Origin of the sequence: Pedobacter planticolens (assembly GCF_014172375.1) — a bacterium.
GTDB classification, from domain to species: domain Bacteria; phylum Bacteroidota; class Bacteroidia; order Sphingobacteriales; family Sphingobacteriaceae; genus Pedobacter; species Pedobacter planticolens.
On the sequence record NZ_WNXD01000001.1, the window covers coordinates 403,700 to 865,072 of the forward strand.

The following is a 461,373-nucleotide window of genomic DNA, read 5'->3' on the forward strand; positions in this document are numbered from 1 at the left end:
GTCAAGAATATTTTTCGATATACCAATGCCGTTATCTTTAATGCAAACTAACATCATTCCGCTCGTTTGGTAGGCAGCAGTAATGTGTATTTCGCAATCTTCGTAACAAAATTTAATGGCATTATTAATAATATTTCGCATTACAATTTGCACCATTAAAACATCAGCATAAACCATTTCTCCTGGAAAAACATCATGAATAATCTTTATTTTTTTTAAGGTAGCGCCAGGTAAATGGTAATTAATTTCATTAATAATTAGGTTGCGAAGGTTAAAGAATTCTTTTTTAATTCCGAATCCTTTTAGTTGACTTCTAGACCAATGCAGGATGTTTTCTAAAAGATCTGTCGTATAAATAATATCATTGCTAAGTGTGGGAGAGATGCTTTTAAACTCTTCAATGGTAATCTGGTTATTAGCAATCATTTTTAATACTTCCGAAAGATTAACTAATGGGCCTCTTAAATCATGTGCAATAATGGAAAATATCCTATCCTTTAATTGATTTAATTTTTCAAGTTCTTGAGCTTGCTCTTTGGTACGAATAGTTTCATTTCTAATACTTGTTAAATCTTGTAATTTGATAATTGTGAAATCATTATTGAGTTTATTGTCGTTTAAAAAGAGTATTTCGGCTTCCAAATACAATTTCTCATCATTAATATTGATGTTTAGCTCTACTTTACCCTGTTCATGATCTTTAATTCGTTTAAAAAATTCTGGCTGATTTTGGAATATTTCCTCTCCAGGAAGGCCGATTAATTTCTTTTCATTGGTAGCATTAATATATCTCTTTACCGATTCATTATAATCAATAACTCTGTTTTGTTGATCTAATAATAAAAAACCATCTCGCATTAATTCCAATACTTTTTCTCGGGCAATAGGAATAATATCAAAAAGTTTAAAGCGATAAATACCTATTAAAATTAAAAATGATGTAAGGATAAATGCAAACGGAGTAATATCTAAATGTCCAAGAGGTTTTACGCCTAATACATGGGCAATATTTGCTAGCCAAGGTAAAAGTGCAGCTATAATAATACTGTAGTTTTGTTTTTTATAAATAGAATCTGATATTCTGAACTTTATGAAAATCAAGTAACAACCGCAGGCCAATAACAAATAGAAATAGATGGTAAAAATTCTATAAAACAATCCAAAGTCGATATTTGCCATTGGAAATGGGCCATCTGTTGCTAATGCAATATTCTCATAATATAAATGATGATAATCATTAGTCCATACCAATAAAATAGCAAGGATAGGCATGATAAGGAGGAGAATTAAATTTAATGGTTTTTTATACCAACATTCCTTACCACAAAAATGAAGGCAAAATATAAACCAGTTTAGGGGTAAACTGGCAATGCCGATATATTCTACATTAATAAAAAACTTAATTTGCCAAAGAGAACTACTTGCCAATTCTAAACCATAAGCAATAGACCATATGGCATTAGAAATCATCATGTAACTAAACCACTTTACCGCATTTCCACCCCTTCTAAAAATATAATTGGCCAGTATAATAAGTACAGCGCCGCATATTAATAAAAAAATGGCATAACCATTGTAGGTAAAGTTCATTGAAAGCGATCAAAAAATATCCAATAAAGATACGAGATATATTGAATTTCAATATGGTCGATATAAAATGATATAAACCGCTAGAATTAGACACTAATAAAAAATATTACTAGATTTATATAAATATTATTTCATTATGAAAAAGTTCAGTTTGTCACTATTGCTTCTTTGCTGTAGTTTTTTTGCATTTAGCCAAGTGCTACCATCTTTCCAATTTGGTTTAAAAGGAGGAATGAATCTATCAAAATTTAATACAGCTAATACATTTAGCAGTGATAACCAAGCAGGTTATTATGCAGGTGTTTGGGCTCGTATTGGTGCAGCAGGTTTACATTTGCAGCCAGAACTTTACCTTTCTGGTAAAAACACTACATTGGTAAATAGTGCTGGTCAAGAAAACAAAGTAAAATTCACCAGTTTAGATGTGCCTGTTTTAGTAGGTACAAAAATTGGTGCAGCAGGTATTGGGTTGCGTTTAAATACTGGGCCTGTGGTTTCGTTCATTTTAAATGAAGATCAAAGTTTCTCACAAGCGGCATCGGCAGCTTTTAATGGTAAATTTAAAGACCAAGCTTTTGCATGGCAATTTGGTACAGGTCTGGATATTAAGAAATTGAGTGTAGATTTAAGATACGAGTTAGGTTTATCTAAAATTAATTCAGATGGCTATAATTCATCAACAAAATTGAATCTATTTACCCTTGGTTTAGGTTACAAATTGTTTTAATTAAATCATCTTTTCTATTAAATAAAAAATGGATAGGCTTTTTAAGTTTATCCATTTTTTTTGGCGTTAAAATTGATAATTGTTTTTTAATCAAAACCTAACCTTTAACATCATGAATATTAAAGAACTGCTATTAAACGGCCAGAGCTTTTTGGCGCTATTAAAAGAGTTTGCAATTGAGGCAAAAGATATTATTATTCAGGACGAAGATGTAATTCTTGGCGACCATAATTTAGCACAACGTGAAATAGTTAAAGAGACAATTTGCATTGAAGGAAAAAATAAAGACGGAATTTTTAATTTTTTTGGAACGCTACACTATAACATTCTAAATAAACTAGCCGTTTTCGAAATGCAAGGTTTTGAGCAAGTAGGAATGCGTACTAATTAATTCTTTTCTTTAATAACTTCTTTCAACTCGTAAAGGAAAGCTCCTTTTATTGGATTGATAGGCTTGCTACCTGCATCGCTAAGTACTTTTACAAAGCAGGCTCCAAAATAGAAGATAAAGGAAGAATAAAATACAAAAAGCATAATTAAAACAATAGATCCTGACGCACCATAAATGTTTCCTATGTTGCTGAGTGGAAGCATAATGCGTAAAATATACTTGCCTAGAGTAAATAAAATTCCAGTCAACAAACCGCCTTTCATTGCTATATTCCAACTTGGTCTGCCATTGGTTAAAAACCGAAATAAAACGGTAAACCAAACCGTAACAATAACTATAAAAAGCAATTGATTTAAGATGGAGAGAAATATTTTTCCGACAGTTGGCGCTGCAGTATTAATATAAGTTCCAATTATGGCTTGGATGCTATCGGTTAACAAACCCACAAAAAATAAAATTCCAGCTAGTAAAATAATAACCATAGATCGAGCTCTTAACTTCAGGTTAAATAAAATACCCAATTTTTCATTTAAGCCAATACTCCAAATCTGATCCATGGAATTTTTAATCACACTAAATAAAGTGGTGGCTACAAAAATGAAAAAGACAAAACTGAGAATTGTTGCCCACCAATTGTAATCGACTCCACGAATATTTCTTAAGGTTTGGCGAATTTGAGCAGTACTGCTATCATCTAAAATATTTGCTAAACGCTCAAATAATCTAGTCACTAACATCCTTCTATCAATAAAAAAACCAAATAATCTAATTAAGATGAGTAGGATTGGTGGTAATGCAAAATTGGCAAAAAAGGCAGTGGCTCCAGCTAAACGCAAAGGGTCATTTTTTCTAAATAACTTAAATGCTATTCCTAAATGTTTGAAAAATAACTGAGATCTCTTTATTGTGATTGCGTACATCTTTAGCATTTACCCTGATGTCAAAATTAATAAAATTATGCTAAATAATTTCGCTTAAGCATTAAAAGCAAGTTTTATCAGTTATAAATGTGCTTAAATTTGTGAGTTTCTGTTAAACAATGAAGAAAAAAATTAAATTTACTGCTCCTTAATTTTATAAATCCCTAATTCATGAAAAATCTCTTTTCAACCTTATTCTTGTTGTGCATAGTATCATTTTATGTAAATGCGCAAGAAATAAAATATACATCAGGCAATAATAGTTGGAATGCAGATTCATTAGGGAATCAACGAGCGGTAGTCAGTTTTAATGGTGTAGGGAAAATAGCTAAAGTAGTGATTAATTGGCGCAGAAGTGATCCAAATCCAGAGCAAAAAGCGATCATTGTTCAGGATGCAAAAACAGGTAAGAAAATTAAAAACGTTTTGCCTATTTCAGTAGATAAAGAAGAAGGAATTATTTGTTTCGAACCAGAAAGTGGAGCAGGTACTTATTATGTTTATTATCAGCCTTATAAAAATGAAGGAAGATCAAATTATCCTAAAGGTGTTTATCCAAAACAAGAAAAATCGACGGGTGAGATTTCTATAAAAGATGCGAATGCAACGGTTTCAAACACTAAAGTACTGCAAATCGAATCAATTAATACTTTTAACAGGGTTTATCCAATGGAAGTTATCGCAACTGCGGAAGAAATGAAAGCGTTGAGAGTGAAAAATGCTGAGCCAGCTTATCTCGTTTTTCCAGAAAGTAGAAATTATCCTATTATCATGAAAAATGATATACCACAAAGGTGGATAATTAAAGGTGCACAAAAAACATTTACAGATAAAGCTTTTAGAGGAGAAAATTTTTCTTTTCAATTGGGCATTCTTGCTTTAAAAGATTTACAAAATGTGAGATTGAAGTTTAGCGATTTAAAGGATAAAACAGGACATAAAATTTCATCAGCTTTGCTTTCTTGTTTAAATACAGATGGAATTGCCTACGATGGAGTTCCATTTAAAAAAGAAGTTGATGTGCCAGCTAGTCAGGTACAAGCGTTATGGTGTTTGCTTACCATTCCGACAAATGCTTATAGCACAACGTATAGCGGAACAGTAATAGTTTCTTCAGCTAATGCTCCTTCACAAACTGTGAAAATAAACTTAATGGTAGTTCCTAGAACTGTGAAAACAAATGGAGGAATTGATGAGCCATGGAAACAAACGCGTTTGACGTGGTTAAATTCTACGTTAGCTCAAAAAAATACCGTTATCGCACCTTATACTGCATTACAAGTTCAAGGAAATACAATTAGTCTTTTGGGTAGAAAAGTAGAGTTGGATGAAAACGGTTTTCCAAAGCAAATTCAGACTTTCTTTAGTCCAGAAATGACGGATTATACCACAACTCCAAATAATTTGTTGGCAGAAAATATTCATTTTCATTTTGTGCGCAAAGCGGATGGAAAAAATACGGTACTAAAAGATGGTGGAATAGAATTTACCAAAAAAGAAGCTGGAACTGTGCAATGGAAAAGCAAAAATGCAAATGATAGCTTACAAATGGATGTTGCTGGCAGCTTAGAATTTGATGGTTTTCTCGCATATACTGTAAAAGTGACTGCGTTAAAAGATGTTGATTTGAAGGATGTAACGATGCATATTCCTTTTAATAAAACAGCGGCAACTTACATGATGGGACTTGGGCAAAAAGGAGGTTTGCGCCCCGAAAAATTTGACTGGAAATGGGATGTAGCGAATAAAAATCAAGATGGTGCTTGGTTAGGAAATGTTAATGCAGGTTTGCAATACGCCTTACGAGATGAAAAATATGTTAGACCCTTAAATACTAACTTTTATCTGCAAAAACCATTGTTGTTGCCAACTTCTTGGGGCAATGAAAACAAAGGCGGCGTAACGATTGGCATAAAAGGAAGTTCCATGTTAGCAAATAATTATACAGGCGAACGCCAACTAAAAAAAGGTGATGTGTTGTATTATAATTTCACTTTGTTAATTACTCCATTTCATACCATAAATACCGATTTCCAATGGGAAAACCGCTTTTATCATAAATATAATACCATAGATAGCATTAAAGCAACCGGTGCAACAGTAATAAATATTCATCATGCTACACCAATCAATCCTTGGATTAATTATCCATTTATTGAGCATGCAAAAATGAAAAGCTATATAGATGAGGCGCATAGCAAAGGACTAAAAGTGAAGATTTACAATACAGTTCGCGAATTATCTAACCGAGCTTATGAAACATTTCCAATGCGAAGTTTAGGACATGAAATTTATTCTCCTGGTAAAGGCGGAGGATTTTCTTGGTTGCAAGAACATGTTAAAGATGATTACATAGCTGCTTGGTTTGTACCAGAAATTAAAGATGCTGCAATTGTAAACAGTGGCATGAGTCGTTGGCATAATTACTATGTAGAAGGCATGAATTGGTTAACCAAAAATGTAGGTATTGATGGTATTTATTTGGATGATGTTGCATTCGATAGAATAACTATGAAACGTATTAAACGTGTTTTAACTCAAGATGGACATCCAGGAATTATTGATTTGCACTCGGCAAATCAGTACAATAAAAGCGATGGATTTAACAATAGCGCTAATTTATATATGGAGCATTTCCCGTATTTAAATCGCCTTTGGTTTGGTGAATATTTCGATTATGAAAAAAATAAACCTGATTTCTTTTTAACTGAAGTGAGTGGAATTCCGTTTGGTTTAATGGGTGAAATGTTGCAAGATGGCGGAAATCCATGGCGTGGAATGGTTTATGGGATGACTAATCGTTTACCTTGGTCCGGCAATAATGATCCTCGTCCAATTTGGAAAGTTTGGGATGATTTCGGAATGAAAGGCACAAAAATGATTGGCTATTGGTCAGAAAATTGCCCAGTTAAAACAAGCAATGCTGAAGTTTTGGCAACAGTTTATAAAAAACAAGGTGCTGCTTTAGTTTCTATTGCGAGTTGGGCAGATAATGATGTAAAAATCACTTTAACTATTGACTGGAAGAAATTAGGTATTGATCCTGCAAAAGCTGTAATTACTGTTCCAGAAGTGAAAGATTTTCAAGCCTCAAGTTCTTTAACTGCACAAAGTGAAATTTCAATTCCAAAAGGAAAGGGATTGTTGATAGTGATTAAGGAGAAGTAAAACTTTTCATGTAAATAATGGTTATATCTTAAAACCATTTAAATATGAATAATTTCTTCAGAACAATACTAGCCGGTTACGGTGCTAAAAAACTTGGTGGCGGTTGTTTATCAACCATCGTGATATTTGTAATAATTTATTACGCTTTAGGGCATTGTTAAAAAAGCTGCTTAATTTTTTAAGCAGCTTTTTATTATTCTATTTTCTATCGTCTTTCCAGATCAATTTCTCTTTAGTGCGCTTTTCAAAAAAGTCTTTGCACTTTCCATAGCCTTTACCTGTAAAACCGCCATCTGGACTACAAATTAAATTACAATCTTTATCATAAAGCAAACTTGGAAGGTCGCAACATTTTTGTGGAATAAAATAAACAGTTTGTCCATTATATTCATATTGCCAAACACTTGCTGGCGGATTTGTCACATCTTCAGTTTTTAATTTATCAATCTTTTCCAATACGCAAATCGGAACATCCTTAAAATCTTCTTTTTTGCAAGTTTGAGTTTGTAAAAGCACAAACCCAATTAGCAGTAGTTTAATTTTTGAAGCTATCATGTATTAAAAACAATAGAAAGGCAAAAATGGTTTATAAATAATTCTATCGGCTGGTGTCTCACCCGCCGAAATTGCTATAAATGTTTCGGTAGGTGAGACACCAACCGATAGTTTAATAAAGATGCTTTTAAAGATTTCCCCTTAATTCTTGTTCACGTTCTAATGATTCGAATAAAGCTTTAAAGTTTCCAGCTCCAAAAGATTGTGCTCCTTTACGCTGAATAATTTCAAAAAATAATGTAGGACGATCTTCAACAGGTTTGGTGAAAATTTGCAATAAATAACCTTCTTCGTCGCAATCAACCAAAATACCTAAGCTTTTTAACAAGGTAATTTCTTCATCTATTTCTCCAACTCGTGTTGGCATCATTTCGTAATAAGCTTCTGGCGGTGCGCTTAAGAATTCTACACCACGAGATTTCAAATCGGTAACTGTTTTAACAATGTCTTTAGTGGCAACTGCAATATGCTGCACACCTTCCCCTTCGTAAAACTCTAAATATTCTTCAATTTGAGATTTCTTTTTGCCTTCTGCAGGTTCATTGATAGGGAACTTAGAGAAACCATTTCCGTTACTCATCACCTTACTCATCAATGCAGAATATTCAGTGTTGATTTGCTTATCATCAAATGAAAGAATATTTACAAAGCCCATCACATCTTCATACCATTTTACAGTTTCATTCATGCGGTTCCAACCTACATTTCCTACACAATGGTCAATGTATAAAAGGCCAGCATCTGCTGGGTTATATTCACTTTGTAATGCTCTATAACCAGGCATAAAAATACCTTTGTAGTTTTTGCGCTCAATAAACATGTGAATGGTTTCGCCATAAGTATAAATCCCACTCATTTTAATTTCGCCATGCTCATCAGTTAAAGTTTGGGGTTGTAAATATGGTTTTGCACCACGTTTGGTAGTTTGTTCAAATGCATCATAAGCATCATCAACCCAAAGTGCCAATACTTTAACACCATCACCGTGTGTTTTTACATGTTCGGCTATTGGACTATCAGATTTTAAAGCCGTAGTTAAAATCAACCTAATTTTGCCTTGCTGTAAAACGTAAGAAGCTCTATCTCTAACGCCAGTTTCTGGTCCGGCGTAAGCCAAAGATTGGAAACCGAATGCTGTTTTGTAATAGTGAGCTGCTTGCTTGGCATTGCCCACGTAAAATTCTATATAATCCGTTCCATTTATAGGAAGGAAATCTTGTGCTTTTGCTATTTTTTCTGCAAATGTTTGTGTGCTCATTGTTGTTTGTTGTAATGTTTAAAAGTTATAAGGTTGAAATGTTAATCTTGCCTTATCCTGCAAATCTTTAAATCCTGATCCTATTCTACATTAATTTGCCAGCTGGTATGGTAACTTTCATCTTCAATGTCAACCGCATCTTGGGTTAACATTAAAGGTCTAAAAGGATCTATCATTACAGCTAGTTCTTCTGTTTTTTCTTTACCAATTGATTTTTCTACAGTTCCAGGATGCGGGCCGTGAGGAATCCCCCCTGGGTGTAAAGTAATTTGACCTTTTACTACACTTTTGCGACTCATAAAATCACCATCAACGTAATATAAAACCTCATCACTATCTACATTACTATGATTATAAGGCGCAGGAATCGATAATGGATGATAATCGTATTTACGAGGGACGAAAGAGCAAATCACAAAGTTATGCCCTTCAAAAGTTTGGTGCACAGGAGGAGGTTGGTGTAAACGACCAGTAATCGGTTCAAAATCATGAATGGAAAATGCCCACGGATAATGAAAACCATCCCAACCTACAAAATCAAAAGGATGTGTTCCGTAAGTGTAAGGATACATAATTCCTTGCTTTTTAATCAAGACTTTAAAATCTCCAAACTCATCAATTGTTTCTAAATCTTGTGGACGTTTAATATCTCTTTCACAATAAGGAGAATGCTCTTCTAATTGTCCAAATGAATTACGGTAACGTTTTGGTGTACGAATTGGACTAAAGCTTTCTACGATGAACAATCGATTTTTCTCATCATTAAACTCTAACTGATAAATAGTGCCACGAGGAACAACCAAGTAATCACCATAAGCAAATTTGATTTTACCAAAACCAGTTTTCAATGTTCCAGAGCCTTCGTGAATAAAAATTACTTCATCTGCCTGACTATTTTTGTAAAAATAATCGGTCATTGATTTTTTCGGCGCAGCCAAAGAAATATGTAAATCGCTATTCACCAAAACAGGTTTGCGACTTTTTAAATAATCATCTTCTGGTTTAATGTTGAAGCCAATTAAACTCGTATGTCGCAAATGTTTTTCGCGAGCAATTTTTGGTTCCACAGAATAAGGTTCACCTAATTCTTTTACAATTGTTGGTGGGTGACAGTGATAAACTAAAGAATATAAACTCGAAAAACCTTCAGTTGAAACTAATTCCTCAGCGTATAAATTGCCATCTGGTTTACGAAAAACAGTATGTCGCTTCGGCGGAATAGTTCCTAATGTATGGTAAATTGGCATAGCGTTAGGTAATTTGGTTAGAAATGTAAATATATAACGATTAAAACGTAAGAAACGTTTTAAAATTGACGCTCAGAAAAACGACTTAAAAAGAATATTGCGCAAAAATGATTTTTGAAAGCATAGCATATCTAAAAGCTGCAAGAACTTCGTTTGCATTATGGTTTTGATATGTTGATTTGCTAATCATTTCGGTGAGTAAAATTATGATTTTTAAAGCTAAATTCAAATTAATTCATACTTTTAAATATGGCAAATGACAATCAAAATCTGGAGAAACTGACTGCCGCAAAGGCTGCCATTGCGTTTGTGAAAAATAACGATGTAGTAGGTTTAGGTACAGGTTCTACTGCAACATTAGCTATTAAAGAATTAGCAAAGCTGATAAAAGACGGACTTAAAATTACTGGAGTTCCTAGTTCTGAAGCTACAAAAAAATTAGCCATTTCATTAGGTATTCCATTGTTGGAGTTAGGTAAAGTCCGTTCAATTGATGTTAGTATTGATGGAGCAGATGAATTTACCAAAGAATTAAATCTCATAAAAGGTGGTGGCGGTGCATTGTTCAGAGAAAAAATTATGGCTTCCTTGAGTAAAAAAACAATTATTGTTACAGATGGGAGTAAATTGGTGGAAAAGCTGGGCGCTTTTAAAGTGCCAATAGAAGTTAACCCAAATGCAGAAAAATATGTGATGATTAAGCTTAAAAAGCTAAAAGGCAAACCCGTAAAGCGCATTGAAAATGGTAAAATATTTATAACCGATAACCAGAACTATATTTTTGATACCGACTTTGGATTAATTGATGATCCTGAAAAATTAGCTTATGAACTAAATCAAATAGACGGAGTTTTGGGACATGGTATTTTTGTAAACTTGACTGATATTATATTTATGGCAAAGGGAGATTACATCACCAGTTATCATAAAAATATAGGATAGAAAATATCGAATAAAAATTTTGAAACCTAGCACTAATCCTTAGCTTTACCACTATATTCTTAACCAGATATCATATGAACCCGACTTGATTAAAATATTTATTTTAATCACCAAAGGCTCCATCTAACCTTTAAAAACAAAATATAAAAAAGATGAAATTAGTATCCTACAAAACCGAAGATAGTGAGCATTTAGGTGTTTTTGTAAATGGGCATATTTACAATCTAAATTCTTGTCATAAGTTAATTCCTGACAATATGAATGCTTTTTTACAAGGCGGAGAGCCTTTAATGGAGAGAGCAAAACAGATTAATCAGGATATTATTAGTGGAGATTTAAAACCTAAAGAAGAAGTTTTCTATCAAATATTGGCACCAGTTCCGCATCCAACTTCTTGCAGAGATGGCTACGCTTTTCGTCAACATGTGGCAGCAGCAAGGCGCAATCGTAAAGTAGATATGATTGCAGAATTTGACCAATACCCAATCTTTTATTTCACTAATCACAATGCAATTCAAGGTCCTGGAGAAATAGAATGTATGCCAGATCATTTTCAGAAATTAGATTTTGAATTAGAGGTAGCCGTTGTAATTGGTAAAAAAGGGCGTAATGTAAAAGCAGCAGAAGCCGACGAATACATCGCTGGCTATATGATTATGAATGATATGAGCGCTCGAACTTTGCAAATGGAGGAAATGCTCTTAAACTTAGGCCCGGCTAAAGGCAAAGATTTTTCTACAGTAATTGGTCCATGGTTAGTAACACCTGATGAATTGGAACAATATAAAGTTGCCGCAAAACCAAATCGTGTAGGCAATGCGTACGATTTAAAAATGACGTGCAGAGTAAATGGGGTAGAAGTTTCTGCAGGAAATATGGCGGATATGGATTGGACTTTTGCAGAAATTATTGAGCGTTGTGCATACGGCGTAGATATTTTACCAGGTGATGTAATTGGTTCTGGAACTGTTGGGACAGGTTGTTTCTTAGAATTAAATGGAACAGGTTTGCTAAATGATCCTAACTACAAAACACAATGGTTACAAGCTGGTGATGATGTTGAAATGGAAATTACTGGTTTGGGAAGTTTAGCTAACATCATTACTAAAACTGATACGGATTTCTCTTTGTTAGGATTGAAGAAATCCTAATGTTGAAATGTTTTAAAGTTGAAAGGTTGGAAAGTTTTGGATTCAGATTGAGATAGCATAAAATATGGCAAAGATTGAAAAATTTGAAGACATGGAAATTTGGCAAATTGGAAAACAGATTGCAGTTGAAGCCTATCGAATTTCTGACCTAGAACCAATGAAATCTGACTTTGGATTGAAAGATCAATTTAGAAGGGCGGCAATGTCAATGTCAGATAATGTTGCGGAAGGATTTGAGTACAATAATAACCCAGATTTTGTTCGTTTTCTTGTATACGCTAAAGGCTCATCTGGAGAATTTAGAAACAAGATTATTATTTTAAAAGAAACTAAAAAAATAAACGAAGAAGATTATTTGTTCTTCTACGGTAAAGCTATTGAGTTCTCTTCAAAGGCAAAACGTTTTATAGAATACCTTAAAGAATTTGAAAAGAATAAGAAAGCTGCAAAAAAGAGGGCTTTATAATTAGACATCCAAAACATTCCAACAATTAGCAGGATTTAAGGATGATAAGATTTACAAGATATGCATCCAGAACATTCCAACTTTCAAACCTTTCAATATTCCAACTTTTATAAATGCTAACACTAAAAACATCAGACCTTTCTCCAATGCAATTGCAAAACTATTTGCAATATGCAATCGCTCCTCGACCAATTTGTTTTGCATCAACAATAGATTCTGAAGGGAATATTAATTTAAGTCCGTTTAGTTTTTTTAATATGTTTAGTACAAATCCACCTATGTGTATTTTTTCGCCTGCACGTAGAGTTCGAGATAATACCACTAAACATAGTTTGCAAAACGTATTGGAAGTTAAAGAATGTGTCATCAACATTGTTGACTATGCCATGGTGCAACAAACTAGTTTGGCTAGTACAGAATATGCTAAAGGAGTTAATGAGTTTGAAAAAGCAGGTTTTACTATGCTTGAATCTCATTTGGTAAAACCACCAAGAGTTGCCGAAGCACCTGTGCAGTTGGAATGCGTGGTTAAAGAAGTTATCCCATTGGGAGACCAACATGGCGCTGGAAATTTGGTTTTAGCAGAAATAAAACTCATCCATATTAAAGAAGAAATTTTAGATAGCGAAGGAAAAATAGATCAAGCTAAAATAGATTTGGTAGCTCGTTTAGGTGGCGATTGGTATTGCAGGGTTACTCCAGAAAGTTTGTTTAAAGTAGCAAAACCTTTAACCACTTTAGGAATAGGGGTTGATGCTTTGCCAGTTTCGGTTAGAAATTCATCAGTTTTAACAGGTAATGATTTAGGAATGCTAGGTAACATTGAACATTTACCAACCAACGAAGAAATTGATGCAATGCGATGGAATAGTAATGTAAAAGATATTTTAGATGCCACAATAGGCGATGAAACGAATAGAGAACGAGAATTGCATGAGTTAGCACATCAGCTCTTGACTATTGGAAATGTTGTTGATGCGTTGAAAGTGGTATTGTTATAATCCAGTTCGTCTTAAGGTTTTGTAAATAGATTATTCGCTACGCTCTGAATGACAAAGCCTTATTTCTTCAAATTACGATAAGAAATCTCACACATTTCTCTTAAAACATCGACATTAATATCTTTTAAATTTTTAATGTAAATACATCCCTTACCAGTTTTATGTTTGCCTAAGCGAGAAAGAACATCTGCTCTTTCATCTGCGCTGCAACCCATTATATATAAACTAATGTTTGTTTTCCTAGGAGCAAAACCTACCATAAACCATTCGCCAGTTCTACCTGTCGAATAACTATAAGTATAATCTCCAACACCAACAATGGCTGTTCCCCACATTTTAGCTTTGGCTTTAGTTACATCTTCCATCAATTGGCAAATAGCCTGACAATCCTTGCGAGTAGTTTCATCAGTAATTTGTAGTAGATAATCTGGTACAGATTGTTCGGTAACTTTGGTTTTAAGTTCAGCCATTTTCAGTTAAATTGAGAATATGAAAATAGAGAAAGTTTTACCATTTGGCAAATTTAGAATATCAATGAAAACTGTGAACTGCAAATTGTAAACAGAACTATTCTACAATGCTAACAGCCTTCATGAAACGACTCTTGTAATAGTCGTTAAATTCTGTTACCGTTACACCATGTGCTTTACCTGAAGTGGAATGGATGAATTTAATTTCTCCGTTTTCGATAGAATAGATAATGCCAACGTGACCAATCTTCCTCACTCTAGGGTTGGTTCCTGTGAAAATTAAAACATCACCAACTTTAGCATCTGCTAATTTTACTGGAGTGCCAGCACCTGCAAATTCTCTTGATGAACGTGGCACTTTAAATCCGAAGTTGCTAAATACATAACTTACAAAACCAGAACAATCAAAACCTCTATCTGGATTGCTTGACGCATATACATAAGGCTTGCCAAGCATAGATTTTGCGAAATCAATTAAACTTGTAGCGGCAGAACTTGTTACTTCAGGGATTTTATTGAAGATGCTAGTCATCTTTTCCTGATACTTAGCAGGAAGTGAAGTGTTGTCTTGCGCCTTGCTCGCGAAAGCAATGAACATGGTGAAACAAAAGATGAATAAGCCTTTCTTCATATGGGGTTGCCAAAGATAACAAAAAAATATAAATGAGGTAAAGTGTTGAAAACTTGATGATTGTAGAGTTATGAAATGTTTTTGAAAAAAAGCATATTAGAATAGAAAGCAAACTGTTCAGAATGTGTTGTTATGAATTCTTGCTATTTTGTTTTAGGTGTTTGATTGTACTGCTCAACAGTGAAATATATATTATCTAAAATTTCATTTGAAAAAGTATTATTAAGTGATTTTGTAATTATTTTTTCTGAAAGTCTGATGATTTGTTCATAATAAAATTGTTGTTTTATGATCTCGTTTCTATCAACCAAATGATATTTTCGGCAAAATGGAAATCTTAAGTTCCCCAATGAAATAAAACCATCATGACGAACCTCATGTTTTACTGTAATAAATGTATAAGGAGTTGTTTTGTTGAATCTGAATGGTACATATTTTGGTATTATAGTATCAATTTTCATGAATATTTTTTTACCTGTAATTTTATCAGTGTCAAATAAACGAAATGCTTGAAAAGGAGCGAAGAGTACTACAGGAGTTGTACTGTTTTCGCATGCATTTTCAAACATGTAATTAAATTTTGGCCACCATTTCTTTGCTAAATCCAAGGGTTTATCTTCTAATGTTGTGTGAAGTGAAATAATTTTTTTAAAAGATTTTGAAAAGTTTGTATTATCAAATCTAATTTCTGTTTGAGCACCCCAACTATGTCCTACAGCTACCATAGAAGAAGTATCAATATTGGGCATTTTCTTCGTTAATTTCAATACGAACTCCATATCTGATATATTATCAAACTTGTCGTTAGTTGAAACCGTTAATTCATTAGGTTTACCCTCATTTGGTAAATTATAATTGGATGATATAACAATATATCCTTGACTTGCCATATATTCACAAAAAACGTTGTTGTCATACGGTGTACTTTGAGCGCCATGATGATAAAATACACATGGAAATTTATTCTTAATTTCTGTTAGATTCCGCTTTGCATTTACCTTTGTTTCTAAAATAGAATAATATAATCTTTTATGAGTTTCATCAAATCCTACTTTCTCGCCACCAGGTTTAATATTAATGCAAATTCCATCTTTAATTAAGATATGATGAAATACATTGATTAGTGAATCATACATATATCCATAACTGTCCTTTCTTGTAAATTCCAAATAATCTTTAAAATGTAAAAATGGAATTTTTTTGTTGTCAATAGCAGGATACCATATACTAATAAAGAATGGTTTTTGGCCTTTATAATCATGATAAGAAAATTGTTCGTCTGTCTTGAATATAACTGTGTCTTTGTAACCAACTGTATATTTTCCTTTCGTTAGTTTACCCCATTGAGGAAATGACTTTGCATTGGTAATATTAATGGTGTTGTTAGCGTTTTTTGTAAAACCATGATAATGAATGAAAAAAATTAACATGCAAGTAATTAAAGTTGGTATTAAATTTTTTCTTTGATTTGTCATTTGCTTATATTATAAATTTATCTTTTGTTCTTTTTCTGATCTTATATGCTATTTCAATTTCTATCATAGCTAAAGATATTGAGATAACTTGAGGATTGTGTAAACTTGAAGGTAACGGAAAAGCCTATTTATTTATAGATAAATAGGCTTTTAATAAAAATTGATTTTATTAAATAGATGGGAACATCGTTTGAGCCTTTGCTCCTATAATAGGCATTGGTGTTTTTAATCCTTTAAAAGCGCCAATTAAACCAATAATCCATACTGCAAAAAGTGCAATATAAACTACATACATTAAGTAAGCTAGAGCAATAATCCCAGTAGTTACGATTAAGATACCTAGTACAAAACCAAACCCCCATCCCAATATAATAGATACTATTGCAAATAATAAAGTTTGCCTTAAATGATAAGAGCTTAGTTCAGTTTTTTTGTCTTTGTGCATAGCGAAGTATGCAATTAACCATCCGATAATTGAAAAATAGCTAATGATTGCAGCGGTTTTGCCGTTGTCTGTTGTGGTAATGTTGTTTTCCATAAGTTTGAATTTGTTTACTCTTACTATTCAAACCTATTGCCAAACAAAAAAATGGCTATGGAGTAGTTACTGCGACAGGTAATACTTTCCCGTTAAAAAATTTATGCCCAGTACGGGCAAAATCAGCCACGTATTTTCCCATCTCAAAAGCCATTACTGGACTTTCATAACCTGGAAAAGCAGCTTCTAACATTTCGGTTTGTGCCGAACCTAAAGCCAAACAATTTACTTTAATTCCTGTTTCTGCTAACTCGAAAGCTAAACATTCACTTAATGCATGCAAAGCGGCTTTACTAGCAGAGTAGGCAGCTAAACCTGGAAATTTAACACTTCCTTGAAAACCTCCCATGCTACCAATATTTACAATATGACCTCCGCTTTGCATAAATGGTAATGTATGGCGGATCATTTTAAAATGGCTCATCACATTGTGCTCTAGCATTTCTGCTAAATCAGCCTCGGTAGTTTCCGTAAACGGTTTATTGATTAATGAACCTGCATTATTTATTAAAATATCAACAGTACCTAAACGCTCTTTAATAAAAGGAACTAAGGCTGCATAATCATCGTTTACTAAATCAAAAGCTACTGGAAATAAGGTGCATTCTGGATTAATGCTTTTTGCAATTTCATGTAATTTTCGCAGTTTATCTGCCGAACGAGCAATACACACCACTTTATTTTTACTATCTAAAGTAAATTCTAATGCGGTTTCGAAACCAATTCCGCTACTTGCGCCAGTTATTATTACGTTCATTTGGTAATATTTAGTAATTAGTATTTAGTAATTAGATAGAAAGTGTAAATAGTTAATGTTGTTTTTGTACTTTATACTAATTACTAAATACTTCTTAATCTTCCTCAGTTATTAATTGTGTTACCGGATTAGCGATAATATGTAAACCATCGTTAATTAGTTTGGTATACTCTGGTTCTGTTGCGGCTTTCATTTCTAAATAAATACGCAATTCTTTTTCCAGCGCAGCATCTAATTGTTTGTGGTAAACAATTTCTAATATTTCTAAAGTACAAAGCCAATCGGTGCGGTGTGATGTTTTTAATGTGTTAAAGATGCTTGCTAATTCTTCGTATCCACTTTGTTTTTCTCTTACCGTACGCACTTTCTGATATAGTGTATGCAATTGTTGTGTTGCTTCGTCGTATATCACTTTGTGCGTTTGTTCTTTACTTACCAAAATAATTTCTTCAAAAGCATCTTTATCGGCTGCCCCATTAAATACGGATACTACTTTTTTACCGATGGCCATATCGTACGTTCCCCATTCTGGTTTAAATAAAATATTGCCGTTTTCTTCTTTAACCGTACAGTTTTCGAAAACAATTAAGATGACTTTACTTGCTGCAACCAGTATTTCTTTAACTACACCGATTACGTTAATACCACTTTCAAAAATAAGATCAACCTGTTTTCCTTCTATAATTCCAGCTATTTCTAACTCTATTAAGTTGTGTTCTTCTAATGGTTTTGCTACATCTTTTAATTTGCCAACTGGCGATGAAAACCCATCCTTATGGTAATCTTTTCCATGCCCATCTAATTGTTTGCCTGCAAAAGCTAATGCAGATGGACCAGTAGTTTTAATAAAAGTCAATTCATCAGCTTTGCTTATACCTACATCGGTAAATGTACCTGTAAGTTGCAAACCAGAACTATAAACTGCTGTTGCAGGGTTTTTACATTCTATTGCTTTTAAAATACTTTCGGCACCGCCACGTCTAAAGGCCATCGTATCTGCAAAGGCTTCCAAAACATCAATTAAATTCTGAAAATTCTCCGTTACAAAAAGTTGCGGTTGTTGTTGCGTAATATCGTATTGGTAGTTTATGGTATTTAAATCGTACCAAATCTTTTTAATATCAGGGTTCATGCAAGTTGCACTTTCGCCAATCGATGAAAGTAATGCAGCGCCATAGATCTTCGGATTTTCTAACGTTCCGATTAAACCATATTCTACCGTCCACCAATGTAAACGACCAAGTAAAGCCATTTCAGATGGTTCGCCCATGTTGTCGGCAATGTTTCTTAAACTTTTTTCTGCTGCACTAATTTCTTGCTCATCCACTCCGTGAGCTTCTTTTAAAATAGAAAGCTTACGTATTGCTTCGTACAACTCGAAATCTTTGCTCGAAAACATTGCTTTAGCACCAATAGAACCGAAATAGCTTAGGTAATTGTTGTAATCGGTATCGGCAATAATTGGCGCATGACCTGCACTTTCGTGTATAATATCTGGTGCTGGAGTGTATTCGATATGGTTAATCTGGCGGATATCTGCTGCAATAACCAAGACTCTATAAGCTTGGTATTCCATAAATGCTGCTGGCGGAATAAATCCATCAACTGTTACGGCTCCCCATCCAATTTTGCCCAAATTATCATTCATCGATTGCAAATCTGGAATGTATTCGATGCTTAAACCTGCTCTTTGCAAACCTTTTATGTAAGGATAAAATGCCACATGTTTTAAATAGCTATAGTTTTGACGCATTACATAACGCCAAACCGCTTGGTCTACTGGCGTATACTTTTCGTAATGTTGCTCTACTATAAACTGCCTTAAATGTTTAGGAAGTTGCGCTACTTGCTGATTATTAAAATCGCTCATTGTGGGTGTGGGTATTGATTGTGGCTAAATTAACTTGTTTGTACTAGTAATGCAAGAAAAAGAATAGGGTTTTACGGTAAAATGATGAGGGTTTGTTTTGTTTTGAAAAGAATCTGTAGTGTTTTTTAGTAATGTTTATTAGGCGGTCGTCATTGCGAGGCACGAAGCAATCTTTCTTGCTTATTTTATTTTTTAGCTCGCCGCCGCTATGGCTCTTTCGTTTTTCATGAGTGTTTATTTTAAGGGTATTCAAGAATGCTTCGAGAAAAGAAACAAAAAATCAAGGCTTAGTATCATCTCTCGGATTAAGCAATCAAAACTTTTAGGGCAACAGAATAAGGTCCCGATGAAGAATCGGAACTGCATTCTGTTTTGGGTTGTGGTTTTTGAAAGTATTTACACAAGTTTTAATGCTTTCTCCTTCGGGATGCTACAAGGCCGTATTGCGTTCTTGGGAATGGGTTGTAGTTTTGGGAAGGTTGCAGGCTGATTATCATTGCAAGGGAAGAAGAAGTCTATGCTTATCGGTTGGTGTCTTCCCTATCCGAAATCCATTAAAAAAGATAAAATTAATAGTTAAAGAATTTAATTATTTTGATCTCTAACTTTTAAAATTGTTCTAAGAGCACTGTATAGAACTCCAGTATTCCAATCAGCTAAATAGCTATAAGTTCTATTTATTTTGCTTTTATCTTCAATCGAATAAATTGCAAAATATGTTTGATAATCTCTTGTTGCAACGTTATCCCAAGTAATTTCCTTCTTTTCTTCTTTTATTAATCCTGCTATGCTTATTTCTAAACCCTCTTTTTTGAAATTGATATTTCCTATGCTAAATTCTTCTGTTTTAGAAAATTGCTGTAAAAGATTATTTGTAATGTCGCTAAAATAAAATTCCCATAACGCATTTATGATTTTAACATATTTCTCAAAATTCTCTTTTTTGTTTCTTCCATAGAAACTTTTAAAGCTGATTTTTAAAATTTCATCTTTATTATTTCTAATAAATATTTGATACTCTCTCCCAACTGTAAATTCAAAACCTCTAATCCATTTAATTCCAAATCTGTATTCTTTTATCGAACTTTTATCGAACTTTTTTCAAACTTGGTCAAGCCGTCAACAGCCGTATTGTTATCTTCAAAACTTATAAATAATGGATTTATAATCAATTGCCTAGGTCTTTTATCGAATGGACTTCGTTTAATTGTTAATATTATTTGTTCAGGATTTTCGAGCATTATTACAGACTTGTTAAGATTATGGCCGAATTAACTTTCTAAGCAATTTTAAAACTCTTTATTCCTTTTTCACTTTAAAAGAGAAATACTTTTGTGAGAAGTAGCTAAATACAGCTAATATGAGGGTGATTAGGGTTTTTGCAATGGTTGGGTAAAATTGAAAACCTTCTACCAAGATTTTCATGAGGGCGTAGTTGAGTAGGAGATTTGTTGCAACTACGGTGGCATATCTAAAGAGTTGGATGCGTCCTTTTAGGTTTGATTGTGTAAATACAAGGTATTTGTTGAGGGTAAAACCGATAATAAATGTAGAAACGGACTCGATGGCTAGGGCTGCGATGTGTGCGGTTACTAAATAGGGGCCAACGGTTACGTCTTGCTGGTGTAATACGTAATTATAGATTAAAAAGTAGCCGATAATACCTGTTGCTGCGGTTATGCCGCCAGATGCCATGTATCTAAATGTGTGTAGGGTAAACCATTTTTTGAATGGTGGGTAAAAGAAATCGATGACCATTAATGCTCTTTTTCTCATGTTATTTGGCGGTTAATTGGTCTTTAATCATTCTATTATTGTATTGCTGTATAAATGCTTTTAGGTATTTTTCCATCGAGTTTTGAACTTCTGGCGCTTTATTTACGAGATTGTTTTTGGTTAATCTGTCTGTTTTTAAATTAAATAACGCGTTAGATTTTAATCCGTCGTTAATTAAAAGGTAATCGCCTTGGTAAAAGCTAAAGCTGCCATCGTTGTTATTAACTACAAAGTTGTTGTTTTTAGTACTAAATGCATCAAAACCAAAGGCAAAATAAGGTTTATCATAGTTAAGATAGTTTAAAACGGTAGGCATAATATCTGCCTGTTGTATGAGTTTATCGGTTTTTCCTTTTAAATCTCCTCCTGGGTAATAAAATAAAATGGGGATGGAGAAATAACCTGGTGTAGTTTGATATTCGGGTAGGTAAGATACGGTTGCATGATCTGCGCACAACACAAATAGTGTGTTTTTATACCAAGGCATTTTTGATGCGGTGGCAAAGAACTTTTTAATCGCCATATCGGTATAACCGATTGGTTCTTGTACGGGTAATGGCCCTTTTGGGAACTTACCAATATATTTTTCGGGTACTTTAAAAGGGTGATGTGAGGAAACAGAGAAGAATGCAGAGAAAAATGGTTGCTTAAATGTGTTGATGGTTTTTGCCATGTATTGCATAAAAGGTTCGTCCCAAATGCCCCAAATACCATCGAAATCTGCATCGTTATTGTATTCGGTTTTACCATAATATTTTTTAATTCCGGCAAGGTTGGTATATGCCGAAAAGCCCATTGAACCGTTTGGTGCACCATGAAAGAAGGCGGTTTGGTAGCCTTCATCGCCTAATAATTTTGCAATACTGGTTGTTTTATTGCCAGAATAGGATGAAAGTACAAAGGGTTCGCGAATAGACGGAATGCCAGAGATAATAGATGGTAGTGCGTCGATAGATTTTCGCCCGTTGGCGTAAGTGTGTGATGAGGTAAAACTATTGACTACTAAACTATCGATAAAGGGGGTGTAGCCTTTGTAGGTTCCGTTTAATAGATCTTTATTTAAGGCGCCAATATGTTCTTTGCCTAGACTTTCGATAATTAAAAATACGACGTTAAGCTTTTTAAATGGACCTTTGTTTTCTGGTTGATGAATTGGGGTGTAAAGGCTATCAAGTGTTTGTTGGTTATAATAGTTGATGGGTTTTAGGGTGGTTGCCTTTAGCGTTTTCATGATGGTGAAAGGTGTATTTAACACCAAACTCATGTCGCTAGGAGATTTTACAAAATCGCCAGCGTTGCTCATGGTAATTGGTCGGGTACTATGACGCCAGCCTCCACGCATACCTATTACACTTAAACCTGCTATTAATACTAAAGCCAATGTGTGGGTTAGGTAAATGTACCACGTAAATTTAGGTGCTTTTTGTATGCGAATAACTTGATATAACTTAATGAATACGTATATGAAAATGATGAAGAGAATGAGTAGGTACCAGTAATCTTCTGAAAAATCTACGACTAGTTTTAGTTTGTTTTGTTCGTTACTAAATTGTGAAAATACACTAGCTGTGGTGTGTTTTAGGGTGTATTTATAATAGGCGAAGTCTATAAAGTTGGCTAAGAAACCAATACTGTTGGTGATGATAAATAACCATTTGCAAAACTGTTGGTATCCGTTTCTGTATCTAAATGGAAATGGAATTGCTTGTAATACGATATATAGGGAGTTGATGTAGAGTAGGGCGACGATGTCGAATTTTATACCGCCAGCAAAAATGTAGAGCAAATCGGCAAAGGGAATATGGTTAAAAAGCGAACGATTAGTGAGGTAAAAGCCAAGCCTACACAAGGTATATAATAGTAATAATACTAGAAAACGATAGATTAATGCTACATAAATGGATTGTTCTCTTTTGAGTATTGGTTTCATTTTTTCCTAAAAGCTGGCAATTTACGGATTTGGTATTAATTAATTCACCACCTAAGAAATGGTTTTTTACCATTAAGGAATTAAGATTTAGTTTTCCTTAACTTCTTAATGGTAAAATGATTCACACATAAGGCATTTAAGGAAATATAAGTGTTTTGGTGATTGATTTATTATTAATGCACAGGGAACAGAAACGAATAGACTTCTTTTTCTTAACTTCTTAATGGTAAAATAATTTATGAAATGTAAGTTGCCAGTTACGAAATATGTATATAATTCTATTTGTTGTAACTTCGTTTTGTGATGAAAAATTTTTATTTAGCTATTATTTTAAGTTTTTGCTTTTTTGGGGTTAAAGGGCAATCTGATACTTCGGTCTATCGTAGTGCTGCTATTGAGGTACAGAAAAAGTATGCACCAGATAAACGTTCTGTTTATTTTAATATGCATATACGAGGTGATTCGGTTCGATTAGAAAGTACATCGGAAACTGCTTTGCTTGAATTTGAAAAAGTAAAGCCTACGATGCAAAATATAAAGTTTGCATCGGTTTTATTACCTGCTAAATCATTAAACGGCTTAGTTTATGGTGTTACAAATATTTCTGTAGGTAATAATAGAAGCAATCCGGTGCATGGAGCAGAGCTGATGACACAAATGTTGTTGGGAACGCCAGTTGAGATATTTAAAAAGCAAGGTGGATTTTATTTAGTTAAAACACCTGATGGTTATTTTGCATGGACGGATGGTGGAGCACTTACCGCAATGAATGAACAAACCTTTAAGGATTGGCAAAAAGCCGATAAAATTATTTTTATTGCAGATTATGGTCATGCGTTTAGCAAGGCTGATGTGAACTCTATTCGAGTTTCTGATTTAGTTAGCGGAAACATTTTACAGGTTTTAGGTGAGGAGAATAGTTTTTACAAAGTGAGTTTTCCTGATAAGCGAATTGCTTTTATACCAAAAGCACAAGCTGGTGTTTATAAGCAATGGTTAAAAAAACCAAATCCAAATGCTACTGCTGTTTTGGCTACTGCACAAACGTTATTGGGTGTGCCTTATTTATGGGGCGGCACTTCTATTAAAGGGGTAGATTGTAGTGGCTTTACTAAAACTGCTTACTTTTTAAATGGAATTATTATTCCTCGTGATGCTTCGCAACAGGCTTTAGTAGGTGATGTTGTTGATGTTTTAGAGCATGATACAATTAGTGTAGCGAAGTGTTTGGCGAATTTACAACCAGGCGATTTGTTGTTTTTTTCTGCCGCAAAGCGGAGAGGGATAAATGGCGGAAAGGTTACACATACTGCAATTTATATGGGTAATGGAGAGTTTATTCAGAGTGCAGGAATGGTTAAGATTAATAGTTTAGTACCAACAGCAACTAATTATGATGGTGGGCAAGCGAGTACATTGGTTGGTGCTCGTCGGATTTTAACTGCCATTGGAAAGCCCGAAATTACTAGAGTAGACCACCACGAATGGTACGGAAAGAATTAAAAATATGCTAACAATTTATCATAATAGTAGCTGCAGTAAAAGTCGTACGGCTTTAAAAACTTTAATGCAGGGCGATGAAGAATTTCAAATTATTAACTATTTGGAAGAGGTGCCAAGTGTGACTGAGTTGAAAACCTTACTGCATAAATTAGGCTGTAAACCTCACGATTTAATTCGGACAACTGAAAAGGTCTATCAGGAAAAATTTAAAGGGAAAGATTTAACAGACGAAGAATGGATTATCGCTATGCATGAAAACCCTATTTTAATACAACGGCCTATTGTTGTAAATGGAGATAAGGCAGTTATTGCGAGGACTGATGATGCTTTGGATGATATTTTATAAAAAAAAGCCGCTAGTTTTCGCTAGCGGCTTTTTTTATAATATTAAGAAACTTTTAAATTTTATTCAAATAAATCATAAGCGGTTGTCATCCTGAGCTTGTCGAAGGATATGCACAAAAGTCTTCACTTCGGCTACGCTCAGTGCAAGCTAGCTCAGACTGACATGCAAAAAACCTAACATAAATTTAAATAGGTTTCAGTTTCTATTCTTATTAAGCTAGCAAATTTCTCCAGCTTACTTTACCTTCAATAATGGTGTGCAATTCTTTTATTTCAATTCGTTGTTGCTCCATGGTATCACGGTGACGAATGGTTACGGTATTATCTTCTAAAGTTTGATGATCTACAGTTACGCAGAAAGGTGTGCCAATTGCATCCATACGACGATAACGCTTACCGATAGCATCTTTCTCTTCATACACACAGTTGAAATCGAATTTCAAATGATCCATAATTTCACGAGCTTTTTCTGGTAAACCATCTTTTTTGGTTAATGGGAAAATAGCCACTTTAATTGGTGCCAAAGCAGGGTGTAAACGTAGCAAAGTTCTGCTGTCTTGTTTATCAGCTGTGCTTAAATCCTCTTCTTCAAAAGCATTAATCATGGTTAACAAAAACATACGATCTAAACCAATAGAAGTTTCGATAACGTAAGGAACGTAATTTCCATAAGGTTTACCTTCTTCGTTTAAATCATTATCAAAATATTGCATTTTCTTGCCAGAAAACTCTTGATGTTGTGTTAAATCGAAATCAGTTCTACTGTGAATGCCTTCCACTTCTTTAAATCCGAATGGGAATTCAAATTCGATATCTGTAGCTGCATTTGCATAGTGCGCTAGTTTAACGTGATCGTGGAAACGGTATTTTTCTGCAGGAGTTCCCAATGCTTTATGCCATTTTAAACGAGCTTCTTTCCAATACGCAAACCATTTTTTGTCTTCGCCTGGACGAACAAAGAATTGCATTTCCATTTGTTCAAACTCACGCATACGCATAATAAACTGACGGGCAATTACTTCGTTTCTAAATGCTTTACCAATTTGTGCAATCCCGAAAGGAATTTTCATTCTTCCAGATTTTTGTACGTTTAAGAAGTTTACAAAAATACCTTGTGCTGTTTCAGGGCGAAGATAAACTTCATCACTTCCTTCTGCCATTGCACCAAACTGAGTGCTAAACATCAAGTTAAACTGACGAACGTCAGTCCAATTTTTAGTTCCACTAACTGGGCAAGCAATTTCGTGCTCTTCAATTAGAACTTTTAAACGAGGTAAATCTTCTGCCGTTAAAGCAGCATCCATATCAGCTTGCAATTTTGCAGCTTTTTCGGTTTTACCATCTTTTTCGTAACGAGCAATTTTATCTTCTAATAACTGATCAGCACGATAACGTTTTTTCGAGTCTTTATTGTCAATCATTGGATCGTTAAAACCATCCACGTGACCACTTGCTTTCCATACTTTAGGGTGCATAAAAATTGCAGAATCAATTCCTACAATGTTTTCATGCATTTGTACCATAGCTTTCCACCAATAGGTTTTGATGTTGTTTTTTAGTTCGGCACCTAATTGTCCGTAGTCGTAAACGGCACTTAAACCGTCGTATATTTCGCTGCTTTGAAATACAAAACCGTATTCTTTAGCATGTGATATTACATTTTTAAATTGTTCGTCGTTACTTTTAGCCATAGTGAGGCAAATATAATAAAAAGCCTTAAAGGTATGTGTGATGAAAATGAGGTTTTTGCAAATAGAAAAAGCCATTTAGTTTGCCATGTTTAAACATGTTGCATATATGATTCATTACTGGAAGATGAAAGCTTAACTATTACGATATATTTTAGTCGGGTTTCAGTCGGACTTGCTTCGAATTGAATTGTCACAAGTCCGAACCAACTCCGACCCAACCCCGAACTAAGTCCGTTTTAACAGTTAAACTTTCACGATCATTTTAATCGTAAAACGAAGCTGTTCAAATAACTTTAGAACTAAAAAACAGGGTAATTGAAAGGGCGGTTTTGTAATTAATAGCCGAATAACAATTTGATAATGTAACATTTCAAGCTCAAAACATTTTTACCTTGCAACTTTAATTTAATTTTGGAGCATGAAAAAAATCAATTTACTGGTTGTCGCTGTTTTTGTGGTATGTTTATCTTGCATATCACCAGCAAAACATAACTATATCTCTTTTCGCTCTGCGGAAGAGTTTACTGATTTCTTAAACCGTAAAACAACAGGTTTCCCATTGATTAGTGCACATCGTGGTGGTCCGATGCCGGGTTTTCCAGAAAATGCGATTGAAACTTTCGAAAATGCAACTACGTATCAGCCTGTAATTATAGAGTTTGATGTGGCGTTAAGTAAAGATTCTGCGCTAGTAATTATGCATGATGATAAATTAGATAGAACTAGCACGGGAACTGGTGCGATAGGAAATTATACCTATGCAGAATTGCAGAAATTTAACCTAAAAGATGATGATGGAAAAGTAACCGCTTTTAAAATCCCAACGTTGGATGAGGTTTTAACTTGGGGTAAAAATAAGGTGATTTTTACTGTTGATATTAAGCGTGGTGTACCTTATTCGAAAATTGTAGCTGCGGTGCGCAGAACAAAATCAGAAACCAATGCAATTATTATTACTTACAATGCTAACCAAGCTGCAGAAGTACATAAACTGGCACCAGATTTAATGATATCGGCTTCTGCCAGAAGCATTGCAGATATAGAACGTTTAAATGAAATGGGTGTGCCAAATAATAAGATTGTTGCTTTTGTAGGCGTATCAGCACCAGATAAAGCCGTGTACGATTACTTACATAGCAAAGGCATTACTTGTATTTTGGGCACTATGGGCAACTTAGATAAAAGTGCAATTGCTAATCCTAATCAAAAAGTATATGAACAATTGTTAACTAATGGTGCTGATATTTTATCGACAGATGAATTGGTGTTGGCAGGCACACAATTTGATAACTATAGAAACGACAAAAAGCTTAAGTTTGCAAACTTAACAGTGAAGCAAAATGAGCATTAAAGTAAAAGATCTATCTAAGCACTTCAGTTCACAAAAAGCAGTTGACAGCATTAGCTTTGAAGCGAAACCGGGGAGGATTTTAGGTTTTTTAGGTCCGAATGGCGCTGGTAAATCTACTACTATGAAAATGCTGACAGGTTATTTGGCAGCTACATCTGGCAGTATTGAAATTTGCAATAAAGATATTTTGACAGATGGATTAGCCATAAAAAAGCAAATAGGTTATCTGCCAGAAAATACACCTTTATATACGGACATGTACATCCGAGAATTTTTAAGTTTTGTAGGAGAAACCTATCAAATAGAAAATTTAACACACAGGGTAGAAGATGTGATTAAGCAAGTTGGATTAACGCCAGAACAGCATAAAAAAATCAGCATGCTTTCTAAAGGGTATAAGCAACGTGTTGGTTTGGCGCAAGCAATTATTCATAACCCACAGGTTTTAATTTTAGATGAACCAACTTCTGGTTTAGACCCAAATCAATTGGCAGATATTAGGACATTAATTAAAAATTTGGGTCAAGACAAAACGGTTATTCTTTCTACGCACATTATGCAAGAAGTTGAGGCTATTTGTGATGAGGTAATTATCATCAATAAGGGGAAAATTGTCGCAAATGCTACCATAGACGAGCTTAAAGCGCAAAATAAAACCAATTCTTTAGAAGAAGTCTTCAGGAAATTAACCAATTGAAAATCATTTTATTAACTAATCATTCTTATAAGTTGTCAAAAATCTGACACTAATTTGTAACTGCTGGCTTAGTTATTGTGTCTTAATGGACAATTAATACAAACATAAAACACAAAAAAACACAATGAAAAAATTAGTATTATCATTAGCCCTTGTTGCAGGTTTAGGCTTTGCAGCATCAGCACAAACAGAAGGTGCTGTTAGAAAATTAAGTATTGGTGCAGAATTTGGTATTCCAACTGAAAAAAATTCAAAAAATGAATTATTAGCTGGTGGATCTTTACAATTCGAACAACCAGTTGCTAAATCATTAAACTTAACTATTTCTGCAGGTTATATTTCAGATATGCTTACTGGCGATGTAAAGGATGCTGCTAAAGCTGCAGGTTATCCAACAAGTTTCGGTTATGTTCCTTTAAAAGCAGGCGCTAAATATTACTTCGGGGGTAATTTTTATGCTGCTGGTGAAGTTGGAGCTTCAATTAGTACTGAAACTGGTGGATCTACTTTATTAGCATTCGCTCCAGCTTTAGGTGCTTCGTTTTCAGTATCAGATAAATCTAGCTTAGACTTTGGTTTACGCTACGAAACTTGGTCTAACAATGGTTCTACATCATTTGTAGGTTTACGTGCTGCTTATGCATTTGGCTTATAAGAAATAGTTAGATATTAACTTTAAAAAGCCTCAGTAGATATTTTTTACTGAGGCTTTTTTATTGCTACTAATTTTATAGTTTTACAATTAGATAAACAAACAAGAAAACATTAGTACTATCCTTAATTTTAATTGCAGATTTTAGCAAGTTGGGTTAGCGTCAGAACAGCCTAAAAAAATCAGTGTGCTTTCTAAAGGAAATAAGCAACATGTGAGTTTGGCGCAGGTAATTATTCATCATCTTGAGGTTTTAATATTAGATGAACCAACTTGTGGTTTAGATCCAAATCAATTGATAGATATTAGAACATTAATTAAAAAATTGGGTCAAGATAAAACGGTTATCCCTTCTACACATATTATGCAAGAAGTTGAGACCATTTGTGATGAGGTAATTATCATCAATAAGGGGAAAATTGTGGCAAATGCTACCATAGAAGAACTTAAAGCACAAAATAAAACAAATTCTTTAGAAGAAGTCTTCAGGAAATTAACCAACTGAAAACCATATCATTAAAAGATTACTCTTATAAGTTGTCAAAAATCTGATACTAATTTGTAACTACTGGCTTAGTTATTGCGTCTTAATTGACAATTAATACAAACATAAATTACATAAAAAAACGTATGAAGAAATTATTACTATCATTAGCCCTTGTTGCAGGTTTAGGCTTTGCAGCATCAGCACAAACAGAAAAAGGTACTTGGATGGTTGGTGCTCAAGCTGCAAATATCAATTACAATACTACATCAGAGGTATTTAGTTTATCATTATCTCCACAAGCTGGTTATTTTGTGAAAGATAATCTTGCAATTGGTGCTAAATTAGGGCTAAATGTTGCTAGTGCATCAGGTACTACAGCTACATCTTGGGGTATTGGCCCATTTGTACGTGGTTATTTTGGTGGTACTGAAAAATCTAAATTTTTTGCTGAAGGTAATGCAGGTTTAGGCGGCGTTTCATATAGTGGCGCTAGCAGTACTGCATATAATTTAGGTGCAACTCTTGGTTATGCTTATTTTATTACTAAAAATATCGGTTTAGAAACAGGTTTAGGTTATGGTTATAGCAATTCTACCGATGGTGGAATGGGCTCATCAGACTTAGGTTTAAATCTTGGTTTCCAAATCTATATTGGTAAAAAGAAATAATCAATTTTATAATTTTTTAAAAGTCCTGACAATTTTGTTAGGACTTTTTTGTTTTAGGAGATATTGTATAACTTCGGCTTCATTAATCACATTGCATGTACGCAGTTTTTAAACGAGAATTATTCAGTTTTTTAAATTCACTAATGGCCTATATCACCATTGGTATTTTTTTGTTGGCATGTGCCTTACTTTTATGGTATTTTCCAGATACATCACTATTAGATTATGGTTATGCCGAACTAAATGGGTTTTTTAGTTTAGTCCCTTTTTTATTCATGTTTTTAATTCCTGCTATTACCATGCGCTCTTTTGCCGAAGAACGGAGGGAGGGAACCTACGTACTTTTAGCTACTCGACCTTTAAGCGATTTACAAATTATCTTGGCAAAATATTTAGCCTGTATTGTTTTATTACTTTTTGCTTTAATACCTACATTAGTTTATTATTATAGTATTTATCAATTAGGTTTACCCAAAGGGAATGTAGATTCTGGAGCTGTAATTGGCTCTTATCTGGGGTTGTTTTTATTGGGGAATGCTTTTACAGCCATAGGGATTTTTACTTCATCTATTACAAAAAATCAAGTTATTGCATTTGCCATTGCTGTTTTCTTATGTTTTTTCGCTTTTAATGGATTTGATTCACTTAGCAAATTGTTCGAGCTAAATTATTTAGAAACAGTACTCATCAATTTAGGAATTAACGAACATTATCAATCCATTAGTAGAGGAGTTTTGGATACACGGGATTTAATCTATTTCATCAGCTTTGTGCTTGTGTTTTTAGGCTTAACCAAGTTTGTGATTGGAGGTAGGAAATGGTAGGGGCAGGGAATAATGAACAAGGAATAAGGAACAAAGACCAACGAACTAAGAAAAATAAGTACGTAAAAATACTTTTGTTTATTGCATTTATAATTCTGATGAACGTACTCGCTCAATACTTTTATACACGTTTCGATTTTACCAAGGAGAAACGCTATACCTTAACGCAAAAAACGAAAGAAAATTTACAAAAAACGACCAAAGACATCACTATTACGGTTTTTTTAGATGGCGAAATACCTGCTGCTTTTAAAAGATTACGCAATGCGACGAAAGATTTATTGAACGATTACAAAGCTTATTCAAATGCCAATGTAAAAATTGTTTTTGAAGATCCTTTGGCTAATGTACCTGCAAATGAACAAGACACTACCATAAATAAGTACATTCAAATTGGCATAAAACCTTTAGCGGTTAACATTAAAAATGATGCAGGAATTACGCAGAAAATAATCTTTCCGATGGCGCTTATAGAGAGCGATGGAGAGCAAATGCCTGTTAATTTATTGCAAAAAACAGGTGGGGCAGCTACAGATTACGAAGAAAATATCACCAGTTCTATTCAAAATCTCGAATACACGTTTACATCAGCCATTAAAAGATTAATCACAAAAAGTAATCCGCGTATTGGTTTTACGGAAGGACATGGCGAACCATCAAATTTGTATTTGTATGATGCAATTACCTCTTTATCTCAGCAATATTATGTGGGTAGAGTAGATTTAAAACTTATTACCAAAGAAGGGTTAGATAATTTAAAAGTATTAATTGTTGCTAAGCCACAGCAGGCATTAACAGAAGTCGAAAAGTATAAAATTAACTATTTTGTAATGCAAGGCGGACGAGTGGTTTGGGCAATTGACCAAGTAAATGCAGAACTAGATAGTTTGCAAAAGCAACCGCAGATTATGGCGGTTAATAGGCAATTGAATTTAGATGATATGCTTTTTGAATACGGTGCCAGAATTAACTATAATCTGATTACAGATATTAATTGTGCGCAAATTCCGTATGCAACTGGTGCTGCCGGACAACAAGCTCAAATAGATACAGCGCCATGGCTATATTTTCCAATTTTAATGCCTGATACAACGAGTAATGTGGTTAAAAATATTGATGGTATTCGGACTGAATTTGCAAGTACAGTAGATACCATTGGGGTTTTAAATGTGAACAAGAAAATCATTCTTCAAACATCACCTTACAATAAAATTTACGATGCACCTAAACTGCTTTCATTGCAATTATTAGCACAACAACCAACGCAAGAAGAATACACCAGTACGCCAAAAGCAGCTGGAGTTTTACTAGAAGGTAGTTTTAAATCCGTATTTCTAAATCGGCCAGTGCCAGAAGGAATTACAGAAAAATATGATGTGCCTGCAAGTAGTAAGCCCACAAAAATGATTGTAATTGGCGATGGAGATATTTTTAGTAACCAGGTAAGTAAATCAGAAAACACACCTTTCCCGCTAGGATTTGATAGATATTCGCAACAGAATTACGGAAATAAAGCATTGCTGTTAAATATTGCAGATTATTTTACCGACGACGATAATTTAATCGCCCTGCGTAATAAAGAAATTAAGGTGAGATTGTTGGATAAAGCTCGTTTACGTACCGAAAAAACAAAGTGGCAATTAATTAATGCAGTTGCGCCCTTGTTATTGTTAATATGTTTCGCAATTTTTCAACATTATTACCGTAAACATAAGTATGCAAAGTAATTTTTATATTTTTGAGAACAGATAAAATCAACTATGAGATTTATAGTATCAACATCAACATTATTAAAACATTTACAAACAGTTAACGGCGCATCTAGCAGCAGTACTGTTTTGCCAATATTAGAAAATTTCTTATTCGAAATTAAGGATGGAAATCTAACTATTTCTGCTACAGATTTACAAACGAGCATGACCACATCGTTAGCTGTAGAATCTAAAGAAGAAGGTAAAGTTGCCGTTCCATCTAGAATATTATTAGATACCTTAAAAACATTACCAGATCAACCAATTTCTTTCAATATTGATGATGCTACATTCTCTATCGAGATTAGCGCAGGCGATGGAAAATATAAATTGAGTGGCGAAAACGGAGATGATTTCCCTAAAATTCCAGTAGTGGAAAATGCTTCATCGGTAAATTTACCTGCTTCAGTTTTAACAGAAGCAATTACCAAAACCATTTTTGCAGTAAGTAACGATGAGTTGCGCCCAGCAATGACAGGTGTGTATTGTCAACTTTCTCCTCAACACATTACTTTTGTAGCAACAGATGCACATAAATTAGTACGTTACCGCAGAATGGATAGCAAAGCTGATAAGGCATCATCGTTTATTTTGCCTAAAAAGGCATTGACTTTATTAAAAGCTGCTTTACCAAGTACAGATGTGAATGTTTCGGTAGATTATAACGCAACAAGTGCTTTTTTCAAATTTGAAAATATCAATCTAGTTTGTCGTTTAATTGATGAACGTTATCCAGATTATGAAGCAGTAATTCCTGCTAATAATCCGAATAAACTGGTAATTGACAGAGCATTATTTTTAAATACTTTACGTAGGGTAGTAATTTTTGCTAATAAAACTACACATCAAGTGCGATTAAAAATTAACGGAAGCGAATTAAATATTTCTTCAGAAGATTTAGATTTTGCAAATGAAGCTCACGAACGTTTAAGCTGTCAATATGAAGGCGAAGATTTAGAAATTGGTTTTAATGCCCGTTTCTTAATCGAAATGCTAAGTAATTTAAGCGGCGAAGAAGTTACTTTAGAATTATCTACACCAAATAGAGCTGGTTTATTAATACCACAAACTAACGATGAAAACGAAGATGTTTTAATGTTGGTGATGCCGGTAATGCTAAATAATAGTTATTAAGAGAGTTGCCTGTTTGAGAACGTAAACCTGCAACCTTTAACACGTAACACGTAACCCATAACAACAATGGCTTGGTTTTTGACCAAGCCATTGTTGTTTAGTACCTGTTAGACTAAAAATTTATGAAAATAACGCTACCATTCGTTAAAAGACTTCATCTCTATTTAAGTTTAACGTGTCTTGCTACATTTTGCTGTCTTGTTTCTTGTAAAAAGGACATGGTAATTACCAATGAAGTTGTAAAGGGAGAAGCAAAAATTAAACTAGTTAATGCTTCACATACTTCTTCATCTGTTGATTTTTATTTAGATGATGTTAAAGTTAATGCTCAGTCTTTAGCTTTTGGTGAGGGCAGCGATTACATTAAAATTTCTTCAGGTACTAAAAATGCATCTTTCTCAAATGCAAGTGAAGATGTGTCTGCGCAAGTTGTTTTTGTCCCTACGTTATCTTATACGTCATTTTATGTAGAGGACAAATCTAACCAAGGAGAAGTTTTAACTTTTGAAGACAATTTAGGTGCTACAGCAGCTGGAAAAGCAAGTGTACGTTTTGTAAACTTAAGCCCATATTTTACCAATACCATAAATGTGAACTTAACAGGAAACGTTTTATTAATTAATTCATTGCCGTTTAAAGAAGCTTCAACCTATTTTTCTATAGATCCAGGTATTGATTTGAGAGTTTCTGTTTTGGGTGCTGGCGGAGTTAAAGTTTTTTCAGGAGCGGAGTTTGAAGCTGGCAAAATATATACCATTTGGTTTAGTGGAACGTCAAATGCAAATCTTACCATAAATAAAATTACCTACAATTAACATCAAATTATTGAAAGTAAGCGTGGTTATCAAAATCATATGCCTATTTTTGAAAAAAATATAAAAATTGGAATTACTACAACAACTCATAGACTTTATTCTTCATATTGATAAGCACCTTGCTGACATTGTAAATGAATATCATACCTTAACTTACCTCATTTTATTCTTAATCATTTTTGCAGAAACTGGATTTGTAATCACTCCATTTTTACCTGGCGATTCATTGCTTTTTGCAACAGGGGCATTAATTGCAGGAGATAAAACCGATTTAAATATTTGGTTGATGTTTTTCATTCTTACTGCTGCAGCAATTCTAGGGAATACCTTAAATTATAAGTTAGGAAGTGTATTGGGGGCAGGTGTTTTTAAAGAAAAAAATAAAATTCTCAAACTAAAATACTACCATCAATCGCACGAGTTTTTTGAAAAACATGGTGGAAAAGCAATTATTTTCAGTCGTTTTTTACCAATTTTCAGAACGATAGCTCCTTTTGTGGCTGGAATTGCTAAAATGCCTTTCGGTAGATACACTACGTTTAACATTATTGGTGGCGTTTCATGGATTTTTAGTTTACTATTTGCAGGTTATTTATTAGGTCAAATTCAATGGTTTAAAGATAACTTTGATATTGTGATTGTATTAATTGCTGTGGTTACTTTTGTGCCAGCGGTTTATGCAGCAATTATGAGTAGATTTAAATCGAAGGAAGTTGAGGTAGTTGCACCGAAGGAAGATTAATTTTCTCTACCAATAATTTTACCTTCTTTATATTTCTTGTCTTCTAGTTCTATGGCTTTTCTTTCTTCAGTACTTATTTCTATTTTAATTAGATTTTTAAGTTCGGGCTGACCTGCATCTACCCATGCAGAAAACCAAAAAGAACCAATCATCAATATAGCAGAGCGCATTTGTTTTTCTACCATGCCATTCATTTTATCTTGATAAGCTTTTGAATAGGCTGATGAATATTGTTTGGTTACTGCATTGCTTCGCTCTGAGAAACTATATTTTTGATCAGATGGAAATGTTTTATTGAGTTCTGCTTCAAGAAGCAAAACGCTATCTAATAAACTATGTGAATGTTTCACAATTCCCCATGCAGCTTTTAAGGGGTCATCAATGTAATAAGCTTTGCCTACTACAAAATTGTATCCACCAGCAAATAATTCTGGCACTCTACTTTCCCAAAAAGCATGAATACCATGCTGATTGGTTAATTGCCCATTGTGGTTACTTGTAGTGTGTAAAGGAACATGAGCATCGCCAATATAATGACCTAATTCCGCAGAATATTTTAAGATTTTTAGTGAATCATGAGTTTTAAAAGCTTTAATTAAACTGTAATACATTCGTTGAATTTGCCATGGAACAATTCCATTTTCATTCAGCTTCTTTTGGCCATATTTGGCTAAGGCATCTTTAAATTTCTCAGGAATACTATCTATATTTTCCTCGTAGTTTTCTACATCTAAATAATGTCGAGGAGCTTCTAGTGTATCAATATATCTACGTTTATCTGGATCTACAGCATGTTCGGTAATATATTTATAACCAGATTTGTAAAAACTAATCATTTCTACAGGCAATGTAAATACTGCTAGTTGATTAATTCTTCGGTGGGCAAAAAAGCCCCAAGAAGTGCAAAATAGAAAAGGGATGATTAACAATAGTAAAATCGTTAATCTTTTCATAAAATGAAGATAGAGAAAAGAATTGATTACGAAATGCTAATGGATATATTTCTTAGTATCGATAATTATCTTTTTATTGTCGTTATATATTAAAGTAATGGTGTCATTATAATAATATATTTTATTAAACTGATATTCTGGAACTGATGAATTAAAATCTTGTTTATTAATGTCAGTTTTAATTTGTCTATCACTGTCAATAAAATTCACAATTATTTCGTTATGCGTTTTTGAAAAATATAAAACAAAATCATAAAATAGTTTTTTGTCATGGTCATAAATAAGTTCTCCAAATTCTTTTTTTACTTTGCCTGTCGATTTATCAATTAATACAAAGTTACATGGTCCATTTGCTGGGCAGCTGCTTCTGAATAGTAAATATTTTCGATATTCTTTCTTTAAGACATATTTAAGCCTCCATTGAATCTGAAAAAAGTTATCAAAGTTCTCTTTTTCTGAATAAATAATCTTTTTTTCTCCTAATTTATTTTCAAGAGTTAACCATATTGAATCACAATTAAACTGATAATATAATTTACTTTTATTTTCTAATATAGTGGTATCACATGTTGTTGTATTTTCATTTTTGATACTGTCTACCTCACAACTGCAGTTTGTTTTTAAATTTGAAATGAATTCATTTTTTGATTTAGAAATCATTGAGCTTTTTGTTGTTTTATTTGTGTTTTTACAAGAAATTAATAAGCAAAAAACAAGTATAGGAAGGTATTTAGGTGGATACATACAAAAAATTTAAGCTAATACTTTTTCAAAACACACGCTATTTTCTACACCTTCATATTGACCGTAATTCGGTATAATTTGATATCCACTCTTTAGATAAAGTGCAATGGCTTCGGGTTGCTTGTTACCTGTTTCGAGCACACATCTTTTATTGTGAAGTTCTTTTGCCCAAATTTCTAATTCATTTAAAATTGTTGACGCTATTCCTAGTCCACGTTTGGTAGGAGATACAAACATTCGTTTCACTTCCATTGTATCTTGTGTATAGGCTTTAATCGCTCCACAACCTACGGCTGTTTCATTTTTATAAGCTACAATTACATGTTTAATAGCATCAATTTTATTAAACTGAGCATAAAATGAGTGATCTTCTCCATCTCTAATTTTTAAGTCAGCATCAAGTTCGGCTACCAATTTTTGGAAGTCTTTGTTTTCGGAGTTTGTTCTTATGCAGTTAATCATTTGTATTTAATTCTAAATTTAATTCCTTAACATTTTAAAAGCGAAAAATCCTAATCATTAAATATAGTGATGAATTTGATATAAGAATAATGTATTTGTTGATTAATTAAGTGCGCTAAGAAATTAAGAAATATCGGCTCATTTGAATTTTTAATGTTTGAGAACATTGTTAAGTTGATAAGCTTTTCTATGAGATGCTCCTACAAAATCATTACCATATTTTACAGATAGTAATTGATACATTTTGATAGTATAACAATCAATTGCATAATAACTGACACAGTTGTTGCCGCGAATAGTTTTAATCTTATAGTCGCTTTCCAATATGTCAGAAGGATAGACTATAGTGTCATAACGAGTATCTGGAAGCCCCCAAGTAACTATTTGATAAGTTCCTTTTTTAAAGTCTGTTATAGCTTGTTCTTTACCTATTGTACAATTTGTACATTTTAAGTATAATACTTGTATAGGGGTTAATGGAATGAAAAGAAACCAATAGATTAATATAGAAGCAGTTAATATAATTGTTGATCCAATACTTAGTATCGAGTTAGAATTTATTAGTTTCATGTTTTAATGATGCTTTAATAACTTAGTTTCCATATTTTTGCAATTTAAATTGAATAAATGGAAGTTTCTTGCCCTATTTCTGCTGAAAGAGTTAATGAAAGTGTAATTAGAATAGTTGCGTTCATAGTTGCAATTATAGCAGTTGTATGTATTGCTTTTGGTAATTACTATGCAATGATTTTTTTAATGGTAGATTTTGCAATTCGAGCTTTTACTAGCGGAAAATGGAGTGTGTTAAAAGCTATTGCGCTACAAGTTTTTAAGGTATTCTCTTTACCTACAAAAATGACTGACTTAGCTCCAAAGAAATTTGCTGCAACGTTGGGTTTTGTGTTTTGCTTGCTTATTAGCGCAGTTTATATATTGCAGTTTGATATTGCTGCATTAATTTTAACGAGTGTGTTATTGGTTTTCGCCATACTGGAAAGTGTATTTGCAATTTGTGTAGGTTGTTATGTTTATAGCTTCTGGCAAATGATATTTAACGATAAATAGAATTTTAGCTACAGATTTACCAGATAAACACAGCTATTCAACTTTTATCTGTGTTCATCCTCTTTATCTGTGGTTAATTATTGTTCATCAACTCTTTTGCCTTTCATAGCTTGACCAACTGCCATATCCATTAATCGCTCTGCAAAAGGGCGAGTAAACTCATTCAGTTCATCAGCTTTCTTTAAAATACGATCTTTTTCACCGCTATCTAAAGCGTCTTTAAGTTCGGCAATAAGCACAATAGTTAGTGTAAGTTCTTGTTCGTTTAAGATATTGCCGTTCTTTTTAATAAATCGCTCTGCGGTATACACCAATTGCTCGCCTTCGCTTTTAGCTTCAATAAGCATGCGTTGTTCAACATCGCTTTTAGCATTTTCAATGCTGTCGATTAACATTTTTTCTACCGTATCATCACTTAAACCGTAACTCGGAATAATATCGATTTCTTGTTTCACGCCAGAGCGTAATTCTATAGCCTGAACGGTTAAAATTCCATCAGCATTCAATAAGAAGTTAATATCAACCTTTGGTAAACCTGCAGGCATAGCTGGAATTCCTTTTAAATCGAACTCTGCCAGTTTACGGTTTTCTTTCACTAAATCTCGTTCACCTTGATAAACTGAGATTTTCATATTCACTTGTCCATCAATTGACGTGGTGTATTGGCGACCAGCTTTTGTGGGTACTTTGCTGTTGCGAGCAATAATTACATCCATCAATCCACCCATAGTTTCGATACCTAAGGAAAGTGGAGTAACATCTAATAATAAAATATCAGAGCGATTGCCTGCTAAAATATCAGCTTGGATGGCTGCACCTAAAGCAACAACCTCATCTGGATTAATTTGATCGTGTGGTTGGCGATTAAAGAAATCGCTTACCGCTTGTTTTACATAAGGTGTGCGGGTTGAACCACCAACTAAAACTACTTCGTCAATTTCGGCGATGGTTAAACTTGCATCAGCTAATGCTTGTTTACAACAGGTCAAAGTTTCAGCAACTTTATCTGCAATTAGTTTTTCGAAAGTTTGTTTGTCTAATGTGCACCAAATTTCTCCTAGTTGTTCATTGTATAAATTTTGGGTTGATAATGTTTTTTTAGCAGCCTCAGCCTGTAAACGCAAGGTTTGCATTAGGATATTATCTTGAGCAACGGTAGCAAAATCTAAGTTGTTTTTCTCTATCCAATAGTTTAAAATGGCTCTGTCAAAATCATCTCCACCTAAAAAAGTATTACCGTTAGTTGCTAAAACTTCAAATATTCCATTTTGTATTTGGAGGATAGAAACATCGAAAGTTCCACCACCTAAATCGTATACTGCAATTGTTTTTTGTTGCGTAGGATCTAAACCTAAACCGTATGCTAAACTTGCTGCGGTTGGTTCGTTTACAATGCGCAACACATCTAATCCAGCTAGTTTACCAGCATCGCGAGTGGCTTGTCGCTGACTATCGTTAAAATAGGCTGGAACAGTAATTACAGCTCTATTTACTGGAGTTTTTAAGGCGTGCTCTGCTCTTGCTTTTAGCTCTTTTAATATCTCTGCAGAAAGCTCTATTGGGGTATAAAACCTGTTTCCAGCTTTAATTTTCACTAAAGCATCTGTATCATCATCAATAATTTTATAGCTAAAAATATCCTTGTGGTTGGCTACATCTTTGTACGAGCGACCTAATAATCGTTTTACAGAAAAGATAGTATTAGCAGGGTCTGAAGTTAAAAAAGCTTTGGCTTCGTTACCAACTTCAGCATCGCCATGTTCATTGAAATGCACAATAGAAGGCACTAAAAGCCCTTTGCCAGTATCATTAATTACCTGAGGGTTTTTCTCTGGATTGATAAAAGCAACCAAACTATTCGTGGTTCCTAAATCTATACCAACTATAATTTCTTCTTTTTGAAATGAACCTGTTGCTAGGTTGATGGATATTTTTGCCATAACAGCGCAAATTTACATAGTTTATTGTTTACAATTGTTTGAATGTTGTAAGAAAGGTTTATTATTTTACCACGTAAGGCATCTTAGTTAAGCTAAGATTAATTTGCCTAGGGTGTTCTCAGGTTTCTTAGGTGGTGCAAATCTTCTGACTTCCCGACTAATTTTGTAATTTTGAAACATGCTAGGACTTAAATTATTGACTGACCCACGTTGGGCGAATATTGCAGAATCTAATTTAGAGGAAATTTTAACTGACCATGCCTGGTGCGAGCAAAAAGCAGCTACTAACTCTATAAATTTGATTGCTGATAATTGTGAACACATAGATTTGGTTTCAGAATTAACGATTATCGCATTAGAAGAAATGCAGCATTTTCAGCAAGTGGTAGATATCATTAAAAAAAGAGGATATACACTAGGTCGTGGTAGAAAAGATGATTATGTTGGTCAGTTAATGAAATTTTGCAAGAGAGATGGTTCTAGAAACAACAGTTTTATAGAAAGATTATTGTTTGCCGCAATGATTGAAGCGAGAAGTTGTGAACGTTTTAGAGTATTATCCTTAAACATTCAAGATAAAGAATTAGCTCAGTTTTATCATGATTTAATGGTTTCGGAAGCTGGACATTATACCACATTTTTAAACTTTGCACGTAAATACACCGTAGATGTTGATGTAGAGAAACGATGGAAAGAATGGTTGGCTTTTGAAGGAGAATTAATTATGAGTTTTGGAAATAAAGAAGCGATACACGGCTAATCAGTTCTCGGTTTGTAGCTTTCAGTTGAATAACGATATCCAAAACTGACAGCTGTTAATTGACAACAGCTAACTGACCTTTATGTATATTCCATAGCCAAATCACAATATTCTGATAGCTTTTAATTCCTCTTTTTTGATTGTTAAGTTTTAAAAATTTATCGAAAGCTACACCCATATAATTCGACATTTGTCCGTTGTATTTAGCCCAAAATTCATTTTCTGCTTTAAAATTTGCTAAAACTTCTGGAGCTATCTTATCTCGCATTCTAAGATAATCTTCAGGTGATTTTATCCTAATTTCGAATAAAATATAACGCAACATATTATAATTTACAGAATATTGGAAGTTGATATCACTACTATTTATACCCACTAAATAAGCCACTAAATTTGCTTCATCTTCTCGGGCAACACCCATTTGGTGCGAAATTTCGTGACAAACCACAAAAGGCAATACCCAAGCTGGTAGTTTCATATTTACATTCGCTTCGCCGCTTAATGGATTGTAATAACCTTCAATTCCTATTTTACTAACCATCCAATCGTTTAAAACTGGTTTTACAGACGGCGCATTATACTTGAAAAATGGATTTTTCTTTTCCATACTATGATATTCTACAACTGCTTTTTCACGAAGCTGATTAATATCATAACTGAGTTTAGGAGATAATTGAGGTTGAAGTGTGTTTAATTTATCGATAAAGTAATTGCCTAAAAGCACTAATTCTTTTACACTGTATTTCTCATCACTAATATTTAATTGTTGAGTAATGCTTGGTCGAGAATAGTTTAAACCCCAAAGTAGTTTGAAACTGATGTATAAAATTAAAACTAGGTTAAACAGTTTTAATGGAATAATTAATCGATGGGTTTTAATAAGTGATTTTCTTCTTTTAAAGAATAAAAAGAGTTGTATTAGAGCGAAAATAATCAATAGTCCGTATAGAATATCACCTAGTGCAAAAGGAAAAATAGAAGAAATCCATCTTAAAATGGAAGAAATAATAGGGTATACCCCTTTTGAATAAACGGTAAGGACTAATTGAGGAAATAATCCAAAAAGAAATATAAATAGGGCAATGCCGAAGATTATGGCAGATTTTATTAAAAGTTTACGTGGGATATTAGTTTGCATAAACTAGCGAGTAAAACTCAATCTTTTACCAATTTCACTGGTTACAAACTTGCCATTTTGATACGCCAAATTGCCAGACACAAATGTATGTGTAATGCTCGCTTGAAAAGTTTCTCCATCAAATGGCGACCAACCACATTTATAAAAAATGTTTAATGGTGTAACTTTAAATGGATCGTTTAAGTTTACTAAAACTAAATCTGCCCAATAACCCTCACGAATAAAGCCACGTTTTTCGATATCAAAGCAAATAGCCAAATTATGAGCAGTTTTTTCAACGATTTTTTCTAAGGAGATTTTACCTTGCAAATGCATTTCAAGTAGGGCAGGCAGGGCATGTTGCACTAATGGTCCTCCAGATGGCGCTTGCGAATAAGGTTGTTGTTTTTCTGCTAAAGTATGTGGTGCATGATCCGTTGCAATTACATCAATGTTGTCATTTAAAACACCTTGCAAAATTCCAGCTTGATCGGCTGCAGTTTTTACAGCAGGGTTCCATTTGATGAAATTTCCTTTTATAGCATAATCTTGATCATTAAACCAAAGATGATGTACACAGGCTTCTGCAGTAATTTTTTTATCCTTTAATGGGATTGAATTATCAAATAGAGCAATTTCTTTTGCCGTAGAAATATGTAAAATATGTAATCGAGTTTGATAACGTTTCGCTAATTCTACTGCTAACGACGAAGATTTATAACACGCTTCCGCACTGCGAATTAAAGGATGCATTTCTATGGTTAAATCTTCACCATATTTCGCTTTAAAAATGGCTAAGTTTTCACGAATTGTTGCTTCATCTTCACAATGTGTGGCAACTAATATGGGTGCTTTACTGAAAATGTTTTCTAGAGTCTGCTCATTATCTACCAACATATTTCCAGTTGATGAACCCATGAAAACTTTAATTCCACACACATTTTTAGCATCTGTTTTTAAAACTTCTTCTATGTTATCATTGCTGGCACCCATGTAAAATGAGTAATTAGCTAATGATGTTTGTGCGGCGATATCATATTTGTCGGCTAATAATTCTTGCGTTAACGTATTTGGAACGGTGTTTGGCATTTCCATAAAAGAAGTAATACCACCTGCAACGGCTGCCATACTTTCCGTAAAAATATCTGCTTTATGCGTTAAACCTGGCTCACGAAAATGAACTTGGTCGTCTATCATTCCTGGTAAAAGGTAAAGTCCATCAGCGTTAATTTCTTGTGCTTCTGGAGCTGATAACGATTGACCAATTTTCTCGATTAATCCATTTTTTATTAAAACATCAGCTATAAATTGCTGTCCTTCGTTAACTAAAGTTGCGCCTTTTATCAGATACGTATTCATGCTGGTAAAGTTAGGTGATTTAGTCCAAAGTCAAAAGTCCGAAGTCGTGGGTCTATTATAGACTTCGAACTCAAGACTGATGACTCAAGACTTATTCGTATCTTTGTGCGCTATGGCAAAATCGTTCGAAGAATTTAATTTAAATAGGCAAATATTAAACGCAGTTGCCGATGCGGGTTACACTGTTGCCACTCCGATACAGGAAAAAGCAATTGCGCCAGTTTTATCTGGTCAGGATATTTGTGGCATTGCCGAAACGGGAACTGGGAAAACTGCAGCCTACGTTTTGCCAATGTTAATGAAATTAAAGTATGCGCAGGGCGATGCCGCAAGAGCTTTAATTTTAGCGCCAACTCGCGAACTGGCCATGCAAATTGCGGAAGAAGTGAAGCGTTTTTCTACATATACAGATTTAAGATCAGTGGTGATTTTTGGTGGAATTGGTCCAAAAGCACAAAAAGAACAATTAAAAGCAGGTGTAGATATTATCATTGCCACACCAGGTCGCTTTTTAGATATTTACCTTTCGGGAGATATTAATACCAAATATTTACAGTTTTTAGTGTTAGATGAAGCTGATAAAATGATGGATATGGGATTTATTGGTTCCATTCACAGAATTTTAGAAGTGGTACCTCGTAAGCGTCAGAACTTGCTTTTTTCAGCTACTATGAGTGATTTGGTACAGAAAATTGCAGGAGATTTCTTGAAACATCCAACCATAATTGAAGCATCTGAACAGGCAACACCTGCAAGTACGGTTACACAGGTTTTATATGAGGTTCCAAACTTTAAAACAAAAATCAACTTATTACAGCATTTGCTGAAAGATGTTGAAGTTTTTAATAGATTAATTATTTTTTGTAAAACGAAAGCAGTGGCTGATAATATTTTCAGCTATGTGGTTCGTAAATTTGGCGAAGAATCAGTTAGGGTTATTCATGCAAATAAAGGACAAAATACACGTATCAATTCTATAAATAGCTTTAAGGAAGGAAATATTAGGGTTTTAGTAGCTACAGATGTGGCATCGAGAGGAATTGATGTAACGGATGTAAGTCATGTGATAAACTTTGATGTGCCGATTATTATTGAAGATTATGTGCATAGAATTGGACGTACAGGAAGAGCTTTTGCTACAGGCGATGCAATTACTTTTTGCACAGAAGCGGAGAAATATTACATCCGTAAAATTGAAAAGCTAACACGTCAGTTTATTCCAGTTGAGCCAATTCCTGAAGGAGTTTTTGTAGAAGAAACACCTTATGACGAAAAACAACAAATCGCAAAAGAAATAGATTTACAAAAACGTAAGGAAGATCCAGATTTTAAAGGGGCTTTCCACGAAAAGAAAAACGCTAAACAGATCGAAGATCGCGAAAGAGAAAAAGCTAGAAATAAAGCGCACAAAACAAAAGTATTTAAGAATAAAAAACGTTTTGATAAGAAGAAATCATAATGAAACTACGATTAACGCCTTTAAATATCGTAACTGCGCTAAGTTTTGCGTTGTTAGTTATTAGTATTTTTCAAGCAAAAACTGCTGGTCAACATTTTGACATGACAGCTTTTTATAAATTCCTTTTGGGTTGTTTAGTGGTAGTAAGTTTTGTGAGTGATTTGATTTTTAGATTTACTCTAAAAGATTTAAAACGAATTTGGATCATAGAATTAGTGTTCATCGTACTAACCGCCATCCTTATTTTAATATTACAAAAGTAAAACGTTGTGCGTTTAAATATGCTTTGTAAAATCAGCATATTTGCAACCGTAAAAAAAATTAACATGAAGAAAGCAGAGATAAAAATAACAGTAGAATTAGATGATAATAATTTGCCAGATCAAATTTTATATCAAAGTACAGATGGAGCGAATAAAGACCAAGTACCTGTAAAATCTATGATGTTATCTTTTTGGGATCATAATTATAAAAACTCAATGCGCATTGATTTATGGACAAAAGATATGCCTGTTGATGAAATGAAACGCTTTTTTTATGAAACTTTGCAAACTATGGGTGATAGTTTTTTAAAAGCAACTGGCGAAGAAAATATTGTAGAAGATTTACGTGATTATTGTGCGCACTTTGCGGATAAAATGGGTATTGATACTAGGAAATAATTCAGTTTTCAGTTGCCGGTTTTCAGTTTTAGATGCTAACTTAGAACGTACTACTCATAACTAATAACTCAAAAGATGTTAATTGTAAAAAAATTCAATGCTTATTTAGGCTTAATTTTAGCAGTAATTGCTGCAGGGATTTCTCCAATCATAAAAGTGCCATTAAAAGGAAACTGGAATCTATATCAAACTGATCAGCGTTTGTTTCTAATTACTTTTGCCATTCTTGCCTTAACCTCATTATGTTTGTTTGTAAGACAATTAAAAGCATTTAGATTACTAACTATTGTGCTGTTTATTTGGAGTTTATTAATGGCTACTGCGGTTTATTTTAAATCGAACAATTATTTTGGTTCTAAGTTTTTTGATAAGGTTTTAGCAAAAACTATTCATTACCAATGGGGATGGATTGTTTTATTAGTTGCGGTTTTATTATTGCTAACCAGTGTAAAAAGAGAAAGGTTAACCACCAACAGTTAACGTTTTGTGCGCTTTTTTGCGTTTATAATGTGTTTGTTTTAATGCTTTATCGCCAGTAATAATGCTGATGTTGCCATCTACTTCAAAAATGGCAAGTTTCACATCTTTGTAATGTTCAACTCCATGTTCTCGCATGGCTTCTTTTAACTCATCATCGCTAATTCCCAAATGGCTAAGTTTATTAAAATCTAGTTTACCATCGTGGATTAAAATTTCAGGATGTTGAGAAATAAACTCGCGTACACCTTTACTTTTGAACATCAATTTCTTTAGTCCATAATTTAAAATAAAAAGCACAGCAGCTGCAGCTAATCCACCAAGCAAACTGGTATTATTTCCCACCATCGCATTTTGTACCGCATTGCTGATTAATAAAATGAGTACCACATCAATAGTATTTAATTGAGAAAACTCTTTTTTGCCAGTTAATCGGATAGCTATTAGCATAAAAGTATACACAGCTAAACTTCGTAATGCGATATCTAAATATGGATTCATCTAATAAATTTACGATTTTAGATTGACGATTGATGATTGGGAGAATTGAAAAATAAATGTGCTAAACTTTCGGACTTCCCGACTATGAGCTTCCTGACTTTCTTAAAACTTCAACTCTGTTTGACCTATTTGTGCAACTTCCCGTTCATGTTGTAAGAGCCATTTCTTGCGCCACAAACCGCTAGCATAACCCACTAATTTGCCATCACTGCCAATTACTCTGTGACAAGGAACAACAATCGCTATATTATTTTTACCATTTGCAGAGGCGATTGCTCGAATCGCTAAAGGATGATGTGCAGAAAACTTAGCATATGAAATAGTTTCTGCATAAGGTATTTTAGATAGATTATGCCAAACCTCTTGCTGAAACTCAGTTCCTTTTTGACTAATTGGGAATGTGAATTCTTGTAATTTCCCACCAAAATAAGCTCGTAATTGTTCTGCTGCAGTTTTACTGATTTCGTTTTCTTCCAACCCCTCGGTTTCTCTTTCGCCAAACGTAATCACATTTACGGCAACATCGTCAGCTAGAATAGTTATATCTCCAACCGGACTTTTTACAACACTACAATATTTTTGATCCACAACACAATATTACAACAATACAACAATTTAACACTGCAACAATTTAGCAATAAAACTATCTTTGTCGCTATGCAAATCGCAAATCAGGTCAAACAACTCATCCATAAGGAAATGTTATTAGAATGGCGTTCTAAATATGCGCTCAATGGCATTTTGTTGTATGTAGTTTCAACTGTATTTGTTTGTTTTCTATCCTTTGTAAGTGTTCCAGAAAAATTAACATGGAATGCATTATTTTGGATTATTATGCTTTTTGCCTCTATAAATGCGGTAGCTAAAAGTTTTTTACAAGAAAGCAAAGGCAGGCATTTATACATTTATACTTTGGTAAGTCCGGTAGCATTAATTATAGCTAAAACTTTGTACAATAGTTTATTAATGATTGGCTTGACACTAATCGCTTTGCTATTTTATACCTTGGTTTTCTCTTTTCCAGCAGGTGCTGATATGGGAATGTATTTGGTAGCAACAGTTTTAGGAAGTTTAAGTTTTGCAACCATATTTACCATGGTTTCGGCAATCGCTTCGAAAGCAGGAAACGGCGGGATGTTGATGGCAATTTTAAGTTTTCCAATTATTATTCCAGTGTTAATTGTGTTAATCAAATTAGCTAAAAATGCCATTGATGGCTTAGATAGAAGTGTAAGTTTAGATGATATAGGCTTATTGGCAGTGATAAATGTATTGGTAATGGCTGTGTCTTTATTGTTATTTCCTTACCTTTGGCGGGATTAAAAACCAAATCAAAATAAAAAATGCAAAAATCTTGGTGGAAAATTTTAGGTGCTGTATTAGTGATTTATTCAACAATCGCTGGGTTATTATTAGGCGTTCCGCATTTAGATATTTTAAATGAAACCATCAGAAATTTGTATTTCCACGTACCCATGTGGTTTGCAATGATTGTACTATTTTCAATCTCTGTTTTTTATAGCATTAAATCCTTAATGTATACCAATGATGTTTACGACTTGAAAGCAGTTGAAGCTATAAATGCAGGTATTATTTTCGGGGTTTTAGGATTAATAACTGGCGCAGTTTGGGCAAAATATACATGGGGACAATTCTGGAGTTTCGATCCTAAACAAAACTTTGCTGCCATATCAATTTTATTATATTTTGCATATTTAGTATTGCGCAATGCGATAGACGAGGAGCAGAAAAGAGCTAAAATATCGGCCATTTATAATATTTTTGCTTTCCCAATGATGGTAGTTTTATTATTCGTGTTGCCACGTTTGCAATCTTCTTTGCATCCAGGAAATGGCGGTAATCCGGGTTTTAATAGTTATGATTTAGATAGCCGTATGCGTATGGTTTTCTATCCTGCTTGTTTAGGATGGATACTTATTGGCTACTGGATTTATACCATTCGTTTTAGAATTCGTTCTATAGAACATCAAACAAATTAATGCCATGAAGAAAATTATTTTTACTTTATTAATGTTAGTAACTACCCTAAATTTGTTCGCTCAGAACAATACTGTAGAAATGGCGGATGCCTTACGTAGCGATGGAAAAATATACGTTGTTGTTGCTGTAATCGTAATAATTTTGCTTGGTTTATTGATCTACCTCTTCTCTCTAGACAAAAGATTAAAAATGTTAGAAAAAAAATCTTCTAGCAAAAACTAATTTTAAACGTCCTAATCCTAACCTTTTACCTTTTTTGCTATGGTGTTTATGATACACTAAGCAAATTTGCACTTGCATTAGTGGGTTATTTTAATGCAATTTTGCACCGTACAAGAAGAAAATTCAAAATTTATAAAACACAAAAAATGGCTAATACAGCAAACGAAACAAGTTTTTTTACAGATGTTTGTAAGAACTTTGATAGTGCCGCACAATTTACCTCGCATCCAGAAGGTTTATTGGCTCAGATAAAAGCATGTAACAGTGTGTACCGTTTTCAATTTCCAATTCGTAGAGGAAATGGCTTTGAAGTAATTGATGCATGGCGTGTAGAACACTCGCATCACATGAGCCCAACTAAGGGCGGTATTCGTTATAGCGACATGGTTAATGAAGACGAAGTGATGGCCCTTGCAGCTTTAATGACTTACAAATGTGCTATTGTTAACGTTCCTTTTGGTGGCGCCAAAGGCGGAATTTGTATCAATCCAAAAAACTATTCTGTTGCAGAACTAGAAACAATTACTCGTCGTTATACAACAGAGTTGATTAAAAAGAATTTTATTGGTCCCGGCATTGATGTTCCTGCTCCTGATTATGGATCTGGCGAACGCGAAATGAGCTGGATTGCAGATACTTATATGACGATGAACCCTGGTTCTTTAGATGCATTGGGTTGTGTTACTGGTAAACCAATTGCTTTACACGGTATTCGTGGTAGAAAAGAAGCAACTGGTCGTGGTGTTGCATATGCAGTACGTGAGTGTGTTGCTCATGTAGATGATATGGCTAAAATTGGCTTAAAAGCTGGTTTAGGTGATAAAAAAGTAATTGTACAAGGTTTAGGTAATGTGGGTTATCACTCTGCTAAATTTTTGGCTGAGTTTGGTGCAACAATTGTTGGCGTTGCCGAATATGAAGGTGCAATTTACAATGCAAATGGTTTAAATATAGATGAGGTTTTTGCACACCGTAAAAACACAGGTTCTATTTTAGGTTTCCCTGGTGCAACAGACTTTAAAAATTCGATGGAAGGCTTAGAGCAACCATGTGATATTTTGGTTCCAGCAGCGTTAGAAAACCAGATCACAGCAACAAACATTCGTAACATCAAAGCAAAAATTATTGCTGAAGGTGCAAACGGACCATGTACTCCAGAAGCAGAAGAAATCTTCACTGAAATGGGTGGTATCATTATTCCTGATATGTATTGTAATGCAGGTGGGGTAACGGTTTCTTATTTCGAATGGTTAAAAAACCTTTCACACGTAGCTTTTGGTCGTATGGAAAGTCGTTATGCAGAAAACTCTAATGCGAATCTAATTAACACATTAGAGAACTTAACAGGTAAAAAAATCCCTGATGAGAACCGTTTAATGATTGTTAAAGGTGCATCTGAAATGGAATTGGTGAATTCTGGATTAGAAGATACTATGATACATTCTTACCGAGAAATTAGAGAAACTTTAGTGAACAAACCAGAGGTGAAAACGCTAAGAACAGCAGCGTTTGTAAACTCTATTGATAAAATCGCTATTTCTTACATGAACTTAGGTATTTGGCCATAATCCAATATATTCCACAAAAAAGCCTCGATTTTATCGGGGCTTTTTTGTGATGTTATTAAGTGATAATATGGAAAACAATAGTTAATTGAAGCAGAATAGCAATGATAAGGCAAGCCACCCAGCCGAAATACCATTGAAGCCCAATGCGAGTTTTGGCTACAGCTTGAAAATAAAGTACAAGCATGATTACCACACAGATGATTAAGGTTAAAACAAACTGCCACCAACTAGAAAGTGGTAAATACATGAGTAGATAATAGGAGAGGAGTGAAATTGAACCACTCAAACAAACCAAACTTATCCGTCTAATAAATTCGAATTTCTTTTTCTTTAATAAAAATAATGCTGCTATTATCTGAATGCCCCATTTTGCCCCAGCAATGCTTCCAGATAAAATCATTTGATTTGTATCGGTATACAACAAATCGTTTTGACTGATAAACAGAATGCTTATAAATAGAGATAATAGAAAATAAAGGATAGCAAGACTAATATCTTTTTGATCGTTTTGCATTGTGGAGCATTTATTTATCAAAATTAACTGGTGCACAGACCAATCCATATACCCACAGTTGGGTATTTTATAAAGGAAAATAACATTGATTTATTATTTAATCATGACAATTAGAAAAAACTATTTTCAGTTACTAAGCGTATATTGTATAAAACAATAAGCATGAAAAATCTAATCACACTTTTATTCGTAACCGTATTTTTCTCTTGTACTAATGCAGAAGAAAAAGTAAAGGCAGAAGTTCCAAAAGTTTCAAAAACTCAAAGAGTAGCAGTTTTTGCTGGCGGATGTTTTTGGGGACTGCAAGAAGGTTTTTCGGAATTAAAAGGGGTAATTAAAACAACAAGTGGTTATGCTGGCGGCACGACTAAAAATCCATCATACGAAGATGTAAATACAGAAACAACAGGTCATGCCGAAGCAGTTCAAATTATTTATGATCCATCAATAATTAGTTTCGCCCAATTATTAGATGTTTTCTTCGTAGTTCATGATGGCACTCAATTAAATAGACAAGGTCCAGATGTGGGCACAAGTTATCGCTCTATTGCTTTTTACAGCAATGCTGAAGAGAAAAAACAAATTGAAGCTGCAATTATAAAAAGTAACCGTTCACAATTGCATCCAGGTCAAATTGTAACCGAAGTTACTCCAATGGCAACTTTTTATCCAGCAGAAAAATACCATCAAAATTTCGTGAAACTAAATCCAAATCAGGGTTACGTAGTAAATGTATGTGGTCCTAAAATTCAGAAACTACGAAAAGCCTTTCCTAATTTGTTGAAAGATGAGTTTAAATAATTGGGTTCATTAGTTCAATAAATCATTGGTTCATTTGTTTATGCGATAAATACCAATGAGCAAATGACTAATGAACAGTTTTAAAATTAGAACTATCAATTAATTGTCACGTTGTGCATTACCAATAGCCTACTACGGTAGTTTTTTTATCTTTGTGGTCTGGATTTTTAATTTAAACCCCACATGAGAAAAAGTGCTATTATCGGTTTAATTACAATTGCCATTTGTATTGGCTTTCTCGTAAGTCTAAATGCAGATACCGATACCTACTCTAATTTTACTGAGGCAGCTTCTTCCAATAAAGAAGAACACGTAATGGGGCATTGGGAAAAAAGTAAAGGTACAGAGTACGATGCACTTAAAGATCCGAATCACTTTGGCTTTTACATGAAAGATGAAAAAGGTAAAGTGAAAAAAGTTGTGCTAAATGGTACAAAACCACAAGATTTCGAACGTTCTGAAAAATTGGTTCTAATTGGTAAAATGGAAAATGATACCTTTTATGCAACCAAAATATTAATGAAATGCCCTTCTAAATACAATGATAATTTGGTTGAAATAAACCAAGATGGTCAAGTAAAACAATACAAGAAATCTTAATGGATATACAATTTATAGGAGAAAACCTCCTTCCAGGTAAAATTGGACAGTTTTTTATTGTTCTAGCATTTGCTGCATCTCTACTCTCAACTATCGCTTATTTCTTTGCGGTAAAAAACAAAAATTTAGAAGATAAATCTTGGGTTAAACTAGGTCGAATTGGTTTTTTAATCAATTTTGCAAGTGTAATTGGTATTGGAGTAACCTTGTTTTTTCTTATTTTAAATCACTATTTCGAATATTATTACGTTTATCATCACTCTTCAAAAACACTTCCAGTATATTATATCGTTTCTGCTTTTTGGGAAGGACAAGAAGGAAGTTTTTGGCTTTGGGCTTTTTGGCAATCAGTTTTAGGGACAATCCTAATTTGGAAAGCAAAAACTTGGGAAAACGGTGTAATGACTGTGATTTCATTTTCTCAGGTGTTTTTAACATCAATGTTATTGGGTGTTCAAATTTTTGGGCAACGTATTGGTAGCTCGCCTTTCATCCTGCTAAGAGAAGCGGATGATTTAAAGTCATTTGCACCTGTAATTTTTGCAGACCCAGAAAATTTTAGAAATTATTTAAAGTTTATCACCGATGGTAAAGGCTTAAATCCATTATTACAAAACTATTGGATGGTAATTCACCCACCAACCTTGTTTTTAGGTTTTGCAAGTATGGTGGTTCCTTTCGCCTATGGCATAGCTGCTTTATGGACAAGACGGTACAAAGAATTTGTAAAACCTGTGTTGCCTTGGGTTTTATTTGCAGTAATGATCTTAGGTACTGGTATTATCATGGGTTCATTTTGGGCTTATGAAGCACTAAACTTTGGTGGTTTTTGGGCTTGGGACCCAGTAGAAAATGCATCAATAATTCCTTGGTTAACTTTAATTGGAGGTTTACATGTATTAATTGCGTACAAAAATACAGGTCATGCTTACTTCACGGCAATGGCTTTAGTATTAATTAGTTTCCTTTTAGTTTTATATGCATCCTTCCTAACTAGAAGCGGCATTTTAGGAGATACTTCAGTACATGCGTTTACAGATTTAGGCATGTTCGGTCATTTAATTCTTTACAATGTAATCTTTTTAATTATTGCAATTTATTTTATTGCCACAAGGTGGAGTGAATTGCCAATTACCCATAAGGATGAAGAAACATATTCTCGTGAATTTTGGATGTTTATTGGCGCTTTAGTGCTTACAGTATCGTGTATTCATATTATTTTCGCAACTTCCGTACCTGTATTTAACAAAGCATTTGGTACAAACTATGCACCAATTAAAGATGCAATTAGGTTTTACAATCAATGGCAAGCACCATTTGCAATATTAATTACCTTGATTTCAGGTTTCTCTCAATTTTTGAAATACAAAAGAACCGATCCACGCAAATTTTATAGCAGCTTAATCTCATCAATTGTTTTTGCACTGGTTTTAACTGGCGGATTTGCATGGTTAACAGGTGTTTATACTAATTTGATGTACATCTTCTTAACATTCAGCTGTATTTTTGCAGTTCTATCTAACGCCAGATTATTATCTGCAGCATTTGTTGGAAAGGGAAGTAAATTGGTAGGTTCTGCAGTGGCTCACATCGGCTTTGCCATATTATTATTAGGCGCTTTAGTGGCAGCAGCAACAAGTAATCCAATTTCTATAAACGAAACTAACTTTATTCCTGTTAAGGATTTCGAAAAAGCAGCTAAACCTGGAGAAAATATCATGCTGTATAAAAATGAGCCTAAGAAAATGGGCAAATATACAGTTACCTATATCAGCGATACCACCATTGCGCCAAACACGTATTACAAGCTTAACTTTAAAGTAATTGATGCACAAAGCGGCAAAATAAAAGAAGATTTTGAAGTAAATCCAAGTATCCAAGAAAACGGAAAAATGGGCTTAATTGCATCTCCTGATACAAAACATTATGTAACATCTGATATTTACACACATATTACTAGTGCTGCTGTAAAAGAAGATGAACATGGCGATCACGAAGGTCATTCTGAAGAAGAAAATTATAAAGCACCTAGAATTGTAAACTTAAGCGTTGGCGATACCATTCATGTGAGCAGCGGTGTGTTAACTGTACAACCTATCAACAATAAACCTGTAGTTAGAGATTTAAAAATTGATGCTGGTGATTTAGCGATTGGTTTACCTTTAGAAATTAATGTAAGTGGTAAAATTTACGAAACAGAACCTTTATTTTTAGTAAAAGGAAATAACACTTTCGATTTCGCTAGAAAAATTGATGAATTAGGATTGAGAATTAGATTTACCAAAATAATACCTGAACAAGGAAAGTTTGAAGTGCAGATATATGAAAAACCACAACAAGCAAAAGATTGGTTAGTATTCAAATCTATCGAATTCCCGTACATCAATTTATATTGGGTAGGTACAATTGTAATGGTAATCGGTTTCTTAATCTCTATTTTTAGAAGAAAGAAAGAACTGAAAGCAAATTAAAATGAAAGTTGTAATTATAGGCGCTGGAAACGTTGCTACACATTTAGCTAAAGCTTTGTATGCGACAAATGTGCAAATAGTACAGGTCTGGTCTTATCATTACAGCAATGCAAAATTATTAGCAGATCAAGTAAATGCTACTGCGATTGAAGATTTAACAGCGCTTGATAAAACTGCTGATATCTGCATAATTTCAGTTAAAGATGATGCAATTGCCGAAATAGCTGAACAATTAATCGATTTTAAAGGACTGATTGTACATACTTCTGGAAGCGTAAGTATGGATGTTTTTGCGAATAGTAGTTCAAATTATGGCGTTTTATATCCATTGCAAACCTTCTCGAAAGATAAAGAATTAAGCTTTGCAACAATTCCACTTTGTGTAGAAGCGAGTAATGAAACAGCTTTACAGTTAGTAAAACAACTGGCAAGTCAATTGAGCACTCACGTTGTGGAAATAAATAGTGAAAAACGTAAAATTTTGCATTTGGCAGCAGTTTTTGCATGTAATTTTACAAATCATTTTTACGCATTGGCGGAAGAAGTTTTAGCAGCAAACCAATTGGATTTTGATATTTTAAGACCACTAATTACCGAAACTGCTGCAAAAGTTCAACACACTTTGCCCTTAACAGTACAAACTGGTCCGGCAATTAGAAATGACGAACAAACATTAAAAAAACACGAAGAATTGTTGTTACAACAACCACAATTATTAGAAATATATAAAATAGTAAGTGAGAGCATTAAAAAAACCAGATAATTACACAATTGCGGTTTTAGCTCCTTACTTTTGCAACTAATTATGAGTATTTTTAAATTAAAGATAAATTTTGAAGAACAAGGCAAAACGCCAATAGAACTACCTATTGCAGCCGGCGAAGATGTTTTAGATATCTGCTTGGATAATGGGATAGAACTACAACATAACTGCGGTGGCGTTTGCGGATGTAGTACTTGCCATATTTATGTGAATAAAGGCATGGATAATATTCAAGAAATATCAGATAAAGAAGAAGATTTTATTGATAGAGCGGTAAGACCGAGAATTACTTCGCGTTTAGCTTGCCAATGTATAGTTTTAGATGGAGACATTGAAGTAACTATACCGGATCAATCAGAATTTTTAGGACACTAGACAGTTTTCAGTTAACAGTTTTCAGTTGCTTGTCATCCTGAGCTTGTCGAAGGACAATAAACAATTTAGCAATTCAACAATCAAACAATAACTAATGAACAACGATAAATTTGCATTACCAATTTACTGGAGAGACCACGAAGATATAGCTCAAGAATTGTATGAGAAATTTGGTGATGAATTTAATGAGGCTAAAATATACCGTATTAGATTTACCGAATTGTTAGATTGGGTACTTTCATTACCTAATTTTAAAGGCACTCGTGAAGAAAGTAACGAAGGACATTTAGAGCAAATTCAATCTGCTTGGGTTTACGAATGGAGAGATAATCAAGATTAGTTAACCTATAAAACAATGTTTCTAGAAAACCTAAAAAATATTACCACTTTTATTTTCGATGTAGACGGAGTTTTAACCGACGGAACTGTTGTTGCATCAGAATCTGGAGATCTTCTACGTACATTTAATATTAAGGATGGTTATGCCTTACAGTTAGCTTTAAAAAAAGGCTATAATATTTGCATTATATCTGGAAGTGGTGGTCCTGCAACAACAAAGCGTTTCGAAAACTTAGGATTACCAGATGTTTTTTTAAAAGTAGGAGACAAGGTTGCTGTTTTTGAAACATATCTAAAAGAAAAAAATATCTCGCCAGTACAAGTTTTATACATGGGCGATGATATGCCCGACTATTATGTAATGCAATTAGTAGGCGTGGCCACATGCCCGCTTGATGCTATAGATGAAATTAAACAAATTTCGCATTACATTTCTCCTAAAAAAGGAGGTGAAGCTGCCGTTAGAGATGTAATTGAAAAGGTATTAAAAGTTCAACAAAATTGGTTTGATCTTAATCCTTCTGCTGTCGATTCTAGCAAATAAAAACCTTATCACGTTGTTTTTTAAGTGTTTAAAATTGTTACAATTATTTACCGTAATCAATTAAACTTTCCTATACTTTTATGTTCTAACAAATACAAAAACATAAAAGAACCAGGGATTTCTATGCCTAGCTTAGAAATTTCAAAACACTTAAAAAACAAAAACAACATGAAAAAATTAGCATTATCATTAGTACTTGTAGCAGGATTAGCATTCGGTGCAAGTGCACAACAAGGTGGTCAACAACGTCGTATGATGTCTCCAGAAGACAGAGTAAAGCAATTAGATGAGAAAGTTAAATTAACTGACGATCAAAAAACTAAAGCTACTGAAGTTTATACTGCTGCAGCTGCTGAGCAAAAAAAGATGATGGAAGAGATGCAAGCTGCTGGTGGTACTCCAGATAGAGCTGCAATGCAAGAAAAAAGAACAAAAATGACTGCTGATCTTGATGCAAAAGTAAATGCTATTTTAACTGATGATCAGAAAAAAGCGTACAAAACTTGGCAAGAAGAAATGAAAGCCGCAAGAGAAAAAGCAATGAAAGAAAGACAAGGTGGCGGTGGTAAATAATTAAACCATCACATTTTATAAATAACAAAAGCGACTTATGGTCGCTTTTGTTATTTATAGGCTTTTGTCATTCAGAGCGAAGCGAAGAATCTATTGCGAATTCTAATAATAGATTCCTCCGAAGTCGGAATGACAAAGAAGATTATTATTTTAGCACAAATTTATACAACATGTACAAACAGCAGCAACCCATTATTTTAGCTTCAAAATCACCTCGTCGTCAAGAATTAATGAAATTGATCGGATTAGAATTTACTATCGAATTGAAAGAAGTGGATGAAAGTTATCCTGATGGGTTAAGCCCTGCAGAAATTGCTGTTTATATTTCCGAGCAAAAAGCAAAAGCATTTGGTAACGCCGAAAATAAGATTGTAATCACTGCTGATACTATCGTGGCCTTAGATGGTGAAATTTTAGGGAAACCAAACGATAAACCTCATGCACAAGAAATGTTGCGCAAATTATCTGGGCGCACACACGAAGTGTATACAGGTGTAACTTTAATTAAGGATGATAAATTGGTATCATTTTATGACTTAACAGAAGTACACTGCAAAGAAGTGAGTGATGAAGAAATTGATTTCTATATTGATAACTACAAACCTTACGATAAAGCAGGAGCTTACGGCGTACAAGATTGGTGGGGTTTAGTTGTAGTGAAACGTATCGAAGGTTCTTACACCAACGTAATGGGTTTACCGACAGAGAAATTATATCAAGCATTGAGCGATTTAAAATAGCTTGTTTTTTAAGCTCAATGCTACCCCCCGCTGGCGGGGGTTGGGGATGGACTAAACCTTCAAACTCTGCAAAACACCCATTTTCAAATCATAAGTAGAGAGTTTTATCTTCTTAATATCAAACTCATCTAATATATAATTAGTTAAAATACTCGCCATTACAATCATGTCTACACGAAGTGGAATTAAACCTTTCATGTTTGCACGTTCATCATGAGTAGCCTTAATTAAAGTGCTCGCTAATTCGGTATACGCAGGTAAAGAAATATTTGCCGTACTTATTTTAGCAATATCAATCTTTGGCGAAAGCATTCCAGCAAAGGTTTCAAATGCACCTGCAGAACCAATTAAAGTTTTCGGTTTATAAGCCGAACAAATTACTTTAAGCGCTTTTAATTCCTCATCTAAATGATCCGTTATTGATTTCTGATCAGACGTATTAATAGGGTCTGATTTGAAAAATCGTTGCATCAGCCTTGCTGCACCAATGTTATAACTCTTTTTCCAAACAAGCGTTTCTTCGTCACACAGAATAAATTCAGTACTGCCGCCACCAATATCCATAATTAAAGATTTACCTTTAATCGCCCCGCTCCATTTTACACCTTCGTAAATATATTGCGCTTCCTCATCGCCATCAATAATATCAATTTCAATATTAGCGTGTTTTTTTGCAGCCTCAACAAAATCTAATCCATTTTTCGCACTACGAACACCAGAAGTTGCTGTTGCTTTAATAATATCAACCTCATGTTTATCCAGTTCTGCTCTAAATTCTTGCAAACATGTTATACCACGTTTAAATGCTGCAGGAATTATTAAATTATTTGCAGTAATGTCTTCGCCTAATTTTACAGGCTGATTGGTTTTATAAATTACATGAAGTTCATTCGCATGCTGCTCTGCAATTATTAAATGAAAAGTATTAGTCCCTAAATCTATTACAGCTGTTTTCATGTATTAATTTAACGGATATTTCTGGATAGTATTACCACCTAAGAAACCTTAGTTCACCTTAGCAAATTAGCCTTAGCTTTTCTTAGATGTCTTAGGTGGTGAAAAAATTAATTCTTATACGTAAACCACTTAAACATCTCTTTAAACGTAGTTTTCTTACCATACATTAAAATACCAACCCTATAAATTCTGCTTGCAACCCAAACTGTACCAATAAAACCAACCACTAAAATCACCATAGATAAAGCAAGCTCCCAATTAGGTACACCATAAGGTAAACGCACCACCATTGCAATAGGAGAGGTAAATGGAATCATCGACAGCCAAAAAGCAATATTCCCATAAGGGTCATTTGTAACCACACTTAACGATAAAGCGTAACCCAATAACAATGGCATCATTACTGGCATCATAAACTGTTGGGTTTCCGTTTCACTATCAACCGCAGAACCAATGGCAGCATATAAAGCACTGTAAAACAAATATCCACCAATAAAGAAAAAGATAAACACCGAAACAATTTTACCAAAATCCAAACCAGCTAAGCTTTTTTGTATATCTAATAAAGGACCCTGCGCTGGCGAAACTACCTGCGTACCAGTAGTAACCTGACTTCCACTTTGTGTAGAAGCAGCTATCTTTTTAACATCAACTTTATCTGCCAAAATAGTTACTGCAACAGTACTAATGGTAAGCGTTAACACAATCCATAAAATAAACTGAGTTAAACCTACTAAAGCAATACCAATAATTTTGCCCATCATTAATTGAAAAGGTTTTACAGAAGAAATCATTACTTCAATAATTCTGCTTGTTTTCTCTTCAATTACGCCACGCATTACCTGTATCCCATACAACATAATAAACATAAACATCAATATGCCTGCAATAAACGCAATAACTGTACTTGCTCCAGCACTGCTCGATTCTTCTTTTCCAGTATCAGCAATCTTTTTAGTTTCAATATCAACCGATGTTTTCAACTGATCTAAATCAGCTTGTGCAATACCAGATTCTTTCAGTTTTTGGTTGCGAATCAACTCCTCAATATCGCCCGATATTCTGTTGTTTAAAGATAAACCAGCCTGTTTTGCGCCAAACAATTCAACACCCTTTGGCGCTTTTAAATCAAACTCAGGCAAATACAAAACATAATCATAGTCCGAAGTTTTCAGCGATTTCTTCATCTCCTCCAACCCCTTACTCACGTAATCGTATTCAATGTTTTTGTCCGATGCCAATTTATCAGTTAAAGTTTTGTTAGTGCTTACTACTGCAATTTTATCGTGTGTGTCTTTAATACCTTTATAGGTGAAATAACCAATTAAACCATAAATACCAGCAATTAAAAGCGGAGTTAAAAAAGTCATGATAATGAACGATTTTTTCTTCACTCTCGATAAATATTCTCTACGTATAATGAGTAAAATCTTATTCATAATCTTGTCTTTTAACTTTGTCAATAAAAATATCGTTCATGGTTGGTATCACCTCATCTAAGCGTGTAATGGCAACGTAAGGGAGCAGGGCCGATAAAACTTCGTTGGCGGTTCTGTCTTTTTGTAGCTGAATTTTAATTAAAGTTTTGCCTTTTACGTTTTCGGTTTGCAATACTTCAAAAATACCTTTGGCAGTTTCTACATTATAATCACCTTCATATTCAATCCAGTAAGTATTGTTGCGGTAAGTAGCCTTAATTTCATCTACACTACCATCTAAAATCTTTTTAGATCTATCAATTAAAGCAATGTGGTCGCAAAGTTCTTCTACACTTTCCATTCTATGCGTAGAGAATATAAAAGTAGCCCCTTGTTTGTTCAATTCTAAAATTTCGTTCTTAATAATATCAGCGTTAACAGGGTCGAAACCAGAGAAAGGTTCATCTAAAATAATTAACTCGGGTTGATGCAAAATGGTAGCCACAAACTGTACCTTTTGCTGCATTCCCTTACTTAAATCCTCTACTTTTTTGCTCCACCAGCCAGCCATCTCTAGCTTCTCGAACCAAAATTTAATACGTTTAGTAGCTTCGGCAGTGCTTAAACCTTTCAATTTGGATAGGTATAAAACCTGTTCGCCAATCTCCATTTTCTTGTACAAACCACGTTCTTCGGGTAAGTAACCAATCTGCGAAATATGGTTGGCATTTAACCGCTCACCATTAAATAGCACTTCGCCACTATCTGGTGCAGTAATTTGAGTAATAATTCTAATTAAAGAAGTTTTGCCAGCACCATTCGGACCCAAAAGCCCAAATATTTTACCTCTTTCTACTTCCAAGCTAACTTGGTCTAAGGCACGGTGCGCTGCATATTGTTTTACAATATTTTTTACGCTTAGCATTTTACGATGTTTGTTTTAGTTAGTAAATATAAGATGCTGGGAGGTTAAAAATGTTACGGTTGTTTTTAAAAGAGTTTGGCCTCACCCCCAACCCCTCTCCGAAGGAGAGGGGCGTTTATGACGGAAATTAATAGCGGATAACTGGCGGGTGCTAGGTTTCTTTTAGCGGGTGCTAGGTTTCTTTTAGCAGGTGCTAGGTTTCTTTTAGCAGGTGCTAGGTTTCTTTTAGCAGGTGCTAGGTTTCTTTCGGCAGGTGCTAGGTTTCTTTTGGCAGGTGCTAGGTTTCTTTTGGCAGGTGCTAGGTTTCTTTTAGCAGGTGCTAGGTTTCTTTTGGCAGGTGCTAGGTTTCTTTCGGCAGGTGCTAGGTTTCTTTTAGCAGGTGCTAGGTTTCTACTGGCTGGTGCTAGGTTTCTTTTAGCAGTTGTTAGTTTATTACACTGGCTTAAGTTCTTTAAACCTGATTGTAGTGGAAATACTTTTTGTGTTGCGAATATCTGTTGTTGAATGCAGTGCTAAAGATTTCTCGGCTACGATTAAAACGATGGAAGACGTTGATACAAAAAGATTGTAACGGAAAGCGGGGCTATTGGGAGCGATGAAATGCTAGTTTTGTTTTTCTAGAAAATAGCTTTTCTATTAAGTGAGGGTTACAAGTTCGATTTAGTTTAGGGGTGAGGCCAAAAAAAAATCCCGACTATTTGGTCGGGACTTTTTTTATTCGAAATATTCTTTCATTTTATCGAAGAAACTCTTGTCGTTTTTACCGGGTTGCGGTTTAAAGTTTGGAGATTCTCTTAAGCTTTCTAAAATGGCTCTTTCTTCATTGCTCAACGCTTTAGGCGTCCAAATATTTACATGAATAATTTCATCACCTCTGTGGTAAGAATTTATTTCTGGAATACCTTTTCCTTTTAAGCGTAATAGTTTTCCGCTTTGTGTGCCAGGCTCAATTTTAATTTTTGCCTTTCCATCAATAGTTGGCACTTCTGCGCTATAACCCAAAGCAGCATCAACAATACTTACATGTAAATCATATACAATATTATTGCCTTCGCGTTTCAAGGTATCATGAGGTAACTCTTCAATTAAGATAATTAAATCGCCAGGTACGCCACCATTTGGGGCTGCATTACCTTTGCCAGCCATGCTTAATTGCATGCCTTCGCTTACACCTGCAGGAATATTTATAGTAATTGTTTCTTCGCCGCGGGTAGTTCCTTCACCATGGCAAACATTACATTTTGCTGTAATTTGTTGTCCGCTACCGTGACAAGTAGGGCAGGTTGCTGTGGTTTGCATTTGGCCCAAAATAGTATTGGTTACTCTGCGAACTGCGCCGCTACCACCGCAAGTTTTACAGGTACTTACTGATGATTTATCTTTAGCACCTGTGCCATCGCAAGTTTTACAGGTGATTTGTTTGTTAACTTTTATTTTTTTCTCGGCACCGTGAGCAATTTCTTCGAGCGTTAATTTTACTTTGATGCGTAAATTACTGCCTTTAGCTACTCTACGACCACCGCCACCACGAGATTGTTGACCGCCAAAGAAACTATCGAACGGACTGCCGCCACCGCCACCAAAGATATCGCCAAATTGGCTAAAGATATCTTCCATGTTCATGCCGCCACCGCCATAACCACCACCGCCGCCTGCGCTACCAACGCCTGCATGGCCATATTGGTCGTAACGTTGTTTTTTTTCTGGGCTACTTAAAACCTCGTATGCTTCTGCTCCTTCTTTAAATTTATCTTCGGCAGCTTTGTCATCAGGGTTTTTATCTGGGTGATATTTAATAGCCAACTTGCGGTAAGCTTTTTTAATTTCCTCCGCCGATGCGTTTTTGGCTACGCCAAGTATGTCGTAAAAATCTCTTTTGCTCATTTTTATAAATGTTGAAATGTTTGAAAGTTGGAATATTTTAATGTTCAGAGTCCACTATCAACCATTCGAAACTTTGTTTGTGTAAAGGATAGATTGTTGGTTTAAAAATTTTGAACTTTTCAACCTTGCAACATTCCAACCTTCATTTTTTTTTATGCTCCTACTACCACTTTTGCAAAGCGAATTACTTTGTCGTTTAGGGTATATCCTTTTTCTAATTCATCAACTACTTTACCTTTCAAATCATCAGATGGTGCAGGTATTTTGGTAATTGCTTCGTGTATATCGGTATCGAAAGCGGTATTAATGCTTTCCATTTCTTTTAATCCTTTTTGACTTAAAATGCTTTTCAATTTAGTTTGCACTAGCATGATACCATCACGAATGGCGCCTACTTCTGTAGTGTTTTCAGTCGCTTTAAGTGCACGTTCAAAATCATCTAAAACAGGTAATAAAGAAACGACTACATCTTTACCAGCTGTTTGCAATAACTCTACGCGTTCTTTTTGTGTACGACGTTTATAGTTATCAAATTCTGCAAATAAACGTAAGTATTTGTCGTTCAAAGCAGCGTTTTCTTGCTGTAATTTCTCTTCTACAGAAAGTTCTACTACAGGTTCTGCGGTTGCATTTTCTGTATCGTTAGTTTCTTCGCTTTGTGCGTTTTCTATTTCTTGCTCTACCTGATTATTGTTGATAACCGGTTCTTCTTCCTTTTTCTTCTTATTAAACATGTTTTATACTCGTGTTTTTTGTGTTGAAACTCAAAAGTTTTGCCAATAACGAAAATCAGCCATGCTGTCAGTTTTAATTAGAGATTACTGAACAGAATGGCTGATTGACTGACAATGGGATTTACGATCTTAGATTTACGATTTTAGATTGGCAGGATGTATAAACCCTATTCGTTTCTAAATATTGCTCATGATTTTAGATTTACAATTTTAGATGGCACATCATGACATCGTAATTCGTCAATTTAAAATCGTAAATCGATTAGGCAATTTGGGCATCTTCATGCACAACACCACCTTCACATTTAATAATACGTGAAGGGAAAGTGCGGATGATATGATAATCGTGAGTTGCCATTAAAACAGCGGTTCCGCTTTGACTAATTTGTTTTAATAACAATACAATTTCTTCGGATGTATCTGGATCTAAGTTACCGGTTGGTTCATCGGCCAAAATAATTTCTGGGTTATTTAACAACGCTCTAGCAATTACAACACGTTGTTGCTCGCCGCCAGAAATTTCGTGAGGCATTTTTTTAATTTTAGAACGTAAACCTACTTTCTCCAACACATCTTTAATGCGTTCGTTAATTAGGTTTTTATCGTCCCAACCTGTTGCTTTTAGTACAAACTCTAAATTTTGTTCAACAGTTCTATCGCTTAATAACTGAAAATCTTGAAACACAATTCCTAGTTTTCTGCGTAAATAAGGTACTTCTTTATCGGCTAGGTTTTTTAAATCGAAGCCCGCAACTGCACCAGCACCATTGCCGATGTGTAAATCGCCGTAAATTATTTTCAATAAACTACTTTTTCCAGAACCAGTTTGACCAATTAAAAAAACAAATTCGCCTTTGGCTATGTCTAAATTTACGTTTGATAAAACCAAGTGTTTTTGTTGAAAAACATCTACATTTTGTAAGTTGATAACTATGTTTTCTGCCATGCTTAAATATCTAATTTAGTAACCTGTCCAAAAGGTAAATTATTAATTATGTTCATAATGTAAGGTAGTTTATCTCCAAAGCCTAATTTCTCTAATGATTTATCAGGGCGATCTACTCTAAAATAAGCTAAGAGTGTAAACTTCTCATCTCTTAGTTGTACGTAATCGGGTATTTTGGCAATGCCTTTTACTTTTATGATATACATTTGCCCAAAAATAACATTTCTAGCTGATAATTGAATTGAAATAATCGATTTTATCTAGTTAATAAAACCCAGCCAGAATATATTTTAAAATCTTCATTTAAATAAAGTGTGTAATAATAAACTCCTGTTGGCAAGTTTTTACCATGAGATTTTCCATCCCACGGTTGTGGATTTGTACTTTCAAAAACTAACTGTCCATTTCTGTTCACTACTTTTAATTTCGGATTACTAAATGCGGCTATCGCTGGAATATTCCAAGTATCATTAATTCCATCTCCGTTAGGTGTAAACGTATTCGGTATTTCTATTTTTGGATAAACCTTTACGAATACTTCATCTGTACTTACATTGCAATTAGAACTTACTGTTAGTGTATACGTGATATCATTGGGAGGGGTTGCAATTGGATTGAGTTTTGTTGGATCATCTAAATAATCAGTAGGCGACCATGCATAAGTAATATTATCGCCTGTGGCATTTCCTTTCAATGTAACGGATTGACCAAGAAATACTTTTTTATCTTCTCCAGCATTTGCTGATGCATTTTTTAAAACAGTAATTAGTATTTCTTTAGTGGTAGAGCAAGTGCCGTTTGAAACTTTTACAGTGTACGTTGTGGTTTGTTTTGGGGTTGCAAATGGGGTTGCAATATTTGGATTTGATAAGCCTTCAGTGGGTAACCAAGTGTATGTTGAACCTCCACTAGCAATTAATTCGACACTTTCATTTTCACAAATTGTGGCTGTTGCAATATTTGTATTCGCAATAACCTGTGGTAAAACTTGCACTTGAGTTTGACTTGTATTTGAACAACCTGAAGCATTAAAAACAGTGACGGTATATGTACCACTTGAGTTTGTGCTTACATTTGGTATAATTGGATTTTGAAATGGAGAAGTAAATCCATTTGGTCCAGTCCAACTAAATGAAACACCCTGATTTACATTTAACTGAATATCTGAACCAACACAAGCTGCACCACTATTACTCGCAATAGGGTTGGGCTTATCATTTACATTGATAGTTATTGGCGTTGAGATAACTCTGCAACTTGTAGAATTGATGTTTCCACTTTCTGAAACCAGAACCTGATATTTGTAATTCCCTGTTGTAGCATTTACAAATGCAACAGTTAAATCTGCTGTTTGTGAACCTGGTTTATTGCTATTGACCCATGTTGTTCCATTATATTCTTGCCATTGAAATTGTGGTGAATTGTAAACTCCAGCAGACACTTTAGCAGACAGGATTAATGTCTTTGTATCTGCTACACAAATATTTGCTACATTGTTTGTAAAGTTGTTAGCATTTGTAACTGTGGATGTGATTACTGGTCCACAAGCTCTGAAAGTGATGTCGTCAATGCCTAAGTCATTTCCGTTACCACCTGGATTTTCGTTAGTCATTATCAACTTAATTACACCCAAATTAGATGGTGTTTTAAATGTTCCACCTCTTTTTATCCAATCTATAGCTGAACCTTCTGGAATATCTCCTGTTGAAAAATCTGCACCTGGAATGGCTAAACCATTATTTGTTATGGTAAATCTTATGTTTGGTTTAACACCACTGTTTCTTAAAATATTGATGATAAAGGCTGCAAATTCATAAGTGGTATTAGGGCAAAGCTGGCTTGTAATTTCTGATTGATAAAATATGCCCTTATTTAAATCTGCATTTACTACCATAAAATAACCATCCGGATCGTTTGGAGTATGATTTACTATATTTTGATGCCATCCGGAATTTAGACCTGCGGTTGTTTTAACAATTGTGTATTGTCCATCATTTGGATTGCCAGCTATGTAAAAATAGCCCGTTTCAGAAACTGATGCACCAAATTGTGGTAATCCTCTTCCAAAATCTGTTCCTGCTCCAGCAATAGCGTCGCCTAAAGCTCCATTACATAACACTTGAGCATTAACTTCTGAAAACGAAAAAAATAAAATAAGCGCAATAAAATACTTGCGAAATGTTTGTGTCAATTGCTATTTGATAAATTTTAAACAAAGTAGCAATTTTTTATGAGGCAAGGTTATTAGAATAACGATGTAGTGTTAATGTTGTGGTATTCTTTCTTGCTCTTATAACTTATTCAGAAATTCAATTGTATTTACATTATCGGCATAGTCCCAAAGTTTAGGGTTTTGACTTTGACCAAATCCAATTTTTTCTTTGTTTATCTCTAATGGAAGATTAGAAACTACACATTGAATTTGTTCATCTTGTGTATTTAATTTTGCTTCAACATCTTTAACAGAGCTATATTCTTCGTAAAATAGAACTGCCAGGGGCGATACAAAAGTTTCATCCTCTTTCACCAAAATAAAACCATTATCAAAATGTTTTACGCCATTAACCAAGTAAATGGATTTGTTGTAATCGTAATTATTATTGTACTTGAAATGATTAATAATTGGTTGGTATTTCTCTATCGGCTCAAAGAAATTCTTTAAATCGTAATTTTCTGGAACGTAAATTTTAGATACATTTCTACATCCTAGTCCGAAATAATCAAAAATATCGTGACCTAGACTTTCTAATTCTGTTGTTGTTTCATTGCCACTTAAAACGGCTACGCTATTTCTATTTTTACGAATAATGTTAGGCACTTTACCAAAATAATAGTCGAAATAACGAGAAGTGTTGTTGCTGCCAGTGGCGATAATAGCATCAAAATCTTTTAATCGCTCTGCATATTCTATATGATTTGCCAGTTCTGGTTCAAAAGAAATTAATTGTTTTAGTAATGCAGGCAATAATTTATCATCAGATGATGACATTTTAATTAATGCGATATTTCCAGTTGCTAATATACAAAGTACATCGTGGAAACCCACTAAAGGAATGTTGCCGGCTAAAATTAATCCTACTTTTTTAGGGTGCTCACTTGGGTGAATATTCTTAAACCATTGCTCTAAATCGTCATTATTAAGCATATTACTTAAGGATGTAAGTGCTTTTTCTACTTCCTCTGGAGTAAACCAAGCATTGCTATGACAGGCATATTCTACTATTGCATTGAATTCTGGACTAGGCTTAGCCATAAACTCGCTGAGCTTTTTTAACGCAATAATTAATTTTCCTTTGGTAAGTGATGACATATTTAGAACTATTATAAATGAATATGTGTTATATTTGCAGTGCAAAGGTAAACTTAGCAATAGATTTATACGAAGACATGGCGATTAAAATAACAGACGAATGCATTAATTGTGGAGCATGTGAGCCTGAATGCCCAAATAATGCAATATACGATGCAGGTACAGCCTGGAGATTTTCTGATGGTACTAATTTAGATGGTATCATTGATTTTGGTGGACAACAGATAGATGCTGGCGCTTCGCAAGAGGCCGTTTCTGATGAGGTTTACTATATTGTTTCTGACAAATGTACAGAGTGCAAAGGTTTTCATGATGAGCCACAATGTGCTGCGGTTTGCCCAGTAGATTGCTGTATTGATGATGAAGATGTTCGTGAAACGGAAGAAGAATTATTAACTAAAAAAGCTTGGTTACACCAAGAGAATTAGTCTTGAGTTATTAGTCAATAGTCTTGAGACTTGACTGATTCAAAAAATAAAAAACAAAAAAGAGATGCAATTATGTGTCTCTTTTTTTGTTTAAATGGGATTTGACTTTGGACTAGTGAATCAAGACTTATTAATCCTTATTAGGTACAATTAAAACGGGGCAGGCGGATTTTCTTGCCACATGCTCTGCTACGCTTCCCATTAAAAAATGGTATAATCCAGTTCGGCCGTGTGTGCCAATTACAATTAATTCGGCTCCCCATTCTTCTGCTTGTTGGATAATGCCATGAGTTGCTGTATCTAAACTTGTTAAATACGTAGTTGGAATTCCATTTCCGTGTTTATGTGATATTTCTTTTAGTAAGGTTTGACTGTTTTCTTCGCTATTATCGTACATCTCCATAAAAACTGGAGCAAGCGTAAAATCTGGATTTACAGTTGCTGGAGCAGGTTCGATAATATTTAAAAGCGCTACTTCTGCACCAAATTTCTCTGCCATTTCGTAGCCTGTTTTTGCCGCCTTTTCAGAACATGTACTGTTATCTACAGCAATTAAAATTTTTTTAAAGTTCATGGCTCAGGCATTTAAGTTTAACTACATAAAAATAACAAATTTTGAATGCAAATGTTTGGTTATGACTGTTATTACTTATTTTTATGGCATATATATAAAATATGGAAGTCTACCACGTTTGTCGAGTTGCCGTTGCACCAATAAGAAAAGAACCGTCTGATAGAAGTGAAATTGTATCGCAATTATTATTTGGGGATAGGGTTGAGGTTTTAGAAAAAACTGAAAAATGGTGTCTGATTAAAACTCTTCATGATAATTACGAAGGTTGGATGGATTATAAGCAGCTTGAAAAGATTTCTCATTTGCAGTTTGCTAAAGAAAAAAGCCATGCGTATGTTACGCCAGCTCAACTTAATAATACTTTAATTGCGAAAGATGGAAGTGCTTATTATTTAAGCGCAGGGAGTACGTTACCTTTTTATCAAGATGGTTTTTGTTATTTAGGAGATGAAAAATTTGAGGTAAAATTTACTCCGGTACTTCCTGATAAGACAAATTTTAAAGCAAAAGTTGAAAAAACAGCTCAATTTTTTGAGAACTCACCTTATTTATGGGGTGGTAGAACTTTATTTGGTATAGACTGCTCTGGTTTTGTACAAGCTGTTTATAAATTAAATGGGTTACAACTTAAAAGAGATGCATCTCAACAGGCAGAACAAGGTAAATTAGTCGATTTCCTAGCTTCTGCTCAATTAGGCGATTTAGCTTTTTTTGATAACGAGGATGGGAAAATTACTCACGTAGGTTTAATGTTGAGTAATGATAAAATTATTCACGCTGCGGGAAAGGTAAGAATAGATCCAATTGATGATCAAGGAATTTACAATGCAGAATTAGGTAGATATACCCATAAATTAAGGATTATAAAAAGGTTCGTTTAGAGAGTTGTCAAACTCTATCCTATCAATTCCTTCATCAATTTATCGAAATTAGTTTTAAGCTCGGCTAGTTCTTCTTCAACTTTTGTTAAACGTTCTTCTAAATCACTAGTAGATTTTGGACTTTCATCTGCAATATATTCTTCTTCGAAAGTTTCTATATCACCAGCAAACAAATGCATATAACGTTGCTCTTTTTGTCCAGGTTTACGAGGTAATTGTTTAATATAGGTAGGTTCTTCGGAAGCTAATTTTTCTAAAACTTGCTGAACTTCTTCTAAAGTTTCAAATTCATATAATCTTCCAGAATTGGTGTTGATTTCACCAGGAGTTTGTGGTCCGCGTAAAAATAACAAGCACATCACCGCAACTTCTGAGGGTAACACAGGGAATACGATGGCGAAATTATGTTTGTACTTTATGTTTCTAATCGAACCGCCAGTTGCAGTAGAAATTAATCCAGCAATTTTTAAAGAATTGAGCGCAGTAGTTATTGTAGAATCATCATATTGAACAACAGGTTTACGTGATGTTTTTTGATTGCAAGCAGCAGCTAAACCGTTCAATGTCATTGGATAATAATCTGGCGTAGTTTTGCATTTCTCCATCAAAGCGCCTAAAACTCTTATTTGGGCTGTATCTAAAACTGGTAATTTCGTTGGTGTGTCCATAAGGCTAAAGATAAAATATCCATGGTTAAAATTTATATTTTATGGAAAATCTATGAAAAAAGTATCTTTTGTGTATAACTTAGACAAAACACTATGCAAAACTTTAAAATTACTGTTTCAAAACCTTGTTCAGAAAACTGGGAAAGTATGAAGCCGCTTGAAAAAGGTAGGTTTTGTGATAGTTGTGAAAAGGAAGTAATTGATTTTACAAAATTTACTAATCAAGAACTTGCAAGTTGGTTTAAACAAGATAAAGGAATGAGTTGTGGCAGGTTAAATCCAGCACAATTAAATCATTTAATTGTGCCAAAATCAAACTTCTCATTAAAAATTTTCAAGCCGAGTTTAATCGCAGCTTCAATGATTGCATTTTTAAGTTTCCCTAAGTTAAGTGTTGCACATACAAAACTATATTATCCAACTTTTTTATTTGAGGATAAAACAAAATCACCAGTTACTATAACTATTCAAAAAACTGATTCTAATATTGTAATAAAAGGCAGGGTGATTGATAATGAAGATAAACAGCCTGTAGTTGGTTTGTTTATTGCTATTAAGGGTGGTAAAGTAATTGGGACTACTGATGTTAAAGGTAATTTTGAAATTAAATTAGATAGAGCAAAATTTTCAAAAAAAACAATATTGGAATTTCGTTATCTAGGCTATGAAACCAAAGAATTCAAACTGAATTTGAATAAACATAATCCTATATTTATCGAGATGAAGGTCTCAGCTTTGATACTTGGAGGTATAGCTATTATTAGAGAGAAAAGCTTGTTTGAAAAGATTCAAGAGTTCTTTAATGTCTAACCTTCTATCTGCCAAACCATTACTTTTCTATCATCTCCTGTAGAAATCAAGTATTTCCCATCGTTACTCCAACTAATTTTATTGATAGAATGGGTATGTCCAATTCCCGCTTTTTCCAAACTTAAAATTTTATAGAGTTTGAAGTTTTCAGCATCCCATATTTTAATACTTTTATCCTGACTACTGGTTGCAAAATAGGGCAAAGTTGGATGGAAAGCAATGTTGTAAATGGTAAATAGATGCGCTGGGATAGTTTGTGTCAACACATAACTTGGTAAACTCCATATATTTAATTGCGCATCTCGGCTGCCCGAAATTAAATATTTTCCTGCTGGGTGATATGCTAAAGAGGTTACAGGTAATTTATGACCTTCTAAAGTCTGTTTTAAACTATAATCTGCTAAATTGTAAATGCGGACTAAGTGATCTTTGCAACCAAAGGCGATTTCAGTTTCGTCGGGAGAAATAGCAATACATCTAACGGTATCATAAGCTACTTGAAAACGATAAATTTCAGTAAAATCTTTTAACGACCAAACTGCGACAGTGCCATCTTCTCCTGTGGTTAATAATTCATTTTTACTTTTGATAGTTTTTATATCAAAAATAGGTTTTGCATGTGCATTTACACGAGCTATAACTTTCTGTTCTATAAAATCATACACACTAAATGCACCACTTCTTTCGCCAATAAATAGTTGATTATTGTAATTGTGTAATGCATAAACAGAACTCTGAACAGGCACTTTAACCATTACAAACGCCATTTTTTTAAGCGACCATTCAACAACTCCTTTATCGTTCCCTGCACTAAAAAAGATACCTGCCTTATCAGAATTTGCTAAAGCATAAACAGGGTTTTGATGACCAGAAAAGGTTTGTAGGTGTTTAAGCATAGGTTCGCCTATTTGTGTCTTTTCTCTAAATTCCTTGCAATATCTTGAACAGACAATCCTTTTTCTTTTAGTAAAAATAACAAATGAAAAACAAGATCAGATGCTTCGCCTATCAAATCTTCTTCAGTTTCTGCAAGAGCAGCAATAACAGTTTCTACACCTTCTTCACCAACCTTTTGCGCAATTTTATTTAATCCTTTTTTACGCATTTTATTAATGTATGAACCTTCAACTGGGTTTTCATATCTATCATTAATAATGTTTTCTAGCTCGAAAATAAAGTTTTGGTTATAGTCTGTTTTAAAGCAACTTCTACTTCCTGTATGACAAGTTGGTCCAACGGGATTTGCTTTGATTAATATTGTATCATTATCGCAATCAATATGAATAGATTTCACAAAAAGGAAATTTCCACTTTCTTCACCTTTAGTCCATAAACGGTTTTTAGAACGAGAATAGAAAGTTACTTTGCCTTCGTTTTGTGTTTTTTCAAATGCTTCGGCATTCATGTAACCTAACATCAAAACCTCTAATGTTTGCTCATCTTGTATTACAACAGGAACTAAACCGTCTCCTTTATCAAAATCTATTTTCATATCCTTACTGGGATGTTATTTCTTTTTAATTCTTGTTTTAAATCTGGTATTAATATCTCACCGTAGTGAAATACCGAAGCCGCTAATGCAGCATCAACTCCAGCTTTTTGGAAAACCTCTGTAAAATGTTCAGTTTTTCCCGCTCCGCCAGACGCGATGATAGGAATATTAATCATCTTATTTATTTTACCTAATAAATCGCAATCAAAACCTTGTTTGGTGCCATCGTGATCCATAGAAGTTAATAAAATTTCTCCAGCCCCTAAGTTTTCTGCTTGTTTAATCCAGCTTTCTGTTTCGAGTTCAGTAATTAATCGCCCGCCATTTAAATGGACAATGTTTTTGCCGTTAATATGTTTGGTGTCGACTGCTAAAACCACAAATTGTACTCCAAATGTTTTAGCTAAATCTTCAATTAACTGCGGGTTTTTTACTGCTGCCGAGTTAATGCTAATTTTATCTGCGCCAGCATTTAATAAAGCTTCAGCATCAGCAATTTCTGTAATACCACCACCAATTGTAAATGGAATGTTTAGTTGTCTTGCAACTGATTTTACCATTTCAATCATCGTTTTACGGCGTTCATGAGTAGCAGTTATATCTAAAAACACCAACTCATCTGCACCTTGTTTTGCATATTGTGCGGCGAGTTCTACAGGATCACCAGCATCACGCAAATCAACAAAGTTGATGCCTTTCACAGTACGGCCATCTTTTACATCAAGACAAGGGATTATTCTTTTTGAAAGCATTAGTTTTATTGATGTTAAATTATTTTCTAAGTGAAAAGCAGGCAGTCTTTCTTAATTCCTTTATTTTTTTATTGTCAAAAACAATCCAACTCCTCCTAAAAGCATACCAATTATTATGGACGGTATCCAGAAAACCATAGCATATTCTCCTAGTTTGATATCAAAAGAGCTATATTCTTCTCCTGTATTAGTAAATGAGGAAGCTGCAAATACGAACATTGAAATACCCAAAATGAATAGAAGTAATCCTAATATCAAGAATATTTTGCCTGTAACTTTCATTAAGATAAGATTTACTTTGGTAATGCTTTTAATTTATCAAGTTCCACAGTCTTCCTCACTTAAATTGATGAAAGCGCCTTCAAATTCCACTCTTTAATTTCTTCAATAGAAATTCGGTTTTCGTAAATCGCTTTACCTACCACAACACTTCTAATATCATATTGAGCGAGCTCTTTAATATCATCCATAGAACTCACGCCGCCAGAAGCAATTAATTTAATCATTGGAGAATGATTAAGTAGTTTTTGATATAAATCTACTGCTGCGCCCCCTAATTTTCCATCTTTGCTAATATCTGTACATAAAAAGCGGAAAAAGCCTAAGGCAAGGCACTTGTCAACATAATCCATCAATTTTATTGGCGAACTCTCCATCCAGCCCGAGTATTTGATTACTTCATCCAAAACATCAATTGCAATTACAATTCTATTAGCATAATCATCTTTTTTAGCAAAAGCTTTGCTTAAATCTGGTAAAAAATCTGGATTACTAATGGCTTGTGTGCCTACAATAACGCGATGAATTCCAGAATCTAACAGATTATTTACTTGTTCAATAGTCCGTATTCCACCACCATATTGAACTCGCATATCGGTTTTTTTAATGATATCAAATAATGTTTTTTGATTGCTAAAATCGCCTTTTGCGCCATTTAAATCAATAATATGAATAAAATCTGTACCGTTTGAGCGGTAACGTTCTATCATTTCCTTAATGGAAACATCGTATTCGGTTTTCTGGTTATAATCGCCTTCGCGTAAGCGGACAACTTTTCCATCTAAAATATCAATTGCAGGGATAATGTACATTTTATGAACTTAGGTTTGAGAAGTTTTTCAATAAGCGTTCGCCCGCTTCACCAGATTTTTCTGGGTGAAACTGAACGCCATAAAAATTATCTTTTTGTATTGCTGCCGAAAACTTGTTTCCATAATTAACAGACGCGATATCAAAAATAGGGTTATATTCAATAAAATAAGAATGCACAAAGTAAAACTGTGTACCCAGAGAAACATCCTTAAATAGTAAATTGTTTTTAAATTCTACTGTATTCCATCCCATATGGGGGATTTTAATACCCAACTCTTTATCAAAAAGTTTAGTGTTTAACGGAATGATATTTAATAAATTAGCGTCACCTTCTTCAGAATGTTGAGTAATTAACTGCATACCTACACAAATACCAAGGACAGGTTTTTTTAACGCTTTAATTGCATTTACTAAACCAGTTTGTTCTAGCTTTTTCATTGCTGCACCAGCATGTCCAACTCCAGGAATAATAATATGACTGTAGTTACCTAAATCAGCTTCTGTATTTACCATGCCATAGGCAATGTTTTGCCTTTCTAAAGCTGCAGTTAAAGAGAAAATATTGCCAGCTCCGTAATTAACTATTCCAATCATTTTTCAGTTATAATAATCCTTTAGTGCTCGGTAAAACTAATTTTTCAGCATCGCGTTTAACCGCCATTTTAATTGCTTTTGCAAAAGCTTTAAAGATAGCTTCAATTTTATGATGTTCGTTTTCGCCTTCCGCTTTAATGTTTAAATTGCATTTTGCTGCATCGCTGAAAGATTTAAAAAAGTGGAAAAACATCTCTGTTGGTACATCTCCAACTTTTTCACGTTTAAATTCTGCGTCCCAAACTATCCAGTTTCTGCCGCCAAAATCTATGGCAACTTGTGCTAAGCAATCATCCATTGGTAAACAAAAACCATAACGCTCAATACCTAATTTATTGCCTAAAGCTTGTGCAAAAGCTTCACCAAGTGCAATTCCAGTATCTTCAACGGTGTGATGTTCGTCAATATGTAAATCGCCATTGGCGATAATATCCAAATTCATACTGCCGTGTCTGGCAATTTGGTCTAACATATGATCGAAGAAGTTTAAACCAGTTTTGATGTTTGCTTTTCCAGTTCCATCTAAATCTAAACCAATGGTGATATCAGTTTCATTCGTTTTGCGAAGGTGATTAACTTTTCTAGCTCCAGCTCTTAAAAATGTATAGATATCTTCCCATTTTTGAGTTTCTAAAGCGATGACATTAGCTAGCTCTTCGACTTTTGCCATGCCCTCATTAACACCTAATGCATCATTTTGACGTAAGAAAATTGCTTTTGCACCTAAGTTTTTCGCTAAAATAACATCGTTTAAACGGTCGCCAATTACAAATGAATTTTTCAAATCATAATCTTCGCCAAAATACTTGGTCAATAAACCAGTTTGAGGCTTACGAGTGGGCGCATTATCCTTTGCAAATGTTCTATCAATTACAACTTCACTAAAGATAACCCCTTCGTTTGCGAAAGTATCTAGCATAAAATTGTGTACTGGCCAAAAGTTTTCTTCAGGATTAGAAGGCGTTCCCAAACCATCCTGATTGGTAACCATAACTAGTTCAAAATCTAACTCTGTGGCAATTTTAGAAAGATAATATAATGCTCGAGGATAAAATTTCAGCTTTGCAAAACTGTCTACTTGTTCATCTTCAGGTTCAATATTTAAAGTGCCATCGCGGTCTATAAACAATACTTTCTTCATTATAATTTTTCTAAAATATTTAATAATTGATTGTTTTCGTCAATCGTACCTATCGTTATTCTTAAACAACCTTCGCACAGCGATACCTTTGAACGATCGCGAACAATTATCCCTTTATCCACCAATAAATTGTAGGTATTCAACGCATCCGTCACTTCTACCAATATAAAATTAGCATCAGATGGATAGACTTTTTTCACAAGTGTAAGTTTGGCTAGTTCTGTACTTAATCTTTCTCGCTCTGCAACTGTAATTTTAATCCACTCATTTACCTGTTGGATGTTTTCTAAAGCAGCCAAAGCTAAATCTTGTGTAGCTTGGTTGATATTGTACGGCGGTTTTACCTTGTTTAAAATATCAATAACTGGTCGTGATGAAAATGCCATTCCTAAACGCAAAGCTGCTAATCCCCAAGCTTTAGAAAACGTTTGGAGGATAACCAAATTTGCATATTCAGTTAATTCTTGAATAAATGTTTTCTGCTTTGCGAAATTGATATAAGCTTCATCAATTACTACTAAACCTTTAAAATTAGCTAGAATGGTTTCTATATCTGTTCTGTTAATTGAGTTTCCAGTGGGATTATTTGGCGAGCAAATGAAAATTATTTTTGTATTTGCGTCAATCGATTCTGCAATTTTCTCTAAATCCAATTGGAAATTAGGTAGTAGATCAACTTTTCTAATTTCAACATCGTTGATATTTGCCGAAACCTCATACATCCCATAAGTAGGAGGAAGGATAATCACATTGTCCTTTCCAGGATTGCAAAAAGCTCTAAATAATAAATCAATTGCTTCGTCGCTACCATTTCCTAAAAATGTATTTTCAATAGGAACACCTTTAATTTTGCTAATTGCGTCTTTTAAATCCAGTTGCAAAGGATCAGGATAACGGTTGTAATTTGCAGGTAATGGTGAACCAAAACTGTTTTCATTTGCATCTAAAAACACACTTGCTTGCCCTTTAAACTCATCTCTAGCGGTAGAATATGGTTTTAAAGTTTTTATATTTTCTCTTTGTAAGTCTTTAATGTCCATTTTTTATAATTTTAGATAAAAGAACAAGGAGAAAAGATTAAAGACAATAGGTTTAAATCATTTTTCCAAAAACTGTTCTTTATTCTTTGCATTTTCATCCTTGTTCTTTGCTCTTTATTCCTTGTTCTAATCGTATACTTATCGCATTTTTATGCGCTTGTAAACCTTCGGCTGTTGCCAAAATCTCAACTGTATTGCCAATATTTTTTAAACCTTCGGCTGATAAATGCTGAAAAGTGATTTTCTTTAAAAAAGTATCAACTGAAACTCCTGAAAAAGCTCTAGCAAATCCACTTGTTGGTAAAGTGTGATTAGTTCCGGAAGCATAATCTCCAGCACTTTCTGGAGTTAAATTTCCTAAAAACACAGAACCTACATTAATAATTAATGGAATAAGTGGCTCAAATTTCTCAGTAGCCAAAATTAAATGTTCTGGAGCGTATGCATTACTGAAATCCATTGCCTCAATTAAATTCTCAGTATAAACTATATAAGAATTTTCAATCGCTTTGGTTGCGATGTCTTTTCTAGGAAGTTCCGTTAACTGCTTTTCAATTTCCAAAATAGTTTCAGTAATAATTTCTTTCGATGTTGCTACTAATATCGCTTGACTGTCTGTTCCATGTTCTGCTTGGGCTAGTAAATCGGCTGCAACAAATGCCGGATTTGCTGTTTCATCAGCTACTACTAAAACCTCCGATGGACCGGCTGGCATGTCAATCGCAACTGTATTTTGAACTTGCTTTTTTGCCTCGGTTACATAGCGATTTCCAGGCCCGAAAATCTTGTCAACTTTCGGAATTGTTTTAGTTCCAAAAGCCATGGCTCCGACAGCTTGGGCACCTCCAACTAAGTATACTTTTTCGATGTTTAACAAGGTCGAAACGTAAGCAATATAGGTGTTGATTTTGCCGTCACTTTGTGGCGGAGAACAGACTACAATTTCTTTGCATCCAGCAATTTTTGCGGGTATGCCAAGCATCAAAAAAGTGCTCGGTAAAACTGCTGTTCCACCTGGAATATATAGTCCAACTTTTTCAATTGCTCTTGCTTCTCTCCAACAATTTACGCCGGGCATTGTTTCAATTTTTGCTTCAGTTTTTAACTGAGCCTCATGAAATTTGTAGATGTTTTGGTAAGCAACATCAATGGCGTTTTTTACTTCTTTTGGGATTTGTTTTGCCAACTCAATTAGCTCTTCCTTACCAATAAATAAAGATGATAATTTAACTTTATCAAATTGTTCTGCGTAGGAGAGGAGTGCAGAATCGCCATCAGATTTTACAGTAGAAATAATGTTTTGAACCCTAGAATTGATTAAATTATCGTCTTCCACCTTGCGTGAACACAATTCCTCTCTTACTTGTTGAGTTAAATCTTTATAGTCGTAGATTTTCAATGCTTTATATTTTGTATTTAACTAATAGTTAATATATATTTAGCTGTTTTTAGTGTTTTTTTTGATAAATTATGTAATAATTTTCTCAATTGGCATCACTACAATTCCTTCAGCGCCAGCTAATTTTAAACTGTTTATTTTTTCCCAAAAATCTTGCTCAGCAATTACAGAATGTACGGCTACCCAACCTTCTTCAAATAGAGGAACTATGGTAGGACTTTTTACGCCTGGCACTAAATCTACTACAGCTTGTAAATTTTCTTTAGCTACATTTAATACTACATATTTTGTAGCTTTTGCTCTTAGTACAGATTGAATGCGTTGCAGTAATTCTAGTACTTCTGGATTCAATTCCATTCCTTTGCTAGCAATTAAAACAGCTTCAGAATCCATCACATTTTTGAATGGTTTTAAGCCGTTACTTTTTAAAGTTCCGCCTGTAGAAACGATGTCGAAAATTGCATCACTTAAGCCTAAACCTGGGCCGATTTCTACCGAACCAGAAATGTTTCTAATCTGCGCATCGACGTTATTTTCTGAAAGATATTTTTGAAGAATTACTGGGTAAGAAGTAGCAATTGCTTTGCCATTTAATTGCGAAAGTTCGGTGATAGTGCTAGTGCTTTGAACAGCGATTTTTAGGGTGCATTTTCCGAAACCTAGCTTCTGCAAATAAGACACATCAGCGCCTGCTTCGATAATTACATTTTCGCCAACAATGCCTAAATCGGCAATGCCATCTTGAACATATTCTGGGATATCATCATCTCTTAAAAAAAGAATTTCTAGAGGGAAGTTAGCAACTGTTGCTATTAATGAACTTTTGTAGTTTTCGAAAGAAAGACCACAATTTTTAAGAATTTCTACTGATTTTTCGTTTAATCTACCCGATTTTTGGATAGCGATTTTGAGTGTTTTCACTTTGTATAAAATTAGGAATAAGAATATTGAATCTGTTTAAAAACCGTTTTGCGTACAAAACATATATCTATCTATCGCCACAATGGCGATGATGTAAATGTACGTGATGGTTTAAAACTTGGATCATAATATTGCTTTCTTTCCGTAATTTTGAAGAGAAGATGATGCAAATATAGCTTTGAAAATGTAAAATCAAAAAAATATGGCATTTTATTTGAAGTATATTATATAACTCTACCTTAAAAAACTATCATCTAAATACTGAAAAATTGAAGAAAACGTTACTCTTTTTAGCCTTATGTTTGTTTTTGAGCTCTTGTGGGTGGTTTAATAAGCAACCTGAAATAGCAACTGTACTAGCTAAACATTTCGATAATAAACTCTATAAAAAATTTGACACTGTAGCTTACGATCTCATTTTTAGTAAAAAAATGGACGAAGTGAGGCATAATTTGTCCAACCCGAAAGTAACAAAGGCTTTTTACGCCGCTCATAAAAATAATCCGATATTAATTACTCGGTTTTATACCAATGGCGGAATAGATACTTTAGAAAGTTATTTGAAAGGAAGCAAAGCTGATGGCTTTAATCCAGAAATATTTCATCTTAATGAATTAACAGGATTGCTTAAAACCTTGGATTCTAACAAATTTAAAAATATAGAAGAAGTTTATCCAGTAATAGCAGAATTAGAAATAAAAACTGCAGATGCCTTGTTGAAATATAGCAGTTTTATAAAATATGGAAGTGTAAATCCGCTGCGATTATTTAATCGTTACAGCATTGCGGTTAAACGACCGGATAGTTTAAAATTGGATTCTGTGTTGAATACTGAAGATCTAGTTTCTGTCTTAAAAAATGCGCAACCAACATCAAAAAGTTACGTGGATTTGAAGCGTGAATTGGCTGTTTATCGAGATAATTTGAAGTCGGAAAATGATCCAGCAATTCGGATTATAAAATTAAATATGGAGCGTTTACGCTGGCAATTACCTATACAAACTGATGAAGTTGTGATGGTGAATATCCCAGATTTTTCTTTAACATGGTTTAATAAATCGGATACATTAACACACATGAATGTATGTGTAGGAGGTAAAAGAGAAGAAGGATATGCCGAAAAAATGAAGGCGTATTTAAAGTCTGGTAATTTAGATGACAAACCAAAAAACCATGAAACTCCACAGTTGGTAAGTGTTTTTAATGCTATACAAGTTAATCCAATTTGGAATATTCCAGTAAGTATTGCGCAAAGTGAAATTTATTGGCAAGCTAGAAAAGATCCTTATTACCTATCAAATAATAACATAAAAGTTTACATGAGGGGTAAGCAAGTTTATGATCCTGATACTATTCAATGGGACCAATATCCTAGAGAAAAACTGCCATTTGAATTTAAACAAGGCTCTGGAGAAGGAAATGCTCTAGGTAAATTCAAGTTCATTTTTGATAATAGTTCGAGCATTTATTTGCATGATACCAATAATAAAAGAGGATTTAAATTAGCAAATAGGGCAATTAGTCATGGTTGTGTGCGGATAGAAAAACCATTAGAATTTGCGCAATTAATGGTGCGAAACAAAAGTCAATACGATGATTTGCGAATGGATGTAAACTTGCCACCTGTTGATACCACCAGAATGCCGCAATTCAAGAAAAAACAAGCTAAAAGAATAGATACATTAAATGTGTTTCAGCTAAAGCCAACTTGGTTTGCAACTAGAAAAAAAGTTTCTGTTGTGATTAGTTATTATACCGCATGGGCGGAAAATGGCAAAGTGCAATTTAGACCAGATGTTTATAATTATGATGGCATATTATGGGATGCAATTAAAAAATACATGTAATTTAATACTTTTGTGAGGCTAAAAACATTTAATCCATAGCATGATTCGCTGTATCTAATGCGAAATTTGCTGCTAAAGTTTCATCCAAATATTTTGATTGATAAGTTTCAGCGCTTTTATTGATGAATAAAACAGTTTTATCTTCAATAGTCGCAATTACTTTATTGGCTACTTCTGGTGCTACGGCTGGGCAACCTTGACTTCGGCCTAATCGACCTAAAGCATTGATGGTTTCTCTGCTTACATAAGAAGCTCCATGTACTACAATGGAACGGTTACGAGCATTGTTATTGAAGCCTTCATCAACCCCGTCTAATTTAAGTGATTTACCATGAATTCCTTTGTAAATCTCCCCAGTTACATAAAAACCAAGACTACTGCTAAAAGAATTGTTGTTGTTAGAAAAATATTTAGCCTCGTTTCCGCCACTACGCTCACCATGAGCAACCCAAGTATTTAAAAGAATTTCTTTTTTGTCTAAATCAATAATATAGAATCTTTTACTAGTGCTCGATTGATCAAAATCAGCAATAGTTAAAATAGATTTGTCTGAAAGTTGTCCGGATTTTTTCAAATTATAAAAACCAGTTAATGCTTTTTCAAACACAGGAAAATTTAAGCCCGCTTCTTTTAAATGTGTAGCATTATATAAGTCATTAACATGCTTAATGTAAATGCTATCTAACCCAGCAATACTTCTATGTTTGATAATTCTGCTTTTAATGATGGGTTCTTTTTTCTTTGCTGCTTTCCATCCTGTAATGGTTAAACAAACGGCAATAGATAAAAATCCGGCAGCTCTTAAAATGTACTTTCTCATATTTTTTCGGTATCTCGTTCACAATAATCTTAGTATGAGTTTTCTATATAGGCAGTTTTAATTTAGATTTAATTATATGCAAATATACGCAATTCTTTATTTGCATTCTTTTTTGAATGTCATTATTGCCTTTTTATGATTTATTTAATTTATTGATTAATAGTAATTTACGTTAATTTTAGTGATTTTGGTTGACTATTTCTATACTTAACTAAGTTGATGAGAAGGACGCTTCCTAAAATTACAATCAACCCAAAAATCTGTAATAGTGTGATTTTTTCATCAGTAAAACATAAACTTAATAATACTGCAACCACAGGATTTACGTAGGCGTAAGTGCTAACCTGAGTAGCCGGACGTACTTTTAATAACCATACATAAGCGCTAAAGGCAGCGATGGAACCGAATATAATTAAATAAATTACGGATAACCAAGCATCAAGTGAAACATTTTTCCATTCAAAACTGCCATATTCAGCACTAAATACACTTCCAGGAATAAATGCGATACCTGCAGCTATCATTTGCCATGCAGTATTTACCGAGACAGAACTATTTGATGGCGATTTATATTTTGAATACAATGAACCTCCTGCCCAAGCAATTGGTCCAACTATTAATAATATCATACCTATAATCTGTGTAGTGCTTTGACTGGTTTGTAAAATATGCAAAACTTGTTCTCCAAAAAGTAGAATTACACCAATAAAACCTACAATTAAACCAATTATTGTAGAGGTGCTACTTAAATTCTCCTTCCATTTTGGCTTATCCAATAATACAAACCAAATTGCAGCAGAAGCAACCATAATAGCAACCAGTCCACTCGGTATAAATTGTTCAACCCAAATTACAATTCCGTTACCTATGCCGAGCATTAAAACCCCGCTTATTATGGCTGGTTTTATAAGACTTTTATCGAGAATTTTTTGTCCAGTTATTTTACACCAAGCTAACAATAACAGGCCAGCTATTATAAAACGAAAAGTGCCCAGAATAAAGGGTGGAAATCCGCCTAAAGCTTTTTGAATAAAAAAATAAGTAGAACCCCACACGATGTAAACGATAGCAAAAGCAAGGTAAACTTTGAATAATAAGACTGGTTTTTTAGTAGCTTCCATAATAAAGGGATAAAAGAGATTATAATTCGGGAATATTTAAGGATTGATCTTCTTTAACTGTTTCTAAAACGATGGTGGTTTTAATGGATAATATGTTTGGGATTTTACTAAATGAACTCCGCATTAATTCCATTAATGAAGCTGAATCTGCGGTTCTTACTTTTACCAGAAAACAATCATCACCTGCAATAACATGAACTTCTTGTACTTCTTTAATTTTAGCAAGTTCGTCAGCAGTTGTGGTACAACCTAGGCTCTGAGAGGATTTCATAGAGATAAATGCCAAAAGTTTTAGATCAACAGCATTTGGGTTGATCTTAGCACTATATTGAGTAATCACATTTTTTTGCTCTAGCTTTTTAACACGCTCTAATACTGCTGATGGCGCCATATTTAGTTCTTTAGCGATGTGAATATTTGATATCCTAGAATTTTCTTGCATCAACCTTAAAATGGTTAAATCAATTTTATCTAAAGTCATATTTCTGATTTTTGTTCTGTAAATTTATATATAAAAAGAATTATATTCATATTATTTATGATAAAAATGATTAAAATACATTTTAATTACAATTTGATAGTTTTAAGTGAAAAGGAAATTTTTCTACCAAATAGTTTCTTTTAATAGACAATTTTTTATTTAACTCTACTAAGTTTATAGTTAATTAGCTATCTTGTATAAAAAAGAAATAATGAGAACTGTCAAATTAGTATTGCTTGTTTTAACAATGTTTGCTTTTTCTTGTACGCAAACACCTAATAAAGTTGAAGAGAAGAAAGAAGCTGAAAAAATAGAAGCTCCGAAGAAGGAAAGTTCAATGGTAGGTTTGCCAATTGTTTCTGAAGCAGACATTACAGTAACTTTTGGTAAATTTTGGGACTATTATAGTAATAAGATAGAGTTATATGAAGACTTCGTTGCTTTTGACACTAAAGGAAATGTTATCAATAAATTACAATTCTTAAACCAACTCAAGTCAGGTTTATACTTCCCATTGGCGATTTATTCAAAAGATGAACAGTTAAACTATAAACTTGCTAAAATACCAGCAAAAGCAGATCCCAACATTTCTGCTTACATGAAACAATTTTCACACAATGAATTGATTTTTTTCAAAATGCAAGGGAAACCATTCCCGCACTTCAATTTTACAGATATCAATGGAAAAATATATACTTCTGAAAATACAAAAGGAAAAATTGTATTGTTCAAATGCTGGTATATTGGTTGTGTTGCCTGCGTAAACGAAATACCAGCATTAAATGAATTGGTTAAAAAATATCAAGATAGAAAAGATATACTCTTTATTAGTTTAGCAATGGATAACAAATCAGAACTGCAACAATTCTTTAAGAGAGTGAAATTTGATTATGCAACAGTTCCAAATCAAGAAGATTATATGAGCAAACAATTGGATGTGCGGGCATACCCAACTCATTTTTTAATTAATAGAAAAGGAATAATGGTTAGATCTTTACCAGACGATATTCAAGTTGGTGAAGCATTGGCAAAGGAGATTGCAAAGTAAGTTTTCGTTTACCAATTCGCTATTTTCCATAATTTTTCTATCTTTGATTTTTAATGAATTTCCTGTATCCGGGCTTTCTTTTTGCACTTTTTGCGGTCGCTATTCCGATCATCATCCATTTATTCAATTTTCGGAAATTTAAAAAAGTATATTTCAGTAATGTTGCCTTTTTAAAAGAAATAAAAGAGCAAAATTCTTCAAGAGAAAAACTAAAGAACCTACTTATATTGTGTTGTCGAATATTAGCCATCGTGTTTTTAGTATTTGCTTTTGCTCGTCCATTTTTCCCTTCTGCAACTAAAATTGATCAGAATAAAGGAAATAGCGTAAGTATTTACATCGATAACTCTTACAGCATGGATGCTGTAAATAAAGAGGGAAGTTTGCTAGATGAAGCCAAACGCGAGGCGAAAGAAGTGGTAAAATCTTTTCAAATAAATGACAGATTTCAGGTATTAACGAATGATTTTGAAGGAAAACATCAACGTTTATTAAATGTAGATGAAGCATTGCAGGCCATTGATGAAGTTAAAGTTTCATCCGCCAGTAGAAAATTACAACAAGTACTAAACCGACAACAAAGTGTTTTTACAGGCATAAGTAATCGCTTTGCGTATGTAATTTCCGATTTCCAAAAAGGATTTGCAGGGAACGAAACCATAAAAACCGCTGTAAATACCAATATATCTTTAGTAAAACTGAATGCTAACAATTTACCAAATGTAGCAATAGATAGCGTTTGGTTGTTGTCGCCTGTACGTCAAGCTAATACCACAGAAAAATTAGTGGTTCAGCTACGTAATTATGGCGATGAAGAAGCTAAAAATATTCCAATAAAACTGACGATAAATAAGCAACAAAAAGCAATTAGCAGTTTAACTATTGCAGCAGGTAAAACGCAAAGCGATACACTTTCATTTAGTGGTTTGGGTTTAGGCTGGCAAAAAGGAACAATTAGCTTAAAAGATTTCCCCCTAACTTTTGATGATGAACTTAATTTTAGCTTTAAAGTTAACGCCGAACAAAAGGTATTAAGTATAAACGGACAACAAGGTGGAAAATACATTAAAGCATTGTTTGGCGCTGATTCGTATTTCAAATTGACAGAAATGCCAGAGGCGAATATCAATTATTCGGCATTACAAAATTATAGTTTAGTTGTGCTTAATGGTTTGAGTAACCCTTCGAGTGGACTGGCGCAAGAACTAAAATCGTATGTTTCAAATGGCGGTTCTGTAATTGTTTTCCCAGATTTAGATGCAGATAAGCAAGTTTATTCCACTTTTTTAACAGCTTTAAATCTTCCAGCTTTGCTGAATTTAAATACTACGCCAACCAAAGTAAGCAGCATAGAATTAAAGCATCCATTATTTAAAGATGTATTTGAAACCTTGCCTCAAAATCTAGATTTACCACAAGTTAATAGATATTTCAGCTTTGCGGAAAGTAACACAAGCAACAAAGAAAATTTATTACAATTACCTGCTGGAAAACTGTTTTTTGCTCGTTATTCAGTTGGCAACGGCCAGATTTATTTATCAGCTACCGATTTAGAGAACGAGGATAGTAACTTTGCAAAACATTCAGTTTTTGTGCCTTTAATGTATAAAATAGCTTTTGCAAGTGCTAAAGAACAGCCCATTTATTATACAGCGATGAAAGATAATGTGTTGGAAAGTCAAAAAATAGATTTAGGTGCCAACCAATCTTTAAAATTAGTAGCAGATAAGTTTGAGATTATTCCAGAATTGCGTCAAACTAATGGCAAAACTTTACTTTATGTTGCAGATCAAGTTAAAAAAGCAGGTTTTTATGATGTTAAAAAAGGAGATTCTACTTTAGCGATTGTTGCTTTTAACGATAACAGAACAGAATCTGATATGCATTATACAGAACAAGCAGATTTGCAAAAGTTGTTTGGTAAACAACAAATAGCATTTTTAGATCCAAAATCTGATAGCATTGCTTCGGCAGTTGCCGCAAAAAATAATGGAACAGAGTTATGGAAACTTTGTCTAATTTTGACATTAGTTTTTTTAGCGATTGAAATATTATTGGTCCGATTTTATCATATCCAAAAACCGAGCTTGGGAGCTCATTGATACAAATAAATTAATATAAGCTAATTAATAACACATAAATTCATGAACCTCTTAGTTAAGGGAATTACACTAGTCGATCCGAACAGCGAGTTTAATCAGAAAACTTGCGATGTACGCGTTGAACAAGGGAAAATCACCGCAATTTCAAAAAGTTTAACATTAGCCAAAGGCGAAACACTATTTGAGGGAAAAGGAGCAATACTTTCTCCTGGATTTTTCGATTTAAACTGCATGATTGGCGACCCAGGTTTAGAAACCAAAGAAGATATTGAAACAGGAACTGCAGCTGCAAAAGCTGGAGGATTTACTGGAATAGCAGTTTTACCAACTACAAAACCTGTGGTACAATCTAAAGGCGAAGTAGAATATATCTTAAACAGAGCTAAAAACAATTTGGTAGATGTGCATCCGATTGGTGCAATTAGTCGCGATTTAGAAGGTAAGGAATTAGCCGAGCTTTTTGATATGAAAAATGCCGGAGCAGTTGCTTTTTCAGATGGGAGTAAAGCCATAAGCGATGACGGTTTCGTGAATAGAGCATTACAATACTCTTTAGGATTTGGCGGTTTGTTGATGCTGTATCCAGAAAATAAATCTATCGCGGGCAAAGCGCAAATAAACGAGAGCAAAAATAATGTGTTGCTGGGCATGAAAGGGGTTCCGGCATTGGCCGAAGAAATGCAGATTTCTAGAGATATATTTTTGGCGACTTATCACGATGCACCAATTCATATCAGTAATATTTCTACAGCTGGTTCGGTTGCAATTATAAAAAAAGCCAAAAAAGATGGTGTAAAAATTACTTGCGATGTAGCTGCACATCAATTGGTATTTACAGAAGATTTACTAAACGATTTCGATAGTAATTACAAAGTAAAACCGCCATTGCGTGGCAAAAATGATATTAAAGCACTAATTTTAGGCTTAAAAGATGGAACAATTGATGCAATTTCTTCACAACATCGTCCGCATGAAATAGAGTTTAAAGATGTAGAATTTGAAATTGCAGCTTATGGAATCATCGCCCTGCAAACAGTTTTACCTTTATTACTCCAAGCAGGTTTAGATGCGACAACAATTGCAGAAAAACTAGCCATCAATCCAAGAAGAATATTGAATTTGCCCATTCCGATAGTTAAAGTAGGAGCAGATGCAAACTTTACAATCTATCATCCAACCCAAAAATGGGAATATAATTCAGCTACTAATGCCTCAAAATCAAGCAATTCTCCTTTGTTGGGTAAAATCTTAACAGGAAAAGTGCAATTAGTTTACAATAACAAACAATTTCAAGTATATGAACAGTAGTGTAGAGCAAGCGCTGATTGCATCTTTAGATCAATTTGCAGCAGCTAATAATATAGATTCGATTGCCATAGAACAACGTTTAGTTGAGGTTTTTGGTAAGGATATGAATTTCTTAGAAAAAGTAGCTGAATTTGATGAAGTTTTTGACGAACATGCAAAATTTGATGAACTAAGAGAAGTTTATTTCGATTTATTAATGATTAATTTCTTCACCAGCGATGTAAATAAATTAGAAGAAGATTACTTGGAATCGAAAGAATGGGAAAATATTGAGGAAGAAACGATAGAACGTGGGACTGAATTGTTGAACTTGTTATTATATATTAATGAATGCCATGACGAAGAAATTAAACCAGGTTTAGAAGACTTTTTGAAAGAATTTTTATTGGTGGAAGAAGACGAATTTCAAGACGAATTTCATATTTATGAAGATTTAATTAGTAACCAACAATTGGCCGAAAGTAGCGTAGAAGATATTTGTAGCAATGCTGATTTACTAGAATTAAGTGAAGAAATGGAAGAACTTTTTGTGCCTTTCATGACTTTCTTCTTGCAGCCAAATACTAGTGAAGTCACACAACAAGAAATACTAAAGTTTAGTAACAATAAGAGTTTTGATGTTGCAGTATATACTTTAATTACTAATTTTAATAAAAATAGATAAACCTAAAACTAAACTAAATAAAATGGAAACAACAGAAACTGGAGTAAACCTAAAAACGGAGGCCTTAAAAAACGGTGCCATTTGGGGCGCAATTAGTATTGTAATTTTTTTGGTAACCTGGTATATGATGCCAAGTTTAATGAGTTCGTATGCTTATTCAGGTATACTTATGTTAGTAGGTATTGCTTTGGCAGTATTCTTTTGTATTGATATGAGAAAAAAAGCAGGTGGGTTTTGGTCATTTGGCGAAGCATTATGGAATATTTTTGTAATGTTTTTACTATCAATGGCTATTATGTATGTTTTTAATATCATTTTCGGGAAATACATTGATACAACCTATCCAACTACAATGAAAGAGTTGGTTATGGCTAAAACTGAAGGCACGCTTAAATCTATAGGTATGGCTGAAGCAGATATGTCGCAAGCATTAGAAAAAACTTCAGAAAATTTAGATAAACAGTTTACGCCAACATTTAGCCAAGCTGTAGTTGGTTTTGGCATTGCTGCGGTAATTTATTTTATTGGTGCATTAATTTTTGCAGCCATTTTTAAAAGAAATCGCCCGGTATTTTTGGGTGGTACCGAAGAATAAGCAGTAAGTATATAAAATTTATCAACGTGCAACTTTCTCAATATAATTGATGAAATTTGCACGTTATTTTTTAAGCGTATTATGTTTTCAGACAATTGTCTAATAGATAATATCAAATACTCGACACACAATAAATGGATATATCAGTTGTAGTACCTTTATATAACGAAGAAGAATCTTTACCAGAGTTAATTGCTTGGATAGATAAAGTAATGGGCGAAAATAATTTTTCGTATGAAGCTGTTTTTGTAGATGATGGCAGTACAGATACATCATGGGCTGTTATTGAAGAATTAAAAAAAACCTACAGTACAATAAAAGCAATCAAATTCAGAAGAAATTATGGTAAATCTGCCGCGTTAAACGTAGCTTTTGAAGCAACACAAGGTGATGTAATTATTACAATGGATGCCGATTTACAAGATAGTCCAGATGAAATTCCAGAATTGTACCGTCGAATAAAGGAAGAAAATTACGATATCATTTCGGGTTGGAAAAAGAAACGTTACGATCCAATCACCAAAACCATTCCTACAAAATTATTCAATGCAGCTACTCGTAAAATGAGCGGTATTCAACTAAACGATTTTAATTGCGGTTTAAAAGCATATCGTAGTGATGTAGTTAAAACTATAGAGGTGTATGGCGAAATGCACCGTTATATTCCTGTAATTGCAAAATGGGCAGGTTTTAATAAAATAGGAGAACAAGTTGTAGAACACAGAGCCAGAAAATACGGAACGACTAAATTTGGTTTCAGTAGGTTTGTTAATGGCTTTTTAGATTTGCTTTCTATTTTTTTTGTAGGCAAATTTGGTAAACGCCCGATGCACTTTTTTGGTTCGTTAGGCGTATTAAGTTTTCTTTTAGGTACAATTATGGCCTTATGGATGATTGGCGTTAAACTATATCACATTGCGGCTCATATTCCTTATAAAAGAGAAATTACCGATCAACCTTTATTTTATATTTCTTTGGTGGCAATTATTGTAGGTTCTCAAATGTTCTTAGCAGGATTTATTGCAGAACTTTTATCACGTAATGCGCCAGAAAGAAACCAATATTTAATAGAAAAAGAAATTATATAAACTGAAAAGACTAAAGCTTAATGCGCTTTGGTCCTTTCAGCTTTCAGCTTCAAAACATGTTTTTCTCCATTATCATCCCCCTTTATAATCGCCCACAAGAAATTGATGAGCTTTTAACTACCTTAACTGAGCAAACGTACACACAGTTTGAAGTGCTGGTTATTGAAGATGGTTCTGTAAACGATGCAAAGGATATTGTGGCTTCTTACGCAGATAAACTGGATGTTCACTATTTTGTAAAACCAAATGCGGGACAAGGTTTTGCTCGTAATTTTGGTTTTGAGCGAGCCAAAGGCGATTATTTTATCATTTTCGATTCAGATTGTTTAATACCCGAAGATTACTTAGAAATTGTTAAAAATTACCTGTTCGAACATCAATTAGATGCGTATGGAGGTCCAGATGCTGCACATGAAACTTTTACACCAGTTCAAAAAGCAATTAGCTACGCCATGACATCTCCATTTACTACAGGTGGAATTCGTGGTAACAAAAAACATATTGGGCAATTTCACCCACGCAGTTTTAACATGGGTGTTTCTCGAGAAGTTTACGAAAAAGTTGGCGGTTTTATTTTAACGCGTCTAGGTGAAGATATCGAATATAGCATTCGTATACATGAAAACGGATTTAAAATCGGATTAATCCCTGCGGCAAAGGTTTTCCATAAAAGAAGAACAAGTTTTAGTCAATTTTACAAACAATTGCATTTCTTTGGCAGAGCCCGAATTAATATTTACAAACATTTTCCATCGGAGTTAAAAGCAGTTCATTTTTTTCCAGCTTTATTTACGGTAGGCACAGGTTTTATGCTGTTATGCAATGTGTTTTATCCGCCATTGGCCTATATTTGTAATTTCTTTTTTGTGCTCTATTTTTTGTTGATATTTTTTCATGCTTGGCAAGTTAACAAATCAATAAAAATTGCACTTTTGAGTGTTGTTGCATCATTTATACAACTAACCGCTTATGGTTTAGGTTTTATACAAGATTTTTTTAAAAGAATAATAGTTAAACAATCATGATAGATTATTTGAAGGAAAGTACTTTCGCAGTAAAAGATGTAATTATGCAAGCGTGGAAAGTTACCCGCGATAATTATTTCTCTATTGCTACACTGTGTTTTTTGATATTTATAACAGCATTTACCTCAACCTTTATGGCCTTTTTTATGGGCGAATTGAATATAGGCATTAGAGTTTTAATGTTGCTCATCTTTATTATGAGTTATTGTGTAGTCGAATTATGTTTAATTAAATATATTTTCAGATTACTGGATCACCAAGAAGAAACAGATATAAAAATTATTGATACACTACCTACTAGAACAGAAGTAATACGATTTCTTATCGGAACCGTTTATTTTGGATTGAGTATATTTTTGGTTGGTATTTTATTAATGCCAGTACTTTACATTTTAGATTTAATTTTAAAATTTGCTGTAAATCAAGGTCTAATTAATAATTTCACCTACGCTGGAAAAGTAATCGTTAATGTTGCTGTTGCTATTGCGATGTTAAGTATCTTTTTTACGTTTATTCGAATAATATTCTTCCCGTTTTTTATTATTGATAAGCATAGTCCACCCTTTGAATCCATTAAATTAAGTTTGGCTACAACAAAAGGTAATTTTATTAAGCTTTTATTCATACTTGTGGGTTTAGTAGTAGTTCAAGCCATTGTTTTCGGGTTTTTCTATATTGTAATTATGATGGGTTTTCGCCTAATCAATTTCTTTTTCGATTATGATATCAACCAATATATCTCTTTAATTGTTGTTGTATTTAGCTCATTTGTTATTGTGCCGTTTACCACCGCTTTTTTTGCAGTTGCTTATCGTAAAATAATGAAAGAATACAAGGGCGATGAACATCCAGATATTATACACAACATCGTTTAATGCTCATTACATTCACAAATCCTCTCATTTATTAATTTAACAACATGGGAATAAAAGCGGCACTAAGTAAGCCATTTGCTGCATGGGTTGTAAAAGGCATCAATAAATGGAAAAAAGATGCATTAAAAGCACAGGGTGATGTTTTTAACTCACTTATCAAATCGGCAACGCCTACTGTTTTTGGTAAAGAGCATAACTTCAATTCCATTAAAAATTACGAAGATTTTAAAGCAAATGTTCCGATACGAGATTATGAAGGTTTAAGGCCTTACATAGATAGAGTAGTTGTCGGCGAAACAGATATACTTTGGAAAGGTAAACCGAAATATTTCGCAAAAACTTCTGGTACTACATCAGGCGTAAAATATATTCCTATCTCTAAAGAATCAATGCCAGAGCATATTAAAGCTGCTCGTAATGCCTTATTAACCTATATTCACGAAACTGGTAAAGCCGATTTTGTAAACGGTAAAATGATTTTCCTACAAGGAAGTCCGATATTGACTAAAAAAAACGGAATTAATGTAGGTCGTCTATCTGGTATTGTGGCGCATCTAGTTCCTGCATATTTACAAAAGAACAGATTGCCATCTTATGCTACGAATTGTATCGAAGATTGGGAAGAAAAAGTGGATGCAATTGTTACCGAAACTTTGCATGAAGATATGACACTCATTTCTGGCATTCCCCCTTGGGTGCAAATGTATTTTGATAAGTTGAGCGAGAAAACTGGCGGAAAAAAAATCAAGAATATCTTTAAAAATTTTAGCCTATTTGTGTATGGTGGAGTAAATTACGAACCCTATCGAGCTAAAATTGAGGCAAGCATTGGAAGAAAAATCGATGCTATTGAGACATATCCAGCATCTGAAGGTTTTATTGCTTATCAGGATACACAGGAGGATAAAAGTTTATTGCTTTTAGCTAAAGCGGGAATTTTTTATGAATTTATTCCAGCTGATGAATATTATAACGAAAACCCAACTCGATTAAGTTTAGCCGAAATAGAATTGGATAAAAACTATGCACTGATTTTAAATACAAATGCAGGTTTATGGGGATATAGTATTGGTGATACTGTAAAATTTGTTTCTAAAAATCCGTATAAGATTTTAGTTACTGGTCGCATCAAACATTTTATATCTGCCTTTGGCGAACATGTAATTGGCGAGGAAGTAGAGCAAGCTATTCTGTCGGTGGCGAATGAGGAAGGAATAGAAATTACAGAATTTACAGTGGCGCCACAAGTAAATCCGCCTGTTGGCGAATTACCTTACCACGAGTGGTTTGTAGAGTTTGTAGAAACACCAAAAGATATTAAAGCGTTTAGTGAGAAAGTAGATCTTGCTTTGCAGCAAAAAAATATTTACTATTTTGACCTCATTGAAGGGAAGATCTTACAGAAACTGATTATTCGTTCGCTACAAAAAGATGCATTTGTGAATTATATGCGAGCAGAAGGTAAGCTTGGTGGGCAAAATAAAGTGCCACGATTAAGTAATGATAGAAAGTTGGCAGAGGTTTTAGAGAAGTATATTTAGAAAAGGAAGTTTGAAAAACATATCAATATTAGGTTCGACAGGTTCTATTGGAACGCAAGCTTTAGAAGTAGTTCGGGCAAATCCGGATTTATATAAAGTTAATGCACTAACAGCCCAAAATAATGCAGAGCTTTTAATTCAGCAGGCCTTAGAATTTAAGCCAGAATTGGTAGTAATTACGTGCGAAAGTCATTATCAAATCCTAAAAAATGCATTACCAAATACAATGGTTTTATGTGGAGAAGATGCATTAATTGCTGCGGTTCAACTGCCAAAAACTCAATTTGTATTAACTGCAATTATGGGTGCAGTGGGTTTAAGACCAACCATTGCCGCAATTGAAGCGAAAAAAGATATCGGCCTTGCCAATAAAGAAACATTAGTAGTAGCTGGCGAATTAGTAATGCAATTGGCTAAGGAAAATGGTGTGAAAATTATTCCGGTAGATTCAGAGCACTCAGCAATATTTCAATGCTTAGTTGGAGAAGAAAATAATCCAATAGAAAAGATTTTTTTAACCGCATCTGGCGGACCATTTCGTGGCAAAGATTTAGTTTTTTTAGCAAACGTAACTAAAAAAGAAGCTTTAAAACATCCAAATTGGATAATGGGTGCAAAAATTACTATCGATTCAGCTTCATTGATGAATAAAGGATTGGAAGCCATTGAAGCAAAATGGTTATTCGGTTTAACAGCAGAGCAGATTGAAGTGGTGGTACATCCGCAATCTATTATTCATTCTATGGTGCAATTTACCGATGGATCTATTAAAGCACAAATGGGTCTGCCTGATATGAAATTGCCCATTCATTACGCCTTAGCTTATCCGCAAAGAGTAGCGAGCAATTTTGAACGGTTTAATTTTTTAAACTATCCAGAACTCACATTTTCTGAGGCAGATACAAAAAGTTTTCGTAACCTTGAGCTTGCCTTTGTGGCGATGAAAAAGGGCGGTAATATGCCTTGCATAATTAATGCAGCCAATGAAATAGTAGTCGATGCATTTTTAAAAGATCATATTGGCTTCTTACAAATGAGCGTTGTAATAGAAGAATGCATGCAGAAAATGGACTTTATTGCTCAACCAACACTTAATAATTATTTAGAAACCGACAAGCAGACGCGTATATTTGCAAGTCAACTCGTAACAAAACAAAGTTTAACAAATCTAAAATCAAAAACATACTAAATACTATATGAACGGACTGATTATGGCGGGCCAGCTTTTGCTGGGATTATCGATACTAGTAATTTTACACGAATTAGGACATTTTTTAGCGGCACGTGCCTTCGGAATAAAAGTTGAAAAATTCTATCTTTTCTTTGATGCTTGGGGTTTCAAGCTTTTTAGTTTTAAAGTTGGCGATACAGAATATGGAGTAGGATGGTTGCCTTTGGGTGGCTATGTGAAAATTTCTGGAATGATTGACGAATCTATGGATACCGAACAGATGGCATTACCTGCCGAACCTTGGGAATTTCGTTCAAAACCAGCTTGGCAGCGTTTAATTGTAATGCTAGGTGGTATTATTGTAAATATCATTGTAGGTATTTTCATTTTTTGGATGCTTACTTTTAAATATGGAGAAACCTACATTCCAAATGATAAATTAGCAAATGGTGTACACCCAGGTATAATTGGTGAAGAAATTGGTTTAAGAGATGGCGATAAGATTTTAGCCATTAACGGACAAAAAGTAATTCGTTTTGAAGAATTAATTAGTTCTAAAGTTTTATTGAGCGGTCCGAAATTAACTATTTCTCGTGATGGTAAAGCCATTGATCTAAAAGTTCCTGAAACGGTATTAAATAGCATTAGCAAACATGGTATTGATGAATTTGTTGAGCCAAGAATTGTTGCTAGAAAAATATCACAAGTAGACAAGCCTACAACTGTAGTAGAATCTAAAGGATTATTTAGCCGTATAACTGGTCTGTTTTCTAAAAAAGGACCGGCAAAAGTATACACACCTGCTTATGATGCAGGAATGAAAGTTGGCGATAGTGTAATTTCTATCAATGGCCAATCTGTACGTTACTTAAATGATTTTACTACACAAATACAAAAATCTGCTGGCAAAACAGTTGCTATTAAGGTATTACGTAATGGTAATTTAATTGATTTAACACCAAAAGTAACAGCCGAAGGTACAATAGGTATAGCCATAGCAAAATTCAAATTACCAATTAGCCATATCGATTATACTTTCTTTGAATCATTCTCAGTAGGTACATCTAAAGCATGGACAACCTTTGCAGATAATGGAAAAGGAATCTGGAAAATGATAACTGGTAAAGTAAGTGCTCGTAACATTAGCAGCCCTATTGGTATTGCTCAGGTTTATGGCAGCGAGTTCGATTGGGCAAACTTTTGGCGCTTAACAGGATTAATTTCTATGGCATTGGCCTTTATGAATTTATTACCAATTCCAGCTTTAGATGGTGGTCATGTAGTATTTTTGATAGTAGAAATGATTAAAGGTAAGCCACTAGGCGATAAATTTATGGAACGTGCTCAAGTAGTTGGTTTCGTTATTTTATTGAGTTTAATGGTGTTCGCATTTGGAAATGATATTCTGAAACTAATTCAGAAATAGCTTTTAATAACTAATAAAAATAGCCACAGATGCGCAGATTTTAATATAATCTGCGCATCTGTGGCTTAAAACATAAAGTGATATAAAATGAATTATTTCGAGCTTTACGAGTTACCGATAGGCTTTAATCCAGATCAACAATTGGTAAAAAAGAAGTTTTACGAATTGAGCAAGAAATATCATCCCGATTTTTATATCAATGAAAGTCAAGAAAAGCAAGACGAAGTTTTAGAACTTTCTACACTTAATAACAAAGCTTTTCAAGTATTAAAAGATCCACAAAAGCGCTTACATTATATCCTTAACCTAAAAGGACAATTGGTAGAAGGAGAGAATTATGCATTGCCACAAAGTTTTTTACTAGAGATGATGGAAGTAAATGAAGCCTTAATGGATTTAGAGTTTGATCCTGATCCAGCAAAATTGGCAGAGTTGAAAACCCAAACAGAGCAAATAGAAAAAGAACTAGCGGATGAACTACAATCTTTAACACTAGCTTATGATAGTGCTGCGGAAGAAAACCAAGAAAGTGCTTTAAAGGCTATTAAAGATATTTATTACCGTAATAAATACTTATATCGTATTAAAGAAAGTTTGGCTCGTATGGCTTCTTAAAATTGTTGGAAGGTTTGCTAAGTGTAAAAAAGCAAATCAACAATTTTTATGCAAGTGTCATTAATTACATTTGTTGCAAAGCCATAATCATGACCTCATTAAACTTATTCAGAAAAGTAGCCGTAACCGAAGGTATCTCTTATCTTTTATTGTTGTTTATTGCAATGCCTTTAAAATATTGGGCAGATATGCCTCTTGCAGTTAAATATACAGGTTGGGCACATGGTTTACTTTTTGTGCTTTATGCTGCTTGTTTAGTTTTGGCTTGGCAAGAAACAAAATGGAAATTCGGCAAAGCAGTTTTAATATTCTTAGCCTCACTATTGCCGTTTGCTCCATTTATTGTAGATAAAAGACTGAAAGAAGAAGAAATAACTCAATAATCCCAGCATAAAAATTCAGACAATTATGCCTAATATTGTTTCATAATTTCGAATAATGGGCTCAACAGTACTCATCATAGATGATGAAATTAAAATACGTAGTTTATTAGCTAGAATAATAGAACTAGAAGGATTTTCTGTTTTACAAGCTCAAAATGCTAAAGAAGGCTTAAAAATAATTACTAATCAGGATGTTACGGTTGTAATTAGCGATGTGAAACTGCCAGATGCAAATGGTGTAGAGCTAGTTAAACAAATCAAATCCATCAAATCCTATATCGAAATTATTAATCTTACCGCTTATGGTACTATTGCAGATGGGGTTTTGGCCATAAAGAACGGCGCTTTCGATTACTTAACCAAAGGCGATGATAATGATAAAATTATACCACTGGTTTACAAAGCCGTTGCTAAAGCAGAATTACAACTTAGGGTGTATGAGTTGGAAAGCAAAATAGTTGGTAAATACAATTTCAAAAACATTTTAGGTAATTCAAAAGCCATTAAAGAAGCAATATCTCTAGCAGAAAAAGTTGCCGTAACAGATACAACTGTTTTATTATTAGGCGAAACCGGAACTGGAAAAGAAGTTTTTGCGCAAGCGATTCATTATGAAAGTCCTCGAAATTTAAAGCCTTTTGTAGCCTTAAATTGCAGCGGGTTTAGCCCCGAATTATTAGAGAGTGAACTATTTGGCTACAAAGCTGGCGCTTTTACTGGAGCCAACAAAGACAAAAAAGGCTTATTAGAAGAAGCAAATGGAGGAACTCTCTTTTTAGACGAAATAGGAGAGATGAACCTCGATTTGCAAGCTAAATTATTACGTGTTTTAGAAAACCAATCGTTTATTAAAGTAGGTTCTACTACCACAAGCCAAGTTAATGTACGCATATTGGCGGCTACAAATCGCAATTTAAAAGAACAAGCTGATGCTGGGCTTTTCCGTTTAGATTTATATTATCGTTTATCAGTCTTTATAATTCCGTTGCCATCTTTAAGAGAACGCAAGGCTGATATTGCCTTATTAGCTAATTATTATTTGCAAGAGTTTGCCAAAAAAGTAAATCGCTCTGCGTTAAAAATGGATGATAAATTAGTAGATACCCTCGAAAAACATAGTTGGAAAGGGAATGTGAGAGAATTGAAAAATGTAATAGAACGCTTAGTAATTTTAGCCAATGGCGATGTTTTAGATACTGCTCAGTTACCTAACGAATTTTATATAAATACTCCACAAAGTAATGCTTTCGATTTGCAAACGATAGAAAAACAACACATTCAAAAAGTGTTAGCGCACACAAAAGGAAATAAAACAGAAACTGCTCGTTTACTAAATATTGGCTTAACGACGCTCTATAGAAAAATTGAAGAATATCAAATAATTTAAACTATCGTCATTGCGAAGAATGAAGCAATCTCCTTCTAATATTAAATAAGTAAAAAATGGGTTTCCATTTTGATAAAAACCCTTCCATTTTGGAAGGGTTTTTTTATGCCTAAAACTTTAAAATAAACGTTAAAGTATTGATAATAATGATTTTGAGTATAATTATATCCTAGTGGTACAGCTATTGGTATGGTGGTTAAAAATTAGTAACCATGATAACAATTATCTTATTTCTCACCCTCCTCATCTTTTGCTGGATCGCTTATAAATCCATCGATTGGTTCGAAAACATTTAACAATGATAGCATTATTCATCATCGCAGTAGCAGTATTCCTGTACATGGTTTACGTACTTATCAAACCAGAAAAATTTTAAAAAATGAACACAGAATTTCTCGGCATTATTGCCACTTTCCTGCTCACATTAGTTATTGCCATCCCATTAGGAAAATACTTGGCAAAAGTATTTGCAGGAGAAAAAGTTTGGACAGACTTTTTAAAACCACTTGAAACAGGTATTTATAAACTTTCGGGCATTAACCCAAAAGAACAAATGAATTGGAAACAACATTTAAAAGTGTTGTTACTTATAAACACCGTATGGATAGTTTATGGTTTTTTCGTTCTACTTTATCAAGATAAGTTACCCTTTAACCCAGATGGAAACCCAGGTATGACACCTGATTTGGCTTTTAATACCATCATCAGCTTTGTAGCTAACTGTAATTTACAACATTACTCTGGCGAAACCGGCGTAAGCTACTTAACACAACAATACGTTTTAATGTTCTTACAATTTGTAAGCGCTGCAACAGGTATTGCCGCTGCAGTAGTATTATTTAAAGCCTTTAGAGATAAAACAACAACCAATTTGGGCAATTTCTGGGAGGTATTTGTAAAATCAATTACCCGTTTATTATTGCCGCTTTCTATTGTAATGGCATTAATTCTAACATTTAATGGTACACCAGCAAGTTACGAAGGTAAAGATCACTTTATTTCTATGCAGGGCGATACTGTTCACGTATCTCGTGGACCAGCAGCGCAATTAATAGCTATAAAACATTTAGGTACTAATGGAGGAGGATATTTTGGAGCCAATTCAGCACACCCATTCGAAAACCCAAGCTACTTTACCAACATGGTAGAAATGATAGCTCAAACGATTATTCCAATAGCAATGGTTATCTGTTTCGGTTATTTTATTCGCAGAAGAAAATTAGGATGGACAATTTTTGGTGTAATGACAATCGGAGTGCTTTTGTTAATGATACCAACCTTAACATCAGAATTAGGAGGAAACTCTGCCATAGCTAAGATGGGTATTTCGCAAGCTACTGGCGCAATGGAAGGCAAAGAAGTACGATTTGGGCCAACTGCAACAGCCTATTGGAGCACTTTAACTACCGTAATTTCTACAGGTTCTGTAAACGGAATGCATGATAGCACCATGCCATTAACAGGCGCATGGCAGTTACTAGCCATGATGATTAATGGATTTTATGGCGGTTGCGGTGTAGGTATTTTAAACTACTTTATTTATCTCATTATTGCAGTTTTCATATCGGGTTTAATGGTGGGCAGAACACCCGAATTTTTAGGGCACAAAGTAGAAGCTCGTGAAATTAAAATTGCAGCTCTTATTACCTTATTAAGTCCGTTTTTAATATTAGTAGGTACTGCTTTGTCAGCTCATTTATTTACACATTATGGCAATGCCGCTTGGGCAGTTCAACCTAAAACCTGGTTAAATAATCCAAATTTTCATGGTTTTTCCGAAATGTTATACGAAATGACTTCATCAAATGCGAACAATGGTTCGGGCTTTGAAGGTTTAGGCGATAACAATAGTTTCTGGAATATATCAACAGGAATTGTGATTTTTCTAGGCAGATTTTTACCAATTATTGGTCCAGTGGCAATTGCAGGTTTATTAGCTCAAAAGAAATACATTCCAGAATCAGCGGGTACTTTAAAAGTAGATACAAAAACTTTTGCCTTGATGACTTTTGCAGTTATTATCGTATTAAATGCTCTTTCTTATTTCCCTGCTTTGGCTTTAGGCCCACTAGCAGAATATTTTACGATGCTTAAATAGAACTTGTCATTCCGAGGAACGAGGAATCTCAATTAGATCCTTCGCTACGCTCTGGATGACAAAACCTAAAAAAATAAATCTGTGAAATCATTTTAATCTGTGAAATCACATAATTGAAAAAAAATGAAATCAAATAATAAATTATTCGAGCCCGCATTAGTGCAAACAGCGCTCAAACAATCTTTCGTAAAACTCGATCCGAGAGTAATGGTACGTAACCCAGTTATGTTTACCGTAGAAATTGGAACTTTAGTAATGGCTTATGTTACTGTATATTCTTTCAGCCATACCGGACAAGGAAACCCATTGTATAATTTCTTCATCTTTTTAGTGCTATTACTTACTGTTTTGTTTGCAAATTTCGCCGAAGCCATTGCCGAAGCAAGAGGAAAAGCACAAGCAGATAGTTTACGCAAAACCAGAGAAGAAACTCCTGCAAAAGTAATATTAGCAAACGGAGATTTCGAAATCCGTTCATCAAGTTTGTTAAGAAAAGGAGATGTCTTTATTTGCGAAACTGGAGATATCATTCCAACAGATGGAGAAATTATTGAAGGAATAGCAACCATAGATGAATCTGCAATTACAGGCGAATCTGCTCCAGTAATAAGAGAGTCTGGAGGTGATAAATCATCGGTTACTGGTGGTACAAAAGTATTGTCAGATGAAATTAAGGTGATGGTAAGCACTGAACCTGGCGAAAGTTTTTTAGATAAAATGATTGCTTTAGTAGAAGGTGCATCACGTCAAAAAACACCTAACGAAATTGCTTTAACTATTCTATTGGCAAGTTTTACGTTGGTTTTCATCATTGTATGCGTAACCTTAAAACCATTTGCAGATTACGCAAACACACCAATCACAATTGCATCATTAATCTCGCTTTTCGTGTGTTTAATTCCAACCACAATTGGCGGTTTATTATCTGCCATCGGCATTGCCGGAATGGATAGAGCTTTAAGAGCAAACGTAATTACCAAATCTGGTAAAGCCGTAGAAACTGCTGGCGATATTGATGTTTTGCTATTAGATAAAACCGGAACCATCACCATTGGCAACCGTAAAGCAACCAATTTTTACCCAACTGCAGGTGCTAATATTAAACAATTTACAGATGCTTGCGTACTAAGTTCATTGGCCGATGAAACTCCAGAAGGAAAATCGATTATTGAGCTAGCCAAAGGCGATAACAATGCAGTTTTAGAAACCGCACCTGCGGGATCGGAATTTATCAAATTTACAGCCGAAACTCGCTCAAGTGGTTTGGATACGTTGGATGGAAGAAGAATTAGGAAAGGCGCTTTCGATTCTATTCGTAACATCGTTCAAAAAGCTGGGAATATTTTTCCATCAGATATTGAAGAGAGAGTTAAAATTATTGCTTCAAACGGCGGAACTCCTTTAGTAGTTTCTGAAAATGAAAAAGCCTTAGGTGTAATCGAATTACAGGATATTATTAAACCAGGCATTAGCGAACGTTTTGAGCGCCTACGTAAAATGGGTGTAAAAACAGTAATGGTTACTGGTGATAATCCTTTAACTGCTAAATATATTGCTGAAAAAGCTGGAGTAGATGATTTTATCGCGGAAGCAAAACCCGAAGATAAAATGAATTACATTAAAGATGAACAAGCTTTAGGTAAACTGGTTGCCATGATGGGCGACGGAACAAACGATGCACCCGCTTTAGCACAAGCCGATGTTGGAGTAGCAATGAATAGCGGAACACAAGCTGCAAAAGAAGCGGGTAACATGGTCGATTTAGATAACGACCCTACCAAACTAATTGAAATTGTAGAGATTGGAAAACAACTCTTAATTACTCGTGGTACGTTAACTACTTTCTCTATTGCTAATGATGTGGCTAAGTATTTCGCTATCGTTCCAGCATTATTTATTGCCTCAATTCCTGCATTGCAGAGCTTAAATATTATGGGTTTGCATAGTCCAGAAAGCGCAATTATGTCGGCCGTAATTTTCAATGCTATTATCATTCCTATTTTAATTCCATTAGCGCTTAAAGGTGTGGCTTACAAACCTATTGGCGCAACAGCTTTATTACGCAGAAACCTATTTATTTATGGAATTGGTGGCGTTGTAGCTCCATTTATAGGAATTAAACTGATTGATTTAGTAGTTGGTTTAATGGTTTAAAATTTAAAAACATGTCACAGGATGACAACAAATAAAAATAAAATGAAAAAATACATCATACAATCAATCCGCTTAACACTAGTTTTAATTGTGTTATTATGTGTCTTATATCCAATAAGCATAGCCTTGGCTGGTAGGTTTAGCAAAGGCAACGGTGGCGGCGAAAAAATCACCAAAAACGGAAAAGTTATCGGCTATGCCTTATTAGGACAATCGTTTACCAAACCAGAGTATTTCTGGGGACGTCCATCGGCAGTTGGTTATAATGCAGCAGGTTCTGCAGGTTCAAATAAAGGTCCATCAAATCCAGATTACTTAAAAGAAGTTTCTAATAGAATTGATACGTTGTTGAAATACAACCCAACTATCAAAAAAGCAGATATTCCTGCTGATATGGTTACTGCATCTGGCAGCGGTTTAGATCCAAATATCTCAGAGCAAGGCGCAATAATTCAAATCAAAAGAATTGCCGCTTACCGTAAAATAGATGAAAGAAAAGTTACAGAATTAGTAGTTGAAAATACAAGTAAACCATTTTTAGGTTTGTTTGGACCAAGTGCTGTAAACGTATTGAAATTGAATTTAGCATTAGACGAAATAATAAGTAAGAAATAGAATACTGTCGTCATTGCGAGGTACGAAGCAATCTTACAACGGTTGTTAAATGCTTTAAGATTGCTTCGTACCTCGCAATGACGAATTAAGAGATATAATCCATGAAAAAACTAATAATAGCTGCTGTTGCTTTATTTACAGCATTAAATATACAAGCTCAAGAAGGATCAAAAATTAAAATAACAGGTTATTTAGAAACGTATTATAGTTACGATTTTAATGAGCCTGCAAATAACACTCGACCAAGTTTTGTGTATTCACATAACAGACATAACGAAGTGAATTTAAACTTAGGTTTTATAAAAGCAAATTATGATAACGATAAAGTAAGAGCAAATATCGCCTTAATGGCAGGTACCTACCCAAATGCAAACTTAGCCGCAGAACCAGGCGTTTTGAAAAATATATTCGAAGCAAATGCAGGTGTTAAATTAAGTGAAAAAGAAAATTTATGGTTAGATGCAGGTATTTTCTCATCACATATTGGCTTTGAAAGTGCTATTTCAAAAGATTGCTGGGTATTAACCAGAGGCATCGCATCAGAAAATACACCTTACTATGAATCTGGTGCAAAACTAACTTATGGCACAGCCGATAATAAATTTACCGCAACTGTATTATACTTAAACGGTTGGCAACGCATTAATCGCCTAGATGGTAACAGCAAACCAGCTGGCGGAGTGCAGTTAACCTATAAACCAAGTAGTAAAATCACATTAAACTACAGCAACTATATAGGTAAAGAAGGAGTAAATGCAGTAGCAGTTACCCGTATTTATCATAATTTTTATGCCATTGCACAGCTAACAGATAATTTTGGTGTAACAGCAGGGTTCGATTATGCCACACAACAAAAAGTAAAAGGTCAATCGGCAAAAAGCGAAATATTATCACCAGTTTTAATCGCACAATATAAATTCGATCCTAAATGGGCGATAGCTGGCAGAGCGGAATATTACGAAGATAAAAACGGAATTTTCATCGCCACTGGCATACCTAATGGATTTAAAACAACTGGATATTCTGTAAATTTAGATTATTCGCCAATTAGCAATGCAGTTGTAAGATTAGAAGGGAAAGTGTACGATAGCAAGGATAAAATTTTTGTACGAGATATAAATACCGTTAACAATAATGCAGCAATTACGGCAAGTATTGCAGTATCATTTTAAAGATAGTAGTCCGAAAGATTAAACAGATTATAAAGTATGAAGAATCTAACTCAGCGTTCTCTGCGTAAACTCAGCGCTCTCTGTGGTTAAAATAAAGAAATTATGCAAGATGTTCGTGACTTTCTAGATTTAGTGAAGAAAAACCGCAGAGGTAAACTAAAAATTTACATCGGTATGAGTGCGGGCGTTGGCAAAACCTTTCGCATGTTACAAGAAGCCCATGCTTTATTGCGCAATGGAGTTGATGTTCGCATTGGGTATATCGAAACACACAACCGTAAAGAAACACACGAACTTTTAGAAGGCTTACCGATCATCCCCAGAAAAAAGATTTTTTACAGAGCCAAAGAGTTAGAAGAAATGGATGTGCAGGGAATTTTAAATGCACACCCAGAAATTGTAATAGTAGATGAATTAGCACATACCAATGCCGAAGGAAGTAAAAATGCAAAGCGATGGCAAGATGTTTATGATATTTTAGAAGCAGGAATTAGCGTAATATCGGCAGTTAATATTCAGCATTTAGAAAGTATAAACGAAGAAATTGAGCACATTACAGGTATCCCAGTTACGGAAAGAATTCCTGATAAGATTTTAGAAATAGCAGACGAAATTGTAAATATTGATTTAACGGCAGATGAATTATTAAACCGGTTAAAAGAAGGAAAAATATACCAAGCCAATAAAATAGAGCAAGCGTTAAACAACTTTTTTAAAGCAGAAAAAATACTGCAGTTAAGAGAATTAGCACTAAAAGAAGTAGCCCATCAGGTAGAACGAAAAGTAAATATTGAAGTTCCTAAACAGATTAAACTAAGGCAAGAACGTTTTTTAGCTTGTATTTCTTCCAATCAGGAAACTGCAAAAGTAGTGATTAGAAAAACAGCTCGACTGGCATCTTACTACCATTCGCCATGGTTGGTTTTGTATGTGCAAAGCACTAAAGAAAATGCCGATAGAATTAAGTTAGATAAACAACGATATTTGCTCAATAATTTAAAATTAGCAACAGAATTGGGAGCAGAAGTAATTAGAATTAAAAGTGATGAGATTACAAAAACCATTATTAAACTGGCAGATGAAAAAGAAATTACGACCATTTGTATTGGTAAACCACATTTTAATCTATTTCAATTGATATTAAGTACAAGTGTATTTAACGAATTATTAAAAGCAATGGCAAAAAAAGATACTGATTTAGTTATTTTATCTTAATTATAAAATCATGAAAATTAAAACTAAACTCCGCTTAGGCTTCGGCTTTTTATTTTTGATAATAATAAGCTTTGGAGGCATTTCATTATATCAAATAAACGAAATCTCAGTACATGCTAAAGTTATCCTAAAAGATAATTATCAATCGTTAATTTACGTAAATCAAATGCGTACTGCGCTCGATAATCAGAACGGAAACATCAATCAAAATAACCGTAAAGAACTTGATAATGCGATAACACAAGAAGAAAAGAATGTTACCGAAACGGGAGAAAAAGAAGCTGTCATCGCATTGCGAAAAGCTTTTGAAACTATAACAAACACTAGTGTTATAGCAATTGAAAAAGAGCAAGCTATGGTTCAAGTCCGTTTACAGCTGCGAAACATTGATGAATTAAACATGGCGGCAATTGTGAAAAAAAATAACAATGCACAAAAAGCCACCGAAAAAGCCACACTATATTTAGGCATCACCGCATCAATTACTTTTATCATTTTATTTAGTTTTATCGTAAACTTCCCGGGTTTTATTGCCAACCCACTACGCGAGTTACTAGAAGGAATAAAAGAAATTAGCCGTAAAAACTACAAACAACGCTTAGAGTTTAAAGGCAATGATGAGTTTAGCGAACTTGCGATAGCCTTTAATAAAATGGCGGTCGAACTAAAAAACTGGGATAATACCAATGTAGCACAGCTGAAATCAGAAAAGCAACGTATTGAAACTATTATAGAGCAAATGCAAGATGCCATTATCGGATTAAATGAAAAACAAGAAATCCTTTTCTTTAATAAAGTTGCTGGGCAATTGCTAAATCTAAATACTACAAACGTTATTGGTAAAAGTGCAGCAGAATTAGCTCAAAAAAATGAATTATTAAAAAGAGTTTTAGCAGATAAAATAGGAGAGGAACCTTTAAAAATTTATGCAGATGAAAAGGAATCTTATTTTGTATTGGAGAGTAGAGAAATAACCATCCCAAATTTCGATGAACCCAATGAAAATGCTTTAATCGCAGTTGGCAAATCAGCAGGTAAAGTTTACATACTTAAAAACATCACTAAGTTTAAAGAACTAGATGAAGCCAAAACCAATTTCATCGCTACAGTTTCTCACGAATTAAAAACTCCACTATCATCAATAAAAATGAGTTTAAAGTTGCTAAACGATAATCGTGTAGGCACAATGAACGAAGAACAAACCGAATTGGTTAATCACATTAAGGAAGACAGCGAACGATTACTAAAAATCACTAGTGAATTGCTCGATTTAGCTCAAGTAGAAACTGGAAACCTACAATTAAACTTTGTGCGCACAAACCCAAGCGAAATTGTAAACTTCGCATTAGATGCAGTACGTTTTCAAGCACAACAAAAAGAAATAGAGTTAGAATTGATAAGTAAAAACACCTTGCCAACTGTAAATGCTGATGTTCAAAAAACGGCTTGGGTATTGGTTAACTTTTTGTCAAATGCATTAAGATACAGCTCAGCAAAATCAAAAGTTATAGTTCAGGTAATAGAACAAGGGCAATTCATAGAGTTTTCGGTAAAGGATTTTGGCAAAGGAATAGAAGAGCAGTATCAAAAAAAATTGTTCGATCGCTATTACCAAGTCCCAACAGATGGACAAAACAAATCTGGCTCTGGCTTAGGTTTAGCAATCTCTAAAGATTTTATCGAAGCAGAAAACGGCAAAATCTGGGTAGAAAGCGCAATAGGCGAGGGCAGTAGATTTTGCTTTATATTACCCCTAGCTTAAACAACTATTAGCTGTCAAGCAAACAGCTAATAGTCATTTTAAAACCCTTATCTAAACTAGTTTCAAGCGTATAAGTCGCATTAATCATTTGCAGCCTACTCATAATGTTTTGCATGCCAATACCTTTCCGTTCATCTAAAACAGCAACATCAAAGCCTTTTCCATTGTCTTGGTAAACAATTTCAAGAGTATTCTCTAATTCTTTAAAACAGATCTCAATTTTAGTAGCATTGGCATGTTTTAACGTGTTTGCAATTAACTGCGTAATTACTCTAAACAATGCTAACTCAGCCTTTTCACTAAGTAATTTTTCTTCAGTTGTTAATTCGTTAGAAATTGCAATTTCAAGTTCGCCAGTTTTATTAATTAATGAAACAAAACCCTCAATAGAAGTATAAAGCCCAAACATAGCCAAGCCAGGAGGAGAAAGATCGTGAGCAATATTTCTCACATCAACAATCATTTTATCTATCAATTGTTTAGCAGGTAAAATAACCTCTTGGTCGGCTGGGTTATATTGCCTCATCGCAGCATTCAACATCAATTTTATGGCAGATAAAGTTCCGCCAACCTCATCATGCAAATCTTCACCAATTCGTTTTCGTTCTATTTCTTGCGAATCTATCACAGCACTAAGCAATTGTTTTTGTTGCTGTATTTCAGTATCCTGAAACAATTTTCGTTGCTGCCAAACCATGTTCTGATTGCGGATATACAACACCAAGAAAAAAGTAACCAAAATAAAAATGGCCAACACACTATAAAAAATGAGTAAATAGATGTTATCCATCACTTTTTAATAAGCTAAAACCCTTTGCCCAAAACAAGTACATCATTAATACCAAAGCACCATGCACACTCCACACCACGGTATTCATCGCTTTATTCATGGTTACAAGTGTCATATAATTAGATAAAATGAAGATAATACACGCAACAGGGAAATAAATTAAAATACCCATGTTAAACCAACTCGTATGTTTGTTTAACCAGTTTTCGGTAAACCCACTTTTATACAAATACAATAAACAAAAGAAGGTAATTAGAATAGCTTCAAGCGGTCTGGTATATGTATTAAATGTATATATACTTTGTAAAAAAGTAAAGTTTAAAATGCACAATACCGGGAAAAGTATCAGTATAAACAACAATACTTTTTTAATCAATGCATCTGTAAATAGCGTTCTAAAATAGCTCAAAATAAATACCGCCTCTACAATTGTATACAAGTGTAGCAAGGGTAAATTTCTCATTCTATACACAATAAGAACTATTGCAGCCAGATTAATTAAACCAGAAGCTATCAAATAATAAAAGAGAAGTTTGGGGCCAGCTTTTGCAGCCTTAAAATTAAGTACCCCAAATAGTATAGGGATTAGTATACTAAGGGGTACAATATAAGTTAAAAACATAGTCTATTAAGGAACATATAATGGACTTTCTGGATCACATTGGTCTGGGCAAGGTTTCGTAAAATCATATATTTCCGAATCATCGCCAGGATTACCTAAGCCAGTAATACTATTGGTAATAATATCATTCCCTTTTAAATCTACAGGAACAACTAATGCAGTAATATCATTAGGTAATAATTCATCAGTTATTTTAATATCAAAGTAAGCACGTACACCTTCTATCGAATACGTAATGTTTCCATTATCATCAACACTGGTATACTTTTCTACAATCGCCATCAAATCATAAATAGGGATAAGAATAGCTCTTGGGATGTTCATTTCAGGAACTTGTTTTACAAGCTCATCTCTAAACCTGGTTACTCTAATAATTGCATCATTGAGTGGAATGGTGGGAACGCTAATTGGTTTCATGATTTTTTAAATTTTCACTAATCTAAAAAAAAATAGACATTGTATAGCTTATAGCGCACAAATTTTATAATTTCAAGCCATCAAATCATCCTCAATGAATATCAATATTGCTATAGCCGACGACCAAAAACTTTTTAGAAGAGGGATGGCTGCACTAGTAGGTACTTTCCAAAATATGTCACTACTATTCGAAGCCGAAAATGGTAAAGAATTACTATCACTTTGCGAAAGTGCTGTTGTAAAACCCGATATTATTTTGCTCGATCTTTCCATGCCAGAGATGAATGGATTAGATGCTTTAAAAATACTAAAAGAGAAATATCCAAAACTAGGCGTTATAGTTTTAACCATCCACGAAGCTGAGAATTTTATACTAGCCACCATACAAGCAGGTGCAAACGGCTATTTAGCTAAAAATGCAGAGCCCGAAGAAGTAGAACTAGCCATAAGAGAAGTAGTTAAAAACGATTTCTATTTTACCCAACCCATGCTAGAAATGATGCGTAAAGGCTTAACCAAAAAAACAAATGCCTTTTCGCTCGAAAACATAAACAAATTAACCTCTCGCGAAAAAGAAGTACTGCAACTCATATGTAAGCAGTTTAACAGTCATGAAATTGCCGAAAAACTATTCCTAAGTAGTCGTACCATAGAAGGTCATCGAAATAACCTCCTCCTAAAAACCAGCAGCCGTAACACCGCCGGCCTTGTGCTCTATGCCCTTAAACATAAATTATTCGATTTAGATATTCCTGCTCAATAAATTCCCAAATAAATTCTCCTCTTTATAAAGCTACCTGTTTTACACTCGTCATCCTGAGCGTAGTCGAAGGATCTTTTGCCCAAATTTCTCACAAAACCAATCTTATCTATGCCTCTATGAGGTAAAAAATAATTCGAAAAGCAAGCCCAGTAACTCTTCGGTAAACTCAGCCCTGCTTTCCATTACAATCTTTTTTGGCAACGTCCACCACTCATCTTATCGTCATTGCGAAGAGGGACGATGAAGCAATCTTTCCAGTAAGTAATACCAAAAAAGTATTTCCGTTACAATCAGGTTTAATAAACCTAAAACAGTGCAATGAAGTAACACCCGCCCAATAGCACACACGTCATTGTGAAGGAGGTTCTTCACCGATTGCGGCAACCTCCCAGGTGCAAATAAAACCAATTAGGAGATTGCCACGGCTTGAGAAGAACAAGCCTCACAAAGACGACCGCCTTACAAACCTTCCCCAAACCACAATCCAGCCCCAAGAACGAGCCATAGCGGCGGCGAGCTAAAAACAAAAAGACCCATTGGTGGCGAAAAGCTAAAAGCAAACAAAATGTATATTATCAAATAGGAGATTGCCACGGCTTGAGAAGAACAAGCCTCGCAAAGACGGCAATGACACACGTATTTCTACCTGCATCCCTACGTAAACTTACCCTATTCCTCTTTCGGGCATAACCACGCTAAAAACCATGCGATATAATTTGTCATTTAGCTTCGCTAAGTAGTTAAACATTATCAACCTTAAGTATTATCACATGGACTATTCAGACAAAATTAAAGCCTTACAAGAAAAAGCTGGTATTGAAGCCGATGGTATTGCTTCATCAAAAACATGGCTTAATATTTATTATTTGTTATTTAACTCATTGCCTTACAACATTAATGTTAATGCAATTATTAAAGCCATACAACAAAAAATAGAGGTTAGAGCAGATGGTTATCCCTGGGCTAAAACATGGGATGCTTTATATCAGTTGTTAGTTGGCAATGAACCTACCACTATAGATAAAATTGATGAGTATAACGAAACTGTACTAAGTAGCATGACAAAAGAGGTTGTGCCCTTTGCAAAAGAATTAATAAACTTAGCTGCGGCTGAAGGCATTTGCATTAAGTTAATGCATAACTCGCCAGATAAACTGAAAGCAAAAAAAGGTAATGAAACCTTTGGACTTACCTTTGGTATAGGAGTTTATGAAAGCACCGAAGCAGGAGAATTAATATACAAAGACCAGTCGCCGCTTTATACCGACGTTGCAAAACTAGGCGAATCTATTGGACTAACTTGGGCAGGAGATTTTAAAACGTTTACCAGTCAGCCACATTTTCAACTCAGACCAGCGTGGGCAGTTACCATGAAAGAAAGCGATATGGTAAAAGAACTTCATAGAAGGAAACAAGAGAATATTAACTTCCTAGTTTTTCTTTAATACAAGTAATACCCAGTTGCGACATGAAAATCCAAAGGTTAAAAGCTAAATTTAAACCTGCATACGCATATATGTTCGACAAAAAAAGGATATTATATGTCGAAAAAATAGAATTGTTAACAGACAATGCCTCAAGTAGAGTAAATTATTGATATAATATGCTAAATGTGAGCCATAATATGATAAGAAATGCTTCAAGTAGAGCAAACTATTGATATAATACACTAGATGTGGGACATAATAGGATAAGAAATGTCCTTTTCCTTTCGGGAAATATGCTTTTTTTGTTGTACAAACTGAAAACTAAATAGTGTATAAATGCTTTTAAATAGCTGATAAGGCATTTTTTGATGCAAACGATGAAATTAGTTACCTATTAAAAGAGTCTCAATTAGTCTCATTAGTGTTTAAAAGTTATCAATAGTTATTATTTAGTGCCAGGGCGAATTTCATTTAAGGATTATTTTTTTGTTTTACTCAAATATTGTCGGTTTGCCTTTAAAAAATCATCACCAACAATGTCCTCCAATTCATTAAGGTTTTTTAACTAGGGTGGTACGTAGTTTTGTGTTGTAATTAACAGCTAAAAAACAGCTAATTCACATAATATACTGGATATTTCTTAAATCCTGCCAAGAAGATATATGGCTGCTTTAACGCAGAGTTCGCTTTATTATGTTAGCTTTAGAAACTTACAATAGGAAAGCATTCATTTCTACTTCATTATCCTATACTTAATTCTCTCAATTAAAAAAAACAATCTTGTTTTTAAGGATATGAAAAAGAACGATTCAGCAGAACTGATTATTGCCAATAAGGAAATTGCTTTTCAACTTCAAGAAAAGAAAAACCGTGCTGCAGAATTAATCATTGCTAATAAAGAGCTCGTGTTTCAGGATGAAGAAAAAGAAAACCGAGCTGCAGAATTGATTATTGCCAATAAGGAACTAGCTTTTCAGAATGAAGAAAAGGAAAACCGTGCAGCCGAACTGATTATTGCCAATAAAGAATTAGCTTTTCAGAACGAAGAAAAAGAAAATCGAGCAGCCGAACTGATTATTGCGAATAAAGAATTGGTTTTTCAGAATGAAGAAAAGGAAAATCGTGCAGCAGAGCTAATTATTGCGAATAAGGAATTAGCTTTTCAAAACGAAGAAAAAGAGAACCGTGCGGCCGAACTCATCATCGCCAATAAAGAATTAGCTTTTCAGAATGAAGAAAAAGAGAATCGAGCAGCAGAATTAATCATCGCCAATAAGGAACTCGCTTTTCAGAATGAGGAAAAAGAAAATCGTGCTGCCGAGCTAATTATTGCCAACAAAGAATTGGCTTTTCAGAACGAAGAGAAGGAAAAAAGAGCTGAGGAATTAAGCATTGCAAATAGGGATCTTAAAACTGCCGAAGATGATATTCGTAAATTAAATGATGAGCTAGAGCAGAAAGTAATTGAACGCACCGCTCAGTTAGAATTCGCAAACAAAGAACTAGAATCCTTTTCATACTCCGTATCTCATGATTTACGTGCACCAATTAGAGGGATTAATGGCTACTCCAGAATTTTGGTAGAAGATTATGGTGACAAATTAGATGCAGAAGGTACACAAGTTCTTCAAGCCATTATTAACAATTCAAAAAAAATGGGCGAACTGATTGATGACTTGCTTGCGTTTTCCAAATTGGGAAGAAAAGAGGTAACATTTTCTGAAATCAATATGGTTAACCTTGTTAATTCGGTTATAGAAGAGATGTTGCTTGAGGATGATGAAAACATTCCTCAATTTAAGATTGATGTATTACCGCCTGCCAACGGAGATAAATCACTTATTAAACAAGTGTGGATTAACTTGATATCTAACGCAATTAAATATTCTAAACATAAAGAAAAAACCAATATCGAAATTGGTGCATATAAAAAGGATAACCTCGTTGTGTATTATGTAAAAGATGAAGGAGCGGGATTTGATATGCAATATTACGATAAGCTTTTTGGGGTTTTTCAGCGCTTACATTCTCAAGAAGAATTTGAAGGAACAGGCATTGGTTTAGCTATAGTGCAAAAAATAGTAAATCGTCATAACGGAACAGTCTGGGCCGAATCAAAAGTAAATGAGGGAACTTGTTTCTCTTTTAGCTTACAAAAAATATAGATCTTAAAATTAGAAAACATGTACAATAACGTAGAAATTTTATTTGTGGAGGATAGTGCAGACGATGCTGTATTAACCATTAGAGCACTTACAAAAAGTGGATTTACCAATAAACTACATCATGTTACAGACGGTGCAAAGGCGCTAGATTTTATTTATTGCAGAGGTATTTATGCAGATAGAAATATAAAAGATTATCCCAGATTGATATTGCTTGATGTAAAAATGCCAAAAGTATCGGGTATACAAGTGCTGGAAAAACTAAAATCAGATCCAAACTTTAAATCCATTCCAGTGGTTATGCTTACTTCATCTAATGAGGGTCCTGATATAGAAAAATGTTTCGCCCTTGGTGCAAATAGCTATATCGTAAAACCAGTTGATAGCGATAACTTTTTTCATGCAATTAAAGAGATTGGATTATACTGGATGATATTAAACCAGCCATCTCATTAACCACAAATTGTAGGGAGATATGATACCAAATCTTAAAATTCTTATTCTTGAGGACAATAAAACTGATGCAGATTTACTACTTCGTGAGTTGAAGAAGTCTGGATTAAGTTTTATAACTGAAATTGTACAAACAAGAGTAGAATTTGAGAATGCGTTACATCATTTTAACCCCGATTTAATATTATCTGATTATTCTCTTCCATCGTTTGATGCAGTTACAGCGTTTCGTATTAAACAAAATAAACACCCTCATATTCCTTTTATCATTGTTTCTGGAATTATTGGAGAAGAAAATGCAGTCGAATTAATTAAGGATGGCGTTACCGATTATGTACCAAAACAAAAATTATTTACACTGTCTACAAAAATAAATAGAGCGTTAAAGGACATCGAAGTAAGGCTAGAAAAAAGTAGTATTGCCGAAAAATTGAGACTGCAAACGGTAGAACTAATTATTGCGAATAAGGAACTGAAAGTACAACAAGAGGAATTGCAAAAAGCACATGATCTGCTGATTGAACAGGAAGAAAAGGTGAAGGTAATTAATCTTGAACTTTCGGAATTAAACCAGGAACTAGAAATGCGTGTGCTTAAACGTACAAAAGCACTAGTAGAAAGTGAAAGCCGGTTTCGCAATATGATGGAAACTATTCCGCAAATAGCTTGGACAAATACAGTAGAGGGAGAAGTTCTTTTTTATAATCAACGTTGGTACGATTATACTGGATTGGCTAAAGAACAAACCAATTTACAAGGGTTTAATGTAGCAATTCATCGTGATGATCTTAAAACCAGTTTCGACCAATTCAAGTCTATTCTTCAAACTAGTGATGGTGGTGAATTTCAGGCTCGTGGAAAACGCACCGATGGACTTTACCGTTGGCATTTGATACGCTTAATGCCTATTTTGGATGAACAAGGACACATACAACTTTGGGTAGGAACTGCAACAGATATACAAGAACTGAGGGTGCTACAACAACAAAAGGATGACTTTATTAGCATTGCTAGTCATGAACTTAAAACACCAATTACAAGTTTAAAGGCCTCTCTTCAACTTTTAGATCGATTAAAAGAAAATCCTTCTTCGGCTATGCTACCCAAACTTATTGTGCAGGCTAATAAAAGTTTAGGCAAAGTTAATGTGCTTATTGAAGATTTATTGAATGCAAGTAGAGCTAACGCTGGTCAGCTACACATTAACCCACAAAATTTCATATTAGCTGATATTATTGAAGATTGTTGTCATGCTGTACGTGCAGAAGATCTTTTTACTATTAAAATAGAAGGAGATAAGGAGTTGGAGGTGTATGCAGATGCAACTAGAATTGATCAGATTTTGATAAACTTTGTGAATAATGCCATAAAGTATGCACCAAAATCAAAAGAAATTCGCATTTGTATAGAAAGGATAAATGATATGGCCAAAGTATCAGTTATTGATAAAGGTCCTGGTATTCAGCCCGAAAAGCTAGGCTATCTTTTTGATCGTTATTACCGCGTAGATAGTAGTGGAAGTCAATATACTGGTTTAGGTTTGGGGCTTTACATTTGCGCAGAAATCATTAAAAAACACAACGGGCAAATTGGTGCTGATAGCGAACTAGGTAAAGGCAGTACTTTTTGGTTTACGTTACCTCTTAAACCTTCCAATTTATAAAAGGTTCCGTTTTGTATCACCCAATGGACGAAGAATTACCCAGACTAGAGTTGCCTTCTGGTTATATAAATCGCAGTCTTTCTTCTTCCAAATCTAAATGCTGTAAATGCTTACGGATAATTTCTTCATCTAGCATTTGTTCTTCCTCGTTTTTATCGTGAAGCCATATTCTTTGCTGGTTCAAAATATCTAGATACACTACTTTGCATTCATTGGCCATTACTTCATCATTAACTAGCGAGTTACCATGTTCCCACTTTTTTGCCATTTGCTGCAATACAGGATAGGTATTTAACTGCTCGCTATACTTGGTTTTTAAATGCAATACGGCTTGTTCTGCTAGTTGTTTTCGTATGTCATTGTATACTTTATCTTCCGATAATTCATTTGCAGCGTTTGGTGTAATTAACCTTTTAATTAAATAGGGCAGGGTTAAGCCTTGTACTAATAAGGTTAATAGAATAACAATAAATGTGATGAATAAAATAAGGTTACGCTGCGGAAAAGCAGTACCATCACTCAGTTGTACAGGTATAGATAATGCTGCGGCTAATGATACCACACCTCGCATTCCTGTCCACCCTAATACAAAAGGTACTTTATAACCTGGGTTTCTAGAATCGGCAACGGTAATAAAGTTGCGCATAATTAAAGTTACTATCACAGCACCATAGGCCGATAAAATTCTTCCTACCACCAATACCGCTGTAATTAATGCGCCGTAGCCAATAGCAGATGAAAGGCTTACATCTCCCAAGCCTGCTATAATTTCGGGTAAGGCAAGGCCGATGAGTAGAAACACTAAACCGTTTAATATAAAACATAGGCTTTCCCAAAAGTTAATGCCCCGCAAGCGTGACGTGCTACTTAGAAAAAGATGCCTTTTGTTGGCCAACAATAAACCGCCACTTACTACCGCTAATACTCCAGAACTATGCGTTTCTTCGGCAGCGATGTACATTACATACGGCGTTACAATAGATAAGGCAATATCAATATTCGCATCGGTAGGTAAGTATTTATGTGCTTTCATAAAAACCCATCCAACTAGCAAGCCAATGGCAATGCCCCCAATTACCATCCAGCTAAAACTTAAAGCAGCTTCATACCAAACAAACTGTCCGGTTGCTACGGCTATTAATGCAAAGCGAAAAATAATTAGCGATGAGGCATCATTCAATAAGCTTTCGCCTTCTAATATAGACGACATCCGTTTCGGTACTTTTACAAATTTTAAAATTGCACCAGCACTTACCGCATCTGGCGGAGATACAATGCCACCCAATAAAAAACCTAAGGCCAAAGAAAACCCTGGAATATAATAGTTGGCAACAAATGCAACAGACATGGCGCTAAGAAATACGACTACAAAAGCGAAACTACCTATAATTCGTCGCCAACGCCATAGCTCTTTCCATGATATTGCCCAAGCTGCTTCGTACAGTAATGGAGGTAAAAAGATAATAAAAATAAGCTCGGGATCTATGTGCATTGCAGGTATGCCCGGTATAAAGCAGATCGCTAATCCTGCCAATACTAATAGTACTGGATAAGCCACTTTTATTTTTTTTGCCAACATAATTAATAGTACGATGGCAATAATAAGGCTTAAATAGAAAGGGAAATTATCGAGCATTTATCTTAATTTTTAAGAGGTTAACAAAACTATAGATTAAGATACTGCTTGTTATGCTATCTGCAAAACTAATTCGCACTATTTTATTACGGATGAACAATTGCCCAGCCTTGCGCAGATCTAATAATGATTTCGCCGTTTCCGCTAGGCACATAGTGGATAAAATCGAACAATTCTTTTTTATCAATCTTTCTTTCCTTGATTGTGTTTTCGCACTGTGCAAGAATTACTCCTTGTTTAGCAAGTGCTAAAAGTGTTTCTTGGTATTTGCCGTTTTTATAGTAAACCGCAACTCCGTCGCCAAATACAATAAGTTCTACCTCTAGTTTGCCTTTAAGGCGAGGATCTTCCAACGCATTTTTTATATTTCTCAGCGTTCCTGTAATTTTTTTATCCTCCGAGTTATTTAACACATACAATGCTTTGTAGTGTTTCTTATCAGCCTTTGCTCCCGTAAACTCAGTTGCAGTAGGAGTGGTTTGAGCATTAACCAGTTTAGTGAAAAATAATAAAGCAATGGCAACGAATAACATTTTATAAGATCTCATATCGGCATATTTAGGGTTTGAATTTTGTATAATTATATAACGCGTAAAATACCAAATTAAGCGTGTTGTAGCATTCAACAGTTTTTGGGTCTTTTCTTAATTTACTAAAAAATTAATACATTCATAGGAAATAGATAGACATTATAAGTAACAACTCTAAAATCAAGCTTGTTAAAATACATGAAACCCAGTTTCCTTAAAAATAAACATTTTACTTTCCTTTTTTTGAGTATAGCGCTGTTTTTTTCAGTTAAAGCAAATGCCCAAAAGATAGAACCAATTAAGTCTGATCAGGGAGAAGTTGTAACGATACACTCCAACATTCTAAACGAAGATCGAAAGATACTGATCTACACACCGAAAGATTCTGATAATCCAGAGAAAAAATATCAGGTGATTTATGTTCTGGATGCCGATAATCATTTTACCCAAATGGTAGAATATTCTAAATACCTTAGTCGACAAGATGTGAATGCTATTCCACCACTAATTGTTGTAGGAATAACAAATACAAACCGTAACCGAGATCTCACTCCATCTCATAGCACTACTGATTATTCTGGAAAACCGGATACCACTGCTAATTCCCCGTATAAGAACAGCGGAGGAAATGAACGTTTTTTTCAATTCATTCAGAAAGAGCTCATACCCTATGTCAATTCAAATTACAAAACTCAACCTTACCGCATTTTTGCAGGACACTCATTCGGAGCGCTAACAACTATCAATTGCCTCCTAAATTATCCGGATATGTTCGACGCATACATTGCCGTAAGCCCATCCTTCTGGTGGGATCAGAAATTCTTGCTGAAACTCGCTGATAATAAATTGAAAGCAGGATCAACTTTATCTAAAACTCTTTTTTTCAGCAATGGCAATGAAGATTATTCTTCACCTGGATCACCGTTTCATACCAACATTTTAAAGTTTGATTCCTTGCTCAAAAAGCGCAACATCAAAGAATTAGATTTCGAATATACGGCCTATCCAATTGAAAGCCATATGACTGTTCCTATTAAATCATATTATGATGGACTTCGATTTATCTATCGCCAATGGGTACTTCCTTCAATAAAGGATGAAGAGGTCAATTCGGAGATCATTATGAAACACTATAAGGAATTATCGCAAAGGTTTAAGTATTCGATTTTACCTGACGAAGCATATATTAACAACTGGGCACAATGGTTAGTAAAAACCCCAGCAACACTAAACAATGGTATTAAGCTACTGGAAATGAATGTAATTAATTACCCATCTTCTTCAAGTGCCTTTGCAGCTTTGGGTGCAGCTTATGTTGTAAAAGGAGAAAAGCAAAAAGCGATCGCTTCGTACAAAAAAGCTAGTGAATTGAATCCTACGTCAACTGAAATTAAATTACGGTTACAGGAGTTGCAGAAATAATATATTAAGTTAATCCAGATCAAGATTAATGCTTTTAGAAGCCAAAAAAGCCTCAGATTTCTCTAAGGCTTTATTTGTACCCAGTGCCGGAGTCGAACCGGCACGGTTTCCCACAGGTGTTTGAGACCAGCGCGTCTACCAATTCCGCCAACTGGGCATTTACTTTCTAGCGGGACGCAAATCTATCAATTACGAGACTAAAATCCAAACTTTATTTCCTTTCTTTTTTAGTTGGATAAAACACTTTCTAATCTTTATTGTTACTACTATATCTCGTTTAAATTACCGTTCCCCATTTACAAGCATTAGTACTCGAGATATGAAAATAGCCTACATTTCTACTTATCCACCGCGAGAATGCGGATTGGCAACGTTTAACCATAATTTAATTAAAGCGATAAGTGCCAATTTTAATCATGAAACCTTAATTGAAACCAGTTTGGTTGTTGCTATAAATAACTCTGATTCTATAACTGAATATAAATATCCAAACGAAGTTAAGTTTGTAATTAGGCAAAATATACAAGATGATTATGCCAAAGCAGCAAATTTTATAAATGAAAGTACTGTTGATGCATGTATTTTACAACATGAGTTTGGTATTTATGGAGGCGAAAGTGGATTATATGTATTACCATTTTTAAATCAGATAGAAAAACCAATTATCTCTATTCTGCATACTATTTTAAATTCTCCAACCTTTTTACAAAAGGCTATTATTAAAGAAATTGCCAAACGTTCATCAAAAATTGTGGTGATGAGTCATCGGGCTGTTCGTTTTTTAATAGATATTTATCAGGTTCCTAAAGAAAAAATTCAAGTAATTGAACACGGAGTGCCAGATTTGGAAGCGCCACTTGTTAATCCTGTTAAGGAAATAGCACAACTGAAAGGCAAAAAGATATTACTCACCTTTGGTTTACTAAACAGAAATAAAGGCTTAGAAACGGTAGTAAAAGCATTGCCGAAAATTGTAAAAACACATCCAGATGTGGTCTATGTTATTTTAGGAAATACGCATCCTGGTGTGGTTAAAAATTCTGGAGAAGAATATCGAGAATACCTTAAAGAGCTAGCTGCTGAGTTAAATGTGGAAAAACACATAGTTTTTATGAACAGGTTTGTAGAGGAGGAAGAACTAATAAACTATCTCACTGCTGCTGATGTGTATATCACCCCGTATTTTAATGAGGCACAAATTACTAGCGGTACACTTTCTTACGCAGTAGGAGCGGGCGCTGCGGTGGTATCTACTCCTTATTGGCATGCACAAGAACTTTTAGCGGACAATAGGGGTTGTTTATTTGATTTTAAAGATGATGTAGGGCTAGCTATTATTATTAATGAGTTATTAGATGAACCTGATAAATTAATGGCTTTAAAGAAAAATGCCTACGAATACGGACTGAAGTTACGGTGGCCAAAAATTGGACAATCATTTATTGCAGTAGTAGAAAAAGCGGTAAATCACCCAGATTATAGTGAGAAAATTTTACGGCAAATGATAGACCCTGGTGTAATGCCAGATTTTAATTTAGATTATGTAAAGCGCTTAACCGATGATACTGGTATTTTTCAGCATGCAAAATATGGTATCCCTAATAGAAAAGAAGGGTATTGTTTAGATGATAATGCAAGAGCTTTAATTATGGCTTTAATGGCTTATCAAGAGGGTAATAGCAAGGACGCTTTAAAATTATTGCCAATTTATTTAAGTTACATCCACGATATGCAATTGGAGAATGGAAATTTTAGAAATTTCCTCAGCTTCAGTCGGCAGTTTTTGGATGAAGAAGGTTCGGACGATTCATTTGGGAGAACCATTTGGGCCTTAGGGTATTTAATTAACACGGCTCCAAATCGCTCGTATGCAGAATTTGGCTATGAATTATTCTTTAAAGCAGTTCCTCATTTTAAAAAACTAACACATTTAAGAGGGGTTTGCAATACCATTACTGGTTTATGTTATTATTTAAAATCTCACCCATATGATGAGCATATCATAAAAGAATTGAATAGTTTAATCGATAAATTAATTTCATCTTATCACGGTACCAAAGGCGAAGATTGGCATTGGTTCGAAAACCATATGACGTATGATAATGCCATATTTCCTCTTGCATTATTTCATGCTGTCGAGATAACAGGTAACGAAGAAGTACTACAAATTGCGCATGAGTCGCTGGCGTATCTCGAAAAAATCACTTTTAATTTAAATACCATAAATCCCGTAGGAAATGATGGTTGGTATATACGAGGAAAAGGAAATATGCCTTTGTATGATCAGCAAGCAATTGAATTGATGGCAATGGTGATCATGTATTTTCAAGCGTACAAAGTAACACGAGAAAGCGAATACCTGAAAAAAATGTTCTCTTGTTATTTATGGTTTTTAGGAGAAAACTCACTACGTATTCCATTGTACGATTCGGAAACTAATGGTTGTGCAGATGGTTTGCACCCTAGTGGCGTGAATAGAAATCAAGGTGCAGAAAGTACCTTAGCGTATTTAATTTCACATTTAACCGTAGTTAAGGCTTTTAAATACGATGCTGAACTAGAAACGATTAAACAACAAGAAAGCATAGCAGTTAAATAGGAATTGCGGACTACATAGTTGGGGAAGATTTAAGTCTTTCTAACAAGGCTTTTAATTCTACAGACGCAAAAGATGATGAATAATCTGATAAACCATAAGGAATAATTAAATGGTCGTTATTGATAATTGAACCACAAGAATACACCACATTAGGCACGTAACCCTCACGTTCATCGGGGTTAGGGATAAGTAAAGGCTCTTCTAATCGTCCAATTTCTATGGTAGGATCTTCAAGATTTAGCAAACAAGCACTTAAACAATACCTACGCATTGGGCCAACCGCATGGGTAATAATTAACCAACCATCTTCGGTTTCAATTGGCGAACCGCAATTACCAATTTGTACAAATTCCCAATTGTATTTAGGTTCTTGTAATTTAATCGGGTTTTCCCAAACGTTAATTTTATTCGAATACATAATGTAATTGTTCACGCCATCTATGCGTGATAGCATAGCATATTTACCGTTTATCTTACGCGGAAAAAGTGCTAAATTTTTGTTTTGTGCACCATCACCAAATAAAGGCCCGATATTAAAATCATAAAAGTCTTTAGTTTTTAAAAGCTTAGGGATTATGATATGACCATCGTACGCTGTATAAGTTGCGTAATAGGTAACTGAGCTATCATCATTAATGAATTTGACAAAACGAGCATCTTCAATTCCTTTTCTTTCAAACTCAGATATGGGGAATATCACACGATCAGAAATATCGGTATCCATAGAGAAAATTAGCTCATGATATGAATCAGATAACCACAATACCTTTTCTAGTTCAACATCCTTTGCTGGGTCTGGTTCTAACAATTGATTTTCTGCAATAGCCCCTTTTAAAGTAGCGTAATCAAACTGATCTCCTAATTTAGCCTCAAGTGCTTTTAAAACATCTTTGTTAATGAGCGCAATTAATCCTTTATCCAAAAAAAGCTTTTTATTGTAGGTAGCATTCCGTATAATTTCTGCTTCATCAATATAATTTCCAGATGGAATAACTGTAATATTATTATTTCTGTCAATTAAAGCTCTTCTAAATACAATAGAAGAAATATGACCTTCGCCAACAGCTCTGAAACTAATAATTAAACGTTTTTCACCCTCTTCTAAATTGCTTTGATCTGGATCTTCAACAATAGAAGGGTTAAAAAATGCGGCAGATTCGATAGAATATTCATGTGTAAAATAAGAACCAATTAATAAACTCCGATGTGTTTCGATATCTTTATAATCGATATCCATTTTTTCAAACAAAGGTTTTAACTTTTTGCAGTGCCTTGATAAAATCTTAGTGATGTTACGGTGTCGTTTAGAATATTCTTGTAAAAGCGGCGAAATGATATTAAAAACTTGTTCATCGCTCAACGTCATCACTTTATTAATCACTTCTCTTCCACGCTCATCACCATTAAAAAAAAATCGTGCTATTACTCTTTTAGGATCTGGGTAAACCTTTACATGTTTACGTTCTATAGGAAGTCTCATCATAACGAATTGATTTTTTGCAATACCTAATTAACGATTAAAATCAAGGTGATAGTACTTAAATAAAGTACATTAGGATAGTTACATAACAATAGTTGAGATGCTAATGTTTTAAACCTTAACGTTTAACCTAATTATCAGGAAAATGTATTTTCATCAACTCTTTAAATTTTGATGTTTTTCTAAGGTTGATTAAATTTTCATCAGCCATAATACGACCATGATAATCAAAGCCATTTTCTAAAGCAAGTTTAAAATTCTTTAAGCTGTTAGGTATATCATTGGTTAAAGAATATACGCTAGCCAAAACATAATAAGCGTTAAAATTTGTGGAATGCTCTTCGGAAACTTTAGTAGCATATTGTATAGATTTTTTATAATCTTTAAGTTGCATAGCCGCAATGCTAGCAGAGTAATAACGGCTTAATGGCGATGATTGATCTAATGAAATAGCTTTTTCATAAAAGTATAATGCCTTTTGATAGTTTTTATTTTCAAGAAAGAGGTCTCCTAGTAAAGTGTAAAAACGACCATCCCCTTCCCTTGGTAATAACGAATCAGTATAAAGTTTATATGCCTCTAAAAGTAGCGTAGGCATTTTATAGATGCCACTCTTTACTTGAAAATAACACCTGTTTACATTTAATTCTGCTCCTTTTAAACCATAGGCATAACCCTTTACTAAATTGCCCAAATCAATATGCAGTTGTGCAAAATTCGCGTAAGCATTCCCTAAATTAAGATTATACCTTAAAGCTTCATTGTAATAAAAAAGAGCAGTTTTTTTATCAGAATTTTCATCATAATACTTAGCTAGCTGAATATATGGGTAACTACTAGTATGGTTATTCTTTATATAATCCTTAAAATAGTCAAGTCCCTCAGCCTTTTTATCCAATGCATTATAAGTATCAGATATACTTACCCAAGCATCATTATAATTTACATAAAGCGTTATAATTTTTTTATAAAGAGTTAAAGCCTCATCATAACGTTTTGAGTTATACAATAGGTTAGCTAAATTTTCAAGATAAATCCCTTCTGTTGGAGTTATTTCAATGGCTTTCTTAAAGTATTTCTCAGCTTGCTCATAATTTTCTGATATCAAATAAACCCTACCAATATTATTAATTGCATCACTATAATTAGGGTCTAAGTCTATCGCCTTTTGGGCAGCTTGAATGGCCAATGGATATAGTTTTTTTTCAATATAAACATTGCTTATATTACTGTAAAACAATGCTTGGGTAGAATCTAAAGCTATCGCTTTTTCATAAAGAGGTATCGCTTTTTCATAATCCTCCATTGCCTCGTAAGTAGTTCCTAAAACATTGTAAAGTCCAGCAAATTTCGGGTCTAATTCAAGCCCTTTTTCGGCATTAGTGATGGCTTTATCGTACGTATTACTCGCAGTATACTGTATGCCAAGGTTATTGTATGGGAACGTCCAAGCAGGAGCAAATTCCTTTGCCTTTTCATAATAATAAATGGCAGAATCAGATAGGTTAGCATTAGCATATCTCAATCCAATTCTATTTAAAATATAAGCAGCATCATCCTCCAATTTTAAAGCACTCTTTAGCAGTTTTATCGCTGCCAAATCATCATCCACTAAAAGTGAATTAAAAAATAAAGCCCTCGCATTTATGTAATTGTATAGAATGTGATTTTTATCTACAATCGTACCCGCAAACATAATTTCCTTAACCGTTCGCAAATCCTTTTTAGCAAATAAATCTGGCACACCCTTAATATAATCGTCTAATTTACTTTGCGATTTCTTTTGCAAAGCAGTTAAAAAAGAAGATTTTAACGATGGCCGAATAGCAACAGCTGCGGGGTTATTTAGTAACTGATTATAAACATGCAGCGCACAATTAATAGTGTCTTTTTCGGTAGCGCCCCACAGTAACCACCCTTTTTTAACCAGTTCAGTATATTTAGAATAAGCATCTGCAATTTCTGGACTTAAATTATCCGCTATTCCTTTTTTAGTCGTATTCACAGCAAGCATTTGCCCTTTCATCAAATCATCCTTTTTGGCGTCGGCAAGCAATACCCCATCAAAAGTAAACAGCGAATGTTTGGCTTCACCCTCAATCTTAGGGTTTTGAGTGTTCGCCGTTTCATCCGCTACCGCGATAGGTAAATAAGCAGCAAGCTCAGCAGTAGTAATCACATTATCTGCATTCCTATTCGCCAAACCCTGTATCCCTTTCATTAAATAATAAGAAAATACACCCCGACCGCCGCCCCATTTAGGGTCTTCTAACGATAATTCACCCTCTTGCGCCGACAGTATTTTTGTAATCTGCCCACTCCATTGCTTGCCCAAAGCCTGCATAGTCATTTGTATGCCCTCCATACCGCCAGCTAACTTGCCAGATTTGCAGGCATCAACTATCAATAACACCTCTTTAGCCTTGTTTACAGCAACATAAGTTTCTAAATAATCTTGCAAAAACTTAATGCTGATCGTACCTTTTGTCATGTACGCAGCAGTAGGGGAATCATATGCCAATAAAAACCCATTCTGATGGACAGTTTTCTTCTCAACATCACCATGTCCCGAAAAATAGAAAATCACCTTATCATTTTCCTTCACGCTTTCCGTCAACCACTCTAACGTTCCATAAATTTCCGAAGAAAGAGCCTCTTTATTCAACAACATTTTAATGTTTTCCGAAGGCACATTTACTTGCGGAGTTCTTAAATATTTATAAAAAGCCTCCGCATCTTTATGCGCATAACTTAATTTAGAAATGTTTTGATACTCAGAAATGCCCACAATTACTGCCCAAGTTTTACCAGTAGCAGTAGCAGGCGCAGTATTAGTTACCGTAACACCTTTTGTTCCAGTCTGAGCAAAAGAAATATGAAGTACGAAGAAAGAAAGCGCAATAATTAAAAGAAACTTCTTCATTTTACAAATGCCAAAGCGTTAAAAGATTATTCTTTAAACGTTAAAAATAAACAAATGGCAAGCAATATAAAATACTTAATACTAGGTATTTTAAGCCAACATTACAGCCGCTTTTTTATGGTATTTGTTTCTATAATCAATAGGAGTTAAACCTGTAATTTTCTTAAAAACATCTCTAAAGGCTTTCGTGTCAGTATAACCCACATCATACATTACTTCAGTAATATTCTTTCTGCTCGATTCAAAACTTCGCTTTGCAGCTTCAATCTTAACGCGTTGCAAATATTCAATCACCGTATTATTTGTGGCCTTTTTAAACCTGCGCTCAAAACTCCGTCTGCCCAAAGCCAGCATACCTGCCAACTGATCTACTGTAATTTTATCCTGATAATTACCATCTATAAACTCTTGCGCCTTTTTAATCTCATGGTCTTCATGTTTTTTCTGTCCTTGAAACATCATAAACGCCAACTGACTTTCTCTATCAATATCAATCGCAAAATATTTTGAGGCTAATATTGCGGTATCCCTATCGGTGTATTTCTCTACCAAATAAAGCAATAAATTCCAGTAAGAATTTGCTCCGCCGCTAGAGTATAAACCTTTTTCTTCTGTAATAATACTTCCATCAACCAGTTCAACTGCCGGAAACATCTCTCTAAAATCAGTTGCAGATAACCAATGCGTAGAACATTTCTTTCCGTCCAACAAACCAGTCGATGCCAATAAAAAAGCACCAATACATAACGACACTACTTCGGCGCCTTTATTATATTGCTCAATTATCCAAGGTTGTAAATCTTTGTTCAACTCAACAGCCTGTTTCATATCGCCACTTAAAGCAGGAATAAAAATAAGATCAGTTTTTACAAGCTCATCAATTAGTAAATCTGTATGCACCGAAAACAAATTATTGTTCAATTTTATTTCCCTTTTTAAGCCCACCAATTGTATGTTAAACATCGGCGCTTTACCAGCTGCAACTAAAAAATCATTCACAGCCGTAAATAAATACCTCGGATCAGCGATAGCCTCTATCACAGCCGTTTCGGGAACTAAAATTGTAACATGCTTCATTAAACAAATATAATTGATGCATTTGTCGTAAACAACCCCTTCAATTGTCTCTTATACACTATTCGGGTGTTAAGTAGAGTATTTAATTTTGATAAATAAAAAGATGTATATCCTTAATTAGTCAAAATTTTAGACTAGCAACCACATGGCACATATTTATTCATACCTAACATTTAATGGCAATTGTCGCAAGGCGATGACCTTTTACCAACACTGTCTTGGCGGAGAACTTAAGTTTCAAACCATAGGTGAAACTCCATTAACTGATAAAATGACAGATAAAATGAAAAGTTATATTGTTCAAGCTACGCTTACCAAAGGCGATTTAATTTTAATAGCCACAGATTTGGTAACAGATGAAGGACTAACAAAAGGAAATGCTGTTTCGTTACTGTTAAACTGCAGTTCAGAAGAAGAATTGAATGCCTATTACAATAAACTTTCTGTAGGTGCAAAAGCCACCCAAGCCGCTGAGGTTAATTTTTGGGACACCCTATTTGCTTCCATAACCGATGAATTCGGAAATAATTGGCTGTTAAATTACAATAGAAATTAAAGAAGTTGTTAAATAGTAGTGGTAATTCTCCTTGTAGAAATTACATACGCACCCACACCACCTACAAGTAAAAGCAGTACCCAAACATAATCATCTAAAGGCAAACTAACGTTGCAAAGATCTACAGTGTAATGAACATAAGTGCCATAACTAGCACCACTCTGATTATTAGTTGGATTTACATAGTTATTAACCCAGCATTGCGAACCCTGATCATATATATCATTGCTTTCAATATAATTGCACTGTTCTCCTGGACTATAATCTATAGCATAAACTTGTCCGTTTCTATTGTATACTTTGTAAGTTGTTCCCCAAAAATTTGTGCTTCCTAAATATTGAGTATACACCGCATCTCCAATTCTACATCCATAGTCAGATACAGAACTTGAGCCATGCGCAAATGAAACAGTGTTTAAAAGTGTGAAAAGCGTTAAAACGAAAAGTAATCTTAAAAATCTCATTAAAGGAACTGATTATTAATTCATTATACACAATAGATATGCCATTTGTAAGTATGATATTGTATTATTTACAATAACTCAATTGCTAAAGCTACCAACCTATGTTTAAACAGTTAAACTTTCTAAATGTTAGCTTAGCATGACGAATAAAATCAATTTTATTAAAATAAAAAAAACTGATGGGTAAAAATGGGGAACATTATTCCAATAATTCCCTAGTTAATCCACACTATAATTCAGCGCAAAGCGAAGTGTTTCCTTATGAAAAACTAGCACAACTCATTTCAAATCAATATAACTTATCATTCATAACAAAGTAAATAAACGCTAAACATCAGCTACGCAAAAAATATAAAAATTATTTTCCTCAAATGGATGCCCTTGGCACAAAACATATATAAGCATAATAATAACACGCTCGTCATTACGAGGCACAGCTTGTCCCGATTTCTCGGGAAAGCAATCTTAAAGCGAATTAAAAAAAACTAAAACTATAAACTAACCCATCTGCTAAAACGCTCGTCATCCTGAGCGCAGTCGAAGGATCTTTAAACTAAAACTAAAAAAACCAAAAACTGTAAACTAGTCAATCTGCTAAAACGCTCATCATTCTTAGCGCAGCCAAAGGATCTTTAAAGTATATCTACAACCTACAACCTTCACAATACTGCCCGCAACCATGCAATCCCCCTCTCCTTTGGAGAGGAGTTTGGGGTGAGGCTCTAATATGCCACCTGCAACTTTCAATATGCCACCTGCAACTTTCAATATGCCACCTGCAACTTGTAATATGCCACCTGCAACTTGTAATATGCCACCTGCAACTTGTAATATGTCACCTGCAACTTGTAATATGCCACCTGCAACTTGTAATACGTCACCTGCAACTTGTAATATGACACCTGCAACTTGTAATACGTCACCTGCAACTTGTTATATGTCACCTGCAACTTGTAATATGCCACCTGCAACTTGTAATATGTCACCTGCAACTTCTAATATGACACCTGCGACTTTTAATATGACACCTGCAACTTCTAATATGACACCTGCGTCACCTAAAATCTGTTAATCTGTGGTAAAAACCACTACATTTTCAATTAAAACCACTACAATTTCATTAAAACACCAATAAAATATCATAATATAAAGAAAAACTAGTACTATATTAGAAATAACCTAAAACATTTAGTCAACACCTTTGTTAAAACTGAAGTTTTAAACGAATATAAAGCATCAAAGTGTCATGTAGCGTTAAAGTACTAACCCTAATCCATTCCCAATGAAAACATATAGCCCATTTTTGTATGTAACACTAGCTACCTACTTCTTAATAACCAGTTGCAATCAAACAAAAACCATAGAACAACAGATGGATAGCCAACACACTATCTGTTATATAGCAATCAGTGCAAACGATACAGCATGGCTTAAAATAGATACCTCAAGCAAGCAAATTAAAGGGCTTCTAACCTTTAGCTATGCCAATAAGAAAAAATTCGAAGGACAATTCAAAGGAACAATAAACGGAGATACCCTAAAAGGACATTACGACTTTAAAGTAAACAAAGTTGATAAATGGTATAGAAACCCAGTTGCCTTCCTAAAAAAGGAAGGCAAGTTAACCATGGGTGTTGGTGAAATCTCTATGGTGTGGGGCTCTGCTTTTTTCGATGATAAGGTGCCAATAAATTACGATAAAGGAAGATTTGTTTTTGATAAAGTAGGGGAGTGTAACCCTTAAACCTCACTCGTCATCTTACCCAAAAAAACTTTTTAATGTGCTATAATAATCGCGTCATTGCGAGTCTCCGATTTTTCATCGGGGCGAAGCAATCTTTCCTAACTAGATAGATTGTATATAGCTGTTTAGAAGATTTAACTTTAATCACATAGACAGATAGTTAACATAGCAACTGTATTAGAACCTATGTTTTCTATGTGTCTATGTGGTAAAAAAAATGTACAACATGCTGTTCGAATACTTATGATTTCAAATCCGCAAAATCAATAAAACGATATGCCTTTTCCAAAAGAGATTCCTTTGGCACAAACATCTCGAAGTGCAACAATGGATTTTACTAACTCTTAAATCTTTCTTAGATGTCTAAGGTGGTAGAATTTTTCTTTGCTCTTAACCTAAACCTCGCTTGTCATCTTACCCAAAAAAACTTTTTCATCCTCATTTAAATACGGACTTAGTTTAGCATACACATTTGCATGGTAAGTATTCAACCAATCGATGTGTACTTTTTCTAATAGTTCTTTTTTAACCAAGGTAGTGTCAATTGGAGCAAGTGTTAAGGCTTCAAAAGCATAAAATTCATTAAATTCATTGGCTTGGTCAGCAATAGTTAACACCAAATTCTCTATACGAATGCCATGTTTGCCAGAGCGATAAATGCCAGGCTCAATAGAAGTAATCATACCCAGCTCTACCGCCACAGGTGTTGCAGTAGCATTAAATACTTGAGGCCCCTCATGTACATTTAAAAAATAACCTACCCCATGACCAGTTCCATGCCCATAGTTTAAGGCATAATCCCACATTGGTCGGCGAGTAATAGCATCAATTTGGTAGCCACAAGTTCCTTTAGGGAAACGAGTTTTGCTGCCTTCTATCATCGCTTTTAGCACTAAAGTATAATCTATTTTTTCCTCCTCAGTATTGTCACCCATAGGGATCATACGTGTAATATCTGTAGTACCATAACGGTACTGACCACCTGAATCCACTAAAAATAAACTTTCAGTTTTAATGGCTACATCACTTTCTTTTGAAGCAGCGTAATGAGGTAAGGCACCATGAGCTTTATAACCAGCAATAGTGTTAAAACTTTCGCCCATAAAACCATCTTGTTTTGCTCTAAAGGCTTTCAATTGAGCTGCAGCAGATAGTTCTGTAATTTCTATTTTACCAATAGTGTCTTTAATCCATTTTAAAAACTGTGTAATCGCTACACCATCTTTAATCATTGCCTTACGTGTGTTGGCAACTTCTGTCTCGTTCTTTACAGCTTTTAAATGAGTAGACGGATTGGTTTCTAAAATACGTTGAACAGAAGCAGGAATAAGTTTATACAAAGCAAAACAGTTACGCTTTGGATCTATGAGTATTGAACTTTCTGCAGGTAAAAACAGTAAATCATTAGCAATGTTATCATAAGCTAAAATTTCTACACCACTTTGTGCTAAACTTGCTACATCGCTTGCACTTAATTTATTATGCTGAATATATAACGTAGCTTGACTTTCCGAAATCAATGCAAAACTTAACACTACCGGATTATAACTTACATCCGCACCGCGGATATTAAATAACCAAGCTAAATCATCTAACGATGAGATTAAGTGATAAGCAGCATGCTGTTGTTTTAAAGCCTGTCTAACTGCTGTCAGTTTAGCACTAACCGACTGACCAATAAATTCATCTGCTATTAAAAAAGCAGGGTTTGTAGGTAGTGCTGGTCTGTTTTCCCAAATTGGGCTTAAGTAATCTTTATGTTGAAAATTGATTTGTTTGTAAGCCAATTCTTTATGAAAAAGTTCTCCTAATAAAATAGAAACTAATTTCTCATCAAAAGCGATAGTAGCGCCATTGGGTAAAGTTTCGCCAAGCCATTGTATATATTCCGGACTTGCTTGAACCTTTAGTTTTACCAATTCAAAACCGCTGCCTTTTAATTGTTCTTCAGCTTGTTCAAAATATCTGAAATCTGCCCATAAACCAGCGAAATCTTGTGTAATTACAACCGTACTAACCGAGCCTTTAAAGCCAGTCGTAAAAGCAATACACTTATAATGGTCGGGTAAATATTCACTAATATGAGGGTCTGCAGAAGGGATAATGTAAGCAGCAACGCCATCAGCTTTCATTTGTTGGCGAATAGCAGTTAGTTTTTCAGAATAAGTCATGTGCAAATGTGAGAAAGAATTAGGAAATGAAAAAATTGTTTCAACATTTAATAGTCAAATAGTAGATGGAGAGGCTAATAGTTAATGGTCCATTGTTTGGATGTATACTAGAAGATGTGAAATTTCTGCAATTGGACAATCAACTATTAACTATGGACTAATTTGTTAACGATTAGACCATCAACCATTAACTATTAACTAATTTCCTAAGTTTTAAAGTTCTTAAAATAATGGGCAAGATATGTTTTGGGCGCTTCACCCTTTACCGATTTAAACACTCTGTTAAAATTTGTTACGCTATTAAAACCACACGTATATACCACCGTTGCAATGTTTTCGAACTTGCCACTGGTTAGTTTTTTGCAGGCCTCATTAATGCGCAATTCATTTAAAAACGAGACAAAAGTTTGTCGCGTATGCTTTTTAAAATATCTGCAAAATGCTTGTGGCGTCATGTGTGCTTCCGAAGCAACCTCATCCAAACTAATTTGGCGTTCATAATGTTGCATTAGATAGTTAAATATATTTCCAATGCGTATCCCCTCAGTTTCAGAAAAGCTAGCCATTTTTGCACTAGATAATGTTTCTCCTTTATTCCCATCCTGATAAAGTGCTTGCAGTAAATCTAAAAATTTAACAACCACCTCATGGTTCTTAGCATACTGAACACTCAACATTCGTTGGATAATAGCATCTGTTTGGGTTGTTGGAACTTTATAGCCGCTTTGCTTTTGTTGTAAAAACGATTGAAGCAATTGCATTTCGGGCAATGCCAATATGGGAGCCAACCTCCCATTAGGATCAAAGAAGATCATCAATGCCTGGATCTTTAAATCGCTTCCTTCTTCAAAATATTCTGGATTGCTTTTAAATAAGTGCGGTTGATTGGCACCTAACAAATAAATATCATTCTTCCTAAATGCATGCATGTTGTTATCTACAACAAGTGTACCTTCCCCTTCTTTAATCCAAATCAATTGAGCCTCTTTATGTCGATGTAGATAAGGATAAAAATGTGACATATTATCCTCTTGAACAATAATAGTAAGGTCGTGAGCAACAGGAATTGTAAACTGTAAGACTTTCATTCTAATCTAAATTTAACTTATGTTAGTTTAAGTTATCTATTTATGGGTTAAAATAGGGTAAATTAAACCGTTTACTTATCTCATTTATCAAATAATAAATAATATTAGTACAATAAATTGGAAAAAATCAATAAATGGGTGTTAAAGTTAATATTCGTCTATTATTCATTAAATCTTGGTAAATACCGTAAACTATCTCGCACTACATTTGATTAAAATTATTTGATATGAAACATATTGCTTGGCAAGGCGTGTATCCAGCGCTTTTAACACCTTTTACTGAAAACGATACAATCGATTATCCGTTATTTAAGAAAAATTTAGATGCTCAATTGGCAGCTGGTGTAGATGGAGTTATTATTTGTGGATCTTTAGGTGAGGCGAGTACCTTAACAAAAGAAGAGAAAACAGAGTTTTTAACCTATACAGTTAAAGAGGTTGCTGGTCGCGTTCCTGTATTAATTAATGTAGCAGAGCAGATTACAAGTGTGGCTATTGCAATGGCTCAAGAAGCAGAGCAATTAGGCGCAGATGGTATTATGTTATTGCCGCCATTAAAATATAAAGCTGCTGATGATGAAGTGGTAACTTATTTTCAGGCAGTTGCCTCTGCTATTCAAATTCCTATTTTAATTTATAATAACCCAGTTGATTATGGAATTAAGGTTTCGATAGCAATGTTTGAAGAGTTGTTGCCTTATGAGAACATTCAAGCTGTAAAAGAAAGCACCAGAGATTTAGCAAACATTACCAACATGATCAATAGATTTGGCAATAGATTTAAAATTTTAGGTGGAGTAGATACCATTTCATTAGAATGCTTAGTTTTAGGTGCCGATGGTTTAGTAGCTGGTTTAGTTGATGCTTTTCCAGCAGAAACGGTAGCAATTTACAGATTGGTAAAAGCTAAACGATACGATGAAGCTTTAGCAATTTATAGATGGTTTATGCCCTTGTTAGAATTAGATATTCACCCTAAATTAGTACAATATATTAAGCTTGCCGCAACTGCTGTAGGCATTAGTTCTGAATATGTAAGAGCGCCAAGATTAGTAATAAAAGGAGAAGAAAGAGAGCGAGTTTTGAAAATTATTAATGATGCTTTAGCTAATCGCCCAACATTGCCAGACTATTTAAACTTAGCAGTAGAAGCGGTTTAGTATTTATCATTAACCTTTTTAAGGGAAAAAATATAGAATATGTACAACGATAATACAACAGCAGAGCTGGAAGAAGTGATGGCGAAAGCTGTAAGTGCTTTTCATCAATATAAAACCTATTCACTTGCACAACGTGCTACTTTTATGCGCACAATTGCTAAAGAAATTGAGGCTTTAGGAGATGAATTGATTCAAACTGCAATGGCAGAAACCAATTTGCCCGAAGCTCGTTTAGTGGGAGAAAGAGGAAGAACAATGTTTCAGCTAAATAACTATGCGGCAGCTGCCGAACAAGGAAATTGGTTAGAAGCAAGTATTGATACGGCAGTACCAACAAATACGCCACCTAAACCAGATTTACGTAAAATGTTAATCCCTTTAGGCCCAGTTGTAGTATTTGGGGCAAGTAATTTTCCTTTTGCGTATTCAACTGCTGGCGGAGATACAGCTTGTGCATTCGCTGCGGGTTGCCCAGTTATCGTTAAAGCACATCCGGCACATGCCAAAACATCTACATTAATGGCTAGTGCTATTTTAACTGCTGCTACAAAATGCAATATGCCCGATGGTATTTTTAGTCATGTGTATGGTGCAGGTTTTGAGGTGGGAGAATATTTAGCTAAACATGATGCCGTAAAAGCGATTGGTTTTACAGGTTCTTTTGGTGGTGGTAAAGCATTGTTCGATTGGGCTAACCAACGTAAAAATCCTATTCCTGTTTTTGCAGAGATGGGTAGTGTAAATCCAGTATTTATTTTACCAGAAAAAGTAGCTACTGAATCAGAAAGCTTGGCTAAACAAATGGCTGGTTCTATCACCTTGGGCATGGGTCAGTTTTGTACCAATCCGGGTTTAATCATTGCCATAGATACTGATGGTTTAGAACGGTTTATCCAACATCTTAAAAGAGAAATAAAGACTGCCGTTCCAGCAAAAATGTTGCATCAAGGTATTGCTGCAAACTATGCAGAAAAGTTAGCAAAAGCGTTGGCACAAAAAGGAGTACAAGTAGTTTCTCAAACCGATGAAGAAGTAGAAGATGGTAAAGGGCTAATTACTTTAGCAACTACAAATGGAAAGACCTTTTTGCAAAACCCAACCTTACATCAAGAGGTTTTTGGTCCTTATTCTTTAATTATCCAATGTGCAGATGAGAAAGAATTATTAGCAGTTGCAAAAGCAATTGAAGGACAATTAACAGCTACTTTAATGGCTACGCCAAATGATATTAGAGCACACCAAGAATTGTTAAATTACATACAAGATATTTGTGGTCGTTTTATTTTTAATAATGTTCCCACAGGGGTGGATGTAAGTTTGCCAATGCATCATGGCGGACCTTATCCAGCAAGTACCGATAGCCGTTTTACGTCTGTAGGTGCAGATGGAATTAAACGCTTTGCTCGTCCATTGTCTTACCAAAATTGGGATGATGAATTCTTACCAGAAGAATTGAAGAATGGTAATCCGTTAAATATCTGGAGAACTGTAAATAATGAATTAACTCGCGATCAAATTTCATGAAGAAAACATTTAGTTGTATAGATGCCCACACCTGCGGGAATCCGGTAAGAGTGGTAGCAGGTGGAGGTCCATTATTGGTAGGAAATAGCATGATGGAGCGTCGCCTACATTTCCTTAAGGAATACGATTGGATTCGCAAAGGATTAATGTTTGAACCTCGTGGCCATGATATGATGAGTGGCAGTATTTTATATCCACCAATAGATTCAGCTAACGATATTGGCGTTTTGTACATCGAAACTAGCGGTTGTTTACCCATGTGCGGTCATGGTACAATTGGCACCGTAACTATTGCAATTGAAGAAGGATTAGTAATCCCTAAAGTGCCTGGAAAATTGCGTTTAGAAACTCCAGCGGGATTAGTATTGGTAGAATATGTGCAGATAGATGGAAAAGTTAAATCGGTAAAACTGATTAATATTAAATCTTTTTTAGCTGCTGAAGGACTAACTGTAAACTGCCCTGATTTAGGAGAATTAATAGTGGATGTAGCCTATGGCGGGAATTTCTATGCAATTGTAGATCCTCAAAAAAACTTTAAAGGATTAGAGAATTACACCGCAGATCAATTGATTAGTTGGAGTAGAACTTGTCGCAAGTTGATGAATGAGAAATACACTTTTGTACATCCAGAAGATCCAAACATTAATGGCTTAAGTCATTTTCTATGGGCTGGTGCTACCATTTCACCTGAGGCGACTGCTAGAAATGCTGTTTTTTATGGCGATAAAGCAATCGATCGCTCGCCTTGCGGTACAGGAACATCAGCCCGTATGGCGCAATGGTTTGCCAAAGGGAAATTAAAAAAAGGAGATAAGTTTATCCATGAAAGCATTATTGGTTCTCAATTTATCGGCACCATTGAAGAAGAAACAACGATTAACGGTCAACCAGCAATTGTACCAGGTATAGAAGGTTGGGCAAAAGTTACAGGTTATAACACCATTTTTATAGATGATGATGATCCGTATGCGCATGGTTTTCAGGTGATATAAACCTCACCCCAGCCCTCTCCTTTAGGAGAGGGAGTTTGAGCGACCTTGTCATATCCTCCTTAATAACACACTTTGTCATCCTGAGCGAGCTTGCACTGAGCGTAGCCGAAGTGAAGGATAGCCTAATGAACAAATGAACCAATGATACAAATGAACGAATCATCCCCAACAAATAAAGGCAATATCACCATCATCGGAGCAGGTATTATCGGCTTGTGTTCTGCCTATTATCTCACCAAACAAGGCTTTAAAGTTACGTTATTAGAGCAGGGCGATTTGCTTAATAACTGTTCTTCGGGCAATGCGGGCATGATTGTTCCGAGTCATTTTGTGCCATTGGCAGCGCCAGGAATGATTAGTAAAGGCATAAAATGGATGTTCGATAGTAAAAGTCCGTTTTACGTGAAGCCATCTTTAAATCCAAAGCTGATTTCTTGGGGATTGAAATTCTGGAAATACTCAAATCAACAACATGTAGATCGTGTTGCAGAACCGTTAAGAGATTTGCATTTATTGAGTAAGGAATTATATGATGAGTTAGCCAAAGAACCAGAACTGAATTTTGGTTTGGAAAAGAAAGGCATTTTAATGCTTTATAAAAACCAAGCTACTGGTGATGAAGAAATACATATGGCCAAAAAAGCGCAGCAGTTAGGATTAGATGTAGCAATTTTAAATGCCAAAGAAACGCAGGATTTAGAGCCAGATACCAAATTAGACATATTAGGATCTGTTCATTATCGTTGCGATGCGCATTTATATCCCAACGATTTGGTGAAACAATTAATTACCTATTTAAAAGCTAATGGAGCTGAAATTATTACCAATTGTAAGGTTAATGGTCTAGAAACTACTAACGGAGAAATCAAAACTATTCACACCACAAAAGGTGATTTTACAACAGATACAGTAGTGATGACAGGTGGCTCATGGCTGCCAGAATTGGCTCAACAAGCTAATTTGACTATTCCGATTATGCCTGGTAAAGGGTATTCTTTTATGGTAGATCCGACTAGTCCAATTCATCATCCAGCATTATTACTAGAAGCAAGGGTTGCAGTAACGCCAATGAATGGTCAGGTGCGTTTTGGCGGAACCATGGAAATTGCGCCAATTAATCACAAAGTGAATATGAATAGGGTGCAAGGAATTGTAAATTCTATTCCTCAATATTATCCAGATTACCAAGTTGCCGTTCCTCAAATCGATAAAATATGGTATGGATTTAGGCCTTGCTCTCCAGATGGTTTGCCATATATTGGTTATAGCAAAGGTTTAAAAAATCTAATTGTAGCAGGTGGTCATGGCATGATGGGAGTTAGTTTAGCACCTATTACTGGCAAACTGGTGTCTGAATTAGTAACAAATGCTAAATTATCTAAAGCGATAGATATCTATTCGCCAAACCGCTTTAATTAGTTTATATCTCTTTCACAACTTGTCATTTCCGTCCTAAAGGTTGGTGTCCTCACCGACCTTAGTAAGTTAGGGTTTCGGTTGGTGAGACACCAACCGATAGAGAAAATCTGTTAAGTAGATCTCTCAGTCGCTTCGCTTTTTCGAGATGACGTGGAGGCTAAGTAAAATAAAGTCTACAATTTTAGTAGTCTTTATTAAAATATTGCTATTTTTGGAAAGTTTTGTTTTAACTCATTCAAAATTCCAAGATTATGCAAGCACAATTAAATCAGATACAGCAAAATTTTCTTCCGCATTGCGCTACACAAGCTAAAGATATTATTTTACTACATGGTTTGTTTGGCAACCTAAGCAATTGGAAAACCGTAGAGAAAAGATTTGCAGTCGAGCATAAAGTTTGGGCGCCAGAACTCCCACTATTTAATAATCTGATAGGGCAGGGACTAAATAAGTTGGTTACGTTTTTAGAACAGTATATTGATCAAAATAAAATTGTAAAGCCAGTTTTAATAGGTAATTCTTTAGGCGGTCATGTGGCTTTGCTCTATACGTTAAAACATCCTGGCAAGGTAGAAAAATTGGTTTTAACAGGAAGCTTTGGCTTGTATGAAAACACTTTTGGTGGCTCTTTCCCTAGAGTAAAAGATTACAATTACATCAAAGCGAAAATTGAAGATGTATTTTACCAAAAAGAAGTAGTAGATGATGAAATGATAAATCATGTTTTTGGAGTAGTACAGCATAAATTAAAAGTATTATCTATTATTGGTTTAGCTAGAGATGCACAGAAGCAAAACTTAGCGGCATACTTACCAGATATTCAAATTCCGGTGTTGTTAATTTGGGGTCTGCAAGATATTGTAACTCCGCCAGCAGTAGCTGATGAATTTAATCAATTATTACCCAATGCCACCCTGCATTACATTAATCACTGTGGTCATGCACCCATGATGGAGCAACCAGAATTGTTTAATACCTATGTTAGCCAATTTTTAGTTGCATAAAATGGAGCATATTAACTACTTGGCTTTTGCAATTCCTGCGTTTTTTATTTTTTTGTATTTGGAGTATGCGCTAGCAGTTCATCTAAAAAAAGGACATTTATTCAAATATGAAAGTTCGGTTTCTAACGTAAGTATCGGTATTGCAGAGCGATTACTGAACCTGTTTATCGCTGCTAGTTTTTATGAGTTATTTAATTACGTCTATAAAAACTACGCTGTATTTAATATCCCAAATACGTGGTGGGTATGGGTTTTACTAATTTTAGCTACAGATTTAGTTTGGTATTGGTATCATCGGTTAGGTCACCAAGTTAATTTTTTGTGGGCTGCGCATATTGTACACCATCAAAGCGAAGAGTTTAATTTAAGTGTATCTGCAAGAATTACCGCTTTTCAAGCTTTAATACGGAATATTTTTTGGTGTGCATTGCCATTTGTTGGTTTTCACCCTGTGATGGTAATTACTATTTTAACCGTACATGGCGCTTACTCTTTTTTCACTCACACACAGTTGATTGGTAAATTAGGATGGCTAGAACATATTTTAATTACTCCGTCATTGCATGGTGTTCATCACGCTAGCGATGAAAAATATTTAGACAAAAATTATGGTGATGTATTTGTGTTTTGGGATAAATTGTTTGGCACTTTTCAGCGAGAAGAGGGGGCCCCAAAATATGGCTTAACACATCCAATTAAAAGCTATAGTTTTTTGTGGCAACATTTTCATTATTATTTCGAATTAATTGAAGCTTTTAAAAGAGAAAATGGCATAAAAAACAAATGGAAAGTAGTATTTGGCAATCCTGCACTGCTTAACCAAGATATTAGACCATTGTTAGAAAAACGGTTTTTACAACATAAATCTAATGATCAATATCGATTTAAATTTAAGAAATACCTTAACGGACAACTTATTGTTTGTGTAGCATTTTTAACTTTTACTACTGCATTTTTTAGCTATTTAGACTTGGCTGATAAACTTTTCATCTTGCTATTTATTCTCTTAACCTTAATTAATTGCGGTGCATTATTAGAACAACGTAAGTGGATTTATTATTTAGAGTGTTTGCGATTAATACTTGTATTTAGCTATGTTTTCTTAAAGTTCGATTTACTAGGACTAATTTTTATCCCAACTCTAATTTTAATCCTTTTAGAAAGAGCATTTTCGCTAAGTAATGTATACCGAAATTATGTACTGCAGTACGAAAAAGTAACTAATTAAGTTAGCTAAAAATACCCCAAGAACATGTTACATTACTTATGACGAATTTTTTTCAAAACTCACATTTTAATTATTAGCTTTGTTTTTATATGCTATCCAAGAAAACAAAGTACGCTATAAAAGCGCTGGTAGTTTTAGGAAAAAACCTATCACAACCGCCAATGCAAATTGCTCGTATCGCAGAAGAAGAGCATATTCCTAAAAAATTTTTAGAGCAAATACTACTAGATCTCCGCAATGCGGGATATTTATACAGTAAAAAAGGAGCTGGAGGCGGTTATAGCCTAAATAAAAATCCAGAAGACATTTACTTGGTAGATATTTTACGTATTACTGATGGTCCGATTGCAATGGTGCCATGTGCCAGTTTAAAGTTTTATCACAAATGTGAAGAATGCCATGATGAAGTAACATGTGGTATTCGTAAAGCATTTATTGATGTAAGAGACGCCAGTCTTAAGGTTTTAAGTGAAACAAGCATCGCTCATATTATCGAAAGCGAAAAGGCACTTCTTAAATTGGATTAGTAAATTTTAACTCATCAAACCAATCAATTTTAACAATTTTCTGAACTCATAAAACATCAGATTGTAATGTCTTTAAATCTTTTTTCAAATAAATAAACTACTAAGTCTATATACTTTATATATTTGCAGTAATAAATTATTAGTTTTGTATCTTAATTTTGATACAAAACCTCCAAACCAATATTTAATTAGTGTAAGAAATGCAGAGTTTTAGAACAGAACTGGAAAATCCTATTGTAGAAAAAGACATTATCGATTTAGAAAAAAAGATAAATGATTTTCGTTCTGGAAAAATTCATGACGAACGTTTTAGGAGTTTGCGCTTGGCTCGTGGTATTTACGGACAAAGACAGCCTGGCGTACAAATGATTCGTATTAAATTGCCTTTTGGTAAAGTAACATTTAAACAATTTCTTCGCATTGCGGATATTGCTGATGAATACGGAAGTGGAAATTTACACCTTACAACTCGTCAGGATATACAAATTCACTATGTAAGTTTAGATAGAACGCCAGAACTTTGGGCAAAATTAGAACAAGATGATGTTACGATTAGAGAAGCATGTGGAAATACGGTTCGTAATGTAACTTCATCACCAACTTCAGGCATAGATGCAGACGAACCTTTTGATGTTTCGCCTTATGCGCATGGAGTATTTGCTTATTTCTTGCGTAATCCAATTTGCCAGGAAATGGGAAGGAAAATTAAAATCTCATTTTCTTCTAGCGAAAAAGATACCGCATTTAGTTATATCCACGATTTAGGTTTTATCCCTAAAATAAATGAAAAAGGCGAACGTGGTTTTAAAGTTTTATTTGCAGGTGGCTTAGGAGCGCAACCATTTTTAGCAGCTTCAATAAATGATTTTTTGCCAGAAGATGAATTAATTCCATTCTCTGAATCGGTATTAAGAGTTTTTGATCGTTATGGCGAACGTACCAATAGAAATAAAGCTCGTTTAAAATATTTAGTTCAAAAACTAGGTTTAGAAGAGGTTTTACGTTTGGTTGAAGAAGAACAATTGGCCAACAAAGTAAAAACCTTTAAAATAGATTTAACTACAGTTCCTCAACCTGTTTTTCCGGTAAGTCAAAATTATCCGCCAGTTGAAATAGCAAACGAAAACCATTACCAACATTGGTTGGCTACAAATGTTTTTGAGCAAAAACAGAGTGGATATTTCGGCGTATATGTAAAAGTACAGGTTGGCGATATTAAAACTGATAAAGCTAGAACTTTTATCAATGCCATTAAACCGTTTGTAGCTGACGAGATAAGAATTACACAAAATCAGGGTTTATTGCTAAAATTTGTGAGTGAAAATGCTTTGCCATCATTATATAATGCATTATTCAACATCGGTTTTGCCAATGCAGGTTTTGATAGTTTAGCAGATATTACCACTTGCCCAGGCACAGATACGTGTAATTTGGGTATATCGAATAGCATGACTTTAGCTGAGGTTTTAGAAGAAGTGATTTATGAAGATTTCCCTGAGTTTATTTACGAGAAAAACATCAAAATAAAAATTAGTGGCTGTATGAATTCTTGCGGTCAACATGGTTTGGCCGAAATTGGTTTTCACGGTAGTTCGGTAAAAGCAGATGGTAAAGTTGTACCAGCAGTGCAAGTGATGTTGGGTGGTGGTACAGTTGGCGATGGCGTAGGCAGAGTAGCAGAACGTGTAATTAAAGTTCCATCGAAAAGAGCAACACAAGTTTTGCATTATATTTTGAACGATTTTAAGACTAATAATTTAGCTGATGAAAACTTTCATCAATACTATGATAGAAAAGGGAAAGATCATTTTTATCAATTATTAAAACCTTTAGCAGATTTAACAGCATTAAAAAATGAAGAATTTGTAGATTGGGGACATGAAGAAATTTTTGCAACTGCCATTGGTGTTGGAGAATGTGCTGGTGTTGTAATTGATTTGGTTGCTACCTTATTATTAGAAGCTGAAGAGAAATTTAGTTGGGCAACACAAGCTTTAAATGAACAGGCATTTGCCGATGCAATTTACCATGCGTATAGTGTATTTGTGAGTGGCGCTAAAGCCTTATTGCTGGATAAAGGCATTAATAGCAGTACACAAATTGGCGTAATTCGTGAGTTCGATAATAACTATGTAGCCACTGGAGAATTTAGTTTTGATACCAATTTCTCTGATTTGGTTTTACAGATTAACAAGAATGAACCATCTTCTGAATTTGCACAACAATATCTTGCAGCTGCAAATCAATTTTTAGAACAAGTTAAAGCCGTTAGGGCAGGAGCATTACAATCATGAGAGATCAAAAAATAAATAAAGAACCAAAAATAACCCTTTTAGGCGCAGGTCCTGGAGATCCGGAATTGTTAACTTTAAAGGGAGTAAAAGCGTTGCAAACTGCAGATGTTGTATTGTATGACGCATTAATTTGCGAAGCATTACTAGCTTATGCACCTGCTAATGCGATTAAAGTGTACGTAGGCAAACGTTCTGGTGAGCATTCTTTTTCGCAGGACGCTATTAATAAATTAATGATAGATTACGCTTTAAACTATGGTCACGTAGTGAGATTAAAAGGCGGCGATCCATTTGTTTTTGGTAGAGGATATGAAGAATTAGATTATGCAGCTTCATACAACATTCCTGTAAATGTAATTCCGGGTATTTCAAGTTCTATCGGAGTTCCTGGTTTGCAACAAATTCCAGTTACGCATCGCGGTTTAAGCGAAAGTTTTTGGGTTATTACCGGTATGACTTCTTCAGGAGAGATTTCTGAAGATATTTATCAAGCGGCTAATTCAAAAGCAACCGTAATTATATTAATGGGCCTAAAAAAATTACCAGAAATTGTTGAAATTTTTAAAACTTCCGGTAAACATAATTTGCCAGCTGCGGTAGTTCAAAATGGTTCATCTGAAGATGAAAAACTAGTAGTTGGCACAGTTGATTCAATTTACGATATCGTTAAAAGAGAAAAAATTGAAGCGCCTGCATTGTTAATTTTTGGAGAAGTAGTATCGCTTCATCCATCGTTTAAATCGTTAATTAAACAATATGCTTCCATTGCCTAACATTCAAACTAATAATGTGGCTTTTTCTCAAAAGGAAGAAGGAAATCAGCTGTTTCCAGTTTTTATAAAGCTGAATCAGTTGCGTACATTATTAATTGGCGCAGGTAATATTGGCTTAGAAAAGTTAAATGCAATCGTAAAAAACAGTCAATATGCAAGGGTTACAGTTGTTGCCGCTGTAGTTTCTCCAGAATTCCGTTTGTTTTTAGCAAATCATCCAAACATAAAACTAAAAGAAAAAAGTTTTGATGCTGGTGATTTAAATGATATCGACATTGTATTCGCCGCAACTAATAACAACGATTTAAATGAAGAAATAAGAACGGCAGCACACGAAAGAGGTTTGCTAATTAACGTGGCTGATAAACCAGAATTATGTGATTTTTATTTAGGTTCTATTGTACAAAAAGGCGATTTGAAAATTGCAATTTCTACCAATGGGAAATCGCCAACAATCGCCAAACGTTTAAAAGAGATTTTAAATGATAGTTTACCAGCTGAGTTAGACACAACGCTGCAAAATATGAGCGCCTTGCGTCAAACTTTAAACGGAGATTTCGCTGTAAAAGTGAAAAAATTGAATAAGGTTACGGAAAGCTTAATTAATCCAAGAAAAAGCTTTTTAGCCGCAAATATTAATTGGTTAATTTGGTTGTCCATTGTAATTTTCTTAGGCGCTGTAGGTTTCACATTGTGGAATACAGAACCAGAATTTCAATCGTTCCTTATTCATATTGATTCATTATTTTACTGGTTTTTAGGAGCAGGATTTGTTTTTGCAATGATAGATGGAGCAATCGGAATGTCGTATGGCGTTACCTCTGCATCTTTTTCATTAGCAATGGGTTTGCCGCCAGCATCAGCCAGTATGGCTATTCATATTTCTGAAGTTTTAAGCAACGGCATAGCCGGATGGATGCACTTTAGAATGGGAAATGTAAACTGGAAACTCTTTAAATTATTAATCATTCCAGCGATTGTTGGGGCAGTTCTTGGTGCTTATTTATTGTCATCATTAGAACATTATAGTCAGTACACAAAACCTGTTGTGGCAGTTTATACGCTTATTTTAGGTGGAATTATTTTAATGAAAGCCTTTAATATCAGAAGGAAAAAAGCAGAAAATAAAATAAAAAGAATTGGAATTTTAGGCTTTTTTGGAGGATTTATAGATGCGGCATTTGGTGGTGGATGGGGTTCAATCGTCCTTTCTTCATTAATTGCTGGAGGTAGACATCCTTTGTTTTCTTTAGGAACAGTAAAAATTTCAAGATTTTTTATAGCCACATTAAGTTCATTAACGTTTTTCACCATGTTAGGCGGCAGGTATTGGGAAGCAGTTTTGGGTTTAATTATAGGAAGCGCTTTAGCATCGCCAATAGCGGCAAAAGTATCTAATAGGATTTCGGCAAAAACCATTATGGTGGCCGTAGGTATTATTGTTATGTTGGTAAGTGCTCGCAGTGTTATTTTATTCATTTTAAAATTGATTTAAGATGGAACATTTAGAAAAAAATATAAAAGAAGAATTAGCAGGTTTAACTATTATCGATAAGTTGTGGTATTTAGCTCGCAAGTTTGAAGGAAAAATAGTGTTTAGCACAAGTTTTGGTTGGGAAGATCAAGTAATAACGCATCTTATTTTTGCAAATAACATCCCAATTAAAGTGTTTACGTTAGAAACAGGTCGTTTATTTCCAGAAACCTATTATGTGTGGAATAGAACTTTGGAAGTTTATCAACAACCTATTCACGCGTATTATCCGCAAACAGATTTAGTGCAAAATATGGTCAATACAAAAGGACCAAATAGCTTTTATGAATCGGTTGAAAACAGGAAAGAATGTTGTTACATCCGTAAAATAGAACCATTAAAACGAGCATTAAATGGTAATGAAATTTGGATTACTGGAATTAGAGCAGAGCAAAGTCCGAATAGAGAAGACATGAAGGATGTGGAATGGGATGAAGGTAATAAACTTTTAAAATTTCATCCAATTTTTGAATGGACTTTAGATGAAGTAAAACAATACATAAAGGAAAATAACATAGTTTATAATACGTTGCATGATAAAGGTTTTCCAAGCATTGGTTGCGCTCCATGTACAAGAGCGGTACAACCTGGGGAAGATTTTAGAGCAGGCAGATGGTGGTGGGAAGATCAATCAAAAAAGGAGTGCGGGTTACATCAAGCGTCGTAATTTTAATAACAGAATAAGAATTTTAAATATAAAAGCCCCTTCAGGGGTTGTGGTATGAGTAGATATAATTTAGATTATTTAGATGAATTGGAGGCCGAGGCTATTCACATTTTACGTGAAGTGGCGGGGCAATTTGAGAAACCTGCACTGCTTTTTTCGGGCGGTAAGGATTCTATTACACTAGTGCGTTTGGCAGAAAAAGCATTTAGACCTGGTAAATTTCCTTTTCCATTGGTACATATTGATACTGGACATAATTTTCAAGAAACGATTGATTATCGAGATAAAATGGTAGCCAGAATAGGTGAAAAATTAATTGTGGGTTCTGTACAAAAATCAATTGATGAAGGAAAAGTAATAGAACAAACTGGAAAAAATGCGAGTAGAAATGCGCTACAAACGGTTACGCTTTTAGATACAATTTTAGAAAACAAGTTTGATGCTTGTATTGGTGGGGCTCGTAGAGATGAAGAAAAAGCCAGAGCAAAAGAACGTATTTTTTCAGTTAGAGATGAGTTTGGTCAATGGGATCCAAAACGTCAACGCCCAGAATTGTGGAATATTTACAACGGTAAAATTCATAAAGGCGAAAATGTACGTGTTTTTCCAATAAGTAACTGGACAGAACTTGATGTTTGGAATTATATCCGCAGAGAAAACATTGAATTACCAAGCATTTATTTTGCACATCAACGCGATTGTATTACCAGAAATGGTCAGTTAATGGCAGCTTCTCCATTTTTAAATATGGATGAAGAAGATATTGTAGAGAATAAAAAAGTGCGCTTCCGTACTGTTGGAGATATGTCTTGTACAGCTGCTGTAGAATCTGATGCTGATTTAATCGATGATATCATTCAAGAAATAAGCGATTCTAAAATATCAGAACGCGGTGCTCGTATGGACGATAAAGTTTCTGAAGCCGCAATGGAAGACAGAAAAAAAGGAGGATATTTTTAAACAAGATTTGAGTATTGAGATGTGAGATTTGAGAACCTTGCATCCTCCAAATTTAAAATAAATATAAATATTAATGAAGTTAGAGAGTTTGTCATTTCTCATATCTCAAATCTAACTTCTCACATCTCAAAATTATGAACATATTAAAATTTTTCACAGCAGGTAGCGTAGATGATGGTAAAAGTACCCTTATCGGCCGTTTGTTATACGATACAGATTCCATCTTAGCAGATCAATTAGAAGCGTTACAAAATTCTAATCGAAAAAACGATGATGGAACAATAGATTTAGCCATTTTAACCGATGGACTAAGAGCAGAACGCGAACAAGGAATTACTATTGATGTGGCCTATAAATACTTTCAGACTGAGAAGAGAAAATTTATTATAGCCGATACTCCGGGCCACATTCAATATACTAGAAACATGGTTACAGGTGCTTCTACAGCGAATTTGGCTATCATTTTAATTGATGCTAGAAACGGAGTTGTAGAGCAAACTATTCGCCACTCGTACTTGGTTTCGCTATTGGGAATTAAGCATATCGTAGTTTGTATTAATAAAATGGATATGGTTGATTATAGCGAAACTGTTTTCGATGCCATCACTAATAAATATAAAATATTAGCAAAACAACTCAATTTAGAAGATGTTACTTACATTCCTGTGAGTGCATTAAAAGGCGATAATATTGTACAACCTTCGGCTAATATGCATTGGTATGAAGGAGAAAGTCTATTGCACTTTTTAGAAAAAGTAGATACAGATCATCAAGAAACTTTAGCACAAGCTCGTTTCCCAGTTCAATGGGTAATTAGACCTCAAACAGACGAATTGCATGATTATAGAGGTTATGCTGGTCGTGTATTAAGCGGTACATTTAAAGTGAATGATAAAATAACCGTATTGCCATCTGGAGCGAGTTCATCTATCAGTAAAATAGAATTTTTTGATAATGAATTAAAGGAAGCTATTGCTGGTCAATCGGTTACCATTCATTTAAAAGATAATATTGACATTAGTAGGGGAGATAGTATTGTAAATTCATCGGCTTTGCCACACGATACTAAACTTATTGAAGCTGATTTATGTTGGATGGATAGCCGTGCATTAGATACTTCATTGGTCTATTTAATTCAGCACAATAGCAAAACTACCAAATGTAAAATCGATGAAATTTTGCACAAAGTGGATATCAATACGCTAGAAAAACACAGCGCCGAAGAGTTTAAATTGAATGATATTGGAAGAGTTATTCTTAAAACTGCTGAAGCTTTATCTTTTGATATTTATAATGAAAATCGTACAAATGGTTCTGCAATTTTGGTAGATAGTCGAACAAATTTAACAGTTGGTGCTTTAATGTTTAGAGCTGCGGTAGAGTAGTTAATAGATCATATTTGGATGCATAGGAATTGAGTTAGAGAACTATCTATATGCATCCAAACCATTGACTATAAGCCATCAACTATCAGTTAAAAATTATTTAAAAATAAATACTACTAATTCCATAGATATTATATATATTTGTTGCATTGTTATATTAATTTGTTGAAAGATGATAGTAAAGCAGCTAGAAAAAACCATAATTGAGCCAAAAATTACTTTAGTTGGTGCAGGCCCTGGAGATCCAGATTTGTTAACGTTAAAAGGTGTTAAAGCCTTAAATACTGCAAATGTTGTATTGTACGATGCTTTGGTAAATGAAGCATTATTAAATTATGCTCCAGAAAATGCCATTAAAGTTTATGTAGGTAAACGCTCTGGCGATGAATCATTTTCACAAGAATTAGTCAACAAATTAATGATAGATTACGCTTTAAACTATGGTCATGTAGTTCGACTAAAAAGCGGCGATCCATTTGTTTTTGCTCGTGGTTACGAAGAAATAGATGTGGCAGAATCATATAGTATTCCAACAGAAATTGTTCCAGGTGTTTCTAGTGCTTTGGGAGTTCCAGGCTTGCAAAAAATCCCTATGGTTTATGGTACGCTAAGCGAAAGTTTTTGGGTAGTTACAGGAACAAATGCTGCCGGAGAAATCTCACAGGATTTACATGTAGCTGCAAAATCCAACGCTACAATTGTAGTGCTAATGGGTGTAGAAAAGATTAAAGAAATTGCCTCGATATTTAAAGCAGAAGGAAAAGCTAATTTACCAGTTGCCGTGATAGAAAATGGTTCATCAGCTAAAGAAAACGTAGTTGTTGGCGTGGTAGAAACGATTGAAGAATTAATTATCGAAAAAAATATTAGTTCTCCAGCATTGTTAGTATTTGGTAATGTGGTATCTCTCCACCCTCAATTTAATGCAATAAAAGAGTTTTACGCTATTCTTGAAAGAGAAGAGTACTAGGTTCTTATAAATTATACTTATTTTTTTGTTTGTTGTGAAGGCCTTGGTAGTTTATCAAGGCTTTTCTTTTTTGAAAATATTCCCCTTAACAAATGTCTTTTTCAATAAGGAATTTTGAAAATTATTTTTAAGAAATGTTTGCAATACTCAATCTATTGCCTAATTTGAGTAAGTTTTTCAAATCCCTACTTATGGAAATAATACACTTCAGTGCAGAATGTTACCCAGTAGCTAAAGTTGGCGGATTGGGTGATGTTGTTGGGGCATTACCTAAATATCAAAATAAGCTAAATCATGTTGCCAAAGTGGTAATGCCAGCTTATAACACAAAATTTCTGCACCAAAATGAGTTCGAAGTTGTGTATGATGGTTGGGTTAGATTGGGTTCTGCTAATTTTCAGGCAAGGATATTTAGAGAAAAAACAAATAAACTCGGTTTCGATTTATTTTTGGTACATATAGCTGATTTATTAGATCGTGATAAAGTATATGGGTACGATGATGATACCGAACGTTTCCTAGCTTTTCAAATTGCCGCATTAGATTGGATTGCCCAATGGGAACACAAACCAAATGTAATTCATTGCCATGATCATCATACAGGTTTAATTCCTTTTATGGTTGGTAATTGTCATAATTATCGCCATTTAAGCCATATTCCTACTATTTTAACTATTCACAATGCCCAATATCAAGGTCAGTTTGGTTGGGATAAATTACATTATTTACCATCATTTGATTTACGTAACGCCTATAAATTAGATTGGGATAATTCCATCAATCCATTAGCATCTGCTATAAAATGTGCTTGGAGAGTAACCACGGTTTCGCCAAGTTATTTAGAAGAAATTAGTCATAAAGCCAACGGATTAGAAAGTTTATTTGCACAAGAACGAGGAAAATCTGTTGGGATTTTAAATGGTATCGATAACGAAGTTTGGAATCCACAAAAAGATCCGATGCTAACCAAAGGATTTACTGTTCGTACTGTAGAAAGTGGAAAAAAAGCAAACAAAGAAGCATTATGTAATGTTTTTAATTTAGATTCAACAAAACCACTTTACACATTTATTGGACGTTTAGTTGGAGAAAAAGGCGCAGATTTATTGCCCGATATTTTTTATAATGCTTTACAACAAAGTGATGGCGAAATAAATATTTTGGTATTAGGTTCGGGAGAACCTGATGTAGAAGATCGATTAAATGCGTTGACTCACCAATTTCCTGGAAGGTATAACGCGTATATTGGATATAATGAAGCATTATCGCATCAAATTTATGCAGGTGCAGATTTTCTCTTAATGCCATCGAGAGTAGAACCATGCGGTTTGAACCAAATGTACGCACTTCGTTATGGTACAATTCCAATTGTAAGGCGCATTGGCGGATTAAAAGATACAGTAATTGATATTGGTGATGGAGGGTTTGGAATTTGTCACGATCAAACCAATATTTGGGATGTAGGACATGCCATTGGAAGGGCTTTTGATTTATTTTTAGATCAGAAAAAAGTGAAAGAAATTCGTAAGTTTATCATGACTTTGGACCACTCTTGGGATAGAGCTGCTCAACAGTATATTGATGTATACCAAATGTAAAACTAAATATATATGACCGACAAAGTATTGGGTGTAATTCTTGGTGGCGGCCAAGGATCAAGATTATCTCCACTAACACAAACCCGCTCAAAACCAGCTGTACCAATAGGAGGCAAGTATCGTTTAGTTGATATTCCTATTTCAAATTGTATAAACTCCGGCATCCACCGTATGTTTGTGTTAACACAATTTAACTCGGCTTCTCTAAATAAGCACATAAAAAACACCTATCACTTTAGTCATTTTTCTAAGGCATTTGTAGATATTTTGGCCGCAGAGCAAACACCAGAAAATCCAACGTGGTTTCAAGGTACAGCCGATGCAGTTAGACAATGTATGCATCACATTGTAAATCATGAGTTTGATTATATTCTCATTTTATCTGGAGATCAATTGTACCAGATGGATTTTAAAAAAATGCTGAAAGCCCATGTTGATAAGAAAGCAGAAATTTCTATTGCCACTATTCCTGTAAGTGCTTGTGATGCAACTGAGTTTGGAATTTTAAAAACTGATGAAGAAAGCTTTATTACTTCATTTATAGAAAAACCGAAAGCAGATTTATTACCAGATTGGACTTCTGAAACCAGCGATGAAATGAAAGGTGCTGGAAGAAATTACTTAGCATCAATGGGTATTTACATATTTAATCGTGATTTACTGATTAAATTGTTGAAAGATAATCCTGAAGAAAAAGATTTTGGTAAGGAAATTATTCCAAGATCATTGCTGAGTAATCATGTGTTAAGCTATCAATACGAAGGTTATTGGACCGATATTGGTAATATTTCTTCATTTTTTGAAGCAAATTTAGGTCTAACGGATGAATTGCCTCAGTTTAATATGTTTGATAATGCACATACCATATTTACCAGAGCAAGAATGCTACCTCCTTCAAAAATATCGGGTACAACTTTAGAAAAAACTATTGTTTCTGAAGGATGCATTATACAAGCAAGTAGAGTAGAAAGATCAGTTTTAGGGATTAGATCTCGAATTGGAAAAGGAACAACCATAGCAAATGCTTACGTGATGGGAACAGATCATTACCAAACTTTAGCAGAAATACAAGAGGCAACAGATGCTGGTCAACCTTTGTTGGGTATTGGCGATCGTTGCTATATTAATAATGCTATTGTAGATAAAAATTGCCGTATTGGAGATGATGTACGCATTAATGGCGGTACTCATTTAACCGAGGGTGATTATGGATTGTATGTAGTAAAAGATGGGATTGTTGTGGTTAAAAAAGGAGCCATAATTCCAAATGGAACGGTGATTTAATAAAGTTAACCTTTTGATAAATTCAAAGCCTTTACTGAAAAGTAAGGGCTTTTTTGTTATCTTGAAAATATATTCAGCTAACATCATCCCTATGAGTATTCCCTATTTATTAATTCTATTTCGATTTTTATTAGCTCCAATCATTATTTTTCTCTCTTATGTTTGGAGAGAAGAAGTTACTTATATCGTATTAATACTGATGTTTTTAGGCTTACTATCTGATATTTTTGATGGTATTATTGCTAGAAAAATGAAAATAGATACCGAGAAAATGAGAAGATTGGATAGTCAGACGGATTTGATTTTTTGGCTGAGTATTTCTGTGAGTTGTTATCTCATTTATCCCGAATTGATTAAAGAAAACTTAATTGGAGTACTTGCAATTGTATTAATGGAAGCGGTTTGTTATGGTGTTAGTTTAATCAAATTTGGAAAAGAAACGTGTACGCATGCCTTTGTTTCTAAAATGTGGGGACTTACTTTGTTAGCTACTTTTACGTGTTTATTAGGTTTCGCTTACGGCGGATGGATGATGAAAATTTGTATTATTTTGGGTTTAATTTCTCAGATAGATGTGATTTTAATCATCTTGTTTTTACCAAAATGGACACATGATATTCCGAGTTTTTACCATGCTATTTTAATAAGAAAAGGTATTGAATTTAAGAAAAGTAAGTATTTGAATAGCTGATATTTATACTAAGAAAGCGGCTTCCCATCCAGGTAGCCGCTTTTCTTAAACCAAATATAAATGTGTATGAACAGGACAAATATAGAAAAATAAAATAAAGACTACTAATTTAGTCGTATTTATTTTAAAATAATTTCACTTAATTTTTTGATGGAGTTTTGTAAGAGCTGAAAGTTGTTTTTTGCACCAACTTTGTTCATAAGCCTGATAGTAGCGAACACGAAATGAAATGGAGTAAAGCGAATAGCAGGGCTGATGTTGCCAAGAATTACTGGAGTTCACTTTCAAAAGATCCTCAATGTTAGTCTGAGTTTATCGAAGACTACTGTGCGGTTAAAATGTCCTTCGACAAGCTCAGGATGATAGGTTTAACTAAGCATAATTAAACACCAAAGAAAAAGTTGTTTGCTGATTTGGAATAGAATTTACTTCTAAACTACCACCATGCATTTTCATAATATTACGCGTAATCGTTAGGCCAATTCCAGATCCATTTTTGCGTGTGGTATAAAAAGGCACAAATATTTTCTCAATATTACTTGCTTCGATGCCGTTTCCATTATCAATTACATCAATGTATACTTTATTGTGTGCTAAGCGATAAGTCACCTCAATAATGGGTTGCTCTACACTTTCAAGCGCATACATGCTATTGGTAATTAAGTTAATTAATGCTTGCTCCACTAATTTAAAATCTATTTGTAGCGAAATTTTTGAGGAAGTTTGCAAAACCTGTAATTTAATATGTTTAGCACTTACCATCGGCTGCATTAGCACTTTTACATGCTGTAAGATTTCGCCAACACTATGCTGTTCTGCATTTGGAGTAGGTAATTCGGCAATTAATCGATAATCTTTTACGAAATCTAATAAACCTTCGGAGCGACGTTTAATGGTTTGTAAAGCTGGTTTTAAATCTTCCAGATCTTCACTGTTTAAACTTGTTTTATCGCTAATCATTTGGTTAACGGTAGCAGAAAGTGAGCTGATAGGAGTGATAGAATTTAAAATTTCGTGAGAGATTACGCCAATCAAACGGTTCCAAGCTTCGGTTTCTTTTTGCTCAATTTCATCTTTAATATTTTGGAATGAAATGATAATATGATCAGCACCATAAAGATTAAGTGGAATAACTTCTATAGAAAGTTGAATAAATTTGTCTTGTATTTTTAGTTCGAGAAAACGTTTTCCGCCTGTATATATTTTTTCTATTTCTTGAGCGAAAATTGGTAAATGTTGCTCAAATCTATGCCAGTAACTATATGCAGGAACATTTAATAAATTACTTGCGGCTAAATTGAAGAAAGAGATTTCAGATTTTTCTTGTTCAATTTTATTTTTTTTGACCACGATTACACCAACAGGAACTTGCTCTAATATGGTTTTAATAAGTTGAAAAATAGAGTCTTGCTCTAACTGAATGTCTTTATGAATTTGTATGATTTCATTAAATGATTCGTATAATTCTGGAAAACTTCCTTTAGTAGCTTTATTCTTAAAATTTAAAGTATGATCTCTTGTTTTAACAGCTAATATGAAGCGTTTAATATCTTCTCTAATCTGATTAATGTAAAAATAGAGCGAAATAATACTGCCCAATAAAATGATGCTTACGCCCGTAATCGTAAACCATAACTGAGTATTACGAATAAGGTAAAACAACAATATGCCGAGCAAATTGATCAATAATAAGCGGCTTATTAAACGAAAAGTAAATCTTTGATAAAACATTGGGTAAGTGAAAGTTTAAAGTTCGAGCCGAAAATTAGTTGTTTAAATATAGAAGTTTTTAAAGTCCAAATTTCTCAATTCTGCGATATAAGGCGGCACGAGTTAAACCCAATTCGGCTGCGGCTCTAGAAATATTGCCTTTATGCTTTTCTATCGCTTTATTTACCATCATTTTTTCCATTTCTTCTAAAGGCATATCTGCTTGTAAAACTCCTTGATTACCAAATTTTTGTGGAGATAATTGCAAATCATTTTCAGTAATTTCTAGTCCATCGGTCATAATTATGGCTCTTTCTATTACATGTTGTAACTCGCGAATATTTCCTGGCCAACTGTAGTTAAGCAAAGTTTGCTCGGCTTTAGCAGTAATATTTTTGATTGCTTTATGATACTTACTACTAAAAACTTGCAAAAAATGATAGGCTAAAAGCACAATATCATTACCTCGTTGACGTAAAGGAGGTAAAAGCAATTCTACCGTATTAATGCGGAATAATAAATCTTGTCTAAAAGTGCCTTTTGCAACCATTTCATTTAATGGCATATTTGTGGCGCTAATTAAACGAACATCAATTTTTCGTTCTTTACTTTCGCCTAAACGAGTAACAGTTCGATTTTGTAAAACACTTAATAATTTGGCTTGTAGCGGTAAAGAAAGATTTCCAATTTCATCTAAGAAAATTGTACCACCATCTGCCATTTCAAAACGACCAGGTTTATCTTCTCTTGCATCGGTAAAAGCACCTTTTGCATAACCAAAAAGCTCACTTTCGAATAAATTTTCATTTAAGGAACCTAAATCAACATGCATAAAAATCTGCTTTCTTCTTAATGAGTTTTTATGCAGTTCATACGCAAAAACCTGTTTTCCAGTACCATTTTCGCCTAAAATTAAAACATTAGCATCGGTAGGGGCTACTTTTATTAAGGTTTTTTGAAGCTGTTGCACACTATCATTGTTACCCACAATATGTTCAAATTTCCGAGCCATATCACTTTGCATTGAGGTATGGATTTTCTCTAATTTTTTAACTTTTTTGTTCGATTGCCTTAATCTAGTAGCTGCAGAAAGCGTTGCATACAATTTTTCGTTTTCCCAAGGTTTGAGTATAAAATCTGTTGCTCCTTTTTTTATGGCCTGAACTGCTAATTCTACATTTCCGAAAGCAGTCATAAGAATTACCACGTAATCTTTGTCGATAGATAAAATATGTTCTAACCAATACAATCCCTCACGACCATCACTTGCGCCTTTTTGATAATTCATATCTAGCAAAATGATATCAACCTCATTTTTACTTAACAATACATTAATTTCTCGTGGAGATTTACAAGTAAGTATTTGATTAAAATGCTGCTTTAAAAAAAGCCTAGCACTTAACAGGATGTCATCGTCATCATCAATTACTAAAATATTGGCATCTATCATCATATCTTTAAATTTAAAACCTCACCACCCCAAACCCCTCTCCTTGAAGAGAGGGGCTTACAAGTGTATTATAAAATCTTTTACCTTTTCTATAACGTTAGGTAACTTGTTTAATACCTCTTCATTTGTAAACCTTAAGGTGGTAATCCCTTCTTCTTTTAATTCCTTGTTTCGCTCGTTATCATATTCCTTATTTTCTCTAGAATTATGAATTTTACCATCAATTTCTATAACTAATTTTATTTCATGACAATAGAAATCTGCAATGTAATTAACTATTGGATGTTGCCTTCTAAATTTTAATCCATTTAATCTCCTATTTCTTAAAATCTCCCAAATAATTTCCTCAGGTTTAGTATGTCTTTGACGTAATTCTTTTGAGAATTCAAATTGTTTAGCATTCGCACCTTTAAATAAATTCTCATTGTAATCTTTCATAGTATGAATCATATTTAATCCTTCTCCATATGGAGAAGGTGGCTGAAAGCCGGATGAGGTAAAATTAATTGAAACTGTTCGATGATGTACAGCTACTGTTCGATATTGAACATAATATTTTGCGTATTAATTTTAATTAACTGATTTACAGGTGATTAAAATTTATCTCGCTCTTGGCACAAACTTGGCAAAAGGCATAGCATTAACAGCATATATCCACATGGACAAAGTAGTACAGAAAAAAAGATTTAATAAGAAAACAATACTAATTATTGTTGGTACAATAGTTTTTATCGGGTTAGTAGCTTATGGATACAGTTTATCCTTAAGTAAAGTTTATAAAGCAGAGGCTGATAAAATTACAATTAGCAAAGTGCAATATGGCGATTTTGAGGATGTGGTTTTGCTAAACGCAAGTGTTGTACCATTAACATCCGTTATTGTAAGTTCATCTGAAGGTGGAACGGTTGCACAGATTTTTACAGAGAATGGCGCTACAGTTGTTGCCGGAACTCCATTGCTAAGAATTGCTAATCCAAATGCATTATCGAATTATACTTCAAGCGAAACTAGCATTACAGAACAGATTAATCAATTGCGCAAGTTAAGATTGGATTTAGAAACTAATCAGAGGATAATGAGCCAAGATATGATGGACATTGAGAATAGCTTAAGAACATCAACCCGAAAATATAAAATTGATAGTGCTTTATTTTCAAAAAAGGTAATCACTAAAGAAGAATTTAATACTTCGAGTCAAGATTATGAATATTATCAAGGTAGAAAAGCGTTATTAAAACAAGCGGTTAAACAAGAAAATCAAAGTCGTGTAATGCAATTGCAGCAAATAGAGGTTTCTATTTCGAGAATGAATGAAAGTTTGCAAACGATTAGACAAAATATCGAAAACATGACGATTAAAGCACCAGTTTCAGGTCGTTTATCATCCTATGATCCTATCATCGGAAAATCATATGGAGCAAATGAAATGTTGGGTAAAATTGATGTTTTGCAAGGATATAAATTACAAGCTGGTGTTGATGAATATTATCTCAACCGTGTAAAAGAAGGACAAACGGCTCAATGTGAATTCAATGGAAAAACGTATTCACTTACGGTTAGAAAGGTAATTCCAGAAATTATTGCTGGTCAGTTTCAAGTAGAATTATCATTTGAAGGCAAATCGCCAGACGAATTAAGACGTGGTTTATCGATGCAAGTAAAATTGACTTTATCAGATAATAGTAAATCACTTTTATTAGCACAAGGACAGTTCTTCCAAAGTACTGGCGGAAGTTGGGTATTTGTTGTAAAAGATGGAAAAGCTAGTAAACGAAATGTGAAAATTGGACGAAAAAACTACTTGTATTATGAAGTATTAGAAGGATTGCAGAAAGACGAAGAAGTAATTACTTCATCATATGATCAGTTTAACCAATACGATGTAATAGAAATTAATAAATAGAAAATTTAGGTTGGTTAAGCTCCGTATCAGGTGCGTTGATCGGAGCACCAACTTTTAAAAAATATGAGTATTGAGATGTGAGATTTGACAACGTTTCAACTTTACAACATTAAAACCTTACAACAATTATTATGATAAAAATTGAAAATCTGGAAAAAGTTTACAAAACAGAAGAAATAGAAACTACTGCATTAAATGGTATTAATCTTCATGTAAAAGAAGGCGAATTTGTTTCTATTATGGGACCTTCGGGTTGCGGGAAATCAACTTTGTTAAATGTTATGGGACTTTTGGATAAACCTGAAAGTGGTAGTTATAAATTTATAGAAACAGAGCTTTTAACGTTAAATGATAGAGAACGTTCAAATTTTAGAAAAAGAAATATGGGATTTGTATTTCAAAACTTCAATTTAATTGATGAGTTGACCGTATTCGAAAACATCGAATTGCCTTTAATTTATAACAAAGTTCCGGCAGGTGAACGTAAAAAACTGGTGAATGAAATTATCGGACGAATGAATATTGTAAATCGTTCTGGTCATTTTCCTCAACAATTATCAGGTGGTCAGCAACAACGTGTGGCTGTTGCAAGAGCTTTAGTAACCAAACCAAAATTAGTTTTAGCCGATGAGCCAACTGGAAATTTGGATAGTACACATGGTAATGAAGTAATGGAATTGCTTTGTGAGTTAAATGAAACGGGAACAACTATCGTGATGGTTACACACTCTAGTCATGATGCAAGTTTCTCGAACAGAATCATTAACCTGAAAGATGGTCATGTAATTTCTGAGAAAATTAACAAAGGAAGAACGGAAGAATTGATTTAATCAGTTGCCAGTTATGAGTTTCCAGTTGTCAGTCTGGGCTCATAACTCGTAACACATAACCCACAACACAAATGTTTAAACTCAACTTAAAAATCGCTTTGCGCAACTTGTGGAAGAATAAAACTTCTTCATTTATAAATGTAATTGGCTTGGCTATTGGACTAGCTGCATGTTTAATGTTGCTTTTATATGTTACTTACGAGTTGAATTTCGATAAAGAATCTAAGAATTCAGAAAACGTTTATACCGTAATGACCAATATTCCAGGGGATAATGGAAAAGTTTCTAATACGTTTGAGGGTTCTACAACGGCACTTGGACCATTGTTAAAAGAAGAAATTCCAGAAATTAAGCATTTAGCTAGAATGAATTACCTCAAAAAGGCATTGATTGCTGTTGGGGAAAATAGTTTTAAAAAACTCGGAAAATTTGCTGAACCAGAAATACTCAAATTGTTTGATTACCAATATATAGTAGGTAATGCAGCAACTGCGATGCAAAATCCTAAATCGGTAATTCTTACAGAAAGCACCGCGAAAGTGTTATTTGGCTCTACGCAAGTGTTAAATAGGGTTGTTAAATATCAAGATAAAGAAGATTTGACTGTCTCTGCAGTAATTAAAGATTTGCCTGATAATACTTCTGCAACCTTAAAATTTGATTATCTAATGCCTTGGGCTTTTTACGAGATGGTTGATGCCAGCGCAAAAGAGCTTAATTGGGGAAATTTCAGTTTTGTTACTATGGCTTTATTAGATCCAAATACAGATGTAACTAGGGTTAATGAAAAAATAGATAAAGTAGTAAAAACACATTTAGAGCAAGCAAATCAGCCTTATTTCCTTTACCCATTAAGCAAGCTTCATCTATATGGTAAGTTTGAAAATGGGGTAAATGTTGGCGGTGATATTGAGCAAATTTATCTATTTGTAGCATTGGCATTTGGTATTTTGATGATTGCCTGTATCAATTTTATGAATATGGCTACGGCAAAATCAGAGAAACGTGCAAAAGAAGTAGGTATAAAAAAGACGATTGGTGCAAATAGAGTTTCATTAATTATGCAATTTTTAACAGAATCAATGGTGTTAACTTTCATTGCTGTAATTGTTGCAATTGCTCTCTTAGAAATTTTCTTGCCCACCTTTAACAATCTCTTAAACATTAAGTTAAGTATTGGATATTTTAGTGCATCAAGCTGGATGTGGATTTTAGGAATAGTATTCTTAACTGGTTTAATTGCTGGAAGTTATCCTGCATTTTACTTGTCGGCATTTAATCCTATCCAAACTTTAAAAAAGAGGATAAAATCTGGTGGAATTTTAGCCATCAACTTAAGGCAAGTGCTTGTTGTAGGACAGTTTTGTTTTGCAATTGTGTTGATTATTTCTACAATGGTTATTTATCGTCAAATACAGTTTATAAAAAATAGACCAATGGGAATTGATGTTAATGCGCTTGTAGAGATTCCGCAAGATGGCGAGTTAAAAACAAAGTTCGAGGTTGTTAAATCTCAACTATTGAAGTCTGGAGCTGTGAAGGCTGTGTCTCAATCATCAGTAGGTTTATCACATCGTGGGCAAAATTTCATGGATGTTAAGTGGGAGGGAATGGCTAAACCATTAAATACACAATTGTTTAATCAAGTAGCAACTACTTATGATTTCATTAAAACCAATGGAATTAAATTAAAAGAGGGAAGAGATTTTTCTAAGAATTTCGCATCAGATTCTGCTGGCGTATTGATTAGTGCTACAGCCCTAAAAGTATTTGGTTATACTAATCCTATTGGCAAAACAGTTACAATATTTGATGACAAATATACTATTGTTGGTGTTTTTGATGATTATGTATGGGATTCTCCTTATCAATCAAATAATCCTGTGATTGTATTTTTTGACCCAAACAGAACGGGAACAATTACTATGCGCTTAAATGAAGCAAACTCAATAGCACAAAACATTGCTACAATTACCGAAATCACAAAACAAGTTAATCCTGCATATCCAACCGATATTAAGTTCTTAAATTCAATTTATTTAGAGAAATATAATTCTGAAAAAACACTAGGTATTTTATCGAACCTTTTCGGCGGATTAGCAATTTTTGTTTCTTGTTTGGGTTTATTTGGTTTAGTTGCCTACAGTGCAGAACAGCGTACTAAGGAATTTGGTGTGCGTAAAGTACTTGGTGCATCTGTTACTAATTTGATGCAATTGCTTTCATTATCCTTCGTCAAAATGATAGTTGTAGCAATTATTATTGCTGTTCCATTAAGCTATTATGCGATGGGAAAATGGTTATCGAAATTTGAATTCCATACCGAAATAAATTGGTGGATTATGCTATTAGCGGCATTTGGAACTTTAGCAATGGCATTGATAACTGTAAGCTTTCAAGCGTATAAATCGGCCAAAGCTAACCCGGTTGATGCATTGAAATACGAATAGTATACAGGTCTAAATACTATGTACTAACTACTAAGAAAAGATGTTCAAATTAAACTTAAAAATCGCATTGCGAAACCTTTGGAAGAATAAAGGTTTTTCTCTTATAAATATTGGCGGCTTAGCTATTGGTTTGGCTAGCTGCATGGTGTTGTTAATTTACGTAGCTTATGAGTGGAGCTACGATAAACAATTTACCAATAACGACAAAACATATATAGTTTATCAAAATGCACCAGCAAATGGTAAAATTTTTAGCTGGGCATGGACCCCAAATGTCATGGCTAAAGAAGTGCAAGAAAAAATCCCTGGCGTTAAATATGCATCACATTCTACTTATCCAAGAGCAAAGCTAATTACTGTTGGCGAGAATAAATTAAGTAGTAAAGCTGTTTTTGCAGACCAAGCATATCTCAAAATATTAGACTATAAATTTATTAAAGGTAATGAAACACAGGTTTTAAAAAACGTAAATTCTATCATCCTTACCAAATCTTTCGCCCAAAAATTATTTGGTAACGAAGACCCTATTAATAAAACAGTAAAATTAGAAAATCAAGAAGTTTTAAATGTTGAAGCTGTAATTGAGGATATTCCAAACAATAGCAGTATTATTTTTGATTGTATCATGCCATGGGCGTTGTTCGAAAAAACTGAAACTTGGGCTAAAGAAGGCAATTGGGGTAATAATATGTGTTTAACATTTGTGCAATTGCAAGATAATAAATTTTTTGCAGCCGCAAATGCTTCAATGTTAGGTATTTACAAAAGAAATCAAAAGGATAATTTGGCAGAAGCTATATTACATCCATTAACTAAGTGGCATTTATATAGCGATTTTGAAAATGGTAAATCTGTAGGTGGTAAAATAGATCAACTTAAAATATTCCTATTACTTGCCTTTTGCATTTTGTTAATCGCTTGTGTAAACTTCATGAATTTATCCACTGCTCGTTCTGAAGGCAGAGCAAAAGAGGTTGGTGTCCGTAAGGCGATTGGTTCAAGCCGCAAATCATTAATTAGTCAGTTTTTTTTAGAATCCATACTCATCACATTTATCTCTACCGTTTTAGCTTTTATATTGGTTGAAATCAGTTTGCCATATTTTAATAATCTATTAAATATTAAGTTAGTTATTGATTACAATAATAGTGGGTTTTGGATAACACTTTTTGCTTTAATGATTTTCACTGGGTTTATTGCAGGCAGTTACCCTGCACTATACTTATCTTCTTTTGAGCCGATTAAAGTATTAAAAGGTTTCAAAATTAAAACAGATTCATCAGTTTCTGTGAGGAAAGTATTAGTAGTAGGGCAATTTGTTTTTGCCGCATGTTTAATTATTTGTACAGCTGTAATTTATCAACAACTTAATTACGTTAAAAATAAACCAATTGGTTATGATCAATCTAATTTGGTACAAATAGCAATACAAGGTAAAATGGCTGATAATAAAAAGTTAGAGTTACTTAAAACTCAACTATTGGCATCAGGAGCAACAACCAAAGTAACTTTTTTTAGTAATGATATAACTGAGAGCGGAAATAATACAACAGATGTAGAATGGGAAGGTAAAAATCCTAATGATGTTATTTCATTTAATAACAGAGGAATTGGGAGTGATTTTATAAAAACAATAGGTACAGAACTTGTTGCTGGAAGAGAATTTTTAATAAATGCTGCTAACGATACTAATAGTGTCATGTTGAATGAAGCTGCAGTTAAAATGATGAAACTTAAAAACCCTGTTGGAGCTAAAATTAGACATTGGGGTAATGAAAGAATAAATGTGGGTGTAATTAAAGATTTTGTGGTAGAAAGTGCTTATCAAAAAGTAGCCCCAATGATATTTTTTCCGAGTTCTACTTGGGGTTCCAATATGATCATCGCTCGCTTAAACCCAAATCAAAATATAAGTTCATCATTAGAAAAAATAGATGCATTGGTTAAAGAAATGGAACCTAATTATCCTGTTAATCGCAAATTCGTAAACGAATCTTTCGAAGCTAAGTTTCAGGATGAAAAGTTGCTAGGCACACTTTCTAACTGGTTCGGGGGTTTCGCCATTTTTATTTCTTGCCTAGGTTTACTTGGTTTAGCCCTATTTATGGCTGAACAACGTAAAAAAGAAATCAGTATCAGAAAAGTTTTAGGCGCAAGTACAGGTAATATCCTCACGTTGTTGAATAAAGATTTTATCAAGTTGGTTGCAATAGCCAATATCATCGCTTTCCCACTAGCTTATATTATTATTAATAAATGGCTTTCTGCTTTTGAATATCGAGTACCCATTTCATTTTTGCCTTTTGCATTGGCTATCATTATCTCAGTTATAATTGCTGTTTTAACTGTTAGCATCCAATCTATTAAAGTTGCAAAAGCAAACCCAATAGATGCCTTAAAATACGAATAAGGTTTTGTGTTGCGTGTTACAGGTTGCAAGCCTGAGCGCAAACTTTAAACCTATAAATAAAATTAGTGAATTAATATACGTCATTACCCGCAACTTATAACACATAACCCGTAACCCAGCTATGTTCAAATTAAACTTAAAAATTGCCCTTCGCAACCTTTGGAAATACAAAGGATATACCTCAATAAATGTTTTTGGCCTAGCAATTGGCCTAGCAAGCTGCATACTCATTTTTATTTTTGTGAGGTATCAATTGAGCTTCGATAAAGATTATGCCAATGGCGATAGAATCTATCGTATGGTTACTTCTTGGAAATATGCAGATGGAAACGAATTTTATTCTCAAGGTGTTCCTCTACCTTTGCCAGCAGCAGTTAGAAACGATTTCTCGCAATTTGAAAAAGTTGCAGCTATACAACAAAGTAGTGGAATTGTTAAAGCTAAAGCATTACCTGGCAAAGCCGAAGTTAAAAAATCGGAATCAATATATTATGCAGAGCCCTCATTTTTCGAAATATTCGATTATAAATGGCTAGCGGGAAATCCCAATCAATCGCTAACTGCACCAAATACAGTTGTACTATCAGAAAAAGCAGCTAATACTTACTTCGGCGATTGGCGCAAAGCGATAGGCAATACTTTAATTCTGGACAATAAAACCGATTTTAAAGTAACTGGTATTATAAAAGATAATCCACAAAACAGCAGTTTCCCATTAGAAATCATTTTTAGTTACGTTAGTTTTAACTCAAAAAACAGTAAAGATTGGGGCTCTGTTTCTTCAAGTTGGGAATGTTATGTGTTGTTAAAAAAAGGTGTTCTACTTAGTGAATTGGATAAACCTATACAACAATTTCTAAATAAATATGAAAATGATAAAGATGCCTCAGGTAAAGTTGGTCACACTGTTCAACCATTAAAAACCATTCATCATAATGATAATTATGGGAATTTTGCCAATAAGTATATGCCCTACAAACAAATTATTGGTTTGGTAATCATTGGTTTGTTCTTGCTTTTAACGGCTTGTATCAACTTTATTAATTTGGCAACTGCACAAGCAATTAGTAGGAGCAAAGAGGTTGGTGTACGCAAAGTTATGGGCAGCAGGCGCAAGCAATTGATATGGCAATTTTTAAGTGAAACAGCTTTAATTACTTTTATAGCACTTTTATTAGCCTGTGTTTTATCAGAATTAACTTTGCCAAAAATGGAAAATCTATTTGGTGGCGATGTTACTTTTAGTCTATTTGGTCACCCAATTATTTTTGTATTCTTATTGGTTATGTTGGTGGTGGTAAGTTTCCTAGCGGGATTATACCCAGCCTTAATTATGTCGGGTTTTAGCCCTGCATTGGCCATTAAAAATAAAGTTACAGCAAACGCTGGAGGAGTAGGTTTGCGTAAAACCTTAGTAGTTGTGCAATTTGCAATTACTGCAATTCTAATCATAGGTACATTGGTAGTAATTAAACAAATGAGTTTTATCCGTAATAAATCTCTAGGTTTTGATACACAAGCCATTTCACTGGTTAGCTTACCACAAGACAGTTTAAGTAAGTTAAAATATAATGGATTCAAAGAAAGATTAAGTGGCATTAAAGGTGTAAAAAACATTAGTTTTTGCTCTGCCGCTCCATCGTCTGATAGTAATAACGAAACTAGTTTTACTTATAATAGCTCCAAAAGGGTAGATTTTCAAGCTAATGTTAAAGCTGTAGATGAAGCTTATTTTAAAACATTTGGTTTGCAACTTATAGCTGGCAGACCAATAGCAAAGAGCGATACCATTAAAGAATTTGTGGTAAACGAAACATTGATTAAAAAGCTGAATGTCAAAAATCCAAATGAGGCTATTGGTAAAATAATGACGCTATGGGGCGGAAAAGGTCCAATTGTAGGTGTGGTTAAAGATTTCAATAATTATTCACTTCACGAAAAAATAGCTCCTATGGCTATGTTCTCTAGAAAAAGCAATTACAGAGGTATAGCCATAAAATTAGACGTTGCAGATATAGGTAATACGATGAAACAGGTAGAAAGCACTTTTAATACCATGTTTCCAGATTATGTGTATGAAAATGAATTCTTCGATGAAAACTTAAAAGGTTTTTATGAAACAGAACAAATTATGGGAACACTTTTTAAGGTTTTCGCAAGTGTAGTAATTTTCATTTCCTTTATTGGGTTGTTTGGTCTGATTTCCTTTGTAGCAACGCAACGCACCAAAGAAATTGCCATTCGCAAGGTTTTAGGAGCATCAAACTTAGAGTTAATCAAAATGCTAAATAACTCATTTCTGTGGATGGTGTTAATTGCCAATATGGTGGCCTGGCCAGTCGCTTACATCTTTGTTAAAAACTGGTTGGCTGGCTTCGAATATCGCATTGATTTAAGCATTTGGCCTTTCATTTTTGCAATGTTAATATCAATGTCCATCACCATTATAACAGTTACACTAAGAAGTTATAGAGCTGCAAAAGCCAATACAATTGATGCCTTGAAATACGAGTAATTTAAGAAACTCAGAGGTTTCTAAATACATTGTACTAACTACTAAATACTAAAAGATGTTCAAATTAAACCTAAAAATCGCATTGCGAAACCTTTGGAAAAACAGAACAATAACTGCTATTAATGTTGGTGGATTGGCCGTGGCTTTATCAGCATTTATTTTAGTAATGATGTATGCTACGTATGAAACAAGTTTTGATAAGGAAAATCCGAACTACGATAATATTTATGTTGTTGGTATAACCTATCCAGAATTTAAAACGTATTACACCGCTGCTCCATTTGCAAAAGCCATTAAACAAAATTTCCCCGAAGTTGAGTCGGCTGGTTTGGTAAAGGAAGGTTCTTTTGAGCTCACCATTAAAAATGGAAAGAACACACTTTTTACAAATAAAATTCTAGCAGCTGATTATAATGCGGCCAAAATTCTCAATATAAATCCAAATGGTGGTCTAATAAAACCAGCTGGAGATGTAGAAAGACTTACTTATTTGAGTAATGAAAGCATGAAAACGCTTTTTCCAAATAAAAAAGATAATAAGCCCGAAATGGTTGGATTTGGAGCGAGTAATTCAGGGATCACAGGAATAATAGCCGGTTCGATAAAAAATAACTTGCATTCGAACTTTACTTTCGATGGTGTTTCCATCGCCAACGAATTAGGTAAGAACGATAACTATGATATGAACGATTACACCATCTGCGTACAGGTAAAGCCTGAAACACAAGTGGTAAATCTCGAGCAAAAAATCACTAATTTATACCAAGCAGAATTACTAAAAAGTAAAGCAGGTAAAAGAATTGATGAAGTAAAAGGAATTTCTACCTTTTTAGACCCGCTTTCAAACCTGCATTTAAAACCAAAAGCTGGTAATGATGCACCTTACAAAACATTAATAGCACTTTCTGTTTTAGGGGTTCTAATTTTGGTTATTGCCTCTATTAATTTTACCAATTTAAGTATTGCTCAGGCAACAAAACGTGCCAAAGAAGTTGGCGTTAAAAAAGTACTGGGCGCTTATCGATTTCAATTAACAACACAGTTTTTGGTCGAGATATTTATGCAATGTTTTGCAGCTACTATTTTGGCCTTAATTTTAGCAGAATTGGTATTGCCAAACTTTAATAATTTGTTTCAAACCCACCTATCTATTTGGCATATCAATAATGGTTTGTATTGGCAGTTGCCGTTAATTTTAGGAGTAATTACCCTTATTGCGGGTATTTATCCAGCAATGATTTTGTCAGGTTTTAAACCCGCGGTGGTTTTAAAGGGAAACTTCTCTACCAGTAAACAAAGCTATTGGTTACGTAATGGATTGCTAGTTTTTCAGTTCAGTGTTGCCGTAGTTTTCATCATTGGTTTATTCATTATCAATTCGCAACTGAAATATATGAGTAAAGAAGATCTTGGTTTTACAGCAAATCAAGTAGTTTACATTAAAAATATTTCAATTTTTAACGATCCTATCAAGTTCGAACCAGTTAGAGAAAAGATCCTTAAAATTCCTGGAATTAAATCGGCAACTGTAGCCACATTTATACCTGGTGGTATAAATGGAATAAATAACTACACAGCAAATGGTATAAAAGCAAATATTGATTTTGTAGATGTAGACTTCGACTATTTCGAAACGCTTGAAATTAAACTAAAAGAAGGGCGCCTTTTCTCAAATGAATTTAAAACAGATACCATAAATTCTGCTGTTATAAATGAAAGTGCCGTAGCTAAATACGGAATTAAAAACCCTATCGGACAAACCATTAGAGGCTGCAATATCGATTATAAAATAATTGGTGTGATTAAAGATTTTAAAACGCAAGGCTTCGAAACTGCCATTCAGCCCACAATTTATACTATTAAAGATCCTTGCGGAGGTTATAAAACACAAATCATGCTTAAAATAGAAGAAAGTAAAATGACCGAAGCCTTAGCCAATTTAAAATCACAGTGGTCAACTATCAATAAATTGGATGGAGAAGATTTTCGTTATCAATTTTTAGATGAATTGTATGGCAAGCTTTTCAAAAAACAAGAACAATTACAATCTATATTTTTCGCAGCCGCGATACTAACCATTTTCATTGCTATTTTAGGCCTTTTCGCCTTTGCAAAATACATCACCAACGGGCGGATGAAAGAGATCGCAGTACGAAAAATATTAGGCGCAAGCGATATTCAAATCCTGAAGCTGTTAAATACTTCATTCTTTGCAATAGTAGTTATAGCCAACTTAATTTCTTGGCCATTAGCTTACATTTTAACTAAAAAATGGCTAGAAACATTCGCATATCGAATAGAAATGCCAATACTTCCTTTTGCGCTAAGTGCATTAATTACAATTTGTCTAACAGTAATTACTGTAAGCATTCAAGCTCAAAAAGCAGTAAAATCAAATCCCGTCGATGCACTTAAATATGAATAAATGCCCCACATAACCTCTCCAAGGGGGAGGAATAATAAGGTGGGAAAGCATAACTTAAATTATATAAATAAACTAATAAATTAACGTACCTCGATGCTTTTAGGTATCGAGGGGTAAAGCCCCTTTAGGGGTTTGGGGTATGATCGAACTTAAAAACATAGAAAAATACTACGCAAACAAAGGTGTAAAAAGTTACATCCTTCGTCACGTAACAACCAGTATTAAACAAGGCGAATTTGTTTCCATCATGGGCCCATCTGGTGCCGGAAAATCAACCCTGTTAAATATTTTAGGTATGCTCGAAGAACCAACCTATGGCGAATACCATTTTATGGGAGAAGATGTAACAGCAATGAAAGAGCGACAAAGAATAGAGTTATATCGTAATCATATTGGTTTTGTGTTTCAAGCGTACCATTTAATTGATGAAATGACAGTTGCCGAAAATATCGAAGCGCCTCTATTGTATAAGAAAATTCCTGGAGCCGAGCGTAAAAGTCGCATAGCGGATGTTTTAGATCGCTTTAACATGGTGGCAAAAAAAGATCTATTCCCCAACCAACTCTCCGGCGGACAACAACAATTAGTAGGTATTGCAAGAGCATTAGTTGCGCAGCCATCTATTATTTTGGCAGATGAACCAACTGGAAACCTACAATCTGCACAAGCAGAACAAATAATGGATTTATTTAAAAAACTAAATCAAGAAGAAAATATCACCATTCTTCAAGTTACACACTCAGAAAAAAATGCACAATACGGTAATCGAATTTTAACAATAGAAGATGGAGTAATTAAAGAAGACGTTTCAGTTAACGGTTAAGCCTAATCAACTAACCAACCAAACATCCAAAAACCTAATAAACCAACCAACTATGTTTAAACTCAACTTAAAAATCGCCCTGCGTAATTTATTTAAAAACAAAGTTTATGCAGCCATAAATATTGGTGGTTTAGCACTTGGATTAACAGCCTTTGTACTTTTATTGTTATTCATTAATCATGAAACTAATTACGATAAATGGAACCCAGATTTAGATAAAGTTTATCAAATAAGAGAACATCATGATTCTTTCACACCAGACAATCAACAACATTGGATGGAATCTGTCGAATCGAGAGTAGGTGCTTTAGTGACAAATAAAGTACCTCAATTTAAACAGGTAACCAAAGTAGGGATAAGCTGGGGGGATGGATATTCTGTGAAATTAGCTAACGCAGATCCCATACTTATTAAAGATATTAGAGATGCCGACTCACTATTTTTCAAGGTTTTTCCTTACAAATTCGTTCAAGGAGATCAGTTAACAGCTATTAGTACGCCAAATACAATTGTGTTAAAAAGAAGTGTAGCCTTAAAGCTTTTTGGAACAGAGAAAGTCTTGGGCAAGCAGTTAAAACTACTCATGTGGCGAACAGATGAAGGAAGAATGGTTACCGTTACAGGTGTTGTAGAAGATCCGTCAACCCCGCAAAGCGTAAACTTTAATGCTATTTTACATTCAGGAGAACGAGAACAAGATCCAGATCAGATAAGTAACACTAATCATTGTGAAGTATATGCTTTAGCAGCGCAAAAATTAGATACAACGGCAGTAAATAAAGTGTTGCAAAAAGTATATGTCGACTATAAAAAAAGAACAATTGTTGATCAAAAAGGAATTGATTTTAAAGACTATTATAAAAATGGTAAAACGCCAGGCTTAAAAATAGTTCCACTTCAAGAAGTATATTCAACCCCATCACTTACTCCAAGCTGGCTAGATAAGATTAAACCAATAATTGCGCTTTCCATATTTCTGTTATTGGTATCAATTATCAACTTTGTGAATTTATCAACTGCGCAATCCGTACAAAGAGCAAAAGAAGTTGGAGTTAAGAAAGTTTTAGGCGCTTATAAAAAGCAATTGGTTATTCAGTTTTTGCTCGAATCTGCTATACAAACATTAGCATCTTTATTTATCTGCGTAATTTTAGTAGAGATTTTACTGCCCGCATTTAGCAACCAATTCGATGTACAATTAAGCTTTTGGCATAGTAAGCAATTACTATCCATGCTGTTCCAATTAGTTGGCTTATTTATATTCATCACACTATTAGCAGGCTTTTATCCCGCGTGGATGTTATCAAAATATAACCCCGTCAAAGTATTGAAAGGAAATTACGAAAACGGATTTAAAGGCATCGCATTAAGAAACGGATTGGTAATCGTACAATTTATTATTGCCGTTACCTTTATTATTGGCATAGGAGTAATGCAGCAACAAACCAGTTATGTAGCCAATAAAGATTTAGGTTTTAATAGAGATAAGCTAATTAATATCTCGACAAACTATAATGATGGAGATCCATTTGGTGAAAGGGTAAAACGAGTTACAGGTGTAAAATATGTAGCTACAACCACACAAGTAATGGGTAACACATTTAATTTTTCGAATGAAATTACATTTAATAATCAAAAATACGACCTCAATACAGTAACCGTAACTATGGATGCTTTGCCTGCATTGGGGGTACAAGTAGTAAAAGGTCGAATTTTTTCAAGAGCATACGGTCAAGACACCATCAATAGTGTGGTAATCAACCAATCCGCAGAAAGACTACTAGGAAAAAATATGGTTGGTAAACAATACAAAACCTTTAAGGGAACAAATGTTTTTCAGGTAGTTGGAGTAATTAAAGATTATAATAACGAAGGGTTTGATAAAGCCGTTTTACCAACTATTTATAAGGTTACGCATTTGGGCGGATCATCAAATACCAATAACCTATTAATAAGATTTGAGAGCGAAAATTATAAACCAGCAATGAAAGCAATAGAAGGGATATGGAAAGAATTATATCCAGCTTTTCCGATGAGATATATTGCAGTTGAAGATGCCTTTCAAAACGAATTAAAAGCTACACGCAGGCAAATGCAAATTATAGTTTTATTTAGCGTAATCTCAGTTATCCTTTCCTTATTAGGTCTATTTGCCCTGTCAGCCTTTATAGCAAAACGAAAAACTAAGGAAATAGCAATTAGGAAAATACTAGGCGCATCAAATTTTCAAGTAATTAATATGTTAAATCGATCATTTTTGATACTAGTAATTATCGCAAATTTAATTAGCTGGCCCATTGCTTTTATTTTAACTCGTAAATGGCTAGAAGGATTTGCCTACCGGATTGATATGCCAATTTGGCCTTTCTTAATGGCCACTTTATTGTCTGTTGTGATAGCTGTATTTACAGTAAGCTTACAAGCCAGAAAAGCTGCGGTAAATAATCCAGTTGATGCCTTGAAATACGAATAAGGTATACACCGTCTATTCTTTTACACACGTCATTCCCGTGAAAACGAGAATCGTAATGCAATTGGTTTTCATTAAATAAGTTAGTCTATACGTATCCTAAAAGCAGTTGAAACTATAAATCAACTGCTTTTATATTTTAAAAGTATAAAACTACGACCTGCAAAAAGAAACCTAGCCCTGTCAACAAGAAACCTGGCGCCTGCAAGAAGAAACCCAGCACCCGCAATAAGAAACCTAGCCTTGTCAGAAAGAAACCTAGCCCTGTCAACAAGAAACCTGGCGCCTGCAAGAAGAAACCTAGCCTTGTCAGAAAGAAACCTAGCCCTGTCAACAAGAAACCTAGCGTCTGCAAAAAGAAACCTAGCCTTGTCAACAAGAAACCTATCGTTTGCAAGAAGAAACCTAGCCTTGTCAGAAAGAAACCTAGCGTCTGCAAGAAGAAACCCAGCACCTGCAACTCTGCAACAAAACCCATAACTTTACCAAATGCAAAAGACCTTCACAGATCAACTTGGTAATGAAGTAACAATTAATTATCCACCTAAAAGGATTGTGTCTATTGTGCCATCACAAACCGAATTGTTGTTCGATTTAGGTTTAGATGAAGAAGTTATTGGTATAACTAAATTTTGTATTCATCCGATAGAAAAATTTGCATCTAAAACTAAAATAGGAGGAACTAAAAAACTACTAATAGAAAAAATTAGAGATCTAAAACCTGATTTAATCATTGGTAATAAAGAAGAAAATACGCGGGGCGAAATTGAATTACTGATGCAAGAATTCCCAGTATGGATAAGTGATATCCATAATTTGGAAGAATCAATGAAAACCATTACCGAAATAGGAGAGTTGATAAACCGAGAACCTGAAGCCGCTTATTTAAATCACCTCATTCATGCTGGTTTTACAGATCTACAAACACTAGCAGTCACAAAAAACATTCATCAAAGCGTTGCCTATTTAATATGGAAAGACCCTTACATGTTTGCAGGCCGAAACACATTTATAGATGATATTCTACGAAAAATAGGACTACAAAACATAATTGAACAAAGTAGATATCCAGAATTAACACTCGATGAACTGAAAACTCTTAACCCGCAATTCATTTTCCTCTCTTCCGAACCCTATCCTTTTAAAGGAAAACATATTGAAGAAATTCAATCCGCTTTACCAAATGCAAAAGTTAGACTAGTAGATGGAGAAATGTTTTCGTGGTATGGAAGCAGATTAGTTAAAGCGGTAAATTATCTTTTTCATTTGCAAGATGACTTGATAATTAGCTAATTAGCTAATTAGGTGATTAACTAGTAAAAATAATTAAGCCTTACTTTTTGATTATTGATGCAAAACGCTATCTTTGCAATCCAAAATAAATCCTAACTGCGGATGTGGCGTAATTGGTAGCCGCACCAGACTTAGGATCTGGCGCTTCACGGCGTGGGGGTTCGAGTCCCTTCATCCGCACAAACAAATGAAGCCGTTCCGATGTAAGTCAGAACGGTTTTAATTTTATAAAGACATTGAAAAAAAATAAAGATGTGTGTTTGAGTCTATACAATTTGTCTCATATCTCATATCTCAATACTCAAATCTAATTAAGAAATGAACATCACACAGGAAAAAGTTAACGATTTAAATGCAGTAGTAAAAATTACTATCGCACCTGAAGATTATAGCCCAAGAGTAGAAAAAGCACTTAAAGAGCAAGCTAAAAAAGCAAATCTACCTGGTTTTCGTAAAGGAATGGTTCCAGTTGCCCACATGAAAAGAATGTATGGCAAAAGCATTTTGGTTGAAGAAATCAACAATATGTTAAGCGAAAATTTATCTAAACACCTAACAGATAACAAAGTTGAAGTTTTAGGTCAGCCTTTACCAGTAATGGACGATACTAAAGAATTTAAATGGGATAATACAGATGAATTTGAGTTTAACTACGAGTTAGGTTTAGCACCAAAGGTGGATGTTGAAATTACTTCGAAAGATAAATTTACAGCTTACAATGTTAAAGCTGATAAAGAAACTTTAGAGGCTCGTATCAAAAACATCCGCAAAAGCTATGGCAAAATGACAAATCCTGAAGTTTCGGCAGAAGGTGATGTGCTTTATGCTGATTTGGCACAACTTTCTCCAGATGGAGCAGTTTTTGAAGGTGGTATTGCAAGCACAGGTTCTATTCGTTTAGACTTAGTAACTGATAAAAAGATTTTGAAATCTCTTTTAGGCTTAAAGAAAGATGATGTGTTGGAATTAGACATCCAAAAAGCTTTTGATAACAATGAAACAGTAATTGCTAAATTGTTAAATATTGGCGAAGAGGATGCAAAAGATTTGAAATCGAAATTTCAAGTAACGGTTAAAAATGTAAATCGTTTAGAAGAATCAGATTTAAATCAAGAGTTCTTTGATAAAATATTTGGTGCAGATGTAGTAAGTGATGAAGCTGGTTTTAGAGCTAAAATTACTGAAGAAATTGAAAGCATGTTTAAGCAAGATGCAGATCGTAAATTACAAAACGATATTTATACGCAATTGACTGAGCAAACTAAAATGGAGTTACCTGATGAATTTTTACGTAAATGGTTAAAAGCTACGAACGAAAAATTAACTGACGAAGAGTTAGAGCAGGGTTACGCTGATTTTGCAAAGAACCTTAAATGGACTTTGATTGAAAACAAAATCATTACGGATAACGAAATTAAAATTGACTATAAAGATGTTTTCGAAACTGCTAAACAACGTTTAGATGCACAGTTTAGAATGTACAGCCCACAACCAATGCCAGAAGATCAGTTAGCACAATACACAACTACTTTCTTGCAAGAAAAAGAAAATGCTAATCGTATTTTTGATGAGGTTAAAGCTTTAAAAGTATTTGAATACATACAATCGGTAGCAACTTTAGACAAAAAAGACATTGACTATAACAAGTTTATAGAAATGAAGTAATTGAGATTTGTCATCCTGAGCTTGTCGAAGGATCTCAATTTAAGTCTTTTATAGATATCTTTTTAAGAGCAGCTTTTTAGCTGCTCTTGCTTTATCTAATCAGTTTGTTAATCGTTATCAGTTTACTCAAATGCTAACTTTAAAAGAAGATTGCATATAACTGACCAATATTTGTTCATTTATTCGAAGTTTTAAATAATTTAGCATTGACGATAATCGTTACTACACCAAATTAGATACGCATTAAAAAGAAAAATATTCACATATTATGAAGATAGATAAAGAAGAATTTAGAAAATACGCAGTTAAACATCATAGAATTAACGGATTAAATGTTGATCGTTATATTGGAGCAACTAACAGTTCGCCAAAATCAATGACGCCTTATATCATTGAAGAACGCCAGTTAAATGTTGCACAAATGGACGTTTTCTCTCGTTTAATGATGGATCGTATCATCTTTTTGGGGGATGCAATTTATGATCAAAATGCAAATATCATCCAAGCTCAATTGTTGTTCTTACAGTCAACTGATGCTAACCGTGATATTCAAATTTACATCAACTCACCTGGTGGCTCGGTATACGCGGGTTTAGGTATTTATGATACCATGCAATACATCACACCAGATGTGGCAACAATTTGTACAGGTATGGCGGCATCAATGGGTGCAGTATTATTAGTAGCGGGCGCAAAAGGTAAACGTGCTGCATTAACACACTCAAGAGTAATGATTCATCAACCATCTGGAGGTTCACAAGGTGTTGCTTCAGATATGGAGATTAACTTGAGAGAGATGTTAAAATTGAAAAAAGAATTATACGATATCATTTCAACTCACTCCGGACAAAGTTACGAATGGGTAGAAAAAGCTTCAGATCGTGATTACTGGATGAAAGCTGACGAAGCTAAAAGTTTTGGTATGATTGATGAAGTGTTAGGATCGACGAAATAAAAATAGTTGCGGGTTGCGAGTTATAGGTTGAAGGTTTAGGCTTTCAAACCCAGAACTCGTAACATGCAACTCACAACAAAAAAGAAAATGGCTAAACAAAATAAAGAATCGCGTTGCTCTTTTTGTAACTCTCCAAAGCAAGAAACTTTAATGCTTATAGAGGGTTTGGACGCATATATTTGCGACAAATGTGTAACGCAAGCTAATGTTTTATTAGCTCAGGAATTGGGGAATAAGAAAAGTGGGTCATTTAGTCAATCATTTACTTTATTAAAACCTGCTGAAATAAAAGCACACATTGATCAATATGTAATTGGCCAGGATGATGCTAAAAAAGTACTTTCTGTAGCAGTTTACAATCATTACAAACGTTTAAGTCAAAAAATTGATAAAGATGAAGTAGAGATTGAAAAATCTAACATCATGTTAGTTGGCGAAACAGGAACAGGAAAAACATTATTGGCAAAAACAATTGCTAAAATTCTGCATGTACCTTTTTGTATTGTAGATGCAACTGTTTTAACCGAGGCGGGATATGTTGGAGAAGATGTAGAAAGTATTTTAACGCGTTTATTGCAAGCGGCAGATTATGATGTAGCATCTGCAGAACGTGGTATTGTGTATATTGATGAAGTGGATAAAGTTGCCCGCAAGAGCGATAATCCATCAATTACTAGAGACGTATCTGGAGAAGGTGTACAACAAGCGTTGCTTAAAATTTTAGAAGGAACAATTGTAAACGTGCCACCGCAGGGCGGAAGAAAGCATCCTGACCAGAAAATGATACCTGTAAACACCAATAACATTTTATTTATTTGTGGTGGTGCATTTGATGGAATTGAACGTAAAATAGCTAATCGTTTGCGCACACAAGCTGTTGGTTATAAAGTTAAAAAGGATGAACAAGATTTAGATTTAAAAAATCTGTATAAGTATATTACTCCGCAAGATTTAAAAGCTTTCGGTTTAATACCAGAGTTAATTGGTCGTGTACCGGTTTTAACACACCTTAATCCGTTAGATATACAAGCACTACGTAATATTTTAACGGAGCCGAAAAACTCTTTAATGCGACAATACGCCAAGTTATTTGAATATGAAAATGTAAATCTTCAATTTGATGACGAGGTATTAGATTTCATTGTAAATAAAGCAATGGAATATAAGTTGGGAGCGAGGGGCTTAAGATCAATTTGCGAGGCGATTATGTTGGATGCGATGTACGACACTCCATCTGATGAAAGTGTTAAAGAATTACACATTACATTAGATTACGCCATGGAGAAATTTGAAAAGGCCGATTTTAAAAAGCTAAAAGCAGCATAAATTAAATCCTCTAGAATTTCTAGGGGATTTTTTTTAACCCGTTAGTTTGGAAGTCAATGGTCGATAGTCCATTGACCATTAGCCAAACTGATTTAATTTTAATATATTTATAAAAAGGAGTACAAAAGATGAACGAAGAAAAAGACGTAAAAAAAGACGCAACAGTTGCTGATAAAGCAAAAAAAGTAAAAGAAGTAGAAACTCCAGTAAAATCAGGCTTAAAGTCTAAAGATGATATTGTTAAAAACTGGTTGCCACGTTATACAGGCAGACCATTAGAAGATTTTAGTCAATATATTTTATTAACCAATTTCAGTAAATACTTAACCATGTTTTCTGAATGGAATGGTAACGCACCAATTATGGGCTTAGATAAGCCTATGCAAAGTGTTACTGCAAATGGTATTACAATTATTAATTTCGGTATGGGAAGCCCACTTGCAGCTACTATGATGGATTTATTAACTGCAATTACACCAAAAGCAGTTTTGTTTTTAGGCAAATGTGGTGGTTTAAAAAAGAAAAATCAATTAGGCGATTTAATTTTGCCAATCGCAGCGATTAGGGGAGAAGGAACATCAAATGATTATTTACCAGCAGAAGTTCCTGCATTGCCATCATTTGCTTTACAAAAAGCGATTTCAACAACAATTAGAGATCATTCTAGAGATTATTGGACTGGAACATGTTATACCACCAACCGCAGAGTTTGGGAGCACGATAAAGAATTTAAAAAATACTTGAAAACTTTACGTGCAATGGCTGTAGATATGGAAACTGCTACAATTTTCACCACAGGTTTTGCGAATAAAATTCCAACTGGTGCTTTGTTATTAGTTTCAGACCAACCGATGATACCAGAAGGCGTTAAAACTGCAGAAAGTGATAGTTCTGTAACAACAAATTATGTAGAAAGCCACCTTAAAATAGGAATTGATTCATTAAAACAGCTAATTAATGGTGGTTTAACGGTTAAACACCTTAAGTTTTAAGAAACAATCATTTATTTCTACAATAGTATAAATCCGTAATAGAGAAACTTAGAAATAAGTTTCTTTTTTTATTTAGAGTTTTTGACTTTTATCATAGTTTACAAATTTTCTTCATCCATAGAATGGATTACTAATTTATTCCACTTATTTTTCCATTTTTTATCTTCAATTCTACGCTGATAGGTATCTAAATTAAAATTAGGTGTAGGTCTAACCTGTAAATTAAATAAATCATCCAATCCATAAGGAGCAATATATTGAATTTGCCCTTCCATACTCAATTTTATTGCAATTGCAGTAGCAGTTTCTGGCCAAAATGAAATTGCATGATTACAGTCATTATATGGCGTATGCCCATTTCTTGTATGCATTAATGCCTGATTTTTCACTGACCAATTAATTGTAAAATCTATCAACTTTAGCTTTTCTTCAATTAGTAAATCCTCTTGTTTGTCTAGTTTATTACAATCAAAATAAATAACATCAACATCATTAAGTGCCGTTGGTGCCATTTGATGTTTAACATCCCAAATTTTGTTTCTTACAAATCCAGCACCTACCCAGCAATCATTTAAATCTAAATTCTTAATGATGCTTAAAATATTCATCATCCACTTATCTGAAGTTATAATTTCATTAAATTCTTTATTAAAATTTATTCCTATTTAATATTCTTTTTCTTTTTAGGTTTTGGAATTTTTCCAATCCTAGGATCGTTATTCTTGATCATCTCACAGATTTTGATCGTTTGTTCCTCAAAATTATCATCAGCAGAAGATAACATTTGCCATCCTGTTACTCCATCTCCCAGTATTGGGATTGATGTTATTGATGGCAAATCCTTTCTCAAACTTTCATGATGATCTTTACTTGTTGCAATCCAGATACCGTTACTTTCCGATGCTTGTGGCTTATCTCGCAAAGCCAATACAATTTTATGGTTCACATAGAGTGTTGACACACCAAACATAGATTTGATTTCCACATCCAATGGATATAAATAATCGAGCACAAAGTCGAAAGGAATTTTCATATACCAAGATAAAAAACAATGCTAAACTTAAACAGGGCTAAGATAAACTTATCAATTTATTTACGTTATTGATGTCGATTAGTTGACTTGAAATCTCAATGAAATAATCTAACTGCCATTGCTGAGTTTTTTGAGCTTGCTTATTGGTAGTTATATCCCAAGGTGGATAAACTCTAATTCCTCTTTTACCTTGCTTTTTGCTGTCAGAAATTACTCCTTTTTCCAATAAAATGGATTTAGGAAAAATGAACTGACCAAATAAATCTTGATTTTTCGTACTGATGATTATCAAATCAAAATCGTCATCAATATGGAAAGGTTCAGTTTGTTCATTTATATTTCTTTTCCAAATGGTAACAAACTGGCCAATTTTGGTTGGAGTAATTTTGGCAGTTCTATGGATAATTGATTTTCCATTTAATTTAAAACGACAAGCATCATATTCAACACTTTCTTTCTCTATTTTTAATTCAGAAAAGTCAAACCCACATTTATCATAAACTAAAGTTTTTGCAAGAAATAGACTGTTATTGATGTTCATCTAATTTTAAAAAGTCGCCATCGATAATTAATAATTTAACCCCACTTTTAGATATGGAACGATGAGAACTTAAATCATCAGAAACAATGTAGCTCATCCCTTTGGTTAAAAAAAATACTTCTCCATTTTCAAGTTCGCTACTGAATTCTCCATCTAGACAATGTAAAATATGCCCTTTTTGACACCAATGATCTGCTACATAACCTGCAGAATATTCAACTAAACGAACACGAAGGCCTGCAAATTGAAGAGTTTGCCAATAGGCGATTCCAGTTTCTCCTTGATGTTCAGTTTTCTCAATTTTGCTCCAGTCTATGGATTGGAAGGGAATATTACTCATTTATTTTGTTTGTACTATGGGGTGATAAAGGTTTAATCATCCAAACTTTTAGGATAATCAAATAGCAAAACTTTCCCCGTATTCGCACTTATTTCTTCCCAATTATCAAATGGAAATTCTATAATTACCACACTAGAAGTAGGCATATTGTAAATATGACCATTGCTTAAATAGTTAGCTAGATCTGTTAATCCTGGATTATGACCAAATAAAGCAATCTGATTAAATTGGTTATCAAAATTAGTAATAACGGTTAAAAGTGATTTTACATTAGCTTCGTATATTTCAGATTCCTGCAAAATACTATCCGAAGGAATTCCCCAAACCTCTGCGAAGTATTTAGCAGTAGTTAGAGCTCTTAATGCTGGGCTACTTACAATAAGTTCGGGCACAATTTGCTGTTTAACTAAGCGTTCTGCCATTTCTGGAGCATTCGCATGACCTCTTTTATTTAAAGGACGGTCAAAATCAGCTAAATCCGCATTGCCCCAATCAGATTTTGCATGTCGAACTATTAATAATTGCTTAGCCATTTGTTAACCTTTCTTTTAGTTTATTTACAATGCTTTCCGGACTAATTAAGTCTATACAAGGGTAAACACCACAGAGACAAGGTTTGTTTCCGTAAATAGAGTTTGGCCTATTTGGATGATCAATTTGAATGCAATCTGCTAGCGACTGACCATAGCCTAAAAACCCAGCATACGGATGTGTTGGTCCCCAAATAGAAACCACTGGTACACCCATTAAAGACGCCATATGCATTCCGGCTGAATCCATGCTTAGCATTACATCAAGATTAGATATGATATCAAGTTCTTCCCTTAATGTAAATTTACCAATTAAATTTTTAACATTTTTAAATTGATTTTTCCAGCCTTCGGCGATTGCTTTTTCTTCGTTTCCACCACCAAAAATAAAGATTCCATAACCTAAGCTATCTAATTCTTTGATAGCTTTTTCCATTTTATTGTAAGGATAGACTTTGTAGATGTGTTGTGCAAAAGGCGAAATACCTATTCTCTTTGCGACTTTATTTGCAAATAATTCTTCAGCATTTGCTGGAATACTTTTTATCGATTTAACTAATTGATGGCTCAACTTTACATTAAAACCTAATACTCTAAAAACATCTGCATAACGTTCTACAGTTTGTTTTAAAGATTTAAAAATTTTATTCTTTGACCGAGTTAAGGCTTTTTTTTCTGCTCTTCCTTTATCAATTCGTTCAATTTTATAAGTTGCTAAACGGAAAAACGTGGAGAGTATTCGGCTGCGTAAATTATCGTGTAAATCTGCTATTGCGGTTGGCTTGTATTTGCGTAATTCTCTATACAATTTATACAAACCCACAACACCTTTATGCGTTGTTTTAGGCTCAATAGCATGAAATGTTAGGGTTTCTATTTCATCAAAAAAAGGTTTAAAAGCTGCACGACTTACCATCACCAATTCAACCTCGGGGTTTTGAACTGAAAACTCTCGTAAAACGGAGGCTACCATAGCTACATCGCCCATGGCAGAAAAACGTAAAACGATGACTTTACCTTTTGAAGGCATTATTTAGTGTTGTTGTATAGAATAGGATTTAAACTTGGATCGTTATACATTTTCATTTGTTTGTATACTTTCATATACTTTTTACCCGCTTCAATATCTACTAAAAGTTCATCAATACTAGCGGATAAATCGGTTCTTTGCGCCAATAAAATGGTTAATTTTTGCAAACATTGCTTGCGATGCTCATCTGTTGCAGTAGGCCTTTCGGCCTCTTCTTGCATGTGATAAATTTTAAGCGCCAAAATAGACAAACGATCTATTGCCCAAGCAGGACTTTCGGTATTCACTTTTGCGGTAGATAAAGGAGTTATGTTTTTATATAAATCGAGAAAATAACCATCAATAAATTCAACCATATCGGTACGAACTTGATTTTGTGCATCAATCCGTCTTTTCCAACTTAAACCTTCAACAGGGTTGATTTCTGGATTTCTAACTACGTCTTCCATGTGCCATTGTGCGGTATCAATCCAATTTTTTAAATACAGCAAATGCGCTAAACTCGTAGTGTCGTGAGGACTAACTGCAACTTGATCTATATTATCGAACTTGTGATAATCAGTAATTGATTGGTTGAAAATTTTATTGGCTATTTCACTTATCATCTCACAAAGATATTTTTTTTTGATTAAAGTAATTGGTAATTTCTACCAAAGAAAAGGCATTTAAGCATTTTTTAGAAGTTAATCCGCCTTTGCGAGCTACCATTACACCATAGCGCATATCATGGAAACCTTCTTTACGATGCGCATCTGGATTAATTGAAAGTAAAACACCTTTTTCTAACGCATAGCGATGCCAACGCCAATCTAAATCTAAACGTAGTGGATTTGCATTAATTTCGATAACGACATTATTTGCTGCACAAGCGTCAATTACTTTTTTATAATCGATGTCGTAACCTTTCCGGCTCAATAATAATCTCCCAGTTGGGTGACCTAAAATAGTGGTATACGGATTTTCTATAGCTTTAATTAAACGAGCAGTTGCTTTTTCTTCATCCATTCGTAAATTACTGTGGACAGATGCCACTACAAAATCGAAAGTTTTTAAAATATCATCGCTATAATCTAAAGAACCATCGTTTAAAATATCACTCTCAATTCCTTTAAAAATTTTAAAAGGAGCAAGTTTGATATTTAATTCCTCAATTTGTTGGTGTTGGGCAAAAACGCGTTGTTCATTTAATCCTTTTGCATAAAATGCAGATTTAGAATGATCGCAAATACCTAAATATTCTAGTTTTAAATCATCTTTGCAATACACTGCCATTTCTTCCAAAGTATGCACACCATCGCTCCAATCAGAGTGATTATGTAAACTTCCTTTTAAATCAGCATAGGTAATTAAATTTGGTAATTGATGATTTTTAGCTAACTCAATTTCATCTAAACCTTCACGTAATTCGGGTTCAATAAAATCTAATCCAGCTTTTGTATAAATTTCTTCTTCGCTTTTAAATGTACCATTTCCTGCTAGTTTTAAAACTTCATTTACATGATTTTCATTGCCAGTTAGTTTAAAATAATCGAGATAAAAATCAGATTTTGGTACGATTGACAACTTAATTTGCAAACCACTTTCTGTATGTGCAGTAAATGTGCTTTCTCCGTTATTTTTAAATTCTAAACCGTCAAATGCTAGAATTTTTTCTGCTAAATCATTAACATCATCAGTTCCAATAACAAAAACAAGTTCTTCAATTATCTCAACACAACGTCTAAATTCTCCAACTAATCCTAAAAAAGCATCAATATGATCAACTGTGTTTAGCCAAGCAGAAATAGTAGAGCGTAGCTGATTCGCAATTGATTCTACATGTGCATATAGAAACTTACCATTGGCAGCCATTTTAAACTCAATCTTTTGCTTAATTTCTTCTTGAGTTTTAAGTCCGAAACCTTTGGCTTCAATTAATCGGTTTTCGTTGCAAGCGTAGTAAAGTTCGCCGACATTTTCTATTTGAAGATCGTGCCAAATTATGCCAACTTTTTTTGCTCCAATACCTTTTATACTTAACATTTCTACAACACCTGGAGGAGTTTGCTGCAAAATATTTTCTAATTCCTGAATAGTACCCTTTTCTAGAAGTTCGATAATTTTGCCTGCGATACTTTTACCAATACCATCAACTTTATCAATCTCTTCGAAAGGTTTTTTAGCAATTGGAAAAGGGAGTTTATCTATTTTAAATGCAGCATTGGCTACAGATTTAACCTTAAAAGGATTTTCTTCATGCAACTCCATAAGTTGCGATAAAAGCCTTAATGTACGTGATATGGTTTTGTTTTCCATTGTTGTAAAATTATAAAACTAAAACCTTAAAATTAAATTTATGAACACAATAAGAGAGTTATTTTGTTTTTTAAGGATGAAACTTAAATATCTCTTAATTCCATGCATTGTAGTACTTTTTTCATGCAATTCAGATTCTAATTCGATAAAACTAAATGCTGATAGTTTGGCAACCGATAGCGTAAAAGCAAAATTTTTGGTTACACCTGGTAAATCTATTGGTCGAATTTATTTGGGACAAAATGTGAATGAATTGGATAGTATTTTAGGTAAACCAGATGCTGGTGATGGGGCAATGGGAAAGGCGTGGGGTATTTGGTATGGTAAAAACAATACTAAATATGGAAGAAATGAAATTGCTGTTTATTCCTCTTATATAGATAGTACTATGATGGGAAAAGATGTGAAACAAATTAGAGTGAATTCAAGTAAATTCACAACAGTTACTGGTTTAAATACAGAGAATTCGCTAGCTAATTTTACTGAAAAATATACTGACTTTAAGAAAATTGCTACGTATGTAAATGATGGAATTGGGGATACGATTTTACTATACGATTCAAAAGAGAATGGGATTGCTGTAGAATTTATTAGAGATATAAGTAGAGCAATTACCGTTCACAAAAAAGGTGAGACTGTTAATGAAACCTATCTCACCCTTCATCCCGAATGGAGAAAATTAGAGTAACTTACTTAATTTTCACTTCATAATCCATTCTAGCTTGAACACCAGAATTAACAATTGCTTTTTGCATTTGCTTGAAGATGAGATAGTTTTCTCCTAACTCTTTTTTAGTATAATACACACTAATATTCTCTTTTGCACTAGCTAAAAACCCTTTCAATGGGTCTATTTTTTCAGGATATTCTACTACTTTAAAATCTGATATTTTAGCTTTTTTAGCAGCCGCTTTTATGGCATCATTAAAACTACCCAAACGATCTGCTAATCCATTTTTCACCGCATCCGTTCCAATCCATACATGACCACCACCAATGCTATCCACTTGTGCTTTTGTCTTTTTGCGACCATCTGCCACACGAGTAATAAAACTATCGTACACATGGTTTACATCCGTTTGAATAATAAAACGTTCGCCAGCAGTTAAAGGACGATTTACGCTCATAATATCAGCATATTGTCCAGTTTTAACGCCATCAAAAGTAATTCCCAGTTTATTATTTAACAGGTTTTGGAAGTTAGGAATGATACCAAACACACCGATTGAACCTGTAATGGTATTAGGCTGAACAAAAATACTATCTGCAGCACAACCAATATAATATCCGCCAGATGCGGCAACATCTCCAAAGGAAGCAATTACTGGCTTCACTTTCTTGCTTAAAATAACTTCTCGCCAAATTACATCAGATGCTAATGCGCTACCGCCACCAGAGTTTACGCGTAAAACGATTGCCTTAATATCATCATCTAAACGAGCTTTTCTAATTGCTCTAGAAATACGTTCAGAACCAATTTGATGATCAGAACCTTCGCCGCCAACAATATCGCCATTGGCATAAATTACCGCTATTTCATCTTTACTTGTTGATGAAGTTTCTGCAGGTAAATTGGCAATATAATCGTTAATACTAACCGTATTTAAACTGCTTTTTTTGTCTTTACCAGTAATGTTTTTTAACTCATTTAAAATTTCATCTTTATAACGCAAACCATCCACCATTTTATAGGTTAGTGCATCTTTTGGCAGCTGTATTTTATAATCGTTGGCTAACATAGAAAGACTATCTGTGCTGATATGTCTTGTTTCTGAAATTCCTTGTAAAAAAGTTTGGTATAATCCTCCAACATAAGCCGTTACTTGTTGACGATTATAGTCGCTCATTTTAGTAGTAATAAAAGGCTCAACCGCACTTTTGTAATTACCAACTCTAATAATTTGAGCTTCAATACCTAATTTATCAAGCGCACCTTTAAAAAAAGTAAGTTCAGAACTGAAACCTTTAAACTCTAATGCGCCTTGAGGATTTAAATACACTTTATTTGCAGCTGAAGCTAAATAATAAGCGCCTTGACTATAAATTTCGCTATACGCGATGATAGGTTTTTTACTTTTCTTAAAATCGATTAATGCATTTCTCACTTCGAGCATGGTGGCCATACCCGCATTTGGAGCGCTTACATTGATATAAACGCATTCAATTTTATCGTCTGTTTTAGCTGCTTTTAAAGCTTTAATAACATCATAAAATCCAATGCTTTTTTCTTCTCCTCCAATATATTTATCTAGAATTGAATTTTCTGGAGTACGTTCTGTAATTGCCTGATCTAAATCTAAATAGAGGACAGAATTGTTTTTAACAACTACTGCCTTTTCTTCGCCTATTGAGGATACAAAACCTATAATAATAACAACAAACAGTAAAGTTATCACGAATGTAGAAATCACAATTCCTACTACTGTTGCAAAAACATATTTAAAAAATTCTCTCATGTGCTAGGTAAATATTTAATTTGTAAAGATATAAAACGGAATGGGCATCTTATAGTAAATTTATGCGACCATTTATAAATAAAAACAATTGATTTTTTTAATAAAAGTGACGATATAAAACAGCTAATATGCATTTAGATATAAATAGAACTTATTTGTTACTTGGTAGTAATTTGGGCGACCGCGAATTATATCTAGATAGGGCAGTGCAATTGATTTCGGAGAAAGTTGGGGATGTGATTATCAAATCTGCGGTTTATGAAACTGAACCTTGGGGTAATGCTAATCAGCCAGGTTTTTTAAATTTAGCTTTAGGAGTCGATACGCGATTATTGCCTTTTGAATTACTAGAAACAGTGCTGGAAATTGAAATAGTATTGGGAAGAGTGAGGCATGAGAAATGGGGTTCGAGGTTAATTGATATAGATATTATTTTTTACGGCGACGAAATTATTACGGTTGATGATAAACTTCAAATTCCACATCCCGAAATGCAACATAGAAAATTTGTATTAGAACCTTTGGCAGAAATTGCTCCGAATTTAATTCATCCCATATTGGGAAAAAGTATAACAGAATTATTAGTAACATTAACAGACACTTTATCGGTTTCAAAAAGATAATTATTAGCTTTACGTAAATGATTGACGAACAAAAAAACAACCAACCTCTTAATTTATCTTATTTAAGAGATATGTCTGGCGATAGTGCCGACTTTATGATTGAAATGTTAGAAGCTTTTCAGAAGCAAACGCCAATTTATATGGCCGATTTAGAAAGGGCTATCCATGCGCAAGACTGGAAAGCAACATCTGAATATGCGCATAAAATGAAACCTACTTTTTACTACGTGGGTAGGGAAGATGTGAGAGATCACATTCAAGAAATTGAACGAAATTCTCGTGAATTAAGAGAATTAGAAAGCATACCGACTGCTTTTCAGGAAGCGAAAGAATTTGTAGATATTTTATACAAACAGCTTGACGACGCAAAAGTAGAGCTGCAAAAACAACTTTAATTTAGCTTAATGTCATGCTGAGCGAGCTTGCACTGAGCGTAGCCGAAGTGAAGCATCTCTATAAAGTCTTCGACAGTTGTAAGGTCTAACTGAAATATAATCAGTTTCTCTACTTAATTTTTGAGCTCTCATTTTTAAAATGTAGAACTGATAATGCAATATAAAGTACCAAAACAAATGGTACTGCAACAAACTGTAAAAAAGCAATTAGCAATGCTGATAAAATGAGAAAAATAAACTTGAATTTGTTTTTCGCCCATGTCATATTGCTAAACTTTAGCGAAAATATTTTGATTTCACTTACCAGTAAAAAACTAGTGATAGCAACAATCGCGAGTAGTAAAATACTAGAACCTATAACTGTGGGATAATCTTTTGCGATAAATGGCAAGGAAACAATAAATAACGTATTCATTGGTGTGTTTAAACCAATAAATTCTTCCGTTTGTCTTTCGTCAATATTAAATTTAGCTAAGCGCAAAGCGGAAAAAACAGTAATAATGAAACCTAAATAAGGTAAATATTCAGAGCTATAATCACTAGTTTTTAGTAGTTGAAACATCACTACGCCTGGCAAAAAGCCAAAACTAACCATGTCTGCAAGCGAATCTAATTCTTTTCCAATAGCTGATTTTACATGTAGTAAACGAGCAACCATTCCGTCGAAAAAATCGAAAACACCAGAAAGTAAAACGAAATAAGCGGCAATTTCTAATTCACCCTTAAAAGCGAAAACAATCCCTACACAGCCAGAAAATAGGTTGGCGCAGGTAATGGCGTTGGGAATGTGTTTTTTCATAAAGTTGTAATGTTAAAAAGTTGTAATGTTGTAAAGTTAGGCGTTAGTATAGCACCTTCCAATATTTCAACCTTACAACTTTTCAATATTTTTATCCGTTCATTCCCAATAAAAATTCTTCATTGGTTTTAGTGCCTTTTATTTGCGCTTGTACCAATTCCATTGCTTCTTGAGAATTCATATCTGCCAAGTGATTACGCAACACCCAAATTCTTTGTAGGTTTTCTCTATCCAATAATAAATCTTCTCTACGCGTACTCGAAGCTGTAATATCGATAGCAGGGAAAATACGTTTGTTAGATAATTTACGATCCAACTGAAGCTCCATATTACCAGTACCTTTAAATTCTTCGAAAATTACCTCATCCATTTTAGAGCCCGTATCTGTTAATGCAGTTGCTAAAATAGTTAATGAGCCACCTTTTTCGATATTACGAGCAGCACCGAAGAAACGTTTAGGTTTATGCAATGCATTCGCATCAACACCACCTGATAATATTTTACCAGATGCAGGTGCAGTAGTATTATACGCTCTCGCTAAACGAGTAATAGAATCTAAAAGGATAACCACATCATGACCACATTCTACCAAACGTTTAGATTTCTCTAAAACAATGTTGGCAATTTTCACATGGCGTTCTGCTGGTTCATCAAAAGTAGAAGCAATAACCTCTGCTCTTACACTACGAGCCATATCAGTTACCTCTTCCGGACGTTCATCAATTAATAGAATAATTAAATAAACTTCTGGGTGATTTTTAGCAATCGCGTTAGCAACTTCTTTTAATAAATTGGTTTTACCAGTTTTTGGCTGTGCTACAATTAAACCACGCTGACCTTTACCAATTGGGGTAAACAAATCCATGATGCGGGTAGAATAATTGGATGCATCGGTGAATAAATTTAATTTTTCTGTAGGGAAAAGTGGGGTTAAATAATCAAAAGGAACGCGATCACGTACATCAGCAGGGATACGACCATTGATGCTTACCACTTTTACCAAAGGGAAATATTTTTCACCTTCTTTTGGTGGACGAATGCTTCCGTTAACGGTATCGCCAGTTTTTAGACCAAATAATTTTATCTGCGATTGCGATACATAAATATCATCTGGTGATGACAAATAATTGTAATCTGCAGAACGTAAAAAGCCATATCCATCTGGCATAATTTCTAAAACACCTTCGTTAGTAATGGTGTTATCAAAATCAAGGTTAGAATAACTTGTTTCGTTTTGTTTATGATTTCCGCCGTTTTGGTTTGGATTATTTTGCCCTTTTTGCGGGCGGTTATTATTTTCTTCTCTTGGAGCTCTTTCTTCACGAGCTGGTTTTTCTTCGCCAACTGCAACTTCCTTAGCTTCTTTAACAGGTCTTGCTTCTCTTGGCAATCTGTCTTTTTTATTTTGCTGATTAGGATTAGGTTGAGCAGGTTTATTCGCTTGATTTTGCAACTTCTCAGCAATTGTTTCCAATCGTTCAGGATCATCTACAAAATCTGGAGGTAAAGTTACCACTGGAGGTTCAACCTCAGGGACTTCAATTTCAACTTCTGGTTCAGTTTCAGGTTGACGCGTTTGCGGTTCATCAAATAATGTAATCCTTTCGCGTTCTGGTTGTTGTGGCTGTGGTTTGTCGTCTTTAGAAATACGAGCTCTCTTTTTTGCCAATGGTTTATCGGAAGAAGCAGTATTTTCTTTCACCATTTTAGGTTTAGCAGCTGCTACAATTGGTCTTGCAGTTTCTGTTACAACCTCAGTAACGGTACTTTTATTTGCTTGTTGCTGTAGAATTTGTTCAATTAGGTCGTTTTTGCGCAAATCGTCTGCGTTGTTTATACCTTCATTTTTTGCTAACTCACGTAATTCTGCAGTAAGCTTTTCAGTTAATTCTGTTTTATTAAACATTTATATGTGTTTGTCGAGAAATTTTAAATTGGGTTTATCAAAAGAATATAACGGAAAAATGTCTTTAAAAACATTTATATAACAATTTCGGTTGAGATTTTTCTGGGATATTCAGATAAACATTCGGGAATTATGGCACAATTGTATGTATTTGAAAATTAATAACCAACTAAAATTGAAAATTGTTTAAAAAAAAATTTGTTTGTGCAAACATTCTAGCCTTAAAAACCGCTAAAAATTGGCATCTTTGTGCACCAATTCTCCCATTAAAATGAACAAGGAACAGCTTTTTGAGCAGATACAAAAGAAAAAATCTTTTTTGTGTATTGGTCTAGATCCAGTGCTAGATAAATTACCAAAACATTTGTTAAAGTATAACGATCCAATTTTAGAGTTTAATAAACAGCTAATAGATGCTACGTATGATTTGTGCATTGCCTATAAACCTAATACAGCATTTTACGAAAGTAGGGGAGTTAAAGGTTGGGAAACCTTGGTAAATACATGGAAACACATTCCAAAAGATGTTTTTACCATTGCTGATGCGAAACGTGGTGATATTGGAAACACATCCGCTATGTATGCCGAAGCTTTTTTTAACGAAGAAAGTTCGCAAATGAGTTTCGATTCTATTACGGTAGCGCCGTATATGGGTAAAGATTCTGTTTCTCCTTTTTTAGAACATCCAAATAAATGGGTTATCCTTTTAGCGTTAACCTCAAATGAGGGTAGTCAAGATTTTCAAATCAAGCAAAGCGATGACCAGAAATTATACGAACAGGTACTAACAACATCGCAAAAATGGGCTAACAGCGAACAAATGATGTATGTTGTTGGCGCAACAAAACCTGAAGAATTTCAGAATATCCGCCGATTGGTGCCAGATCACTTTTTATTAGTTCCAGGAATTGGCGCACAAGGTGGAAGTTTATCGGCTGTTTGCCAAAATGGATTAAACTCACGATGTGGATTATTAGTTAATTCTGCTAGAAATATAATTTATGCAGGCAATGGTTTAGATTTTGCCGAAAAAGCAAGAGAAGAAGCTTTGGTTTTACAACAAGAAATGGAGCAAATTTTAATAGCTTCTAAATTGATATGAAATCAAAACCAGATTTCAAGTTAATTGCAGCATTATTAGCCGTCGCAATTGTTTGGGGTACAACCTATTTAGGTATCCGAATTGCTGTGCAAACCATACCTCCATGGTTCGTAACTGCCATGCGTCAAACTATTGCATCACTTATTTTATTAATCGTATTACTGCGTAAGCAAGAATTAAAATGGATTGGCTGGCCAGCTTTTAGAAGGCAAATGCTACTTTCTATTTTGATGATTGTTATCGCCAATGGCATGACAACCGTAGCAGAACAAAATATCCCAAGTGGATTAACGTCATTGTTAAATGCACTATCACCAATTATTGTTTTTATTGGAAGTGTAGTAATAGGATTGCAAAAACCAAGTTTAAAGGGTTTTATTGGTGTAACGATCGGGTTTTTAGGCGTAGCTTTTATTTTTAGAGATGGTTTAAGTGATTTGCTAGATCCTAATTATAAAACGGGAATTATGTATTTGGCTATGGCTATTTTGGGCTGGGCAACTGGAACGATCTACACTAAAAAATACACACATAAAAGCTCTAATATCTTTCTCGATTTATTTTATCAATTTGTCTTTTCCGCAGTTGTTCAATTAGTTTTAGCATTACTATTTTCAGAAAAAATACAACCAAGTGCATGGAGTATTGAAAGTCTTTCGGCAGTGGTTTACTTAGGTTTATTTGGTTCGGTTATTGGTTATTTCTGTTATAATTACGCACTTAAAAAAGTAACCGCAACAGAGGTTTCTATACTTTCTTATTTTAATACCATTATTGCCATATTTTTAGGTTGGCTTATTTTAGATGAAGTAATTACATTCGATTTACTCATTGCAACTGCACTTATTATTACTGGAGTTTTTATTACCAACTACAAGAAAAAACAAGAAGGAACAGTTTAGTCTCTCTTTAAAAGTAATTTCATTAACCAATAGTAAATTTTCATTTCTTTTAAATTTATTTCTGATATCTATTAGTTAAATTTTGCAATAAAGTATTTAGGATGCTTTTTATTGTATAATTTCATTCATGAACTTTCCCGAAGAATTTTTGCATTTCATTTGGCAATTTAGATTATATGGTGCCCAAAAACTATACACCACTGATGGAGATGTTATCGAAATTATACAACAAGGTATTTTAAATAAAAATGCTGGACCAGATTTCAATAATGTCAAACTAAAAATAAAAGACACAACTTGGGTTGGTAACGTAGAAATTCATATTAAATCATCAGATTGGCTATTACATAAACATGAGCTTGACAGCGCTTACGAAAATGTAATTTTGCATGTAGTTTACGAAGATGATGCTCCAATTTATAGAAAGGATGGGACACTAATTCCCGTATTAGTGTTAAAAGGGCTTTTTCCTTTGCGTTTATTAGCTAACTATGAACAATTAATCTCTTCAACCAATAATTTTCCATGCGAAAAACAAATTCATGAAGTAGATGAATTTCAAATTAATGGATTTTTATCTCGTGTTTTAGTAGAACGTTTAGAGCAAAAATCTGGAGAAGTTAGAGAGAAACTAACCGTTTTAAAAGGCGATTGGGACGAAACATTTTATCATTTTATGGCCAAAAACTTTGGGTTTAAATTAAATGCTACCCCGATGGAAATGTTAGCTCAATCTTTACCCCAACAATTATTTGGTAAACACAAAGACAATCCTTTACAAATTGAGGCTTTAATTTTTGGTCAGGCAGGATTTTTAAATCAAGTTTTTGAAGATGAATATCCACAACAACTCAAAAGAGAATATCAGTTTTTGCAAAAGAAATATAATCTCGTACCCATAGATATTTCACTTTGGAAATTCATGCGAACTCGACCTCAAAACTTCCCAACGATAAGGTTAGCTCAATTTGCAGCACTTATTGTGAATTCTAACCATTTATTTTCTAAAATTTTGCTGATTAAAAGTCACAGAGATTTACAACAAATTTTCGAAAATTTACCTGTACATCCATTTTGGAAAACGCATTACCATTTTAATAAACAAGCAGAAGATGTTAGCGTACAATTAGGGAAGAAATCTATTCATAACATCCTTATTAATACATTGAGCTTGTTTTTATTTACCTACGGCAAGGTGATGGATCAATACAAATTGATAAATAGAACATTTGCTTTATTAGAAAATTTACCTACCGAAAGCAATGTAATTATACAACAATATGTAGCCGCAGGAGTTAATATTAAGAATGCCTTTAACTCCCAAGCAATATTACAATTGAAAAAAGCGTACTGTAATGAAAAAAAATGCTTAAATTGTGTTATCGGAATTAAAATTTTAAAACAATAAAATGTTTCAGCGTATTGTTACCTTTTTCGAACAACAAAGTTTTGGGGTCTCTACCTATTTAGCTAATAAATTTAACATGAGCACAAACAAAGTACGTTTGTTCTTTATCTACTCCTCTTTTTTAGCAGTTGGGTTTCCAATTTTATTTTACTTATTAGCGGCCGTAGTTTTAGATATTAGAAACTATGTGAAAAAAGTAAGGTTAAGAGTTTGGGATATATAAAGGTAGAAGGTTAGAAGGCGGAAGGTTTAAGGTCTCCTGTCTTTATACTAACTACTAAATACTTCTCTAGTCCTCAGGCATTAAAATCTCAGCAATTTCATGAAATCCTTTATCCTCAGCTAAATCTGCCGGTAGTTTTCCGCCTTCCATGCGCAAATAAACTTCAGCGCCATGTTCTAATAATAAGATAATCAGCTCGATATTACCCAATTGCGCTGCAGAATGCAAAGGTGCAACACCAGACTTTTGACAAACATTAGGATATGCTCCAGCATCTAACAACATTTTGGTAATGTTAAAATTATTTGCAGCTACGGCAGAATGAATTGGGAAAACGTTAAAACCATTTTTACTTGGAACATTTACTTCAGCCCCTTTTAAAACCAAAAAGCGAGCAATATCTTCATGTCCAAAATAACAAGCTAATCCCAATGGGGTAAAACCATCTACAGAATAAGAATTTATGCTTTGAGGATCTTTAAAAATCAACAACGTCACATCGTCAAATTTTCCTATTGCACAAGCTTCGAAAATGTTTAACTCTTGAACAAACTCTGCAATCACATTCGCTATTTCTTGTTTTTTATAATAACAAGCCAATAAAACTGGAGATATTTGATGAGAAGTTGTTTGAGCCGCTAGTTCTGGTTTTTGCGTAAGTAGCGCCTTAATTTCTTCTAAATGATCATTTTCTATAAGCGTTTCGAGATGCGTAATATCCATTTTAAAATAGTTTTAAAACTAATACGTTAAATTAACAAAAATAAATTGAGATTGTTAAATGAAAACTACAGATTTAGCCTCCTTAAACATTAAGGCATTAAGAAGAATGAAGAAGTAATGTGTTTTTAGGATTACTTTAATATTTTAAACATTAAAATTAAAAAAGTGAAAAACTTAATGTTCCTTCATTTCTTAATGTTTAAGCAAAAAAATCCTGCCCAATAAAATCGAGCAGGATTAACCTAAAACAAAACTATTCAAACCGATATTATTCAGCTTTTAATTATGACAGTTGTTTTTAAGGAAAGTTTAATACTGCTGTATAAATTTTAAAAAAGGCTTTTGGCAATTCAAAATAATTTGTTTAAATCGTATGCGTTTTATACATCACAAACAAGTATATGTTTTATATTTGTTGATTAATATAGTTAACGAAAGATGTCTGTAAAGGGGAATCAATTTAGGTCAAATTCATTTAAACAAGATACTGAACCATCAAAAGCTGGCCAGAAACAAACTACAAGTAAAGCGCCCCGAGCTAAGGCTGATATTTTACCATCTTTTGATTTGCAAAATGGTAGACTGTTTAAAATCATTGGGCTTTTCTTCGTTATCCTTTCAATCTACTTTTTAGTCGCATTTACCTCTTATTTATTTACCTGGCAGGAAGATCAAAGCTATGTAATTGATGCAAATGGCGGTTGGAGTAATTTATTTAAAACGGTTGATGAATTAAAAAACAACGGAGTAGATGCCCCAGTAATACAAAATTGGCTAGGTAAAATCGGCGCATTATTATCACATCAATTTATATATGAATGGTTTGGTGTTGCATCATTCTTATTCATTTTTGTATTTTTTGTAATCGGATATCGTTTATTATTCAAGGTTAGAATATTTGCAATTGAGAAAGTTTTAGGCTATGGATTTTTCTTTTTACTATTCATTTCTTTAGCTTTTGGTTTCGGACATTCATTTTTTAAAGATACACCACACTTTTTAGAAGGAGAATTTGGCTATTGGAGCAATAAATTATTGGTAGCTCAAATTGGACAAACTGGTGTTGGTGGATTAATTGTTTTTTTAGGGTTAACCATTTTAATTATTGCTTATAATATCGATTTCAAAATCCCGAAAAGAAATAAAGAAGTTTATTTAGATAACGAAGTTCCAGGTTATGTGGAGGAAATAAGAGCCGACGCCGCAAAAAATAAGGAAGATGATGATTTAGCAGCTGTGCCAGTTGAATTTAGTATTAATGATAGATTTAAAAACGAGCCTAAAAAAGATCAGAATATTGTATTAACAACTAATCGCTTTGAGAAAAGAGAAGAGGATGAGGAAGATATTATAGCAGCTCCATTGGGTACAAATGTGATGTTAACGCCAACAGCTGCTGCGGCTGCAACACCTTTAGAAGTTACACCAGAACCAGCTTTTTCTGTAGAGAAAAGTGAGGATGAAATAAAAGCAAATGGATTAGTGGAACAATTTGGTAATTATGATGAGAAATTAGATTTATCAGGTTATCAATACCCAAATTTAGATTTACTAGAGAATTATGGTTCCAACAAAATCTCAGTAAATGCCGAAGAATTGGAAGCCAATAAGAATAAAATTGTAGAAACGTTAAATCACTACAATATAGAAATCGATAAAATTAAAGCGACAATTGGTCCAACGGTTACTTTGTATGAGATTATTCCAGCTCCTGGAGTTCGTATTTCGAAAATCAAAAACCTAGAAGACGATATTGCATTGAGTTTAGCGGCTTTGGGTATTCGTATTATTGCGCCAATGCCTGGTAAAGGAACAATCGGTATTGAAGTTCCAAATCAGCATCCAGAAATGGTGTCGATGCGAAGTATATTAAATACGGAGAAGTGGGCGACAAATACTATGGATTTGCCAATTGCTTTGGGTAAGACAATTAGTAATGAGGTTTTTATTGCTGATTTAGCTAAAATGCCTCACTTATTGGTGGCAGGAGCGACTGGCCAGGGTAAATCTGTAGGTATTAATGCTATTTTGGTTTCATTACTGTATAAAAAACATCCAGCGCAGCTGAAATTTGTATTGGTTGACCCTAAAAAAGTAGAGCTAACCTTATTTAATAGAATTGAAAGACACTTTTTAGCGAAACTTCCAGGCGAAGCCGATGCGATTATTACTGATACTAAAAAAGTTGTAAATACATTAAATTCATTGTGTATAGAAATGGATCAGCGTTATGATTTATTGAAAGATGCGCAGGTTAGAAACTTAAAAGAATACAACGATAAATTCATCAAGCGTAAGCTTAACCCAAATAATGGACACCGCTTTTTACCTTTCATTGTTTTGGTGGTGGATGAGTTTGCCGATTTAATGATGACCGCGGGTAAAGAAGTAGAAGCACCAATTGCTCGATTAGCACAATTAGCTCGTGCAATCGGTATACATTTAGTTCTAGCCACACAACGACCTTCGGTAAATATCATTACAGGTACCATAAAAGCCAATTTCCCTGCTAGGTTAGCGTTTAGAGTATTATCAAAAATCGATTCGAGAACTATTTTGGATAGTGGTGGTGCCGATCAATTAATTGGTAGAGGGGACATGCTTTTGTCAACGGGTAGCGACTTAATAAGGCTACAGTGTGCTTTTGTTGATACACCTGAAGTTGATCGTATTTCTGAATTTATTGGTAACCAACGCGGCTATCCTGATGCGTATCAATTGCCAGAATATATAGACGAAAATGCAGAATCTACTAGAGGTGATTTTGACCCTGATGACAGAGATCCACTGTTTGAAGATGCAGCGCAATTGATTGTAACGCACCAACAAGGCTCTACTTCGTTAATTCAACGTAAAATGAAATTAGGCTATAATAGGGCAGGTAGAATTATCGATCAGTTGGAAGCAGCAGGAGTTGTTGGTCCGTTTGAAGGAAGTAAAGCTAGAGAAGTTTTATTGCCAGATCAGTATGCTTTGGAACAGTTCTTGAATAACCTAAATAACAAACAATAGATGTATAGCGCTGCTAACCAGTTAATGAAGTGTTGTTAGTAGCTAATTAAAGAAAACATGAAAAAGATAATAGTAGGATTAGTAATGGTGGCTGCGTTTGGTTTTGCAGCAAATGCACAAACAGATGCAAAGGCAAAAGCGATTTTAGCCGAGGTGAGTAAAAAATATCGTTCTTATGATGTAGTGAAAACAGATTTTACGTTCACGTTGAACAATGCACAAGCTAAAGTTAAAGAAACGCAACAAGGTACTTTATATGTGAAAGCTAACGCGAATAAATATAAAGTAGCAATGACTAATCAGGATTTGATTAGTGATGGTAAAGTTCAATGGACTTACCTTAAAAGCGATAAAGAAGTACAAATATCTAATGTAGATAATAGTGGTGATGCTATTAATCCGGCTAAGATTTTTACTATTTATGAAAAAGGCTTTAAATATTTATATACTGGCGAAAGCAAAGTAGGAACTAAAGTTTATCAAATGATAGATTTATCTCCGTTAGATGCGAAGAAAACAGTATTTAAAGTTCGTTTAAGCATTGATAAAGTTTCTAAACAAATAGCCAATGTGGTTATTTTTGAGAAAAACGGAAATACATACACGTATAATGTTAAAACATTCTCACCTAATGTAAAAGTACCAGAAACTACTTTTGCTTTCGATGCTAAAAAATATCCTGGTGTTGAGGTGGTAGATTTAAGATAATTTTAATTCAATTACATGTTAAAAGGGTTTGGACTAGTGTTCAAACCCTTTTTATTTTAGATTAATTTGGCTCAACCTTAAACATTAAGGAATGAAGAAAATTGAGATTGTTTACTTAATGAATCTTAATATCTTCATGTTTAAACCTTTTTATTTTAGCAATTTTTTAGGTAGTATTGCCTATAGTTCAATTGTCATGTTGAGCTTGTCGAAACATCAATATAAACATCAATTTTGAAAATCACATTTTTAGGTACAGGTACATCACAAGGCATTCCAGTAATTGGATGTAGTTGTTCTGTATGCCTATCTGCAGATCATCGTGATAAAAGATTAAGAGTTTCTGTTTTAATAGAAACTGGAGATAAAATTATTGTAATTGATAGCGGTCCTGATTTTAGATATCAAATGCTGAGGGCAGGAGTTAAAGATTTAGATGCTATTTTGTTTACTCATGAGCATAAAGATCATGTTGCAGGTTTGGATGATATTAGACCATTTAATTATATCCTTAAAAAACGAATAGATATTTATGCTACTGAACGTGTAGAGGAAGCGTTAAAAAGAGAGTTCTCGTATATTTTTGCTGACATCAAATACCATGGTTTGCCACAAATAAATATGAATTCAGTAACTGACAAACCTTTTAAGATTGGGGAAACAAGTATCACACCAATTGAAGTTTTGCATTATAAACTGCCAGTCCTTGGTTATCGACTTAATGACTTTACATACATCACCGATGCTAAAACAATTTCTGAAGAGTCGTTAGCAAAAATAAAAGGCAGTAAATATTTAGTGATAAACGCTTTACAAAAAGAAGAACATATTTCTCATTTTACATTAGATGAAGCAATTGCCTTCGCGAATAAAGCAGGTGCAGAAACTACTTATTTTACGCACATGAGCCATAACTTAGGTTTGCATGCTGATGTAGAGAAAGAATTACCTTCTCATATCAAATTAGCATATGATGGTTTGAGTTTTGAACTAGATTGATATATTTGCACTCCATTTATCCAGGTGGCGATCCCGGTAGTTATCGGGATGGTGACTTTTAATATACCCAGGTGGCGAAATTGGTAGACGCACCAGCTTGAGGGGCTGGCGCCCTTATGGGTGTGGGAGTTCGAATCTCCTCTTGGGTACTAACCAGATTCATGGTTAATTTTTTAAAGGGTTGCTCATTAAAAAGCAACCCTTTCTTGTTAACTTTCACTAGGTTATAATGGAAGGTTTTTTTAGACGAGGTAACAAACGTTCAATAATATCCTTTTGATTTAATCCTTGGTTTCTCATCTCCATTCATCTGTAATGGAGGTAATATTCCCTCGTATCCTTTTTGTCCACCCAGAGATCATTTTCTACCCACACCAGCATTTAAGACATCCCTTAATGGAAAGTATTCAACAGGCTATTCGCGTTTCCTACGTTTCTTTGTATTCTATGGTGTCTTAGTCTCTTGATGGAATTAGTGTAAATCGATTTTTCAATTTTAAAAACGGTTTCTCAAAAAGTTTGTATGACAATGTTGCAAGTGTTACCGTTACGAAAAAAGCAAAAATAAACCCTAACCAATTTTTCCATTCCAACAGGTTTATCTGTAGGCTAAAGGTTGTTAATTCATCTTTAAAAATTTTAAAAACTAACCAATATATTGTGATGTGAAAAACATACATACCGTAAGATATACGCCCGAGGTAAACCAGTATTGAGGGCATATATTTTTCGGATGCTCCATACAATGAGCAAAACATTAGTATTACCCCTATAAGTATCAATAGCCATCCGCCAATGGATTGTAGGATTGTTGCAAGATGTGGCGCATCTGCATTAATTTCACAAACTATAGATGCAATTAACCAGCACATTATGCCTACTATAAATGAAAAAATTCGAGCAACTACATGCCATTTCGGTTGAGAACCTTTTAGATATACTGATAGTAAAATCCCTGCAGCAAAAAATTGGAATTGCACAAAGCTGTTTGTCCATTGGCCACTAAAATTGGTTGTAGGCCGTGATGCATAGTAAACTATTGTCCCGTATGCAACAACAATTGCAAGTATTGAAAAAATCTTTAACCCTCTTTTTCCTGTAAAAAATATAATTACAGGAAGCAAAATATAAAGCTGCTCTTCAACCGATACACTCCACAATGGATTGATACAATACGATTGCCACTTATGAAAGGTTATATACCAATTGCCAGAGAATAAAGTAAAAGCTAATTGGGCGCCTGGAGAAATTATTCTTCCAAAATAATTGGTGGTAGATGTTAGCAGCACCATTCCAAAAAAGAATGTAAAATACAGTGGCCAAATACGCAAAATACGTCGTATATAAAACGACTTTACATTGATTTTTCCATATTGATCTTGTTCTTTTGTAAGTAATTCTGTAATTAAGAAGGCACTCAAAAAAAAGAATAACGGTACGCCATAATTACCTATCAAACTTAAATGATATCCCCAATAATATTTTTCAGGGTCAATGGGAGCTAAGTCTAATCGATGAACAAAAAATACAAAAAGAAATGCACACAAGCGTAGAACATCTAATTCGGGTTTGTAATAACGGGTTACTGTCATGTTTATAAATTCAGGTATAATAGGTTATCTAAAGCTTGGTGCCAACGTTTGAGGCTTTGTGTCGTTTTGGGTAATTAAATATACAAAAGTTCACTAAAGTACAGTGAGTTACAATAAAAGATCGGTAAAGAAAAGAGACGAGTTACAGGTGAGTTTCAAAAAAACCAATGTCTTCAGCAAATTGACCTCTTGATCTCTTTCCAGATAATCAACGGAATGCTTACTGTTACACCTTCATTTTTTTAGTCGATTAATAATGAAAAAGAATATTTAAAATCTTGGTCAACGAATTAATGCCAAAACTACTATTTTCCATATTTGCCAACTTTTTTGTTCTATTATAATCTGCTCAAGGTGATCTAATCGAAAATCACCTTGATTTTTGACACCTGATTAAATGAATCCTTTTCGTTCCAAATTCTCAATTATGGGCTCTATAAGCAATAAAAAGCGTTTCAAATGTTCAAAATATTCCTGCTAATCGGTACAACAGAAACCTTCCTAATTTGGAAGGTTTTTTGTTTCTATCCTTGTAACATTTAAACGATATCGTTTTGTCATTTAGCCAAAATGTTTAAGTTTATTAAACTAATCCATAAGTAAATGAACAAGGCAATTTCTCTACGTTATTTTTTAACCTTTCTGTTCGTCATTTCATTCGTTTTTAATGGCTTTGGTCAAGCAGAAAAGGCAGAAACCGAAATACGACAAATTATGAAGCAACTTGAGGTTGTAGGTGTAAGTGTAGCTGTTGTAAAAAAGGGTGAAATTATTTATACGCATTCTTTTGGTTTAAAAAATATCGAACAAAATACTCCACTTCAAGATAAAGATATTTTCAGAATAGCCTCTATTTCTAAGTCTTTCTCGGCAACATCGATAATGCAATTGATAGAGGCTGGTAAACTTTCTTTAGATGATGATATGAGTAAGCTTGTTGGGTTTAAAATCAGAAATCCAAAGTTTCCAGAAACCGTAATCACACTTAAAATGGCCATGTCGCACCGCTCAAGCCTAAACGATAGCGAAGGTTATTTAAACCTTGATGCTATTAACCCTGATAAAAATCCTAATTGGGCTAAATGTTATAGCGATTATGAACCAGGTACAGGCTATAAATATTGCAACTTAAACTATAATTTAATCGGAACAATTATCGAAAAACAATCAGGAGAACGTTTCGATAATTATGTAAAACACCATATTTTAAAACCGCTAAACTTAAATGCAGGCTATTGTGTAGATTCATTGGATAATAATCTATTTACTACACTTTATGAATACGATGGAAAAACAAAGCAGTTTACCGCTGCACCTACTGCTTATGCCCCACGTAGAGAAGAGATAAAAAATTATGTAATGGGATACAGTACGCCAATTTTTTCTCCAACAGGTGGTATGAAAATTTCTGCAACCGATTTGGCTAAATATATGACTATGCATATGTATTATGGGAATTACAAAGGCAAAAAAATCATTTCGAAAAAGAATTCAAAAATTATGCAGACCAAATTATCTGATGAAGAGGGGTATGGCTTGGCCATTCGTACTATTGACGATTTAATCCCTGGTATAGTAATGAAAGGTCATACTGGCTCAGCATACGGTTTATATAGTGCCATGTTTTTTCAGCCAGAAGATAAATTTGGTTTTGTGGTGATAACAAATGGTTGCAACCCCACATATACCAATGGTATGAATAATGTTTTAAAACAAACAATAGCAGTGCTTTATAATAATTTTATCAAATAGATTAAATTAGATGCATTATCCTGAATGGTCGTGCAGAATTTTCCAACCATTAGCTTCTCTAGTAAAGATTACCGTAAAGGTTCCTTTGCGCTCTTTCAACTTATCGTTGGCCTTTAAGATAAATATGCCAGTCAGTATTGCGTTGTTCTTATCCAGCATGGTCACTTCATAGTTCGCATAGTTCAGCTCTTGTTTGGCTTTACCGTCCACAAAGTAATATTTTTCGTACATTTCACGGATGCTCTTTAATCCTGCTCTGCCTTCAGTCAACATTATCGTTGCCTTTGGAGAATACAGCGCCATATAGCTATCCAAATCGCCCTTATTCCAAGCTACTGTTGCCTCATTCATCAGCTTAATCAGTTGCGCACTTGTATCCTGCGCTTTGAGCCCAGTACTGTAAATCAGTACGCATCCTAAAAGAAAGAATTTTAGTGTTTTCATAATTGCTGTGGTTATTTGGTTAAATCGTAGTTTAAAGAAACAGAAAAATTGAATTAGCAACAACTACCTTTCAGTAATTTTACGCAAATCAGCACTCCAATTAAACTACCGATTAAGATTAAACCAAATAACATTATTACTAAGTACATCTTGCTTTGCAGAACATGCCGAACAATACTAATCTTTAATCAGTTCGTTTTATTTTTCCAATAACATAGTGGATAATCAAGGCAAGTATGGTCCAGTAAAATGCAAATCCCAGAAGAAAAAATGGAGGAGGTGTATCTGGATCTTGGTGCAAAAATTTAATAAAGGGTAATAATGGGCCAATCAGAATTATTTTAATGGGAGATAAAATGGTAGATATAGTCGCTTTCCAAACACCTTGTGATGCCACTCCTAATAAAGATTCAGTTGGTTGACCTAATAACAAGTTGGTGCCAAAAAGAAAGGCAAAAGCGAAAGCAAGAAAGATGAAAACAAATTTTATTCTTGAAATATTCATATGCTGATATAGTTAAATTTAATGTTGTTTAATTAATGTAAATACTGACACTACTAATTGCAGTGCTAATGTTATTTTAATATAGATCCTTAGTTATTAAAAGTACTTTGTATTTCAAAGTTAAGTAGATTGCTTTGTATTTCAAAGTGTTTTAGTTAAAAATATCTGCGCCCATGTTTGCTTCATCTTTGTCGTATAAAGTGTCTAAAAAGTATATCTCTTAAAACGGGCTTTAGACGGGGTTGGTTCGGGGTTAGTTCGGACTTGTGACAATTCAATCCGAACTAACCCCGACCTTAATGCGAATTAAATTTGAGGAGATAAATAGGTTGTTATTATTCTTTTAGTATCTTGCTACTAATCATCCCATAATCTCAAAAATTATGGCAACATTCAACAATGGAATCAACGGTGGTTTCACCGGAAAAGTAGGTAGTGCAATAGGCTACCAGCTAAATGGCAAATGGGTAATGAAAAGCTTACCCAAACTAAGTCCAAAAAACAAAAAAGGAACGACCAGTCAAAAGGCTTGTAGGTCTGGTTTTACGAAGATGCAGTACTTCCTTAGCCCTTTAATTGGCTTTGTTAGAGTCGGATTCAATTTAGAATCCAAACTGAGGCAAATGACCGCACACAATGTGGCCAAATCTTACAACATGCGCAACGCACAAGATGCAAGCGGAGAAATAGATTACTCAAAAGTCTGTTTAACGTATGGCAACTTAATTGGGGTAGAAAATCCAAACGTAGCAAAAGATGATGTGGGGTTTCATTTCAGCTGGACTAATCATTTGGAAAACATGTGGCTTAGAGAGACCGACCAAGTAATGTTGGTAGCCTACAATGTAAATGACAAACGGGTGTATTGCATAGTAAGTGGGGCTCGGAGACAGGTAGGTTTCGATACTTTGATTATCCCAACTATTGAAAAAGGAAATGAATTCCATACCTGGATTTCATTTATCTCAGATGATAGAGAAAGCATTGCGATGAGTAGTTATGCTGGGAGCTTTATTTTTTGAATAAGCTGAAACTGATTTTACGATAAAGCCTCTCATTTGAGAGGCTTTATTATTTTAAGAGATTAGGTTAATTCTTCTCTTACAACATCAATTTATCTATTTGATCTTGACTTAATTTGCCATAATTATCGAAAATGTGAGCAGTTACAGCTGCTGCAATTAACTTTTTGTTTAAGCCTAAATTTGTAGTAAGCACTTTAATTTCGTTTTTTAAATCAGCTTTATTAGCGATTATAGGGGTAAACTCAACAACTGAGCTTGATTTCGGTTTACCTGCTATTTGAGCTTGATAACACAGCATTACTTTCTGCGGAATTCCTTCAGTAAATAGCTTTGTAGTAAAGACTAAACCTTTATCACTTTGGTCTATCTTTTTGGTAATTGTTTTACCACTAGTAACATATTGAATAAAAAAGAAGTTGTTCTCATCTATTTTGTAAGTTGGAGAGATAGGTAATACTTCATCTAAAAGCAATAAAATGCGGTTATCAGTTTCTGTACTCTGAAAATAAGTTTTAGGGTCATACCCATCAAACATTAAAGAGCGAGAACTTAAATGATAGGTGCTTGTAGATGGTACTAAGTTATTTTTTAGCACTGCAAGCAGCTCTCCGTTTGAACTAGGCTTTGTTTTTTGCGCATTTATTTCAAACCTGCCTTTTCCCGGACTGATACATGATAATTTTGCGGTTTGCTCTTTAAAAATGAGCGCATCTGTCGATTGTAAAATATCTCCGACTTTTATAGGTTTTCCTGTTTTTTTTAGGGTAACAGATCCTTTAACAAAAGTTACATAATATTTTTCTCCATCTACAAATGAGAGACTAATGCTGATCATCAGCAAAAAAATTAATTTCCTTACCATATTATTTAAAGTTAAAATAAGTTTCTCTTAATTCTAATAACCATTTTTTAAATTGGGTTTTATTCCATTCTACTTGTCTCATTTGAATAATGAACCTTAACGTGTTAATGTATAGTGTAATTATTAATACTTGTATATGCTGATTAAAAAGGAGATAAGATACGATTGAAAATATAGCTAAATAAGATGCACTTGCTAATAAAGGGCCAAACCAGCTTGGGTTATTTTCATCTTCATCTGGTGCTGGAAATAGCATTAGCCTAGAAAAAACGGTGTAACCAATAATTAAAAATAAAACCCACCACATACTCACTATATGCTGACCATCTTTTAACGTAAGATAAATGTTTAACAAAATTAATGTTCCTGGCGTTGAACCATAAATTGTATCATGCGCATCTGCATTAAAATCTCCTATTACAACAATTCGATCTTTTAAAAATTCATTAAAAATAACATCTTCGGGAAGTAATAATATTTCTGATAAAGTAACTACTGGATACTCTTTCTCCTCAAAAACCTCATGCGCTCTAATCTGATAATCGATAATCATAGAATTATGACTTGCTTTACCATTATCCCAATGAATACCGTTTGAATAATTGAACTTTCTATGGTTTAGCTTTTCGTATAATAATACAGGGATAGTAGGTAAACTGTCGCTTTGAAATAGTTTAAACTTCAAAAAACCACTATTGGCCATTCTATAATCAGCAATTGCTTTTGGGACATGTAGATCTAATTTTTCTATATTTCCGTTTTTATCAAAATGAGTTGGGAAAATAATATTATTCATTCCACTTACCGCATTTTGAAGTAAACTATCTTGGTCTGATTTTCCTTGTAAAAAAATATCACATATCGTAAATCTAATATCTTGCTGATGTTTTTTTATCACCTGAAATAGTTGTGCTAATTTTTCTCTATCAGTAATTACTTCATTTCCAAGTCCATCTTCTAAAGGTATCAATGCTTTATCATACGCTACATTGATAAAAATGAAATCTTTTTTTGGTGGGTCTTTATCGATGTGTAAAGCCAGTCGTTTAAAAATAGAAGACCATTTGATTACTAGTTGTTCATCGCCATAAGTAAACCCTGTGCCCATCCAATATGCTGTAAAAGCTAAGAGTAAAAAGGCATGAAAGAAACTAATTAACCATTTAAATTTAGGACGCATATTGAATTTACTTCTTACTAAAAATAAAATCACCGCCCACATGCCCTGCCAATTCTAGTGTTCCATAGCGTGGTTCTGTTTTGCTTTCTGTCATTACAGCCTCAATAATTTGATTAATGAACATTTTCTGGGCAGTTAGGTATTTCTCTTTGTTTTCGCTCAATGCTTTTACTAAGTACTTCATAAATATACTTACATCTGGTACTTCGGTATCATTACCAGAGGTGATGGCAACACGAGTAATTTTGCTATCCATTTCTTTCATCGCCGCTGGCGCATCTGCACCTAACCCACGAGATTTAAATACAGAACCAGAAAAACAGGCATCGGTAATGAGTAGGGTATGTCTTGCGGGTAATTCAGCAATCATGTCCAATACTTCTTTATTAGGCACCCAAGTATTTATGTCATTTCTCAAAGCATCGGTTAATAGCCAATAGCCTTTCTTTTCCTTGTCTACCCATATACCATGACCAGCATAAAAAATAACTAAGTTGTCTTCAGGTTGTAAAGCTTCCTTTAGCTCTAAAAATTTCTTTTTAAAATCTGTTCGTTGTGGATTAAATAGTGTGTAGATGTTTTCATCAATGAAATTGTAATTGTTTTTAAGAATGAGTTTTAACTTGATTGCATCAGCAATAGGATTTTCTAAAGATGGAATAGTGGCATCATCATAATTTTGACTAGCAATAAATACTGCATAGTTTTTGCCTTGTTTTTCTGTTACAGCAATTGGTGTTGCAGCTACTGTTGCAGAAGCTTTTTCTATTTCGAAAACTTGCTTAGTTGTATTTCCAGCAAGGTCAGTTGCTGCAATTTCAAATTTGTTTACCCCTTCGGCTAAGGGCACGGTTCCCCAAAAATCACCCACCTCTTTTACGTAAACAGACAATCCGTTAATAGTAACAGATTTTAAACCAGAAGGATCTGGTGCCATTCCTTTAATCATTACATCTTTTCCTGCGGCAACAATTTTTAATCCACGGGTATTGGTTGGTTCTAATATCTTTATTTCTGGTCCAGTTTTATCTGTTCTTCGAATAGTAACTTGATTGCCTTCCAGTTTAGCTAAACCCTCTAATGCGGGCTGGTAATCGGGATTAAAAATCAAGGCAGCTTCATAGTCTTTTTTGGCATTTGCAAAGTCATTTAGCCCAACATAAGCTTCAGCTCTTTTAGTATAGTGTCTAAATTTTCCAGGCCTTGGATATTTTGCCCAAAGTACTGTAAGCGGTTTCATTGCCTCCGTTAATAATGGTATTGCGATTTCATATTGCTTACGACTCAAAGCTAATAGACTTTTATAGTATGATATGTTCTCTACACTTTGAATTCTACCAATATCTTCAATACTTTTTGCTAAATTTTCTGTATCACCTTTTCCATAATAAGCGAGTGGTAATAATGTTTTTGCTAAACCTTTAGAGAGCATAAAATTTTCTCCACCAGAATTTAGCGTATTGGTAAGTAAACCAATCACTTCATCATATTTTTTTTCAACCAGTAAAGCATAAATTTTTGTTTCAAAAATCCCTCTATCAAATTTTGCTTTTTCGCATGCTTCTTTTAAAATTTTCAAGCCTTCTACATCATCAGTAAAGTAGCACGATTGTAAGGTTTGAACGTATAATGCTTTTTCCGAATCTAAATTCATTGAGCCTTTGAAACCATTTTTTATCAATTTCATATATTCGGACTGGGCTACCCTAATATCTCCTCTAGAAAAATTAGTATTAGCTTTAAATGATCGAATACCTTCTATATATTCAGTGGAAGGACGATAAGAAAGTTTTACCATGGGCCCTATATTAGTATCATGTTCAATCAAAACTTGTGGGTAATTGATCAGGATGGTAATTAGATTGTCCAAAAGCTTATTAGCACCTCTAATATCTCCTATTTCCATTTTTTTAAATGCGAGGTTATAAGCCCCATTGGTGATTGGATAAGTCTTTAGCGATTGATTATATAGTTTTTCAGCTTCAATTAAGTCGCCATTTTTTATTGCTTTATCTACTCTTTTTAATATTTCTTCTGCAGATCTATACAATTCTTTATCAGCCTTTTCCTGGGCTGCATCTTGTGCATAAAGAGATGAGAATGTTAATAAACACAATGTAAATAGGAGAAGTAGTTTTATTTTCATGTCCAAGTTTTTTTAATGTTGTAATGACTTCATAGATTGTTCGTTGCTTTTTCTTTATACTTATTTCTTGCTAAATATAAAATCCCCACCAACATGCCCAGCCAGTTCTAATGTTCCATACCTTGGTTCTGTTTTGCTTTCTGTCATTACTGCCTCAATAATTTGGGTAATGAACATTTTCTGTGCGGTTAGGTATTTCTCTTTGTTTTCGCTCAACGCTTTTACTAGATACTTCATAAAAACACTTACATCAGGTACTTCGGTGTCGTTACCAGAGGTGATGGCAACACGAGTAATTTTGCTGTCCATTTCTTTCATCGCTGCTGGCGCATCTGCTCCTAAACCACGAGATTTAAATACAGAGCCAGAAAAACAGGCATCGGTAATTAATAAAGTGTGCCTAGCAGGAAGCTCTGCAATCATATCTAACACTTGTTTGTTGGGCACCCAAGTATTTACATCATTTCTCAAAGCATCGGTTAATAACCAATAGCCTTTCTTTTCTTTATCAACCCAAATACCATGACCGGCATAAAAAATAACTAGGTTATCTTCTGGCTGTAAAACTTCCTTTAGCTCTAAAAACTTCTTTTTAAAATCATCACGTTGTGGATTAAACAAGTTATAGATATTATCTTCGGAGAAATTATAATTGTTTTTAAGAATGAGTTTTAACTTGATTGCATCTGCAATCGGGTTTTCTAAAGATGGTATTGTCGCATCATCATAATTTTGACTAGCAATAAATACCGCATAGTTTTTGCCTTGTTTTTCTGTTACGGCAATTGGTGTTGCAGCTACAGTTGCAGAAGCTTTTTCAATTTCGAAGATTTGTTTGGTTACATTTCCCGCTAGATCTGTTGCCGCAATCTCAAATTTATTTACTCCATCGGCTAAGGGCACGGTTCCCCAAAAATCACCCACCTCTTTTACGTAAACAGACAATCCATTAATAGTAACAGATTTTAAACCAGAAGGATCTAGTGCCATCCCTTTAATCATTACATCTTTTCCTGCAGCAACAATTTTTAATCCACGAGTATTTGTTGGTTCTAATATTTTAATTTCTGGACCAGTCTTATCTGTTTTTCGAATAGTTACTTGATTACCCTCAAGTTTTGCTAATCCATTAATTGCTGGGCTGTAATCTGGAAAGTAAAGCAATGCAGTTTCATAACTCTGTTTAGCATTTACTAAGTCATTTAAACCTAAATAAGCCTCAGCTTTTTTGGTATAAGTTACTTGTTGAGCATATAAAGTTCCATATTTAAAAGACCCAGGTTTAAAGCTAAGATTTACACTGAAGCGCTCTAATGCTCCTGGATAATTTTTTTCTGCAAGGGCTATTAAACCACCTAAAAATGCAATATCTGGCGAATTTCTTGAATAGACTATGTTTTTAATTGCTGCTTCATAATATATTTTTGATTGCTCAATATTTCCCAATCCTAATTGAGCTTCAGAATTTATGAGGTTAGACTTTACAGTCCAAATATGCTTATCAGACCTATCTGCTTCTTTCAATTGTTCTGAAAATTTAACAGCATTTGTATAATCGCCTTTGGCTAGTGCTAATTTTGCTGTAAGGTAAATTGGTGTAAGTTGGGTGCCTTGGCCCAACAAAAGTGTTTTATTCTTATTGTTAACATAGAATTTAGTAAGCTCATTTATTACTTCTTGTGTAATAGTGTAATCTGAAACTTGCAAAGAGGTTTCTCCTAGCATAGCCATACTAACTGGATCTAATGTGCCATCCCTTTTTAATAGCAACATTTCTTCATGCGCAATTTTAATGTCTCCTTTATCAAAGTTGTTTTTAGCCTTCGCCAAGTGTAAAAATTTAATATATTCGGCAGAAGGTTGATACGAAAGTTTTGCAATACCTCCTATATTAGTATAATTTTCTATCAAAATTTGTGGTCGACTTGCTAAACTATTAATTAAATTATCCCAAACCTTATTAGCGCCTTTAATGTCTCCTATTTCTATTTTTTTTAATGAAAGGGTACTAAATCCGATTGGGATAGGATATATTTTTAATGATTCGTTAAAAAATTTTTCAGCTTCAATTAAGTCGTCATTTCTTAGTGCTTTGATACCTTTATTTGATAATTCAAGTGCTTTTAAATACAATTCTTTATCAGCTTTTTTCTGGTCTTCATCTTGTGCATAAAGAGATAAGGATGTTAAAAAACACAATGCAATTAGCACTATTATTTTAAAAAAGGAAAATTTAATCATGTGATGAACGTTTTTATATTTGCTACTTATGCTCCAATTCAACCATCATAGGTACAATTGTTTTGCCTTTGCTAAATGCAGTAAAACTGATTTTATCTTTCGTGAAACTGATATCTGTTGGATTTACGATTTTCTCACCAATTACCTTAAAAATACGCTCGCTAAATGTGCCTTGTTGAGCGCCTATTTTTTTAATGATATCGTTAATGTTGAGCTCATTCTTGCTATATAAAACACATAAAAAGTCCTTGCCAGCTTTATTGTCAAATTCTATAAAGTGATCTTCATCTGGTATAGCAACATCATTTTTCTTATCAGTTAAAGCAGCACTAATTCCATCTTCATAGGGGAATATTTTGGTAATTTCATTAGTTAAATCTGTACTAATGGCATACACATAAGCGGGTTCATTGTTAGAAATATAAATTCTAAATCTTGTGCCAGTAGTATAAACATCAGCAGTTTGATAAACAGTTAATGGTCCAGCAGCGGGTTTAGCTGGGACAACTTTCAGCCCTCTGGTAGAAGTATATAACGTTGATGGCATGTCTTTTCCATCAGCTAGGGTCAATCTAATTTGTCCACTTAAATCAGCTACTGCTGGCTTAACTTCTGGTAAGTCTATAAATTCAAAAGCATACCATGTGTATTTTGCAAAATCGGCATATTTAATCCACATGTAACCTTCATTTCCCCAATTTGGACCCCAACTGTTTTGAATTTCGAAAGCGCCACCTTCTTTAGCATCATCATAACCCACTACGCATAAAGCATGTCCCCCAATTTTAGGATCGGCAGGTTCAGTTGGTTTCCAAACTCCATATGCAGTTACAAATGATGTCGGACAAACCATACCAAATACCACAGGTTTTTTTTCTGAAATAGATTTTTTTACAGATTGTATTTTAATTTCATCTGCTGCGTTCGTATCAAAAAGACGCATGTAATCTTTTATTTTACCTGTTTCTGCAGTTGTGTATTGTGCTAGTGTTAAAGTTGGTGTGCACGCAACAGGTAATTGACTGTAAGGAATTAAGCCCTTATTTTTCATCAATTCGAAAGCTGCAGCAACAGTAGTACCCTTCTTACAAGCCTGGTCTTCTGGACTGAGCATGCGAAATAGAAACGCTGGAGCAAATGCTTTTGCAGTAATTTCTTTTTTATCTATCCAGTTATTTTTAATAGCCTCAACAATGGTTCTTCCGCAATATGCCGAAGCCCAAGCTGTACAAGTTCCGTAAGCGCCTTGGCTGCCGGGAATTGGAGCATATTGTTTAAGCGATGCAGATGGGGGAGTAGATGTTAAACTACGGGTTAATTTTGCCTTTTTGTTAATGGCTTGATAGGCACCATCATCAAAAGTCATACCCATGCCAAATTTCGATTGTGCACTTGCAAAAAAAGAAAATAGACAAAATAATGCGATGCTAAAAAGTTGTTTCTTTCTCATACATCTAATCTATTGAAAAATGTGCTGTTATGCATTGATTTTAAACAAAATACCTAAAAATAGGTATGCCAGTTTTTATTGATTTAGAAAGCAGTATAAAACTGCTACTTTCTTGATAGGTAGCTAAGTTTCTATACACGTTTCGTTAGTTAAATTTTGTATAAATTAATTATTACACAAACGTTTGTGCTAAGATTTATGGTTGTAAAAGAGTGCATTAGGCTATTTGTTAAGGTATTAATTCCTAATTTGCTCATGCAATACTAAATCAACCAACAGTAAAACCAAGTATAAATTAATGAAGAATCTTAAACTAGCAATCATTGCTTTTGCACTATTTTTTGGTAGCGAAGTAAAAGCACAACAAGCAAAAACCTTTGCTATAGGTACAGAGCATTTTGAGCTTAATGGTAAACCTTATGTAATTCGCTGCGGTGAAATGCACTTTGCTCGTATTCCGAAAGCAGAATGGCGTGATCGTTTAAAAATGGCCAAAGCAATGGGCCTAAATACAGTTTGTGCCTATCTTTTTTGGAATATGCACGAAAATCAAAAGGATCAATTTACGTGGAGTGGACAAGCTGATGCAAAAACCTTTTGTAAAATAGCACAAGAAGAAGGTTTATATGTGATTTTAAGACCTGGACCTTATTCTTGCGCCGAGTGGGAATTTGGTGGTTTTCCATGGTGGTTATTGAAAGATAAATCAATCAAATTGCGTACTCAACACCCTTATTTTTTAGAGCGAAGTAAAAAATACTTACTAGCGGTTGGTAAAGAACTAGCTCCATTACAAATTAATAAAGGCGGTAATATTTTAATGGTTCAGGTAGAAAATGAATACGGCAGTTATGGAAATGATAAAGCTTATATGAATATCATTAAAGCTGATTTGCAAGAAGCTGGATTTACGGTTCCATTGTTCCATTGCGATGGGCCATCTCAGTTAAAAGCAGATCACCCAGATGGTTTATTTGCCGTAGTAAATTTTGGTAGTAATCCTGAAGCAAATTTTAAAGCATTAAGAGCAATTCAGCCTACTGGCCCATTAATGAGTGGAGAATATTATCCTGGTTGGTTTGATAGCTGGGGTCGCCCGCACCATAAAGGCGATACCAAAAGAATTGTGAATGAATTGAAATACATGTTAGATCAAAAAGCATCTTTCAGCATTTATATGGTACATGGAGGTACAACTTTTGGAACATACAGCGGTGCAAATTCTCCACCATATTTGCCACAAACCAGTAGTTACGATTACGATGCGCCGATTGATGAAGCAGGAAATCCGACAGAGAAATTTTATGCATTACGAGAATTATTTGGACAGTATTTACAAGAAGGGGAAACTTTACCTAACGTTCCTGCTAAACATAAATTTCAAACATTAGCTCCAGTAAAGTTTACATCGTTTGCTAGCTTAAATCAGAATTTACCAAAACCTGTATTAAGCGATACAACAATATTGATGGAAGATTTGAATCAAGATTTTGGTTGTGTGTTATATAAATCTACTATTCCGGCAGGGGCAAAAACAATGCTAACTTTTGATGAAATTCACGATTACGCATTGATTTATATTGATAACAAATTAATCGGAAGCCTTGACAGAAGAAAAGCTAAATACAGTTTAGAAATCCCCGCTAGAGCGAAAACTGCTCAACTTTCGGTGTTAGTAGAAGCAACAGGTCGTGTAAACTACGGCGGGCATATGCACGATAGAAAAGGTATCCATGGACGTGTATTTTTAGTGAATGCTAACCAAAAAACTGAAATCAAAAACTGGAAAAATTACCCAATTCGTTTAGGCGATGTCACTATTCCAGTAAAATATCAGGCTTATGCCAACCAAAAACCAGAAGCAGGTTTTTACAAAGGTACTTTTATAGTAAATAACATTGAAGACACGTATTTGGATGTAAGCAAATGGAACAAGGGTTTAGTGTGGGTAAATGGACATTGCTTAAGTCGTTTTTGGAGTATTGGTCCAACGCAAACCATGTTAGTGCCAGAAAGTTGGTTGAAAAAAGGAGCTAACGAAGTGATTGTGTTTGATTTATATGGTTCGGCGAAACCAGCATTGACGTTCTTGGATCATCCAATATTAGATCAAGTAAATGAACCACAACCAGAAAAACATAGAAATGCTAACCAAAAATGGGATGCAATTGGGTTAACTGCTTGGGCAGAGGGTACGTTTGAAAATAATAACAAATGGCAAACTGCAGCAGCAAAACCAACTTTAGGAAGATACTTTGCTTTAGATGCACTTTCAGAACAAAAAGGTCAGCCATTTACAACTATTGCCGAGATAAATATATACGATAAAAACGGCAACGAAATACCTCGAACCAATTGGAAAGTTGTATTTGCCGATAGCGAAGAAATAGGTGGCGATGATGGTAGTGCGGTAAACGTTTTCGATTTGCAATTTACCAGTGTTTGGCATACAGAATGGGAAAATCGTTCGCCAAAACCACCACATCAAATCGTACTAGATTTAGGTAAAAACTATGAAATAGGAAGTATTAAAGTATTGCCTAGACAAGATAATGCCAACGGGCGAATTAAAGATTACAAAATCTATTTATCAACCACTTTATTTAAAGGATTATAAAACACACACAAATGAAACTTAAATTATTTATCGCTCTGCTTTTGGCAAGCACAACAACCTTTGCACAGGAAGTAAAATTAGCAGCTACACCACCAATGGGATGGATGAGTTGGAACATCATGTCTGAAAATCCGAATGAAAAAGACATTAAGGAAATGGCTGATGCTATGGTTGCTAGCGGAATGGTTAAAGCTGGTTATCACTATATCTTCTTAGACGATTGTTGGCAAGGTGGTCGTGATAACAAAAATAACATCATTGCCGATGCGAAAAAATTTCCTTCTGGAATTAAATCACTAGCAGATTATTTACATAGTAAAGGAATGAAATTGGGAATTTATTCTGATGCAGCGCCACTTACTTGTGGAGGTTTTACGGCTAGTTTTAATTTCGAAAACCAAGATGCCAAAACATTTGCATATTGGGGAATAGATTACCTGAAATATGATTATTGCAATGCACCTGAGGATGTAGCAACAGCTAAGATTCGTTATGGTAAAATGGCACAAGCGCTACGCAAATCGGGAAGAGAAATTTTATTGGGTATCTGCGAATGGGGTCCACGTGAGCCATGGAATTGGGGTGCAGAAGTTGGTGGACAAAGTTGGCGTACTACCTACGATATTAGAGATAAATGGAATGATACTGAAGGCAAAGGGGGAGTTGGAATTTATAATGTAGTTGATAAAAATGCAGAACTTGCAAAATACTCTGGACCAGGAAAATGGAACGATGGAGATATGTTGGTAGCGGGTTTACATGGAGTAAAAGGCCCATCATCTGCATACAACGGTAAGGGTTGTACACAAGCAGAATACCAAAGTCAGATGAGTTTATATTCGATGCTAAATTCGCCATTATATGCGAGTTGCGACATTCGTAAAATGGATGATGAAGCAAGAACTATTTTTACGAATGAGGAGGTGGTTGCCTTAAATCAGGATGCTTTAGGAAAACAAGCTGAACGTAAAATTAAAAATGACGTTTGGGACATTTTTGTTCGTCCGTTGGCTAATGGAGATTATGCCATTGCTATTTTAAACAAAGCTGCTTCAACACAAAATGCAAAAATAAATTTCGCCGATTTAGGCTTAGCTGATAAATACGAAATCAGAGATTTATGGCAACATAAAGTAACAGGAAAAGGTAACAAATGGGCTGGTCAGGTAGCTGCACACGAAACCAAAGTTTTTAGATTGAAGAAAATATAACTAAACACACACAAACACACAAATGAAACACTTATTTACTATCGCATTAGTAGCGACTGGGCTAACCACCTTTGCGCAAGATGCTACAAAAGACCCCGCAACGGTATTAATTACCCCGCAACAAACGCTTTCTAAAAACGATACTGCTTTTAGAAAAGAAATTTCAAAATGGAGTGATCAGATTTTAAAAAGTACGGATTATAAAAACATTAAAGCACAACCTTCGTCTGCCAATTTTCCAGGTTCGGTTAAAGAAGGATACAAATTTGTAAGTCAAACCGTGCCTGTTGCTCATCAAAAAATTGTGGATAGCTTGGTGTCTGTAGTTTCTACTTTAGGCTATTCTGGTTATGATAGTGATATTATGTACGGTACAGGTTTGTATGCTGCTGCTGGCGAATATATAGAAGTTGATGTGCCAAAAGGGACTAATGTTGAAGATTTATCAGTTCAAATTGGTGCGCATAGCGACAGGTTAAATTATTGGGTTGCAGGAAAAGAAGATTGGCGTCGTATGCCTATCATCACCAAAAAACAGAAATTAGTAATTGGTAAAAACTATTTAACATCGCCATTTGGCGGATTGATTTACATTGATATTAAACCAAAAGGGGAAAGTAGAAATATTGATTTTAAAATCAGCCATGCGGTAACTGCACCTCTTTTTATACTGGGTAAAACTTCGCAAAGCGATTGGCAAACTCAATTAAAAAACAATAAAGCACCTTGGGGCGAAATGGCTACTGAAAATGTAATTCTTACTTTGCCGGATAGCGTTTTACAAACTATTAAAAACCCTGATGAAGTAATGAAGCTTTGGGACTTAATTGTTGGGGGAGAAATGGAATTGGCGCAAATGCCTTTGCCATTTTACAGAGCGCAACGTTTAGTTCCAGATGAGCAAATTGGCGGTGGTTATATGCACAGTGGCTACCCAATTATGATCCATCATTCACCAAGCAAACACCTATTATCTACAGAAATTATGGCTGATCCATCTTTATTAATGAAGCCAAGTGGAGGTGGAGCTAATTGGGGTTTCTTCCACGAAATTGGTCATAATATGCAAAACCTAAATTGGGTTTTTGGTGGTACAACAGAGGTAAGTAATAACTTTTTCTCATTATACATGTTCGATAGATTGATTGGAGGAAGAGATAATGCGCACTCGGCTATTTCTAATGCCAATACACAAAAACAAATGAAAAAGTATTTCGCAGAAGGTCCGAGTTATGATAAATGGAAAAGTGATCCTTTCTTAGGTTTAATTATGTTCCGTCAAATGCAAGAAGGTTTTGGATGGGAAAGCTTTAAATCGTTCTTTATCGCTTACCAAAAAATGGGAGCTACTATTGGCAGATTAAACGATCAACAAAAACGAGATTTGTGGGTTAAAACATATTCGAATATTGTGAAAAGAAACTTAGCGCCATTTTGGAATACTTGGGGAGTTGGTATTAGCGATGCAACTACTAAAGAATTATCAGTTTACCCACAATGGAAGCCATATAACTTTCCTCCACAGAATTAGTTAACTTAATCTCGTCATTGCGAGGCACGAAGCAATCTTAAAGCTATGGTTTACAGTCTTAATTGTGTTGTGAGATTGCTTCGTGCCTCGCAATGACGAAACGCTTTATAAAGGAATTTCATCATGAAAAAACTAACCCTCATTCTACTCATCAGCTTTGCTTATCATATAAGCTTTGCGCAAAACCTAACTAAATACAACCTCAGTTTTGATAAATTACCTGCCAAATGGGATGAAGCTATGCCTTTGGGCAATGGCATGTTAGGTGCCTTAGTTTGGGGCAAAGCCGATAAATTACGCCTGTCATTAGATAGAGCAGATTTATGGGACGAGCGAAAAGCACAACCAGATTTGAATATCTACAACTGGAAATGGGTACAAAACCAGGTTGATAAAAAAGAATACGGCATTGTTCAGAAAACGTTAGATGATCCTTATCATCAAACTACACCTACTAAAATTCCAGCAGCAGCTATTGAGTTTAACATCAGTAGCTTAGGTAAAGTAGTATCAAATGTTTTAAATCTAAAAACTGCATTAAATACGGTAAAATTTGAAAACGGCGTAGTATTTAACTGTTATATCCACGCTACCAGAAATCAAGGCTTTTTTGGTTTCGAAAATCTGAAAAACACAGCTATTTTACCCGAGTTAATTGTTCATAATTATGCTGGAAATGAAAAAATAGCTAATGATAATAGTCATTCAGGTGAAGGTCTTCAAAAACTGGGCTATGCCAAAGGCGATGTAACCAAAACGCAAAATACCATCCGTTACAGACAACCAATGACAGATGGACATTTTTATGAAGTATTAATCACATGGAAAAAAATAAACGATCACATTATAGGTTCATGGACGGTAACTAAAGATGCTGCTGCAGCTATTCCGCCTATTTCAGCAACAGCTAAAGAGCCAACAGGTTGGGATACACATACTAAATGGTGGGCAAATTTTTGGAATAAATCTTCTATTTCCATTCCTGATGAATTGGTGCAAAAGCAATATTACTTAGAGCAATATAAATTAGGCTCGGTAGCAAGAAAAGGAGCGCCAGCTATTACTTTACAAGCGGTTTGGACTGCTGATAATGGAAGTTTACCACCTTGGAAAGGCGATTTTCATAACGATTTAAATACTCAATTAAGCTATTGGCCAACTTATACATCGAACCATTTGACAGAAGGCAAAACCTTTACCGATTGGCTTTGGAAAGTTAAGGGTGAAAGTGAAAAGTATACCAAATCATATTTCGGTGTAGCTGGTTTAAATATACCCGGTGTAGTTACGTTAAGTGGTCAGCCAATGGGAGGGTGGATTCAATATTCGATGAGCCCAACAGTGGGGGCTTGGTGTTCACAACATTTTTATTGGCAATGGAAATACAGCATGGATAAGCAGTTTTTAAATGAACAAGCTTATCCTTACATCACACAATCGGCTACCTTTTTAGAGAACATTACATTTTTAAAAGATGGAGTGCGGATGTTGCCCTTAAGTTCTAGTCCAGAATATAACGATAACGCGATAAGCGCTTGGTTTAAAAACTGGAGTAATTTCGATTTAGGCTTAGCCAAGTTTTTGTTTAAAGCTGCAAAAGAAGTTTCATTAGCCAAAGGCGATAAAAAAGGAGCAGAGCACTGGCAAACTATCGCTAATCAATTGCCAGATTATGAAGTAAACGAAACAGGATTTACAATTGCACCGGGTCAAAACTTAAATGCTTCTCATCGTCACATGTCGCAATATATGGCCATTTATCCTTTGGCATTGCTAGATTATAACAAGCCAGAAGATAAAACTCGTATCGATAATTCATATAAACAATTAGAAGCGAAAGGAACTCGTGGTTGGTGCGGTTATTCTTTTAGCTGGATGGCATCATTATACGCAAGAGCCTACCAAGCAGATAAAGCGCTTAAACAATTGCAAATCTTTGCTTCAAATTTCTGTTCGCCAAATAGTTTTCACTTAAACGGAGATCAAAAAGGTGGACAATACTCTGGTTTTACCTATCGTCCGTTTACATTAGAAGGAAATTTTGCTTTTGCCCAAGGTGTAAATGAATTATTACTGCAAAGCAGAAATGGTTATATCGAAGTTTTTCCAGCAATACCAACTACTTGGAAAGATTGCTCTTTTAAAGATTTACGAACAGAAGGCGCATTTTTAATTAGTGCAAATTATAAAAATGGCAAAGCCGATAGCATAACCGTTTTAGCCGAACAAGGCGGAGAATTAAATATAAAATTGCCTAAAGGGAATTTTACCTTATCAGGAAAACAGGTTAAAACTGTAAATGGAATTGCTAAAATAGCTACCAAAAAAGGTGAGAAATTAGTTTTTCTAAATAAAGGATAAACTTGAATCCCAATCTTGCTCGTCCTTTCGACTGGAGCGCAGCGAAATGGAGAAATCTTTCTATATAATTTAAAGATTTCTCGGCTGCGCTCGAAGAGACGAGTGGGTTAGCTACACTTGTCCTAATCTTGTTCATCATTCCCGTGAAAACACGTCATTCCCAACTTGATTGGGAATCCTAATGCAATAAGAGGCTTTTTTATGCATTAGGATTCCCGTTTTCACGGGAATGACGAGTTTAGAGTAAACATGAGAAATAATAATCTTGTCTTAAACACCCCCTAATGTTGACTTTTTCGCCAACCATTTTTAAATTTAAGTTGTTATATCTTAGTATAACCTTAAATCAATTTAAAAATGGAAATCAAACCAGTAAGCAATCGCATGTTCGCTCTCATCGTATTGTATGATATGCATACCACCTATTTTGGTAACGCAATTGACGGCATTTCTGATAAAGATGCTCATCAGCGTTTAGATACAAAAGCTAACCATATAGCTTGGATTAGTGGAAGTTTAGTAGAAGGAAGGTACGAATTAGCTAATTTATTAGGGCTAGATCTTAAGCAAACAGCTCACGAACTTTTTGCAGACCACAAAGGTATTCAAGATAATGAAACTTATCCAGCATTAGCTGATTTTAAAAAAAGATTGGGAAAAAATCTCTCCAATTTTAAGAGAGAAGCTTATGCAGGTTACAGAGGAACAACTGGATAAAATGTTAGAGTTTCCAGGTATGAGTTTTCCGATGTTTGAGATGGTTTCTTTTAACATTTATCGCGAAGCAAATTGCATTGGTCAGATTGCGCTATGGCGTAGGTTGCTAAATTACGATGCGATGAAATACATGTAATTCAAATTAAAAATTTCGAGGTATTTTTTTAAAAATGGATTATCTTGTACTAAACTTAACCTAAACTAAATAATATGAAAATTGCAATTATCATTGTTAGAAGCCTGCTAGGCTTAATGTTTGTGTTTGCTGCCGTTGTTGTCCTTTTTAAAATTCCGATGGAGCAACCACCAATGACACCTGGCGCAACAGCTTTTATGACTGGATTGATGTCTGGTAATTATTTTATGACTTTATTAAAAGTGATAGAATTGATTTGTGGCATTTTACTGATTGTTAATTTTTGGGCACCATTGGCAACTGTAGTCTTGTTTCCAATTACCGTAAATATCTTATTTTTTCATGCGTTTCTTGATGAACCTAAGAATTTACCGAGCGCTCTATTTTTAATAGCTGCAAACCTATTTTTAGCTTATGCGTATCGTAAAAACTATGCTGGCTTATTAATGGCGAAACCTATTCAATAAGTTTCCTCAAAGAAAACCTTAAAAAGATGGTAACATTTTACCTGCCGGTAGTCTAAATAGTAGAAAAGGTTACCGACAGGTTAATATAAAATATCATGATTGAAGTTTTTAAAACAGACGTAACAAATTGTGATGACGCCAAATGGCTGATTGATCAACTGCATAAAACCTTTGACCACTATCTAGCAAATTTCGATTTAGAAGATTGTGATTCTATTCTTCGGGTTGAATACTCAAACGGAATAGTAGATGCCGAAGCAATTATCAATTTTTTAGCAGAAAGAGGATTTTATGCAGAAGTTTTACCTGATGATTTTCAATCTGCGATAAATTTTGACACTCATTTTTCGGTTGTGCAAAATCCAAACCTTTCTGACTTCTCTGAAAAATAATCTCCTTAGAAAATCATTTTTCTCATACAGAATTAGCAGTAATTTTATTTTCAAATCCTATTCATTAACTTTATGAACAGTTAAATCTATTCCTATGTCTAAAAAACTATCACTACTGTTCGTATTTGCTATTTGCACACTCTCTGTTTTTGCGCAAAAGAAAGATGATATTTTAGGGAAATGGCTTAATCCTTCAGGCGAAGGTCAGGTAGAGATATACAAAAAAGCAGATAAATATAGTGGTAAACTAGTTTGGATTAAAGATCCAAATGATGATAAGGGTAAGCCAAAAATGGATATTAAAAACCCAAATGCAAATTTAAGATCGAGACCAGTGATGGGACTAGAGATTTTAAAGAATTTTGCTTTTGAGGATGGAAAATGGACTGATGGAACAATTTATGATCCTAAAACTGGTAAAACCTATAGTTGTAATTTATCAATTAAAGAAAACGGAGAGTTAAATATCAGAGGGTATATTGGTATTTCGCTAATTGGTAGGTCTGAAAGTTGGAAAAGAGTAAAATAAACGCTAATCAAAATCTAAACTTTTGTTAATTATTGCACATTGTTTCCTCAAAAATAAATCTTCCTTTACCATAGTCAATAGGTACCTTATTATCGAAGTGAGCAGAACCCATAATTAGCATAAACTGACCAATACCCATAGTCAATTTACCATCCTTTTTTAAAAAAGCAACTGGATTACGATTCCATCTTTCGGCCTTGTTAATTTTAAAATCATAGTGACCTCTTAGCGTATCGCCATACATCTCGCCTTTGAACTGCCCCTCATATCTTTCCTTTTTATCGGTATAACTAAAAGTCAACAATCCATTAATAATTTTTTTAGAAGTATCGATAGAAAACCATGCTGTATCTTTTCCTGAAATTGATTGGTAACAAACCGTTTTTTTCTTGTCCATTACTTCTTTTTCTTTTGGCTTTTCTTCTTGGCAACTGAAAATGAACAGACTAATTATAAATACTGAAGCTAAAAATAGGGATTTGGTTTTCATAAGTTGATTGTTGTAAATAGTAAAATAGTTATAAGAACAAGATGCTTGAATAGTTACCTTTCCATAAACTTTTCTTATTTTCATCTGTTTACATCAAAAAAACGTCCTATTATGAAAAACATGTTCTGGTTCCTTTTGCTTTTCTCCACCATCGGCTATGCCCAAAGTTATACTTTAAAACCATTAACATCTGGTAAAAATACAAGTATGCGTGGTTTATCAATTGTATCTGATTCTATTGCTTGGGTAAGCGGTAGTAACGGACAGGTTGGTAAAAGTTTAGATGGTGGTAAAACTTGGGAATGGACTCAGCCAAAGGGATATGAAAAACTAGATTTTAGAGATATTGAGGCATTTGATCAGTTAAAAGCAATTGTGGTAAACGCAGGTTCGCCAGCCTATATTCTTTCTACTATTGATGGAGGGAAGAGTTGGAGAGAAGTTTACAAGAATACAGATTCGGCTATATTTTTAGATGGGATGGGTTTTTGGGATGAACAACAAGGGATTATTTTCGGTGACCCAATAAAAAACAAAATGCAACTCTTAAAAACTACCGATGGTGGTTTAACATGGCAAGATATTTCAGCAAACTTAAAAAAAGAGTTAAAAATTGGTGAAGCAGGTTTTGCAGCAAGTGGAACAACCATAAGAACTGGGGCAGATGGAAAAGTTTGGGTTGCAAGTGGAGGTTCAGCCTCTAAAATATATTATTCGAGTAATTATGGTCATAGATGGAAAGTGTACGATTGCCCAATATTACAGGGTGAAAGTAGTACAGGGCCATTCTCTATCGCATTTTATGATGCGAAAAAAGGAATAGTTGTAGGTGGTAATTATTTAAAAGATAAAGAAAGCACTAATAACGTGCTATTAACTACTAATGGTGGTAAAACGTGGTCGAAACCACAAAAACCTGTAAGCGGTTATCGCTCTGCAGTAGAATATATTACAGATCAACTGTGTTTTGCAACGGGTTCTTCTGGTACAGATGTATCAACCGATGGTGGAAAAAACTGGACAAATATCTCAACACTAAATTTTAACGCGATACAAAAAGCTAAAAATGGTAAATTAATTCTCCTCACTGGAAACAAAGGGCAGATTTACCAAATCACATCTCCTTAAATTTTTCTGTATTATCAATTCACTGTCATAAATCAGCTACATTTTTGATAGAAAGCAAGCTGGCTTAAATATTGTATATACTTTTGTGTTTAACAAAAATGTTAAACATAATTGTAAATGGCGACGAGAGATACAGGAACTGAACAATTAATTAAGGATACCGCAAAGCGAATCTTTTTTTCAGAAGGGAAATTACATGCAACAACGCAAGATATTGCAGATGCTGCGGGTGTAAATAGAACTTTACTCAATTATTATTTCCGTTCGCGGGATATTTTATTTGAGCAAGTTGTGCTAGAAGCTAGGGCAGAAATGTCTGCAATAATGGATTCTATTTTCACAGCCGAGCTAGAATTTAAAGATAAAATACAACAAATGATTAATATCTTTATGGAGCAAGCGATGCAATTTCCATATCGTGAAATGTATGTGGTTATGGAATTTAACCGCACAGAAAAGATCGTTCCTGAAGAAAAGAAAAATAAAATCAGACAATTCTTAAAAGAAATTAACGCTGAAATGGAAAAAGGAAAAATTAAAAAGATGGATCCCCGTCAGTTTTTAATGAATCTATTTGCGTTAATGGCTTATCCGCTTATTACCAACTGCTTAAATAAATCACTTTATAACATTAACGACGCTGAGTATTTAAAGTTAATGAAAGAGCGTAAGCAGTTAATTTTCGAAATGATTTATCAATAATTAAAATAGATACACAAAAGCAACCCCCATATTAACATGAAAACAACAATTCGATTATCAATTATTTTATTTTTAGGAGCTATACTTGCTTCTTGCGGTGGCAAGGACGAGAAGGCAGCAGCTTTAGCCGCCGCCGCTGGTCAACCCCAAGCATATCCAATATTTACTGTAAATACACAATCCACTACCTTAGATTCTGATTACCCTGCAACAATTGAGGGAATTGAGAATGTTGATATAAGACCAAAAGTTGATGGCTTTATAGAAAAAATTTATGTTGATGAAGGTGCTTTGGTAAAAAGAGGACAGCTGTTGTTTTTAATTAATGCTCCACAATACGAGCAGCAAGTTAGAACTGCAAGAGCTGCTATTAGTAGTGCAGAAGCTGATGTAAATGCGGCTCAATTGCAAGTGAATAAGACAAAACCATTGGTAGATAAAGATATCATTAGTAAATATGAACTAGAATCGGCGCAATTAACTTTACAAAGTAAAAGGGCAATGTTATCACAAGCTAAAGCAGCGTTGGTAAATGCAAATGTAAATTTAGGTTATACCAGAATTACTAGTCCAGTTGATGGTGTTGTAGGTGCTATTCCATTTAAAACAGGAAGTTTGGTGAGTGGAACAAGTGCACAACCCTTAACTACGGTTTCAAATACCAATAAAGTATACGCTTATTTTTCTTTAAACGAAAAGCAACTGCTTGATTTTTCTAACCTATATAAAGGTAAAACGCTGAGTGAGCAAATGAAAAATATTCCACCAGTTGGTTTAGTTTTAGCCGATGGATCTACCTATGCTCAAAATGGAAAAATCGAATCGATTAATAGCCAAATTAATACCGGTACAGGTGCAGTAAGCTTAAGAGCTACGTTTCCAAATCCAATAGCCCTATTAAAAAATGGTGCAAGTGCTTCTGTACGTATTCCGCAGCATGTTAACGATGTGATTTTAATCCCTCAAAAATCTACAACAGACTTACAAGGAAAGAAATTTGTTTACATTTTAGGAGATTCGGCTAAAGTAATTTCTACTCCGGTAGAAGTGATGCAAGTTACAAAAGGCAAATTTTATGTCGTAACTAAAGGATTAAAAGCAGGAGATAAAGTTGTTTTAGAAGGTTTCCAATCGTTAAGAGATGGAACTAAGATTAAACCTCAAGAGTTAAATACGGATTCAGTGTATGCTGAAATTAAAAAATAGTCGATCTCAATCGTGCCAAAAGGCATCCCTTTGGGATAATTCTAAAATTGTAAATCAAACTTATGTTTAAGAAATTTATAGATAGACCAGTTTTATCAACTGTAATATCAATTATCATCGTAATACTCGGTATACTGGGGCTCATTACCTTACCCGTTTCACAGTATCCCGAAATTGCGCCACCAACAGTACAGGTTTCTGCATCTTACCAAGGTGCAAATGCTGATGTGGTGATGAGCAGTGTGGTTATCCCACTGGAAGAGCAAATTAATGGTGTAGAGAACATGACCTACATGACCTCTAGTGCTAGTAATGATGGTACTGCTACCATTACAGTAAACTTTAAATTAGGTACCAACCCAGATTTAGCTGCGGTAAACGTACAAAATAGAGTTGCCAGAGCAAGTAGTTTATTACCTGCAGAGGTTACGCGTTCGGGTGTAGTTACTGCAAAAAGACAAGCAAGTAACGTGTTGATTTTCGTTATCAATAGCGATAACCCTGAATACGATCAGAAGTTTTTGCAAAACTATGCTAACATTAACATCATCCCACAAATTAAAAGGATAACAGGTGTTGGTGATGCAAGTTCATTTGGACAAATGGATTATAGTATGCGTATTTGGCTTAAGCCAGATGTAATGGCAACCTATGGTTTAGTTCCTAGTGATGTAAACGCAGCCTTGGCAGAGCAAAACGTAGAAGCTGCACCAGGTCAGTTTGGTGAACAAGGAAATCAATCTTTTCAATACACTTTAAAATATACTGGTAGACTTAAAACGGAGCAAGATTTTAGCAATATCATTATTAAAGCTGATGCGAATGGACAAGTACTTCGTTTAAAAGATGTTGCTCGCATAGAGTTAGGTGCTTTAAGTTATGCAAGTACATCGAAATATAACGGAAATGCATCAATTGGTATTGCGATTAATCAAACTGCAGGTTCTAATGCAAAAGAAGTAATCGAAAATTCGATGAAAACATTAGAAGAAGCATCAAAGTCATTTCCAAAAGGTATTCATTACAATTCGTTAGTAAACGTAAATGATTTCTTAGATGCCTCAATTGAAAAAGTGCTCCATACATTAATTGAAGCATTTGTTTTGGTATTCCTTGTGGTATTTATTTTCCTTCAGGATTTCCGTTCTACTTTAATTCCTGCAATTTCTGTTCCGGTAGCTATTGTTGGTACGTTTTTCTTCCTCAGTCTTTTTGGTTTTACCATCAACTTGCTAACCTTGTTTGCATTGGTGCTCGCCATTGGTATTGTGGTAGATGATGCCATTGTAGTCGTCGAGGCCGTCCATGCCAAGTTAGATCATGGGTATAAATCGGCCAAAAAAGCAACTGTAGATGCAATGGAAGATATTACAGGCGCAATTATCTCTATTACGTTGGTAATGGCTGCGGTATTTATTCCAGTAAGTTTTATCCAAGGTTCATCGGGTGTATTTTACAAACAATTCGGTTTAACATTAGCTATCGCGATTATTTTATCGGCTATTAATGCATTAACGTTAAGTCCGGCGTTGTGTGCTTTGCTATTAAAACCGCATGAAGATGATCATGATAAGCCGAAAAACTTTTTACAGCGTTTTTATGTAGGGTTTAATACGTCATTCGATTTAATGACTAATCGATATAAAAAATCAGTTTCGTTCTTATCTCGTAAAAAATGGATTGCTGGTGTAGGTATTTTAGCCTTTACAGGTATTTTAATCTGGACGATGAACACCACACCAAAAGGTTTTGTACCTAATGAGGATTTAGGTGTAATCATGTCAGATATCTCTTTACCAGCAGGAACTTCGCAAGAAGAAACTAAAGTAATTATTACTCAAATTGATGACATTGTAAGAGGTGTTCCAGAGGTGCAAAGCGCATTGAGAATTGTAGGTAGAAGTTTAATTAGTGGTTCGGGTAGTTCGTACGGGATGGTAATTGCTCGTTTAAAACCATGGGATGAACGTAAACGCGATGTAAAAGCAATTATTGGTGAGCTATTTGCCAAAACTGCAGGTATTAAAGGTGCGAAAGTAATTTTCTTCGCTCCGCCAACCATACAAGGTTTTGGTACCAGTGGTGGTTTCGAGTTCCAATTACAAGATAAAACCGGTGGTGATATTAATAAGTTTAACGATGTTGGAAATGCATTCTTAGCGGCATTAGCTAAACGCCCAGAAATACAGTATGCATCAACTTCGTTTAATCCTAATTTCCCTCAATATCAAATTGATGTGAATGTGGCTAAAATTAAACAAGCTGGTTTAACTGTTACCGACGTTTTGAGTGTATTGCAAGGTTATTTTGGCGGTGTGTATGCATCGAACTTTAATAAATTTGGTAAGCAATTTAGGGTAATGTATCAGGCAGATGCCCAATATCGTGCTAACCCAGAAAATTTAAATAGCATTTATGTTCGAAATTCGAAAGGTGCAATGGCTCCAGTAAGTGAATTTATTAACTTGGAAAAAGTTTACGGTCCACAAGCCATTTCTCGTTTCAACTTATATACATCTATAGCTGTAACTGGTTCTCCAAAACCAGGATTTAGTTCTGGTGATGCCTTAAAAGCAGTGCAAGAAGAAGCTGCATTACATTTGCCAGCAGGTTACGGATATGAATTCTCAGGTTTATCCCGTGAGGAAATGGCGGGTGGTAATCAGACTATTTTTATCTTTTTACTTTGTGTAATTTTCGTTTATTTCTTGCTTGCTGCGCAGTACGAGAGTTATATTTTGCCACTGGCAGTTTTAATTTCTTTACCTATCGGATTAGCAGGTGTATTTATTTTCGATAAGATATTCGGAGTTGATAATAACATCTATACCCAAATTACACTGATTATGTTGGTTGGTTTGCTAGCTAAAAATGCAATTCTGATTGTAGAGTATGCGGTGGATAGGAGAAGAAAAGGAATGAGTATTGTAAATGCTGCTATTGAAGGTGCAACAGCTCGTTTACGCCCGATCTTGATGACTTCATTTGCATTTATTTTAGGTTTATTGCCATTGATGCTTTCGACAGGAGTTGGTGCTGCTGGTAATAAATCAATTGGTACTGGAGCTGTAGGAGGGATGTTAATTGGTACGCTATTCGGAGTTTTTGTAATTCCGGCATTGTTTATCATTTTCCAAACCTTACAAGAGAAAGTAAGTAATAAATCTCCTTTTATAGAAGGTGCAGATTTAGAGCCAACATTAGAATTTCCGGAAGTTGATAACCGCGAACATTAATACTAAAACACATGAAATTAAGATATAAACATTCACTTCTAATCATCGGCTTTGCCGTACTAACTTTAAGTGCTTGCGTAACTAAAAAATACGAACGCCCAAAAGTTGTAACCGAGAATTTATACCGTGATCAGACTACAACAGATAGCACAACGATTGCAAATTTACCTTGGCAAAATTTGTTTACAGATGCTAATTTGCAAACATTAATACAACAAGGTTTAAATGAAAATTTAGATTTAAAACAAGCAATTGAACGTATTAAAATTGCACAGGCAACTTTGCAACAAAGTAAATCGGCTTTTTTACCGAGTTTGCAAGGCGATGTATCTGTAACGGATGCAAAGCAATCTAAAGCTGCGTTAAACTTTCCTGCTGGAGTAAATATCAATCTCGAAACGCAAACGTATAAAGCACAATTGAGTACAAGTTGGGAAGCTGATATTTGGGGTAAATTAAGTAGTGCAAAACGTTCTGCTTATGCAAGTTTACTACAAACTGATGCTGCAAAAAGAGCAGTTCAAACGCAGTTAATTGCTAATATTGCGAATACGTATTACAACTTATTGGCTTTAGATAAACAGTTAGCAATTACGTTGCAAACCATAAAAAGCAGAACCAGTAATGTTGAAACCATGAAGGCTTTGAAAGATGCTGCGAAGGTAACAGGAGCTGCTGTTGTGCAAAGCGAAGCCAATTTATACGCAGCAGAAGTAACTTTACCTGATTTGAGAAGAAGTATTAGAGAGACTGAAAATGCCTTAAACATTTTATTGGCTAGAGCACCTGGAAGTATTCTTCGTTCAGATTTAGATAGCCAATCTGCGTATAGCAATTTACAAACTGGAGTTTCTGCTCAATTATTGCAAAACCGACCAGATGTACAAGCTGCTGAATTTGGTTTTAGAACTGCTTTTGAAAATACAAATGTAGCTAAGACCTATTTTTATCCTGCTTTAACGTTAACGGCGAGCGGTGGTTTATCTAGTTTGCAATTGAAAGATTTCTTTAGCAACTCTGTGTTTTATAATTTAGTTGGGGGTTTAACTCAACCTATTTTTGCAAAAGGACAAAATAAAGCTCGTTTAACAACTGCACAGGCACAACAACAACAAGCATTTTATACGTTTCAGCAAACGCTTTTAACAAGTGGTCAAGAGGTTTCTAATGCTTTATATGCGTATCAGACTGCAACAGAAAAAGAAACAACTAGAGCAAAACAAATTGCTTCTTTAACTAAAGCAGTTGATTTTACGCAAGAGTTATTGCGTTATAGCTCAGCAACAAATTATACTGACGTTTTAACGTCTGAGCAAAGTTTATTAGCGGCTCAATTGAGTGGTGTTAGTGATAAGTTGCAAAAATTGCAAGCTGTAGTTAATTTATACCGTGCTTTAGGCGGCGGTTGGAAATAAAGATTTTTCATTTTGATTTGTTTTCTGAAGAGGTTCGTAGTGATACGGACCTTTTTTGTGTCCTCACCCCAGTACCTCTGCTTTAGGACTTAGTTCTTTTATTTTGTCATCCAGAGCGCAGCGAAGGATCTCTCTTTTTTCACCGCTCGGGCTTTCCTCGGCTCGTCGCCGTTATGGCTATCATCATTGCGAGAAGAGAAACGACGAAGCAATCTTTTTTGTTTTCGGCTCACTGCCGCCGAGTGGCTCTAAACTTTTTCTTGATAAAAAGTTTAACAAAAATCAAGGCTGCATATCATCTCTCGGATTAAGCGATCAAAACTTTTTTGGCAACAAGCAGCAGGTTCGATGAAGGATCGAACTGGCTCATTGTTTTGGGTTGTGGTTTTTGAAAGTGTTTGCACAAGTTTAAACAAGTTGGTTTATTTTTTTAGTTGTTTGTTTGAGCTCATGGCGAAAAGCCATTCGGTTTAATTGCTTTCTCCTTCGGGATGCTACAAGGCCGGTCCTCGTTCTTCGGAATGGTTGTGGTTTGGGTGAGGTTGCAAGGTGGTCATGTGGCTGTATAATTCCTTTTGACAGCTGTATAATTCTTTTTTACAGTTGTATAATTACTTTTTACAGTTGTAAATTTCTTTTTTACAGTTGTAAATTTCTTTTTTACAGTTGTATAATTACTTTTTACAGTTGTATGATTCCTTTTTACAGTTGTAAAATTTCTTTTTACAGTTGTATAATTCTTTTTTACAGTTGTAAAATTACTTTTTACAGTTGTATAATTCTTTAGCTTGGTGTCTTTACCTACCGAAATAAAGAGGTTTGTAGCAATACGGGTTTTTTTTATATCCTACTTAACCGTTTATTAAGACTACCTTACGGATCGGCGATTTGTCGAATAAATCCATTTTATTGGAAAAAATCTTTAATACCCTAATCGATAGTTTTATTGAAAGTAAAGTAGGCATAGCCAACAATTTTTTAAGTGTAGCGCTTGCTGCACAGTTGAAAAGTAATTTAATTGGTTTATACAACGAAAAATCAATGGTTGCTGCAGGCATTGGGAATGAAACTATTACTGTTCATAATAAATTAGTGCGAAGTGATGTGATTTATTGGCTAGACCGTAAGCATAATAATAAACACGAAAACGATTTTTTTGATTTGATGGATGACTTTGTAATTTATCTAAATAGAACGTGTTACACTGGTATTACAGGCTACGAATTTCATTATACCTTATACGAAAAAGGAAGTTTCTATAAAAAACACATCGACCAATTTCAGCAAAATGGAAGTAGGGCTTACTCTATGGTGATGTATTTAAATGTTGATTGGCAAAAAAGCGATGGTGGCGAATTGTGTATCCATCATTTAAATAATTTGCAAAATATATCGCCCATAAATGGAAAATCTGTCTTTTTTAAGAGCAATGAATTAGCACATGAAGTTTTAGTAACTCATGAACCGAGAATGAGTATTACGGGTTGGTTAAAAACTAACTAATTTTCTATATCAAGCTTTGCTTAATTATTGGTTTATAGTTTTTCCCGATAGGGATTTGTTGATTGTTCTTTAAGTAAATGGTGTTTCCTTCCATATAATGAACAAATTTTTTATTGAGGATGAAAGATTTATGAATGCGGATGAAAAATTCAGATGGTAATTGTTCTTCAAAACTGCTCAAAGTTCTTGGCGTTAATAAGAAATTCAAATCAGTCCAAACCTTTACATAATTGCCTAAACTCTCTAAATAATAGATGTCACTTAGCTTAATCAATACATGTTTTTTATCCGATTTAATAGAAATCTGCTCGTCATCACTAATAAGAGATGGTAAAGAGCTGCTAGGTTTAACAGACTGATTTTTTAAATTATAGCTTTCTAAAGCTCGATTAACAGCTTTTAAAAATCGATCAAATCGAAAAGGTTTTAAGAGATAATCGCACACCGCTAAATCGAAACTTTCTAAGGCATATTCTTCATAAGCCGAAGTGATAATTACCAAAGGTTTACGTTGTAGAGTTCTCAAAAAATCTAAGCCATTTAGCTTGGGCATTCTAATATCTAGAAATATCAGGTCGATTTCGGTGTTGCTTAAAAACTCAAAGGCTTCGGTTGCACGATAACATTGTCCGCAAATCTCTAAAAAGGGAATATCCTTGCTGTATTCTAAAATTACCTCATGAGCTAAAGGTTCGTCATCTATAATTAAACAGCGTAAACTCATGATAATTTTAAGTGTAGGTCTGCTTTAAAAATAACATTATTTGAAGTGATATCCAATGTGTAAGCATTTGGGTACAGTAATTCTAAGCGTTTTTTCAAATTAGTAAGTCCGATACCCGGCTTTTTCTCAGCTTTATCTAGTTCGATAGAATTTTCACAACTAAAGGTAAGTTCTTGCGCTGTGCAGGTTAGCGATAAATTTAAAAAAGCGGTTTCTTCGGCAGGTTCAATACCATGTTTAAATGCGTTTTCTAGCAAAACAATAAGCAATAAAGGGGCAATCTGTACATTTTCATCGATACTATGCTTTTCGAAATTTAACTGTAAAGGTTTCTTTAAGCGAATTTGCTGTAACTCTATGTAATCTTCTAAATAGTTAATTTCTTGAGTGATTGTAACTTTTTCTTCTTGCCCTTTATAAATGGTGTAACGCATTAATTCTGATAATCGCAAAATGCTTTCTGAGGTTTTCTCAGATTTCTGCAAACTCAGTGCGTACAAATTATTTAAGGTATTAAAAAAGAAATGTGGGTTTAATTGTTGCTTCAATAAATCTAATTCCGTTTGTGATTTTTCTTTTTGTAAAGAGAGGATGTGCGTGTTTTGTGCACCCCATTGGATCGCTAATACAATTGGTAAACTCAATGCAATTATCGCCATTGCGCCAAAACCATTTTCTAATAAAAAAGGGTTGAGTGAAAAAATATCTCTACCAAAAATTTGATTTATAGGTAATAAAATTAATAACTGCCCAATAATTGGGTACAGAATGGCAATACTTGCTAAAGCACTTAAAATGTATAAAATCAATCCTTTTTGCTTTAATATTTTGGAAACTAGCAATCTACTATTCACTAAAAAGAAAGCATAGCCACATAAATACATGAATAAAAATTGAAGTGTAAAACTTAAAAAAGTCCAGAAATGAGTAATCAGCTTTGCTGGCGTAAACACAAAACCAATTAGCAATTGACCTTTAGTATCAAAAGCAGGATTGCCAATACTTGATACCGCCATGGCCGAAATAACAATAGATAATAAAATAATACTAAGGAGAACTGCATTTTCTAGGCCTATTTTCTTAATCCATTTAATGTGTTGTACCTTTTTTAAGTAGTAATAATTGGCAACTAAAATCAATTCTAAAGATACGCTTGCTAGGGTAGCACCTACAAAAAGCGAAGAGTCATAATTTGGAAATAATAAAACACAAGCATCGGTAAGAATGGGTAGACAAATTAAAAAACAACCCGTCCAATAGGTTAAAAACTGATTGCGAGTAAAATTGGTTAGGAGAGTTGATTTATACCACGAAAAAATAAACCCTGGTAATTGGGTAGGGAGAAGTACTATTAAAACCATTAAAAATGGTTTCCAGCTCTCAGCATCTTTTTCTTGAACCTGAAAAATTCCTATCCATAGCCATAAACCAACAAAAGCCAAAAACTCTGCATGTTTAAGTAGGAAATTAGATAAGCTAAAGGATCTATTCATGGTGTTAAAATAATAAAAGAACGACAAATATATTAACGGATAAAATTTAAGTGATGAAAGGTAGTTTATTCATGACGAAAGAATTTTTTATAGGAATTGTACTCATCTAACTCATGTAAACAACGTTCATCATCATTTTCCTTTCGTTCATCACATATATTTATTTAGTGCAAGTCTGTCTGCTAATTTGCAACCATCTTATTCAAAATAACATGGCAAGACTTACTATACAAAACCTTAGCAAAAGCTATACGAATGGTGTAAAAGCACTAGATGATGTGTCATTAAATATTTCTAACGGGATGTTTGGTTTACTTGGACCTAACGGAGCGGGTAAATCATCGTTAATGCGCACCTTGGCGACTTTACAATTACCAGATACTGGAAAAATATTTTTTGATGGAAACGATGTGCTTGAAAATCCTCAACAAATGCGTACACAGCTTGGTTATTTGCCACAAGATTTTGGTGTATATCCCAAAATATCTGCAACAGAATTACTCAATCACATGGCAATTTTAAAAGGATTGCAGAATAAAAACGAGCGAAAAGAGCAAGTAATGGCTTTGTTGCAACAAACAAATTTGTATGATGTAAGAAAACGATCTGTAAGTACTTTTTCTGGTGGTATGCGCCAACGATTTGGTATTGCACAGGCTTTATTGGGTAATCCGCAATTAATTATTGTTGATGAACCAACGGCTGGTTTAGATCCGCTAGAGCGTAACCGTTTTCATGATTTGTTAAACGAAATTGGCGAGCAAAAAGTAGTTATGCTTTCTACACACATTGTGGAAGATGTAAATGACCTTTGTCCAGAAATGGCGGTTTTAGCAAATGGCAAGCTCATTTTAAAAGGTAAACCGGCAGATTTAACTTCAAAATTAAAAGGTCAGGTTTGGCATAAAGAAATAGAAAAATCGACCTTAAGCGAATATACATTAGCATACAATGTAATTTCTACACGAATAATTGCTGGCAAAATACAATTGTATGTGTTGGCAGATAATTGTCCAAGTATAGGTTTCGAACCGTTTTATCCAGGATTAGAAGAAGTTTATTTTGCTGCTTTATTTGGTGTTCAAACTAAGGAGGGAGTAGCATGTTAAAGTCCATGTTAAAATTTGAACTGAAATATCATTTTAGTCAGATTTCTTTTATCATCGCTGCACTTTTGTTTTTTGTGTTAGGTTGTTTTTCTGCGGTTAATGGGGGTTTTGGTGGGAGTGAAGTGCATAAAAACTCACCGTATGTAATTACTAATATTGTTGCGTTATTTTCTTTATTCTCCATATTTGCAGGTACCTTATTTAGTGCAAACGTAGTATTAAGAGATAATATTTATAAAATGGAATCTGTAATATTTACAACTTCCGTTAAGCGCTTCCCTTATTTTCTGGTTAGATTTTTAGGTTTATTAACTGCCGTATTTTCGCTACTTGTACTAACTGCTTTGGGAATCTATATAGGTGGGTTTTTTGCTGATGCTGAAAGTTTAGGCACATTTAACATTCTTAATTACCTACAACCATTATTAGTTTTCGGCTTTCCAAATGTGTTGTTTGCCACAAGCTTAATTTTTTGTACAGCCATTTTAACAAAAAATGTTCGAGCAATTTATGCAGCAGGCGTATTGCTATACATTTTATATATGGCAGCGTCTATTTTAGGCAACTCGCCATTATTGGCAACCTCAACACCAAGAGCTGGAACCCCTGATATTTTACCGTTTTTGATAGATCCATTTGGTTTAGCTTCTTTCTTTAGCGATACACGTAGCTGGTCTGATGTACAGCGAAATCAGCAGTTATTTCCAGTAAAGGAAGTGTTTTTAGCTAATCGTTTGCTTTGGCTGTTTTTTAGTGCGTTAGTAATTACCATAAGTTATCGGTTTTTTAATTTCAGGTTGCAAAACCAAAGTCAATCCAAACAAAAAGATAAAGCGCAGAAACAGATTAAACTAATTCCGTTTAAACATTTCAACGTTTCCCCTACCGGATTTAACTATAACCTTTCCACTTTCAAATCGCAGTTTAAATTAGAAGTAGTTTCCTTATTTAAACATATTCCTTTTATGGTGATGCTTTTGTTATGGATATTTATTTTCTCGGTAGAATTAAAAGATTCCATTCTTTATGGTCCTTACGGAATTAAGTTTTACCCAACAACTGGTGCAATAATAGAAGAAATGAGGTCGATGAAATTCAGCCTAGTGTTACTTATTTTTTATGCAGCCGAATTAATTGCAAGAGAAAGAACAACGAATATCCAGTCCTTAATTTATAGTACGCCAGTTAAAAATTCGATTTTATGGGCAGCAAAATGTTTAACACTAGGCGTATTGGTTATGGTGTTAGTTACAGCTAATATTGCAATTGGCATTGCTTTACAACTATTTAATGGCTATTTCGACATCGAATTACCTAAGTACCTTTCTCTATATTATTACAGCGCATTTCCGCTATTCTTGTTTATCATTCTTATTGTTTTCATCCAAAATCTAACAGCAAACAAATATTTAGGAATGATGCTAAGCATGGTAGTTGTGTTTGCGGTTGTCTTTGCATCAAGATTAGGGATAGAACATTTCTTGTTAAGATTTGCAACCGTACCCGACCTTCAATTCTCTTATTTCAACGGTTTTGGACATTATGCCAAAGCATTTAATTGGTACATGTTATATTGGCTTGGCTTTGCAGGTATTCTTTCAGTTTTAACCATTGGTATGTGGCAAAGCAGCATCCAGCTGACGTTTTTAGAACGTTTGAAATCTATTCCAAAATCCATCTATAAAGCAAAATTTATCGTAATAACTGCAACACTAATTTGGATTTCTTGTGGTGCGTTTATTTATCAGCAAACCAATATTGTAGGGAAATATAAAAACAAACAAGCACAGCTAAACTGGAATATTAACTACGAGAAAAAATATAAACCGTTTGCTAAACTACCACAGCCAACTATAAAAGCAATTAAAACACAAGTAGATTTATTTACGGATGAAGGCAAATACACCGTAAAAGGAAGTTATCGTTTAAAAAATGAAACCAACCAGCGCATTACTAAACTGTTGGTTTATGTAAGACAAACCGTAAATCATTTCGAAATCTCTGTGCCAAATGCTACGAAACATGAAGTAGATGCAGCATTTAATCAACAGTTTATAGATTTAAAAACGCCATTACAACCAGGTGCAGAACTAAATATGGATTTCTCATTGGAAGTAATACGATCTGGTTTCGTGCCTTTTGATCCTGAAAACACAGTGGTTTCAAACGGAAGTTACATCGAACTAGAAAAATTTGTTCCTCAATTTGGGTATAATGAAAGTATAGAAATAGACGACAACAGACTAAGAAAAAATGCAGGATTACCGCCTTACAGTATTTCAAATTCTTACGATAGCCTATATCATTTAATAGATTTAGAAACTACTATTTCTACCGCACCAAACCAACAGGTAGTTACTGTGGGTACGTTACAAAAATCGTGGTTAGCCAATAATCGTCGCTATTTTAACTATAAAACAACAGCGCCTATTAATTTCATGTTTGCATTGAGTTCTGCAAACTATCAAATCAAAAAGGAGAACTATAAAGGTTTAGAGTTAAGTGTATATTATCAATTAGGACACGAATACAATGTGAAAACCATGTTTAGCGCAATAAAAGATGCGTTAGATTATGGAAATGCAAATTTTAGTCCCTATCCATTAAAACAGTTTACCCTTGCCGAAATCCCTCAATATAAAGGAGCTGCAACGGCTTATCCTGGTCTTATTTTTAACGCAGAAAGATTAAACTTTCTAACCGATTTCAGTGATAAAAATAAAGTAGATCAGAGTTATGCCATTACCGCCCATGAAGTTGCGCATCAATGGTGGGCAAACATATTAAGCCCTGCATATGGTAAAGGTTATGCCATGCTCACAGAATCGCTAGCTAAATACACAGAAGCCATACTTTTAGAAAAGAATTACGGTAAAATGTACCTCAGCAACTATTTAAGAGATGATAATAATATTTATTTCGTATACCATAATCCAAATGTACCAGAGGCTCCATTAGCACAAACGATGGGGCAAAACCAAGTTCATTACCAAAAAGGAGGCTTAGTAATGTATGCTACAAAAGAAATTTTAGGAGAAAAAGCAGTCAACCAAACGCTGAGTGATTTAATAGCAAAACATGCAAATCCAAATCAAAGAGCTAAAACCAAAGATTTAATCGGAGCATTATATCAACTTGCACCAGCAAATCAAAAAAAGTTTATAGACGATAGCTTTAATCAAGTGATAAACTATCAGATGAAGATTAAAGTCTTATCCTGCAAGGCACTAAATAATGGAAAGTTTAGCATCGATTTACAAGTAAGTATTGGCAAAAATAAACAAGGGGTAGATAAATTGCTTCCACCAGATATGGATGTAGATCTTGCCTTTTTTAGTAAACCAGAAATAGAGTGGGATAGAAACACCAAACCTTTCTACCTAAAAAAACATCGCTTCAATCAATTAGAAACCAAACTTACTATTGTGACAAATCAAAAACCAAAAACAGTTGCAATAGATCCTTATGCTTATCTATTGGATGGAAATTTAGCAGATAATGTGCAAGAGATTAAGTAAGCTTTCTTAAAATACTACAGACTTTAACCACAAACTATTCAAGGTTAAAGTCTGTCTTTTTTCTGCTGAATTTATCTTAAATTTATCCGTAAGATATACCCATAAAACGGTACGATTTAAAGCATGGAAATAAAGCAATACAAAGAGTTATTAACTTACTGGCATCAATTTACATACTTTACTAATCGGGTAATTGGTAAAAAATCTACAATTTTAGCTAAAACCACTTTCGATTTAGATGAACACCTAAAACTATACCATTGTATTGATAATTTTTTTTACGTTTTAGCTGATAGCGTTAATCATACCATTGTTAAAGTAGGGGGCGGGGTAGAAAGTTTAACAGGTTATCAACCTTCAGATTTTGAAGGAAAAGGATATTATAGCACTATAAAAGCCTATTCAATTTGGGAACTGCTAAAAATCACAAAGGGCGGAGTTAAATATTTCGAATATCTTTTTAGTCGACCAGCCGAAGATCGAAAATACATTAAAGCAAACTATACGTTCGATTTTAAAACAAAAGATGGGAAAAGATTTCAATGCATGAGCCAAAGCATTCCTATCTTATTTAACGACGATATGGAGCCTATTTATTTCTTAAACATCTTCACAGACATCAGTTTATTAAAAAAAGATAAAAATGTACTCCATTACATTATAGATAGCTCCGATATTCAAAATATCAAAAGAATTGATATCAATGTAGCCATCAGTTTACCCATTAATGATGACGAATTAATTTCTAAAGCCGAAAAAAGAGTGTTGAGGCTCATTGCCGATGGATTAAGTAGTAAACAAATAGCTAGCGAACTATTTCTTAGTCAACACACCATTAATACCCACAGAAGAAATATGTTAGAAAAATTAAAATGCACCTCATCTAGTGAAATGATTAAAAAGGGCATTTTAAATGGTTGGCTGTAACGCCGGACTTTAAAAACTGATATTTTTTAGTGTTATATTTATGTATTAATTAACTTAATCATAACATAAATACTGTTTTAATTAAAAGCTATAACCCTAATATTAGCTTTCTTTATAAAACACTTAAATCATCCTTCAGATGGCAAATAGACGTTTTTTTATTAAAAGTAGCATGGCCAGTTTAGCAATCGCTAGCCTTTCTCCAGCAATTACCGCATTGGCGGATGTTAGTCAAAATACATTAACCAAATCTACTCAAAAACCTAAACTGCGCTTCGCCATCGCATCAGATGGACATTACGGTCAACCAAATACAGACTATAAAAAAGACCACGAAAATATAGTGCATTGGCTAAACGAAGCACACGATCGAAACCCACTTAATTTTGTAATTATTAATGGCGATTTGGTTCACGATAGGCCAGACTTATTATCAGAAGTTAAAAAAGAGCATTACGATAAGTTAAAAGTTCCATTTTATGCTCTGCCAGGTAATCATGATCATGCAGATGCTGCGATTTGGAAAACTGTTTTTGGTTACGAAGATAATTTCTCATTCGAAAAAAATGGAGTAGGGTTTGTACTAGCCAATACTTCAGATACAAAAGGAGCTTATCTCTGCCCAAACAAAGATTTTTTAAAGCAAGAGCTCGATAAATTTAATTCCCTCAATACAGTATTCGTGGTTTTACATATTCCACCACACTTTTGGGTGCCCGAAAGTCCATTTGTAGAATGCCCAGATACCATTAAACTATTGCACAGCTATCCAAATGTAAAAGCAGTATTTCACGGGCACGATCATAGCCTCGATTCTGTTTTTTACACAGATAAATTACCACATTTCTTCGATTCGCACATCGGTGGAAACTGGGGCACGGAATATCGTGGTTATCGAATAGTAGAAGTAGATGAAAACAATAAAATCAGTACCTACCAAGTAAACGCTAGCCAAAATCCAACGCTAAACTCAAATAAATTTTAAATCAAGAACATTCCCATTAACATGAAAAAGTTTTTATTACTCGCAGTACTTTTTTTAATTACACTTAACGGAATGGCTCAAAAGCCTGAAGCAGTGCAAACAACAAACTTGCAAAGTACAATTTCCGCACAACCCTTTTTATTTTCTATAAATACCTTAACAGATGAAAACCCACGTTGGAATTTACATTATTCTGGTAGTTATGGAGAAAGAACACAAGGACAATTTGGTTACAATGGTTTGGGGCAACAGTTTGGTGTTAAAGGGTATTTAGGGAGTAAATTTACTTTATACGGTACAGCAGCAGTCGGTTTTGCTCACGGCGGCGGTGTTACTTCAGCACAACAAGTAGAGGTAATTCGCGATTTAATTGGTGGCAAAGAACTTACAGGATTTAGATTTGGTGCAGGTTTAGGAGTTAGCCGCGATTGGTCTAATGTGAAATCTGCCATAAGCAGATTTACCGCATCTTATGATAAAACCAATTGGCGTTTAGCTGGAAACCTTCGTTTCGAAAAAGCATTTGATAGCAGCAGAGATAAATTAGATTTTATTACCAGTCTTGGCTTTCAGCATCGCATTGCGCCAGCGTTATACATAGGTTTCGAAGCTATTGGACAAGATTTAGAAGGGTTTTGGGATAAAGATGAGGCAGAAGGTGGAGCAAAACTAATGGTTGGGCCATCTATAAATTTATCGCCAACACATTCAAAACTATCGTTTTCATTAGCAGGTGGGCCGGTATTTTATGCTACTAGAAGTCAAATAATTCCGTCAGAAGCAATTCGTGAAATAACATCTTTAGCATCAGGAAATGGGTACACTATCCGTGCTTTGGTCAACTTTAATTTTCGTAATAAATAAGTCTATTCATTAATTTCAGCATGAAAAAATCATCAATCATACTGTTTGTATTAGTTTTAGTAACTACTCATGTTTTTGCACAATGGCCAGGAAAAGTAGCAGAAACCAATCAAATTTTATTGCCAAACGGTTGGAAATTAAGCCCAGCTGGTCGTTCATTACAACTAGGAGATTTACCCTTAAACATGCAAATAAGCTCAACAGGTAAATATTTGGCGGTTACTAATAACGGACAAAGCACTCAATCACTTCAATTAATTGATCCCAAAACAGAGAAAATTCTCGATGAACGCGTACTCACTAAATCTTGGTATGGTTTAGCTTTCAGCAAAGATGAGCAACACATCTATGCATCTGGCGGAAACGATAATTGGATAATCGATTTCCAAATAAAAAACAACAAACTTGCAAAAAGCGATACCATTAAACTAGGCCCAATTTGGCCAAAAGGAAAAATAAGTCCAGCAGGCATAGCAGTTAATAAAAACAACACTAAATTATATACTGTAACCAAAGAAGATAGCAGCCTTTACATCATTAATCCTGCAAAAAGAGAAATACAAAAAAGAATACAATTGCCAGCAATAGCTTATAGTTGCGTGCTTTCTGCCGATGAAAGTAAACTATATATTTCCCTTTGGGGAGGTCATTCCGTTGCCGTAATTAACACAAATTCAGAAACAATTACCCAAACAATCCTAGTTGGCGATCACCCTAACGAACTTTTGTTAAATAAAAACAGTACTTATTTATTTGTGGCAAATGCCAACGATAACACAGTTTCTGTAATTAATACCGCTACCAATAAAGTAATAGAAACTATTGCAACTACACTTTACGCAACACAATTAACAGGTTCTACCACCAACGGATTAGCGCTAAGCTCCAATGAAAAAACCTTGTACATCGCCAACGCAGATAACAATTGTTTAGCCGTATTCGATGTTTCAGAACCTGGTGAAAGCAAAAGTCAAGGTTTTATCCCGGTAGGCTGGTACCCAACAAATGTAAAAACGTTGGGCTCCAAAATAATAGTAACCAATGGTAAGGGTAATACCTCTTTAGCCAATCCTCAAGGGCCACAACCAATTTCCAAAGTAGATAATAGCGGCTACCAAATGGGTAGTACTGCAAACAACAGATTGCAATATATTGCAGGTTTATTTAAAGGAACACTATCTTTTATAGATGTCCCAAAACCAGAGCAATTAAAAGCATACACCAAACAAGTTTATGCCAATACACCATTTACCGATAAAAAAACAATTGAGGCAGATGGTGAAAAAGGAAATCCAATACCCCGAAAATTAGGAGAAAAATCGCCTATTAAACATGTGTTTTACATCATTAAAGAAAACCGTACCTATGATCAAGTACTAGGCGATCTTCCCCAAGGCAATGGAGATACCTCTTTAGTGCTTTTCGGAAAAAGAATAACACCAAACCAACATGCCTTTGCAGAAGACTACGTATTGCTAGATAACTTTTATGTAGATGCAGAAGTAAGCGCCGATGGACATAATTGGAGCATGGCAGCCTATGCAACAGATGTTGTAGAAAAAACATGGCCAACAAGTTATGGCGGTCGTGGCGGTACAACCAATTACGAAGGTGGTCGACCAGTTACCTATCCAAAAGGAGGTTTTATTTGGGATTATTGCCAACGAGCAGGCGTTACTTATCGCAGCTACGGTGAGTTTGGCGATTATGCAAAAGCAAACATCAAATCACTTCAAGGTCACATGTGTCCAGCTTCGCCAGGCTTTAATCTAGATATTACCGACCAAGTTAGAGTAGATGCATGGCAACACGATTTCGATTCATTATTAGTCGCAGGTACAGTTCCTCAATTCAATACCTTACGTATCTCAAATGATCATACCAGCGGACAGAAAAAAGGTAAAATATCACCACAAGCTGCGGTTGCAGATAACGATTTAGCCGTTGGACGCATTCTCGAACACCTATCGCATAGTTCAGTTTGGAAAGAATCGGTTGTTTTTATTTTAGAAGATGACGCCCAAAATGGCCCAGACCATGTAGATGCGCACCGCTCCCCAGCGTATGTAATAGGTCCATATGTAAAACGAAATACACCAGTACACACCATGTATTCAACATCAGGGTTTTTAAGAACAATGGAATTAATTTTAGGCCTACCACCGATGAGCCAGTACGATGCAGCCGCAATGCCGCTATTCGAATGCTTTACCAGTACACCAAATTTTACTCCATATACCTTGAAAAGACCATTAATAGATTTAAATACCCGCAACGTAGCAGTAAATGAAAGCAGCAAGAAATCAGAATTCTTTAATTTTGCAAAAGAAGATTCAGTACCAGATTTAGAACTAAGTGAAGTGGTATGGAAATCAGTAAAAGGAGAAAATTCCATCATGCCAGCACCTAAAAGAAGTGCTTTCGTTATCCTAGAAAAGAAGAAAAAAGACGCCGCCGATAAATAATATAATTAAAAGGGATTAACCCAAACAAATCTGTGTTAATCCCTTTAATCTTCGGCTAACAATTCGCCTCAGCATACCTCTTAAAATTATCTAAAATTGCTTGCCAACCTCCGCGTTGCATTTCTAAAGAATTAATTTCCTCAGGCTCAAAAGTTTCCACTATTTCAGTTGTATCACCAACACTTTTAAAAGTAACACTTACTTTTCTGCCATCCGCCATAGTATATTCAATCAAGCTATGCACAACTACATCCGTATAAACACCCTCAAAATCAAAGCTAAAACTACCATCTTTAGCAGCCATTGTAGTTTTAAACTTCCCACCCGTACGCAAATCATTATCCGCATACGGAGCATGCCAATCATCAGAAGCATTAGCCCATTTAGTAATATGTTCAGGTTTTTCCCAAAATTCCCAAACTCGTGCTACTGGAGCATTAACCACGCTCTCTACAGTAATTGCTGTCTTATTTAAAGTTTCCATGTTTTAATAGTTTAAATTAATAGAATAAAGGTAGGGCAACACTTTTAAACCCGCTAAGGGCAAATACGACAAATGTAGGGTGCGATCAAAGCTTAAATAATAGAAACAAAAAAAGCCATCATTTCTGATAGCTTTCTATTCGATTTTGTTGTACTCGGAGCGGGAATCGAACCCGCACGCCTGTTGAGGGCACAGGATTTTAAGTCCTGCGTGTCTACCAGTTCCACCATCCGAGCTTAAAAGCTGATTAAGCTTTTAAAATAAATGCCTCCTGGTAGGAAGGCATTTAGAGCGAAAGACGAGATTCGAACTCGCGACCCCGACCTTGGCAAGGTCGTGCTCTACCAACTGAGCTACTTTCGCATTTGCAACATCATCCGATGTTATCCCTTTTAAAGTTAGATTTTTTAAAGAACCTCTTTCCGTTTGGGAATGCAAATATAAACAGATTTATATTCCTGTCAAGAAATATTTTATAATAATTTTCGCTATACAGTTAAGTTATTGGCTTTCAGTACATCAAAAATTAAATCATTTTCAAAACCTTTGCTTTGTAGGTACGTAATGAGCTTATATTTCCTTTTTACAGGTTCTTTTTCATTCAAAACTCTTAATTTTTTCTCGGCAGTTGCCAATAAATTTGCTAAATATTTATCACCATCAATACTATTTAGCGCTTTTTGAATCAATTTATCTGGTACTTTTTTGAGTTTTAGCCCTTGTTTAATTTTTATTCTGCCCCATTTTTTAATATTTACCTTGCCAGAAACATAAGCCATCGCAAACCTTTCCTCATTAATAAAGTTGGTTATAATCAGTTCAGATATTAAATCTTCAACTTCGTTTTGATGCAAACCATATTCATAAAGTTTGTTTCGAACTTCCTGTTGAGAACGTTCTTGATAAGCACACCAACTTTCTGCTTTAAGGAGAGCGGTTTTTTTATCTAAAATGAGTGGCTTATCTTTATGGGTATTCATAATTAATTGTTGAAATTCGTAAAAAAATAACAGCAATCATGCATTTTTCTTTTTATAATGAGCGAAGAATTTAATTCCATCCAACATATTGCCCAAATATTAAAAGCAAAGGCAACTTTACCTCAGCCTAAAACTGTAATTAGAAAGCTGTTAACAGATAGCAGAACAGTAATTGATCCAGAAGGTTCATTGTTTTTTGCTGTAAAAGCACAACGTGATGGACATGAATTTATAGTTAATGCATACGAAAGCGGAATCCGAAATTTTGTAGTTTCTAATTCTACCTATGCGAAAAAATACCCGGATGTTAATTTTTTACTAGTAGTTAATGTATTGCAGGCTTTACAAGAATTGGCTACGTATAGAAGAAAAGCGAATGATTTAAAGGTAATTGGCATCACGGGAAGTAATGGCAAAACCATAGTTAAAGAGTGGTTGTATCAATTATTAGCATCAGATTTTAATATTATCCGTAGTCCTAAAAGTTTCAATTCACAAATTGGAGTGCCCTTATCTGTTTGGCAAATAGAACCAGAACATACTTTGGGTATTTTCGAAGCAGGTATTTCCACCAAAGGAGAGATGGAAGCATTGGCAACTATCATTGTTCCAACCATTGGTGTTTTAACTAATATTGGAGAAGCACATGCCGAAGGTTTTGAAAATAAAAGGGAGAAATTAACCGAAAAACTAAAGCTATTTAAAGATGTAGAACTTTTTGTTTATGCACCAGAATATGTTACTGAACTAAATACATCAGATTTACCTGGAAAAACAAAATTCACTTGGAGTACAAGCCAACCCGCAGATTTACAGATCTCTTTTATCGAGCCAATTGAAGGCAAAAATTATATTAGAGCTACTTATCAGGATAAAGAAATTGAGTGTTTAATTCCGTTTAGCGATAAAGCATCGGTAGAAAATGGAATTATTTGTTGGGCAACACTATTGGCGATGGGATATTCACCAGAAGAAGCAGATTTGCGTTTAGAGAAATTAACGCAGGTAAGTATGCGTTTGCAATTAATTATCGGTATAGAAAATTGCTCGATTATAGACGATTCGTATAGTGCAGATATTTCTTCTTTAGCAATCGCCTTAGATTTCTTGAACTTACAAAACCAACATCCTAAAAAGACATTAATTCTATCTGATATTTACGAAACAGGAAAGAGTAATGAGGTGTTGTATGCAGAAATTTCAGCATTGCTGGATCAGAAAAACTTAAATCGTTTAATTGGTATTGGTCCAAATATTTCGGCATTTGCTGATTTATTTAAAGTAGAATCATCATTTTATGAAAGTACACAAGCTTTTATAGAACAACTGCCAGCCATCCATTTTGCGAATGAAACTATTTTAGTTAAAGGTGCTCGTCGGTTTGAATTTGGTCGAATTAGCAAATTGCTTACTCAAAAAATACATGATACCGTTTTAGAAATCAATCTAAATGCCTTAGCATCGAATTTGCAATTTTATCGTTCCAAATTAAAATCTGGTGTAAAAGTAATGGCTATGGTTAAGGCGTTTTCTTATGGAAGTGGAAGTTTCGAAATCGCTAATTTATTGCAATATCAAAAAGTAGATTATTTGGCGGTAGCTTACGCAGACGAAGGCATCGCCTTGCGAAAAGCTGGAATTAGTTTACCGATTATGGTGATGAGCCCAGAGCCATCAGCTTTTGAGGCAATGGTTAAACATAAACTAGAACCCGAAATATACAATACGAGCATTTTAAAAAGCTTTCTAATTTTTTTACCAGAGTACGAAGTAGATTTTCCGATACATTTAAAATTAGATACAGGAATGCATCGGCTTGGCTTTGAAAAAACAGATTTACCAGAGCTGCTGGACGTTTTAAAAAATACCACTAAACTTAAAGTAGTTTCCATTTTTACGCATTTAGTAGCGAGTGATAGCGCACAACACGATGGGTTTACTACGCATCAATTGGATGAATTTTCATTATTGTACACTGCCATAACCAATCTTATTGATTATAAACCTTTAAAACATGCATTAAACACATCTGGTATTACTCGTTGGCCAGACGCACAATTAGATATGGTGCGCATTGGCATTGGCTTATATGGCTTCGATAGTGCGTTAGATCACAATTCAGGTTTGCAAACGGTAGCAATTTTAAAAACAACAGTTACTCAAGTTAAAGAACTAAAACCTGGAGAAACAGTAGGGTATAGCAGGAAAGGTGTTTTGCCAAATGGCGGAAAAATAGCCACTGTAAAAATTGGTTACGCCGATGGGTATAATCGAAATTTTGGTAATGGAGTAGGTAAAATGCTTATTAATGGCAAACTAGTCCCAACAATAGGTTCTATCTGTATGGATATGTGTATGCTTGATATTACTGGTCTAAATGTGAAAACTGGTGATGAAGTCATCGTATTTAATCATCAACAGACTATAGTTGATTTGGCGGATCAAATTAATACTATTCCATATGAAATCTTGACCAATATCTCACAAAGAGTAAAACGCGTATATTTTTATGAGTAACTTTGCGGTATGAATAGGATAGGAAAGGCGATATTAAATTATCTGATTAAAGGATTGTTAATTGTTGTGCCAATTGCCTTAAGCATTTTTATTGTAGTTTGGGCAGTTACAACAGTAGATAGCTGGTTAAATGTAAATAATATTTTGGGTGTAAATCCAATTACGGGTGCAAATAGAAACATTCCAGGTTTGGGCTTAGGCCTAGTTATATTTATCATTTTAATTGCAGGTATTTTTGTAACCAATTTTGTAACTGAACCTATGTACAATTGGTTTCAGCGAACTTTGAGCAAATTACCATTGCTCAATTTTATTTTTTCATCTATTAAAGATTTAACAGAAGCTTTTGTAGGTGATGAAAAGAAATTTAATAATCCTGTGTTGGTTGAAGTAGAAGGAGGAATGAAAAGAATAGGTTTTTTAACACAAAATGATTTATCAAAATTGAATTTACCAGGAGATGTTATCGTTTATTTCCCTTTCTCTTATTCCTTTGCAGGACAAGTTTATATTGTGAGTAAAGAGAAAATTAAACCTTTAAAAATGACTGCTGCCGATGCAATGAAGTTAGTGGTAAGCGGTGGGGTAAGTCATTTCTAGTAGAAAAGATAATTCATTATAAAACAAAAAGAGCCGAATAATTTCGGCTCTTTTTTATTGAAAAATATAATCTTTAAAAATTCGGTTTTAACACATATTTATCATAGAATCTAAAGATATGTTCTGCTGCATCTTCGGCAGTATCTACTAATCTAAATAAATTCAAATCTTCTGCATGTATGTTATGTTCTTTCTCTAACATAGTTGATTTAATCCAGTCAACTAAGCCACCCCAATAAGCAGTACCTACTAAAACAATAGGGAAACGAGCAATTTTACCAGTTTGAATTAAAGTTATTGCTTCAAATAATTCATCCATAGTTCCCATCCCGCCAGGTAATACTACAAAGCCCTGAGAATATTTCATGAACATTACTTTTCTAATAAAAAAGTAGTCGAACTCTAATAATTTATTATGATCGATGTATTTATTATGGAACTGTTCAAAAGGCAAATCGATGTTTAAACCTACAGATTTACCACCATTTTGATGTGCACCTTTGTTACCTGCTTCCATAATACCAGGTCCACCACCAGTAATTACACCGTAACCACGATCAGTTAGTAAACGACCACATTCTACCGCAATTTGGTAATATGGATTAGTTTCTGCAGTACGAGCAGAGCCAAAAATACTTACACAAGGCCCAATTTTAGCCAATTTCTCAAAACCATCAACAAATTCTGCCATGATTTTAAAAATCTGCCAGCTATCGGTTACTTTTATTTCTTGCCAATCTTTATTCGCAAAGGCACTTCTTATCTTTTCTTCACTTGTCATTTCTTATACTATTTATATCATTAGTTCATTGGTGTCATTGGTTCTCATTAGGTTGGACATTCTCAGTGCACCTTAGATAAATGAACGAATGAGCAATTGAACTAATAAACCATTTAAAACTTCGTTTGTTGATCTGTTTTCTTGCTGATCAGTAATAAGCCTATAAAGGTAATCAATCCGTTTACTAAAATCAGTTCTACGCTAAAAACATATCCTCCTAACAAAGTTGTTGAGTAAGCGTTTAGCAAATAACATACAGCTGGAGAAAGCAAGCAAACAAGTGGAACAAGTTTGTCATGAACACCACGGTTTTTAACAAATAATCCGAATGAGTACAATCCTAAAAGTGGTCCGTAGGTATAGGATGCGACTTTAAATATACCTTTAACAACAGATTCATCATTCACCGCATTAAATAAAACAATTACAAAAAACATCAGCAATGAGAAACCAACATGTACTAAATGTCTTTGTTTAACTGCGTTTTTATTGTTCACATTCTCTTTTTTATCCATCCCTAAAAAGTCTACACAGAATGATGTCGTTAAAGCAGTTAACGCACTATCAGTAGTTGCAAAAGTAGCAGCTGTTAAACCCAACATGAACACAATTGCAGGTATAGTTGTTAAATGATTTAAGGCTATTTCTGGGAACAAAAAGTCGGTTCTTGGCTTTCCAGTAATGTGATCTAACGGAATTTCTATTCCATTTTTTGTAGCATAAACATATAATAAAGCACCTACACTTAAAAAGAAAATATTTAAGATGACAAATACACCAGTAAAGGTAAACATGTTCTTTTGAGCTTCTTTAATGGTACCCATGCTTAGGTTTTTCTGCATTAAATCCTGATCTAAACCCGTCATGGCAATGGTTACAAAAATACCACCCAGTAATGCTTTACTTATATGAAAACCATTCGTTAAGAAATCTTCATAGAAGAATATTTTTGAGTAACCGCTATTTTTAATGGTTTCAAAAGCTTGTGGAATGCTTAAATCTAAACTATTGCAAATAAAATAGATGGTTAAGAAAACCGATAGTACCAAGAAAAAGGTTTGTAAAGTATCGGTTATAATAATTGTTTTTAAACCACCTTTAAACGTATATGACCAAATTAAGCCTAATGAAATTAGTACGGTAGCCCAAAAAGGAATGCCGTATGCATCAAAAATGAAACGTTGCAATACGATAACTACAAGATACAATCTAAATGCAGAACCAATTGTACGACTAATTAAGAAAATAGATGCTGCGGTTTTATAGCTGTAAAAGCCTAAACGTTGTTCAATGTAGCTATAAATAGAGGTTAACTTCATCCGATAGTAAAGCGGAAGTAACACGGTAGCGATAATGATAAAACCAATTGCATTACCCAATACAAATTGGAAATATTGAAACTGATTACCTGATGGGGCGCCAACTTCTCCAGGAACGGAAATAAAAGTTACGCCAGATAAAGCAGTTCCTATCATTCCAAAGGCAACTAAATACCATTTAGAATTTCTATTGGCAATAAAAAATGTAGAGTTGTCGGAAGATTTTCTTGACGTAGCGAAAGCGATAATAATTAAAAGGACAAAATATCCGATTAAGAAACACAGTAGTATGGTTGGACTCATAATTTATATTTAGCTTCTAAATGTAAGAATTTACAATTTTAAATCTAACAACGAAGATAATTATTCTTTGCAAATGAAAAATTACCACCTTGAAACCTAAGAAGATTTAAGGAAATGCATAAAAATAAATAGCTAAGGTTTTCTAAGATGTCTTAGGTGGTTAAAAAGAAGATAATTCAAATTTTGTAATATTTTATATCTTGCCTATCAATCCACACCATTTTAATTAAATTTGTAAAATGAACTTTTCTTCTCAACTGCTCGAAGATGCAGTAAACGAATTTGCAAAATTACCGGGTGTGGGTCAAAAAACTGCACTGCGTTTGGTTTTACATTTATTGGGGAAAGAGCAAGAAGAGGTTTCTCACTTTGGCAATACCTTAATTAGGTTAAAAGAAGAAATTAAACATTGCAACATTTGCCATAATATTTCCGATCATCATACCTGTAGTATTTGCACAGCTGTAAAACGCGAAAAAGAAATTATTTGTGTGGTAGAAGATACACGTGATGTAATGGCCATAGAAAATACCAATCAGTTTTTTGGCGTGTACCATGTTTTAGGAGGCTTAATTTCTCCAATGGATGGCATTGGTCCGTCAGATTTATTTATTGATAGCCTTGTGCAACGTGTAGCTACAACGCCTGTAAAAGAAATTATTTTAGCGCTAAGTGCTAATATGGAAGGTGATACTACGCTTTTTTACCTTCATAAAAGATTAAAAGATTTTCAAATTCCTATCACAACAATTGCTCGTGGTATCGCCTTTGGCGGAGAATTAGAATATGCCGATGAAATTACTTTAGGCCGTTCTATTTTAACTCGAATTCCTTACGAAGGTTCTTTTATTAAATAAAATCGGATGAAGAAATTAATCGGTCTTGCTTTATTTGTGTTAATAGCTATTTCAAGTTTCGCACAGGTTAAAATCCATTCTCATAACGATTATACTCACGCTCAACCCTTATTAGAAGCATATTCCAATCAAGTATATGAAATTGAGGCAGATATTTTTTTAATTAATGATTCATTGATTGTGGCTCATAGTAAAAAAGATAAAAACCTTACCAGAACACTAAGTTCGATGTATTTATCGCCTATCGCTCAATTGCAAAAAGACAAAAGCACAAAATATGGCTTCCGTTTAATGATTGATATTAAAGATAATTGGGATTTAACGTATCCCGCATTGCGGAAAGAAATAGAAAAATACGAGACTGTTTTTGATCGGAGCAAGAATAAAAATGCCATTCAAATTGTAATTAGTGGCAACAGACCTGCCGATTCAACTTTTCGTACTTATCCGAAATGGCTATTTTTTGATGGTTTACCAAACATCAGCTATGCTAAAGAAGATTTGAAACGTATAACGATGATTAGCGATAATTTTGTAACCTATTCCAGATGGGGAGGTAATGGCGAAATCGCAACAGAAGATAAAGATAAACTGAAAACGGTGATAGAAAATGCGCACAAACTGAACAAACCAATTCGTTTTTGGGGAGCACCCGATACCAAAGAATGTTGGCAACAATTGCATGATTTGGGCGCAGATATTATAAACACAGATAAAATAAGCGAGTGTAAAACTTACTTCGAACAGCATAAATAATGGATTTTAAGAATAAAGTAGTCATCATTACTGGTGCTTCATCGGGCATTGGTAAAGCACTAGCAGAGGAATTAGCAAAACGCGGCGCAAATTTAGTTTTAGGTGCTCGTCAGTACGTAACCCTTTGTGAAATTACAGCAGAACTGGAAAAGAACTATCAAATTAAAGCATTGGCCGTGCAAGCTGATGTGAGTAAAGAAGAAGATTGTGCGGAATTAGTTAAACAAGCCATCAACACTTTTGGTAAAATTGATGTACTCATTAACAACGCAGGACTTTCTATGCGTGCTTTGTTTAAAGATTTAGATTTATCAGTACTCAAAAACCTAATGGATGTGAATTTTTGGGGAACGGTGTATTGTACAAAATATGCCTTGCCAGAGATTTTAAAAACCAAAGGCAGCATTGTTGGCGTATCTTCTATTGCTGGATATAGAGGTTTGCCAGGAAGGACGGGCTATTCATCTTCAAAATTTGCGATGAATGGTTTTATGGAATCTTTACGCACCGAATTGCTAAAAACGGGAGTACACGTAATGGTTGCTTGCCCAGGTTTTACAACATCGAATATCCGCGTTGCGGCATTAGCCAAAGATGGAGCGGCGCATGGCGAAACGAGTATGGAAGAGGGTAAAATGATGACTGCCGAAGAAGTAGCAGTTAGAATTAGCGATGGAATTGCAACTAGAAAACGTACTTTAATTATGACCGGACAAGGTAAGTTAGCTGTATGGATGAACAAACTTTTCCCTGCATTTACCGATAAAAAAGTATTTGAACTTTTTGCAAAGGAGAAAAATCCATTGATCAAGTAAGAGTTTTGACAATAGAAAATAGGGAATGGGAAATAGTTTGAGCGTAATGTCTATTCTCTATTTTTCATTTCCTATTTCCTAATAAATAATATATGCGTTTCAAATTAATACTTATGATTTTCGCTTTCCTTGGTCAGATTTTTACTGGCTCTGCCCAAATACGTGTAGAAAAAAATATTAATTATGCTGGCAATGCCGATGAAGCAAATACTTTAAATATCTACCATAAAAAAGGAGAGTTGCAAAATCAAGATGTAATCGTTTTTATTCATGGAGGTTCATGGAGCAGCGGTAAAAAGGAAACGTATTGGTGGTTGGGTAGAAATTTAGCCAAAAATAATATCGTAACCGCAGTGATTAATTATCCTTTGGCGCCAAATGCGACCTATAAAGAAATGGCTTTAGCGAGTGCAAAAGCGGTAAAATGGGTTAAAGATAGTATTGCTAATTATGGCGGTAATCCAAATCGTATTTTTGTAATGGGGCATTCTGCAGGCGGACATTTATGCGAATTGATAAATGCAGATCCACAGTTTTTTGCTTCGGTAGGAATTACAAACCCAATTAAAGGAGTAATATTAGATGATGCTTTTGGCTTAGATATGGACGAATATTTAACTAAAGCAGACAAAGACGAAAGCTATACCGATTTTTTAAGAACATTTAGCACAGAGCAAAAAACTTGGCAATTGGGTTCGCCTTTGTTTTATGTGAAGAATATCACAAATCCACACCTTATTTTCTACGGTAGTAAAACGTATGAAGCCATACAAATTCAATCTGAACGGATTTACAAAACACTCCAAGTTCAAAATGTACCAGTAAAACTAGAAATAATTGAAGGTAAAAAACATGTAGGCATGATTAGTCAGATGGTTTTTGGCAGCAACCGATTATATAAAAGTATTACAGCGTTTTTAACAAATACAAGATGACATTCAGTTATGGTTTACAAGTAGATTATGCTGCTGGCTCAATTGAACTCAGTTTAGCTAAATCTAAAATAGTTACCCCATTTTCATCCTGAGAAAGAATACTAGCAAAACGTGAATTATAAATAATATGGTCATCTAAATAAGATGCTCTACTATGTACAGTTTGAGAAAAAGTATCATCAAATGCTTGTATTAGAATTAATACTTCAGTTTCTCCGTCGATCATTTCCTCATTAGTCATTCCAAATAATGGGCTATTTTCGTCTATCGGATGAACAACTGTCCAACTTAATGATAGCAAACCAATTTTACTCCTTTCTAACGCTAATGGAAAAAACCTTCTGGTCTTTTTACCTTCTACAACTTCATTAATTGTAAAAACCATTTGTACTTCAATTTCAATTAATTGATTATTTCGTCCGTTAGCTAACCTGAACATCAATCCTGTTATACCCTTGTAAGGTGCCACTACCATTTGTTTGCTATATAATATTTTGGCATTTGGTCTCGAAAAACGGCCATATAATAATCCAGTTGCTAAAGCAAAGGCCAATAGACCCAACATTGATTCGAAAGCAGCAACACAGCTGGTTATAAATCCAGTAGGACTGATATGACCATAACCGACAGTTGAAATGGTTTGTGCAGAAAAAAAGAAGGCATCAAAAAAATGGTCACGAGCTGTAATCCCAGGCGCACCATTTAAATTTTCAATACCAATTGATACATAAATTAATGCAAATAGAATATTGATAATAAGATACGCAACTAATATGATAAACATAAACTTACGCCATGACATAGAAATTAGCCAATTGTAGGTGTCGTCAGAACTAAAAATCGGAAGTCCAGTACGTTTAACATTCGAAGTCCCATCCGCATTCATCATCCTTTGATCTTTCCCCATCGGGCGATTTCCGAAGCCTAAATCATCTTCATGTTGGTTTTTTCGTTTAATAAATGCCATAACTGTAAATTATTTCAAGAAAGATTTTGCAAATAATAAAAACTATTCCATATTTGTGGCAGAATGATACAGATAAACGCAAATAAAAACTGGTGGTGGCATAACGCAATAGCGTGATGTAACCTTTTTTTGTACGTTTTATTTTTTATAAAAATATAGTAAAGGTTGCTTGTAAAAGGCAACCTTTTTTGTTTTACACCCATGAAGAAAATACTTAACCACTTATTCGAAAACAAAACCTTTAGCAGAGAAGAAGCTCAAAAAATTCTGACTTCAATTTCTTTAGGAGAGTTTAATAGTTCGCAAATTGCAGCTTTTATTACTGCATACGGTATGCGAAACATAACCGTAGAAGAATTGCAAGGCTTTCGCGATTCGATGTTAGATTTATGCTTAAAAATTGATTTCTCAGACTATGAACTAGTAGATCTTTGTGGTACCGGAGGCGATGGAAAAGACACATTTAACATATCTACTTTAGCATCTTTTGTTGTAGCTGGTGCAGGACATAAAGTAGCTAAACATGGTAACTATGGTGTTTCTTCAGGCTGCGGTTCAAGTAACGTAATGGAATATTTAGGCTATACCTTTACCAATGATGAAGTTAAACTGAAACGCAGTTTAGACCAAGCAGGTATTTGCTTTTTACACGCACCATTGTTTAATCCTGCTATGAAAACCGTAGCCCCCATACGCAAAGAATTGGGTGTTAAAACTTTCTTCAATATGTTGGGACCAATGGTAAATCCGGCGCAGCCGAAAAACCAAATAGTAGGTGTGTTTAGTTTGGAGCTAGCTCGTTTGTACGCGTATTTATATCAACAAACCGATAAAAATTATACGATTATTCATGCAGTGGATGGCTTTGACGAAGTTTCTTTAACCTGCGATTTTAAAACCTTTAGTAAAAAAGGAGAGGCCTTAAATAAAATAATAGATTTAGGTTTTGAGGAAATTAGTGAAAAGGAAATTCAAGGTGGCGACACAGTAGAATCATCTGCAGAAATTTTCACCAATATATTAAATGGAAAAGGTACTGATGCGCAAACCAATGTAGTTTTATGTAATGCAGCATTGGCAATTCAGACTATAAAAGAGGGCAGTGCTTTCGCCGATTGTTTTTACGAAGCAGAAGAATCGTTAATGAATAAAAAAGCGTTAGAAAGTTTTAAGAAGTTAATAGCAGTTTAAATTACGATAATCACCACCTAAGACATCTTAGAAAACCTAAGCTAAGGTGAACTAAGGTTTCTTAGGTGGTTAAAAAATAGTCGAAAAGTAAAATGAATATAAAACTAAAAGTTTGCGGAATGACACAAGCAGCCAATATTGCTGCCGTTGCACAATTGCAACCCGATTATCTTGGTTTTATTTTCTATTCAAAATCACCGCGTTTTATTAGTGATGTTTCTGCAGAACTCATTAAATATGTGCCACCAACCATTAAAACAACTGGTGTTTTTGTAAATGAAGAGCTAGAAACTGTTAAAGCCTATATCTTCAAATACAACTTAAAAGCAGTGCAATTACATGGACAAGAAAGTGTGGCGTATTGCGAAGAAATAAAATCCACAGGTGTGGAAGTAATTAAAGCTTTTGGAGTAGATGAAAAATTAGATTTCTCCCAATTGGAAGCTTATTTAAGCACAGTTGATTATTTCTTGTTCGATACACAAACACCTGCTCATGGTGGCTCTGGCAAAGTATTCGATTGGAAATTATTAACTAAATACCCATTTGATAAACCTTACTTTTTAAGCGGAGGTATTGATTTATCACATGCGACAACACTAAAAGAAATAAACGATCTAAGGCTGTATGCTATAGATGTGAATAGCAAGTTTGAGCTAGAGCCAGGATTGAAAGATGTAGAAAAATTAAAAGAATTTTTTGCAGTAATGCAATAATAAACCTGTCATGCAGAGGAACGAAGCATCTCAAAGATGATTAGAGATTCTTCGCTATGCTCTGAATGACAAAACATAACAATTATGAACTATTTTGTAAACGAAAGAGGTTATTACGGAGATTTCGGCGGAGCATACATTCCCGAAATGCTATACCCAAATGTTGAAGAACTAAGACAGCAATACCTGTCAATTATTCATGAAGAAAGCTTCCAGCAAGAATTTAAAGCATTGCTTAAAGATTACGTTGGTCGCCCATCGCCATTGTATTTGGCTAAACGCTTATCTGAAAAATATGGCGCAAATATTTTCTTAAAACGCGAAGATTTAAACCATACAGGTGCACATAAAATAAACAACACCATCGGACAAATTCTATTAGCCGAGCGGTTAGGTAAAAAACGCATCATTGCCGAAACTGGTGCAGGTCAGCATGGCGTAGCAACAGCAACAGTTTGTGCTTTACGTGGTTTAGAATGTGTGGTGTACATGGGCGAAGTCGATATTAAACGCCAAGCGCCAAACGTAGCACGAATGAAAATGTTAGGAGCAAAAGTTGTTCCTGCAACATCAGGCAGTAAAACCCTAAAAGATGCCACTAACGAAGCCATGAGAGATTGGATTAATAACCCTATCGATACGCATTATATCATTGGTTCGGTAGTTGGGCCACATCCTTATCCAGATATGGTTTCAATTTTTCAATCGGTAATTTCTGAGGAAACCAAGAAACAATTACTAGAGCAAACAGGCAAAGATCAACCCGATTACGTGATGGCTTGTGTAGGTGGTGGCAGTAATGCAGCCGGAATGTTCTATCATTTTATTAACGATGAAAACGTAAAATTAATCGCAGTAGAAGCTGCAGGAAAAGGTGTAAGTTCTGGCTTTTCTGCCGCGACAACTTTGCTAGGTAAAGAAGGCGTTTTGCATGGTAGCAGAAGTATTTTAATGCAAACACCAGATGGACAAGTAGTAGAGCCACATTCAGTTTCAGCAGGACTAGATTATCCTGGTATTGGTCCACAACATGCGCACTTATTTAAAACTGGTCGCGGGCAGTATGTTTCTATTACAGATGATGAATCGTTAAACGCAGGTTTATTATTAACCCAACTAGAGGGAATTATTCCAGCCATAGAAAGCGCCCACGCCTTAGCTTATTTAGAATACATGAAATTTAAAGGCGGCGAAAACGTTGTCGTTTGTTTATCCGGCAGGGGAGACAAAGACATGGAAACTTATATGAAACATTTTGGGTTGTAAAAATCGTCATGCTGAATTTATTTCAGCATCTTTTTAGAAAGACTCTGAAACGAGTTCAGAGTGACGGCACTAATGAACCAATGAACAATTGAACTAATAAAACTATGAACAGATTACAACAACTCTTCCAAAATAAAAAGAAAGACATTCTTTCTATCTATTATACAGCGGGCTACCCGAACTTAACTAACACTTTGCAAATTGCAGAAGCTTTAGAAAAAGCGGGTGCAGATTTCTTAGAAATAGGTTTCCCTTACTCAGATCCTATAGCAGATGGGCCAGTTATACAAGGCAGTAGTAAACAGGCATTAGATAACGGAATGACTTTACATTTGCTTTTCGAGCAATTAAAAGACCTACGTAAAACAGTAACTATTCCTATTTTATTGATGGGTTATGTAAATGTAGTTTTACAATTTGGAGTAGATAATTTCTGTAAAGCTTGCGCTGAAGTGGGAGTGGATGGCTGTATTATCCCAGATTTACCAATGTACGAGTACGAAGAATTGTATCGCCCTGCGTTTGAAGAAAATGGAATTAGCAACATATTTCTAGTAACACCACAAACTTCAGAAGAGCGCATTCGAAAAATAGATAACCTTAGTAATGCTTTTATTTATCTCTTGTCTTCTGCCGCAACCACAGGTAAAAATTTAGATGTTTCAGCAAATGCCAGAACTTATTTCTCTCGAATAAAAGACATGAAACTAAACAATCCTTTAATGATTGGTTTTGGTATCTCTGATAAGCAAACATTCGATGCAGCTAATGAATATGCCAGTGGAGCAATTATAGGCAGTGCATTTGTAAAAAGTTTAGCCAATGGCGATGTAGAAGAAAATGTGAAAACGTTTATGAAGGAGTTTAGAGATTAGTTTATTGGTTCATTAGTTCAATTGTTCATTGGCTCATTTGTTCACTTGTCGTCATTCCCGTGAAAACGGGAATCGTAAAGCACAGTATAATCCATAATTAGCTTTTCCGCCGCATTACGATACCCAATCGAGTTGGGTATGACGGCACCATACAAGTCATTTCGTAATCGCTCCTATTTGCTAGTAAGAATTTCCCAATCCTCAATTTCTCCCTCAATAACGTAAAAAAGTGAATGAGTGTCCAAAACACCATTCGCCTTAAGTTTATCATATTTATTGAGATCTCTTACTTGTAGTTTATTTAACAAGTGATTAGCCTCATAAGCTAGTTGCTTATTGGTTACAGTTAGTTGAGTGGCCTTAAAATCCCAGCCTATTTTATCCTTATCAAAGTTGTAATTTCTTGCTATTGCTTCGTCATAAACTTCTGCCAAATACTGATTGATAGCATCAGTAGGGTTTTCCGACTTTTTAAATCTATCCAATTGAGGATGGTTTTTATAACCTTTAGTTCTACCTTCTAAAACATGTTTAGCCAACAGCGTTTCTCGCCACAAAGCAACCAGTCCTTTGGTGTCGAGATATTTAGGATGTAATGACCATATTCTCATGCTTTCTATGCGTTATCATTTTTCAATTGTATTTGCCTCAGCGCTATTTTCGCTGGTTCTGGATAATCATTGAAATCTTTTAAAATATCTTTAAGTTCTTCTTTGTTACAGGAATTAAATTTGTTTAAATAGAAGTCAACTGTTTTTTGATATTCTACTTTCCTTTCCTCTGGTGTTCCTCTAAAGGTGTTATTTAAAATTCTATTTATTGACTTCTTATTAACGAAATAATAAGCAATTAAGATTAATAGAATAATAGGATTTACTCCAGGGCGTTCGGCAGGAATAGATGAAATGTCACCGATAGAGAAAGATAATTTCATAGCTCCGAGTCCGAAATTAAAAATGTTAATCGTTGCTAGTATTAAAAGAAAAGCCAGTGGGTAACGTCTGACTTTATAATTTTTTAACCTTAAAAATAGTGCTATTGGCCATGCAACAAAACTCAGGTAATTATTAATGCTTAACGCATAGTTATATAATTGTGATTGTATAATAGTATTCACAATTATTAAACCTGTCAGTCCAAAAAATATATAATCTGTTTTCTGCTTCATGTTAGGTAGTGTAATGTTTTTAGTTAATTTAAAATTGAAATTAAAGTGAATGAAGATAAATGAATCGAAACATAAAACTCATCACGCACTCTCCACCTTACTTCATCTGCACCAACCCAGAATTATACACCTTTGTATTTGATTTAAAAAGTTGCGCCAACGACACCTTTGTTACCTTTCTATCATAAGTAATCAAACCATTTACCTCAACTTCCACATCAGTAGTTTGTGTATAAACTGCAGCAGAAAGCCCCAAGGGAATAAGCTCTGTTAAACGCGTGGTAAATAAATCATATTTCGCAAACAACTCATCAGCAGTTTTAAAACTCTGATAGCCCCAATTGTTTTTCTGTTGCCAAGTATTTCCTTCTACCGGAAGACCTAAACCACCATATTCACCTAAAACCAATACGCTTGTCTTTCCAAATAAATCTGGTCTGGGCATACCAGGTTGCGGATAACTATGGATATCAGTAAAATGACCAGTATTAAAAAAGTTCCCTCCACTGGCGCTATTCACTAATCTAGAAGGATCCTTTTTCATCGTCCACTCTGTAATTTCTACTGTTTTAAACTGACCCCAAGCCTCATTAAAAGGAACCCAAACTACAATTGATGGGAAATTATGCAAAGCATCCATAATCGCATTCCATTCCTTTCTGTAATAACCTTCAGATTCCGAAGTTCGGTTTCTATCCGTTTCATTATTAATCGTTCCAGGATTTGGGTTCCAGCCATTGCCCAAATCGCCACTTGGCATATCTTGCCATAATAACATTCCAACTTTATCACAATAGTTATAATACCTAGCAGATTCTACTTTGATGTGCTTTCTAATCATGTTAAAACCCATTTTCTTGAGCTCATCCACATCAAATTTCATGGCTTCTTCCGTCGGAGGAGTATATAATCCATCTGGCCACCAACCCTGATCTAACGGGCCAAATTGAAATAAAAACTGATTATTCAGCAGCATGCGCTTTATTCCGTTGGCATCTGTTCCTACAGAAATTTTACGCATAGCGAAATAACTAGTTACCTGATCTATTATTTTATTATTTCTAATTAAACTAATGCGCAAATCGTATAAAAATGGGTTTGTTGGCGACCACAATTTCTCATTAGTCAATTTAAGCACAATAGCATCAGCAGTTGCTGAAGTATTTTCGGCAACCACTTGATTTCCTTCCAGCACCTCCACTTTAAACTGATCTGCTGGTTGCGTAGCACTAAATGTTCCCGAAACGGTGATACTATGCGCATCAATATCAGGTGTTTGTTTAGTGTCAACAATATAACTTTCGGGCACAGCTTCTAGCCAAACCGTTTGCCAAATTCCCGTAACTGGCGTATACCAAATACCATGTGGTTTTTTCACTTGCTTGCCCCTTGGCTGCGGCCCATCATCTGTAGGGTCCCAAACACGGATTTTAATTTCTTGTGCTGTTCCCTTCTTTAAAGCCGAAGTAATATTGAAACTAAATGGATCAAATCCGCCCTCATGCGTACCAACACTTTTACCGTTAACGAAAACTTCAGTTTGCCAATCTACTGCTCCAAAATGCAATAAAATTTGTTTTCCTCGCATGGCGAATGGAATGGTAATTATATTTTTGTACCAAAGCACACTGTCTTTACCAACCGTTTTCTGAACACCTGAGATGGCAGATTCGACTGCAAATGGAACTAAAATTTTTCCATCAAATTGTGTCGGAGTTGCAGTTTTCGGAACGATAGCATAATCCCACAAACCATTTAAGTTTTTCCAGCTGTTGCTCCTTACCAATTGTGGTCTCGGATATTCTGGCAATGGCGAATTAGGATTTACCTGTGATGCCCAAGGTGTTAAAATCTTACCAGTTTTGAGTGCCCAAGGAGTTTGAGCATGCAATTGTACAATTAAGAGCGTGAGAACTCCTGTTAAAACGGTTCTTATCTTCATAATTTATATAGGGTTAGTCAGCACAAAAACTAATATAATCTTTATTTCTATCTAATCGAACTTACCTTCAATTTCCTTGGTTACTGGTTCGGGCCTTCCCAATCCCTTTTAAATAAACAAACCCTGCAACACCAGCAAAAACCGAAGCACAGAGAATAGCGAATTTAGCTTCCGAAATATCTGCGGCATCTGTAAAAGAAAGCAGTGCGATAAATATAGACATGGTAAAACCGATACCCGCCAGCATACCCACACCAATTACATGTTTCCAATTTGCCCCAGAGGGAAGATTTGCCAATTTACTTTTTACTGCCACCCACGAAAACAACGAAACGCCAATAGTTTTACCTGCAAATAAACCTACAATAATACCTAAGCCAAGGGGAGAAGCTAACCCATTAATCATTTCTTTTTGAAAACTAATGTTCGTATTTGCTAGTGCAAAAATTGGCATAATTAAATAGTTTACTGGAACAGTTAAGGCATGCTCTAATTTCTCTAAAGGAGAGTGTAATTTACCTGTCGGGATGGTAAAAGCCAATAAAACCCCAGCAATAGTAGCATGTATACCCGAATGGTGCACAAAATACCAAAGGAAAATACCAGGTACTAAATAAAACCACAACGATTTAACTTTGAAATAATTTAAAGAAAGTAACAGCGCAAAAACTCCGCCAGCCATCAGTAAATAATCCCAATGTATTTGAGCAGTATAAAAAATAGCAATCACTAGAATGGCACCTAAATCATCAGCTATTGCTAAGGCGGCTAAAAATATTTTTAAAGATGGAGGTACGTTTTTACCCAACATTGCAATAATGGCTAATGCAAAGGCAATATCGGTTGCCATAGGTATACCCCAACCTGTAGCGGTAGTTTTACCGTAATTAAAAGCAACGTAAATTAGGGCTGGCACTATCATCCCGCCTAATGCGGCCAAAACTGGTAAGGATGCTTTTTTTACGCTCGATAATTCTCCGCCAATTAATTCTCGTTTAATTTCTAAACCTACTAAAAGGAAGAAAACAGCCATTAAGCCATCATTTATCCATGCAGAAATGCTGTAATTAATAGGGGCAAAGCCGATGTTTTGTGCTAAGAGATTAGAAAAGCCATCGCGGTAGCTGGTGTTAGCAATGATTAGGGAGATAACAACACAACATAATAGAATGATGCCTCCATTTTTCTCGGACGTAAAGAATTGCTTAAAAATTGAGGGATTGGTTTTTACTGCCATGGCTAAAAATAATCAAAACGGTTGAGATAATATAATGATTTGTGTAAAGCGTTTGCGTCATCCTATAGCTATCCTTCAATGTATAACTTTACTCATCGCAGTGCAAGAATTCCCCAAGTTTTTCGAAATGTTAACGCTGCGCATTTAGCTACAAATTTCTAAAAAACTGCTTACAATTTGTAGCTGTTCTGCTACCAGAAGAAAAAGCTGGCTTACCCCAGTAGTTTTAAGTTAATATAAAGCGCTAATCCTTTTAATGCTATCAATTTATTGTTAACAAAAGCTAATTGTTCATGAACAAAAGTTCAATGTTCATGAACAAAAGTCTAATGTTCATGAACAAAAGTTCAATGTTCATGAACAAAAGTCTAATGTTCATGAACAAAAGTCTAATGTTCATGAACAAAAGTTCAATGTTCATGAACAAAAGTTTAATGTTCATGAACAAAAGTTTAATGTTCATGAACAAAAGTTTAATGTTCATGAACAAAAGTCTAATGTTCATGAACAAAAGTTTAATGTTCATGAACAAAAGTTCAATGTTCATGAACAAAAGTTCAATGGTCATGAACAATAGTTCAATGGTCATTAAAAACGTGCTATGACGCTCGTGATTAAGCCGTGAGCTTAAATGAACTTATATTTCTTAAATGGTTTAAAATAAAAAATCCCCTAAGAAAACTTAGAGGATTTAAATATTAAGAGAGATCCTTCACTTCGGCTACGCTCAGTGCAAGCTAGCTCGGATGACAAGATGTGCAACAGGATGATAAGATGTGTTACTTAAACAGTGTTGCTTTTAAACTAATTTCAAAAGTTCCGTTAGCAGAACCCTGCAAAGCAGAAGTTTCGGTAGTGTAAAAGCCCATAATGGCTAATGATGATTTGTAATTCATACCTGCACCAAAAGATGCACTGTTACTACTGTGGTACATCCCCATCAAAAATACTTTATTGGTAAAGTTGAAGTTTGCACCTGCATCCCAAATGTTATCGTAACCTTTAACGCCTCTATAGGCAACTTTTGGTTCAATTTCTATCGCGTTAGCGCCTGTACCTGTATTAATTTTATAACTAATAGCTGCATAAAACAATGAACGATCTACATTGTTATCATCTTCTTGTTTTATAACGCTTCTGATGTTAGGAATTACTGCTTCTATATTTAAAGTGTTGCTGGTATAGGCAGCGCCGAAATCGCCATCAAATAAAGAACCTTTATTATTAAACTGAGCAATAGAAGGGTCGGTCATGTCGCCGTTTACGCCACTATAATCAACACGTTCATTCATAATACCTATGGATGCACCAAAGTTTAATCTCTTATCGTCGCTGTTTAAGGGTAAATGATAGGCGTAAGTTGCCATAGCTTTTGTACGTTGTAAAGAACCTGCTTTTTCGTTGTACACGTTAATACCCAAGCCTACTTTGTTCAGCTTATAATCTGCCGTGATAGCTTGTGTATTAGGTGAGCCAGGAATGTTGCTCCATTGTTTGCGGTAGTTTAGGTTTAGGTTTAAACCATCAGTTAAGCCAGCATATGCTGGATTAATTTGATATTGGTTTAAAAAGTACTGTGCACTTAATGGGTTAAGCTGTGCATTTGCCTTGTTAATTAGTAGTGTTGTTAGCAGAAGCAAGAAAGCCGTGTGCTTAAAGATGCTATCTATTTTATGATTGAATTTCATGTGATTTAATGCAATTTAGTTTCTTACAATAGTGATATAACCTTTGAACGGTGCGATGTTAGGACCAAAATCTATGGTGTAATAATAGGTATCGGATGCGAGCGGACTTCCGTTAAACGTTCCATCCCATTGGTTATCGTATCCTTTTTTAGTATACACAGTTCTGCCAGATCTATCAAACACTTTTACCGTATTGTTAGGGTAATAATCTATGTTTTGGATGATAAACTTGTCGTTCTTTCCATCTCCGTTAGGGGTTAAAATGTTTAGTGCTGTAATTTGGTAATCATCTGAAACCTGAATGGTGATAGACTGAGTACTTGTACAACCTGAAGCATTTGTGCCTGTAACGGTGTAAGTAGTCGTTTGTTTAGGTCTAACGGTTAGTGAAGCAGTACCTTGTCCGGCAATAACATCTGTACTTGGCGACCATGTATAATTTACTGCACCATTAGCTGATAGTATTACTGATGTACCTTTAGAAATGGTTATACCATTGTTGCTGGCTACATTAATAATTGGTAAAGGATTTATGGTAATTGTTGCTGTACCAGTTAGTGTTTGATTTGTATTTGCATCGGCTATGCTTACTAAGTTATATACAAATGAACCTACAACATTGGTTGGAGCTGCTACTGTAACGGAAGTATTAGGCGAATTGATAATAACCGTTTTGGTTGAGCCACCATTAATGTTGTATGTAAAGGTGAAAGGTGCGGTACCAACTGTAGCTGTGAATGTAACATTTGGTGCTGTTGAGTTTATACAAGCTGCCGCTGTTCCAATTATTGTACCTACTGGTTTTGGTATTATTTTAAAGATAGCTGATGTGAAACCGATTTGATAATTAGCATTGATAGCTAGTGTTCCTTGGTTGATGGTATAATCGCCAGGAGTTTCGCCGACGGTACGGGTAATGTTACCTGTAAATACATCGCTACCTATTAAAACTGGTATATAGGTATAGGTTAATGTAGGGTCTGTTGCGCCTTGTATTTTTGTTTTTGCAACGGCAGTAACTGCAATTTGTTTTGGTGCAATAGTTAAAACCAATGTTTTTGAGGTTGCTGCGTTATAAAATGCATTTCCTTCTTGGTTTGCGGTTATTGTTACTGTACCAGCTTTTAAAATATGAATATCATTATTGCTAATTGTTGCAATATTGGTATCGCTACTGGTGTAGGTTAAGTTAATTTCGGTATTATCACTTGTTGCACCGATAGGGAAATCAGGATCTCCATAAGTAACCGTTTTGATTGCTGCTAAAGTGATGTTCTGATTTTTCTTTACGTAAGCGTCATTTCTAGTATACCAAATAGGGGATGTGATAATTCTACTTCCATCACTTTCTACAATGTCTGCATAGTAGTAACCTGTAGCTAAATTAGGTAAGGCAGCATGGGTATAAGTTAATGTTCCTGTTGTACTACTGGTAACTTCTACTGGGTTAATGCTACTTCCTGGAGTTCCATACATTAATTTAATGCTGGTAACTGGGCTAGTAGTTTTTGAAGTGATTGATATTTCTGGCCCAGCTGGATTGATAAATATACTACCTACTGGTTGCTTATTAATGGTATACGTAACCTTGGCTGCAGAATCTTCTGAAGCATAGAAACGCATTTTTTTAATGGCATCTAATAAATCATTTTCTGTTAGGGTAGGAGCTAATACTACAAGTCTGGCTCTGGTATGTCTACCAAAGGTGAAGTTGTGATTGTCATGGTCAATTGTAGCACCTAAATGATACCCTTTCGCTAACATAGTGTTGTAATAGTTTATATAGCTCATTGAGCTTGCTGGATCTGAATACGTAACATTAGTAGAGAATGCTGGGCCACTTTCTAATGCAGTACCAACAATTGCGCTATCTGCACTTAAATCATAAGTAGCTGAGATGTTATTGAAATCTGTTGTATTAGGGTGGGCTAGGGTTGCTACAGCATTTAAGCCATGACGGTTAATGATGCGGAATAAACCGGTTGTACCAGTGTACACACTTTTTGGTACATAGATTTGGTTTTCGCCTGGTTCCCATCCTATTAATGAATCGATACCGTATACAATAACGTGACCGCCACCACTAATTACTCCCCATTCCATACCGTGTAAAGCCACAAAGGTAGAAGTAGTTGCATTTTTAGCTGCGGTAATTCCTGGTTGCCAATTGGCAAGAGACATGCCTGCTTGTGTGTGGTTGTGCTCAGATATACCTAAGAAATCTAGGTTCATTGAGTTTTTAGCAAAAGCATAATCATCTTCAGGTTTCTTGGTTAAATCGTCTTTATTTCCATCAGAATAACTACTGTGACTGTGTAAGTTTCCAAAATAGAAATTAAGTTTGTTAAGGTCTAAAATTCCAGTTTTAAAACTTCCTTTTAGTGGGTTTGCAGTAAGATAAAGTGGGCCACTACTACAGGCACTGTTTAATGAATAGATAAAGAAGTAATAGGTTGTGTTTTGTAATAATCCGTTTCTAATGAATGTATTTCCAGTACCTCTTTTTACTACAGTTCCTCCACCAATTTGATCGCCAACAGTATAAACTGTTTGGTTTACTGGAGCTGCACTTAATGTACTTGTTGTGCTCATTACAACAAGATATTCATCAGCTGTGCTAGCTGTAAATGCTCCTTGAACAAAGTTGTAATTAGAAGAAGTAACATTAAAGTTGGTTGGCTGTGCAGCTGGTGTAGCACAAGGCAGTAATGTTTTAGTAGTTTGACTAGCTGTTAAAACATTTGTTGTTAAATATTTTGGTCCGCCTGTACAAGACAAATTATTTAAAGGGAAAATGAAGTAGTAATAATTTGTTGAGCTAACTAAGTTATTATCTGTAAAAGTATTGCTTACAATTTTATTTACCACACTACCACCACCAAAAGAAGAACCGATTACATAAGAAGTTCCATCGGCTGGTGTTGCAGATAACGTGCTATTTAAACTACGGATAATTAAATATTCATTAGCATCTGTAGATTTTGTGAAAGTACCGGTAATGCTTCCAGTTGTAACGCTACTAAAGGTTAAAGCGGTTGGAGAAACGGTTGGGCCAGCGCAAACCGGTAGGTTTGGAGGGAAGTGAACACCTAATTGATCAACATCATCTCCATCAATTGCATTTTGAACTACTGCTAAGGTTACTCTTTCCCAATCACCAACAATAAAAGTTGGACTTGGGTCTGTTACGTTAATGCTTCTTACATAAGAAACATCTTTAGCATTAACGCCTGTACCAAATGCATCTATTATATTTCCGTTAGCATCTAATAAAGCTACGCCGTCATTTCCATTAAAGTTAATTACGGTATTGCTGTTTTGAGCAGCGCTTGTTGAGGTTAAATAAGGTACTTCATTACCATTTCCAGTATTCCCTATAATAACAGTTCCTCTTGCAGGAATAGTGATATTTAAAGGCATAGTTTGAGAAGGGGTGCCTGTAATACTTATATTGCCAGCGTCTCCGGAAATGTTGTATAATGCTAATTTTAAATTTAGAGTTCCTGTATTGATAGGTGCATTACTTAAATTGGTTAATTCAATCCATTTATTAACGGAAGCTCCTTCATAATATTGACTAATAATTATAGGGGAGCTAACTAAAGGTACATTTGCTGTAGTTGCAGTTAGTGTAGTAATGGTGTTTTGTATGTTCGGAACATTATCTTCTGCAACTACATAAATAGTATAAGCTGTAGCGCCAGTTAAACCTGTAATATTTGCAGTAGCATCTGTATTAGCAGTATTAGTTATAGTGCCAGATTTAAAAGCAGCAACGCCACTTCCATCTTGCCCGGCTTTAACTTGTGCTACTGTTGTTGGAGCTGTTCCAGTTGATGGGAGAACTACATAATATGATTTTCCAGCCTCTGAGATATTGGTTACTAAATCAAATGTGCTGATAGCAATGTTATTTACTTTAGGGAAAGTTGCTGTATTTACTGGCGGACTAACATCACCTGTAACACCGGTTCCTGTTAAGGCAACATTTACTGAAGTTGCACCTGAACTTACATTTAAAACATTGGCAGTTGATGCTCCAGCTATAGTGGGTGTGTAACTGACATAAACCGTTGGTGATGCAGCAGCTTCGGCAACGGTATAATTGATTGCACCACTAAAAGTTGAATTATCTTTTGATACAGTAAAAGGAGAAGCTACGGTAACATCAACTCCAATTGTTAAATCTGTACCTGTAATAGTATATGTTTTTGAAGTAGAATTTACACCAACAGTTTGATTGCCGAATGCTAATGAAGTTGGGTTGGCAACAAGTGTAGGGGTAGCTGAACCACCAGAAGTAAATGTTAAGTTAAAATTATCAATTGCTGATGAGGGTCTGTTACCAGCGCCTGTAGTAGCAGCTAAAGTTACAATGCGAATCCATATTGGACCAGCGTTATTGTCTAAAGCTGTACCAAAATCTACATTGATATTATTGTTGGAGAATAAGCCAGAACCAGTTGTTAAAGTTCCAGTGGCTGTTGCTGCTGTAAATGTAGTGGGTGCAGCACCAAAACCATAATCAACCCTCCAAGTTGCAATTCTTGTCGAACTCGCATCCAATGATTGTAAGTCGAAACTTAATTTTAGACCAGATTTTCCAGTTGTATTGGCTAATTGGAAAACAAAAGCGCCTGTTGGATCGCCAATTGCGGCAGTTTGTCTTAATCCTAGGGCTCTATCAGTAGCAATGTTTTGGTTAGCTGCAGATGTTGTAGAACCCGCTGTGGCTGATGCAAAGTTTTTAAAACCGCCCGTGGTGCTAGCCCATGCGGTAGCAGCAGCAGGAGTAGCCGTGTATGTGGCTACTGTGCCTAAAACACTTGCTGTTGAGCCTGTTCTAATTGTAAAACCATTTGGCAACGCTGTTCCTATTCCACTAAAATTTTCGGTAAACGGCGAAGTTGATAATGTTACTTGTGAAAATAAATGACTAGAAAAGAGCGAGAATAAGATAAAAGGTAAAAGTTTTCTCATATACAATTTGTTTGTTTAAACAAATGTATACTCAAAAACAATATTTCAAAGTTAAGTTGGTGTTAAATATTGATTTTGTGGAAAACTAAATATAATCTTCGGCTAATTTTATCGTTACCAAAATTTTCTGAAACTATATAATTAACTATTTAGCTTAATGAGTAAGGGAGATTTAAAAAAAGTCTTCAATATTTCCCTTTCCTTCCCGAACAACTTCAAAATCGCCAGATGTACAATCAATAACTATATAACCTTCATGTGATTTAGTTTCTTATAATAGTGATATAACCTTTAAACGGATCAATGTTGGCACCAAAATCTATGGTGTAATAATAGGCGTCTGATGCAAGCGGAATTCCATTAAAAGTTCCATCCCATTGGTTATCGTATCCTTTTTTACTGTACACAATTCGGCCAGATCTATCAAATACTTTAACTGTATTATTAGGATAATAATCTATGTTTTGGATGATAAACTTGTCGTTCTTTCCATCTCCATTAGGTGTTAAAATGTTTTGCGTTGTAATTTGGTAATCATCTGAAACTTGAATGGTGATTGATTGAGTACTTGTACAACCCGAAGCATTTGTGCCAGTAACAGTATAAGTAGTTGTTTGTTTAGGCCTAACGGTTAATGAAGCAGTGCCTTGTCCGGCAATAATAGCTGTACTTGGCAACCATGTATAATCTACTGCACCATTTGCTACAAGTACAACCGATGTGCCTTTAGGGATAGTTACCCCATTGTTGCTCGCTACATTTATAACAGGTAATGCGTTAATCGTTACGGTTGCTGTGCTAGTTTGCGCTTGATTTCCGTAAGCATCAGCTACGCTAACTAATGCATAGGTAAATGTACCAGCAGTGGTTGTGGGTGTATTTAAAGTTGCAATGTTAGCAGTTGACGTAATTGTTCTATTGCTACTTCCGCTTACAGTATACGTAAAAGTATATGGAGCTGTACCCGCAGAACCAGTAAAAGTAACCACAGGTGATGTGCCATTAATACAAACTGGAGCTGTACTTGCTATTGTTGCAATTGGTAATGGAAGAATAGTAATTGTTGCTGTATCGGTTTGTACTTGTCCGCAATTTGCATCAGCTATGCTAACTAAATTGTAAGCAAAAGTACCGACCACATTCGTTGGAGCAGCTACGGTTACATTGTTTCCAGTTGCGGTAGTTACTGTTTTGTTTGTGCCACCATTAATGTTGTAGGTAAAGGTGTAAGGAGCAGTTCCGTTAGCACCAGTAAATGTAATAACCGGCGCAATAGCATTTGCTGGAACTGCTGTAGTACCAGCAATTGTTGCAGTTGCTAAACCGTTTACAGTTAATTTAAAGGTTTTGCTAGTCGTGTTAATTCCTCCAAAATCTGTATTGCCATTGTCTGTAACGGTTACGGTAATGTTGGCAACACCACTCACATTATTCTTTAAATGATAAGTAATGGTTCCTTTATCGGTTCCGTTAGGTGCAACCGTAAGAATGTCAAATAAATTTGCATTATCTGAGGTAACCATTAAGGTAGTAGTTTGTGTAGTTTCTGCACCTGCAGATATTCCTGTTAAGGCTACCGTTTGGTTAGCTGAATTATAACATATAGTCTGATTTGCTATAGCCGCTAAGGTTGGTTCGCCATTGCCAAATAAATATCTCGATTTAATTGGGTAGTGATCTGTTGTAGTGGTGTTATAATTAGTCACTAGGTTTTTAACTGCATCTAATACTTCGGCTGTGCCCGGCACATAATTTACATTTAAGGCTTTGGTAAGGATAACATTATCAATTACCGTTGGGTAACCTGCGGTTGATTGTTTCCCTGCTAAGCTTAAAGGTAAGGTAATAGGGAAGTAGTTTGTAGGGTCGTTGATGAAATCAGAATACGAAGTTCCGGTACCAGCAGGCATTGGCGCAATTGTTTTATCAGGATCTAAGACATCGTTAAAATCGCCTAGAATAATTACTTTTTTGCCAGCAAGGTTTGCATCTAGCCAGTTTTTAAACTGTAAGTTTCCGTCTTTTCTGCGGTTATACGCATCAATCTGATTTGCAACTGAACCTGTATTTGCTTTAGCGTGAATTTCTATAAACGTTACGATATCTTTTTTACCGTTAATGTTTACTTCCGCCTCCATGGCAAAAGGGAATCTGCCAGATGACCAGTTTTTATAAGGCGTGCCGTCTACACTTGTAGCAGCAACTGCTGGATTATAGGTGTCTTGCAATACGCCATAAGTTCTAATTGGTTTAATCATATCTGTGCGATACATAAAAGCCAATTTCTGCGCCAGCGGATAATCTATATCTGCTTTATTATCTACATAAGAACCGAAGTCGCTAAATATTACATTGTAGCCAGCAGGTAAAACGGTGTTTCTAAATAGGGTAGTATCTACTGCTTCGGCGAAGCCATAAATATCTGCACCAATACTATTTACAACTGTTTTAACATTTGTAGCTTGTTGGGTGTCATTAGATGGGTCTTGTGCTGGGCTACCAAACCATTCGATGTTCCAATTTACAACTTCGAGTGTGTTGACAACATCAAAAGTATTACCAGATAAGGCAACGTTTTTATCAGCAGAGCCAGTTGTTGTAATAGTTACATTGCCCGCATAGGTTGAGTTTGCTGTCGTAGGCGAAAATTTAGCATACACCATTTGCGATGTGTTATTAATAGTGGCTTTGGTATAGGTTAAGCTTGCGCCAAAAGTACCACCGCTTGTTTTTGATATAGTGAAATTTGCTGGAGCTGTTAAAGTAACATCGTTTGTTAAATTACCTGCTGAGAAACCAAATGCTTTTTCTGTTGATGTTGTGCCAGCTGCTTGGAAATCAAAGTTTAAACTACCAGGAGAAGCAGTAATATCTACTAGCGGAGCAGTTGCAGAATTGGTAACTGCAAAATCATCAACCATCCAACGGCTAGCCGATGAAGTAGTAGAGTTGTACACAAAAGCGATGTAAACTGGAGTAGCTTTGTAAGCAGATAAATCTATAAAGTCTGATTTTGTCCAAGTATCTGATGCAGTTTCAGGGAATTTACCATCAATGGCTGTCCAAGTTGCTAAAGCAGGATTTCCTGATCCAGTATAATTGGTTGACACTTTAAGTTGTAGTTTATCACCAGCAAAGGCAGATCTTGTCCAGAAGGATAATACTGCATAATTCATAGCCGATAAATTTAAGGCTGGAGAAATTAACCAATCTTCGTTAAGAATATTGTCGCTCGAAAAACCATTAATCTGCAATGCATTTCCAATACTTGCTTTGCCAGCTGGGTCTGTACCATCATGACCAAAAGTCGTGGCACAATCCCAAGTTTGTGGGCCTGCTACGCTATATTGATAAAAACCATCTGATAAAGCAGGACTTCCTACAATTGTACAGTTTTCGAAATTAAAAGCTGCTTGATTTAGATCTACACCTGAGCCAGTTAAAGCAATATTTATGGTGGTAGCACCAATACTTGCATTTGAAATTGAACCCGCCGCGTTACCAGCAACTGTTGGGGTAAAATTAACGTAAACCGTTGGATTGGCAGCAATTTCAGCTGTGCTAAAACTTAATGAATTGGAATAAACCAAGTTGTTTTTAGAAATAGTGAAGGGCGTACTTACTGAAACTGTAGTTGGATTATTTAAATTGCCACCATTTAATACATATGTTTTGGCAGTTGATGTTGTGCCTACAGCTTGGTTACTAAATGCTAAACTTGTTGGTGTGATTGTTAAATATGGTACACTTGTTGGAGCAGGTTCTGTAACTGTTGAGTTTTGAGGGTTTGGAGCTCTAGCTACGAAATCCGTTGAGTTTTCATCGCTATCAAAACCATTTCCTGCAAACTCCTCTGTACCACCTGTGCCTAAAGATATAGCAGTAGAGGTAGAACTTGCTTTGCGCTCTATAGAAGTTGTATTAGTGATGACAACTGCAGGAGCAGTACCTTCAAATCCATTTGCAGTAGGGCCGAAACCAACTTTATCAACAATAGCTAATCCAGTTGGGTTTGCACCTGTTTGTGTCGTCGATAAGTTGCTTAAAAGAACTTTTCCGGTTGTGCCAGATAAATTGAGCGTTCCTATTTTATCAGGAGTTGGTAAGTTTAATGTTCCATTTGCGCCTGCCGCTTCTTGCACTAAATAAAAACTTTTAGGTGCAATACTGCCAGATAATGGTGTAACTGTCCAGTTTCCTGTTCCTGTAGCACTTATATATTGTATCGACCAGCCTGTTAAATCTACTACTGCATTTGTAGGGTTATATAATTCGATGAAATCATTTTTATAGGTAGCGCCAGCGTTGCCGCCACCTCCGTACACTTCACTAATTACTACATGTACTGGTGCAGCTGGAGGTGTAGTTCCTGTTCCAGTAAGTGCAACACTAGCCGAAACAGCGTTAGTACTTACATTTAAAATGTTATCGTTTGCAATAGTTGCACTTGTTGGACTAAAGCGAACATAAACGGTTGGATTTGTTGCTACTTCTACAGTTGTATAGGTAATAGAAGAAGTAAAAGTAGTGTTGTCTTTAGAAACTGTAAAGGGTGCTGCGGTACTTACGGTTACATCATTTGATAAGCCAGTTCCGCTTAATATATAATTTTGAGCTGTAGAATTTGTTCCGATATTTTGAGTATTAAAATCAAGAGATGTTTTGCTTGCATTTACAGTTCCAGAAATTCCAGTTCCAGAAACAGCAATATCAATTGGGGTTGCGCCACTACTTGAATTAGTAATATTACTTATCGCACTTCCACTAACAGTAGGGGTAAAATTAACATATACCGTTGGGCTAGCAGCTATTTCTGCGGGGCTAAAACTTAATGAACTAGCGTAAACAAGATTGTTTTTGGAAACTGTAAACGGTGCTAAGGCAGTTACATTTATATTTGACGTTAAATTTGATCCACTTAATACATAACTCTGTGAGGTAGTGCTGCCTACATTTTGAAGGCCAAAAGCTAAAGTAGTCGGATTAGCATTAATAGTAGGGGTACTTGTAGCTGCATTAGTAACAGTCCCGCCAATAGCGAAACCACTTGCTCCAGCTGAGCCAGAGCTAAATCCCCAACCGCCAGTAGCTGTTTGCCCACTAGCATAATAACGTAATGTTACGGTAGTGCCTTCTGCAACATTCTGCAAGGCAGCAACAGCTGCTAAGTTTATAGTGCCTAATGTTAAAGAGGTAGAAGTTACTGGCGAACCAATTAAAATAAACGTGTTTCCATCTAAACTATACGCAAATTGCGATGTTACACCTGGAGTAGCAAAAAAACCTGCTGTTCCTGCAAACTTAGCATCTATAGTAGTTAAAGAAAATTGCTTTCCAACTGCAGGAGTTAATGTTACCTGAAAATAATCAGTATTTGATGTAGAAATACCTTCGTTTTTGAAACCCACAGTTCTGAAAGAGTTATTGGCAGCACTAGGTGTAGCTGTAGTTCCTCGAGTTAAAATAGGTGCGGCAGCAAGACCTGCATCATAGGTATTTGCTGTTGAAGTTGCTAATTGGTTTTGCCCAGTAAAATCCCAGGTGGCAATTTGTGCGCAAACGGTAGCAGGTAAATAAAGACTAATAGCAAAAAGAAAAGGAAGTAAAAGTTTTCTCATATAATTTGTTTAAAAAACAAATGTATACTCAAAAACAACATTTCAAACTTAATTCGGTATTAAATATTGATTTTGTGGAAAAATAAACATTAAATTCTGATATGTATATCTTTTGCAGAATTTTATGAAACTTTTAGTTAAATAATTATCTTAATAAGAAATACGTAGATTTAAAAAAAGTCTTCAATGTTTCCTTTGCCTTCCCGAACAACTTCAAAATCTCCAGAGGTACAATCGATAACTGTAGAAGCTTCATTATCACCATAACCACCATCAATTACTGCATCTACTAGCTCTTGGTATTTCTCATAAATTAATTCTGGATCGGTGGAGTATTCAATTACTTCATCATCGTCTTTTATGGAAGTCGAAATAATCGGATTGCCTAATTCTGCTACAATTGCTCTTGCAATATCATTATCTGGTACACGAATACCAACTGTTTTTTTATTGGAGCTTAATAGCTTAGGGACGTTATTATTAGCATTAAAAATAAAGGTAAAAGGTCCCGGTAACGCTTTTTTTAATACTCTAAAAGTTACGGTGTCAATTGGTTTAATAAAATCTGAAATGTGTCGTAAATCTGAACAAATGAAGGAGAAATTAGCTTTATCAGGTTTTATTCCGCGAATGCGACAAATCTTTTCAATTGCTTTCTGATTAGTGATATCGCAACCTAATCCGTAAACAGTATCTGTAGGGTAGATAATTAATCCACCTTTTTTTAATATTTCAACAACTTGCTCTATTGCTTTAGGATTTGGGTTTTCGGGATAGATCTTGATTAGCATATGTAAAAATAACAAAAATAAGATGCGAGTTGTTTAATATCATTAGATTATAATTACTTAATGAAATAGGTTTTTGCTTATTTTTGATAGTCATCTGAGCTAAATAATAAAATATGAGAAAAGCATTTGTTGCGATAGCCGCATTTTTAATAGCCTTAACTATTATGTTAGGGATGTACCATCCATTTTTATGGTGGATTTTTATTTTCACTGGTCCATTTGTTATACTAGGTGTCTATGATTTATATCAGCCTAAGCATAGTATTGTGCGGAATTACCCAGTTTTTGGTCGATTAAGATACTTTATGGAGGAATTGAGGCCGAAAATCTATCAATATTTTGTAGAAAGTGATACTAATGGAAAGCCATTTAGCAGATTAAATCGCTCGTTGATTTACCAGAGAGCAAAGAAAGAAAACGATACCATTCCCTTTGGTACGCAATTAGATGTGTATGAAAACGGTTACGAATGGTTAAGTCATAGTATTGCGGCTATAAGTCATCATGAATTAGATGTTAACCCAAGAGTATTGGTTGGTGGACCAGATTGTAAACAACCTTACTCTGCAAGTATTTATAATATATCTGCCATGAGTTTTGGTTCGTTAAGTCAGAATGCAATTTTGGCGTTAAACGGCGGTGCTAAAATGGGAAACTTTGCTCACAACACAGGCGAAGGCGGTATAAGCGATTATCATGCTGGTCCAGGGGGAGATTTAATTTGGCAAATAGGAACTGGATATTTTGGTTGTAGACACCACGATGGTTCATTTAATTATGAAGCTTTCGCAGAGCGTTCGCAAACCGAAAATGTAAAAATGATTGAAATAAAACTTTCTCAAGGTGCAAAACCTGGTCATGGTGGTATTTTGCCAGCTAAGAAAGTAACTCCAGAAATTGCTCGCATCCGTTTGGTAAAAGAAGGTTTCGATGTAATTTCTCCTCCAGCGCATGCTGCATTTTCTACGCCATTAGAAATGTTAGCTTTTGTAAAGAAACTAAGGGAATTATCTAATGGTAAACCTATCGGATTTAAGTTGTGTATTGGCAGAAGAAGTGAGTTTTTTGCTATTTGCAAAGCGATGATAGAAACAGGGATTTACGTAGATTTTATTACGGTTGATGGGGGAGAAGGCGGTACTGGTGCGGCGCCTCAAGAATTTTCTAACGCAGTAGGTATGCCTTTACGTGAAGGGGTTGCTTTTGTGTATGATGTTTTGAGCGGATTTAATTTGAAGAAACACATTAAAATCATTGCTTCAGGTAAAGTTTCATCAGGTTTTGATTTGGTGAAAAACATCGCCCTTGGTGCAGATTTATGTAACTCGGCTAGAGGAATGATGTTTGCTTTAGGCTGTATTCAAGCATTAGAATGCAATAGTAATACATGTCCAACGGGTGTTGCAACTCAAGATGCTAGTTTAATGAAAGGTTTGGTGGTTGAAGATAAAACGGTAAGAGTGTTTAATTTCCACAGATTAACCGTTCAAAGTGCGGTAGAATTATTGGGCGCTGCAGGTTTGCGACATCCTTATCAATTAACAAGAGCGTATATCAATAGAAGAATTGGTCAGAATGTGATGCAATCGTACATGGAAACTTTTCCTTATATCCCAGAGGGAAGTTTGGTTCAAACACCATATCCTGCACAGCACGAATTAGGAATGGCGCTAAGTACATCAGCTAGTTTTGCGCCAACAGATTATAAGGTTTCGGCAGTAGATTACCAAACGGCAAGTTCACATAGTAATTAACGTAATGCGTCATTGCGAGCATAGCGAAGCAATCTTTCCTGCTAGATAGATTGCTTCGTGCCTCGCAATGACGAAAAGCTATAAAAAAGTCGCTTAACATTTGCTAAGCGACTTTTTTATAAACTATATCTTTCCGACTTCCGGACTTTCTGTCTTTCCGACTCCTTTAAAACTCAGCGCTTTTTGGAAATCTCGGGAAAGCAATTACATCTCTAATGTTTGTCATTCCAGTTACGAATAAAACTAAACGCTCGAAACCCAAGCCAAAACCTGCATGTGGTGCAGAACCAAAACGACGCGTATCTAAATACCACCACAATTCTTCTTGCGGGATATTCATTTCTTCCATACGTTTGGTCAGCATATCCATACGCTCTTCACGTTGAGAACCGCCGATCATTTCACCAATTCCTGGAAATAAAATATCCATTGCAGCAACAGTTTTTCCATCATCATTCATACGCATGTAAAACGATTTGATGTCTTTTGGATAATCTGTTAAAATTACTGGTTTTTTAAAGTGTTTTTCTACCAAATAACGTTCGTGTTCACTTTGTAAATCAGCTCCCCATTCATCAATTAAGTATTTAAACTGTTTTTTCTGATTAGGTTTAGAATGTTTTAAAATCTGTATCGCTTCTGTATAAGTTAAACGCTGAAATTCGTTTTCCAAACAGAAATTTAGTTTCTCAATTAATGATAATTCGCTTCTTTCTTGTTGCGGTTTAGTTTTTTCTTCGTCTAATAAACGCTCATTTAAAAATGCTAATTCATCTTTGCAGTTTTCTAAAGCATAGCTGATTACATATTTCATCATATCCTCAGCTAATTGCATGTTGTTTTCTAAATCTGCAAAGGCAATTTCTGGTTCAATCATCCAAAACTCGGCCAAGTGGCGAGTAGTATTTGAATTTTCTGCTCTAAAAGTAGGCCCGAATGTGTAAATCTGACCAAAAGCCATTGCTGCCAATTCTCCTTCAAGCTGACCAGAAACCGTTAAATTAGTTGCACGCCCAAAGAAATCTGCTGAAAAATCTACTTTTCCATCATCAGTTCTAGGTGTTTTGTCGAAATCTAATGTGGTTACTTTAAACATTTCGCCTGCGCCTTCCGCATCACTTGCTGTAATTACAGGTGTATGCATATATACAAAGCCTCTTTCGTTATAAAACTGATGAATGGCATACGCCAAAGCATGACGTACTTTAAATACGGCGTTAAAGGTATTGGTGCGGAAACGCAAATGTGCTTTTTCTCTTAAAAACTCTAAACTATGTTTTTTAGGTTGTAAAGGATATTCTTCAGCATTGCTGTCTCCAAGTATTTCAATCGAATTCGCTTTAATATCTACTTTTTGTCCTTTACCTAAAGATTCAACTAAAATTCCTTTCACCGCAATAGCTGCTCCAGTAGTAATACGTTTTAATAAATCTTCATTGGTATTTGCAAAATCAACTACTATTTGGATATTGCCCATGCAAGAACCATCGTTCAGTGCTATAAACTGATTGTTGCGAAAAGTACGCACCCAACCCATTACGGTAACTTCTGTATTAAATGCTGTAGAATTCAGCAGGTCTTTTATTTTCTCTCTCTTGATCATGCTCAGTAGCTTTATAAAGGCGTCAAAAATAAGGATTTAATCAGTAATTTCCTTATTTCTTTGTCCTTACTTTTATCAAAATCACTTTTTATTTTTCATTTTAATATCATTATGTTTGTTATGTAAACTACCTATTGCTATTTGTGTTATATCTCGGAAAACAGCTAACTAGTAGAAGATTTATCGGCGACCCTAAATTGTTTTCTTTAGAGGAAAGAATATTTAATACAGTTTGCCTTTTTGTCTTTATTTCAATGTGTTTTGAAATCCCATTTAACCTTTACATGGGGTTAATGGTTTCAGCTTTCCTTTCGGTGTTTGGCTTGTTTTTTTGCGCTGTACTGTATTATTTATCTCGTTTTAAAAGAAAATCAAAGTTAGGAATTAACATTTTTTGCTTGTTATGTAATGCAGCTATAACCGCGAGTTATTTTTATAATTCTGGCATCAATGGTCCAAATTTATTAATGTTTCTATTGGTCTTTTTCTTGAGTGTATCCGTTATTCCGAAGAAAAATTTCAAAATATGGTTGCCGCTTAATCTTCTTTTGGTTTTATCAATTATTGTTGTTGAATATTTCTATCCACAATTAGCTCCAAATGTTTATACTGATGAATTGAGTAAGACCATCGATTTTAGCTTTACGTATGCAATAGTTGCAGGTCTATTCTACTTGGTCATTAGTTACATCCGTAAAAACTATGATTATGAACGTGTTTCTGCTTTTGAAAAAAATATCGCTATTGAACAACAAAATGCAGAAATTCTACTGCAAAAGAAAGAACTAGAACGCTTAAATTCTGAAAAGGATAAGCTTTTTTCCATAGTTTCTCACGATATAAGAATGCCATTAAATTCGATACAAGGTTATTTAGAAATGTTATCGGAAAATGATATTGATGAGGAAGAAAAAGATTATTTGAGACAGCAATTATTACAGATAACTCGTGATACATCTGATATGGTGATGAATATTTTATCATGGTCTAAAAACCAGATGGAAGGTTCGTATGTGGATTTGGTGCAGCTAAATGTGAGCGATATAGTAAAGAACGGGCTTAATCTTGAAAAAAATGCAGCCAAAAGAAAAGGAGTGGAGCTTGTTATAACAAGCGATGATAGCTTTACTATTCTTGCCGATAAGAATATGTTTCAATTAGTAGTGCGTAATTTGGTAAATAATGCCATTAAGTTTACACCAAGAGGAGGTTTAATTGAAATAAGTACGCGTAAAAAGGGAAAAGATTGCTGTATTTCTATTAAAGATAATGGTTTAGGTATTGACCAAGAACAACAAGGAAAGCTGTTCAAGCTTAGAGCTTCATCAACTTATGGTACCAATAACGAAAGAGGGATTGGGTTAGGGTTATTGCTGTGTAAAGAATTTACCGATTTACAGGATGGGAAAATAGGATTTGAGCCTAATGCTGATAAGGGTTCTACCTTTTTTGTATCCTTTAAATTAGCTAATTAATAGGTAAAGAAATATAAAATGAGGCACCTTTGTTTTTGCCTTCACTTTCTGCCCAAACCTGGCCTTTATGTAACTCAATTAACATTTTAACGATAGATAAGCCTAAACCATTAGAATGTTCCCTGCCCGTCGGAATGGCGCTTAGCTTAGCAAATTTTGTAAACAATTTACCCATATCTTCTTCTGATAATCCCTGACCTTGATCTTTAAATTCGACAATGAGTTGATTATTAACTATGCTTACATTAATTGTAATTTCAGTACCTGGTTGTGCGTATTTTAAAGCATTGCTCAGTAAATTCTCAAAAGCATCTTGTAATCTTACTGAATCAGCTAAAATAGTAGTCGAACAATCGCATGAAATTTTAACACTTTGTTTTTTTTGTTTGGCTAAAAGCTCAAAATTCTTTTTTACTACATTTAATAACTGAAAAACATCAACTTCTTGAAGATTTAATCTAAATCCTCCATTTTCTACCTGCGATAAATCCAATAAATTGTTAAGGCTAGTTAACATTCCATTTGCAGCGTTTTTTATGCGATCAGCAAAATCAGTTACAATTTTCGGATCATCTGCTTTCCTTTTAATCAACTCTGCAGAAAGAGAAATAGTGGTATTAGGATTTTTAAGGTCATGAACAATTCTGTTCATCATATCGGTTTGAGTGCGCATTGCTTTTCGAGTGGCTAACCGCAATTCTAGCTCATCCATTACAATAGATGATAACGTTTCTAGCATTTTTAATTGCTGCTGAGTTACTTGTTTAGGCTCGGTATCTAATACGCAAACTGTTCCTAATTGCAAACCTTCAGTAGTTTTAAGTGGCGCACCAGCGTAAAACCTAATCCCATTTTCCATAGCTACAAAAGGATTGGTGGCTAATTCTGGAACTTTAAGTACGTTTTCAAATAAGGTAACATCGTCGTTTAAAATAGCAATAGAACAAAAACTATCTTTTCTATCAATTTCTGTTGCTTCTAATGGACTAATATTGGTTTTAAAGAAAACACGCTCTCGATCTACAAAAGTTACTTGAGCAATTGGCGAATTAAAAATCTGCGCTGCAAGAATAGCTATTTTATCAAAGGCATCTTCTGCAGGAGTATCTAAAATATCGTAAGTATGAAGTTTCTGAATACGCTCATTATCGTTTGTAGGAATTATGGATGATGGTATTTGAAAGTCGTTCATTCTTAAATTGTCATTTTTGTAGTTAACAAATATAACTTAATAAGGTGTACTATTTTTAGAGGCTAATTTCTTTAATTTTTCAATAAATTGAATAAAATTTAGGTATATTTTTATTTTTAGTACGTTTTTCGTTATTAAGTATGGTTTTTTTAAGGTAAAAAACTAAAAAACTATGTTAATTTTTTAAATTATTACATTTTCTAATGATTTATTTATTTTAAAACCCCATTTTTTTATCATAAAGTATAATTTAATGTGTTTTTATGTTGATTATTTATTTTTTTAAGATAAAAAATAAAATATTTATTAAAAATTTGAGTTTTTTAATCAAAAAATATTTATATTTGTCCTGTTCATACAAAAAAGTACATTTATATTTGGTTTGATTAAAGCTCTGGTTGGATGGCCAGAGCTTTTTCATTTAACCCATAACCGAATAAAAACTCTCCAAATAGGAGTAAACTTTAAAATTTATAAATAGAACTAACAACCAACCTAAACTATAAAAAAGACCAGCTCGATTTTCGACTGGTCTTTGTTATTTAACACATATTTAAACATTAAGGATTTAAGAAGAATAAGTCTTCTTCGTCTTACTTAACTTCTTACTATTAAATAAAAAAACCAGCTGATTACTCAACTGGTTTTTTAATACGATGTATCTTTCCGACTTGCGGACTATAAACTTTCTGACTAGCTTGCTAATACTTTAGTTACTAAATCAGCAGCTTCTTTTAACGCAATTGCGGAATAAACTTTTAATCCAGAATCGTCAATTAATTTTTTAGCTTCAACAGCATTGGTTCCTTGTAAACGGCAAATAATTGGAACTGGAACATCCCCAATTTCATTATACGCATCAATTACACCTTGCGCAACTCTATCGCAACGAACAATACCACCAAAAATGTTAATGAAGATTGCTTTTACATTCGGATCTTTTAAAATGATATTAAAACCAGCTTTAACCGTAGTTGCATTTGCAGTTCCACCAACGTCTAAGAAGTTAGCAGGCTCACCACCAGCAATTTTAATAATATCCATTGTAGCCATAGCTAAACCAGCGCCGTTAACCATACAGCCAACGTTACCATCTAACTTCACATAGTTCAAATTACTTTCGCTAGCTTCAACATCAGTTGGATCTTCTTCCAGTTTATCACGCATCGCTGCATAATCAGGGTGACGGAACAATGCGTTCTCATCTAAATCAACTTTAGCATCAACCGCTATAATTTTATCATCACTAGTTTTTAAAACCGGATTGATTTCAAACATAGCAGAATCTGTAGAATCATAAGCTTTATAAAGAGCAGTAATAAATTTTACCATTTCTTTATGAGCGCCGCCAGTTAAACCTAAGTTGAAAGCAATTTTACGAGCTTGGAAACCTTGTAAGCCAACTTTAGGATCAATTTCTTCTTTAAAAATTAAATGAGGAGTATGTTCTGCAACTTCCTCTATATCCATACCGCCTTCAGTACTGTACATGATAATGTTAGTTCCATTGGCACGGTTTAACAAAACAGAAACGTAAAATTCTTTAGTTTCAGAAGCACCTGGATAATAAACATCCTGAGCAACTAAAATTTTATTCACTTTTTTACCTTCAGGGCCAGTTTGTGGAGTAACCAATTGCATACCTAAAATATCGGTAGCACGTTGTTTCACTTCGTCTAAGTTTTTAGCCAGCTTAACGCCACCGCCTTTACCTCTACCACCTGCATGAATTTGTGCTTTAATCACAACCCATTCAGAGTTATAGTCAGTTTTCATTTTCTTAGCCGCTTCTACAGCCTGATCAACAGTTTCAGCAACAATGCCTTCTTGTACAGCAACGCCAAAACTCTTTAAAATTTGTTTACCTTGATATTCGTGGATATTCATCTGTTTGTAATTTTGTTTTTATCTGTCAGATGGAGCCTAAGCGATTAAAATAATTATTTTAATCTCAACGGGTTCATTTGCTCAAAAATTTGCTCAAATCTACAATTATTTTTCAGTATAAAGTAGGAAGAAGCAAGTAAAAAGCCTGCTTTTTTTAACAAAATTTACAGACTTTCAACTTATAACTCTCGACTTGATATTTTTTTCGAAAAGCAAAGACAAAAGCTCTTTTAAAGTCAATCCCGCTTTTCGCTTTACTCGCTTCGTGCCTCAGCTTCATGTTCGCTACAATCGGGTTTAGAGAACTTGGGTTTTTGCAACTATTTGAGGTTGTAAAGCATAACAAAATATTTATATCGGTCGATGAGACACCGGCCGATATAGAGAAATGCAGAAAGAAGTTATAACAGTCAATATAGAATGTCGACAGCTCTGGAGAAAGAATAATATCACATCTCTAATAGTTTAACCATTACCTCCAAGTTTATTCGCATTTGCGACGGAGTTAGTTCGGGTTCAATTGTCACAAGTCCGAACAAACTCCGAACTAACCCCGAACTAAGTCCGTCGCAACCATTAACCTTTTAGCATTCTTTTATGATGAAATTGTAAAGAACAATTGAAAGAAAGTTGACTATTTATTAAATGTAAAGTATTTGGAAGCTTAAAAAATAATTCTGTGTTTAAACTTTTAATTTGTAAAAGTTGCGAATTAAAAAAGCTAGTTGCGGGTTTCGGTTGGTGAGACACCAACCGATAGGATAAAGGTTTGCATAGTTTCAACGTCATTCCGACTGAAAGCGCAGCGGAATGGAGAGATCTTTTCAATAAATGATTGTAAATTCAAAGATTTCTCGGCTGCGCTCGAAAGGACGAAGTAGGTTAAGCAATGAACGCAGCGAAATGGAAAAATCTTTCACTCAAAAGTGCCTTATACGGGTTAACGAAATAACCAAAAGCTTTGATAAAATTCTTTCAAACGGCTTATAATTTTGTCAAAGCTCCATAAATGGACGAGGAGGATAGTAGCAAAACACTGTGTTAACTAAACGGGATAGCAGTGGAAATCCTTTTTGTCATCCTGAGCTTGTCGAAGGATAAAAAGATTGAAACGAATAGCCCGACTAACTTTAATCGTTTCATTGTCTTCGATTTTCAAATCATAAACCTAAAATTTCTTCACTATTTCGAACTCTAAATACTACTGCCTTTTCTGGTTTCAATTTTTTAATTGTCTTTTTGAATTTGAGTGTCATTTTCATCAAGTACTTAGAGAAATTTACATGCCCAGCTTTAAACAATTTATGATGCGCAAACCAAACCACGAGTAGGGTAGAGAAGTAGAAGCAGGTGTAAAAATAATAAGTAAAAAACCTCATTACTGCACTTTTATCGTTATAAAGTAAGCTTAATCTTTCAGTTTGAAAGGTAATATGTGCGGCTTCATCAATTAAAATATCAGTACATATTTGCTTTAATAAATTGCACTTTGTGGCATCTTTTAAACATTGATAAAATATTTGTGCCGTACTTTCAACTGTAATTACGGCAATGGTCCAAAACTCCATGTGTGTGTTTAAACCTCTTATTTTTCTAAATAAGCTATCACCCCAATCTTTTTTAATTCGTTGTTCGCCAATAAGATCTAAGTATTTGCCCAAATTATTTCCATGCTTTTGTTCTTCAGTAATAAATAACTTAATGGCAGGTGTGTAATGACGATCGTTCAATTGTTTGGCGTGTTTAGTTGCGGCATTTATTAAGTTAGTACCTTCAGATGTTTCGCCTAATTGCCAAGCTTGCAGAGATTTTAGAATATTCTCTCTTTCTATTTGGCTTAAAACGGGCTTAATGCTCCAATCTATTCTTTTGTTTTTAAGGTTTTGGGTAAAATAATTTATCCAATACAATGAATTATGCATAGTTAATTGAATTTTAAATGGTTCTTCAGTTCTTTATTTATGGAAAGTGCTTTGAATTTCAAAGTAAATATGTAAAAAAATTTAAACTCCTTTTATCATTTTTTCTAAAGCATCTAAGTGCGCTTTAAAAGCATGTTTTCCTAAATCTGTAATAAAATAAGTAGTGTTTGTTTTTTTGCCGATAAATGCTTTTTGAACTTTTAGGTAATCAGCTTGTTCCAACGTATTTAGGTGAGAGGCCAAATTACCATCAGTTAATTCTAATAGTTGTTTCAGTTCGTTAAAACTTACCGAATCATTTACAATGAGTATGGACATTACACCAAGCCTTATTCGACTATCGAATATCTTGTTAAGGGCTTCAATTGGATTTACCATTATTTTGTCCTTTCGTATTTAAAGTACATAATTGTTCCATAAACAATGTGAAGCACGCCAAAACCAAATGCCCAAAAATATAAACCGTAGCCAATATTAAATAGTGCAATAATGCCCAATACAACTTCACAAATACCTAAAAAACGGATATCGGTATAGGTGTATTTACTTGCATTGATGAGTGCTAAGCCATAAAATACTAAGCAGGTTGGTGCAATAAAACCAGTGGTATTCGTATCATTAAATAACAATGCGATAACAAAGAAAGCTCCAGCAACTAAAGGGATAGCCAAATTGATTAACATTGTTTTAGCTGTTTTATCCCAAAATGGGAGGTTTTTCTTTTTACTTTGGCGAAGAGTGAATAGAAATCCGCCAGCAATTGCAACAACTAATACCGTAAAACCAATTTTAATTAAGTTAGCTTCAATGTCAGTATCGGCATCAATACCATAACTGCCATTAACATATTTTTGCAACTCTAAATGTGCAAAATAAGCACCAACTAAACCCGTTAGTCCAGCAAATACACCAGATAATCCGCTTAAAGAGATAAATCTAGATGAGCGATCCATCATTTTTCTAATGTCGCTCAAGGCATTCAATTGTTCTTCCTGATTACTCATGTTAAAAGTGCTTTGTTTTTCAAAGTTAATTAAGAAATTTAATATTGCAAGTTTTTTTAAAATATTTTTTGGTTAATGACTCATAGCCTATTGACCATAGACTATAAGCCATTAACCAATTTTTCTTAACTTTACCAAATGCTAAAGGCCACAGGAATAAAAAAAGCGTATGGAAATTTACCAATTTTAAAAGGTGTAGATTTTGAAGTTGCCAAAGGAGAAATTGTAAGTATTATTGGGGCTTCTGGAGCTGGTAAAAGTACCTTGTTGCATATTTTAGGGAGTTTGGATAAGCCTGATGAAGGCACTGTGGAATTAAAAGGCACTAAAATAAGTAAACTATCAGGCGAATTATTAAGTGTTTTTCGAAATCAGAATATTGGTTTTATTTTTCAATTTCATCATCTTTTACCAGAATTTACTGCGTTAGAAAATATTTGTATTCCTGCTTTTATCGCTAAAAAAAGTAAAAAGGAAGCAGAAAAAAAAGCGCACGAATTATTAGCACTTTTAGGTTTAAGTGAACGAGCAGATCATAAACCAAATCAGTTATCTGGTGGTGAACAACAGCGAATAGCAGTGGCTAGGGCATTAGTTAATAATCCTGCAATTATTTTGGCAGATGAGCCTTCGGGTAATTTAGATTCGGCCAATGCCAATGCTTTGCATCAGTTGTTTATTAATTTACGCGATAATTTTAAACAGACTTTTGTAATTGTAACGCATAACGAAGATCTTGCTAAAATTAGCGATAGGGTAGTGACAATGAAAGATGGTTTAGTATTGGAAAATACGAGTTCATTAGTTCAATAGTAACATTGGTTTATTCAAAAATCAATCAATTAAAATTTAAAACTTGAAAATATTAATTACTGGAGGCAACTCTGCAACAGCACTTAAATTAGTAAAGGCGTTTGCTACTTATCAAGTTATACTTGCAGATTATGGCGAAGTTCCATCTCTTACATCAAGTGCTTATACACTAATTAGTTTAGGTGAAAAAAACGAAGATGTTTTAGCGCATACACTTTTAAATAAATGTTTGGATGAAGGAGTAGACCTTATTTTACCAATACATAATTTTGAAATAGAAGCTGTAGTCAAAGCTGAAACTTTGTTTAATGAATTTAATATTCAGGTTTTAGTACCAAATAGAGAAGAATTAGATTTGTACTTTAACATTGCTAGTACTCTTAAAACAGGTGATTGGGTTATTTATAAATCTGGAGAAGTTCTCTTTGCATCCAATAGCGAGGTTATTCCTGCCAATAACGAACAAAAAAACTTAAATGGTGCATTTTATATCACAAAAGATGACACAGCATTTAAATTGAATTTAATTACAATTTAACCAATCATTTCGATGGCTTTTGAAGAATATATCAAAGACAAAAAAGCGTTTATTTTAGGTTTGGATAATGTTTTGTATCCAGAAAAAGACTATTTATTGCAAGTATATTATCTGTTTGCAGAATTTATAGAATATACAGAGCAAATAAATGCTGCAGAAATTATTGCATTTATGCAGTCTGAATTTGCAGCTCATGGCGATGAAAATATCTTTGAAAAAACCGCTGTGAAATTTAATATTCCAGAAAAATATAAAACCAATTTTGAGCTATTACATGAAAATGCTCGTTTACCTTTGAAACTGTTGCTATATCAGCAAGTGCTTTCATTTTTACAAGAAGTTGTAGTAGAAAGAAAAGAGATTTTTTTATTAGTTGATGGAGAACCCTTACAGCAAGTAAACAAAATAAAACAACTAGAATGGCATGGTTTAGAGAAATATTTAAAAGTTTATTTTTCTCAAGAATTTGTACCAAAGCCTGCTACAAAAAGCATAGAATTTATACTAGATCAGCATGCTTTAAAAAAGAATGATATTTTAATGATAGGAAATACGTTAGAAGATGAAGATTTCGCACTTAATGTAGGCGTAGATTATTTAACTATAACGAAACTATTGTAAATTTTTTTACGTTAATTAGTACTGTAATCTATTAAAAAATGAAAATAAAACTACTTGTTAGTATACTCGCAATTTCTATCCTAACTATAACTGCCTGTAAAAAAACGAAGGTAACTCCAACGCCTACACCAGAACCACCTGTAGTAGTACCAAGTACAGGTACGAGAGCTGAATTATCGAAAGATTCTATCTTTTTATATGCTAAAGAAATGTATTATTGGAATGATGCATTACCAACTTACCAAGCTTTTAATCCAAGAAGCTATACTAGCGCAAGTAGTGATTTAGCCAACTATACGAATGAGCTATTTGCAATAACTCGATATAAAATTAATCCTAGTACAGGTTTATCTTATGAATATTATGCTCCAGATCCTACAGATACTAAATATTCATATATACAAGACGTTACCACTAAAAATCCATCAGCATTTGTTGCAGATCAAAAAAGCTCAGTTGACTTAGAGGGTAATGGTAATGATTTTGGAATAAGATTTGGATATTATGGTACAAATGCGAGTTACACTATTTATGCAACTGCTATTTACCAAAATTCGCCAGCAGAGACTGCAGGATTCTTACGGGGTGATAAGATTACTAAAATAAATGGTGTAGCTTATGGAATTGATTTTCCATCTCAGAGTTCGGCAATTCAAACGGCACTAAATGGCACTACAATTAAGCTAGAAGGAATTAATAGTGCAGGAACTGATTTCAATATCACCTTAACAAAGGCAATATTTAAGAGTAACGCAGTTTATAAAACTAAAGTGTTAACAGCGGGTACGAAGAAAATTGGGTATTTAGCTTATGCTAGATTTTCTAAACTAACTAATTCTCAACCAGATTTTGATGCTGCATTTGCAAGTTTTGCTACTGCCGGCGTTACCGATTTAATTATTGATTTAAGATATAATGGTGGTGGATATATTGAAACAGCAGAGTATTTAATTAATTTAATTGCTCCTCCAAGTTTAACAGGAACTGTAATGTTTACAGAACATTATAATGCAACGATGCAAAATAATCAGGCTACCATTCTTAAAAATCAACCATTGTTAGATGCAAATGGTAAAGTTCAATATTCGAATGCAAAAATAATAAATCTGTACGATTACATGACCAATCCGTATTCTGTAGCAAATAACACATCTAAATTTGCTAAAAAAGGACCTTTAAGTGGCGTAACTAATGTGGTTTTTATAGTTTCGGGAAATACAGCTTCTGCTAGTGAATTGGTAATTAATAGTTTGAAACCTGGTTTGAATGTTAAATTGGTAGGACAAACAACTTATGGTAAACCAGTTGGATTTTTCCCTGTTACGATAGAAAATAAATATGATGTTTACTTTTCATTGTTCGAAACAAAAAATTCTTTAGGGCAAGGAGGTTATTATACAGGAATAGCGCCAGATGTTTCAGCATCAGAAGTGCCGGCAAATACAGTGATGTATGATTTTGGTAATCTAAATGATAATTATTTAAAACTAGCACTTAATACTTTAAATTTAGGTGTTACTGTTACTGGTCAGGCTAAAACATTATCAGCAGCTAAAGAAAGGAGTTTAGCTGTGCAATCATCTGAAGTAATCAATTCTGATCTTGGTAATGGTGAATTTAAAGGAATGATAGAAAATAGAAATAGAAGAAAAAATTAATACGATTGTATTCTCCATTAATTATAAAATAAAAAAGACCGTATTTAACGGTCTTTTTTATTTCGAAATAGGTAAAAGAATTACTGCTTTTTCATTTGTAATCGTTCTCTAAAAATTGACTGAATATCTCTTTGCTTATCAATATTTACAATAACTTCTTGAATAGCATTTGCTGCATCAATAAAGAAAGTTTTATTAATATTTTGGTATTCATCCGTTGCTTTGTGATAATCTTTATGGTCTTCTACTCCAAAATATAGAAATGGAATGTTTTTAGCATTAAAAGCACCTTGATCGCTTTGATTTGTCCAATCGTCATGACCAAGTTTAGGGTCATCATGTCCCATTAATAATTTTAAATTCGGATTTGTTGTAACTAAAAATCCCTTTAATTCTGGGTATTTAAAGGTTCCTGCTACATATAATTCCTGTTTATCATTATGGCTTATCATGTCCATATTAACATTCAGTTTAATTTTATCTAATGTTACTGGAGGATTTTCCACAAAAGCTTTTGCTCCTTGTAAACCCATTTCTTCGCCATCAAATAATGCAAAGATTAACGTGTTATTAGGTTTGTTTTTAGCGAAGTATTGGGCAAATTGTAATAAGCCAGCTACACCAGATGCATTGTCATCAGCTCCGTTATAAATTTCATTTTTAATAATTCCAATGTGATCGTAATGTGCAGAAATCACAATTACATTTTCGCTCTTGCCAGGAATATAAGAAATTAGGTTTTTCCCTTGAACAGCCGCTGCACCGTTACGACCTTTAATTTCAAAGCTTTGTTCAAAGCTACCTTGACCTGGATATGGTTTTAAACCAATTTCTTTTAAACGACCAAGTAAATAAGTTCTGGCCATTTCTCCGCCTTTGGTTCCAGTTTTACGGCCTTCATACGCATCCGATGAAAGTGTTTCTACATCTTTAAGTAATTGTTCTCCAGTTTTGGAATTATTTTGAGTGGTTTTTACTGTGCTACAGCTTATTAAGAATACTAGTGAAATCAACAATAATTTTTTCATTCGATTTTAAATTTGTTCAGAAATAAAGGTAAAGATATTGTCTGATAAAAGAAGCGTGTAAGTTTTTACGAAAGAGTGAATTTTAAATATAAATCTCTCCTTTTAGATAAGTTACTGCTTTTCCTGACATTAAAACTCTATCACCTTTTAATGTGCACCACAATTCGCCTCTGCGTTTTGATATTTGATAGGCATGTAATTCGTTTTTGCCTAATTTTTCTGCCCAATAGGGGATAAGATTGCAATGTGCCGAACCCGTTACAGGATCTTCATTTATACCAGCAGCAGGAGCGAAAAACCTCGAAACAAAATCACTTTTATCGCCTTTGGCGGTTACAGTAATAGCAAAAGCATCTACGTTTAGTAACGCATTAAAATCTGGTTTTAAATTAGCTATTTCTGCTTCAGTTTGATAAACAACGACATAGTCCCGCAGTTTTAAAACTTCAATAGCGTTGATGTTTCCTAAAGCTTCTAATAAACCATTTGGCGTATCGCAAACTTGTAACGGTCGTGATGGAAAATCTAACGTATATACGTTGTCGGTTTTGGTTACTGTTAAAGTGCCAGCTTTTAAAGTGTGAAAATGGATAATGTCTTTCGTATACCCCAATTCTGTAAATAAAATATGTGCCGTAGCTAAAGTAGCATGACCGCATAAATCTATTTCTACTTCAGGAGTAAACCAACGCAATTCAAAATTTTCACCTTGTGGGACAAAGAAAGCAGTTTCAGCTAAATTGTTTTCTGCAGCAATCTTTTGCATTAAAGGTTCTGGTAACCATTCTGTTAATGGAACTATTGCTGCTGGGTTTCCGCCAAAAAGTTGATCTGTAAAAGCATCTGCTTGATAAATTTGAAATTTCATGTGGGCTGATTTATGTTCAAATTTAGGAATTATAAACTTTGTCAATCCTAATTAATTATATGCTTATTAGGATTGACAAAGTTAAGGTAGAGGTTAATAATAAGTTAATCGTACTACACCAGCTAATCTTTTTGCCAAACGAATAACTTGGCGAGTATACCCATATTCATTATCGTACCATGCGTATAAAACAATAGATTTATTGTCACGAGAAATAATAGTAGCAGGTCCATCAATAATAGATGCATGACTATTTCCAATTAAATCGCTACTTACCAACTCGTTAGAGATAGAATATTCTAATTGTTCGGATAAATCTCCAAATAATGAAGCTTCTTTTAAAACAGCAGCAACTTCTTCTTTTGAAGTAATTTTATCGAGTGATAAATTTAATATGGCAAGCGAAACATTAGGTGTTGGTACGCGAACAGCATTTCCAGTCAATTTTCCAGCTAAATGAGGAATTACTTTTGCCACAGCTTTATCTGCTCCAGTTTCAGTTATAACTAAGTTTAATGCTGCAGAACGACCTCTACGGTATTTTTTATGGTAATTATCTAATAAATTTTGATCGTTAGTATAAGAATGTACTGTTTCAATGTGACCTTTATCAATACCAAAAGCTGTATCAATTACTTTTAATACTGGAATAATCGCATTTGTTGTGCAAGATGCATTTGAGAAAATTGTTTCCGTTTGATAATCGAAATCGCCATCATTTATACCGGTAACTATATTTGGAATATCACCTTTGGCTGGTGCGGTTAATAACACTTTGCTAATTCCTTTTGCGTTTAAATGTCTTCCTAAACCTTCGCGATCGCGGAAAACACCAGTATTGTCAATTAATAAAGCATCTTCAATTCCGTATGCGGTATAATCTGCATCTTCGGGATTTTTAGCTACAATAAGGTAAATAGTTTGCCCATTTATAATCAGCGCTTTATTTTCAAAATCTTCTATAATGGTACCATTAAAAGGGCCATGAATGGAATCTGTTCGCAATAATTCTGCTCGTTTTATCAACTCTTCATCGCTATACGTGCGAGTTACAATAGCTCTTAAACGTAATTGTTCACCTTTTCCAGCTTGTACAATTAATTCTCTGGCAGCAATTCTACCAATTCTACCAAAACCGTATAAAACAACGTCTTTAGGTTTTAAACTAATCTTGTCTTTGCCGATGTGCTTGCTGAGTTTGCTAATCACAAAATCACGCATTGAAGAATGCTTATTGTTTTCATCAAGCCACTCGGCAGCTAAACGACCAACATCAACACGAGAAGGAGCAAGGCTACATTTTGCAATTGTAGAAGCCAATTCAAGCGTTTCGTAAATCGAAATATCTTTGCCACTTACGTCTTTTGCATATTGGTGGTAAGCGAGTATTTCGCTACTACCAACATCGAATAAAGGTTTACGAAAAAGGACAAGTTCGATAGAACGATCAAACCATAATTGTCCTACAACACTGATTAATTCAAGCGCTTTTTTTTCTTTTTCAATCCAGCTTTGAAACTCTGATTGATACTTATTTAACATACAAGAAAGTTTATTTGATTAGAATGGCACAAAAGTAAAAAAGATCGGGTGAGTACCCAATCTTTTTTGATTTATTTCTGCTTAATATATTGCGTAAAATGGTGTTAGAGTTACACTAAGTGTATAAAAAATTAGCCGCAGATTTAAGAATAATTTAATCCTTTTAATCTGCGGCTATTATATTTATTTGGCTAAACTTTTTGGAGCTTATCCTAAATAAGATTTTAAAATTTTGCTACGTGATGTATGACGTAAACGTTGTAAGGCTTTGTCTTTAATTTGACGTACACGCTCACGAGTTAAGTTAAATTTCTCGCCAATTTCTTCTAAAGAAAGTGGGTGATTAGTACTTAAACCAAAGAATAAAACGATAATTTCACGCTCACGCTCAGTTAAAGTAGATAACGAACGTCTAATCTCTTCAGAAAGTGATTCGTTAATTAAATTACTATCTGTATTTGGTTCGTGATTTTCAAGTACATCTAACAAAGTGTTTTCTTCACCTTGTACAAACGGTGCATCCATAGATACATGGCGACCAGAGTTACTCAATGTGTCAGAAATCTTATCAACTGTTGTTTCTAAAATTTCTGCCAATTCTTCAGGAGATGGTTCACGTTCAAATTCTTGCTCTAATTTAGAGAAAGCCTTGCTGATTTTACTTAATGAACCAACTTGGTTAAGGGGTAAACGTACAATACGGCTTTGCTCTGCAATTGCTTGCAAAATTGATTGACGAATCCACCAAACAGCATATGAAATGAATTTAAAACCTTTGGTTTCATCAAAACGTTTAGCTGCTTTAATTAAACCTAAGTTACCTTCGTTAATTAAATCGCCTAAAGTTAAGCCTTGATTTTGGTATTGTTTAGCTACCGATACAACGAAACGTAAGTTGGTTTTAGTTAAGCGTTCTAAAGCTGCTTGATCGCCTTCACGTATTTTGCGGGCTAGTATTACTTCTTCTTCTGCGGTAATTAAATCTACTTTTCCAATCTCGTGCAAGTATTTGTCTAATGATTGACTTTCGCGGTTGGTGATGGATTGGGTAATTTTGAGTTGTCTCATTTATGTGTTTTAGTGCGCTGTATAAATTTCGATTCTGCAAAAGTATGAATTTTTATACAGAATGAAAGGGTAAATTGCTGAAAATGTTACGCTTTACGTCACAATTTTTAACAAATACTTAACTACAAAAATCATTCCAAATTTAATTTGGCAGTATTTAATACTGTATATTGATTTGAGGTTATTATTTATTGTAAATCAATAAATATATTTTGATTTATAATAATAAATGTTTTATGTTTGTGGTGATATTAATTTTAAATCAATTCGAATAGAATTACAATTAAAATAGAATGTCATGTTGTCAAAGAACATTTAACACTATAATTATGGAAACAAATACGAAAAGGCTGACTTTACTTTTGAGAGGTATAGATTTAACTTTGCTTTTAATTATTGCATCTATTATTATCACATTCTTTTATATGAATATGTATTCGCGAAAATTTTCAGATTTTGCTAATCAACTACCGGGTTCGGATAGCTTTGATAACTTAAAGCTGAACTTTAAGTGGATTACCTTTAAAGCGTTATTGCCCAAAATTGTCTCCCGTTTATTATATGGCGCAGTATTATTTTATTTACGTAAAATAGTAAAATCGATTCTAAATGGAGGCGTTTTTCAGTCCAACCAAGCTATTATGATAAGGAAGATTGCATATTATTTTTTGATTTTTGCTTGTTTGCTTTTGTTTTTTAACCTAATGTTGATGACTGTTGCCATTGTAAAAGGAAATATGAGATATTTTACCAGTTCCTTATTAGGCTTTATTGGAATTTTTGAGCAGTATGTACTTCCTGGATTAATTGGTTTGGGTATAGCTGAAGTGTTTATCTCGGGAATGAAAATTAAGGAAGAGCAAGATTTAACTATATGATTATGAAACCAGTTAAGTATTTCTTATTAGCCCGTACGATTAAAATCTTACTACAATTTTTATTCTTGCTTGGGTCTTTAAGTTTGATTTTAAATTTATATATAGAGCTCTTTCTTCCAAAATCATATGTAGAAGTTGGTGGATGGACTTATGGCTATAAAGACCAAGGATATCAAATTAAAGGTGTAATGAGTTTGAGTATTCCTGATACCTTAACTTATTATAGTAGTGGTGGTGGGCAGGCTAATACTCATAATTACAATGGTAGAAATCTTGGTGCTGATTCTGTAAAAGATAAGATTGTAAATATTATTAAATCTTCTGAAAATGAATGTATTAAGATAACAAATGATATCAATTCGCAAGAAAATATGACAGTTAGAGCCATCTCTAAAAACAAAATTTATAACTTTTTTTGGGCTGTAACAGAAAAACTGGACTTGGTTTTTTATCTATTCTTTATAATTATTTTGATAAAATTAACCAACCGGTACATGGATAGGGAAATTTTTATGATTAGAAGCTTTAAGCTAGTCTCATCTCTTGGGATTTTGTTAATCTTATCTGAAATTTTAACACTTGCAATAGGATATATCAATGGAATAATAATGCAACATCCTAAACTGCACACTTATTCGCTGATTGAAAAAAAAGGGTATAATTTTTTAGATTTGAGTTTCGATTTCTTTAGTACTGTGAGTATTACTAATATTGGTATCGGAATATTAATTATTTTGCTTTCTCAAGTCTTAAAAGAGGCAATTTTGGTTAAACAAGAAAACGAACTTACCATCTAGTTGCATCCAGTTTTAAATCTACTGTCTCAAATCTCACATATCAAACATGCCTATAATAGTAAACCTTGATGTAATGCTTGCCAAGCGGAAAATGTCCTTAACAGAACTAAGTGAAAGGGTAGGGATTACGATGTCTAATCTTTCTATTTTAAAAACAGGTAAGGCAAAAGCAATACGATTAGAAACTTTAGAAGCAATATGTCAGGCTTTAGATTGCCAACCAGGAGATTTATTGGAGTTTAGATTAACATAACTATTTTCGACTGTACCATATTAACACAGTCGAAAATAGTTTAAAAATTCATTTAGCTTTGGTCATCAATTGTGGCATCAGGTGCATTTTTTTTAACTGATTCAATTCCATTTTCTCTACTAGCAACGCTTTCGTACATTTCGCTATTGCCAATAACTTGACCATTGGTAGATTTTAAATTAAAGTAAGGTTTACCGTTTGAAGACTCTACACGCTCAAAGCGATTATCATCTTGTGAGTTTTTACGAACCGATTCAATTCCATTTTCGCAGCTCGCTTTAGAGCTGTATCCTTGGCTTGATAAAATAATTTGTCCGTTTCCAGCTTTTAGATTAAACTGAAAGTCACCATTTTTTCTAGTTTTAATTTCGAATTTTCCCATGTTAATTGTTTTTTAAGGTAATTTTTTATCCAAATTATTAAAAATATTAATCAAGTCAAAGGTTAAATTTCGTTTAAATTAAAAGCACCTTTTAGTCTAACCCCTTTTTCTGTTTGTTGCACCGTACAGCATTCATTTATAGGATCATGCTCTAAAAAGAGAATGTATTCATTTGTTGCGGCCTCCTCTAAAAACGCTGCCTTCTCTTTTAAGGTTTGCAAAGGAAACATATCATAAGCCATTACGTAAGGAAGTGGGATATGGCCAACAGAGGGCAATAAATCTGCCATGTACACAATGGTTTTATCCTTGTAGTTTAATTGTGGCAGCATCATCGCATCGGTATGGCCGTACGCAAAGCGGATTTTAATATCCTCATGAAAAACCACGCCATTTTGTGAAGGAATAAATCTTAATTGTCCACTTTCTTGAATAGGAAGGATGTTTTCTTTTAAAAAAGATGCTTTTTCTCTTGCATTAGGATGTATTGCCCAATCCCAATGTTGCTGATTAGTCCAATATAATGCATTCTTAAACGCAGGGCGAAGTTTATCGCCAACTCTTTCAATTGAACCACCGCAATGATCGAAGTGAAGATGCGTTAAAAATACATCGGTAATATCATCTCTACTAAATCCTTGCGCAGCTAAAGATTTATCTAACGTATCATCGCCATTCAAAAAATAATGACCTAAAAACTTTTCATCTTGCTTGTTTCCAATACCATTATCAACTAAAATAAGTCTGCTTCCATCCTCAATTAATAAACATCGCATTGCCCAGTTGCACAAATTATTTGCATCTGCAGGATTACTTTTTTGCCAGATTGATTTTGGTACAACGCCGAACATTGCACCGCCATCTAATTTAAAAAAGCCTGTGTTTATAGTATACAGTTTCATATGGATTTACGATTTTAGATTTACAAATTACGATTTTATGAACAAACTATAAACTAAAATTGGTTAACCGCTTACGCAATTAACCAATTTTACAATTTCAACAATTAATCTCTTTTACAAATGTATCACTTCCCCATACGCATCAGCGGCAGCTTCCATAATTGCTTCACTCATAGTAGGGTGTGGGTGTACAGCTTTAATCATTTCATGACCAGTAGTTTCTAATTTACGAGCAACTACAATTTCTGCAATCATTTCGGTTACGTTAGCGCCAATCATGTGTGCGCCTAATAATTCGCCGTATTTTGCATCGAAAATTAATTTTACAAAACCATCTTTTGCACCAGCTGCGCTTGCTTTACCAGAAGCTGAGAAAGGGAATTTCCCAATCTTCAATTCATATCCAGCTGCTTTGGCTGCTTTTTCAGTATAACCTACAGATGCAATTTCTGGAGTGCAATAGGTGCATCCTGGAATATTGTTATAATCTAAAGGTTCAACATGTTGACCAGCAATTTTCTCTACACAAATAATGCCTTCTGCAGATGCTACGTGAGCTAAAGATTGTCCGCCAACTACATCGCCAATGGCATAATATCCTTTTACAGAAGTGTTATAAAACTCGTCAGTAACGATTTTACCTTTTTCAGTTTTAATACCAGTTTCTTCTAAACCAATGTTCTCAATATTAGCTACAACGCCTGCGGCAGAAAGAACGATATCACATTCAATAGTTTGCATGCCAGCAGCAGTTTTAACTTGAACTTTACAACCACTTCCACTTGTATCAACAGATTCAACACTTGAAGAAGTCATGATTTCAATACCAGTTTTCTTTAAACTGCGTAATAATTGTTTAGAAATATCTTCGTCTTCTACTGGAACAACATTTTCCATGAATTCTACAATAGTTACTTTGGTACCCATTGTTGCGTAGAAATAAGCAAACTCTACACCGATTGCGCCAGAACCTACTACTACCATAGATTTTGGTTGCTCAGGTAAAACCATTGCTTGGCGATATCCGATTATTTTTTTGCCATCTTGTTTCAAGTTTGGTAATTCTCTTGAACGTGCACCCGTAGCAATTACAATATTTTTTGCGGTTAATTCTTGCTGGGTTCCATCAGCAGCTTTAATTTCTACTTTATTGCCAGGTTTAACTTTACCCGAGCCCATTATAACGTCAATTTTATTTTTTTTCATTAAAAATTGAACGCCTTTGCTCATGCCATCAGCAACACCACGACTACGTTTAATTACAGTGGCAAAATCTGCAGTAGCTTCTGGAGCATTAATGCCATAATCAGCAGCATGGTTAATATATTCAAATACTTGTGCGCTTTTTAATAGAGCTTTGGTTGGTATACATCCCCAGTTAAGGCATATTCCGCCTAAAGATTCGCGTTCTACAATTGCAGTTTTTAAACCCAATTGAGAAGCTCTTATTGCAGTAACATATCCACCAGGACCGCTGCCTATAACAATTAAATCGTAGTTCATATCTTTTTAAAGGAAAATTAGCTTAAAACAATGTGTCAAAATTAAAAAAAATGTTGATTAAAATTACCTTAAAGATGTTACAACAAACAATTTGACAATTGTAGGCTTTCTAATGATTAATTCCCTTTTGTTATAAGTTAAAACATATAAATATCAAGCGATTGATAAAGTGCTAGTTAAGGCTTTTAATCTTAATGTTAAGTGTTGATAAGTTTTGCGTTAATTAATAATTATTTAACATTGGAAATGAGAATCTGAATAAAATAAATATTTACATTTGCAGGCGATATTTTAACATATCTTAACAAAACAAAAAAATAAATAAAAGAGTATGAAGAAATCTTTACTATTAAAAGTTGTAGTAATTGTTCTTGCGTTTGTTGGTTTTATCTCTGCAGCTAATGCACAGATAACTACAACGTCATTAACAGGTACAATTAAAGACTCAAAGGAGTCTTTACCTGGTGCCAGTATTAAAGCTACACATACGCCAACCGGTACGGTTTATGGCGTTATCACAAATGCTAATGGTCGTTACACCATTGGTAACATGCGTGTTGGTGGTCCATACACCATTGAAATTACATTTGTAGGTTATAAACCACAAAGATTTGATGATGTAACCCTTAAATTGGGTGAGCCATTTGTATTAAACGTAACATTAGCTGATAACAGCTCAACTTTAGCTACAGTTAATATTGTTGGACAGGGTTCAAATGCTATTTTAAACTCAAACAAAAGTGGTGCGAACACCGTTGTAGGTAGAGCACAAATTCAATCATTACCTTCAATTTCGCGTAGTGTTAACGATATTACTCGTTTAACTCCACAAGCTAATGGTACAAGTATTGGTGGTGGTAATTACCGTTCTAACAACTTTTCTGTAGATGGTGCTAACTACAATAACCAATTTGGTATTGGATCTAACATTCCTGCAGGCGGTTCTCCAATTTCTATTGATGCATTAGAGCAAATCTCTATTAATGTAACACCTTATGATGTTCGTCAATCTGGTTTTGTTGGAGGTGCTGTTAACGCAGTAACACGTTCTGGTGGTAACAAATTCTTTGGTAGTGCATTTTATACCATGCGTGGTGATGATCAACAAGGTCGTAAAATTGGTGATTATACCATCCAAAATTTACAGAGACTAGATGAGAAAAACTACGGCGCTAGCTTTGGAGGCCCAATCATTAAAGATAAATTATTCTTTTTTGTTAATTATGAGAAAAGGCTAACTAAGGCACCAGGTTCAAGCAGAATTGCTTCAACTCCTGCTTTAGCATATGGTGCACCTGGTACGCCAAATACAGTAGCAAGACCAACGGCTGACTTCTTAAATACTGTTAAATCTTATTTAATCAGTAAATACAATTACGATCCTGGAACTTACCAAAATTACGAATCGGTAAGCAGCAATGAAAAAATGTTTGCTCGTTTAGATTGGAACATCGCTAAAAATCACCGTTTCAGTATTCGTTATAACCAAGTAGAAAGTCAAACTCCTAAAACGTTAAGTGCTTCAATTAGTGGGTCAGGTGTTGTAGCTCCTTATAGTTATGTGAATACTAGTGGTAGAACTGCTAACACGGCTTTAAACTTTTCGAATACCAATTACTACGAAGCAGCAAATTTATATTCTGCAACTGCTGAGTTAAACTCTTCTTTTGGAAGTAAATGGACTAACACTTTACGTGCCGCTTATTCTCATCAAAATGACCCAAGAACTTCTGATAGCTCTCCATTTCCAATGGTTGATATAATGGATGGCACTGCTACTTCAGCAAATGTGGGTAATGTATTAACTACTTTTGGTTACGAAGCCTTTACATATGGTAATTTAAGAGATGTAACTTCTTATACCTATAGTGATGATTTAAGCTATGCTGCTGGTAAACACAACTTAACATTTGGTTTACAGGCTGAATATAGTACTACTAAAAACGGTTTCCAACGTTATGGTACAGGTTTTTATACTTTCAGATCATGGGATGATTTTGTTAACGGAGCAAAACCTTCACAATATTCGGTTACCTATCCTTTAACCGCAGATGGTTCTCAAGCTTATCCTTCTTTTAAATTTGCACAGTATTCAGCTTATTTACAAGATGAATTTACCGTATCTGATCGTTTGAAGTTAACTGCTGGCTTAAGAGTAGAGCAAGCAACATATCCAAATACCGACGAGATTAGAACACATCCAATGGTATTGGCATTAAATTTTAATGGTGGTCAAAAAATTAATACTGGTGTTTTGCCAGATAATAAATTAACTTATTCTCCACGCTTTGGTTTTAACTGGGATGTAAACGGCGATCGTTCTTTACAAGTTAGAGGTGGTACGGGTATCTTTACAGGTAGAGTTCCATTTGTATGGATTGTTGCTCAATCTGGTGATGCTGGTTTGTTACAGTATACTCAAACTTATAATGGTGCAGCAACACCTTTATTTAATCCAAGTATTGCGCCAAACTTAACAACTCCTGCTCCAGCTGCTGGAACTTCTATACCATCTAGTGTTAGTGCAATGTCTAAAGACTTGAAATTCCCTCAAACTTGGAAATCTAGTTTAGCAGTAGATTTTAAACTTCCTTTAGGAATTGTAGGTACTGTAGAAGGTATTTATGGTAAGGATTTAAATGTTGCAATTGCAAGAAATATTAACTTAGTAGACCCAACTGCTTTGACTATTGCTGGTTATGGCGATAATAGACCTATGTATCCAACTTCTACGGCATCTACAGGAGCTGCAGTATTGGCTAGACAGGTTGTTTCATTAAACAGTGCTGGTCAAGTAACAACAACAGCATCTGCAGTTAATACAGCAGGTTTCAACGGCATAGTAATGGGTAATGCTAAAGGTGGTTACAATTGGATGGCTACTGTTCAATTGAGTAAACAATTTAGTAAAGGAGTTTCTGTAATGGCAGCTTATACTCGTTCAGATCAACGTAATTATGGTGATGGCGTTGGTGACCAATTATTAAATTTATGGTCACTTGTACAAACATCTTCAAACTCTAATAATCCAACTTTAAGTTATTCAAGTAACTTAAATCCTGATCGTGTAATTGCATCAGTTTCTTATAAAAAAGAATACTTCAAAAATTTATCAACTGCAGTTTCATTGTTTTATGAGGGTTCTCAACAAGGTAGATTCTCTTATACATACGGAGGAGATTATAACCGTGATGGTCAATCAAATGATTTAATTTATGTTCCTAATGATTCGGAAATTGCTGGAATGTTTACTTCATCTTTAGTAATTGGTTCTGGAACAACAGCAAAAACTTATACTGCTGCACAGCAAGCAGATATTTTTGGTGCATATATTAACCAAGATGATTATTTGAAAACACGTAAAGGTCAATATGCAGAGCGTAATGCAGGAACGTCACCTTGGAGAAATCAAGTTGATTTTAGATTAACTCAAGAGATTTTCAAAAATGTTGGAAATACTAAAAACTCTGTACAGTTCTCGGTTGATATTTTCAATGTAGGTAACATGTTGAACAAAAATTGGGGTGCATTTAATTTTGTTAATAATGCAGGAATTTTGGTTCCTCAAAATGCTACAGCTGTTAATGCGACTACTAAACCAACATTTAAAATGGCTCAGTCTAATGGAGACATTGTAAGAGAAACTTTTGGTACTACTCAAAGTATCTCTTCTACATTCTATATGCAATTTGGTTTACGTTATAGCTTTAACTAAGATCGAATATATTTAATTATAAATCCCGCTAGCCTTAATTGGTTAGCGGGATTTTTTTGTATACACAAATAGACAACAATTCGTACCTTGGAATATATAAACTTAAATCCCACCATCATGGATCAAAAAATCATCACACTTTACGATTCGTATACTCACAGCCAATTAAGTAGAAAAGAGTTTATGAAAAAGTTGGCTATTTTAACCGGTAGTACGGCTTTAGCTTTAACAGTTTTACCTTTATTAGAAAATAATTATGTAGCAGCTGCTTCATTTAATAATGAAGATGTAGTGAGTGAAAACATCACCTATTCTGGTGTTGAAGGTGATATGAAAGCTGTTTTAGCTCAACCAAAAGGTAAAAAGAAATTAGGGAGTGTTTTGGTTATACATGAGAATAGGGGGCTTAATCCGCATATTATTGATGTAACAAAAAGAATGGCTGCTGAAGGTTTCTTGGCTTTAGGTGTTGATGCTTTATCGCCGTTTGGCGGCACGCCTGCGGATGAAGATAAGGGCAGAGAGTTGATTGGAAAATTAGATGCGGAGAAAAATCTCCAAAACTATTTAAAAGCACTAGAATATTTAAGAAATCATAAAAATGGAAATGGAAAAACTGCTTGTGTTGGTTTTTGTTGGGGTGGAGGAATGGCGAATAAATTAGCAGTAAACGATCCTAAATTACAAGCTGCTGTTGCATATTATGGTGCACAACCAAAAGCCGAAGAAGTATCTAAAATTAAAGGGAGCATAATGTTGCATTATGGCGGATTGGATGAACGTATTAATGCTGGAATTCCTGCTTATGAAGCCGCGTTAAAGCAAAACAATATCGATTATAAAATCTTTATCTACGATGGCGTAAACCATGCGTTTAATAACAATACCTCGCCAACAAGATATAATGAAGCTGCCGCTAAATTAGCTTGGCAAAGAACAATTGATTTGTTTAAAAGAAAAATAGGGTAATGCTCGTCCTCGTCATTTCGAGCTTATAGTGACAAAGCCGAGAAATCTATTAGTCTGAGTTCGATTATTATTTCTTTGAAAAACCTGTATTCTAGGCGTAAAATCTAAGCTCAGCGTCACCCTGAATTTTTCAGTTGTTTCTATTGATTTTTTGTCTTCAAGAGTGCTTCGCTGTTTATTTCAGGGTCCTTCTTGCTAAAAAGATGCTGAAATATATTCAGCATGACGACCGGTTTATGTAAAATGCCATAAAAACAATACTAATCACATTTTAATAATCGAACTAAGGTTAATAGTATAGGTGTATTTCGATATGGAAATTTCGTTTTTCTCGATGAGAAATGTCAATCTCCTTAAAGTCGAAGAGCTTTTACCATTGGTAAAAGCCTTTCGACCATTACGCAAAGAAGATTTCCCATTGGTCGAAGACCTTTTCCTATTACGCAAAGCCAATAAACTTTAACGCAAAGCCCTTTTCCCATTAGGAAAAGGGCTTCGACCAACGAGAAATGTCGATTTACCAATGGGAAAAGACCTTCGACCAATGGGAAAAGTCAATTTACCATTAGGAAAAACCGACAAATGCAGTAGAAAAACACCAACCCCCTAAAATTTAAGGGTATGGCTTTTTAAAATAGCAATAAAAATGATTGAAAATGCCCCAGTACTTAATGGAGTAATTAAGTAAGTCTTTATGATAGATTGCCTAATCCAATAACTAATAAACTGTCACTGTTGAACTTTAAAATAGATTCTTCGTTTCGCTCTGAATGACAAGTTTAATTATAAACAAACGTGCCAAATTCACTAGTTAGCGTAACTTGTTTTTGATTTCCTTTTTCAACTCTACCTATTATTTGCGCATCTATATTGAAGCTTTTAGAAATAGCAATAATGTCTTCAGCAATTGCTTGAGGAACATAAATTTCCATTCTATGGCCCATGTTAAATACTTTGTACATCTCTTTCCAATCGGTACCAGATTGTTCTTGTATCAATTTAAATAAAGGCGGAATAGGGAAGAGGTTATCTTTAATTACGTGTACATCATCATTAATGAAATGCAATACTTTGGTTTGCGCACCACCGCTGCAATGAACTAAACCGTGAATATCTTTGCGATAAGCATCTAAAATCTTTTTAATAACTGGGGCATAGGTACGTGTAGGAGAAAGAACTAATTTTCCAGCAGTAATACTGTTTTGTTCATCTAGTTGAACTTCATCAGTTAATTTTTTACCACCTGAAAAAACTAAATCTAAAGGAACAGCTGGATCAAAACTTTCAGGATATGAAGTAGCAACAGATTTATCAAACACATCATGGCGGGCAGAGGTTAATCCATTAGAACCCATTCCTCCATTGTATTCAGTTTCGTAAGTAGCTTGACCATAAGAAGCCAAACCAACAATTACATCGCCATCTTGAATGGTATGGTTACTGATAATTTCATCCCGCTTGATGCGGCAAGTAACTGTAGAATCAACAATGATCGTACGAACTAAATCGCCAACATCAGCCGTTTCTCCGCCAGTAGAAAAAATAGAAATTCCTAATGCTCTTAAATCAGCTAAAATTTCTTCAGTTCCATTAATAATTGCAGCAATAACTTCACCTGGAATAAGATTTTTATTACGTCCAATTGTTGAGGATAACAAGATGTTTTCAGTTGCACCAACACAAATTAAATCATCTAAATTCATGATAATCGCATCTTGTGCAATGCCTTTCCAAACCGAAATGTCGCCAGTTTCTTTCCAATAGGTATAAGCTAGAGAAGATTTAGTTCCAGCGCCATCGGCATGCATAATGTTGCAATAGGTTTCATCGTTCCCTAAAATATCTGGAATAATTTTACAAAATGCTTGTGGGAAAATGCCTTTATCAATGTTTTTGATAGCAGCATGCACATCTTCTTTCGATGCAGAAACGCCACGCTGATTATACCTGTTATCGCTCATATTGCTTGCAAAGATAATATTTTAGACCGAAAGTCAGGAAGTCTGAAGTCGGGAAGTATCAACAAAAAAAATATTTAACCATTAAGGAATTAAGAAACATTTAAACTTCATTTTTCTTAATTCCTTAATGGTTGAGTTAAAAACAAGCCTCAAAAAAAAGCGCCCAAGTGTAAAACTTGGACGCTTTAGTATTAAAACTAAAAAAAACTTATTTTAAGAAAAGTAATTCTCTGAATTTAGGCAATGGCCAAACGCTATCGTCAACAATTTGCTCTAATTTATCAGTGTGGTAACGAATAGTATCGAAATAAACTTTTACTTTTTCGTCATAACCAATCGCTTTATCGCGGCTATCTTCAATCGCGTTAGTTTTCTTACGTTCTTCTAACATCGCATCGATATTAGTTTTAACGATACCAATGTGCTCCGATAGTTTGCTGATAATTGCCAATGGAGTAGCGATTGCTTCTGCGCTTAAACCAAGTTCTTTTAATCCTTTAGCATTTTCTATCAATGTGTTTTGATAAGAAATAGCTGCTGGTAAAATTTGGCTATTTGCAACATCACCCATTACACGAGCTTCAATTTGTAGTTTTCTGAAGAAACTTTCTAATAAAATCTCATGACGAGCATGTAATTCACGTTTGCTGAAAATATTTGTTTTTGTAAATAATTCAGTTGTTTTGTCAGTTATGTAAGCATCAAGTGCTTTTGGTGTAGTTTTAATGTTTGATAAACCACGTTTAGCAGCTTCGTCAGCCCATTCTTGACTATACCCATTTCCTTCAAAACGGATATCTTTAGATTCTTTGATGTATTTTTTGATAACAGTTAATAAAGCAAGGTCTTTTTTGTCGCCTTTTTTGATTAATTTATCTACATCAGCTTTAAATTTAACCAATTGATCTGCAACGATTGCATTTAAAACAGTCATTGGAGCAGAAGAGTTAGCTGTAGAACCAACTGCTCTTAATTCGAATTTGTTACCTGTAAATGCGAAAGGAGAAGTACGGTTACGATCGGTATTATCTAAAGTAATTTGAGGAATTTTAGGAATACCTAACCACAAACCATTGTCTTCTTTAATTTTCTTGCTGATACGAGAATGCTCGATCTCATCTAAAATCTCATCTAATTGTTGACCTAAGAAGATAGAGATAATTGCTGGTGGAGCTTCGTTAGCACCTAAACGGTGATCGTTACTTACTGAAGTGATACTTGCTCTTAATAAATCTGCATGTTCGTGAACAGCTTTAATGGTGTTTACGAAAAATGCTAAGAACATTAAGTTGTTTTTAGGTGTTTTTCCTGGAGCTAATAAGTTTTTACCAGTATCAGTAATTAACGACCAGTTATTGTGTTTACCAGAACCGTTGATACCTGCGTATGGTTTCTCATGTAATAAAACTTTGAAATTATGACGACGAGCAACTTTTTCCATTAAATCCATCAATAATTGATTGTGATCAATAGCTAAGTTGATTTCTTCATAAATAGGAGCACACTCAAATTGAGAAGGAGCAACCTCATTGTGACGAGTTTTTAAAGGAATACCTAATTTTAGAGCTTCGTTTTCGAAATCTACCATGTAAGCAAAAACACGCTCAGGAATAGAACCGAAATAATGATCTTCTAATTGTTGGCCTTTAGCAGACATATGTCCGAATAAAGTACGGCCAGTCATTACTAAATCTGGACGAGCATTAAATAAAGCAAGATCTACTAAGAAATATTCTTGCTCAATACCTAATGATGCAGTTACTTTAGTAATGCTTTTATCAAAATATTGACAAACATCAACAGCGGCTTTATCCATTGCTGCCAATGCTTTTAATAATGGTGCTTTATAATCTAATGATTCGCCTGTGTATGAAATAAATACAGTTGGAATACAAAGTGTTTTACCTGCTTTGCTTTCCATGATAAATGCAGGAGAAGAAGGATCCCAAGCAGTATAACCACGAGCTTCGAAAGTATTACGGATACCGCCGTTAGGGAAACTTGATGCATCTGGTTCTTGTTGAACTAATGCGCTACCAGCAAATTTTTCAATTGCTCCGTCGCCACTAGGTTCAAAGAATGAATCATGTTTCTCTGCAGTAGATCCAGTTAATGGTTGAAACCAATGCGTATAATGAGTAGCACCTTTGGCCATTGCCCAGGTTTTCATAGCAGATGCAATCTGATTTGCATCGTCTTGATTAATTAATTCTCCTTGACCTATGGTAGAAATTAATTTTTCATAAACTTCTTTAGATAAGAAGTCTCTCATTTTTTTCTTATCAAAAACATTCGAACCAAAAAATTCAGAAATTTTCGGTGATGGTGCGTGAACTTCTGGTGAAATTCTATTTTGCGCCTCTTTTAGAGCAATTGTTCTTAGACTTTTCATTGATTTATAATTGTTTTTTTATCTTCCATGAAGCTATCATGAGTTTTTATTGTCTTTTTTGAGTGTAAACTCATGATGGTTTCATTGATTTGTTTAAATTTTAACCAAAAATATAATTTTTAATCTACTTTTTCAATAAATTTTAAGTTTTTAAGTGAATATTTTTATATTTTTTATGTAAAACATGATTTTTTTGTTGAAAATGTGAAAAATGTTTAAAAATCATCCTCAAAAATATTTTTATAGAAACTTTATGGAATACGTCATCACCTAACATCATAGTTAAAAATAAACTTAAAGCTATGTTTAACAACTCATCAAATTTATATGGTAGCGAGTGGCTCGCTCTCGTATTTAGTAACAGAAATAAAAATTACGGAGCTTATGAGCTTAGGTCTCAATCTTCGTCAATTTTAACAAAGTCTTTATTTATCGCTGCATCAATATTTGTTATGTTGTTTGTAGGACCAGTGATTTACGGGAAATTGCATAAAGAGGTTGTTGTAAAAGTAGAATATGATCATCCAGTTACTATGGCTGATCCAATTCATCAAATGAAAAAAGAAGAACCAAAAAAAGAGGAACCAGTTAAAAAAGCAGAGCCGATTAAACAACAAGTTGAAGCTAAAAGTGTAAGCATAAGTGTAAAAGTAGTAAGTGATCCTGTTGATGATACACCTCCGCCAACAACTGCGCAAGTACAAACTTCATTAGTAAGTAGTACTCCACAAGAAGGAGCAGAAGGAAAAGGAAATGCTGAGCCAAGTCCAAATACTGGTGGTAGTGGTGTGGGAACAGCTAAAGAAGGAAAAGATGACACTGAAATATATATAGGTGTAGAAAATTATCCAGAATTTCCTGGCGGGATGGCAGCTTGGTCTAAATTTATTCAGAAGAACTTAAGATACCCAGACATGGCACAAGATGCTGGAGTTCAAGGGAAAGTGTTTTTGAGTTTTGTAGTGGAGAAAGATGGATCGATTACAGATGTAAAAGTGATAAAAGGAATTGGGTATGGTTGTGATGATGAAGCAATACGAGTAATCAAAAAATCACCTAAATGGGTGGCTGGAAAACAGAATAACCAAACCGTGAGAGTTCGTTACAATATGCCAATTGGGTATATGTTAAGTCAATAATAAAGGATGAAAGAGCAAGGATTAATGATAAAGTGCTTAAAAACTAAGGTATCTAGTCATTAATCTTTGTTCTTTTATCTTGTTAACCTGAATTCGATTAATAATACAAGGAAAAATTTGTTATACGCTCAATATGTAATCATCGCGTCATTGCGAGTCTCCGATTTTTCATCGGGACGAAGCAATCTATCTAGCAGGAAAGATTGCTTCGTAAACTCGCAATGACGCGATACGCAAAGAAATGTCAGTTATTAATTGGACTCTGGGTTAAAACGTCTAATCTTTGTTCTTTGCTCTTTAATCTTTTTAAGCTATCCATTTTTGATGCCACATTTGAAATTGTAGCAATAACCAAATCTTTTGCGCATTATATGTAGTAGGATTAGCATAAAAAGCAGCTTTAATCCGTAAAACCTCTTGAATATTTAATAATTTATGCTGATTTAAGCTTTCTGGAGATAAATAAATTTCAATTAAAGGTCTAAAAGCTGTTTTTAACCAAGAAGCTAATGGAATAACAAATCCTTTTTTTGGTTTATTCATTAAACTTTCAGGAATATATTTATTGGTAATCTTTTTAAGGAGATATTTTTGCTCACCATCTTTAATAAACCATTTAGAATCTAGCGTAGTTAAATACGCTATCAAATCAGTTTTTAATAAGGCATCTCTATTGTCAATGCCATACTGCATAAAACATTTATCGCTCATAGAGAGGATATTGTTTGGGAGATAATCGTGTAAATCGTGAATTAAAAGATCTTTTATATTTTGGGCTTTATTTCCAGACTTAGTCGAAAAATTATAATCGCTAGTTAAAAGTCTATTAATTTCGGATGCTGTAAAACATGCATTAATTTCTAGGTATTTATTTAATAAACCCTCAGCTGCTAAAACTTCTTTCATTTTTGGCTGAGTTGTTTTCAGGAAATTGATGAGTATTTCCTTTAAAAACTTTGGGATGTGCTTATGCTCCAGTGCGTCTAATTTAATTGCTTTAGCATACGTTCTATAACCACCAAATAATTCATCGCCACCTTCAGCTCCCAACAAAACCTTAACCTCTTTATTTACTTTCTCGCCAATAAAAAGTAGAGGGATGGCGCCACTATCTCCAATAGGTTCATCAAAAACATGAGGTAAATTTTTAACAATGGTTAATGCTTCCTCCTTATCAAGATAATATTCATGATGATTGGTTTTTAAATATTCAGCAATTTTACTTGCTTGCGGCGCTTCATCTAATTTTTCATTTTTAAACCCAACCGTAAAAGTTTTTATCCGTTTAGTCTGATTTTTTTGCAGAATTGCAGCTACAGTCGCACTATCATAACCTCCGCCTAATAAAACGCCAACAGGCACATCGGCAACATTTCTCTTTAATATAGCTTCGGTTAAAAGTTCTTCTATTTTTTCAGAAATCTGTTCCTCATTTTCTACTTCAGGTTTTTGAATAGGAGGGTAATTTAATGATAGAAAGCTATCGTAACTATTACCGCTATGTAAATCTATAATGGTTATAGTTCCCTTTTTAAATTTGAAGATATGTTCGTAAATCGTTTCTTCGCCAGTAAAATAGCCATATCTAAAATAGGTTGCAATCGCAGTTGCATTGATGTTTTTCTGTACAACAGGATAAGCAAACAACGCACTAATTTCTGATGCAAATATATAGCAGCTCTTATTTTTATAGTAGTAAATGGGTTTGGCACCTATTTCATCTTTTGCAATAATCAACTGATTTAATTTTCGATCTATTAATGCAAAAGCAAAAGAACCATCTAATTTTTCAAAGGATTTAGTACCCCATTTTTTATAACTCTCTAGTATAACTTCAGTATCTGTTAAGGTAGAGAATATAACGCCATACTTAATTAAGGTTTCCCTTAGCTCTAAATAATTATAAATGGTGCCGTTAAAAGTGATACTGTAATTGCCACAATTGGATGTTAAAGGCTGTAATGCTTTTTCGCTTAAATCTATGGTGGCTAAACGTTCGTTAGCTATGCCTAAAGTATAATGTTCTTTTTGATCGAAAATAAAACCACTACCATTACCGCCGCGATGGGCTAAAGTTGCAGATGCTTTTTTAAGATTTCCTTCACTTATGCTATGGTTATGATCAATAAATCCCGTTATTCCACACATAAGCCTAATTAGAATTTGAGCGCATAAGCTCTATGTTTTTCGGTTGATATTTGGTTATTTACGATAAAAGTCCTTCATACAATTGGTATGAAAATAATTGGTACTAGTAAACTATAAAGTGTTTATGATTGGGACTTTTATTGTATTCAAACTTACAAATATTAACGAATAAACATATTAACTATAAGTTAATATAATTGTCAAATATGAAAAAAGCTATCTTAACAAGATAGCTTTTGAATTTCTTGGTCAGAGCAATAATGCAACTATCAACTTTTAGTCTATTTAGCTTTCAAGTTCTGAAAATGTTAGCCGCAGATTAGATTATAAGTTAATCTGCTAATCTGTGGCGATAAAAATAACTACATCAAACCCATTTAGACTTTCAGCTCATAGTGGTTTATTTACTGTGTTGTTCTACCCATTTTCTGGCGTTTACAAAAGCTTCCATCCAAGGAGAAACCTCATCTTTTCTTCCCTTTGGATAATTTGCCCAATGCCATTGAAATAACGAACGTTCAATGTGTGGCATCATTACCAAATGTCTACCAGTTTCATCGCACAACATTGCAGTATTGTAATCAGATCCGTTAGGGTTAGCAGGATAAGTTTCGTAAGCGTATTTAGAAACAATTTGGTATTTGTCTTCGCTGTATGGTAATTGAAATCTTCCTTCTCCATGCGATACCCAAACACCTAATGTGCTGCCCGCTAAAGTAGAAAGCATTACCGAATTGTTTTCTTGTATAGTTAAAGAGGTGAAAATACTTTCGTGTTTGCCACTTTTGTTGTGCAACATTTTTGGTTTCTCAGCGTGGTTTTTATTGATTAAGCCAAGCTCCACAAATAGCTGACAACCATTACACACACCAACCGACAACGTATCTTCACGATTGAAGAAATTTTCTAAAGCAACTCTCGCTTTTTCATTATACATAAATGCACCCGCCCAACCTTTTGCCGATCCTAATACATCAGAGTTTGAAAAACCACCAACTGCACCAATAAATTTAATGTCTTCTAATGTTTCTCTGCCCGAAATTAAATCCGTCATGTGCACATCTTTAACATCAAAACCTGCTAAATACATGGCGTTTGCTAATTCACGTTCAGAATTACTTCCTTTTTCACGAATAATGGCAGCTTTTGGTCTTGGTTTGCTGTTGTCAATGGCAGGTTTCTTTCCATCAAACTGACTAGGGAAAGTATAATTTAAAACGTGGTTTTTATAATTGTCGTAACGTTCTTTCGCTAATCCGTTTCCAGTTTGTTTGCTATCTAATAAATAAGAAGTTTTGAACCAAACATCACGTAAATGATCAATATCGAAAGAGAAATTGTCAGTTGCATTTTTTATTTCCAGCTTAGCTGATGAGGTAACACTACCAATTTTATGGAATGAAATATTGTGATCAGCAAAAACACTTTCTACAGCAGCATCTGCTTGAAGAACGATACCGATATTTTCTGAGAATAATAACTTGATGCTATCAGTTTCTCCTAAAGAAGTTAAATCTAAAGTTGCACCTAAATCGCGATCAGCAAAACAGATTTCTAATAAAGTAGTAATTAAACCACCGCTACCAACATCATGTCCAGCTTGAATTTTTTCTTCCTTAATTAATTGTTGGATAATATTAAATGACTTTTTAAATGCTGCTGCATCTGTAACATCAGGAGTTTCATTACCAATTCTGTTTAAGATTTGAGCAAAAGATGAACCGCCTAATTTATAAGTATCGTTGGAAAGGTTGATGTAATAAATAGAACCACCATCTTTTTGTAAAACAGGTTCCACAACTTTAGTAATATCATCGCAATTACCACCAGCCGAAATAATCACCGTTCCAGGTGCAATTACATCGCCGTCTTTGTATTTCTGTTTCATTGAAAGCGAATCTTTTCCTGTCGGGATATTGATTCCAAGTTCAATTGCAAAATCAGAACATGCTTTTACAGCTTCGTATAATCTAGCATCTTCGCCTTCATTTTTACAAGCCCACATCCAGTTTGCCGAAAGTGAAACCGATTTTAAACCATCTTTTAACGGCGCCCAAACCAAGTTTGAAAGTGATTCTGCAATTGCAATTCTACTTCCTGCACCTGCGTCAATTAAGGCAGATAGGGGAGCGTGGCCAACCGAAGTTGCAATACCTTCTTTCCCCTGAAAATCTAAAGCCATTACACCACAATTGTTCAATGGTAATTGTAATGGTCCGGCACATTGTTGTTTGGCAACTCTACCACCAACGCATCTATCAACTTTGTTGGTTAACCAATCTTTACTCGCAACAGCTTCTAATTGTAAAACTTGCTCTAAGTAAGTATTTAGTTGTGTTTTATCGTAAGCAACAGCTTGATATTTCCGATCAATTTTTTTATCCTCCATTACTACTTTTGGAGAACTGCCAAACATATCTTCTAAAGCTAAATCCATTGGTTTAGCGCCAGAAGTTGCAGATTCGAAAGTAAAACGATGATTGCCAGTAACCTTACCAACAGTATACATTGGCGAGCGTTCGCGATCAGCAATTTTTTGTAAGGTTTCGATATGTTCGTTACCAATCACTAATCCCATTCTTTCTTGAGATTCGTTGCCAATAATTTCTTTTGCAGAAAGAGTAGGGTCGCCTACAGGAAGTTTATCTAAATTGATCAATCCGCCAGTTTCTTCAACTAACTCAGAAAGGCAGTTTAAATGGCCGCCTGCGCCATGATCGTGAATAGAAACGATGAAATTCTCCTCACTTTCTACCATACCGCGAACCGCATTTGCAGCACGCTTTTGCATTTCTGGATTAGAGCGTTGTATTGCATTTAATTCAATTCCTTTCCCGTGTTCGCCAGTATCTGCAGATGAAACTGCAGCGCCACCCATTCCAATTCTATAATTTTCACCACCAAGAATAACAATGTTATCGCCTTCTTGTGGTTTTTTCTTTTGTGCTTGACTAGCTTTTCCATAACCTACACCACCAGCAAGCATAATTACTTTGTCAAAACCTAACTTTCTTGGTGTCACATTGAGCTCAGCCTGTGCTGAGTTTGCCGAAGCATCCAAATGCTCGTCATGTTCGAACGTTAAAACAGATCCTGTAATTAACGGTTGACCAAATTTATTACCAAAATCAGTTGCACCGTTACTTGCTTTGATTAAAATATCCATTGGCGTTTGGTACAACCATTTTCTTTCTTCTACACCTTTTTCCCATGCTCTGCCTTCTTCCAAACGAGATAAAGCAGTCATGTAAACTGCAGTTCCAGCTAAAGGCAATGAACCTTGTCCGCCAGCTAAACGATCTCTAATTTCACCACCAGAACCAGTAGCTGCACCATTAAAAGGCTCAACAGTTGTTGGAAAATTATGTGTTTCAGCTTTTAAGGAAATTACCGATTCGAAATCGCTCGTGGTGTAATAATCAGGTTCGTCAGCACGTTTTGGTGCAAATTGTTGTACAACAGGACCTTTTATAAAAGCAACATTATCTTTATAAGCAGAAACAATATCATTAGGATTTGCTTCTGAAGTTTTACGAATTAACTTGAACAAAGAAGTAGGCTGTTCAACGCCATCAATTACAAATTTGCCGTTAAATATTTTATGACGACAATGTTCTGAATTCACTTGAGAAAAACCGAAAACTTCCGAGTCTGTTAAAGGACGATTAAGCTTAGTAGCTAATGAATTTAAATACTCAACTTCTTCATCACTCAAAGAAAGCCCTTCTTGTTTATTGTAAGCCGCAATATCAGTAATCTCTAAAATTGGCTCAGGCTTAATATTTATGGTATAAATAGCTTGATCTAAAGCTTCATATTTTTGAGAAAGCATTGGATCGTAACCTGAAAAATCTTCAGCTACTTTTTTAAATTCTTCTATTCTGATGATGCCAGTGATACTCATGTTTTGAGTAATTTCTACAGCATTCGTGCTCCAAGGCGTTATCATTGCTGCACGAGGGCCAACAAAAAAACCGCTTAGCGCAGTTTCATTTTGTTTTTTGGCACCGCCGAATAACCATTCAAGTTTTGTAATATCAGTTGCAGATAAGGCTTGTTCTGTTTGTAAAACAAAAACCGCCTCAGATTGACTTAAGAAGAAATGAATCATGCTTGTTTTTTGAAGATGCAAATTTAGCTTTAAAATTTTAAAAATGCCAGTTAAACGAGGGATAATATTACCTACTTTTGAACAATTAATGTAATAATTAAGGGGTTTTCCACATTAGAAATTAATAGACTTATCAAATGTTCAATCGTATTCATCACATTGCCATTATTTGTACAAATTATGAAATTTCTAAAGACTTTTATGTCAATAAATTAGGTTTTGAGGTGCTGGCGGAAGTGTATCGAGCAGAGCGGAAATCTTATAAATTAGATTTAGCTGTAAATAGAGTTTATCAAATTGAGCTTTTCTCTTTTGAAAATCCAATAGCCAGACCATCACGGCCAGAAGCTGCAGGTTTACGGCATTTAGCTTTTGAAGTTGATAATGTTGAAGAAACAAGTTTAGCGCTTAACGAAAAAGGAATAGTAACAGAACCCATTCGTGTAGATGAATTTACAGGTAAGAAATTTACCTTTTTTACAGATCCAGATGGTTTGCCATTAGAGATTTATCAGCAATAAGCCTTTTGTCATTCAGAGCGAAGCGAAGAATCTAACATAATGTTCAAAAGACAGATTCCTCCAAAGTCGGAATGACAATAAACCAATTTAACCAGAAAATAAAATTAGAAATTCTTAATGAGTTCAATTTTTCAATTCAAACAATTCCAAGTCGACCAACGTGGCTGCGCCATGAAAATAAATACCGATGGGGTTTTATTAGCGGCTTTAGCAGAAAGCAATTTTCCTAAAAGGATTTTAGATATTGGAACTGGGACTGGAGTAATTGCCTTAATGTTAGCTCAGCGATTTAATAATGCTCATCTAGAAGCCGTAGAGATTGATGAAGAAGCATCAGAAACCGCAGATAGAAATTTTAAATCATCAATTTTCAGTGACAGGTTAACAATTAACAATATTGCAATAGAGCAATATGAGAGTTCTCATCAATTCGATTTAATAGTTTCTAACCCTCCGTATTTTGTAAATGATTTAAAGAATTTCGAAGAGAAGAAAGGAATTGCCAGACACACAAACGAAGAGTTTTTTAACCAATTATTGATAAAAGTAAATTCACTTTTAACTGAAGATGGAAGTTTTTGGTTTGTGTTGCCAATTAAGCAAGCAGAACTATTGATTAAAAACACAACGAGTTACGGTTTGTCTGTTTCAAAACAAATTCATTTGCATTCTGATGAAAGCAAACCAGAATTTAGACGAATAGTTTGCTTAAAAAGAGTAGTTGCTACACCAATTAACGAACGCTTTTATATTTACGAAAGTGAAAAAGTATACACTAAAGCTTATAAAGAATTATTGAAGGATTTCTTTTTGAATTATTAGTTTGGTTAGTGCAACCTTTTGTGCTTTCGTCATCTCGACTGGAGCGCAGCGAAATGGAGAGATCTTTGAATATGATTTAGAAACAGAAAAATAATATGGAAAGAGGAGGGTGTATTTACATAATGACAAACCATCAAAAAAATACATTGTATATTGGTGTAACCTCAGATTTGCCAAGTCGAATTTACGAGCATCAACATAAGCTTTATCCTAATTCTTTTACCGCAAAATATAATTTAATCTTTTGCATTTATTTTGAAGTGCATCAAACAATTGAAGAAGCAATTAATAGAGAAAAGCAATTAAAGAGGTGGAATAGGAGTAAGAAAGAGTTTTTAATTAATACCGTTAATAAAAGCTGGAAAGATTTAACGCCTGAAATTAGTAGTTGGTAGAAAGGTTTCTCCGTTACGTAACGGTGTGGCTAATCCGTTCGTCATTTCGAGCGAAGCCGAGAACCACGCAGTGCCCTACAAAAAGATGATAACAAAAAGTCCCAATTAACGTAAATTTGAGTGATGAAAAAAATAGGTTTACTTTCTGATACACATGGTTTTTTAGACGACGCCGTCTATAAATATTTTGATGAATGTGATGAAATATGGCATGCTGGAGACTTTGGCGAAGCTGTAGCAGAGCCTTTGGCAGCATTTAAACCTTTGCGTGGTGTGTATGGAAATATTGATGGAAAAGATATTCGATCAACCTATCCTGAGAATTTACGTTTTATGTGCGAGGATGTTGATGTTTGGATGACACACATTGGCGGTTATCCTAATCATTATGCCCCACAAGTAAAATCAGAAATATACACTAAGCCGCCAATGCTATTTATAAGTGGTCACTCGCATATTTTAAAAGTGATTTTTGATGAGAAAATAAAATGTTTACATATTAACCCCGGTGCGGCTGGAAAACATGGTTGGCATAAAGTAAGAACTTTGATTCGTTTTTGTATTTCAGCAGAAAAAATACATACCTTAGAGGCCATAGAATTAGGTAATAGATAACGTAAACAATACACTAAGTAAATATGGCGGGTATAAAAACATTAGGACAATTCATTATTGAGAAACAGTTAGACTTTCCTTATGCAAAAGGCGAACTATCTAGGTTATTAAGAGATATTGGGATCGCCTCTAAAATTGTAAATAGAGAGGTAAATAAAGCAGGTTTAGTAGATATTTTAGGTGATGCCGGAACGACAAATATACAAGGAGAAGGGCAAAAGAAACTGGATGTGTATGCTAATGAGCAATTTATAGCTGCGTTAACAAGTGGTGGAGAATGCTGTATTGTAGCTACAGAAGAAGAGGATGATTTTGTACCGATAGATTCGCCAGTTTCTAAAAATGCTAAATACATTGTTTGTATCGATCCTTTAGATGGCTCGTCGAATATAGATTGTAATGTTGCTGTTGGTACTATTTTTTCAATTTATCGCAGGAAATCTGTAGAAGGAATGGCAACTTTAGCCGATGTTTTACAAAAAGGAACGGAGCAAGTTGCGGCAGGCTATGTAATTTATGGTTCATCAACCATGTTGGTTTACACTACCGGAAAAGGGGTGAATGGTTTTACATTAGATCCTTCGATTGGTGAATTTTGTTTATCGCACCCTAACATGAAAATACCTGCAGATGGAATTATCTATTCTATAAATGAAGGGAATTATGTGCATTTTCCAGACGGAGTTAAGAAATACCTAAAATATGCACAGGTAGAAGATTTGGAGACTAAGAGACCCTATACATCTAGATATATTGGTTCTATGGTGGCCGATATTCATCGTAATTTAATAAAAGGCGGTATTTATATTTATCCAACTACAGCAGCTTCGCCAAACGGAAAATTGAGATTATTGTATGAATGTAATCCGATGGCTTTTATTATTGAGCAAGCTGGTGGTGTAGCATCCGATGGTTTAAATAGAATTTTAGATATTGAGCCTACAGAGTTGCATCAACGTACTTCTATATTTATTGGCTCGGCAAAAATGGTTAACATGGCAGAAGCTTTAATGGCAGAATATTCTCCAGTAGCTACTATTGCTAAACTAAATACCAACCAAAAATTAGAAGAGCTTGGGGTAATAGGAGGAATAGATTAAATCAATTTAATTATCGGTTTCAATTAATTTTTACAAATGCAGTTTATTCATCTTAGTAATTAGGATAATTAATTTGCTGCCTTATCTTTGCAAAAAAAAAAGTAATTGGATGAAAAACACAGAGGAATTTCCGGCATTAGCCTATATAGTTAAGATTTTAACGAAAGCAATAGCTGATTCGAAAGTAGAACAAGTATCAGCAACTGAATATACTGTAAGAGATGGAAATGATGAAATACATCTAAAACAAGGACAAAATCCTAATGATAATAGCAATGCGATATTAATTACAGATAAAAGGAATATCATTTTTAGTGAAGACCTATTAGAAACCTTACAGGATATCCATACTAGTGTAAAAGGAGATGATGTACTTAAAACCTCGTTAAAAAATACATTGATTATTATCAATGGATTAGATATTGAAACAGACTTTGTATTTCAAGCAGTTAAAGATTTTCTTGATCAATTAAGTAATAGTTATGAGTTTGTGCAAACCGTTGAAACTAATGTGACTAAAATAGGAGCTGGCTTTAAGTTTGGTAAACATATTTTTAGATTAAATATTACAAACGAACCGAATACAATTACACTCGAACCAAGGTTTGTTGCCTCTTTTGATGCAGGTATCCAGAAAACTATTACCGATGACATTGTTAAAGTTCAGCTTGCTGTAAACAAGATGTTTAAGAAATCATAACATCATTTACAACTAACATAAAAAGCCCTACATTGTATTGATTACGTTGTAGGGCTTTTTAATTATTAGGAAATTGAACTGTCTGCTTTACAAATTTGTATCATTTCACGGGAAAAATTGCTTGATTTAAACCATTATCTTACCTAAGTATTGGCTGTCTGATTGAGATTTACGGTCGGCAGCAACGAACCCTATGTAAACATTAACTTCTACATTCGAAAAATGAGGTTCTAGCTTGATTTTTATTTCGCCATCCCTTCTAAAAGCACCATTGAATATTCGTGTAGTTGCATTTGCATTTAAAGTATCATAAATCAATACCATCAATTGATCTGCTTCTTCTTCGTAATTTACATCAGCTATGTCCCAAGTAATTAGTATTTCTGGGCCATTCCATACCATAGCAGGATTTATGGCTTGAGGCAACAAGCCACCACTAATTTTAAATAAGGCAGGATCTATATAGAAATTAGTATGATCACTTACTAAGGCTTCCCTTCTGGTATACGCTAAGGCAGCACGAAAGCCTCCTGTTTTGGTGTAATAATTAGCGAAACCAACTTTTAGCAAATCCTTTATTGGGTTAAGGTAAGCTTGTACCATTCCCAGTTTTTTCTGGTTTTCCAGTTCATTTGTCGTAAAATTGGTTCCTTTTTTAGGTAAAGACCTGATTATACAATCATCGCCCGCTATAACGCCTACAACTGTACCTACCTTGCCAGAGAAGCCACCTAAAATTCCATTGACTAATCTTGCCATATACTTTTGTTTTGATCAAATGTATAGGGCATTTTACACTAATCCAAATGAAGGTAGGCTATAAAAAGCTAATAATTAGATGTTTACACGCTTATTGTTAGGTCGGCAATCTTGTCTACACCTTGTTAGCACCCTGTTAAGACCCTGTGAACTCCCTGTTAAAATTAGATGTGTAAACAATTAAACTGCTCCGAAAAAAAGTTGAATTATTTTTAAGAAAAAAATTAATTAGGCGTTTTTACGCTCTGCTTCAAAAAAAGCATCAATTGCAAGTTCACTTTTATTTTGCGAAGCTGCTACCGCTAAACGATCACATCGTTCATTTTCTGGGTGGTCATTGTGGCCTTTAATCCAAATGAATTTAATGGTATGTAATTTGTGTTGTTCGAGATATTGAATCCATAAATCTTTGTTTTTCTTATCCTTAAATGCTTTTTTAACCCAGCCAAATACCCAGCCTTTCTCTACAGAATCAACTACATATTTTGAATCGGAATAGATGGTTACGTGTTGCTCTGGTTTTTTAATCGCTTTTAAACCTTCTATTACAGCCAATAATTCCATACGATTATTGGTTGTTAAACGAAAACCACCGCTTAATTCTTTATAATGTGCACCAGCACGCAAAATCACACCATAACCTCCTGGGCCAGGGTTGCCGCTTGCTGCACCATCTGTATAAATTTCTATCATAATACAGCGTAAAGCTAGCTTTTTATCGTGTATAATCCATTTGTTGCATTCATTTTGGTAAAATATTTAACTGGAAACTATTGGTTTTTAAAACGTTAAAATAAAGATGGATTGAAATTTTTAAAAAAATTTGATTAGCTTATTAAAAGTCGTACTTTTGTAACACGAAAAAACACGGTGGTTGTAGCTCAGTTGGTTAGAGCACTGGTTTGTGGTGCCGGGGGTCGTGGGTTCGAGCCCCATCATCCACCCCGAAATTTTCAAAAGGTCAAAATCTTAACGATTTTGGCCTTTTTTTATACTGTCAAGGGCCTTTTAGCAGTGTTCGATGTTTAGAAGAGATTTCCTTATAAAAATGTATTTTTTTTAAAATCTTATTAATGAGCTTGTTATAGCGCTTTTAGAGTTCGAGCACCATTGCCCTCCATTATGGTACTGCTCAAATTTTTTCATTCCTTGACGCCAATTCAATTTCTGTTTTTACAGAAAGTTCAGATAGGTCATACATTAGTTTTAAAACCTTTTCAGCCGTTTCTAAGTCTATCTCGCATCCATATTGGGCAAAATTCTGTTTAACCATTTCTGGAGTTACTGATCTTTTCATTTTGATATTCTTTAATGTACTGTTTTGTAGGTGAAAAAAACTTACAGTGGATATGAATGTTAGTATGAGTAAAGTTGCAAAGGTAGCTATTATGCAATAATTGAAAGCCTGAAAAAGGGACGAGTTTAAGCAAACGATTGCAGTTTTTGTTGATTATGCCATAAAATAGATTTGATTAACTTGTTATTTTGAAAAAAATACTTATTTTAGGGAATTAAATTTAAAACTTGCAATCGTTTGCGCATTAATGAAAAATACCACTATAACCATTAAGGATTTAGCTTTAGAAGTTGGTATGTCTATCTCTACCGTTTCTAGAGCATTAAGCAATCACCACCATATTAGTGAAAGTACTAAGGCCAAGGTAAATGAAGCAGCCCAAAAGCTTGGGTATCGGTATAATGCGCTTGCCGCCGCACTGCGAAACAGTAAATCGAATACCATTGGTCTTATTGTTCCGAGGGTTTCCATGTTTTTCCATGCCGCTGTTATAACCTCAATTCAAAATACCCTGCATAAGTACGGATACAACGTCATTATATGCCAATCTAATGAATCCCCAGAGCTGGAAAAGGAAATGCTAAATCTATTACATGCCTCACGTGTAGAGGGGATTATCGTATCATGTAGTATCAAAACTGAAGATTTTTCCCATTTTAGTGATTCTGTTAATGATGGGGTACCAGTTATTTTTTATGATCGGGTACCGAGCAATCACCCATCCCATAAAATCAAGGGCGACGAATATACTGGCGCATATTTGGCTACCAGTCACTTGATAGAACAGGGCTGCAAAAATATTGCGCACATTGGGGGTCCTTTAACAAGCATACAATACAAGGAGCGTTTTGAAGGTTATAAGGCAGCGCTCAAGAAGAATAGTATTCCCTTTATAGAGGAAATCGTCCTGTTCCATGAGCTAACCAATGAAAATGCCCTGAACTCTTGTGAGAAACTATTTAATGGGGCCATTGTGCCGGATGCAATATTTGCTAGTAATGATACAACGGCCTTAGCCGTTATTCAGTTTGCGAAAAAAAGACATATTGCCATTCCAGACCACTTGAAGGTTGTCGGTTATTCAAACGATAATCGCACTGAAATTTCTAATCCAACTCTCACCTCAGTAGAGCAGTTCCCTCATGAAATGGGAGAGCAGGCAGCGAACCTAATGATGGATATTATTAAGCAGAAAATTGTGCCTGGTAGAAATTTTATTTCTTTAACTACACCCGTAGAACTGATAAAACGCAATTCCAGCTCTAATTAAGCGCTTTTCTTGTAATCTATTGCACTGGATTAAAATTGTGTAACCAAATTGTGAAGTTTATTTTTCCTATTAATTGGAAATTAATTTGGATTTAAAATATATTATTTTTAAATATGTAGCTGCAAACGTTTGCAGGTTGAAGATTGAACACCTTCATCCCATTAACCAAATTATAAACAAAACTTAAACTGTATGAAAGTTAAATCTTTACAAAAGATTTTATCCATGGGTAAGTGTGGAATTATAATGCTGTGTATTCACTGCCTTTTCGTGGCTCCCGTTAGTGCACGATTTCAAAAGCAGGAAGGCATTGTGATAACGGGTAAAGTAACCGATGACAAAGATGGGGCACTGCCTGGTGTTTCTATTAAAGTAAAAGGCACAGCTATTGGTACGTCCACTGTCGCCGACGGAACTTACCGCATCAGTGCCCCAGTTGGCGCGGTGTTATCTTTTAAAATCATAGGATATAAGGCCAAAGAGGAAATAGTAAGGGCTAACACCACCATAAATGTCGTGCTGCTGACAGATCAACAGGTACTGGATGAGGTGGTTGTTGTGGGTTATGGGACCCAGAAGAAAAGTGACATTACCGGAGCGGTAACTTCCATACCAAAGGATAGGATCGATAACATGGTCAGGACCGATGTCGTCCAGCTCATACAGGGCGCTGCTGCAGGTTTAAATGTGACCACAACGGCAGCTGGTGCAAATCCGGAGAGCGGCGCAGTATTATTGATCCGTGGACGTAAATCTATTAGTGCCAGCAATGATCCGCTTATTATACTTGATGGTATTCCCTATAACGGAAGCCTATCTGATATCAACTCGAATGATATTGCCAGTTTGGAAATATTGAAGGATGCATCGGCAGCTGCAATTTATGGGTCAAGGGCCTCCAATGGGGTGCTGTTGATTCAGACCAAACAGGGAACAAAGGGTAAAGTAACCGTTCGGTACGAATATCTGTACGGCATTCAAAGGGTGGCCAACTTTCCACATCTGATGACCGGGCAAGAATATTTTGAATTTAAGGCCGGTGTAGTAAGCCCCGCTGGGATTATATGAAAGTCAACAATTACAGAGGCAAAATACACGATTGGGAAAGAGAACACTGCGAAGTGGATTTTGGGATAGACCTCATGGTAACCGGTGGAAAAATGAATTGCGAAGGCTGGTCGGTTTATGCAGATTTTAAAGAAGGTTCATTTAGGTACGATCGAAGTGTTGATCCTGTAACCTGGCAAACTACCGGGCACAGCATTACTGTAAAAGCAGGAAAAGAAAAAGAATTTGAGATCACCAAAAAACTGGGTGGAAAAATAGGTGCAGAAATAGGAACCACCATCAAGTTTGATGGGAATATGAACCCGGTTGATTTGATCGTTAAAGAATCAGTTTCAGCAGAGATGAGTGGCCCTATGGGAGGCAGTGCAGGTGTTAATTTAGTTGATGTTGAAATAAGTGTGAGCGGTGGTTTTAAGGCCACCGGGTCATCCATACCAGGGTTTGGAAGCGATTTTTTGAAATAAAAATCATCTTTTTTAATGATTGTATACGGTTATCGCTCAAACTAGATTTACATCACCTTTAAAAAACAAATATTAACCTATGAAAAATTTAATCATTTTATTCCTGTTCATTGTAGGTACAATGGCAGCAAAAGCGCAAATCAAACCGAGAGTTGAAGACGAGAGTGTATTCATCCGAAAAAATAGAAAAGAAGTAAGGCTACCCCAGGGTGATGCGAAGACAGAGCTAGCAAAGAAAATAGCAGAAATAGTGAAGCCAGTTATTGATAAACTTGGCAAGCTTATGGATACCGACCCGGCCACCTATAAAGCCTACCAGCAAGATATTAAGGCCATAGCTGATGCAAAAACGATGGAAGAAAAACGATCGGGGATAGCAAATGTTTCCAAAAAATATTATCCGTTTATCAAGAAAATTTGGGACGAGGCAAACATTGATGAGGGGTATTATCAAACAAAAATAAAAGGCTTGTTTCCCGATAATGTAAAGGATAAGATTAAGTTTAGCGAGTTTCTTAGATTTGAGTACGAATTGGCCAAACCAGTACAGGGATATACACCTGGTGGGGGTGTCTCACAAACGCCTAATACCCCTCCAATAATTACTAAGCCTGATGACCCTAACCCGTTCCGGTGTTTTGACGAAATACCAAGTTCGGGGGTTCTTTTTGATGAAAGTAAATCGGGCATTGGGTTCACTGACCACTGGTATGGGGAGTTTAACGAAACAGACCGTACAAACGCAATTCATACTTCCACCGTTGGTAACGGCCCTTGGGGAAGTTACAGTAGTGCAGGTATTACCTTAGACACCGTTAGTATACCAGGTAGATTTCCACAAGATAGCAGACGCTTGCAAGCTACAAAAAGTTATAAATGGATCGGCAGTGCTTATGCTATTTCTGTATTGGGTACCAGTTTAGGTTTTTATTATGAAACACCTTTTTATGGAGAATCGTTTGGAGACTGGCAAACAGAAGTAGGCGTGTGCTCTCCGATAACGTTTGTATTATATTCAGAACGAAATTTAACTAAAACGTATTCCGTTATCAAACAAAAACCAGTTGGAAATTTTCTTGCCTTTGGTTTTGGCGCGGCAAACTTTTCGGGTGCTTCGGGATTATTGACATTTGGAGGAGCACAAAGTACTGTAGCTGGTACCAAATGGACTCTTTGCGAAATTCCTTAATAAACCCTCAACCATGAAACATGCAAAATATTTTCTTTTATTGAGTTTGTTAATAGGGATGAGCAGTACAGGATTTGCACAAAAACAGGTTTTTGATGTGGTTTCTTTTGATCCACCCAAAGGCTGGCAAGAATTGAAAAATGAGGGCGGCATTCAATTATCCATTACAGATAAAAAAACAGGAGCTTATGCAGTAGCTATTATCACTAAACCAAAAACATCTGCTGCATCGGTCAATGAAAATTTTAATACTGACTGGAACAAATTGGTAAAAGCTGCAGTAATGGTTTCTGCGGCGCCAACCCTCTCTGATATGGGTGTAGAAACGGGCTGGAATTGCATTACCGGACAGGCAAATTATACTGATGGCGCTACTAAGGGCATCGCCACATTGATTACTGCTACGGGATATGACCAAACGGCCAGCGTGGTCATCATGACCAATACCAGTAAATACCAGGAAGAAATACTGGCCTTTGTAAATTCTTTGAAGTTGGCAAAACCCACTCAAAATGAAGTAAGTAATGTTACACATGCTACCGCAAACCAAGTAGGGAAATCATCAGCTGTAGGTTTATGGTGCGACAATCATTTAGAAACAAGTGGATATTTTAATGGATTTCCGCAATATATGGCAGGTTATTGTAAACGGGAATACTTATTTAAAGCAGACGGTACTTATAATCAAGACGGTTTTTCTTATGCAAGGAATGCTACTGGAAAATCCATTATCGATAACCCACCAAGATTTAAACTATACTAATTGCTATGAAATCGAAAATACTTATCCCCTTATTTATACTACTGCCTTTTATCGCTTTTTCACAGGGAATAAAAAAAATAACGGACCCATTAACACCTTGTGGTTCACGTGCGGAAGTTGACGCTATGCCCGGCATTTATACTGACCATAACAATACAATATATGGCTTTAGTTTAAAAGGCACACCTGCCGAAAAAGCTACGATGATGAAAAACCTCATCGCCGTAGAAAAACTGGAAGAAGCCAGCCGTAAGGACTTTAAATTGACGGGATGTGCCACCAGGCTAAGTTTTGCCAGGTCGGGCAGCAGCAATTACGGCAAAAATGTTTATGTCAGCTATGGGTACAATATGGGCGTATATGCTTTTGTTTGCAATGTTAACCAACACGCCACCAAAATAGTAGATGAATACAGAACGGTTTTCAGGGTAAACTTCAATCCTTATATCATGCCTGGGGGCGTACATGCTGTAGGTACTGGCGAGTTCAATATGAAAAATGGGAATCCGCTGTACGAAATTCCTGTAGAAGCAAAAGTGGGTCCCAACTTTGAAAAAGACAAAAGCAACAATCCCAGCCGTGTATCACAATATATTTCAGAATCAACCTTTATGGTTGCCCGCTCTGATGCCTATAAAGATTTTCATAGCGATTTCTTAAAACTCAACAATGGTAACGGCTATGTTGAGCACTGGGAAATGGGTGGCAGATATGATAATCACGGACCTAATTCGTATCAATTTATAGATCGTCGTTATTTCCTCACCAAACCGGGAGTGCCTTTACTGATCCCCGTTAGCCGCAAGCAATACCTGCAGGATATGCTGGAATATTTTGAAATTGAAAAAGCCAATTTTGAGTATGACAACGCAGAAAAAATTAAAAGAATAGGAAATAGTACTTCTGAGTCTGCAAAAAGAACAATGGCAGCTTTGGAAGCAGACAAGCTTGCTTATCCCAAGATATATGAAGCAAAAAAAGCAAAGGTGAATGACCTGCTTGCCAAACAAAAACCGGAATGGTTACAAAAACCGGCAGTGGTAGATCAGGATAGATTGCTAAAAGATGCAAATAAAATCTTGGAAGCTTTGGGTAGGTTTTATGATGCAGAAGGAGAGTATAAAAGTGCCCTGTATGTTTTAAACCCAGCCTATTTTGTTTCCAATAACGGGCAGGCTGCAAAACCTTTATTGATAGAAGTACAGTTTCGGTATGAGATCACTAAAGATTATGGCTATTCTTCAAGGTTGTTCAATAATTGGGAGCAGCATTTTGATTTAGCTGCACTAAGAAAAATGCTGGATTAAAATTTTAAGGTTAAAATCAAATTCAATCCATGAAACGAATATATACATTGATCATTACCACATTAATTGCAACGGTTGCTTTTGCACAGTCAAAAAACCCGACCAATAAAAAAGAAGTAGACGATAAGATAAAGCAGGCGCAACAGCAGCTGGATAAGCTTACACCCGAACAAAGAAAGATGCTGGAACAGATGGGCATGTCTACAAAAGTGCCTTCAATGCCTACAGGTGTTGCAGATGCAGACGTAAAAGGAGCTGTAAGTGGTGGAAGTGCATTTGGTGTGCCATCCAGAAATGCAGCACTTATTGGGGCTATTCCGCAGATCACGTTAACTGCTGTTACAGTTCCCACTTACCTCAAATCGCTTGGCGACTATGTTGAAAAAAGTATTGCCAACGATGCGAAATTATTTGCTCAACAAGTGTACACTTCCTTTAAATCGAACAAATACGATGCTGCAACAATTGGTAATGCCGCTGTTGGTTATTGGTCTACAGGGCAATTGGAGATTGCAGTATATCTTATGAACAAGGCTTGTGCCGATAACAGCGCAGATGCAGATATGCTGAGCAATTTTGCTGCAATGCTCAGTATGGGAGGTGCGCCACATCGTGCAATACCTTTACTTGATTATCTCAGTAAACAATATCCAGATAATACAACCATTATGAACAACCTAGGGCAGGCCTGGTTTTATTTGGGCGAAACAGAGAAAGCAAATGTTCAGTTAGAAAAAGTAGTAAAGGCTTTTGCCTATCATCCTCAGGCCAACTTTACCCAATGCTTAATACAGCAAAGTAAAGGGAATACGCCAAAGGCTATTGAGAAAATGAAAAACTCTTTGGCGTATAGTTTTTCATTAGATAAAATAAATATGCTGCGTAAATTGGGTTATAAAATTAAAGCCAGTGATATGCGAAAACCTTTTCGTCCTGATCCCAACCCCTTGGGATTACGAAATTTTGTGCGCCCCGATGTGCCAACCAGTTATGAAGATGAGATAAGGCTGAAAGTTGACTGGGATGCCTTTCAAAAACAGGTAGGTGATAAATCAATGGCATTGGCAAAAGAAATGATTCCATATCAACAGGCGGCCGCGGCAAAGGCAGCACAAGTTTATAAAAAATTAGATAATAAGAGCGCAGAAGAAATTAATGCAATGAGAGCAAATGCAGTAATGCCCGATAACCTTTATCGAATTGTTGGTGAAAAAAACTTGGAAGAAATGAATAAAGATGGCGGCGTAGGTTATCGACTTAAAAAGGCAAAAGCGCAGATTGACTCATTGATAAAAGATTTTATGGCAAAAGATGAAGCGCAAAGAAAGACTTTGGAAAAGCAAAACAGCATCATCGCCGACAAGGAAACAGAGCTCGCTAAAAAAGGAGAAAATATTGGCTATGATAACTGCAAAGTACAACAGAAATATAGTGAGTGGGTATACAAAAATTATAATAAACCGTTAGAAGCAGCCTATCAAAACTACCTGCACCAAGCGTATTTAAAAATTACCGAAGAGTTGTATTGGGAGCAATTTACAATGGATGATGCCGCATTTGAAGCTGAAAAAATAGCGGCAAAGAAAGAATGGCTGGCGGCTCTTGGAAATACAAGATATATGGCTACCAATAAATACGGTAACAATTGTATCCCACCCCAAAACAATGGCTCACGCTATAAGTTAGCCGATTTTGACGATATGCATTGCACTCATATTTCTACTTTGGATTTTGGAGCGTACAAGCAAATAGTGGAATGTGGTAAAATGCGTATAGAATTTGATGCTGGTAAGCTGAAAGGTAGTTTTGATTTTAAATCGGACAATGCAGGTAAAGACAAATTTATAAAAGGTACCCTCGAAGCCACAGTAATTGATAAATCGGTAGGTAAAGGCCCATTAGAAGCGTCGGCTAAAGCAGGTATGGGCATGGAGTTTACCAGTCATGGTGTGGAAGATGTGTATGTAAACGGCGAAGCATCGGTGGCAAATGTTTCCGCTTCTGGTCGCATGAGCCTTATTTCGGGTAATATGTCGGGTGGTATAAGTGGTTTTGGAAAATAAATTAAATACATAATGATGAAGAAACTAATTTTCTTTACAGCAGTAATTACACTGCTTGCTTTAACACAACAGGTAAATGCACAAGATTGTAAGTCGGCAAAAGATCTGGAAACTCTTCCTGGAAAACACATAGATGCTGCCCACTGTGAATGGCCTGAGCAAAAAGCACATTGGTTTGACGCATTGGGCACAGCTGCCAATAAAGCGACAGCCAATACTATACTTACCAAAATTGAAACGCTCGAAAAACAAAGCCGTGCCAAGTATAACCTTAAGGGGTGTGTACTCAAAACCACTTTTTCGGGCAATACTTCTACCTATCCTTTGGCAAGTTATGACCTTAATATGGGCGTCTATGAATATATCTGTGTTAAAAATAAAATGATGGTAAATACCGAATACGAAAATGTTTTTCGGGCATACGTTAATCGGTATACAGGAATAGAGAATGCCTTTTCTTTTCCCGATGAAGCTTACTATTATGAAACACTCAAAAAATACAATGGGCAGTTTATTCCGTTGCACGATTTTATTAAAATGGATGCCTCTAAAAATATCAACAATGGAAAAGGTTTTTATCAGGATGTGGCCGAGACCACTGTAAAACAGGGCAACCGTAGCGTATATATGACCCGCCATTGGTATTTTACAAAACCAGGTGCTTTATTGTTTGTACCCGTTACCCGTAAAGAATACCTCGAAGCCTTGCTGGTCTATTACGAAAGAGAACGACTTTTAATTGCCGATAAAATAAAGGAAATTGAAACAGAAAGCGCTGGTATGATGAAAAACCCTCAAAAGTACCCTCAGTTATACGAAGATGGAAAAAAAAACTTAGTGGTCAAAAAGGCTAAATACCCAGATTGGCAACAAAAAATAGAAACCAAAAAAGCTATTGTACAAAAGGCATTGAAAGAAAATACAGCTGTCTGGTTGGCACAACCTGCAGTAGTGAAGCCTAAAGTAGAAACCTTTTCGTGGAAAAGGACTTATGGCTCAGGCCCTAATGATGAGGTATGGATTGAAACCCGCAATGTCGATACCAAAGAGGATGCTCAAAAAACAGGATCATTCACTTTTAGTGGTTTTTGGGACAACAAGGGAGGTACAACACTCTATAAATATAATCCCGACTATTTTAAGGGCGCAGAAAAAAATCCAGCAAAACCATATATGATAGAATTGACTTACAGATACGTGAAAACCCCTATCGGGCAAAGTTTGGTAGAAAATTTTACCGAAAACTTCGACTTCGATGCGGTAAGGAATATGCTAGAATAGAATTATAAAATTTATATATTATGAAAAAAATCATTTCCATCTTAGGCTCATTGCTGTTGATGACAGCAGTTAAAGCACAAACTACCGTTGTAAAAAAAGAAACGGTAAATCCGGGCAGCAGTCAAACTACGGGTACTTCTACCCCTGCAAAAGATCCAAAGGCAGCAGGTTATGACCCTAAAAAAGAAGCTGCAGATAAATTGGCAGCAGAACGAGCAGCCAAAGACGCAAAAACTGCACAGCATGTAGATACTAAAATACCCCCTGCAAAAGAACCGAAGGCAGCGGGTTATGACCCAAAAAAAGAGGCCGCAGATAAGCTGGCCGCAGAAAGAGCAGCTAAAGATGCAAAAATTGCTAATCAGGTTGATCCCAAAAAAGAAGCAGAAGCGAAAGCAGCGGCAGAACGAGCAGCTAAAGACGCAAAAATTGCTAATCAAGTTGATCCCAAAAAAGAGGCAGAAGCTAAAGCAGCAGCAGAAAGAGCAATCAAAGATGCTAAGATATTGCATAAGGGAAAATAATGCTGTTCAATAAGGATATTTATCAGCCACAGCACATTGAAGTAAAGGAAAGTCCTCTTCATGGGCGTGGCGTATTTGCTAAAAATAGAATAACAAAAGGGAGCCTTATCGAACAGGCTCCTGTTATTTTCTTATCCAATGATGAAAAAGAAACCTTACGATTTACCAAACTCTTTCATTATTATTTTTTATTAGGTAATTCCGAAAAGCAGGCTGCATTTGCTTTTGGTTATGCATCTTTTTATAACCATTCGCCTGAAGCAAATGCTTTTTACACATTTTCTAGAAAGAGAAATACGCTAAATATCTATGCCTATCAAACCATTGAAGCAGGCTATGAGATAACCATTAATTATAATGGTAAGCCTGGCGATAAGAGCGAAGTCTATTTCCCAAATTCTGATCAATCATGAAGAAAAGATTGTACTTAAAACCTATAAAAGGAAAGGGCAGAGGTGTTTTTTGTAATACAGATATTTCAGAAGGAGAAGTTATAGAAGTTTGCCCAGTTATCATTATCCCTGCCGAAGAATTTTCAGGATTAAGCGCCACACCTCTTATGGATTATAGTTTTTATTTCAATAAAGAAGAAAATACCCTTTCCTTAACGATGGGCTTTGGCTCGATGTATAACCACCAGCAGTATCCTAATGCTGTATACTTACTTAACAGAGAAGATAGACAAATGGTATTCACTGCTCACGAAAATATCAAAGCGAATACAGAAATATGTATTAATTACGGCGGCGACTATGGTATAGATTATAGTAAATGGTTTGCTGATAGGGATATAAAAATCATTCTTTTTAATGATTGACCTGAGAGCATTTCTAGATTAACTTTATTAGAAAAATAAATCCTATGAAAAAATTAATTTTTATCCTTCTCCTCACCATTGGTGTAGGAGGGATAGCACAAGCACAGGTTCTGAATAAACTCAAAACAAAAGCAAAAACTGCTGCGGGAAATTCAGTTGACCGATCGACCGATAAAGTTGTAGATCAGGCCGTAAATAAAACTGCAGACCGTGTTACAGACAAAGTATTAAACAAAGCCAGTGAAAAACTGAATAATCTATTTAAAAAGAAAAATAAGAAACGTACTGATACCATTCCGGCCTCAGTTCCAGATTCGAGTAAAACTGCAATCATACCCAAAAATCAGAACAAATAAGGTTAATCATAAAAGTAGGGAATCATGAAAATTGTTCCTTAAAATTTGTAAGCTACCGATTTCAAGGCAAGATTAGCGTGACAAACTCTAAGATTAATTATTCTTACAAAATTTTCGAAAAACCACCTATTTCAATCAATTCATCCACAAAACGGTTCGAATTGCGCACCGTCGCTGACCCCGAGTTTTGAAAGCAGTTCTGAAAAGGGCTGCTTTTTTTGTTTCTTGTTATATGCCTTGCGCAGGAGCCTGTCCTAACTTCTTCTATAGGGAACTAATTATTTTAGTCTCTTTTGGCTAGCAGAAGTTTTTATCCATTGGACAGCAAAATTGACAGGTTCAGGTGATTTTGAAAAAGCAGTATTATGGCCAAATTCTGGAAATAATTGGTACTTATAAGACTTGCCCGTCGCTTTAAGTTCATCAAGATGTTCAATTGACAGGCCTACTGGAGCCTGAATATCTCTTCCTCCAAATATCCATAAACCTGGGACGGATAGCTTTGAAAGCGCATCTCGAGGGTCGGTAGGTTCAAATTTGTACCTGTCAGGGTCGTTACGCATGTGCTCTCGGGCCTCGGCTTCAGTGTGGGTCTCCCAGAACTTTGAATTTCCTTGAGTATAAAACTGGAAGCGGAGCTGTTCAAGTGTAGATACCACTGGTCCGCTAAATATCACCATGAATTTAATTTTTTGGTTTTTTGCTGTGGCGAGGGGAATTACCCATCCTGCTTGGCTAAATCCCATTAGCCCTATTGGGCCATTTTTGCCTGACAAATGCGCCAATAGCGTATTACATGCTTCACTCGCATCTAAAGCCAATAGATTCAAATTTGCTGAATCAATGTTGTTTGTGCCAACTTCAGGCCCGGCATAAATCCCACCCGATTCCCCAACACCTCGTTTATCATAGGTTAATACAGCAATGCCCTTCGCCGCTAAAAGAGCAGCCATTTTTGTCATTCTTTTTTCCTGACCAGATCCATGTACCAGTACTAAAGAAGCTTGGGGATGTTTCGGTTTGAAGATGGTTCCCATAAGGGTAATACCAACACTTTTAAACTTGACATTTTCCGTGGTGAATTCAGGAACTTGAGTAGAATCAGGAGCGGTTTGACCAAATAATTTGCTAGTTAAACAGAAGAAGGAAATAAATAAATATAATTTCATCGTTTTAATTTAAGGAATTTAATCCCTGGTTATTATTAATTTTTAAATGTGCAGCAATGTAGTCTGCATGGATTAAGTGAAATCGGAAATGTGACCAAATGTGGGATAAATGTGATGAAATTTGTAATATCGTATAGAGACTCGTTATCAATAAATAAATACTCTACTTAAGTGCATTCTATCCTTTTAATATTCCCGAAAACCCCAATTTCAATCAATTCGTCCACAAAACGGTTCGAATTAAGCACCGTTGCTGACCCCGAATTTTGAAGCAGCTCTGAAAAGAGCTGCTTTTTTTGTTTCTTGCCAGAGCCATTTCCAACATAAGATAGCGAAGAGAAATAGATCATTTGTGAGATAAGTGGAGGCTATTCTAAAAATAGCAACATTTTTGCTGCAAATTGCCCGTTCTTAAAAGTGTTAAATTACCAGATTTTAAGTCGTTAGGAGGCTTTAAAATTCCCTCTGGACTCATTGCTTATTGTGAGTATAGAAAATAAATCCTAGCTCGTTTGTTTTTTGCTTAGATGTTATTAAATTCCACAGGTTTATAAGTTTTGTTAGCACTATATAGGTTAAAAACCTGTTTGAGAAGGCTAGCCCAGCAACTCTGTTATTTTCTCCCTTATAAATGCATCTTTATCCTTTTTTACTTCTTCGAGCATTTCTTTTCTGTCTGTTGGTAACGTAAAATATTTATCAGCCCATAAGTTTATTTCAATCATTATAGGAAGTAAGTCAATCCCTTTAGGAGTTAGCTTGTATAATACTTTTGCCTTGCTTTCAGGGTGATCCTGTTTAGTAATTATTCCATTCGCTTCCAGCATTTGTAATCGGGCAGCTAAAATATTAGTTGCTATTTTCTCATCCGATTTTAGGAAATCGCCATAGGTACATTGTTTCGAAAACATTAAATCTCTAACAATAAGTAATGACCATTTGTCTCCCCAAATATCCAAGGAGCTACTAATGGGGCAATCAGACCGTTTTTTTATATCCATTATAAAATAATTTATAAAACTACTTGCAAATTGAAAGTTGTTTGTATATTTGCACTTGCAAAACGCAAGCAAATTTACGAAATTAAATTATACATACAATGGAAACGCCATTAATTTTTGAACCGTATAGTCTAAACGGATTGACATTAAATAACCGAATCATTATGGCACCAATGACCAGGAGCCGCTCTGCAAACCCTGAAAATGTAGCCACAGAGCTTACTGCATTATATTACAAGCAACGTGCTAGTGCCGGACTGATTATCACTGAGGGAACTTTTATAAGTAAGGAGGCTGTTGGTGCGGTAAATGTGCCGGGTATTTATAGCAATGAGCAGATACAAGGATGGAAGTTAACTACGGATGCAGTTCATCAACAAGGTGGGAAAATATTTGCTCAGCTTTGGCATACTGGAGCTTATTCACATCCTGATTTGCATGATGGGGAAAAGCCATTGGCTCCTTCAGATGTAAATCCTGGTCAACAGGTATTTACAGCACAAGGTTTTAAACCATCTGAAGTGCCAAAACCAATGAGTCACGATGATATCAAAAGAACGGTAGCAGATTTTAAGCAGGCGGCCATTAATGCTTTTGAAGCTGGTTTTGATGGCGTTGAACTGCATGGAGCTAATGGTTATCTGCTTCAACAGTTCTTTAGCAAAAACAGTAATCTTCGTACAGATGAATTTGGTGGTTCTGTAGAGAACCGTTCAAGAATTTTATTCGATATTCTGGATGAATTGAAAGAAGTTGTCGATATGAAGCGTGTTGCGGTTCGCCTAAATCCATCATTAAATGGAATTATGGGCATTTTAGTAGATGATGAAACCAAGGCTTTATATAACGATATCGTAAATAGGCTGAATGATTACGGTTTGGCATACATCCACCTAATAGAGCCTTTCACAGATGTTTCTGCAATTCCAGATGCGATCCAGGAAGTTGCGAAGCATTTCCGTAAAATTTATAATGGAACCATAATTATCAATAGAGGATTTACCAAGGAAACGGCTAATCAGGTACTGAATAATGGTGATGCTAATTTGGTGTCTTTTGGTGTTCCGTTTATTGCCAATCCGGATTTAGTAGAACGCTTCAAGACAGATGCAGTTCTTAATCAACCTGATCAAGCTACTTTTTACACGCCAGGCGAAAAAGGATACACAGATTATCCAACACTTAACTAATCAAAAAAATTAAAGGACTTAAAAATGAAAACATCAGGAAATACCATATTTATTAGCGGCGGAAGTGCCGGAATAGGGTTAGCCATTGCGAAAAAACTAAGCGCAGCAGGAAACAAAATCATTATCAACGGACGCAGCGAAGAACGTCTTCAAAGTGCATTGAAAGAACTTGATAATGCAGTTGCCATTCAGGGGGATTTATCGATAAAAGCAGATAGAATTCGCATTGCGGGAGAACTCAAAACGAATTATCCAAAAGTGAATATCATCATAAATAACGCTGGGGCTGCCTTTATGAATGATTTAAGTGATAGCAATAACAACTCAGCAGAAAAAGCTTACGATGAAATCAATACCAATTACATAAGCGTTATTGATTTTACTGCACTGACTTTACCATTGTTATTACAACAAGAAGAGGCTGCAATTGTAAATGTTTCTTCGATAGCGGTATTTAGGTCAAACAAATATTTGCCAACTTACTCGGCAAGCAAAGCAGCGCTACATAGCTACACACAAGGGCTAAGAGATACCTTTTCAGAAAATGAAAACCTTAATGTGTACGAACTTTATCCACCTTTGGTAAATACCGAGTTTTCAGCAGAAATTGGTGGAGCAAATGGTATTCCACCTTCAGAAGTAGCGGATGAATTGTTTGCCGCATTGGAGAAAAATCAATTCGAAGTTCCGGTGGGGGATACTAAAAAAATCCATAAATTGGTTGTTCCAATTACAGAACAGGTTCCGCATTAATTCATTTTTATCTGATTACAAATCTAAAAAGATATGAACTTAAAAGGAAAAACAATACTTATCACAGGCGGAGGATCAGGCATAGGACTAGAAGCTGCAAAACAATTTTTGGAACTTGGAGCAAAGGTCATCATTACCGGCAGAAGCAAGAGCAAACTGGATGCAGCTAGAATAGCCTATCCAACGCTGATTGCTATCCAGAGTGATGCTGGAAATGAGGAAGATGCTTATGCTCTTTTCGACAAGGTTAAAGAACTCGGTGGCATTGATATTTTATACAACAATGCGGGTGTTGGTGTACCGCCAAAAAATTTAGGCATTGCAAATGATGACCATCTTAAAGGAGCCAAATACGAAATAGATGTCAATTATCTGGGAATTATCCGCCTAAATAATATTTTTATGGAGATGCTCAAATCAAGGGAAGAAAGTGCAATTATTAATACCACCTCGATTCTTAGCATTGTACCGTCCCTAATTGAGCCTACTTATTCAGCATCTAAAACGGCACTCGCATTTTATACAAAATCGTTGAGAGAACATCTAAGAATAATAGGTGCTAATGTAAAGGTTTTTGAGTTGTTGCCTCCCTTGGTTGATACTGATATGGTAGCAGATAGGGATGATAAAAAGATAAGTCCTGAAAAACTGATAAAGGGATTAATAAATGGAATGGAGAAGGACCATTACACTATTCGTATTGGCGATACAAGACTGATTTATATATTCAATCGCTTATTTCCAAAACTAGCATTTGGATTAATTAATCGGAAAAAAATAAACGCAGGATTAAAAAGATGAAAGCATTCACGATAAAAAAATACGATAAAAAGGGAGTTATGCAGTTTATTGATATTCCTATCCCAAAAGAAGACGAAGTGCTGGTAGAGATTTATGCCGCTGGTCTTAATCTGCTTGATTCTAAGATAAAGTCTGGTGAATTTAAATTGATACTGCCTTATAAATTGCCGCTTATTTTAGGGCATGATGTAGCAGGTATTATTACCAAAGTTGGAAAAAATGTAACGCAGTTTAAGATAGGTGATGAAGTTTACTCTCGTGTTGCCGATTTCCATATTGGTACTTTAGCAGAGTATATTGCGATAAGTGAAAAGGACGTTGCTTTTAAGCCAAAGAACCTTTCTATGGAAGAAGCCGCATCTATTCCTTTGGTTGCCCTAACCGCATGGCAAGCCCTAATAGAAAAGGCAAATCTGAAAAAAGACCAGAAAATATTTATTCAGGCGGGTTCAGGTGGAGTAGGGACTATTGCGATACAATTAGCGAAACATCTAGGAGCAACAGTAGCTACAACTGCTAGTGAAAAAAGTTTTACAATGTTAAAAGAACTTGGAGCGGATGTGCTGATTGATTACAAGAAAGAAGATTTTGAAACCATACTGAGAGATTATGACGTTGTGCTGAACAGCCAAGATAATAAGACGCTTGAAAAATCACTAAGGATATTGAGCGCAGGGGGGAATGCGATTTCTATTTCGGGGCCACCGACACCGGATTTTGCCAAAGCAATTGAAGCTCCCTGGTTTGTTAAGATGATCTTATCTGTGATCAGCTTGGGTATCCGTAGAAAAGCCAAGAAATTGGGTGTAGACTATTCATTCCTATTCATGAGAGCTGAAGGAACGCAATTGCAAGAGATTTCCAAACTGATCGAACAGCAAGTGATCAAACCAGTGGTAGACAAGGTATTTACGTTTGAAAAGACCAATCAGGCACTGGAATATGTGGAGAGTGGACGTGCCAAAGGAAAAGTAGTCGTCAAGATAAAATAAAACTAAGGGCTATCATCAAATAGTCTATTCTTCCAAAATTCTCGAAAAACAGCCTATCTCAATTAATTTGTCCATAAAATGGTTCGAATTACACGCAGTTAGTGACACCCAGTCCCGATAGCTATCGAGATTAAAAGCAGTTATGAAAAGAGCTGTTTTTTTGTTTGGGAATAAACAATACGGATTAAAACTCAGGTTCACTATCTTTATCAAAAAATACAATAGTCTATGAAAGCATTTTTGGGAATGGGCCTATTGGGCTCAAATTTTGTAAAGGCAATGCTCCGCAAGGGAGAAAACGTACAGATTTGGAACAGGACAACATCAAAAGCAATAGCGCTTGAAAGCGAAGGTGCTAAAGTGTTTGAAAATATTACCAGTGCGGTAAAGGGAGCTGATGTTATCCATCTGACTCTAAAGGACGATGATACGGTGAACGAGGTTTTGGAAGCCGCTAGTCCTGGTTTTAAGTCTGGAGCGACTATAATTGATCACACCACAACCTCGGCCAAAGGCGCTGTTGAAAGAACTGCAAAATGGAAGGCTAGGGGATTTACTTACATGCATGCTCCTGTATTTATGGGGCCATCTAATGCGCTGGAAGGCAGCGGCAGTATGCTCGTATCTGGAGATCAAGGAGTAATTAGGAAGGTAGAATCGGAGCTTTCAAAGATGACCGGTAAACTGATTAACCTTGGCTCTGAAGAAGGTAAAGCAGCAGGACTGAAGCTGATCGGCAATTCTTTCCTTATAGCGATGACAGCGGGGCTATCCGATACCTTGGCATTGGCGAAGGCTCAAGGCATTCCTTCAGCCAATGTAGCTGAATTGTTTGGTTCATGGAATCCTGGCTCGGGGATGCCAGCAAGGCTAAACAAACTCATTGAAGGGAATTTCAGCAGCCCATCGTGGGAATTGGATATGGCCCGCAAGGATGCTGGTTTGATGATGAAAGCCGCAGAAGAAGGACAAACAAAGTTAACTGTAATACCAGCGATAGCTAAGGAAATGGATAGCTGGATAGCAAAGGGACACGGTAGCGATGACTGGAGCATAATTGCCAAGGATAACCTTTAGCAGATCCTTTGTATACTTTTGAAACCCATAGCATTATGAAATGGATTACACGTGAACATCCCAAGATTGACCGAATTGCCTGCCCATGGCTCATTAAGCGGTTCATTGATACTGATGCTGAAATTATCTACGTGCCATTCGATCAAGTAATTGCTAAAGCTAAGGAACTGGATGCAGTACCCTTTGACTTGCCGGGAGTAGAATATAGCCACTATGAAGATCAGTGTACTTTTGACTATTTTTTAAAAAAGCATAAACTTAAGGATGATGCACTAGACCGTTTGGCTACAATTATACGTGGAGCGGATACGGATCGATTGGATTTTGCACCGCAAGCTGCTGGTCTTTCCGCGATCTTCCTTGGCCTTTCACACAATATCAAAGATGACTATGAACTTTTGGAAATTGGTATGAAAGTATATGATGGACTGTACACTTGGGCAAAGTATCTATTTAATCAAAAACACACACAAGCTCCCGTTGAACAGTTGCTACTTGATGTTTACCATAAATACCTTAAGACGGGAAAGAAGAAGGCACCAGCTTGGACGAAGGAACTTAGAGAAATGATACAAGATCAGATGGATACCAACATGTCCATTAGTCTAAGGCAGGCCTCAGACGAACTAGAAATCAATTCTGCATATCTTTCAAGAGAATTCTCTAAATACTTTGATAACCTGTCATTCGGAGATTATATCCGTAAGATGCGAATCGATAAGGCCATTGCTCTACTGGAAGCCACAACATACTCCTTAACCGAGATTGCCTACCTCACAGGGTTTTCAGACCAGAGCCATTTTACTAGGATATTTAAAAAACAGACTGGTGAAAGTCCCTCAGCCTACAGAAAAATTGCAACGAAAGGTAAAAAGAATACAAAATAGTTAAATCGGTTCTATTTAGGCTTATTTCTCATAGGTATTTTTAAGCCATGAAGAAATATGTTGAAGAAAAATTATCATACACGCTTAGTGACTTGGTTATCTATTTCCTAAAACTCGGTACCTGGGGTTTTGGCGGTCCTGTTGCACTAGTTGGTTACATGAATACCGATCTTGTCGAGAACAAAAAATGGATTACCGAAGAAGAGTATAAGGAAGGCTTGGCATTGGCACAACTTGCCCCAGGTCCTTTGGCAGCACAGCTGGGTATTTACATTGGCTTTGTACATTACAGATTTCTCGGGGCAACACTTGTAGGGCTCGCTTTTGTGCTGCCATCCTTTATCATGGTAGTGCTGTTAGGAATGGCCTATAAACTTTATAGTGGGCTGCCATGGATGCTTGCTGTATTTTATGGTGTGAGCGCTGCTGTAATAGGAATTATTGCCATCAGCGCCTATCGGTTAACGATTAAGTCCGTTGGTAAGCTTACCCTTTTAGACTTAAAGAGCAAATGGCTTTTATGGTTGTTTTACGTGGTGGGTATTGCTGTAACGGTAATTACTCAAAAAGAAGACATTCTGCTTTTTACTGCTTGCGGTATAATTTATATGCTTGTAAAAGCTCCACCTAAGTGGCTGAAAAAATCTAGTGCCTTTCCATCAGTCCTTATTGTCGGAACTGGATTTTGGCAATATGAAGGAAAGACGCTTCAGGAAATCGGGTGGTTCTTTCTAAAGGCAGGAGCCTTGGTATTTGGTAGTGGTCTTGCTATTGTTCCCTTCCTGCATGGTGGAGTTGTTGAGCAATTCGGTTGGCTGAACGAGCAGGAGTTTGTTGATTCTGTTGCTGTGGCAATGATTACTCCAGGTCCTGTTGTAATTACAGTCGCATTTATAGGGTATCTTGTGGCTGGGTTTCCAGGAGCATGTGTTGCCGCTTTTGCAACTTTTTTGCCCTGCTATCTATTTACCATTGCTTTAGCTCCTTCATTCAAGAAGATTGCAAAAAATGCGAGTATCAAGGCATTTGTAGATGGAATCACTTCAGTTGTGGTTGGAGCACTTGTAGGCGCAGTTCTAGTTATAGCCACAAGAAGTATCACTGATATTCCAACTGCGCTTATTGCTGTTGCTAGTATATTTTCGTTAATTTATATTAAGAAATTAAAGGAGCCTTATATTATTGCAATCGCCGCTGTTGTGGGAATTATAATCAAATTAGTGATATGAAAAGATCAGATTTTTTAAGAACAGGTGCATTGGCTGGTGCAGGATTGGTATTGCCAACCTCTAATGCATTTTCAGACAACATTGTTAGCAATGATATTGATAAGCTTGTGGATGCTAATGGGAACTATCTTCATCAGCCATTGCCATATAACGAAGGATTTTTGGAACCATATATGGATTCCGAAACCTTGCATCTTCACTATACCTTTCACCATGGTGGTGCAGTGAAGGGAGCAAACAAGGATATGCAAATGATTAAAAAAGCATTGGATGATAATAATCTCGAAACAGTTGATTTCTGGACTAAAAAACTGTCCTATCATTTTTCTTCGCATGTACTACATTCTATTTTTTGGACCAATCTGATCAATAAAAAGAGCGAGCCAAAGGGCGAATTGCTTAAAAGGATCGATAAGAACTTCGGAAGTTTCGAACGTTTAAAATCACTGATGGTCGAAACTGCAAAAAATGTTGATGGTAACGGTTGGGGCATAGTAGCCTATCAGCCCTATAGCGATAGTCTGACTGTACTTCAATGTGAAAACCATGAGAAACTAACCCAATGGGGAGCAATCCCGATACTAGTGATTGATGTTTGGGAACATGCCTATTATCTGAAATACAAGAACAAAAGACCAGATTTCGTGGATGCGCTTTTCAATATTATTAATTGGGATAACGTTGCGATGAGATTGGATTCGGCACTTAGGTTGGTGAGATAGCAATTTTAGCTCAATTCGATTATCAGCAATAGCATAGCAGAACAAAACTATAATTCATTTCTTAACTAATCATCGTCATCGAACGTAAAAAATGTTCTAAAACTTTTTTAAACAAAAAGGCCAAAATCTTTCAATTTCAGCCTTTACTGTTTTTCGTAGGTGAAGTAGGGTAGTTTATTTGTTTAGGAGTATTCGATTTAGAAACATTAAAATTCAGTTATAAAAGATGAGGCTTGTTTCCCAAAAATTTCATGGTATCTATTAAAATTGATGCCATTTGTACCTCGCCACGCACCATATGGTAGCGGAATGTTAGAACGATGAGATGTTCTAACAAGTTTTAAAGCATCTGAAATATCTATTTGGGTAGTAAATTCATCGTATTTAGAACGAATAAAGTCATTTTCAAGAATGCCGCATTCAGCTAGTGTTTGTAGTATTCCATATCTTTTATCTCTATCCGCGTCTGGAATGATGCTATTTTTTGCTATCCTTTTTTCCAGTTCCCATGGAACTTCTGAATGCTCACTTGCCAGAATAAGCTCTAAAAGTTCAGCGGCCTTCTGGTTATCTGCCTCATTTCTTTGCACGTTGTCAAAATTTCTAATTTCCTCTAAATCAATTAAGAAATTGATTGGGTCTTGATTAGTTGATTGCCCTCTATAATAGGTGTAAAGCTGGTATGTTTTGTCAATCGACTCTTTTTTGGGAAGCCCGCAAACTGTGCAGTGAGTATCACCTGTAAAAGTGTGTAACTTAAGGTTTTTGATATAAGTAAAACTCATCAACGGTTGACGGCCACGTAATAGTTCTCCTGTTAGTCCTTTTAGGAAAAGTGAAGCAACATATTCTAAAGTTACTTTACGATCATATTGAAAAGTTAGCAGTCTTTCAAGTGCATTATCATGTTCAAAAGTTTCGAATCTATTAGGGGTCAGTCCTCTACTTTCTAATAAATCAAAGTCGCTTCTTGAGCACGTTGGTTTAATAATTCGCTCTATTCTTTCACGGTTTGAGTTAAATATACCCTCATCTTCTATGTAAATTTTTCTGAGAATAGCTTGTATTTTTTTCTCAATTTCTATTTCTATCATCTAGTGTGATTTAAGTTGAGCTATTAGGTGAAATTTTCTACAAGCATATCACTTGATTATTCAAAGTTAGCGATACACGGTTGCCAAAAAATCGTCTTTTTGGGGTATAAAGAGCAGTATTATGGCTATTTACTGTTAGTCTTTTAGGACTACCTTTACTAGATTGATTCATAGATATAGCAGGTTTTTGACTTTACGCCAACCTGATATGGATAGCTAGTTTCTACAGAAATTACCCTTCCTTTAGTATCGGTCTTGTAGTGTTGAATAAACTTGCCGGTGATATCAGAAGTGTAAGCAAAATCTCTAGTTAACAGCGTGCTAGGTTTTACTGCGCCAGGAATAAAGATTGCAGAAGGATCAGCAATGTCTCCAAAGAGTTCAGTTGCAAATCTTTCTTCAGGAAGTCCTGGTTGCCTATTGCTGCCAGTAATAATAGTGTTCTTTCCATTGCTGCTGTAGTTGTAAGCACTTTCCATTATGGTTTCACCTATGCCATTGCTAATGGAATAGCTAGATAGACGCCCGCCCGAGTAGTGGTAGCTGTAACTGAAGTTAAGCGTTAATACTGGCTGTCTTGGATCTTGGATATTCATTGTAGAAAGAGTATAGGTAGAAAGCTGATTAGCGATGTAGCTGTATTGATAGATGTTCAGGTTTTCTTTATCGTACTGGTTTTCTACAATTGTTTTAATAAGTCGGCCCTCTTTATCATAGCTAAATGTTCTAATGCAGTTGAGTGTTCTTTTTCTTGATTTATGATCTGAAGTATACTGTAGTGTTCTTTTTAGTTTTTCACCGTCTCCGTACTGCAGTACAGTAGTGTCACCTATTGAGGTGACAATCTGAGTAAGACGAGAGCCAACATAAGATTGGTTATTTAACATTTCCGTTTGAATTACGGCTTTGCGAAAGATGTTCTTTTTGCACGATGAAAATATCGTAGCTGTTGCCAATAGACAATAAATGGCTTTTTGTTTCATTTTAAAAGGGATTGAATGTTTTGTTTGGAAAATCTGGGATGATTTGTTGTTAACTATTTATAAAACAAAGGTATAGCTGTCTTAAGACTTAAAAAATCATCTTTAAGGGGTAGTTTTTATTGGTCTAATGATTATTTGGAGGTTTAGCTCACTCTTATGGCTGACTTTTTGGGTATGGATGTTTCTTAGAAAGAAAATTTTTATCCTTTTTGTTAAGTTTCATTCGATTGATGTTATTTTATTCTAAAGCTGCGATAGCTATCAAAAGAGGGAAGGGAAACAAAATTATCGACATCGTTGTTAATCTATAAGCAAATTAAAAAGCTATGAAAGGTGACAAGAAAATAGAAACGCCAATTGCGATTAAAGAAAGTGACATTAAAGGAGAAAAAATCATTTTTGATATCCTTATCAAACAGAAGCTGGCACATGTTATTGTCATTAAAGATGGTCAGAATTACCATATCAACCTTGATGGTGAAGATTTAGGTAGTTTTTACAAGAAAGATGACGGAAAAATACAGCGTTTTGAACAACCAAAAGGTGCGCATCTTGATGATGAAGAATATTTTAGACCTATCAAAGAAAAACTCGAAGAGCTGGGTAAATAATTAAAAATAATTATACCCTATTTAATCTTAAAAAGAGCCTACAATTTTTAGTTGTTCTACTACTAAAAGAAAAAGCTGGTTTACCCCATTAGTTTTAAGATAGCATACACGCTAGTCTTTTTAATGCTACTAATTTAGCGTTAACAAAAACCAATTTGTTCATGAACAAAAGTTTAATGTTCAAGAACAAAAGTTCAATGTTCATGAACAAAAGTCTAATGTTCAAGAACAAAAGTTTAATGTTCAAGAACAAAAGTTCAATGTTCAAGAACAAAAGTCTAATGTTCATGAACAAAAGTTTAATGTTCAAGAACAAAAGTTCAATGTTCAAGAACAAAAGTCTAATGTTCATGAACAAAAGTTCAATGTTCAAGAACAAAAACAAAATGTTTATGAACAAAAGTTCATTGTTCATTAAAAACGTCGCATTGTTGGTTTAAGATGGGTAGCTTAAGCTAGCAAATACTAAATAATCTATTCTTTTAGTAGAGAGATGGTTAGTGTTGTTAATAGTATAATTGTTTATAAAGCTTTATGAATTGAAGTTTAGCGAAAACAGCTAAAAAATGATATAATGTATAGCTCTAGCGTACATTAGCTAAATGTATTCAACTACAATCAATGCATAAAACATCAAAATAGTTTCAATAATTTCTTATAAAACAAACGTTTGCATTCAGTTTGTTAAATTTTGTTAAATTCTCTTTTCAATAGCATTTGGATATACAGTTTAGATAAGAGTTAAAATGCTATAAATAAGCCTTTTCAGAGATTAAGATTAATCTACATCGAGCATTTTTTTTCGTCTGTGCTATTCATTAAAAAAATAGCCCTTAAAAATCATTGGAATTACATAACTCTCAAGCCATTTTCATGGTCACAATTCCGTTATGTTCTAGTTTTTTAAACAAACGTTTGCGCTATGAAAAATAAAAAAGTGTGCTTTCGTATTACATACCTTGCATTAACAAACCACAACGAATAACCAAATATTTTATTACTGCATAACTAATAAGGAATTTAATTGCCAGTTAATAATTACAAAGCACACACAAATGAAACCTCTAACCAAGGTGATAACAAACAATAACTAATCGTTCTTAAGCATTTCTTTTTTGCGCTAAGAATTAATAATTAACCAAACCTAAACCCAACCCGAATGATCAAAAATTTTACTCTTTGTTCCCAGACACTGCTGTCTTTAAAAATCTCAAGTAGATACAATTCTTTGCCACTCTTTTAGCAATTGCATTTTCATCTCAAATACTAAAACTTAATAAAACTAATCAAATGGTTAAAATCATTACAAGCATTTTATGTGCTTTGTTAGTATCTTTTTTTTGTTTTCCAAATGCTCAGGCCAAAGCCTATGTAGAGGTAAACTCATTAAAAAGTGCCTTAACAAGTATTTCGCATTTAGAAAACAAGCAAGTTGTTGCTATTGATACCAACAAAAAGCGTAAGCTAGCTAAAGATTCTATTGCTGTAGATACTGTACTAGGTAAAAACACAGCATTCAAAAGTCAATTTAAAATTAATAGAGATTCGCTACGCGTATCGTCTTCAAGAGGTGTGCCTAACCTTTCCTTGCAACAAATGTTAAAAGGTAATGTTGCTGGTCTATATGTTCAAGAAACTACCGGAGAGCCTGGTACAGAACAAAGTATGATCATTCAAGGAACTTCGGCTCCAATTTTTACAAAAAAGGATATTTACAATGTACAACCTGCTGTTTATGTAAACGGAGTGTATTTGGTACAGGATAATCCATTTGCTTATGATGTACAGAAGTACGATTATAACAGAATAGGCCCTGCAACAAATTTATTGGCCAATATAGATATCGATAATATCCAATCTATTGAAGTATTAAAAGATCCGATTTCTTTAGCAAAGTTAGGTCCCAATGCAGCTAATGGCGCAATTTGGATTACTACTAAAGCAGCAAAGAGCGGTTTAAGAGAGATTAGTTTAAACTCATATGTAGGCATAGTACCTGCAAATAATGTTCAAACTGTAAATGGTGTATTCGAAAATAACTTTCGCACGCCATTTTACAAAAAATACGCAACTCAAGCTAATTATGATAATTATGCTAGTTTCTTAAGAGACTCTACCAACCTTGATTACTTCGGTAAATCAAACTGGAATGATTTGTATTATAAAAATGCAAACATTTATGGAGTTAACTTAGGTATTACAGGTGGTAATGAGCGTGCAAATTTCAGATTTTACGGAACTGCTGAAAAAAGTGCTAGCAATGCAGATGAAACTGCCTTAGATAAATACAACGCCTATTTTGCTATTAACATGATGCCATTTAAGTGGATGACTGTATCTAGTTTCTTAAATGCTGCTAGAATGGATAGGGATAGAAATAGAAGTTTACGCGATCGTTTTGCAGAAGTAAGATACCTACCAGATTTTTCTAATCCATTATCACCAAATAAAGATAACTACCAGTTGTTTTTAAATGAGTATTCGAAAGTTGTTGATGATAACAGAAATAACTTATTGAATGGCTCATTAGCCCTAAACCTGCAATTGATGCCAAAACTGAGTTTCAATACTGCAGTTGTATTTGATTATAACGAAGGATTAAGAGATGCATTTTATCCAACAACGTTGATGGATGGAGTTAATTATGTTTCTGGATTTTTTGGTTTCAACCAACGTTTTGGCTTAAATAACTTGTTAAGTTATTCGTACGACTTGAACAAAGATCACTCTTTCAAATTTGAATTGGGTCAATCTTTACAAGGTGATGCTTATAAGTATAATTATGCTCGCGGATATAATGGAAACAGTGATTTCATTAAAATTAACGTAGTAAAAGGAGATATTAAAAATACCGATCCTGGTTACTTAAATGCAATTGAGAATTTCTATTTATTTAGGTATTCTGATAAAATGAAAAACAGTTTAGTTTCATTTTTTGGTACTGTAAAATACAACTACAAAGATTTAGTAAGCTTAGGTGCTGTAGTAAGAAGAGATGGTTCTTCTAATGGGCAGCCTAATAGCCGTTGGATTACTACACCAGCATTTAGTGCAGATTGGAATTTGAAAAACCAATTGTTAAGTAAAAACAAATTTTTTAACGAGTTAACCGTAGGTGCATCTTGGGGTAGGACTGCTAAAATATTTTTGGATGATCGTTTCGGAGCTGGACCTCAATACCGTACAGAATATGGATGGAATGAAGAACCAACCATTCCAACGTTTGGTGGTTTCCAAGGAATTTCACGTCCTTATAATACCGGTTGGGTAGGTTATGGTGTAACCTTGCCTTATTCAGATCGCTTAAATATCTCAGCATCATCAACTATGTTAAATAATAAGTTGAGTGCAGCTGTAACTTTTTATAAAAGAGATGATAAAAACCAACTGTTAAATATTCCTTTATCTGCAGAGAGTGGTTATGCCAGCATTTATAAAAACGGAATGGAGATTAACAATACAGGTGTTGATTTAACGCTTACAGCCAATGTTCTTCAAAATGAAAAAGCATTTAGTTGGACAACTGCTGTTAATTTAAATTATAACAAAAACAAATTAACTGCATTGCCAGGTGGATTAGATGAATTGGTAATTGGCGATAATAAGTTAAAAGTAGGACAATCGGTAGGTGCATATTGGTTATACACTAATAATGGTATATACAATACAACTGCAGAAGTTCCATCTAGCTCTACTGGAAAAAAACTAACCTTTAATGGTTTAGCGCTTAAAGCTGGTGATCCGAAATGGGTTGATTATAATGGTGATTATAACATTACCGATGCAGATAAGCAATTTGTTGGAGATAGAATGCCAAAAGTAACTGGCGGATGGATAAACGATTTCAGTTATAAAAACTTTGATCTGAATTTCCACTTCTTCTTTGCTCTTGGACAAAAAGCGATTAACCAGTTTGATGCTGGTAGATATGATTTTGTAAATAGAGAATCTGCAAGTGATATCAACTCTGTTAAAGAAATTACCTCTTGGCAAACTAGCGATAACTTAAAAAGTTATCCAATCTACAATGTGTGGAGTAACGTTATTCCTTATCGTTTAGATCAAGATTTGTTTTTAGAAAATGCTTCTTATGTAAAGCTTCGTTCGGTAACACTTGGTTATGATTTAACTAAAGCAAAATTTGTTTCTAATGCCAAATTAGGATTTAGAAGAGCTTATTTATATGTAACAGGAAGTAATTTATTGACAATTACGAATTTCTCTGGTACAGATCCCGAGCTAATCAATTATAATGGTAATTACGATGGTACCAGCTTACCTATTGCCAGAACTTTCACATTAGGTTTAAAATTAGATTTATAGGAGCGCAAATTATGATATCATTAAACTATAAAGGCGTTAAATTAAATAAATTTTTAATTGCGCTATCGTTAATCATCGTTACCACTGTTAATTTTTCATGTAAAAAAATCCTCGATGTTCAGTCTACAAGATTGGCTGCCGAAGAAAACTTATGGAAAAACCAGGAAGATGCAAAAGGTGCATTGATAGGAATGTACACATTAATGCGTACAGCAATGGTTGCAGATAATACCCATTGGTTAATTGGGGATTTAAGAAAAGGAGATTTCGTTTCTACCAATCGTGCAGATTTAAAATCGATTATTGATGGAGAATTGAATGCATCTTATCCTGTATTAGGTAGAATTTCTAACTGGAGAAGATTTTATTCAGTAATAAATGCTGCTAGTTTGTTTATTGAGCGTTCACGCGAAATTGTAGCAAATGACCCACGTTATACACCAATTAATAATCAGGTAGACGTTGCTCAAGCTAGAGCAATGAGAGCATTTGCTTATTTTTATATGACTCGTATTTGGGGTGATGTTCCATTGTTAACCACTTCTCACGATGGTGATTTTAATACACATCCTCGTACATCTAAAGATAAGGTATTAGCTTTTGCTACTTCAGAATTGTTATTAGCAGTTAAAGTATTGCCTTTTAGATATGGTGGTTCAGATCCAATTTTCCCTGGCTTATATTATGGCAGTGGTTGGAGTACTTGGAATGGTGTATTACTTACAAAATTATCAGCTTATGCTATTTTAGCACACATTGCAGCATGGCAAGGCAATTATTTAGATTGCGAAGTTTATACAAAATTCTTTGTAGATAATACCTCACAACTTAACGGTGATGGAAGCTTTGGTGTAAAATATATTACCACAGATGAGCTTACCGAAAATGTTAACGGATACAGTCCATTTGCATTTAAACGTGCTGTACAAATTGTAGGTTTTGGTTTTGAGTATGGTAATGGAGAAGCTACTGCAAATGGTCATATAGAGCAGTTAACACTAGCAAAACCATTAATCTTAAAAGAATATCCAGAAATGTATGTGCCGAAAGATACCATTAGAAGAGCATTTACAGACAGTAAAGATTTACGTTTTAGTATTGATCCGTTAACTAATCTTTACCGCACCAATTATTTTACAAATTATGCTAGTGAGCGTCCTTTGTTTAGTAAAATAAAGGTTGTTGGTGCTGCACAAACCAGTGGCGATCTTGCCTTTTTCACTTCGGCAGTATTGTTTACCAGAATTGAAGAGGTTACATTATTAAGAGCAGAAGCTTTAGCGGTTTTAGGTTTTCGTAATGATGCTATTAACGCTTTAAATCAGGCGTCTGCACAAAGAGGTACATCTCCGTATTTATCAAACTCGACAACAGATTTAGTGGATGCAATTTTTGCAGAGCGAAGAAGAGAGTTGATGGGCGAAGGCTGGCGCTGGTATGATTTGGTTAGATATAACAAAATCAAAAAGAACAACACAGCATTTAACGCATTAATTGCTAATGATGGTATTTATTGGCCAGTATCAAGAGATATCTTAAACGCCAACCCTCAAATTAAACAAAATCCTTATTGGAATTAGTGGTATAAATCATTCAAAATAAAGATGATAAATAGAAATAGAAAATTTTTGCAGTGGCCAGTTTTAGTATTGGTTTTGATAGGCATGACCTTTACTGCATGTAAAAAAGATTCGGAGTATTACGATTATAACAATAACGTAAAGGAATTTAATGGTACTGTATTGAAATATTTGGAAGCTCAACCACCAAATACATTTGATTCGCTATTGTTAGTTTTAAATAGACTACCGGATTTAAAAGATACCTTAACTAACCAAAGTATCACCTTTTTTGCACCTACAAATGCTAGTTTTCAAGCAGCAATCAAGAATCTAAATATTTTAAGAAAAGATCAAGGCAAAACGCCTTTGTATTTAAAAGATTGTGATTTAAGTCAGCTAGATATTTTAATGTGTAGATATATTATAAGAGGCAGCAGAACAACTGAAGCTTATGCTCCATTTGCTGATGGTATATTATACACAAGTGTTAAATATGCTTATCCAATGCACATTCAATATAGTAGACTAAATGCATCTGGTTTTGTTGACGGTGGACCGCAATCTATTACTTATAGTGATCCAAAAAATAACATTTTCGAAAAATATTGGCAGAGATCAAGTACCAATGCGGTAAATATTAAAGCTAAAAATGGAGTAATCAATATTTTGGCACCATTGCATGATTATGGTTTTAACGAATTTGTAAGTAGGGTTAATAATTAAGATTTAAAATAATGAACAATAAAAAATATTCATCATTAATAGGCTTAGTGCTTTTAAGCATCCTATTTATTACCGCTTGTAAAAAGAACATACCTGATGAAAGACTTTCTTTAGGTAGTGATTCTCAATTTATAGTTAACAATTATCAACCGATTTTAGGGCGTAATACCTTATTTTCTGATAATTTCTATGTAGGAAGTTCTTCTGTACCTCTTAATTTTAAAATTGTAAACATGCGTAGGTTCACAGGCGAACCAGCACCAGAATTAACAGAGTTTTTTCCTGTTCAAGTTTGGAAATCAGCTTACGATGGAACAGAGAAATCGATTGCAGAAATAGAAGCGAAACGTAAACTAGAAAATCATCAGCTATTTGAAATTCGCGAACACTCTGGTCAGTTTTTAATGTGGAGTAAAGCAAATTCAAACTTTGTAAAAGTACAGCCAGATTCAGGTTATGTATTTGATGTTGAAGTTTCTAACTCTGGTGGTCGTCGTTACTATAAAGATTTGAAATTACGTCCGTTTAAAGAACGCCCTTTTGAGCCTTCTTACTCAGATTTAACCACAGGTCAAGGAACAAATACTGGTGTATATCCATCTATAATGGGTAACATTAGAGGCGAAAAAACAGGAAGATATTTAAATCCTACTGACATAGAGATTCAGTTTAAAAAGAACAATGCTCCTGGTAACTCTCTTTCATTCAAATTCGTAGATACATTACAACAAGTTATCGACCCTAATAAGTTTGCTACTACAGATTGGGCAAATCTAGTTCACGGTTTCAATATGGTTAAAAATAGCGATTCTGTAAAATATGATGTCGCTTATCCAATCCCTCTTGCACCATTTCCAACAAAATATACCACATCAAGTGGAGGGCAAGCTAAAGCATATTTTAGATATGACCGTCAAGGTTTTGGAAACGTAAGAGAAAGCGCTTTGGTAGGAATGAACTTTAATATTTTCGAACAGGGCAATTGGACGATTATATTTTGGTTTAAAACGGAACGTCCAAAATTCATAAATGATTAATATGAAAAACCTGAAAGAAATTAATTTATTGAATATGAGATATATTTACATAATTACCTTACTATGCCTGTGCTTGGGCTTCAATCAAGAATTAAGAGCACAAACACCAGCCAAAAAGACGGTTACGGGTACTGTTTCCGACAATCAAGGTGGTATTCCAAGTGTGAATATCTTATTAGATAGAAGAGCTATAGGAACTACCAATTCAGAAGGCGAATTCGCTGTTTCTGTTCCTGATAATGCAGTGTTAGAATTCTCGTTTATAGGCTATAAAACCGTTAAGGTAAGTGTAGCTGGAAAAACGAAGCTGACTATTAAACTAGAAAATGATAACAACAACCTAAAAGAGGTAACGGTATCTGGTTACGTAAACAAAACCAAAGAAACTTCGGTAGGTTCGAGTGTTAAGATTTCTGGAAAAGATTTACAAGCCGTACCTGTAGCTAGTGTTACAGATATGTTGCAAGGTAAAGTTGCCGGATTAAACATCCAACAAAATACAGGTTCTCCTGGTATGAGAGGCTCAATGGCTATTCGTGGTTTATCTAGTACTAGTATTTCTGGTTCGGGTAATGACGCGTATTTACAGCCTACTTCGCCATTATTTGTAGTTGATGGTGTGCCAGTAGATGATAACCAAAATTTTAGCTACGGTTTTCAATCTGCAGGACCAGGCGTAAGCCCAATTTCATTAATACCACAACAAGATGTAGAGAGTATAGAAGTATTAAAAGATGCTTCTGCAACTGCTTTATATGGTTCTCGTGGTGCGTATGGAGTTATCTTAATTACCACAAAAAGAGGTAATTCTAAAATTCCAGTAATTACGTATAATGGCCAGTTCTTTGTAAGTGCCGTACCAAAATTGCGTTCTGTTATTGGTGGTGTTGATGAGCGTAGCTTACGTATTGCTCAAATTTTAGCGAGTGATACAAGTTATTATCATGCATTAGGTTTAATTAATGGAACTCCATTTATTGCAGATAGTTTAAATGCGTATTACAACAATTCAACAAACTGGCAATCGTATTTCTACAGAACTACTTACAATCAAACACACAATTTAAACATTGCAGGTGGTGATCCATCCTTTAATTATAAAGTGAACTTCGGTTATTTTAAACAAAAAGGTATTCAAGAAAACACAGGTTTTGATAGGTCTACCTTGAGGATGAACATGCAGTACATGCCTAATCAAAAGTTTAAACTCTATGCAACCATTAATGGAGCATTAGGTAAACAGCAAAAAGGTAGTGGTAACGGTTTGTTTAACACGGGTATTGCTACGGGTGGTGCTTCATCATCATTGCTGCCTTCTCCATCCCAATACTCTGCAATTAACTCAGTATTAGGAGCGGTAACTACCGATAATGATAATAAAACAATTGATTTAACGAATACGATTGAGTTAAAATACGAGTTTATTAAAAACTTGAGTTTAACTTCAAACTTCAATTATACCTTTAATACAGGTACTGAAGATAATTTCTTACCAGCTTCCATTAATGGAGATCGTTCTTCTTTATTTGCTTACAATAGTGTTAAAAATGCAGTTTACAATAGAAATTTATTGCAATATGTGTTTTCTATAAAAGATAAAGCAGGAGATGATGCACATAACTTTTTAGCCTATGTGTTTAATGAAACCAGCTCATCTAACTTTAAGGCAGATGTAATTAAAAATAATAAAGTTGTAAACGATTATTTAAGAGGCCCAATTGTTGGTGTTGATGATTATCTTACTTCATTAGGAGGTACACTAGACAATTTCAATCAATCACGTTCTGTAGCATTTGCTGGAAGTTTTCAATACAACTACAAACGTAGATATGTATTAGATGCCTCTTATCGTTTAGATGGGAGCTCATCAAGTGGTCCTGATGCTGGTTATACCAAAAGTCCATCTATAGGTGTTCGTTGGAACATTAATAATGAGTCTTTCATGGCAAGCCAAGTTGAGAAATGGTTAGATTATGCCTCAATTCGTTTAAGTTATGGTACAGTATTACAACCAAGTGGTAATGTTTACGATGTTTATGGAAAATACTTAAACTTAGGTAATTACAATGGCACACAAACAGTAGGTATTTCGAGTGGTAGATCGCCAAATACTAATTTACAGCCGGCAAAAAATACAACCTTAAACTTTGCATTTGATTTCGGGATACTGAAAAACAGAATAACAGGTACTTTCGAAGCATACTATAAACAAACCGATAATTTATTTGGAACCAAAGTATTAGCAAATACAAGCGGCTTTGGCGAGATTACTACAAATGAAGAAGCTTTAGTAAACATTGGTTATGAAGGTACCTTAACAGGAAGTCTTTTGCCTAATTCGAGCAAAGCAAGATTAACTGTGAGTGTAAATGGTGCTATTAACCACGATTATTTAGCAGCTTTACCTAATGGCGTACGTCAAAGTATAAGATTTGATCCTACTACTGGTCAGGCTATTCTAAAATCAGTAGGTGCAAATGCACTTGCCAACTTTATTTACAATACCAAAGGTGTATATGCTAATAATAGCGATGTACCTGTAGATCCTTTAACTGGGTTAAGATACAGAGCTCGTAATGGTGATGGATCTTTAGGTGGAGTATTAAATTATTTTAGAGCAGGTGATCCAAGATATACCGATGTAAACGGTGATTATATACTTGATGATTATGACTTAGTTGATGCAGGTAACTCTCAAATCCGTTTTAGTGGAGGGGTAACTGTAGATTTTAGATACAAAAATTTCAGTGTACAAGTACAAGGTACAGGGATTTTAGGTAGAGATATCTTAAACAATGCTTTGGCTTCGCAATTCCAGGCATTTAACAATCCTTTTGTATTAAGCGGTTTAGTGCCACTTAGCCAATACGATATCTGGAAAAGTGTTGGTCAAAATGCAGTTTATCCAAATCCATACGATTATTTGAGAAGCAGTATCGTTAATCCATATCGTTTTGCTCAAACGTTGTTTCAAGAAGATGGATCTTACTTTAAACTGAACTATATCTCATTGGGCTATACCTTAAATCAAAAATTCACCAACCGTTACGGAATGAATAGAGTGGTATTAGGTGGTACAGTAAATAATGTATTTATGTTGACTAATTATTCTGGTCCAAATCCAGAAAACGTAACTGCATTAGGTAGAGATTACTCTGGTGGCTATCCTAACCCAAGAACGTTCGTATTTAATTTAAACATCGAGTTTTAATTTTTCAATTATTGATAATGAAAAAATATACAATTATACTTTTAGCAATCTTAACGCTTTCGAGCACTGGTTGTAAAAAATTCCTAAATATTGTACCAACAGATGCACTTTCTGGTAACAATTTTTGGCAAACTCAAAAAGATGTAGAAACCTTTACAAATGGTTTATACGCCCAATTTAGAAGCAAGGTTAGTGGTGGCCTTATGACGGTAGGAGATTTACGTTCGGCACCAATTTCTACAACCGATGGTACGTATGGTTTTTACCTCGCTAATAATGATATATATGGTTTAGAAAATTTTGCCTCACCAACTGCTACTAATCCTGCCAGAACTCAATGGACAATTGGTTGGACATTTAAAAACATGACGTTGTGGAAACCATTTTACGACATCATTGCTTCATCAAACTTGCTGTACAAGAAAATAGATGAAATGCCATCAGGAGTATTAAGCGCAAGTGAAATTAAAAAATATAAAGCAGAAGCGGTGTTTATGCGAAATATGTGTTATTTTTTCTTGGTGCGTTTATATGGCGATGTGCCTTATAATACAGATGCTTTGAACACAAAGGCATTACCTAGAACACCAATGGTAGAGGTTTTAAATAAATGCATAGCTGATATGGAAGCGGTAAAAGGAGATTTACCATGGACCTATTCAGATCCATCATTAATTGGGGTAAGAGCTATGAGAGGTGGAGCTATTGCTTTGTTAATGCACATGAACATGTGGGCTGCTGGTTTTGATGGAGAAGCTAATAAACAAAAATACTACACAGCTGTAAAACAACTTGGTGTAGAAATTAGTAGTTCAACAGATTACGCATTAATACCTTATACTCAAGAAGACAATAAGAGACTATTTAAAGGTCGTACTAAAGAAAGTTTGTTTGAGGTGTATCAAAGCTTTAATAATGGAGAGAAATTTTCTACCTACGCTAATTTGGGCTATGTATTAAGTCACTATCCTTATTTAGGACAAACAACTTTTATAACCAGTAGAGGATATTATCAAAAAACTTGGATGGATAAAATTTATAGTGATGGTATACCTGATGCTAGAAAAGACCTTTGGTTTGAAAACAGAACTATAAATAACAATACATTTCAATTTAAAAAGTTCGCTAATACTTACGTAAATAATATTACGGTACAAAACGATGATGACATCATTATTTTCCGTTTATCAGATGCGTATTTACTAGCTGCAGAAGCACTTGCCAATTTGGGGGAAGATACAGATGCACAAGTTTACTTGAATAAAGTAAGGCAGCGTGCTAGTGCTACTAATATTACATCAGGAGGAGATCAATTAAAAGATGACATTTACCTTGAACGCGTAAGAGAGTTTATGGGCGAAGGCCAGTATTATTATGATTTGGTAAGAACTAAAAGAATATGCGACTCTAAATTTTGTGCATCTCCAATTAGCGTAAGTGCTTTTAATGCTGGCGCTTGGACATGGAAAATTGATGAATCTGCATTTGTAGAGAACCCAGGTATGACTTTAAATTATTGGAGATAACAATGAAAAATAAACTAACTATAAAGGCAATCATTTTAGTTGCTGTAAGCATTACATTGTTTACCGCTTGCCAAAAAGACAAATACTATTTTGATAGTGGTACAGCAAAAGGCACCTTTAATGGAAGTATTTTGGCCTTCCTAAAATCAAAACCAGTATACTTTGATACCTTAACCAAGGTAATTGCAATTGCAGGAATGAATGATGTGTTGGATAAAGAAAATGTAACGTTTTTTGCACCAACCAGTTCATCAATTTATAAATCTGTAAAAGGTCTTAATCTTTATCTTAGACAGAATGGTAGAGATACTGTAGCTAAACTAGAGCAGATTAAGCCAGCAGCTTGGAAAGAAATTTTATCGCAATATATCTTTAAAGGAACCAATAAACTTAAAGACTATCCTCAAATTGATACCTTAAACATGGCTGCATTTCCTGGTCAGGGGTATACCTCAATTGGCGGTAGAACTATGAATATTGGTGTACGCTTTAATGATGCAGTAGTTTACGATGAAAACGGTGTAGAAAAATCAAGAGTAAAATATGCAGGTTATCGTCAGCTGTATATCGCTTATATTCCAAACTACGCAGATCCTAAAGTTGGCTTAATCAACATTCCAGTAGCAAGTTCAGATATTGCACCAACTAATGGTATTGTACATGTGCTAGCACAAGAAGCAGCTTTTGGCTCATTTACGTATAGCAAACACAACTTTGGCTTTAGTACCAACTTGTTTATCAATACGGTACAATCTTATGGTATTTTACCTGTAACTCCTTAATTATTAATAGATTAATTATAACGCAAACTATGTTTAATAATTACAAAAATATAACCCGTTTAAGCTCAGCTTTAATACTATTAATGGCTTTGACTATCTATTCTTGCAAAAAGAAAGAGGTGATTGGCGAAGATCCATACGCTGGTGGTAAACAACCACTAGGTATTAAGTTTGACAATACTTTACCTGATCCAGCATTAGCTACACAAGGTTCAGAAGTAACTGTTTTCGTAAGAGGGGTAAAGAAATACGAAAACGACTATAAATTTTATGTAAATGAAATTGAAGCAACTGTGCTGAATTTAACTGATAGTACAATTCGTATTGTAGTACCAACAAATGCAAGTACAGGTGGTTTATCAGTGGTTACTAAAGAACAAACTTTCTTTGGCCCAGTACTTAATATAGATGGAAAAGTAAGTATAGATAACACTTTCCAAACAAATGGAGCTACCTACCGTGATAATAATGCGAATATCTATGTGTCATCAATAAATGATATTTCAACATTGGCAAATGGTAATTCTTTTGTGGTTGGTTCATTTAATAACTTTGATAATCGTTGGACTGAAAAAATTCCCAATGGAGCAATTGCCCAAATTGATCCGAACGGGACTTATATTGCTCCAGTACCTAGCGATGTGAATTCTGTTAACTTTGGTAAAGGAGCTAATGGCGTAATAAATACGGTAACTCGGTTAACCAATGGCGCTAATAACGGTAAATACATTGTATCAGGAGATTTTACTAGCTTTAATTCTACACGACCAAACCGTATTAATATTTCTGGTATTACTAGGTTAAATAGTAATGGCACACTAGATAGTACTGTTATTGATGTAATAAACCCAACGCCTAATGTATTATCTAAAAATAGAGATACTGTACCAAGCTTTAATGGTGGAGTAATAGGGTCTATTAAAAAATCATTTGTATTTGGCGACCGAGTATATATAGTAGGTAGCTTCCAATATTATGTTCGACGTTTTTATGAAAGATCTACTTATGATACTAAAATAGGAGACGTTGTTAAAATGAATCAAATGGCTTGTTTAAAAATTAACGAGGCCAATCCTGTTGATGAAGGTGATTTAGACTTAACCTTTCATTATAATTCAACCACCAAACAAAGTCCAGCTGCAGGAAATGGTAGCATAAGAGATGCAATTCAATTGCCAGATGGAAAATTAGTTTTAGTAGGAGAATTTACCACATTTAACGGACAACCAGCTAACCACATCGTTCGTATTAATTTAGATGGATCTGTTGATGCGAGTTTTAATACAGGTAGTGGTGCAGATAATGATATCAGTTCTATTACGTACAATGCAACTACCAATAAAATTATGGTTGCTGGTTTATTTAAAAATTTTAACGGTAGCGCCAAACAAGGAGTAGCTATGTTAGAGTTAAACGGAAGCTTAACACCAACATTCAATTTTGGTACAATTACCACAGGCACACCAACTTATGCTGGTCAGTTAAATAGCGGTAAAATCATTGTTTCAGGTAGTTTTAAAACCTATAACGGTATAGTTCGTCAAGGATTTATGATTATAAATGCCGATGGATCTTTAGCTGCAGGTTATAATAACACTGGTCAATTTATAGGCAACATTTATAAAATGATTGAAACAACTTCGGGAGTTAATACCAAAGTTACACTAGTCGGCTTTTTTGCAAGGTTTGATAATAAAACCTTTAAAAGTATACTTCGTATTACATTGAAACCATAACGCTTAAAAATATTTGATATGAAAACACTAAATAGAAAGCAACAATTAATAGTGATTAATAGCTTAGGTTTTATGAGCCTGTTATTGGTACTATTGTTTATCTCTTCTTGTAATAAAGACTTTCCAAATACCTTAAGAGAAGGGTATCCAAATGATACTACAAACCTTAAAGAAGGAAAGCGCAAGGTACTTTACATTATTTTAGATGGAGTAAGAGGCAATGCAGTAAAAACTTTAAGCCCGCCAAATATTACGCAAATCGTTAGAAAGTCTATTTATACTTTCGATGGTTTACTAGATCCTAAATCTACAGCAGTAAATAATGGTAATGGTTGGGCAAACTCATTAACTGGCGTAACAAGCGCTAAACATAAAGTTTTAACAGATGATTTTGCAAATAATCAACTGACTGCTTTTCCAACCTTATTTACACGTTTAAAACAACAATCACCTAATCTTCGTACAGTTTCTATTGCTGCTACAAATGCATTTAATACAAATTTAGCTGTTGATGCAACTGCTAAAGTTGATGCGCAAAATAGTGATGTTAAAGTTAAAGACGCAGTAGTAGAAGAGTTAAAAAGAGACGATGCAGGTATCGTGGTAGCTCAGTTCCATAGTGCTGACGAAGCAGGAGCAGCCAATGGCTACACAGATAGTTCTGTACCGTATACAACCGCCATTACACAAATTGATACTTATATAGGCAATATCATTACTGCTTTACAAGCTCGTGCAGGTTTTAGCAAAGAAGATTGGTTGGTGGTTATTGCATCTAACAAAGGTGGCTATATAACTCCAGCACCTGGCGATTCGGATTTAGGAGCATTTGGAGAAGGAGCGAAAAATACCTTTACCATATTCTATAACCCTAAATTTACTCAACAATTTGTTCCTAAACCTGATGTAAATACCATTCCATTTTCTGGTTTTGCACCAAGATTGGTAAGTACAGCTACAACACGTAATGTACTAGCTGCAGATAACAATACCACTATTGGTAATTTTGGTACAACTGGCGATTATACGTTGATATTTAAAGTAAGAGCAGATCATGCGTCGGTTGGTGGATATCCTCCAATTATTGGTAAGGAGTTAAATTTTCAACAAAATAGCCCGGGCTGGGTAATTTTCACTAACGGAAGTGATTGGAACTTTAAAGCAAATGGGACCCAACAAATGGGTGGTGCGCCTGCCGGTGCTACCAGAACCTTTAGAGATGGTTTATGGCATACTATAGCTGTAAAAATCTATACAGAAAATGGAAGTAGATACGTAAAAGGATTTCAAGATGGTAAATTGGCTGGTGGGCCTTTAACTAGTGGTAATGGTACGTATACTGCCAATATGAGCTCTACTACACCATTTACGGTAGGTAATATTCCTACTAGTGAATCTACAGTTGGTGCAGTAAATGTATTAATTAGAGAAGTAGCCATGTATAATGTAGCCATGCCAGACGCAACAATAACAAGCTATATGCGTAAAACGGAAGTATTGCCAACAGATCCTAATTATGCAAATTTAATGGGCTATTGGCCACTTACAGAGGGTTCTGGCCTTACTGGTGCAGATAAATCTGGTAAAGCACCAAATTTAAAGTTCTCACCTTCAGAAAACTGGACTAGCTTCTTAGATAGCTCACCAAATTTAAGTCCTCCTGTTAGCGATGCAGCTTATGCTGTAGTCATCAATAACGTAGATATTCCAATGCAAATTTATCAATGGATGGGCGTAGCTCCTCCTGCTACTTGGAACTTAGATGGTAAAATTTGGAAATTATTATACACAGACGTTCGCAATAACTAAATAAAGCTATGAACACAAAAACATTTATAAAATTAACCACGATTATTGCAATCGTATTCAGTATAGCTGCCTGTAAAAAATACGGCATAGAAGTACCCGATGGTTATGATGATGCTTCAGGCAACAAAGCTGATGTAACAGTAGATACCAATATGCTGAACATCGATCGCTCAGGATATGCTAAAGCTCGTTTGTTCCCAGGTTTGGTAGATCAAACCGAACCTCGTGTACAAAATAAAGAGTTTACTTTAGATTTGAATTTTGAGAATCAAACCGCAACTACCTTACGTATACAAGCAGCACCAGAACCTCAGTACAGTACAGGTTACTATGCAGCTCCTGGAGAGTTAATTAAAATTATTGTACCTGCAGGTGTAAATGGTTTAAGTATGCAAATTGGTGGCCATACAGATAATTTATCTGGTAAAGTACCTTTGTTACGTGATCCTATTATTTATAATGTAAAAGCCTTATATCCAGGCGTAAATTACATGCGCAACATCTACGGAGGTACGATTTATATTCACGCTAGTTTTGCAATTGCACAACCTGTAAAATTCATTATTTCTGGTGCAGTAGTATCTCCAGATTTTATTTTAGGTCAAATCAGCGATGCAGATTGGGTAACTAAAGTAAAAGCATCAAATGTGCCTTGGTTAGAATTTAGAACCAAACGCGTAATCTTCTTAATACCAAGAGATAAAGTGATAGCTACTTTCAGCTCAAGCGAACCATTAAATAATCCAACAGCTGTAATGACCAAATGGAATGAAGTTTTCGATTTGGATTATAATGCATGGATGGGATTATCAGATAATGCACCCGATCAAGTAGATAGAAGCCCACAAGGACCATGGAGAGGAGTGTTAGATATTCAATTAACAGTAGGTTACGGTCACTCGGGTATTCCATTTGTAGGTACCAATGATAACGAATGGTTTAAAGGATTTACAAGTTTAAAAAATGTTACTACAAGCGTTGGTCAATGGGGAAGTTACCATGAATTTGGCCATAACTGTCAACAACCTAATGTTTGGAGCTGGAGTACTTTAGGTGAAACCACCAACAACTTATTCAGTTTTAAAGTAGCTAACCGTATAGGTGCCGATTATAACGTATTGCATCCAGCAGTTAGGAGTGGTTTTCCATTAGGTATTGCATGGGCAACTACCAGTACAACAACAGCAACAACAATTACTACAGGTTCTAGAAACTTTGATGCAGATGTTCTTATAAATAATACAGATACGGGTCCTTTTATAAAGATTACACCTTTTGTACAACTTTTTGATACCTACGGTTACGGCGGGATGACTAAATTATATACAGAAGCACGTCATGCTCAACGTTTTTCATACAATGATATTGATAAACATGATTTTACTTACGAGAAATTATCAGACTTTGCACAATTAGATTTATCTGCGTTTTTTGATGCTTGGGGTATTAACATCAGTAAGCAAATGGTGGCAAAAGTTTCAGCTAAATATCCATTAATGACAAAACAAGTTTGGACCTATAATCCATTAACTAAAGCAGGAGGTACTGCTACCATTGTACCAACAATTCTACAGATAAGTTCATCACAATCTAACGAGGGCTCACCTGCTGCCATGTTAGATAATAATAGTACAACCTATTGGCACTCACAATACTCGCCAGCGCCAACTGCAGCACAATCTTATCCTTTTACTATTATTTATAGTCAGAATGTAAGAACACCTATAAAAGGAATGTATTTCTTCCCTAGAAATTCTACAGCGCAACGCGTAAAAGATGTAGAGATATTGATTAGCGATGATAATGTGAACTTTACAAGTATAGGTACAACTCAAATTCCTAATGCTTTTGCCCGTTATGAGTATTTATTTCCTAATGGTGTTGTTGCACCCCGCTTTATTAAAGTTTTATTAAAAAATAGTTGGGTAACAGGAAATACTACGCTAGCCGCAATGGCAGAACTAGGTGTAATTAAACAATAAATTAAGTTGATAAAATTGTAAACAGATGAAAATTAATTATAAAAAAGCGATACTATTTAGTGCTTTGATTACAACAACAGTTACAGGTTTTATTAGCTGTAAAAAATATGATAACCCACCTCCGGTTTTCGAAGAGCCAATAACTAGAAGTACTATACAGCGAAAAGTAATAGTAATCAGTATTGATGGCTTAACTGGAGCTGAGTTAAAAACAATTGCACCACCAGCTATAGGAGATTTAAGAAAAACATCAAAATATACCTATGATGTAATTCGTGGGTCTGTAGCTAATGATGTGGCTTCTTGGGCATCAATGATTAACGGGGTTAGTTATTCTAGACATCTAATTAAAACTGACGATTTCCTACCTACACCCAAAGAAAATTCACACGAATCACCTGGGGTTTTCCGAAATGCATTTGATTATATACTACAATATAAATCTTTAAAAACGGCAATTGTAACGCCGTGGCCAAATCTTCGTAATTATTTACGCATTGCTGATTTTGCTCCAATAGTAAGTACAGATGTTGCTGTAAAAGATTCGACTATCAACATATTAAATACTAAAACCCAGTTGGGTGCTATGGTAGTTAATTTTAGAGATGTAGAAGCAGCAGGTGCAAATGGTGGTTTTGTAGCAAGTAATACGGTTTATAAAAATGCAGTATTAAAAGCTGATGAATATGTGGGTAACATTGTAGCCGCAATTAAAGCTAGAAAAAGTTACGCTAATGAAGATTGGTTAATTATTGTAACAACTAATCATGGTGGAAGTAATGATGATCCAAAAGCTGGATTTTTAATTGCTTCACAAAAAAACCTAAAGGAAGAATTGATTAAAAAGTCTGGTTTTAATACGGTCAACTTTAAAACCGATAACGTTTATGCAACAGTTCCAGTTGATAATGGTTTATATGATTTTGGTACCGATAAAGATTTTACGGTGCAAATGGATACCAAATTTAACAGTAGCGCTAGTTATCCTCAGTTTTTAGGAAAAAGTACATCAAATTACACAGGTTGGTTTTGGATGCAAGAAGGAGGTAACCAATGGAATTTGGAGTTTGGTGGTGTAAATAATGGAGGAGGAGGTAAACAGCAATTAGGAATTGCAGTTGCTTTAACTTCAGGCTGGCATACATTAACAATGACGGTGAAATATGTAAATGCAACCACCAGAACTGCTTCGGCTTATGTTGATGGGGTTTTTAAAAGCTCTTATAATGTTAGTGCTTCAAAAAACATCAATACTTCTGAATTATTGAGACTAGGAGCTAGAGGTACCACAAGTGGTACAACAGATTTTCATGCAGCTAACTTAGAAATTTTTAATGTAGCCTTAGACGCTACAACCATTACAGCAAATAAAGATTTAAAAGATATTACCAAACATCCTAACTATACTAATCTGATAGGATATTGGCCAATAGACGAAGGTAGCGAGGGAATTATCGGTAATAAAGCACCTAGTATGGGATATGATATGGTATTAGCAGGGAATTATACTTGGACAGCTCTAGGTACTAATGTTCCTGCAACTGTAGCACCAGATTTAACTAGTACTGGCAAATCAATTGTATTAACACCTACCACCGTTGGTGCAACCATGTTATACTGGTTAAACATTGATATTTTGCCAGCATTTGGTATTGATGGTAGCCCTTTCTTAAATCAATTTGAAATCGAGTTCTTAAAATAATAGTTTTAATTGGTTGTTTACTCCCTTTGTCGCCTTTGGTGGCAAAGGGTTTAACGTAATCTTAATAACTGTTTGCTCAACCACACGTTTTTACTACACTACACTACACTAAAAAATAATATGTTTCAAGAAATCTTAGCTAGCTATGGTTTGCAATTCGAAGATTATAAAATAGAGCTGCATGGCTCTGGACTTATTAATTATACCTGGAAAGTTTCAGGCACTGAAAACGACTATCTGTTACAGAAAATAAATACAAATGTTTTTAAGGAACCAGCTCATATAGATAAAAACCTTTTAGAACTGAGAAAATTTCTGGATCAATATGCGCCAGATTATTTATTTGTATCGCCATTGCCGAATCTAAAAAATGAAACAATGGTGGTGGTTAATGAAGGATATTATCGGATATTCCCTTTTATCAAAAACTCTAAGTCGGCAGATTATGTGAAATATCCAGAAGAAGCATATCAAGCTGCAAAGCAATTTGGTCAATTTGCTAAAGAATTAGATGGATTTGATACGACTAAACTGAAATATACACTTGTCGATTTTCATAATCTTCCACTTCGTGTAGAGCAATTTATAAGCGCATTGAAAAATGCAAACCCAGATCGTTTAAAACAAGCTACTGCAGAGATAGATGAGTTGACAAAACTTGATCATATCGCAACAAAATACCAAGAACTTATTCAAAATGGAAAGCTTAAAGAAAGAGTAGTTCATCACGATACAAAGATTAACAATGTGCTGGTTAATCAGCAAACAGGAGAGGGGCTTTGTGTAATAGATTTAGATACTGTAATGCCTGGCTATTATATTAGTGATGTTGGAGATATGATGAGAACTTACTTATCTGAAGCGAATGAAGAAGAAAAGGATTTAACAAAAGTAGCAGTGAGAGAAGAAATGTTTTTTGCTATTTACCGTGGTTATATGGAAGAAATGGGTGAGGCATTATCAGAATCGGAAAAGGAGCAATTTATTTTTAGTGGTAAGTTTATGATTTACATGCAGGCACTACGGTTTTTAACAGATTTCTTAAACGACGATATTTACTATCATACTGCCTATGCTGATCATAATTTAGTTAGAGCAAAAAATCAAATCCAACTGTTGAAATCTTATTTAGCAGCAGAACCTATTTTTAAAACCATTTTCCAAGAGCGCCCAGCAGTAATATAAAACACTATTTGAATGATTATTTATTTCAGCTAAATCAAATAGGTTAATATATGGTAAACAGTTGCCAAATAGTGCAAAGCAATAGTATCAGAAACCAAGTAGTTTTGATGAATGCAGGCTAGGTTAAACTAAGTTTGTATGAATAGATTTTTTACGAAGTTTAATTTTTTCTAAATATGAAAACCATTTTTATAAAAACACTAATTTTAGTAGCTATATCATTCTCTGCAATAGCGCAAAAAACACCTACTAGGGTGCTAATCATTGGTCTTGATGGATTTAGTGCAGAAGGATTTAAAACAGCAAAGCATCCTAATTTAGATAAATTGTTTGCAGACGGTGTATTGTCATTAACTACACGCCCTGTAATGCCATCTGTTACTTTGCCAAATTGGACTAGTCATTTAACGGGTTCTGGTCCAGAAGAGCATGGTATCACTAGTAACGATTGGACTTTGGCAAAACATCCTTTAACTTCTATCGCTACCGATCAAGAGGGTTATTATCCTTCTATTTTTAAAGTGCTGAAAGAAAAAGTCCCTAACGTAAAAACTGCTTATTATTACAATTGGAAAGAGTTAATTAATCCCATCAACCAAAAATATTTAGATGAGGTTTCTTTTGAGGAGAAAGATGATTACAGAGCAAACTATGCTAAAGCCAATGATTTTTTGGTAAAAAATCAGAAGAACCCAACATTAGTTTTTTTATATAGTGTACATACAGATCATGCTGGTCATGGCTTTGGTTGGATGTCAGATCCATATATTAAGGCAATAGAAGAAGCGGATACTGCAATAGGCGCATTATTGGATAAACTTAAAGCTGAAGGCTTATATAAAGGCACTCATTTTTTGTTAATCACAGATCACGGTGGAATTAACAAAGGTCATGGTGGTGTATCTATGAATGAAATGCAAGTGCCTTGGGCTATCACTGGACCACAGATTAAAAAAATGGGGTTAATTACAGAACCTAATAGTAATAAAAATACCTCATTGGTTTTAACTAAACTTTTTGGAGTGAAGGATATCCCAGATTTCTGGACAGGCGCATTACTAAAAGGAATATTTAAATAAAGAGGAGATTATATCGGAATATAAACAACAAAGCCAATCTTTTGATTGGCTTTGTTGTTTATATATTTTAGAGAGAACATTAATTTGTTTAAACATCTTAAATGCAATGCATAAACCAAAGAAACTATTTTCTTTTAAAAGCTAAGTAAGTACTAATAGCGCCTATTGCTGCAAATGCAAACCAAACATCGCCATGTAAAGGCAAGTTTTTGTTTTGATAAACGGCCTCATCTTTAACCTCTACAGCAGGTGCTGTTTTATTTTTAATTGATAAAGTGTTAGCTACTTTATGGCTTGACCCTGCTGTAACAGCTAAAATCAAAACAACAAAACTGAAAAATATAAACCTTAGGTATTTCATTAGAGATTTATTAATACTATATATCATTAGGCAATACCAATGCCATATCTTTTATGCGTATCGTTAACTATCTTTTTTGAGATTAAAACCTATAAATTAGATGTTTAGCCATATAATTTTATAAAACGGGGAATAAACCAATGAAATAGAATGAGGAATAAATTTTTGGGGAATAGGTAAAATCGGGGAATAATGGGGAAAATATTTCTTAGCCTGAGGTGAAAGCTAAAGCTTATATGTTTTTTAGTAAAACGGGATATATTTCCCCAATTTAGGGAAAACCACCCCGTTATGGGGAAATAATTCTACTTGCCTGTTTCAGAGGTGAAGAGTAGAATTTACCTCTAAAAATACCTACACTAGTTAAAATCTTTGTTTCGAGAGTACACTATCAAATTATGCACTAAAAGTAGACCTCATTTTATTCGGGTTTTAACAGAAAATAATATGGCTTTTGTTTTGTTTGTATCACACGGAAGGCGTTGGTAGTATTTAGTGAAGAATTTAAACCAAAAAGGAGCAACGCTAGTATTGATGGAGCAAAGGAATAAGATAATGGTGGTAGATGATAACCTCATAGACCAGATGATTACAGCGCATGTGTTGAAGAATATCAATACTAATGGAGAAATAATGGTAATGGAGAGCGCAACTGAGGCGCTTGAATATCTTTATAAACACCAATATAATCCTTCAGTACTGCCATCGCTAATCGTGCTTGATTTGGATATGCCAGGATTGAATGGTTTGGGTTTTTTGGAAAGATTTAAAGAGTTTTCAGAAGAAGTAAAAAGTATATGTCGTATTGTGGTACTTACAGCTTCAGAAATACAATCAGATATTGAACATATTCAAGCACACCCAGATGTATCCAAACTTATTTTAAAACCCTTAGATAAAAATGCTTTTGCACCAATTATATAGAATTTTTTAAGTTAATCTCCTCATAATTTTTTGTAGAAAACCCCTTATTCCTAAGGGGTTTTTTTATTGAAAAATTTTAGTGTAAAAGTCTATTAAATATAAATTTACTGATCCTAAATAGCCGTAAAATGGTAATTGTTAAAACGGCCTTTAGACGGGGTTGGTTCGGGGTTAGTTCGGACTTGTGACAATTGTATCCGAACCAAGTGCGACTAAACCCCGACCGTACTACATGGCAAACCTGAGTTAAGGATAAACTAGATATAAAGCAGCTATTAAATGGTGCGATTAAGGTATACCATTGTCAATTAGTAAAAATGGAGTAGATGGGGTTTAATTACAAATTATAACTTCAACTTTTTTGTTTGATCCTAATTTATAATTTCTGGTATTTTTTAAAATGTTCTTAAAACCTGTATATTGGTGAAAATTCTATTTAATATATACAATGAAAAAATATATCCTTCTCCTTTTATTAGCAAGCGTAAATGTTATGGTTAAAGCTCAAACTAAAGATGAAAAAGATGTTTTGGTAGCAGTAGAAAATATGCGTTTGGCATTAATTAGTGGCGAAAGAACTGCTTTAGAAAATGTTGCTGCAACAGATCTAAGCTATGGCCATTCTAGTGGTAAACTCCAAGATAAAGCGGCTTTTGTGGAAGCAATTGCTAGTGGTGCATCAGACTTTGTAACTATAGAATATAAAAACCAAACTGTAAAAGTTACAGACAAAACCGCATTGGTTCGTCATGAGTTGCATGCAAAAACTAATGATGGTGGCAAACCTGGAGAAGTGCATTTAGGAATCCTTTTAGTGTGGCAAAAACAAGGTAAGGAATGGAAATTGCTTGGAAGACAGGCTTATAAATTGCCTTAATCTTTAAATTATCATTGGATAAATCAATTTTAATGTTAAGTTAATGTTAACAAAAAATAACGTTAATTTCATATAGACTTAACATTGGCGTTTTACTTTTAACGCATGAATTATCCAGTGTTTATATTCCACGAATTAGTACTTAGGTTTTCTGATATCAATAGAGGAATTGGAAAGTACATCTCTGCCACCATAGATAATGGTGAGTGTTTAATTAATACAACCACAGGGCACATCAAAGTAGCGTTGTCTATGTTGGAAAAACAATACAATAATCCCAAGTTAATTTCTGAAGAAGAATTACAACAGTTAGCGAGTGGTTTTGAAATAGGATAAACTTATTTAACTATTTCGTACAAACAAATTGGTATCTAATATCTTTTTCTCAAATTCTTCAACAGGATATTTGGCTTCAATTAATTGTAAAAGCATTTGTGTAGCTAACTGACCGATTTCAAAAGCTGGTTGTCGAACTGAAGTTAATGATGGATTAAACAAATCCAGTACATCAGAATTGCTAAAACCAGCAATAGCCATATCATTTGGAACGCTTATTTTTAGGTTTTTAAAAACACTTAAACATCCAGTACTTAATCTATCACCCGCTACAAAAATGGCATCTGGTTTTTCATCTAAAGCCATCAATTCTTTAATCGCATTTTCAGTTTCTTCGTAAATCATCCCACCATGTGGACAATGTTTAATATAAGCTGGATTAACTTCAATATTATTCGCTTTTAAAGCTCCTTCATATCCTTTTAAACGCTCAATACTAATAGATAATTGAGTAGAACTTGTTAAGTGAGCGATACGTTTATAACCCGATTTTATAAGATGATTAGTTGCTTCAAATGCACCTTTCTCATTATTAGCAATTACTTTATGCGTTTCAATTTCATCCGCTACGCGATCGAAAAAAACTATAGGTAAACCTTTTTCATGTAAATAACTAAGGTGCGAAATGTCGTTGGTTTGAGAAGATAAGGAAACTAAAAGTCCATCTACAGATCTTGAAGCTAAATGCTGAACGTTAATTACTTCCCGATCATAAGACTCGTGTGTTTGAGTAAGAATAACGTGATAACCACGATCATATGCAATAGATTCGATGCCGTTAATTGCTTGAGAAAAATAGCTATTGGCTACTTCACTTACCACAACTCCAATAGATTTACTGCGGCGTTCTTTTAAACTTAATGCAATTGGATTTGGCTGATAATTTATCTCTTTAGCGTATTCTAAAACAATTTTTTTGGTAGCAGCGCTTATTTCATGTGTATCTCTTAATGCTCTTGAAACAGTAGAGGTGGATAGGCCTAAGGCCTTGGCTATATCTTTTATGGTAACGGGCTCAAACATGGTTTAACACTATATTTTGAATGGAATGGGAAATAAAAAGCTAAGTTAATAATACTGCTATTTCTTTATGGTTTTAAATATAACTTTTTAGATTGAATTTTTGGCAACGTTGTCGGGAACGATTGCACAGATTTAGTGTCCTGTACTGTTATGCTTTATAAAAAAAACAATGTAGACTTGTTAATGGAAGACTTTATACGTCGCCCATAAACAACCAAAATATAACCTAATTGTATGAAAAAATTTTTACTGCTCTTTTGTGTGCTTGCTATGGGAATAAATATAGCTAAAGCACAAACTAGACAAATTACAGGTAAGGTAACCGAAAAAGCTACTGGCGCAACCATTCCAGGCGTTGGAGTTACCATCAAAGGAACAAAAGTTGCAACAAGTACCGATGCAAATGGTGTTTACAAATTAACCATCCCTTCTTCTGGAACCATTGTTTTGGTTTTTAAATCTATAGGTTTTACCGACTATGAAGTTGAAGTTGGTACGAAAAACCAGATTAATGCTGTTTTAGAAGAAAATTCAACGATGTTGGATGAAGTTACTGTTAACATTGGTTATGGAACTGTTAGAAAAGAAGCATTAACGGGTTCTGTATCATCAGTTACGGCAAAAGATTTAGCAGATTTCCCGGTAGGTACAGCAGCACAAGCCTTAGCAGGTAAATTGGCAGGTGTAACCGCTACGACAACAGAAGGTAGTCCAGGTGCCGAAATTCAAATTAGAGTAAGGGGCGGAAGTTCTTTAACTGGCGATAACTCACCATTGTACATTGTTGATGGAATTCAAGTAGAAAATGCATTATCAATTTTATCTCCAAATGAAATTCAATCGATTGATGTATTAAAAGATGTGGCTTCTACCTCAATTTATGGTAGTCGTGGTGCAAATGGAGTGGTAATTATCACGACTAAAAGTGGTAGAGACGGTAAAACAGTTGTATCGTTTGATGCTTTTGCAGGAGTTAGACAAATTGTGAACGAATTGAAAGTAATGAACCCATTTGAGTATGTTACTTATCAATACGAACTCTATAATAACAATACTGCACAAGATGTAAAAGATGCTTTTGCGAAAAGATATGGAACTTTTGAGGATTTAGAAATCTATAAAAATATTCCAAATATAGATTGGCAAGATAAAGTTTTTGGTCGCCAAGCATTTTCGAATACACAAGTTTTAAGTTTATCTGGAGGAACAAAAACAACAACCTATAATTTTACCGCAAATAATACAGCAGAGGATGGTATTATGCTTGAATCTGGTTATCGTCGTAGTTTTGCATCGTTTCGTTTTGATCATAAAATTTCCGATAAATTTCGCACAGGTATAAATGCTCGTTACAGCCGCCAACGTGTAGATGGAGTTGGAACAACAAGTACAGGTTCTCAAGGTACTAACCGTTTAAGAAATTCAGTTCGTTATCAACCTTATTCTGGTGGTGGCGATTCGGGCGATTTGTTTGATGCTGATTATTTAACAACTCAATTATCAAATCCAATTTCATTGGCTCACCAAGAGTTAAAATACGATTATCGTAATGATTTAATCACCAGCGGTTATTTGAGTTTTCAAATTTTGAATAACTTAAGTATTAAATCAACCGTAGGTTTGAATTTTATAGATAGAAAAACAAATGGTTTTAATGGTCCATTAAGTGGATTAGCAAGAAATAACGCAGGTTTACCAGCTATTACGTTAGATAATTCGAGCGGCACAACCTTTATTAATACGAACGTGATTAATTATAAACCAAATATCGGTCAAGATCACATCGTAGATTTATTGGTAGGACAGGAGTTAAATCAGTTAGATTTAAAATCAAATAGCAGTACTGTGAAATGGTTTCCGATGAATATTACTGCGGATGAAGCATTTGCAAGTATTCAAAAAGCTGAACCACCAGTTGGTTCAGTACAAGATAAACCAACATCTGCAGTTGCAGGTACTCGTCAGTTATCGTTCTTTGCCAGAGCATCTTACTCGTATAAAGGGAAATATTTAGCTACGTTAAATTACCGTAGAGATGGTTCATCATTATTTGCAGAAGGTAAAAGATGGGGAGATTTTCCATCAGCACAATTAGCCTGGAGAGCTTCGGAAGAAGAGTTTATTAAAGATTTAAAATGGGATTGGTTAAGTAGTTTTAAAGTTCGTGCTAGTTATGGTATGGCAGGTAATAACAGAATCCCTCAAGATTTATATAGATCTCTTTTCTCGGCTAACTCAACAGCAGGCGGTTATGCAGCAAGTGATGGTTCTGTAACTACAGGATTGATTACAAATTCTACTACGTTAGCAAACAAAGATATTACTTGGGAGAAAAACATATCTGCCAACTTAGGTTTTGATATCGAATTACTGAAAAATAGAGTATCAATTGCATTGGATTTATACGATAACCGTACTAAAGATTTATTGCTTTTGGCAAATATTCCATCAATTAACGGATCAATTTATCAACAACAAAATATTGGTAAAACGCAAAATAGAGGTATCGAATTTCAGTTAAATGCAGTTGTGGCTAAAACTCAAGATTTCAGTTATAATGCGGGTTTTAATATGTCTTTCAACAAAAACAAGATTTTGCAATTACAAAACAATGTTCAATCATATGTAGTACAATCTGGTTGGGTTAATAGTTTAGCCGATTTCTTGGTTCAAGTAGGTAAACCAGTTGGTCAGTTCTACGGTTTTGTATCAGATGGAAGATATACTGTTGATGATTTTACTACTACACAAAATACAACAACTTTGGCATATACCTATACTTTAAAACCAGATGTGGCAAACAGCTATGCATTATTGGGTAATAAAAACCCTCAACCTGGAGATATGAAAGTTAAAAAATTATCAAGCGGAGCTAGCATGATGATTGGTGATGATGATAAAACTGTTTTAGGAACATCGCAACCTAAATTTACTGGAGGTTTTAACAACTCATTTACCTATAAAAACTTCGATTTTACTGTATTCATGAACTTTTCTGTTGGTAATAAAGTATACAATGCGAACACAGTTGAGTTTTCATCTCAATACAATGTTAAAGACAACAATTTGCTAGCCACCATGAATAATAGATGGAGAAACTTTGACGCCAATGGAGTTAAAGTAACAGATCCGGCAACATTAACTGCAATGAATGCGAATACCACCTTATGGACACCAACTACTGGTAATTATGCATTAACTTCTTATGCAATTGAAAACGGTTCGTACTTACGCATCAACAATGTAACCTTAGGCTATAATTTACCAACCAATTTTGTAAAACGCTCTAAATTCATCTCTAAATTGAGAGTGTACGCAACGGTAAACAATTTATACACCATTACAGGTTACACAGGTTACGATCCGGAAGCAAATACACGTAGATCAAACCCATTAACGCCAGGCATTGATTATGCAGCATATCCGCGTAGCAGATACATGTTGGCTGGTATTAACATGATATTTTAATCATTTAACTTTAAAAGGAAATGAAACTTAAATTTAAAAACGCTGCTTTTTTAGTTTTGGCTATTGGAGCAATGATAATTACCCCTTCTTGTAAAAAGTTCTTAGATTTCGAAACGCCATCCTCATCATCAGAAGATGTAGTTTTTGAAAGTACAACCTATACCAACTCGGCAATAATAGGTGTTTATAATAAAATGATTGGCGATAATGGCTATGGTAGTCGTATCTCTACTTTATTTGGTGTTACGGCCGATGATTTTAGAACATCAGGTAGTTATGGTTCGGCAGATAGACGTGGATTGAGCATGTATGGTGCGAGTACTGATAATTCAGATTTAATTAATCCTTTTGCACAATTATATGCAGGAATAGAAAGAGCAAATATTTGTATCAAATACATTCCGGTTTCAAAAATTTATACCAGCGGTTCTGCTACAGAACAAGCAACAATGAAACGCTATTATGGTGAAGCATTAGCATTGAGAGCTCAATTTTACTATGAGTTAATTCGTAATTGGGGCGATGTACCTCAACGTTTTACACCTGCTGCTTTTGCAGAAACACTTTTTCCTGGTAATGCCGATAGAGATGGAACTTACGACCAGATTATTGCAGACCTTAAAATAGCTGAAGATTTAGTGCCATGGAGAAGTGAAATTTTAGAATATGGAAGTTTCCGTTTTACGAAAGGAGCAATTAAAGGGTTAAGAGCCAGAATTGCTTTGGCAAGAGGAGGTTACTCTTTAAGATCTGCTACACGTACTATGAGCAGAAATGCTGATTATTTAAAATTCTATCAAATTGCAAAAGATGAGTGTAAGGATATTATGGATAATCGTGGACAACATGACTTAAATCCGGTGTATGAAAACATTTTTAAAACTTTACATGGTACACGTTTGGATGATGCGCATGAGTTGATGTTTGAAGTTGCAGCTTTTGGAAGTAATGCATCAACCGATAGTAAGTTAGGTTATTATAATGGAATTAGATTTAATGCTGCATCAACCTATGGAACTGGTGGTGGCGGTTTGAATGCTATTCCGACTTATTTTTATGAGTTTGATCAAACTAAAGATTGTCGTAGAGATGTGACCTTAGGCATTTTCGAAATCACGGCAACTTCTAAAAAATCAATTAATACGTTAAACAATTTTACTGATGCTAAGTTCAGAAAATCATGGACTTCGTTTGACGGAAAATCATCATCACAAAACTTTGCAATTAACTGGCCAATTTTACGCTTCGCAGATGTGTTGCTAATGTATGCAGAAGCTGATAATGAAATTGGAAATGGACCATCTGCATTAGCTATTAAGTCTTTAGGAGAAGTTCAAAAACGTGCTTATGCTGGTTTTACCGACTTGCCAATTATTCCAACTGATAAAGCTGGCTTTTTTGATGCGATTGTGAAAGAAAGATTATTAGAATTTGGTGGCGAAGGAGTTAGAAAATACGATTTAATTCGCTGGAACTTAATTAGTAGCAAATTTGCAGAAACACGAGTTAAACTTCAACAATTAATTGATGGAACAGGTGCTTATACAAATGTGCCTAACTATGTGTACTCGAAAGAGTCTACCTACAACTTAACACCAAGCGTAGCTGAAGTTGCCAGTATGGATTTATATGGTGGTGTACCAAATGTGGTATTATTCTCGCCAGGTTTAAACTCATCAACTGCGCCAACAGGTTATACTGTTAAAAATTGGAGAAAATCATTATCAACCGATAATCAAATTACAAGTATTTCTACAGGTTTTGCGTATTACTTTGAAGCAAATAAAAAGGAATTATTCCCGTACCCAAAAACGGTTTTGAATGAAAACACGAACATGACACAAAACTTTGGTTATATAAATTAAAAATATTAGATATGAAATCGATTTTTAATCAAACAAGCAAAAACTTAGTGCTGTTATTTGCAGCAATACTGCTAATTACAGCTTGTAAAAAGAATGAAGAAGTAACACTAGATCCGCCTCGTTTATTTAAGGCGAGTGATATAAAAATAGAGTCTGGTCAAACTTCTGCAAAAATAAAATGGGCAGTTCCTCTTTTTGCAACAGGAAAAGCATTAAAATATACCGTTGATTTTTCTAAAGATGCAAGTTTTGCAACCGTCGCCTATACAAAAGTTGTAGATACTGCTGGTATTACCGTTACAGATGATAACCTTGCAGTTAGAACTCCATATTATGCTCGTATAAAAGCAAATGCGTTTGAAGATCAACCTGAATCTAAATATATTGTCAGTTCAACTTTTAGTTTAACAGGTATACAATTGTTTTTGCCAGTTCGTGATGCAGAGGTAAGAGAAACTTCAGTTTCTTTACGTTTTGTTGGAGAAACAGGATTAAGTAGTATTGTGTTAACGCCAACAACCGGTACGGCAATTACAGCTACTTTGTCTGCCTCAGATTTAACTGCTGGCGGAATAATAAATGGAGTTTCAACTGGTTTAAAAGCAATAACTGGATTAACTGGCGGAATAACCTATTCGGCTGAATTATTTAACGGTACAAAAAGCAAAGGAATTTTGAGTGTTACCACATTGCCTGCAACTTCGTATACTAAAATTATTACTCCAGCAGATGATTTGAATGCAACTATCGCCGCTGCAGCAAATGGAGCTGTAATTGGGTTAAGTCCAGGAACTTATGCGGCTACATCAACAAATACATTTATTACTCAGAAAACTATTACCCTAAAATCTACATCGGGAACTCCGACAGATACAAAAGTTAACTTTAAAGAAATTGATATTGAAGGAACTGGTGCAGGTGTAACGTTATCAGGTATTGAATTTGACGGTGCAGCTGCATCATCATTATATTTCTTGAACTTTATTGGTTCTCAAGCCGCAAATGGTTCTGCTGCAACTTTCACTAATGTTGTGGTTGATAATTGTATTGTACATAATTCTACTACTTCATTTTTACGTGGTGATAGAGGCTCAGCAGCTAGAGATTTTAAAATTGGAAACATTACGGTTAACAATTCAATCGTTTATGATATGGGATCAAATGGTTCTTCAGCATATTATACTTTCCATGTAAATAAAATGGAATTTACTGCGATAAATATTACTAAATCAACCTTTTATAATGCTGGTCCTGGTTTATTTACTGCAAGTACAACTTATGCTGGTGCAGTTGTTCCATCAATAAATATTAGCTACTCTACCTTTAATGGATTTGGCGGGAATGCTAAATATGCACTTTTAGATGCAAATGCAAACCCAGTTAACTTTACCTTAACCAACAGTATTGTAGCTAACACACCAAAATCTGGAACAGTTGTAGCAGCAGCATTGCGTTCATCTGGGGCAGGAGTAACCACAACTATTTCTTATACTAATATGTTTGGTCTATATAGTACTGGAACTACAGCATTAACTTTTCCAGCTACGGTGGCCTTAACTGCTAATCAGGCAATAGATTTAGGTTGGACGGCTGCAAGTGTTCCACCAGCATTTCAATTGCCAGTTGGTTCACCATTAAGAACCGCAAGTAATACAAGTATTGCCATCGGAGATCCAAGATGGACTTATTAAAATAGTAGACGAAAAAGACGAGGTTTTGGCTTCGTCTTTTTCATTATTTAATTTTATGCAGATGCGAAGAAGAATTAGTTACTTATCCTTAATTTTGGTATTTACCTTACTATCTTTCACAGTGTGGAAGAAAGAGAAAATCACAGTGTACATTATTGGCGATTCTACGGCGGCCAATAAACAACCAAAGGCTTTCCCAGAAACTGGATGGGGAATGGAATTACAACCCTTTTTTGATTTGGAAGTTAAAGTAGATAATAGAGCTTTAAATGGAAGAAGTACCAAATCTTTTATCAATGAAAAAAGATGGGAAGCCATTTTAACGACCTTAAAAGAAGGTGATTTTGTACTAATCGAGTTTGGTCATAACGACGAAAAGATAGAGAAACCTGAAGTTGGAACATCACTAATCGAATTTAAAACCAACTTGATTAAATACATTCAAGAAACTCAGGCGAAAAAAGCAAATCCGATTTTACTAACACCAATTGCTCGTCGTAATTTTAAAAATGGAGTTTTAACAGATACGCATAAAGGTTATCCAGATGTAGTGCGAAAACTGGCAGATTCATTGCATATTCCACTAATTGACATGCAACGCAAAACAGAAAAACTATTGACTGGCTTAGGCGATGAACCTTCAAAAAAACTATTCAATTATGTAGATTCTGGTCATGTGAATTATCCGACAGGAAAAAAAGACGATACGCATTTAAGTCCAGATGGAGCAAAAGTTGTAGCTGGTTTGGTTGCCGAAGGAATTAAAGAAATTAAAACGGATTTGGCTAAACATCTTATCAAAAAATAATATTGTCATTCAGAGCGTTAGCGAAGAATCTAATAATACTATATATTAATGAAAGCACTTCTTAAATTATCAATCATTTCGCTTATTGCACTTTTCGCTTTTCAACCAGCTAAAAAACCAGTTAATATCTTTTTAATAGGAGATTCTACAGTAGCAGATTACACTTTAGATTCTGGTTACTTAGAAAAGAAATTTCCTTTAAATGGTTGGGGACAAGTTTTTCAATCCTTTTTTAGAAAAGATAGCTTAGTAAAAGTTAAAAATATCATCCACTCAGATAGTGTATTAATTATAGATAAAGCCAAAGGCGGAAGAAGTACACGTACTTTTTTTGAAGAAGGTCGTTGGGCGGAAGTCTATAAAACCTTGAAAAAAGACGATATTGTAATGATGCAATTTGGACATAATGATGCTGCGGTAGATAAACCTGAACGTTATGTAAACATTACAGGGTACAAAGAATATTTAAGGTTGTATGTAAACCAAACAAGAGAGAAAGGCGCAATTCCCATCATCATTACTCCTGTAAATAGAAATTATCCTTGGAAAGATGGAAAATTGAGTAATGTGCATGGCGAATATCCAAATGCTGCGAAAGAAGTAGCAAAAGAATTAAATGTAAAACTGATAGATTTAACACAACTTTCTATCGATGCATTTACAGTGAAAGGGCAGGCATATGTAACCTCAAAATATTTCATGAACTTTGATAAAGGACTTTATCCGGGTTATCCTGATGGGCAAAAAGACAATACACATTTTCAGAAAGAAGGAGCTATTGCAGTCGCTCAGTTGGTTTTTAGTGCGATGAAAAAATTATAGTATGAAAAGAGGGTTGTTGATATTGTTTTATTGTTCAATTGTTATATTGTTGAATTGCTCAATTGCGAGTGCGGCTAGTCTCACATCTCACATCTCATATCTTAAGTCTCAATACGATATTACTGTTGCACAGGATGGAACTGGAAATTACAAAACAGTTCAGGAAGCGATTAATGCAGTACCCGACTTTAGAAAAGTAACCACTACTATTTTTATTAAGAATGGAGTTTATAAAGAGAAATTAAATCTTTCTGCTTCTAAACAATTCGTTAAAATGATTGGTGAAAGTGCAGAAAAAACCATTTTAACATTTGATGATTGGGCACAACGAAAAAATGCTTTTGGTGAAGAGAAAGGAACATCTGGCTCTGCGAGTTTTTATATTTATGGTTCACAATTCTCAGCAGAAAATATAACTTTTCAAAACACGGCTGGCCCTGTCGGACAAGCAGTTGCCTTATTTGTAGCTGGAGATAAAGCCAAGTTTATCAATTGTAGAATGTTAGGTTTCCAGGATACTTTGTATACCTATGGTTATGCTAGTCGACAATATTATTACAAATGTTATATAGAAGGTACGGTAGATTTTATTTTCGGTTCATCCACCGCTGTGTTTGATGAGTGCGAAATATTCTGTAAAAGTGCAGGTTATATTACTGCATCATCATCACCAGATACCTCGAAATATGGATATGTTTTTCTAAATAGTAAAATTTTAGGCGATGTTCCAGCAAATTCCTATTATTTAGGCAGGCCTTGGCGTCCATACGCGAAAGCTGTTTTTATCAATTGTGATTTGGGTAAAATAATTAAAGCAGAGGGCTGGGACAATTGGGGGAAAGAAAGCAATGAAAAAACTGCTTTTTATGCGGAATATAATAGTACAGGATCTGGTGCAAATCCTAAAGCTCGTGTAGCTTGGTCGCATCAATTAAATGAGATTACAGTACGAGAATATACGTTAGATAAGATTTTTAACGGTTGGAATCCTAAAGAGATGGCCGCTGATGCGCAGATTAAAAAATGATATTAAATAATCTGCCAATCTGCGGCAAAAATTATTACACATGAAAACATACATTTTTATATTTTTCCTCTTCATTACATTATCCGCCAATGCGCAAACTTATCCTAAATCTTTTACAGTGGCAAAAGATGGTAGCGGCGATTTTAAAACCATTCAAGAAGCGGTAAATGCAGTACGAGATTTGTCGGATGTACAAGTGCCAATTTATATTAAAAATGGAGTTTATAAGGAGAAACTAGTTATTCCATCTCAAAAATCTAAAATTTCATTAATTGGCGAAAACAAAGACCAAACCATCATCACTTTCGATGATTATTCTGGAAAAAATGGAATTAATACGTACACATCTCATACTGTTTTAGTACAAGGAAATGATTTTAAAGCAGAAAATATAACATTCGAAAATTCTGCCGGTCCAGTCGGGCAAGCTGTAGCATTACATGTGGAAGCAGATCGTGTTGTGATTAAAAACTGTAAAATTTTAGGTAATCAGGATACACTTTTCCCATCTGCAGATACCAGCAGGCAATATTATGTGGATTGTTACATTGAGGGTACAACCGATTTTATATTTGGTGCTGCAACTGTAGTTTTTGAACGTTGCCATATTCATAGCAAGAAAAATTCGTACATCACAGCGGCATCAACTACGCAAGCTCAACCGTTTGGTTTTGTGTTTTTAGATTGTAAACTTACAGCTGATCCAGCGTTTCAAAAGGTATATCTGGGTAGACCTTGGAGACCGTATGCAAAAACGGTTTTTATCCGCACTGAAATGGGCGCTCATATTTTACCAGAGGGATGGCATGTTTGGAATGAGAATAAAAATCACGAAACTACTTTTTACGCAGAATACGGCTCTTTCGGGCCTGGTTTTGTGAAAGAAAGTAGAGTAAGTTGGTCTAAACAGCTCACTAAAAAAGAAGCAAAACAATATACGTTAGCAAATATTTTTAAAGGAAATATAGCTTGGATTCCTGTTAAGTAATTTTAATAAATGAAGAAATTAATCACCATTTTAATCACTTGTTCTACACTAATTGTTAGTGCTCAAAACACAATTTCAAAAACTTGGGTGCCAGATTTAGGCAATGGAAAGTATAAAAACCCAGTATTGGATGTAGATTATTCAGATCCAGATGCAGTACGAGTTGGTGATGATTTCTATTTGGTAGCTTCTAGTTTTGATGCTGTTCCGGGGTTGCCAATTTTGCATTCTAAAGATTTAGTAAACTGGACAATCATCGGCCATGCCCTAAAAAGGCAACCACCTTTTGAGCATTTTGCTAAAACCCAACATGGCAATGGAGTTTGGGCACCTGCAATCCGTTTCCACAATGGAGAATTTTATATCTATTATCCTGATCCAGATTTTGGAATTTACTTAACCAAGGCTAAAAATGCTGCAGGGCCATGGTCTGAACCTATTTTAGTGGAAGCAGGAAAAGGTTTAATAGATCCTTGTCCACTTTGGGATGAAGATGGAAAAGTGTATTTAGTTCATGCTTACGCAGGCAGTAGAGCAGGAATTAAAAGTATTATCGTTGTTAAGAAAATGAATACTGCAGGTGATAAAGTGATTGAGGAGGGTAAATTGGTATATGATGGACATGAATTAGATCCAACACTTGAAGGCCCTAAATTTTATAAACGTAATGGTTTCTACTACATTTTTGCACCTGCTGGCGGAGTAAGCACTGGCTGGCAATTGGTATTACGTTCAAAAAATATGTACGGTCCGTATGAGCGCAAAGTAGTCATGGATCAAGGGAAATCTCCAATAAACGGCCCACATCAAGGTGCTTGGGTTAATACGCCATCAGGCGAAGATTGGTTTTTGCATTTTCAAGATAAAAATGCATATGGTAGAGTTGTGCATTTACAGCCTATGAAATGGATAAATAACTGGCCTGTAATTGGTATTGATGCAGATGGTGATGGAATTGGTGAGCCAGTTTTAACGTATAAAAAACCATCAATTACAAAACCTGTGGCAATAAGTACACCAGCAGAAAGTGATGAATTTAATGACGTAAATTTAGGTTTACAATGGCAATGGCAAGCTAATCCTTCTGCTACTTGGTCTTTTTTAAATCCAGCAAAAGGTTCGTTGCGATTGTATTCCGTTAAAATTCCTGATAGCGCTAAAAATTATTGGGAAGTACCTAATTTACTTTTACAGAAATTCCCGACAGAAAAATTTACAGCAGTTACAAAATTAACTTTCGCACCAAATATCAAACTCGAAAATGAAAAAGCTGGATTAATTGTAGCTGGTTTAAGTTATGCTAATCTAGCTGTTAAAAGCAAAAAAGAGGGACTTTATTTGGTTTACACTACTTGCAAAGCAGCAGATAAAGGTAAGCTAGAGAAAGAAGAAACATTAATTAAATTAAATTCTTCAACTATTTATTTGAGCGTAACGGTAAGTGAAGGAGCGAAATGTCAGTTCAGTTATAGTTTGGATGGAGATAAATTCACTAATATAAATGATGTTTTTCAGGCTGAACCTGGTAAATGGATAGGCGCTAAAGTTGGCTTATTCTGCGTTAGAGAACAACAAACTAACGATGCTGGTTATGCAGATTTTGACTGGTTTAGAATAGAGAAGTAATAAGTTGTAAGTTTTAGGTTATAAGTTCGTTTACTAATACTCCAGACGTACAACTTACTACGTATAACTTAAAACTCAAGAAACGGTAACGATTGCATAGTTATTTTCAGTCATTTTGTTTTATTCCTGTTTAAAACTATGTAGACTTGTTAGTATAAAGCCCATAAACCAATATAAATTGTAGTTACGAACATGAAAAAAATAGGTTACACTATCTTCGCTTTCCTCATATTTAATGCCTCATTTTTTGCTAATGCCCAATCGGGTGTTAAAACCATTTATTCATTTGATAATCTTCCAGTTATTGCTAAAACTTCATTTAAAACAGATACGTTTACTATTGTAAAATATGGTGCTAAAAGCGATGGTTTAACTTTAAATACGAAAGCTATTAATGATGCTATTATCGCTTGCAATAAAAAAGGTGGAGGTGTAGTTTTAATTCCAAAAGGATTATGGTTAAGTGGTCCGATTGAATTAAAAAGCAATGTAAATTTACATCTCCAAAAAAATGCCATTCTTCAGTTTACTAAAGATTTTGATCAATACCCGTTAGTAGCCAGTAATTGGGAAGGTTTGCCGCAAATGCGAAATCAATCGCCTTTATGGGCTACAAACCAACAAAACATTGCCATTACAGGTTTCGGAATTATTGATGGTGCTGGTGAGGCTTGGCGTATGGTTAAAAAAGATAAACTAACCGAAAGTCAGTGGAAAAAATTAACAGCATCTGGTGGTCTAACAAGCGAGGATAAAAAAACGTGGTATCCTTCAGAAAAAACCTTTAATGGTGCTAAATTGAAAAACCCAGGAGAAATTACTTCAGATAAAACGCCAGAATTTTATACATCAATTAAAGATTTTTTACGTCCAAATTTATTGGTGCTTACTTCCTGCAAAAAAATATTACTAGAAGGAGTTACTTTTCAAAACTCACCTGCTTGGAATCTTCATCCACTAATGTGTGAAGATTTAACCGTTAGAAATGTATATGTTAAAAACCCTTGGTATGCACAAAATGGGGATGGAATTGATATCGAATCGTGTAAAAATGTATTGATTGAAGGAAGTACTTTTGATGTAGGCGATGATGGAATTTGCATTAAATCTGGTCGTGATGCTGCAGGTAGAAAACGAGGAATGCCCACCGAAAATGTAATTATTCGCAATAGCACAGTTTATCACGCACATGGTGGATTTGTAATTGGAAGTGAAATGTCTGGAGGAGCGAGAAATATCTTTGTATCCGATTGTTCATTTATTGGAACCGATATCGGTCTTCGCTTTAAAACAACTCGCGGTAGAGGTGGAGTAGTAGAGAAAATCTTCGTTAAAAATATCAATATGAAAGATATTGTGGGTGAAGCAGTTTTGTTTGATATGTATTACGCTGCGGTAGATCCTGTACCTTTAACTGGTGAGAAAAGAGATGCGCCTAAAATTCAATTATTGCCTGTAACTGAAGAAACTCCTGTTTTTAAAGATTTTCACATCAGTAATATGGTGTGTGATGGCGCTGCGAAAGCAATTTTTATTAGAGGTTTACCAGAATTGAGCATTAGCAACATCACCATTGATAATTTTAGTGTTAAAGCTACGGAAGGCATTGATATTCAGGAAGCTAAAAACATAAGTTTAAGTCAAATAAATTTAGTAGTTGATAAAGCAAATCCATTAATTAATATCCAAAATGGAAATAATATCAACTTTACGACTATAAATTATAATACAGCACAATTACTTTTCCGCATTAGCGGAGATAGAAACAGCGCTATTAAAACTTCAGGCTTAGATGCTTCAAAAGCGACGAATAAAACCGAATTTTTAGCAGGAGCAACAGAAAAATCAGTACAGATTAACAAATAGTATGAGAGCATCCATTTTTAAGTATTTAAGCATAGCAACTTTCGTAGGTCTAACTGTACAAGTTAAGGCACAAGACAATTTATCACAATACATGGCAAGTACAGTGATGGAAATTTGGAAAGATTCGTTAAATCTTGACCCATCAAATCCGAAACCTGTAAAATGGGCATACGATCAAGGTGTAATTTTGGAAGGAATAAATGGCATTTGGAAAAGAACTGGGAATGGCGAATATTTTAAGTACATGCAAAAAAGCATGGATTTTTTCGTGACTAAAGACGGAATAATTAATCGTTACAAACAAGCAGATTATAATATTGATAACATCAAAAATGGCCGTTCACTCCTAACTTTATACAAAGTAACTGGTCAGCAAAAATATTTTAAAGCAGCAACTTTATTATGGGATCAATTGCAACAACAGCCGCGTACAAAAGAAGGTGGGTTTTGGCACAAGAAAGTTTATCCAAATCAGATGTGGTTAGATGGTTTGTATATGGGCGAACCTTTTTATGCAGAATATGCAGCGCTGATTAAAAATGAAAAGGCATTTGATGATATCGCCAATCAGTTTATATGGATGGAAAAAAACTCTAGGGATGCTAAAACTGGTTTATTGTATCATGGTTGGGATGAATCAAAAACTGAACAATGGGCAAATAAAATTACGGGTAAATCTCCAAATTTTTGGGGTAGAGCAATGGGCTGGTACGGAATGGCATTAGTTGATGTGTTAGATAATTTTCCTAAAAATCATCCTAAACGTGCAGCATTATTAGCTATTTTAAATCGCTTTGCGATGGCTGTGCAAAAAGTACAAGATCAAAAATCTGGTTTATGGTACGATATTTTAGATCAGCCAAATGGCAAAGGCAATTATCATGAAGCATCTGCATCGAGCATGTTTGTTTACGCGTTTGCAAAAGCTGTGCGTATGGGTTATTTGTCTTCGTCGTATTTCGCAGTGGCGGATAAAGGATATAAAGGCATTAAGACCAAATTTATTAGACGTACAGCAGGTGGTAAACTTAATTTAAGCGGAACAGTTAGTGTATCTGGTTTAGGTGGAAAACCTTATCGCGATGGTAGTTATGCATATTATATGAGTGAAGAAGTAATCGACAATGATCCGAAAGGAGTTGGCGCATTTTTATTGGCCGCTAATGAAATGGAAATTGCAGCATTACCAAAACCTGGCTTGGGTAAAACGGTAACCTTAGATTCTTATTTCAATAATGAAACTAAAGCAGATCAAAGCAACAACACAATTTCTTGGCATTACAAATGGGAAGAATTAGCAAATGGCGGTTTTTCTTTTTGGGGAGATCAGTTCAATAACGCAGGTTTTAAAACCAATACGTTATATCAAGCGCCAACCGTGGCAAACTTAAAAAACTCATCAGTTTATATTATTGTAGATCCTGATTTTGAGAAGGAAAATCCAAAGCCAAATTTTGTAGCAAGCGCCCATATTAAGGCAATTACCGAATGGGTAAAAGCTGGTGGTGTTTTGGTATTGATGGCTAACGATGCACCAAATTGTGAATTAGATCATTTTAATGAATTAGCAATAAAATTTGGCGTACAATTTAATAAGGATAGTAAGGGAACGGTTCCAGTGTCATCTAATTTTGAAACTGCGAAAGTTGTTGTTCCTACTGGAAATGAAATTTTTAAAAACTCAACCAATCTTTTTATTAAAGAATATAGCAGTTTAAAGCTTTCAGGCAATGCAAAATCGATTTTAAAAGATAAAGATGGCGATAATGTAATGTCGGTTACTACATATGGAAAAGGTACAGTGTATGTAATTGGCGATCCTTGGTTATACAATGAGTATGTGGATGGTAGAAAATTGCCAGCAAGCTATGATAATTTAAAAGCAGCAGCTGATTTAGTGAATTGGTTGGCGAAACAAGTGAAATAGTCCGAAAGTCAGAGGTTAGAAAGTTATTGCGTACTAAATCGTCATTGCGAGGTACGAAGCAATCTTAAAGCGATAGAAAATGAAGAATAAAATAATAGTAATTTATGCATTCATTTGCATGAGTTTTTGTTCGTGTGCAACTGCGCAAACTGGTCAATCTTCTGGTAAAACAGATTCGATAGCAGAGAGAATGTTGATTTACCAATTGAGTAATGGTGCTTGGCCAAAACAGTTAGAAGGTGGAAGCGTAGTAAAATATGAAACTCCAATAGACGAAGCTTTGATGGCTAAAATTAAAGCTACAACAGAAAAACATGCTACGATCGATAACAGAGCAACGAGCAGAGAGATTAATGCCTTAGTAAAAGCCTATAAAACAACAAGCAACAAAACGTATTTACAAGCAGCACAAAAGGGTATAGATTATCTTTTAAAAGCTCAATATGCAAATGGTGGTTGGCCGCAATATTATCCTGATAAGAGCATTTATAGAGCAGAAATAACCTATAATGATGATGCAATAGTAAATGTGCTTAACATTATGCAAAATATTGCTACACAAACAAATGATTTTGAAGTAGTCGATAAAACGTATATTAGCAAAGCTGAAGACGCCGTTAAAAGAGGAGTGGATTGTATTTTAAAAACTCAGGTTTTACAAAACGGAAAACCAACGATTTGGGCTGCGCAATACGATCAAAATACATTGAAACCAGCTAAAGCTAGAAATTTTGAACCTGCATCTTTAAGTACATCAGAATCTGTTGGAATTGTTCGGTTTTTAATGCGACTTAAAACTCCATCAGCCGAAGTTAAAAATGCAATTACAAATGCAGTTGCTTGGTTTGAAGCTACAAAAATTGTTGGCTTTAAATTCGAAAAAAAGGCAGATGGAGATAGAGGTTTAATAGCTGATGCGACTTCTATAATTTGGGCTAGATTTTACGATTTTCAAACCAATAAACCCATATTTGGCGATAGAGACAATTCGATAAAAGACAATGTAGCCGATATTAGTTTTGAACGTAGAAATGGTTATTCTTGGTACGGTGCATGGCCCAATAATCTTATTAGTAAAGAATATCCCAAATGGTTAAAAGCTAATCCATAAGCTTTTTATAAAATGCTAAGAAATCAATTATGATTAAAAATTTAGCCATTTTCATTTTCTCTCAATTCTTCATTTGCACTGCTTTTGCTCAAAAATCGAATATACTCGATTGGAAAACAGATGTAAGTTTAAACACTTATCTCGTTCAGCAAATGCATTCGCAATACGATGCAAGAAGAATAGCATTTAATAAAGCAATAACTTCCAAAACAAATACGATTGCGTATATACAATCTGTAAAACAAAAAATTAAAACAGTTTTAGGAACATTACCTCAAAAAGCAAGTTTAAACCCACAAATAACTGGAGCAATTCAAAAATCAGATTATCGCATTGAGAAAATTGTTTACCAGAGTTTTAAAAACCATCATGTAACTGCTAATCTTTATATCCCGGCAGGAAAAGGAAAATTCCCAGCTGTTTTGCTTTTTTGTGGACATGAAGATTTAGCTAAAGCAACTGAATCGTATCAACAAACGGCTATTCTTTTTGCTAAAAATGGTTTTGTGGTTTTTGTAATTGATCCAATTTCTCAAAGCGAAAGAGTTCAATTAACAGACGAAACAGGAAAAACGCTTACTCGTGGCTCAACCACTGAGCATACCTTGTTAAATCTATCCTCAAATTTTTTAGGTACTTCTGTTGCGGTCTATGAATTATTAGATAATGTTTGTGGATTGGATTATTTGGAAACTAGACCAGAAATTGATAAAACCAAAATTGGATGCATTGGAAATAGTGGCGGCGCCATGCAAGCTATTTATTTTGCAGGTTTTGATGATCGGGTGAAAATTATTGCGCCATGTAGTTATTTAGCAAGTAGAGAACGAACTTTAGAAATGACAGGTGCCGCAGATGGTTGTGCGCAAATTCCAGGAGAAGGAAGTGCGCACTTAGAAATGAGCGATTATTTAATCGCGGCTGCTCCAAAACCAATGTTAGTTTTAGCAGGGCGATATGATTTTATAGACTACACTGGAACACTGCAATCTGTTGAAGAACTCAAGAAAGTTTATAAAAGTTTAGCATCGCCTGAAAAATTATCGCTTTTTACTTATGATGATGGTCATGGAATTTCGAAACCTAAGCGAGAGGCTGCAGTACAATGGTTTAGAAAATGGTTTTATAACGATGCAAAGCCAATTCAGGAAGGAAATTTAGAAACCTTAACGGATAAGGATTTATTTGCTAGTGCAAAAGGAAAAGTAAATACAAGTTATTCTGATGAAGTAACTATTGCTCAAAGAAACATTCAGTTATTTAAAGAAAAAGCTGAACAGAGAAAATTATTTGGACAACAACCTATTGATCAAATAAGAAAAAAAATCAAAGAATTACTAGGGATAACATCAACTAGCGAAAAAATAGAAGTAGAAAAAGTTGGAAAAGGGAAAATTGGTCATTTTGATACTGAGTTTGATAAAATTATTCTCCGTAAAAAGAATGAAGTTCCGTTGCCAATTCGTATTTACTATCCTTCAGCTAAAGCTAAAAAAATAGTAATTTGGATAAGCGATGATACGAAGAAACGAGATAGTATTATTTCTCAATCTTTATCTGAAAAAAGCGAAGAAATTATAATTGCAGTTGATCTTCGTGGAACTGGAGAAACCACAGATAAACCAGAATTAAATGATCCTAAATATTTTAATAAAGAATATCGCAATGCGATATTAGCATTACATATAGGAAAACCACTTTTGGGGCAAAGAATGCAAGATGTTTTAACTGTAACTGAGTTTATAAATTCCAATTTAGAACTGAACGAATTACCCATCGAAATCAATGCTATCGGATTAGTCGGTTTGCCAGCTTTGCATGCTGGGTTTTTCAACCCTAAAATTGCTAAAATCAATTTATACCAATGTATTTCAACTTATCAGGATATTTTAAATCAGCTTTTGACAAAAGATCGTTACGGAGCTGTAATTAATAATGTGTTGAGTTATTATGACATTCCAAATTTGGCAGATTGGGTGGGCGCAGAAAAAGTAAAGTTTAATCCTTAAATAAACGTTATTTCTACTCACGTTCTCGGGAACGATTGCGCAAATATTTGCATTAAAATAGGGTTTTTACTAGCAATTAATAAGTATAATTGCTTTAACCAAATGCTTTTAAAAGGCATTGTCGTCTTTTTATTAGCAAATTTTAAAATTGAAAAGCAGTATTCATTAGAAATGATTTTATCTCAAGAAAATCTAAAGTTAATCAATCCAGAAAATGTGATTGTACCACAGGCAAGTATCTTCGAACTTCCAGAAAAGGTACTTCAGTTCGGAACGGGAGTTTTGTTACGTGGTTTGCCAGATTATTTCATAGATAAAGCCAATCGTCAGGGAATTTTTAATGGGCGAATTGCAGTTGTAAAATCAACAAATGGATCAACAAATGAATTTAATTCTCAGAATTCTTTATATACGCTTTGTGTACGCGGACTAGAAAATGGTCAGCCTGTATCAGAAAACATTATTTCATCAGCTATAAGTAGAGTTATTTCTGCTGAAGAAAATTGGCAAGAAATTTTAACTATTGCAAAATCGAAAGATTTGAAACTTATCGTTTCAAATACCACAGAAGTAGGCATAACACTTGTAAATGAGAGCATCACTTTAAATCCACCAATCTCTTTTCCTGCCAAAGTTTTAGCTGTATTGTACGAAAGATTTAAAGCTTTTAACGGCTCAAAAGAAAGTGGTTTAGTGATTATAGCCACAGAGTTAATTCCAGATAATGGAAAAAAATTGGCATCATTTGTATTGCAACTTGCACAGTTTAACCAATTGGAAGCTAGTTTTATAGCTTGGATAGCTTCATCAAACACGTTTTGTAATTCGTTGGTAGATAGAATTGTACCAGGTAAACCGGATGCAACAACGTTGGCTAATTTACAAAACGAATTAGGTTATACTGATAATCTGTTATCAACGACAGAACCCTATCGTTTATGGGCTATTGAGGGCGATGAAAAAGTAGCAAAGGTTTTGGAGTTTGCTAAAGTTGATGCTGGAGTTGTGATTGCCAACGACATAGAAATTTATAGAGAATTAAAAGTTCGTTTATTGAACGGTACACATACATTAAGTTCTGGTATTGCTTTCTTATCTGGTATTGATACCGTTAAAAATGCAATGACCAATGAACAATTAAAAACGTATATAGAAGATTTAATGGCTATAGAAATTAGCCCTGCGATACCGTATGAAGTTACACCAAAACAAACTACAGCTTTTGCTAATACGGTAAAAGATCGTTTTGCAAACCCTTCTATCGAGCATTTGTGGATTAATATTACTTTTCAATACACCTTGAAAATGAAAATTCGCATTTTGCCATTGTTATTGAATTATTACAAGTTATTTAAGAAAGTTCCAGAACATATCGCCCTTGGCTTTGCAGCTTATTTAGTATTTATGAAAGTCGATCATAAAGAAGGGAACAAATTTTATGGATCATATCAAGGGTTGGAGTATCTTATTACTGATAATAACGCCCAATATTTTTATGATCAATTGTCTGCAAATGGTACAAATTATGCGACAAGTGTATTGAATGATGTAGATTTTTGGGGTACTGACTTAAGCTTATTAGGAGGGTTTACTAAAGCGGTAAAAGAAAAATACGATAGAATAGTTGCGGGCGAAATACCACAAACTTTAGAAGAACTAACTACTTCAAAAATAAATGCGTAATGAAGAATAAGGTTTTAAAAATTCATCCAAAAGATAACGTACTTATCGCATTAGCTGATTTAAAAGCTTGCGAGGTCATAAATTATCAAGGTGAGAATTATAGTTTGGTAGACGATATTAAAGCAAAGCATAAGTTTTACACTACAGATATGAACGCTGGTGATGAAGTTTTTATGTATGGAACTTTAGTTGGTAAAGCCCAGTTTTCACTAAAAGCAGGCGCATTAATGACAGTTGAAAATCTAAAACATGCAGCAGCGCCTTATCAATATCGTCCGTACCATTACGAATGGAAAGCGCCAGATGTTTCTAAATTTGCAAACCGCACATTTAACGGTTACCATCGCCAAAATGGCAAAGTTGGTACAGCAAACTATTGGTTATTTATCCCAACTGTTTTTTGCGAAAACCGTAATTTAGATGTTATCCGCGAAGCATTACATAACGAATTAGGTTATGCCGTAACTGCAAAATATAAATCATACACACATCAATTAGTAGAGGCTTTTAAAAACGGAGTTGATATTTCGACTTTTGAAGCACCACTTTCCTTTGAAAACGCTAGAAACAATAGGGTCTTTAAAAATATAGATGGTATCAAGTTTTTAAACCATCAAGGTGGATGCGGAGGAACTAGACAAGATGCTGCAATTTTAAGTAAATTATTAGCTGCCTACGCCGATCATCCAAATGTAGCTGGAATTACTGTATTAAGTTTAGGTTGCCAGAATTTGCAAGTGCAAGATTTTATAGCCGACTTAAAAGAAAGAAATCCAAATTTTGATAAACCTTTATACATTTTCGAACAACAAAAATCGCAAAGCGAAGAAAATATGATTGCAGAAGCGATCAAAAAAACTTTTGAAGGTTTGGTCGAAGTGAATAAAATTGAACGTAAACCAGCACCATTAAGCAAATTAAATATAGGTGTTAAATGTGGTGGAAGTGATGGATTTAGCGGTATTTCTGCTAATCCAGCAGTTGGTTATTGTTCAGATTTACTAGTCGGTTTAGGTGCAACAGTTTTATTAGCAGAGTTTCCAGAATTATGCGGGGCAGAGCAAAATATCATCGATCGAACTAAAGACGAAGCAGCAGCTCAAAAATTTATCAAGTTAATGAGCGCTTATAATCAAGCTGCAGAAAACGTAGGCTCTGGTTTTGACATGAATCCTTCTCCAGGTAATATAAAAGATGGATTAATTACAGATGCCATCAAAAGTAATGGAGCAGCTAAAAAAGGTGGGACATCACCAATTGTTGATGTTTTAGATTACACAGAACCAGCTACAAAAAGTGGTTTAAACTTAGTTTGTACACCAGGAAATGATGTTGAGGCAACTACAGGTAAAGCCGCAAGCGGAGCAACATTAATTTTATTTACGACAGGTTTAGGTACACCAACAGGAAATCCAATTTGCCCTGTAATTAAAGTTTCTACCAATAATGCCTTAACAAATCGAATGAGCGATATTATTGATATCAACACAGGGCCAGTAATTGAAGGTGAAAAAACCATCGAAGAAATGGGAGAAGATATTTTAGAATATTGTATTAAAGCAGCCAGTGGCGAAGTAATTCCTAAATCAGTTTTACTAAATCAAGATGATTTTATTCCTTGGAAAAGAGGAGTATCTTTATAAAGTTGTCATCCTGAGCTTGTCGAAGGAAACAACCATAAAAACACAATAAAATGAAAATTATACAACACGTACACTCAGAAGATTTTAAAACCTATGGAACTGACAAAATCAGAGAAAGATTTTTGTTAGACGGACTAAAAGAGAAAGACAAAGCCAACTTTGTGTATTCTCATTACGATAGAATGGTTACTGGTTTAATTACACCAACAACCAAAGTTGTGCCTTTAGGTACTTATGATATTTTACGTGCTGAGTTTTTCTTAGAAAGAAGAGAAATGGGCGTAATTAACGTTGGTGGTGCAGGAACAATTGAAGCTGATGGTACAAACTACAACTTAGCAAAACTAGATTGTTTATACATGGGTAAAGGCGTAAAAGATGTAAAATTCAGCAGTGCTGATGCTAATAATCCAGCTGTATTTTACATTTTATCTGCACCAGCTCACGCAACTTATCCAACAACATATTTGCAAAATGCAGATGCTTTTTCTGCACAATTAGGAAGTGTAGAAACTGCCAACGAACGCAAAATCATGCGTTACATTCATAAAGATGGAATTCAAAGTTGCCAATTGGTAATGGGTTTAACTATTCTTTCTACAGGTAGCGTTTGGAATACCATTCCACCACATACACATGATCGTAGAATGGAAGTTTATTTCTATTTTGATGTAGATGAAGAACATAGAGTTTTCCATTACATGGGAGAACCACAAGAAACTCGTCATATTATTGTGGCTAACCACGAAGCAGTTTTATCGCCAGTTTGGAGTATCCATGCAGGTGGTGGAACAAAAAATTACAGTTTTATTTGGGGTATGGCAGGTGAAAACCTTGACTATGCTGATATGGATACATTTGGAGTAAAAGAACTTAAATAAAAAAATTGATTAAGTAGTTTGGTCTTTAATCCTTGCTCCTTAATCCTTAATCAAAATAATGGAACAATCATTTTCTTTAGAAGGTAAAGTAATCGTAGTAACTGGCGGAACAGGGATTTTAGGTAATTCATTTGTTAACGCCATTGTAGAGGCTGGTGGCGTTGTTGGTATTTTAGGTAGAAATGCTGAAATCGCAAACGAAAGAGCAGATGCAATTAATAAAAATGGTGGAAAAGCAATTGCTTTAATTGCTGATGCGATGGATGAAGCACAATTAATTGCTGCAAGAGAAAAAGTTATTGCAGCTTTTGGTAAAATTGATGGTTTAGTAAACGCTGCTGGTGGTAACATGCCAGAAGGTGTTTTACAACCAGATGAGAACATCTTTAGCATGAAAATGGATGGAATGAAAAAAGTGTTAGACCTTAATTTATGGGGAACATTAATTCCAACTCAAATTTTTGGCGAAGCTATTGCTCAAACAGGAAAAGGAAGTATAGTTAATATTTCTTCTATGAATTCTAAAAAAGCTGTAACCAAAGTATTGGGTTATAACATGGGTAAAGCTGCGGTAGATTGCTATACACAATGGTTTGCGGTAGAATTGGCAAATCGTTATGGCGATAAAATTAGAATGAATGCCTTAGCTCCAGGCTTTTTCTTAACCGAACAAAATCGCAATTTATTAACTACGCCAGATGGTTTTACACCTCGTGGTCAATCGGTAATTAAACAAACTCCTTTTAAACGTTTTGGAGATCCAGATGAATTAAAAGGCGCTTTAGTTTGGTTATTGAGCGATGCATCACAATTTGTAACTGGTGCTATGATTTGTGTAGATGGCGGCTTCTCTATTTTTAGTGGAGTATAAATTCTTATTCGTCATTCCCGCGTAGGCGGGAATCCTAAAGCGAAAGCATTAAGATCCCCAATCAAGTTGGGGATGACGACTATAAATAAAGTAATATATAAGTTGCAACATACCTATGGTCAACTGATTTTTTAAAATATAATATCACTCAGTGAAAGATTTTTTAGACGAGAACTTTTTATTGCAAACCAAAACGGCACAAACGCTGTATCATGAATTTGCAAAGCAGATGCCAGTAATTGATTACCACAATCACTTAATGCCAGATCAAATTGCCGAAGACAAAAACTTTGAGAATATAACTCAGGTGTGGTTGTATGGCGATCATTACAAATGGAGAGCGATGCGTGCAAACGGCGTTGATGAATACTTTATCACGGGAGCTGCATCAGATTGGGAGAAATTTGAAAAGTGGGCAGAAACAGTTCCGTACACGCTAAGAAATCCTTTATATCATTGGACGCATTTAGAATTACAACGTTATTTCGATATTCATGAAGTTTTATCTTCCGCAAATGCGAAAAAAATATACGACGAGTGTAACGCTAAATTACAAACAAAGGAATATAGCGTACAAGGTTTATTGCGCAAAATGAACGTGAAAACGTTATGCACCACCGACGATCCTTTGGATAGTTTAGAATATCATCAGCAAATAAAAAATAACAAAGTTGATATTAAAGTTTTGCCAGCGTTTAGACCAGATAAAGCGATGAACGCTGATGATGTTGCTGGTTTAAATGTGTACATCGATAAATTAGCTACCTTAACAGGAACAACAATCGCTGATTACGACACTTATTTATCAGCCTTAAAATCTCGTCACGATTACTTTGCCGCAAACGGTGCATCTGTTTCTGATCACGGTTTAGAGCAAATTTATGCAGAGGATTATACTGAAGTAGAAATAAAAGCCATCTTCCTTAAGATAAGAAATAACGAAGCAATTAGCTTCGTAGAGAATTTGAAATTCAAATCAGCTATGCTTTTCAATTTTGCACTTTGGGATCATGAAAAAGGTTGGGTACAGCAATTTCACCTAGGTGCTTTAAGAAACAATAACGATCGCCTATTATCATCATTAGGCCCAGATACAGGTTTCGATTCGATTGGAGATTTCCCGCAAGGAAAATCATTGTCTAAGTTTTTAAATAAATTAGATTTGAATAATAAACTGGCAAAAACCATTTTATACAACTTAAATCCGGCAGATAACGAACTAATGGCAACGATGATTGGAAATTATCAAGATGGAACAGTTGCTGGAAAAGTGCAGTGGGGTTCTGGTTGGTGGTTTTTAGATCAAAAACAAGGAATGATCAATCAAATTAATGCTTTATCTAATTTAGGCTTGTTGAGCCAATTTGTTGGGATGTTAACTGATTCTAGAAGTTTCCTTTCTTATCCTCGTCACGAATATTTTAGACGCATTTTATGTGATTTATTTGGTACAGATGTAGAAAATGGAGAATTACCTTACGACAAAGCATGGCTTGGAAAAGTAGTTCAAGATATTTGTTTTAACAATGCTAAAACCTATTTCAATTTCTAATATGGACAAAGTTTTAAGTTTTGGTGAACTTTTATTGCGTATCTGTCCAGACGGAGATGGTGAATGGCTTGCGGAAAATAAATTACCTTTTTATGCTGGTGGTGCCGAATTAAATGTGGCCACAGCATTGGCATTATGGGATATTCCTTCAGCTTATTTTACAGCTTTGCCAGAGAATTTCATGTCAGAGCAAATCATCGGATATATGGATGGTTGTAATATTGACACCTCAAAAATTCATCATGGAGGAGATAGAATAGGTTTATATTACCTGCCAAAAGGAAAAGACTTAAAAAATGCAGGTGTAATTTACGATAGAGCAAATTCTGCTTTCGCGATGTTGCAAACTGGAACTATAGATTGGGATAAAGTTTTAGATGGAATTACTTGGTTTCATTTTAGTGCTATTTGTCCAGCTTTAAATCAGGCAGCTGCCGATGTGTGTTTAGAAGCAGTTAAAGCAGCAAGTACAAAAGGAATTACAATTTCTATCGACTTAAATTACCGAGCCAAATTGTGGCAATATGGAAAACAACCATCAGAAATTATTCCTCAATTAGCTCAATATTGCGATTTAATTATGGGTAATATTTGGGCGGCAGAAAAAATGTTAAGCATTAGCTTGCCAGAGTTTATTCACGAAACGAGTGATAAAAACGTTTACCTTGAACAAGCAAAAGCCACCTCTCAAGAAATCATCAAGCATTATCCTAAATGCAAGTCAGTAGCTAATACGTTCCGTTTCGATTACAAACAAGGAATAAAATATTACACTACATTGTATACAGATAATGAACTAACTGTATCAAAAGAATATACTTCAGAAAAGATTTTAGATAAAGTGGGCAGCGGAGATTGTTTCATGGCAGGATTGATTTACGGATTTTACCACAAAAACAATTCATCAGAAACCTTAAATTTCGCTACAGCAGCAGCATTTAATAAATTATTTATACCAAGCGATTGTACAACAGCAACAGTTGTGCAGGTTAATCAAACATTAGCAGAAAATGAAGACTAAAGAAGCAGCTATCCAGGCCATTAAAAATCAAGGTTTATTGCCTCTTTTTTATTATGAAGATGCACAAGTAAGTTTAGATATTGTTCGCACTTTATACGGTGCAGGCGTTCGCGTTTTCGAATACACAAATAGGGGTAAAGCTGCGCTTGAGAATTTTAAATTCATTAAAGAAGCACTAAAAACCGAAATGCAAGATTTGTTTCTAGGCATTGGTACCATTAAAAACACGGATGAAGTAAAAGCTTTTTTAAATGCAGGTGCAGATTTTATTGTTTGCCCAGTGGTAGATTTAGAAGTTGGTAAATTAACTCACGATGCTGGCTTATTATGGATTCCTGGTTGCATGACACCAACCGAAATTAACGTAGCTCACCAATTCGGCGCAGGAATTATCAAATTATTTCCCGCCAATATTTTAGGACCATCTTATTTATCATCCATTAAAGAACTTTTTCAAGGTCAACTATTTGTACCAACTGGCGGAGTAGAAATTGAAGAAAACAACATTGATACTTGGTTTAAAGCAGGTGTTTGTGCAGTTGGAATGGGCAGTAAATTAGTAAGTAAACAAATTTTAGAAAATAAAGATTACGATACCTTGTTTTCATTAACCACGAAAACATTCGAAATTATAAACAAGGTTAAAACCAACCAATGGTACCAGTGAACCAATGACACTAATGAACTAACCAAATAAACCTTTAAATTATGAACCAAGTTAAAATTGGCAATTACAGATGGACAATTTGCGCCCTTTTGTTTTTTGCAACCACAGTAAACTACCTCGATAGACAGGTGTTAAGTTTATTGAAACCAACCTTAGAAGAACAATTTGGGTGGTCTAATAGTGACTACGCAGATATCGCCGCTATCTTCCAATTCACCTACGCAATCTCTATGCTTTTTGCAGGTCGTTTTGTAGATAAGTTAGGTACAAAATGGGGTTACGGAATTGCCATCGTCATTTGGTCAATTGGAGCAATAATTCACGCCTATTCTATTTCAATTGGTACAGGTCTTGCGTCTATTTTAACAACTTTTGGTATTGCAGCATTACCAGTATCCATATTAGGCTTTATGTTTTCTAGGGCTGTTTTAGCCATTGGCGAATCAGGGAATTTCCCAGCAGCTATTAAAGCAACAGCAGAATATCATCCTAAAAAAGAACGCTCATTAGCAACTGGTATTTTTAATTCTGGAGCAAATATTGGTGCTGTTTTAGCTCCGCTAACCGTGCCTTGGATAGCCACACATTGGGGTTGGGAAAAAGCATTCGAATTAGTTGGAGCAATAGGCTTTTTGTGGTTGTTCTTTTGGCTAATTTTTTATGAATCTCCAGAAAAACAAAAACGACTATCAGCTGAAGAATTGGCTTACATAAACAGTGATGAAGACGAAGTTGCCGATAAAGCAAACGTTGATAAAGTTTCATGGTTTAAGTTATTGACCTATAAACAAACTTGGGCTTTTACTTTTGGTAAGTTCATGACAGATGGTGTTTGGTGGTTTTTCTTATTTTGGTTGCCAGGTTATTTAAAAGATCAATACGGTATGACAGGATCTGACATCGTACTTCCATTAGCTGTATTGTATAGTATGACAATGATTGGAAGTATCGGCGGAGGTTGGTTACCAAAATATTTTGTAGATAAAGGCTACGAAGTTTACGATGGTAGAATGAAAGCCATGTTTGCCATAGCCCTTTTTCCTTTGGTAGTTTTATTGGCACAACCTTTAGGTCACTATTCTTTCTGGGTTCCAGTTATTTTAATTGGTGTGGGTACTTCCGCACATCAAGCCTGGTCTGCAAATATTTTTACAACAGTTTCAGATATGTTCCCTAAAAGAGCTATTGGTTCTGTTGTAGGTATCGGAGGTATGGCTGGTGGTATTGGCGGTGTTTTAGTAACTAAAGTAGGCGGATGGATTTTTGATAACTATGCTCACAAAGGCATATCAGAATCGTTCACCAAATTTAACGAACTAGGTAATAGTACCTTCATCAACCAAATCACTACAATGGATTTAGCCAGTAAATACGGCGATAAAATAAATCTAAATGTAATGGCATTGAGTAAAGTACCAGTCGAAGTAGCAGATAAATTAAAATCAATTGATTCTAACCTGTTTAATCAACTTTTAGAAATTCAAAAGCCGCTGGTTCAATCAAACATGACCGTTGCTTACACCATAATGTTCGCATTTTGTGCCGTTGCTTATCTAGTTGCGTGGGTAGTAATGAAATCATTAGTTCCAAAATATAAAAAGATTACAGACCTATAATTATGAGCTTTCAAGAACAATTAAATGACCTCTTTTTAACCGAAGAGCAGATTCCTGATGCCTTTAAACTGGCGGAAGAAGTAAACCAGCGTAAGTACCTATCAAATGGAGAAATGTTGCCATGGAATGGCGATGTGCACACCGTTTTATCACCCATCTGCATTAAAACCGCTAACGGATTAGAACGCAAAATAATTGGTACATATCCACTTTGCGATAAAGAAGAGGCAAATGCAGCTTTAGATGCAGCAGTAGCAGCCTATAACAATGGCAGAGGCGAATGGCCAACTATGAGTGTTGCCAAAAGAATTGAATGCGTAGAGAAATTTACACATCAAATTATAGAGAAAAAGCAAGAGGTTGTAAAGTTAATTATGTGGGAAATTGGTAAAACCTTTGCCGATTCTACTAAAGAATTTGATCGTACAATCGAATATATTCAAGCTACAATAGATGCCTTAAAAGATTTAGATCGTCAATCAGCGGGTTTCACAATGGAGCAAGGCATCGTTGCACAAATTCGTCGCTCACCACTGGGCGTAGTTTTATGTATGGGACCTTTTAATTACCCATTAAATGAAACTTTTACAACGTTAATCCCAGCGTTAATCATGGGGAATACCATTTTATTTAAACCACCTAAACACGGTACATTATTGTTTTATCCCTTGTTAGAAGCATTTAGAGATTGTTTTCCAAAAGGCGTAGTGAATACCATTTACGGGCGTGGCAATAAAATCATTCCAGGCTTAATGGAATCTGGAAAAATAAATGTCCTAACATTAATTGGTTCAAGTAAAGTAGCCAACGAGTTAAAAAAAATGCACCCTAAAGTAAATCGTTTACGTGCTATTTTAGGTTTAGATGCTAAAAATGCAGCAATTATTACAGCAAAGGCCGATTTGAAACTTGCAGTACAAGAAACCGTTTTGGGTTCACTTTCTTTCAACGGACAAAGATGTACGGCATTAAAAATCATTTTTGTACACCGTAGCTTAGCCGATGAATTTTTAAAACAACTTTCCGAATCAGTTAACAAACTAAAATTTGGTATGCCTTGGGTAGATGGAGTTTCATTAACACCACTTCCTGAGCCTCATAAACCAGCGTATTTAAAAGAATGTTTGGATGATGCGATAGCAAAAGGCGCAAAAATCATAAACGAAAATGGAGGTGCAACCAACGAATCATTTGTATATCCAGCAATTGTTTATCCAGTTAACGCTAAAATGAAACTATATACCGAAGAGCAATTTGGACCAGTTGTACCCATTGTACCTTTCGATGATTTAGAAGAAACAATACAATACCTAATCGAATCCACTCACGGTCAGCAAGTAAGTATTTTTAGTAACGATGAACAAGAAGTAGCCGCATTAATAGATCCACTAGTTAACCAAGTGAGCCGAGTAAACATCAACTGCCAATGCCAACGCGGACCAGATGTTTTTCCTTTTACAGGAAGAAAAGATAGCGCCGAAGGAACTTTGTCAGTAGTAGATGCCCTGCGTTCATTCTCAATTCGCTCATTAGTTGCAACAAAACTAAACGATAATAATAAACACTTATTAAATGAAATTATCGATAGTCAAAGTTCTAACTTTTTAAGCACAAAATATTTGTTTTAATATGCTTAAAATGCCTTTAAACTCATATTTAAATATTAATTGTGTCACAATCACACTATAATAAAAAAAAGCAGGTATAAACTTTCGTTTGTTTATAAAATTAGTTACATTTGAGCTTACCCTTTCGGGGGTATGTTTTTCATAGGTAGATGTAGGGTCAAGAATTTATTCTTGGCCCTTTTTTATTTCACACCTTTTTTAAGCACCTTATATACACGCCACGTCATTGCGAAGGAGGTTCTTCACCGACTGCGACAGCCTCCTCCATATATGTTTTGTCATTCAGAGCAAAGCGAAGAATCTCCAAACATCCAAACCCTTAACACCCTATACTAGTGCTAGTTTGTAGCTCGTTCTTTCCTCCTCAAGAAACCCAGTTGTCAACAATCAGTACCTAATCATTATTTGAAAAGCAATTTCAGTACTCTTAACTCAGGTTCCGTCCCGCTATTTGCTACTGCCATGAAAAATGGCATTCGCGTCTATCGGGTTTAGCTAACCAAAGCCTGTAACAAATTACGCAATTCCTCATCTTGCAATTCCCCATCTTTGGCGGGGTGCCTGTACCAAAGCCATCCCTTTGGGAAAAAGTGGGATGGTTTCTTCAACCTGCCAAAAGACTTCATGCATTGTTACCGAGACTTCTTCCATTGTTACCAAGACTTCTTCCATTGTTACCAAGACTTCCTGCATTGTTGCCAAGACTTCTTGCATTGTTGTTGAGACTTCTTGCATTGTTACCTAGACTTTTTGCATTGCTACTAAGACTTCTTGCATTGTTAGCAAGACTTCTTGCATTGTTGTTGAGACTTCTTGCATTGTTACTGAGACTTCTTGCATTGCTACTAAGACTTCTTGCTTCTGCTGAAAGATTTCTCCAGCCTGCAACTTGCAGCCTCACCCAAACCACAACCCATCACCAAGAACGAGGACTGGCCTTGTAGCATCCCGAAGGAGAAAGCATTAAAACTTGTGCAAATACTTTCAAAAACCACTATCCAAAACAATGAGCCTTTCGATCCTTCATCGAACCTGCTGCTTGTTGCCCTAAAAGTTTTGATAGCTTAATCCGAGAGATGATACTAAGCCTTGATCTTTTGTTTCTTTTCTATCAAGAGATACTGCGAAGCATTCTTGAATACCCCTAAAATAAACACTCATGAAAAACGAAAGAGCCATCGGTGGCGGTGAACCGAAAACAACAATCTAAAAACGAACGGGTCATAACGGCAGCGAGCTAAAAAATCCTTCGACAAACTCAGGGTGACAATATGAAATTAATGAATAGAAGATTACTTCGTATCTTTACCTTACATTATGATCAAAAAGAAAAAAATCATTGTTGCAATTACCGGAGCCAGCGGCTCCATCTACGCCAAACTCTTACTAGATAACCTACTAAAACTATCATCTCAAATAGAAAAAGTAGGCGTAGTAATGTCAGATAACGCAAAAGAAGTTTGGCGTTTCGAGTTAGGTAACGAAGAATACGATAACTACCCCTTTACCTTTTATCATAAAATGGATTTCAATGCACCATTCGCATCAGGTTCTGCAAAATTCGACACCATGATTATCATTCCATGTTCAATGGGCACATTAGGTCGCATCGCCCATGGCATATCTAACGATTTAATCTCAAGAGCAGCGGATGTAATATTAAAAGAACGCCGTAAATTAATCGCCGTAGTTAGAGATACACCCTTTAGTTTAATCCACATCAACAACCTTAAAGTAGTAACAGAAGCTGGAGGAATTATCTGCCCTGCAAACCCATCATTTTATAGCTTACCTAAAACCATCGAAGAAGTAGCACAAACAGTAGTTAATCGAGTAATAGATTTAGCAGATTTAGAACATGAAAGCTATCGCTGGAACGAAGAATAGCTCATTGGTTCATTAGTGTCATTAGTTCATTTGTTAGCCAGATGTAAGGTTAGGGCCAAGTCTAACATCTCATATCTCAATACTCATATCTAATTGTTATCTTTGCAACCTCGATGAAAAAAGTTGCATTTTATACACTTGGCTGTAAGCTAAACTTCTCAGAAACCTCAACCATTGGTCGTTTGTTTACCGATGCAGGTTACTCCGTAGTAGAATTTACTGATGCAGCAGATGTATATGTAATCAATACCTGCTCGGTAACCGAACACGCAGACAAAAAATGCAGGAAAGTAGTTAAGGAAGCACTTAAATATTCTCCAAATGCTTATGTAACCATTGTAGGTTGCTATGCACAATTAAAACCAACAGAAATTGCCGAAATAGAAGGCGTAGACATGGTTTTAGGCGCTGCTGAAAAATTCAGAATTGTAGAATTTATTTCTGATCTGACTAAAAATCCTAAAGCAGTTGTTCATCAGCAAAACATAGAAAAAGTAAATCATAATTTTATTGCTGCCTATTCAATAGGCGATAGAACGCGTACCTTTTTAAAAGTGCAAGATGGTTGCGATTATCCTTGTACCTATTGCACTATTCCTTTGGCTCGTGGTGGAAGTAGAAGCGATACCATAGAAAACGTAGTAAATCGTGCTACACAAATTGCACAAAGTGGAGTAAAAGAAATCGTGTTAACAGGTGTAAACTTAGGTGATTTTGGTATTCGTGATGGACAAAGAGAAGATAAATTCTTCGATTTAGTTAAAGCATTAGATGAAGTAGAGGGAATTGAACGTATTCGTATTTCTTCCATAGAACCAAACTTATTGAGCAATGAAATCATTGAGTTTGTTGCTACTTCAAAACGTTTTGTACCACATTTCCACATTCCATTGCAATCAGGTTCTAATAAAATATTAGGCTTGATGAAAAGACGCTACCAACGCGAATTATATACCGAACGTGTAGCTAAAATTAAAGCGGTAATGCCCAATTGCTGCATAGGAGTGGATGTAATTGTTGGTTTTCCAGGCGAAACACATGACGACTTTCTAGATACCTATCAGTTTTTAAACGAATTAGATATTTCTTATCTACATGTATTTACTTATTCGGAGCGTGAACAAACTGAAGCTGCAGAAATGAAAGGTAAAGTTGCAGGAAGTACTCGTTTTGATAGAAATAAAATGTTGCATATCCTATCCGATAAAAAAAGAAGAGCATTTTATCAATCTCAAATTGGTTCAACAGGGCAGGTGCTATTTGAAGACGATCAGAAAAATGGCTTTATGCATGGCTTTACCAAAAACTATGTAAAAGTTAGAGCTAAATACGATCCTGTAATGGTAAACGAACTTAAAAACGTAAAACTTGTAGAGCTTTTAGCAGATGGTGAAGTCGAAGTAATCGAAGCCGAAGAAGTTTTAGTACATTAAATAGCATTTCCCTTCTATAAAATACCCAATTGTGGGTATATACCCTTAAGTTTTATAATGTATTATTGTGTGTAAATCGCTCACAAAAAATACGTTATGAAAAACTTAACGTTCTCAATACTGCAAAAATGGACAGGAATAATCTTCATCGCATTATTCTCCTTTTCTGCGAAAGCTCAAAACCAAAAGCTCTTCCCAAAAAACTTAAACTTTAAAGTTTCAAATACCTATTACGGCCAAGGCGATAGCTGCTATGTATTTATCTACGAAGGTGGAAAACTTGGTGTTAAAATAGGTCAGCAAGGCAAAGTTTACGGAGTTCATTCAAATGAAAAACCAAATCGTTCTCAAAAAGAATTGGGTTTTAGTACCATAGTTAGAATTATGGGAGATACCATTATCGCCAAAACTACTCTTTACAAGCCAACTATTACCGATGAAAAAGTAGCCATTGGCGATTATCTCGTACTAGAAATTAATCTCCCAATAAACAATTATAACAGCCTCTTTTACGATTTAGCTTTAATGCAAATCACTTTTACAGACGTAAGTAAAACCCCATTATATAGTCTTAAACAAATATTAACAAAGGATTCTAAAGCATTAGAAGATTCTATTCTCATTAAAAGCATAGCCGATATCAAGGAAATTTACGATAGGGTAAAAGATGATGAAAGCTTTACCAGTTTAAGAGTGAAAATGCCTGAGGGAAGATACGCGGGTAAAACAACCTTAGAAGTAATGTCTAAAACGACTAAGGCAGATATTATTGCATTTTTAAAGTTTGTAAAATCTTATCCTGGTAAATATGTGGGCAACCAATACAAAATTGCAGAAGTTTTTGCCACATGGGTAGTCAATAAAGCACCACTAAATAATCAGGAAGTATTAGATTCTGTTCGTTATTATGCAACCAATAAAATAAAGTACGATAAATTTTTAACCGTAAATAGAATTACAATTGTAAAAGACGAGTACTTAAAATCGTGGTCAATTATTGCGAATGACTTAGCAATAGATGGCAAAGCCGCAGAAGCAGATGCCTTACTAAAAGAAGTAGAAAAAGCAGGAACTTCCTTAAACGATACTTCTGGACTTGGTTTTTACTATTACATCGCAGCGCAAATTTTACAAGATAAACAGCAATATGCACAAGCAATTGTTCATGTAAACAAAGCAATAGACCTATTTAAACAATCAAAATACTGGGAGTTTTATATCAAACTGAAACTAAAGCGTATTTACATCGAAATTATGCTGACTGATTTCGTGGCTTCAGAAAAAACATACAAAGAATTAACGACAGATTTTGCAGAGCTTAAATCACAAATGGAAGGAAATCTGTATAAAGAATTAATAGCTCAACATTATGGCTATTATGGTTTTTCACTCAAAAGAAAAGGCGATTTAAATGAAGCGAAAACCTTTTATCAAAAATCTGCAGACCAGTACAATTTGCTAGAAGATTTTTCAAGCAAAGTACAATCGGCTTTGGCCAGAGAGAATGTTGCAGATATTGAAACTACACAAAATAATTACGAAGGTTCTATTCCATTATATGATTCATTAATTGTGGCTTACAAAAGAATGAATCAGTCTGCAAAGCAATCGTATGCCTTAAATAGCAAAGCATACGCGTTGAGTAAAATGGGGCAGTACGATAAAAATATCAGCAACGCTAACGAAGCTTTAGCGATACAATTAAAAAATGCCGATTGGAACAAAGCAGGATATAGTTACTCGCAAATCGGACAATCTTACTTTAGTTTAGGGAAATTTAAAGATGCAGTTAACGCACATCAACAATCTATTTTATACAGAAGAAAAGGAAATAACTTTGAAGGAATGGGTTATTCCTATTCAAAATTGGGTAGTCTTTATATAGAAATAGGCGATAAACTAAAGGCAATTGCAGCATTAGATAGCGCAAAATTCTGCTACACAAAAGCAAACCTCAAAGATAAATTAGCAGAAATTGATGGCTCCATTGGAGATATTTACCTCTCAGATAAAAATGTTCCTAAAGCTGTTGCCTACTTTTTAAGCGCTTATGAAAGCCTAAAAACCCTAGGTTTAAAACAAGAAATGGCTAAACAATTATACAATATTGCAGGAGCTACCTATACCGATGATATGCCACAATCAAGGAAATATTATCAATTAGCGTACGATTTATATAAGGAAATTGGAATAAAAGATCAGGTTTTGTATTGCCTCCTAAACTTAGGGAATTTAGATACTCGTGAAAAGAAATATGAAAGCGCAGAGAAATATTTTAATCAGGCATTGGTATTAAGCAAAGAGATAAATGGTAAAAGAGAGCAGGCAATTACCTATCAAAAACTAGCAGATGCAGCGTACACCAAGCTCAACTTAACCGATGCAATTTTAAAATACGAACAAGCATTAGCCATTTATAAGGAAATTGACGAAAAAGCAGAAGTAGCCAATATTTCAATTGCTATCGGTTCGGTAAATGTATCCTTAGGTAAGTTTATCGAAGCAGAAATTGCGATGCAGCAAGCACTCGATATTTCAAAAACCACCAATAATTACGGTGGCAAAGCCGATGCACTTTCTTCTCTATCCGATCTTTACCAATTAAAAGGGCAGTTTTCAACATCCAAAACGATGTTAGATAGCTGCTTTAAAATTTACAAACAGCTCGGTAATTCATATCAAATTGCCAATACTCACATCCTTTTAGGTAATTATTACAACCGTTTATCCGATAATATTAACGCAATTAAAAATTATAGCACAGCTGATAGTATTTTCAAAGCAGAAAAATCACCCGAAAGCCGTTTCACTTCCTTAAATAATATCGGTACAATATATTTCTATCAAGCAGATTATCCACAAGCATTAAATTATTTTAATCAGGCTAACGCGATTATTGCAAATCAAACCGTAATTACCGACAGTAAATTACTAGTAATTACCAATATTGGAGAAGTCTATTATCATCAGAAAAACTATCCAGAAGCTGAAAAGAACCTAGCCTTAGCATTGAAATTTAGCAGTGAAAAGAATGCAGTTAGATCAAAATCTAGTGCTACAATGGTGCTTGGTAAATTGTTTTACGATAAAAAAGATTACCCTAATGCGATAACAAACTTGCAGAATTCTTATCAATATGCTAAATCTACTAAAGAAAACAGCCAGCTAATTGAATCCTCATTATACTTAGGGAAAGTGTCTTTGGCGATGAAAAAAGAAGATGAGGCTGCCAAATATTTCGATGAAGCCATTGTAAATTCAATTCGAGTAGGAGAGGCTAAAAATTTATGGGAAGCATTGTATAACCGCGGACTAATGTTTTATAATCAAAATAAATTAGATTCTGCAGCCAACTATTTTAAACAAGCAGTAAATAGTGTAGAGCAAACGGGTAAAAATATTTTCGGTGGTGCTGCAGCTAAAAAAATCTTCACTTCCGATGAAAAGAAAGTAAATCTTTACAACACCTTAATTTCTACCTTAATTAAAGCAGGTAAAACCGATGAAGCTTTAGAATACACCAGCAGAAGTAACATTCAGGCTATTAAAGAAAAAATGGGGCAAATAGAGGTTAAAACTAATAATGTAGAAAAAGCCACAGCCTTACAGCAACAAAATCAGCTCGCAAATAAAGTAAATTCGGTTGAAGAAAATTTAGCAAAAGAAAAAGCAAAACCAGCGGATGAACAGAACAAAGAGAAAATCAATTCTTTACAAAAAGTACAACAAATAGCACAAGTTCAATTGCTCAATTTTGTAGATAGCATGGTAAAAGCTTATCCAGATTTGCAAGAAAACTTTGTAAAAAACGTAAACCCAGAAGATTTAAAAAAGTATAAAAGTAAAATTCCAGAAGATGTAGCAGTTTTATTATATGTAGTCAGAGAAAATCAGTTAATCATTTTCACACTAACTAAAGAAGGTACAAAAGCCAAGTTAATACCAATTTCTGGAGCAGATCTTTCTTCAAACATTAGCGATTTCAGCGCAGTTCTTAAACAACCGTTTAAAGATAAAAATGCAGCACCATTAAATTTACGCGGAGCTAAAATCACCAATACCGTTCAATCATCACGTTCCGTTGCAGAAACTGGATCAAATTTATATCAAGTACTTATCGATCCTATTTTAAGCGATATCGCAGGAAAAAAACAACTCTGTATCATTAACAATGGCGAACTAAGCAGCATCCCATTCCAAGCAATTGGTAAAAAAGACGAGAAAGGAACATTCAGATATTTAGTAGAAGATTATGCGATTTTTTACACCAACAGATTAGATGTATTCAGTAATGTACAACCCGATTCAGTTAAAAATTCGAGCTTTGTCGCCTACGGAAACCCAGATCACAGCTTGCCAAATGCAGAAAAAGAAGTAAAGGAAATTAATAAAATCATGACTTCGGGCACCATTTATGTTGGCGATCTAGCAACCGAAGACATGGCCAAAAAAAGCCTAACCTCAAATAAAATCGTTCACTTTGCAACTCACGGTATTTTAGATTACAACGATTTCTCTAAAACATTCCTAAAATTCGCCAAATCAACAACTAACGATGGTAAACTAACCATCCAAGAAATAAAAGGTTTAGACATAGAAGATTGCGATTTAGTCACCCTATCTGCTTGCGAAACCGCTGTGTCATTAAGCGTAAATAAAGGCTGGTACATTTCTCCAGCCAATTCTTTTTTGGTAAACGGAGTAAAATCTGTCGTTGCCTCCTTATGGTCTGTAGATGATGAAGCAACCAGTCTTTTAATGAGTTCATTCTATCAAAACCTCAAAAATATGCCAAAAGCACAGGCATTAAGAAAGGCACAAGAAACGCTTAGTCAAAATCCAAAGTTTGTACATCCATTCTACTGGAGCGCCTTTATTTTGTACGGCGAATGGCGATAATAGAGTACGAAAGTTGTTAACCCGAAAGTCCGAAGATATTAACTCCTGACTTTCCGACATTGGGCTTTCGGTCTTTAAAGTTTCTTTCCTATCTTCGCTTAAACTAAGAATTATGTTTCCTACCGTTTCACACTTCCTATCCTATCTTTTTGGCATCGATGTGCCACTTCCATTCAACACATTTGGTGTTTTTGTAGCACTAGCTTTTGTAGGAGGCTATTGGGCTTTCACAAAAGAACTGAAACGTAAAGAAGCATTAGGCATTCTGCATCCAACAAAAAGAAATGTAGTAATTGGCGAACCAGCCTCTACACTAGAACTTGTTTCAAATGCCTTTTTTGGCTTTCTAATAGGGTACAAACTAATTTATGCACTCTTAAATTATAAACTATTTGTAAGCGATGCACAAACAGTTCTACTTTCAACAAAAGGAAACCTTTTAGGCGGACTAGCATTAGCGGCTTTGTTTGCTTATTGGGCACATAAAGAAAAAGACAAAGTAAAATTATCCAAACCAAAAACGGTAGAAGTTACCGTTCATCCATATGAATTGATGAGCAATATGATTGTTTGGGCAGCAGTTTGGGGCTTCTTAGGTGCAAAGATTTTCGATAACCTAGAACATTGGGATAGCTTTATAAAAGATCCAATTGGCGGGCTGCTATCTTTTAGTGGATTAACATTTTACGGAGGATTAATTTGCGGCGGTGCAGCAGTAATTTACATTGCCCGTAAAAACGGAATAAAACCCTTGCACATGCTAGATGTTGGTGGACCAGGAATGATGTTAGCGTATAGCATAGGTCGTATTGGCTGTCATTTATCAGGAGATGGAGATTGGGGAATTCCAAACCTAAATCCTAAGCCATTTACATGGTTACCAGATTGGTTATGGGCATATACCTATCCAAATAACGTAGCTAACGAAGGTAATCACATCGCAGGTTGCATTGGTAAATACTGCAACGAATTAGCTCAACCAGTTTATCCAACACCAATTTACGAAGTTATAATAGCCTTTATACTCTTCTTAATCCTATGGAAAATTCGTACCCGAATTAAATTACCAGGTATGATGTTCGGTATTTATTTAATGCTAAACGGAGTAGAAAGATTTTTCATCGAATTAATTCGTGTAAACTCAAAATATACAGTTGCAGGTATTCCATTTACGCAAGCAGAGCTAATTTCTTCCCTCTTATTTATCGCAGGATTATTATTGGTGATTTATTCTATTAAAAACAAAGAGAAACACGCGAATTACTAAATGATGAATTACGAATTATTATGCTCAAAGGTTATCGCCATCACACGCTTAACGGGTAATTTTATTCGCAAAGAAGCAATGGCTTTTGATGCAAATGCAATTGAATACAAAGGCTTAAACGACTTAGTTTCTTACGTAGATAAAAATGCGGAAAAACTTCTAGTAAAGAATTTAACAAAGTTGATACCAGATGCTGGCTTCATTACCGAAGAAGAAACCGTTAACACCAAAGGCAAAACCTACACTTGGATTATCGACCCTTTAGATGGAACTACAAATTTTATTCACGGTATACCAACATATTCTATCAGCATTGCGCTATACGAAGAAGACAAACCCGTAATTGGTGTAGTATATGAAGTGAATAGAGGAGAAATGTTCTTCACGTTTAAAGGTGGCGCAGCGTATTTAAATAATAAAGAAATTCGTGTTTCAGCAAATGCAAATCTATCTCAATCTTTATTAGCTACTGGATTTCCTTATTATCAATTTGATAAACAACCACAATACATTCAGCTTTTTACCGAGATGATGCAGAAATGTCATGGGTTAAGGCGTATTGGCTCTGCAGCAGTTGATCTTGCTTATGTAGCCTGCGGCAGATTTGATGCCTATTTCGAATATAACCTAAACTCTTACGATGTTGCTGCTGGAGCATATCTAGTGCAACAAGCAGGTGGTAAGATTATGAATTTTGCTGGCGGAGATGAATTTCTAGAAACCAGAGAAATTCTAGCAACTAACGGCAAAGTAACCGATGAAATTTTAACAACCATCAAAAAGTATTTTCATTAAAAACTAGTAGCTTTATAATCAGTTCTTAAAGAAATTTATTTATGGTAAAGAAAATCGTTTATGCACTATTGGCCTTGTTAATTGTAATCCAATTATTTAGACCTACAAAAAACATAACAACAACCGAACAAATACAATCAATTGATAAAGCTTACATTATTCCACAAAATATTACAGGGATTTTGCAAAAAGCGTGTTATGATTGCCATTCAAATACTACAATTTATCCTTGGTACATCAACATTCAGCCAGTTGCATGGTGGATGAATGACCATATTAAAGAAGGAAAGCGCAAACTTAATTTTTCAGAATTTGGAGCTTACACCTTAAAGAAACAAGATCATAAATTAGAAGAAGTAACCGAGCAAATAGTTGACGAAATGCCTTTAAAGTCGTATACACTAATGCATAACACAGCTAAACTTACAGCTGATGAGAAAAAATCACTAACAGATTGGGCAAATACGTTAAGGAAAGAAATTCAAAGTAAAATGTAAACAAAAAAGTCCCAGACATAATGTCGGGACTTTTTTTATAATGATATAAAGCCCCTTTAGGGGTTTGGGGTTATAACGCTTCAGAAACTACTTCTTTAACCTCAGGCACCATACGTTGTAATAAATTCTGAATGCCAGATTTTAATGTAATAGTAGATGATGGACAACCGCTGCAAGAACCTCTTAATTCTACAGTTACCACACCTTCATCAAATGATTTGTAACTAATCGCTCCACCGTCTTGTTCAACCGCTGGGCGCACATAATCATGTAGTATTTGCTGAATTTTAATTTCTAGTTCACTTCCTTCAAAAGCAGGAGTTTCTTCACTTGTATTTTCTTTTATCTTAAGTTCAGATTCTACAGCACCTTTAACAAACTCTTTTAAAATTGCCTCAATATCACCCCATTCTGCATCTTCAGTTTTAGTAATCGTTACAAAGTTGCTTGCAAAAAATACACCACTTACAAAGTTAAATTTGAACAATTCTTTAGCAAAAGGAGAGTGCTCAGCACTTTCTTTCGTTGCAAAATCTTCACTACCATTAATTAAAAGTTTATTAACCATAAACTTCATGGTAGCAGGATTTGGTGTTTGCTCTGTATATACGTTAATAGTCATGTCTTTAATTTTATGCTACAAAAATAATTAATTCTAATTCTAAATAATAGATAGTAGATGTCTATTTTAGGTCATTTTGATTAGCATGACGTTTTATTGGAAATAGAAAATAGAGAATAAGAAATGGATATAATACTTAGCATCTCGTCTATTACCCATTTCCTATTCCCTTCTTCTAAACTAGAATATCCCTGTATAATTAAATGGTGTAATCTGTTTTAATTCTGCTTTAATATTATCGTTTACATCCAATTCATCAATAAATGCAGACATAGTTTGTGCAGTAATCTTCTGATTAGTACGTGTTAATGCTTTTAAAGCTTCGTATGGATTCGGATAAGCTTCGCGTCTTAATACTGTTTGAATAGCTTCAGCAACAACAGCCCAGTTATTTTCTAAATCTGCCGCGATTGCCTCATTGTTAAGAATAATTTTGTTCAATCCTTTTAAAGTAGAACTGATGGCAATAATAGTGTGTGCCACAGGAACACCTACATTTCTTAAAACAGTCGAATCTGTTAAATCTCTTTGTAACCGTGAAATAGGTAATTTAGCAGCAAAAAATTCAAATAAAGCGTTTGCCAATCCAGCATTTCCCTCTGCATTTTCAAAATCAATAGGATTTACTTTATGTGGCATGGCCGATGAACCAACTTCACCTTCTTTAATTTTTTGTTTGAAATAATTTTTAGAAATATAAGCCCAAATGTCTCTATCTAAATCGATGATAATATTGTTAATTCGTTTTAAAGCATCACATTGTGCTGCAAACTGATCATAATGTTCTATTTGAGTGGTATACTGAGCACGATTTAAACCTAAAACTTCGTTCACGAAGTTGTTTGAAAAATCAACCCAGTTAATTTTGGGGTAGGCGATATGATGTGCATTGAAATTTCCTGTTGCTCCGCCAAATTTAGCACTGTTAGGAATGTTTTTTAAATTTTGTAATTGGATATTCAAACGTTCTGCAAAAACCATAAATTCTTTACCCAATTTGGTTGGAGAAGCAGGTTGTCCATGTGTGTGTGCTAACAAAGGAATGTCAGCCCATTCTTGCGCCAATCCATTTATCTTTTCAATGAGTTCTGTAATGGCTGGATAATAACTTTCTTCTAACGCAAGTTTAAAAGTATAAGGTATTGCAGTGTTATTTATATCTTGAGAGGTTAAACCAAAATGGATAAATTCTTTATAAGGTTGTAAGTTAAGTTCGTCAAATTTTGTTTTAATGAAATATTCCACCGCTTTCACATCATGATTGGTAATGCTTTCGGTATCTTTTACTTGTTGTGCATCAACATCATTAAAGTTTTGATGAATGGTTCTAAGTTTTGGATAAAGTGCAGTATCAAATTTTTCTAATCCTGGTATTTTCGCTTCACACAATGCTATAAAATATTCGATCTCTACAAAAACACGATATTTTATTAAAGCATATTCAGAAAAATAATCAGCAAGTTTTGCAGTGGTTTTTCTATAACGACCATCTACAGGAGAAATGGCTTGAAGCGGAGATAAATTCATTTGAATGAGGAAATTGATTCAGCCGCAAAGGTAACATTTATCAGGCATTTATGATAGCTAAAAGCTGATAAAATGCCTAGAATCAAAAAAGGTTCTAACAAATTTGCTAGAACCTTTTTATAAGATTTAACTACTGACTAGTGTTTAGCAGCAGAATCAACTTTAGTAGCAGCAGAATCAACTTTTGCAGCAGCTGAATCAACAGTTTTAGCAGCTGAATCTACAGTTGCAGCAGCTGAATCAACAGCAGTTGAATCAGTAGCTTCTGCTTTTTTCTCTGAATTACAAGCAGCTACACCTAAAGATAATGCTAAAGCTAAAAAGCCAAATTTGAATAAGTTTTTCATTTTAATTTTCTGTTTAAATAATTAATTAATTTACATGTTAATACTGCAAAGTTAAAAAGGTAACCCGCAAATGTGAAAAAAAGTTAATTATTTTTTATTTAGTGCTTAATCTTCGTTGAATCGACATTTATTTTATTTGAATCGAGCATTTTAGAATCGACACTAGAAGTATCTATCTTCGAAGTGTCTATTTTTGTGCTGTCAATTACAGGTGTTTTTGGATCTGAACCAAAAAGACCACATGCCGTTAATGATGTTGCAATTGCAAAGGCTAAAAAGCCAAATTTAAATAAGTTTTTCATGTTTCTTTTTTAATTTTAGGTTATTAAATGGATTTACACTTAATGCATAAAAAATAGAAAGGTGACCTTGAAAAATCGAAAATATATTTTTTATTTTTTGGGGTTACTATTGTTTGTTTTTGGTATTAACGGGTGTAAGTTTTTTGCAGCAAAATTGTGTTATAAACCTGATAGAAGCGGTATTGAACCTTAGCTGAAAGCTTAGGGAAATAAGAGCGTATAGCAGGACTAACTTTAATAAATGTTACAGCTTTTGCTTTTCTAATTAAGAAAATTTTAGCGTAAGCATTGTCATTTTTCAGCAAAAAATATTTTTTTTGTCTATCATTGGGTTACCATTCACGTTTAAATGTATTAATTGGTGAGTATTAAGTTAAGCAGTTCAGTTCCAACAGATAGAGAGGTAGTATTAGGTATACTTAACAACTCAGAAGAAGCGCTAAATAAGTTGTATGCGGGGTATTATCCGATGGTTTTACAATTTATTTTAACAAATAATGGTAGTGAGGATGATGCAAAAGATGTATATCAGGAAGCTATTATTGTTTTATATAACAAAATTAAAGGCGGAAATTTTGAGCTCAGCAGTAAGTTAAAGACATATTTGTATTCGGTTAGTCGACGCATTTGGTTAAAAAAACTTACACAGCATAGCAAAAAAACGAATAACATAGCCGACTTTGAAGATGTTTTAGCTGTTGATGAAGATGTTGAACAGCATGAAGAAAAGGATATGCAGTTTGATAAGATGAAAGTAGCCTTAGAAAGTTTAGGCGAACCTTGTAAAACCATTATTCAAGATTTTTACATACATAGTTTATCTATGCAAGATATTTGTGAGAAATTTGGTTATACCAATACAGACAATGCTAAAACACAGAAATATAAGTGTTTACAAAGATTAAAGAAGTTATTTTTTCAATCATAAAATGAGAAACGAGATAGAATTAGAAGGGATTATTGAGGATTACCTAAATGGTAAACTTACTGCTGATGAGCAAAAGGCTTTTGAGCAATTGAGAAATAATGACCCAATTGTTGATCATAAAGTAGTTGCACATAAGGTTTTTTTAGAATCGATGAAGCAATATGCTGACATTTTATTGTTAAAGGAACAAATGGATGCTGCTCATAATCAACTTGATGTTGCTGCAATAAGTGCGAAAGTAAAACCGCATTCATCTAAAATTGTAAGAATTTGGCGTAATAATAGATCTGCTATTGCAATTGCAGCTTCATTTTTAATTTTAGCCATGGTGATGTTGTATTCTATACAAAACCAATCTAAACAAGATGGTAGTTTTGAAGCATTAAATAGAGAAGTTAGTCAGATTAAACGTTCTCAGAATAATTTAATTAGAAATATTAATACTAAAGTACAGAACACTAATATAGCTCCTGCTAAATTTGGTGGTTCTGGATTTGCAATTTCTAGCAATGGTTACATTTTAACCAATTATCATGTAATTAAAGATGCAGATTCTATCTATGTTCAAAATAGTAGAGGAGTTTCATTTAAAGCAAAAAGATTTTACACTGATCCAATTAATGATATTGCGATTTTAAAAATAAATGATTCTTCTTTTGATCATTTGGGTACACTTCCATACAGTATCAAAAAAGCTGGCGCTGGTATTGGTGAAATTGTATATACATTAGGTTATCCAAAAGATGATGTTGTTTTAGGTGATGGTTATATCAGTTCTAAAACAGGTTTAAATGGCGATACATTGGCTTATCAAGTTGCTATTCCAGTAAATCCAGGTAATAGTGGCGGCCCGTTGTTAGATAATGCTGGTAATATTGTTGGTGTAATTAACGGTAAAGAAAACAAAACAGATGGTGCTGCATTTGCAGTAAAATCGAGATATATTGTAGAAGCTGTTAATTCTATTCCACAGGATTCGTTGAGTAAAAGAATTCCTTACGGAAAAAGAAGTCAATTGCAAGGTTTGAAACGTAACAAGCAGGTAGAGAAAATGCAAGATTATGTTTTTATGATTAAAGTGTATTAATATTCCCAAAATATTAAATTTGAAACCCCGAACTTTTAGTAAGTTTCGGGGTTTTTAATTATAAAAGATTTAAGATGGAATTTGGAAGAGTTACCGAAGCAGAAATTAATACCATTGATTTTACGTTGCCGCCAGATGGTGAGCAAACTGCTATTATCTTACAGAATTTGAAACCTTCAGCAAAACCATTATATTATGTTGGTTGCGCTAAATGGGGGAGGAAGGAATGGAAAGATCTTATTTATCCGAAGAAAACCAAAGAAGCAGATTTTTTAAGTGAATATGTAAAACATTTTAATTCGATTGAATTGAATGCAGTTTTTTATAGTATTCCGAAAGAAGAACAAATTTTAAAATGGAAAGAGCAAGTTGTCGTAAATACCAAAGGTGATTTTATATTTTGCCCTAAATTTTCTAGAACAATAACACATATCAAAAGGTTAAAGGATGCAGATTTTTTGACTGATGAATATATTAAAGCAATTTCTGCCTTTGGCGAATATCTAGGCCCTTGCTTTTTACAGGTTAGCGATAATTTTGGGCCAAATAACATTGATATTTTAGAGAAATATCTTGAAAAGTTACCAAAAGATTTACAAGTTTTTGTAGAGGTTCGGCATAAGGATTGGTTTGTTGGGGATGCAAAGAAACAGTTGTTTTCGATGCTTGCAAAACTGAAAAAAGGAGCAGCAATTACTGATGCTAGCGGGCGAAGAGATTGTTTACATATGGAATTGCCAACACCTGAAGCTTTTATCCGATTTGTAGGAAACGGTGGTAAATATTTAGATTCTGATAAAGCTAGGGTAGATGAATGGGTGATAAGAATTAAACATTGGTTAGATCATGGTTTGCAAAGTGTGTATTTCTTTTTGCACCAGCACGATGAAGCAAATACACCATTGATTGCCGATTACACTATTCAAGAATTTAATAAACATTTAGGAAGTGATTTGTCACGCATAAATTTTATTACACAAAATAATCTACTGTTCTAATAGACTTTTTGTAACTTCAATTATTATATCATTTTATTAATTAAAAACAATTGAACATGAGTTTAAGACTAGGAGATACAGCACCGAATTTTAAGGCAACAACATCTATTGGTGAAATAGATTTTTACGAATATTTAGGTGATAGTTGGGGCGTTTTATTTTCACATCCAGCAGATTACACGCCAGTTTGTACCACTGAATTAGGTCGTACAGCATCTTTAAAGCCCGAATTTGATAAACGAAATGTTAAAGTTTTAGCATTAAGTGTTGATTCGGCAGAATCGCATAAAGGTTGGATTAGCGATATTAATGAAACTCAAAATACGAATGTAGATTTTCCAATTATTGCAGATCAGGATAAGAAAATTGCTGACTTGTATGATATGATTCATCCAAATGCTTCTGAAACGATGACGGTTCGCTCTTTATTTGTTATTTCTCCAGATAAAAAAGTAAAACTGATGATTACTTATCCGGCATCTACAGGAAGAAATTTTACTGAGGTTTTAAGAGTGATAGATTCGTTGCAGTTAACAGCTAATTATAGCGTTGCAACGCCAGCAGATTGGAAAGATGGTGAAGATGTAATTGTGATGAATAGTATTAAAACAGAAGATATTCCAGCTAAATTTCCGAAAGGTCACAAAGTGATAAAACCTTATCTAAGAACTACACCTCAACCAAATAAGTAATTTTAAATTTTTTTTCATTTCAATTTTTTTGTAATTAACTTTAAATCAGTTACTATTAAAAAATTATCAATACAATTTACAATTTTATGATTACTGGAAAAGTAAAATGGTTTAACAGCCAAAAAGGTTATGGATTTATTATTTATGATGGCAATAAAGAGATTTTTGTTCACTTTAAGGATGTAGTAGGAGGAATAGATAGTATTAAAGAGAATGATGAAGTAGAATTTGAAACTGCAGAAGGTAAAAAAGGATTACAGGCAGTAAATGTTAAGAAAGTATAATCTGAATTGACATAAAATTTTTTAATAAGCTTTGCGAATTTCGCAAGGCTTTTTTATTTAATAATGCTGAATGATTTTAGCCTTAATCACTAAATAGCCAGCATTAGTTTGAGTAAATAGGATAAAATCATCATGACTTGAACCGATTTTATATTTTTTAACCAAATTCTCCGCTTTTTCAGGGAAATTCCGAACAATAACGTTTCCTTTTAGCTCTTTTTCCTTTTTTAGTTCGTTTAAGTTTAAGAGCAATTTAATTTCGAAAATTCTGCCTAAAAAATCTGCTTTTATTTCTTCACTAAAATACAATTGGCTTTGCTGATGCAATTTTTTTAAGCCAAATCTTTCTGCTATTAAATTAAATGCACCACTTTTTAATAATGCAACATCAGGTTCGTATAAATATCCAGCAGGTGATGAGCTAGCGATTTCAGTAGCTATTTGTAAATCGCTTATAGGAAAAGAAAAGGTTTTTGTAGTCGTATTTAGTGTTGCACAAACAATTTTCGTTTCACCCATAAAATCTTTGTCAATTACCCAAAGTAATTCTTTGCACTCGTTTTTTACACTTACAATATGAATTTCACTCACATTTTGTAATTCACTTAAACCAGCAGAAATATCAAGCAATGGCGCAGTTTTAATGATTATTCGCTGTGCTTTTTCCAAAAATAGCGCTAAATGCTCGGTTACATCTGGTGTACAATCCTTAAGTTTAAATACCTTATTACTATGACTTCGCCTTGCTGGATCAATGTAAATAGTATCGAATTTAAGCTTGCTTTTTTTGAGGAATTCAATTCCGTCTTCTGCTACAAAATTTATGTTATTTGCACCTAAAACCTTAGCATTATGAGTTGTAATCTCTGATAATTCTGGATTGATTTCACAGCTATGAATACTCTCTATTTTTTTTGAAAAAAAGTAACTATCAACTCCAAATCCTGCTGTGAGATCAATTAGTGAATTTCCAATGGCTAAATTTGCTTTATAAGCTGCTGTGGTTTCAGATGAACATTGTTCTATAGACAGTAAAACCGGGTAATAAATCTTATCTTGATTAAACCATTTGGAAAGTTTGTGAATGGATTTTTTCTTAGCTGCAATTTGACCAGCTAATTCTGCCGAACTTACATTTTTAAACAAGGATTTTGATAGTGCAACTTTATTTACATCGGCATTAATATGCTCAGTAATATAGCGTTGAATCTCATTTTTTAAAATATTCTCATTCATTTTAGCTAATCTTACGCTTTATCTTTCATCACAATTTGACAAGTGTGTCGGCTTTTTACTTCCAATAATACATCCTTGTTAACAATAACTCTGTCAATGGTTTGCTGATTGTAATAACGAATAGTTACGAGTTCTAATCCTTTGTTATATTTCACTTTAAAGGTTTCAGACAAATCTGTTATTAATTGCTTAATTTTTTCCTCATCATTATCTACACTTACCGAAAAACTGATGGCAGAATTAAGCATAGTATTCACTTTTACCTTGTTTTTATGTAAGATATTGAAAATATGACTTAAGTTTTCTTCAATGATGAATGAAAAATCTTTAGGGAATATGGAAATTAAAACCTGATTTACTTTGAAAATAAAAGAGGGTACAGGTAAAGGTGTTGCAACTCCAGTGATGGCAGTTCCTACAGCTTCAGGCTGTAAAAATGAACGCACATAAAGCGGAATTCCTTTATTTTGAATAGGTTTTATCGTTTTTGGATGGATTACCGTTGCACCATAATAAGTAAGTTCTATTGCATCGTGATACGATAACTGAGGTATTTTTTCAGTTTCATCAAACCATTTTGGATCTGCATTTAAAACGCCAGGTACATCTTTCCAAATCGTCATTGATTCTGCATTTAAGCAAGCGCAAAAAATAGCAGCTGAATAATCAGAACCTTCCCTGCCCAAAGTACTGGTGAAGTTTTCACTCGTACCGCCAATAAAACCCTGTGTTATTACAATTCCTCTATCCAGATAAGTAGGCAAATGTTTCTGAATTTCTTGTTCTGTTTTATCCCAAATTACATTTGCATCGCGGTAATTATTATCTGTTTTAATGTAACTTCTAGCATCAGCCCAGATGGCGAAACAACCAATTAAATTTAAATAAGCCGCCACAATTTTTGTAGAAACCAATTCTCCAATAGAAACAATTTGATCGTATAAATAATCTGCACTATCGCTTGCTTCTTCTTCCAACAACCATTCTATTTCTACAAATGTATTTGCTACATCATCATAAATAGGGTTTTTATGGTCAGTAAACAAAGTTGAAATAATATCGAAATGATAGGTTTTTATTTCTTCAAATAACTGATGTGCTTTTTCCTCGCCTTTAACATAAGCCCAAGTTAATTCCTCTAATTTGTTGGTCATTTTTCCCATAGCAGAAATAACAATCAGTAAATTAGTTGATGGATAGCCCTGCACAATTTTGGCCAAATTTTTAACACCTTCTGCGTCTTTTACAGAAGCTCCTCCGAATTTAAATACTTGCATTAATTTGTTTCTGTTAAAATGGTATTTGGCTTAGCAATGCCTTTTAAAGCTGAAAATGGGACGATTAATTCTGTTGTTCCTTCCGAATAAGGTTTAATCTCATAAGGATTATACAAAAACACCAAACCTTTATTGCTTACATAAAAGTTTTCAGGTAAGTGAAATTTATCATCTCGGAAAAAATACTTTCCACTTAATGATTCTGTCGCCGTCAATTTTTCATCTTTTCTGAAAATAGCTTCCCCAATGCTTACTAATTTTTCACGCTGATTAGCTGCAATCAATGAATCTAATGGTATTACTGTATTAGTTTTTGGATTATAATTTAGGTAAGAAAAACTGGTATTTGGATGAGCACCGCCAGAATAATCCGAGTTTATGTATTGCAAAGCGATGTAATTGTGAGTCTGATGAAGCACGTTCACCTCAATAGATAACCACCAAACTTGAGCGCTGGTTGCATTTTGTGAGTGAAAATCATCATATCCTTTTACAAAACTAGTTGCAATATCTTGATATGAAGTGGTTTTTTCTTCTTCACCTATATAATTAAAAACTTGTCTTAAAATGTACTTATTTAAGATTTCATTTTTAAATACTGGATGGGTTATAACAGCTTTTGTAGTATCAGAAGTTTTAGCATCAGTTTTAATGATGTTTTTGCTATAAACCTTAACCGAATCGTAATTAAATGTTAAAGTATCAATTGCAGCAACGATGTTTTCGCTATTATCTCTGTTTTTTTCATTTCTACAGGCCAAAAAAATGCAAATCCCAATAAAAAATAAGGCTAATTTTCTCATACTAAGTTTTTTGTTTGCTCTTTCGAAAATGAAGCATTTAGCCAACCACTTTCAATATCGGCTGTATATTTATTGTAGAAATTTATAGCCGGCTCATTCCAGTCTAATACCTGCCAAACCATACCATTGTAATTTCCATTTTTTGCTTCCTCAATTACTTTTTCAAATAATAATTTGCCAACTCCTTTTCCTCTGCTTTCTTCGGTTACAATAAAATCTTCTAAGTATAAACGGCAACCTTTCCAAGTTGAGTATCTAGTGTAAAATAAAGCAAAGCCTAAAATAATATCGTTTTCTTCAGCAACAAAAGCTTTCCAAATTGGTTTTTGTCCAAAACCTGCATCTACAAATTCAGCTAATGTTACGGTAACTTCTTCAGGCGCTTTTTCGTAAATAGCTAACTCGTTAATTAATTCTAATAATCTTATGCAATCTTCCTTAACTGCAACTCTAATATTTATGTTCATTAGGCTTTCCAATGTTTAATTACTCTTTTTCCAAATATATTACTTCCAATTCTTACCATGGTACTGCCTTGTTCAATTGCCAATTTATAATCTGACGACATACCCATAGAAATCTCTTTAAAGCTATCTTCTTTTCTAAAGAAACTCAATTTTATTCCATCAAAAAGCACTTTTAATTCTTGAAATTCTGCTGTTGTTTGTCCATCAAGTGCGGTATTAGTAGCAATTCCCATTAAGCCCACAATTCTAACATTTTTTAAAGTTTCAAACTCTTCAGAACGTAAAAGTTCAATTGCTTCATCAAACCCTAAACCAAATTTGGTATCCTCATCAGCAATATAAATTTGCAATAAACAATCAATTATTCTGTTGTTTTTTGCGGCTTGTTTATCAATCTCTTTCAATAATTTAAAACTATCAACAGATTCTATCAGTTTTACGAAAGGAGCAATATATTTCACCTTGTTACTTTGCAAATGACCAATTAAATGCCATTCTATATCTTGCGGTAATTGAGTTTGTTTTTCTACCATCTCCTGCACTAAATTCTCTCCAAAAACTCTTTGCCCAGCATTATAAGCTTCTAGTACGGCATCTGCCGGATGATTTTTTGAAACCGCCACCAACTTAACACCAGCTTGGTCTAATTCATTTTTATATTTTAATAAGTTATCTGCAATGCTCATTTATCAGTATTTTTGGTAAAATTAACAACCTTAGCGCAATTTGGCTAAGAAATAAGAAAGGTTTTATAAATAATGAAAAGATTTTTTGTCATCCTTATACTTTGTGCCTTGTTTTATGCCTGTAAACCAGGTATTCCAAAAGACATTATTCAGCCAGATAAAATGGAAAAAGTATTGCATGATATTCATGTAGCAGATGGATATTCTTCATCTTTTCCGCAAGTTGATAGCGCTAAAAAAGTTATTTCTTCATTATATAAAGGCATTTATCAAAAATTCGGAATAGATTCTGCTTTATACAATCAAAGTTTGGATTATTATTATAAACATCCAGATGTGATGAAAAAAATGTATGATAATATTAGCGCAAATTTGACTAAAGAAAGAGAAAGCTTAACCAGGGTTATTGCATTGGAAAGTAGTAGAAACACCTTACATGGTGCTGCATTGTTAGCTCCACCGCCAAAACGTTTAGATTCGACCTTTAAAATGGGGACTAATCCGTTAAACATATCTTCAATCAATTATTCGGTTAATTAAGTTATGTTATATCCAGAAAATTGCCAAGAACGGTTGGGTTTTAATGAAGTTCGACAACTAGTTCATCAACATTGTTTAAGTACAATGGGCCAAGCATTGGTTAATAAAATGCAGGTGATGACGAAATATGATCAAATAAATAAATTTCTTCGTCAAACCAATGAGTTTAAAAGCATTCTAGAAAATCAAGAACCGTTACAAATCAGTACGTTTTTTGATATTAAAATACTGGCGGATAAAATTAGAGTAGAAGGAACCTATTTGATGGAAGATGAACTTTTCCAGATTTATGCATCCTTACAAACTGTGTTTTCTGTGCTTCGATTTTTTGATGAACGGAAAGAAATATATCCAAATCTTGAAGCTCTTTTTGAGCATTTACCAATAGAAAAAGACATTCTTAAAAAGATAGAAGCTGTTTTAGACCCAAAGGGAAAAATGAAACCCAATGCTTCATCAGAATTACAAGAAATTACTGCAGCAATTGCCAAAGGCGAGCAAGAAGTGCGTAAAAGAATGGATTCTATTTATAAAATGGCAGTTGGCAAAAATTGGGTTGCCGATGGAAGTTTAACCGTTCGCGATGGAAGAATTTGTATTCCCATTTTGGCGGAGAATAAAAGAAAACTGAAAGGATTTATTCACGATGAATCTGCAAGTGGACAAACTGTTTATTTAGAACCAGAAGAAGTTTTTACACTAAATAATAAACTTCGCGATTTGGAATTTGATAAACGCAGAGAGATCATTAAGATTTTAATTGCTTTAACAACCGAATTAAGACCATATACGCCACTTTTATTATCATATCATGGTTTCTTAACCAAGTTAGATTTTGTAAGGGCAAAAGCGCTTTTTGCAATTGATATTCAGGCTAACATGCCCGTACTATTAAAAGAAGCTAAAACAAAGTTGATAAACGCAAAACATCCATTGTTGTTATTGTCTTTTGCAACAGAAAAGAAAACAGTCGTTCCTTTAAATATTCATATGAATGAGAATTTAAGGATTGTTTTAGTTTCTGGACCAAATGCGGGCGGTAAATCGGTTTGTATGAAAACAGTTGGTTTATTGCAAATGATGTTGCAAACGGGTTTGCTTGTTCCGGTTGATGAAGCGAGTGAAATGGGGATATTTGATCAGATTTTTGCAGATATCGGCGATGATCAATCAATAGAATCAGATTTGAGTACATACAGTGCTCATCTAACCAAGATGCGCTATTTTGTTGAACATGCCTCGCCAAAAACATTAGTTTTAATAGATGAATTTGGTACAGGAACCGATCCTCAATTTGGCGGCCCGATGGCAGAAGCAGTTTTAGAGGTTTTAAATTCGAAGAAAGTTCGCGGTGTAATCACTACACATTATTCTAACTTGAAATTGTTTGCAGGCAACACTAGCGGATTAGAAAATGCTTCAATGCTATTTGATAATAGTAAAATGAAACCGCTTTATATTTTAGATTTAGGTAAACCTGGAAGTTCTTATGCTTTTGAAATTGCTCAGAATATTGGCTTGCAAAAAGAGGTTTTAGCACTAGCAAAGCTGAAAACAGGAACAAATCAGAATAGTATTGATAGTTTGTTGGTTGATTTAGAAAAAGAAAAGAGACAAATCCATGAAACTAAAATCAATTTAGCAAATCAGCAAAACAAGGTTAAAAACTTAGTTGCAGAGAATGAAAAGCTAAAACTGTTTTTAGAAGAAAATAAGAAGGTTTTAATCAAGGAAGCCAAATTAGAAGCTCAAAATATCATCCGCGATGCGAATAAATTGGTAGAAAATACCATTGCTGAAATTAAGGAAAAACAAGCTGATAAAGTTGTAACCAAAGAATTAAGGCAAAATCTGCAAAAGAGTTTAGTTAAAAACGAAGTTAAAGAAGAACGTAAACCTGTAATTAAAGCTGATGATTCTGCAATTGAAATTGGTGATTGGGTGCAGCTCGTCAACACAGAAACCAGTGGACAGGTTTTAGAAATTAATCGCGATAATTTAGTTTTGGCCTTAGGCGATTTACGTTCTGTAGTTAAAAGAAATAGAGTTCAAAAAATTAGTAATCGCCAAGCAAAAAAAGTGGTGCAAAGCAATTCATTTTCTGGTAGAATGTCTGAAGCCATCATCAATTTTAGACCAGAACTAGATTTACGTGGCATGCGTGGAGAAAATGCAGTACAAGAAGTCGAAAATTATTTAGATAAAGCCATCATGTTAGGTTTTCCATCCATTAAACTAATTCATGGAAAAGGTGATGGCATTTTAAGAAAACTGATTAGAGAACATCTCAAAAAATACAAAGAAGTTACGCATTTAGAAGATGAACATGCAGATAGAGGAGGAGATGGAATTACATATGTTCATTTAAAATAATTTAAATAGTAAAATGTAATCAAGATTATCCCTTAATCTACTTAAATCCTTACAATTGCCAATATTTTTCAAGGCATCTTAGTGTAAAATATACAACTCGTTAATCCGTTATTGCATTTGGAAACGGCCTAATAACTTTATAATTTAGCCATAAAACATAGTATATGATTAATAAAGTTGTAGCTGGGGCTGATGAAGCAATTAAAGATATTTGTGATGGACAAACCTTAATGCTTGGTGGTTTTGGTTTATGCGGTATTCCCGAAAACTGTATTGCTGCGTTGGTGAAAAGTGGCGTCAAAAACCTAACCTGCATTGCAAATAACGCAGGTGTAGATGATTTTGGCATAGGTTTGCTTTTACAAACACGTCAGGTTAAAAAAATGATTTCTTCGTATGTTGGGGAAAACGTTGAGTTTGAACGTCAGTTATTAAGCGGAGAATTAGACGTCGAATTAATACCGCAAGGAACTTTAGCAACACGTTGTTTGGCTGCAGGTTATGGTATGCCAGCCATATTTACACCAGCTGGTGTAGGAACCGAAGTTGCAGAAGGAAAAGAAGTAAGGAGCTTTAAAGGCAAGGATTATTTGATGGAATATGCTTTTGAAGCAGATTTTGCAGTAGTAAAAGCGTGGAAAGGCGATACCGCAGGTAATTTAATTTTCCGTTCCACAAGCAGAAATTTTAATCCAGTAATGGCTATGGCAGGTAAAACTACAATTGCCGAAGTAGAAGAATTAGTAGAAGCTGGTCAATTAGATCCCGACCAAATTCATACACCTGGTGTATATGTTCACCGTATTTTTCAAGGACGGAATTACGAAAAAAGAATAGAACAAAGAACGGTAAGGAAGAAAGTAAACGATTAAAAATTAACCATTAAGGGATTAAGAAAAATGAAGTTAATGATTTTAATGTGCCTTAATTTCTTAATGTTGAAAGAAAAAAAGAAATATGCTTGATAAAGACGGAATAGCGAAACGTATCGCAAAAGAAATAAAAGACGGGTATTATGTGAATTTGGGCATTGGTATTCCAACATTGGTGGCTAACTATATTCCAAGTGAAATTAATGTAGTATTACAATCAGAAAACGGATTGTTGGGTATGGGACCATTTCCTTTTGAAGGAGAAGAAGATCCGGATTTAATTAATGCAGGTAAACAAACCATTACAACCTTACCAGGATCTTCAATTTTTGATTCAGCGATGAGTTTTGGAATGATTAGAGCTCAAAAAATAGATTTAACCATTTTAGGCGCAATGGAAGTTTCTGAAAACGGAGATATCGCCAACTGGAAAATACCTGGTAAAATGGTTAAAGGCATGGGTGGTGCAATGGATTTAGTGGCTTCTGCTAAAAATATTATTGTGGCTATGCAACATGTAAATAAAGCTGGTGAAAGTAAATTACTACCAAATTGTACTTTGCCCTTAACGGGAATAAAGTGCATTAAGAAAATAGTTACAGAATTAGCGGTGCTTGATGTTTTACCAGAAGGAGGCTTTAAACTATTAGAAAGAGCACCAGGTGTAAGCGTGGATTTTATTAGAAATGCTACACTAGGTAAACTCTACGCAGATGATAATGTTCCAGAAATGGTAATTGAGTAGTTTTGTCATTCCGAGTATACGAGGAATCTCTAAGGAAGTAATATGAGAAAAAGAGATTCTTCACTTCGTTCTGAATGACAAAGCCAACTACTTACAAAACTTAGCTTTTAATTCATCCGAAATTTCTTCAGTAATTCTGATAATATCATCAGGAGTATCCATATTATTTACAACGATTTTATTGCAATTTTCTCGATAAGGCAATAAAAACTCATTGTAAGCCGGTACAACGTGATTATTCCATTTATAAAGTACATCTTCTTCTGGATAACCTCTTTCCATTCCATCGCGTTTTATGCGACGTTCTAAAGCTACACTTTCATCAGCTTCTATAAATATGCGAAGATCTAATAATTTAGCTATTGCTTTAAAATGAAGAATAAAAAGACCTTCTACAATAAGAATTGGCGCAGGATTTATCTCTAAAATCTTTACTACGGCCAACGGATTATTAAAATTGTACTCTTTTTTATAAACAACATCGCCTTTAATTAATTTCTTAATATCGATTAAAAATTGTTCATCATCTATGGTCGATGGTAAGTCGAAATTGTACAATTTATTTTCTTCTTGCGTCATTTCACCTGCCGGGATGTAATAATCATCCTGAGATAAAAGTGTCACTTCGTCATTTTTAAAGTGATGCAAAAAACTATTTAGAAAAAAAGTTTTACCAGAACCGCTACCACCTGCAATACCGATAATTAATGGTTTTTTATTGTTCATTTTCCTGAGCGCCGTAGGTTATATTACAAAAAAATCGTTTATCTAAAGCACCAACAGCATCTGCTACTGCTTTTGTCATTACAATAATAACATCTTTTGTCGATTCATTCTCTGTAAATTTACCAACAACTTTTGCGAAAGTTGAACGGTTGCTCATTGGATTAGTGATTTTAACAATAGTGCCAACTGGAGCCGTACGGTGTAAAATAAGCATTTTAGTAGGATCTAAATCTTGATCGGCAATCCAAATTGCTGCGCCTTTTTCTTCGATTTGAGTAAGACCATATCTACTTGGTGCATATTTTAAAGAAGGATCTTTTATCGTATTTGGATCACTTCCAGTATTTTCTTCTTCAGCGGCGTTAGCTGTTACTTGTTTAGCACCAATTATCTTCAACTTTTGTCCAACTGTTAATTCATTAGAAGTTAAGTTGTTAAAGCTTTTTAGCTGATAAGTTGTCAAACTGTACCTTTTAGCAATCGTATAAATAGTTTCTCCAGCAATAACGGTATGATCAAAACCGCCAGAGGTATTTGTTGTTTCTGTAGGTGTTTCACTTACTGGTTTTTGATAACTTTTAGGAGTTGGGGTAGGAATTACTTTTTCAACCGTAGCTTCAGGTACTTTAGTATTAGTAGATGGAATTTTTAATACTTGACCAATTTGTAAATTGTTTGAAGAAAGCCCATTTAATCTTTTAATTTCATCAACCGTTGTTCCATATTTTTCTGCTAATAAATTCAAATTTTCTTTAGGTTTAATAGCGTGTTCAATGGTTGCTGCATTATTATTACTAGCCACAACAGGTTGTGAAACTACTGGGGCGGTTACAGTTTGAGTTTCTTGAACGGTTGTATTTCCACTTGCAGGAATTTTTAAAACTTGACCAATTTGAAGATTAATCGAAGTTAAATTATTTACTCTCTTAATTTCATTTACAGTTGTTCCATATTTTTCTGCAAGCATATTTAGATTGTCTTTTGCTTTAACAATATGCTCAATAACAGCAGTATTATCAGCAGTTGCTGAAGTAGTGGATGCTATAAATGGAATATTAGTAGGAACTTTAAGGATGACACCAATTTGCAAAAACTTACTGTCGTTATAAGTCATTACATCTTTATAATTGACATTGTATTTTCTAGAAATAGAGTAATACGTTTCTTTGGCTTCTACTTTATGAACGATTAATTTTTTTCCGTTATTGTTTTCAACCCCAATCGAATCAACCTTGTTATTGGCATGAGAAACAGAAATGCTGAGTGAAAAGGTGGCCAGTAATAGTATATATATTTTATGCATTAAATTCTTGAAATATTTGGAACGACAATTATACGAATAATATATTTTACGTCAATAATGTATGTAAAACGATATTATGACATATCTATTGTTTAAAAAACTTAAATTTAACAAACCATTTTTAACACTGTTTGTTGTTGATATAGACACAAAAATCGCAAAAATAAAACCCCATGGATGCAAAAGAAATCAGTTTAAATGAAAAAAAAGTTAAGCCAGTAGTTGATATGTTGAATGATTATTTAGCCAATTATCATATTCATTATCAAAAGTTAAGAGGTTGCCATTGGAATATAAAAGGGCAAAATTTTTTCACATTACATATCAAATTTGAAGAGTTATATACAAATGCTCAACTCACCATTGATGAAATTGCCGAACGTGTATTAACCTTAGGAAAAGCTCCGCATAGCCGTTTTTCAGATTACATTAAAGAATCAACAATTAAAGAAATAAATACAATTGGTATGACTGATATGGCAATGGTAGATGCTGTTTTAGATGACATGGCCAAATTAATTGAGCTAGAACGTGAATTATTAGAGGCAACAGATAAAGCTGGTGATGATGGTAGTAATGATATGGTAAATCGCTTTATGCAGTTTAAAGAGAAAACAACATGGATGTTGCGCTCTTTTGCAGGTAAAAAATAATTGATATAAAATCTTAAAAAGCCACAGATTGATAGAGTTTAAATCTTCCAATCTGTGGCTTTTTTGTTTTAGAGTGCACTAAATATTTATCTTTGAGCATGGGTTACAAAAATTTAGCCGAATGCGTCGCAGATCTTGAAAAAAATGGTCATTTAATCCGAATCAAAGAAGAGGTAGATCCATATTTAGAAATGGCAGCTATCCATCTGCGAGTTTACGAAAATCAAGGGCCAGCATTGTTGTTTGAAAACGTAAAAGGAAGCAAATTTCCAGCAGTTTCGAATCTTTTCGGCACATTAGAACGCTCTAAATTTATGTTTCGCGATAGTTTAGCGAAAGTAGAACAGCTTGTTGCTTTACGTTCAGATCCTATTAAAGCATTAAAAAATCCATTCAAATATGCTGGTTCGGCTTTAACTGCCTTATCGGCTTTGCCATTAAAACAATCTTTATTTAAAAATACCTTTCAAAAAACTACCATTAGCAGTTTGCCTCAAATAGTAAATTGGCCAATGGATGGCGGTCCTTTTATTACCATGCCACAAGTTTTTACAGAAGATATAGATCAACCAGGGGTGATGCATGGTAATTTAGGGATGTATCGTATTCAATTAACTGGTAATGAGTATGTAACTGATAAAGAAATCGGTTTGCATTATCAAATTCATAGAGGAATAGGTGTTCATCAAACCAAAGCAAATGCCAAAGGGCAGCCTTTAAAAGTGAGTATTTTTGTAGGTGGGCCACCATCACATCCATTAGCAGCGGTTATGCCTTTACCAGAGGGATTATCTGAGCTTACATTTGCAGGTGCATTGGGCAATCGCCGTTTTCGTTATTTTTATGATGATGAGGGTTTTTGTATTTCAGCAGATGCTGATTTTGTAATTACAGGTACAGTTTATCCACAAGAAAATAAACCTGAAGGTCCATTTGGCGATCATTTGGGTTATTATAGTTTAACGCATCCTTTCCCTTTGATGAAAGTGCATAATGTGTATCATAAAAAAGATGCAATTTGGAGTTTTACGGTAGTTGGTAGACCGCCACAAGAAGACACGAGTTTTGGTGCACTAATTCATGAAATTACAGGTTCGGCAATTCCTCAAGAAATATCAGGATTAAAAGAAGTGAACGCAGTTGATGCTGCAGGTGTGCATCCGCTTTTGTTTGCGATAGGAAGTGAGCGTTATACACCGTATTTAAAAGAGCGAAAACCACAGGAAATTTTAACTATTGCCAATCATATTTTAGGGAAAAATCAACTCAGCCTTGCTAAATATTTATTTATTGCAGCAAGAGAGGATGACGAAAATCTCAGTACAAATAATATTACTTCTTTTCTTCAGCATATGCTGGAAAGGATTAATTTAAAAAAGGATTTACATTTTTATACAAATACAACCATTGATACTTTAGATTATTCGGGAGATGGATTGAATTCAGGTTCAAAAGTAGTTTTTGCTGCAGCTGGAGCTAAAAAAAGAGACTTAATAGAAAAATTATCACTCGATTTTAGTTTGCCAGAAGAATATGCAAAATATAAAATAGCCATTCCAGGTGTTTTAGCAATTCAAGGAAATCCTTATCAAAATGAAATAGTACGCCAACAAGAAATAGCGATTTTAAAAGGACATCTTAAATCGCAAAATCTTTCAGCATTGCCTTTAATCATTTTATGTGATGATGCAGAATTTACAGCAGCTAATATTAATAATTTGGTTTGGGTAACTTTTACAAGAAGTAATCCCGCTTCGGATATTGATGGTGTTAACGATTTTACCACTAATAAACATTGGGGTTGCGAAGGGCCATTAATTATTGATGCTCGTAAAAAACCTCATCACGCACCCGAATTAATTAAAGACCTAGAAGTAGAAAAGAGAATAGACCAAATGGGAGAAAAGGGTGGAAGCTTGCACGGTGTGATATATAAAAAAACTTCGTAATCATCTCTTGAAGTTTTTATGGCTACTAATAATAAGCATTAATTCTTTATGCCATCCCATTTTTTTTGCTACTCAGCATGATTTTAGCCAACACTTAATTTTAACTATAAGTTAAATAAAACTAACAGGTATTTTACTAGGAGATAGCTAGGTTTCTTACCCTGTAATGACCCTGTTAAGACCCTGTTATCACCTTGTATAAACCCTGTAAAAATAAACCAAAAATACTAGGTGATAATTATAAGGATTAGATAATAAATTAACTATAAGTTAATTTCTATTATCCATGCCTGCAATTTTTTAATCTTGAAATGGAGGTTTGATTAGCTCTCTCAGAGCTTGGGAACTGATTACTTCTTTTTTAGGTTTTGCGGAGGAGAAACGACCAAGCAATCTCATTCTAGACAATGCAAATAGTATCAATAAAAATTACGTTAAAATAAAAAAGCTTCCAAATAAATCTGGAAGCTTTTTTTGTTAAGCGAATTGCTTTATTAAAATCTCAATCCTAAAGTTAAGAAAACATTATTTTTTGTGTTTTTAATTGCTGCAACAGGTTCAGTAGTATTATTTAAAGTATAAGGGCTGTAGCTATTGTCACTTTCGACTCTTTGATAAGCTAAGTCGATGTAATAGTTATTTACTCTATATCCTAAACCACCGCTGTACATTTTAGTATCAAAGAAACCATCGTTATCAGTTTTATATGGGCTTCCATTTAAACCGTAACCGGCTCTTAAACTTACATTGTTAAGCTTATATTCTGCTCCAACTCTATAATTAACTGCACTTTTGAAATTATTTCTAACAGCAGTATTGTTATCGCTAATCAGACCTTGATCACCACCATTATTTGAGGTAAACCTAGTACTTGCATAATCAATAAAATCAACATCTGCAGAAATAATTGCTTGTCCAGCAATGATATAACTAGCGCCCAATGAACCTTTTAGTGGGGTCCGTAAATTATAGGTAAAATCATACGTTTTGCTTTCATTGGTTCCTCTAATCGTTCCTCTATTATCAATACCTTCTGTATAGCTGTCATCAATAACAAACCATGTTGGAGTTTGCATTGTTACGCCTAATCTAAGCCCTTCTGCAGCTCTAAAAATAACTCCTAAACGACCATTTACTCCTGAACCTTTAGTCGTTTGGCTTTGATTAAATAGCAATTTATAATTAATGTTAGCTCCAGTTAAATTTCCACCAGCATCATACTCTCTAGCTTTTCCACTTTCTTCATATTGTGCATCGCTATTGTATTTTAGATCAACTAAACCGACACTAGCACCAATATAAATTTGATTTGAAACATTCAATGCCGCCGAAAAATTAAATTCAGAAACAGACCCAGATCTTACTTCATTTTTACGTTGCGAATTACTTTGAGCATTATCTGCAAAAGTTTCAGGGAAGTAATTATTTGCTGGGCTATCATAACTAATCAAGTAATTATCATAGGCCATTCTTTCTAAACTTCCAGTAGACAAATTATTTGGAGTGGTACTTCCACCAAGTTCTGCAAAGTAATCTGCTATCGAACTTTTATTGTTAGATCCACCGTAATTTATTTCTGCGCTATAATCATTGGTTCTATTATAACCAAGTCCAAAAACAGCACTAATTAAACCTTTTTTAGTATCCTGTCCTTTTTGCTTGTAAACTGGTGTAAAAAACACAGCTCCAATTTGATTTACATTTAATTGGCTTTTGTCTGTATTTGTGTTTTGACCTAAATAATTTGCATTAACGCCAGTTTGATTAAATTCCGGAGTTAAGCTAAACTCAGATTTAGTAAATAAACCTAGCCCAGCCGGATTTCCACCTAACGAACTCATATCTCCACCAACACCAATTTGAGCATTGCCCATTCCTTTAAAACGAGCAGTACTTCCATAATTTGTTTGAGAAAAGCGAAGTGCATCGCTGGCATATTGAGCGTAAGTATTGCTGGCGGTAGCTACTATAGCTACCACTAACAGTGTTATAATTTTTTTCATGTGTTCAGTTAATTTAGATTATCTACCACCACCTCTTGTTGGTCTGCCGCCACCACCACCGCCGCCGCCACTGCTACCACCACCAGAACTTTCTGATCTGCCACCACTACTACTTGATGGAGGAGGAGAACTCTGTTGTGCAGGAGGACTGTAAGTTGGTGCAGGTCTAGATGGTGCTTCACTAGTTCTAGTTGGTCTAGATTCTGTTCCTGAACTTCTGGTAGGTCTGTTATCACTACTTGTACTGCTTGGACGAGTGGTAGTTCCATTATTTGTTGGATTATACATCTCAGCCCTGCTTCTTGTAACTGTAGTATTATTGCCACTGTTTGCTCTAGTAGGTGGGCCAACTTGGTTGCCACCATAATAACTGCTTCCACCCGCTCTATTTACACCATTTTCACTTCCTCTTGTTGGTCTAGCTCCATAGTTTGGACTATTGTTGTTTCTACCAGCATAATAGCCGCCGCCATAACCACCACCATAACCACCGTAATATCCTGTACCATAGTAGTTATAATTTGAGTATATGCCCCAATAAGGGTTATAATATGGGCTTCCAAAATAGCTGTAATAATATGGATTATACCAATTGTTATATCCGTAATTATAACCTCCGTAATAACCATAAGGACTATAATAAGAGTTATAACCGTAGTAATTGTAATAAGGATCGTAATAAGGTCTATATACGTTGCCGTAGTAAAATCTGTCTATACGAGAATAATAATCCATGTCATAATATGGATCTGTCTTTCCGTAATAGTCACTGTTTGAGTTTTCTGTTTGTGTAGTTTGAACTGGATCGGAAGCCTTGTATTCTTTAGCTTGTGCAGTTGTGTTGTACACATCGTCCTGATTGGCAGTATTTTGAGCCAATTTAGGAGTAGAGCAGGAGGCAACGAGCAGTGCTGTTACCACGAGCGTACTGGTGAGTAAATGGTTAGGTTTCATGATATGTGTGTTTTGTTTGTGTGCGCAATCAAATTGTAGCTATAAATTTATAGCTTTGTAAACGATATTACAAGAAATTTAACACAAAAAACGTTCCAAATAGTTATGAGCAAAGGTATTACAAGCAAAAAAGACGATTATTCTCAGTGGTATAACGACATTGTTATAAAAGCCGACTTAGCCGAGCATTCATCGGTTAAAGGATGTATGGTAATTAAGCCATATGGTTATTCTATTTGGGAGAAAATACAGGCAGTTTTAGATCAAAAATTTAAAGATACGGGTCATAGTAATGCATATTTTCCTTTGTTCATTCCTAAGTCATATTTTTCTAAAGAAGCGGCACATGTAGAGGGTTTTGCAACAGAGTGTGCTGTGGTAACACATTATCGTCTTAAAAATGATGGAAATGGTAATATCGTAGTTGATGAAACAGCAAAACTGGAAGAAGAATTAATTGTTCGTCCAACTTCTGAAACCATTATATGGAATACCTATAGAGGCTGGATAGAATCATATCGTGATTTACCTTTATTAATCAATCAATGGGCAAACGTGGTGCGTTGGGAAATGAGAACTCGCTTGTTTTTACGTACAACTGAGTTTTTGTGGCAAGAGGGTCATACAGCACATGCAACTTCACAAGAAGCAATTGAAGAAACGGAAAGAATGTTAGATGTGTATGCAGATTTTTCTGAAAATTGGATGGCGGTTCCAGTAGTAAAAGGAAAAAAGACCCCAACTGAGCGTTTTGCAGGGGCTTTAGAAACCTATTGTATTGAGGCTTTGATGCAAGATGGAAAGGCTTTACAGGCTGGAACATCACACTTTTTAGGGCAAAACTTCGCTAAAGCATTCGATGTTAAATTTACGAGTAAAGAAGGAAAATTAGAACATGTTTGGGCAACTTCTTGGGGAGTATCTACTCGATTAATGGGTGCTTTAATTATGGCACATAGTGATGATGCAGGATTGGTATTACCTCCAAAATTAGCGCCAATTCAAGTTGTTATAGTTCCTATTTATAAAGGAGAAGAAGATTTAGCTAAAATATCAACCTTTGTTGATGAACTTATACTAAAACTAAAAGGTTTAGGTGTTTCTGTAAAATACGACAGTAGAGATAGTCAGCGCCCAGGATTTAAATTTGCAGAATACGAACTAAAAGGAGTTCCAATTCGTTTGGCAATTGGTGGCAGAGATATGGAAAACAAAACTGTAGAATTAGCTCGTAGAGATACCAAAGAAAAATTCACAGTAGCGCAAGAAGGATTAGATACTTACATTGCCAACTTGCTGGAAGAAATTCAAGAAAGTATTTATAATAAAGCGCATCAGTTTAGAGAAGAACACATAACAGAAGCTAATTCTTATCAGGAATTTAAAGAATTATTAGACGGTAAAACTGGTTTTATTTCTGCCCATTGGGATGGAACTGCAGAAACTGAAAAGCAAATTAAAGAGGAAACTAAAGCAACAATTAGGTGTATTCCTTTAAACAATAAACAAGAAGATGGTGTTTGTATCTTAACTGGTAAGCCATCTACGCAACGGGTATTGTTTGCAAGGGCATATTAAAGATTTTAGATGTGAGACTTTCTATAGGCGCATTAAATTAATCTCATATCTAACTTCTCACATCTCAATACTAAAGAAATGCAAGACGAAAATTATAAAGAAATACTTAGTCAACTAGAAAGTAAAGCTTCCTTAAAACAAGCAATTTACCGTAGCACAGCTGAAGTTTTTGGGTTGACTAAAACCATTCTTTCAAAAATTGCTGCCAAACTTCATCATGATTATACGCAGAAAGATCCATCTGTTGAGGTAAATTATAGAGAAAATAATCAGTTTGAAGCGCAATTGAAATTTTCTGGAGATATGCTGATGTTATCGATGCATAGTAATATTTTTAATTTTGATGAAGGACATTCTATCTTTCAGACAAGTTATGTGAAAGCAGACGAAAATCTGAGTTATTGTGGTGTAATCTATATTCATAATTTTTTAGCAGATTCTATTAAATATAATCGCCTTGCGGATGAAGGTTCTTTAATAGCTCGTATATTGGTGAATAAAGAAAAGCACTTTATGGTAGAAGGTGATGGGGCATTAGGGTTTTTATATGAAGATTTCGAAGCCAACTTAATTACTGAAGAAAAACTAACTGATATTTTAGAAAAATCAATCCTTTTGTGTTTAAATACGGATTTATTACTTCCACCATTTGCACAAATTAAAGATGTAACCTTGCATCAAAAACAAACATTAGTAGCCGCAAGCGGGTATCCAACAGGAAAACGTTTAGGCTATTTATTTAATTCAGAAGTACAGCAAAATAACAATCAATAATATGAACCCGACAGGATTAAAATAATGATTTTAATCATCAAAGGCTCCATCTTACCAATACAAAAATAAAAACAGAGATGAAATTTGCAACAAAAGCTATCCATGCTGGTCAAGAACCAGATCCAACAACTGGCGCCGTAATGACACCAATTTATCAGACTTCTACTTACTGGCAAAAATCGCCAGGAGAGCATAAGGGCTATGAATATTCGAGAGGCACAAACCCAACACGTAAGGCTTTAGAAGATTGTTTAGCTGCGCTGGAAAATTGCAAATACGGATTAGCGTTTAGCAGTGGGATGGGTGCTACAGATGCAGTTTTACGTTTATTAAAGCCTGGCGATGAAGTGATTACTGGTAATGATTTATATGGAGGTTCATATCGTATTTTTACAAAAGTATATGAGAAATATGGTATTAAATTTCATTTCCTAGATTTATCTAACCCAGAAAATATCATTCCTTATATTAATGAAAATACCAAATTAGTTTGGATAGAAACGCCTACAAATCCAACTATGCGGATTATTGATATAGAAGGTGTTGCTAAAATCACTAAAAAGAACAATGTACTGTTAACAGTCGATAATACTTTTGCTTCTCCATATTTACAAAATCCAATAGATTTAGGTGCTGATATTGTGATGCATTCGGTTACAAAATATATTGGCGGTCACTCTGATGTGGTAATGGGTGCATTACTAACCAATAATGAGCAATTGTATAAAGATTTATTCTTCGTGTATAACGCATGTGGCGCAACACCAGGTCCGCAAGATGCTTTTCTTGTTTTAAGAGGCATAAAAACCTTGCATTTACGCATGAAAGCACATTGTGAAAACGGCGAAAAAGTAGCTCATTATCTAAAAAAGCATCCAAAAATTGATAAGATTTACTGGCCAGGTTTTGAAGATCATCCTAACCATGATATTGCCAAAAAACAAATGCGTGGTTTCGGTGGAATGGTTTCTATCACACTAAAAGATGCAGATTTAAAAGAAACATTTAGAGTAGCATCTCGATTTAAAGTGTTTTCATTAGCAGAATCTTTAGGTGGAGTAGAATCGTTGATTAATCATCCAGTAAGTATGACACATGGTTCGATACCTAAAGAAGAACGTGAAAAAGTTGGTGTAACCGATAATTTATTGCGTTTAAGTGTAGGAGTAGAGGATATTGACGATTTATTAGCTGATTTAGAACAAGCACTTTCATAGAAGTGTTCATTTGTGTCATTTGTTCATTGGTATATGACGCTTGAACCAATGAGCTAATGAACCAATAAACTATTGAACATTAAAATGGAATTTAACGAGTTAAAGGATTTTCTAGATTTTAAAGTTGACCAATACAATCGGCCAAACTTTATTACAAATGATCCAATTTCTATTCCACATCAATATATTAAAAAGCAAGACATTGAAATTGCTGCATTTTTTGCGGCAATTTTAGCTTGGGGGCAACGTAAAACCATCATTAATAAGTGTAATGAGCTTTTTTTAAGGATGGATAACCAACCTTATCAGTTTATGCTGAACCACAGCGATACTGATTTGAAAGGATTACTAGGTTTTAAACATCGCACCTTTAATGATACCGATTTATTGTATTTTGTTTCTTTCTTTAAGCACCATTATTCGCAATCAAATAGTTTAGAAACTGCTTTTTTGCCTCAACAAACTATTAACCCTAATTATTTACCACAAATAAGCAAAGCTGATGTAGAATTGTCATCATCAGCTTGTATGTTAACTGAGTTTTCTATTGATGATTTCACAGCGGAAAAAGCTTTAAATCATTTTAGAAGCTACTTTTTTAGTCTTGATGATTTTCCACGAAGAACAATTAAGCACGTTTCATCGCCTTTGCAAAAATCTACTTGTAAACGTTTAAATATGTTTTTAAGATGGATGGTCCGTAAAGATAAGTGTGGCGTTGATTTCGGAATTTGGAATACCATTCCTACTTCAGAATTAATTTGTCCTTGCGATGTTCATGTAGATAGAGTAGCTAGAAAATTAGGTTTAATTAACCGCAAACAAACCGACTGGCAAACTGCTGTAGAACTAACAGCTAGGCTAAAAGAATTTGATATAAATGATCCTGTAAAGTACGATTTTGCGCTTTTTGGTTTAGGAGTGGAGGAGAAGTTTTAGTTGTTTTATATTCCGTGTATTTTGTCATTCAGAGCGCAGCGAAGAATCTCTAAACATTAACAGAAACTTTTTGAACCAATAAATTTGTAATTTAAGGCATGCGTGATCATAATTATTTCGTTTATATATTAACTAATAAAAATAAAACAGCGTTATATACAGGTGTAACGAATGATTTATCTATAAGGCTTAAACAACATATAGAAGGAGATAGCAAATTCTCTTTTACATTACGATACAAGTGTTTTTATTTGGTTTATTATGAGCATTATAAATATATCGAACATGCAATTGATAGAGAAAAGGAAATTAAAGGCTGGTCTAGAGCAAAAAAGAATGCATTAATAGAAATTGAAAACAAAAACTGGCATTTTCTAAATGATGATGTAATTGAAACTTAATTAAATCAACTTGTTCAAGCAGCATGTTTGTCATTCAGAGCGAAGCGAAGAATCTATATAATGGAAATGTTTTGAAACTAACATAAAACGAGATTCTTCGCTTCGCTCTGAATGACAAAAACTAACTTAGTATATGGTAAACTTTAAAGCTGAAATAGAAAAATTTGACTCAATGGGTGAAAAAACTGGTTGGAGTTACGTCTTTGTACCTCAGGCTATTGCCAATCAGATTAAACCAAACGAAAAACGAAGTTTTAGAGTAAAAGGAACACTAGATAACGTTTCGGTAAGGGGAATTGGATTATTGCCAATGGGCGAGGGAGATTTCATTATAGCCTTAAAAACTTCCTTAAGAAAACAATTAAGAAAAGAAGCAGGAGCAGTAGTAGAATTGAGCCTAAGCTTTGATGCTGATTTTAAAATAGAAATGCCCGATGATCTTGAAATTTGTTTAGCAGATGAAGAAGCTTTGCTTCAACAATTTCTATCCATGCCAAAATCCCATCAGAACTATTATATAAATTGGTTAAATACAGCTAAAACAGATGTCACTCGTACAAAAAGAATTGTAATGATAGTAAACGCAATGGCTAAGAAATACAATTTTAATGAAATGATGAGGAGTAATAAGTCCTGAGTATAAAGTCATCAGTCTTGAGCCTATTTACACTGATGAGATACTCTCGACTATCGACTATAGTTCCTAAACCAACTATTCACCTTCATCTGTATCACACCTAAAAAAGCTTCTCTAAAAATACGAGTACTCATTTTCGATGTTCCTTCAGTTCTATCAGTGAAAATAATAGGAACTTCAACTACATTAAAACCATATTTAATAGCGGTGAATTTCATTTCAATTTGGAAAGCGTAGCCTACAAACTTAATTTTATCCATCGGGATGATTTCTAATACCTGGCGGCGATAGCACTTAAAACCTGCAGTTGCATCTTGTATCGTAATTCCAGTAATGAAACGTACATACATAGAAGCAAAATACGACATTAGAACTCTTCCCATTGGCCAATTAACTACATTTACACCTTTCACATATCTTGATCCGATAGCTAAATCAGCACCATTTACGCAAGCATCATGTAGTTTAATTAAATCTTTTGGGTTATGAGAAAAATCGGCATCCATTTCAAAAATATATTCATAACCTCTTTTTAAAGCCCATTTAAAGCCATGAATATAGGCTGTGCCCAAGCCGAGTTTACCCGCTCGTTCTTCCAAATGTAATGCTGGAAATTCGTCTTGAAGCTCTTTAACAATGTTAGCAGTTCCATCTGGAGAACCATCATCAATAATCAATAACTCGAAATCATAGTCTAAAGAAAAAACTTTACGAATGATTTTTTCAATGTTTTCTTTCTCGTTATAGGTTGGAATAATGACTAAGCTATCGGACACTGTTAATTTTAGATTTTATAATTACGATTTTCGATTGGCGAAATTAGCTATTAAAAACTAAAAGCCCGAAATTTCTTTACGGGCTTTTAGTTAAATCATGTTAAATTCTATTAATGAACACCATTCATCCATTTACGCAACAGCGGAGTTAGGGCAAACATGGCCAAACCTGCGACAATTGGAATTGCGGTAAATATTAAGAAGAATGTTGAAATTGAATATTTTTCGCTAATCGAATCGATTAAACTACCTGTTAATCCTGCTAAGGTATTTCCGGCGAAAGTACAAATGAACCAAACGCCAAACATTAAGCCAACCAATTTAGCTGGAGCTAATTTACTCACATAAGATAATCCAACTGGAGATACACATAATTCGCCCACAGTGTGGAAGAAATAAGCGAATATTAACCAAAACATACTAACCTGTGCAACTTTTGCGCCTGGAGCGATGTCCATTCCGCCGTAAGCTAATCCGGCAAAGCCGATACCAACGAAGATTAAACCCATTCCAAATTTAGCTGGACCGCTTGGGTTGAATTTACTTTCCCAAATTTTAGAGAAGAATGGTGCTAGTGCAACGATAAAGAAAGAGTTTAAAATACCAAACCAAGATGCTGGTACTTCAGTTTTATCAGCCGAAAATACGTTCTGTACTTTCCAAATACCTAAACACCAAATAATAATGAAACTTAATGCGGTAAAAAGGATAGTAACAGGATATTTTTTGAAAATCTGCTTTGCAAGTGCTATTAAAACAACGGTTACTGCTATTAATGGGAATATGGTTAATATCGAATCCACCCATCTAAATGCTGTTCCAGAAGAACCTGTTAAGTCACGTAATGTATAATCTTTAGCAAAAATAGTCATTGAACCACCCGCTTGTTCGAATACCATCCAAAAGAAAATAGTGAAAATAGAGAATACACCAATAACCCATAAACGTTGTTTGGTAACGGTCTTTTCATTCTCACTAGTTAAAGAACTATCTTCTTTTGCGGTTACTACCTCCGCTTTTTCAATCTTTTTGCCTAGTACACCAAATATTTTCTCCGCAAAATAAAACTGAAGCGTACCAAAAAACATAAAGATACCTGCCAAACCAAATCCCCAATGCCATCCTTGAGTTTCGCCAACATAACCGCACATTAAAATTCCTAAAAATGCTCCTGAGTTAATACCCATGTAAAATATAGCATAAGCCGAATCTTTTTTGTCGCTAATTGATGGATATAATTGTCCTACAATTGAAGAAATATTTGGTTTGAATAACCCATTTCCAGTAATTAAAAGGAATAATCCGATGTAGAAAAAGCTCATGTTAAAGCCTTCCATTGCCATTGATGCATGACCTAATGTCATAATAAGACCACCAATAATAACCGCTTTTCTGTAACCTGTTAAACGATCGGCAATTAAACCACCAATAATAGGAGTGAAATAAACCAATCCAGTGTACCACGCATATAGTTTTAAGGCATCTGGTCTAGTCCAGTTCCAGCCATCTTTACTTGCTTCGCTAACCAGAAAGAGCACCAGCAATGCCCGCATACCATAATAACTAAATCTTTCCCACATTTCTGTAAAGAAGAGCACAAATAATCCAACGGGATGATTAAGGATTTTTTGGGTTTCTACACCATTTTCTTTAAGGTGTAAATCAAGTGCCTGGTCTTGGCTTAGTGTAGTTGTTTCGTTTGCCATGTTAAACGTTTAAGTTTTATAGTTTAGTTAAAATTTGTGTGTTATTTCAAATCGCAAGTTAAGTACATGATTGCAGAGTAGCAAATTTTAAAATGTAACGTAATTATGCTTAATGAATTGATTTTATGATTAGTGTGGATGCTTTTACCGGTTTGCCATAAAAATCATCGTTTGGAGAAGGATCATTTTTTAATTCCACATCCTCTACCAAGGCTAATTTGCCCCAAGTTAATTTGTAACCATCAAAACTTAAGTCCGAGCCGTAATATTCGAAATTATTAATCATTTTAGGATCATAAGGTGTCAAATGATCAAAAACAATCATGTTTGTTTTACTGTCAACAGTCAATGTCATTGAATTGAGTTTGTTATATTCGAAAACAACTCTGTTTTTTAAGGCACCATTTTTAACAGCTTCGAAAATGTTCTTTCCGAAAATAGCTTCATTCTTGTCAAAAGATAAAACCTCAATTACTTTTTTAGTCGTTTTCTGATCATTGCCCTTCCAACCTAAAAGAATAAAATAAGGCTGTTTTCCATTTACAATAACAGGAATCATTTCATAATACCGAGCACCAAGCCAATTTTTTCCACTCGTAATGGCATTTGCATCTGTACTAGTAGCAGTACCATCTGTTAATGGAATTAAATTCAAACTCCCATTCGTTGTAGCCATTTGAATAGAACCATAATAACGATAAGTACCTTCATCAGTTGGTACAAACCAGGTAATAATGCGAAAAGAATTGTCTGGAGATTTTAAAACAGAAACACGTTTTAAAGAATCAAAGTTGTATTTAAATGATCCATTGATTTTTAAAGCGGTAACCAGCTTTTTGACAAACTGAGCATTTTTTTCAAAACGAGTAAGGTCATCCTTCGCAGCAAAAGTTGCTTCACTTAAAATGACTAATGAATCTTGATAAAGATCTAATTTAGGATTGTTGTTAAGGTTATACGTATGTTGTGCACTTGATTTTGTACACAACACACAAACTAAAATTAATAAGCCAAAATAACCTTTAAATGCTTTAAACATAGTTGATTAACGCAGGTTTTCTATTACTATTGCACTAGCGCCACCACCACCATTACAAATTCCAGCAACACCGATTTTACCTTTGTTTTGATTTAAAACAGAAAGTAAGGTAACTACTATTCTAGCTCCCGAAGCACCTAGCGGATGACCAATTGCAACTGCACCGCCATTTATGTTCACTTTGCTTTCTGTTAATCCCATTTCTTGGTTATTAGCTAACGATACAACAGAAAATGCTTCGTTAATTTCGAAATAATCTACATCTGTTAATTTTAAATTAGCTCGGCTCAATGCCAAAGGAATTGCTTTAGATGGTGCAGTAGTAAACCATTCTGGAGCTTGTTGTGCATCTGCATAGGCCAAAATTTTAGCTAAGGGTTTAATGCCCATTTCTTTTGCTTTATCTGCGCTCATTAAAACCAAAGCAGCAGCGCCATCATTTAAGGTTGATGCATTTGCAGCTGTAACTGTTCCATCTTTTTTAAATACAGGTTTTAAGCTCGAGATTTTATCAAATTTTACAGCAAATGGCTCTTCATCATTACTAAATAAAGTAATTTCACCTTTGCGGTCTTTTATTTCTACTGGAATAATTTCTTCGCTGAACTTACCTGTGGCTTGCGCTGCTTGTGCTTTTTTGTATGATTCTGTTGCAAAATTATCTTGCATTTCGCGAGTAATGTGACAGGTCTCAGCACAAAGTTCTGCTGCCGAACCCATGTGATAATCGTTATACACATCCCACAAACCATCTTTTATTAAGCCGTCTGTTAATTGACCATGACCTAAACGATAGCCGTTACGGGCTTTATCTAAATAGTAAGGTACATTGCTCATGCTTTCCATACCACCAGCTACAACAATTTCGTTTTGTCCAAGGGCGATGCTTTGAGCTGCTAACATAATGGCTTTAGTGCCCGATGCGCAAACTTTATTGATCGTAGTAGTTGGTAAATCTGGTAAACCTGCAAATTTTGCAGCTTGAGTGGCAGGTGCCTGACCTACATTTGCAGACAGCACATTGCCCATATAAACTTCTTGAATGCTTTCTGGTTTTAAACCTGCTTTTGCTACAACTGCTTTTATGGCAAATCCGCCTAATTGCGTTGCAGAAAACCCTGCTAATGAGCCGCCAAAACTACCCACAGGCGTTCTAACAGCAGCTACAATGACTACATCTCTCATATGATATTTTTAATATTTGGTGGCGCAATTTAGGTATTTGGCCACAGATTTTTGCATTAAATGTTGCTTTTTTCCTTCGGAGAAATGGTTTTTGTGATTTAAACCTGACCGATAGCGTTATGAAGCCGAAGGCGAATTAAGCAAAGGGCAGGGCATTATTTGCTATGAAATACTGACACTGTTTTTCTAATTATTAATCCTCTGTATCAGGCTTTTTAGCTTTTATTTTCTTTTTAGATTTAACAGCTTCATTTAATAAATATTCGATTTGCCCATTGGTACTACGAAACTCATTACCAGCCCATTGCTCTATTTCTTTAAGCAAAGCTTGATTTATTCTTAACACAAATGCTTTTTTATCTTTCTCTGACATCGGTTCTTGTGGCGTTTATGTTTATACCACTATAATTCCATTAATTGTATAGCGTACCAGTGTTTACAACAGGTTGTACGTGTCTATCTCCACATAGCACCACTAAAAGATTGCTCACCATTGCGGCTTTGCGTTCTTCATCTAGCTCAACTATGCCTTTTTGAGATAATTTTTCTAAAGCCATTTCAACCATACCAACGGCGCCTTCCACAATTAGTCGCCTTGCTGCAATAACTGCAGTTGCTTGTTGGCGTTGTAACATAGCGCTTGCAATTTCTTGGGCATACGCCAAGTGAGAAATTCGTGCTTCAATTACTTCAATGCCCGCTCTAGAAAGACGTTCGTTTAATTCTTCTTCTAAAAGGATGCTCACTTTTTCGGCGCCATCTTTTAATGTGATTTCTGCACTTTCGTCCTCCATATTATCGTAAGCAAAGCTATTTGCTAAATGCCTAACCGCTGCTTCACTCTGAATATTAACGTATTGCAAATAGTTTTCTACCGCAAATGTAGCTTTAGCAGTTTCATTAACTTGCCATACAATTACTGCAGCAATTTCTATGGGATTACCCATTTTATCATTCACTTTTAATTGCTGCCCATTTAAATTGCGAGCACGAAGTGATAATTTGCTTTTAGATGTGAAAGGGTTTACCCAAAAGAAACCATCAGATTTAACGGTGCCAACATATTGTCCAAATAGGGTTAATACCTTTGATTCGTTAGGGTTCACAATAATTAATCCTGGCATGACCAGAAAAAAATCAAGCGTTAAAATGATTCCCCCGAAAGTAAAACTTTCTGCAGCGAAACAAAAAATAGCAGCACCTAAAAGTGCTAAAAATAATCCTAAAGCTAAATACCCAGATGGAGGGGTGATAATTTTTTCTGTATACATAATGATATTAATTTGATATCATAAAGTGAAGCATAATTTTTGATATAAACAAATTATTTATTCGTTAACTAGCTGGTTTTTTTGTCGGTTGGTTCGATATAGAAAAATAATCTTAATTTTGGGTAAATCAATCTGTACTATTTTGGCCAAAATCAGAAAAAATCCTAAAGTACTTTATCGTAAATATTCATCTAACATTAAATATGTGATGATGGTAGTATGCGTGTTCGTAATTACGTTGTATTTACCTAAACAACCACGATTTAGATATGAATTTGAAAAAGGAAAAACATGGTTGAATAAGGATTTAATCTCACCGTTTAGCTTTGCTATTTTAAAAACCTCTCCACAGGTAGTTACGGATAAAAATGATGCATTAAATAATGTTTTGCCCATTTATAAATATGATGAAGATGTTTTTAAAGGGCAAAGCGAAGCATTTTTAAATGAGTTTGATGTAAAATGGAAATCCAATGCCTTTGCAGAAAACGAGAAAGAAGGGGCAAAGCAAGCGGCATTTAAAATGCTACAATTGGTGTATAATAAGGGGATAATTGGGTTGACTGCAAAGCACCAAAAAGATGGAAAACATTACGATTTTTCATTGCTCAATAATAATGTTTCCGTAAAAAGTAATTCGCAAGATGTTTTTACAACCGAAAGTGCTTTAGATTATTTTAAAACTAATTATAATTCGATCAATTCGAGAGTGAAAGATGCGGTTATTGATTTAGTAGAAAGTCATTTAAAGCCGAATATTACCTTTGATGAAGGATTAACCTTAACTGTTCAAAATAGCACTGTAAATAGCCTATCCACAACCAAAGGGATGGTGCAAAAAGGGGAATTGATTGTTGCAAAAGGGAGTATTATAGATGATGAAGTTTATCAGAAACTGCTTTCTTATAAAGATGCTTACGAAGCGCAAACCAAAACCATAGGCGATAATAGATTAGTTTATTTGGGGCAAGTGCTTTTAGTAGGTTTTATTATTACTTTATTAATGGTTTTCCTATTTTTATTTAGGAAAGACATTTTTGCAGATAATCGTCAGCTTTCTTTGCTTTTGCTAGTGATCACCTCCATGTTACTGGCTTTAACTTGGGCCATTAAAGTGAACTTACCAAGTTTATATTACATTCCTTTCTGTATAGTCCCTATTATTATCAGAATATTATTTGATACCCGTTTGGCGCTCAATTTACATTTACTGGTAATTTTAGTAGCTGGATTTTTTGTGCCCAACAGCTTCGAGTTTGTGTTTTATCAAACTACAGCTGGTATGGTTGCCATTTACAGTATCAAAAATCTAATTAAAAGAGAACAATTGTTAATGTCGGCCTCATTTATTTTGGCAGCTTATTTTGTTTGCTTTGTTGGTATTGCACTATTAAGAGAAGGTTCGTTTAAGCAAATAGAATGGATGAATTTCTTACCTTTTATCTTTAGTGTGCTACTTTCGTTACTGGCTTATCCATTAATTTATGCGTTTGAGCGAGTATTTGGAATTACATCGGATGTTGCCCTAATAGAGCTAACCAATACGAACAACAAATTATTAAGAGAGCTTGCTTTTAAAGCGCCAGGAACGTTTCAGCACTCTTTACAGGTGGCAAACCTTGCCGAAGCTGCTATTTTTAAAATTGGCGGAAACTCATTACTAGTAAGGGCAGGGGCATTGTATCATGATATTGGTAAAATGGAAAATCCGCAGTACTTTATTGAAAACCAAAATACATCCACTAGTCCGCACGATAAATTGCCTTACGAACAAAGTGCTCAAATTATTATTAAGCATGTGCATAAAGGGATAGAGATTACGCGTAAAAATAAATTGCCAGAGAATGTAATAGATTTTATTAGAACGCATCATGGTAATACACGAGTAGATTATTTTTATCAGTCATTTCTAAAGAACTCACCAGAAAAGTTTGTTGACGAGAATATTTTCCGTTATCCTGGTCCAATTCCTTTTTCTAAAGAAACAGGTGTTTTAATGTTGGCAGATTCTGTGGAAGCAGCCTCAAGAAGTTTGAAAAATCCAGATGCGCAAAGCATAAATGACTTGGTTGAAAGGATAATTAACTACAAACTGGAGCAAGATCAGCTAGATAATTGCGATTTAACGTTAAAAGATTTAGAAACTATAAAGCTGATATTCAAGACGATGCTCATGAGCATTTATCATGTGAGGATAGATTATTTACAAACAACGTAATTTTTTTTTGTAAACATGTTTGAATTGCTATATTTGCAACCTCAAAACGGATATTTTGATAATCGGAGGGATGCCTGAGTGGCCGAAAGGAACAGTTTGCTAAACTGTCGTACTGGCAACGGTACCGAGGGTTCGAATCCCTCTTCCTCCGCACAAATTAAAACAGCAAATTAATGGTTTTTCTTAATTTAAAATCGTTTCTTTGCAATCCCTTCGCAAAAGGGTCTAAAAGATGATACCAAGTTCGGGATGTAGCGTAGCCCGGTATCGCGCCTGCTTTGGGAGCAGGAGGTCGTAGGTTCGAATCCTGCCATCCCGACAAAAAGTATGATTCCACTTTCGCAAAAGGGTCAAAAATGGTGATACCAAGTTCGGGATGTAGCGTAGCCCGGTATCGCGCCTGCTTTGGGAGCAGGAGGTCGTAGGTTCGAATCCTGCCATCCCGACACACAAAAACCCTTCCGATATAATCGGAAGGGTTTTTTGTTTTTAAGACACTGAGAAGTCGAAGGCGTTTAGTGTGTAAATTGGAGTAATCCACTACTTTTTCCTCGCATTATCAAATTAATCTTGCACAGTCCAAAGGAGCGCATGGAAGACAGGGACGGCGGTTGATGCCCCTCGGCAAATAGTATCTCAAAAGATAAGCAACTAATGATTTTAACTTTGGAATACTAACTCTCTTTATCGCACGATCAAATTGCTCTTGCACAGTCCAAAGGAGCGCAGGGCAGACAGGAATGGCGGGCCCGTGTTGGCCTAGAGCGTGGAAGCATCGTTCCTGAATGATCTTTTGCATAATTCCCATCAAGGGAAAAGTTTGATGCCCACCGCGGCAAAGAGCGGATAAATACAATTTCTATAAATAATGGAATCTTCGTTCCTGAATGATCTTTTGCATAATTCCCATCAAGGGGAATTATAATGCCCAGCGGTAAAGAGCGGACACGACCAAGGATTTTAACCCTTTAGTGTTATGAGTGTATTTCGGCTGGTGAGACACCAGCCGATAGGCAAATAGTACATAAGAAGGGCTGCTACTATCTTTTTCCTCGCACTATCAAATTAATCTTGCACAGTCCAAAGGAGCGCAGGGCAGACAGGAACGGCGGGCCCGTGTTGGCCTAGAGCGTGGAAGCATCGTTCCTGACTTGATCTTTTGCATACTTTTCCATCAAGGGAAAAGTTTGATGCCCACCGCGGCAAAGAGCGGATAAATATAATTTCTATAAATAATGGAATCTTCGTTCCTGAATGAACTTTTTCATAATTCCCATCAAGGGAGATTATGATGCACCCGCGGCAAAGAGCGGACACGACCTAGGATTTTAACCCTTTAGTGTTATGAGTGTATTTCGACTGGTGAGACACCAGCCGATAGGCAAATTGACTCTAAAAGATAAGTGTTTGGGCGAGGAAATTCTTCTTAAGCGTTAATTTCAAGCTTATACCCTTTACCACGTATCACAACAATTTTAATGTTCGAATCAACTTCCAATTTTTTTCTCAATTTTGAGATGAACATATCCAGACTGCGCCCTACAATAACACCTGCATCTTCCCATATCTCTTTCTGTAGCCGGTTTCGCTCTATGGTTTCGTTAGGAGATAAGGCAAAAATGAGCAGCACACGAGTCTCAGTTCTGGTTAAGTCTATTGTATTTCCATTGATAATGAGCTTACGATCCTTCACATCAAACAAAACTGAGCCTAATGTAATCGTGTCCGTATGTTGATTACCCTCAGGTAAAACTCTTCGTGGCTTAGATCTAAAAAAAAGAAAACCAACAAATGCTAAAAATGGCAGGCTACCCAGAAGATATCCATTCTTCGCTATATTTATACCTGTCGATTTAAATTTAATGTTGATCGTATAACATGCGCTGGGTTGCTTTCTTCCTATACAGGCTACAATATCATCTTTTTTATTTTTGGATATAGCGTATCCATAGGCTATACTGTCGGTGCCACAGGTTACAACGTTAACCACATAATCACTTGCAAACGGGTCTTTAGCCAACAAGCGCTGAGTAGTATTCACCAAAGAGTCTGGTAGAAAAGTAAGCTCGTTCTCAAACCTGATTTGATATTCATTTTCGGCAATCTTTTTTACTGGCAGCACCCTTGATGTACTGTCGCCAGACTGTAAAAGGAGTTCATCTCCAATCTTTCGGAGTAAAACTTCTCTTCTCGAGCTATCAAAATCGTCTCTATCCTGCATACGGAATGCTACACAGATGACAGAGGTAAACAGGATTAATATTGACCCTAGCAGGTATTTTCCTTTTCCGGATAGAAGATTTCGGCTATCAAACATTTGTCAAGTTTTTATTTACAAAGTTTACATTTTTATTTACAATCCAAATTCTCTGCGTCGAGTGCTATCAAAGTAATTTCGCTGAAGCTGTGGTTGATCATCCCTAGAACCTATACTAATTACCAATATAACTATAAATTATGAAATATGTATATCTAGATGCCGTGTGAGGCACCAGCCGATAGGCAAATTGATCTCGCACAAGCCAAAGAGCGTGAGGCAGACAGGAACGGCGGGCCATGCGTTAGCCTAGAGCGTGGAAGCATCGTTCCTGAATGAACTTTTTCATAATTCCCATCAAGGGGAATTTTGATGCCTACCGCGGCAAAGAGCGGATAAAACTAAGGGTTTTAACTTAGAAACCCTTTGAGTGTATTTCGGCTGGTGAGACACCAGCCGATAGGCAAAACCTAATTATTATGTAATCAATTAATATTAACCCTTATACTTTAAAATTATGAACAACAAACTACTCATCTCATTCTTACTACTTAGTACTTCTTTATTCTTCTCTTGCCATGGCCCCGTAAAAGAGGAAAAGAATAACGCATCAGCAAACCCCATAACCTTACATGTTGGAGATGAAAAATATGTAACGATCGATACAAAGCAAAGTGTGGCGACATGGAAAGGTGCTAACTCATTTGGTTCTCATACAGGCTACGTCTATATATCAAAAGGAGAATTGAAGCTAGAGAACAATCAATTGGTGAGCGGTACAGCTGAAATCGATATGAATACACTAGAAGATGAAAAGTATGGAAGGAATAATGGATTGATTAAACACTTAAAATCACCTGATTTTTTTGATGTTAAAAATTTCCCTACCGCTACAATCGAACTTACCAAGGTTGCAATAGTGAATGGTGAAAATATAAAAATCACAGGGAACCTCACCATTAAAGGCATCACACGCCCAGTTACTTTTCCAGCCAAAATAACATTTAAGGATGGAGATGTTAACATAAATAGCAAGCTAATCATTGATCGTACTGATTGGGGTATCCGTTATAAATCAAAGAAGTTCTTGGAAAATTTAGCTGATCAAACTATATCGGACTCCATTGAATTCGATATAAAAGTTGTGGCAAAAAAATAAATAGCTCAATCCATAAAAGACGCTAACCAAATGAGCTTCTGCAATTGCTTTTTAGCATACGTCATCTAACATTCCACCTTGTTCGTTCCCGTGAATCCCGATAGCTCGAGAGGGAATCGTAATGCATAAAAAAGCTTCCTTCAATAACCTCTTACCAAACCTCCTCGTCATTTCGAGCGCAGCCGAGAAACCTTTAAATATGCTTCACTTCGACTACGCTCAGTGCAAGCTCGCTCAGCATGACGAACGGGCTAGGGGCATCTCGTCATTCCCGTGAAAACGGGAATCGTAATGCGGTGAAAAAGCCTCCTAGTACATTAGGATTCCCATCCGATAGTTATCGAATCAAGTTGAGGATGACGAAATGCTCAGCATGGCCGAAGTGAAGATCTTTTGTATTTCGGCAGGTGAGATACCAGCCGATAGGCAATGTTGAAAGTATTGCTATTGAACGATAAAAGCCCCTTTCTACTTTCGTAAAGAGGGGCTTTTATTCGTTTTAAGAAAAATTATACCAATTCCATTAACGCTTCTTTACTGAAACCTCTCAATTCTTCTGCACGATTATTTTTAATTTTTTCTACCCAGTCTGCGTCTGCTAACAATGGGCGACCAACGGCAACTAAATCAAAATCACCGCGATCCATTCTGCGAACCAGTTCATCTAAGGGACTAGGCTGAGAACTTTGACCAGCAAAAGCACCAAAAAAGTCGCCATCTAAACCAACAGAGCCAACAGAAATAGTGGCTTTGCCTGTTATTTTCTTAGCCCAGCCTGCAAAATTTAAATCAGAACCTTCAAATTCTGGCTCCCAGAAACGGCGTTGCGAACAATGGAAAATATCAATTCCAGCATCTGCCAAAGGCGTTAACCATTGCTCCATTTCATTTTCATTTTTAGCCAACTTAAAATCATATGCAGAAGGTTTAAACTGCGATAAACGAATAATTAAGGCAAAATCTTCACCAACACGTTTACGTACTTCTTTAATTACCTCCACACCAAAACGTGTACGCTCGGCCAAGGTTTTACCACCATAAATATCAGTACGTGTATTAGTAGCATCCCAAAAAAACTGATCGATTAAATATTGGTGCGCACCATGTATCTCTACCGTATCGAAACCTAAAGCTTTTGCATCGGCAGCTGCCTTACCGAAAGCTGCAATAGTATCAGCAATTGCCGAATCTGTCATGGCTACACCGTTTTCGAATCCTGGACTATTAAAAGATGATGGGCCTTCAAATGGAGCACTTGGTAACCAACCAGAAGCATGATTTGCGTGAATGCCCTGATGCCATATTTGGGGACCCATTTGCCCTCCCGCTGTATGAACATCGTTGATTACTTTTTGCCAACCAGCCAATGCCTCATTGCCATAAAAATGTGGGATGTTCGGATCTGCAGATGAAGACGGGCGATCAATAACTGTTCCTTCAGATAAGATTAAACCTACCTCGCCAGCAGCTCTTTTTGCGTAATATGCAGCCACATCATCTGTAGGCACACCACCTGGAGAAAAAGACCTCGTCATTGGGGCCATTACGATTCTATTTTTTGTGTTTAATGTTTTTAAGCTAAATGGCTTAAATAAACTATTTGTATTCATATGTTTCTAATTTTATAATTCTGTATTGATGATTTTACTTAAATTTTCTAACCCTTCTTTATTGCGTTTGTAGTATGTCCATTGTCCAACTCGGGTAGCGCAAACCAAATCTGCTCGTTGTAAAATAGAAAGGTATTCGGAAATGGTACTTTGAGATAAGCCCGCTTTTAGTTGGATTTGACCAACACAAACCCCAATATTTTCAAAATCAACTGGTGTATGATCTGGAAAATTCTCGGCAGGCGCTTTAAGCCAACTCAAAATCTGTAATCGTGTTTTGTTAGATAAGGCTTTAAATATTTCTACTTGATCCATACTGCAAATGTATATCGACTTTTCCCGATATACCAATGAAAAGATCAAACTTTACAATGAAATGTAAAATGTATTACCAACAATGCATTGTATATCCTTTTTAAGTTAGCACATAAGCAATTAATCTTATCGGTTGGTGTCTCGCCGAATGAAACGTTTTGAGTGTATTTCTACAGGAGTGACTTCAGCAATAGGTAATAAGAAGGGTTGTTACTATATTAATTCTCAGCACGATAAAATTGCACTTGCACAGGTCAAAGAGCCTAGGGTAGACAGGAACGGCGGGCCCGTGTTAGCCTAGAGCGTGGAAGCATCGTTCCTGAATGAACTTTTCATAATTCCCATCAAGGGGAATTTTGATGCCTCCCGCGGCAAAGAGCGGAACAACTAAAGGTTTTAACTTCGATACCTTTTGAGTGTATTCCACTGGTTAGTCAACAGCCGATAGGCAATGAACGGTTTTGAAGTTACCTAAGGTACTTATCAACTAATGATAGATATTTCATACCTGTTGTATCCTTAATGTCATTCGGGCTTTCTATACTTAATGCCGAGTGAATAGCATTCGCAAATCCAAAAGAGGATAGAACCATTGCTGATAAACTATTATCAGTAGTACTCATCGCTATTCCTGTGCCAACTAACCCACTTAAAGTACCAAAAACTATCTTTCCGAATCTACTACTATTCATACTTGCTGTGATTTCATTCTTATGGTAATTTAACTCTTCTATTTTTTGATCTAATAGAAGATCGTCATTATACCTTGGATCTAATGCAATTTGTTCTACAACGGCTTTGAATAAACCAAGTGATTTATGATGTTTCTCTTTAAAATCTAATAATTTACTTAGATTAATGTCTGAAGGCATAGGTATTACATTTTCTAAAACTCTATTTCGTCTGTGTGCTATATCTGGATCTAGAATCCTATTATTATATCTCATATGCCATTTATTCATAGCCAAATTGGTAATAGGCATTAACTCAAGTTTTATGGCTAAGATATTTGCTAGATATGACATCAAGTACGTAGCTGTACTTTTTTCAACATGATAAAAATTATCATATGCGTGTTTTGCTAAGCCCAGCTCTTGTAGTTGATACATGATTTCATAATTGAATTTTAGACTGCTAACAAGTGTTGGCGATAGCTTTGTGTTATTTATTCGCTCATAAAAGCCCCCTTTAAATCTACTGATACGAACATCTATCTTAAAATAGGGCGATGTTATAAAATCCATAAAAGGCTGAGTTAATTCAAACGGCCGTTCTAAAGCTTGTAAAGGATTTACCATAATAACAAGGTCTTCTCTTAAAAGCTCAAGTGTAAACTTGTCAAACTTATTTTCAGGATTATGAAAATAATCGTCAGGAACTATCGAACTAATAGAATCATAGTATAACAATGTACGAAATGTCCATTCTGTTTGAGGTAAATTAATGTAAGGAAAGTAGAGTAGGTTGCTTGTCATTCAACTAACTTAGCAACAATAAGTTACAATACCTAAAAAAGTAAAAAGACTGAACATTCAGAAAAAGCCAGCTACTTTAATCACCATATTCTAGACAATAAGCGTGATCTCGATCAATTAATCAATAGTTGGGGCGAAAGGTATAATGATAACATACATTATTAGAGGAGTAAATAATTTAAACTTTACAATTCTGGACAGAGAACATGGATCGATCAAGATCTAGAAAAGCTTGGCAGACATATAGTCAATTATGCAATAAGAAATTGATTACGTCAAAGGATTTCAGAATAACTTACTTGTTAATCTTTCAAAGCATTTTGTCATATTGCCTATGATTTTTCAATTTTGTTATAATTTGCCTAGCATCCTAAGTTAATAGAAGTTTTTTAAATTGATTGACAACATCTAAATAAGCTTCATCTCTATTTTCCCAAGAAGTTATTGGCTTTGCATTTTTAGGAAGAGCTTGTAAATTACTTATTGGTAGACTCGTAAAGTCACATGGACGTGCGATGATTGGGATGATTTTTATTTGAGAATTGTGATGGCGTTCTACTGCATTTTTAATTTCGACATTATTGATATAATTTGAAGCCATAAAATCAGAACTTATGAGAAATATAACTATCTCAGCCTGCATAAGTTTCTCTTTAATTTTAGAATCCCATATATCTCCAGCCTGAATCATCCTGTCATTCCAATCGTTAATTGAGCCATTTCTTCTTAAACCACTAAAATGATTTTCTAGTTCCTGCTTTATGAGCTCATCCTGATGGGAGTATGATATAAATACATTAACGCCTG

At 34.7% G+C, this 461,373-nt stretch carries 396 protein-coding genes, 9 tRNA genes and 1 pseudogene (2 of these 406 only partly in view); 253 read left to right on the forward strand and 153 right to left on the reverse strand.

Annotated features, from left to right (window positions below):
* Positions 1-1,590 carry the 5' portion of a sensor histidine kinase gene (locus GM921_RS01700; RefSeq protein ID WP_182920883.1) on the reverse strand. 171 nt of this gene lie to the left of the window's left edge, so the window shows 1,590 of its 1,761 coding nt (coding positions 1-1,590); it begins with the start codon at positions 1,588-1,590; its stop codon lies off the left edge, out of view.
* A gap of 136 nt (positions 1,591-1,726) precedes the next feature.
* Between GM921_RS01700 and GM921_RS01705 the strand changes: the two genes are divergently transcribed.
* Both GM921_RS01705 and GM921_RS01710 read left to right on the forward strand, forming a co-directional pair.
* Positions 1,727-2,317 (forward strand): porin family protein, encoded by a 591-nt coding sequence (locus GM921_RS01705; protein WP_182920884.1) that lies wholly within the window; start codon positions 1,727-1,729, stop codon positions 2,315-2,317.
* A 112-nt stretch (positions 2,318-2,429) separates the two neighbouring features.
* Complete coding sequence (locus GM921_RS01710; RefSeq protein ID WP_182920885.1) at positions 2,430-2,708, forward strand: hypothetical protein; 279 nt, start codon at positions 2,430-2,432, stop codon at positions 2,706-2,708.
* On the opposite strand, the gene GM921_RS01715 is transcribed toward GM921_RS01710, so the two are convergent.
* Positions 2,705-3,628 (reverse strand): YihY/virulence factor BrkB family protein, encoded by a 924-nt coding sequence (locus GM921_RS01715; RefSeq protein ID WP_182920886.1) that lies wholly within the window; start codon positions 3,626-3,628, stop codon positions 2,705-2,707. The two genes, GM921_RS01710 and GM921_RS01715, sit on opposite strands and share 4 nt — an antisense overlap.
* A gap of 171 nt (positions 3,629-3,799) precedes the next feature.
* Here GM921_RS01715 and GM921_RS01720 point away from each other — a divergent pair, with 171 nt between their 5' ends.
* Positions 3,800-6,796, forward strand: coding sequence for a glycoside hydrolase domain-containing protein (locus GM921_RS01720; protein ID WP_182920887.1), 2,997 nt, complete (start codon positions 3,800-3,802; stop codon positions 6,794-6,796).
* Positions 6,797-6,994: 198 nt separating this feature from the next.
* Here the strand turns inward: GM921_RS01720 and GM921_RS01725 are convergent, their stop codons facing one another.
* The 3 genes from GM921_RS01725 to GM921_RS01735 form a co-directional block, all read right to left on the reverse strand.
* Complete coding sequence (locus GM921_RS01725; protein ID WP_202985618.1) at positions 6,995-7,351, reverse strand: DUF6970 domain-containing protein; 357 nt, start codon at positions 7,349-7,351, stop codon at positions 6,995-6,997.
* A gap of 127 nt (positions 7,352-7,478) precedes the next feature.
* Entirely contained in the window at positions 7,479-8,609 is a 1,131-nt protein-coding gene (gene hppD / locus GM921_RS01730; protein ID WP_182920888.1) for a 4-hydroxyphenylpyruvate dioxygenase, read from the reverse strand.
* A gap of 80 nt (positions 8,610-8,689) precedes the next feature.
* A complete protein-coding gene (locus GM921_RS01735) occupies positions 8,690-9,856 on the reverse strand; it encodes a homogentisate 1,2-dioxygenase (RefSeq protein WP_182920889.1) in 1,167 nt (388 codons plus the stop codon).
* A 249-nt stretch (positions 9,857-10,105) separates the two neighbouring features.
* On the opposite strand from GM921_RS01735, the gene rpiA reads away from it, so the two are divergent.
* From rpiA to GM921_RS01755, 4 genes are all read left to right on the forward strand, one after another.
* A complete protein-coding gene (gene rpiA / locus GM921_RS01740; RefSeq protein ID WP_182920890.1) occupies positions 10,106-10,798 on the forward strand; it encodes a ribose-5-phosphate isomerase RpiA in 693 nt (230 codons plus the stop codon).
* Positions 10,799-10,950: 152 nt separating this feature from the next.
* Positions 10,951-11,949 (forward strand): fumarylacetoacetate hydrolase family protein, encoded by a 999-nt coding sequence (locus GM921_RS01745; RefSeq protein WP_182920891.1) that lies wholly within the window; start codon positions 10,951-10,953, stop codon positions 11,947-11,949.
* A 64-nt stretch (positions 11,950-12,013) separates the two neighbouring features.
* Positions 12,014-12,415 (forward strand): four helix bundle protein, encoded by a 402-nt coding sequence (locus tag GM921_RS01750; RefSeq protein ID WP_182920892.1) that lies wholly within the window; start codon positions 12,014-12,016, stop codon positions 12,413-12,415.
* Between the two features lie 113 nt (positions 12,416-12,528).
* Entirely contained in the window at positions 12,529-13,416 is an 888-nt protein-coding gene (locus GM921_RS01755) for a flavin reductase family protein (RefSeq protein ID WP_182920893.1), read from the forward strand.
* Positions 13,417-13,475: 59 nt separating this feature from the next.
* On the opposite strand, the gene GM921_RS01760 is transcribed toward GM921_RS01755, so the two are convergent.
* The 8 genes from GM921_RS01760 to GM921_RS01795 all read right to left on the reverse strand — a co-directional run bounded on the left by GM921_RS01760 (position 13,476) and on the right by GM921_RS01795 (position 22,863).
* Entirely contained in the window at positions 13,476-13,886 is a 411-nt protein-coding gene (locus tag GM921_RS01760; RefSeq protein WP_182920894.1) for a DUF1801 domain-containing protein, read from the reverse strand.
* Positions 13,887-13,983: 97 nt separating this feature from the next.
* Entirely contained in the window at positions 13,984-14,517 is a 534-nt protein-coding gene (locus tag GM921_RS01765) for a C40 family peptidase (protein WP_182920895.1), read from the reverse strand.
* Between the two features lie 143 nt (positions 14,518-14,660).
* Positions 14,661-15,992, reverse strand: a complete 1,332-nt coding sequence (locus tag GM921_RS01770; protein WP_182920896.1) for an alpha/beta hydrolase family protein — start codon at positions 15,990-15,992, stop codon at positions 14,661-14,663.
* A gap of 169 nt (positions 15,993-16,161) precedes the next feature.
* A complete protein-coding gene (locus tag GM921_RS01775; protein ID WP_182920897.1) occupies positions 16,162-16,530 on the reverse strand; it encodes a hypothetical protein in 369 nt (122 codons plus the stop codon).
* Positions 16,531-16,585: 55 nt separating this feature from the next.
* On the reverse strand, positions 16,586-17,287 hold the full coding sequence (locus GM921_RS01780; protein ID WP_182920898.1) for an SDR family oxidoreductase: 702 nt from the start codon (positions 17,285-17,287) through the stop codon (positions 16,586-16,588).
* 94 nt (positions 17,288-17,381) lie between these two features.
* Positions 17,382-19,157, reverse strand: a complete 1,776-nt coding sequence (locus GM921_RS01785; RefSeq protein WP_182920899.1) for an aromatic amino acid hydroxylase — start codon at positions 19,155-19,157, stop codon at positions 17,382-17,384.
* A 1,299-nt stretch (positions 19,158-20,456) separates the two neighbouring features.
* Positions 20,457-20,933, reverse strand: coding sequence for a GtrA family protein (locus tag GM921_RS01790; RefSeq protein WP_182920900.1), 477 nt, complete (start codon positions 20,931-20,933; stop codon positions 20,457-20,459).
* Between the two features lies 1 nt (position 20,934).
* Entirely contained in the window at positions 20,935-22,863 is a 1,929-nt protein-coding gene (locus GM921_RS01795) for an LTA synthase family protein (protein WP_182920901.1), read from the reverse strand.
* Between the two features lie 303 nt (positions 22,864-23,166).
* Between GM921_RS01795 and GM921_RS01800 the strand changes: the two genes are divergently transcribed.
* Entirely contained in the window at positions 23,167-24,366 is a 1,200-nt protein-coding gene (locus GM921_RS01800; protein WP_182920902.1) for a C40 family peptidase, read from the forward strand.
* Positions 24,367-24,370: 4 nt separating this feature from the next.
* Positions 24,371-24,712 carry an arsenate reductase (glutaredoxin) gene (arsC, locus tag GM921_RS01805; RefSeq protein WP_182920903.1) on the forward strand — a complete coding sequence of 114 codons (342 nt, stop codon included), beginning with the start codon at positions 24,371-24,373 and terminating at the stop codon, positions 24,710-24,712.
* A gap of 211 nt (positions 24,713-24,923) precedes the next feature.
* Here arsC and GM921_RS01810 read toward each other — a convergent pair whose 3' ends face one another.
* Positions 24,924-26,402 carry a glycine--tRNA ligase gene (locus GM921_RS01810; RefSeq protein ID WP_182920904.1) on the reverse strand — a complete coding sequence of 493 codons (1,479 nt, stop codon included), beginning with the start codon at positions 26,400-26,402 and terminating at the stop codon, positions 24,924-24,926.
* A gap of 418 nt (positions 26,403-26,820) precedes the next feature.
* Here GM921_RS01810 and GM921_RS01815 point away from each other — a divergent pair, with 418 nt between their 5' ends.
* From GM921_RS01815 to GM921_RS01860, 10 genes and pseudogenes are all read left to right on the forward strand, one after another.
* Positions 26,821-27,753, forward strand: a complete 933-nt coding sequence (locus tag GM921_RS01815) for a glycerophosphodiester phosphodiesterase family protein (RefSeq protein WP_182920905.1) — start codon at positions 26,821-26,823, stop codon at positions 27,751-27,753.
* Complete coding sequence (locus GM921_RS01820; RefSeq protein ID WP_182920906.1) at positions 27,743-28,450, forward strand: ATP-binding cassette domain-containing protein; 708 nt, start codon at positions 27,743-27,745, stop codon at positions 28,448-28,450. Before GM921_RS01815 ends, GM921_RS01820 begins: the two co-directional genes overlap by 11 nt.
* Positions 28,451-28,574: 124 nt before the next feature.
* Positions 28,575-29,105, forward strand: a complete 531-nt coding sequence (locus GM921_RS01825; protein WP_182920907.1) for a hypothetical protein — start codon at positions 28,575-28,577, stop codon at positions 29,103-29,105.
* A 151-nt stretch (positions 29,106-29,256) separates the two neighbouring features.
* A pseudogene (locus GM921_RS01830) lies at positions 29,257-29,607 on the forward strand (ATP-binding cassette domain-containing protein); the annotation flags it as partial.
* Positions 29,608-29,732: 125 nt separating this feature from the next.
* Positions 29,733-30,257, forward strand: a complete 525-nt coding sequence (locus GM921_RS01835; protein WP_182920908.1) for a hypothetical protein — start codon at positions 29,733-29,735, stop codon at positions 30,255-30,257.
* A 95-nt stretch (positions 30,258-30,352) separates the two neighbouring features.
* On the forward strand, positions 30,353-31,081 hold the full coding sequence (gene gldF / locus GM921_RS01840) for a gliding motility-associated ABC transporter permease subunit GldF (protein ID WP_182920909.1): 729 nt from the start codon (positions 30,353-30,355) through the stop codon (positions 31,079-31,081).
* Positions 31,075-32,808: a gliding motility-associated ABC transporter substrate-binding protein GldG gene (gene gldG / locus GM921_RS01845; protein ID WP_182920910.1), complete on the forward strand. Its 1,734-nt coding sequence runs from the start codon at positions 31,075-31,077 to the stop codon at positions 32,806-32,808. Before gldF ends, gldG begins: the two co-directional genes overlap by 7 nt.
* Positions 32,809-32,841: 33 nt before the next feature.
* Entirely contained in the window at positions 32,842-33,966 is a 1,125-nt protein-coding gene (gene dnaN / locus GM921_RS01850; protein ID WP_182920911.1) for a DNA polymerase III subunit beta, read from the forward strand.
* 122 nt (positions 33,967-34,088) lie between these two features.
* Positions 34,089-34,781, forward strand: a complete 693-nt coding sequence (locus tag GM921_RS01855) for a DUF4397 domain-containing protein (RefSeq protein WP_182920912.1) — start codon at positions 34,089-34,091, stop codon at positions 34,779-34,781.
* Between the two features lie 67 nt (positions 34,782-34,848).
* A complete protein-coding gene (locus tag GM921_RS01860) occupies positions 34,849-35,523 on the forward strand; it encodes a VTT domain-containing protein (RefSeq protein WP_182920913.1) in 675 nt (224 codons plus the stop codon).
* Here the strand turns inward: GM921_RS01860 and GM921_RS01865 are convergent.
* The 4 genes from GM921_RS01865 to GM921_RS01880 all read right to left on the reverse strand — a co-directional run bounded on the left by GM921_RS01865 (position 35,520) and on the right by GM921_RS01880 (position 38,252).
* Complete coding sequence (locus GM921_RS01865) at positions 35,520-36,476, reverse strand: zinc dependent phospholipase C family protein (protein WP_182920914.1); 957 nt, start codon at positions 36,474-36,476, stop codon at positions 35,520-35,522. The genes GM921_RS01860 and GM921_RS01865 overlap by 4 nt on opposite strands.
* A 36-nt stretch (positions 36,477-36,512) precedes the next feature.
* The gene (locus tag GM921_RS01870; protein WP_182920915.1) at positions 36,513-37,220 is read right to left on the reverse strand and encodes a hypothetical protein; all 708 of its coding nucleotides are present in this window, start codon (positions 37,218-37,220) and stop codon (positions 36,513-36,515) included.
* 9 nt (positions 37,221-37,229) lie between these two features.
* Positions 37,230-37,682, reverse strand: a complete 453-nt coding sequence (locus tag GM921_RS01875) for a GNAT family N-acetyltransferase (RefSeq protein ID WP_182920916.1) — start codon at positions 37,680-37,682, stop codon at positions 37,230-37,232.
* 150 nt (positions 37,683-37,832) lie between these two features.
* Positions 37,833-38,252 (reverse strand): hypothetical protein, encoded by a 420-nt coding sequence (locus tag GM921_RS01880; RefSeq protein WP_182920917.1) that lies wholly within the window; start codon positions 38,250-38,252, stop codon positions 37,833-37,835.
* Positions 38,253-38,309: 57 nt separating this feature from the next.
* Here GM921_RS01880 and GM921_RS01885 point away from each other — a divergent pair, with 57 nt between their 5' ends.
* Positions 38,310-38,747: a DUF4395 domain-containing protein gene (locus GM921_RS01885; protein WP_182920918.1), complete on the forward strand. Its 438-nt coding sequence runs from the start codon at positions 38,310-38,312 to the stop codon at positions 38,745-38,747.
* 77 nt (positions 38,748-38,824) lie between these two features.
* On the opposite strand, the gene hscA is transcribed toward GM921_RS01885, so the two are convergent.
* Positions 38,825-40,687, reverse strand: a complete 1,863-nt coding sequence (hscA, locus tag GM921_RS01890) for a Fe-S protein assembly chaperone HscA (protein WP_182920919.1) — start codon at positions 40,685-40,687, stop codon at positions 38,825-38,827.
* A gap of 178 nt (positions 40,688-40,865) precedes the next feature.
* On the opposite strand from hscA, the gene miaE reads away from it, so the two are divergent.
* Positions 40,866-41,447, forward strand: coding sequence for a tRNA-(ms[2]io[6]A)-hydroxylase (gene miaE, locus GM921_RS01895; protein ID WP_182920920.1), 582 nt, complete (start codon positions 40,866-40,868; stop codon positions 41,445-41,447).
* 55 nt (positions 41,448-41,502) lie between these two features.
* Here the strand turns inward: miaE and GM921_RS01900 are convergent, their stop codons facing one another.
* The gene (locus GM921_RS01900) at positions 41,503-42,585 is read right to left on the reverse strand and encodes a DUF3810 domain-containing protein (protein WP_182920921.1); all 1,083 of its coding nucleotides are present in this window, start codon (positions 42,583-42,585) and stop codon (positions 41,503-41,505) included.
* Positions 42,586-42,588: 3 nt separating this feature from the next.
* Positions 42,589-43,923, reverse strand: coding sequence for a dihydroorotase (locus GM921_RS01905; protein WP_182920922.1), 1,335 nt, complete (start codon positions 43,921-43,923; stop codon positions 42,589-42,591).
* A 112-nt stretch (positions 43,924-44,035) separates the two neighbouring features.
* Here GM921_RS01905 and GM921_RS01910 point away from each other — a divergent pair, with 112 nt between their 5' ends.
* The 4 genes from GM921_RS01910 (at position 44,036) to GM921_RS01925 (ending at position 46,524) form a co-directional block, all read left to right on the forward strand.
* Entirely contained in the window at positions 44,036-45,382 is a 1,347-nt protein-coding gene (locus GM921_RS01910; RefSeq protein WP_182920923.1) for a DEAD/DEAH box helicase, read from the forward strand.
* Positions 45,382-45,645 carry a hypothetical protein gene (locus GM921_RS01915; RefSeq protein ID WP_182920924.1) on the forward strand — a complete coding sequence of 88 codons (264 nt, stop codon included), beginning with the start codon at positions 45,382-45,384 and terminating at the stop codon, positions 45,643-45,645. Before GM921_RS01910 ends, GM921_RS01915 begins: the two co-directional genes overlap by 1 nt.
* Positions 45,646-45,708: 63 nt before the next feature.
* Positions 45,709-46,044, forward strand: coding sequence for a gliding motility protein GldC (gene gldC, locus GM921_RS01920; protein ID WP_182920925.1), 336 nt, complete (start codon positions 45,709-45,711; stop codon positions 46,042-46,044).
* Between the two features lie 75 nt (positions 46,045-46,119).
* The gene (locus GM921_RS01925; RefSeq protein ID WP_182920926.1) at positions 46,120-46,524 is read left to right on the forward strand and encodes a hypothetical protein; all 405 of its coding nucleotides are present in this window, start codon (positions 46,120-46,122) and stop codon (positions 46,522-46,524) included.
* Here GM921_RS01925 and GM921_RS01930 read toward each other — a convergent pair.
* Together GM921_RS01930 and GM921_RS01935 are read right to left on the reverse strand one after the other, a co-directional pair.
* Positions 46,507-47,022 (reverse strand): DUF421 domain-containing protein, encoded by a 516-nt coding sequence (locus GM921_RS01930; RefSeq protein WP_182920927.1) that lies wholly within the window; start codon positions 47,020-47,022, stop codon positions 46,507-46,509. The two genes, GM921_RS01925 and GM921_RS01930, sit on opposite strands and share 18 nt — an antisense overlap.
* Before the next feature lie 102 nt (positions 47,023-47,124).
* Positions 47,125-47,610, reverse strand: a complete 486-nt coding sequence (locus tag GM921_RS01935) for a methylated-DNA--[protein]-cysteine S-methyltransferase (protein ID WP_182920928.1) — start codon at positions 47,608-47,610, stop codon at positions 47,125-47,127.
* Between the two features lie 69 nt (positions 47,611-47,679).
* Between GM921_RS01935 and GM921_RS01940 the strand changes: the two genes are divergently transcribed.
* The 4 genes from GM921_RS01940 (at position 47,680) to GM921_RS01955 (ending at position 50,813) form a co-directional block, all read left to right on the forward strand.
* A complete protein-coding gene (locus tag GM921_RS01940) occupies positions 47,680-48,345 on the forward strand; it encodes a heme exporter protein CcmB (protein WP_182920929.1) in 666 nt (221 codons plus the stop codon).
* Positions 48,346-48,365: 20 nt separating this feature from the next.
* Entirely contained in the window at positions 48,366-49,022 is a 657-nt protein-coding gene (ccsA, locus tag GM921_RS01945) for a cytochrome c biogenesis protein CcsA (RefSeq protein WP_182920930.1), read from the forward strand.
* 4 nt (positions 49,023-49,026) lie between these two features.
* The gene (locus GM921_RS01950) at positions 49,027-49,245 is read left to right on the forward strand and encodes a CcmD family protein (RefSeq protein ID WP_182920931.1); all 219 of its coding nucleotides are present in this window, start codon (positions 49,027-49,029) and stop codon (positions 49,243-49,245) included.
* A gap of 146 nt (positions 49,246-49,391) precedes the next feature.
* Positions 49,392-50,813, forward strand: coding sequence for a Glu/Leu/Phe/Val family dehydrogenase (locus GM921_RS01955; RefSeq protein ID WP_182920932.1), 1,422 nt, complete (start codon positions 49,392-49,394; stop codon positions 50,811-50,813).
* A gap of 55 nt (positions 50,814-50,868) precedes the next feature.
* Here the strand turns inward: GM921_RS01955 and GM921_RS01960 are convergent, their stop codons facing one another.
* Entirely contained in the window at positions 50,869-51,327 is a 459-nt protein-coding gene (locus tag GM921_RS01960) for a hypothetical protein (protein ID WP_182920933.1), read from the reverse strand.
* 162 nt (positions 51,328-51,489) lie between these two features.
* On the opposite strand from GM921_RS01960, the gene msrA reads away from it, so the two are divergent.
* The 9 genes from msrA to GM921_RS02005 all read left to right on the forward strand — a co-directional run bounded on the left by msrA (position 51,490) and on the right by GM921_RS02005 (position 58,533).
* The gene (msrA, locus tag GM921_RS01965) at positions 51,490-52,128 is read left to right on the forward strand and encodes a peptide-methionine (S)-S-oxide reductase MsrA (RefSeq protein WP_182920934.1); all 639 of its coding nucleotides are present in this window, start codon (positions 51,490-51,492) and stop codon (positions 52,126-52,128) included.
* 183 nt (positions 52,129-52,311) lie between these two features.
* Positions 52,312-52,728 carry a cytochrome c maturation protein CcmE domain-containing protein gene (locus GM921_RS01970; RefSeq protein WP_182920935.1) on the forward strand — a complete coding sequence of 139 codons (417 nt, stop codon included), beginning with the start codon at positions 52,312-52,314 and terminating at the stop codon, positions 52,726-52,728.
* Entirely contained in the window at positions 52,728-55,199 is a 2,472-nt protein-coding gene (locus tag GM921_RS01975; protein ID WP_182920936.1) for a heme lyase CcmF/NrfE family subunit, read from the forward strand. Before GM921_RS01970 ends, GM921_RS01975 begins: the two co-directional genes overlap by 1 nt.
* Position 55,200: 1 nt before the next feature.
* Complete coding sequence (locus GM921_RS01980; RefSeq protein ID WP_182920937.1) at positions 55,201-55,962, forward strand: Rossmann-like and DUF2520 domain-containing protein; 762 nt, start codon at positions 55,201-55,203, stop codon at positions 55,960-55,962.
* Positions 55,963-56,004: 42 nt separating this feature from the next.
* Positions 56,005-56,337, forward strand: a complete 333-nt coding sequence (locus GM921_RS01985; RefSeq protein WP_182920938.1) for a 2Fe-2S iron-sulfur cluster-binding protein — start codon at positions 56,005-56,007, stop codon at positions 56,335-56,337.
* Between the two features lie 94 nt (positions 56,338-56,431).
* Positions 56,432-56,677 carry a Fe-S cluster assembly protein IscX gene (iscX, locus tag GM921_RS01990; RefSeq protein ID WP_182920939.1) on the forward strand — a complete coding sequence of 82 codons (246 nt, stop codon included), beginning with the start codon at positions 56,432-56,434 and terminating at the stop codon, positions 56,675-56,677.
* A gap of 15 nt (positions 56,678-56,692) precedes the next feature.
* Positions 56,693-57,220, forward strand: a complete 528-nt coding sequence (locus tag GM921_RS01995; RefSeq protein ID WP_182920940.1) for a KdsC family phosphatase — start codon at positions 56,693-56,695, stop codon at positions 57,218-57,220.
* 168 nt (positions 57,221-57,388) lie between these two features.
* Complete coding sequence (locus tag GM921_RS02000; RefSeq protein ID WP_182920941.1) at positions 57,389-57,793, forward strand: Spy/CpxP family protein refolding chaperone; 405 nt, start codon at positions 57,389-57,391, stop codon at positions 57,791-57,793.
* A gap of 170 nt (positions 57,794-57,963) precedes the next feature.
* Positions 57,964-58,533 (forward strand): Maf family protein, encoded by a 570-nt coding sequence (locus GM921_RS02005; protein ID WP_182920942.1) that lies wholly within the window; start codon positions 57,964-57,966, stop codon positions 58,531-58,533.
* 51 nt (positions 58,534-58,584) lie between these two features.
* Here GM921_RS02005 and GM921_RS02010 read toward each other — a convergent pair whose 3' ends face one another.
* The 9 genes from GM921_RS02010 to GM921_RS02050 all read right to left on the reverse strand — a co-directional run bounded on the left by GM921_RS02010 (position 58,585) and on the right by GM921_RS02050 (position 68,707).
* Complete coding sequence (locus GM921_RS02010; protein ID WP_182920943.1) at positions 58,585-59,490, reverse strand: Ppx/GppA phosphatase family protein; 906 nt, start codon at positions 59,488-59,490, stop codon at positions 58,585-58,587.
* Positions 59,491-59,597: 107 nt separating this feature from the next.
* Positions 59,598-60,929, reverse strand: coding sequence for an ABC transporter permease (locus tag GM921_RS02015; RefSeq protein WP_182920944.1), 1,332 nt, complete (start codon positions 60,927-60,929; stop codon positions 59,598-59,600).
* Positions 60,922-61,833 (reverse strand): ABC transporter ATP-binding protein, encoded by a 912-nt coding sequence (locus tag GM921_RS02020; RefSeq protein ID WP_182920945.1) that lies wholly within the window; start codon positions 61,831-61,833, stop codon positions 60,922-60,924. The genes GM921_RS02015 and GM921_RS02020 overlap by 8 nt, the downstream gene beginning before the upstream one ends.
* Positions 61,834-62,547: 714 nt before the next feature.
* The gene (dnaJ, locus tag GM921_RS02025; RefSeq protein WP_182920946.1) at positions 62,548-63,717 is read right to left on the reverse strand and encodes a molecular chaperone DnaJ; all 1,170 of its coding nucleotides are present in this window, start codon (positions 63,715-63,717) and stop codon (positions 62,548-62,550) included.
* Positions 63,718-63,869: 152 nt separating this feature from the next.
* Positions 63,870-64,451 (reverse strand): nucleotide exchange factor GrpE, encoded by a 582-nt coding sequence (locus tag GM921_RS02030; RefSeq protein ID WP_182920947.1) that lies wholly within the window; start codon positions 64,449-64,451, stop codon positions 63,870-63,872.
* Between the two features lie 262 nt (positions 64,452-64,713).
* Complete coding sequence (locus GM921_RS02035; RefSeq protein WP_182920948.1) at positions 64,714-65,397, reverse strand: cell division ATP-binding protein FtsE; 684 nt, start codon at positions 65,395-65,397, stop codon at positions 64,714-64,716.
* A gap of 2 nt (positions 65,398-65,399) precedes the next feature.
* Positions 65,400-65,603, reverse strand: coding sequence for a fructose-6-phosphate aldolase (locus GM921_RS02040; RefSeq protein WP_182920949.1), 204 nt, complete (start codon positions 65,601-65,603; stop codon positions 65,400-65,402).
* A gap of 50 nt (positions 65,604-65,653) precedes the next feature.
* Positions 65,654-67,588 (reverse strand): T9SS type B sorting domain-containing protein, encoded by a 1,935-nt coding sequence (locus tag GM921_RS02045; RefSeq protein WP_182920950.1) that lies wholly within the window; start codon positions 67,586-67,588, stop codon positions 65,654-65,656.
* Positions 67,589-67,687: 99 nt separating this feature from the next.
* Positions 67,688-68,707, reverse strand: coding sequence for an acyl-CoA reductase (locus GM921_RS02050; protein ID WP_182920951.1), 1,020 nt, complete (start codon positions 68,705-68,707; stop codon positions 67,688-67,690).
* Positions 68,708-68,784: 77 nt separating this feature from the next.
* On the opposite strand from GM921_RS02050, the gene GM921_RS02055 reads away from it, so the two are divergent.
* A complete protein-coding gene (locus GM921_RS02055; protein WP_182922217.1) occupies positions 68,785-69,135 on the forward strand; it encodes a 4Fe-4S dicluster domain-containing protein in 351 nt (116 codons plus the stop codon).
* Positions 69,136-69,265: 130 nt separating this feature from the next.
* Here the strand turns inward: GM921_RS02055 and GM921_RS02060 are convergent, their stop codons facing one another.
* Entirely contained in the window at positions 69,266-69,709 is a 444-nt protein-coding gene (locus GM921_RS02060; RefSeq protein ID WP_182920952.1) for a universal stress protein, read from the reverse strand.
* A 101-nt stretch (positions 69,710-69,810) separates the two neighbouring features.
* Between GM921_RS02060 and GM921_RS02065 the strand changes: the two genes are divergently transcribed.
* On the forward strand, positions 69,811-70,590 hold the full coding sequence (locus GM921_RS02065) for a C40 family peptidase (RefSeq protein WP_182920953.1): 780 nt from the start codon (positions 69,811-69,813) through the stop codon (positions 70,588-70,590).
* Between the two features lie 14 nt (positions 70,591-70,604).
* Here the strand turns inward: GM921_RS02065 and GM921_RS02070 are convergent, their stop codons facing one another.
* A complete protein-coding gene (locus GM921_RS02070) occupies positions 70,605-71,258 on the reverse strand; it encodes a YceH family protein (protein ID WP_182920954.1) in 654 nt (217 codons plus the stop codon).
* 93 nt (positions 71,259-71,351) lie between these two features.
* Between GM921_RS02070 and GM921_RS02075 the strand changes: the two genes are divergently transcribed.
* A complete protein-coding gene (locus tag GM921_RS02075) occupies positions 71,352-72,068 on the forward strand; it encodes a carboxypeptidase-like regulatory domain-containing protein (protein ID WP_182920955.1) in 717 nt (238 codons plus the stop codon).
* Here GM921_RS02075 and GM921_RS02080 read toward each other — a convergent pair.
* The 10 genes from GM921_RS02080 to hisG form a co-directional block, all read right to left on the reverse strand.
* Positions 72,065-72,964 (reverse strand): WD40 repeat domain-containing protein, encoded by a 900-nt coding sequence (locus tag GM921_RS02080; protein ID WP_182920956.1) that lies wholly within the window; start codon positions 72,962-72,964, stop codon positions 72,065-72,067. The genes GM921_RS02075 and GM921_RS02080 overlap by 4 nt on opposite strands.
* An 8-nt stretch (positions 72,965-72,972) precedes the next feature.
* Positions 72,973-73,560 (reverse strand): bifunctional phosphoribosyl-AMP cyclohydrolase/phosphoribosyl-ATP diphosphatase HisIE, encoded by a 588-nt coding sequence (gene hisIE / locus GM921_RS02085; protein WP_182920957.1) that lies wholly within the window; start codon positions 73,558-73,560, stop codon positions 72,973-72,975.
* Positions 73,557-74,312 (reverse strand): imidazole glycerol phosphate synthase subunit HisF, encoded by a 756-nt coding sequence (gene hisF, locus GM921_RS02090; RefSeq protein ID WP_182920958.1) that lies wholly within the window; start codon positions 74,310-74,312, stop codon positions 73,557-73,559. Before hisF ends, hisIE begins: the two co-directional genes overlap by 4 nt.
* A 60-nt stretch (positions 74,313-74,372) precedes the next feature.
* Positions 74,373-74,594 (reverse strand): hypothetical protein, encoded by a 222-nt coding sequence (locus GM921_RS02095; RefSeq protein ID WP_182920959.1) that lies wholly within the window; start codon positions 74,592-74,594, stop codon positions 74,373-74,375.
* Positions 74,595-74,653: 59 nt separating this feature from the next.
* Positions 74,654-75,403 (reverse strand): 1-(5-phosphoribosyl)-5-[(5-phosphoribosylamino)methylideneamino]imidazole-4-carboxamide isomerase, encoded by a 750-nt coding sequence (gene hisA, locus GM921_RS02100; RefSeq protein WP_182920960.1) that lies wholly within the window; start codon positions 75,401-75,403, stop codon positions 74,654-74,656.
* A gap of 1 nt (position 75,404) precedes the next feature.
* A complete protein-coding gene (gene hisH / locus GM921_RS02105; protein WP_182920961.1) occupies positions 75,405-75,998 on the reverse strand; it encodes an imidazole glycerol phosphate synthase subunit HisH in 594 nt (197 codons plus the stop codon).
* A gap of 7 nt (positions 75,999-76,005) precedes the next feature.
* A complete protein-coding gene (hisB, locus tag GM921_RS02110) occupies positions 76,006-77,139 on the reverse strand; it encodes a bifunctional histidinol-phosphatase/imidazoleglycerol-phosphate dehydratase HisB (protein ID WP_182920962.1) in 1,134 nt (377 codons plus the stop codon).
* A complete protein-coding gene (gene hisC, locus GM921_RS02115) occupies positions 77,139-78,179 on the reverse strand; it encodes a histidinol-phosphate transaminase (RefSeq protein WP_182920963.1) in 1,041 nt (346 codons plus the stop codon). Before hisC ends, hisB begins: the two co-directional genes overlap by 1 nt.
* Positions 78,180-78,273: 94 nt before the next feature.
* Positions 78,274-79,578: a histidinol dehydrogenase gene (gene hisD / locus GM921_RS02120; protein ID WP_182920964.1), complete on the reverse strand. Its 1,305-nt coding sequence runs from the start codon at positions 79,576-79,578 to the stop codon at positions 78,274-78,276.
* A gap of 69 nt (positions 79,579-79,647) precedes the next feature.
* Positions 79,648-80,499: an ATP phosphoribosyltransferase gene (gene hisG, locus GM921_RS02125; protein ID WP_182920965.1), complete on the reverse strand. Its 852-nt coding sequence runs from the start codon at positions 80,497-80,499 to the stop codon at positions 79,648-79,650.
* A gap of 269 nt (positions 80,500-80,768) precedes the next feature.
* On the opposite strand from hisG, the gene GM921_RS02130 reads away from it, so the two are divergent.
* Positions 80,769-82,346 (forward strand): L,D-transpeptidase scaffold domain-containing protein, encoded by a 1,578-nt coding sequence (locus GM921_RS02130; RefSeq protein WP_182920966.1) that lies wholly within the window; start codon positions 80,769-80,771, stop codon positions 82,344-82,346.
* A gap of 28 nt (positions 82,347-82,374) precedes the next feature.
* On the opposite strand, the gene GM921_RS02135 is transcribed toward GM921_RS02130, so the two are convergent.
* The 3 genes from GM921_RS02135 to GM921_RS02145 form a co-directional block, all read right to left on the reverse strand.
* Entirely contained in the window at positions 82,375-83,166 is a 792-nt protein-coding gene (locus tag GM921_RS02135) for a murein L,D-transpeptidase catalytic domain family protein (RefSeq protein WP_182920967.1), read from the reverse strand.
* Positions 83,167-83,333: 167 nt separating this feature from the next.
* Complete coding sequence (locus GM921_RS02140) at positions 83,334-84,287, reverse strand: EamA family transporter (protein WP_182920968.1); 954 nt, start codon at positions 84,285-84,287, stop codon at positions 83,334-83,336.
* Positions 84,288-84,306: 19 nt separating this feature from the next.
* On the reverse strand, positions 84,307-84,768 hold the full coding sequence (locus GM921_RS02145) for an Lrp/AsnC family transcriptional regulator (protein WP_182920969.1): 462 nt from the start codon (positions 84,766-84,768) through the stop codon (positions 84,307-84,309).
* A 211-nt stretch (positions 84,769-84,979) separates the two neighbouring features.
* Here GM921_RS02145 and GM921_RS02150 point away from each other — a divergent pair, with 211 nt between their 5' ends.
* The 21 genes from GM921_RS02150 to GM921_RS02250 all read left to right on the forward strand — a co-directional run bounded on the left by GM921_RS02150 (position 84,980) and on the right by GM921_RS02250 (position 109,012).
* Positions 84,980-85,816, forward strand: coding sequence for a TlpA family protein disulfide reductase (locus tag GM921_RS02150; RefSeq protein WP_182920970.1), 837 nt, complete (start codon positions 84,980-84,982; stop codon positions 85,814-85,816).
* 53 nt (positions 85,817-85,869) lie between these two features.
* Positions 85,870-87,918, forward strand: coding sequence for a BatA domain-containing protein (locus tag GM921_RS02155; protein WP_182920971.1), 2,049 nt, complete (start codon positions 85,870-85,872; stop codon positions 87,916-87,918).
* A gap of 42 nt (positions 87,919-87,960) precedes the next feature.
* Positions 87,961-89,226 carry a dihydroorotase gene (locus GM921_RS02160; protein ID WP_182920972.1) on the forward strand — a complete coding sequence of 422 codons (1,266 nt, stop codon included), beginning with the start codon at positions 87,961-87,963 and terminating at the stop codon, positions 89,224-89,226.
* The gene (locus tag GM921_RS02165) at positions 89,216-89,890 is read left to right on the forward strand and encodes a hypothetical protein (protein ID WP_182920973.1); all 675 of its coding nucleotides are present in this window, start codon (positions 89,216-89,218) and stop codon (positions 89,888-89,890) included. Before GM921_RS02160 ends, GM921_RS02165 begins: the two co-directional genes overlap by 11 nt.
* Before the next feature lie 22 nt (positions 89,891-89,912).
* The gene (locus GM921_RS02170) at positions 89,913-90,485 is read left to right on the forward strand and encodes a DUF4199 domain-containing protein (RefSeq protein ID WP_182920974.1); all 573 of its coding nucleotides are present in this window, start codon (positions 89,913-89,915) and stop codon (positions 90,483-90,485) included.
* Positions 90,486-90,619: 134 nt separating this feature from the next.
* Positions 90,620-91,573 carry a glycosyltransferase family 2 protein gene (locus GM921_RS02175; protein ID WP_182920975.1) on the forward strand — a complete coding sequence of 318 codons (954 nt, stop codon included), beginning with the start codon at positions 90,620-90,622 and terminating at the stop codon, positions 91,571-91,573.
* A gap of 56 nt (positions 91,574-91,629) precedes the next feature.
* Positions 91,630-92,598: a glycosyltransferase gene (locus GM921_RS02180; RefSeq protein WP_182920976.1), complete on the forward strand. Its 969-nt coding sequence runs from the start codon at positions 91,630-91,632 to the stop codon at positions 92,596-92,598.
* Complete coding sequence (locus GM921_RS02185; protein WP_182920977.1) at positions 92,595-93,473, forward strand: hypothetical protein; 879 nt, start codon at positions 92,595-92,597, stop codon at positions 93,471-93,473. Before GM921_RS02180 ends, GM921_RS02185 begins: the two co-directional genes overlap by 4 nt.
* Positions 93,474-93,517: 44 nt before the next feature.
* On the forward strand, positions 93,518-95,014 hold the full coding sequence (locus GM921_RS02190; RefSeq protein ID WP_182920978.1) for a GH3 auxin-responsive promoter family protein: 1,497 nt from the start codon (positions 93,518-93,520) through the stop codon (positions 95,012-95,014).
* A gap of 10 nt (positions 95,015-95,024) precedes the next feature.
* Positions 95,025-96,203 carry a 1-deoxy-D-xylulose-5-phosphate reductoisomerase gene (locus tag GM921_RS02195; RefSeq protein ID WP_182920979.1) on the forward strand — a complete coding sequence of 393 codons (1,179 nt, stop codon included), beginning with the start codon at positions 95,025-95,027 and terminating at the stop codon, positions 96,201-96,203.
* 7 nt (positions 96,204-96,210) lie between these two features.
* Complete coding sequence (gene rseP, locus GM921_RS02200) at positions 96,211-97,611, forward strand: RIP metalloprotease RseP (RefSeq protein WP_182920980.1); 1,401 nt, start codon at positions 96,211-96,213, stop codon at positions 97,609-97,611.
* An 87-nt stretch (positions 97,612-97,698) separates the two neighbouring features.
* Positions 97,699-98,226, forward strand: a complete 528-nt coding sequence (gene hscB / locus GM921_RS02205) for a Fe-S protein assembly co-chaperone HscB (RefSeq protein WP_182920981.1) — start codon at positions 97,699-97,701, stop codon at positions 98,224-98,226.
* Positions 98,227-98,315: 89 nt separating this feature from the next.
* Positions 98,316-98,609, forward strand: coding sequence for a DUF3817 domain-containing protein (locus GM921_RS02210; protein WP_182920982.1), 294 nt, complete (start codon positions 98,316-98,318; stop codon positions 98,607-98,609).
* Positions 98,610-98,664: 55 nt separating this feature from the next.
* Positions 98,665-99,996 carry a sigma-54-dependent transcriptional regulator gene (locus GM921_RS02215; RefSeq protein WP_182920983.1) on the forward strand — a complete coding sequence of 444 codons (1,332 nt, stop codon included), beginning with the start codon at positions 98,665-98,667 and terminating at the stop codon, positions 99,994-99,996.
* Between the two features lie 298 nt (positions 99,997-100,294).
* Positions 100,295-100,372, forward strand: coding sequence for a potassium-transporting ATPase subunit F (locus tag GM921_RS02220; RefSeq protein ID WP_110831930.1), 78 nt, complete (start codon positions 100,295-100,297; stop codon positions 100,370-100,372).
* A 3-nt stretch (positions 100,373-100,375) separates the two neighbouring features.
* Positions 100,376-102,094 carry a potassium-transporting ATPase subunit KdpA gene (gene kdpA / locus GM921_RS02225; protein WP_182920984.1) on the forward strand — a complete coding sequence of 573 codons (1,719 nt, stop codon included), beginning with the start codon at positions 100,376-100,378 and terminating at the stop codon, positions 102,092-102,094.
* Positions 102,095-102,217: 123 nt separating this feature from the next.
* Positions 102,218-104,248 (forward strand): potassium-transporting ATPase subunit KdpB, encoded by a 2,031-nt coding sequence (kdpB, locus tag GM921_RS02230; RefSeq protein WP_182920985.1) that lies wholly within the window; start codon positions 102,218-102,220, stop codon positions 104,246-104,248.
* Between the two features lie 42 nt (positions 104,249-104,290).
* Positions 104,291-104,863, forward strand: coding sequence for a K(+)-transporting ATPase subunit C (locus GM921_RS02235; RefSeq protein ID WP_182920986.1), 573 nt, complete (start codon positions 104,291-104,293; stop codon positions 104,861-104,863).
* 101 nt (positions 104,864-104,964) lie between these two features.
* Positions 104,965-106,035, forward strand: coding sequence for a porin (locus GM921_RS02240; protein WP_182920987.1), 1,071 nt, complete (start codon positions 104,965-104,967; stop codon positions 106,033-106,035).
* Between the two features lie 102 nt (positions 106,036-106,137).
* The gene (locus tag GM921_RS02245; RefSeq protein ID WP_182920988.1) at positions 106,138-107,250 is read left to right on the forward strand and encodes a sensor protein KdpD; all 1,113 of its coding nucleotides are present in this window, start codon (positions 106,138-106,140) and stop codon (positions 107,248-107,250) included.
* 10 nt (positions 107,251-107,260) lie between these two features.
* Positions 107,261-109,012 (forward strand): HAMP domain-containing sensor histidine kinase, encoded by a 1,752-nt coding sequence (locus GM921_RS02250; protein ID WP_182920989.1) that lies wholly within the window; start codon positions 107,261-107,263, stop codon positions 109,010-109,012.
* A 7-nt stretch (positions 109,013-109,019) separates the two neighbouring features.
* On the opposite strand, the gene GM921_RS02255 is transcribed toward GM921_RS02250, so the two are convergent.
* The 3 genes from GM921_RS02255 to GM921_RS02265 all read right to left on the reverse strand — a co-directional run bounded on the left by GM921_RS02255 (position 109,020) and on the right by GM921_RS02265 (position 110,841).
* Positions 109,020-109,802 carry a sensor histidine kinase gene (locus tag GM921_RS02255; RefSeq protein ID WP_182920990.1) on the reverse strand — a complete coding sequence of 261 codons (783 nt, stop codon included), beginning with the start codon at positions 109,800-109,802 and terminating at the stop codon, positions 109,020-109,022.
* Positions 109,795-110,265 carry a hypothetical protein gene (locus GM921_RS02260; RefSeq protein WP_182920991.1) on the reverse strand — a complete coding sequence of 157 codons (471 nt, stop codon included), beginning with the start codon at positions 110,263-110,265 and terminating at the stop codon, positions 109,795-109,797. The genes GM921_RS02255 and GM921_RS02260 overlap by 8 nt, the downstream gene beginning before the upstream one ends.
* A gap of 165 nt (positions 110,266-110,430) precedes the next feature.
* Positions 110,431-110,841 carry a hypothetical protein gene (locus GM921_RS02265; RefSeq protein WP_182920992.1) on the reverse strand — a complete coding sequence of 137 codons (411 nt, stop codon included), beginning with the start codon at positions 110,839-110,841 and terminating at the stop codon, positions 110,431-110,433.
* A 94-nt stretch (positions 110,842-110,935) separates the two neighbouring features.
* On the opposite strand from GM921_RS02265, the gene GM921_RS02270 reads away from it, so the two are divergent.
* The 5 genes from GM921_RS02270 to GM921_RS02290 all read left to right on the forward strand — a co-directional run bounded on the left by GM921_RS02270 (position 110,936) and on the right by GM921_RS02290 (position 117,312).
* Positions 110,936-111,604: a response regulator transcription factor gene (locus GM921_RS02270; protein ID WP_182920993.1), complete on the forward strand. Its 669-nt coding sequence runs from the start codon at positions 110,936-110,938 to the stop codon at positions 111,602-111,604.
* A 770-nt stretch (positions 111,605-112,374) separates the two neighbouring features.
* Complete coding sequence (locus GM921_RS02275; RefSeq protein WP_182920994.1) at positions 112,375-113,049, forward strand: M15 family metallopeptidase domain-containing protein; 675 nt, start codon at positions 112,375-112,377, stop codon at positions 113,047-113,049.
* 776 nt (positions 113,050-113,825) lie between these two features.
* Positions 113,826-115,196, forward strand: coding sequence for a sensor histidine kinase (locus GM921_RS02280; RefSeq protein WP_182920995.1), 1,371 nt, complete (start codon positions 113,826-113,828; stop codon positions 115,194-115,196).
* An 18-nt stretch (positions 115,197-115,214) separates the two neighbouring features.
* On the forward strand, positions 115,215-115,652 hold the full coding sequence (locus GM921_RS02285) for a response regulator (protein ID WP_182920996.1): 438 nt from the start codon (positions 115,215-115,217) through the stop codon (positions 115,650-115,652).
* A gap of 19 nt (positions 115,653-115,671) precedes the next feature.
* A complete protein-coding gene (locus tag GM921_RS02290; RefSeq protein ID WP_182920997.1) occupies positions 115,672-117,312 on the forward strand; it encodes an ATP-binding response regulator in 1,641 nt (546 codons plus the stop codon).
* 61 nt (positions 117,313-117,373) lie between these two features.
* On the opposite strand, the gene GM921_RS02295 is transcribed toward GM921_RS02290, so the two are convergent.
* Positions 117,374-118,948 carry a Na+/H+ antiporter gene (locus GM921_RS02295; protein WP_182920998.1) on the reverse strand — a complete coding sequence of 525 codons (1,575 nt, stop codon included), beginning with the start codon at positions 118,946-118,948 and terminating at the stop codon, positions 117,374-117,376.
* Positions 118,949-119,034: 86 nt separating this feature from the next.
* Positions 119,035-119,496, reverse strand: coding sequence for a DsrE family protein (locus GM921_RS02300; protein ID WP_182920999.1), 462 nt, complete (start codon positions 119,494-119,496; stop codon positions 119,035-119,037).
* Between the two features lie 180 nt (positions 119,497-119,676).
* Here GM921_RS02300 and GM921_RS02305 point away from each other — a divergent pair, with 180 nt between their 5' ends.
* A complete protein-coding gene (locus tag GM921_RS02305) occupies positions 119,677-120,900 on the forward strand; it encodes an alpha/beta hydrolase-fold protein (protein ID WP_182921000.1) in 1,224 nt (407 codons plus the stop codon).
* Positions 120,901-120,977: 77 nt separating this feature from the next.
* Here the strand turns inward: GM921_RS02305 and GM921_RS02310 are convergent.
* A tRNA-Leu gene (locus tag GM921_RS02310) sits at positions 120,978-121,057 on the reverse strand.
* 162 nt (positions 121,058-121,219) lie between these two features.
* Here GM921_RS02310 and GM921_RS02315 point away from each other — a divergent pair.
* Entirely contained in the window at positions 121,220-123,499 is a 2,280-nt protein-coding gene (locus GM921_RS02315) for a glycosyltransferase family 4 protein (RefSeq protein ID WP_182921001.1), read from the forward strand.
* Positions 123,500-123,509: 10 nt separating this feature from the next.
* Here the strand turns inward: GM921_RS02315 and GM921_RS02320 are convergent, their stop codons facing one another.
* The 3 genes from GM921_RS02320 to GM921_RS02330 all read right to left on the reverse strand — a co-directional run bounded on the left by GM921_RS02320 (position 123,510) and on the right by GM921_RS02330 (position 128,979).
* A complete protein-coding gene (locus GM921_RS02320) occupies positions 123,510-124,979 on the reverse strand; it encodes a glycoside hydrolase family 130 protein (RefSeq protein WP_182922218.1) in 1,470 nt (489 codons plus the stop codon).
* A gap of 130 nt (positions 124,980-125,109) precedes the next feature.
* Complete coding sequence (locus GM921_RS02325) at positions 125,110-127,902, reverse strand: tetratricopeptide repeat protein (protein ID WP_182921002.1); 2,793 nt, start codon at positions 127,900-127,902, stop codon at positions 125,110-125,112.
* A gap of 90 nt (positions 127,903-127,992) precedes the next feature.
* On the reverse strand, positions 127,993-128,979 hold the full coding sequence (locus tag GM921_RS02330) for a GlxA family transcriptional regulator (RefSeq protein ID WP_182921003.1): 987 nt from the start codon (positions 128,977-128,979) through the stop codon (positions 127,993-127,995).
* Positions 128,980-129,124: 145 nt separating this feature from the next.
* Between GM921_RS02330 and GM921_RS02335 the strand changes: the two genes are divergently transcribed.
* A complete protein-coding gene (locus GM921_RS02335) occupies positions 129,125-129,535 on the forward strand; it encodes a VOC family protein (RefSeq protein ID WP_182921004.1) in 411 nt (136 codons plus the stop codon).
* A gap of 8 nt (positions 129,536-129,543) precedes the next feature.
* On the opposite strand, the gene GM921_RS02340 is transcribed toward GM921_RS02335, so the two are convergent.
* Positions 129,544-129,999 (reverse strand): hypothetical protein, encoded by a 456-nt coding sequence (locus GM921_RS02340; RefSeq protein WP_182921005.1) that lies wholly within the window; start codon positions 129,997-129,999, stop codon positions 129,544-129,546.
* Between the two features lie 727 nt (positions 130,000-130,726).
* Here GM921_RS02340 and GM921_RS02345 point away from each other — a divergent pair.
* Together GM921_RS02345 and GM921_RS02350 are read left to right on the forward strand one after the other, a co-directional pair.
* A complete protein-coding gene (locus tag GM921_RS02345; protein WP_182921006.1) occupies positions 130,727-131,071 on the forward strand; it encodes a ribosomal eL19 family protein in 345 nt (114 codons plus the stop codon).
* A gap of 210 nt (positions 131,072-131,281) precedes the next feature.
* Positions 131,282-131,743, forward strand: coding sequence for a hypothetical protein (locus GM921_RS02350; protein WP_182921007.1), 462 nt, complete (start codon positions 131,282-131,284; stop codon positions 131,741-131,743).
* 395 nt (positions 131,744-132,138) lie between these two features.
* Here GM921_RS02350 and GM921_RS02355 read toward each other — a convergent pair whose 3' ends face one another.
* Entirely contained in the window at positions 132,139-133,914 is a 1,776-nt protein-coding gene (locus GM921_RS02355) for an aminopeptidase P family protein (protein ID WP_182921008.1), read from the reverse strand.
* A gap of 206 nt (positions 133,915-134,120) precedes the next feature.
* Complete coding sequence (locus GM921_RS02360) at positions 134,121-135,002, reverse strand: AraC family transcriptional regulator (protein WP_182921009.1); 882 nt, start codon at positions 135,000-135,002, stop codon at positions 134,121-134,123.
* A gap of 227 nt (positions 135,003-135,229) precedes the next feature.
* Between GM921_RS02360 and GM921_RS02365 the strand changes: the two genes are divergently transcribed.
* The 17 genes from GM921_RS02365 to GM921_RS02445 all read left to right on the forward strand — a co-directional run bounded on the left by GM921_RS02365 (position 135,230) and on the right by GM921_RS02445 (position 155,015).
* Complete coding sequence (locus GM921_RS02365; protein ID WP_182921010.1) at positions 135,230-136,162, forward strand: dihydrodipicolinate synthase family protein; 933 nt, start codon at positions 135,230-135,232, stop codon at positions 136,160-136,162.
* A gap of 39 nt (positions 136,163-136,201) precedes the next feature.
* Entirely contained in the window at positions 136,202-137,686 is a 1,485-nt protein-coding gene (locus GM921_RS02370; protein ID WP_182921011.1) for an aldehyde dehydrogenase (NADP(+)), read from the forward strand.
* Positions 137,683-138,681 carry a 4-hydroxyproline epimerase gene (locus GM921_RS02375; RefSeq protein WP_182921012.1) on the forward strand — a complete coding sequence of 333 codons (999 nt, stop codon included), beginning with the start codon at positions 137,683-137,685 and terminating at the stop codon, positions 138,679-138,681. Before GM921_RS02370 ends, GM921_RS02375 begins: the two co-directional genes overlap by 4 nt.
* 150 nt (positions 138,682-138,831) lie before the next feature.
* A complete protein-coding gene (locus tag GM921_RS02380) occupies positions 138,832-140,100 on the forward strand; it encodes an NAD(P)/FAD-dependent oxidoreductase (RefSeq protein ID WP_182921013.1) in 1,269 nt (422 codons plus the stop codon).
* 251 nt (positions 140,101-140,351) lie between these two features.
* Positions 140,352-141,104: an alpha/beta fold hydrolase gene (locus GM921_RS02385; RefSeq protein ID WP_182921014.1), complete on the forward strand. Its 753-nt coding sequence runs from the start codon at positions 140,352-140,354 to the stop codon at positions 141,102-141,104.
* Between the two features lies 1 nt (position 141,105).
* Positions 141,106-142,332 carry a sterol desaturase family protein gene (locus GM921_RS02390; RefSeq protein WP_182921015.1) on the forward strand — a complete coding sequence of 409 codons (1,227 nt, stop codon included), beginning with the start codon at positions 141,106-141,108 and terminating at the stop codon, positions 142,330-142,332.
* A gap of 89 nt (positions 142,333-142,421) precedes the next feature.
* A complete protein-coding gene (locus tag GM921_RS02395) occupies positions 142,422-142,859 on the forward strand; it encodes an RrF2 family transcriptional regulator (protein WP_182921016.1) in 438 nt (145 codons plus the stop codon).
* A gap of 200 nt (positions 142,860-143,059) precedes the next feature.
* The gene (locus tag GM921_RS02400) at positions 143,060-145,153 is read left to right on the forward strand and encodes a HEPN domain-containing protein (protein ID WP_182921017.1); all 2,094 of its coding nucleotides are present in this window, start codon (positions 143,060-143,062) and stop codon (positions 145,151-145,153) included.
* The gene (gene cobA / locus GM921_RS02405; protein WP_182921018.1) at positions 145,150-145,926 is read left to right on the forward strand and encodes a uroporphyrinogen-III C-methyltransferase; all 777 of its coding nucleotides are present in this window, start codon (positions 145,150-145,152) and stop codon (positions 145,924-145,926) included. The genes GM921_RS02400 and cobA (GM921_RS02405) overlap by 4 nt, the downstream gene beginning before the upstream one ends.
* A complete protein-coding gene (locus GM921_RS02410; protein WP_182921019.1) occupies positions 145,910-147,421 on the forward strand; it encodes a TSUP family transporter in 1,512 nt (503 codons plus the stop codon). Before cobA (GM921_RS02405) ends, GM921_RS02410 begins: the two co-directional genes overlap by 17 nt.
* Before the next feature lies 1 nt (position 147,422).
* Positions 147,423-148,127 carry a phosphoadenylyl-sulfate reductase gene (locus GM921_RS02415; protein WP_182921020.1) on the forward strand — a complete coding sequence of 235 codons (705 nt, stop codon included), beginning with the start codon at positions 147,423-147,425 and terminating at the stop codon, positions 148,125-148,127.
* Positions 148,128-148,181: 54 nt separating this feature from the next.
* Entirely contained in the window at positions 148,182-149,087 is a 906-nt protein-coding gene (gene cysD / locus GM921_RS02420; protein WP_182921021.1) for a sulfate adenylyltransferase subunit CysD, read from the forward strand.
* Positions 149,088-149,221: 134 nt separating this feature from the next.
* The gene (locus GM921_RS02425; protein ID WP_182921022.1) at positions 149,222-150,472 is read left to right on the forward strand and encodes a sulfate adenylyltransferase subunit 1; all 1,251 of its coding nucleotides are present in this window, start codon (positions 149,222-149,224) and stop codon (positions 150,470-150,472) included.
* Between the two features lie 172 nt (positions 150,473-150,644).
* On the forward strand, positions 150,645-151,442 hold the full coding sequence (gene cobA, locus GM921_RS02430; RefSeq protein WP_182921023.1) for a uroporphyrinogen-III C-methyltransferase: 798 nt from the start codon (positions 150,645-150,647) through the stop codon (positions 151,440-151,442).
* Positions 151,443-151,633: 191 nt separating this feature from the next.
* On the forward strand, positions 151,634-153,040 hold the full coding sequence (locus tag GM921_RS02435) for a glycogen synthase (RefSeq protein WP_182921024.1): 1,407 nt from the start codon (positions 151,634-151,636) through the stop codon (positions 153,038-153,040).
* Positions 153,041-153,052: 12 nt separating this feature from the next.
* Entirely contained in the window at positions 153,053-154,324 is a 1,272-nt protein-coding gene (locus GM921_RS02440) for a glucose-1-phosphate adenylyltransferase (RefSeq protein WP_182921025.1), read from the forward strand.
* A gap of 91 nt (positions 154,325-154,415) precedes the next feature.
* Positions 154,416-155,015: a CDP-alcohol phosphatidyltransferase family protein gene (locus tag GM921_RS02445; RefSeq protein WP_182921026.1), complete on the forward strand. Its 600-nt coding sequence runs from the start codon at positions 154,416-154,418 to the stop codon at positions 155,013-155,015.
* A 372-nt stretch (positions 155,016-155,387) separates the two neighbouring features.
* Here GM921_RS02445 and GM921_RS02450 read toward each other — a convergent pair whose 3' ends face one another.
* Genes GM921_RS02450 through GM921_RS02460 form a run of 3 tightly spaced genes read right to left on the reverse strand, consistent with a single transcriptional unit; the run spans position 155,388 to position 158,613 of the window.
* Positions 155,388-156,746, reverse strand: coding sequence for a sensor histidine kinase (locus GM921_RS02450; protein ID WP_182921027.1), 1,359 nt, complete (start codon positions 156,744-156,746; stop codon positions 155,388-155,390).
* A 58-nt stretch (positions 156,747-156,804) separates the two neighbouring features.
* The gene (locus tag GM921_RS02455) at positions 156,805-158,178 is read right to left on the reverse strand and encodes a sigma-54-dependent transcriptional regulator (protein WP_235969761.1); all 1,374 of its coding nucleotides are present in this window, start codon (positions 158,176-158,178) and stop codon (positions 156,805-156,807) included.
* Between the two features lie 54 nt (positions 158,179-158,232).
* Positions 158,233-158,613, reverse strand: a complete 381-nt coding sequence (locus GM921_RS02460) for an endonuclease domain-containing protein (protein WP_182921028.1) — start codon at positions 158,611-158,613, stop codon at positions 158,233-158,235.
* A 151-nt stretch (positions 158,614-158,764) separates the two neighbouring features.
* Here GM921_RS02460 and GM921_RS02465 point away from each other — a divergent pair, with 151 nt between their 5' ends.
* From GM921_RS02465 to GM921_RS02500, 8 genes are all read left to right on the forward strand, one after another.
* On the forward strand, positions 158,765-160,078 hold the full coding sequence (locus GM921_RS02465; RefSeq protein WP_317170958.1) for an efflux RND transporter periplasmic adaptor subunit: 1,314 nt from the start codon (positions 158,765-158,767) through the stop codon (positions 160,076-160,078).
* Between the two features lie 131 nt (positions 160,079-160,209).
* Positions 160,210-160,908: an ABC transporter ATP-binding protein gene (locus GM921_RS02470; RefSeq protein ID WP_131552954.1), complete on the forward strand. Its 699-nt coding sequence runs from the start codon at positions 160,210-160,212 to the stop codon at positions 160,906-160,908.
* 71 nt (positions 160,909-160,979) lie between these two features.
* The gene (locus GM921_RS02475) at positions 160,980-163,358 is read left to right on the forward strand and encodes an ABC transporter permease (RefSeq protein WP_182921029.1); all 2,379 of its coding nucleotides are present in this window, start codon (positions 160,980-160,982) and stop codon (positions 163,356-163,358) included.
* A gap of 40 nt (positions 163,359-163,398) precedes the next feature.
* Positions 163,399-165,768: an ABC transporter permease gene (locus tag GM921_RS02480; protein WP_182921030.1), complete on the forward strand. Its 2,370-nt coding sequence runs from the start codon at positions 163,399-163,401 to the stop codon at positions 165,766-165,768.
* A 121-nt stretch (positions 165,769-165,889) separates the two neighbouring features.
* Positions 165,890-168,283: an ABC transporter permease gene (locus tag GM921_RS02485; RefSeq protein ID WP_182921031.1), complete on the forward strand. Its 2,394-nt coding sequence runs from the start codon at positions 165,890-165,892 to the stop codon at positions 168,281-168,283.
* A gap of 55 nt (positions 168,284-168,338) precedes the next feature.
* On the forward strand, positions 168,339-170,708 hold the full coding sequence (locus GM921_RS02490) for an ABC transporter permease (protein WP_182921032.1): 2,370 nt from the start codon (positions 168,339-168,341) through the stop codon (positions 170,706-170,708).
* A 139-nt stretch (positions 170,709-170,847) separates the two neighbouring features.
* The gene (locus GM921_RS02495; RefSeq protein ID WP_182921033.1) at positions 170,848-171,531 is read left to right on the forward strand and encodes an ABC transporter ATP-binding protein; all 684 of its coding nucleotides are present in this window, start codon (positions 170,848-170,850) and stop codon (positions 171,529-171,531) included.
* Positions 171,532-171,583: 52 nt separating this feature from the next.
* Positions 171,584-174,004 carry an ABC transporter permease gene (locus GM921_RS02500; RefSeq protein ID WP_182921034.1) on the forward strand — a complete coding sequence of 807 codons (2,421 nt, stop codon included), beginning with the start codon at positions 171,584-171,586 and terminating at the stop codon, positions 174,002-174,004.
* 136 nt (positions 174,005-174,140) lie between these two features.
* Here the strand turns inward: GM921_RS02500 and GM921_RS02505 are convergent, their stop codons facing one another.
* Positions 174,141-174,479: a hypothetical protein gene (locus GM921_RS02505; protein ID WP_182921035.1), complete on the reverse strand. Its 339-nt coding sequence runs from the start codon at positions 174,477-174,479 to the stop codon at positions 174,141-174,143.
* 11 nt (positions 174,480-174,490) lie between these two features.
* Between GM921_RS02505 and GM921_RS02510 the strand changes: the two genes are divergently transcribed.
* From GM921_RS02510 to GM921_RS02535, 6 genes are all read left to right on the forward strand, one after another.
* Positions 174,491-175,294, forward strand: coding sequence for an ABC transporter substrate-binding protein (locus GM921_RS02510; protein ID WP_182921036.1), 804 nt, complete (start codon positions 174,491-174,493; stop codon positions 175,292-175,294).
* Positions 175,295-175,392: 98 nt separating this feature from the next.
* Positions 175,393-175,474, forward strand: a tRNA-Leu gene (locus tag GM921_RS02515).
* 138 nt (positions 175,475-175,612) lie between these two features.
* Positions 175,613-176,959: a trigger factor gene (tig, locus tag GM921_RS02520; protein ID WP_182921037.1), complete on the forward strand. Its 1,347-nt coding sequence runs from the start codon at positions 175,613-175,615 to the stop codon at positions 176,957-176,959.
* Between the two features lie 268 nt (positions 176,960-177,227).
* Entirely contained in the window at positions 177,228-177,914 is a 687-nt protein-coding gene (clpP, locus tag GM921_RS02525; protein WP_182921038.1) for an ATP-dependent Clp endopeptidase proteolytic subunit ClpP, read from the forward strand.
* 87 nt (positions 177,915-178,001) lie between these two features.
* The gene (clpX, locus tag GM921_RS02530; protein ID WP_182922221.1) at positions 178,002-179,240 is read left to right on the forward strand and encodes an ATP-dependent Clp protease ATP-binding subunit ClpX; all 1,239 of its coding nucleotides are present in this window, start codon (positions 178,002-178,004) and stop codon (positions 179,238-179,240) included.
* A 128-nt stretch (positions 179,241-179,368) separates the two neighbouring features.
* On the forward strand, positions 179,369-180,232 hold the full coding sequence (locus tag GM921_RS02535; RefSeq protein WP_182921039.1) for an AMP nucleosidase: 864 nt from the start codon (positions 179,369-179,371) through the stop codon (positions 180,230-180,232).
* 98 nt (positions 180,233-180,330) lie between these two features.
* Here GM921_RS02535 and GM921_RS02540 read toward each other — a convergent pair whose 3' ends face one another.
* Genes GM921_RS02540 through GM921_RS02575 form a run of 8 tightly spaced genes read right to left on the reverse strand, consistent with a single transcriptional unit; the run spans position 180,331 to position 186,001 of the window.
* Positions 180,331-180,843 carry a nucleotidyltransferase family protein gene (locus GM921_RS02540; protein ID WP_182921040.1) on the reverse strand — a complete coding sequence of 171 codons (513 nt, stop codon included), beginning with the start codon at positions 180,841-180,843 and terminating at the stop codon, positions 180,331-180,333.
* Between the two features lie 50 nt (positions 180,844-180,893).
* A complete protein-coding gene (locus tag GM921_RS02545; RefSeq protein WP_182921041.1) occupies positions 180,894-181,265 on the reverse strand; it encodes a hypothetical protein in 372 nt (123 codons plus the stop codon).
* 37 nt (positions 181,266-181,302) lie between these two features.
* Positions 181,303-181,806: a MepB family protein gene (locus tag GM921_RS02550; protein ID WP_182921042.1), complete on the reverse strand. Its 504-nt coding sequence runs from the start codon at positions 181,804-181,806 to the stop codon at positions 181,303-181,305.
* Positions 181,793-182,146: a DHCW motif cupin fold protein gene (locus GM921_RS02555; RefSeq protein WP_182921043.1), complete on the reverse strand. Its 354-nt coding sequence runs from the start codon at positions 182,144-182,146 to the stop codon at positions 181,793-181,795. Before GM921_RS02555 ends, GM921_RS02550 begins: the two co-directional genes overlap by 14 nt.
* Positions 182,147-182,178: 32 nt before the next feature.
* Positions 182,179-182,679, reverse strand: a complete 501-nt coding sequence (locus tag GM921_RS02560; protein WP_182921044.1) for a SixA phosphatase family protein — start codon at positions 182,677-182,679, stop codon at positions 182,179-182,181.
* Complete coding sequence (locus GM921_RS02565) at positions 182,672-183,706, reverse strand: glycosyltransferase family 9 protein (RefSeq protein WP_182921045.1); 1,035 nt, start codon at positions 183,704-183,706, stop codon at positions 182,672-182,674. The genes GM921_RS02560 and GM921_RS02565 overlap by 8 nt, the downstream gene beginning before the upstream one ends.
* Positions 183,706-184,311, reverse strand: coding sequence for a DUF4254 domain-containing protein (locus GM921_RS02570; RefSeq protein ID WP_182921046.1), 606 nt, complete (start codon positions 184,309-184,311; stop codon positions 183,706-183,708). The genes GM921_RS02565 and GM921_RS02570 overlap by 1 nt, the downstream gene beginning before the upstream one ends.
* 1 nt (position 184,312) lies before the next feature.
* On the reverse strand, positions 184,313-186,001 hold the full coding sequence (locus GM921_RS02575) for a DNA polymerase/3'-5' exonuclease PolX (RefSeq protein WP_182921047.1): 1,689 nt from the start codon (positions 185,999-186,001) through the stop codon (positions 184,313-184,315).
* 40 nt (positions 186,002-186,041) lie between these two features.
* Here GM921_RS02575 and GM921_RS02580 point away from each other — a divergent pair, with 40 nt between their 5' ends.
* Complete coding sequence (locus GM921_RS02580) at positions 186,042-186,689, forward strand: hypothetical protein (protein WP_182921048.1); 648 nt, start codon at positions 186,042-186,044, stop codon at positions 186,687-186,689.
* 1 nt (position 186,690) lies between these two features.
* On the opposite strand, the gene sppA is transcribed toward GM921_RS02580, so the two are convergent.
* Complete coding sequence (gene sppA, locus GM921_RS02585; protein WP_182921049.1) at positions 186,691-188,457, reverse strand: signal peptide peptidase SppA; 1,767 nt, start codon at positions 188,455-188,457, stop codon at positions 186,691-186,693.
* 128 nt (positions 188,458-188,585) lie between these two features.
* Between sppA and folK the strand changes: the two genes are divergently transcribed.
* Together folK and GM921_RS02595 are read left to right on the forward strand one after the other, a co-directional pair.
* Positions 188,586-189,080, forward strand: coding sequence for a 2-amino-4-hydroxy-6-hydroxymethyldihydropteridine diphosphokinase (folK, locus tag GM921_RS02590; protein ID WP_182921050.1), 495 nt, complete (start codon positions 188,586-188,588; stop codon positions 189,078-189,080).
* A 17-nt stretch (positions 189,081-189,097) separates the two neighbouring features.
* On the forward strand, positions 189,098-189,475 hold the full coding sequence (locus GM921_RS02595; RefSeq protein ID WP_182921051.1) for an Hpt domain-containing protein: 378 nt from the start codon (positions 189,098-189,100) through the stop codon (positions 189,473-189,475).
* A gap of 109 nt (positions 189,476-189,584) precedes the next feature.
* Here GM921_RS02595 and pssA read toward each other — a convergent pair whose 3' ends face one another.
* Both pssA and rho read right to left on the reverse strand, forming a co-directional pair.
* A complete protein-coding gene (gene pssA, locus GM921_RS02600) occupies positions 189,585-190,274 on the reverse strand; it encodes a CDP-diacylglycerol--serine O-phosphatidyltransferase (protein WP_182921052.1) in 690 nt (229 codons plus the stop codon).
* 91 nt (positions 190,275-190,365) lie between these two features.
* Positions 190,366-192,180 carry a transcription termination factor Rho gene (gene rho, locus GM921_RS02605; RefSeq protein ID WP_182921053.1) on the reverse strand — a complete coding sequence of 605 codons (1,815 nt, stop codon included), beginning with the start codon at positions 192,178-192,180 and terminating at the stop codon, positions 190,366-190,368.
* A 271-nt stretch (positions 192,181-192,451) separates the two neighbouring features.
* Between rho and pyrF the strand changes: the two genes are divergently transcribed.
* The 4 genes from pyrF to GM921_RS02625 all read left to right on the forward strand — a co-directional run bounded on the left by pyrF (position 192,452) and on the right by GM921_RS02625 (position 195,815).
* Positions 192,452-193,282, forward strand: coding sequence for an orotidine-5'-phosphate decarboxylase (gene pyrF / locus GM921_RS02610; protein WP_182921054.1), 831 nt, complete (start codon positions 192,452-192,454; stop codon positions 193,280-193,282).
* Positions 193,279-194,184, forward strand: coding sequence for a DMT family transporter (locus GM921_RS02615; protein WP_182921055.1), 906 nt, complete (start codon positions 193,279-193,281; stop codon positions 194,182-194,184). The genes pyrF and GM921_RS02615 overlap by 4 nt, the downstream gene beginning before the upstream one ends.
* A gap of 127 nt (positions 194,185-194,311) precedes the next feature.
* A complete protein-coding gene (locus GM921_RS02620; RefSeq protein WP_182921056.1) occupies positions 194,312-195,592 on the forward strand; it encodes a DUF2851 family protein in 1,281 nt (426 codons plus the stop codon).
* 1 nt (position 195,593) lies between these two features.
* The gene (locus tag GM921_RS02625; RefSeq protein ID WP_136842578.1) at positions 195,594-195,815 is read left to right on the forward strand and encodes a PspC domain-containing protein; all 222 of its coding nucleotides are present in this window, start codon (positions 195,594-195,596) and stop codon (positions 195,813-195,815) included.
* Between the two features lie 66 nt (positions 195,816-195,881).
* Here the strand turns inward: GM921_RS02625 and GM921_RS02630 are convergent, their stop codons facing one another.
* Positions 195,882-196,538, reverse strand: a complete 657-nt coding sequence (locus tag GM921_RS02630) for an ankyrin repeat domain-containing protein (protein ID WP_182921057.1) — start codon at positions 196,536-196,538, stop codon at positions 195,882-195,884.
* A 438-nt stretch (positions 196,539-196,976) separates the two neighbouring features.
* Between GM921_RS02630 and GM921_RS02635 the strand changes: the two genes are divergently transcribed.
* The 4 genes from GM921_RS02635 to GM921_RS02650 all read left to right on the forward strand — a co-directional run bounded on the left by GM921_RS02635 (position 196,977) and on the right by GM921_RS02650 (position 201,406).
* Positions 196,977-199,550, forward strand: a complete 2,574-nt coding sequence (locus GM921_RS02635) for an FtsK/SpoIIIE family DNA translocase (protein ID WP_182921058.1) — start codon at positions 196,977-196,979, stop codon at positions 199,548-199,550.
* Positions 199,551-199,607: 57 nt separating this feature from the next.
* Positions 199,608-200,258 (forward strand): LolA family protein, encoded by a 651-nt coding sequence (locus tag GM921_RS02640; protein ID WP_182921059.1) that lies wholly within the window; start codon positions 199,608-199,610, stop codon positions 200,256-200,258.
* 234 nt (positions 200,259-200,492) lie between these two features.
* The gene (locus tag GM921_RS02645) at positions 200,493-201,257 is read left to right on the forward strand and encodes an MBL fold metallo-hydrolase (RefSeq protein ID WP_182921060.1); all 765 of its coding nucleotides are present in this window, start codon (positions 200,493-200,495) and stop codon (positions 201,255-201,257) included.
* Between the two features lie 65 nt (positions 201,258-201,322).
* Positions 201,323-201,406: transfer RNA gene (locus tag GM921_RS02650), tRNA-Leu, on the forward strand.
* A 306-nt stretch (positions 201,407-201,712) separates the two neighbouring features.
* On the opposite strand, the gene GM921_RS02655 is transcribed toward GM921_RS02650, so the two are convergent.
* Positions 201,713-202,849 (reverse strand): acyltransferase family protein, encoded by a 1,137-nt coding sequence (locus GM921_RS02655; protein WP_182921061.1) that lies wholly within the window; start codon positions 202,847-202,849, stop codon positions 201,713-201,715.
* A gap of 603 nt (positions 202,850-203,452) precedes the next feature.
* Between GM921_RS02655 and GM921_RS02660 the strand changes: the two genes are divergently transcribed.
* Positions 203,453-204,601: a serine hydrolase domain-containing protein gene (locus GM921_RS02660; protein WP_182921062.1), complete on the forward strand. Its 1,149-nt coding sequence runs from the start codon at positions 203,453-203,455 to the stop codon at positions 204,599-204,601.
* 15 nt (positions 204,602-204,616) lie between these two features.
* On the opposite strand, the gene GM921_RS02665 is transcribed toward GM921_RS02660, so the two are convergent.
* Both GM921_RS02665 and GM921_RS02670 read right to left on the reverse strand, forming a co-directional pair.
* A complete protein-coding gene (locus GM921_RS02665; protein ID WP_182921063.1) occupies positions 204,617-205,045 on the reverse strand; it encodes a YybH family protein in 429 nt (142 codons plus the stop codon).
* A gap of 184 nt (positions 205,046-205,229) precedes the next feature.
* Entirely contained in the window at positions 205,230-205,550 is a 321-nt protein-coding gene (locus GM921_RS02670; protein ID WP_182921064.1) for a hypothetical protein, read from the reverse strand.
* Positions 205,551-205,933: 383 nt separating this feature from the next.
* On the opposite strand from GM921_RS02670, the gene GM921_RS02675 reads away from it, so the two are divergent.
* A complete protein-coding gene (locus GM921_RS02675) occupies positions 205,934-206,572 on the forward strand; it encodes a DUF6266 family protein (RefSeq protein WP_182921065.1) in 639 nt (212 codons plus the stop codon).
* Positions 206,573-206,651: 79 nt separating this feature from the next.
* On the opposite strand, the gene GM921_RS02680 is transcribed toward GM921_RS02675, so the two are convergent.
* From GM921_RS02680 to GM921_RS02700, 5 genes are read right to left on the reverse strand one after another with little or no spacing between them, the layout of a single operon-like run.
* On the reverse strand, positions 206,652-207,410 hold the full coding sequence (locus tag GM921_RS02680) for a hypothetical protein (protein ID WP_182921066.1): 759 nt from the start codon (positions 207,408-207,410) through the stop codon (positions 206,652-206,654).
* Between the two features lie 28 nt (positions 207,411-207,438).
* Positions 207,439-208,617: a CHASE2 domain-containing protein gene (locus GM921_RS02685; RefSeq protein ID WP_182921067.1), complete on the reverse strand. Its 1,179-nt coding sequence runs from the start codon at positions 208,615-208,617 to the stop codon at positions 207,439-207,441.
* 7 nt (positions 208,618-208,624) lie between these two features.
* Positions 208,625-210,763 (reverse strand): caspase family protein, encoded by a 2,139-nt coding sequence (locus tag GM921_RS02690; RefSeq protein WP_182921068.1) that lies wholly within the window; start codon positions 210,761-210,763, stop codon positions 208,625-208,627.
* 60 nt (positions 210,764-210,823) lie between these two features.
* Positions 210,824-213,004, reverse strand: a complete 2,181-nt coding sequence (locus GM921_RS02695; RefSeq protein ID WP_182921069.1) for a caspase family protein — start codon at positions 213,002-213,004, stop codon at positions 210,824-210,826.
* A gap of 22 nt (positions 213,005-213,026) precedes the next feature.
* Positions 213,027-214,454, reverse strand: coding sequence for a C1 family peptidase (locus GM921_RS02700; protein WP_182921070.1), 1,428 nt, complete (start codon positions 214,452-214,454; stop codon positions 213,027-213,029).
* Between the two features lie 298 nt (positions 214,455-214,752).
* On the opposite strand from GM921_RS02700, the gene GM921_RS02705 reads away from it, so the two are divergent.
* The 9 genes from GM921_RS02705 to GM921_RS02740 all read left to right on the forward strand — a co-directional run bounded on the left by GM921_RS02705 (position 214,753) and on the right by GM921_RS02740 (position 224,415).
* Positions 214,753-217,071: a beta-galactosidase gene (locus GM921_RS02705; RefSeq protein ID WP_182921071.1), complete on the forward strand. Its 2,319-nt coding sequence runs from the start codon at positions 214,753-214,755 to the stop codon at positions 217,069-217,071.
* 11 nt (positions 217,072-217,082) lie between these two features.
* Positions 217,083-218,282, forward strand: a complete 1,200-nt coding sequence (locus GM921_RS02710) for a glycoside hydrolase family 27 protein (protein WP_182921072.1) — start codon at positions 217,083-217,085, stop codon at positions 218,280-218,282.
* A 22-nt stretch (positions 218,283-218,304) separates the two neighbouring features.
* Positions 218,305-219,813, forward strand: a complete 1,509-nt coding sequence (locus GM921_RS02715) for a M60 family metallopeptidase (RefSeq protein WP_182921073.1) — start codon at positions 218,305-218,307, stop codon at positions 219,811-219,813.
* Between the two features lie 123 nt (positions 219,814-219,936).
* A complete protein-coding gene (locus GM921_RS02720; RefSeq protein ID WP_182921074.1) occupies positions 219,937-222,174 on the forward strand; it encodes a glycosyl hydrolase family 95 catalytic domain-containing protein in 2,238 nt (745 codons plus the stop codon).
* A 357-nt stretch (positions 222,175-222,531) separates the two neighbouring features.
* Entirely contained in the window at positions 222,532-222,891 is a 360-nt protein-coding gene (locus GM921_RS02725; protein WP_235969762.1) for a hypothetical protein, read from the forward strand.
* Positions 222,863-223,027, forward strand: a complete 165-nt coding sequence (locus GM921_RS17470; protein WP_235969763.1) for a hypothetical protein — start codon at positions 222,863-222,865, stop codon at positions 223,025-223,027. Before GM921_RS02725 ends, GM921_RS17470 begins: the two co-directional genes overlap by 29 nt.
* A 74-nt stretch (positions 223,028-223,101) precedes the next feature.
* Positions 223,102-223,494, forward strand: coding sequence for a DoxX family membrane protein (locus tag GM921_RS02730; RefSeq protein WP_182921075.1), 393 nt, complete (start codon positions 223,102-223,104; stop codon positions 223,492-223,494).
* A 95-nt stretch (positions 223,495-223,589) separates the two neighbouring features.
* Positions 223,590-223,886: a hypothetical protein gene (locus GM921_RS02735; RefSeq protein WP_182921076.1), complete on the forward strand. Its 297-nt coding sequence runs from the start codon at positions 223,590-223,592 to the stop codon at positions 223,884-223,886.
* 94 nt (positions 223,887-223,980) lie between these two features.
* The gene (locus tag GM921_RS02740; protein ID WP_182921077.1) at positions 223,981-224,415 is read left to right on the forward strand and encodes a DUF2147 domain-containing protein; all 435 of its coding nucleotides are present in this window, start codon (positions 223,981-223,983) and stop codon (positions 224,413-224,415) included.
* Positions 224,416-224,440: 25 nt separating this feature from the next.
* On the opposite strand, the gene GM921_RS02745 is transcribed toward GM921_RS02740, so the two are convergent.
* Entirely contained in the window at positions 224,441-224,989 is a 549-nt protein-coding gene (locus tag GM921_RS02745; RefSeq protein WP_182921078.1) for a hypothetical protein, read from the reverse strand.
* 27 nt (positions 224,990-225,016) lie between these two features.
* On the opposite strand from GM921_RS02745, the gene GM921_RS02750 reads away from it, so the two are divergent.
* The 6 genes from GM921_RS02750 to GM921_RS02775 all read left to right on the forward strand — a co-directional run bounded on the left by GM921_RS02750 (position 225,017) and on the right by GM921_RS02775 (position 234,095).
* Complete coding sequence (locus GM921_RS02750; RefSeq protein WP_182921079.1) at positions 225,017-226,033, forward strand: WD40/YVTN/BNR-like repeat-containing protein; 1,017 nt, start codon at positions 225,017-225,019, stop codon at positions 226,031-226,033.
* Between the two features lie 117 nt (positions 226,034-226,150).
* Entirely contained in the window at positions 226,151-226,735 is a 585-nt protein-coding gene (locus tag GM921_RS02755) for a TetR/AcrR family transcriptional regulator (protein WP_182921080.1), read from the forward strand.
* A gap of 36 nt (positions 226,736-226,771) precedes the next feature.
* Positions 226,772-227,941: an efflux RND transporter periplasmic adaptor subunit gene (locus tag GM921_RS02760; RefSeq protein WP_182921081.1), complete on the forward strand. Its 1,170-nt coding sequence runs from the start codon at positions 226,772-226,774 to the stop codon at positions 227,939-227,941.
* Between the two features lie 62 nt (positions 227,942-228,003).
* Positions 228,004-231,177 (forward strand): efflux RND transporter permease subunit, encoded by a 3,174-nt coding sequence (locus GM921_RS02765; protein WP_182921082.1) that lies wholly within the window; start codon positions 228,004-228,006, stop codon positions 231,175-231,177.
* Between the two features lie 11 nt (positions 231,178-231,188).
* Positions 231,189-232,592, forward strand: coding sequence for an efflux transporter outer membrane subunit (locus GM921_RS02770; protein ID WP_182921083.1), 1,404 nt, complete (start codon positions 231,189-231,191; stop codon positions 232,590-232,592).
* Between the two features lie 909 nt (positions 232,593-233,501).
* Complete coding sequence (locus tag GM921_RS02775; protein ID WP_182921084.1) at positions 233,502-234,095, forward strand: 2OG-Fe(II) oxygenase; 594 nt, start codon at positions 233,502-233,504, stop codon at positions 234,093-234,095.
* Between the two features lie 4 nt (positions 234,096-234,099).
* On the opposite strand, the gene GM921_RS02780 is transcribed toward GM921_RS02775, so the two are convergent.
* Positions 234,100-234,819 (reverse strand): LytR/AlgR family response regulator transcription factor, encoded by a 720-nt coding sequence (locus tag GM921_RS02780; RefSeq protein WP_182921085.1) that lies wholly within the window; start codon positions 234,817-234,819, stop codon positions 234,100-234,102.
* Positions 234,816-236,312: a sensor histidine kinase gene (locus tag GM921_RS02785; RefSeq protein ID WP_182921086.1), complete on the reverse strand. Its 1,497-nt coding sequence runs from the start codon at positions 236,310-236,312 to the stop codon at positions 234,816-234,818. Before GM921_RS02785 ends, GM921_RS02780 begins: the two co-directional genes overlap by 4 nt.
* Before the next feature lie 212 nt (positions 236,313-236,524).
* Here GM921_RS02785 and GM921_RS02790 point away from each other — a divergent pair, with 212 nt between their 5' ends.
* The 6 genes from GM921_RS02790 (at position 236,525) to GM921_RS02815 (ending at position 246,180) form a co-directional block, all read left to right on the forward strand.
* Positions 236,525-237,421, forward strand: coding sequence for an ABC transporter ATP-binding protein (locus GM921_RS02790; RefSeq protein WP_182921087.1), 897 nt, complete (start codon positions 236,525-236,527; stop codon positions 237,419-237,421).
* Between the two features lie 5 nt (positions 237,422-237,426).
* Positions 237,427-240,939 carry an ABC transporter permease/M1 family aminopeptidase gene (locus GM921_RS02795; RefSeq protein WP_182921088.1) on the forward strand — a complete coding sequence of 1,171 codons (3,513 nt, stop codon included), beginning with the start codon at positions 237,427-237,429 and terminating at the stop codon, positions 240,937-240,939.
* 123 nt (positions 240,940-241,062) lie between these two features.
* Positions 241,063-241,866, forward strand: coding sequence for a PAS and helix-turn-helix domain-containing protein (locus GM921_RS02800; RefSeq protein ID WP_182921089.1), 804 nt, complete (start codon positions 241,063-241,065; stop codon positions 241,864-241,866).
* A 139-nt stretch (positions 241,867-242,005) separates the two neighbouring features.
* On the forward strand, positions 242,006-242,851 hold the full coding sequence (locus GM921_RS02805) for a metallophosphoesterase family protein (protein WP_182921090.1): 846 nt from the start codon (positions 242,006-242,008) through the stop codon (positions 242,849-242,851).
* A 21-nt stretch (positions 242,852-242,872) separates the two neighbouring features.
* Complete coding sequence (locus GM921_RS02810) at positions 242,873-243,715, forward strand: hypothetical protein (RefSeq protein WP_182921091.1); 843 nt, start codon at positions 242,873-242,875, stop codon at positions 243,713-243,715.
* 20 nt (positions 243,716-243,735) lie between these two features.
* Positions 243,736-246,180, forward strand: coding sequence for a bifunctional YncE family protein/alkaline phosphatase family protein (locus GM921_RS02815; protein WP_182921092.1), 2,445 nt, complete (start codon positions 243,736-243,738; stop codon positions 246,178-246,180).
* Positions 246,181-246,235: 55 nt separating this feature from the next.
* On the opposite strand, the gene GM921_RS02820 is transcribed toward GM921_RS02815, so the two are convergent.
* The 4 genes from GM921_RS02820 to GM921_RS02835 all read right to left on the reverse strand — a co-directional run bounded on the left by GM921_RS02820 (position 246,236) and on the right by GM921_RS02835 (position 247,644).
* The gene (locus tag GM921_RS02820; protein ID WP_182921093.1) at positions 246,236-246,664 is read right to left on the reverse strand and encodes an SRPBCC family protein; all 429 of its coding nucleotides are present in this window, start codon (positions 246,662-246,664) and stop codon (positions 246,236-246,238) included.
* Positions 246,665-246,815: 151 nt separating this feature from the next.
* Positions 246,816-246,900, reverse strand: a tRNA-Leu gene (locus GM921_RS02825).
* 54 nt (positions 246,901-246,954) lie between these two features.
* Positions 246,955-247,027 (reverse strand) — tRNA-Gly (locus GM921_RS02830).
* Between the two features lie 125 nt (positions 247,028-247,152).
* Positions 247,153-247,644 carry a regulatory protein RecX gene (locus GM921_RS02835; protein WP_182921094.1) on the reverse strand — a complete coding sequence of 164 codons (492 nt, stop codon included), beginning with the start codon at positions 247,642-247,644 and terminating at the stop codon, positions 247,153-247,155.
* Positions 247,645-247,701: 57 nt separating this feature from the next.
* On the opposite strand from GM921_RS02835, the gene GM921_RS02840 reads away from it, so the two are divergent.
* Positions 247,702-250,161, forward strand: a complete 2,460-nt coding sequence (locus GM921_RS02840; RefSeq protein ID WP_182921095.1) for a bifunctional UDP-N-acetylmuramoyl-tripeptide:D-alanyl-D-alanine ligase/alanine racemase — start codon at positions 247,702-247,704, stop codon at positions 250,159-250,161.
* Between the two features lie 9 nt (positions 250,162-250,170).
* Complete coding sequence (locus tag GM921_RS02845) at positions 250,171-250,761, forward strand: DUF502 domain-containing protein (protein WP_182921096.1); 591 nt, start codon at positions 250,171-250,173, stop codon at positions 250,759-250,761.
* Positions 250,762-250,834: 73 nt separating this feature from the next.
* Here GM921_RS02845 and GM921_RS02850 read toward each other — a convergent pair whose 3' ends face one another.
* Both GM921_RS02850 and GM921_RS02855 read right to left on the reverse strand, forming a co-directional pair.
* The gene (locus GM921_RS02850) at positions 250,835-251,542 is read right to left on the reverse strand and encodes an LOG family protein (protein ID WP_182921097.1); all 708 of its coding nucleotides are present in this window, start codon (positions 251,540-251,542) and stop codon (positions 250,835-250,837) included.
* Between the two features lie 113 nt (positions 251,543-251,655).
* On the reverse strand, positions 251,656-253,164 hold the full coding sequence (locus GM921_RS02855) for a sodium:solute symporter (protein ID WP_182921098.1): 1,509 nt from the start codon (positions 253,162-253,164) through the stop codon (positions 251,656-251,658).
* A 239-nt stretch (positions 253,165-253,403) separates the two neighbouring features.
* Between GM921_RS02855 and recR the strand changes: the two genes are divergently transcribed.
* From recR to GM921_RS02875, 4 genes are all read left to right on the forward strand, one after another.
* Entirely contained in the window at positions 253,404-254,021 is a 618-nt protein-coding gene (gene recR / locus GM921_RS02860; protein ID WP_182921099.1) for a recombination mediator RecR, read from the forward strand.
* Positions 254,022-254,027: 6 nt separating this feature from the next.
* The gene (locus tag GM921_RS02865; protein WP_182921100.1) at positions 254,028-254,777 is read left to right on the forward strand and encodes a PI-PLC domain-containing protein; all 750 of its coding nucleotides are present in this window, start codon (positions 254,028-254,030) and stop codon (positions 254,775-254,777) included.
* On the forward strand, positions 254,777-255,592 hold the full coding sequence (locus tag GM921_RS02870) for an SDR family oxidoreductase (protein ID WP_182921101.1): 816 nt from the start codon (positions 254,777-254,779) through the stop codon (positions 255,590-255,592). Before GM921_RS02865 ends, GM921_RS02870 begins: the two co-directional genes overlap by 1 nt.
* Positions 255,593-255,705: 113 nt before the next feature.
* A complete protein-coding gene (locus GM921_RS02875; RefSeq protein WP_235969764.1) occupies positions 255,706-256,527 on the forward strand; it encodes an alpha/beta hydrolase in 822 nt (273 codons plus the stop codon).
* A gap of 25 nt (positions 256,528-256,552) precedes the next feature.
* Here GM921_RS02875 and GM921_RS02880 read toward each other — a convergent pair whose 3' ends face one another.
* Positions 256,553-257,494 (reverse strand): ion channel, encoded by a 942-nt coding sequence (locus GM921_RS02880; RefSeq protein ID WP_182921103.1) that lies wholly within the window; start codon positions 257,492-257,494, stop codon positions 256,553-256,555.
* 201 nt (positions 257,495-257,695) lie between these two features.
* On the opposite strand from GM921_RS02880, the gene trpD reads away from it, so the two are divergent.
* The 4 genes from trpD (at position 257,696) to trpA (ending at position 261,542) form a co-directional block, all read left to right on the forward strand.
* Positions 257,696-258,685, forward strand: coding sequence for an anthranilate phosphoribosyltransferase (trpD, locus tag GM921_RS02885; RefSeq protein ID WP_182921104.1), 990 nt, complete (start codon positions 257,696-257,698; stop codon positions 258,683-258,685).
* A gap of 92 nt (positions 258,686-258,777) precedes the next feature.
* Positions 258,778-259,401, forward strand: coding sequence for a phosphoribosylanthranilate isomerase (locus GM921_RS02890; RefSeq protein ID WP_182921105.1), 624 nt, complete (start codon positions 258,778-258,780; stop codon positions 259,399-259,401).
* A gap of 84 nt (positions 259,402-259,485) precedes the next feature.
* Positions 259,486-260,667 (forward strand): tryptophan synthase subunit beta, encoded by a 1,182-nt coding sequence (gene trpB, locus GM921_RS02895; protein ID WP_182921106.1) that lies wholly within the window; start codon positions 259,486-259,488, stop codon positions 260,665-260,667.
* A gap of 104 nt (positions 260,668-260,771) precedes the next feature.
* Positions 260,772-261,542, forward strand: coding sequence for a tryptophan synthase subunit alpha (gene trpA / locus GM921_RS02900; RefSeq protein ID WP_182921107.1), 771 nt, complete (start codon positions 260,772-260,774; stop codon positions 261,540-261,542).
* 173 nt (positions 261,543-261,715) lie between these two features.
* On the opposite strand, the gene GM921_RS02905 is transcribed toward trpA, so the two are convergent.
* The 8 genes from GM921_RS02905 to GM921_RS02940 form a co-directional block, all read right to left on the reverse strand.
* Entirely contained in the window at positions 261,716-262,153 is a 438-nt protein-coding gene (locus GM921_RS02905; RefSeq protein ID WP_182921108.1) for a pyrimidine dimer DNA glycosylase/endonuclease V, read from the reverse strand.
* Positions 262,154-262,158: 5 nt separating this feature from the next.
* Entirely contained in the window at positions 262,159-262,710 is a 552-nt protein-coding gene (locus GM921_RS02910) for a hypothetical protein (RefSeq protein ID WP_182921109.1), read from the reverse strand.
* 97 nt (positions 262,711-262,807) lie between these two features.
* The gene (locus GM921_RS02915) at positions 262,808-264,652 is read right to left on the reverse strand and encodes a glycoside hydrolase family 2 protein (RefSeq protein WP_182921110.1); all 1,845 of its coding nucleotides are present in this window, start codon (positions 264,650-264,652) and stop codon (positions 262,808-262,810) included.
* 67 nt (positions 264,653-264,719) lie between these two features.
* Positions 264,720-265,889: a Na+/H+ antiporter NhaA gene (nhaA, locus tag GM921_RS02920; protein ID WP_182921111.1), complete on the reverse strand. Its 1,170-nt coding sequence runs from the start codon at positions 265,887-265,889 to the stop codon at positions 264,720-264,722.
* Between the two features lie 779 nt (positions 265,890-266,668).
* On the reverse strand, positions 266,669-267,577 hold the full coding sequence (locus GM921_RS02925) for a PorP/SprF family type IX secretion system membrane protein (RefSeq protein ID WP_182921112.1): 909 nt from the start codon (positions 267,575-267,577) through the stop codon (positions 266,669-266,671).
* A 15-nt stretch (positions 267,578-267,592) separates the two neighbouring features.
* On the reverse strand, positions 267,593-272,557 hold the full coding sequence (locus GM921_RS02930; RefSeq protein ID WP_182921113.1) for a T9SS type B sorting domain-containing protein: 4,965 nt from the start codon (positions 272,555-272,557) through the stop codon (positions 267,593-267,595).
* Between the two features lie 263 nt (positions 272,558-272,820).
* A complete protein-coding gene (locus GM921_RS02935) occupies positions 272,821-278,175 on the reverse strand; it encodes a T9SS type B sorting domain-containing protein (RefSeq protein ID WP_182921114.1) in 5,355 nt (1,784 codons plus the stop codon).
* Between the two features lie 170 nt (positions 278,176-278,345).
* Positions 278,346-278,966: an L-threonylcarbamoyladenylate synthase gene (locus GM921_RS02940; RefSeq protein ID WP_182921115.1), complete on the reverse strand. Its 621-nt coding sequence runs from the start codon at positions 278,964-278,966 to the stop codon at positions 278,346-278,348.
* Positions 278,967-279,079: 113 nt separating this feature from the next.
* Between GM921_RS02940 and GM921_RS02945 the strand changes: the two genes are divergently transcribed.
* Positions 279,080-280,720, forward strand: a complete 1,641-nt coding sequence (locus GM921_RS02945) for an FMN-binding glutamate synthase family protein (RefSeq protein WP_182921116.1) — start codon at positions 279,080-279,082, stop codon at positions 280,718-280,720.
* 166 nt (positions 280,721-280,886) lie between these two features.
* Here the strand turns inward: GM921_RS02945 and asnS are convergent, their stop codons facing one another.
* Entirely contained in the window at positions 280,887-282,323 is a 1,437-nt protein-coding gene (asnS, locus tag GM921_RS02950; protein WP_182921117.1) for an asparagine--tRNA ligase, read from the reverse strand.
* A 293-nt stretch (positions 282,324-282,616) separates the two neighbouring features.
* On the opposite strand from asnS, the gene GM921_RS02955 reads away from it, so the two are divergent.
* On the forward strand, positions 282,617-283,798 hold the full coding sequence (locus GM921_RS02955; protein ID WP_182921118.1) for a sensor histidine kinase: 1,182 nt from the start codon (positions 282,617-282,619) through the stop codon (positions 283,796-283,798).
* On the opposite strand, the gene GM921_RS02960 is transcribed toward GM921_RS02955, so the two are convergent.
* From GM921_RS02960 to GM921_RS02980, 5 genes are all read right to left on the reverse strand, one after another.
* Entirely contained in the window at positions 283,791-284,990 is a 1,200-nt protein-coding gene (locus GM921_RS02960; protein WP_182921119.1) for a GAF domain-containing sensor histidine kinase, read from the reverse strand. The two genes, GM921_RS02955 and GM921_RS02960, sit on opposite strands and share 8 nt — an antisense overlap.
* A 693-nt stretch (positions 284,991-285,683) precedes the next feature.
* Positions 285,684-286,877 (reverse strand): ADP-forming succinate--CoA ligase subunit beta, encoded by a 1,194-nt coding sequence (gene sucC / locus GM921_RS02965; RefSeq protein WP_182921120.1) that lies wholly within the window; start codon positions 286,875-286,877, stop codon positions 285,684-285,686.
* Positions 286,878-288,037: 1,160 nt separating this feature from the next.
* On the reverse strand, positions 288,038-288,799 hold the full coding sequence (locus tag GM921_RS02970; protein ID WP_182921121.1) for a ferritin-like domain-containing protein: 762 nt from the start codon (positions 288,797-288,799) through the stop codon (positions 288,038-288,040).
* 81 nt (positions 288,800-288,880) lie between these two features.
* Positions 288,881-289,177 carry a winged helix-turn-helix domain-containing protein gene (locus GM921_RS02975; protein WP_182921122.1) on the reverse strand — a complete coding sequence of 99 codons (297 nt, stop codon included), beginning with the start codon at positions 289,175-289,177 and terminating at the stop codon, positions 288,881-288,883.
* Positions 289,177-289,803: a hypothetical protein gene (locus tag GM921_RS02980; RefSeq protein WP_182921123.1), complete on the reverse strand. Its 627-nt coding sequence runs from the start codon at positions 289,801-289,803 to the stop codon at positions 289,177-289,179. The genes GM921_RS02975 and GM921_RS02980 overlap by 1 nt, the downstream gene beginning before the upstream one ends.
* Before the next feature lie 138 nt (positions 289,804-289,941).
* On the opposite strand from GM921_RS02980, the gene GM921_RS02985 reads away from it, so the two are divergent.
* From GM921_RS02985 to GM921_RS03000, 4 genes are read left to right on the forward strand one after another with little or no spacing between them, the layout of a single operon-like run.
* The gene (locus tag GM921_RS02985) at positions 289,942-290,616 is read left to right on the forward strand and encodes an ABC transporter ATP-binding protein (protein WP_182921124.1); all 675 of its coding nucleotides are present in this window, start codon (positions 289,942-289,944) and stop codon (positions 290,614-290,616) included.
* 43 nt (positions 290,617-290,659) lie between these two features.
* Positions 290,660-291,154, forward strand: a complete 495-nt coding sequence (locus tag GM921_RS02990) for an ATP-grasp domain-containing protein (RefSeq protein WP_182921125.1) — start codon at positions 290,660-290,662, stop codon at positions 291,152-291,154.
* Positions 291,155-291,166: 12 nt separating this feature from the next.
* Positions 291,167-291,775 carry an HAD hydrolase-like protein gene (locus tag GM921_RS02995; protein ID WP_182921126.1) on the forward strand — a complete coding sequence of 203 codons (609 nt, stop codon included), beginning with the start codon at positions 291,167-291,169 and terminating at the stop codon, positions 291,773-291,775.
* Positions 291,776-291,813: 38 nt separating this feature from the next.
* Entirely contained in the window at positions 291,814-293,433 is a 1,620-nt protein-coding gene (locus tag GM921_RS03000) for a S41 family peptidase (RefSeq protein WP_182921127.1), read from the forward strand.
* A gap of 80 nt (positions 293,434-293,513) precedes the next feature.
* Here GM921_RS03000 and GM921_RS03005 read toward each other — a convergent pair whose 3' ends face one another.
* The 4 genes from GM921_RS03005 to GM921_RS03020 form a co-directional block, all read right to left on the reverse strand.
* On the reverse strand, positions 293,514-294,461 hold the full coding sequence (locus GM921_RS03005) for a M28 family peptidase (RefSeq protein ID WP_182921128.1): 948 nt from the start codon (positions 294,459-294,461) through the stop codon (positions 293,514-293,516).
* A gap of 82 nt (positions 294,462-294,543) precedes the next feature.
* Complete coding sequence (locus GM921_RS03010) at positions 294,544-295,329, reverse strand: PhzF family phenazine biosynthesis protein (protein ID WP_182921129.1); 786 nt, start codon at positions 295,327-295,329, stop codon at positions 294,544-294,546.
* A 93-nt stretch (positions 295,330-295,422) separates the two neighbouring features.
* The gene (locus GM921_RS03015) at positions 295,423-296,871 is read right to left on the reverse strand and encodes a glyceraldehyde-3-phosphate dehydrogenase (protein WP_182921130.1); all 1,449 of its coding nucleotides are present in this window, start codon (positions 296,869-296,871) and stop codon (positions 295,423-295,425) included.
* Between the two features lie 207 nt (positions 296,872-297,078).
* Positions 297,079-297,939 carry a sigma-70 family RNA polymerase sigma factor gene (locus GM921_RS03020; protein WP_182921131.1) on the reverse strand — a complete coding sequence of 287 codons (861 nt, stop codon included), beginning with the start codon at positions 297,937-297,939 and terminating at the stop codon, positions 297,079-297,081.
* 329 nt (positions 297,940-298,268) lie between these two features.
* Between GM921_RS03020 and GM921_RS03025 the strand changes: the two genes are divergently transcribed.
* Genes GM921_RS03025 through GM921_RS03035 form a run of 3 tightly spaced genes read left to right on the forward strand, consistent with a single transcriptional unit; the run spans position 298,269 to position 299,867 of the window.
* Positions 298,269-298,817 (forward strand): DUF2975 domain-containing protein, encoded by a 549-nt coding sequence (locus GM921_RS03025; RefSeq protein ID WP_182921132.1) that lies wholly within the window; start codon positions 298,269-298,271, stop codon positions 298,815-298,817.
* Positions 298,818-298,819: 2 nt separating this feature from the next.
* Entirely contained in the window at positions 298,820-299,614 is a 795-nt protein-coding gene (locus GM921_RS03030; RefSeq protein WP_182921133.1) for a DUF2975 domain-containing protein, read from the forward strand.
* 46 nt (positions 299,615-299,660) lie between these two features.
* On the forward strand, positions 299,661-299,867 hold the full coding sequence (locus GM921_RS03035; protein ID WP_182921134.1) for a helix-turn-helix domain-containing protein: 207 nt from the start codon (positions 299,661-299,663) through the stop codon (positions 299,865-299,867).
* A 52-nt stretch (positions 299,868-299,919) separates the two neighbouring features.
* On the opposite strand, the gene GM921_RS03040 is transcribed toward GM921_RS03035, so the two are convergent.
* The 3 genes from GM921_RS03040 to lpdA all read right to left on the reverse strand — a co-directional run bounded on the left by GM921_RS03040 (position 299,920) and on the right by lpdA (position 302,654).
* Entirely contained in the window at positions 299,920-300,249 is a 330-nt protein-coding gene (locus tag GM921_RS03040) for a YegP family protein (protein WP_182921135.1), read from the reverse strand.
* Between the two features lie 62 nt (positions 300,250-300,311).
* Positions 300,312-301,151: an MBL fold metallo-hydrolase gene (locus tag GM921_RS03045; protein WP_182921136.1), complete on the reverse strand. Its 840-nt coding sequence runs from the start codon at positions 301,149-301,151 to the stop codon at positions 300,312-300,314.
* A 114-nt stretch (positions 301,152-301,265) separates the two neighbouring features.
* Entirely contained in the window at positions 301,266-302,654 is a 1,389-nt protein-coding gene (gene lpdA, locus GM921_RS03050) for a dihydrolipoyl dehydrogenase (RefSeq protein WP_182921137.1), read from the reverse strand.
* A gap of 331 nt (positions 302,655-302,985) precedes the next feature.
* Between lpdA and GM921_RS03055 the strand changes: the two genes are divergently transcribed.
* On the forward strand, positions 302,986-306,369 hold the full coding sequence (locus GM921_RS03055; protein WP_182921138.1) for a TonB-dependent receptor: 3,384 nt from the start codon (positions 302,986-302,988) through the stop codon (positions 306,367-306,369).
* A gap of 117 nt (positions 306,370-306,486) precedes the next feature.
* Entirely contained in the window at positions 306,487-307,338 is an 852-nt protein-coding gene (locus tag GM921_RS03060; RefSeq protein ID WP_182921139.1) for a dienelactone hydrolase family protein, read from the forward strand.
* A 779-nt stretch (positions 307,339-308,117) separates the two neighbouring features.
* Here the strand turns inward: GM921_RS03060 and GM921_RS03065 are convergent.
* Positions 308,118-309,299 (reverse strand): AIR synthase related protein, encoded by a 1,182-nt coding sequence (locus tag GM921_RS03065; RefSeq protein WP_182921140.1) that lies wholly within the window; start codon positions 309,297-309,299, stop codon positions 308,118-308,120.
* Between the two features lie 208 nt (positions 309,300-309,507).
* Positions 309,508-311,691: a glutamine synthetase III family protein gene (locus GM921_RS03070; protein ID WP_182921141.1), complete on the reverse strand. Its 2,184-nt coding sequence runs from the start codon at positions 311,689-311,691 to the stop codon at positions 309,508-309,510.
* 302 nt (positions 311,692-311,993) lie between these two features.
* Between GM921_RS03070 and GM921_RS03075 the strand changes: the two genes are divergently transcribed.
* Positions 311,994-312,830 (forward strand): energy transducer TonB, encoded by an 837-nt coding sequence (locus tag GM921_RS03075; RefSeq protein ID WP_182921142.1) that lies wholly within the window; start codon positions 311,994-311,996, stop codon positions 312,828-312,830.
* A gap of 306 nt (positions 312,831-313,136) precedes the next feature.
* On the opposite strand, the gene asnB is transcribed toward GM921_RS03075, so the two are convergent.
* Entirely contained in the window at positions 313,137-314,978 is a 1,842-nt protein-coding gene (asnB, locus tag GM921_RS03080) for an asparagine synthase (glutamine-hydrolyzing) (protein ID WP_182921143.1), read from the reverse strand.
* Between the two features lie 400 nt (positions 314,979-315,378).
* Positions 315,379-319,125, reverse strand: a complete 3,747-nt coding sequence (gene purL, locus GM921_RS03085; protein WP_317170969.1) for a phosphoribosylformylglycinamidine synthase — start codon at positions 319,123-319,125, stop codon at positions 315,379-315,381.
* Positions 319,126-319,226: 101 nt separating this feature from the next.
* On the opposite strand from purL, the gene gloA2 reads away from it, so the two are divergent.
* The 6 genes from gloA2 (at position 319,227) to GM921_RS03115 (ending at position 323,242) form a co-directional block, all read left to right on the forward strand.
* Positions 319,227-319,610 (forward strand): SMU1112c/YaeR family gloxylase I-like metalloprotein, encoded by a 384-nt coding sequence (gloA2, locus tag GM921_RS03090; protein ID WP_182921145.1) that lies wholly within the window; start codon positions 319,227-319,229, stop codon positions 319,608-319,610.
* A 117-nt stretch (positions 319,611-319,727) separates the two neighbouring features.
* A complete protein-coding gene (locus tag GM921_RS03095; protein WP_182921146.1) occupies positions 319,728-320,432 on the forward strand; it encodes a tRNA1(Val) (adenine(37)-N6)-methyltransferase in 705 nt (234 codons plus the stop codon).
* A gap of 95 nt (positions 320,433-320,527) precedes the next feature.
* The gene (locus GM921_RS03100; protein WP_182921147.1) at positions 320,528-320,827 is read left to right on the forward strand and encodes a GIY-YIG nuclease family protein; all 300 of its coding nucleotides are present in this window, start codon (positions 320,528-320,530) and stop codon (positions 320,825-320,827) included.
* 123 nt (positions 320,828-320,950) lie between these two features.
* Positions 320,951-321,442 carry a metallophosphoesterase family protein gene (locus GM921_RS03105; protein WP_182921148.1) on the forward strand — a complete coding sequence of 164 codons (492 nt, stop codon included), beginning with the start codon at positions 320,951-320,953 and terminating at the stop codon, positions 321,440-321,442.
* Positions 321,443-321,465: 23 nt separating this feature from the next.
* Positions 321,466-322,542: a class 1 fructose-bisphosphatase gene (gene fbp / locus GM921_RS03110; RefSeq protein WP_182921149.1), complete on the forward strand. Its 1,077-nt coding sequence runs from the start codon at positions 321,466-321,468 to the stop codon at positions 322,540-322,542.
* Between the two features lie 109 nt (positions 322,543-322,651).
* Positions 322,652-323,242 carry a hypothetical protein gene (locus tag GM921_RS03115; RefSeq protein WP_182921150.1) on the forward strand — a complete coding sequence of 197 codons (591 nt, stop codon included), beginning with the start codon at positions 322,652-322,654 and terminating at the stop codon, positions 323,240-323,242.
* A gap of 126 nt (positions 323,243-323,368) precedes the next feature.
* Here GM921_RS03115 and GM921_RS03120 read toward each other — a convergent pair whose 3' ends face one another.
* Entirely contained in the window at positions 323,369-324,001 is a 633-nt protein-coding gene (locus GM921_RS03120; RefSeq protein ID WP_182921151.1) for a DUF6266 family protein, read from the reverse strand.
* A gap of 228 nt (positions 324,002-324,229) precedes the next feature.
* Positions 324,230-324,694 carry a ribonuclease HI gene (gene rnhA / locus GM921_RS03125; protein ID WP_182921152.1) on the reverse strand — a complete coding sequence of 155 codons (465 nt, stop codon included), beginning with the start codon at positions 324,692-324,694 and terminating at the stop codon, positions 324,230-324,232.
* Positions 324,695-324,871: 177 nt separating this feature from the next.
* Between rnhA and GM921_RS03130 the strand changes: the two genes are divergently transcribed.
* Positions 324,872-324,945, forward strand: a tRNA-His gene (locus tag GM921_RS03130).
* 188 nt (positions 324,946-325,133) lie between these two features.
* Here the strand turns inward: GM921_RS03130 and GM921_RS03135 are convergent.
* The gene (locus tag GM921_RS03135; protein ID WP_182921153.1) at positions 325,134-325,298 is read right to left on the reverse strand and encodes a hypothetical protein; all 165 of its coding nucleotides are present in this window, start codon (positions 325,296-325,298) and stop codon (positions 325,134-325,136) included.
* A gap of 232 nt (positions 325,299-325,530) precedes the next feature.
* Here GM921_RS03135 and GM921_RS03140 point away from each other — a divergent pair, with 232 nt between their 5' ends.
* The 12 genes from GM921_RS03140 (at position 325,531) to GM921_RS03195 (ending at position 336,400) form a co-directional block, all read left to right on the forward strand.
* The gene (locus GM921_RS03140; protein WP_317170970.1) at positions 325,531-326,568 is read left to right on the forward strand and encodes a LacI family DNA-binding transcriptional regulator; all 1,038 of its coding nucleotides are present in this window, start codon (positions 325,531-325,533) and stop codon (positions 326,566-326,568) included.
* A 192-nt stretch (positions 326,569-326,760) separates the two neighbouring features.
* Positions 326,761-327,636: a TonB-dependent receptor plug domain-containing protein gene (locus GM921_RS03145; RefSeq protein WP_182921155.1), complete on the forward strand. Its 876-nt coding sequence runs from the start codon at positions 326,761-326,763 to the stop codon at positions 327,634-327,636.
* The gene (locus tag GM921_RS03150; protein WP_182921156.1) at positions 327,633-328,100 is read left to right on the forward strand and encodes a hypothetical protein; all 468 of its coding nucleotides are present in this window, start codon (positions 327,633-327,635) and stop codon (positions 328,098-328,100) included. The genes GM921_RS03145 and GM921_RS03150 overlap by 4 nt, the downstream gene beginning before the upstream one ends.
* 79 nt (positions 328,101-328,179) lie before the next feature.
* A complete protein-coding gene (locus GM921_RS03155; protein ID WP_182921157.1) occupies positions 328,180-329,289 on the forward strand; it encodes a hypothetical protein in 1,110 nt (369 codons plus the stop codon).
* Positions 329,290-329,302: 13 nt separating this feature from the next.
* Positions 329,303-330,052 (forward strand): hypothetical protein, encoded by a 750-nt coding sequence (locus GM921_RS03160; protein WP_182921158.1) that lies wholly within the window; start codon positions 329,303-329,305, stop codon positions 330,050-330,052.
* Between the two features lie 5 nt (positions 330,053-330,057).
* Entirely contained in the window at positions 330,058-331,359 is a 1,302-nt protein-coding gene (locus GM921_RS03165; RefSeq protein ID WP_182921159.1) for a hypothetical protein, read from the forward strand.
* A 29-nt stretch (positions 331,360-331,388) separates the two neighbouring features.
* Positions 331,389-333,422 carry a tetratricopeptide repeat protein gene (locus tag GM921_RS03170; RefSeq protein ID WP_182921160.1) on the forward strand — a complete coding sequence of 678 codons (2,034 nt, stop codon included), beginning with the start codon at positions 331,389-331,391 and terminating at the stop codon, positions 333,420-333,422.
* A gap of 15 nt (positions 333,423-333,437) precedes the next feature.
* Positions 333,438-334,703, forward strand: a complete 1,266-nt coding sequence (locus GM921_RS03175) for a hypothetical protein (RefSeq protein WP_182921161.1) — start codon at positions 333,438-333,440, stop codon at positions 334,701-334,703.
* A gap of 20 nt (positions 334,704-334,723) precedes the next feature.
* A complete protein-coding gene (locus GM921_RS03180) occupies positions 334,724-335,227 on the forward strand; it encodes a hypothetical protein (RefSeq protein WP_108200411.1) in 504 nt (167 codons plus the stop codon).
* Positions 335,227-335,640 (forward strand): SET domain-containing protein-lysine N-methyltransferase, encoded by a 414-nt coding sequence (locus tag GM921_RS03185; protein ID WP_182921162.1) that lies wholly within the window; start codon positions 335,227-335,229, stop codon positions 335,638-335,640. Before GM921_RS03180 ends, GM921_RS03185 begins: the two co-directional genes overlap by 1 nt.
* Positions 335,637-336,044, forward strand: a complete 408-nt coding sequence (locus GM921_RS03190; RefSeq protein ID WP_182921163.1) for an SET domain-containing protein-lysine N-methyltransferase — start codon at positions 335,637-335,639, stop codon at positions 336,042-336,044. Before GM921_RS03185 ends, GM921_RS03190 begins: the two co-directional genes overlap by 4 nt.
* Before the next feature lie 44 nt (positions 336,045-336,088).
* Positions 336,089-336,400: a hypothetical protein gene (locus GM921_RS03195; protein WP_108200408.1), complete on the forward strand. Its 312-nt coding sequence runs from the start codon at positions 336,089-336,091 to the stop codon at positions 336,398-336,400.
* A 278-nt stretch (positions 336,401-336,678) separates the two neighbouring features.
* Here GM921_RS03195 and GM921_RS03200 read toward each other — a convergent pair whose 3' ends face one another.
* Complete coding sequence (locus GM921_RS03200; RefSeq protein ID WP_182921164.1) at positions 336,679-337,569, reverse strand: alpha/beta hydrolase family protein; 891 nt, start codon at positions 337,567-337,569, stop codon at positions 336,679-336,681.
* A gap of 596 nt (positions 337,570-338,165) precedes the next feature.
* On the reverse strand, positions 338,166-338,570 hold the full coding sequence (locus tag GM921_RS03205; protein WP_182921165.1) for a winged helix-turn-helix transcriptional regulator: 405 nt from the start codon (positions 338,568-338,570) through the stop codon (positions 338,166-338,168).
* Positions 338,571-338,668: 98 nt separating this feature from the next.
* On the opposite strand from GM921_RS03205, the gene GM921_RS03210 reads away from it, so the two are divergent.
* The 8 genes from GM921_RS03210 (at position 338,669) to GM921_RS03245 (ending at position 346,221) form a co-directional block, all read left to right on the forward strand.
* Positions 338,669-339,760 carry an alkene reductase gene (locus tag GM921_RS03210; protein WP_182921166.1) on the forward strand — a complete coding sequence of 364 codons (1,092 nt, stop codon included), beginning with the start codon at positions 338,669-338,671 and terminating at the stop codon, positions 339,758-339,760.
* Between the two features lie 24 nt (positions 339,761-339,784).
* Entirely contained in the window at positions 339,785-340,513 is a 729-nt protein-coding gene (locus GM921_RS03215) for an SDR family oxidoreductase (RefSeq protein WP_182921167.1), read from the forward strand.
* A 33-nt stretch (positions 340,514-340,546) separates the two neighbouring features.
* Positions 340,547-341,314, forward strand: a complete 768-nt coding sequence (locus tag GM921_RS03220; RefSeq protein ID WP_182921168.1) for an SDR family oxidoreductase — start codon at positions 340,547-340,549, stop codon at positions 341,312-341,314.
* Complete coding sequence (locus GM921_RS03225) at positions 341,311-342,306, forward strand: NADP-dependent oxidoreductase (protein ID WP_182921170.1); 996 nt, start codon at positions 341,311-341,313, stop codon at positions 342,304-342,306. The genes GM921_RS03220 and GM921_RS03225 overlap by 4 nt, the downstream gene beginning before the upstream one ends.
* Positions 342,307-342,534: 228 nt before the next feature.
* Positions 342,535-343,383 carry an NAD(P)-dependent oxidoreductase gene (locus GM921_RS03230; RefSeq protein WP_182921171.1) on the forward strand — a complete coding sequence of 283 codons (849 nt, stop codon included), beginning with the start codon at positions 342,535-342,537 and terminating at the stop codon, positions 343,381-343,383.
* Between the two features lie 35 nt (positions 343,384-343,418).
* Positions 343,419-344,270 (forward strand): chromate resistance protein ChrB domain-containing protein, encoded by an 852-nt coding sequence (locus GM921_RS03235; protein WP_182921173.1) that lies wholly within the window; start codon positions 343,419-343,421, stop codon positions 344,268-344,270.
* A 47-nt stretch (positions 344,271-344,317) separates the two neighbouring features.
* Positions 344,318-345,499, forward strand: a complete 1,182-nt coding sequence (locus GM921_RS03240; RefSeq protein WP_182921174.1) for a chromate transporter — start codon at positions 344,318-344,320, stop codon at positions 345,497-345,499.
* Positions 345,496-346,221 (forward strand): superoxide dismutase, encoded by a 726-nt coding sequence (locus GM921_RS03245; protein WP_182921176.1) that lies wholly within the window; start codon positions 345,496-345,498, stop codon positions 346,219-346,221. The genes GM921_RS03240 and GM921_RS03245 overlap by 4 nt, the downstream gene beginning before the upstream one ends.
* Before the next feature lie 206 nt (positions 346,222-346,427).
* On the opposite strand, the gene GM921_RS03250 is transcribed toward GM921_RS03245, so the two are convergent.
* Both GM921_RS03250 and GM921_RS03255 read right to left on the reverse strand, forming a co-directional pair.
* Positions 346,428-347,315 (reverse strand): hypothetical protein, encoded by an 888-nt coding sequence (locus GM921_RS03250; protein WP_182921178.1) that lies wholly within the window; start codon positions 347,313-347,315, stop codon positions 346,428-346,430.
* A 158-nt stretch (positions 347,316-347,473) separates the two neighbouring features.
* Positions 347,474-348,298, reverse strand: a complete 825-nt coding sequence (locus GM921_RS03255) for a hypothetical protein (RefSeq protein ID WP_182921179.1) — start codon at positions 348,296-348,298, stop codon at positions 347,474-347,476.
* A 326-nt stretch (positions 348,299-348,624) separates the two neighbouring features.
* On the opposite strand from GM921_RS03255, the gene GM921_RS03260 reads away from it, so the two are divergent.
* The 14 genes from GM921_RS03260 to GM921_RS03325 all read left to right on the forward strand — a co-directional run bounded on the left by GM921_RS03260 (position 348,625) and on the right by GM921_RS03325 (position 371,566).
* Positions 348,625-348,909, forward strand: a complete 285-nt coding sequence (locus GM921_RS03260) for a hypothetical protein (protein WP_182921180.1) — start codon at positions 348,625-348,627, stop codon at positions 348,907-348,909.
* Positions 348,910-350,199: 1,290 nt separating this feature from the next.
* A complete protein-coding gene (locus GM921_RS03265) occupies positions 350,200-353,232 on the forward strand; it encodes a SusC/RagA family TonB-linked outer membrane protein (protein WP_182921181.1) in 3,033 nt (1,010 codons plus the stop codon).
* Between the two features lie 11 nt (positions 353,233-353,243).
* Positions 353,244-354,812 (forward strand): RagB/SusD family nutrient uptake outer membrane protein, encoded by a 1,569-nt coding sequence (locus tag GM921_RS03270; RefSeq protein ID WP_182921183.1) that lies wholly within the window; start codon positions 353,244-353,246, stop codon positions 354,810-354,812.
* Positions 354,813-354,836: 24 nt separating this feature from the next.
* Entirely contained in the window at positions 354,837-355,517 is a 681-nt protein-coding gene (locus GM921_RS03275) for a fasciclin domain-containing protein (protein WP_235969766.1), read from the forward strand.
* 11 nt (positions 355,518-355,528) lie between these two features.
* Positions 355,529-356,554 carry a DUF5007 domain-containing protein gene (locus GM921_RS03280; RefSeq protein ID WP_182921184.1) on the forward strand — a complete coding sequence of 342 codons (1,026 nt, stop codon included), beginning with the start codon at positions 355,529-355,531 and terminating at the stop codon, positions 356,552-356,554.
* A gap of 1 nt (position 356,555) precedes the next feature.
* Positions 356,556-359,765, forward strand: coding sequence for a SusC/RagA family TonB-linked outer membrane protein (locus GM921_RS03285; RefSeq protein ID WP_182921185.1), 3,210 nt, complete (start codon positions 356,556-356,558; stop codon positions 359,763-359,765).
* A gap of 17 nt (positions 359,766-359,782) precedes the next feature.
* The gene (locus GM921_RS03290) at positions 359,783-361,291 is read left to right on the forward strand and encodes a RagB/SusD family nutrient uptake outer membrane protein (RefSeq protein ID WP_182921186.1); all 1,509 of its coding nucleotides are present in this window, start codon (positions 359,783-359,785) and stop codon (positions 361,289-361,291) included.
* 2 nt (positions 361,292-361,293) lie between these two features.
* Positions 361,294-362,073, forward strand: coding sequence for a fasciclin domain-containing protein (locus GM921_RS03295; protein WP_182921187.1), 780 nt, complete (start codon positions 361,294-361,296; stop codon positions 362,071-362,073).
* A gap of 83 nt (positions 362,074-362,156) precedes the next feature.
* A complete protein-coding gene (locus GM921_RS03300; RefSeq protein ID WP_182921188.1) occupies positions 362,157-363,809 on the forward strand; it encodes a DUF5008 domain-containing protein in 1,653 nt (550 codons plus the stop codon).
* A gap of 18 nt (positions 363,810-363,827) precedes the next feature.
* A complete protein-coding gene (locus tag GM921_RS03305) occupies positions 363,828-365,618 on the forward strand; it encodes a DUF4983 domain-containing protein (RefSeq protein ID WP_182921189.1) in 1,791 nt (596 codons plus the stop codon).
* Between the two features lie 8 nt (positions 365,619-365,626).
* Positions 365,627-367,600: a M60 family metallopeptidase gene (locus GM921_RS03310; RefSeq protein ID WP_182921190.1), complete on the forward strand. Its 1,974-nt coding sequence runs from the start codon at positions 365,627-365,629 to the stop codon at positions 367,598-367,600.
* 25 nt (positions 367,601-367,625) lie between these two features.
* Complete coding sequence (locus GM921_RS03315) at positions 367,626-369,302, forward strand: LamG-like jellyroll fold domain-containing protein (RefSeq protein WP_182921191.1); 1,677 nt, start codon at positions 367,626-367,628, stop codon at positions 369,300-369,302.
* 120 nt (positions 369,303-369,422) lie between these two features.
* On the forward strand, positions 369,423-370,487 hold the full coding sequence (locus tag GM921_RS03320) for a phosphotransferase enzyme family protein (protein WP_182921192.1): 1,065 nt from the start codon (positions 369,423-369,425) through the stop codon (positions 370,485-370,487).
* Positions 370,488-370,663: 176 nt separating this feature from the next.
* On the forward strand, positions 370,664-371,566 hold the full coding sequence (locus tag GM921_RS03325; protein ID WP_182921193.1) for an alkaline phosphatase family protein: 903 nt from the start codon (positions 370,664-370,666) through the stop codon (positions 371,564-371,566).
* Positions 371,567-371,690: 124 nt separating this feature from the next.
* Here the strand turns inward: GM921_RS03325 and GM921_RS03330 are convergent, their stop codons facing one another.
* Positions 371,691-371,927, reverse strand: a complete 237-nt coding sequence (locus tag GM921_RS03330; protein WP_182921194.1) for a hypothetical protein — start codon at positions 371,925-371,927, stop codon at positions 371,691-371,693.
* 495 nt (positions 371,928-372,422) lie between these two features.
* On the opposite strand from GM921_RS03330, the gene GM921_RS03335 reads away from it, so the two are divergent.
* The 3 genes from GM921_RS03335 (at position 372,423) to GM921_RS03345 (ending at position 374,064) form a co-directional block, all read left to right on the forward strand.
* The gene (locus GM921_RS03335; RefSeq protein ID WP_182921196.1) at positions 372,423-372,851 is read left to right on the forward strand and encodes a response regulator; all 429 of its coding nucleotides are present in this window, start codon (positions 372,423-372,425) and stop codon (positions 372,849-372,851) included.
* A gap of 448 nt (positions 372,852-373,299) precedes the next feature.
* Positions 373,300-373,728, forward strand: a complete 429-nt coding sequence (locus GM921_RS03340) for a nuclear transport factor 2 family protein (protein ID WP_182921197.1) — start codon at positions 373,300-373,302, stop codon at positions 373,726-373,728.
* A 105-nt stretch (positions 373,729-373,833) separates the two neighbouring features.
* A complete protein-coding gene (locus GM921_RS03345; protein ID WP_182921198.1) occupies positions 373,834-374,064 on the forward strand; it encodes a hypothetical protein in 231 nt (76 codons plus the stop codon).
* Positions 374,065-374,070: 6 nt separating this feature from the next.
* On the opposite strand, the gene GM921_RS03350 is transcribed toward GM921_RS03345, so the two are convergent.
* The gene (locus tag GM921_RS03350; RefSeq protein ID WP_182921199.1) at positions 374,071-375,087 is read right to left on the reverse strand and encodes a LacI family DNA-binding transcriptional regulator; all 1,017 of its coding nucleotides are present in this window, start codon (positions 375,085-375,087) and stop codon (positions 374,071-374,073) included.
* 234 nt (positions 375,088-375,321) lie between these two features.
* Between GM921_RS03350 and GM921_RS03355 the strand changes: the two genes are divergently transcribed.
* From GM921_RS03355 to GM921_RS03455, 21 genes are all read left to right on the forward strand, one after another.
* Positions 375,322-378,555: a SusC/RagA family TonB-linked outer membrane protein gene (locus GM921_RS03355; protein ID WP_182921200.1), complete on the forward strand. Its 3,234-nt coding sequence runs from the start codon at positions 375,322-375,324 to the stop codon at positions 378,553-378,555.
* Positions 378,556-378,575: 20 nt separating this feature from the next.
* On the forward strand, positions 378,576-380,420 hold the full coding sequence (locus GM921_RS03360) for a RagB/SusD family nutrient uptake outer membrane protein (RefSeq protein WP_182921201.1): 1,845 nt from the start codon (positions 378,576-378,578) through the stop codon (positions 380,418-380,420).
* An 11-nt stretch (positions 380,421-380,431) separates the two neighbouring features.
* The gene (locus GM921_RS03365) at positions 380,432-382,111 is read left to right on the forward strand and encodes a DUF4957 domain-containing protein (RefSeq protein ID WP_182921202.1); all 1,680 of its coding nucleotides are present in this window, start codon (positions 380,432-380,434) and stop codon (positions 382,109-382,111) included.
* Between the two features lie 61 nt (positions 382,112-382,172).
* Positions 382,173-382,919, forward strand: a complete 747-nt coding sequence (locus tag GM921_RS03370) for a rhamnogalacturonan acetylesterase (RefSeq protein ID WP_235969767.1) — start codon at positions 382,173-382,175, stop codon at positions 382,917-382,919.
* A gap of 48 nt (positions 382,920-382,967) precedes the next feature.
* Entirely contained in the window at positions 382,968-383,741 is a 774-nt protein-coding gene (locus tag GM921_RS03375; protein WP_182921203.1) for a rhamnogalacturonan acetylesterase, read from the forward strand.
* Between the two features lie 49 nt (positions 383,742-383,790).
* A complete protein-coding gene (locus GM921_RS03380) occupies positions 383,791-384,768 on the forward strand; it encodes a pectinesterase family protein (RefSeq protein ID WP_235969768.1) in 978 nt (325 codons plus the stop codon).
* A gap of 40 nt (positions 384,769-384,808) precedes the next feature.
* Entirely contained in the window at positions 384,809-385,756 is a 948-nt protein-coding gene (locus tag GM921_RS03385; RefSeq protein WP_182921205.1) for a pectinesterase family protein, read from the forward strand.
* Positions 385,757-385,765: 9 nt separating this feature from the next.
* On the forward strand, positions 385,766-387,382 hold the full coding sequence (locus GM921_RS03390; RefSeq protein ID WP_182921206.1) for a glycoside hydrolase family 43 protein: 1,617 nt from the start codon (positions 385,766-385,768) through the stop codon (positions 387,380-387,382).
* 192 nt (positions 387,383-387,574) lie between these two features.
* Positions 387,575-389,248: a glycoside hydrolase family 28 protein gene (locus GM921_RS03395; RefSeq protein ID WP_182921207.1), complete on the forward strand. Its 1,674-nt coding sequence runs from the start codon at positions 387,575-387,577 to the stop codon at positions 389,246-389,248.
* Position 389,249: 1 nt separating this feature from the next.
* Positions 389,250-391,175, forward strand: a complete 1,926-nt coding sequence (locus tag GM921_RS03400) for a glycoside hydrolase family 88 protein (protein WP_182921208.1) — start codon at positions 389,250-389,252, stop codon at positions 391,173-391,175.
* A gap of 79 nt (positions 391,176-391,254) precedes the next feature.
* On the forward strand, positions 391,255-392,286 hold the full coding sequence (gene pelA, locus GM921_RS03405; protein WP_182921209.1) for a pectate lyase: 1,032 nt from the start codon (positions 391,255-391,257) through the stop codon (positions 392,284-392,286).
* Positions 392,287-392,315: 29 nt separating this feature from the next.
* Positions 392,316-394,295 carry an alpha/beta hydrolase family protein gene (locus tag GM921_RS03410; protein WP_182921210.1) on the forward strand — a complete coding sequence of 660 codons (1,980 nt, stop codon included), beginning with the start codon at positions 392,316-392,318 and terminating at the stop codon, positions 394,293-394,295.
* 102 nt (positions 394,296-394,397) lie between these two features.
* Complete coding sequence (locus GM921_RS03415) at positions 394,398-395,978, forward strand: tagaturonate reductase (RefSeq protein ID WP_235969769.1); 1,581 nt, start codon at positions 394,398-394,400, stop codon at positions 395,976-395,978.
* The gene (locus tag GM921_RS03420) at positions 395,978-397,621 is read left to right on the forward strand and encodes a UxaA family hydrolase (RefSeq protein WP_182921211.1); all 1,644 of its coding nucleotides are present in this window, start codon (positions 395,978-395,980) and stop codon (positions 397,619-397,621) included. Before GM921_RS03415 ends, GM921_RS03420 begins: the two co-directional genes overlap by 1 nt.
* Before the next feature lie 50 nt (positions 397,622-397,671).
* Positions 397,672-398,502 carry a 5-dehydro-4-deoxy-D-glucuronate isomerase gene (gene kduI, locus GM921_RS03425; RefSeq protein ID WP_182921212.1) on the forward strand — a complete coding sequence of 277 codons (831 nt, stop codon included), beginning with the start codon at positions 397,672-397,674 and terminating at the stop codon, positions 398,500-398,502.
* Between the two features lie 58 nt (positions 398,503-398,560).
* On the forward strand, positions 398,561-399,373 hold the full coding sequence (locus GM921_RS03430) for an SDR family oxidoreductase (protein ID WP_182921213.1): 813 nt from the start codon (positions 398,561-398,563) through the stop codon (positions 399,371-399,373).
* Positions 399,374-399,524: 151 nt separating this feature from the next.
* Entirely contained in the window at positions 399,525-400,925 is a 1,401-nt protein-coding gene (gene uxaC, locus GM921_RS03435) for a glucuronate isomerase (RefSeq protein ID WP_182921214.1), read from the forward strand.
* A gap of 1 nt (position 400,926) precedes the next feature.
* Positions 400,927-401,946, forward strand: coding sequence for a sugar kinase (locus tag GM921_RS03440; RefSeq protein WP_182921215.1), 1,020 nt, complete (start codon positions 400,927-400,929; stop codon positions 401,944-401,946).
* Positions 401,936-402,613, forward strand: coding sequence for a bifunctional 4-hydroxy-2-oxoglutarate aldolase/2-dehydro-3-deoxy-phosphogluconate aldolase (locus GM921_RS03445; RefSeq protein ID WP_182921216.1), 678 nt, complete (start codon positions 401,936-401,938; stop codon positions 402,611-402,613). The genes GM921_RS03440 and GM921_RS03445 overlap by 11 nt, the downstream gene beginning before the upstream one ends.
* Positions 402,614-402,654: 41 nt before the next feature.
* Positions 402,655-404,229 (forward strand): MFS transporter, encoded by a 1,575-nt coding sequence (locus GM921_RS03450; protein WP_182921217.1) that lies wholly within the window; start codon positions 402,655-402,657, stop codon positions 404,227-404,229.
* A gap of 2 nt (positions 404,230-404,231) precedes the next feature.
* Positions 404,232-405,857 carry an NADP-dependent glyceraldehyde-3-phosphate dehydrogenase gene (locus tag GM921_RS03455; protein WP_182921218.1) on the forward strand — a complete coding sequence of 542 codons (1,626 nt, stop codon included), beginning with the start codon at positions 404,232-404,234 and terminating at the stop codon, positions 405,855-405,857.
* A 528-nt stretch (positions 405,858-406,385) separates the two neighbouring features.
* On the opposite strand, the gene GM921_RS03460 is transcribed toward GM921_RS03455, so the two are convergent.
* On the reverse strand, positions 406,386-406,592 hold the full coding sequence (locus GM921_RS03460) for a hypothetical protein (RefSeq protein ID WP_182921219.1): 207 nt from the start codon (positions 406,590-406,592) through the stop codon (positions 406,386-406,388).
* Between the two features lie 582 nt (positions 406,593-407,174).
* On the opposite strand from GM921_RS03460, the gene GM921_RS03465 reads away from it, so the two are divergent.
* From GM921_RS03465 to GM921_RS03490, 6 genes are all read left to right on the forward strand, one after another.
* A complete protein-coding gene (locus GM921_RS03465) occupies positions 407,175-407,744 on the forward strand; it encodes a UbiX family flavin prenyltransferase (RefSeq protein WP_202985620.1) in 570 nt (189 codons plus the stop codon).
* 113 nt (positions 407,745-407,857) lie between these two features.
* Positions 407,858-409,177, forward strand: coding sequence for a tRNA (N(6)-L-threonylcarbamoyladenosine(37)-C(2))-methylthiotransferase MtaB (mtaB, locus tag GM921_RS03470; RefSeq protein WP_182921220.1), 1,320 nt, complete (start codon positions 407,858-407,860; stop codon positions 409,175-409,177).
* A gap of 96 nt (positions 409,178-409,273) precedes the next feature.
* Entirely contained in the window at positions 409,274-414,076 is a 4,803-nt protein-coding gene (locus GM921_RS03475) for a CHAT domain-containing protein (RefSeq protein ID WP_182921221.1), read from the forward strand.
* Between the two features lie 112 nt (positions 414,077-414,188).
* Positions 414,189-415,343, forward strand: a complete 1,155-nt coding sequence (locus GM921_RS03480; protein ID WP_182921222.1) for a prolipoprotein diacylglyceryl transferase — start codon at positions 414,189-414,191, stop codon at positions 415,341-415,343.
* A 3-nt stretch (positions 415,344-415,346) separates the two neighbouring features.
* Positions 415,347-416,138, forward strand: a complete 792-nt coding sequence (locus GM921_RS03485; RefSeq protein ID WP_182921223.1) for an inositol monophosphatase family protein — start codon at positions 415,347-415,349, stop codon at positions 416,136-416,138.
* Positions 416,139-416,179: 41 nt separating this feature from the next.
* Positions 416,180-416,635, forward strand: coding sequence for a heme-binding domain-containing protein (locus GM921_RS03490; protein WP_182921224.1), 456 nt, complete (start codon positions 416,180-416,182; stop codon positions 416,633-416,635).
* A gap of 70 nt (positions 416,636-416,705) precedes the next feature.
* On the opposite strand, the gene GM921_RS03495 is transcribed toward GM921_RS03490, so the two are convergent.
* The 4 genes from GM921_RS03495 to GM921_RS03510 all read right to left on the reverse strand — a co-directional run bounded on the left by GM921_RS03495 (position 416,706) and on the right by GM921_RS03510 (position 419,433).
* On the reverse strand, positions 416,706-417,257 hold the full coding sequence (locus tag GM921_RS03495; RefSeq protein WP_182921225.1) for a NifU family protein: 552 nt from the start codon (positions 417,255-417,257) through the stop codon (positions 416,706-416,708).
* A 180-nt stretch (positions 417,258-417,437) separates the two neighbouring features.
* A complete protein-coding gene (gene purB, locus GM921_RS03500) occupies positions 417,438-418,784 on the reverse strand; it encodes an adenylosuccinate lyase (RefSeq protein WP_182921226.1) in 1,347 nt (448 codons plus the stop codon).
* A gap of 137 nt (positions 418,785-418,921) precedes the next feature.
* Positions 418,922-419,131 (reverse strand): PG1828 family lipoprotein, encoded by a 210-nt coding sequence (locus tag GM921_RS03505; RefSeq protein ID WP_182921227.1) that lies wholly within the window; start codon positions 419,129-419,131, stop codon positions 418,922-418,924.
* A gap of 98 nt (positions 419,132-419,229) precedes the next feature.
* On the reverse strand, positions 419,230-419,433 hold the full coding sequence (locus GM921_RS03510; RefSeq protein ID WP_182921228.1) for a hypothetical protein: 204 nt from the start codon (positions 419,431-419,433) through the stop codon (positions 419,230-419,232).
* 361 nt (positions 419,434-419,794) lie between these two features.
* On the opposite strand from GM921_RS03510, the gene GM921_RS03515 reads away from it, so the two are divergent.
* From GM921_RS03515 to GM921_RS03535, 5 genes are all read left to right on the forward strand, one after another.
* A complete protein-coding gene (locus tag GM921_RS03515) occupies positions 419,795-420,361 on the forward strand; it encodes an RNA polymerase sigma factor (RefSeq protein WP_182921229.1) in 567 nt (188 codons plus the stop codon).
* Between the two features lies 1 nt (position 420,362).
* On the forward strand, positions 420,363-421,448 hold the full coding sequence (locus tag GM921_RS03520) for a S1C family serine protease (protein ID WP_182921230.1): 1,086 nt from the start codon (positions 420,363-420,365) through the stop codon (positions 421,446-421,448).
* A gap of 74 nt (positions 421,449-421,522) precedes the next feature.
* Entirely contained in the window at positions 421,523-422,446 is a 924-nt protein-coding gene (locus GM921_RS03525; protein ID WP_182921231.1) for a DUF72 domain-containing protein, read from the forward strand.
* 56 nt (positions 422,447-422,502) lie between these two features.
* Positions 422,503-423,138 carry a peroxiredoxin gene (locus GM921_RS03530; protein WP_182921232.1) on the forward strand — a complete coding sequence of 212 codons (636 nt, stop codon included), beginning with the start codon at positions 422,503-422,505 and terminating at the stop codon, positions 423,136-423,138.
* A gap of 86 nt (positions 423,139-423,224) precedes the next feature.
* Positions 423,225-423,422: a cold-shock protein gene (locus tag GM921_RS03535; protein WP_182921233.1), complete on the forward strand. Its 198-nt coding sequence runs from the start codon at positions 423,225-423,227 to the stop codon at positions 423,420-423,422.
* A 57-nt stretch (positions 423,423-423,479) separates the two neighbouring features.
* Here GM921_RS03535 and GM921_RS03540 read toward each other — a convergent pair whose 3' ends face one another.
* The 5 genes from GM921_RS03540 to GM921_RS03560 are packed head-to-tail and all read right to left on the reverse strand — an operon-like array spanning position 423,480 to position 427,891.
* Positions 423,480-424,658, reverse strand: coding sequence for a THUMP-like domain-containing protein (locus tag GM921_RS03540; RefSeq protein ID WP_182921234.1), 1,179 nt, complete (start codon positions 424,656-424,658; stop codon positions 423,480-423,482).
* A gap of 11 nt (positions 424,659-424,669) precedes the next feature.
* Positions 424,670-425,935 carry an aspartate kinase gene (locus GM921_RS03545; RefSeq protein WP_182921235.1) on the reverse strand — a complete coding sequence of 422 codons (1,266 nt, stop codon included), beginning with the start codon at positions 425,933-425,935 and terminating at the stop codon, positions 424,670-424,672.
* Positions 425,935-426,738 (reverse strand): DUF3298 and DUF4163 domain-containing protein, encoded by an 804-nt coding sequence (locus GM921_RS03550; RefSeq protein WP_182921236.1) that lies wholly within the window; start codon positions 426,736-426,738, stop codon positions 425,935-425,937. Before GM921_RS03550 ends, GM921_RS03545 begins: the two co-directional genes overlap by 1 nt.
* Positions 426,735-427,205, reverse strand: a complete 471-nt coding sequence (locus GM921_RS03555; protein ID WP_182921237.1) for a GNAT family N-acetyltransferase — start codon at positions 427,203-427,205, stop codon at positions 426,735-426,737. The genes GM921_RS03550 and GM921_RS03555 overlap by 4 nt, the downstream gene beginning before the upstream one ends.
* The gene (locus GM921_RS03560) at positions 427,205-427,891 is read right to left on the reverse strand and encodes a YggS family pyridoxal phosphate-dependent enzyme (RefSeq protein WP_182921238.1); all 687 of its coding nucleotides are present in this window, start codon (positions 427,889-427,891) and stop codon (positions 427,205-427,207) included. The genes GM921_RS03555 and GM921_RS03560 overlap by 1 nt, the downstream gene beginning before the upstream one ends.
* Before the next feature lie 72 nt (positions 427,892-427,963).
* Between GM921_RS03560 and GM921_RS03565 the strand changes: the two genes are divergently transcribed.
* The 4 genes from GM921_RS03565 (at position 427,964) to GM921_RS03580 (ending at position 432,421) form a co-directional block, all read left to right on the forward strand.
* Positions 427,964-428,431, forward strand: coding sequence for a DUF4296 domain-containing protein (locus GM921_RS03565; RefSeq protein WP_182921239.1), 468 nt, complete (start codon positions 427,964-427,966; stop codon positions 428,429-428,431).
* Positions 428,432-428,434: 3 nt separating this feature from the next.
* A complete protein-coding gene (locus GM921_RS03570) occupies positions 428,435-430,804 on the forward strand; it encodes an endonuclease MutS2 (protein ID WP_182921240.1) in 2,370 nt (789 codons plus the stop codon).
* Positions 430,805-430,968: 164 nt separating this feature from the next.
* The gene (locus GM921_RS03575) at positions 430,969-431,676 is read left to right on the forward strand and encodes a CoA transferase subunit A (RefSeq protein WP_182921241.1); all 708 of its coding nucleotides are present in this window, start codon (positions 430,969-430,971) and stop codon (positions 431,674-431,676) included.
* Positions 431,677-431,761: 85 nt separating this feature from the next.
* Positions 431,762-432,421, forward strand: a complete 660-nt coding sequence (locus tag GM921_RS03580) for a 3-oxoacid CoA-transferase subunit B (protein WP_182921242.1) — start codon at positions 431,762-431,764, stop codon at positions 432,419-432,421.
* 87 nt (positions 432,422-432,508) lie between these two features.
* Here the strand turns inward: GM921_RS03580 and GM921_RS03585 are convergent, their stop codons facing one another.
* Both GM921_RS03585 and GM921_RS03590 read right to left on the reverse strand, forming a co-directional pair.
* Positions 432,509-433,147, reverse strand: a complete 639-nt coding sequence (locus GM921_RS03585; protein WP_182921243.1) for a uridine kinase family protein — start codon at positions 433,145-433,147, stop codon at positions 432,509-432,511.
* Complete coding sequence (locus tag GM921_RS03590; RefSeq protein WP_182921244.1) at positions 433,137-434,450, reverse strand: LysM peptidoglycan-binding domain-containing protein; 1,314 nt, start codon at positions 434,448-434,450, stop codon at positions 433,137-433,139. The genes GM921_RS03585 and GM921_RS03590 overlap by 11 nt, the downstream gene beginning before the upstream one ends.
* Positions 434,451-434,623: 173 nt before the next feature.
* On the opposite strand from GM921_RS03590, the gene GM921_RS03595 reads away from it, so the two are divergent.
* Together GM921_RS03595 and GM921_RS03600 are read left to right on the forward strand one after the other, a co-directional pair.
* Positions 434,624-435,103 carry a Dps family protein gene (locus GM921_RS03595; protein ID WP_182921245.1) on the forward strand — a complete coding sequence of 160 codons (480 nt, stop codon included), beginning with the start codon at positions 434,624-434,626 and terminating at the stop codon, positions 435,101-435,103.
* A gap of 98 nt (positions 435,104-435,201) precedes the next feature.
* On the forward strand, positions 435,202-437,052 hold the full coding sequence (locus GM921_RS03600) for a UbiD family decarboxylase (protein ID WP_182921246.1): 1,851 nt from the start codon (positions 435,202-435,204) through the stop codon (positions 437,050-437,052).
* 494 nt (positions 437,053-437,546) lie between these two features.
* Here GM921_RS03600 and GM921_RS03605 read toward each other — a convergent pair whose 3' ends face one another.
* Together GM921_RS03605 and GM921_RS03610 are read right to left on the reverse strand one after the other, a co-directional pair.
* The gene (locus tag GM921_RS03605; protein WP_182921247.1) at positions 437,547-439,055 is read right to left on the reverse strand and encodes an OmpP1/FadL family transporter; all 1,509 of its coding nucleotides are present in this window, start codon (positions 439,053-439,055) and stop codon (positions 437,547-437,549) included.
* An 18-nt stretch (positions 439,056-439,073) separates the two neighbouring features.
* Positions 439,074-440,009, reverse strand: a complete 936-nt coding sequence (locus GM921_RS03610) for a hypothetical protein (protein WP_182921248.1) — start codon at positions 440,007-440,009, stop codon at positions 439,074-439,076.
* Between the two features lie 105 nt (positions 440,010-440,114).
* Between GM921_RS03610 and proS the strand changes: the two genes are divergently transcribed.
* The 6 genes from proS to GM921_RS03640 all read left to right on the forward strand — a co-directional run bounded on the left by proS (position 440,115) and on the right by GM921_RS03640 (position 445,555).
* Positions 440,115-441,587 (forward strand): proline--tRNA ligase, encoded by a 1,473-nt coding sequence (gene proS / locus GM921_RS03615; RefSeq protein ID WP_182921249.1) that lies wholly within the window; start codon positions 440,115-440,117, stop codon positions 441,585-441,587.
* Between the two features lie 78 nt (positions 441,588-441,665).
* Entirely contained in the window at positions 441,666-442,361 is a 696-nt protein-coding gene (locus GM921_RS03620) for a hypothetical protein (protein WP_182921250.1), read from the forward strand.
* A gap of 65 nt (positions 442,362-442,426) precedes the next feature.
* The gene (locus GM921_RS03625; RefSeq protein WP_317170971.1) at positions 442,427-443,578 is read left to right on the forward strand and encodes a cystathionine gamma-synthase; all 1,152 of its coding nucleotides are present in this window, start codon (positions 442,427-442,429) and stop codon (positions 443,576-443,578) included.
* 84 nt (positions 443,579-443,662) lie between these two features.
* Positions 443,663-444,517 carry a TIGR02757 family protein gene (locus tag GM921_RS03630; protein WP_182921252.1) on the forward strand — a complete coding sequence of 285 codons (855 nt, stop codon included), beginning with the start codon at positions 443,663-443,665 and terminating at the stop codon, positions 444,515-444,517.
* A 98-nt stretch (positions 444,518-444,615) separates the two neighbouring features.
* Entirely contained in the window at positions 444,616-444,918 is a 303-nt protein-coding gene (locus tag GM921_RS03635) for a GIY-YIG nuclease family protein (RefSeq protein WP_182921253.1), read from the forward strand.
* Between the two features lie 133 nt (positions 444,919-445,051).
* Positions 445,052-445,555, forward strand: a complete 504-nt coding sequence (locus tag GM921_RS03640; RefSeq protein ID WP_182921254.1) for a YdeI/OmpD-associated family protein — start codon at positions 445,052-445,054, stop codon at positions 445,553-445,555.
* A gap of 50 nt (positions 445,556-445,605) precedes the next feature.
* On the opposite strand, the gene GM921_RS03645 is transcribed toward GM921_RS03640, so the two are convergent.
* From GM921_RS03645 to GM921_RS03670, 6 genes are all read right to left on the reverse strand, one after another.
* Positions 445,606-446,331, reverse strand: a complete 726-nt coding sequence (locus GM921_RS03645) for a polyprenol monophosphomannose synthase (protein WP_182921255.1) — start codon at positions 446,329-446,331, stop codon at positions 445,606-445,608.
* Positions 446,332-446,441: 110 nt separating this feature from the next.
* Complete coding sequence (locus GM921_RS03650) at positions 446,442-448,037, reverse strand: peptide MFS transporter (RefSeq protein WP_182921256.1); 1,596 nt, start codon at positions 448,035-448,037, stop codon at positions 446,442-446,444.
* A 109-nt stretch (positions 448,038-448,146) separates the two neighbouring features.
* Entirely contained in the window at positions 448,147-449,076 is a 930-nt protein-coding gene (locus GM921_RS03655) for a hypothetical protein (RefSeq protein ID WP_202985622.1), read from the reverse strand.
* 6 nt (positions 449,077-449,082) lie between these two features.
* Positions 449,083-450,261 (reverse strand): acetyl-CoA C-acyltransferase, encoded by a 1,179-nt coding sequence (locus tag GM921_RS03660; protein ID WP_182921257.1) that lies wholly within the window; start codon positions 450,259-450,261, stop codon positions 449,083-449,085.
* Positions 450,262-450,454: 193 nt separating this feature from the next.
* A complete protein-coding gene (locus GM921_RS03665; protein ID WP_182921258.1) occupies positions 450,455-450,634 on the reverse strand; it encodes an Arc family DNA binding domain-containing protein in 180 nt (59 codons plus the stop codon).
* Positions 450,635-450,674: 40 nt separating this feature from the next.
* Positions 450,675-451,532, reverse strand: a complete 858-nt coding sequence (locus tag GM921_RS03670; RefSeq protein WP_182921259.1) for an SPFH domain-containing protein — start codon at positions 451,530-451,532, stop codon at positions 450,675-450,677.
* Positions 451,533-451,743: 211 nt separating this feature from the next.
* Between GM921_RS03670 and GM921_RS03675 the strand changes: the two genes are divergently transcribed.
* The 4 genes from GM921_RS03675 to GM921_RS03690 all read left to right on the forward strand — a co-directional run bounded on the left by GM921_RS03675 (position 451,744) and on the right by GM921_RS03690 (position 454,196).
* A complete protein-coding gene (locus GM921_RS03675) occupies positions 451,744-453,750 on the forward strand; it encodes an HD family phosphohydrolase (protein ID WP_235969801.1) in 2,007 nt (668 codons plus the stop codon).
* A gap of 64 nt (positions 453,751-453,814) precedes the next feature.
* Positions 453,815-453,901, forward strand: a tRNA-Ser gene (locus tag GM921_RS03680).
* Between the two features lie 94 nt (positions 453,902-453,995).
* Positions 453,996-454,069 (forward strand) — tRNA-Pro (locus GM921_RS03685).
* 53 nt (positions 454,070-454,122) lie between these two features.
* Positions 454,123-454,196, forward strand: a tRNA-Pro gene (locus GM921_RS03690).
* Positions 454,197-455,176: 980 nt separating this feature from the next.
* Here the strand turns inward: GM921_RS03690 and GM921_RS03695 are convergent.
* Positions 455,177-456,067, reverse strand: a complete 891-nt coding sequence (locus tag GM921_RS03695; RefSeq protein WP_182921260.1) for a winged helix-turn-helix domain-containing protein — start codon at positions 456,065-456,067, stop codon at positions 455,177-455,179.
* A gap of 457 nt (positions 456,068-456,524) precedes the next feature.
* On the opposite strand from GM921_RS03695, the gene GM921_RS03700 reads away from it, so the two are divergent.
* Positions 456,525-457,166 (forward strand): YceI family protein, encoded by a 642-nt coding sequence (locus tag GM921_RS03700; protein ID WP_182921261.1) that lies wholly within the window; start codon positions 456,525-456,527, stop codon positions 457,164-457,166.
* A gap of 509 nt (positions 457,167-457,675) precedes the next feature.
* Here GM921_RS03700 and GM921_RS03705 read toward each other — a convergent pair.
* The 4 genes from GM921_RS03705 to GM921_RS03720 form a co-directional block, all read right to left on the reverse strand.
* Complete coding sequence (locus GM921_RS03705; protein ID WP_182921262.1) at positions 457,676-458,776, reverse strand: NADH:flavin oxidoreductase; 1,101 nt, start codon at positions 458,774-458,776, stop codon at positions 457,676-457,678.
* 12 nt (positions 458,777-458,788) lie between these two features.
* On the reverse strand, positions 458,789-459,091 hold the full coding sequence (locus tag GM921_RS03710) for an ArsR/SmtB family transcription factor (RefSeq protein ID WP_182921263.1): 303 nt from the start codon (positions 459,089-459,091) through the stop codon (positions 458,789-458,791).
* A gap of 467 nt (positions 459,092-459,558) precedes the next feature.
* Positions 459,559-460,566 (reverse strand): kinase, encoded by a 1,008-nt coding sequence (locus tag GM921_RS03715; protein WP_182921264.1) that lies wholly within the window; start codon positions 460,564-460,566, stop codon positions 459,559-459,561.
* Between the two features lie 370 nt (positions 460,567-460,936).
* On the reverse strand, positions 460,937-461,373 hold the end of the coding sequence (locus GM921_RS03720) for a toll/interleukin-1 receptor domain-containing protein (RefSeq protein ID WP_182921265.1). 610 nt of this gene lie beyond the right edge of the window; the window shows 437 of its 1,047 coding nt (coding positions 611-1,047); its start codon lies beyond the right edge, outside the window — the gene reads right to left on this strand; it ends in the stop codon at positions 460,937-460,939.

Coding starts and splice junctions, on each gene's coding strand:
- GM921_RS02915 (WP_182921110.1), bottom strand. CDS start 264,652: ATGAAGATAAGAACCGTTTTAACAGGAGTTCTCACGCTCTTAATTGTA.
- GM921_RS02005 (WP_182920942.1), top strand. CDS start 57,964: ATGTACAAACAGCAGCAACCCATTATTTTAGCTTCAAAATCACCTCGT.
- GM921_RS01760 (WP_182920894.1), bottom strand. CDS start 13,886: ATGGCTGAACTTAAAACCAAAGTTACCGAACAATCTGTACCAGATTAT.
- GM921_RS02285 (WP_182920996.1), top strand. CDS start 115,215: ATGTACAATAACGTAGAAATTTTATTTGTGGAGGATAGTGCAGACGAT.
- GM921_RS02265 (WP_182920992.1), bottom strand. CDS start 110,841: ATGAAACCAATTAGCGTTCCCACCATTCCACTCAATGATGCAATTATT.
- GM921_RS01870 (WP_182920915.1), bottom strand. CDS start 37,220: ATGTATCCACCTAAATACCTTCCTATACTTGTTTTTTGCTTATTAATT.
- GM921_RS03055 (WP_182921138.1), top strand. CDS start 302,986: ATGAAGAAATCTTTACTATTAAAAGTTGTAGTAATTGTTCTTGCGTTT.
- GM921_RS03535 (WP_182921233.1), top strand. CDS start 423,225: ATGATTACTGGAAAAGTAAAATGGTTTAACAGCCAAAAAGGTTATGGA.
- recR (WP_182921099.1), top strand. CDS start 253,404: ATGAACTTTTCTTCTCAACTGCTCGAAGATGCAGTAAACGAATTTGCA.
- GM921_RS02700 (WP_182921070.1), bottom strand. CDS start 214,454: ATGAGAAAGAAACAACTTTTTAGCATCGCATTATTTTGTCTATTTTCT.
- GM921_RS02140 (WP_182920968.1), bottom strand. CDS start 84,287: ATGGAAGCTACTAAAAAACCAGTCTTATTATTCAAAGTTTACCTTGCT.
- GM921_RS02155 (WP_182920971.1), top strand. CDS start 85,870: ATGAATTTCCTGTATCCGGGCTTTCTTTTTGCACTTTTTGCGGTCGCT.
- pyrF (WP_182921054.1), top strand. CDS start 192,452: ATGAACAAGGAACAGCTTTTTGAGCAGATACAAAAGAAAAAATCTTTT.
- kdpA (WP_182920984.1), top strand. CDS start 100,376: ATGAACACAGAATTTCTCGGCATTATTGCCACTTTCCTGCTCACATTA.
- GM921_RS03045 (WP_182921136.1), bottom strand. CDS start 301,151: ATGAAACTGTATACTATAAACACAGGCTTTTTTAAATTAGATGGCGGT.
- GM921_RS02745 (WP_182921078.1), bottom strand. CDS start 224,989: ATGAAAATAAGAAAAGTTTATGGAAAGGTAACTATTCAAGCATCTTGT.
- GM921_RS02415 (WP_182921020.1), top strand. CDS start 147,423: ATGGAACATTTAGAAAAAAATATAAAAGAAGAATTAGCAGGTTTAACT.
- GM921_RS03165 (WP_182921159.1), top strand. CDS start 330,058: ATGAAATCGAAAATACTTATCCCCTTATTTATACTACTGCCTTTTATC.
- GM921_RS02925 (WP_182921112.1), bottom strand. CDS start 267,577: ATGAAATTCAATCATAAAATAGATAGCATCTTTAAGCACACGGCTTTC.
- GM921_RS02780 (WP_182921085.1), bottom strand. CDS start 234,819: ATGAGTTTACGCTGTTTAATTATAGATGACGAACCTTTAGCTCATGAG.
- GM921_RS02295 (WP_182920998.1), bottom strand. CDS start 118,948: ATGCTCGATAATTTCCCTTTCTATTTAAGCCTTATTATTGCCATCGTA.
- trpD (WP_182921104.1), top strand. CDS start 257,696: ATGAAGAAAATACTTAACCACTTATTCGAAAACAAAACCTTTAGCAGA.
- GM921_RS02325 (WP_182921002.1), bottom strand. CDS start 127,902: ATGAAGAAGTTTCTTTTAATTATTGCGCTTTCTTTCTTCGTACTTCAT.
- GM921_RS03285 (WP_182921185.1), top strand. CDS start 356,556: ATGAAAAACCTGAAAGAAATTAATTTATTGAATATGAGATATATTTAC.
- GM921_RS02640 (WP_182921059.1), top strand. CDS start 199,608: ATGAAAAAGATAATAGTAGGATTAGTAATGGTGGCTGCGTTTGGTTTT.
- GM921_RS03420 (WP_182921211.1), top strand. CDS start 395,978: ATGAAGAATAAGGTTTTAAAAATTCATCCAAAAGATAACGTACTTATC.
- GM921_RS03605 (WP_182921247.1), bottom strand. CDS start 439,055: ATGAAAAAAATTATAACACTGTTAGTGGTAGCTATAGTAGCTACCGCC.
- GM921_RS03160 (WP_182921158.1), top strand. CDS start 329,303: ATGAAACATGCAAAATATTTTCTTTTATTGAGTTTGTTAATAGGGATG.
- rho (WP_182921053.1), bottom strand. CDS start 192,180: ATGTTTAATAAAACAGAATTAACTGAAAAGCTTACTGCAGAATTACGT.
- GM921_RS03235 (WP_182921173.1), top strand. CDS start 343,419: ATGAAATGGATTACACGTGAACATCCCAAGATTGACCGAATTGCCTGC.
- GM921_RS03005 (WP_182921128.1), bottom strand. CDS start 294,461: ATGAAAAAATTATTGTTGATTTCACTAGTATTCTTAATAAGCTGTAGC.
- GM921_RS03555 (WP_182921237.1), bottom strand. CDS start 427,205: ATGAACATAAATATTAGAGTTGCAGTTAAGGAAGATTGCATAAGATTA.
- GM921_RS02535 (WP_182921039.1), top strand. CDS start 179,369: ATGAACGAAGAAAAAGACGTAAAAAAAGACGCAACAGTTGCTGATAAA.
- GM921_RS02450 (WP_182921027.1), bottom strand. CDS start 156,746: ATGTTTTATCAAAGATTTACTTTTCGTTTAATAAGCCGCTTATTATTG.
- GM921_RS03105 (WP_182921148.1), top strand. CDS start 320,951: ATGAAAAAAATAGGTTTACTTTCTGATACACATGGTTTTTTAGACGAC.
- GM921_RS03660 (WP_182921257.1), bottom strand. CDS start 450,261: ATGAGAGATGTAGTCATTGTAGCTGCTGTTAGAACGCCTGTGGGTAGT.
- GM921_RS02665 (WP_182921063.1), bottom strand. CDS start 205,045: ATGAAAACACTAAAATTCTTTCTTTTAGGATGCGTACTGATTTACAGT.
- GM921_RS03065 (WP_182921140.1), bottom strand. CDS start 309,299: ATGAGCGATAACAGGTATAATCAGCGTGGCGTTTCTGCATCGAAAGAA.
- GM921_RS02680 (WP_182921066.1), bottom strand. CDS start 207,410: ATGATCAGCATTAGTCTCTCATTTGTAGATGGAGAAAAATATTATGTA.
- hisB (WP_182920962.1), bottom strand. CDS start 77,139: ATGAAGAAAGTATTGTTTATAGACCGCGATGGCACTTTAAATATTGAA.
- GM921_RS02685 (WP_182921067.1), bottom strand. CDS start 208,617: ATGCGTCCTAAATTTAAATGGTTAATTAGTTTCTTTCATGCCTTTTTA.
- GM921_RS03675 (WP_235969801.1), top strand. CDS start 451,744: ATGGTAGTATGCGTGTTCGTAATTACGTTGTATTTACCTAAACAACCA.
- GM921_RS03210 (WP_182921166.1), top strand. CDS start 338,669: ATGGAAACGCCATTAATTTTTGAACCGTATAGTCTAAACGGATTGACA.
- GM921_RS02345 (WP_182921006.1), top strand. CDS start 130,727: ATGCCACCTGCAACTTTCAATATGCCACCTGCAACTTTCAATATGCCA.
- GM921_RS02335 (WP_182921004.1), top strand. CDS start 129,125: ATGGCACATATTTATTCATACCTAACATTTAATGGCAATTGTCGCAAG.
- GM921_RS02750 (WP_182921079.1), top strand. CDS start 225,017: ATGAAAAACATGTTCTGGTTCCTTTTGCTTTTCTCCACCATCGGCTAT.
- GM921_RS03595 (WP_182921245.1), top strand. CDS start 434,624: ATGGATGCAAAAGAAATCAGTTTAAATGAAAAAAAAGTTAAGCCAGTA.
- arsC (WP_182920903.1), top strand. CDS start 24,371: ATGCTAACAATTTATCATAATAGTAGCTGCAGTAAAAGTCGTACGGCT.
- pssA (WP_182921052.1), bottom strand. CDS start 190,274: ATGAAAAAACACATTCCCAACGCCATTACCTGCGCCAACCTATTTTCT.
- GM921_RS02635 (WP_182921058.1), top strand. CDS start 196,977: ATGTCTGTAAAGGGGAATCAATTTAGGTCAAATTCATTTAAACAAGAT.
- GM921_RS02250 (WP_182920989.1), top strand. CDS start 107,261: ATGAAAATTAAAACTAAACTCCGCTTAGGCTTCGGCTTTTTATTTTTG.
- GM921_RS03410 (WP_182921210.1), top strand. CDS start 392,316: ATGATTAAAAATTTAGCCATTTTCATTTTCTCTCAATTCTTCATTTGC.
- GM921_RS02185 (WP_182920977.1), top strand. CDS start 92,595: ATGATAGATTATTTGAAGGAAAGTACTTTCGCAGTAAAAGATGTAATT.
- GM921_RS03230 (WP_182921171.1), top strand. CDS start 342,535: ATGAAAGCATTTTTGGGAATGGGCCTATTGGGCTCAAATTTTGTAAAG.
- GM921_RS03445 (WP_182921216.1), top strand. CDS start 401,936: ATGAAGACTAAAGAAGCAGCTATCCAGGCCATTAAAAATCAAGGTTTA.
- GM921_RS03510 (WP_182921228.1), bottom strand. CDS start 419,433: ATGAAAAACTTATTTAAATTTGGCTTTTTAGCCTTTGCAATTGCAACA.
- GM921_RS03590 (WP_182921244.1), bottom strand. CDS start 434,450: ATGCATAAAATATATATACTATTACTGGCCACCTTTTCACTCAGCATT.
- GM921_RS02340 (WP_182921005.1), bottom strand. CDS start 129,999: ATGAGATTTTTAAGATTACTTTTCGTTTTAACGCTTTTCACACTTTTA.
- GM921_RS02160 (WP_182920972.1), top strand. CDS start 87,961: ATGAACCTCTTAGTTAAGGGAATTACACTAGTCGATCCGAACAGCGAG.
- GM921_RS02220 (WP_110831930.1), top strand. CDS start 100,295: ATGATAGCATTATTCATCATCGCAGTAGCAGTATTCCTGTACATGGTT.
- GM921_RS02570 (WP_182921046.1), bottom strand. CDS start 184,311: ATGATAAGTGAAATAGCCAATAAAATTTTCAACCAATCAATTACTGAT.
- GM921_RS03650 (WP_182921256.1), bottom strand. CDS start 448,037: ATGGCAAACGAAACAACTACACTAAGCCAAGACCAGGCACTTGATTTA.
- GM921_RS01750 (WP_182920892.1), top strand. CDS start 12,014: ATGGCAAAGATTGAAAAATTTGAAGACATGGAAATTTGGCAAATTGGA.
- GM921_RS02455 (WP_235969761.1), bottom strand. CDS start 158,178: ATGATGATAGATGCCAATATTTTAGTAATTGATGATGACGATGACATC.
- GM921_RS03640 (WP_182921254.1), top strand. CDS start 445,052: ATGGTAAACTTTAAAGCTGAAATAGAAAAATTTGACTCAATGGGTGAA.
- GM921_RS03205 (WP_182921165.1), bottom strand. CDS start 338,570: ATGGATATAAAAAAACGGTCTGATTGCCCCATTAGTAGCTCCTTGGAT.
- GM921_RS02670 (WP_182921064.1), bottom strand. CDS start 205,550: ATGAATATTTCAAGAATAAAATTTGTTTTCATCTTTCTTGCTTTCGCT.
- GM921_RS03325 (WP_182921193.1), top strand. CDS start 370,664: ATGAAAACCATTTTTATAAAAACACTAATTTTAGTAGCTATATCATTC.
- GM921_RS01770 (WP_182920896.1), bottom strand. CDS start 15,992: ATGACAAATCAAAGAAAAAATTTAATACCAACTTTAATTACTTGCATG.
- GM921_RS03060 (WP_182921139.1), top strand. CDS start 306,487: ATGGATCAAAAAATCATCACACTTTACGATTCGTATACTCACAGCCAA.
- cobA (WP_182921018.1), top strand. CDS start 145,150: ATGAGAGATCAAAAAATAAATAAAGAACCAAAAATAACCCTTTTAGGC.
- GM921_RS02495 (WP_182921033.1), top strand. CDS start 170,848: ATGATCGAACTTAAAAACATAGAAAAATACTACGCAAACAAAGGTGTA.
- hisF (WP_182920958.1), bottom strand. CDS start 74,312: ATGCTTTCAAAAAGAATAATCCCTTGTCTTGATGTAAAAGATGGCCGT.
- GM921_RS02545 (WP_182921041.1), bottom strand. CDS start 181,265: ATGAAAATTCCTTTCGACTTTGTGCTCGATTATTTATATCCATTGGAT.
- GM921_RS01905 (WP_182920922.1), bottom strand. CDS start 43,923: ATGAATACGTATCTGATAAAAGGCGCAACTTTAGTTAACGAAGGACAG.
- GM921_RS03320 (WP_182921192.1), top strand. CDS start 369,423: ATGTTTCAAGAAATCTTAGCTAGCTATGGTTTGCAATTCGAAGATTAT.
- GM921_RS02270 (WP_182920993.1), top strand. CDS start 110,936: ATGAATATCAATATTGCTATAGCCGACGACCAAAAACTTTTTAGAAGA.
- GM921_RS02975 (WP_182921122.1), bottom strand. CDS start 289,177: ATGGTAAATCCAATTGAAGCCCTTAACAAGATATTCGATAGTCGAATA.
- GM921_RS03310 (WP_182921190.1), top strand. CDS start 365,627: ATGAACACAAAAACATTTATAAAATTAACCACGATTATTGCAATCGTA.
- GM921_RS02425 (WP_182921022.1), top strand. CDS start 149,222: ATGAACATATTAAAATTTTTCACAGCAGGTAGCGTAGATGATGGTAAA.
- GM921_RS02705 (WP_182921071.1), top strand. CDS start 214,753: ATGAAGAATCTTAAACTAGCAATCATTGCTTTTGCACTATTTTTTGGT.
- GM921_RS03250 (WP_182921178.1), bottom strand. CDS start 347,315: ATGATAGAAATAGAAATTGAGAAAAAAATACAAGCTATTCTCAGAAAA.
- GM921_RS02490 (WP_182921032.1), top strand. CDS start 168,339: ATGTTCAAATTAAACCTAAAAATCGCATTGCGAAACCTTTGGAAAAAC.
- GM921_RS03255 (WP_182921179.1), bottom strand. CDS start 348,298: ATGAAACAAAAAGCCATTTATTGTCTATTGGCAACAGCTACGATATTT.
- GM921_RS02380 (WP_182921013.1), top strand. CDS start 138,832: ATGAACGAATCATCCCCAACAAATAAAGGCAATATCACCATCATCGGA.
- ccsA (WP_182920930.1), top strand. CDS start 48,366: ATGCAAAAATCTTGGTGGAAAATTTTAGGTGCTGTATTAGTGATTTAT.
- GM921_RS03075 (WP_182921142.1), top strand. CDS start 311,994: ATGTTTAACAACTCATCAAATTTATATGGTAGCGAGTGGCTCGCTCTC.
- GM921_RS02675 (WP_182921065.1), top strand. CDS start 205,934: ATGGCAACATTCAACAATGGAATCAACGGTGGTTTCACCGGAAAAGTA.
- GM921_RS03550 (WP_182921236.1), bottom strand. CDS start 426,738: ATGAGAAAATTAGCCTTATTTTTTATTGGGATTTGCATTTTTTTGGCC.
- GM921_RS01800 (WP_182920902.1), top strand. CDS start 23,167: ATGAAAAATTTTTATTTAGCTATTATTTTAAGTTTTTGCTTTTTTGGG.
- rnhA (WP_182921152.1), bottom strand. CDS start 324,694: ATGATAGAAATTTATACAGATGGTGCAGCAAGCGGCAACCCTGGCCCA.
- mtaB (WP_182921220.1), top strand. CDS start 407,858: ATGAAAAAAGTTGCATTTTATACACTTGGCTGTAAGCTAAACTTCTCA.
- GM921_RS03030 (WP_182921133.1), top strand. CDS start 298,820: ATGAAACCAGTTAAGTATTTCTTATTAGCCCGTACGATTAAAATCTTA.
- GM921_RS02935 (WP_182921114.1), bottom strand. CDS start 278,175: ATGAGAAAACTTTTACTTCCTTTTCTTTTTGCTATTAGTCTTTATTTA.
- GM921_RS03630 (WP_182921252.1), top strand. CDS start 443,663: ATGGAATTTAACGAGTTAAAGGATTTTCTAGATTTTAAAGTTGACCAA.
- GM921_RS03170 (WP_182921160.1), top strand. CDS start 331,389: ATGAAACGAATATATACATTGATCATTACCACATTAATTGCAACGGTT.
- GM921_RS02190 (WP_182920978.1), top strand. CDS start 93,518: ATGGGAATAAAAGCGGCACTAAGTAAGCCATTTGCTGCATGGGTTGTA.
- GM921_RS01955 (WP_182920932.1), top strand. CDS start 49,392: ATGGCTAATACAGCAAACGAAACAAGTTTTTTTACAGATGTTTGTAAG.
- miaE (WP_182920920.1), top strand. CDS start 40,866: ATGCTAGGACTTAAATTATTGACTGACCCACGTTGGGCGAATATTGCA.
- GM921_RS02275 (WP_182920994.1), top strand. CDS start 112,375: ATGGACTATTCAGACAAAATTAAAGCCTTACAAGAAAAAGCTGGTATT.
- sppA (WP_182921049.1), bottom strand. CDS start 188,457: ATGAGAGAATTTTTTAAATATGTTTTTGCAACAGTAGTAGGAATTGTG.
- GM921_RS02385 (WP_182921014.1), top strand. CDS start 140,352: ATGCAAGCACAATTAAATCAGATACAGCAAAATTTTCTTCCGCATTGC.
- GM921_RS03710 (WP_182921263.1), bottom strand. CDS start 459,091: ATGGATCAAGTAGAAATATTTAAAGCCTTATCTAACAAAACACGATTA.
- GM921_RS02595 (WP_182921051.1), top strand. CDS start 189,098: ATGATTGACGAACAAAAAAACAACCAACCTCTTAATTTATCTTATTTA.
- GM921_RS02800 (WP_182921089.1), top strand. CDS start 241,063: ATGGAAATAAAGCAATACAAAGAGTTATTAACTTACTGGCATCAATTT.
- GM921_RS03195 (WP_108200408.1), top strand. CDS start 336,089: ATGAAAAAATTAATTTTTATCCTTCTCCTCACCATTGGTGTAGGAGGG.
- GM921_RS02235 (WP_182920986.1), top strand. CDS start 104,291: ATGAAAAAATACATCATACAATCAATCCGCTTAACACTAGTTTTAATT.
- GM921_RS02375 (WP_182921012.1), top strand. CDS start 137,683: ATGAAGAAAACATTTAGTTGTATAGATGCCCACACCTGCGGGAATCCG.
- rpiA (WP_182920890.1), top strand. CDS start 10,106: ATGGCAAATGACAATCAAAATCTGGAGAAACTGACTGCCGCAAAGGCT.
- dnaJ (WP_182920946.1), bottom strand. CDS start 63,717: ATGAGCAAAAGAGATTTTTACGACATACTTGGCGTAGCCAAAAACGCA.
- GM921_RS02730 (WP_182921075.1), top strand. CDS start 223,102: ATGAAAATTGCAATTATCATTGTTAGAAGCCTGCTAGGCTTAATGTTT.
- GM921_RS02980 (WP_182921123.1), bottom strand. CDS start 289,803: ATGAGTAATCAGGAAGAACAATTGAATGCCTTGAGCGACATTAGAAAA.
- GM921_RS02785 (WP_182921086.1), bottom strand. CDS start 236,312: ATGAATAGATCCTTTAGCTTATCTAATTTCCTACTTAAACATGCAGAG.
- GM921_RS01940 (WP_182920929.1), top strand. CDS start 47,680: ATGCAAATCGCAAATCAGGTCAAACAACTCATCCATAAGGAAATGTTA.
- GM921_RS03460 (WP_182921219.1), bottom strand. CDS start 406,592: ATGCAAGAAGTCTCAACAACAATGCAAGAAGTCTTGGCAACAATGCAG.
- GM921_RS02510 (WP_182921036.1), top strand. CDS start 174,491: ATGCAAAAGACCTTCACAGATCAACTTGGTAATGAAGTAACAATTAAT.
- GM921_RS02735 (WP_182921076.1), top strand. CDS start 223,590: ATGATTGAAGTTTTTAAAACAGACGTAACAAATTGTGATGACGCCAAA.
- GM921_RS02710 (WP_182921072.1), top strand. CDS start 217,083: ATGAAACTTAAATTATTTATCGCTCTGCTTTTGGCAAGCACAACAACC.
- GM921_RS03520 (WP_182921230.1), top strand. CDS start 420,363: ATGAGAAACGAGATAGAATTAGAAGGGATTATTGAGGATTACCTAAAT.
- GM921_RS03375 (WP_182921203.1), top strand. CDS start 382,968: ATGAAAGCACTTCTTAAATTATCAATCATTTCGCTTATTGCACTTTTC.
- GM921_RS02260 (WP_182920991.1), bottom strand. CDS start 110,265: ATGAGAAATTTACCCTTGCTACACTTGTATACAATTGTAGAGGCGGTA.
- gldG (WP_182920910.1), top strand. CDS start 31,075: ATGGTAGGGGCAGGGAATAATGAACAAGGAATAAGGAACAAAGACCAA.
- GM921_RS03305 (WP_182921189.1), top strand. CDS start 363,828: ATGAAAACACTAAATAGAAAGCAACAATTAATAGTGATTAATAGCTTA.
- GM921_RS02880 (WP_182921103.1), bottom strand. CDS start 257,494: ATGGCATTTATTAAACGAAAAAACCAACATGAAGATGATTTAGGCTTC.
- GM921_RS03345 (WP_182921198.1), top strand. CDS start 373,834: ATGAATTATCCAGTGTTTATATTCCACGAATTAGTACTTAGGTTTTCT.
- GM921_RS02500 (WP_182921034.1), top strand. CDS start 171,584: ATGTTTAAACTCAACTTAAAAATCGCCCTGCGTAATTTATTTAAAAAC.
- trpB (WP_182921106.1), top strand. CDS start 259,486: ATGAACTATTTTGTAAACGAAAGAGGTTATTACGGAGATTTCGGCGGA.
- GM921_RS02875 (WP_235969764.1), top strand. CDS start 255,706: ATGATTTTCGCTTTCCTTGGTCAGATTTTTACTGGCTCTGCCCAAATA.
- GM921_RS03490 (WP_182921224.1), top strand. CDS start 416,180: ATGGTAAAGAAAATCGTTTATGCACTATTGGCCTTGTTAATTGTAATC.
- GM921_RS02150 (WP_182920970.1), top strand. CDS start 84,980: ATGAGAACTGTCAAATTAGTATTGCTTGTTTTAACAATGTTTGCTTTT.
- GM921_RS02410 (WP_182921019.1), top strand. CDS start 145,910: ATGCTTCCATTGCCTAACATTCAAACTAATAATGTGGCTTTTTCTCAA.
- GM921_RS02395 (WP_182921016.1), top strand. CDS start 142,422: ATGCTATCCAAGAAAACAAAGTACGCTATAAAAGCGCTGGTAGTTTTA.
- GM921_RS03580 (WP_182921242.1), top strand. CDS start 431,762: ATGCTTGATAAAGACGGAATAGCGAAACGTATCGCAAAAGAAATAAAA.
- folK (WP_182921050.1), top strand. CDS start 188,586: ATGCATTTAGATATAAATAGAACTTATTTGTTACTTGGTAGTAATTTG.
- GM921_RS02320 (WP_182922218.1), bottom strand. CDS start 124,979: ATGAGACTTCCTATAGAACGTAAACATGTAAAGGTTTACCCAGATCCT.
- GM921_RS01785 (WP_182920899.1), bottom strand. CDS start 19,157: ATGAGCGATTTTAATAATCAGCAAGTAGCGCAACTTCCTAAACATTTA.
- GM921_RS01880 (WP_182920917.1), bottom strand. CDS start 38,252: ATGAAACTAATAAATTCTAACTCGATACTAAGTATTGGATCAACAATT.
- GM921_RS03355 (WP_182921200.1), top strand. CDS start 375,322: ATGAAAAAATTTTTACTGCTCTTTTGTGTGCTTGCTATGGGAATAAAT.
- GM921_RS02770 (WP_182921083.1), top strand. CDS start 231,189: ATGAAATTAAGATATAAACATTCACTTCTAATCATCGGCTTTGCCGTA.
- GM921_RS02095 (WP_182920959.1), bottom strand. CDS start 74,594: ATGAAAGTTACAGGCAAAATATTCTTGATATTAGGATTACTTCTATTC.
- GM921_RS02555 (WP_182921043.1), bottom strand. CDS start 182,146: ATGAGTAATATTCCCTTCCAATCCATAGACTGGAGCAAAATTGAGAAA.
- GM921_RS03290 (WP_182921186.1), top strand. CDS start 359,783: ATGAAAAAATATACAATTATACTTTTAGCAATCTTAACGCTTTCGAGC.
- GM921_RS03540 (WP_182921234.1), bottom strand. CDS start 424,658: ATGAATGAGAATATTTTAAAAAATGAGATTCAACGCTATATTACTGAG.
- GM921_RS02565 (WP_182921045.1), bottom strand. CDS start 183,706: ATGCCTTCAAAAGGTAAAGTCATCGTTTTACGTTTTTCTGCCATGGGC.
- clpP (WP_182921038.1), top strand. CDS start 177,228: ATGAAGATAGATAAAGAAGAATTTAGAAAATACGCAGTTAAACATCAT.
- hisC (WP_182920963.1), bottom strand. CDS start 78,179: ATGGACATTAAAGACTTACAAAGAGAAAATATAAAAACTTTAAAACCA.
- GM921_RS02620 (WP_182921056.1), top strand. CDS start 194,312: ATGAACTTTCCCGAAGAATTTTTGCATTTCATTTGGCAATTTAGATTA.
- GM921_RS02035 (WP_182920948.1), bottom strand. CDS start 65,397: ATGGCAGAAAACATAGTTATCAACTTACAAAATGTAGATGTTTTTCAA.
- GM921_RS03480 (WP_182921222.1), top strand. CDS start 414,189: ATGTTTCCTACCGTTTCACACTTCCTATCCTATCTTTTTGGCATCGAT.
- GM921_RS02400 (WP_182921017.1), top strand. CDS start 143,060: ATGCAGAGTTTTAGAACAGAACTGGAAAATCCTATTGTAGAAAAAGAC.
- gldC (WP_182920925.1), top strand. CDS start 45,709: ATGAAGAAAGCAGAGATAAAAATAACAGTAGAATTAGATGATAATAAT.
- GM921_RS02215 (WP_182920983.1), top strand. CDS start 98,665: ATGGGCTCAACAGTACTCATCATAGATGATGAAATTAAAATACGTAGT.
- GM921_RS02475 (WP_182921029.1), top strand. CDS start 160,980: ATGTTTAAACTCAACTTAAAAATCGCTTTGCGCAACTTGTGGAAGAAT.
- GM921_RS02015 (WP_182920944.1), bottom strand. CDS start 60,929: ATGAATAAGATTTTACTCATTATACGTAGAGAATATTTATCGAGAGTG.
- GM921_RS03715 (WP_182921264.1), bottom strand. CDS start 460,566: ATGACAAGCAACCTACTCTACTTTCCTTACATTAATTTACCTCAAACA.
- GM921_RS01715 (WP_182920886.1), bottom strand. CDS start 3,628: ATGTACGCAATCACAATAAAGAGATCTCAGTTATTTTTCAAACATTTA.
- dnaN (WP_182920911.1), top strand. CDS start 32,842: ATGAGATTTATAGTATCAACATCAACATTATTAAAACATTTACAAACA.
- GM921_RS01745 (WP_182920891.1), top strand. CDS start 10,951: ATGAAATTAGTATCCTACAAAACCGAAGATAGTGAGCATTTAGGTGTT.
- GM921_RS03260 (WP_182921180.1), top strand. CDS start 348,625: ATGAAAGGTGACAAGAAAATAGAAACGCCAATTGCGATTAAAGAAAGT.
- GM921_RS02300 (WP_182920999.1), bottom strand. CDS start 119,496: ATGAGATCTTATAAAATGTTATTCGTTGCCATTGCTTTATTATTTTTC.
- GM921_RS02365 (WP_182921010.1), top strand. CDS start 135,230: ATGAAACATATTGCTTGGCAAGGCGTGTATCCAGCGCTTTTAACACCT.
- GM921_RS02550 (WP_182921042.1), bottom strand. CDS start 181,806: ATGAACATCAATAACAGTCTATTTCTTGCAAAAACTTTAGTTTATGAT.
- GM921_RS03415 (WP_235969769.1), top strand. CDS start 394,398: ATGCTTTTAAAAGGCATTGTCGTCTTTTTATTAGCAAATTTTAAAATT.
- GM921_RS03360 (WP_182921201.1), top strand. CDS start 378,576: ATGAAACTTAAATTTAAAAACGCTGCTTTTTTAGTTTTGGCTATTGGA.
- GM921_RS01925 (WP_182920926.1), top strand. CDS start 46,120: ATGTTAATTGTAAAAAAATTCAATGCTTATTTAGGCTTAATTTTAGCA.
- GM921_RS02850 (WP_182921097.1), bottom strand. CDS start 251,542: ATGACAAGTGAAGAAAAGATAAGAAGTGCCTTTGCGAATAAAGATTGG.
- GM921_RS02170 (WP_182920974.1), top strand. CDS start 89,913: ATGGAAACAACAGAAACTGGAGTAAACCTAAAAACGGAGGCCTTAAAA.
- GM921_RS02715 (WP_182921073.1), top strand. CDS start 218,305: ATGAAACACTTATTTACTATCGCATTAGTAGCGACTGGGCTAACCACC.
- GM921_RS03340 (WP_182921197.1), top strand. CDS start 373,300: ATGAAAAAATATATCCTTCTCCTTTTATTAGCAAGCGTAAATGTTATG.
- GM921_RS03040 (WP_182921135.1), bottom strand. CDS start 300,249: ATGGGAAAATTCGAAATTAAAACTAGAAAAAATGGTGACTTTCAGTTT.
- hisA (WP_182920960.1), bottom strand. CDS start 75,403: ATGTACATTATCCCTGCAATTGATATTTTAGATGGAAAAGTTGTCCGC.
- GM921_RS01705 (WP_182920884.1), top strand. CDS start 1,727: ATGAAAAAGTTCAGTTTGTCACTATTGCTTCTTTGCTGTAGTTTTTTT.
- GM921_RS03215 (WP_182921167.1), top strand. CDS start 339,785: ATGAAAACATCAGGAAATACCATATTTATTAGCGGCGGAAGTGCCGGA.
- GM921_RS03245 (WP_182921176.1), top strand. CDS start 345,496: ATGAAAAGATCAGATTTTTTAAGAACAGGTGCATTGGCTGGTGCAGGA.
- GM921_RS02080 (WP_182920956.1), bottom strand. CDS start 72,964: ATGCTTAAACACCTACAAACCTTTTCTGGTCATCAAAACCCTGTTTAT.
- GM921_RS02040 (WP_182920949.1), bottom strand. CDS start 65,603: ATGTATATCATAAAAGTAAAAGGCATTGCCAAAATACCCGATTACGTA.
- GM921_RS03095 (WP_182921146.1), top strand. CDS start 319,728: ATGAGTTCAATTTTTCAATTCAAACAATTCCAAGTCGACCAACGTGGC.
- GM921_RS02370 (WP_182921011.1), top strand. CDS start 136,202: ATGTACAACGATAATACAACAGCAGAGCTGGAAGAAGTGATGGCGAAA.
- GM921_RS02255 (WP_182920990.1), bottom strand. CDS start 109,802: ATGGATAACATCTATTTACTCATTTTTTATAGTGTGTTGGCCATTTTT.
- GM921_RS02815 (WP_182921092.1), top strand. CDS start 243,736: ATGAAAAAATCATCAATCATACTGTTTGTATTAGTTTTAGTAACTACT.
- GM921_RS02060 (WP_182920952.1), bottom strand. CDS start 69,709: ATGAACTTTAAAAAAATTTTAATTGCTGTAGATAACAGTACATGTTCT.
- nhaA (WP_182921111.1), bottom strand. CDS start 265,889: ATGGCAGTAAAAACCAATCCCTCAATTTTTAAGCAATTCTTTACGTCC.
- GM921_RS02445 (WP_182921026.1), top strand. CDS start 154,416: ATGAGTATTCCCTATTTATTAATTCTATTTCGATTTTTATTAGCTCCA.
- asnS (WP_182921117.1), bottom strand. CDS start 282,323: ATGATCAAGAGAGAGAAAATAAAAGACCTGCTGAATTCTACAGCATTT.
- GM921_RS03495 (WP_182921225.1), bottom strand. CDS start 417,257: ATGACTATTAACGTATATACAGAGCAAACACCAAATCCTGCTACCATG.
- GM921_RS03350 (WP_182921199.1), bottom strand. CDS start 375,087: ATGTTTGAGCCCGTTACCATAAAAGATATAGCCAAGGCCTTAGGCCTA.
- GM921_RS01790 (WP_182920900.1), bottom strand. CDS start 20,933: ATGAGAAAAAGAGCATTAATGGTCATCGATTTCTTTTACCCACCATTC.
- GM921_RS03465 (WP_202985620.1), top strand. CDS start 407,175: ATGATCAAAAAGAAAAAAATCATTGTTGCAATTACCGGAGCCAGCGGC.
- GM921_RS02995 (WP_182921126.1), top strand. CDS start 291,167: ATGGCTTTTGAAGAATATATCAAAGACAAAAAAGCGTTTATTTTAGGT.
- GM921_RS03330 (WP_182921194.1), bottom strand. CDS start 371,927: ATGAAATACCTAAGGTTTATATTTTTCAGTTTTGTTGTTTTGATTTTA.
- GM921_RS17470 (WP_235969763.1), top strand. CDS start 222,863: ATGCAGGTTACAGAGGAACAACTGGATAAAATGTTAGAGTTTCCAGGT.
- iscX (WP_182920939.1), top strand. CDS start 56,432: ATGAACAACGATAAATTTGCATTACCAATTTACTGGAGAGACCACGAA.
- GM921_RS03300 (WP_182921188.1), top strand. CDS start 362,157: ATGGCTTTGACTATCTATTCTTGCAAAAAGAAAGAGGTGATTGGCGAA.
- GM921_RS01825 (WP_182920907.1), top strand. CDS start 28,575: ATGAAAAAATTAGTATTATCATTAGCCCTTGTTGCAGGTTTAGGCTTT.
- GM921_RS02755 (WP_182921080.1), top strand. CDS start 226,151: ATGGCGACGAGAGATACAGGAACTGAACAATTAATTAAGGATACCGCA.
- GM921_RS02655 (WP_182921061.1), bottom strand. CDS start 202,849: ATGACAGTAACCCGTTATTACAAACCCGAATTAGATGTTCTACGCTTG.
- cysD (WP_182921021.1), top strand. CDS start 148,182: ATGAGTAGATATAATTTAGATTATTTAGATGAATTGGAGGCCGAGGCT.
- GM921_RS02765 (WP_182921082.1), top strand. CDS start 228,004: ATGTTTAAGAAATTTATAGATAGACCAGTTTTATCAACTGTAATATCA.
- GM921_RS02180 (WP_182920976.1), top strand. CDS start 91,630: ATGTTTTTCTCCATTATCATCCCCCTTTATAATCGCCCACAAGAAATT.
- GM921_RS03485 (WP_182921223.1), top strand. CDS start 415,347: ATGAATTACGAATTATTATGCTCAAAGGTTATCGCCATCACACGCTTA.
- GM921_RS02690 (WP_182921068.1), bottom strand. CDS start 210,763: ATGAAAATAAAACTACTTCTCCTATTTACATTGTGTTTATTAACATTC.
- GM921_RS03525 (WP_182921231.1), top strand. CDS start 421,523: ATGGAATTTGGAAGAGTTACCGAAGCAGAAATTAATACCATTGATTTT.
- GM921_RS03180 (WP_108200411.1), top strand. CDS start 334,724: ATGAAAAAAATCATTTCCATCTTAGGCTCATTGCTGTTGATGACAGCA.
- GM921_RS03385 (WP_182921205.1), top strand. CDS start 384,809: ATGAAAACATACATTTTTATATTTTTCCTCTTCATTACATTATCCGCC.
- trpA (WP_182921107.1), top strand. CDS start 260,772: ATGAACAGATTACAACAACTCTTCCAAAATAAAAAGAAAGACATTCTT.
- GM921_RS02740 (WP_182921077.1), top strand. CDS start 223,981: ATGTCTAAAAAACTATCACTACTGTTCGTATTTGCTATTTGCACACTC.
- GM921_RS02440 (WP_182921025.1), top strand. CDS start 153,053: ATGACCGACAAAGTATTGGGTGTAATTCTTGGTGGCGGCCAAGGATCA.
- GM921_RS02805 (WP_182921090.1), top strand. CDS start 242,006: ATGGCAAATAGACGTTTTTTTATTAAAAGTAGCATGGCCAGTTTAGCA.
- GM921_RS03475 (WP_182921221.1), top strand. CDS start 409,274: ATGAAAAACTTAACGTTCTCAATACTGCAAAAATGGACAGGAATAATC.
- GM921_RS03695 (WP_182921260.1), bottom strand. CDS start 456,067: ATGTTTGATAGCCGAAATCTTCTATCCGGAAAAGGAAAATACCTGCTA.
- GM921_RS02725 (WP_235969762.1), top strand. CDS start 222,532: ATGGAAATCAAACCAGTAAGCAATCGCATGTTCGCTCTCATCGTATTG.
- hppD (WP_182920888.1), bottom strand. CDS start 8,609: ATGAGCACACAAACATTTGCAGAAAAAATAGCAAAAGCACAAGATTTC.
- GM921_RS03025 (WP_182921132.1), top strand. CDS start 298,269: ATGGAAACAAATACGAAAAGGCTGACTTTACTTTTGAGAGGTATAGAT.
- GM921_RS01950 (WP_182920931.1), top strand. CDS start 49,027: ATGAAGAAAATTATTTTTACTTTATTAATGTTAGTAACTACCCTAAAT.
- GM921_RS03240 (WP_182921174.1), top strand. CDS start 344,318: ATGAAGAAATATGTTGAAGAAAAATTATCATACACGCTTAGTGACTTG.
- kdpB (WP_182920985.1), top strand. CDS start 102,218: ATGAAATCAAATAATAAATTATTCGAGCCCGCATTAGTGCAAACAGCG.
- GM921_RS02660 (WP_182921062.1), top strand. CDS start 203,453: ATGAACAAGGCAATTTCTCTACGTTATTTTTTAACCTTTCTGTTCGTC.
- GM921_RS01985 (WP_182920938.1), top strand. CDS start 56,005: ATGAGTATTTTTAAATTAAAGATAAATTTTGAAGAACAAGGCAAAACG.
- proS (WP_182921249.1), top strand. CDS start 440,115: ATGAGCAAAGGTATTACAAGCAAAAAAGACGATTATTCTCAGTGGTAT.
- GM921_RS03175 (WP_182921161.1), top strand. CDS start 333,438: ATGAAGAAACTAATTTTCTTTACAGCAGTAATTACACTGCTTGCTTTA.
- GM921_RS03020 (WP_182921131.1), bottom strand. CDS start 297,939: ATGAGACAACTCAAAATTACCCAATCCATCACCAACCGCGAAAGTCAA.
- GM921_RS02630 (WP_182921057.1), bottom strand. CDS start 196,538: ATGGATATTACGCATCTCGAAACGCTTATAGAAAATGATCATTTAGAA.
- GM921_RS03700 (WP_182921261.1), top strand. CDS start 456,525: ATGAACAACAAACTACTCATCTCATTCTTACTACTTAGTACTTCTTTA.
- GM921_RS02720 (WP_182921074.1), top strand. CDS start 219,937: ATGAAAAAACTAACCCTCATTCTACTCATCAGCTTTGCTTATCATATA.
- GM921_RS03560 (WP_182921238.1), bottom strand. CDS start 427,891: ATGAGCATTGCAGATAACTTATTAAAATATAAAAATGAATTAGACCAA.
- GM921_RS02305 (WP_182921000.1), top strand. CDS start 119,677: ATGAAACCCAGTTTCCTTAAAAATAAACATTTTACTTTCCTTTTTTTG.
- GM921_RS03610 (WP_182921248.1), bottom strand. CDS start 440,009: ATGAAACCTAACCATTTACTCACCAGTACGCTCGTGGTAACAGCACTG.
- GM921_RS01810 (WP_182920904.1), bottom strand. CDS start 26,402: ATGGCTAAAAGTAACGACGAACAATTTAAAAATGTAATATCACATGCT.
- GM921_RS03655 (WP_202985622.1), bottom strand. CDS start 449,076: ATGTTTAAAGCATTTAAAGGTTATTTTGGCTTATTAATTTTAGTTTGT.
- cobA (WP_182921023.1), top strand. CDS start 150,645: ATGATAGTAAAGCAGCTAGAAAAAACCATAATTGAGCCAAAAATTACT.
- GM921_RS02575 (WP_182921047.1), bottom strand. CDS start 186,001: ATGGAAAACAAAACCATATCACGTACATTAAGGCTTTTATCGCAACTT.
- GM921_RS03225 (WP_182921170.1), top strand. CDS start 341,311: ATGAAAGCATTCACGATAAAAAAATACGATAAAAAGGGAGTTATGCAG.
- GM921_RS03450 (WP_182921217.1), top strand. CDS start 402,655: ATGAACCAAGTTAAAATTGGCAATTACAGATGGACAATTTGCGCCCTT.
- GM921_RS02580 (WP_182921048.1), top strand. CDS start 186,042: ATGAACACAATAAGAGAGTTATTTTGTTTTTTAAGGATGAAACTTAAA.
- GM921_RS01885 (WP_182920918.1), top strand. CDS start 38,310: ATGGAAGTTTCTTGCCCTATTTCTGCTGAAAGAGTTAATGAAAGTGTA.
- pelA (WP_182921209.1), top strand. CDS start 391,255: ATGAAGAATAAAATAATAGTAATTTATGCATTCATTTGCATGAGTTTT.
- GM921_RS02695 (WP_182921069.1), bottom strand. CDS start 213,004: ATGATTAAATTTTCCTTTTTTAAAATAATAGTGCTAATTGCATTGTGT.
- GM921_RS01775 (WP_182920897.1), bottom strand. CDS start 16,530: ATGGAAAACAACATTACCACAACAGACAACGGCAAAACCGCTGCAATC.
- GM921_RS01930 (WP_182920927.1), bottom strand. CDS start 47,022: ATGAATCCATATTTAGATATCGCATTACGAAGTTTAGCTGTGTATACT.
- GM921_RS02890 (WP_182921105.1), top strand. CDS start 258,778: ATGAATATAAAACTAAAAGTTTGCGGAATGACACAAGCAGCCAATATT.
- GM921_RS03455 (WP_182921218.1), top strand. CDS start 404,232: ATGAGCTTTCAAGAACAATTAAATGACCTCTTTTTAACCGAAGAGCAG.
- GM921_RS02470 (WP_131552954.1), top strand. CDS start 160,210: ATGATAAAAATTGAAAATCTGGAAAAAGTTTACAAAACAGAAGAAATA.
- GM921_RS03705 (WP_182921262.1), bottom strand. CDS start 458,776: ATGAATACAAATAGTTTATTTAAGCCATTTAGCTTAAAAACATTAAAC.
- GM921_RS01780 (WP_182920898.1), bottom strand. CDS start 17,287: ATGAACGTAATAATAACTGGCGCAAGTAGCGGAATTGGTTTCGAAACC.
- GM921_RS03190 (WP_182921163.1), top strand. CDS start 335,637: ATGAAGAAAAGATTGTACTTAAAACCTATAAAAGGAAAGGGCAGAGGT.
- GM921_RS02350 (WP_182921007.1), top strand. CDS start 131,282: ATGAAAACATATAGCCCATTTTTGTATGTAACACTAGCTACCTACTTC.
- hscB (WP_182920981.1), top strand. CDS start 97,699: ATGAATTATTTCGAGCTTTACGAGTTACCGATAGGCTTTAATCCAGAT.
- GM921_RS03565 (WP_182921239.1), top strand. CDS start 427,964: ATGAAAAGATTTTTTGTCATCCTTATACTTTGTGCCTTGTTTTATGCC.
- GM921_RS03570 (WP_182921240.1), top strand. CDS start 428,435: ATGTTATATCCAGAAAATTGCCAAGAACGGTTGGGTTTTAATGAAGTT.
- GM921_RS02135 (WP_182920967.1), bottom strand. CDS start 83,166: ATGAGAAAGTACATTTTAAGAGCTGCCGGATTTTTATCTATTGCCGTT.
- GM921_RS02245 (WP_182920988.1), top strand. CDS start 106,138: ATGCAAGATGTTCGTGACTTTCTAGATTTAGTGAAGAAAAACCGCAGA.
- GM921_RS02865 (WP_182921100.1), top strand. CDS start 254,028: ATGAAGAAATTAATCGGTCTTGCTTTATTTGTGTTAATAGCTATTTCA.
- clpX (WP_182922221.1), top strand. CDS start 178,002: ATGGCTAAACAAAATAAAGAATCGCGTTGCTCTTTTTGTAACTCTCCA.
- GM921_RS01835 (WP_182920908.1), top strand. CDS start 29,733: ATGAAGAAATTATTACTATCATTAGCCCTTGTTGCAGGTTTAGGCTTT.
- GM921_RS02845 (WP_182921096.1), top strand. CDS start 250,171: ATGAATAGGATAGGAAAGGCGATATTAAATTATCTGATTAAAGGATTG.
- GM921_RS02280 (WP_182920995.1), top strand. CDS start 113,826: ATGAAAAAGAACGATTCAGCAGAACTGATTATTGCCAATAAGGAAATT.
- GM921_RS02070 (WP_182920954.1), bottom strand. CDS start 71,258: ATGGACACACCAACGAAATTACCAGTTTTAGATACAGCCCAAATAAGA.
- GM921_RS01995 (WP_182920940.1), top strand. CDS start 56,693: ATGTTTCTAGAAAACCTAAAAAATATTACCACTTTTATTTTCGATGTA.
- rseP (WP_182920980.1), top strand. CDS start 96,211: ATGAACGGACTGATTATGGCGGGCCAGCTTTTGCTGGGATTATCGATA.
- GM921_RS01720 (WP_182920887.1), top strand. CDS start 3,800: ATGAAAAATCTCTTTTCAACCTTATTCTTGTTGTGCATAGTATCATTT.
- GM921_RS03070 (WP_182921141.1), bottom strand. CDS start 311,691: ATGAAAAGTCTAAGAACAATTGCTCTAAAAGAGGCGCAAAATAGAATT.
- GM921_RS02075 (WP_182920955.1), top strand. CDS start 71,352: ATGCAAAACTTTAAAATTACTGTTTCAAAACCTTGTTCAGAAAACTGG.
- fbp (WP_182921149.1), top strand. CDS start 321,466: ATGGCGGGTATAAAAACATTAGGACAATTCATTATTGAGAAACAGTTA.
- GM921_RS02905 (WP_182921108.1), bottom strand. CDS start 262,153: ATGAGAATATGGTCATTACATCCTAAATATCTCGACACCAAAGGACTG.
- GM921_RS02930 (WP_182921113.1), bottom strand. CDS start 272,557: ATGAGAAAACTTTTACCTTTTATCTTATTCTCGCTCTTTTCTAGTCAT.
- GM921_RS02985 (WP_182921124.1), top strand. CDS start 289,942: ATGCTAAAGGCCACAGGAATAAAAAAAGCGTATGGAAATTTACCAATT.
- GM921_RS03155 (WP_182921157.1), top strand. CDS start 328,180: ATGAAAAATTTAATCATTTTATTCCTGTTCATTGTAGGTACAATGGCA.
- GM921_RS02355 (WP_182921008.1), bottom strand. CDS start 133,914: ATGACTTATTCTGAAAAACTAACTGCTATTCGCCAACAAATGAAAGCT.
- GM921_RS03575 (WP_182921241.1), top strand. CDS start 430,969: ATGATTAATAAAGTTGTAGCTGGGGCTGATGAAGCAATTAAAGATATT.
- GM921_RS02855 (WP_182921098.1), bottom strand. CDS start 253,164: ATGAGTCCAACCATACTACTGTGTTTCTTAATCGGATATTTTGTCCTT.
- GM921_RS02540 (WP_182921040.1), bottom strand. CDS start 180,843: ATGATGAATATTTTAAGCATCATTAAGAATTTAGATTTAAATGATTGC.
- GM921_RS02010 (WP_182920943.1), bottom strand. CDS start 59,490: ATGAAAACAGCTGTAATAGATTTAGGGACTAATACTTTTCATTTAATA.
- GM921_RS03010 (WP_182921129.1), bottom strand. CDS start 295,329: ATGAAATTTCAAATTTATCAAGCAGATGCTTTTACAGATCAACTTTTT.
- GM921_RS02435 (WP_182921024.1), top strand. CDS start 151,634: ATGGAAATAATACACTTCAGTGCAGAATGTTACCCAGTAGCTAAAGTT.
- GM921_RS02940 (WP_182921115.1), bottom strand. CDS start 278,966: ATGCTAATCAAGATCTATCCCGAAAACCCAAATCCTAAAGCAATAGAG.
- GM921_RS02835 (WP_182921094.1), bottom strand. CDS start 247,644: ATGAATACCCATAAAGATAAGCCACTCATTTTAGATAAAAAAACCGCT.
- GM921_RS03280 (WP_182921184.1), top strand. CDS start 355,529: ATGAACAATAAAAAATATTCATCATTAATAGGCTTAGTGCTTTTAAGC.
- GM921_RS02065 (WP_182920953.1), top strand. CDS start 69,811: ATGGAAGTCTACCACGTTTGTCGAGTTGCCGTTGCACCAATAAGAAAA.
- GM921_RS03145 (WP_182921155.1), top strand. CDS start 326,761: ATGAAAGTTAAATCTTTACAAAAGATTTTATCCATGGGTAAGTGTGGA.
- sucC (WP_182921120.1), bottom strand. CDS start 286,877: ATGAATATCCACGAATATCAAGGTAAACAAATTTTAAAGAGTTTTGGC.
- GM921_RS02315 (WP_182921001.1), top strand. CDS start 121,220: ATGAAAATAGCCTACATTTCTACTTATCCACCGCGAGAATGCGGATTG.
- GM921_RS03035 (WP_182921134.1), top strand. CDS start 299,661: ATGCCTATAATAGTAAACCTTGATGTAATGCTTGCCAAGCGGAAAATG.
- GM921_RS02050 (WP_182920951.1), bottom strand. CDS start 68,707: ATGTCATCACTTACCAAAGGAAAATTAATTATTGCGTTAAAAAAGCTC.
- GM921_RS03275 (WP_235969766.1), top strand. CDS start 354,837: ATGATAAATAGAAATAGAAAATTTTTGCAGTGGCCAGTTTTAGTATTG.
- GM921_RS01725 (WP_202985618.1), bottom strand. CDS start 7,351: ATGATAGCTTCAAAAATTAAACTACTGCTAATTGGGTTTGTGCTTTTA.
- GM921_RS03545 (WP_182921235.1), bottom strand. CDS start 425,935: ATGCAAGTATTTAAATTCGGAGGAGCTTCTGTAAAAGACGCAGAAGGT.
- lpdA (WP_182921137.1), bottom strand. CDS start 302,654: ATGAACTACGATTTAATTGTTATAGGCAGCGGTCCTGGTGGATATGTT.
- GM921_RS03000 (WP_182921127.1), top strand. CDS start 291,814: ATGAAAATAAAACTACTTGTTAGTATACTCGCAATTTCTATCCTAACT.
- GM921_RS03400 (WP_182921208.1), top strand. CDS start 389,250: ATGAGAGCATCCATTTTTAAGTATTTAAGCATAGCAACTTTCGTAGGT.
- GM921_RS02870 (WP_182921101.1), top strand. CDS start 254,777: ATGGATTTTAAGAATAAAGTAGTCATCATTACTGGTGCTTCATCGGGC.
- GM921_RS03585 (WP_182921243.1), bottom strand. CDS start 433,147: ATGAACAATAAAAAACCATTAATTATCGGTATTGCAGGTGGTAGCGGT.
- GM921_RS02390 (WP_182921015.1), top strand. CDS start 141,106: ATGGAGCATATTAACTACTTGGCTTTTGCAATTCCTGCGTTTTTTATT.
- GM921_RS02615 (WP_182921055.1), top strand. CDS start 193,279: ATGAAATCAAAACCAGATTTCAAGTTAATTGCAGCATTATTAGCCGTC.
- GM921_RS02240 (WP_182920987.1), top strand. CDS start 104,965: ATGAAAAAACTAATAATAGCTGCTGTTGCTTTATTTACAGCATTAAAT.
- GM921_RS02960 (WP_182921119.1), bottom strand. CDS start 284,990: ATGAACGACTTTCAAATACCATCATCCATAATTCCTACAAACGATAAT.
- GM921_RS03295 (WP_182921187.1), top strand. CDS start 361,294: ATGAAAAATAAACTAACTATAAAGGCAATCATTTTAGTTGCTGTAAGC.
- GM921_RS03430 (WP_182921213.1), top strand. CDS start 398,561: ATGGAACAATCATTTTCTTTAGAAGGTAAAGTAATCGTAGTAACTGGC.
- GM921_RS02145 (WP_182920969.1), bottom strand. CDS start 84,768: ATGACTTTAGATAAAATTGATTTAACCATTTTAAGGTTGATGCAAGAA.
- GM921_RS01820 (WP_182920906.1), top strand. CDS start 27,743: ATGAGCATTAAAGTAAAAGATCTATCTAAGCACTTCAGTTCACAAAAA.
- gloA2 (WP_182921145.1), top strand. CDS start 319,227: ATGTTCAATCGTATTCATCACATTGCCATTATTTGTACAAATTATGAA.
- GM921_RS01900 (WP_182920921.1), bottom strand. CDS start 42,585: ATGCAAACTAATATCCCACGTAAACTTTTAATAAAATCTGCCATAATC.
- GM921_RS02330 (WP_182921003.1), bottom strand. CDS start 128,979: ATGAAGCATGTTACAATTTTAGTTCCCGAAACGGCTGTGATAGAGGCT.
- kduI (WP_182921212.1), top strand. CDS start 397,672: ATGAAAATTATACAACACGTACACTCAGAAGATTTTAAAACCTATGGA.
- GM921_RS01735 (WP_182920889.1), bottom strand. CDS start 9,856: ATGCCAATTTACCATACATTAGGAACTATTCCGCCGAAGCGACATACT.
- GM921_RS02840 (WP_182921095.1), top strand. CDS start 247,702: ATGAGCGAAGAATTTAATTCCATCCAACATATTGCCCAAATATTAAAA.
- GM921_RS02760 (WP_182921081.1), top strand. CDS start 226,772: ATGAAAACAACAATTCGATTATCAATTATTTTATTTTTAGGAGCTATA.
- GM921_RS01910 (WP_182920923.1), top strand. CDS start 44,036: ATGGCAAAATCGTTCGAAGAATTTAATTTAAATAGGCAAATATTAAAC.
- GM921_RS03440 (WP_182921215.1), top strand. CDS start 400,927: ATGGACAAAGTTTTAAGTTTTGGTGAACTTTTATTGCGTATCTGTCCA.
- GM921_RS03665 (WP_182921258.1), bottom strand. CDS start 450,634: ATGTCAGAGAAAGATAAAAAAGCATTTGTGTTAAGAATAAATCAAGCT.
- GM921_RS02020 (WP_182920945.1), bottom strand. CDS start 61,833: ATGCTAAGCGTAAAAAATATTGTAAAACAATATGCAGCGCACCGTGCC.
- GM921_RS02165 (WP_182920973.1), top strand. CDS start 89,216: ATGAACAGTAGTGTAGAGCAAGCGCTGATTGCATCTTTAGATCAATTT.
- GM921_RS01765 (WP_182920895.1), bottom strand. CDS start 14,517: ATGAAGAAAGGCTTATTCATCTTTTGTTTCACCATGTTCATTGCTTTC.
- GM921_RS02480 (WP_182921030.1), top strand. CDS start 163,399: ATGTTCAAATTAAACTTAAAAATCGCATTGCGAAACCTTTGGAAGAAT.
- hscA (WP_182920919.1), bottom strand. CDS start 40,687: ATGGCAAAAATATCCATCAACCTAGCAACAGGTTCATTTCAAAAAGAA.
- GM921_RS02795 (WP_182921088.1), top strand. CDS start 237,427: ATGTTAAAATTTGAACTGAAATATCATTTTAGTCAGATTTCTTTTATC.
- GM921_RS03670 (WP_182921259.1), bottom strand. CDS start 451,532: ATGTATACAGAAAAAATTATCACCCCTCCATCTGGGTATTTAGCTTTA.
- GM921_RS02175 (WP_182920975.1), top strand. CDS start 90,620: ATGGATATATCAGTTGTAGTACCTTTATATAACGAAGAAGAATCTTTA.
- GM921_RS01855 (WP_182920912.1), top strand. CDS start 34,089: ATGAAAATAACGCTACCATTCGTTAAAAGACTTCATCTCTATTTAAGT.
- GM921_RS02055 (WP_182922217.1), top strand. CDS start 68,785: ATGGCGATTAAAATAACAGACGAATGCATTAATTGTGGAGCATGTGAG.
- GM921_RS01875 (WP_182920916.1), bottom strand. CDS start 37,682: ATGATTAACTGCATAAGAACAAACTCCGAAAACAAAGACTTCCAAAAA.
- tig (WP_182921037.1), top strand. CDS start 175,613: ATGAACATCACACAGGAAAAAGTTAACGATTTAAATGCAGTAGTAAAA.
- GM921_RS03120 (WP_182921151.1), bottom strand. CDS start 324,001: ATGGCAAGATTAGTCAATGGAATTTTAGGTGGCTTCTCTGGCAAGGTA.
- GM921_RS03600 (WP_182921246.1), top strand. CDS start 435,202: ATGGGTTACAAAAATTTAGCCGAATGCGTCGCAGATCTTGAAAAAAAT.
- GM921_RS03505 (WP_182921227.1), bottom strand. CDS start 419,131: ATGAAAAACTTATTCAAATTTGGCTTTTTAGCTTTAGCATTATCTTTA.
- GM921_RS03200 (WP_182921164.1), bottom strand. CDS start 337,569: ATGAAATTATATTTATTTATTTCCTTCTTCTGTTTAACTAGCAAATTA.
- GM921_RS01795 (WP_182920901.1), bottom strand. CDS start 22,863: ATGAAACCAATACTCAAAAGAGAACAATCCATTTATGTAGCATTAATC.
- GM921_RS02560 (WP_182921044.1), bottom strand. CDS start 182,679: ATGGCTAAGCAATTATTAATAGTTCGACATGCAAAATCTGATTGGGGC.
- GM921_RS01960 (WP_182920933.1), bottom strand. CDS start 51,327: ATGCAAAACGATCAAAAAGATATTAGTCTTGCTATCCTTTATTTTCTA.
- GM921_RS03315 (WP_182921191.1), top strand. CDS start 367,626: ATGAAAATTAATTATAAAAAAGCGATACTATTTAGTGCTTTGATTACA.
- GM921_RS02460 (WP_182921028.1), bottom strand. CDS start 158,613: ATGAAAGATTACAATGAGAATTTATTTAAAGGTGCGAATGCTAAACAA.
- GM921_RS02360 (WP_182921009.1), bottom strand. CDS start 135,002: ATGAAAGTCTTACAGTTTACAATTCCTGTTGCTCACGACCTTACTATT.
- GM921_RS02810 (WP_182921091.1), top strand. CDS start 242,873: ATGAAAAAGTTTTTATTACTCGCAGTACTTTTTTTAATTACACTTAAC.
- GM921_RS02505 (WP_182921035.1), bottom strand. CDS start 174,479: ATGGGTTTTGTTGCAGAGTTGCAGGTGCTGGGTTTCTTCTTGCAGACG.
- purB (WP_182921226.1), bottom strand. CDS start 418,784: ATGAATTTATCTCCGCTTCAAGCCATTTCTCCTGTAGATGGTCGTTAT.
- GM921_RS02485 (WP_182921031.1), top strand. CDS start 165,890: ATGTTCAAATTAAACTTAAAAATTGCCCTTCGCAACCTTTGGAAATAC.
- GM921_RS03370 (WP_235969767.1), top strand. CDS start 382,173: ATGCGAAGAAGAATTAGTTACTTATCCTTAATTTTGGTATTTACCTTA.
- GM921_RS02290 (WP_182920997.1), top strand. CDS start 115,672: ATGATACCAAATCTTAAAATTCTTATTCTTGAGGACAATAAAACTGAT.
- GM921_RS02945 (WP_182921116.1), top strand. CDS start 279,080: ATGAGAAAAGCATTTGTTGCGATAGCCGCATTTTTAATAGCCTTAACT.
- GM921_RS02000 (WP_182920941.1), top strand. CDS start 57,389: ATGAAAAAATTAGCATTATCATTAGTACTTGTAGCAGGATTAGCATTC.
- GM921_RS02625 (WP_136842578.1), top strand. CDS start 195,594: ATGTTTCAGCGTATTGTTACCTTTTTCGAACAACAAAGTTTTGGGGTC.
- GM921_RS03270 (WP_182921183.1), top strand. CDS start 353,244: ATGATATCATTAAACTATAAAGGCGTTAAATTAAATAAATTTTTAATT.
- GM921_RS02790 (WP_182921087.1), top strand. CDS start 236,525: ATGGCAAGACTTACTATACAAAACCTTAGCAAAAGCTATACGAATGGT.
- hisH (WP_182920961.1), bottom strand. CDS start 75,998: ATGATTGGAATAGTTAATTACGGAGCTGGCAATATTTTCTCTTTAACT.
- GM921_RS01865 (WP_182920914.1), bottom strand. CDS start 36,476: ATGAAAAGATTAACGATTTTACTATTGTTAATCATCCCTTTTCTATTT.
- GM921_RS01980 (WP_182920937.1), top strand. CDS start 55,201: ATGAAAGTTGTAATTATAGGCGCTGGAAACGTTGCTACACATTTAGCT.
- GM921_RS03015 (WP_182921130.1), bottom strand. CDS start 296,871: ATGTTAAATAAGTATCAATCAGAGTTTCAAAGCTGGATTGAAAAAGAA.
- GM921_RS02910 (WP_182921109.1), bottom strand. CDS start 262,710: ATGAAGCAGAAAACAGATTATATATTTTTTGGACTGACAGGTTTAATA.
- asnB (WP_182921143.1), bottom strand. CDS start 314,978: ATGTGTGGAATAACGGGATTTATTGATCATAACCATAGCATAAGTGAA.
- GM921_RS02955 (WP_182921118.1), top strand. CDS start 282,617: ATGGTTTCAGCTTTCCTTTCGGTGTTTGGCTTGTTTTTTTGCGCTGTA.
- GM921_RS01970 (WP_182920935.1), top strand. CDS start 52,312: ATGAGAAAAAGTGCTATTATCGGTTTAATTACAATTGCCATTTGTATT.
- GM921_RS03620 (WP_182921250.1), top strand. CDS start 441,666: ATGCAAGACGAAAATTATAAAGAAATACTTAGTCAACTAGAAAGTAAA.
- msrA (WP_182920934.1), top strand. CDS start 51,490: ATGAAAAATCTAATCACACTTTTATTCGTAACCGTATTTTTCTCTTGT.
- GM921_RS03395 (WP_182921207.1), top strand. CDS start 387,575: ATGAAAAAAATAGGTTACACTATCTTCGCTTTCCTCATATTTAATGCC.
- GM921_RS03530 (WP_182921232.1), top strand. CDS start 422,503: ATGAGTTTAAGACTAGGAGATACAGCACCGAATTTTAAGGCAACAACA.
- GM921_RS03150 (WP_182921156.1), top strand. CDS start 327,633: ATGAAAGTCAACAATTACAGAGGCAAAATACACGATTGGGAAAGAGAA.
- GM921_RS03635 (WP_182921253.1), top strand. CDS start 444,616: ATGCGTGATCATAATTATTTCGTTTATATATTAACTAATAAAAATAAA.
- GM921_RS01915 (WP_182920924.1), top strand. CDS start 45,382: ATGAAACTACGATTAACGCCTTTAAATATCGTAACTGCGCTAAGTTTT.
- GM921_RS03365 (WP_182921202.1), top strand. CDS start 380,432: ATGAAATCGATTTTTAATCAAACAAGCAAAAACTTAGTGCTGTTATTT.
- GM921_RS02820 (WP_182921093.1), bottom strand. CDS start 246,664: ATGGAAACTTTAAATAAGACAGCAATTACTGTAGAGAGCGTGGTTAAT.
- GM921_RS03100 (WP_182921147.1), top strand. CDS start 320,528: ATGGAAAGAGGAGGGTGTATTTACATAATGACAAACCATCAAAAAAAT.
- GM921_RS02210 (WP_182920982.1), top strand. CDS start 98,316: ATGACCTCATTAAACTTATTCAGAAAAGTAGCCGTAACCGAAGGTATC.
- GM921_RS01975 (WP_182920936.1), top strand. CDS start 52,728: ATGGATATACAATTTATAGGAGAAAACCTCCTTCCAGGTAAAATTGGA.
- hisIE (WP_182920957.1), bottom strand. CDS start 73,560: ATGAAAATAGATTTTGATAAAGGAGACGGTTTAGTTCCTGTTGTAATA.
- GM921_RS03265 (WP_182921181.1), top strand. CDS start 350,200: ATGGTTAAAATCATTACAAGCATTTTATGTGCTTTGTTAGTATCTTTT.
- GM921_RS03115 (WP_182921150.1), top strand. CDS start 322,652: ATGAAAAACACAGAGGAATTTCCGGCATTAGCCTATATAGTTAAGATT.
- GM921_RS03135 (WP_182921153.1), bottom strand. CDS start 325,298: ATGAAAAGATCAGTAACTCCAGAAATGGTTAAACAGAATTTTGCCCAA.
- GM921_RS03390 (WP_182921206.1), top strand. CDS start 385,766: ATGAAGAAATTAATCACCATTTTAATCACTTGTTCTACACTAATTGTT.
- GM921_RS02030 (WP_182920947.1), bottom strand. CDS start 64,451: ATGTTTAATAAGAAGAAAAAGGAAGAAGAACCGGTTATCAACAATAAT.
- gldF (WP_182920909.1), top strand. CDS start 30,353: ATGTACGCAGTTTTTAAACGAGAATTATTCAGTTTTTTAAATTCACTA.
- GM921_RS01755 (WP_182920893.1), top strand. CDS start 12,529: ATGCTAACACTAAAAACATCAGACCTTTCTCCAATGCAATTGCAAAAC.
- GM921_RS01815 (WP_182920905.1), top strand. CDS start 26,821: ATGAAAAAAATCAATTTACTGGTTGTCGCTGTTTTTGTGGTATGTTTA.
- GM921_RS01710 (WP_182920885.1), top strand. CDS start 2,430: ATGAATATTAAAGAACTGCTATTAAACGGCCAGAGCTTTTTGGCGCTA.
- GM921_RS03220 (WP_182921168.1), top strand. CDS start 340,547: ATGAACTTAAAAGGAAAAACAATACTTATCACAGGCGGAGGATCAGGC.
- GM921_RS02970 (WP_182921121.1), bottom strand. CDS start 288,799: ATGCATAATTCATTGTATTGGATAAATTATTTTACCCAAAACCTTAAA.
- GM921_RS03185 (WP_182921162.1), top strand. CDS start 335,227: ATGCTGTTCAATAAGGATATTTATCAGCCACAGCACATTGAAGTAAAG.